At 72.3% G+C, this 454,832-nt stretch carries 414 protein-coding genes, 1 tRNA gene, 3 rRNA genes, 5 pseudogenes and 2 riboswitches (2 of these 425 cut by a window edge); of the genes and pseudogenes, 267 read left to right on the top strand and 156 right to left on the bottom strand.

The window, feature by feature from the left end:
* On the top strand, positions 1-1,037 hold the 3' portion of the coding sequence (locus OG242_RS07375; protein WP_405897375.1) for an aminotransferase class V-fold PLP-dependent enzyme. 376 nt of this gene lie to the left of the window's left edge; 1,037 of the gene's 1,413 nt are visible here — the last part of the coding sequence; the start codon falls outside the window, past its left edge; it ends in the stop codon at positions 1,035-1,037.
* A 20-nt stretch (positions 1,038-1,057) separates the two neighbouring features.
* On the opposite strand, the gene OG242_RS07370 is transcribed toward OG242_RS07375, so the two are convergent.
* Together OG242_RS07370 and OG242_RS07365 are read right to left on the bottom strand one after the other, a co-directional pair.
* A complete protein-coding gene (locus tag OG242_RS07370) occupies positions 1,058-1,339 on the bottom strand; it encodes an Lrp/AsnC family transcriptional regulator (protein WP_018518627.1) in 282 nt (93 codons plus the stop codon).
* Positions 1,336-2,082 (bottom strand): rhomboid family intramembrane serine protease, encoded by a 747-nt coding sequence (locus tag OG242_RS07365; RefSeq protein WP_405897374.1) that lies wholly within the window; start codon positions 2,080-2,082, stop codon positions 1,336-1,338. The genes OG242_RS07370 and OG242_RS07365 overlap by 4 nt, the downstream gene beginning before the upstream one ends.
* A gap of 160 nt (positions 2,083-2,242) precedes the next feature.
* Between OG242_RS07365 and OG242_RS07360 the strand changes: the two genes are divergently transcribed.
* The 5 genes from OG242_RS07360 to OG242_RS07340 all read left to right on the top strand — a co-directional run bounded on the left by OG242_RS07360 (position 2,243) and on the right by OG242_RS07340 (position 7,734).
* The gene (locus tag OG242_RS07360) at positions 2,243-2,485 is read left to right on the top strand and encodes a hypothetical protein (protein ID WP_136206206.1); all 243 of its coding nucleotides are present in this window, start codon (positions 2,243-2,245) and stop codon (positions 2,483-2,485) included.
* A 37-nt stretch (positions 2,486-2,522) separates the two neighbouring features.
* The gene (locus OG242_RS07355; RefSeq protein WP_405901535.1) at positions 2,523-3,884 is read left to right on the top strand and encodes an NYN domain-containing protein; all 1,362 of its coding nucleotides are present in this window, start codon (positions 2,523-2,525) and stop codon (positions 3,882-3,884) included.
* A gap of 286 nt (positions 3,885-4,170) precedes the next feature.
* On the top strand, positions 4,171-5,196 hold the full coding sequence (locus OG242_RS07350; protein ID WP_405897373.1) for an NlpC/P60 family protein: 1,026 nt from the start codon (positions 4,171-4,173) through the stop codon (positions 5,194-5,196).
* A 236-nt stretch (positions 5,197-5,432) separates the two neighbouring features.
* Complete coding sequence (locus OG242_RS07345; RefSeq protein WP_405897372.1) at positions 5,433-6,464, top strand: NlpC/P60 family protein; 1,032 nt, start codon at positions 5,433-5,435, stop codon at positions 6,462-6,464.
* A 28-nt stretch (positions 6,465-6,492) separates the two neighbouring features.
* Entirely contained in the window at positions 6,493-7,734 is a 1,242-nt protein-coding gene (locus OG242_RS07340) for a hypothetical protein (RefSeq protein ID WP_405897371.1), read from the top strand.
* Here the strand turns inward: OG242_RS07340 and OG242_RS07335 are convergent.
* Entirely contained in the window at positions 7,691-8,962 is a 1,272-nt protein-coding gene (locus OG242_RS07335; RefSeq protein WP_405897370.1) for a glycosyltransferase 87 family protein, read from the bottom strand. The genes OG242_RS07340 and OG242_RS07335 overlap by 44 nt on opposite strands.
* Positions 8,963-9,070: 108 nt before the next feature.
* Here OG242_RS07335 and OG242_RS07330 point away from each other — a divergent pair, with 108 nt between their 5' ends.
* The gene (locus OG242_RS07330; protein WP_405897369.1) at positions 9,071-10,213 is read left to right on the top strand and encodes a glycosyltransferase family 4 protein; all 1,143 of its coding nucleotides are present in this window, start codon (positions 9,071-9,073) and stop codon (positions 10,211-10,213) included.
* A gap of 57 nt (positions 10,214-10,270) precedes the next feature.
* Here the strand turns inward: OG242_RS07330 and OG242_RS07325 are convergent, their stop codons facing one another.
* Complete coding sequence (locus OG242_RS07325) at positions 10,271-12,067, bottom strand: AMP-dependent synthetase/ligase (protein ID WP_405897368.1); 1,797 nt, start codon at positions 12,065-12,067, stop codon at positions 10,271-10,273.
* Positions 12,068-12,370: 303 nt separating this feature from the next.
* On the opposite strand from OG242_RS07325, the gene OG242_RS07320 reads away from it, so the two are divergent.
* The 6 genes from OG242_RS07320 (at position 12,371) to OG242_RS07295 (ending at position 17,310) form a co-directional block, all read left to right on the top strand.
* A complete protein-coding gene (locus tag OG242_RS07320) occupies positions 12,371-13,177 on the top strand; it encodes a metallophosphoesterase (protein ID WP_405897367.1) in 807 nt (268 codons plus the stop codon).
* Between the two features lie 99 nt (positions 13,178-13,276).
* Complete coding sequence (locus OG242_RS07315) at positions 13,277-13,726, top strand: SRPBCC family protein (protein WP_405897366.1); 450 nt, start codon at positions 13,277-13,279, stop codon at positions 13,724-13,726.
* Positions 13,727-13,730: 4 nt separating this feature from the next.
* Positions 13,731-14,930 carry an ArsA family ATPase gene (locus OG242_RS07310; protein ID WP_405897365.1) on the top strand — a complete coding sequence of 400 codons (1,200 nt, stop codon included), beginning with the start codon at positions 13,731-13,733 and terminating at the stop codon, positions 14,928-14,930.
* Between the two features lie 82 nt (positions 14,931-15,012).
* Positions 15,013-15,471, top strand: coding sequence for a DUF5304 domain-containing protein (locus OG242_RS07305; protein ID WP_405897364.1), 459 nt, complete (start codon positions 15,013-15,015; stop codon positions 15,469-15,471).
* Positions 15,472-15,544: 73 nt separating this feature from the next.
* Positions 15,545-16,486: an ROK family glucokinase gene (locus OG242_RS07300; RefSeq protein ID WP_405897363.1), complete on the top strand. Its 942-nt coding sequence runs from the start codon at positions 15,545-15,547 to the stop codon at positions 16,484-16,486.
* Positions 16,487-16,566: 80 nt separating this feature from the next.
* Complete coding sequence (locus OG242_RS07295) at positions 16,567-17,310, top strand: endonuclease/exonuclease/phosphatase family protein (RefSeq protein WP_405897362.1); 744 nt, start codon at positions 16,567-16,569, stop codon at positions 17,308-17,310.
* Between the two features lie 13 nt (positions 17,311-17,323).
* On the opposite strand, the gene OG242_RS07290 is transcribed toward OG242_RS07295, so the two are convergent.
* Together OG242_RS07290 and OG242_RS07285 are read right to left on the bottom strand one after the other, a co-directional pair.
* Positions 17,324-17,989, bottom strand: coding sequence for a hypothetical protein (locus OG242_RS07290; protein ID WP_405897361.1), 666 nt, complete (start codon positions 17,987-17,989; stop codon positions 17,324-17,326).
* Positions 17,982-18,773: an alpha/beta hydrolase gene (locus tag OG242_RS07285; RefSeq protein WP_405901534.1), complete on the bottom strand. Its 792-nt coding sequence runs from the start codon at positions 18,771-18,773 to the stop codon at positions 17,982-17,984. The genes OG242_RS07290 and OG242_RS07285 overlap by 8 nt, the downstream gene beginning before the upstream one ends.
* Positions 18,774-18,997: 224 nt before the next feature.
* Between OG242_RS07285 and OG242_RS07280 the strand changes: the two genes are divergently transcribed.
* From OG242_RS07280 to OG242_RS07265, 4 genes are all read left to right on the top strand, one after another.
* On the top strand, positions 18,998-19,732 hold the full coding sequence (locus tag OG242_RS07280; RefSeq protein WP_405897360.1) for a lysophospholipid acyltransferase family protein: 735 nt from the start codon (positions 18,998-19,000) through the stop codon (positions 19,730-19,732).
* A gap of 41 nt (positions 19,733-19,773) precedes the next feature.
* Positions 19,774-21,006: a MacS family sensor histidine kinase gene (macS, locus tag OG242_RS07275; RefSeq protein ID WP_405897359.1), complete on the top strand. Its 1,233-nt coding sequence runs from the start codon at positions 19,774-19,776 to the stop codon at positions 21,004-21,006.
* Entirely contained in the window at positions 21,003-21,695 is a 693-nt protein-coding gene (locus tag OG242_RS07270; protein WP_405897358.1) for a response regulator, read from the top strand. The genes macS and OG242_RS07270 overlap by 4 nt, the downstream gene beginning before the upstream one ends.
* An 84-nt stretch (positions 21,696-21,779) precedes the next feature.
* The gene (locus OG242_RS07265; protein ID WP_405897357.1) at positions 21,780-22,784 is read left to right on the top strand and encodes a 2-hydroxyacid dehydrogenase; all 1,005 of its coding nucleotides are present in this window, start codon (positions 21,780-21,782) and stop codon (positions 22,782-22,784) included.
* Positions 22,785-22,812: 28 nt separating this feature from the next.
* Here OG242_RS07265 and OG242_RS07260 read toward each other — a convergent pair whose 3' ends face one another.
* From OG242_RS07260 to OG242_RS07250, 3 genes are all read right to left on the bottom strand, one after another.
* Positions 22,813-24,693, bottom strand: a complete 1,881-nt coding sequence (locus OG242_RS07260) for an anthranilate synthase family protein (RefSeq protein ID WP_405897356.1) — start codon at positions 24,691-24,693, stop codon at positions 22,813-22,815.
* A gap of 100 nt (positions 24,694-24,793) precedes the next feature.
* Positions 24,794-24,850: a trp operon leader peptide gene (locus tag OG242_RS07255; RefSeq protein WP_073735655.1), complete on the bottom strand. Its 57-nt coding sequence runs from the start codon at positions 24,848-24,850 to the stop codon at positions 24,794-24,796.
* 90 nt (positions 24,851-24,940) lie between these two features.
* Positions 24,941-27,721, bottom strand: coding sequence for an N-acetylmuramoyl-L-alanine amidase (locus tag OG242_RS07250; RefSeq protein WP_405897355.1), 2,781 nt, complete (start codon positions 27,719-27,721; stop codon positions 24,941-24,943).
* Between the two features lie 129 nt (positions 27,722-27,850).
* Between OG242_RS07250 and OG242_RS07245 the strand changes: the two genes are divergently transcribed.
* The gene (locus tag OG242_RS07245; RefSeq protein ID WP_405897354.1) at positions 27,851-29,236 is read left to right on the top strand and encodes a class II 3-deoxy-7-phosphoheptulonate synthase; all 1,386 of its coding nucleotides are present in this window, start codon (positions 27,851-27,853) and stop codon (positions 29,234-29,236) included.
* 171 nt (positions 29,237-29,407) lie between these two features.
* On the top strand, positions 29,408-29,650 hold the full coding sequence (locus tag OG242_RS07240) for a bacterioferritin-associated ferredoxin (RefSeq protein ID WP_405897353.1): 243 nt from the start codon (positions 29,408-29,410) through the stop codon (positions 29,648-29,650).
* 6 nt (positions 29,651-29,656) lie between these two features.
* On the opposite strand, the gene bfr is transcribed toward OG242_RS07240, so the two are convergent.
* Entirely contained in the window at positions 29,657-30,136 is a 480-nt protein-coding gene (gene bfr, locus OG242_RS07235; RefSeq protein ID WP_164638514.1) for a bacterioferritin, read from the bottom strand.
* 154 nt (positions 30,137-30,290) lie between these two features.
* Here bfr and OG242_RS07230 point away from each other — a divergent pair, with 154 nt between their 5' ends.
* Complete coding sequence (locus OG242_RS07230) at positions 30,291-30,923, top strand: sulfite oxidase-like oxidoreductase (protein WP_405897352.1); 633 nt, start codon at positions 30,291-30,293, stop codon at positions 30,921-30,923.
* Positions 30,924-30,960: 37 nt separating this feature from the next.
* Here the strand turns inward: OG242_RS07230 and OG242_RS07225 are convergent, their stop codons facing one another.
* From OG242_RS07225 to thiO, 5 genes are all read right to left on the bottom strand, one after another.
* Positions 30,961-31,818 (bottom strand): deoxyribonuclease IV, encoded by an 858-nt coding sequence (locus OG242_RS07225; RefSeq protein WP_405897351.1) that lies wholly within the window; start codon positions 31,816-31,818, stop codon positions 30,961-30,963.
* A gap of 8 nt (positions 31,819-31,826) precedes the next feature.
* On the bottom strand, positions 31,827-33,773 hold the full coding sequence (gene pknB, locus OG242_RS07220; protein WP_405901533.1) for a Stk1 family PASTA domain-containing Ser/Thr kinase: 1,947 nt from the start codon (positions 33,771-33,773) through the stop codon (positions 31,827-31,829).
* A gap of 182 nt (positions 33,774-33,955) precedes the next feature.
* On the bottom strand, positions 33,956-34,750 hold the full coding sequence (locus OG242_RS07215; RefSeq protein WP_405897350.1) for a thiazole synthase: 795 nt from the start codon (positions 34,748-34,750) through the stop codon (positions 33,956-33,958).
* A gap of 2 nt (positions 34,751-34,752) precedes the next feature.
* Positions 34,753-34,971 (bottom strand): sulfur carrier protein ThiS, encoded by a 219-nt coding sequence (gene thiS / locus OG242_RS07210; protein WP_405897349.1) that lies wholly within the window; start codon positions 34,969-34,971, stop codon positions 34,753-34,755.
* Positions 34,968-36,143: a glycine oxidase ThiO gene (thiO, locus tag OG242_RS07205; protein WP_405897348.1), complete on the bottom strand. Its 1,176-nt coding sequence runs from the start codon at positions 36,141-36,143 to the stop codon at positions 34,968-34,970. The genes thiS and thiO overlap by 4 nt, the downstream gene beginning before the upstream one ends.
* Positions 36,141-36,252, bottom strand: a riboswitch (TPP riboswitch). (Overlaps the previous gene by 3 nt.)
* An 82-nt stretch (positions 36,253-36,334) precedes the next feature.
* Between thiO and OG242_RS07200 the strand changes: the two genes are divergently transcribed.
* The 5 genes from OG242_RS07200 to OG242_RS07180 all read left to right on the top strand — a co-directional run bounded on the left by OG242_RS07200 (position 36,335) and on the right by OG242_RS07180 (position 40,744).
* A complete protein-coding gene (locus tag OG242_RS07200; RefSeq protein ID WP_405897347.1) occupies positions 36,335-37,570 on the top strand; it encodes an NAD(P)/FAD-dependent oxidoreductase in 1,236 nt (411 codons plus the stop codon).
* Positions 37,571-37,635: 65 nt separating this feature from the next.
* On the top strand, positions 37,636-38,001 hold the full coding sequence (locus OG242_RS07195; protein ID WP_405897346.1) for an Rv2175c family DNA-binding protein: 366 nt from the start codon (positions 37,636-37,638) through the stop codon (positions 37,999-38,001).
* A 101-nt stretch (positions 38,002-38,102) separates the two neighbouring features.
* Complete coding sequence (gene thiE, locus OG242_RS07190; protein WP_405897345.1) at positions 38,103-38,756, top strand: thiamine phosphate synthase; 654 nt, start codon at positions 38,103-38,105, stop codon at positions 38,754-38,756.
* 150 nt (positions 38,757-38,906) lie between these two features.
* On the top strand, positions 38,907-39,824 hold the full coding sequence (gene metF, locus OG242_RS07185) for a methylenetetrahydrofolate reductase [NAD(P)H] (protein ID WP_405897344.1): 918 nt from the start codon (positions 38,907-38,909) through the stop codon (positions 39,822-39,824).
* 50 nt (positions 39,825-39,874) lie between these two features.
* Complete coding sequence (locus OG242_RS07180; protein ID WP_405897343.1) at positions 39,875-40,744, top strand: hypothetical protein; 870 nt, start codon at positions 39,875-39,877, stop codon at positions 40,742-40,744.
* A gap of 33 nt (positions 40,745-40,777) precedes the next feature.
* On the opposite strand, the gene OG242_RS07175 is transcribed toward OG242_RS07180, so the two are convergent.
* From OG242_RS07175 to OG242_RS07155, 5 genes are all read right to left on the bottom strand, one after another.
* Positions 40,778-42,283: a phytoene desaturase family protein gene (locus tag OG242_RS07175; RefSeq protein ID WP_405897342.1), complete on the bottom strand. Its 1,506-nt coding sequence runs from the start codon at positions 42,281-42,283 to the stop codon at positions 40,778-40,780.
* Positions 42,284-42,321: 38 nt separating this feature from the next.
* Complete coding sequence (locus tag OG242_RS07170; RefSeq protein ID WP_405897341.1) at positions 42,322-42,951, bottom strand: DUF4126 domain-containing protein; 630 nt, start codon at positions 42,949-42,951, stop codon at positions 42,322-42,324.
* A 353-nt stretch (positions 42,952-43,304) separates the two neighbouring features.
* Complete coding sequence (locus OG242_RS07165; RefSeq protein ID WP_405897340.1) at positions 43,305-43,916, bottom strand: TetR/AcrR family transcriptional regulator; 612 nt, start codon at positions 43,914-43,916, stop codon at positions 43,305-43,307.
* A 29-nt stretch (positions 43,917-43,945) separates the two neighbouring features.
* A complete protein-coding gene (locus OG242_RS07160) occupies positions 43,946-46,033 on the bottom strand; it encodes a YhgE/Pip family protein (protein ID WP_405897339.1) in 2,088 nt (695 codons plus the stop codon).
* Positions 46,005-46,769 (bottom strand): ATP-binding cassette domain-containing protein, encoded by a 765-nt coding sequence (locus OG242_RS07155; protein WP_405897338.1) that lies wholly within the window; start codon positions 46,767-46,769, stop codon positions 46,005-46,007. The genes OG242_RS07160 and OG242_RS07155 overlap by 29 nt, the downstream gene beginning before the upstream one ends.
* A gap of 166 nt (positions 46,770-46,935) precedes the next feature.
* On the opposite strand from OG242_RS07155, the gene OG242_RS07150 reads away from it, so the two are divergent.
* The 3 genes from OG242_RS07150 to OG242_RS07140 all read left to right on the top strand — a co-directional run bounded on the left by OG242_RS07150 (position 46,936) and on the right by OG242_RS07140 (position 49,006).
* Positions 46,936-47,463 carry an SAV_6107 family HEPN domain-containing protein gene (locus OG242_RS07150; RefSeq protein WP_405897337.1) on the top strand — a complete coding sequence of 176 codons (528 nt, stop codon included), beginning with the start codon at positions 46,936-46,938 and terminating at the stop codon, positions 47,461-47,463.
* 100 nt (positions 47,464-47,563) lie between these two features.
* A complete protein-coding gene (locus OG242_RS07145; RefSeq protein WP_405897336.1) occupies positions 47,564-48,322 on the top strand; it encodes a class I SAM-dependent methyltransferase in 759 nt (252 codons plus the stop codon).
* Positions 48,323-48,607: 285 nt separating this feature from the next.
* On the top strand, positions 48,608-49,006 hold the full coding sequence (locus OG242_RS07140; protein ID WP_136315278.1) for a DUF3040 domain-containing protein: 399 nt from the start codon (positions 48,608-48,610) through the stop codon (positions 49,004-49,006).
* A gap of 76 nt (positions 49,007-49,082) precedes the next feature.
* Here OG242_RS07140 and OG242_RS07135 read toward each other — a convergent pair whose 3' ends face one another.
* From OG242_RS07135 to OG242_RS07120, 4 genes are all read right to left on the bottom strand, one after another.
* Positions 49,083-51,494: a DUF3488 and DUF4129 domain-containing transglutaminase family protein gene (locus OG242_RS07135; protein WP_405897335.1), complete on the bottom strand. Its 2,412-nt coding sequence runs from the start codon at positions 51,492-51,494 to the stop codon at positions 49,083-49,085.
* Positions 51,495-51,534: 40 nt separating this feature from the next.
* Positions 51,535-52,902, bottom strand: a complete 1,368-nt coding sequence (locus OG242_RS07130; protein ID WP_405901532.1) for a DUF58 domain-containing protein — start codon at positions 52,900-52,902, stop codon at positions 51,535-51,537.
* A complete protein-coding gene (locus tag OG242_RS07125; RefSeq protein WP_405897334.1) occupies positions 52,902-53,948 on the bottom strand; it encodes an AAA family ATPase in 1,047 nt (348 codons plus the stop codon). Before OG242_RS07125 ends, OG242_RS07130 begins: the two co-directional genes overlap by 1 nt.
* Before the next feature lie 287 nt (positions 53,949-54,235).
* Complete coding sequence (locus tag OG242_RS07120) at positions 54,236-54,769, bottom strand: beta-class carbonic anhydrase (RefSeq protein ID WP_405897333.1); 534 nt, start codon at positions 54,767-54,769, stop codon at positions 54,236-54,238.
* A gap of 379 nt (positions 54,770-55,148) precedes the next feature.
* Here OG242_RS07120 and rsmH point away from each other — a divergent pair, with 379 nt between their 5' ends.
* The 16 genes from rsmH to OG242_RS07040 all read left to right on the top strand — a co-directional run bounded on the left by rsmH (position 55,149) and on the right by OG242_RS07040 (position 72,966).
* Positions 55,149-56,114 carry a 16S rRNA (cytosine(1402)-N(4))-methyltransferase RsmH gene (gene rsmH / locus OG242_RS07115; RefSeq protein WP_405897332.1) on the top strand — a complete coding sequence of 322 codons (966 nt, stop codon included), beginning with the start codon at positions 55,149-55,151 and terminating at the stop codon, positions 56,112-56,114.
* A 97-nt stretch (positions 56,115-56,211) separates the two neighbouring features.
* The gene (locus OG242_RS07110) at positions 56,212-56,679 is read left to right on the top strand and encodes a septum formation initiator family protein (RefSeq protein ID WP_405901531.1); all 468 of its coding nucleotides are present in this window, start codon (positions 56,212-56,214) and stop codon (positions 56,677-56,679) included.
* A gap of 6 nt (positions 56,680-56,685) precedes the next feature.
* The gene (locus tag OG242_RS07105; RefSeq protein WP_405897331.1) at positions 56,686-58,668 is read left to right on the top strand and encodes a peptidoglycan D,D-transpeptidase FtsI family protein; all 1,983 of its coding nucleotides are present in this window, start codon (positions 56,686-56,688) and stop codon (positions 58,666-58,668) included.
* Positions 58,669-58,685: 17 nt separating this feature from the next.
* Positions 58,686-60,404: a UDP-N-acetylmuramoyl-L-alanyl-D-glutamate--2,6-diaminopimelate ligase gene (locus OG242_RS07100; RefSeq protein WP_405897330.1), complete on the top strand. Its 1,719-nt coding sequence runs from the start codon at positions 58,686-58,688 to the stop codon at positions 60,402-60,404.
* A gap of 4 nt (positions 60,405-60,408) precedes the next feature.
* The gene (murF, locus tag OG242_RS07095) at positions 60,409-61,815 is read left to right on the top strand and encodes a UDP-N-acetylmuramoyl-tripeptide--D-alanyl-D-alanine ligase (protein ID WP_405897329.1); all 1,407 of its coding nucleotides are present in this window, start codon (positions 60,409-60,411) and stop codon (positions 61,813-61,815) included.
* Positions 61,812-62,882 carry a phospho-N-acetylmuramoyl-pentapeptide-transferase gene (gene mraY / locus OG242_RS07090; RefSeq protein WP_405897328.1) on the top strand — a complete coding sequence of 357 codons (1,071 nt, stop codon included), beginning with the start codon at positions 61,812-61,814 and terminating at the stop codon, positions 62,880-62,882. The genes murF and mraY overlap by 4 nt, the downstream gene beginning before the upstream one ends.
* Complete coding sequence (gene murD / locus OG242_RS07085) at positions 62,879-64,306, top strand: UDP-N-acetylmuramoyl-L-alanine--D-glutamate ligase (protein WP_405901530.1); 1,428 nt, start codon at positions 62,879-62,881, stop codon at positions 64,304-64,306. Before mraY ends, murD begins: the two co-directional genes overlap by 4 nt.
* Before the next feature lie 111 nt (positions 64,307-64,417).
* Positions 64,418-65,752 carry a putative lipid II flippase FtsW gene (gene ftsW / locus OG242_RS07080; RefSeq protein WP_405897327.1) on the top strand — a complete coding sequence of 445 codons (1,335 nt, stop codon included), beginning with the start codon at positions 64,418-64,420 and terminating at the stop codon, positions 65,750-65,752.
* Positions 65,753-65,758: 6 nt separating this feature from the next.
* The gene (murG, locus tag OG242_RS07075) at positions 65,759-66,853 is read left to right on the top strand and encodes an undecaprenyldiphospho-muramoylpentapeptide beta-N-acetylglucosaminyltransferase (protein WP_405897326.1); all 1,095 of its coding nucleotides are present in this window, start codon (positions 65,759-65,761) and stop codon (positions 66,851-66,853) included.
* 51 nt (positions 66,854-66,904) lie between these two features.
* Positions 66,905-67,699, top strand: coding sequence for a cell division protein FtsQ/DivIB (locus OG242_RS07070; protein WP_405897325.1), 795 nt, complete (start codon positions 66,905-66,907; stop codon positions 67,697-67,699).
* A gap of 276 nt (positions 67,700-67,975) precedes the next feature.
* Positions 67,976-69,199, top strand: a complete 1,224-nt coding sequence (gene ftsZ, locus OG242_RS07065; RefSeq protein WP_405897324.1) for a cell division protein FtsZ — start codon at positions 67,976-67,978, stop codon at positions 69,197-69,199.
* A gap of 17 nt (positions 69,200-69,216) precedes the next feature.
* Complete coding sequence (gene pgeF, locus OG242_RS07060) at positions 69,217-69,954, top strand: peptidoglycan editing factor PgeF (protein ID WP_405897323.1); 738 nt, start codon at positions 69,217-69,219, stop codon at positions 69,952-69,954.
* Positions 69,955-69,960: 6 nt separating this feature from the next.
* Complete coding sequence (locus tag OG242_RS07055) at positions 69,961-70,680, top strand: YggS family pyridoxal phosphate-dependent enzyme (protein ID WP_405897322.1); 720 nt, start codon at positions 69,961-69,963, stop codon at positions 70,678-70,680.
* A gap of 125 nt (positions 70,681-70,805) precedes the next feature.
* On the top strand, positions 70,806-71,423 hold the full coding sequence (locus OG242_RS07050) for a cell division protein SepF (protein WP_018104459.1): 618 nt from the start codon (positions 70,806-70,808) through the stop codon (positions 71,421-71,423).
* A 72-nt stretch (positions 71,424-71,495) separates the two neighbouring features.
* Positions 71,496-71,780, top strand: a complete 285-nt coding sequence (locus tag OG242_RS07045) for a YggT family protein (protein ID WP_024493384.1) — start codon at positions 71,496-71,498, stop codon at positions 71,778-71,780.
* 49 nt (positions 71,781-71,829) lie between these two features.
* Positions 71,830-72,966: a DivIVA domain-containing protein gene (locus OG242_RS07040; RefSeq protein ID WP_405897321.1), complete on the top strand. Its 1,137-nt coding sequence runs from the start codon at positions 71,830-71,832 to the stop codon at positions 72,964-72,966.
* A gap of 302 nt (positions 72,967-73,268) precedes the next feature.
* Here the strand turns inward: OG242_RS07040 and ileS are convergent, their stop codons facing one another.
* Entirely contained in the window at positions 73,269-76,412 is a 3,144-nt protein-coding gene (gene ileS, locus OG242_RS07035) for an isoleucine--tRNA ligase (RefSeq protein ID WP_405897320.1), read from the bottom strand.
* 552 nt (positions 76,413-76,964) lie between these two features.
* Here ileS and OG242_RS07030 point away from each other — a divergent pair.
* The 5 genes from OG242_RS07030 (at position 76,965) to OG242_RS07010 (ending at position 81,576) form a co-directional block, all read left to right on the top strand.
* Entirely contained in the window at positions 76,965-77,711 is a 747-nt protein-coding gene (locus tag OG242_RS07030) for a TraR/DksA family transcriptional regulator (protein ID WP_405897319.1), read from the top strand.
* 57 nt (positions 77,712-77,768) lie between these two features.
* Positions 77,769-78,428, top strand: coding sequence for a signal peptidase II (gene lspA / locus OG242_RS07025; protein WP_405897318.1), 660 nt, complete (start codon positions 77,769-77,771; stop codon positions 78,426-78,428).
* A gap of 40 nt (positions 78,429-78,468) precedes the next feature.
* Positions 78,469-79,410 carry an RluA family pseudouridine synthase gene (locus OG242_RS07020; RefSeq protein WP_405897317.1) on the top strand — a complete coding sequence of 314 codons (942 nt, stop codon included), beginning with the start codon at positions 78,469-78,471 and terminating at the stop codon, positions 79,408-79,410.
* Positions 79,407-79,883, top strand: coding sequence for a GNAT family N-acetyltransferase (locus OG242_RS07015; protein ID WP_405897316.1), 477 nt, complete (start codon positions 79,407-79,409; stop codon positions 79,881-79,883). Before OG242_RS07020 ends, OG242_RS07015 begins: the two co-directional genes overlap by 4 nt.
* A gap of 106 nt (positions 79,884-79,989) precedes the next feature.
* Positions 79,990-81,576, top strand: coding sequence for a Na+/H+ antiporter (locus OG242_RS07010; RefSeq protein ID WP_405897315.1), 1,587 nt, complete (start codon positions 79,990-79,992; stop codon positions 81,574-81,576).
* A 12-nt stretch (positions 81,577-81,588) separates the two neighbouring features.
* On the opposite strand, the gene OG242_RS07005 is transcribed toward OG242_RS07010, so the two are convergent.
* Positions 81,589-82,722 carry a mechanosensitive ion channel family protein gene (locus OG242_RS07005; protein WP_405897314.1) on the bottom strand — a complete coding sequence of 378 codons (1,134 nt, stop codon included), beginning with the start codon at positions 82,720-82,722 and terminating at the stop codon, positions 81,589-81,591.
* 37 nt (positions 82,723-82,759) lie between these two features.
* On the opposite strand from OG242_RS07005, the gene OG242_RS07000 reads away from it, so the two are divergent.
* Complete coding sequence (locus OG242_RS07000; RefSeq protein WP_405897313.1) at positions 82,760-83,338, top strand: dienelactone hydrolase family protein; 579 nt, start codon at positions 82,760-82,762, stop codon at positions 83,336-83,338.
* A gap of 49 nt (positions 83,339-83,387) precedes the next feature.
* Here the strand turns inward: OG242_RS07000 and OG242_RS06995 are convergent, their stop codons facing one another.
* Genes OG242_RS06995 through OG242_RS06985 form a run of 3 tightly spaced genes read right to left on the bottom strand, consistent with a single transcriptional unit; the run spans position 83,388 to position 86,394 of the window.
* Positions 83,388-84,239 carry a thioredoxin domain-containing protein gene (locus tag OG242_RS06995; protein ID WP_405897312.1) on the bottom strand — a complete coding sequence of 284 codons (852 nt, stop codon included), beginning with the start codon at positions 84,237-84,239 and terminating at the stop codon, positions 83,388-83,390.
* A gap of 51 nt (positions 84,240-84,290) precedes the next feature.
* Entirely contained in the window at positions 84,291-85,010 is a 720-nt protein-coding gene (locus OG242_RS06990; RefSeq protein WP_405897311.1) for a hypothetical protein, read from the bottom strand.
* A gap of 58 nt (positions 85,011-85,068) precedes the next feature.
* Positions 85,069-86,394, bottom strand: a complete 1,326-nt coding sequence (locus OG242_RS06985; protein ID WP_405897310.1) for a DUF2252 domain-containing protein — start codon at positions 86,392-86,394, stop codon at positions 85,069-85,071.
* Positions 86,395-86,585: 191 nt separating this feature from the next.
* Between OG242_RS06985 and dnaE the strand changes: the two genes are divergently transcribed.
* Positions 86,586-90,122: a DNA polymerase III subunit alpha gene (gene dnaE / locus OG242_RS06980; RefSeq protein WP_405897309.1), complete on the top strand. Its 3,537-nt coding sequence runs from the start codon at positions 86,586-86,588 to the stop codon at positions 90,120-90,122.
* Between the two features lie 77 nt (positions 90,123-90,199).
* On the opposite strand, the gene OG242_RS06975 is transcribed toward dnaE, so the two are convergent.
* Positions 90,200-90,379 carry a hypothetical protein gene (locus OG242_RS06975; protein ID WP_405897308.1) on the bottom strand — a complete coding sequence of 60 codons (180 nt, stop codon included), beginning with the start codon at positions 90,377-90,379 and terminating at the stop codon, positions 90,200-90,202.
* A gap of 223 nt (positions 90,380-90,602) precedes the next feature.
* Here OG242_RS06975 and OG242_RS06970 point away from each other — a divergent pair, with 223 nt between their 5' ends.
* The 4 genes from OG242_RS06970 (at position 90,603) to OG242_RS06955 (ending at position 94,563) form a co-directional block, all read left to right on the top strand.
* On the top strand, positions 90,603-91,913 hold the full coding sequence (locus OG242_RS06970; protein WP_405897307.1) for an NYN domain-containing protein: 1,311 nt from the start codon (positions 90,603-90,605) through the stop codon (positions 91,911-91,913).
* A 154-nt stretch (positions 91,914-92,067) separates the two neighbouring features.
* On the top strand, positions 92,068-93,042 hold the full coding sequence (locus OG242_RS06965; RefSeq protein WP_405901529.1) for an ABC transporter ATP-binding protein: 975 nt from the start codon (positions 92,068-92,070) through the stop codon (positions 93,040-93,042).
* The gene (locus OG242_RS06960; RefSeq protein WP_405897306.1) at positions 93,039-93,824 is read left to right on the top strand and encodes an ABC transporter permease; all 786 of its coding nucleotides are present in this window, start codon (positions 93,039-93,041) and stop codon (positions 93,822-93,824) included. Before OG242_RS06965 ends, OG242_RS06960 begins: the two co-directional genes overlap by 4 nt.
* Before the next feature lie 34 nt (positions 93,825-93,858).
* Entirely contained in the window at positions 93,859-94,563 is a 705-nt protein-coding gene (locus OG242_RS06955) for an ABC transporter permease (protein WP_405897305.1), read from the top strand.
* A 113-nt stretch (positions 94,564-94,676) separates the two neighbouring features.
* Here OG242_RS06955 and ybaK read toward each other — a convergent pair whose 3' ends face one another.
* The 4 genes from ybaK to OG242_RS06935 form a co-directional block, all read right to left on the bottom strand.
* Positions 94,677-95,177: a Cys-tRNA(Pro) deacylase gene (gene ybaK, locus OG242_RS06950; RefSeq protein WP_405897304.1), complete on the bottom strand. Its 501-nt coding sequence runs from the start codon at positions 95,175-95,177 to the stop codon at positions 94,677-94,679.
* A 26-nt stretch (positions 95,178-95,203) separates the two neighbouring features.
* Positions 95,204-95,947, bottom strand: coding sequence for an LON peptidase substrate-binding domain-containing protein (locus OG242_RS06945; protein WP_405897303.1), 744 nt, complete (start codon positions 95,945-95,947; stop codon positions 95,204-95,206).
* A 5-nt stretch (positions 95,948-95,952) separates the two neighbouring features.
* Positions 95,953-96,993, bottom strand: coding sequence for a hypothetical protein (locus OG242_RS06940; protein ID WP_405897302.1), 1,041 nt, complete (start codon positions 96,991-96,993; stop codon positions 95,953-95,955).
* Between the two features lie 213 nt (positions 96,994-97,206).
* Positions 97,207-98,808: an oxidoreductase gene (locus OG242_RS06935; protein WP_405897301.1), complete on the bottom strand. Its 1,602-nt coding sequence runs from the start codon at positions 98,806-98,808 to the stop codon at positions 97,207-97,209.
* Positions 98,809-98,954: 146 nt separating this feature from the next.
* Here OG242_RS06935 and hisD point away from each other — a divergent pair, with 146 nt between their 5' ends.
* The 12 genes and pseudogenes from hisD to OG242_RS06875 all read left to right on the top strand — a co-directional run bounded on the left by hisD (position 98,955) and on the right by OG242_RS06875 (position 110,632).
* A complete protein-coding gene (gene hisD, locus OG242_RS06930) occupies positions 98,955-100,277 on the top strand; it encodes a histidinol dehydrogenase (protein ID WP_405897300.1) in 1,323 nt (440 codons plus the stop codon).
* On the top strand, positions 100,274-101,425 hold the full coding sequence (locus tag OG242_RS06925) for a histidinol-phosphate transaminase (RefSeq protein ID WP_405897299.1): 1,152 nt from the start codon (positions 100,274-100,276) through the stop codon (positions 101,423-101,425). Before hisD ends, OG242_RS06925 begins: the two co-directional genes overlap by 4 nt.
* Positions 101,422-102,018: an imidazoleglycerol-phosphate dehydratase HisB gene (hisB, locus tag OG242_RS06920; protein ID WP_037786278.1), complete on the top strand. Its 597-nt coding sequence runs from the start codon at positions 101,422-101,424 to the stop codon at positions 102,016-102,018. The genes OG242_RS06925 and hisB overlap by 4 nt, the downstream gene beginning before the upstream one ends.
* Positions 102,015-102,182 (top strand): hypothetical protein, encoded by a 168-nt coding sequence (locus OG242_RS06915; RefSeq protein WP_405897298.1) that lies wholly within the window; start codon positions 102,015-102,017, stop codon positions 102,180-102,182. The genes hisB and OG242_RS06915 overlap by 4 nt, the downstream gene beginning before the upstream one ends.
* A gap of 10 nt (positions 102,183-102,192) precedes the next feature.
* Positions 102,193-102,834 carry an imidazole glycerol phosphate synthase subunit HisH gene (hisH, locus tag OG242_RS06910; RefSeq protein ID WP_405897297.1) on the top strand — a complete coding sequence of 214 codons (642 nt, stop codon included), beginning with the start codon at positions 102,193-102,195 and terminating at the stop codon, positions 102,832-102,834.
* Positions 102,834-103,559, top strand: coding sequence for a bifunctional 1-(5-phosphoribosyl)-5-((5-phosphoribosylamino)methylideneamino)imidazole-4-carboxamide isomerase/phosphoribosylanthranilate isomerase PriA (priA, locus tag OG242_RS06905; protein ID WP_365685098.1), 726 nt, complete (start codon positions 102,834-102,836; stop codon positions 103,557-103,559). The genes hisH and priA overlap by 1 nt, the downstream gene beginning before the upstream one ends.
* Complete coding sequence (locus OG242_RS06900; protein ID WP_405897296.1) at positions 103,556-103,960, top strand: RidA family protein; 405 nt, start codon at positions 103,556-103,558, stop codon at positions 103,958-103,960. The genes priA and OG242_RS06900 overlap by 4 nt, the downstream gene beginning before the upstream one ends.
* Entirely contained in the window at positions 103,957-104,712 is a 756-nt protein-coding gene (hisF, locus tag OG242_RS06895) for an imidazole glycerol phosphate synthase subunit HisF (RefSeq protein WP_405897295.1), read from the top strand. Before OG242_RS06900 ends, hisF begins: the two co-directional genes overlap by 4 nt.
* A 101-nt stretch (positions 104,713-104,813) precedes the next feature.
* Positions 104,814-107,747, top strand: a complete 2,934-nt coding sequence (locus tag OG242_RS06890) for a LuxR C-terminal-related transcriptional regulator (RefSeq protein ID WP_405897294.1) — start codon at positions 104,814-104,816, stop codon at positions 107,745-107,747.
* A 128-nt stretch (positions 107,748-107,875) separates the two neighbouring features.
* Positions 107,876-109,171, top strand: a complete 1,296-nt coding sequence (locus OG242_RS06885) for a helix-turn-helix domain-containing protein (protein ID WP_405897293.1) — start codon at positions 107,876-107,878, stop codon at positions 109,169-109,171.
* A 102-nt stretch (positions 109,172-109,273) separates the two neighbouring features.
* Entirely contained in the window at positions 109,274-109,861 is a 588-nt protein-coding gene (locus OG242_RS06880; protein ID WP_405897292.1) for an ArsR/SmtB family transcription factor, read from the top strand.
* Between the two features lie 25 nt (positions 109,862-109,886).
* A pseudogene (locus OG242_RS06875) lies at positions 109,887-110,632 on the top strand (MFS transporter).
* Positions 110,633-110,648: 16 nt separating this feature from the next.
* Here the strand turns inward: OG242_RS06875 and OG242_RS06870 are convergent.
* Positions 110,649-111,281 carry a TIGR03085 family metal-binding protein gene (locus OG242_RS06870; RefSeq protein ID WP_405897291.1) on the bottom strand — a complete coding sequence of 211 codons (633 nt, stop codon included), beginning with the start codon at positions 111,279-111,281 and terminating at the stop codon, positions 110,649-110,651.
* An 85-nt stretch (positions 111,282-111,366) separates the two neighbouring features.
* On the opposite strand from OG242_RS06870, the gene hisI reads away from it, so the two are divergent.
* From hisI to lgt, 11 genes are all read left to right on the top strand, one after another.
* Positions 111,367-111,750 carry a phosphoribosyl-AMP cyclohydrolase gene (hisI, locus tag OG242_RS06865; RefSeq protein WP_328899720.1) on the top strand — a complete coding sequence of 128 codons (384 nt, stop codon included), beginning with the start codon at positions 111,367-111,369 and terminating at the stop codon, positions 111,748-111,750.
* An 11-nt stretch (positions 111,751-111,761) separates the two neighbouring features.
* A complete protein-coding gene (locus OG242_RS06860) occupies positions 111,762-113,249 on the top strand; it encodes an anthranilate synthase component I (protein WP_405897290.1) in 1,488 nt (495 codons plus the stop codon).
* A 52-nt stretch (positions 113,250-113,301) separates the two neighbouring features.
* The gene (locus OG242_RS06855) at positions 113,302-113,958 is read left to right on the top strand and encodes a TIGR02234 family membrane protein (RefSeq protein ID WP_405897289.1); all 657 of its coding nucleotides are present in this window, start codon (positions 113,302-113,304) and stop codon (positions 113,956-113,958) included.
* A 121-nt stretch (positions 113,959-114,079) separates the two neighbouring features.
* Positions 114,080-114,328 (top strand): HGxxPAAW family protein, encoded by a 249-nt coding sequence (locus OG242_RS06850; protein WP_093709266.1) that lies wholly within the window; start codon positions 114,080-114,082, stop codon positions 114,326-114,328.
* A gap of 422 nt (positions 114,329-114,750) precedes the next feature.
* Positions 114,751-115,200 carry a DUF2752 domain-containing protein gene (locus tag OG242_RS06845; protein ID WP_405901528.1) on the top strand — a complete coding sequence of 150 codons (450 nt, stop codon included), beginning with the start codon at positions 114,751-114,753 and terminating at the stop codon, positions 115,198-115,200.
* Positions 115,201-115,327: 127 nt separating this feature from the next.
* A complete protein-coding gene (trpC, locus tag OG242_RS06840; protein ID WP_405897288.1) occupies positions 115,328-116,137 on the top strand; it encodes an indole-3-glycerol phosphate synthase TrpC in 810 nt (269 codons plus the stop codon).
* A gap of 34 nt (positions 116,138-116,171) precedes the next feature.
* Positions 116,172-116,312 (top strand): tryptophan biosynthesis modulator TrpM, encoded by a 141-nt coding sequence (gene trpM / locus OG242_RS06835; RefSeq protein ID WP_405901527.1) that lies wholly within the window; start codon positions 116,172-116,174, stop codon positions 116,310-116,312.
* A 148-nt stretch (positions 116,313-116,460) separates the two neighbouring features.
* Positions 116,461-117,747 (top strand): tryptophan synthase subunit beta, encoded by a 1,287-nt coding sequence (gene trpB, locus OG242_RS06830; protein WP_405897287.1) that lies wholly within the window; start codon positions 116,461-116,463, stop codon positions 117,745-117,747.
* Positions 117,744-118,556 carry a tryptophan synthase subunit alpha gene (gene trpA, locus OG242_RS06825; RefSeq protein ID WP_405897286.1) on the top strand — a complete coding sequence of 271 codons (813 nt, stop codon included), beginning with the start codon at positions 117,744-117,746 and terminating at the stop codon, positions 118,554-118,556. The genes trpB and trpA overlap by 4 nt, the downstream gene beginning before the upstream one ends.
* A 75-nt stretch (positions 118,557-118,631) precedes the next feature.
* Positions 118,632-119,450, top strand: a complete 819-nt coding sequence (locus tag OG242_RS06820; RefSeq protein ID WP_405897285.1) for a thioredoxin domain-containing protein — start codon at positions 118,632-118,634, stop codon at positions 119,448-119,450.
* A 307-nt stretch (positions 119,451-119,757) separates the two neighbouring features.
* On the top strand, positions 119,758-120,720 hold the full coding sequence (gene lgt / locus OG242_RS06815; RefSeq protein ID WP_405897284.1) for a prolipoprotein diacylglyceryl transferase: 963 nt from the start codon (positions 119,758-119,760) through the stop codon (positions 120,718-120,720).
* Positions 120,721-120,928: 208 nt separating this feature from the next.
* Here lgt and OG242_RS06810 read toward each other — a convergent pair whose 3' ends face one another.
* From OG242_RS06810 to OG242_RS06780, 7 genes are read right to left on the bottom strand one after another with little or no spacing between them, the layout of a single operon-like run.
* Positions 120,929-121,741 (bottom strand): HpcH/HpaI aldolase/citrate lyase family protein, encoded by an 813-nt coding sequence (locus OG242_RS06810; protein ID WP_405897283.1) that lies wholly within the window; start codon positions 121,739-121,741, stop codon positions 120,929-120,931.
* On the bottom strand, positions 121,738-122,937 hold the full coding sequence (locus OG242_RS06805; RefSeq protein WP_405897282.1) for a CaiB/BaiF CoA transferase family protein: 1,200 nt from the start codon (positions 122,935-122,937) through the stop codon (positions 121,738-121,740). Before OG242_RS06805 ends, OG242_RS06810 begins: the two co-directional genes overlap by 4 nt.
* Entirely contained in the window at positions 122,934-123,818 is an 885-nt protein-coding gene (gene rbsK, locus OG242_RS06800; RefSeq protein ID WP_405897281.1) for a ribokinase, read from the bottom strand. The genes OG242_RS06805 and rbsK overlap by 4 nt, the downstream gene beginning before the upstream one ends.
* A complete protein-coding gene (locus OG242_RS06795; RefSeq protein ID WP_405897280.1) occupies positions 123,815-125,194 on the bottom strand; it encodes an ADP-ribosylglycohydrolase family protein in 1,380 nt (459 codons plus the stop codon). The genes rbsK and OG242_RS06795 overlap by 4 nt, the downstream gene beginning before the upstream one ends.
* Positions 125,191-126,411 (bottom strand): ADP-ribosylglycohydrolase family protein, encoded by a 1,221-nt coding sequence (locus OG242_RS06790; protein WP_405897279.1) that lies wholly within the window; start codon positions 126,409-126,411, stop codon positions 125,191-125,193. Before OG242_RS06790 ends, OG242_RS06795 begins: the two co-directional genes overlap by 4 nt.
* Complete coding sequence (locus OG242_RS06785; RefSeq protein WP_405897278.1) at positions 126,320-127,531, bottom strand: ADP-ribosylglycohydrolase family protein; 1,212 nt, start codon at positions 127,529-127,531, stop codon at positions 126,320-126,322. Before OG242_RS06785 ends, OG242_RS06790 begins: the two co-directional genes overlap by 92 nt.
* A complete protein-coding gene (locus OG242_RS06780; RefSeq protein WP_405897277.1) occupies positions 127,528-129,003 on the bottom strand; it encodes an ADP-ribosylglycohydrolase family protein in 1,476 nt (491 codons plus the stop codon). The genes OG242_RS06785 and OG242_RS06780 overlap by 4 nt, the downstream gene beginning before the upstream one ends.
* A gap of 273 nt (positions 129,004-129,276) precedes the next feature.
* Here OG242_RS06780 and OG242_RS06775 point away from each other — a divergent pair, with 273 nt between their 5' ends.
* The 3 genes from OG242_RS06775 (at position 129,277) to OG242_RS06765 (ending at position 136,445) form a co-directional block, all read left to right on the top strand.
* Positions 129,277-130,011 (top strand): VIT1/CCC1 transporter family protein, encoded by a 735-nt coding sequence (locus tag OG242_RS06775; protein WP_405897276.1) that lies wholly within the window; start codon positions 129,277-129,279, stop codon positions 130,009-130,011.
* A 412-nt stretch (positions 130,012-130,423) separates the two neighbouring features.
* Positions 130,424-134,992 carry a glutamate synthase large subunit gene (gene gltB, locus OG242_RS06770; protein WP_405897275.1) on the top strand — a complete coding sequence of 1,523 codons (4,569 nt, stop codon included), beginning with the start codon at positions 130,424-130,426 and terminating at the stop codon, positions 134,990-134,992.
* Positions 134,985-136,445, top strand: a complete 1,461-nt coding sequence (locus OG242_RS06765) for a glutamate synthase subunit beta (protein WP_405897274.1) — start codon at positions 134,985-134,987, stop codon at positions 136,443-136,445. The genes gltB and OG242_RS06765 overlap by 8 nt, the downstream gene beginning before the upstream one ends.
* Positions 136,446-136,578: 133 nt before the next feature.
* Here the strand turns inward: OG242_RS06765 and OG242_RS06760 are convergent, their stop codons facing one another.
* Positions 136,579-137,799 carry an SLC13 family permease gene (locus tag OG242_RS06760; protein ID WP_405897273.1) on the bottom strand — a complete coding sequence of 407 codons (1,221 nt, stop codon included), beginning with the start codon at positions 137,797-137,799 and terminating at the stop codon, positions 136,579-136,581.
* A 38-nt stretch (positions 137,800-137,837) separates the two neighbouring features.
* The gene (locus OG242_RS06755; RefSeq protein WP_405897272.1) at positions 137,838-138,761 is read right to left on the bottom strand and encodes a rhomboid family intramembrane serine protease; all 924 of its coding nucleotides are present in this window, start codon (positions 138,759-138,761) and stop codon (positions 137,838-137,840) included.
* A gap of 176 nt (positions 138,762-138,937) precedes the next feature.
* Between OG242_RS06755 and OG242_RS06750 the strand changes: the two genes are divergently transcribed.
* The 4 genes from OG242_RS06750 (at position 138,938) to OG242_RS06735 (ending at position 142,123) form a co-directional block, all read left to right on the top strand.
* Positions 138,938-139,444, top strand: a complete 507-nt coding sequence (locus tag OG242_RS06750; protein ID WP_405897271.1) for a pyridoxamine 5'-phosphate oxidase family protein — start codon at positions 138,938-138,940, stop codon at positions 139,442-139,444.
* 27 nt (positions 139,445-139,471) lie between these two features.
* Positions 139,472-140,083, top strand: coding sequence for a TetR family transcriptional regulator (locus OG242_RS06745; protein ID WP_405897270.1), 612 nt, complete (start codon positions 139,472-139,474; stop codon positions 140,081-140,083).
* Between the two features lie 207 nt (positions 140,084-140,290).
* Positions 140,291-140,494, top strand: a complete 204-nt coding sequence (locus OG242_RS06740; protein WP_405897269.1) for a cold-shock protein — start codon at positions 140,291-140,293, stop codon at positions 140,492-140,494.
* An 84-nt stretch (positions 140,495-140,578) separates the two neighbouring features.
* Positions 140,579-142,123, top strand: coding sequence for a DEAD/DEAH box helicase (locus OG242_RS06735; protein ID WP_405897268.1), 1,545 nt, complete (start codon positions 140,579-140,581; stop codon positions 142,121-142,123).
* Positions 142,124-142,210: 87 nt separating this feature from the next.
* On the opposite strand, the gene OG242_RS06730 is transcribed toward OG242_RS06735, so the two are convergent.
* Together OG242_RS06730 and OG242_RS06725 are read right to left on the bottom strand one after the other, a co-directional pair.
* Positions 142,211-143,095, bottom strand: coding sequence for a hypothetical protein (locus OG242_RS06730; RefSeq protein WP_405897267.1), 885 nt, complete (start codon positions 143,093-143,095; stop codon positions 142,211-142,213).
* Between the two features lie 70 nt (positions 143,096-143,165).
* Positions 143,166-144,944: a beta-galactosidase gene (locus OG242_RS06725; RefSeq protein WP_405897266.1), complete on the bottom strand. Its 1,779-nt coding sequence runs from the start codon at positions 144,942-144,944 to the stop codon at positions 143,166-143,168.
* A gap of 144 nt (positions 144,945-145,088) precedes the next feature.
* Between OG242_RS06725 and OG242_RS06720 the strand changes: the two genes are divergently transcribed.
* From OG242_RS06720 to OG242_RS06700, 5 genes are all read left to right on the top strand, one after another.
* Positions 145,089-145,967 carry a helix-turn-helix domain-containing protein gene (locus tag OG242_RS06720; protein WP_405897265.1) on the top strand — a complete coding sequence of 293 codons (879 nt, stop codon included), beginning with the start codon at positions 145,089-145,091 and terminating at the stop codon, positions 145,965-145,967.
* A 19-nt stretch (positions 145,968-145,986) separates the two neighbouring features.
* Positions 145,987-146,325 carry a chorismate mutase gene (locus tag OG242_RS06715; protein WP_405897264.1) on the top strand — a complete coding sequence of 113 codons (339 nt, stop codon included), beginning with the start codon at positions 145,987-145,989 and terminating at the stop codon, positions 146,323-146,325.
* Positions 146,326-146,375: 50 nt separating this feature from the next.
* On the top strand, positions 146,376-148,877 hold the full coding sequence (gene pepN, locus OG242_RS06710) for an aminopeptidase N (protein WP_405897263.1): 2,502 nt from the start codon (positions 146,376-146,378) through the stop codon (positions 148,875-148,877).
* A 241-nt stretch (positions 148,878-149,118) separates the two neighbouring features.
* Positions 149,119-150,522 (top strand): pyridoxal phosphate-dependent decarboxylase family protein, encoded by a 1,404-nt coding sequence (locus OG242_RS06705; protein WP_405897262.1) that lies wholly within the window; start codon positions 149,119-149,121, stop codon positions 150,520-150,522.
* Positions 150,519-151,916, top strand: coding sequence for a lysine N(6)-hydroxylase/L-ornithine N(5)-oxygenase family protein (locus tag OG242_RS06700; protein WP_405897261.1), 1,398 nt, complete (start codon positions 150,519-150,521; stop codon positions 151,914-151,916). The genes OG242_RS06705 and OG242_RS06700 overlap by 4 nt, the downstream gene beginning before the upstream one ends.
* Before the next feature lie 82 nt (positions 151,917-151,998).
* Here the strand turns inward: OG242_RS06700 and OG242_RS06695 are convergent, their stop codons facing one another.
* Complete coding sequence (locus tag OG242_RS06695; protein ID WP_405901526.1) at positions 151,999-153,804, bottom strand: bifunctional metallophosphatase/5'-nucleotidase; 1,806 nt, start codon at positions 153,802-153,804, stop codon at positions 151,999-152,001.
* A gap of 192 nt (positions 153,805-153,996) precedes the next feature.
* Between OG242_RS06695 and OG242_RS06690 the strand changes: the two genes are divergently transcribed.
* Complete coding sequence (locus OG242_RS06690; protein ID WP_405897260.1) at positions 153,997-154,698, top strand: SIMPL domain-containing protein; 702 nt, start codon at positions 153,997-153,999, stop codon at positions 154,696-154,698.
* Positions 154,699-154,844: 146 nt separating this feature from the next.
* On the top strand, positions 154,845-156,278 hold the full coding sequence (pyk, locus tag OG242_RS06685; protein WP_405897259.1) for a pyruvate kinase: 1,434 nt from the start codon (positions 154,845-154,847) through the stop codon (positions 156,276-156,278).
* A gap of 12 nt (positions 156,279-156,290) precedes the next feature.
* Here pyk and OG242_RS06680 read toward each other — a convergent pair whose 3' ends face one another.
* A complete protein-coding gene (locus tag OG242_RS06680; RefSeq protein WP_405897258.1) occupies positions 156,291-157,076 on the bottom strand; it encodes a helix-turn-helix domain-containing protein in 786 nt (261 codons plus the stop codon).
* Positions 157,077-157,161: 85 nt separating this feature from the next.
* Positions 157,162-157,245 (bottom strand) — tRNA-Leu (locus OG242_RS06675).
* Between the two features lie 95 nt (positions 157,246-157,340).
* On the opposite strand from OG242_RS06675, the gene OG242_RS06670 reads away from it, so the two are divergent.
* On the top strand, positions 157,341-157,991 hold the full coding sequence (locus OG242_RS06670; RefSeq protein WP_018518762.1) for an ANTAR domain-containing response regulator: 651 nt from the start codon (positions 157,341-157,343) through the stop codon (positions 157,989-157,991).
* Between the two features lie 64 nt (positions 157,992-158,055).
* Here the strand turns inward: OG242_RS06670 and OG242_RS06665 are convergent, their stop codons facing one another.
* From OG242_RS06665 to OG242_RS06635, 7 genes are all read right to left on the bottom strand, one after another.
* Complete coding sequence (locus OG242_RS06665; protein WP_405897257.1) at positions 158,056-158,772, bottom strand: ABC transporter ATP-binding protein; 717 nt, start codon at positions 158,770-158,772, stop codon at positions 158,056-158,058.
* The gene (locus OG242_RS06660; RefSeq protein ID WP_405897256.1) at positions 158,769-159,644 is read right to left on the bottom strand and encodes an ABC transporter ATP-binding protein; all 876 of its coding nucleotides are present in this window, start codon (positions 159,642-159,644) and stop codon (positions 158,769-158,771) included. Before OG242_RS06660 ends, OG242_RS06665 begins: the two co-directional genes overlap by 4 nt.
* Before the next feature lie 4 nt (positions 159,645-159,648).
* A complete protein-coding gene (locus tag OG242_RS06655; protein WP_405897255.1) occupies positions 159,649-161,427 on the bottom strand; it encodes a branched-chain amino acid ABC transporter permease in 1,779 nt (592 codons plus the stop codon).
* A 5-nt stretch (positions 161,428-161,432) separates the two neighbouring features.
* A complete protein-coding gene (locus OG242_RS06650) occupies positions 161,433-162,362 on the bottom strand; it encodes a branched-chain amino acid ABC transporter permease (RefSeq protein ID WP_405897254.1) in 930 nt (309 codons plus the stop codon).
* Between the two features lie 99 nt (positions 162,363-162,461).
* A complete protein-coding gene (locus OG242_RS06645; RefSeq protein WP_405901525.1) occupies positions 162,462-163,682 on the bottom strand; it encodes a branched-chain amino acid ABC transporter substrate-binding protein in 1,221 nt (406 codons plus the stop codon).
* Between the two features lie 648 nt (positions 163,683-164,330).
* Positions 164,331-164,801 (bottom strand): PaaI family thioesterase, encoded by a 471-nt coding sequence (locus tag OG242_RS06640; protein WP_405897253.1) that lies wholly within the window; start codon positions 164,799-164,801, stop codon positions 164,331-164,333.
* A gap of 66 nt (positions 164,802-164,867) precedes the next feature.
* Positions 164,868-167,141 (bottom strand): FdhF/YdeP family oxidoreductase, encoded by a 2,274-nt coding sequence (locus tag OG242_RS06635; protein WP_405897252.1) that lies wholly within the window; start codon positions 167,139-167,141, stop codon positions 164,868-164,870.
* Between the two features lie 170 nt (positions 167,142-167,311).
* On the opposite strand from OG242_RS06635, the gene polA reads away from it, so the two are divergent.
* Complete coding sequence (polA, locus tag OG242_RS06630; RefSeq protein WP_405897251.1) at positions 167,312-170,023, top strand: DNA polymerase I; 2,712 nt, start codon at positions 167,312-167,314, stop codon at positions 170,021-170,023.
* On the opposite strand, the gene OG242_RS06625 is transcribed toward polA, so the two are convergent.
* Entirely contained in the window at positions 170,009-170,878 is an 870-nt protein-coding gene (locus tag OG242_RS06625; protein WP_405897250.1) for a DUF4184 family protein, read from the bottom strand. The genes polA and OG242_RS06625 overlap by 15 nt on opposite strands.
* Before the next feature lie 223 nt (positions 170,879-171,101).
* On the opposite strand from OG242_RS06625, the gene OG242_RS06620 reads away from it, so the two are divergent.
* Complete coding sequence (locus tag OG242_RS06620) at positions 171,102-172,865, top strand: lytic murein transglycosylase (protein WP_405897249.1); 1,764 nt, start codon at positions 171,102-171,104, stop codon at positions 172,863-172,865.
* Between the two features lie 54 nt (positions 172,866-172,919).
* On the opposite strand, the gene hrpB is transcribed toward OG242_RS06620, so the two are convergent.
* Together hrpB and OG242_RS06610 are read right to left on the bottom strand one after the other, a co-directional pair.
* A complete protein-coding gene (hrpB, locus tag OG242_RS06615; protein WP_405897248.1) occupies positions 172,920-175,421 on the bottom strand; it encodes an ATP-dependent helicase HrpB in 2,502 nt (833 codons plus the stop codon).
* A 43-nt stretch (positions 175,422-175,464) separates the two neighbouring features.
* Positions 175,465-176,265: a class I SAM-dependent methyltransferase gene (locus OG242_RS06610; RefSeq protein WP_405901524.1), complete on the bottom strand. Its 801-nt coding sequence runs from the start codon at positions 176,263-176,265 to the stop codon at positions 175,465-175,467.
* A gap of 409 nt (positions 176,266-176,674) precedes the next feature.
* Between OG242_RS06610 and rpsA the strand changes: the two genes are divergently transcribed.
* The 4 genes from rpsA (at position 176,675) to OG242_RS06590 (ending at position 180,419) form a co-directional block, all read left to right on the top strand.
* Positions 176,675-178,186, top strand: coding sequence for a 30S ribosomal protein S1 (gene rpsA, locus OG242_RS06605; protein ID WP_093709307.1), 1,512 nt, complete (start codon positions 176,675-176,677; stop codon positions 178,184-178,186).
* Positions 178,187-178,352: 166 nt separating this feature from the next.
* Positions 178,353-179,291 carry a PAC2 family protein gene (locus OG242_RS06600; RefSeq protein ID WP_405897247.1) on the top strand — a complete coding sequence of 313 codons (939 nt, stop codon included), beginning with the start codon at positions 178,353-178,355 and terminating at the stop codon, positions 179,289-179,291.
* 74 nt (positions 179,292-179,365) lie between these two features.
* The gene (gene coaE, locus OG242_RS06595; protein WP_405897246.1) at positions 179,366-179,971 is read left to right on the top strand and encodes a dephospho-CoA kinase; all 606 of its coding nucleotides are present in this window, start codon (positions 179,366-179,368) and stop codon (positions 179,969-179,971) included.
* Between the two features lie 85 nt (positions 179,972-180,056).
* Positions 180,057-180,419: a tetratricopeptide repeat protein gene (locus tag OG242_RS06590; RefSeq protein ID WP_361029407.1), complete on the top strand. Its 363-nt coding sequence runs from the start codon at positions 180,057-180,059 to the stop codon at positions 180,417-180,419.
* On the opposite strand, the gene OG242_RS06585 is transcribed toward OG242_RS06590, so the two are convergent.
* On the bottom strand, positions 180,416-180,709 hold the full coding sequence (locus OG242_RS06585) for a DUF6343 family protein (protein ID WP_405897245.1): 294 nt from the start codon (positions 180,707-180,709) through the stop codon (positions 180,416-180,418). The two genes, OG242_RS06590 and OG242_RS06585, sit on opposite strands and share 4 nt — an antisense overlap.
* A gap of 53 nt (positions 180,710-180,762) precedes the next feature.
* Between OG242_RS06585 and OG242_RS06580 the strand changes: the two are divergent.
* Positions 180,763-181,059: pseudogene (locus tag OG242_RS06580) on the top strand (SAM-dependent methyltransferase); the annotation flags it as partial.
* Between the two features lie 18 nt (positions 181,060-181,077).
* Here OG242_RS06580 and OG242_RS06575 read toward each other — a convergent pair.
* Entirely contained in the window at positions 181,078-181,425 is a 348-nt protein-coding gene (locus OG242_RS06575; protein WP_405897244.1) for a hypothetical protein, read from the bottom strand.
* A 236-nt stretch (positions 181,426-181,661) separates the two neighbouring features.
* Here OG242_RS06575 and OG242_RS06570 point away from each other — a divergent pair, with 236 nt between their 5' ends.
* The 3 genes from OG242_RS06570 (at position 181,662) to OG242_RS06560 (ending at position 186,990) form a co-directional block, all read left to right on the top strand.
* Positions 181,662-182,591, top strand: a complete 930-nt coding sequence (locus OG242_RS06570; protein ID WP_405897243.1) for an SPFH domain-containing protein — start codon at positions 181,662-181,664, stop codon at positions 182,589-182,591.
* Positions 182,592-182,785: 194 nt separating this feature from the next.
* The gene (locus tag OG242_RS06565; RefSeq protein WP_405897242.1) at positions 182,786-185,647 is read left to right on the top strand and encodes an SNF2-related protein; all 2,862 of its coding nucleotides are present in this window, start codon (positions 182,786-182,788) and stop codon (positions 185,645-185,647) included.
* The gene (locus tag OG242_RS06560; RefSeq protein WP_405897241.1) at positions 185,644-186,990 is read left to right on the top strand and encodes an SWIM zinc finger family protein; all 1,347 of its coding nucleotides are present in this window, start codon (positions 185,644-185,646) and stop codon (positions 186,988-186,990) included. The genes OG242_RS06565 and OG242_RS06560 overlap by 4 nt, the downstream gene beginning before the upstream one ends.
* A gap of 17 nt (positions 186,991-187,007) precedes the next feature.
* Here the strand turns inward: OG242_RS06560 and OG242_RS06555 are convergent, their stop codons facing one another.
* Entirely contained in the window at positions 187,008-187,592 is a 585-nt protein-coding gene (locus tag OG242_RS06555; RefSeq protein ID WP_329024247.1) for a TetR/AcrR family transcriptional regulator, read from the bottom strand.
* Positions 187,593-187,680: 88 nt separating this feature from the next.
* On the opposite strand from OG242_RS06555, the gene OG242_RS06550 reads away from it, so the two are divergent.
* Positions 187,681-188,226: an HXXEE domain-containing protein gene (locus OG242_RS06550; RefSeq protein ID WP_405897240.1), complete on the top strand. Its 546-nt coding sequence runs from the start codon at positions 187,681-187,683 to the stop codon at positions 188,224-188,226.
* Between the two features lie 25 nt (positions 188,227-188,251).
* On the opposite strand, the gene OG242_RS06545 is transcribed toward OG242_RS06550, so the two are convergent.
* Complete coding sequence (locus OG242_RS06545; RefSeq protein WP_329024243.1) at positions 188,252-188,785, bottom strand: DUF3574 domain-containing protein; 534 nt, start codon at positions 188,783-188,785, stop codon at positions 188,252-188,254.
* A gap of 191 nt (positions 188,786-188,976) precedes the next feature.
* Between OG242_RS06545 and OG242_RS06540 the strand changes: the two genes are divergently transcribed.
* Positions 188,977-189,621: a helix-turn-helix domain-containing protein gene (locus tag OG242_RS06540; protein WP_329024241.1), complete on the top strand. Its 645-nt coding sequence runs from the start codon at positions 188,977-188,979 to the stop codon at positions 189,619-189,621.
* Positions 189,622-189,658: 37 nt separating this feature from the next.
* Positions 189,659-191,050, top strand: a complete 1,392-nt coding sequence (locus tag OG242_RS06535) for an MFS transporter (protein ID WP_405897239.1) — start codon at positions 189,659-189,661, stop codon at positions 191,048-191,050.
* Here the strand turns inward: OG242_RS06535 and OG242_RS06530 are convergent.
* Positions 191,010-192,221 carry a pyridoxal phosphate-dependent aminotransferase gene (locus OG242_RS06530; RefSeq protein WP_405897238.1) on the bottom strand — a complete coding sequence of 404 codons (1,212 nt, stop codon included), beginning with the start codon at positions 192,219-192,221 and terminating at the stop codon, positions 191,010-191,012. The genes OG242_RS06535 and OG242_RS06530 overlap by 41 nt on opposite strands.
* An 85-nt stretch (positions 192,222-192,306) precedes the next feature.
* Here OG242_RS06530 and OG242_RS06525 point away from each other — a divergent pair, with 85 nt between their 5' ends.
* Together OG242_RS06525 and OG242_RS06520 are read left to right on the top strand one after the other, a co-directional pair.
* Positions 192,307-192,975, top strand: coding sequence for a winged helix-turn-helix transcriptional regulator (locus OG242_RS06525; protein WP_405897237.1), 669 nt, complete (start codon positions 192,307-192,309; stop codon positions 192,973-192,975).
* 106 nt (positions 192,976-193,081) lie between these two features.
* Positions 193,082-193,606: a cupin domain-containing protein gene (locus OG242_RS06520; RefSeq protein WP_405897236.1), complete on the top strand. Its 525-nt coding sequence runs from the start codon at positions 193,082-193,084 to the stop codon at positions 193,604-193,606.
* Positions 193,607-193,634: 28 nt separating this feature from the next.
* On the opposite strand, the gene OG242_RS06515 is transcribed toward OG242_RS06520, so the two are convergent.
* Positions 193,635-194,000, bottom strand: coding sequence for a nuclear transport factor 2 family protein (locus tag OG242_RS06515; protein ID WP_405897235.1), 366 nt, complete (start codon positions 193,998-194,000; stop codon positions 193,635-193,637).
* A gap of 87 nt (positions 194,001-194,087) precedes the next feature.
* On the opposite strand from OG242_RS06515, the gene OG242_RS06510 reads away from it, so the two are divergent.
* The gene (locus OG242_RS06510) at positions 194,088-194,726 is read left to right on the top strand and encodes a uridine kinase (RefSeq protein ID WP_405897234.1); all 639 of its coding nucleotides are present in this window, start codon (positions 194,088-194,090) and stop codon (positions 194,724-194,726) included.
* Positions 194,727-194,747: 21 nt separating this feature from the next.
* On the opposite strand, the gene OG242_RS06505 is transcribed toward OG242_RS06510, so the two are convergent.
* Together OG242_RS06505 and OG242_RS06500 are read right to left on the bottom strand one after the other, a co-directional pair.
* The gene (locus tag OG242_RS06505) at positions 194,748-195,650 is read right to left on the bottom strand and encodes a carbohydrate kinase family protein (RefSeq protein ID WP_405897233.1); all 903 of its coding nucleotides are present in this window, start codon (positions 195,648-195,650) and stop codon (positions 194,748-194,750) included.
* A complete protein-coding gene (locus OG242_RS06500; protein WP_405897232.1) occupies positions 195,647-196,588 on the bottom strand; it encodes a pseudouridine-5'-phosphate glycosidase in 942 nt (313 codons plus the stop codon). Before OG242_RS06500 ends, OG242_RS06505 begins: the two co-directional genes overlap by 4 nt.
* Before the next feature lie 194 nt (positions 196,589-196,782).
* Between OG242_RS06500 and OG242_RS06495 the strand changes: the two genes are divergently transcribed.
* On the top strand, positions 196,783-197,619 hold the full coding sequence (locus OG242_RS06495; protein ID WP_405897231.1) for a class I SAM-dependent methyltransferase: 837 nt from the start codon (positions 196,783-196,785) through the stop codon (positions 197,617-197,619).
* Here OG242_RS06495 and OG242_RS06490 read toward each other — a convergent pair.
* The 3 genes from OG242_RS06490 to OG242_RS06480 form a co-directional block, all read right to left on the bottom strand.
* The gene (locus OG242_RS06490; protein WP_405897230.1) at positions 197,610-198,914 is read right to left on the bottom strand and encodes an MFS transporter; all 1,305 of its coding nucleotides are present in this window, start codon (positions 198,912-198,914) and stop codon (positions 197,610-197,612) included. The genes OG242_RS06495 and OG242_RS06490 overlap by 10 nt on opposite strands.
* Positions 198,915-198,978: 64 nt before the next feature.
* Positions 198,979-199,521: a methylated-DNA--[protein]-cysteine S-methyltransferase gene (locus OG242_RS06485; RefSeq protein ID WP_405897229.1), complete on the bottom strand. Its 543-nt coding sequence runs from the start codon at positions 199,519-199,521 to the stop codon at positions 198,979-198,981.
* A gap of 41 nt (positions 199,522-199,562) precedes the next feature.
* Positions 199,563-200,507, bottom strand: coding sequence for a glycerophosphodiester phosphodiesterase (locus OG242_RS06480; RefSeq protein WP_405897228.1), 945 nt, complete (start codon positions 200,505-200,507; stop codon positions 199,563-199,565).
* A 231-nt stretch (positions 200,508-200,738) separates the two neighbouring features.
* Between OG242_RS06480 and OG242_RS06475 the strand changes: the two genes are divergently transcribed.
* The 5 genes from OG242_RS06475 (at position 200,739) to OG242_RS06455 (ending at position 207,897) form a co-directional block, all read left to right on the top strand.
* Positions 200,739-201,617 (top strand): MHYT domain-containing protein, encoded by an 879-nt coding sequence (locus OG242_RS06475; protein ID WP_405897227.1) that lies wholly within the window; start codon positions 200,739-200,741, stop codon positions 201,615-201,617.
* 39 nt (positions 201,618-201,656) lie between these two features.
* A complete protein-coding gene (gene uvrB / locus OG242_RS06470; protein ID WP_405897226.1) occupies positions 201,657-203,810 on the top strand; it encodes an excinuclease ABC subunit UvrB in 2,154 nt (717 codons plus the stop codon).
* Between the two features lie 126 nt (positions 203,811-203,936).
* Entirely contained in the window at positions 203,937-204,515 is a 579-nt protein-coding gene (locus OG242_RS06465) for a TerD family protein (protein ID WP_405897225.1), read from the top strand.
* Positions 204,516-204,669: 154 nt separating this feature from the next.
* Complete coding sequence (locus OG242_RS06460) at positions 204,670-206,646, top strand: TerD family protein (RefSeq protein WP_405897224.1); 1,977 nt, start codon at positions 204,670-204,672, stop codon at positions 206,644-206,646.
* A 267-nt stretch (positions 206,647-206,913) separates the two neighbouring features.
* Entirely contained in the window at positions 206,914-207,897 is a 984-nt protein-coding gene (locus OG242_RS06455) for a TerC family protein (RefSeq protein ID WP_405897223.1), read from the top strand.
* A 28-nt stretch (positions 207,898-207,925) separates the two neighbouring features.
* Here OG242_RS06455 and OG242_RS06450 read toward each other — a convergent pair whose 3' ends face one another.
* Entirely contained in the window at positions 207,926-208,582 is a 657-nt protein-coding gene (locus OG242_RS06450) for an MBL fold metallo-hydrolase (RefSeq protein WP_405897222.1), read from the bottom strand.
* Positions 208,583-208,592: 10 nt separating this feature from the next.
* A complete protein-coding gene (locus tag OG242_RS06445; protein ID WP_405897221.1) occupies positions 208,593-209,282 on the bottom strand; it encodes a maleylpyruvate isomerase family mycothiol-dependent enzyme in 690 nt (229 codons plus the stop codon).
* A gap of 176 nt (positions 209,283-209,458) precedes the next feature.
* Here OG242_RS06445 and uvrA point away from each other — a divergent pair, with 176 nt between their 5' ends.
* Positions 209,459-212,485 carry an excinuclease ABC subunit UvrA gene (gene uvrA, locus OG242_RS06440; protein WP_405897220.1) on the top strand — a complete coding sequence of 1,009 codons (3,027 nt, stop codon included), beginning with the start codon at positions 209,459-209,461 and terminating at the stop codon, positions 212,483-212,485.
* 211 nt (positions 212,486-212,696) lie between these two features.
* Positions 212,697-213,125 carry a Rieske (2Fe-2S) protein gene (locus OG242_RS06435; protein WP_093709344.1) on the top strand — a complete coding sequence of 143 codons (429 nt, stop codon included), beginning with the start codon at positions 212,697-212,699 and terminating at the stop codon, positions 213,123-213,125.
* Positions 213,126-213,158: 33 nt separating this feature from the next.
* On the opposite strand, the gene OG242_RS06430 is transcribed toward OG242_RS06435, so the two are convergent.
* Positions 213,159-214,085, bottom strand: coding sequence for a hypothetical protein (locus OG242_RS06430; protein ID WP_405897219.1), 927 nt, complete (start codon positions 214,083-214,085; stop codon positions 213,159-213,161).
* A 227-nt stretch (positions 214,086-214,312) separates the two neighbouring features.
* Between OG242_RS06430 and OG242_RS06425 the strand changes: the two genes are divergently transcribed.
* The 12 genes from OG242_RS06425 to pgi all read left to right on the top strand — a co-directional run bounded on the left by OG242_RS06425 (position 214,313) and on the right by pgi (position 226,913).
* On the top strand, positions 214,313-214,972 hold the full coding sequence (locus tag OG242_RS06425; RefSeq protein ID WP_405897218.1) for a papain-like cysteine protease family protein: 660 nt from the start codon (positions 214,313-214,315) through the stop codon (positions 214,970-214,972).
* Between the two features lie 4 nt (positions 214,973-214,976).
* Entirely contained in the window at positions 214,977-215,822 is an 846-nt protein-coding gene (locus OG242_RS06420) for a hypothetical protein (RefSeq protein ID WP_405897217.1), read from the top strand.
* 113 nt (positions 215,823-215,935) lie between these two features.
* Entirely contained in the window at positions 215,936-217,969 is a 2,034-nt protein-coding gene (gene uvrC / locus OG242_RS06415) for an excinuclease ABC subunit UvrC (protein WP_405897216.1), read from the top strand.
* Positions 217,966-218,931: an RNase adapter RapZ gene (rapZ, locus tag OG242_RS06410; protein ID WP_405897215.1), complete on the top strand. Its 966-nt coding sequence runs from the start codon at positions 217,966-217,968 to the stop codon at positions 218,929-218,931. Before uvrC ends, rapZ begins: the two co-directional genes overlap by 4 nt.
* Positions 218,928-219,962, top strand: a complete 1,035-nt coding sequence (gene yvcK / locus OG242_RS06405; RefSeq protein ID WP_405897214.1) for a uridine diphosphate-N-acetylglucosamine-binding protein YvcK — start codon at positions 218,928-218,930, stop codon at positions 219,960-219,962. The genes rapZ and yvcK overlap by 4 nt, the downstream gene beginning before the upstream one ends.
* Positions 219,953-220,942, top strand: coding sequence for a DNA-binding protein WhiA (gene whiA / locus OG242_RS06400; protein WP_405897213.1), 990 nt, complete (start codon positions 219,953-219,955; stop codon positions 220,940-220,942). The genes yvcK and whiA overlap by 10 nt, the downstream gene beginning before the upstream one ends.
* Positions 220,943-221,201: 259 nt before the next feature.
* Positions 221,202-222,212, top strand: coding sequence for a type I glyceraldehyde-3-phosphate dehydrogenase (gene gap / locus OG242_RS06395; protein ID WP_405897212.1), 1,011 nt, complete (start codon positions 221,202-221,204; stop codon positions 222,210-222,212).
* Positions 222,213-222,323: 111 nt separating this feature from the next.
* Entirely contained in the window at positions 222,324-223,535 is a 1,212-nt protein-coding gene (locus tag OG242_RS06390) for a phosphoglycerate kinase (protein WP_405897211.1), read from the top strand.
* Positions 223,536-223,541: 6 nt separating this feature from the next.
* Positions 223,542-224,318 carry a triose-phosphate isomerase gene (gene tpiA / locus OG242_RS06385; protein ID WP_405897210.1) on the top strand — a complete coding sequence of 259 codons (777 nt, stop codon included), beginning with the start codon at positions 223,542-223,544 and terminating at the stop codon, positions 224,316-224,318.
* A 110-nt stretch (positions 224,319-224,428) separates the two neighbouring features.
* Positions 224,429-224,665, top strand: a complete 237-nt coding sequence (gene secG / locus OG242_RS06380; RefSeq protein WP_161207408.1) for a preprotein translocase subunit SecG — start codon at positions 224,429-224,431, stop codon at positions 224,663-224,665.
* 109 nt (positions 224,666-224,774) lie between these two features.
* Positions 224,775-225,110: an RNA polymerase-binding protein RbpA gene (locus OG242_RS06375; RefSeq protein WP_360854192.1), complete on the top strand. Its 336-nt coding sequence runs from the start codon at positions 224,775-224,777 to the stop codon at positions 225,108-225,110.
* Between the two features lie 150 nt (positions 225,111-225,260).
* Positions 225,261-226,913, top strand: a complete 1,653-nt coding sequence (pgi, locus tag OG242_RS06370) for a glucose-6-phosphate isomerase (protein WP_405901523.1) — start codon at positions 225,261-225,263, stop codon at positions 226,911-226,913.
* Between the two features lie 57 nt (positions 226,914-226,970).
* Here pgi and OG242_RS06365 read toward each other — a convergent pair whose 3' ends face one another.
* Positions 226,971-228,101, bottom strand: coding sequence for a SagB/ThcOx family dehydrogenase (locus tag OG242_RS06365; RefSeq protein ID WP_405897209.1), 1,131 nt, complete (start codon positions 228,099-228,101; stop codon positions 226,971-226,973).
* A 531-nt stretch (positions 228,102-228,632) separates the two neighbouring features.
* Between OG242_RS06365 and OG242_RS06360 the strand changes: the two genes are divergently transcribed.
* The 6 genes from OG242_RS06360 (at position 228,633) to OG242_RS06335 (ending at position 234,458) form a co-directional block, all read left to right on the top strand.
* The gene (locus tag OG242_RS06360) at positions 228,633-229,019 is read left to right on the top strand and encodes an SCP2 sterol-binding domain-containing protein (protein WP_405897208.1); all 387 of its coding nucleotides are present in this window, start codon (positions 228,633-228,635) and stop codon (positions 229,017-229,019) included.
* 38 nt (positions 229,020-229,057) lie between these two features.
* Complete coding sequence (locus tag OG242_RS06355; protein WP_405897207.1) at positions 229,058-230,284, top strand: acyl-CoA dehydrogenase family protein; 1,227 nt, start codon at positions 229,058-229,060, stop codon at positions 230,282-230,284.
* A complete protein-coding gene (locus tag OG242_RS06350) occupies positions 230,281-231,276 on the top strand; it encodes a hypothetical protein (RefSeq protein ID WP_405897206.1) in 996 nt (331 codons plus the stop codon). The genes OG242_RS06355 and OG242_RS06350 overlap by 4 nt, the downstream gene beginning before the upstream one ends.
* A complete protein-coding gene (locus OG242_RS06345; protein ID WP_405897205.1) occupies positions 231,273-232,202 on the top strand; it encodes a ThiF family adenylyltransferase in 930 nt (309 codons plus the stop codon). Before OG242_RS06350 ends, OG242_RS06345 begins: the two co-directional genes overlap by 4 nt.
* A 68-nt stretch (positions 232,203-232,270) precedes the next feature.
* On the top strand, positions 232,271-233,704 hold the full coding sequence (locus OG242_RS06340; RefSeq protein ID WP_405897204.1) for an MFS transporter: 1,434 nt from the start codon (positions 232,271-232,273) through the stop codon (positions 233,702-233,704).
* Between the two features lie 40 nt (positions 233,705-233,744).
* Positions 233,745-234,458 carry a LuxR C-terminal-related transcriptional regulator gene (locus tag OG242_RS06335; RefSeq protein WP_405901522.1) on the top strand — a complete coding sequence of 238 codons (714 nt, stop codon included), beginning with the start codon at positions 233,745-233,747 and terminating at the stop codon, positions 234,456-234,458.
* 48 nt (positions 234,459-234,506) lie between these two features.
* Here OG242_RS06335 and OG242_RS06330 read toward each other — a convergent pair whose 3' ends face one another.
* Positions 234,507-235,031 (bottom strand): transcriptional regulator, encoded by a 525-nt coding sequence (locus OG242_RS06330; protein WP_405897203.1) that lies wholly within the window; start codon positions 235,029-235,031, stop codon positions 234,507-234,509.
* A gap of 521 nt (positions 235,032-235,552) precedes the next feature.
* On the opposite strand from OG242_RS06330, the gene OG242_RS06325 reads away from it, so the two are divergent.
* Complete coding sequence (locus tag OG242_RS06325) at positions 235,553-235,750, top strand: hypothetical protein (RefSeq protein ID WP_405897202.1); 198 nt, start codon at positions 235,553-235,555, stop codon at positions 235,748-235,750.
* Entirely contained in the window at positions 235,731-236,984 is a 1,254-nt protein-coding gene (locus OG242_RS06320) for a beta-ketoacyl-[acyl-carrier-protein] synthase family protein (RefSeq protein WP_405897201.1), read from the top strand. The genes OG242_RS06325 and OG242_RS06320 overlap by 20 nt, the downstream gene beginning before the upstream one ends.
* 27 nt (positions 236,985-237,011) lie before the next feature.
* On the opposite strand, the gene OG242_RS06315 is transcribed toward OG242_RS06320, so the two are convergent.
* Positions 237,012-238,739, bottom strand: a complete 1,728-nt coding sequence (locus tag OG242_RS06315) for an alpha/beta fold hydrolase (protein WP_405897200.1) — start codon at positions 238,737-238,739, stop codon at positions 237,012-237,014.
* 305 nt (positions 238,740-239,044) lie between these two features.
* Here OG242_RS06315 and OG242_RS06310 point away from each other — a divergent pair, with 305 nt between their 5' ends.
* The gene (locus OG242_RS06310; RefSeq protein WP_405897199.1) at positions 239,045-240,085 is read left to right on the top strand and encodes an esterase/lipase family protein; all 1,041 of its coding nucleotides are present in this window, start codon (positions 239,045-239,047) and stop codon (positions 240,083-240,085) included.
* An 89-nt stretch (positions 240,086-240,174) separates the two neighbouring features.
* Here the strand turns inward: OG242_RS06310 and pgl are convergent, their stop codons facing one another.
* The 5 genes from pgl to tkt are packed head-to-tail and all read right to left on the bottom strand — an operon-like array spanning position 240,175 to position 246,745.
* The gene (gene pgl / locus OG242_RS06305; RefSeq protein ID WP_405901521.1) at positions 240,175-240,915 is read right to left on the bottom strand and encodes a 6-phosphogluconolactonase; all 741 of its coding nucleotides are present in this window, start codon (positions 240,913-240,915) and stop codon (positions 240,175-240,177) included.
* A 41-nt stretch (positions 240,916-240,956) separates the two neighbouring features.
* Positions 240,957-241,970 carry a glucose-6-phosphate dehydrogenase assembly protein OpcA gene (gene opcA, locus OG242_RS06300; RefSeq protein ID WP_405897198.1) on the bottom strand — a complete coding sequence of 338 codons (1,014 nt, stop codon included), beginning with the start codon at positions 241,968-241,970 and terminating at the stop codon, positions 240,957-240,959.
* Positions 241,967-243,499: a glucose-6-phosphate dehydrogenase gene (gene zwf, locus OG242_RS06295; RefSeq protein WP_405897197.1), complete on the bottom strand. Its 1,533-nt coding sequence runs from the start codon at positions 243,497-243,499 to the stop codon at positions 241,967-241,969. The genes opcA and zwf overlap by 4 nt, the downstream gene beginning before the upstream one ends.
* A gap of 5 nt (positions 243,500-243,504) precedes the next feature.
* On the bottom strand, positions 243,505-244,623 hold the full coding sequence (gene tal, locus OG242_RS06290; protein ID WP_405897196.1) for a transaldolase: 1,119 nt from the start codon (positions 244,621-244,623) through the stop codon (positions 243,505-243,507).
* Between the two features lie 34 nt (positions 244,624-244,657).
* On the bottom strand, positions 244,658-246,745 hold the full coding sequence (gene tkt, locus OG242_RS06285) for a transketolase (protein WP_405897195.1): 2,088 nt from the start codon (positions 246,743-246,745) through the stop codon (positions 244,658-244,660).
* Between the two features lie 446 nt (positions 246,746-247,191).
* Here tkt and OG242_RS06280 point away from each other — a divergent pair, with 446 nt between their 5' ends.
* Positions 247,192-248,145 (top strand): heme o synthase, encoded by a 954-nt coding sequence (locus OG242_RS06280; protein ID WP_405897194.1) that lies wholly within the window; start codon positions 247,192-247,194, stop codon positions 248,143-248,145.
* A 93-nt stretch (positions 248,146-248,238) separates the two neighbouring features.
* Positions 248,239-248,601, top strand: coding sequence for a hypothetical protein (locus OG242_RS06275; protein WP_405897193.1), 363 nt, complete (start codon positions 248,239-248,241; stop codon positions 248,599-248,601).
* 82 nt (positions 248,602-248,683) lie between these two features.
* Here the strand turns inward: OG242_RS06275 and OG242_RS06270 are convergent, their stop codons facing one another.
* The 3 genes from OG242_RS06270 to OG242_RS06260 all read right to left on the bottom strand — a co-directional run bounded on the left by OG242_RS06270 (position 248,684) and on the right by OG242_RS06260 (position 251,673).
* A complete protein-coding gene (locus OG242_RS06270; RefSeq protein WP_405897192.1) occupies positions 248,684-249,697 on the bottom strand; it encodes a COX15/CtaA family protein in 1,014 nt (337 codons plus the stop codon).
* Positions 249,698-249,976: 279 nt separating this feature from the next.
* On the bottom strand, positions 249,977-250,744 hold the full coding sequence (locus OG242_RS06265; RefSeq protein WP_405897191.1) for an ABC transporter permease: 768 nt from the start codon (positions 250,742-250,744) through the stop codon (positions 249,977-249,979).
* Positions 250,741-251,673 carry an ABC transporter ATP-binding protein gene (locus tag OG242_RS06260; RefSeq protein ID WP_405897190.1) on the bottom strand — a complete coding sequence of 311 codons (933 nt, stop codon included), beginning with the start codon at positions 251,671-251,673 and terminating at the stop codon, positions 250,741-250,743. Before OG242_RS06260 ends, OG242_RS06265 begins: the two co-directional genes overlap by 4 nt.
* Positions 251,674-251,808: 135 nt before the next feature.
* On the opposite strand from OG242_RS06260, the gene OG242_RS06255 reads away from it, so the two are divergent.
* The 8 genes from OG242_RS06255 (at position 251,809) to OG242_RS06220 (ending at position 258,393) form a co-directional block, all read left to right on the top strand.
* The gene (locus OG242_RS06255; RefSeq protein WP_405897189.1) at positions 251,809-252,549 is read left to right on the top strand and encodes a helix-turn-helix transcriptional regulator; all 741 of its coding nucleotides are present in this window, start codon (positions 251,809-251,811) and stop codon (positions 252,547-252,549) included.
* Complete coding sequence (gene sufB, locus OG242_RS06250) at positions 252,546-253,967, top strand: Fe-S cluster assembly protein SufB (protein ID WP_405897188.1); 1,422 nt, start codon at positions 252,546-252,548, stop codon at positions 253,965-253,967. The genes OG242_RS06255 and sufB overlap by 4 nt, the downstream gene beginning before the upstream one ends.
* Before the next feature lie 92 nt (positions 253,968-254,059).
* The gene (sufD, locus tag OG242_RS06245) at positions 254,060-255,241 is read left to right on the top strand and encodes a Fe-S cluster assembly protein SufD (protein ID WP_405897187.1); all 1,182 of its coding nucleotides are present in this window, start codon (positions 254,060-254,062) and stop codon (positions 255,239-255,241) included.
* Positions 255,241-255,558, top strand: coding sequence for a bifunctional 3-phenylpropionate/cinnamic acid dioxygenase ferredoxin subunit (locus OG242_RS06240; RefSeq protein WP_405897186.1), 318 nt, complete (start codon positions 255,241-255,243; stop codon positions 255,556-255,558). Before sufD ends, OG242_RS06240 begins: the two co-directional genes overlap by 1 nt.
* Positions 255,559-255,565: 7 nt before the next feature.
* A complete protein-coding gene (gene sufC, locus OG242_RS06235; RefSeq protein WP_405897185.1) occupies positions 255,566-256,330 on the top strand; it encodes a Fe-S cluster assembly ATPase SufC in 765 nt (254 codons plus the stop codon).
* Complete coding sequence (locus OG242_RS06230) at positions 256,327-257,583, top strand: cysteine desulfurase (protein WP_405897184.1); 1,257 nt, start codon at positions 256,327-256,329, stop codon at positions 257,581-257,583. Before sufC ends, OG242_RS06230 begins: the two co-directional genes overlap by 4 nt.
* 19 nt (positions 257,584-257,602) lie before the next feature.
* The gene (sufU, locus tag OG242_RS06225) at positions 257,603-258,058 is read left to right on the top strand and encodes a Fe-S cluster assembly sulfur transfer protein SufU (protein WP_024492621.1); all 456 of its coding nucleotides are present in this window, start codon (positions 257,603-257,605) and stop codon (positions 258,056-258,058) included.
* Complete coding sequence (locus tag OG242_RS06220; protein WP_018104628.1) at positions 258,055-258,393, top strand: metal-sulfur cluster assembly factor; 339 nt, start codon at positions 258,055-258,057, stop codon at positions 258,391-258,393. Before sufU ends, OG242_RS06220 begins: the two co-directional genes overlap by 4 nt.
* Positions 258,394-258,456: 63 nt before the next feature.
* Here the strand turns inward: OG242_RS06220 and OG242_RS06215 are convergent, their stop codons facing one another.
* The 3 genes from OG242_RS06215 to OG242_RS06205 all read right to left on the bottom strand — a co-directional run bounded on the left by OG242_RS06215 (position 258,457) and on the right by OG242_RS06205 (position 261,223).
* The gene (locus OG242_RS06215; protein WP_405897183.1) at positions 258,457-258,924 is read right to left on the bottom strand and encodes a hypothetical protein; all 468 of its coding nucleotides are present in this window, start codon (positions 258,922-258,924) and stop codon (positions 258,457-258,459) included.
* Between the two features lie 70 nt (positions 258,925-258,994).
* The gene (locus OG242_RS06210; protein ID WP_405897182.1) at positions 258,995-260,797 is read right to left on the bottom strand and encodes an alpha/beta hydrolase; all 1,803 of its coding nucleotides are present in this window, start codon (positions 260,795-260,797) and stop codon (positions 258,995-258,997) included.
* Between the two features lie 9 nt (positions 260,798-260,806).
* Positions 260,807-261,223, bottom strand: coding sequence for a hypothetical protein (locus tag OG242_RS06205; RefSeq protein WP_405897181.1), 417 nt, complete (start codon positions 261,221-261,223; stop codon positions 260,807-260,809).
* A 187-nt stretch (positions 261,224-261,410) separates the two neighbouring features.
* Here OG242_RS06205 and OG242_RS06200 point away from each other — a divergent pair, with 187 nt between their 5' ends.
* Positions 261,411-261,776, top strand: a complete 366-nt coding sequence (locus OG242_RS06200; RefSeq protein ID WP_405897180.1) for a VOC family protein — start codon at positions 261,411-261,413, stop codon at positions 261,774-261,776.
* 18 nt (positions 261,777-261,794) lie between these two features.
* Here the strand turns inward: OG242_RS06200 and OG242_RS06195 are convergent, their stop codons facing one another.
* Complete coding sequence (locus tag OG242_RS06195) at positions 261,795-262,814, bottom strand: hypothetical protein (RefSeq protein WP_405897179.1); 1,020 nt, start codon at positions 262,812-262,814, stop codon at positions 261,795-261,797.
* 206 nt (positions 262,815-263,020) lie between these two features.
* Here OG242_RS06195 and OG242_RS06190 point away from each other — a divergent pair, with 206 nt between their 5' ends.
* Positions 263,021-263,341, top strand: a complete 321-nt coding sequence (locus tag OG242_RS06190; protein WP_405897178.1) for a DMT family transporter — start codon at positions 263,021-263,023, stop codon at positions 263,339-263,341.
* Complete coding sequence (locus OG242_RS06185; RefSeq protein WP_405897177.1) at positions 263,341-263,877, top strand: TetR/AcrR family transcriptional regulator; 537 nt, start codon at positions 263,341-263,343, stop codon at positions 263,875-263,877. The genes OG242_RS06190 and OG242_RS06185 overlap by 1 nt, the downstream gene beginning before the upstream one ends.
* A gap of 13 nt (positions 263,878-263,890) precedes the next feature.
* Here OG242_RS06185 and OG242_RS06180 read toward each other — a convergent pair whose 3' ends face one another.
* The gene (locus OG242_RS06180) at positions 263,891-265,192 is read right to left on the bottom strand and encodes a lipase (RefSeq protein WP_405897176.1); all 1,302 of its coding nucleotides are present in this window, start codon (positions 265,190-265,192) and stop codon (positions 263,891-263,893) included.
* Between the two features lie 123 nt (positions 265,193-265,315).
* Between OG242_RS06180 and OG242_RS06175 the strand changes: the two genes are divergently transcribed.
* Positions 265,316-265,522, top strand: coding sequence for a hypothetical protein (locus tag OG242_RS06175; RefSeq protein WP_405897175.1), 207 nt, complete (start codon positions 265,316-265,318; stop codon positions 265,520-265,522).
* Positions 265,523-265,532: 10 nt separating this feature from the next.
* Complete coding sequence (gene dapD, locus OG242_RS06170) at positions 265,533-266,522, top strand: 2,3,4,5-tetrahydropyridine-2,6-dicarboxylate N-succinyltransferase (RefSeq protein WP_405897174.1); 990 nt, start codon at positions 265,533-265,535, stop codon at positions 266,520-266,522.
* Between the two features lie 22 nt (positions 266,523-266,544).
* Here dapD and dapA read toward each other — a convergent pair whose 3' ends face one another.
* A complete protein-coding gene (gene dapA, locus OG242_RS06165) occupies positions 266,545-267,438 on the bottom strand; it encodes a 4-hydroxy-tetrahydrodipicolinate synthase (RefSeq protein WP_405897173.1) in 894 nt (297 codons plus the stop codon).
* Positions 267,439-267,715: 277 nt separating this feature from the next.
* Between dapA and OG242_RS06160 the strand changes: the two genes are divergently transcribed.
* The 3 genes from OG242_RS06160 to OG242_RS06150 all read left to right on the top strand — a co-directional run bounded on the left by OG242_RS06160 (position 267,716) and on the right by OG242_RS06150 (position 271,362).
* Positions 267,716-269,218 carry a hypothetical protein gene (locus OG242_RS06160; protein WP_405897172.1) on the top strand — a complete coding sequence of 501 codons (1,503 nt, stop codon included), beginning with the start codon at positions 267,716-267,718 and terminating at the stop codon, positions 269,216-269,218.
* A gap of 175 nt (positions 269,219-269,393) precedes the next feature.
* Positions 269,394-270,881 (top strand): alkaline phosphatase PhoX, encoded by a 1,488-nt coding sequence (locus OG242_RS06155; RefSeq protein WP_405901520.1) that lies wholly within the window; start codon positions 269,394-269,396, stop codon positions 270,879-270,881.
* A gap of 250 nt (positions 270,882-271,131) precedes the next feature.
* Complete coding sequence (locus OG242_RS06150) at positions 271,132-271,362, top strand: CarD family transcriptional regulator (protein ID WP_018104640.1); 231 nt, start codon at positions 271,132-271,134, stop codon at positions 271,360-271,362.
* Between the two features lie 59 nt (positions 271,363-271,421).
* Here OG242_RS06150 and OG242_RS06145 read toward each other — a convergent pair whose 3' ends face one another.
* The 3 genes from OG242_RS06145 to OG242_RS06135 all read right to left on the bottom strand — a co-directional run bounded on the left by OG242_RS06145 (position 271,422) and on the right by OG242_RS06135 (position 273,824).
* Positions 271,422-272,636 carry a TerD family protein gene (locus tag OG242_RS06145; protein WP_405897171.1) on the bottom strand — a complete coding sequence of 405 codons (1,215 nt, stop codon included), beginning with the start codon at positions 272,634-272,636 and terminating at the stop codon, positions 271,422-271,424.
* Between the two features lie 101 nt (positions 272,637-272,737).
* Positions 272,738-272,956 (bottom strand): hypothetical protein, encoded by a 219-nt coding sequence (locus OG242_RS06140; protein WP_405897170.1) that lies wholly within the window; start codon positions 272,954-272,956, stop codon positions 272,738-272,740.
* Positions 272,957-273,008: 52 nt separating this feature from the next.
* The gene (locus tag OG242_RS06135) at positions 273,009-273,824 is read right to left on the bottom strand and encodes an NAD-dependent epimerase/dehydratase family protein (RefSeq protein ID WP_405897169.1); all 816 of its coding nucleotides are present in this window, start codon (positions 273,822-273,824) and stop codon (positions 273,009-273,011) included.
* A 226-nt stretch (positions 273,825-274,050) separates the two neighbouring features.
* Here OG242_RS06135 and OG242_RS06130 point away from each other — a divergent pair, with 226 nt between their 5' ends.
* Both OG242_RS06130 and OG242_RS06125 read left to right on the top strand, forming a co-directional pair.
* Complete coding sequence (locus OG242_RS06130; protein WP_405897168.1) at positions 274,051-274,995, top strand: 5-dehydro-4-deoxyglucarate dehydratase; 945 nt, start codon at positions 274,051-274,053, stop codon at positions 274,993-274,995.
* Positions 274,992-276,170 (top strand): hypothetical protein, encoded by a 1,179-nt coding sequence (locus OG242_RS06125; protein WP_405897167.1) that lies wholly within the window; start codon positions 274,992-274,994, stop codon positions 276,168-276,170. Before OG242_RS06130 ends, OG242_RS06125 begins: the two co-directional genes overlap by 4 nt.
* A 15-nt stretch (positions 276,171-276,185) precedes the next feature.
* Here the strand turns inward: OG242_RS06125 and OG242_RS06120 are convergent, their stop codons facing one another.
* A complete protein-coding gene (locus tag OG242_RS06120) occupies positions 276,186-277,391 on the bottom strand; it encodes an MFS transporter (RefSeq protein ID WP_405901519.1) in 1,206 nt (401 codons plus the stop codon).
* Between the two features lie 265 nt (positions 277,392-277,656).
* On the opposite strand from OG242_RS06120, the gene OG242_RS06115 reads away from it, so the two are divergent.
* The 12 genes from OG242_RS06115 to OG242_RS06060 all read left to right on the top strand — a co-directional run bounded on the left by OG242_RS06115 (position 277,657) and on the right by OG242_RS06060 (position 291,407).
* Positions 277,657-278,313 carry a GntR family transcriptional regulator gene (locus OG242_RS06115; RefSeq protein ID WP_405897166.1) on the top strand — a complete coding sequence of 219 codons (657 nt, stop codon included), beginning with the start codon at positions 277,657-277,659 and terminating at the stop codon, positions 278,311-278,313.
* Between the two features lie 29 nt (positions 278,314-278,342).
* Positions 278,343-279,245, top strand: coding sequence for a dihydrodipicolinate synthase family protein (locus OG242_RS06110; RefSeq protein WP_405897165.1), 903 nt, complete (start codon positions 278,343-278,345; stop codon positions 279,243-279,245).
* Complete coding sequence (gene araD, locus OG242_RS06105) at positions 279,242-280,969, top strand: L-arabinonate dehydratase (RefSeq protein WP_405897164.1); 1,728 nt, start codon at positions 279,242-279,244, stop codon at positions 280,967-280,969. Before OG242_RS06110 ends, araD begins: the two co-directional genes overlap by 4 nt.
* A gap of 143 nt (positions 280,970-281,112) precedes the next feature.
* Entirely contained in the window at positions 281,113-282,042 is a 930-nt protein-coding gene (locus OG242_RS06100; RefSeq protein ID WP_405897163.1) for a carbohydrate ABC transporter permease, read from the top strand.
* Positions 282,039-282,956 carry a carbohydrate ABC transporter permease gene (locus OG242_RS06095; RefSeq protein WP_405897162.1) on the top strand — a complete coding sequence of 306 codons (918 nt, stop codon included), beginning with the start codon at positions 282,039-282,041 and terminating at the stop codon, positions 282,954-282,956. Before OG242_RS06100 ends, OG242_RS06095 begins: the two co-directional genes overlap by 4 nt.
* 5 nt (positions 282,957-282,961) lie before the next feature.
* Complete coding sequence (locus OG242_RS06090; RefSeq protein ID WP_405897161.1) at positions 282,962-284,143, top strand: Gfo/Idh/MocA family protein; 1,182 nt, start codon at positions 282,962-282,964, stop codon at positions 284,141-284,143.
* Positions 284,140-284,967 (top strand): PmoA family protein, encoded by an 828-nt coding sequence (locus tag OG242_RS06085; protein WP_405897160.1) that lies wholly within the window; start codon positions 284,140-284,142, stop codon positions 284,965-284,967. The genes OG242_RS06090 and OG242_RS06085 overlap by 4 nt, the downstream gene beginning before the upstream one ends.
* Positions 284,964-286,505: a family 43 glycosylhydrolase gene (locus tag OG242_RS06080; RefSeq protein ID WP_405897159.1), complete on the top strand. Its 1,542-nt coding sequence runs from the start codon at positions 284,964-284,966 to the stop codon at positions 286,503-286,505. Before OG242_RS06085 ends, OG242_RS06080 begins: the two co-directional genes overlap by 4 nt.
* A 79-nt stretch (positions 286,506-286,584) precedes the next feature.
* Positions 286,585-287,919, top strand: coding sequence for an ABC transporter substrate-binding protein (locus OG242_RS06075; RefSeq protein ID WP_405897158.1), 1,335 nt, complete (start codon positions 286,585-286,587; stop codon positions 287,917-287,919).
* A 101-nt stretch (positions 287,920-288,020) separates the two neighbouring features.
* Positions 288,021-288,839, top strand: coding sequence for a rhamnogalacturonan acetylesterase (locus OG242_RS06070; RefSeq protein WP_405897157.1), 819 nt, complete (start codon positions 288,021-288,023; stop codon positions 288,837-288,839).
* 65 nt (positions 288,840-288,904) lie between these two features.
* Positions 288,905-290,248: a polysaccharide lyase family 1 protein gene (locus OG242_RS06065; protein ID WP_405897156.1), complete on the top strand. Its 1,344-nt coding sequence runs from the start codon at positions 288,905-288,907 to the stop codon at positions 290,246-290,248.
* A gap of 67 nt (positions 290,249-290,315) precedes the next feature.
* The gene (locus tag OG242_RS06060) at positions 290,316-291,407 is read left to right on the top strand and encodes a pectinesterase family protein (RefSeq protein ID WP_405897155.1); all 1,092 of its coding nucleotides are present in this window, start codon (positions 290,316-290,318) and stop codon (positions 291,405-291,407) included.
* 15 nt (positions 291,408-291,422) lie between these two features.
* Here OG242_RS06060 and OG242_RS06055 read toward each other — a convergent pair whose 3' ends face one another.
* The 6 genes from OG242_RS06055 to OG242_RS06030 all read right to left on the bottom strand — a co-directional run bounded on the left by OG242_RS06055 (position 291,423) and on the right by OG242_RS06030 (position 297,279).
* Complete coding sequence (locus tag OG242_RS06055) at positions 291,423-292,145, bottom strand: hypothetical protein (RefSeq protein ID WP_405897154.1); 723 nt, start codon at positions 292,143-292,145, stop codon at positions 291,423-291,425.
* On the bottom strand, positions 292,142-292,720 hold the full coding sequence (locus tag OG242_RS06050) for a SigE family RNA polymerase sigma factor (protein WP_405897153.1): 579 nt from the start codon (positions 292,718-292,720) through the stop codon (positions 292,142-292,144). Before OG242_RS06050 ends, OG242_RS06055 begins: the two co-directional genes overlap by 4 nt.
* 98 nt (positions 292,721-292,818) lie before the next feature.
* Positions 292,819-294,264 (bottom strand): penicillin-binding transpeptidase domain-containing protein, encoded by a 1,446-nt coding sequence (locus OG242_RS06045; RefSeq protein WP_405897152.1) that lies wholly within the window; start codon positions 294,262-294,264, stop codon positions 292,819-292,821.
* 90 nt (positions 294,265-294,354) lie between these two features.
* Positions 294,355-295,014: a response regulator gene (locus tag OG242_RS06040; RefSeq protein WP_405897151.1), complete on the bottom strand. Its 660-nt coding sequence runs from the start codon at positions 295,012-295,014 to the stop codon at positions 294,355-294,357.
* Complete coding sequence (locus OG242_RS06035) at positions 295,011-296,273, bottom strand: sensor histidine kinase (protein WP_405897150.1); 1,263 nt, start codon at positions 296,271-296,273, stop codon at positions 295,011-295,013. Before OG242_RS06035 ends, OG242_RS06040 begins: the two co-directional genes overlap by 4 nt.
* A 235-nt stretch (positions 296,274-296,508) precedes the next feature.
* On the bottom strand, positions 296,509-297,279 hold the full coding sequence (locus OG242_RS06030) for an IclR family transcriptional regulator (protein ID WP_405897149.1): 771 nt from the start codon (positions 297,277-297,279) through the stop codon (positions 296,509-296,511).
* 169 nt (positions 297,280-297,448) lie between these two features.
* On the opposite strand from OG242_RS06030, the gene OG242_RS06025 reads away from it, so the two are divergent.
* From OG242_RS06025 to OG242_RS06005, 5 genes are all read left to right on the top strand, one after another.
* Positions 297,449-298,969 carry an aldehyde dehydrogenase (NADP(+)) gene (locus tag OG242_RS06025; RefSeq protein ID WP_405897148.1) on the top strand — a complete coding sequence of 507 codons (1,521 nt, stop codon included), beginning with the start codon at positions 297,449-297,451 and terminating at the stop codon, positions 298,967-298,969.
* Entirely contained in the window at positions 298,966-299,571 is a 606-nt protein-coding gene (locus OG242_RS06020; RefSeq protein WP_405897147.1) for a DUF1349 domain-containing protein, read from the top strand. The genes OG242_RS06025 and OG242_RS06020 overlap by 4 nt, the downstream gene beginning before the upstream one ends.
* A 49-nt stretch (positions 299,572-299,620) precedes the next feature.
* Positions 299,621-300,112, top strand: a complete 492-nt coding sequence (locus OG242_RS06015; RefSeq protein WP_405897146.1) for a GNAT family N-acetyltransferase — start codon at positions 299,621-299,623, stop codon at positions 300,110-300,112.
* Positions 300,113-300,218: 106 nt separating this feature from the next.
* Entirely contained in the window at positions 300,219-300,929 is a 711-nt protein-coding gene (locus tag OG242_RS06010; protein WP_405897145.1) for a DsbA family oxidoreductase, read from the top strand.
* A gap of 69 nt (positions 300,930-300,998) precedes the next feature.
* Positions 300,999-302,060 (top strand): aminotransferase class V-fold PLP-dependent enzyme, encoded by a 1,062-nt coding sequence (locus OG242_RS06005; protein WP_405897144.1) that lies wholly within the window; start codon positions 300,999-301,001, stop codon positions 302,058-302,060.
* On the opposite strand, the gene OG242_RS06000 is transcribed toward OG242_RS06005, so the two are convergent.
* From OG242_RS06000 to OG242_RS05975, 6 genes are all read right to left on the bottom strand, one after another.
* Positions 302,057-303,073, bottom strand: coding sequence for a VOC family protein (locus OG242_RS06000; protein ID WP_405897143.1), 1,017 nt, complete (start codon positions 303,071-303,073; stop codon positions 302,057-302,059). The genes OG242_RS06005 and OG242_RS06000 overlap by 4 nt on opposite strands.
* Positions 303,074-303,173: 100 nt before the next feature.
* On the bottom strand, positions 303,174-304,067 hold the full coding sequence (gene thpD / locus OG242_RS05995) for an ectoine hydroxylase (RefSeq protein ID WP_405897142.1): 894 nt from the start codon (positions 304,065-304,067) through the stop codon (positions 303,174-303,176).
* Between the two features lie 4 nt (positions 304,068-304,071).
* Positions 304,072-304,470 (bottom strand): ectoine synthase, encoded by a 399-nt coding sequence (locus OG242_RS05990; RefSeq protein WP_093709407.1) that lies wholly within the window; start codon positions 304,468-304,470, stop codon positions 304,072-304,074.
* Positions 304,471-304,523: 53 nt separating this feature from the next.
* The gene (gene ectB / locus OG242_RS05985) at positions 304,524-305,786 is read right to left on the bottom strand and encodes a diaminobutyrate--2-oxoglutarate transaminase (protein ID WP_405897141.1); all 1,263 of its coding nucleotides are present in this window, start codon (positions 305,784-305,786) and stop codon (positions 304,524-304,526) included.
* Between the two features lie 70 nt (positions 305,787-305,856).
* Entirely contained in the window at positions 305,857-306,387 is a 531-nt protein-coding gene (gene ectA, locus OG242_RS05980) for a diaminobutyrate acetyltransferase (protein WP_405897140.1), read from the bottom strand.
* A gap of 319 nt (positions 306,388-306,706) precedes the next feature.
* The gene (locus OG242_RS05975) at positions 306,707-307,813 is read right to left on the bottom strand and encodes a pyridoxal-phosphate-dependent aminotransferase family protein (protein ID WP_405897139.1); all 1,107 of its coding nucleotides are present in this window, start codon (positions 307,811-307,813) and stop codon (positions 306,707-306,709) included.
* 133 nt (positions 307,814-307,946) lie between these two features.
* Between OG242_RS05975 and OG242_RS05970 the strand changes: the two genes are divergently transcribed.
* Both OG242_RS05970 and OG242_RS05965 read left to right on the top strand, forming a co-directional pair.
* Positions 307,947-309,047: an amidohydrolase family protein gene (locus OG242_RS05970; protein ID WP_405897138.1), complete on the top strand. Its 1,101-nt coding sequence runs from the start codon at positions 307,947-307,949 to the stop codon at positions 309,045-309,047.
* Positions 309,048-309,369: 322 nt separating this feature from the next.
* Entirely contained in the window at positions 309,370-310,518 is a 1,149-nt protein-coding gene (locus OG242_RS05965; RefSeq protein WP_405897137.1) for an SCO1860 family LAETG-anchored protein, read from the top strand.
* Between the two features lie 194 nt (positions 310,519-310,712).
* On the opposite strand, the pseudogene cobC reads toward OG242_RS05965, so the two are convergent.
* Positions 310,713-312,329: pseudogene (gene cobC / locus OG242_RS05960) on the bottom strand (Rv2231c family pyridoxal phosphate-dependent protein CobC).
* Between the two features lie 6 nt (positions 312,330-312,335).
* On the opposite strand from cobC, the gene OG242_RS05955 reads away from it, so the two are divergent.
* Positions 312,336-313,058 carry a ZIP family metal transporter gene (locus OG242_RS05955; protein WP_405897136.1) on the top strand — a complete coding sequence of 241 codons (723 nt, stop codon included), beginning with the start codon at positions 312,336-312,338 and terminating at the stop codon, positions 313,056-313,058.
* 14 nt (positions 313,059-313,072) lie between these two features.
* Here the strand turns inward: OG242_RS05955 and OG242_RS05950 are convergent, their stop codons facing one another.
* From OG242_RS05950 to OG242_RS05920, 7 genes are all read right to left on the bottom strand, one after another.
* Positions 313,073-314,623: a cobyrinate a,c-diamide synthase gene (locus OG242_RS05950; protein WP_405897135.1), complete on the bottom strand. Its 1,551-nt coding sequence runs from the start codon at positions 314,621-314,623 to the stop codon at positions 313,073-313,075.
* Positions 314,617-315,216, bottom strand: coding sequence for a cob(I)yrinic acid a,c-diamide adenosyltransferase (gene cobO / locus OG242_RS05945; protein ID WP_405897134.1), 600 nt, complete (start codon positions 315,214-315,216; stop codon positions 314,617-314,619). The genes OG242_RS05950 and cobO overlap by 7 nt, the downstream gene beginning before the upstream one ends.
* The gene (locus tag OG242_RS05940) at positions 315,216-317,297 is read right to left on the bottom strand and encodes a putative cobaltochelatase (RefSeq protein ID WP_405897133.1); all 2,082 of its coding nucleotides are present in this window, start codon (positions 317,295-317,297) and stop codon (positions 315,216-315,218) included. Before OG242_RS05940 ends, cobO begins: the two co-directional genes overlap by 1 nt.
* A 194-nt stretch (positions 317,298-317,491) precedes the next feature.
* Complete coding sequence (locus OG242_RS05935) at positions 317,492-319,033, bottom strand: cobyric acid synthase (RefSeq protein ID WP_405897132.1); 1,542 nt, start codon at positions 319,031-319,033, stop codon at positions 317,492-317,494.
* Positions 319,030-320,028 (bottom strand): cobalamin biosynthesis protein, encoded by a 999-nt coding sequence (locus OG242_RS05930; protein WP_405897131.1) that lies wholly within the window; start codon positions 320,026-320,028, stop codon positions 319,030-319,032. The genes OG242_RS05935 and OG242_RS05930 overlap by 4 nt, the downstream gene beginning before the upstream one ends.
* A 122-nt stretch (positions 320,029-320,150) precedes the next feature.
* Positions 320,151-320,284: riboswitch (cobalamin riboswitch) on the bottom strand.
* A gap of 144 nt (positions 320,285-320,428) precedes the next feature.
* Positions 320,429-320,662: a hypothetical protein gene (locus tag OG242_RS05925; RefSeq protein WP_132902368.1), complete on the bottom strand. Its 234-nt coding sequence runs from the start codon at positions 320,660-320,662 to the stop codon at positions 320,429-320,431.
* Positions 320,663-320,695: 33 nt separating this feature from the next.
* Positions 320,696-321,967: an anion permease gene (locus OG242_RS05920; RefSeq protein ID WP_405897130.1), complete on the bottom strand. Its 1,272-nt coding sequence runs from the start codon at positions 321,965-321,967 to the stop codon at positions 320,696-320,698.
* A 132-nt stretch (positions 321,968-322,099) separates the two neighbouring features.
* Here OG242_RS05920 and OG242_RS05915 point away from each other — a divergent pair, with 132 nt between their 5' ends.
* The 6 genes from OG242_RS05915 to OG242_RS05890 all read left to right on the top strand — a co-directional run bounded on the left by OG242_RS05915 (position 322,100) and on the right by OG242_RS05890 (position 328,750).
* Positions 322,100-322,756 (top strand): class II aldolase/adducin family protein, encoded by a 657-nt coding sequence (locus OG242_RS05915; RefSeq protein ID WP_405897129.1) that lies wholly within the window; start codon positions 322,100-322,102, stop codon positions 322,754-322,756.
* 93 nt (positions 322,757-322,849) lie between these two features.
* Positions 322,850-323,977 carry an alpha/beta hydrolase gene (locus OG242_RS05910; protein ID WP_405897128.1) on the top strand — a complete coding sequence of 376 codons (1,128 nt, stop codon included), beginning with the start codon at positions 322,850-322,852 and terminating at the stop codon, positions 323,975-323,977.
* A gap of 185 nt (positions 323,978-324,162) precedes the next feature.
* On the top strand, positions 324,163-325,470 hold the full coding sequence (locus OG242_RS05905; protein ID WP_405901518.1) for a hypothetical protein: 1,308 nt from the start codon (positions 324,163-324,165) through the stop codon (positions 325,468-325,470).
* A 220-nt stretch (positions 325,471-325,690) separates the two neighbouring features.
* Positions 325,691-327,289, top strand: coding sequence for an ABC-F family ATP-binding cassette domain-containing protein (locus OG242_RS05900; RefSeq protein WP_018518903.1), 1,599 nt, complete (start codon positions 325,691-325,693; stop codon positions 327,287-327,289).
* Positions 327,290-327,609: 320 nt separating this feature from the next.
* Positions 327,610-327,831: a helix-turn-helix domain-containing protein gene (locus OG242_RS05895; RefSeq protein ID WP_018518904.1), complete on the top strand. Its 222-nt coding sequence runs from the start codon at positions 327,610-327,612 to the stop codon at positions 327,829-327,831.
* Positions 327,832-327,958: 127 nt separating this feature from the next.
* Entirely contained in the window at positions 327,959-328,750 is a 792-nt protein-coding gene (locus tag OG242_RS05890) for an enoyl-CoA hydratase/isomerase family protein (RefSeq protein ID WP_405897127.1), read from the top strand.
* A 38-nt stretch (positions 328,751-328,788) separates the two neighbouring features.
* On the opposite strand, the gene OG242_RS05885 is transcribed toward OG242_RS05890, so the two are convergent.
* Positions 328,789-329,499, bottom strand: coding sequence for a hypothetical protein (locus OG242_RS05885; RefSeq protein ID WP_405897126.1), 711 nt, complete (start codon positions 329,497-329,499; stop codon positions 328,789-328,791).
* 93 nt (positions 329,500-329,592) lie between these two features.
* On the opposite strand from OG242_RS05885, the gene OG242_RS05880 reads away from it, so the two are divergent.
* From OG242_RS05880 to amaP, 5 genes are read left to right on the top strand one after another with little or no spacing between them, the layout of a single operon-like run.
* Positions 329,593-330,075 carry an Asp23/Gls24 family envelope stress response protein gene (locus tag OG242_RS05880; protein WP_405897125.1) on the top strand — a complete coding sequence of 161 codons (483 nt, stop codon included), beginning with the start codon at positions 329,593-329,595 and terminating at the stop codon, positions 330,073-330,075.
* Between the two features lie 32 nt (positions 330,076-330,107).
* Positions 330,108-330,299: a hypothetical protein gene (locus OG242_RS05875; protein ID WP_405897124.1), complete on the top strand. Its 192-nt coding sequence runs from the start codon at positions 330,108-330,110 to the stop codon at positions 330,297-330,299.
* A gap of 5 nt (positions 330,300-330,304) precedes the next feature.
* The gene (locus OG242_RS05870; protein ID WP_405901517.1) at positions 330,305-330,658 is read left to right on the top strand and encodes an Asp23/Gls24 family envelope stress response protein; all 354 of its coding nucleotides are present in this window, start codon (positions 330,305-330,307) and stop codon (positions 330,656-330,658) included.
* The gene (locus OG242_RS05865) at positions 330,655-331,344 is read left to right on the top strand and encodes a DUF6286 domain-containing protein (protein ID WP_405897123.1); all 690 of its coding nucleotides are present in this window, start codon (positions 330,655-330,657) and stop codon (positions 331,342-331,344) included. Before OG242_RS05870 ends, OG242_RS05865 begins: the two co-directional genes overlap by 4 nt.
* Entirely contained in the window at positions 331,341-331,928 is a 588-nt protein-coding gene (gene amaP / locus OG242_RS05860) for an alkaline shock response membrane anchor protein AmaP (protein ID WP_405897122.1), read from the top strand. Before OG242_RS05865 ends, amaP begins: the two co-directional genes overlap by 4 nt.
* 53 nt (positions 331,929-331,981) lie before the next feature.
* Here the strand turns inward: amaP and OG242_RS05855 are convergent, their stop codons facing one another.
* The 5 genes from OG242_RS05855 to OG242_RS05835 all read right to left on the bottom strand — a co-directional run bounded on the left by OG242_RS05855 (position 331,982) and on the right by OG242_RS05835 (position 336,839).
* On the bottom strand, positions 331,982-332,737 hold the full coding sequence (locus OG242_RS05855) for an SDR family oxidoreductase (RefSeq protein WP_405897121.1): 756 nt from the start codon (positions 332,735-332,737) through the stop codon (positions 331,982-331,984).
* Positions 332,738-332,741: 4 nt separating this feature from the next.
* A complete protein-coding gene (locus OG242_RS05850) occupies positions 332,742-334,571 on the bottom strand; it encodes a glycoside hydrolase family 15 protein (protein WP_405897120.1) in 1,830 nt (609 codons plus the stop codon).
* Between the two features lie 81 nt (positions 334,572-334,652).
* On the bottom strand, positions 334,653-335,462 hold the full coding sequence (locus OG242_RS05845) for an SURF1 family protein (protein ID WP_405897119.1): 810 nt from the start codon (positions 335,460-335,462) through the stop codon (positions 334,653-334,655).
* Between the two features lie 72 nt (positions 335,463-335,534).
* Positions 335,535-335,768, bottom strand: a complete 234-nt coding sequence (locus OG242_RS05840) for a hypothetical protein (RefSeq protein WP_026171732.1) — start codon at positions 335,766-335,768, stop codon at positions 335,535-335,537.
* Between the two features lie 63 nt (positions 335,769-335,831).
* Positions 335,832-336,839 carry a DEDDh family exonuclease gene (locus OG242_RS05835; protein ID WP_405897118.1) on the bottom strand — a complete coding sequence of 336 codons (1,008 nt, stop codon included), beginning with the start codon at positions 336,837-336,839 and terminating at the stop codon, positions 335,832-335,834.
* A gap of 113 nt (positions 336,840-336,952) precedes the next feature.
* Between OG242_RS05835 and OG242_RS05830 the strand changes: the two genes are divergently transcribed.
* The 4 genes from OG242_RS05830 (at position 336,953) to OG242_RS05815 (ending at position 340,393) form a co-directional block, all read left to right on the top strand.
* Positions 336,953-337,666 (top strand): VIT family protein, encoded by a 714-nt coding sequence (locus OG242_RS05830; protein ID WP_405897117.1) that lies wholly within the window; start codon positions 336,953-336,955, stop codon positions 337,664-337,666.
* 106 nt (positions 337,667-337,772) lie between these two features.
* Positions 337,773-338,678 carry a sterol desaturase family protein gene (locus OG242_RS05825; protein ID WP_405897116.1) on the top strand — a complete coding sequence of 302 codons (906 nt, stop codon included), beginning with the start codon at positions 337,773-337,775 and terminating at the stop codon, positions 338,676-338,678.
* Positions 338,675-339,328 carry a lysoplasmalogenase gene (locus tag OG242_RS05820; protein WP_405897115.1) on the top strand — a complete coding sequence of 218 codons (654 nt, stop codon included), beginning with the start codon at positions 338,675-338,677 and terminating at the stop codon, positions 339,326-339,328. Before OG242_RS05825 ends, OG242_RS05820 begins: the two co-directional genes overlap by 4 nt.
* A 21-nt stretch (positions 339,329-339,349) precedes the next feature.
* The gene (locus tag OG242_RS05815; RefSeq protein ID WP_405897114.1) at positions 339,350-340,393 is read left to right on the top strand and encodes a zinc-dependent alcohol dehydrogenase family protein; all 1,044 of its coding nucleotides are present in this window, start codon (positions 339,350-339,352) and stop codon (positions 340,391-340,393) included.
* 49 nt (positions 340,394-340,442) lie between these two features.
* Here OG242_RS05815 and OG242_RS05810 read toward each other — a convergent pair whose 3' ends face one another.
* Complete coding sequence (locus OG242_RS05810) at positions 340,443-341,948, bottom strand: S8 family peptidase (RefSeq protein WP_405897113.1); 1,506 nt, start codon at positions 341,946-341,948, stop codon at positions 340,443-340,445.
* A gap of 290 nt (positions 341,949-342,238) precedes the next feature.
* Here OG242_RS05810 and OG242_RS05805 point away from each other — a divergent pair, with 290 nt between their 5' ends.
* The 3 genes from OG242_RS05805 (at position 342,239) to moaA (ending at position 345,370) form a co-directional block, all read left to right on the top strand.
* Positions 342,239-342,604, top strand: coding sequence for a DUF485 domain-containing protein (locus tag OG242_RS05805; protein ID WP_405897112.1), 366 nt, complete (start codon positions 342,239-342,241; stop codon positions 342,602-342,604).
* On the top strand, positions 342,601-344,229 hold the full coding sequence (locus OG242_RS05800; RefSeq protein ID WP_405897111.1) for a cation acetate symporter: 1,629 nt from the start codon (positions 342,601-342,603) through the stop codon (positions 344,227-344,229). The genes OG242_RS05805 and OG242_RS05800 overlap by 4 nt, the downstream gene beginning before the upstream one ends.
* A 151-nt stretch (positions 344,230-344,380) precedes the next feature.
* Positions 344,381-345,370 carry a GTP 3',8-cyclase MoaA gene (gene moaA, locus OG242_RS05795; protein WP_405897110.1) on the top strand — a complete coding sequence of 330 codons (990 nt, stop codon included), beginning with the start codon at positions 344,381-344,383 and terminating at the stop codon, positions 345,368-345,370.
* An 11-nt stretch (positions 345,371-345,381) separates the two neighbouring features.
* Here moaA and OG242_RS05790 read toward each other — a convergent pair whose 3' ends face one another.
* The gene (locus OG242_RS05790; protein WP_405897109.1) at positions 345,382-345,624 is read right to left on the bottom strand and encodes a hypothetical protein; all 243 of its coding nucleotides are present in this window, start codon (positions 345,622-345,624) and stop codon (positions 345,382-345,384) included.
* A gap of 197 nt (positions 345,625-345,821) precedes the next feature.
* Positions 345,822-346,190, bottom strand: a complete 369-nt coding sequence (locus OG242_RS05785) for a DUF3099 domain-containing protein (RefSeq protein WP_405897108.1) — start codon at positions 346,188-346,190, stop codon at positions 345,822-345,824.
* A gap of 200 nt (positions 346,191-346,390) precedes the next feature.
* Here OG242_RS05785 and OG242_RS05780 point away from each other — a divergent pair, with 200 nt between their 5' ends.
* The gene (locus OG242_RS05780; protein ID WP_093709444.1) at positions 346,391-346,666 is read left to right on the top strand and encodes a GlsB/YeaQ/YmgE family stress response membrane protein; all 276 of its coding nucleotides are present in this window, start codon (positions 346,391-346,393) and stop codon (positions 346,664-346,666) included.
* A 67-nt stretch (positions 346,667-346,733) separates the two neighbouring features.
* Here the strand turns inward: OG242_RS05780 and OG242_RS05775 are convergent, their stop codons facing one another.
* The gene (locus tag OG242_RS05775; protein ID WP_405897107.1) at positions 346,734-348,128 is read right to left on the bottom strand and encodes a metallopeptidase TldD-related protein; all 1,395 of its coding nucleotides are present in this window, start codon (positions 348,126-348,128) and stop codon (positions 346,734-346,736) included.
* A 106-nt stretch (positions 348,129-348,234) separates the two neighbouring features.
* Entirely contained in the window at positions 348,235-349,758 is a 1,524-nt protein-coding gene (locus OG242_RS05770; RefSeq protein ID WP_405897106.1) for a TldD/PmbA family protein, read from the bottom strand.
* Between the two features lie 221 nt (positions 349,759-349,979).
* Between OG242_RS05770 and fabG the strand changes: the two genes are divergently transcribed.
* The 3 genes from fabG to OG242_RS05755 all read left to right on the top strand — a co-directional run bounded on the left by fabG (position 349,980) and on the right by OG242_RS05755 (position 352,026).
* Positions 349,980-350,699: a 3-oxoacyl-[acyl-carrier-protein] reductase gene (gene fabG / locus OG242_RS05765; RefSeq protein ID WP_405897105.1), complete on the top strand. Its 720-nt coding sequence runs from the start codon at positions 349,980-349,982 to the stop codon at positions 350,697-350,699.
* 5 nt (positions 350,700-350,704) lie between these two features.
* A complete protein-coding gene (fabI, locus tag OG242_RS05760; protein ID WP_405897104.1) occupies positions 350,705-351,472 on the top strand; it encodes an enoyl-ACP reductase FabI in 768 nt (255 codons plus the stop codon).
* 173 nt (positions 351,473-351,645) lie between these two features.
* Positions 351,646-352,026, top strand: coding sequence for a hypothetical protein (locus OG242_RS05755; protein ID WP_405897103.1), 381 nt, complete (start codon positions 351,646-351,648; stop codon positions 352,024-352,026).
* Here OG242_RS05755 and OG242_RS05750 read toward each other — a convergent pair.
* A complete protein-coding gene (locus OG242_RS05750; RefSeq protein WP_405897102.1) occupies positions 352,023-352,697 on the bottom strand; it encodes a FadR/GntR family transcriptional regulator in 675 nt (224 codons plus the stop codon). The genes OG242_RS05755 and OG242_RS05750 overlap by 4 nt on opposite strands.
* Positions 352,698-352,815: 118 nt before the next feature.
* Between OG242_RS05750 and OG242_RS05745 the strand changes: the two genes are divergently transcribed.
* The 4 genes from OG242_RS05745 (at position 352,816) to OG242_RS05730 (ending at position 355,193) form a co-directional block, all read left to right on the top strand.
* The gene (locus OG242_RS05745; RefSeq protein WP_405897101.1) at positions 352,816-354,117 is read left to right on the top strand and encodes a CynX/NimT family MFS transporter; all 1,302 of its coding nucleotides are present in this window, start codon (positions 352,816-352,818) and stop codon (positions 354,115-354,117) included.
* 26 nt (positions 354,118-354,143) lie between these two features.
* Positions 354,144-354,254 carry an SGM_5486 family transporter-associated protein gene (locus OG242_RS05740; RefSeq protein WP_018553371.1) on the top strand — a complete coding sequence of 37 codons (111 nt, stop codon included), beginning with the start codon at positions 354,144-354,146 and terminating at the stop codon, positions 354,252-354,254.
* 146 nt (positions 354,255-354,400) lie between these two features.
* The gene (locus tag OG242_RS05735) at positions 354,401-354,607 is read left to right on the top strand and encodes a hypothetical protein (RefSeq protein WP_405897100.1); all 207 of its coding nucleotides are present in this window, start codon (positions 354,401-354,403) and stop codon (positions 354,605-354,607) included.
* 67 nt (positions 354,608-354,674) lie between these two features.
* Complete coding sequence (locus OG242_RS05730) at positions 354,675-355,193, top strand: SixA phosphatase family protein (protein ID WP_405897099.1); 519 nt, start codon at positions 354,675-354,677, stop codon at positions 355,191-355,193.
* Positions 355,194-355,270: 77 nt separating this feature from the next.
* On the opposite strand, the gene serB is transcribed toward OG242_RS05730, so the two are convergent.
* Positions 355,271-356,527 carry a phosphoserine phosphatase SerB gene (serB, locus tag OG242_RS05725; RefSeq protein WP_405897098.1) on the bottom strand — a complete coding sequence of 419 codons (1,257 nt, stop codon included), beginning with the start codon at positions 356,525-356,527 and terminating at the stop codon, positions 355,271-355,273.
* A gap of 228 nt (positions 356,528-356,755) precedes the next feature.
* Between serB and OG242_RS05720 the strand changes: the two genes are divergently transcribed.
* Positions 356,756-359,302 carry an FHA domain-containing protein gene (locus tag OG242_RS05720; RefSeq protein ID WP_405897097.1) on the top strand — a complete coding sequence of 849 codons (2,547 nt, stop codon included), beginning with the start codon at positions 356,756-356,758 and terminating at the stop codon, positions 359,300-359,302.
* Between the two features lie 87 nt (positions 359,303-359,389).
* Here the strand turns inward: OG242_RS05720 and OG242_RS05715 are convergent, their stop codons facing one another.
* Positions 359,390-360,142: a transglycosylase SLT domain-containing protein gene (locus OG242_RS05715; RefSeq protein WP_405897096.1), complete on the bottom strand. Its 753-nt coding sequence runs from the start codon at positions 360,140-360,142 to the stop codon at positions 359,390-359,392.
* Between the two features lie 443 nt (positions 360,143-360,585).
* On the opposite strand from OG242_RS05715, the gene OG242_RS05710 reads away from it, so the two are divergent.
* On the top strand, positions 360,586-361,731 hold the full coding sequence (locus OG242_RS05710) for a GAF domain-containing sensor histidine kinase (RefSeq protein WP_405897095.1): 1,146 nt from the start codon (positions 360,586-360,588) through the stop codon (positions 361,729-361,731).
* Complete coding sequence (locus OG242_RS05705) at positions 361,724-362,368, top strand: response regulator transcription factor (protein WP_018518941.1); 645 nt, start codon at positions 361,724-361,726, stop codon at positions 362,366-362,368. The genes OG242_RS05710 and OG242_RS05705 overlap by 8 nt, the downstream gene beginning before the upstream one ends.
* 64 nt (positions 362,369-362,432) lie before the next feature.
* On the opposite strand, the gene OG242_RS05700 is transcribed toward OG242_RS05705, so the two are convergent.
* A complete protein-coding gene (locus tag OG242_RS05700; protein WP_405897094.1) occupies positions 362,433-363,212 on the bottom strand; it encodes a hypothetical protein in 780 nt (259 codons plus the stop codon).
* Between the two features lie 155 nt (positions 363,213-363,367).
* On the opposite strand from OG242_RS05700, the gene OG242_RS05695 reads away from it, so the two are divergent.
* The 4 genes from OG242_RS05695 to OG242_RS05680 all read left to right on the top strand — a co-directional run bounded on the left by OG242_RS05695 (position 363,368) and on the right by OG242_RS05680 (position 366,490).
* Positions 363,368-364,165 carry an ABC transporter ATP-binding protein gene (locus tag OG242_RS05695; protein ID WP_405897093.1) on the top strand — a complete coding sequence of 266 codons (798 nt, stop codon included), beginning with the start codon at positions 363,368-363,370 and terminating at the stop codon, positions 364,163-364,165.
* A gap of 59 nt (positions 364,166-364,224) precedes the next feature.
* On the top strand, positions 364,225-364,656 hold the full coding sequence (locus OG242_RS05690) for an NfeD family protein (protein WP_405897092.1): 432 nt from the start codon (positions 364,225-364,227) through the stop codon (positions 364,654-364,656).
* Between the two features lie 74 nt (positions 364,657-364,730).
* A complete protein-coding gene (locus OG242_RS05685) occupies positions 364,731-365,660 on the top strand; it encodes an SPFH domain-containing protein (protein ID WP_328899530.1) in 930 nt (309 codons plus the stop codon).
* Positions 365,661-365,722: 62 nt separating this feature from the next.
* The gene (locus tag OG242_RS05680; RefSeq protein ID WP_405897091.1) at positions 365,723-366,490 is read left to right on the top strand and encodes a sulfite exporter TauE/SafE family protein; all 768 of its coding nucleotides are present in this window, start codon (positions 365,723-365,725) and stop codon (positions 366,488-366,490) included.
* A 63-nt stretch (positions 366,491-366,553) separates the two neighbouring features.
* Here the strand turns inward: OG242_RS05680 and OG242_RS05675 are convergent, their stop codons facing one another.
* From OG242_RS05675 to OG242_RS05665, 3 genes are all read right to left on the bottom strand, one after another.
* Complete coding sequence (locus tag OG242_RS05675; protein WP_073968443.1) at positions 366,554-367,060, bottom strand: HNH endonuclease; 507 nt, start codon at positions 367,058-367,060, stop codon at positions 366,554-366,556.
* A 148-nt stretch (positions 367,061-367,208) separates the two neighbouring features.
* Positions 367,209-367,748, bottom strand: coding sequence for a YbhB/YbcL family Raf kinase inhibitor-like protein (locus OG242_RS05670; protein ID WP_405897090.1), 540 nt, complete (start codon positions 367,746-367,748; stop codon positions 367,209-367,211).
* A 61-nt stretch (positions 367,749-367,809) separates the two neighbouring features.
* Positions 367,810-368,592, bottom strand: a complete 783-nt coding sequence (locus tag OG242_RS05665) for a sporulation protein (RefSeq protein ID WP_405897089.1) — start codon at positions 368,590-368,592, stop codon at positions 367,810-367,812.
* A 73-nt stretch (positions 368,593-368,665) separates the two neighbouring features.
* Here OG242_RS05665 and OG242_RS05660 point away from each other — a divergent pair.
* A pseudogene (locus OG242_RS05660) lies at positions 368,666-368,923 on the top strand (DNA-3-methyladenine glycosylase); the annotation flags it as partial.
* Between the two features lie 14 nt (positions 368,924-368,937).
* On the top strand, positions 368,938-369,549 hold the full coding sequence (locus OG242_RS05655) for a DNA-3-methyladenine glycosylase (protein WP_405897088.1): 612 nt from the start codon (positions 368,938-368,940) through the stop codon (positions 369,547-369,549).
* Positions 369,550-369,839: 290 nt separating this feature from the next.
* Here the strand turns inward: OG242_RS05655 and OG242_RS05650 are convergent, their stop codons facing one another.
* Complete coding sequence (locus OG242_RS05650; RefSeq protein ID WP_405897087.1) at positions 369,840-370,289, bottom strand: recombinase family protein; 450 nt, start codon at positions 370,287-370,289, stop codon at positions 369,840-369,842.
* Between the two features lie 41 nt (positions 370,290-370,330).
* Between OG242_RS05650 and OG242_RS05645 the strand changes: the two are divergent.
* From OG242_RS05645 to rrf, 4 genes and pseudogenes are all read left to right on the top strand, one after another.
* Positions 370,331-370,621: pseudogene (locus tag OG242_RS05645) on the top strand (DNA-3-methyladenine glycosylase); the annotation flags it as partial.
* A gap of 593 nt (positions 370,622-371,214) precedes the next feature.
* Positions 371,215-372,740 (top strand): 16S ribosomal RNA (locus tag OG242_RS05640).
* 301 nt (positions 372,741-373,041) lie between these two features.
* Positions 373,042-376,166, top strand: a 23S ribosomal RNA gene (locus OG242_RS05635).
* 136 nt (positions 376,167-376,302) lie between these two features.
* Positions 376,303-376,419 (top strand): 5S ribosomal RNA (gene rrf / locus OG242_RS05630).
* The 16S, 23S and 5S rRNA genes sit together here, the layout of an rRNA operon.
* Positions 376,420-376,448: 29 nt before the next feature.
* Here the strand turns inward: rrf and OG242_RS05625 are convergent.
* Positions 376,449-377,942: a hypothetical protein gene (locus OG242_RS05625; RefSeq protein WP_405901782.1), complete on the bottom strand. Its 1,494-nt coding sequence runs from the start codon at positions 377,940-377,942 to the stop codon at positions 376,449-376,451.
* Between OG242_RS05625 and OG242_RS05620 the strand changes: the two genes are divergently transcribed.
* A complete protein-coding gene (locus tag OG242_RS05620; protein WP_405901516.1) occupies positions 377,913-378,695 on the top strand; it encodes a tetratricopeptide repeat protein in 783 nt (260 codons plus the stop codon). The two genes, OG242_RS05625 and OG242_RS05620, sit on opposite strands and share 30 nt — an antisense overlap.
* A gap of 49 nt (positions 378,696-378,744) precedes the next feature.
* On the opposite strand, the gene OG242_RS05615 is transcribed toward OG242_RS05620, so the two are convergent.
* Positions 378,745-380,025: a DUF1015 family protein gene (locus tag OG242_RS05615; RefSeq protein WP_405897086.1), complete on the bottom strand. Its 1,281-nt coding sequence runs from the start codon at positions 380,023-380,025 to the stop codon at positions 378,745-378,747.
* Between the two features lie 71 nt (positions 380,026-380,096).
* Here OG242_RS05615 and OG242_RS05610 point away from each other — a divergent pair, with 71 nt between their 5' ends.
* The 4 genes from OG242_RS05610 (at position 380,097) to OG242_RS05595 (ending at position 384,192) form a co-directional block, all read left to right on the top strand.
* On the top strand, positions 380,097-381,125 hold the full coding sequence (locus tag OG242_RS05610) for an HAD-IIA family hydrolase (RefSeq protein ID WP_405897085.1): 1,029 nt from the start codon (positions 380,097-380,099) through the stop codon (positions 381,123-381,125).
* Between the two features lie 150 nt (positions 381,126-381,275).
* Positions 381,276-382,235, top strand: a complete 960-nt coding sequence (locus tag OG242_RS05605; RefSeq protein ID WP_405901515.1) for a FecCD family ABC transporter permease — start codon at positions 381,276-381,278, stop codon at positions 382,233-382,235.
* Positions 382,232-383,305, top strand: coding sequence for a FecCD family ABC transporter permease (locus OG242_RS05600; protein WP_405897084.1), 1,074 nt, complete (start codon positions 382,232-382,234; stop codon positions 383,303-383,305). Before OG242_RS05605 ends, OG242_RS05600 begins: the two co-directional genes overlap by 4 nt.
* A gap of 65 nt (positions 383,306-383,370) precedes the next feature.
* A complete protein-coding gene (locus OG242_RS05595; RefSeq protein ID WP_405897083.1) occupies positions 383,371-384,192 on the top strand; it encodes an ABC transporter ATP-binding protein in 822 nt (273 codons plus the stop codon).
* Positions 384,193-384,269: 77 nt separating this feature from the next.
* On the opposite strand, the gene OG242_RS05590 is transcribed toward OG242_RS05595, so the two are convergent.
* On the bottom strand, positions 384,270-384,617 hold the full coding sequence (locus tag OG242_RS05590; protein ID WP_405897082.1) for an SCP2 sterol-binding domain-containing protein: 348 nt from the start codon (positions 384,615-384,617) through the stop codon (positions 384,270-384,272).
* A gap of 54 nt (positions 384,618-384,671) precedes the next feature.
* On the opposite strand from OG242_RS05590, the gene OG242_RS05585 reads away from it, so the two are divergent.
* The 6 genes from OG242_RS05585 to OG242_RS05560 all read left to right on the top strand — a co-directional run bounded on the left by OG242_RS05585 (position 384,672) and on the right by OG242_RS05560 (position 390,763).
* The gene (locus OG242_RS05585) at positions 384,672-384,932 is read left to right on the top strand and encodes a hypothetical protein (RefSeq protein WP_405901514.1); all 261 of its coding nucleotides are present in this window, start codon (positions 384,672-384,674) and stop codon (positions 384,930-384,932) included.
* 7 nt (positions 384,933-384,939) lie between these two features.
* Entirely contained in the window at positions 384,940-385,755 is an 816-nt protein-coding gene (locus OG242_RS05580) for a TlyA family RNA methyltransferase (protein WP_405897081.1), read from the top strand.
* Complete coding sequence (locus OG242_RS05575; RefSeq protein ID WP_405897080.1) at positions 385,752-386,657, top strand: NAD kinase; 906 nt, start codon at positions 385,752-385,754, stop codon at positions 386,655-386,657. The genes OG242_RS05580 and OG242_RS05575 overlap by 4 nt, the downstream gene beginning before the upstream one ends.
* A gap of 58 nt (positions 386,658-386,715) precedes the next feature.
* Positions 386,716-388,467: a DNA repair protein RecN gene (gene recN / locus OG242_RS05570; RefSeq protein ID WP_405897079.1), complete on the top strand. Its 1,752-nt coding sequence runs from the start codon at positions 386,716-386,718 to the stop codon at positions 388,465-388,467.
* Between the two features lie 223 nt (positions 388,468-388,690).
* Positions 388,691-389,770 (top strand): glycosyltransferase family 4 protein, encoded by a 1,080-nt coding sequence (locus tag OG242_RS05565; RefSeq protein WP_405897078.1) that lies wholly within the window; start codon positions 388,691-388,693, stop codon positions 389,768-389,770.
* 57 nt (positions 389,771-389,827) lie between these two features.
* A complete protein-coding gene (locus OG242_RS05560; protein WP_405897077.1) occupies positions 389,828-390,763 on the top strand; it encodes a sulfurtransferase in 936 nt (311 codons plus the stop codon).
* 61 nt (positions 390,764-390,824) lie between these two features.
* On the opposite strand, the gene OG242_RS05555 is transcribed toward OG242_RS05560, so the two are convergent.
* On the bottom strand, positions 390,825-392,651 hold the full coding sequence (locus OG242_RS05555) for a glycoside hydrolase family 15 protein (RefSeq protein WP_405897076.1): 1,827 nt from the start codon (positions 392,649-392,651) through the stop codon (positions 390,825-390,827).
* Positions 392,652-393,030: 379 nt separating this feature from the next.
* Here OG242_RS05555 and OG242_RS05550 point away from each other — a divergent pair, with 379 nt between their 5' ends.
* From OG242_RS05550 to OG242_RS05485, 14 genes are all read left to right on the top strand, one after another.
* On the top strand, positions 393,031-394,704 hold the full coding sequence (locus OG242_RS05550) for a CTP synthase (protein WP_405897075.1): 1,674 nt from the start codon (positions 393,031-393,033) through the stop codon (positions 394,702-394,704).
* Between the two features lie 90 nt (positions 394,705-394,794).
* On the top strand, positions 394,795-395,421 hold the full coding sequence (locus OG242_RS05545; protein WP_405897074.1) for an NUDIX domain-containing protein: 627 nt from the start codon (positions 394,795-394,797) through the stop codon (positions 395,419-395,421).
* A 207-nt stretch (positions 395,422-395,628) separates the two neighbouring features.
* A complete protein-coding gene (locus OG242_RS05540; protein WP_405897073.1) occupies positions 395,629-397,695 on the top strand; it encodes a tetratricopeptide repeat protein in 2,067 nt (688 codons plus the stop codon).
* A gap of 142 nt (positions 397,696-397,837) precedes the next feature.
* Positions 397,838-398,953 carry an alanine dehydrogenase gene (ald, locus tag OG242_RS05535; protein ID WP_405901513.1) on the top strand — a complete coding sequence of 372 codons (1,116 nt, stop codon included), beginning with the start codon at positions 397,838-397,840 and terminating at the stop codon, positions 398,951-398,953.
* A gap of 366 nt (positions 398,954-399,319) precedes the next feature.
* The gene (locus tag OG242_RS05530) at positions 399,320-400,438 is read left to right on the top strand and encodes a ParA family protein (RefSeq protein WP_018523949.1); all 1,119 of its coding nucleotides are present in this window, start codon (positions 399,320-399,322) and stop codon (positions 400,436-400,438) included.
* Positions 400,435-401,025, top strand: a complete 591-nt coding sequence (locus tag OG242_RS05525) for a hypothetical protein (protein WP_405897072.1) — start codon at positions 400,435-400,437, stop codon at positions 401,023-401,025. The genes OG242_RS05530 and OG242_RS05525 overlap by 4 nt, the downstream gene beginning before the upstream one ends.
* Before the next feature lie 95 nt (positions 401,026-401,120).
* On the top strand, positions 401,121-402,119 hold the full coding sequence (locus tag OG242_RS05520; RefSeq protein ID WP_405897071.1) for a segregation and condensation protein A: 999 nt from the start codon (positions 401,121-401,123) through the stop codon (positions 402,117-402,119).
* Positions 402,116-402,757 (top strand): SMC-Scp complex subunit ScpB, encoded by a 642-nt coding sequence (gene scpB / locus OG242_RS05515; protein ID WP_405897070.1) that lies wholly within the window; start codon positions 402,116-402,118, stop codon positions 402,755-402,757. The genes OG242_RS05520 and scpB overlap by 4 nt, the downstream gene beginning before the upstream one ends.
* Positions 402,757-403,917 (top strand): pseudouridine synthase, encoded by a 1,161-nt coding sequence (locus tag OG242_RS05510; protein ID WP_405897069.1) that lies wholly within the window; start codon positions 402,757-402,759, stop codon positions 403,915-403,917. Before scpB ends, OG242_RS05510 begins: the two co-directional genes overlap by 1 nt.
* A 138-nt stretch (positions 403,918-404,055) precedes the next feature.
* Positions 404,056-404,730 (top strand): nicotinamide riboside transporter PnuC, encoded by a 675-nt coding sequence (pnuC, locus tag OG242_RS05505; RefSeq protein ID WP_405897068.1) that lies wholly within the window; start codon positions 404,056-404,058, stop codon positions 404,728-404,730.
* Positions 404,727-405,806, top strand: a complete 1,080-nt coding sequence (locus tag OG242_RS05500; RefSeq protein WP_405897067.1) for an AAA family ATPase — start codon at positions 404,727-404,729, stop codon at positions 405,804-405,806. Before pnuC ends, OG242_RS05500 begins: the two co-directional genes overlap by 4 nt.
* Entirely contained in the window at positions 405,803-406,537 is a 735-nt protein-coding gene (locus OG242_RS05495; RefSeq protein WP_405897066.1) for an NUDIX hydrolase, read from the top strand. Before OG242_RS05500 ends, OG242_RS05495 begins: the two co-directional genes overlap by 4 nt.
* Entirely contained in the window at positions 406,534-407,550 is a 1,017-nt protein-coding gene (locus OG242_RS05490; protein ID WP_405897065.1) for an ADP-ribosylglycohydrolase family protein, read from the top strand. Before OG242_RS05495 ends, OG242_RS05490 begins: the two co-directional genes overlap by 4 nt.
* A 3-nt stretch (positions 407,551-407,553) precedes the next feature.
* Complete coding sequence (locus OG242_RS05485) at positions 407,554-408,336, top strand: DNA polymerase beta superfamily protein (protein ID WP_405897064.1); 783 nt, start codon at positions 407,554-407,556, stop codon at positions 408,334-408,336.
* Here the strand turns inward: OG242_RS05485 and OG242_RS05480 are convergent.
* Entirely contained in the window at positions 408,325-409,026 is a 702-nt protein-coding gene (locus tag OG242_RS05480; RefSeq protein ID WP_405897063.1) for a DNA polymerase beta superfamily protein, read from the bottom strand. The genes OG242_RS05485 and OG242_RS05480 overlap by 12 nt on opposite strands.
* Before the next feature lie 124 nt (positions 409,027-409,150).
* Between OG242_RS05480 and aroH the strand changes: the two genes are divergently transcribed.
* The 5 genes from aroH to der all read left to right on the top strand — a co-directional run bounded on the left by aroH (position 409,151) and on the right by der (position 413,631).
* Positions 409,151-409,513, top strand: a complete 363-nt coding sequence (gene aroH, locus OG242_RS05475) for a chorismate mutase (RefSeq protein WP_405897062.1) — start codon at positions 409,151-409,153, stop codon at positions 409,511-409,513.
* On the top strand, positions 409,510-410,595 hold the full coding sequence (locus OG242_RS05470; RefSeq protein ID WP_405897061.1) for a prephenate dehydrogenase: 1,086 nt from the start codon (positions 409,510-409,512) through the stop codon (positions 410,593-410,595). The genes aroH and OG242_RS05470 overlap by 4 nt, the downstream gene beginning before the upstream one ends.
* A 126-nt stretch (positions 410,596-410,721) precedes the next feature.
* A complete protein-coding gene (gene cmk, locus OG242_RS05465; protein WP_405897060.1) occupies positions 410,722-411,438 on the top strand; it encodes a (d)CMP kinase in 717 nt (238 codons plus the stop codon).
* Positions 411,435-412,097 carry a lysophospholipid acyltransferase family protein gene (locus tag OG242_RS05460; protein WP_405897059.1) on the top strand — a complete coding sequence of 221 codons (663 nt, stop codon included), beginning with the start codon at positions 411,435-411,437 and terminating at the stop codon, positions 412,095-412,097. Before cmk ends, OG242_RS05460 begins: the two co-directional genes overlap by 4 nt.
* A 64-nt stretch (positions 412,098-412,161) precedes the next feature.
* Positions 412,162-413,631, top strand: a complete 1,470-nt coding sequence (der, locus tag OG242_RS05455; protein WP_405897058.1) for a ribosome biogenesis GTPase Der — start codon at positions 412,162-412,164, stop codon at positions 413,629-413,631.
* A 79-nt stretch (positions 413,632-413,710) separates the two neighbouring features.
* On the opposite strand, the gene OG242_RS05450 is transcribed toward der, so the two are convergent.
* Together OG242_RS05450 and OG242_RS05445 are read right to left on the bottom strand one after the other, a co-directional pair.
* The gene (locus tag OG242_RS05450; RefSeq protein ID WP_405897057.1) at positions 413,711-414,064 is read right to left on the bottom strand and encodes a hypothetical protein; all 354 of its coding nucleotides are present in this window, start codon (positions 414,062-414,064) and stop codon (positions 413,711-413,713) included.
* 152 nt (positions 414,065-414,216) lie between these two features.
* Complete coding sequence (locus OG242_RS05445) at positions 414,217-414,999, bottom strand: hypothetical protein (protein ID WP_405897056.1); 783 nt, start codon at positions 414,997-414,999, stop codon at positions 414,217-414,219.
* Positions 415,000-415,637: 638 nt separating this feature from the next.
* On the opposite strand from OG242_RS05445, the gene OG242_RS05440 reads away from it, so the two are divergent.
* Positions 415,638-415,853 carry an I78 family peptidase inhibitor gene (locus OG242_RS05440; protein WP_018523966.1) on the top strand — a complete coding sequence of 72 codons (216 nt, stop codon included), beginning with the start codon at positions 415,638-415,640 and terminating at the stop codon, positions 415,851-415,853.
* A 77-nt stretch (positions 415,854-415,930) separates the two neighbouring features.
* Here the strand turns inward: OG242_RS05440 and OG242_RS05435 are convergent, their stop codons facing one another.
* Complete coding sequence (locus OG242_RS05435) at positions 415,931-416,944, bottom strand: phosphatase PAP2 family protein (protein WP_405897055.1); 1,014 nt, start codon at positions 416,942-416,944, stop codon at positions 415,931-415,933.
* A gap of 522 nt (positions 416,945-417,466) precedes the next feature.
* Between OG242_RS05435 and OG242_RS05430 the strand changes: the two genes are divergently transcribed.
* Together OG242_RS05430 and OG242_RS05425 are read left to right on the top strand one after the other, a co-directional pair.
* Complete coding sequence (locus OG242_RS05430) at positions 417,467-419,152, top strand: MFS transporter (protein ID WP_405897054.1); 1,686 nt, start codon at positions 417,467-417,469, stop codon at positions 419,150-419,152.
* Between the two features lie 106 nt (positions 419,153-419,258).
* Positions 419,259-420,464, top strand: a complete 1,206-nt coding sequence (locus tag OG242_RS05425; protein ID WP_405897053.1) for an acyl-CoA dehydrogenase family protein — start codon at positions 419,259-419,261, stop codon at positions 420,462-420,464.
* Between the two features lie 15 nt (positions 420,465-420,479).
* Here the strand turns inward: OG242_RS05425 and OG242_RS05420 are convergent, their stop codons facing one another.
* Complete coding sequence (locus tag OG242_RS05420; RefSeq protein WP_018103626.1) at positions 420,480-420,923, bottom strand: cell division protein SepF; 444 nt, start codon at positions 420,921-420,923, stop codon at positions 420,480-420,482.
* 306 nt (positions 420,924-421,229) lie between these two features.
* Between OG242_RS05420 and OG242_RS05415 the strand changes: the two genes are divergently transcribed.
* The 4 genes from OG242_RS05415 (at position 421,230) to OG242_RS05400 (ending at position 425,151) form a co-directional block, all read left to right on the top strand.
* Complete coding sequence (locus OG242_RS05415; protein WP_405897052.1) at positions 421,230-422,459, top strand: DUF5685 family protein; 1,230 nt, start codon at positions 421,230-421,232, stop codon at positions 422,457-422,459.
* 78 nt (positions 422,460-422,537) lie between these two features.
* Positions 422,538-423,338 (top strand): DUF1684 domain-containing protein, encoded by an 801-nt coding sequence (locus OG242_RS05410; RefSeq protein ID WP_405897051.1) that lies wholly within the window; start codon positions 422,538-422,540, stop codon positions 423,336-423,338.
* Between the two features lie 218 nt (positions 423,339-423,556).
* Positions 423,557-424,456, top strand: a complete 900-nt coding sequence (locus tag OG242_RS05405) for a S1 family peptidase (protein ID WP_405901512.1) — start codon at positions 423,557-423,559, stop codon at positions 424,454-424,456.
* Between the two features lie 119 nt (positions 424,457-424,575).
* Entirely contained in the window at positions 424,576-425,151 is a 576-nt protein-coding gene (locus tag OG242_RS05400; RefSeq protein WP_405897050.1) for a hypothetical protein, read from the top strand.
* Positions 425,152-425,209: 58 nt separating this feature from the next.
* On the opposite strand, the gene OG242_RS05395 is transcribed toward OG242_RS05400, so the two are convergent.
* Together OG242_RS05395 and OG242_RS05390 are read right to left on the bottom strand one after the other, a co-directional pair.
* Positions 425,210-425,695 carry a phospholipase gene (locus OG242_RS05395; protein ID WP_405897049.1) on the bottom strand — a complete coding sequence of 162 codons (486 nt, stop codon included), beginning with the start codon at positions 425,693-425,695 and terminating at the stop codon, positions 425,210-425,212.
* Between the two features lie 156 nt (positions 425,696-425,851).
* Positions 425,852-426,919, bottom strand: coding sequence for a DUF3533 domain-containing protein (locus OG242_RS05390; RefSeq protein ID WP_405897048.1), 1,068 nt, complete (start codon positions 426,917-426,919; stop codon positions 425,852-425,854).
* A 133-nt stretch (positions 426,920-427,052) separates the two neighbouring features.
* Here OG242_RS05390 and OG242_RS05385 point away from each other — a divergent pair, with 133 nt between their 5' ends.
* The 4 genes from OG242_RS05385 to OG242_RS05370 all read left to right on the top strand — a co-directional run bounded on the left by OG242_RS05385 (position 427,053) and on the right by OG242_RS05370 (position 434,244).
* Positions 427,053-430,586 carry a DNA polymerase III subunit alpha gene (locus tag OG242_RS05385; protein ID WP_405897047.1) on the top strand — a complete coding sequence of 1,178 codons (3,534 nt, stop codon included), beginning with the start codon at positions 427,053-427,055 and terminating at the stop codon, positions 430,584-430,586.
* The gene (locus OG242_RS05380) at positions 430,583-431,593 is read left to right on the top strand and encodes a hypothetical protein (protein WP_405897046.1); all 1,011 of its coding nucleotides are present in this window, start codon (positions 430,583-430,585) and stop codon (positions 431,591-431,593) included. The genes OG242_RS05385 and OG242_RS05380 overlap by 4 nt, the downstream gene beginning before the upstream one ends.
* A 195-nt stretch (positions 431,594-431,788) precedes the next feature.
* Positions 431,789-432,685, top strand: a complete 897-nt coding sequence (locus tag OG242_RS05375) for an esterase/lipase family protein (RefSeq protein WP_405897045.1) — start codon at positions 431,789-431,791, stop codon at positions 432,683-432,685.
* Positions 432,686-432,765: 80 nt separating this feature from the next.
* Positions 432,766-434,244 carry a trifunctional class I SAM-dependent methyltransferase/NUDIX hydrolase/VOC family protein gene (locus OG242_RS05370; protein WP_405897044.1) on the top strand — a complete coding sequence of 493 codons (1,479 nt, stop codon included), beginning with the start codon at positions 432,766-432,768 and terminating at the stop codon, positions 434,242-434,244.
* 106 nt (positions 434,245-434,350) lie between these two features.
* Here the strand turns inward: OG242_RS05370 and OG242_RS05365 are convergent, their stop codons facing one another.
* Together OG242_RS05365 and OG242_RS05360 are read right to left on the bottom strand one after the other, a co-directional pair.
* On the bottom strand, positions 434,351-434,848 hold the full coding sequence (locus tag OG242_RS05365) for a DUF402 domain-containing protein (RefSeq protein ID WP_405897043.1): 498 nt from the start codon (positions 434,846-434,848) through the stop codon (positions 434,351-434,353).
* A complete protein-coding gene (locus OG242_RS05360; RefSeq protein WP_405897042.1) occupies positions 434,829-435,749 on the bottom strand; it encodes a GNAT family N-acetyltransferase in 921 nt (306 codons plus the stop codon). Before OG242_RS05360 ends, OG242_RS05365 begins: the two co-directional genes overlap by 20 nt.
* A 69-nt stretch (positions 435,750-435,818) precedes the next feature.
* On the opposite strand from OG242_RS05360, the gene OG242_RS05355 reads away from it, so the two are divergent.
* Positions 435,819-436,193, top strand: coding sequence for a GntR family transcriptional regulator (locus OG242_RS05355; RefSeq protein ID WP_405897041.1), 375 nt, complete (start codon positions 435,819-435,821; stop codon positions 436,191-436,193).
* Between the two features lie 65 nt (positions 436,194-436,258).
* Here the strand turns inward: OG242_RS05355 and OG242_RS05350 are convergent, their stop codons facing one another.
* The 7 genes from OG242_RS05350 to OG242_RS05320 all read right to left on the bottom strand — a co-directional run bounded on the left by OG242_RS05350 (position 436,259) and on the right by OG242_RS05320 (position 443,358).
* Complete coding sequence (locus OG242_RS05350; protein ID WP_405897040.1) at positions 436,259-436,684, bottom strand: S24/S26 family peptidase; 426 nt, start codon at positions 436,682-436,684, stop codon at positions 436,259-436,261.
* The gene (locus OG242_RS05345; RefSeq protein WP_405897039.1) at positions 436,681-437,352 is read right to left on the bottom strand and encodes an ABC transporter ATP-binding protein; all 672 of its coding nucleotides are present in this window, start codon (positions 437,350-437,352) and stop codon (positions 436,681-436,683) included. The genes OG242_RS05350 and OG242_RS05345 overlap by 4 nt, the downstream gene beginning before the upstream one ends.
* Complete coding sequence (locus OG242_RS05340; protein WP_405897038.1) at positions 437,349-439,217, bottom strand: ABC transporter ATP-binding protein; 1,869 nt, start codon at positions 439,215-439,217, stop codon at positions 437,349-437,351. Before OG242_RS05340 ends, OG242_RS05345 begins: the two co-directional genes overlap by 4 nt.
* Complete coding sequence (locus OG242_RS05335; RefSeq protein ID WP_405897037.1) at positions 439,214-439,753, bottom strand: peroxiredoxin family protein; 540 nt, start codon at positions 439,751-439,753, stop codon at positions 439,214-439,216. Before OG242_RS05335 ends, OG242_RS05340 begins: the two co-directional genes overlap by 4 nt.
* Before the next feature lie 100 nt (positions 439,754-439,853).
* Positions 439,854-440,384, bottom strand: coding sequence for a MauE/DoxX family redox-associated membrane protein (locus OG242_RS05330; RefSeq protein ID WP_405897036.1), 531 nt, complete (start codon positions 440,382-440,384; stop codon positions 439,854-439,856).
* Between the two features lie 5 nt (positions 440,385-440,389).
* Complete coding sequence (locus tag OG242_RS05325) at positions 440,390-443,056, bottom strand: FtsX-like permease family protein (protein ID WP_405897035.1); 2,667 nt, start codon at positions 443,054-443,056, stop codon at positions 440,390-440,392.
* 77 nt (positions 443,057-443,133) lie between these two features.
* The gene (locus OG242_RS05320; protein ID WP_405897034.1) at positions 443,134-443,358 is read right to left on the bottom strand and encodes a hypothetical protein; all 225 of its coding nucleotides are present in this window, start codon (positions 443,356-443,358) and stop codon (positions 443,134-443,136) included.
* Positions 443,359-443,731: 373 nt separating this feature from the next.
* Between OG242_RS05320 and OG242_RS05315 the strand changes: the two genes are divergently transcribed.
* The 3 genes from OG242_RS05315 (at position 443,732) to OG242_RS05305 (ending at position 445,746) form a co-directional block, all read left to right on the top strand.
* A complete protein-coding gene (locus OG242_RS05315; RefSeq protein ID WP_405901511.1) occupies positions 443,732-444,514 on the top strand; it encodes an SGNH/GDSL hydrolase family protein in 783 nt (260 codons plus the stop codon).
* 194 nt (positions 444,515-444,708) lie between these two features.
* Positions 444,709-444,972, top strand: coding sequence for a hypothetical protein (locus OG242_RS05310; RefSeq protein ID WP_164640855.1), 264 nt, complete (start codon positions 444,709-444,711; stop codon positions 444,970-444,972).
* A gap of 165 nt (positions 444,973-445,137) precedes the next feature.
* The gene (locus OG242_RS05305; protein WP_405897033.1) at positions 445,138-445,746 is read left to right on the top strand and encodes a TetR/AcrR family transcriptional regulator; all 609 of its coding nucleotides are present in this window, start codon (positions 445,138-445,140) and stop codon (positions 445,744-445,746) included.
* A gap of 7 nt (positions 445,747-445,753) precedes the next feature.
* Here the strand turns inward: OG242_RS05305 and OG242_RS05300 are convergent, their stop codons facing one another.
* From OG242_RS05300 to hmgA, 3 genes are read right to left on the bottom strand one after another with little or no spacing between them, the layout of a single operon-like run.
* Positions 445,754-447,046, bottom strand: coding sequence for a type ISP restriction/modification enzyme (locus OG242_RS05300; RefSeq protein ID WP_405897032.1), 1,293 nt, complete (start codon positions 447,044-447,046; stop codon positions 445,754-445,756).
* Positions 447,047-447,094: 48 nt separating this feature from the next.
* Positions 447,095-447,895 carry a GntR family transcriptional regulator gene (locus OG242_RS05295; RefSeq protein WP_405901510.1) on the bottom strand — a complete coding sequence of 267 codons (801 nt, stop codon included), beginning with the start codon at positions 447,893-447,895 and terminating at the stop codon, positions 447,095-447,097.
* 43 nt (positions 447,896-447,938) lie between these two features.
* Entirely contained in the window at positions 447,939-449,267 is a 1,329-nt protein-coding gene (hmgA, locus tag OG242_RS05290) for a homogentisate 1,2-dioxygenase (RefSeq protein ID WP_405897031.1), read from the bottom strand.
* Positions 449,268-449,386: 119 nt separating this feature from the next.
* Between hmgA and OG242_RS05285 the strand changes: the two genes are divergently transcribed.
* From OG242_RS05285 to OG242_RS05265, 5 genes are all read left to right on the top strand, one after another.
* Positions 449,387-451,522, top strand: coding sequence for a hypothetical protein (locus OG242_RS05285; protein ID WP_405897030.1), 2,136 nt, complete (start codon positions 449,387-449,389; stop codon positions 451,520-451,522).
* Positions 451,519-452,316 (top strand): hypothetical protein, encoded by a 798-nt coding sequence (locus OG242_RS05280; RefSeq protein ID WP_405897029.1) that lies wholly within the window; start codon positions 451,519-451,521, stop codon positions 452,314-452,316. The genes OG242_RS05285 and OG242_RS05280 overlap by 4 nt, the downstream gene beginning before the upstream one ends.
* Positions 452,313-453,623, top strand: a complete 1,311-nt coding sequence (locus OG242_RS05275) for a hypothetical protein (protein WP_405897028.1) — start codon at positions 452,313-452,315, stop codon at positions 453,621-453,623. The genes OG242_RS05280 and OG242_RS05275 overlap by 4 nt, the downstream gene beginning before the upstream one ends.
* A 33-nt stretch (positions 453,624-453,656) precedes the next feature.
* Complete coding sequence (locus tag OG242_RS05270; RefSeq protein ID WP_405897027.1) at positions 453,657-454,277, top strand: TetR family transcriptional regulator; 621 nt, start codon at positions 453,657-453,659, stop codon at positions 454,275-454,277.
* A 137-nt stretch (positions 454,278-454,414) separates the two neighbouring features.
* Positions 454,415-454,832 carry the beginning of an ABC transporter ATP-binding protein gene (locus OG242_RS05265; RefSeq protein WP_405897026.1) on the top strand. Its footprint extends 941 nt past the window's final position, so 418 of the gene's 1,359 nt are visible here — the first part of the coding sequence; it begins with the start codon at positions 454,415-454,417; its stop codon lies beyond the right edge, outside the window.

The raw sequence follows: 454,832 nt of genomic DNA, 5'->3' as shown, positions 1-454,832 counted from the left end.
CCGAGCACCACGCCTCGCTGCTGCCCTGGCGCGACGCCCGGGTGACCTACCTGAACGCCCCGCGCACCCCCGCCCAGGCCGTCGCCACCCTGGAGCAGGCCCTCGCCGACCGCGAGCCCCACGGTCCCGCGCTGGTCTGCGTCACCGGCGCCTCCAACGTGACCGGCGAGCTGTGGCCGGTCCGGGAGCTGGCCGCCGCCGCGCACGCCCACGGCGCCCGGATCGTCCTGGACGCCGCCCAGCTCGCCCCGCACCACCCCGTCGACATCGCCGAGCTGGACGTGGACTGGGTCGCCTTCTCCGGGCACAAGCTGTACGCCCCGTTCGGCTCGGGCGTCCTGGCCGGCCGGGCCGACTGGCTGCGCGAGGCCGAGCCCTACCTGGCCGGCGGCGGCGCCTCCCGCAAGGTGGCCCGGCGCACGGACGGCGGCGTGGACGTCGAGTGGCACACCACCGCCGCCCGTCACGAGGCCGGTTCGCCCAACGTCATCGGCGTCTACTCCATCGCCTCCGCCTGCAAGGCGCTCACCGAGGCCGGCTTCGACCGGCTGGTCGCCCGCGAGCAGCACCTCGTCGGCGAGGTCCTGGCCGGGCTGGCCGAGGTCCCCGAGGTGAAGGTGCTGTCGCTGTTCGGCGACGACGCCCCGAGGGTCGGCGTCATCTCCTTCGTGGTGGAGGGCTGGAACAGCTCCCACTTCGCCGCCGCGCTCTCCGCCGAGTACGGCATCGGGGTCCGCGACGGCCTCTTCTGCGCCCACCCGCTCGTGCGCACCCTGCTCGGCAGCGACCCGGGCGAGGCGGGGGAGTGCGGCGCGCCGGAGGCCCGGCCCGGCGAGCTCCCCCAGTCCCGAACAGACTCGACCGGGGGGACCCCCCCGCTGAACGCGATCCGGGTCAGCTTCGGCGCCGGGACCCCGGACGAGCACGTCGAGCGGTTCCTGAGCGCGGTCCGGGAGCTGGTGAGCGACGGGGCGCGCTGGAAGTACCGCACCGAGGACGGCCGTTGCGTGCCGGACCGGGGCGCCGCCCAGGTCTGAGGGCCGGGCGGCGCGGCCGGCTACGCGTCCAGGCCGATGGAGAACGCGGCCTCCAGGTCGTGCTGCGAGTACGTACGGAAGGCGACATGGGTGTCGGTTCCCTCGACACCGGGGATCTTGCTGATCCGGCCGGGGATGACCTCGGCGAGATCGTCGTGCCTGGACACCCGGACCATGGCGATCAGGTCGTAGGTACCGGTGACCGAGAAGACCTCGCTGACGCTGTCCAGCGCGGCGATGGCCTCGGCGATCTCGGGAATCCGGTCCACGCTGGTCTTGATGAGCACGATCGCGGTGATCACGGCTGTGTTTCTCCCTCGGTGGCCGTGGCTGGAGACTTCACTCTAGGGCCTCTCGTGTCGCGCCTGTAGCGACCCCAGGCGTAGACGAAACCGGTGGCGAAGCCCACCACATGCGCCAGGTAGGCCACCCCCGGGCCGCTCCCGGCGCCCCGGGCGGCCAGCCACTGGAGCACGAACCAGAAGATCAGCACCACCCAGGCGGGGAAGCGCAGCGGCAGGAACAGCAGGAACGGGAAGAGGCTGGTGACCCGGGCCCGGGGGAAGAGGTAGAGGAACGCCCCCAGCACCCCCGAGATCGCTCCCGACGCGCCGACCAGCGTCTGGTCGGACGTGGCGTGCGCGGCCGCGTAGCCGAGCAGCGCGAGATAGCCGCAGCCGAGGTAGAACAGGGCGAACTCCGTGTGCCCCATGCGCTCCTCGGCCATCGCGCCGAACACGTACAGGAACAGCATGTTGCCCAGCAGGTGCAGCCAGCTGCCGTGGACGAAGAGCGCGGTGAGCGGGGTGAGCAGGGCGTGCGCCGAGCCGTCCCACAGTTCGCTCGGGATGACGCCCCACCGTTCGAAGTAGCCCGCCTGGGCGGCGAGCAGGGCGTCCGCCCCGCCGCGCACCGGGACGAAGCCGGAGAGCGGGCTGACCAGGAAGACCGCGCAGCACAGCGCGATGAGGGCGTACGTCACCGGCGGCCCGCCCGAAGAGGCCGCGCGCAGGAGCCTGCCGGCCGCAGCCCGCCGATCGATCATGAACAGAGCATGACGCAAACGGAGCGAACGGGACAGAGCGCCTCGCCGTGCCGGGGTGACGCGCCGAGGCCGTAGGGTGACGGGTGGACATCCGCAGTTCGACGGCGCACCGCGAGACCCTTGTCCGGCAGCTCACGGCTCGACGAAAGAGGACGCACCGATGACGACGGTTCCCCAGCCGACCGGCACGACCCGCTGGCGCTGCACGCTCTGCGGAAACCTCACGCGCTTCGACGTGACGCGCTCCTCCAAGGTCGTCGAGTACGTCCACCTCGACCTGGCCGGTGAGTCGAGCGTCGAGGAACGCGAGGTCGTCAGTGAGACCATCGAGTCGGTCCGTTGTCGTTGGTGCAACGCGGTGGACCAGATCGAACTTGTCGACAGGCCGGGTGCCGACTCCTGACGGGGCCGTGCGGAGACAACACATGAGGTGACGGATGGTGGAGCAGCCCGAGGGCGGCGCCGCGTCGGCCGACGGGGCCGACGACGCCGTGGAGGCGCTCGACCGCCCGCTGCCCGAAGGGGTACGGCGCCGGGTCGTCGCACTGGTCTCCGACGCGTTCGGCGGCCTCACGGTCACCGAACTGCCCGCCCAGCTGCGGCAGTACGCCCGCTTCACGGCGTCCCGGCGGGCCAAGTTCGCCGGGAACGCCATGGCGGCCGCCGTCGCCAACGACGACCGGTTCCGCCGGCGCATCGGCGACCGGCTCCGGGAGGCCCAGCCGGAGCTGGCGGCCGCCCTGGAGTCCGGTGCGCCGCCCGCCGCCGCCGATCCGGTGGACGTGGCGGCGGCGGCGTACGTGCTGCGGCCGGACGGCTGGGTGAAGCTGGTCGCCGCCGCCGGCGAGGAGGTCCAGCGGGCCGACGCCGAGCGGGCCGGCGAGGAGAGCCGGCGCGAGCTGGAACGGCTGCGCGAGGAACTCGCCCTGGCGCGGGCCCAGACGAAGAGCGAGACCGACCGCCTCCGCGCCGAGCTGGACGCCGTCCGCAAGGAGGCCGACTCGCTCCAGCGCAAGCTGCGCAGCGCGGTCAACGAGGTCAAGCGCGGTGAGGCGGCGCTGCGCAGGGGCAGGGCCGAGACCGAGGCCGTACGCGCCGAGGCAGCCGCCCAGGTGTCCGCGGCGGAGAGCGAGACCCGGCGGCTGCGGGCGCGGCTGGGGGAGGCCGAGGCGTCCGTCGAGGCGAGCCGCAGGGCCTCCCGGGAGGGGCGCTCGGTCGAGGACATGCGGTTGCGGCTGCTGCTGGACACGGTGCTGGAGGCGGCCGGCGGGCTGCGGCGCGAACTGGCGCTGCCGCCCTCGTCCATGCGGCCGGCGGACGGTGTGGACGCGGTGGAGCCCGGCAGGATGTCGCCCAAGGACATCGCGGCCAGGGCCCTTTCGGAGACCGATCCGGCGCTGCTCGACCAACTCCTGGCGCTGCCCCAGGCCCACCTGATCGTGGACGGCTACAACGTCACCAAGACCGGTTATCCGCAGATGCCGCTGGAGAAGCAGCGGCTGCGGCTCCTCGGCGGCCTCTCGGTGCTCGCGGCGCGCACGGGCGCCGAGATGACCTGCGTGTTCGACGGGGCGGAGCTGGCCGCGCCGGTACTGCTGGCGCCACCGCGCGGGGTACGGGTGCTCTTCAGCAAGCCGGGCGTCACCGCCGACGAGCTGATCCGTCAACTGGCGCGCGCGGAACCGCAGGGGCGGCCCGTGGTGGTGGTCTCGACCGACCGCGAGGTGGCCGACGGAGTGGCGAAGGCGGGGGCCAGGCCCGTTGCGTCCGCCTTGCTCCTGAAGCGGCTTTCGCGGGTTTAGTTCCCCTTGTGGCGACTTCGTCCGAAATCACGGAACGGACCGTCAATTCCCCGCTACGCGCCGTGGGGTGAGGGTAAAGAAGTGCCGTGTGTGACGAGATTTTTCGTGTGAGGATTTGAACTGATCACAAGATGGTCACTAGGGTCGGGCCTCGAACCTTCGCGCGGTCGACCACCCATCCGGGGTGGCGGCGAAGGAACCGCCGAGTCCGTCACGTGCACGGAGCCGGGGATTCGTCTCCCCCACAGATCCGGTAGGCGGCTCGAGGAAGAAGGAGCTCGCCTTCGTGGCGTCCCACCGTCGTCCCAAGCAGCCGAGCCGCACTCGTGTGACCGTGCTCACCGCGACCGCAGCAGCGGCCGTCGCCCTGTCCGCCCAGGCCGCCCACGCCGACCCCAAGCCGACCAAGAGCGAGGTCAAGGCGAAGGTCGACAAGCTCTACCACGAGGCGGGAGCGGCCACCGAGCAGTACAACGGGGCCAAGGAGAAGCAGGAGAAGCTCGAGAAGCAGATCGGCGCGATCCAGGACAAGGTGGCCCGCGGTCAGGAGGAGCTCAACCAGCTCCGCTCCGGCCTCGGTTCCCTCGCCGCCGCGCAGTACCGCTCCGGAGGCATCGACCCCTCCGTACAGCTCTTCCTCTCCTCCGACCCGGACAGCTTCCTCGACCAGGCGTCCGCCCTCGACCAGCTGACGGCCAAGCAGACCGAGACCCTGTCGAAGGTCCAGGAGAAGCAGCGGGCCCTCGCGCAGCAGCGCAAGGAGGCCCAGGACAAGCTGGGCGACCTCGCCTCCGTCCGCAAGACGCTCGGTGAGAAGAAGAAGAAGCAGCAGGGCAAGCTCGCCGAGGCGCGGCAGCTGCTCAACACCCTCACCGCGGCCGAGCGCGAGAAGATGCGCCAGGACGACCTGCGCGCCAGCCGCGCCGCCAGCACCCGGGTCGACCTCGGCAACGAGGCCCCCGCCTCCGGCCTCGGCGCCGCCGCCCTCAACGCCGCCGCCACCCGCCTGGGCAAGCCGTACGTCTCCACGGCCACCGGCCCCAACTCCTTCGACTGCTCGGGCCTCACGATGTGGGCCTACGCGCAGGCCGGCGCCAACATCACCCGCACCACGTACACCCAGGTCAACCAGGGGCACCGGATCGGCGTCAGCCAGCTGGCCCCCGGCGACCTGGTCTTCTTCAACGGCAACGAGCACGTGGGCCTCTACGCGGGCAACGGCCAGGTCCTGCACGCCCCGTACCCCGGCGCGTACGTCCGCTACGAGTCGATGAGCACCATCGGCAGCATCTACGCCGCAGTGCGCATCTGAACCGCGCCCGAACGGGCGAATTCCCGCGCCCCGTACTGACGGCCGCCCCGCCGGAGACCACAGGTCACCGGCGGGGCGTCACTGTGTGTGGCCTCCAGCGGTCCGGCGCGTCTTTGTCCCCTCCGTGATCACGCGGTTACTGTCTGCCCTGCTGTGCGGCTCACGTACGTCGGTCCGCCCGTCCGGGCGGCAGGGGCCGCGCACTCTGCGTACAGCGGAAGGGAGTGCGGCGTCCTGTGGGATCCCATCGCCGTTCCACACAGCCCGGAGCCGGTCGCGGTGCCCGGGCCACCGTCCTGACGGCGGCCGCGGCGACCGCGGCCGCGACGCTCGGCGCGGCCACCGCGAACGCCGAGCCGCACGACACCCCGCAGTCCGCCGGGGCCCGCGTCGACCGCCTCTACGCCGAGGCCGAGCGCGCCACCGAGCAGTACAACAGGGCCGGCGAGGACGTGACCCGGCTGCGCGGCGAGGTGAGCCGGGCCCAGGACCGCGCCGCCCGGGGCCAGGAGCGCGTCAACCGCATGCGCGAGGAGCTGGGTTCGGCGGCCCGGGCGGAGTACCGCACCGGCGGCATCGACCCCTCGCTCGCCCTGCTGCTCACCTCCGACCCGGACAGCTACCTCGACCGGGCCACCGCCGTCGGCATGGCCGACACCCACCGGGCCACCGCCCTCGCCCAACTGCGCAAGGCCCAGCGGGCGCTCGCCCAGACCCGCGCCGAGGCCGCCCGCTCGCTGGCCGGCCTGGAGCACGGCCGGGAGACCGTCAGCCGCCACAAGCGGACCGTGCAGCGCAAGCTGGCCCGGGCCAGGCAGCTGCTGAAGGCGATGCCCGGTGCCGAGCGGACCGCGTACGACCGCGCCTCGCGCGACGGCCGCGACCCGGGCGCCGGACCCCTGGGCGGCCCACCGGCAGGCTCGTCCCGCGCGGCGGCCGCCGTCCTCGCCGCCCAGCGGGCGCTCGGCCTGCCGTACGTGTGGGGCGCGAACGGCCCCTCGGGGTTCGACTGCTCCGGGCTCATGCAGTGGGCCTGGTCCCAGGCCGGGGTGAGCCTGCCGCGCACCTCGCAGGCCCAGCGGTACGCGGGCCGCATGGTGCCGCTCTCCGAGGCCCGCCCCGGCGACCTCGTCGCCTACCGCGCGGACGCCGGCCACATCGCGATGTACGTCGGCAACGGCCAGGTCATCCACGCCCCGTACCCGGGCGCCCCGGTCCGCTACGACCCCGTCGGCATGATGCCCGTCTCGTCGGTCACCCGCGTCTGACCTGGCGGACAGCCCGTACGCTCGTCATGTGGTCGAACGGGTGCGCATACGTGGCGGACGACGGCGGGCGGCGGGTGCCGTGCTCGCCGCGCTGCTGTGCGCCGCCGGCTGCTCGGCCCCGGCCGACGAGGCGCCCGGCACCACCGCCCGCGACATCCGCGCGGTCCTGGACCGGCGCGCGGCCGCCGTGCTCCACCACGACCCGGCGGCCTACGTCGCCGTCGTCGACCCGGACGCCAAGGGACTGCGCAGCGCGCAACGCCGGGAGATCGGCCGGCTCGCCGACGTGCCGCTCGGCTCCTGGACGTACCGGCTGACCGACGTCTCCGCGCACGGCGGCGACCGGGCGACCGCCGACGTCCGGCTCGGCTACCGGATCCAGGGCTACGACAGCGCCCCCGTCTCCGTCGACCGGATCGTCGACCTGGCCCGCGACCCGGCGGACGGCCGCTGGTACATCACCGCGGACCGGGCGGCGGACGGCAGCGCCCGCCAGCTGTGGGAGCTGGGCGACGTGGAGGTGGTGCGCGGGAAGCACAGCCTCGTCCTGGGCGTCGGCCGTTCGCGCGACGAGCTGGAGGCCGTCGCCGGCACCGCCGACGAGGCGGTGCCCGCGGTCTCCGCCGCCTGGCCCGAGCGGTGGGCCGGGCGCGTGGTGGTGCTGGTGCCGGACAGCGTGACGGAGATGGGCCGGCTCCTCGGGTCACCCGCGTCCAACTACAAGGGCATAGCGGCCGTCACCACCGGCGAGACCGGCGGCTCGGGGAAGGCGCCCGCGGACCGGGTGATCGTCAACCCGGAGGCGTACGCCCTGCTCGGCGGCTTCGGGCAGCGCGTCGTCCTCACCCACGAGACCGCCCATGTGGCCACCCGTAAGCGCACCTCATCGGCGACCCCGACCTGGCTCTCCGAGGGCTTCGCCGACTGGGCGGCCTACCGGGACCAGGACCGTACCGCCGACGAGATAGCCCCCGAGCTGGCCGACGCGGTCCGGGCCGGTGACGGGCCCGCCGCGCTGCCCGAGGACGACGACTTCGCGTTCGCCGGGGAGGCGGGGCGGCTGGCGCAGGCGTACGAGGGCGGCTGGCTGGCCTGCGAGCTGATCGCGGACCACTGGGGCGAGGACAGGCTGTTCGCCTTCTACCGGGCCGTCGGCGGCCACCAGGGGCGGGACGGGGCCGTCGAGGACGCCCTGCACGAGGTGCTCGGCACGACCCCGCAGGACTTCACGGCGCGCTGGCGGGTGTATCTGCGGAACCGGCTCGACTGAGCGCGGGGGCGGAGGGCACCTCGTCCCGTACGGCGGGTGCCGCCTCCGGGGCCCGTACCGTGTCCCGCCACAGCCGGACGGCGGCCAGCACACACGCGGCGACCAGCAGCCCGTTGCGCAGGAACATCAGCGTCAGGCCCTGCGCGTCGCTCGTCACCACGTGGACGAAGCCGATCGGGAACTCCAGCTGCGTCACGCCCGTGGCCGCCACCACCAGCACGGCCGGCGCCATCATCCGGCTCGCGCGCAGCACCAGGCACACGGCGGCGAGCCCGACCAGCCACAGCATGTACTGCGGGCTGATCACCCGGCTCGTCGTGGTGAACAGCAGCACCGCCGTGAACGCCGCGTCCGCCGTCGTACTCGCCCCGAAGGTCCGCGCCCGCAGCCGCCACACCAGCAGCCAGCCGAACGCGATGACGCTCAGCCCCAGCGCCAGCGTGCTCACCAGGCCCACGTGCGGGCCCAGGAACTCCAGCGAGCCGTAGTGCAGCTCCACCCGGCCCTCCCAGCCGAACTGCCGCCACACATGGAAGACCAGCGCGCCCAGCGACTCGACCTCGGTGCCCCGGTCCCGCTGGAAGCCGAGGAACGCCAGCGCGCCCGGCGCCGCCGCCACGCACACCAGCAGCAGCCCGGCCGCCACCACCGCGGCCGTCGTCCACGCCAGCCGGGTGCGCCGCCCCCGGGCCGTCCCGGCCAGCAGCAGCACCGGCCACACCTTCAGCAGCGCCCCGAACGCGGCCAGCGCCCCCAGCGCCCGGGGGTGCCGCAGTCCGGCCAGCAGTGCCGCCACCGCCACCGCCGTCACCATCACGTCGTACCGGGCGTACGCGGTCGTGCCGAGCAGCGGCACGCCCGCCACCCACACCCACACCCCGGCCGTCCGGCGGCCCGGACCGTCGCTCGCCCGCAGCAGCAGGCCCAGCACCAGCGCGTCGCACAGGAACGCCAGGACGAAGAAGGCCGTGGCGTAGTCCAGGAACGGCAGCAGGGCGGGGGAGAGGATCGCGAGGGCCGCCACCGGCGGGTACTGCCAGGTGACGTCGGACTCCGGGTAGGTGCCGGAGCGCAGCACGTCGTACCAGCCGTGGTAGATCACCGACACGTCGCTCGTCACGTCGAGCCCCGGCGGGGTGACCACCTTGGTCACCCAGAGCAGCAGCACCGCCCTTGTGAGCGCCCAGACGGCGAAGGCCGCCGGGCGTGTGCCGCTGGAACCCGTCATGACCTGCCCTCACCCGTCGTGTGCGCCGTACGAAACAGCCATGATGCCCGCACGCCCTGTGCGCGGGCCATCCGGCACGGCCGCCCGGGCCCGGTACTGTCGGCGGCGATGGACAAGACCTTGATCGTGACCAACGACTTCCCGCCGCGTCCGGGAGGCATCCAGGCGTTCCTGCACAACATGGCGCTGCGGCTCGATCCCGACCGGGTCGTCGTCTACGCCTCCAACTGGAAGCGCGGGGCCGAGGGCGCGGCCGCCACCGCCGCCTTCGACGCCGAGCAGCCCTTCACCGTCGTCCGCGACCGTACGACGATGCTGCTGCCGACCCCGCGCGTGACCCGGCGAGCGGTGGAGCTGCTGCGCACCCACGGCTGCTCGTCCGTCTGGTTCGGCGCCGCGGCCCCGCTCGGCCTGATGGGCCCGGCGCTGCGCGGGGCGGGCGCCCGGCGCCTCGTCGCCACCACGCACGGCCACGAGGCGGGCTGGGCCCAGCTGCCCGCGTCCCGGCAGCTGCTCCGGCGGATCGGCGAGGGCACCGACACGCTGACCTACCTCGGCGAGTACACCCGCTCCCGGATCGCCGCCGCGCTCACCCCGGCCGCCGCCCGCCGCATGGTCCAGCTGCCGCCCGGGGTCGACGAGAAGACGTTCCACCCGGACTCGGGCGGCGACGCGGTCCGGGCCGGGCTCGGGCTCACCGAACGGCCCGTCGTCGTCTGCGTGTCCCGGCTGGTGCCGCGCAAGGGCCAGGACACCCTGATCCTCGCGATGCCCGCGATCCTGGCCGAGCACCCGGACGCGGTCCTGCTGATCGTGGGCGGCGGGCCCTACGCGGACGACCTGCGGGGGCTCGCCGCGCGCACCGGTGTGGCGGACTCCGTGCGGTTCACCGGGCCGGTGCCCTGGGCGGAGCTGCCCGCGCACTACGGGGCCGGCGACGTCTTCGCGATGCCCTGCCGGACCCGGCGCGGCGGCCTCGACGTGGAGGGCCTGGGCATCGTCTACCTGGAGGCGTCCGCGACCGGGCTGCCCGTGGTGGCCGGCGACTCGGGCGGCGCCCCGGACGCGGTGCTGGACGGCGAGACCGGCTGGGTGGTGCGCGGCGGCGAGCCGGGGGACGCGGCGGAGCGGATCAACGCGCTGCTCGGCGACGCGGAGCTGCGGCGGCGCATGGGGGAGCGGGGCCGCGCCTGGGTCGAGGAGAAGTGGCGCTGGGACCTGCTCGCGGAGCGGCTGCGCGAACTGCTCTGATACGCGTACGAGGGGGCCCGCACCACACCGGTGCGGGCCCCCTCGTACGCGTATGCCTCACGAGCGGTAGATCGACTCCACCTCGTCCGCGAAGTCCTTCGCCACCACGTTCCGCTTCAGCTTCAGCGAGGGCGTGATGTGGCCCGCCTCCTCGGTGAACTGGGCGCCCAGGACGCGGAACTTGCGTACGGACTCGGCCTTGGAGACCGCGGCGTTGCCGTCGTCGATCGCGCGCTGCACCTCGGCCAGCAGCTCCGGGTCCTCGCGCAGCGACAGGGCGGTGGAGCCGGCCGGCTTGCCGTGCTCCTCGGCCCAGCGGCCCAGGAACTCCTCGTCCAGGGTCACCAGCGCGCCCACGAACGGGCGCCCGTCGCCGACCACCATGCACTCGGCGACCAGGGCGTGGCCGCGGATGCGGTCCTCGATGACGGCGGGGGCGACGTTCTTGCCGCCGGCCGTGACGATGATCTCCTTCTTGCGGCCGGTGATCGCGAGGTAGCCGTCCTCGTCCAGGGTGCCGATGTCCCCGGTGTGGAACCAGCCGTCCGCCAGCGCCTCGGCCGTCGCCGCCTCGTTGTTCCAGTAGCCGGAGAACAGGTGCTCGCCGTGGAGCAGCACCTCGCCGTCGTCCGCGATGCGCACCACGGAACCGGGCAGCGGCTGGCCGACCGTGCCGATCTTCTGCCGGTCCCACGGGTTGAAGGCCGTCGCCGCGCAGGACTCGGTCAGGCCGTAGCCCTCCAGGACGGTGAAGCCGATGCCCCGGTAGAAGTGGCCGAGGCGCTCGCCGAGCGGGGCGCCGCCGGAGATGGCGTGCTCGCCGCGCCCGCCGAGCACCGCGCGCAGCTTGCCGTAGACCAGGCGGTCGAAGACCTTGTGCTGGAGCCTCAGACCCAGCGACGGGCCCTGCGGGGTGCCCAGCGCGCGGCTGTAGGCGATCGCCGTGTTCGCGGCCTTGTCGAAGATCTTGCCCTTGCCGTCGGCCTGCGCCTTGGCGCGCGCCGCGTTGTAGACCTTCTCGAAGACGCGTGGCACGCCGAGGATCAGCGTCGGCCGGAACGAGGCCAGCTCGTCGGTGAGGTTCTTGATGTCCGGGACGCAGCCGAGCTTGATCGGCGCCATCACCGAGGCGACCTCGACCAGGCGTCCGAAGACGTGGGCGGCGGGCAGGAAGAGCAGGACGGAGCACTCGCCGGTGCGGAAGAGGGGCTTGAGGCGCTCCACCACATTGCCGCACTCCGCGAAGAAGCTGCGGTGGGTCAGCACGCAGCCCTTGGGGCGGCCCGTGGTGCCCGAGGTGTAGACGATGGTGGCCGGGTCGTCCGCCCGGGCCGCCGCGCTGCGCAGGTCCACGGTCTCCTCGGAGACCGCTTCGCCCTCGGCCCGGAGTGTGTCGACGGCGCCCTTCTCGATCTGCCAGACGTGGCGCAGCGCGGGCAGCCGGTCGCGCACCGAGGCCACGGAGGCGGCGTGGGCGTCGCTCTCCGCAAGGACCGCTACGGCGCCGGAGTCACCGAGGATCCACTGCACCTGCTCGGGCGAGCTGGTCTCGTAGACCGGCACGGTGACCGCGCCGGCGCTCCAGATCGCGAAGTCCAGCAGCACCCACTCGTAACGGGTGCGGGACATCAGGGCCACCCGGTCGCCGGGCTCGACGCCCGCAGCGATCAGGCCTTTGGCGGCCGACCGGACCTCGGCCAGGAACTGGACGGCGGTGACGTCCGTCCAGACGCCGGCCACTTTGCGGCTCATCACCGCGACATCGGGATGCTGAGCGGCATTGCGGCGGATGAGATCCGTCAGGTTGCCGTCCGAGGGGACCTCGTACAGGGCCGGAAGGCTGAACTCGCGCAAGACTGCTGCTCCTCATCGGGCTCCGGTGCCACGGCTCTGTGTGACGCACCGGCGCGGTCCAAGATGGCGGGTGCTCAGTGGGGTGAGCACGACTGGACTGCCCGGACGTTACCCACCAGTACTCGGTTCCGGATAGGGGGTTCCGGCCAGATGTCTTATGCGTCACACATATCGGTCGTCCTTTCGCGCACAGTAGTCCACCCGCGCGCACACCTGGAAGTAACCGCAGGTCCGGGGCCTCTACCCAGGTGAGAGCCCCAGGGCCTTGCGTTCGGGGCAGGCCCTCGTTCTAGGGTGATCGGCATGCGAGCAGGAGCGAACATCCGGGGGGCCGCCGCCGGGCGGCGCACCCGGGTCCACGTGGTCAGCGACGTACACGGCAACACCGAGGCGCTGGCCCGCGCGGGGGACGGTGCCGACGCCCTGATCTGCCTCGGTGACCTGGTCCTCTTCCTCGACTACGCCGACCACTCGCGCGGCATCTTCCCCGACCTCTTCGGCGTCGAGAACGCCGACCGGATCGTCGCCCTGCGCACCGCGCGCCGCTTCGAGGAGGCCCGCGACTTCGGCCGGGAGCTGTGGCGGGGCATGGACCGCAACGCCGCGATCACCGGCGCGGTCCGCAAGCAGTACGCCGAGATGTTCGCCGCGCTGCCCACCCCGACGTACGCCACCTACGGCAACGTCGACATCCCGGCCCTGTGGTCCGAGTACGCCGGTCCCGGCACCACCGTCCTGGACGGCGAGCGCGTCGAGATCGGCGGCCGCGTCTTCGGCTTCGTCGGCGGCGGCCTGCGTACGCCGATGCGCACCCCGTACGAGATCGACGACGAGGAGTACGCCGCCAAGATCGAGGCGATCGGCGAGGTCGACGTGCTCTGCACCCACATCCCGCCCGAGGTGCCCGAGCTGGTCTACGACACCGTGGCGCGCCGCTTCGAGCGCGGCAGCCGGGCCCTGCTCGACGCCATCCGCCGCACCCGCCCGCGCTACTCGCTCTTCGGCCACGTCCACCAGCCGCTGGCCCGGCGGATGCGGATCGGCGCCACCGAGTGCGTGAACGTCGGCCACTTCGCCTCCACCGGCCGGCCCTGGGCGCTGGAGTGGTGAACCGCCCCACCCTGGGCCGGGCCGCCGGGCGCACGCGATAGCCTTCTGGCGGCAGGCCTCTGCCCATGGACCGGCACACCGCACTGGAGGGCCACAGCGATGGCTGAACACACCAGCTCGAGCATCACGATCGAGGCGGCGCCGGCCGACGTCATGGGTGTGATCGCCGACTTCGAGCGCTACCCGGAATGGACCGGCGAGGTCAAGGAGGCCGAGGTCCTCGGCACCGACGAACGCGGCCGCGCCGAGAAGGTCCGGCTCGTCCTGGACGCCGGCGCGATCAAGGACGACCACACCCTCGCCTACACCTGGATCGGCGACTACGAGGTCAGCTGGACCCTGGTCAAGTCGCAGATGCTCCGCGCCATCGACGGCTCCTACGCGCTCGCGCCCCTCGGCGACGGCGCCCGCACCGAGGTCACCTACCGGCTGACCGTCGACGTCAAGATCCCCATGCTCGGCATGATCAAGCGCAAGGCGGAGAAGGTCATCATCGACCGCGCCCTCGCCGGCCTGAAGAAGCGCGTCGAATCCGTCCCGAAGGCCTGAGCGCGTGCGTACGGTCCTGGTCACCGGACCCGGCGGAGCCGGCCGTACGACCATCGCGGCGGCCACCGCGCTCGCCGCGGCCCGCGACGGCGCCCGCACCCTGCTGATCTCCGCCGATCCGATACCCGGCTTCCCCGACGCCAACGAGCCCACCCCCGTCACCGAGGGCCTGTGGTCCGTCCGGCTCGACTCCGGCGCGCACTTCCGCACCGAACTCCTCTCCCTCCAGGAGCAGTTGTCCGGCGTCCTCGATCTGCTCGGCGGCAACCCGCTGGACGGCGAGGAGCTGACCGAACTCCCCGGCAGCACCGAACTCGCCCTGCTGCACGCGCTGCGCCGCGCCGCCCACGGCGACTGGTCCGGGGAGGCGTACGAGCTCCTCGTCGTCGACCTGCCGCCCCTGCGCGAGGCCCTCGCCCTGCTCGCCCTGCCCGGACAGCTGCGCCGTTACCTGCGCCGGCTGCTGCCCCAGGAGCGCCAGGCCGCCCGCGCCCTGCGCCCGATGCTCGCCCAGCTGGCCGGCGTCCCCATGCCCGCCCAGTGGCTGTACGAGGCCGCCGCCCGGCGCGACGCCGAGCTGGCCCAGGTCCAGGCACTCATCGAGGACCGCGCCACCACGCTCCGGCTGGTCGCCGAACCGGGCCCGGCCGCCGACGACGCCCTGCGCACCGCCCGCACCGGACTCGCCCTGCACGGCCTGCGCACCGAGCCGCCGGTGGCCAACCGGATGCTCCCCGGCCACTCCCCGGACCCCTTCTTCGCCGCGCTCGCCGCCCAGCAGGAGAAGGTCATCGCCCACTGGGACGAGGAGGGGCCCGCCCCGGTCCGGATCGCGCACCTCGGCCGCGACCCGCAGGGTCCCGCCGACCTCCTGGCCCTCGCCGGCGAGGACGGGGCACTCGCGGTGCCCGGCACCGGCGAGGCGGACGGCCGGGCCGCGGACCCCTGGTGGATCGAGGAGGCCGGCGGGCCGGACGGCGACGGGATACTCGTCTGGTGCCTGCGGCTGCCCGGCGCCGTCAAGAAGGACCTCCAGCTCGTCCGGCGCGGCGTCGAACTCCTCCTGACGGTAGGCCCGTTCCACCGCATCGTGCCCCTGGAGCCCGTGCTGCGCCGCTGCACCGTCTCCGGCGCGGCGCTCACCGACGGCGTGCTCCGGGTCCGCTTCACCCCCGACCCGGCACTCTGGCCCCGGACGAGCTGAACGTCGTACCACCGTTCGGGTAACGTCGAAGGTACGTGTCCGGTATGCCGGGCCGCCGGCCACGATGTCCCAGGAGTCCGCCATGAGCGAAGCCACCGATCGTCCCGCCGACGACGACGCATGGGCCGACGCGTGCGCCGAGGACCTCGCCGCCGAGCAGGCCCGCCGCCGCGCCGCCTACGGCCCGCCGCCCGGCTCCGCCGCCGAGGAGCTGCGCAGGCTGATGGACGCGGTCACCGACAAGCTCGGCTCGTTCCAGGCGCCGCTCCTCGGGCTCGCCGCACAGGGCGCCGTCCAGCAGGTCATCCAGCAGGCCAAGGCGGCCGTGGAGCCAGTGATCGAGCGCAATCCGGACGTTTTCGAGCACATCGCGGCGGCCGGGAACGAACTGCTCGCCGCCTACCGCTCCGCCGTCCAGGGCCAGGAAGGCCGCTGGACCCGGGGGGCGGGCGACCCCGCGGGCACGGAAAACAAGGCGGAAGACCCCGAAGGCCCCCACGGCGAGGGGTCCGGCGCGGGCGAGCACATCGACCTGGACTGACCGGCGCCGACAGGACGGGGCCCCGCCTCGGGTACGGTTGCCTCAGCGGGGCTCGACCGGAACTGAGGGATTCATGGGACTCACCATCGGCGTCGATATCGGCGGCACGAAGATCGCAGCTGGAGTGGTCGACGAAGAGGGCCACATCCTCTCGACCTTCAAGGTGCCGACCCCGCCGACGGCCGAAGGCATCGTGGACGCGATCGCGGCGGCGGTGTCCGGCGCGAGCGAGGGGCATCCCGTCGAGGCGGTCGGCATCGGCGCGGCCGGATACGTCGACGACAAGCGGGCCACGGTGCTGTTCGCACCCAACATCAACTGGCGCCACGAGCCGCTCAAGGACAAGGTCGAGCAGCGCGTCGGCCTCCCCGTCGTCGTCGAGAACGACGCCAACGCGGCGGCCTGGGGCGAATACCGCTTCGGTGCCGGCCAGGGCCACGAGGACGTCATCTGCATCACGCTGGGCACGGGCCTCGGCGGCGGCATCATCATCGGCAACAAGCTGCGCCGCGGACGCTTCGGCGTGGCCGCCGAGTTCGGCCACATCCGGGTCGTCCCGGACGGTCTGCTCTGCGGCTGCGGCAGCCAGGGCTGCTGGGAGCAGTACGCCTCCGGCCGCGCCCTCGTGCGGTACGCGAAGCAGCGTGCCAACGCCACCCCGGAGAACGCCCCGATCCTCCTGGGGCTCGGCGACGGCACCGTGGACGGCATCGAGGGCAAGCACATCAGCGAGGCCGCCCGCCAGGGCTGCCCGGTGGCCGTCGACTCGTTCCGCGAGCTGGCCCGCTGGGCCGGCGCCGGACTCGCCGACCTGGCCTCGCTGTTCGACCCCTCGGCCTTCATCGTCGGCGGCGGCGTCTCGGACGAGGGCGAGCTCGTCCTCGACCCGATCCGCAAGTCGTTCCGGCGCTGGCTGATCGGCGGCGAGTGGCGCCCGCACGCCCAGGTGCTCGCCGCCCAACTCGGCGGCAAGGCAGGGCTCGTGGGGGCCGCGGACCTGGCCCGCCAGGGCTGAGCCGCCCGTCGTACCGAAACGTGCCGGACGCCCGTCGCGCCCCCTCGGGGGCGGGCGGGCGTCCGCCGTATCGTGAGGGCATGGCCACGATGTCGCTGCCCGATTCGCGCACCGAGCAGGACGGCTCGGCCGTCGTCCGCGTGCTCAGCTACAACATCCGGTCGATGCGCGACGACCGCGCCGCCCTCGCCCGGGTCATCCGCGCCTGCGCCCCCGACCTGGTCCTCGTCCAGGAGGCGCCGCGGTTCTTCCGCTGGCGCAAGTACGCCGCCCGGCTCGCCGCCGCCACCGACCTGGTGATCCTCGGCGGGGGCGCCACCGCGGCCGGGCCGCTGCTGCTGTGCTCGCTGCGCGCCACGGTCGAGCGCACCGAGGACATCCTGCTGCCGCGCACCCCGGGGCTGCACCGCAGGGGCTTCGCCACCGCCGTCGTCCGGTTCGCGGGTGTCCGGCTCGGCGTGGTCAGCTGCCACCTGAGCCTCCAGCGGCAGGAGCGCCTGGCCCAGGCCGGGCGGCTGATGGAGACCGTGGACGCGCTGGGCGTCGAGCACGCCGTGGTCGCCGGCGACCTCAACGACGTACCGAGCGGGCGGTCCTTCCGGCGTCTCGCCGGGCGCTACCAGGACTGCTGGGAGATGAAGCCGCAGGGCGGCGAGTACACCTTCCCCGCGCACGACCCGCGCCGCCGGCTCGACGCGGTCTTCGCCACCGACGGCATCGAGGTCCTCGGCTGCGGAGTGCCGGACGGGCTGCCCGAGGCCGACCTGCGGGCCGCGACCGACCACCTGCCGGTGCTGGCCGCGCTCCGGGTGCCGGCCACCTGATCCGGGCGGGCCGTCAGACCACCGCGCCCCGGCCCGGGTCGTCGTCGCCCTCGTCGTCGGGGTTCATCCGCGCCACCAGCGTCACGAAACCGCCCAGGAAGCCGCCGACGCAGACCGTCGTCAGCCACCAGGTCATCTCCCAGGACAGCAGGACCGCGACCAGCATCAGCAACGGGCCGCCGACCGCCGCGAGCCAGGCGAACTTCGCCGTGACGTCCACCTCCGGCAGCGGCGGCGGCTCCGGCGGCACGAAGTGCCCCTCGTCGTCGTCCCCGCCGGGGGCGTCCGGGGCGGCCGGTTCGTAGTCGCGCGGGCCGCCCACGCCGGGCGCGAACACCACGGAACTGCCCAACGGCCGGTCCTGGTCCGGTTCGGGCCTGAGGGGCTTCTTACCGAGGCCCTTGTCCGCGGCCGGGGCGGTCAGCGGGCCGTCGTCCGGCAGCGTGAGGTCCTCGATCGACCGGAAGGGCCGCGCGCCCGGCGGGTCCGGCGGCTCCTCCCCGTAACCCGCGACGATGGCCCGCCAGACGGCCTCCTCGTCGAGCGGTCCGTCCCCCTCGCCGGCCACCGGGGCGGCCGGTACCGGGGCACCGCCGTCGTCGGCGACGGCCGCCCCCTCCACGGGGAGCGGCTCGCGCTCCTCCTCGCTGCCCGCGCGTTCCGCGTCGTGCTCAGCCACCGGACGTGCTCCCCTTCTTCCCGCCCTGATCCTTCTCGCTCGGAGCGAGGCGGCCGATGAACGCATGACTCTCGTCGAAGATCCGCTTCGCATCATGGTCCAACGTCGCCACGTGGTAGCTCTGTTCCAGCAGGACCTCGCGGACGTCCGTCGAGGAGACGCGGCTCAGGATGCGGGCGGAATCGGCGGGGGACACGACATGGTCCTGCGGGCTGTGCAGCAGCAGGAGCGGCTGGGTGACCTGGGGCAGGTCGCCGTCGACCAGCCGGAAGAACCTGCGCACCGAATGCGCCGCGTGCAGCGGGACCCGGTCGTATCCCACCTCGGCCACGCCCTCCAGCGCGATGTCGCTGACCAGGCCCTTCGTCGTCGGCACCAGATGGCGGACCACCGGCAGCGCGTGCGCCGCGAGGCCGTGCACCTTGTTGGCCGGGTTGACGAGGACCAGACCGCTGACCGCGTCCCCGTGCTTCGCGGCCAGCCGCAGCGCCAGCGCGCCGCCCATGGAGAGCCCGAAGACGAAGACCCGCGCGCAGCGCTCCAGCAGACCGCGCAGCTCCCGGTCCACCTCCGCGTACCAGTCCTGCCAGCCGGTGACCTGCATGTCCTGCCAGCGCGTGCCGTGCCCGGGGAGCAGCGGCAGCGAGACCGTGAGCCCGCGCTCGGCCAGATACTCGGCCCAGGGACGCAGCGACTGCGGGGAACCGGTGAATCCGTGACAGAGGAGGACGCCGACCTCTCCGCCCTCGTGGCGGAACGGCTCGGCTCCGGGAAGGACCGGCACCGGGGTCTCCTGTTCGTGAGGCACGCGGGGAGCGTGAAGGGGGTGTACGGAGGATGTGCGGGAGTGCGCGAGGATTACTTCACCGTACGCGACCGGGCCGACACCGACCAGGGCCGTCACCGGCCGGTCCCGCCCTCGGGCGCGGACACCCCGCCCGCGCCAGGGGCCTGACCGGCGACGCCTCGGGTTAAGGTCTGTCGGACAGCACACAGGAGGCACCCGAGTTGATCTACGGCGCTATGAAGTTCTCCATCGGCGGGTCTCTGAAGCTCGCCTTCAGGCCGTGGGTGGAGGGCCTGGAGAACATTCCCGCGCGCGGGCCCGCGATCCTCGCCAGCAACCACCTGTCGTTCTCCGACTCCTTCTTCCTGCCGGCTGTCCTGGACCGCAAGGTGACCTTCATCGCCAAGGCGGAGTACTTCACCGCGCCGGGCGTGAAGGGCAAGCTCACCGCCGCGTTCTTCAAGGGCGTCGGCCAGCTCCCCGTCGACCGCTCCGGTGCGCGCGGCGCCGGCGAGGCCGCGATCCGGGCGGGCATCCAGGTCATCGAGAGCGGCGGCCTCTTCGGCATCTACCCCGAGGGCACCCGGTCGCCGGACGGCCGGCTCTACCGGGGCAAGCCCGGCGGGCTGGCCCGGGTCGCGCTCGCGACCGGGGCGCCGGTGATCCCCGTCGCGATGATCGACACGGAGAAGATCCAGCCGCCCGGCCAGGTCGTGCCCAAGCTGATGCGCCCCGGCATCCGCATCGGCAAGCCGCTCGACTTCAGCCGCTACCACGGCATGGAGGGCGACCGCTTCATCCTGCGCTCGGTCACCGACGAGGTGATGTACGAGATCATGAAGCTCTCGGGCCAGGAGTACGTCGACGTCTACGCGACCGCCGCCAAGCGGCAGATCGCCGACGAGGCCAAGCGCCGGTCCGAGGCCGCGAAGAAGACGGACGGCGACAGCGCCTGAGGCAAGGCGCGGCGGTCCGCCGGGGGACGGGGGAGAACAGCATGGTCAAACGCGTACGCGTGGTGCGGATGTCGGTGGAGCAGCCGCTGTGGCGCGCCCTGACGGCGTACCGCGTGCTGACGATGGTCTACGCGGTCCTGCTCGCCGCCTTCGCCCGGCACGACTACGAGCGGCCCTGGATAGCGATCACGTTCCTGTCGCTGATGTCGGTCTGGACGCTCGCCACCCTGCCGAAGGTGGGCAGCGCCGCCGCCTGCACCAGGCGCTTCCTGGGCGCGGACCTGGCCATCGCCCTCGCCGGGATCCTCGTCACCCCGCTCGCCGACCTCCAGGCGCAGCACATCGACGGACCGACCCTGCCGTCCATCTGGACGGCCGGTTCCGTCCTGGCCTTCGCGATCAAGGGCGGCTGGCGCTGGGCGGGCTTCGCCTCCAGCCTGGTCGCCGTCGCCAACCTCATCGAGCGCGGCGAACCCAGCCGCGACACCCTGCACAACGTGATGCTGGTCTGGGTCGCCTCCATCGCCATCGGGTACGTCGTCGAGGTCGCCCGCGCCAGTGAGCGCACCCTCGCCCGCGCCCTGGAGATCGAGGCCGCCACCCGCGAACGCGAGCGCCTGGCCCGGGACATCCACGACGGCGTCCTCCAGGTCCTCGCGATGGTCCAGCGGCGCGGCGCCGCGCTCGGCGGCGAGGCGGCTGAGCTGGGCCGGATGGCCGGGGAGCAGGAGGTCGCCCTGCGCACCCTGGTCTCCAGCGGCCTCGTGCCCCCCACCCGGGTCTCCGAGGACGCCTCCGAGGGCGCCGTCGTCCGCACCGTCGAGGCGGACGAGGACGAGCCGGGCGACGGGGACGGCGGCGAGACCGATCTGCGGACGCTGCTCGCCCCGCACGCCGGGTCCCGGACCAGCTTCGCGGAGCCCGGCGCTCCGGTGCTGCTGCCGTCCGCGGCGGCCGCGGAACTGGCGGCGGCGGTCGGCGCCGCCCTGGACAATGTCCGGGTGCACGCGGGGGAGCACGCCCAGGCGTGGATCCTGCTGGAGGACTGGCCGGACGAGGTCATCGTGACGGTCCGGGACGACGGCCCCGGCATCCCCGAGGGGCGGCTCGCGCAGGCCGAGGGGGAGGGGCGGCTCGGGGTCGCCCTGTCGATCCGCGGCCGGCTGCGCGATCTGGGCGGTACGGCAGAGCTGATCTCGGTGCCAGGACAGGGCACCGAGGTCGAATTGAAGGTTCCTAAGGTTTCACGGGGGAAGGCGGGATCGGTCCGATGAGCGCGACACACGAAGAGGACGCCGGGCAGCGGGCGATCAGAGTGATGGTGGTGGACGACCACCCGATGTGGCGCGACGCCGTGGCCCGCGACCTCGCCGAGGCCGGCTTCGACGTGGTGGCCACCGCGGGCGACGGGCCGCAGGCCGTCCGCCGGGCCGCTGCCGTCACCCCGGACGTCCTCGTCCTCGACCTCAACCTGCCCGGCATGCCCGGGGTGCGGGTCTGCAAGGAACTCGTCGCCGCCCAGCCCGGACTGCGGGTGCTGGTGCTCTCCGCCAGCGGCGAGCACGCCGACGTCCTGGAGGCGGTCAAGTCCGGCGCCACCGGCTACCTGATGAAGTCGGCGAGCACCCAGGAGCTCACCGAGGCCGTCCGCCGCACCGCCGCCGGCGACGCGGTCTTCACCCCGGGCCTGGCCGGTCTGGTGCTCGGCGAGTACCGCAGGCTGGCCTCGGAGCCCGCACCGGCCGCGTCCGACGAGCCGAAGGCCCCGGAGCTGACCGACCGGGAGACCGAGGTCCTGCGGCTGGTGGCCAAGGGGCTCTCGTACAAGCAGATCGCCGAGCGGCTCGTCATCTCGCACCGCACCGTGCAGAACCACGTCCAGAACACCCTGGGCAAGCTCCAGCTGCACAACAGGGTGGAGCTGGTGCGGTACGCCATAGAGCGCGGGCTCGACGACGCCTGACGAAGGGACCTGAGCGGCGCGGCGGGGCACCCGGCCGTATATTCGCGATGACCGGCCGCGCAGCACGCAGACAGGGGAGACGCCGTGGAGATCCTGGCCTTCGGAGTGCAGTCCGACGAGAAGCCGCTGATCGAGAAGGCGTTCGCCGGCAAGCACGAAGTCCGGTGCCTGGACGTCTTCCTGAACCGTGACACCGCGCCCATCGCGGCGGGCTACGAGATCGTCTCCAGCAGCGTCAACGCCGACCTGGGCGGCGCGGTCCTGCAGACCCTCGCGGCCGGCGGCACCCAGCTGATCGCCCAGCGCTCCACCGGCTTCAACAACATCGACCTGGACGTCGCCGAGCGCCTCGCCCTGCGCGTCGCCCGGGTCTCGTACTACTCGCCGTACTCGGTCGCGGAGTTCGCCTGGACCCTCGCCATGGCGGCCAACCGCCGGGTGATCCGGGCCGCCGGCCGCACCCGCGACTTCGACTTCCGGCTCGACGGGCTCCTCGGCCGCGACATGCACGGCCGCACGGTGGGCGTCATCGGCACCGGCAAGATCGGCGAGGCGTTCACCCGGATCGCCCACGGCTTCGGCATGAAGCTGCTCGGCTGGGACGTCGCCGAGAACCCGGCCTGCGTCGAGCTGGGCATGCGCTACGTCGACAAGGAGCGGCTGCTCGCCGAGGCCGACCTCGTCAGCCTGCACGTGCCGCTGCTGCCCTCGACCCACCACCTCATCGACAAGGACGCCCTCGCCCTGATGAAGGACGACGCGATCCTGGTCAACTCCAGCCGGGGCGGCCTCATCGACACCTCGGCCCTCGTCGGCGAGCTGCGCGCGGGCCGGTTCCTGGGCGTCGGACTCGATGTGTACGAGGCGGAGGCCGGGCTGTTCTTCCTGGACAAGTCCCTGGAGGGCGTCGACGACGACACCCTGGCCCGGCTCGTCACCTTCCCGAACGTCATCGTCACCTCGCACCAGGCGTACTACACCGAGGACGCGGTCGGCCAGATCATCGACGCCACCGTGCGGAACGTCGACGACTACCTGGCCGGCCGCCACGGCGACAACGTCCTGGTCCCCGCCCGCCCCGGGTCCTGACCCCGCCAGGACCCGGAACGGCCGCGCCTCAGCCGCGTACCGGCAGCGCCGCCAGCAGCTCGGCCACGATCGCCGAACCGCGCAGCGTCAGCACCGACTCCGGGTGGAACTGCACCGACGCGAAGCCGCCCCCGCGCATCGCGTGCAGCTCACCGGAGACCGCGTCCCGGCTCACCTCGATGCCGCGCCCTGCCAGCTCCGCCGCCCCGGAGTCGTCGCAGCGCGCGGTGAAGCTGTTGTAGAAGCCGACGGTCTCGGGCCGCCCGAACAGGTCGATACGGGTCTGCGCCCCCTGGTACGGCACCGCCTTGCGGACGATCTCCAGGCCCAGCTCCGCCGCGATCAGCTCATGGCCCAGGCACACACCGAGCAGCCCGTGCCGGTGGTCCCGCACCAGCTCCGCGGCCATCGCGCGCAGCAGCCGCATCTTCGGGTCGGCCGCGTCCCCCGGGTTCCCCGGCCCGGGGCCCAGCACCACGGGCCCCTCGTGCGCCCGCACCGCCTCGCGCAGCCCCGGCTCGTCGTAGCGCCGCACGGTGACGTCGAGGCCCGAGGCGCGCAGCAGGTGCCCGAGCATCGCGGTGAACGTGTCCTCGCCGTCCACCACCAGCGCGTGGCCGACGCGGTCGGCGGCGCGCTCCTGCATCCGCAGCCAGAACGGGGCGAGCCCGTCCCGCCGGGCGTCCAGGGCCTCCCGCACCCGCGGGTCGGCGGCCAGCCGGGGCCGCTCGCGCTCCGCCTCGGGCCGGGCCGGGCGCACGCCGAGGGCGGACAGCACCCCGGCCGCCTTCGCGTGGGTCTCGGCGACCTCGCCCGCCGGGTCCGAGTGGCGCACCAGCGTCGCCCCGACCGGCACCCGCAGCGTGCCGTCGGCGTCGATGTCGGCGGTCCGGATGAGGATCGGCGAGTCCAGGGTCTGCGTGCCGTCCGGCTCCCGGCGCAGCAGGGCCAGCGCGCCCGCGTAGTAGCCGCGCCCGCCGGCCTCGTACCGTTCGATGACCCGGCAGGCGTTCTGCACGGGCGAGCCGGTGACGGTCGCCGCGAACATGGTCTCCTTCAGCACCTCCCGTACGTCCAGCGAGGAGCGTCCGCGCAACTCGTACTCGGTGTGCGCGAGATGGGCCATCTCCTTCAGACGCGGGCCGATCACCACCCCGCCCATGTCGCCGACCGTGCACATCATCTTCAGTTCCTCGTCGACCACCATGGAGAGCTCCTCGGTCTCCTTGCGGTCACCGAGGAAGGCGAGCAGGCCCTCGGGGGTCGGGCCCTCGGCGGGATAGCGGTACGTGCCGCTGATCGGGTTCATCACGACGGTCCCGCCGGACATCCGCACGTGCACCTCGGGGCTGGCGCCCACGAGCGTCCTCTCCCCGGTGTGCACGACGAACGTCCAGTACGCCCCCCGCTCACCGGCCAGCAGCCGGCGGAACAGGGCCAGCGCGTCCGCCCGGCCGAACCCGTCGATCCGCCCACGGAACGTCCGCCGGATCACGAAGTTCGCACCCTCGCCCCGGCCGATCTCGTCCTCGATCACCCGCCGCACCGTCCCGGCGTACTCCTCGTCGCTGACGTCGAACTCCCCGTCCGCCACGTGGACTTCATGGCGCGGCAGCTGCTCCAGCGCCTCATCGAGGGTCAGCGTGTACGACTCGTCGGCGACCAGGACGGACAGCGGTGTGCCGTCGTCGCGTACGTCGAAGCCGCGCTCCGCGATCTGCCGGAACGGCACCAGCGCCAGCGAGGGCCGCTCGCCGACGGGGATGTCGGCGAGCCGGTCCGCCTCGTGCACCCGGCCGATCAGCACCTCGACGGTGTCGTGGTCGTGGCCGGGGGTGCGGCGGCGCAGCAGGGCGAAGGGCGGGCAGTCGTCGCCGAGGAGTCTGTCGATGCTCATGCCGGTGCTCATGGGGTGTGGTTCCTTCCAGGGGGATCAGCTGGGAGGAACGGCCCGTGGACACGGAAAAGGCCGCCCCTCGGGCGGCCTCTGCGTCAGTGTGTACGCGCGATCAGTGGGCCGCCGGATGAGCGGTCCACCACCAGTTACGGGTCGAGTGCGCGAACATGCCCCGTACCCTAACCCACCCCGGACGGCGGCGGGGCCCTTTCCCACCCGGCCGGATGGGAAAGGGCCCGCGCACAGGGCGTGCTGTCGGCTAGAACAGCGTGTCGTAGATCTGCCAGCCGTCCCCGACCTGCGACTTCGTCGCGAACGGCGCCGTCGTCTTGCCGGTGGAGTGGTAGAACCAGAAATCTCCGGCCGAGTCCACGCCGACCAGGTCGCCCCGGCCGTCACGGTCCAGGTCGCTCGGTCCGAGCAGCAGCTTGTACTTGCCCCAGCCGCTGCCGATCTTGACCCGCTTGGCGTACGGCTTGGTCGCCGAGCCGGTGCCCGTGTAGATCCACAGCACCCCGGCCTTGTCCCGGGCCACGAAGTCCGCCTTGCCGTCGCCGTTGAGGTCGCCGGTGGAGACGATCCGGTCGTAGATCTGCCAGCCGGTGCCGATCTTCGCCTTGGGCGCGAAGGGCTTCGCCGGGGTGCCCGTGCCCTTGTAGAAGTAGATGTCGCCGGCGGAGTTGCGGGCGATCAGGTCGGCCTTGCGGTCACCGTCGAGGTCGCGCATGCCGGTGAGGCTGTTGTACTGGTTCCAGCCGCTGCCGATCCTGAGCCGGGCCTGGTACGCCTTGTCCGGGTCGCCGCTGCCGCGGTAGTACCAGAGCACGCCGCCCTTGTCGCGGGCCACGAAGTCGCCCGTGCCGTCCGCGCGCAGCGCGGTCATCGCGGTGATCGCCGTGTAGCTGCCCCACCCGTAGCCCGTCTGGTAGCGGCGGTAGTACGGGGAGGAGGCGCTGCCGGTGCCCTGGTACTGCCAGATGCGCCCGGCGCTGTCGCGGCCGATCATGTTGTACCGGTCGGTCGCTGTGGCCGGTGCGACGCTCGTGGAGGTCTGGACGTCGCTCGCCTTCACCCACGCCATACGGTGGTTGTAGCGGATCGGCAGGTAGCCGGTGGAGCCGACGACGTTCTGCTGGGCGGAGCCGAACCAGTCGTCGCCCTTCACCTCGGGACCGGCCAGCGTGTACGACTGGCCCGCGGGCAGCTTGTACTTCGTCAGGTAGTCCGGGCTGTCCGTCGGTGCCTCCAGGCCCGCGGCGTCGTAGGCCGCGGTCTCCGGGTAGGAGCGGCCGTAGATCCGGACCGTCACCCCGGCCTTGGCCTTCACCACGCGCGGGGCAGCCGCGAGCGGCACGGTGTACTGGCCGCCCGGGTTGTAGAACCAGGCCTTCTTCCCGGCGTACCAGATCGCCGTCCAGTTGCCCTTCGCCTCGGCGACGACATAGGTGTCGCCCGCGCGGACCTTGTTGCCCCAGTTGGAGCCCTCGCTGTACAGCGACGTGAAGTAGGGGTCGGTCAGCGTGGCGGCGCTGGTGGACGCCGAGGTGTAGAGGTAGCCGAAGTTCGCCGGCTGCTTGGTGACCGCCTTGGTGCCGTACGTCAGCTTCGGCTGGTTGGCCGTGGTGAACGGCGGGACCACGCGCACCAGCTGCCCCGCCTTGACCGGGCCGCCGGCGCCGCTCGCGCCCGTCGGGGCACCCATCAGGCCCATGAAGTGGTTCCAGTCCCAGAACGGGCCCGGGTCCCAGTGCGTCCCCGAGATGTTCCGGTCCAGCTGAACGGGCACCTCGTCGTGGCCGATGATGTGCTCACGGTCCAGCGGGATGCCGTACTTGTCGGACAGGAACTTCACCAGGGCCGCGGTCGACTCGTACTGCGACTCGCTGTACCAGCTGCCCTCCTTGATGGCGTAGCCCTCGTGCTCCACGCCGATGGAGTGCATGTTCAGGGTCCAGTTGCCCGCGTGCCACGCCAGGTCCTTGTTCTCGACCATCTGCGTGACCAGCCCGTCCGAGGCGCGGACCAGGTAGTTCGCGCTCGCGGCCGTGTCCGGGTTCGTGAGCGTGGCGAGCGAGCTCGCGTAGTCGCCCTCGGTGTCGTGGATCACGATCTGCCGGATGTCGACGCCCTGCGCCGGACGCACGGCGGGGGTGTAGCCGCGCTTGCCCGTGCTCGACGTTTCGGCCTGCACGAAGTTGCAGTTCAGGCCGGACGGGCACTCCGGAGTGGGCGTCGCGGCCGTGCTCGCGAAGCTCGCGGCGAGCGGCACGTTCGCCGGCTTCACCGGCTGGACGGAGCGGTCGGCGGGCAGCGAGATCTGCTGGCCGTCCTGGGTGAGCGCGCTCTCGCCCGTGCGGATCGTCTCGAAGACGCGCTTCGCGAAGAGGTCGGCGCCCTTCTTGTCCGGGGACTGGCTGAACCGCGCCACCGCCGGATACCACTGGGAGGCGTCGTCGGACAGGGAGCCCTTCGCGTCGCGCTGGTACTCGGCGAGCAGGGCCGCGCCCGCGCGGATGCTGTCCTCGGTGTCGTCGCGGACCGAGGCCGTGTCCGTGTCGATCAGCCCGGCGGCCTCGTCCAGCGTGTGCAGCCGGGGGTCGGAGGTGTCGACCGTCTTCTTCGGCAGCGAGCGCAGCGCCTTCGCGGCGTCGAAGGTCTTCTCGATCTCCGGCCGGCCGCTCATGTTCATGTGCGCCAGACGTTCCTTGTCGGCCGGCTGCTCCACGTCCGCGGCCGACACACTGGTCAGCCCCATGACGTTGTACGCACCGCTCGTGCTCGGCTCGCCGTCGTGGCTCTCCCACCGCGTCTGCCGGTACGAGACCGCCATCAGCACGCTCCGGGGCACGTCGAACTCGCGGGCCGCGTCCTCGAACTGGGCCTGGAGTACGGCGGACGGCGAGGTGGCCTTGGCGGTGCCGGTGTCCGGGTCCTGCGAGGCCATGGCCAGGGTGCCGATCGTCGCGGTCGCGACGACGGCCGCGCCGGCGCCGATCAGCAACCGTCTCTTCTTGAGGTCCTTACGGTGATTCCGCTTCAAGTCCCCACCCTCGGTATCCACTTGTCCAACGTTGTTCAACGCTGAAAGACGTGAGGCTAGCAGTCTGCCCGGACAGCCCCGGTCCCGGCCGCGCCGAGACGTGCGTCTCAGTCACTGAGCAACCCGGAAATGCAAGGGGCGCAACCCCGTAATGTGGGGGCCGTGACCGTGAACGCCAATACCTCCGTCGCCGGTGGCAACACCTGGCGAGACCTTCCCGCGGCGCAGCAGCCCGAGTACCCCGACTCCGAGGCCCTGCGCGATGTACTCGCGGACCTCGCGTCGTATCCGCCGCTCGTCTTCGCGGGCGAGTGCGACCAGCTGCGTGCCCGTATGGGAGCCGTCGCCAAGGGCGAGGCGTTCCTGTTGCAGGGCGGCGACTGCGCCGAGGCCTTCGACGCCGTGTCGGCCGAGCACATCCGGGCGAAGCTCAAGACGCTGCTCCAGATGAGCGCCGTCCTCACCTACGCGGCCTCCGTGCCCGTCGTCAAGGTCGGCCGGATCGCCGGCCAGTACTCCAAGCCGCGCTCCAAGCCGACCGAGACCCGCGACGGCGTGACCCTGCCGACCTACCGCGGCGACTCCGTCAACGGCTTCGCCTTCACCGAGGCCGACCGGATTCCGGACCCGGAGCGCCTGAAGCGGATGTACCACGCGTCCGCCTCCACGCTGAACCTCGTGCGCGCCTTCACCACCGGCGGCTACGCCGACCTGCGCCAGGTGCACGCGTGGAACCAGGACTTCGTGAAGTCGTCCCCGTCCGGCCAGCGCTACGAGGCTCTGGCCCGCGAGATCGACAACGCGCTGAACTTCATGAAGGCCTGCGGCACCGACCCCGCCGAGTTCAAGGCCGTCGAGTTCTACGCCTCCCACGAGGCCCTGCTGCTGGACTACGAGACGGCGCTGACCCGCACCGACTCGCGCACCGGGCACCTGTACGACACCTCGGGCCACATGGTGTGGATCGGCGAGCGCACCCGCCAGATGGACGGGGCGCACATCGAGTTCGCCGCGAAGGTCCGCAACCCCATCGGGATCAAGCTCGGCCCGACGACCACCGTCGACGAGGCGCTGGGCTACGTCGAGCGCCTCGACCCCGAGCGCGAGCCCGGCCGGCTGACCTTCATCGTCCGCATGGGCGCCGACAAGGTCCGCGACAAGCTGCCCGAGCTGGTCGAGAAGGTCACCGCCTCCGGCGCCACCGTCGCCTGGGTGACCGACCCGATGCACGGCAACACCTTCGAGGCCGCCTCCGGCCACAAGACGCGCCGCTTCGACGACGTCCTGGACGAGGTCAAGGGCTTCTTCGAGGTCCACAAGGGCCTCGGCACGCACCCCGGCGGCATCCACGTCGAGCTGACCGGCGACGACGTCACCGAGTGCGTCGGCGGCGGCCACGAGATCTTCGTGGACGACCTCCACCAGCGCTACGAGACGGCCTGCGACCCCCGGCTCAACCGCAGCCAGTCGCTCGACCTGGCCTTCCTCGTCGCCGAGATGTACCGCGACCAGTAGGCGTCACGGCGAGCAGCACCCGTACGACTGTGGGGCACGGATCGATGTGATCCGTGCCCCACAGGGCGTTCCGGGGCTTTCACCGCCCCCGGGCGGCGGGTAAGGTTAGGTTAGCCTCACCGATCATCGGGGCGGCGCCCACGACCCGTCCCCGCCCGGGAGGTGAACCGCATGTACGTCTGCTCGTGCTTCGGCGTTACGGAGCAGCAGGTCAAGGACCATGCGGCAGCCGGGGCCTGCACACCCCGCCAGATCGCCTCCGCCTCCAAGGCCGGCACGGACTGCGGCGGCTGTGTCCGCACCATCCAGGCGATGCTCGGCCGCGGCGGCTGCCCGCGCCGGGAGCTCCTGGACCGGAAGCAGACGCCCCTCACCGCCGCCGGCCCCGCGGAAGGCATCCCCGAAGCCGCCTGAGCGCGGTCAGCTCTCCGGCTGCTCGATGAGCTGGGCGATGTACAGCGGCTCCCCGAGCTTCTCGACCAGGTCCAGCTGGGTGTCGAGATAGTCGATGTGGTGCTCCTCGTCCGCGAGGATCGACTCGAAGATGTTCGCCGACGTGATGTCGCCCTTGCTCCGCATCAGCTCGATACCGCGCTTGAGGCGGTCGATCGCCTCCACCTCGATCTGCCGGTCCGCCTGGAACATCTCGGTGACCGTCTGGCCCACGCGTACGTGGAAGAGCCGCTGGTAGTTCGGCAGGCCGTCGAGGAAGAGAATGCGGTCGGTCAGGATCTCCGCGTGCTTCATCTCGTCGAAGGACTCGGCGCGCGTGTATTTCGCGAGCTTCGTCCAGCCGAAGTTGTCCTGCATCTTGGCGTGCAGGAAGTACTGGTTGATGGCAGTCAATTCGGCGGTCAGCTGTTCATTCAGGAACTCGATGACCTCGGGGTCGCCCTGCATCGCAGAGGCTCCTTCCAACCGGTGAACTGGGCACGTTGGCGGAATCCTCGCATCGCTCCCGGTGACCGTCCAGTAAGTGCATGCTTAGTACGAGTTGCCCGAATCGACTTCGCCCTGGTCATCATCACCCCTGCCTGTCTGTCACCATGGAGTCATGGGTCAGCCGGAAAGCCGGGAACACCGCGCGTCAGAGCAGTCCGAGCTTCCGCCGGGCCAGCGGCTGCAGCGCGGGTGGCCGGTCACCCACTACGGGCCGGTGCCCAAGTTCAAACCGGAGCGCTGGGAATTCCGGGTCTTCGGCGCGACCGCCGACGGTGAGAAGCACTGCTGGAACCACGAGGAATTCTCGGCGCTGCCGTTCTCCTCGGTCGTCGCCGATCTGCACTGCGTGACCAAATTCAGCATGCTCGGCGCCGAGTGGGGCGGTGTGCTCGCCCGCGACGTCGTCGCCCTCGCCCCGCCCGCCCCCCAGGTCACCCATGTGATGGTCTGGGCCGAGTACGGCTTCAGCTCGAACGTCCGGCTCGACGACTTCCTCTCCGACCGAACGCTTTTCGCCACCCACAAGGGCGGCGAACTGCTCACCGCCGAGCACGGCTTCCCGCTCCGCCTCGTCGTCCCCCACCTGTACGCGTGGAAGGGCCCCAAGTGGGTCCGGGGCATCGAGTACATGACCGCCGACCGCCGCGGCTTCTGGGAGGAGCGCGGCTACCACAACATCGGCGACCCCTGGCAGGAACAGCGCTACTCCTACCAGGAGGAACCCGGGGACGGCCCCGAACTCTGACCGGGACCGGGACCGGGACCGGGACCGGGCGGCAGGATCAGCCGCCGTCGCGCAGTGCCTGGAGCCGCGCCACGTCCGCCGCGTGACCCTCCTTGCCGCCCGGTGTCTCGATCACCAGCGGCACGCCCTCGGTGGCGGGATGGCCGAACAGCTCGCGGAACGGTTCCTCGCCGATGTGGCCCGAGCCGATGTTCTCGTGCCGGTCCTTGTGGGCGCCGGAGACGTCCTTGGAGTCATTGGCGTGGATGAGCTTCAGCCGTCCCTCGCCGACCGTCCCCACCAGCAGGTCCAGCGTCTCCTTCATCCCGCCCGGTCCGGCGAGATCGTGACCCGCCGCGAAGATGTGGCAGGTGTCCAGGCACACCCCGAGCTTCGGATGGGCGTCCAGCGCCTCGAAGTACGGGCCGAAGTCCCAGGTCCGCGAGCAGAGCGAGGAGCCCTGGCCGGCCGTCGACTCCAGCAGCAGGAACGGGTCGTCGTCGTGCGTCAGCTCGTCCAGCAGCGGCCGCATGTGCGTCCGCACCTGGGCCAGCGCCTCCTCGCGGGGCCGCCCGCCGGTGGCCGAACCGGTGTGCACCACGACGCCCAGCGCCCCGATCTCCCGGGCCCGCCGTAGCGAGTGGCGCAGCGACTCCACGGACCGCTCCACCGTCGCCGGGGTGTGGGAGCCGAAATTGATCAGGTACGGGGCGTGGACGTACGCCGGTATCGACTCGGCGGCGCACTGGGCGCGGAACAGCTCGTCCTGCGCCGGGTTGCCGGCCGGGGTGGCCCAGCCGCGCGGGTTGGCGACGAAGACCTGGACGGCCTCGGCGCCCATCTCGCGGGCATAGGGGAGGCCGGCCTTGGCGAGGCCGCCGGCCACCGGTACATGGCCGCCGACTGGGTTGCGCATACGGATCTCTACAGTCCCTTGGTCTTGATGGTGATGGTGCTGCCCTCGGGGGCCTGGTCGCCGCCGTCCACGGACTGGCTGGAGACCTTGTCGCTGAGGTAGGGGAAGCCGTGCTCGACGTCGACCTCGAAGCCCGCCCCCTCCAGCTCGGCCTGGGCGTCGTCGGCGTTCATGCCGACCACGTCCGGTACGTCGACCATCCGGGGCCCGTCGGACACCGTCAGCCTGACGGTGTCGCCCTCGGCCGCCTCGGTGCCATCGGCCGGCGACTGGCGCGCGATGTCGCCCTCGTCCTCCGGCGAGTGCACCCGGCCGGGCGCCACCTCGGCCTTCAGCCCCTCGTCGGCCAGCGCCGCGGTGGCGTCGTCGACGGAGAGCCCGGTGACGTCCGGGACGTCGACGGGGCTGCCCTTGGAGACCACGATCGCGACCGCCGAGTCCGGGTGGCGCTCGGTGCCCGCCCCGGGCTCCGTACGCAGCACCTCACCGGCCCCCACGTCCTCGCTGAACTCCTTGGTGACCATGCCGGGGAGCAGGCCCGCCTTCTTCAGTTCCCGTTTGGCGTCGGCGAGCCGGACGCCCTCGACGTCGGGCACCTCGATGATCTCGGGACCGCGCGAGACGACGAGCGAGACCGAGCCGTTGTCCCTGATCCGCGCACCCGACTCCGGGTCACTGCTGATCACCTTGCCCCGGTCGACGGTGTCGCTGTAGGCGCGCTTCACGCCCTTCAGCTCCAGACCGGCGTCCGAGAGCCGCTTCTTCGCCGCCGGCTCGGTCTGGCCCAGCAGCGAGGGGACCTTGGTGAACTGCCCGGAGTTGATGTACCAGACGCCGCCGCCGACGCCCAGGACCAGCAGCACCGCCAGGACCGCCGCGATCAGCCCGCGCCGCGGATTGCCGAGCGGGCCGGTCCGCCGGGGCGCCGGCGGGTTCTCCGGCGGGGGCATCTCCAGCCGGTTGGTGTGGTGGGCGGTGCCCAGGTGCGTGGGCAGCACCCGGGGGATCACCGTCGTCCGGGAGTCGGCCCCGTCCGCCTCGCCGTCCGGGCCGTCGCCCGCGTCCCGCGCCACGGCCAGGGCGCGCGGCGGTACGGCGTCGAGCTGTGCGTCCGTCAGGGCGGCGCGTGCCCGGCGGGCCTCGGCGAGCAGCGCCACCGCGTCGAACGGGCGGACTTCGAGCGAGCGGGCGGTGGCGCTCGCCACCAGCTCGTCGAGCTCGGGCGCGAGGCCCGGGACGACCGCCGACGGGGGCGGCACGTCCTCGTGCAGATGCTGGTAGATGACCTGGGCGGGGGACTCCCCGTCGCGGGGCTTGTCGCCGGTCAGCATCTCGTACAGCACGACCCCGCAGGCGTACACGTCGGCACGGGTGTCCGCCGTGCCGTGCTCGATCTGCTCCGGGGCGAGGTACGAGACGGTGCCGAGGATCGTCCCGGTGGTGTTCGTCACCGCGTCCACGGCCCTGACCAGCCCGAAGTCGGCGACCTTGACCCGGCCGTCGTCCCCGATCAGCACGTTCTCCGGCTTCATGTCGCGGTGCACGAAGCCCGCCCGGTGCGCCGCGCCGAGGGCGGCGAGGACCGACTCCAGGATGTCCAGCGCGGCCCGCGGCCGGAGCGCGCCGCGCTCGCTGAGCACATCGCGCAGCGTGCACCCGGCGACGTACTCCATCGCCAGGTAGACGTACTGCCCCTGGGCGCCCTGGTCGAAGACCCCGACCACGTTGGGATGGGCGAGGTGCGCCACCGACTTGGCCTCGCGGATGAAACGCTCGACGAACGAGGCGTCGGTCGCGAGCGCCGGGTGCATCACCTTGAGGGCGAGCACCCGGTCGAGCCGGGTGTCCATGGCCCGGTAGACCGTGGCCATGCCGCCCACGGCGATGCGGGCATCGACGCGGTAGCGGCCGTCGAGCAGCTGCCCGACGAGGGGGTCCTGGAGGGTCGTATCCACCATGCGAGTCTACGAGCCGCCACGGACAGGCCCGCCGCCGCGGAGCGAACCCGGCGCAGTACTGAAGCCGAGCCGTGACAGGGGCGTGCCGCCAGGGGCCGGAATCCCGGCTTCCAGCGGCCTTCCGGCACCGGAACTGTGGATTCCGGCACGTTGGTCCGGACCGGGGCGGCTCATCGCGTTCAGAAGGCCGGCCGCTCCGGGTCCAGCACCGCCCGCCCGGCCGTCGGCGAGGACGCCTCGGCGAAGTGGCGGCGCGGGATGCGCCCGGCCCGGTGGGCGAGCCGCCCGCCCTCCACCGCGTGCCGCATCGCGGCGGCCATCAGCTCCGGCTCCTGGGCACGGGTCACCGCCGAGGCGAGCATCACGGCCGAGCACCCCAGCTCCATGGCGAGCGCCGCGTCCGAGGCCGTCCCGGCGCCCGCGTCCAGGATCACCGGCACCCGGGCCTGTTCGGTGATCAGCTGGAAGTTGTGCGGGTTGCGGATGCCCAGGCCCGAGCCGATGGGGGAGCCGAGCGGCATGACCGCCGCGCACCCCACGTCCTCCAGCTTCCGCGCCAGGACCGGGTCGTCGTTGGTGTACGGCAGCACGGTGAAACCGTCGTCCACCAGCGTCTCCGCCGCGTCGAGCAGCTCGACCGGGTCGGGCAGCAGGGTGCGCTCGTCGGCCACCACCTCCAGCTTGACCCAGTCCGTGCCCAGCGCCTCGCGGGCGAGCCGGGCGGTGAGCACGGCCTCCCCGGCGGTGTAGCAGCCGGCGGTGTTCGGCAGCACCCGGATGGACAGCTTCCGCAGCACGGAGAGCACCGAGCCCTGCACGGTCGGGTCGAGGCGGCGCATGGCGACGGTGGTCAGCTCGGTGCCGGACGCGGTCAGGGACCGCTCCAGCACGTCCAGGCTGGGCGCACCGCCGGTGCCCATGATCAGCCGGGAGGTGAACTCGGCGCCGCCGAGGGTGAAGAGGTCGTCGGACACGGTCAGCCTCCCTGGACCGCGGTCAGGACCTCGACCCGGTCGCCTTCGGTGAGCGCGGCGGCGGTCCACCGGCCGCGCGGCACGACGGTCTCGTTGAGCGCGGCGGCCACCCCGGTCCGCGCGTCGGTCAGCGTCGCGACGAGGGCGTCCAGGGTGGTGCCCGCGGCGACGGCGACCGGTGCGCCGTTCACGGACACGGTGAGCGCGGTGGGCTCGGTCATGCGGGCTGCTCCAGGGGTGCGGGGGCGGGTGAGAACCGGCCGGGGGAGAAGGGGCGGGCCGCCTCGGGCAGCTCGCCGTCGGCCAGCAGCGACGCCATGGCGTCCCCGGTGACGGGGGTGAGCAGCACGCCGTTGCGGTGGTGGCCGGTGGCGAGGTGGAGGCCGGGCAGCGCGGTGCGGCCGAGCAGCGGGGCGTTGTCGGGGGACGCGGGGCGCAGCCCGGCGCGGGTCTCGGTCAGCGGCAGCTCGGTGATGCCGGGCACCAGCTCGTGGGCGTCGCGCAGCAGCTCGTAGACCCCGCCCGCCGTGACGGTGGTGTCCCAGCCCATCTCCTCGGTGGTGGCGCCGACGACCAGCTCGCCGTTCTCGCGCGGTACGAGATAGATGTGGCTGCCCCGGACCACCGCCCGCACGGTGCGCGAGAGGAAGGGGGCGTACGCCGGGGGCACGGTGAGGCGCAGCACCTGGCCCTTGACTGGGCGGACCGGCGGCAGGACGTGGGCGGGGACCCCGGCGAGCCGGCCGCTGAGGCTGCCCGCGGCGAGCACGACCTGGTCGGCGGCCACCTGCGTACCGTCGTCGAGCACGGCTCCCACGGCCCGGTCGGCCACCACCGAGAGGCGGTCGGCGTGGCGGCGGTGGAAGACCACACCGGCCCGTTCGCAGGCGGTGAGCAGGGCCGCGGCCAGCCGGCGCGGGTCGACCTGGTGGTCGCCGTCCACCCGCAGCCCGCCGCGCACGCCCGGGGCGAGCATCGGTTCCAGGCGGCGGCACTCGCGCCCGGTCAGCCACTCCGACTCCAGGCCCGAGCGGCGTTGCAGCTCGTGGAGTTCGCGCAGATGGGCGCGGTCGTCGGCGTCCAGCGCGACGGCCAGGGTGCCGCAGGCGCGGAAGCCGATGTCCCGGCCGCTCGCCTCCTCCAGCTCGGCCGTGAACGCCGGATAGCGCCTGGCGGAGGCGAGGTTGAGCCCGAGCAGCGTCTCCTCGCCGTAGTGCAGCTCCGTGACGGCGGCCAGCATTCCGGCCGCGACCCGGGCCGCTCCGCCGCCGGGTTCGGGGTCGGCGAGCGCGGTGGACAGACCGCGCTGCGCGGCCCGCCAGGCGGTCACCAGGCCGATGATGCCGCCCCCGATGACGAGGACGTCGGTCCCGTCGGTGCGATGGGTACGCATGGGCGTCCAGCCCCTCCCTTCGCCGGCATGACCCGGATCAGGTTCGTACGGTCGGAGGCCGCCAGCCTCCCTCTCAGCCCGGTGCGTCCGGGCTCCCGCGTGTCTTACGGTGGCCAGCCTAAACCCCGCCGGGACGACGGCGGCCGGGCCCTCCCTTCCCTGACTCCTCGTCAGGTACGTAAGGTGGACAGGTGAGCGAGCAGCAGCAGGCAGAGCGGACGGGGCGCCGGGTCGTCGTCGCGGGCGCGGGCATGGCGGGCGTCCAGACCGCGGTCGCCCTGCGGGAACAGGGCTTCACCGGCCCCGTCACCCTCATCGGCGCCGAACCCCACCAGCCCTACGACCGGCCTCCGCTGTCCAAGGCGGTGCTGCTCGGGAAGGCCGAGGAGTCCGCGTTCGACATCGGCTTCGAGGCCCTCGGCATCACCCTGCGCCTGGGCTGCGAGGTCACCGGTGTGCGCGCCGGCGACCACGAGCTGGACACCTCGGCGGGCCCGGTCCCCTACGACGTCCTGGTCCTCGCCACCGGCGCCGAACCCGTCGCCCTGCCCGGCTCCGACGGCGTGCCCGGCGTCCACCTGCTGCGCACCCTCGACGACGCGGCCCGGCTGCGGCCCGTCCTGGAGGCGGGGCACCCCGTCGTGGTCGTCGGCGCCGGCTGGATCGGCGCCGAGTTCGCCACCGCCGCCCGCGCCGCCGGCTGCGAGGTCACCGTCGTGGAGGCCGCGGACCGCCCGCTCGCCGGCGCCCTGCCCGCCGAGGTGACCGCCCCGATGGCCGCCTGGTACGAGGAGAGCGGCGCCCGGCTCCTCACCGGCGCCCGGGTGGCCCGCGTCGAACCTGGCGCGGTGGTCCTCGACGACGGGCGCGCCCTCCGGGCCGACGCGGTCGTCGTCGGCATCGGCGCCCGCCCCGCCACCGGCTGGCTCGCGGGCTCCGGCATCGCGCTCGGGCCCGAGGGCTCGGTGACGGCCGACGCGGCGCTGCGCACCTCGCTCCCCGATGTGTACGCCGTCGGCGACTGCGCCTCCTTCCCCTCCGCCCGCTACGGCACCCGCCTGGTCGTCCACCACTGGGACAACGCCCTCCAGGGCCCGAGGACCGCCGCCGCCCACATCGCGGCCGAGGGCACGGCGGACGTCCCGCCCTACGACCCGGTGCCCTACTTCTGGTCCGAGCAGTTCGGCCGGTTCGTGCAGTACGCCGGACACCACGCGGACGCGGACACCCTGCTGTGGCGCGGCGACCCGGCCGAACCCGCCTGGTCCGTGTGCTGGCTGCGCGACGGCGTCCTGGTCGCGGTGCTCGCGGTCGGCCGCCCGCGCGACCTGGCCCAGGGGCGCCGGCTCGTCGAGGCGGGGGCCCGGCTCGACGCGGACCGGGCCGGGGACCCCTCCGTACCGCTCAAGTCGGCGGTTCTGCCGTAACCGCCCGGGACCTGAAGAGCCGAGTCCGGGTTTCGGCTGTCAGTCCGGGATGGCAGGCTTGTCCCGTGACCGAGATTGACGCAAAGACCGATGCACTCGTCCCCGCCTGGCTCTACCTGCCCGACATCGCGGAAATGCTCGATGTCGAGGTGACGCGTGTGCGGCAGCTGGTCAAGGAGGGCCAGCTCATCGCCGTACGCCGTGGGGAGAACCGGGCGCTTCAGGTGCCCGCCGCCTTCATCGACGGCGACAAGGTGGTCAAGGGCCTCTCCGGGACCCTGACACTCCTGAAGGACGACGGCTACTCCGACGAGGAGATGCTCGAATGGCTCTTCACTCCCGACCCGACCCTGCCGGGCACGCCCGCGCAGGCACTGAGTGAGAATCGCGGCACGGAGGTGAAGCGCCGCGCCCAGGCGCTCGCCGTCTGAACCGTCCGGGGAAGCGGGCCGCGCCGCGCGAGCGGGCGGCCCGCTTCCCCGCGCCGCACCACTGATCCGCCGTCACCGTCTTCCCCGGGGGGAACCGCACCATGTCCACGTCTCGCGCGCTGCTGTCCGACGCCCGGCTCTACCTGTGCACGGACGCCCGCAGGCGCCAGGGCGACCTGCCCGAGTTCCTGGACGCGGTCCTCGCCGGCGGCGTCGACATCGTCCAGCTGCGCGACAAGGGCATGGAGGCCGCCGAGGAGCTGGAGCACCTCGGGGTCCTCGCCGACGCCTGCGAGCGCCATGGCAAGCTCCTCGCCGTCAACGACCGGGCGGACGTGGCCCACGCCATCGGCGCCGACGTGCTGCACCTGGGCCAGGGCGACCTGCCGGTGCCCGCGGCCCGCGCGATCATCGGCACCGAGCCGGTCGTCGGCCGCTCCACGCACGCCGAGGCCGAGGTCGACGCCGCCGTCGCCGAACCCGGCGTGGACTACTTCTGCACCGGCCCCTGCTGGCCCACCCCCACCAAGCCCGGCCGCCACGCGCCCGGCCTGGACCTCGTGCGGTACGCCGCCTCGCTCGCCCCCGAACGCCCCTGGTTCGCCATCGGGGGCATCGACACGGACAACCTCGACCAGGTGCTGGACGCCGGGGCCCGCCGGATCGTGGTCGTACGGGCCCTCACCGAGGCGACCGACCCGGGCGCCGCCGCCGCTGAGCTGGCCCGCAGGGTCCGCGAGCGCGCCGGAGCCTGACCGGGGCAGCCGCACTCGGGCCGACGGCCCGGGACGCCTCGGGAGCAGGCCTGGGACGAATCTGTCCGAAGGATGGACAAGAATCAGTCAATTCCGGCAAATGACTCCGGTTCGGTTGGGGGCCCGCCCCGCCCTGGTTAACCTGCCCGTATGGCCCTTGGCACACCTTCCACCAGGACAGATCACGCGCGCACCGTGCGTGAGATGCTCGCGACCGGCGCGCCCTCGTACTCGTTCGAGTTCTGGGCGCCCAAGACCGAGAAGGGTGAGCGCAACCTGTGGAACGCGCTGCGCCGGGTCGAGGCCGTCGCGCCGAGCTTCGTCTCGGTGACGTACGGGGCCGGTGGCTCCACCCGCTCCGGCACGGTGAAGGCCACCCAGGACATCGCCGCCGAGTCCACGCTCACCCCGGTCGCGCACCTCACGGCCGTCGACCACTCGATCGCCGAACTGCGCAACATGGTCGGCCAGTTCGCGGACGCCGGCATCCGGAACATCCTCGCCCTGCGCGGCGACCCGCCGGGCGACCCGATGGGCCCCTGGGTCGATCACCCGCAGGGCGTGAGGTACGCGGCGGACCTGGTCCGGCTGATCAAGGAGGCCGGTGACTTCTGCGTGGGCGTCGCCGCGTTCCCCGAGCGGCACCCGCGCTCCGGGGACTGGGACACCGACATCCGGCACTTCGTGGACAAGTGCCGCGCGGGCGCCGACTACGCGATCACCCAGATGTTCTTCGACCCCGAGGCGTATCTCCGGATGCGTGACCGGGTGGTCGCGGCGGGTTGCGGAACCCCGATCATCCCCGAGGTCATGCCGGTCACCAACGTCCGGCAACTGGAGCGATTCTCCCAGCTCAGCGACGCGAAGCTGCCCGACGAGCTGAAAGAGCGCATCCTCGCCGCCAAGGACGACCCCGCCGCTGTACGCTCCATTGGCATCGACTTCGCAACGCGGTTCAGCGCGAAGCTGCTCTCCGAGGGTGTGCCCGGACTGCACTTCATCACGCTGAACAACTCGACTGCGACGCTCGAGATCTACGAGAATCTCGGACTGCACAAGCAGTCGTGACCGGCCGTACCCGCCGCGACCCGGGGCGGTGGCCGTAGAAGGGGGCGGGCATGGGCTGGACGGTCCTCTACATCGCGTTCGGTGTCGTCGCGCTGTGGCTGCTCGGCGAGGTGCTGCTGCAGTACAAGGCGCGACTGCGCTGGCGGCTGCTCGCCTTCACCGGCTTCCTGTGCGTGGTCATCGGCGTCCTGATGCCGTCGGTCCCCGTCATCGCCCTCGGCGCGATCGCCTTCGCCACCGGTCAGACCTACGTCACGCTCTCCTTCCGCAAGGGCTTCTCCACCGGCTGGGCGATAGGGGGCAAGCCCGGCGCGAGCCGCCGCCGGCGCGCCGGCGGGGGAGACCGCAAGCCCACCCTGGAGGTCTCGGACCTGGAGGTGGAGCACGAGGGCGACGCCCCGGCCGCCCCCGCGGCGCCGCCGGCCGCCCCGGCCGGGGTCTACGAGACCGAGCCGGTGCCCGACGACACCGGCCAGTACGGCATCTACACCGACCCCGCGCCGCAGCGCCCCGCCCACGAGCCCCAGGCCGCGCCCGGCTACGACGCCTACGACCCGTACACCGACTACGCGGCCCAGCAGCCCCAGGGCCAGGACGGCTACGCCGGGGCCGGGCAGTACGACTACGGCACGGACCCGCAGAGCTACGCCGCCTACTCCGATCCGTACATCGGCACCACCGCGAGCACCCCGCAGTACGGCTCGTACGACGCGTACGGCAACTACGACGGCTACGGCAACCAGCAGCAGTACAGCGACCCGTACGCGCAGGGCGACGCCTACGGCTCCGAGACGCCGCCCGGCGGGGTCTGGGTGCCGCAGCAGCGGGAGGGCGAGCAGCACCCGCAGCAGCCCGCCGCCCAGCCGGGCCCGCACCCCAACGGCTACGACACCGGCTACAACGACCAGTACCGCTACTGACGTTCCGTCACCGCAGCTGACGGGCCCGGCCGCTCACTGCGAGCCGCGGAAGCCCTCGCCCTCCACCACGGTCCCCGCGACCAGCGCACCGGACATGCCCGCGTGCGCGAGTCCGCCGCCCGGATGCGACCAGCCGCCGGCCAGCAACAGGCCCGGCAGCCGGGTCCGGTTGGCAGCGTGCAGGAACGCGCCGCCGGCCCCCGCGAGCGCCGGCGGCGGGACGGCCCCGCCCTCGGCGCCCGTGTCCGCGGCGGTCTCGGCGGGCGTCCGCACCCGCGTCCGCAGCAGCCGCTCGCGCAGCCCCGGCACCGCCACGGCCGCCGCGTCGATCAGCGTGTCCGCGTACCGGGCCCGCAGCGCCTCGTCCGTCCAGTCCACCGGGCCGTGCGGGGCCACCGTCGCCATCAGCGTCACCGCCTCGTGCTCCGCGTCGGGCCGGGTCGACGGGTCGTCGGGGCGCAGCACGGTCACCGTGGGGTGCGCGGCGGTCCGCCCCCCGAACACCGCCTCGCGCTCCGCCGCCCCGTCCGCCGGGTGCACCACGGTCCGGTGCACGGCGTCCGCGGGCCGGCCGCCGCGCAGCGACAGCATCACCACGAACCGGCCGCTCGCCCCGTCCGCGCGGGCCGTCACATCCCCGTCGGCCCACAGCTCCTGACCCGGCACCAGGCCGGGCCACGGCCGCGCCCCCAGCACCACGTGCGCCGCCTCCGCCACCGTCCCGTCCGCCAGCTCCACGCCCGCCGCGCGGCCGTCCTTCCCGACGACCCGGGCCACCTCGGCACCGAAGACGAACTCCACCTTCCGGGCCATGCACCGCTCGTACACCGCCCGGGCCAGTGCCCGCATGCCGCCCATGACGTACCAGCTGCCGAACGTCTCCTCCATGTACGGCAGCAGCGCCGCGCTCGCCGGGGCGCCCAGCGGGTCGAGGCCGTACGCCAGCGCGTATCCGTCGAGGAGGGCCGCCAGCCGGGGGTCCGCCAGCTCCCAGGCGCCGATCTCCGCCACGGTCCCCGCCCGCCGCACCGGGCGCAGCAGCCGCCGGCGCTCCTCGGCCGGATACGGGTCGCGGCCCAGCACCTGCCAGTCGGGACGCAGCGGCTCCTCCAGGAGCGGGCGCCGCGAGCGGTCCCACGCGTCCCTGGCCCGGTCGAGGAAGGCACCCCACTTCGTGCCCGCCCCGCCGCCGAGCGCGGTGTCCAGGGCGGCGACGGTCCCGGCGCGCGAGGCGTTCGGCAGGGACACGGAGGTGCCGTCCGCGAAGACATGACGGCTCGCCGGGTCCACCTGCGTCGGCGTGACGCACCGCTCCAGCGGCTCCTTGCCGGTCTTCACGAACAGGTCCCGGTAGACCGCGGGGAGGTGGAGCAGCCCGGGGCCCGTGTCGAACGCGAAGCCCTCCTCGGCGTGCTGCCCGAGCGAACCGCCGTACGTGTCCGACCGCTCGTACACCGTCACCCGGTGGCCTGCCACGGCCAGCCGGGCCGCCGCCGCCATCGCGCCCATCCCGGCGCCGATCACCGCAATTCGTGCCATGGATGCGACTCTAACCGCGGCCGCCGACACCCCGGCCGTCAGGTCGGAGGAGCACCGGGCGACGGGAAGGCGGGCTGCCGCGCCCGGCGTTTCTCCTCGCGGCGCAGGGCCCTGCGGCGCCAGAACCGGCGGATGCGGGAGGCCAGGAAGATCACGACGACCAGGCCGGCGACGAGGAGCGCCCCGGCGAGGCCGGCCGCCATCCACGGATGGAAGATCGCGAAGGTGATGATCCCCGCGACGCCCAGGTCCTCGGCGGCGCTCAGCGCGATGTTGCTGAACGGCTCGGGGGAGGTGTTGACCGCCATCCGCGTCCCGGCCTTCACCAGATGGCTCACCAGCGCGGTGGACCCCCCGATGGCGCCGGCCGCGATCTCCGGCAGCGAACCGCTCTCGCCGGCCAGCAGCGCCGCCACGACCGCGCCCGACAGCGGCCGGACGACCGTGTGGACCGCGTCCCAGACGGTGTCCACGTACGGGACCTTGTCCGCGACCACCTCGCAGAGGAAGAGGACCGCGACGACCACGAGCACGTCGGTGCGCTGGAGCGAGGCGGGCACCTCGTCGCTGACACCGGTCGCGCCGAATATGCCGAGCAGGAGGACCACCGCGTACGCGTTGATCCCGCTCGCCCAGCCGCTTGTGAACACCAGAGGGAGTACCGACACGCAGGCGATGGTAGCCAGCGGCACCGACAGCGCGGCAGTGCGCACATGCCCGGGCCCTGAGTACCCGTACTCAGGGCCCGGGATGAGTAGCCGCACGGATGGGCCGCGACCTGCCCGGACGGCAGAGTTGGTCTCCACGGAAGGGGCGCCGCCCCGCACCGCCGGCACGGGGCGGCGGTGCGGGACGGCACCTCCCTTCCGAATGGGGGTGCGCGGCGGAGGACTTCGGGACCACGGGGGACACGGGGTCACGGGGGAGGGTCCTCCGGCAGCACGGAAGGCGCCGGTCGGGCGGGCTCGGGATTCCGGGGCCACGCGCGGCCGGCGCCTTCGTGCGTACGGGCTCGGCGGCCTCAGTGCCCGCTGACGCGCCCGCGCAGCAGCAGGGACAGCGCCGAGTGGACGTCGTCGATCGAGCGCTCCGGCTGGAACGCCTGCCAGTCCAGCGCCGCGACCAGCACCATGCCGACCAGTGCCGCCGCCGTCAGCGGCACGTCGATCTCCTCGCTCAGCTCGCCGCCCGCCACGCCTTCCGCGATGACGCCCTCCACCACGGCGACCGCCTCGCGGCGCACCACCAGCAGCGTGGACTGCCAGGCGCGGTTGGTGCGCCACAGCTCGGCCACGTACAGCTGGGTGAAGGCGGGATAGCGGTCGATGAAGACCAGACCGGCCCGGATCATGGCGTCCAGCGCCTCGACCCGGCTGCCGCCGCGCGCCCCGGTCGCCTCGGCCGCCGTGCGCAGGGAGGCGGTGAGCAGCCCGACGCCGTGGCGCAGCAGTTCCTCGAAGAGCTCGGTCTTGCTCTTGAAGTTGTAGTAGACCGTGCCCTTGGCGACCCCGGCCCGGTCGGCGATCTCGTCCACCGTGGTCGCCGAGAAGCCCTTCTCGGCGATGAGGGTGACGGCCGCTTCGTAGAGCTTCTGCCGGGTGGCCTGGCGGCGCGTGCTGCTACTGCTTTCCATGCTCCTGATTCTCACAGGTCCGGGCAGGCTCACAGGCTCAGCTCCGGGTGGAGCCGCTCCAGTGTCCACATCTGCTTGCGGCGGGCCGACAGGGCGGTCAGCGCGAGCGCCCCGGCGGTGAACGCCACCAGGACCGCGCAGCCCTGCCAGACCGGGCCGAGCCCGCCGCCCGTGATCAGCCGGCGCAGCCCCTCCACGACGTAGCTCATCGGCAGGTAGGGGTGGATCGCGTTGAAGAAGCCCGGGCTGGTCTGTACGGGGTAGGTCCCGCCGGCCGAGGTCAGCTGGAGCATCAGCAGCGCGAGGACGAGGATGCGGCCCGCCGCCCCGAAACAGGCGTTCAGCCACTGCACGATCGCCGCGAAGCAGCAGGTGACCAGCGCCAGGAAGCCGAGCGTGCCGGCGGTGTGCGCCATGTCGAGCCCGGGGCCCCAGTGCAGGACGGACATCAGCGCGGCCGTCTGGAGCAGCCCGATCCCGGCCACCGGCAGCCAGCCCGCGAGGGCGATCCGCCGGGCCGGTGCCCCGGCGGCCAGGGCGCGCCGGCTGAGCGGCTGGATCAGCATGTACGCCACCATCGCGCCGACCCAGAGCGAGAGCGGGATGAAGTAGGGCGCGAACCCCGTGCCGTAGTTCGGGGCGGAGTGCAGCGACTGCGATGCCAGCCGTACGGGGTCGGCCATGACCTCCGTACGGGCGTCGCGGTCCTTCTTGCCATAGTCGGGGATCTTGCCGACGCCGTCGCCCAGGCCCTGGGCGAGCGTGGCGGAACCGTCGCTGAGCCGGACCATCCCCTTGTCCAGAGCCGTGGCGCCCTTCTTGAGCTTGCCGACGCCCGTGTTCAGGTCGGCCGAGCCGGTCTTCGCCGTGCCGAGGCCGGTGTGCAGTTGGCCGGCGCCTTTGGCGACCTTGTGCGCGCCGGTGTTCAGCGCGTTGATCTTCCTGACCGCGGCTTCCAGGTCCTCGTCCAGGTGAGGGGAGCGCGCGGCGAGCGACTTCGCCTGCTTCTCCAGCGTCGTCAGCTGGGTGCGCAGCTTCTTGAGGTCCCCGTTCTGGTTCTTGACCAGCGCGTTCACGTCGTCGGCCACGGCGGCGACGTCGTCCGCCGCCGTCACGGCCCGCTTCAGCGGCGGGCAGACGGTGGCGTCGGGCAGCGGCTGCTCCTCGCAGCGGGTGCGGTGGACCGCGGTGAGGTCGGCGGCGGCGGTGTGCGCGGCGGCCGCGGCGGTGGGCGCCGCCTTCACCAGCAGGTCCAGGTTGTCCCGTACGGTCTTCGACGAGCCGGCGACCAGCCGGGCGGTGTCGCCGATGGTCCTGCCGTTGTCCTTCAGGAACGGGCGCACGTCGGCGGCCACCCCGTTGACCTTGTCGGCGAGGAGCTGGGTGCCGTCGGCGACCTGGCGGGAGCCGGTCTCCAGGTCGCCCGCGCCCTTGTTCAGCTTCACGATCCCGCCGGCCAGCTTGTTGCTGCCCTTCTTGGCGTCCTTCAGCCCGTCCGCGAGGTCCTTCGAGCCCTTCTTCGCCTTGCCGATCCCGTCCTTGAGGCCGGCCGCGCCCTCGGCGGCCTTCGCCGTCCGGTCGTGCAGGTCGGAGAAGCTGATGAAGATCCGGTCCAGGAACCCGCGCGAGGCGTCGGCCGACGCGGCCGTGCGGACCTCGGAGAACACCGTCCGGGAGATCTGCCCGACGATGTAGTTGTTCGCGTCGTTGGTACGCACCTGGAGCGCGCCGGTCTCGGGGGAGTCGCCGGCGCTGGAGGCGATGCGCCTGCTGAAGTCCGGGGGCATGCGCAGCGAGAGGTAGTACGTGCCGTCCTCGACGCCCCGGTCCGCCTCCTCCGCGCTCACCTCGTGCCAGTCGAAGGTCTTCGATTCGAGGAGCTTGCCGGTGATCCGGTCGCCGGCCGCGAGGTGCTTGCCGTCGGCGGTGGCGCCCTTGTCCTCGTTGACCAGGGCGACCGGGATGCGGTCGAGGCGCCCGTACGGGTCCCAGAAGGACCACAGGTACAGGGCGCCGTAGAGCAGCGGGAGCAGCAGGAGCGCGGCGAGGGCGGCGCGCGGCAGCCGCCCCCTGCCGAAGCGCCTCAGCTCAAGCGCGGCCAGTCTCGGCGAACGCATCGGCCGGTTCCTCCTCGTGCGTGGTGGCGTCGGTTTCCGTGGAGCTGCCCGTGCGTACGGTGACGGCGTCCTCGGGGGCCTCGCTGCATACGGCGAGCACGGTGGTGCCGGCGGCGGCCACGGAGCGCAGCAGCTCCCAGACGTCGGCGCGCTCGGCGTCGGACAGCTTCAGATCGGTGTCGTCCACCGCGAGCAGCCGGGGCCGGCCCATCAGCGCGAGGGCCACGGAGAGCCGCAGCGCCTCCGGCCGCTCCAGATCGCGTACGGCGGTGCGCCCGGCCTTGGGCAGCGTGGCGGGGTCGAGCCCCGCGGCGTCCAGGGCGGCGTCGATCCGGGCGCGGGCGGCGGCGGCCCGTTCGCGGGGCGGGCGCAGGAGGGCGCGCAGGGAACCGTCGTAGCGGCGCTGGAGCAGGGCCCGCTCGCGCAGGTGCTCGGCGACCGTGAACGCCGGGTCGAGCTCGCTGACCCCGGGCACCGGTCCCAGGGCCGCGATGCGGCGGACGGCGGCGGCCCGCCGCGGCAGGGCGAGGCCGCCGGTCAGGGCCTGCCCCTCGGTGGGGCGCATACGGCCGGTGAGGGTGAGCAGAAGGCAGGTGCGGCCGGTGCCGGACGGGCCCTCGACGGCGATCAGGGAGCCGGGGTCCGCGCTGAACGTCACGTGACGGAAGGCCCAGCCCCGCGGCCCTTCGAGCCCCAGCCCCTCGGCGGTGACGGCGGCCCCGTGCGGACTCTCCACGGACCCCTCCCTTCTTTGAACTGACTGGTCAGTGCAAAAAGGTAGCCCGAACTCGCGATCGAAGCAAAAGCCCAGGTCAGGGGGTGATCGAGGCCGATTGTCAGTGGGGGTCGTCACGATGGATACAGACGGCCACGAAGCCGTTACCGAGACAGGAGGTTCTGTCATGGCCCACTCGTCCGCAGCCGCCGCCCCGCGACGCCGCGCAGACGGCCCTGCTCCCTCACCGACCGGCCCGGCCCGCGATGTCCACCCCGTCGTCCGGCGCACCACCGCACCGCCCGCCGCCCTCGATCTCCTCACCCAGGCCCGCGCCGGCCTGGAAGAGGCAGCTGTCCTCGCCGTCCCCAACGAGCGGTACGCCACCGCGCACCTCGCCGCCCTGCGCACCGCGGCCGCCGTGCTCGCCGCGCGGGCCCGCCCCGAGCCCGCGCGCCGGCGCCGCGAGCCGATCCGCAGCGCCTGGGAGATCCTCCCGGAGCTGGCCCCCGAGCTCGCCGAGTGGAGCGCCCTGTTCGCCTCCGGCGCCGCCCGGCGGGCCCGCGCCGAGGCGGGCATACCCGGCGCCGCCAACCGCCGCCAGGCCGACGACCTGCTGCGCGACGCGGCCATGTTCCTGCGCCTGGTCGAGCGGCTGCTCGTGCTCCAGCCGGTGCTCCCGCAGCCGCGCGGGGGGCGGCCGGACACGGGATGACCGCTGGGGCGGCGCCAGGCAATAGGGTGGGGACAGGACCTGTTACCTGCGCTGTTCACGCTCCGCCCCCGCGGCGGCCCGTGCCGAGGAGTCAACTGCCGTGTCGGACCCGCTGCGCCCCCGCGCCTCCCTCCGTACCGCTGTGGTCTGGGAGGTCCTCAAGGACGCCCTCGACCGCCGGGTCAAGGTGACCGGCCGGGACGCCCTGGACGTGCTGGACACCGGCGGCGGCACGGGCAACTTCGCCGTGCCCGCCGCCCGTCTGGGCCACCGGGTCACCGTCGTCGACCCCAGCCCCAACGCGCTCTTCGCGCTGGAGCGCCGGGCCGCCGAGGCGGGCGTCGCCGACCGGGTCCACGGGGTGCAGGGCGACATCCTCGGCCTGTTCGACGTGGTGGAGCGTGGGGGGTACGACGCGGTGCTCTGCCACGGCGTCCTGGAGTACGTCGACGACCCCGCCGAGGGCGTGCGGAACGCGGTGGAGGCCCTCCGGCCGGCCGGGGCGCTGAGCCTGCTCGCCGCCGGTCTTGGCGGTGCCGTCCTGTCCCGCGCGCTGGCCGGCCACTTCAACGAGGCGCGGCACGCGCTGGGCGACCCGGAGGGCCGCTGGGGCGACGGGGACCCGATGCCCCGGCGGTACACGGCCGAGCAGCTGACCGAACTCGTCACGGCCGCCGAGGTCGAAGTGGGCGCCGTGCACGGCGTCCGGGTCTTCGCCGACCTCGTCCCTGGAGTCCTGGTGGACACCGAGCCGGGCGCGATGGAGGCCCTGCTCAGGCTGGAGGCCGCCGCCGCCGAACTGCCGGCGTTCCACTCGGTGGCCACCCAGCTGCACGTCCTGGGCACCAAGCGCGGCTGAAACCCCCGGAGGGTTACCGGCGGCAGCGCGGCTGATCAGCGACGCAGCGGCATACGGAGTACGCACCGGCAGCCCCGTTCGGGGCTCCGGCCCCGTATGATCGGTGGACACCATCCGGCATGACGGATCGGAGGTTGGGGAATCAACGCCTCAGCAGCTGAGCCGTCGTGGCGGCCCGGACTGGCTGATTGGCATTGAGGGCGGGTTTCACGGGGACGATTCCCTGCCTATCCTGGAAGGGCCGCATACCGGCCGCCCCCCGCGGCCGACGACGAGGAGGACTCCGTGCCGCTCTCGGAGCACGAGCAGCGAATGCTCGAGCAAATGGAGCGAGCGCTGTACGCCGAAGATCCCAAGTTCGCGACAGCGCTCGAGGGAAGTGGGCTGCGTACGTACACCCGGCGACGGGTCTACCAGGCAGTCGCTGGCTTTCTGGTGGGTATCGCGCTCCTCATGGCCGGAATGGTCGCTCAGCAGATCTGGATCAGCGTGGTGGGCTTCCTCGTCATGCTGGGCTGCGCGGTGCTCGCGGTCACGGGATGGCGCAAGGCGCCCAAGCCGGGTGAGCAGCAGGCGGTGCGCACCGGCGGTGCGGGTGAGCGCCGACAGTCCCGCCAGCGCCGGTCCGTGATGAACCGGATCGAACAGCGGTGGCAGCGCCGCCGTGACGAGCAGGGACAGTAGTAGACAGTTCGTAAGGGTGAGGGGCGGCCGCGAATGCGGCCGCCCCTCACCCTTACGTGGATCCGCTGAGGCCCCCTCACCCCTCCTGGCGGGACGGCCGGCGGGTCCAGGACGGGCGCGTGGGCAGGTGGAAGCGGGCGGTGAGGGCCGCCCGGCGCTTCGAGAGGGCCCAGACCACCCGTACGGCCGAGCGGGGCGCCACCAGTGCGCGCAGGCGGGTGGCGCGGCCGGCCGTGAGGCCCAGCCCGGTCCGTACCGCGCGCGCGTCTTCGGCGAGGCCCGACACCGGGCGCGGCTCAGGGGCGTAGAGCACCTGCTCCACCGCTCCCGCCGCCCGGTGCACCGCCTCCGACGCCTCCGTGTCCAGCCGGCCCAGGCGCACCAGCCGTTCGGCGGCCCGGCGCGGGGTCAGGGCGTCGTCCGGAGGGATGCCGTGGTCCCACGCCGTGTCGGTGATCTCCTGCCACACCGCCAGCGTCCGCGCCGCCGTGCCGGCCGGGGTGCGGCCGGCCGACGAGCCCAGCCTGCGCGCCCGCGCCCGCAGCCGCCAGCACATCGGCAGCAGCGGCAGCAGGAGGACGAGCACGACCGCGACGACGATGCCGAGCACGGTGCCCGTCGGCGTCCCCGGGTCCGTCGGCGCGGCCGCCCCGGGCGCCGCCGACTGCCCGCACTCGCCCTGCTTGCGCATCTGCGCCGGGCAGCTTTCCGACGCGGACGGGGTGGGCGCGACCGGCGCCGAGGCGTCCGCCTCCGGCCGGGACGGGTCCGCCGTGTCACCGGACGGCGCGTCCGGCAGGGTGTACGACGGCACCGAACCCCGCGTCGGCGTCGGCTCGAAGCGCGTCCAGCCGATGCCCTCGAAGTACAGCTCGGGCCAGGCGTGCGCATCGCGCAGCCCCACCGTGTACGAACCGTCCGGCTGCGCGGAGCCCGGGGTGAAGCCCACCGCGACCCGGGCCGGGATCCCCAGCGTCCGGGCCATCGCGGCCATCGTGAACGAGAAGTGGACGCAGAAGCCCCGCCGGTCCTTCAGGAAGCGCGCTATCGCCGAGGTGCCGGTGCCCGAGTCGACCGAGGTGTCGTAGGTGAACCCGCCGTCGGAGGCGAAGTAGTCCTGGAGCTTCACCGCCCGCTCGTAGGGGTTGGTGGCCCCCTTGGTGACCTCGTCGGCCCTCTGCGCGACCACCTGCGGCAGTGACTCGGGCACCTCGGTGTACTCGCGCAGCAGGCCGGTCGGAACCGCGCCCGCGCGGGCGAGCTGGTCGGACGTCGGCTGCACGTCGAGGCTGGTCACCGTGTACTGCGCGCCACCGGTGGTCTCCCCGTCGTCACCGACGAGGGTGCGCCCCTCCGGCTCGAACCGCCAGCGGCCGCCCACCCGCACCTCGGCCGCCGGGAAGGGCAGCGGCAGATAGGTCTGCTTGTACGAGGCGGACGCCGAGACGGTCGACCTGACCTCCGTCACGGAGACGGCGGAGGAGAGACCCGAAGGCGTCGGGAACCGCTTCGGCACGTCCTGCAGCTGCCGCGTCGAGGCACGCCACTCGTTGCCGTTGAACTGGTCCAGGGCCAGGATGCGCAGATAGAAGTCGCCCGGGCTCTTCGCGTCGGTGCGGTACGACATCACCTCCCGGTTCTCCGGCTGGTTGAGGTTGTCCTGGAGCGAGACCAGCGGGTTCACCGCGGAGATGGTGCCGCCCCCGGACCCCCTGCCGCCCCCGCCGCCCGTACCGCCCAGCAGGCCGCTGTCGAGCGCGGGCAGCGCCGCCGGCACGACCAGCGCGATCCCGAGAGCCAGCGCGCCGATCCGCCGCCCCGTGCGCACCGGGGCGAGCGCCCCGCCGCCCGTGGCGTCGAACCCGGCGGAGGAACCGCCCTGCGGCCTCGCAGCGCCGGCGAACACCCGGCCCCACTGGGAGAGCCGGTCGCGCCCCTCGGCCAGCAGGAGCAGCAGATAGCCGCACCCGGCCAGCAGGAACCACAGCCAGTCCGCGCCGCCCTCGGTCAGCCCGGCCGCGATCGAGTAGAGCGCCAGCAGGGGCAGCCCGGCGGGCGCCGCGCTGCGGAACGTCACCGCCAGCGTGTCCACCAGCAGTCCGACCAGCAGGACACCGCCCACCAGCATCAGCCGGATCCCCGGGGTGGCCGGCGCCGGAATCGCGTACTGCCCGACGTCGTCCCCACCGGCCGTCAGGAGGTCCGCGAGCTGCCGCACGGCCTGCGGTCCGGGCAGCACGCCCGCCACCGCCTGCTCCCGGGCGAACGCCACGGTCAGCAGCACCACCATGACCAGCGCCTGGGCGACGACCGTCAGCAGCCGGGGCAACGGCACCCGTCGGCCCAGCGCTCCCACCCCGCACTGCACGGCCAGCAGGAACACCGCCTGCGCGATCCAGTTCCACGGGTCCACCAGCGGCAGCATCGAACAGGCCGACAGAAGCGTCGCCGCGAAGGCCGCCAGCGCCAGCCGGCCACGACCGCTCATGACCGCCCCCTCGTATCCAGCGCCCCCATGTGCAGTCCCCTCATCCCCAGCCCCCGGCGTATCCCGTCGCGCCGGCCCCGGACTCGGCCGGCGCCCCCTGCCGGCCCGCCAGCTGCCACAGCGCGCCCAGCTGCGTGCCGGGCCCCGCCGGCACCACCGTCCACCCCGCCTCGCGCAGCCTGCGGACCCGTCGCTCCGCCGCCTCCCGGGTGGCGGGCGACTCGCCGTCCACCCAGGCGGCGCTGTCCAGGACGAAGGCGACGGCCCCGCCGCTGCGCTGCCGCATCCGGGTGGCCACACCGGTCTGTTCCTCGTCCAGATCGCCCAGGAAGGCGATCAGCAGCCCCTCACCGCCCCCGCGCAGCACGTCGTAGGCCCGCGAGAGGCCCCCGCCGTCGGAGTGGTCGATCTCCGCGAGGGTGTCCAGCATCAGCCCCGCCGACTCCGCGGTGGCCTGGGTGGCGCCGGCGAAGCCGCCCTCGCCGTCGCCCGGCGCCGCGTCCCCCATGTCCGTCAGCAGCCGGACCGCGAAGCCGCGCTCCAGCATGTGCATCAGCACGGAGGCCGCCCCGGAGACGGCCCACTCGAACGCCGAGTCCGCTCCCGTCCCCCGGTAGGCGGCCTGCCGGGTGTCGAGCAGGACCGTGCACCTGGCGCGCTGCGGCTGCTCCTCGCGGCGCACCATCAGCTCGCCGTAGCGGGCGGTGGAGCGCCAGTGGACCCGGCGCAGGTCGTCGCCGTAGCGGTAGCCCCGCGGGATCACGTCGTCCTCACCGGCCAGCGCCAGGGACCGCTGGCGCCCCTCGCCGCGGCCGGACGCCTCGCCCGCCAGCCGCACGGGCGGCAGCGGCTCGGTGCGCGGGACCACGACCAGGGTGTCGTACGCGCTGAAGGAACGCGTCAGCTCGCACATGCCGAACGGGTCGCTCAGCCGCAGTTGCAGCGGCCCGAGCGGGTAGCGGCCGCGCAGGTCGGACCTGACCCGGTAGGACACCTCGCGCCGGCCGCCCGCCTCCACCCGGTCCAGCACGAACCGGGGCCGGGGCCCGAGCACGTACGGCACCCGGTCCTGGAGCATCAGCAGGCCCGTGGGCAGCCGCGAGACGTTGTCCATGCGCAGGTGGACGCGGGCCTCGGAGCCGGCCGGGACACGCGACGGGGAGAGCTTGCGGGTGCCCGTGACCCGGTAGCGGGTCCGGTAGAGCACCGCCACGCACACCAGCGGCAGCACGGCGAGCAGCAGTCCGACGCGCAGCAGGTCCCCCTGGCCCAACGCGTAGGCGCAGACCGCCGCGGCGGTCCCGGCCGCGAGGAAGGACCGCCCCCGGGTGGTCAGGCCGCCGAGCGCGGCCCGTACCCCGCCCTTGTCGTCGGCTCCGTCCATCGCGACGGGTCCCCCCGGAGCCATCACGGACGCCGCATGCCGGGCTGCTGCGGGCCGCCGTACGCCGGGCCCGCCTGGTACGGGGGAGCAGGCACGGCGCCTCCGGCGGCCGTGGGCACCGGGGTGTGCTGCAGGATCTCCAGCACCACCTGCTCGGCGCTGCGGCGGTTGAGCTGGGCCTGCGCGGTGGGCAGCAGGCGGTGCGCCAGCACCGCGACGGCCAGCGCCTGCACGTCGTCCGGCAGGCAGTAGTCCCGGCCGGCCAGCGCGGCGGAGGCCTTGGCGGCGCGCAGCAGGTGCAGCGTGGCGCGCGGCGAGGCGCCGAGCCGGAGGTCGGGGTGGGTGCGGGTGGCGCCGACGAGCTGGACCGCGTATCTGCGGACGGCCTCGGCGACGTGGACCGCGCGGACCGCGTCGATGAGCTTCACGATGTCGTGCGCGTGCGCCACGGGCTGGAGGTCGTCGAGCGGGGAGAGGCCGCCGTGCACGTCGAGCATCCTGAGCTCGGCCTCCGCGCTGGGATAGCCGATCGACACCCGGGCCATGAACCGGTCGCGCTGGGCCTCGGGCAGCGGATACGTGCCCTCCATCTCCACCGGGTTCTGCGTCGCCACGACCATGAACGGGTCGGGCAGCTCGTAACTGTGCCCGTCGATGGTGACCTGGCGCTCCTCCATCGACTCCAGCAGCGCGGACTGGGTCTTCGGCGAGGCGCGGTTGATCTCATCGCCGATCACGATCTGGGCGAAGATCGCGCCGGGCTTGAACTCGAAGTCGCGCCGCTGCTGGTCGTAGATCGACACACCGGTGATGTCCGAGGGCAGCAGGTCCGGCGTGAACTGGATGCGCCGCACCGAGCAGTCGACGGACCGGGCCAGTGCCTTGGCCAGCATGGTCTTGCCCACCCCGGGGACGTCCTCGATCAGCAGGTGCCCCTCCGCGAGCAGTACGGTCAGCGAAAGCCGTACGACCTCGGGCTTGCCCTCGATCACAGTCTCCATCGACCTGCGCACCCGCTCGACGGTGGTGGTCAGATCTGTGAGGCTCGCTCGATCGTCATAGGTCGTCACCCGGCCCTCCTCGGCCCTGCCCCGCGCTCCCGAGGAGCGCGGGATTCCCCAGTCACGGGCCGGCACCGTCGCGCGGCGCGGCCCTCCCCGAAATGCGGACACCACGCCGGAAACGAGGTCCGACGGGGTGTCACTCACGCATTCTTGTTGCCGTTACCGCTTCGTGTCACTCGCCTGTGGACAACCGGGAGTGATATGTCGGATTGGGTGAGGATTTCTCACCGGAAGGTGGTCGTCCGCCCCCTGCGGGCGGCCCTGCCGGGCCGCCCGGTCCGATCATCATCCGGTCAGGCGGCCGGCAGGACCTCGCGCAGCTTGCCGGTGGTCACGTCGAAGACGAAGCCGCGCACGTCGTCGGTGTACTTGAGGAACGGCGAGGTGCGGGCCCGCTGCATCGACTGCCGCACGTCCTGGTCGGCGTCGGTGTATGCCTCCACGGCCCACGACGGCCGCTGCCCGACCTCGTGCTCCAGCTCCTGGCGGAAGTCCTCCGTGACGGACTCCATGCCGCAGCCCGTGTGGTGGATCAGGACGATGCTGCGCGTGCCGAGCGCCCGCTGACTGATCGCCAGCGAACGGATGACGTCGTCGGTGACCACGCCGCCGGCGTTGCGGATGGTGTGACAGTCGCCCAGCGACAGGCCGAGGGCCTTGTGCAGGTCGAGCCGGGCGTCCATGCAGGCGACCACGGCGACCTGGAGCACCGGCTTGGCGTCCATACCGGGGTCCTTGAACTCTGAGGCGTAACGGCCGTTCGCCTCGACCAGGCGGTCGGTGACCGTGGCGGCGGGCTCGGCGGGGGAGTGCGAAGGAGTCGACATGCTCAAGACGTTAGCCCCCGCCACCCACCCCGGTGCGAGGGGGAAGCGGACAAAGAACGTCAACGGTGCTTGTTGTGAGGTACTCCACAAGCCAGTCTCCGGTCGCCCGCGTGGGTGAACGCGCGAGGGCCGACGCGCTGCCGGGTTGATTGATCGGGAATCGATCGAGTGGCAGGGTGGACTAAAGTGACGGGAAGTTACCGACACCCTGCACATTTCGAACTTTTACCCGTGTGCGCGGCGTACGTACGGCCCGGCCCTCTCCCGCTCGCCGGTCGGCTGACGCCCCTTCCCCGGCGCCGGCGGACCTCCCCTTCGCGAGCGGGCGGGGACCAGGCCGTACGTCCCGCCACGCGGGAAGCTGAGCCTGAGAGGGCGCATGAGCCAGACCCGACACGTCCCGGTGATGCTCCAGCGATGCCTGGACATGTTGGCACCGGCTCTGGAGGCGCCCGGCCCCCAGCCACCTGTGGTCGTCGACTGCACCCTCGGGCTCGGCGGGCACAGCGAGGCGCTGCTCGCCGCCTTCCCCACAGCCCGGCTGATCGCCCTGGACCGCGACAAGGAGGCCCTGCGCCTCTCCGGCGAACGGCTCGCCCCATACGGCGACCGCGCGACCCTGGTGCACGCCGTCTACGACGAACTGCCCGAGGTGCTCGACCGGCTCGGCATCCCCAAGGTGCAGGGCATCCTGTTCGACCTCGGCGTCTCCTCGATGCAGCTGGACGAGTCCGACCGGGGCTTCGCCTACGCCCGCGACGCCCCGCTCGACATGCGCATGGACCAGACGACCGGCATCAGCGCCGCCGAGGTCCTCAACACCTACCCGCCGGGCGAACTGGTGCGCATCCTGCGCGCGTACGGCGAGGAGAAGCAGGCCAAACGCATCGTCTCCGCCGTCGTGCGCGAGCGCGAGAAGGAGCCGTTCACCAACAGCGCCCGGCTCGTCGAGCTGATCCGCGAGGCCCTGCCGCAGGCCGCCATGCGCACCGGCGGCAACCCCGCCAAGCGCACCTTCCAGGCCCTGCGCATCGAGGTCAACGGCGAGCTCACGGTCCTGGAGCGGGCCATTCCGGCAGCCGTCTCCGCCCTCGCCGTCGGCGGGCGCATCGCGGTCCTCTCGTACCAGTCGCTGGAGGACCGCCTGGTCAAGCAGGTGCTCGTGGCGGGCGCCGCCAACACCGCACCGCCCGGCCTGCCCGTCGTCCCCGAGCGCTACCAGCCCCGGCTGAAGCTGCTCACCCGGGGCGCCGAACTCCCCACCGAGGAAGAGGTCGCCGAGAACCGCCGCGCCGCCCCCGCCCGGCTGCGCGGCGCCCAGCGCGTCCGCGAGGACGAGCGGTGAGCCGCCGGCCCACGGCCGCGCCCGCCGGGGACGGAGCGGCGCGGTGAGCAAACCGGCCGGGCAGCGACCAGGACGTGCCACACGGCTCACCCGGCTGATGCCCGCCGGGCCGAGCACCGCGGCCCGGGCCCCGTTCGTCCTGCTGGTCGTCCTGCTCCTGGGCGGCGGCCTGATCACCCTCCTGCTGCTCAACTCCGCGCTCAACGAGGGCTCCTTCGAGCTGAGCGAGCTGAAGAAGCGGACCACCGAGCTGACCGACGAGCAGCAGGCCCTCCAACGCGACGTCGACGCCTCCTCCGAGCCCGACGCCCTCGCCCGCCGCGCCCGCGAGCTGGGCATGGTCCCCGGCGGCGGCCCCGCCTTCCTGAACCCCGACGGCACGATCTGGGGCGTCCCGTCCAAGGCCCCGCCGGCCCCGGTGATCGCGCCCCCGCCGACCACGCCCGCCGCCGACCCGCCGGCCGCCGGCACGCCCGCATCCACTCCCACGGGCACCCCGGCACCCGGCGGGTCCACGGCCTCCGGCACCCCGGCAGCACAGCCCTCCACGAGCCCCGGCAGGTGACACGCAGTGCCCTCCAAGGAACCACCGCGCCGCCGGGTCCCCGGCCCCGCGCGGCCCCGTAACGCCGCCGCGTCCGGCCGGCCCCGCCCCCAGCAGCGACGCCTCCCCTCCGCCGCGCCGCGCGGCCGGGCGCCACGCGGACGCTCCGGCCGGACACTGCGGCTGGGCAGCCCGCGTCCGAGGCTGCGGCTGGTCAGCCTCGCCCTGACGCTCGTCATGACCGCGTTCGTCGTACGGCTCCTCCAGGTCCAGGCCGTCGACGCGCACGCGTACGCCGCGAAGGCCGAGACGAACCGCTACCTGAGCTACACGGTCGCCGCGGAGCGCGGGGAGATCACCGACCGGAGCGGCATCGCGCTGGCCACCAGCGTGGACGCGTACGACATCACGGCCGACCCCAAGATGTTCACGCCGGCCGACAGCAAGGCGCCCGACGCCCCGCAGCAGGCCGCGGCCCTGCTCGCGCCGATCCTCGATGTGGACGCGGAGGGCCTGGTCAAGAAGCTCTCCAAGCCCAGGAGCCGGTACGCGGTCCTGGCCCGCAGGCAGACCCCGCAGGTCTGGAAGCAGATCAAGGACCTCAAGTCCGTCTTCGCCGAGAAGGCCGCGAAGGACAAGGCGGCCGGCGGGGCCGGCGCCAACGTGCTGGCCGGCGTCTTCCAGGAGGCGACCACCAAGCGGGTCTACCCCAACGGCACCCTGGCCGCCGGGATACTGGGTTACGTCAACGCCGAGGGCAAGGGCGCGGGCGGCCTCGAATCGAAGCTGGACAAGCAGCTCGCGGGTGAGGACGGCACGATCAAGTACGCCCAGTCCGGCGGCCGCAGGGTGCCCACGGCGGGCACCAAGGAGGTCCCGGCGGTGGCCGGCTCCGACATCGAGCTGACCATCGACCGCGACATCCAGTGGGCGGCCCAGAAGGCCATCTCCGAGCAGGTGGCGGAGTCGAAGGCCGACCGCGGTTACGTCGTCGTGCAGAACACCCGCACCGGCGAGGTCCTCGCCATGGCCAACGCCCCGGGCTTCGACCCCAACGACCTCTCGCAGGCCGACGCCGCCTCACTGGGCAACCCGGCCCTCCAGGACGTCTACGAACCCGGCTCCACCAGCAAGGTGATGTCCATGGCCGCCGTACTGGAGGAGGGCGTCGCCACCGCCGGCACGCACGTCACGGTCCCCAACCGGCTGCACCGGGGCGACCGCCTCTTCAAGGACGACATCGACCACCCCACCTGGCAGCTGACGCTCAACGGCGTACTCGCCAAGTCCAGCAACATCGGCACCATCATGGCCACCGGCCAGCTGGGCAAGACGCAGGCCCAGGCGAACAAGGTGCTGTACTCCTATCTGAGGAAATTCGGCATCGGCTCGCCCACCGGGCTCGACTACCCCGGCGAGACGCCCGGTCTGCTCGCCAAGCCGCAGGACTGGTCGACCTCGCAGCAGTACACGATCCCGTTCGGCCAGGGCCTCTCCCTCAACGCCATGCAGGCCGCCTCGATCTACTCGACGGTCGCCAACGGCGGCGTACGGATCGAGCCGACCCTCGTACGCGGCACCCGGGGCCCGGACGGCCGCTTCAACCCGGCCGAGGCGCCCGAACAGAGGCGGGTCGTCAGCGAGAAGACCGCCAAGACGCTCGCCACCATGCTCGAATCGGTGGTCAGCGACGAGGAGGGCACCGGCAACAAGGCCCAGATCCCCGGCTACCGGGTCGCGGGCAAGACCGGCACCGCCAACCGCGTCGACCCGGTGCGCGGCGGCTATCACGGCTACACCGCGTCCTTCGCCGGCTTCGCGCCCGCCGACGACCCCCAGGTCACCGTCTACTGCGCGATCCAGAACCCCACCAAGGGAAGCCACTTCGGCGGCCAGACCTGCGGCCCCATCTACAAGCAGGTCATGGAATTCGCCCTCAAAACCCTCCAGACGCCCCCGTCCGGCCGCCCGGCGGCCAAGCTGCCGGTCTTCTTCGGAACCGGCGAGTGAACTCGCGGAGACCACCAGTGACAACCATCACCCCCGACCCCGGTAACCGGAACGAGAACGTCCGTTCCTCCGGCCCCTCACTTCGCGAGAGGCGGGGTGCGCCCGGTACGCTCACCGCCGTGCCCCACGCTGAACAGTCCCGAACGACCCAGAAGGACGCGCCTGTGAACTACCCGGGAGCGCCTCGCCCGGACCGGCTGCGGCCGACGTCCCTGGCCACACTCGCAGACCGGCTGGGAGCCGAACCGCCGGGCACCGGCGACGTCACCGGCATCACCCACGACTCCCGGGCCGTGCGCCCCGGAGACCTGTACGCGGCCCTGCCGGGCGCCCGGCTGCACGGCGCCGACTTCGCCGCCCAGGCGGCCGGGCTCGGCGCGGCGGCCGTCCTCACCGACCCGTCCGGCGCCGAACGCGCCCGGGCCACCGGAATCCCGGTGCTGGTCACCGAGAACCCGCGCGGCCGGATGGGCGAACTCGCCGCCGAGATCTACGGCCGCCCCGGCGCCGACCTCCTCCAGATCGGCATCACCGGCACGTCCGGCAAGACCACCACCGCCTACCTCGTCGAGGGCGGCTTCCGCGGCGCGGGACGCCCCACCGGGCTCATCGGCACGGTGGAGATGCGGATCGGCGACGAGCGCATCAAGTCCGAGCGCACCACGCCCGAAGCCACCGACCTGCAGGCCCTGTTCGCCGTCATGCGCGAACGCGGTGTCGACGCCGTCACCATGGAGGTCTCCAGCCACGCGCTGGTTCTCGGCCGCGTCGACGGCTGCGTCTTCGACGTCGCCGTCTTCAACAACCTCAGCCCGGAGCACATGGAGTTCCACTCCGGCATGGAGGACTACTTCCAGGCCAAGGCCCGGCTGTTCACCCCGCAGCGCAGCAAGCGGGGCGTCGTCAACTTCGACGACGAGTACGGCCGCAGGCTCGTCACCGAGGCCTCCGTGCCCATCACGACCTTCTCCGCCGAGGGCCACCCGGACGCCGACTGGCGGGCCGAGGACGTCGTCGTCGGCCAGCTCGGCTCCACCTTCACCGTCGTCGGCCCCGACGGCGAGCGGGCCGGTGCCAAGGCCCCGCTGCCCGGCCCGTTCAACGTCGCCAACACCCTGGCCGCGATCGTCACCCTCGCCGTCGCCGGGATCGACCCGCAGACCGCGGCCGACGGCATCGCGACCGTGCCCGGGGTCCCCGGCCGGCTGGAGCGGATCGACGCCGGACAGCCCTACCTCGCGCTCGTCGACTACGCGCACAAGACCGACGCCGTCGAGTCCGTGCTGCGGTCCCTGCGCAAGGTCACCAAGGGCAAGGTGCACATCGTCCTCGGCTGCGGCGGCGACCGCGATACCACCAAGCGCGGCCCGATGGGCGCGGCGGCGGCCCGGCTCGCCGACACCGCCGTCCTGACCTCCGACAACCCCCGCTCCGAGGACCCGCTCGGCATCCTCGCCGCCATGCTGGCCGGCGCCGCCGAGGTGCCCGTCCACGAGCGCGGCGACGTCCTCGTCGACGCCGACCGGGCCGCGGCCGTCGACGCCGCGGTCGCCCGGGCCGAGCCCGGCGACACCGTGCTCGTCGCCGGCAAGGGCCACGAGCAGGGCCAGGACGTCCACGGCGTCGTCCGCCCCTTCGACGACCGGGTCGTCCTGCGCGAGGCCATCGAGCGCTCCCTGGGGCACGACGGCGCCGACCCCCGTGCCTCCCACCACGAGAACAACAGTCAGGGATGACCAAGTGATCGCCCTTTCCCTCGCCGAGATCGCCGAAATCGTCGGCGGGCAGACGCACGACATACCGGATCCGGCAGTGACCGTCAGCGGACCGGTCGTCATCGACTCCCGCAAGGTGACGCCCGGCAGCCTGTTCGTCGCCTTCGCCGGCGAACGGGCCGACGGCCACGACTACGCCGAGCGCGCCGCCGAGGCGGGCGCGGCCCTCGTCCTGGCCACCCGCCCCGTCGGTGTGCCCGCCATCGTCGTCGACGACGTCGTGGCGGCCCTCGGCGCGCTCTCCCGCGCCGTCGTCCGCCGCCTCGGCGCCACCGTCGTCGCCCTCACCGGCTCCGCGGGCAAGACCTCCACCAAGGACCTCATCGCGCAACTCCTGGAGCGCAAGGGGCCCACCGTCTACCCGGAGGGCAACCTCAACAACGAGATCGGCCTGCCGCTCACCGCGCTGCGCGCCACCGACGAGACCCGGCACCTGGTCCTCGAAATGGGCGCCCGCTACATCGGGGACATCCGCTACCTCACCGGACTCGTCCCGCCGCGCGTCGGCCTTGTGCTGAACGTCGGCAGCGCGCACATCGGAGAGTTCGGCGGCAAGGAGCAGATCGCCCAGGCCAAGGGGGAGATGGTCGAGTCGCTGCCCGGGGACGGCGTCGCCGTGCTCAACGCCGACGACCCCCTCGTACGCGCCATGTCCTCCCGTACCAAGGCCCGGGTCGTCCTCTTCGGCGAAGCCGCGGATGCGGACGTACGGGGCGAAGACGTGCGCCTCACCGACGACGGACGCCCTGCGTTCCGCCTCCACACACCCACCGGGTGCGGCGAGGTGACCATGCGCCTGTACGGTGAGCACCACGTGTCGAACGCGCTCGCCGCGGCCGCCGTCGCCCATGAGCTGGGCCTGTCCGCAGACGAGATCGCCGAAGGGCTCTCCGAGGCGGGCACCCTCTCCCGCTGGCGCATGGAGGTCACCGAGCGTCCGGACGGCGTGACGTTCGTCAATGACGCCTACAACGCGAACCCCGAATCCACGAAGGCCGCGCTCCGCGCGCTGGCCGCCATGGGGAAGGGGCGTCGTACGTGGGCGGTGCTCGGCCTGATGGCCGAGCTCGGCGACGCCTCGCTCGCCGAGCACGACGCGGTCGGACGGCTCGCCGTCCGGCTCAACGTCAGCAAGCTCGTCGCGGTCGGGGGCAGAGAAGCCTCCTGGCTGCAACTGGGCGCATACAACGAGGGTTCGTGGGGTGAGGAGTCGGTGCACGTGTCCGACGCACAGGCTGCCGTCGACCTGTTGCGCAGAGAACTGCGCCCGGGAGACGTCGTGCTGGTGAAGGCGTCCCGGTCGGTCGGCCTGGAGCAGGTCGTAACGGCACTGCTGGAGAACGCGACCGAGGGCGAGGTCGCGGGCCGATGAGGCAGATCCTCTTCGCGGGAGCCATCGGGCTCTTCCTGACCCTGGTCGGCACACCGCTGCTGATCAAGCTCCTGGCCCGCAAGGGATACGGGCAGTTCATCCGGGACGACGGGCCGCGCACCCACGGCTCCAAGAAGGGCACGCCCACGATGGGCGGCATCGCCTTCATCCTGGCGACGATCATCGCGTACGTCCTGGCGAAGGTGATCACCGGCGAGGAGATGCGCTTCTCCGGTGTGCTGGTCCTCTTCCTGATGGCCGGCATGGGACTCGTCGGCTTCCTCGACGACTACATCAAGATCGTCAAGCAGCGCTCGCTCGGTCTGCGGGCCAAGGCGAAGATGGCCGGCCAGCTGATAGTCGGGGTCGCCTTCGCGGTGCTCTCGCTCCAGTTCGCCGACGCCCGCGGCAACACCCCGGCGTCCGACAAGCTCTCGTTCGTCGAGGACTTCGGCTGGTCGATCGGCCCGGTGCTCTTCGTCCTCTGGGCGCTGTTCATGATCCTCGCCATGTCCAACGGCGTGAACCTGACGGACGGTCTGGACGGCCTGGCCACCGGCGCGTCGGTGATGGTCTTCGGCGCGTACACCTTCATCGGGCTCTGGCAGTTCCAGGAGTCCTGCGCCAACGCCGGCACCCTCACGAACCCGAGCGCCTGTTTCGAAGTGCGCGACCCGCTCGACCTCGCGGTCGTGGCCTCCGCGCTGATGGGCTCCTGCTTCGGTTTCCTGTGGTGGAACACCTCGCCGGCCAAGATCTTCATGGGGGACACCGGCTCGCTCGCCCTCGGCGGCGCGCTCGCGGGCCTCGCGATCTGCTCGCGCACCGAGTTCCTGATGGCCGTCCTCGGCGGCCTCTTCGTGATGATCACGATGTCCGTCGTCATCCAGGTCGGCTCGTTCAAGATGACCGGCAAGCGCGTCTTCCGCATGGCCCCGCTCCAGCACCACTTCGAACTCAAGGGGTGGTCCGAAGTCCTTGTCGTGGTCCGCTTCTGGATCATCCAGGGCATGTGCGTGATCGTCGGACTCGGCCTCTTCTACGCAGGATGGGCAGCCAAGAAGTGAGCAACGTGGACTGGCAGGGCAAGCACGTCACGGTCGCCGGACTCGGGGTCTCCGGAATCCCGGCGGCCCGGGTGCTGCACGGCCTCGGCGCCGTCGTCACCGTCGTCAACGACGGGGACGACGAGCGCTCCCGCGCCCAGGCCGCCGAGCTGGAGGCGCAGGGCATCGCCGTGCGCCTCGGCGACGGCGACACCCTGCCCGCGTCCACCGAACTCGTCGTCACCGCCCCCGGCTGGAAGCCCGGCAAGCCGCTGTTCGCCGCGGCCGCCGAGGCGGGCGTCCCGGTCTGGGGCGACGTCGAACTCGCCTGGCGGCTGCGCGGGCAGGACGGCCGTGAACCGGCACCCTGGCTCGCGGTCACCGGGACCAACGGCAAGACCACGACCGTACGGATGCTCGCCTCCATCCTGGAGGCCGCCGGACTGCGCACCGCCGCCGTCGGCAACATCGGCGTCTCCCTGCTGGACGCCGTCCTCGGCGACGAGCCGTACGACGTGCTCGCCGTCGAACTCTCCAGCTACCAGCTGCACTGGGCGCCCTCGCTGCGCGCCCACTCCGCCGCCGTGCTCAACCTGGCCCCCGACCACCTCGACTGGCACGGCTCCATGGAGGCGTACGCCGCCGACAAGGGCCGGATCTACGAGGGCAACCGCGTCGCCTGCGTGTACAACGCCGCAGACCCGGCCACCGAGGACCTGGTGCGCGAGGCGGACGTGGAGGAGGGCTGCCGGGCCATCGGCTTCACCCTCGGCACGCCCGGGCCCTCCCAGCTCGGCGTCGTGGACGGCATCCTCGTCGACCGGGCCTTCGTGCAGAACCGCCAGAAGCAGGCCCAGGAGCTGGCCGAGGTCGCGGACGTCGACCCGCCTGCCCCGCACAACATCGCCAACGCCCTGGCCGCCGCCGCCCTGGCCCGCGCCTACGGCGTCGAGCCCGCCGCCGTGCGCGACGGGCTGCGCAACTTCCGCCCCGACCCGCACCGCATCGAGCACATCGCGGACGTCGACGGCGTCGCGTACGTGGACGACTCCAAGGCCACCAACACGCACGCCGCCGAGGCCTCGCTCGCCGCCTACGACTCCATCGTCTGGATCGCAGGCGGGCTGGCCAAGGGCGCCACCTTCGACGAGCTGGTGACCGGCTGCGCCAAGCGGCTGCGGGGCGTCGTGCTGATGGGCGCCGACCGTGCCCTGATCCGCGAAGCCCTCGCGCGACACGCGCCCGAGGTCCCTGTGGTCGACCTCGACCGGACCGACACTGGGGCGATGTCCGAGGCGGTCCGCGAGGCGGCACGGCTCGCCCGGCCGGGAGACACCGTACTGATGGCCCCGGCCTGCGCCTCCATGGACATGTTCGTCAACTACAACAAGCGGGGCGAGGCCTTCGCGGACGCCGTCCGCGCACGCGCCGCCGAGAGCGCCTGACGGACCGGCCGCCGCGCCGCACCGTCCCGGTCCACCGGGGCGCCTACGGCTGCGCCGGGGCGGTGCCCCGGCGCCGGAGCCCCGGGCACGAGCAGTGGAGGGGACAGGGACATGCCGGCCGAAGAGAGCGTGCGGGTACGGCCCGCTGCCAAGGCCCGGCGGCCCGCGGCGGTGCGGGCCCGGAGCACGGGCAGCCCCCGCAGCCCGCGCGGCGGCGGTGTGCGTCGGCTGTACGAGCGGGCACGGCGGGCCTGGGACCGCCCGCTGACGGCCTACTACGTGATCCTGGGCGCCGGACTGCTGATCACCGTGCTCGGCCTGGTGATGGTCTACTCCGCCTCGATGATCAAGGCGCTGGAGCTGGGCAAGCCCGGCACCTACTTCTTCCGCAAGCAGTTCCTGGCCGCCGTGATCGGGGCCGGGCTGATGGCGGCCGCCGCCCGGATGCCGGTCAAGCTGCACCGCGCGCTGTCCTACCCGCTGCTCATGGGCGCCGTCTTCCTGATGGTCCTGGTCCAGGTGCCGGGGATAGGGATGTCGGTCAACGGCAACCGCAACTGGCTCTATCTGGGCGGGCCCTTCCAGCTCCAGCCCAGCGAGTTCGGCAAGCTGGCCCTCGTCCTGTGGGGGGCCGACCTGCTCGCCCGTAAACAGGACAAGCGGCTGCTGACCCAGTGGAAGCACATGCTGGTGCCGCTGGTGCCGGTCGCCTTCATGCTGCTCGGACTCATCATGCTCGGCGGCGACATGGGTACTGCGATCATTCTCACGGCCATCCTGTTCGGCCTGCTCTGGCTGGCCGGCGCGCCCACCCGGCTGTTCGCCGGAGTGCTCGCCATCGCGGGCCTCATCGGCTTCCTGCTGATCAAGACCAGCCCCAACCGCATGTCCAGGCTGGACTGCATGGGAGCGAGCGAGCCCGGACCCGGCGGCTCCTGCTGGCAGGCCGTCCACGGGATCTATGCTCTGGCCTCGGGCGGATGGTTCGGATCGGGCCTCGGTGCGAGTGTGGAAAAATGGGGCCAACTGCCCGAACCGCACACCGACTTCATCTTCGCCATCACCGGGGAGGAACTGGGGTTGGCGGGGACGCTGTCGGTGCTCGCCCTCTTCGCGGCTCTAGGCTATGCGGGTATCCGCGTGGCGGGACGCACGGAGGACCCCTTCGTGCGGTACGCAGCGGGAGGTGTGACCACCTGGATCACGGCCCAGGCCGTGATCAACGTCGGTGCGGTGCTCGGCCTGCTGCCGATCGCCGGTGTCCCGCTCCCGCTGTTCTCCTACGGGGGGTCGGCCCTGCTGCCGACCATGTTCGCCGTCGGGCTGCTGATCGCGTTCGCGCGGGACGAGCCCGCCGCGAAGGCGGCCCTGGCCGTGCGGAGGCCCGGGGTGAGATGGAAGACGATGAGACGGCGCGTCAAGAAGCGTTCGTCCGGAGAGCGGTGAATTTCGGTGCATGTCGTACTCGCCGGCGGGGGGACCGCCGGCCACATCGAGCCCGCGCTTGCCCTCGCGGACGCCCTGCGCAGGCAGGACCCGAGCGTGGGGATCACCGCTCTCGGCACGGAGCGGGGACTCGAGACCAGGCTCGTACCCGAGCGGGGGTACGAACTCGCCCTCATCCCGGCCGTACCGCTGCCGCGCAAGCCCACCCCCGAACTCATCACCGTCCCGGGCCGGCTGCGCGGCACCATCAAGGCCGCCGAGCAGATCCTGGAACGCACCAGGGCCGACTGCGTGGTCGGCTTCGGTGGTTACGTGGCCCTGCCGGGCTACCTGGCGGCCAAGCGGGCCGGCGTCCCGATCGTGGTCCACGAGGCCAACGCCCGGCCCGGCCTGGCCAACAAGATCGGCTCGCGGTACGCGCACGGCGTCGCCGTCTCCACGCCCGACAGCAAGCTGCGCGGCGCCCGCTACATCGGCATCCCGCTCCGCCGCACCATCGCCACCCTCGACCGGGCCCGCGTCCGACCCGAGGCGCGCGCGGCGTTCGGCCTCGACCCCAACCTGCCGACGCTGCTGGTCTCCGGCGGCTCGCAGGGCGCCCGCCACCTCAACGAGGTGGTGCAGCGCGTCGCTCCGCTGCTCCAGCGCTCCGGCATCCAGATCCTGCACGTGGTCGGGCCGAAGAACGAATTGCCGCGCGTGGACAACATGCCGGGGATGCCCCCCTACATCCCGGTACCGTACGTGGACCGGATGGATCTCGCGTACGCCGCGGCCGACATGATGCTCTGCCGCGCGGGCGCGATGACCGTCGCCGAACTCTCCGCCGTCGGACTGCCCGCCGCCTACGTGCCGTTGCCCATCGGCAACGGTGAACAGCGGCTGAACGCCCAGCCGGTGGTCAACGCCGGGGGCGGCCTGCTGGTGGACGACGCGGCGCTGACCCCGGAGTGGGTGCAGGGCAACGTCCTCCAGGTGCTGTCCGATCCGCACCGGTTGTATGAAATGTCCCGCGCCGCCGCCGAGTTCGGCCGCCGGGACGCCGACGATCTGCTGGTCGGCATGGTGTACGAGGCGATTGCCGCACGCCGTAACGCGTGAGGCGGGCGGGTCCGGGGGCGATGGCCCCCGGACCCGGCATAAGGAGCGAGCGTGGCCGGACCGACGACCGCCCAGCGCGGTGCAGGGAAGCAGGAGGACGCCCCGGAACGGCCGTCGCGCCCACGTCCCGAGGGGCGCCGCATCACCCGGCGCCGGCTGCTGGTCCTGATCGCCGCGGCCGTGCTGCTGCTCGGTTCCGGCGCGGTCTGGGTGCTGTACGGATCCTCCTGGCTGAGGGTCGAACAGGTCAGGATCTCCGGGGTCCGGGTGCTGACACCGGCCGAGGTGGAGCGCACGGCCGCGGTGCCCATGAACGCCCCGCTGGTCTCCGTGGACACCGGCGCGATCGAGAAGAGGTTGCGCCAGAAGTTGCCTCGTATCGACTCGGTGGATGTCGTTCGGTCATGGCCGCACGGCATCGGACTTAAGGTGACCGAACGAAAGCCGGTCCTGTTGGAAAAAAAGGGCGCAAAGTTCATTGAAGTGGACGCCGAGGGTGTGCGTTTCGCCACGGTGGACAAGGCGCCCGCGCGCGCGCCCCTGCTGGAAGTGGCCACCGGTCACTCCGGGAGTCTGCGCCGCTTCGGCAGCGACCGGCTGGTGCGCGAAGCGGTCCGGGTCGCGGGTGACCTCCCGGGCGGTGTCGCCGAGGACACCCGGGTCGTCCGGGTCGCCTCGTACGACGCCATCTCCCTGGAACTCAGCGGGGATCGAACGGTGCTGTGGGGAAGCGGTGAAGCGGGTGCGGCGAAGGCGCGAGTCCTCACCGCTCTCATGAAGGCCGCACCCAAAGCGGGACACTTCGACGTGAGTGCACCCACCGCTCCTGCGGTGTCGGGTAGTTGACGCACATTTGGCCTGGCCAGCACCCTGGTTGGTCAGCGCTACGGGTGATCACATAGGGTGAAAAGAAAAACGGGAGGTTCGGCGTGTTCGTTGAACGTGCGCCACTTGTCGACTTAGTGTCCTGTTCGGAAGAGTCCATGAAGCAGACACACTGGTAACCCTAAACTTGAACGTTAGGGTTTGGGTCGGCGTTCGGACCGTCCCAATCGGCATCCGTCGTCGCGGCGGGATCACCGCGAAGCGACGACACGTAACTCGAGGCGAGAGGCCTTCGACGTGGCAGCACCGCAGAACTACCTCGCAGTCATCAAGGTCATCGGTGTCGGCGGCGGTGGTGTCAATGCCATCAACCGAATGATCGAGGTCGGTCTCAAGGGCGTCGAGTTCATCGCGATCAACACGGATGCGCAAGCCCTGTTGATGAGCGACGCCGACGTCAAGCTCGACGTCGGCCGCGAACTCACCCGCGGCCTCGGCGCCGGGGCGAACCCGGCCGTCGGTCGTAAGGCGGCAGAGGACCACCGTGAGGAGATCGAGGAGGTCCTCAAGGGGGCCGACATGGTCTTCGTCACCGCAGGCGAAGGCGGCGGCACCGGCACCGGTGGCGCACCCGTCGTCGCCAACATCGCGCGCTCGCTCGGCGCCCTGACGATCGGTGTGGTCACCCGCCCGTTCACCTTCGAGGGCCGGCGTCGCGCGAACCAGGCGGAGGACGGCATCGCCGAGCTCCGCGAAGAGGTCGACACCCTGATCGTCATCCCCAACGACCGGCTGCTGTCCATCTCGGACCGCCAGGTCAGCGTGCTCGACGCCTTCAAGTCGGCCGACCAGGTCCTGCTCTCGGGTGTCCAGGGCATCACCGACCTCATCACCACGCCGGGCCTGATCAACCTCGACTTCGCCGACGTCAAGTCGGTCATGTCCGAGGCCGGGTCGGCGCTCATGGGCATCGGCTCCGCCCGCGGCGACGACCGCGCGGTGGCCGCCGCGGAGATGGCGATCTCCTCGCCGCTCCTGGAGGCGTCCATCGACGGCGCCCGCGGTGTCCTGCTCTCCATCTCCGGCGGCAGCGACCTCGGTCTCTTCGAGATCAACGAGGCCGCCCAGCTGGTGAGCGAGGCGGCACACCCCGAGGCGAACATCATCTTCGGCGCGGTCATCGACGACGCCCTCGGCGACGAGGTGCGGGTCACCGTCATCGCGGCGGGCTTCGACGGCGGACAGCCGCCGGCCCGGCGGGAGATCGCGCTCGGCGGCAACACCGCCAAGCGCGAGGAGCCGGCCCCGACGCCGGTCCGGGCCGCCGAGCCGGTGCGCCACCAGTCGGGCGGGCTCGGTTCCGTCCCGCCGCGTGAGGAGCCGCCGGTGCAGGCCGAGCCGGCTCCGGCCGCGGGTGAGACCCACCTTCCGCCGGTCGTCTCGCCGCCGCACGTCCCGCCGGCCCGTCCCTACTCGGACTCCCAGGCCGAAGAGCTGGACGTACCGGACTTCTTGAAGTGATAGGTCCGCACGACGCAGTGAGCTCGAAGGTTTCTGTCTTTTCGCGGGGCGGCGCTCATTTCTCCTTCACCGACAGGTGGGGCGGAGTGAGCGCCGCCCCGTACGCGGAGCTCAATCTCGGCGGCGCGGTCGGCGACGACCCCGCCGCCGTTCTCGCCAACCGGGAGCGCGCCGCGCGTGCCCGGGGGCTCGATCCGGCGCGGGTCGTCTGGATGAACCAGGTGCACGGCCGCGACGTGGCAGTGGTCGACGGACCCTGGGGCGACGCCCCGGAGATCCCCGCCGTCGACGCGGTGGTCACCGCGCGCCGCGGTCTCGCGCTCGCCGTGCTGACCGCCGACTGCACGCCCGTCCTGCTCGCCGACCCGGAGGCCGGTGTCGTCGCGGCGGCGCACGCGGGCCGGCCGGGGCTGGTCGCCGGGGTCGTGCCGGCCGTGGTCGAGGCCATGGTCCGGCTCGGCGCGGAGGTCTCCCGGATCACCGCCCGTTCCGGACCGGCCGTCTGCGGGCGGTGCTACGAGGTGCCGGCGGCGATGCGGGACGAGGTCGCCGCGAGCGTGCCCGGCTCGTGGTCCGAGACCAGCTGGGGCACCCCGGCGGTGGACGTCACCGGCGGGGTGCACGCCCAGCTCGCGGCGCTCGGCGTCACCGACCGGCACGCGTCGCCCTTCTGCACCCTGGAATCGGGCGACCACTTCTCGTACCGACGCGACCGCACCACCGGGCGGCTCGCCGGATATGTCTGGCTGGACTGATAGGGCATGACGGAACGCAAGGAAGAACTCGCCGCCAATCTGGCACGGGTGGAGGACCGGATCGCCTCGGCCTGCGCCGCGGCCGGGCGCGCGCGGGAAGACGTGACCCTGATCGTGGTCACCAAGACCTACCCCGCGAGCGATGTGCGGATTCTGCACGGACTCGGTGTGCGTCAGGTCGCGGAGAACCGCGACCAGGACGCCGCCCCCAAGGCCGCCGCATGTGCGGATCTGTCCCTCTCCTGGCACTTTGTCGGTCAATTGCAGACCAACAAGGTTCGCTCGGTGGCCGGTTATGCCGATGTCGTGCAGTCGGTGGACCGTACGAAGCTGGTGACCGCCCTGTCGTCGGCGGCCGGGGGCGCCGGCCGTGAACTCGGCTGCCTGATCCAGGTGGCGCTCGACGCGGAGAGCGGTGAGCGGGGCGCGCGCGGGGGCGTCGCCCCGGACGGGATCGAGGAGTTGGCCGACGCGGTGGCCGCCGCGCCCGGGCTGCGGCTGGACGGACTGATGACCGTCGCGCCGCTCGCCGGCCCCTTCGCCGGACGGCAACGGGCCGCGTTCGACCGGCTGATGGAATTCTCATCCCGGCTGCGCGGGAACCATCCGGCTGCGAACATGGTCTCTGCAGGGATGAGTGCGGACCTCGAGGACGCGATCGCGGCCGGAGCGACACATGTGCGCGTCGGTACTGCGGTACTCGGAGTCCGCCCCGGGCTCGGGTAACGTCGCCAAGCAAGTCGGACCACAGCAGAAAATATGGTCATTACCGCCCAGGGCGGGCAGGCCGGAGTGGATCGCGGGCACTTGGTGACAGATGCCGATCCACCACAGAGCGGAGGACTCAGAGCATGGCCGGCGCGATGCGCAAGATGGCGGTCTACCTCGGCCTCGTGGAGGACGATGGGTACGACGGTCCGGGGTTCGACCCCGACGACGAATTCGAACCCGAGCCGGAGCCCGAGCGCGACCGGCGCCGGCACCAGCCCGCGCATCAGGTGGAGCGGGACCGGGAGCGCGACGAACCGGTCCGCGCGGTCCAGCCGCCGGCGCAGCGGGAGCCCGTCCAGATCCCGGCGGAGCGTGAGCGACCCGCCCGGATCGCACCCGTGGCATCCATCACACCTGAACGCCCGAACATGGAGAAGAACGCACCGGTGATCATGCCCAAGGTCGTGTCCGAGCGGGAGCCCTACCGGATCACCACGCTGCACCCCAGGACCTACAACGAGGCCCGTACCATCGGGGAACACTTCCGTGAGGGCACTCCGGTGATCATGAATCTCACGGAGATGGACGATACGGACGCAAAGCGACTTGTCGACTTTGCCGCGGGACTCGTCTTCGGTCTCCATGGCAGCATTGAGCGAGTGACACAGAAGGTGTTCCTGCTGTCTCCTGCTAACGTCGATGTCACGGCGGAGGACAAGGCCCGTATCGCAGAGGGCGGATTCTTCAACCAGAGCTGAGAACACGACACCGGGAACGACCCGGCCGAGAGGCCGGCGCTACGAGAGCCAGGGGAGAGGGAAGCGCGAGAGATGGGCGTCGCACAAAGTGTTGTCTACATCGCGTTGATGTGTTTCCTCATCGTGCTGATCTTCCGGCTCGTCATGGACTACGTCTTCCAGTTCGCACGTTCATGGCAGCCGGGCAAGCCGATGGTGGTCGTCCTCGAGACCACGTACACGGTCACCGATCCACCGCTCAAGCTCCTGCGGCGGTTCATCCCGCCGCTGCGTCTCGGGGGCGTGGCACTCGACCTGTCCTTCTTCGTTCTGATGATCATCGTTTCCATCCTGATCAGCGTCGTGATCAGGCTGTGAGCGATACGGTCCTGCCGACTGCCGACGACTACGTAGAGGTGAAGAAGAGATGCCGCTGACTCCCGAGGATGTGCGGAACAAGCAGTTCACGACGGTCCGCCTCCGAGAGGGCTACGACGAGGACGAGGTCGATGCCTTCCTCGACGAGGTCGAGTCGGAGCTGACCCGCCTGCTCCGTGAGAACGAGGACCTGCGCGCCAAGCTGGCCGCCGCCACGCGTGCCGCCGCGCAGAACCAGCAGCAGGGTATGCGCAAGCCGCCGGAGCAGCAGGACCGGCCGGGTGCCCCGGTGCCCGCCGCCATATCGGGCCCGCCGGTCCAGCAGCAGCCCCCGCAGATGGGTCCCCCCCAGCTGCCCGGTGGTGCTCCGCAGCTGCCCGCCGGTCCCAGCGGCCACGGCCCCCAGGGCCCGCACGGTCCCGGTCCGCAGGGCCCCCACGGTCCCGGCCCGATGCAGGGTGGTCCCATGGGCGGACCGATGGGCGGCCCCATGGGCGGTCACAACCCGCAGCAGCAGATGCAGCAGATGCAGCCGCAGATGCAGCCGCCGCCGCAGATGCAGCAGCAGGGCCCCGGTGGCGACAGCGCCGCCCGTGTCCTGTCCCTCGCCCAGCAGACCGCCGACCAGGCGATCGCGGAGGCCCGTTCCGAGGCCAACAAGATCGTCGGCGAGGCCCGCAGCCGCGCCGAGGGCCTGGAGCGGGACGCCCGCGCCAAGGCGGACGCGCTGGAGCGGGACGCGCAGGAGAAGCACCGCGTGGCGATGGGCTCGCTGGAGTCGGCCCGCGCGACGCTGGAGCGCAAGGTCGAGGACCTGCGCGGCTTCGAGCGCGAGTACCGGACCCGTCTGAAGTCCTACCTGGAGAGCCAGCTGCGTCAGCTGGAGACCCAGGCGGACGACTCGCTGGCTCCGGCGCGTACCCCGGCCGCCGCGTCGCTGCCGCCGTCGCCCTCGCTGGCTCCGGCCGGTGCGGGTGCCATGGGTCACGCCATGGGCGGCAACCACGGTGGTCAGCCGATGGGCGGCAACCCGTCCATGGGCGGCGGCCCGTCGTACGGCGGTCAGCAGCAGATGTCCCCGGCGATGACGCAGCCGATGGCGCCGGTGCGGCCGCAGGCGCCGCAGCCGATGCAGCAGGCGCCGTCGCCGATGCGCGGGTTCCTGATCGACGAGGACGACAACTGAGCGGGGCGCGCTCGTTGAGCGCGTAGCCGTCGGCAGGCTGAGGGCCGGGCCCCGGGGTTTTCCCCGGGGCCCGGCCCTTTTGCGTACGCGGCCCGCCTCGGCGCCGTTTCGGGGGCTCTGCCCTCGTACCCCCGCTCCTCAATCGCCGGAGGGGCTTGTTTTTGCCGCCGCCGTCGCAGATGCGCGGCGGCAGGAGCGAAATGCAGCCTCGCCGGCACTTGAGCCCCGGTTACGGGAAGGGGCGGGGTGGGGGACAGGAAAGGGCCCGGCCGAGGTGTTCCCGGCCGGGCCCTCGGGGGCCGCTACGCCTTGCGGAGGCGGAAGACCAGGTTCAGGCCCTCGTCCTCGAACGGGGCGCCGTACGCGCCGTCCGCCCCGCCCTCCGCGTAGTCCAGCGCCAGCACCTCGTCCGCGATCAGCGTCGCGTGCTCGGTGAGGGCCTCCGTCGTCGCGGGGGACGTGGAGGTCCAGCGGACGGCGATGCGGTCCGCCACGTCCAGGCCGCTGTTCTTGCGGGCCTCCTGGATCAGGCGGATCGCGTCACGGGCCAGGCCCGCGCGCCGCAGCTCCGGGGTGATCTCCAGGTCCAGGGCGACCGTGGCGCCCGAGTCGGAGGCGACGGACCAGCCCTCGCGCGGGGTCTCCGTGATGATGACCTCGTCCGGCGAGAGGGTGACCGTCTCGCCGTCCACCTCGACCGAGGCCGTGCCCTCGCGCAGGGCCAGCGACAGGGCCGCCGCGTCCGCGTTCGCGACCGCCTTGGCCACTGCCTGGACGCCCTTGCCGAAGCGCTTGCCGAGCGCCCGGAAGTTCGCCTTGGCCGTGGTGTCGACGAGCGAGCCGCCCACCTCGGAGAGGGAGGCCAGCGAGGAGACGTTCAGCTCCTCCGTGATCTGGGCGTGCAGCTCCGGGGAGAGGCGCTCGAAGCCCGAGGCCGCGACCAGGGCGCGGGACAGCGGCTGGCGGGTCTTGACGCCCGACTCCGCACGCGTGGCCCGGCCCAGCTCCACCAGGCGGCGCACGAGCGCCATCTGTGCCGAGAGGGCGGGGTCGACCGCCGACGGGTCCGCCTTCGGCCAGGACGACAGGTGGACCGACTCCGGCGCGTCCGGGGCGACCGGCACGACCAGGTCCTGCCAGACCCGCTCGGTGATGAACGGGGTCAGCGGGGCCATCAGCCGGGTCACCGTCTCGACGACCTCGTGCAGGGTGCGCAGCGCCGCCTTGTCGCCCTGCCAGAAGCGGCGGCGGGAGCGGCGCACGTACCAGTTGGACAGGTCGTCGACGAACGCGGACAGCAGCTTGCCGGCGCGCTGGGTGTCGTAGCCCTCCAGCGCCTGGGTGACCTGGTCGACCAGGGTGTTCAGCTCGCCGAGCAGCCAGCGGTCCAGGACCGTGCGGTCGGCGGGCGCCGGGTCCGCGGCCGAGGGCGACCAGTCGGACGTACGGGCGTACAGGGCCTGGAAGGCCACCGTGTTCCAGTACGTGAGGAGCGTCTTGCGGACGACCTCCTGGATCGTGCCGTGGCCCACCCGCCGGGCCGCCCAGGGCGAGCCGCCCGCCGCCATGAACCAGCGCACGGCGTCGGCGCCGTGCTGGTCCATGAGCGGGATCGGCTGGAGGATGTTGCCCAGGTGCTTGGACATCTTCCGGCCGTCCTCGGCGAGGATGTGGCCCAGGCAGACGACGTTCTCGTAGGACGACTTGTCGAAGACCAGCGTGCCGACGGCCATCAGTGTGTAGAACCAGCCGCGGGTCTGGTCGATGGCCTCCGAGATGAACTGCGCCGGGTAGCGGCTCTCGAAGATCTCCTTGTTCTTGTACGGGTAGCCCCACTGCGCGAACGGCATCGAGCCCGAGTCGTACCAGGCGTCGATGACCTCCGGGACGCGGTAAGCCTCCAGCTGGCAGCTCTCGTGCGTGCAGGTGAACGTGATCTCGTCGATGAACGGCCGGTGCGGGTCCAGGCCCGAGAGGTCCGCGCCGGACAGTTCGCCCAGCTCGGCGCGGGAGCCGACGCAGGTGAGGTGGCCGTCCTCGCAGCGCCAGATCGGCAGCGGGGTGCCCCAGTAGCGGTTGCGGGACAGCGCCCAGTCGACGTTGTTGGTCAGCCAGTCGCCGAAGCGGCCGTGCTTGACCGAGTCCGGGAACCAGTTGGTCTTCTCGTTCTCCTGGAGCAGCCGCTCCTTGACCGCCGTCGTACGGATGTACCAGGACGGCTGTGCGTAGTACAGCAGCGCGGTGTGGCAGCGCCAGCAGTGCGGGTAGCTGTGCTCGTACGGGACGTGGCGGAAGAGCAGCCCGCGGTCCTTCAGGTCCTCGGTCAGCGCCTCGTCGGCCTTCTTGAAGAAGATCCCGCCGACCAGCGGCAGGTCCTCCTCGAAGGTGCCGTCGGGGCGGACCGGGTTGACCACCGGCAGGCCGTACGCCTTGCAGACCAGGAGGTCGTCGGCGCCGAACGCGGGGGACTGGTGGACCAGACCCGTACCGTCCTCGGTCGTCACGTACTCGGCGTTGACGACGTAGTGCGCGGGCGCCGGGAAGTCCACCAGGGCGAACGGGCGCTCGTACGTCCAGCGCTCCATCTCGCGGCCCGTGAACGACTGGCCGGTGAGCTCCCAGCCCTCGCCGAGCGCCTTCTCGACCAGCGGCCGCGCGACGACGAGCTTCTCCTCGCCGTTCGTCGCGACGACGTAGGTGACGTCCGGGTGCGCGGCGACCGCGGTGTTCGAGACCAGGGTCCACGGGGTCGTCGTCCACACCAGGAGCGCCGCCTCGCCGGCCAGGGGGCCGGAGGTGAGCGGGAAGCGGACGAAGACCGAGGGGTCGACGACCGTCTCGTAGCCCTGAGCCAGCTCGTGGTCGGACAGGCCGGTGCCGCAGCGCGGGCACCAGGGAGCGACGCGGTGGTCCTGGACGAGCAGGTCCTTGTTGAAGATCTCCTTCAGCGACCACCACACGGACTCGACGTACTCGGGGTCCATCGTGCGGTACGCGTCGTCGAGGTCGACCCAGTAGCCCATGCGGGTCGTCAGCTCGGCGAAGGCGTCGGTGTGCCGGGTCACGGACTCGCGGCACTTGGCGTTGAACTCGGCGATGCCGTACGCCTCGATGTCCTTCTTGCCGTTGAAGCCCAGCTCCTTCTCGACCGCCAGCTCGACCGGCAGGCCGTGGCAGTCCCAGCCGGCCTTGCGGCCCACGTGGTAGCCCTGCATGGTCCGGAAGCGGGGGAAGACGTCCTTGAAGACGCGGGCCTCGATGTGGTGGGCGCCGGGCATGCCGTTGGCGGTCGGCGGGCCCTCGTAGAACACCCACTCGGGGCGGCCCTCGGACTGGTCGAGGCTCTTGTCGAAGACCTTGTTCTCGCGCCAGAAGTCGAGCACTGCGTGCTCGAGCGCGGGCAGGTCGACCTGGGCGGGTACCTGGCGGTACTGCGGCGATGTCATGTGCGGGCTTCCTCCGGCGGACGTCTTCCACTTCCGTCGGAGGGACGAGAACCGACGCCGGTCCCCGCGGTACCACCCTCCTTGGCCCCGGGCGTGCGCCCCGGGCCCCCTCATTGGGGTGCGATGCCGGTTCTACTGGCCCCTCGGGGGCGTTCTTCCGGCGGCTCCGGGGTGATCTTCACGACGCGCTCGCCCCCGGGCTCCCACCGTCCCCGGGTCGCTGCTGGCTGCGTACGACGCTACTCGTCCCATCCACGCCTCTCGCTGAGGCCAGTGTACGGGCCGCGGGGCACGCCGTCCGACCGGTTTACGGAGGGGCCCCGCGTGACCCGAATGGCCACACGGGGCGCACGGAGCCGGGGCACGGCCCGGCGCGCGGCGGGAAGCCGGATTACCCGGCGGGGAGCTGGGCACAACGGATGCAGGCGCACGGTGATCCGGACACGGGGAGGGGCGGTGCGGCGGCGTGCCCCGTTGCCGCGGGGCCGGGGTCGACTTATCGTCCCAGCACGACTCGCGAGCAAGATCACAATGCGTGAAGGGGCCGCGGCCATGGTGGAGAAGAAGGCGCCCGGCAAGAAGGCGCCGGCGAAGAAGGCCGCGGCGAGGAAGACGGCGTCCGCCGGTGCGACGGCGGGTGGTGAGCCGGAGTCCGCCGGGCACGCGGAGTCCGGCGAGGACACGGCGTCCACCGGGAAGAAGGCCTCCGTCAAGAAGGCGGCGGGCCGGAAGACCACGGCGAAGAGGACCGGGGCCGCCACGGCCCCGGCGAACACGGGGGCGGCCGAGGCCGCCGAGCAGACGGGAGCCCACACGGTGGTAGCCAAGAAGAGCGCGGCCAGGACCCGGACCGTCGACGAGGACGCGGCACCCGTGCCGCCCGCCCGGGTCGCCACGGCCCCGGGGGACCTGGCCGTACGGCCGGGCGAGGACCCCTGGACGCCGGATGAGGTCGCGTCCGCGCGGGACGAGCTGACCGGCGAGATCACCCGGCTCCGCAACGAGCTGGAGGCCTCGGGACTGGCGCTGGCCGGGCTGATGCGGGACTCCGGCGACGGGGCGGGCGACGACGAGGCCGACACCGGCACCAAGAACATCACCCGCGAGCACGAGATGCAGCTCGCCGCCAACGCCCAGGAGATGCTGGACCAGACCGAGCGCGCCCTGGCCCGGCTGGAGGCCGGTACGTACGGGCTCTGCGAGGTCTGCGGGAAGCCGATCGGCAAGGCCCGGATGCAGGCGTTCCCCCGCGCCACGCTGTGCGTCGAGGACAAACAGAAGCAGGAGCGACGAGGCTGATCCGCACTGGTGTGTCGTACCCTCGTTCTCTGTTGGGAACTAGCTTGAGGGACTCACGTGGCAGAGGCGGAGCGCATCATCGGTACGCCGGACATCACCGGGGCTGAGGGAAGCGGAGAGACCGGGCCGGACGGCGCGGCCGCTTCCCCGGACTCCGTCGCGCCGGAGGCGCCGGACAGCGGTGCCACGGCCTCGGACGCGGACGCGGCGGTCGACCGTTCGCCGGCCACCCGCCGGCGGCGGATCATCCTGCTGTTCTGCGTCGCCGTCGTCGCCTACCTGCTCGACCTCGGCAGCAAGATGCTCGTCGTGGCGAAGCTGGAGCACCAGGAGCCGATCGAGCTCCTCGGCGACTGGCTCAAGCTCGACGCCATCCGCAACGCGGGCGCCGCGTTCGGTTTCGGTGAGGCGTTCACGATCATCTTCACGATCATCGCGGCGACCGTCATCGTGGTCATCGCGCGGCTCGCACGGAAGCTGTACAGCCTGCCGTGGGCCATCGCGCTCGGCCTGCTGCTCGGCGGGGCGCTCGGCAACCTCACCGACCGCATCTTCCGCGCGCCGGGCGTCTTCGAGGGCGCGGTGGTCGACTTCATCGCCCCCGCCCACTTCGCCGTCTTCAACCTGGCCGACTCCGCGATCGTCTGCGGCGGCATCCTGATCGTCCTCCTCTCCTTCAAGGGCCTGGACCCCGACGGCACCGTGCACAAGGACTAGCCGGGCACAAGGACTGGCGCCCGCAAGGCATACTCGACTGGTGAGTACGCAACCCGAGGTCCGCACCCTGCCCGTCCCCGATGGCCTGGAGGGCGAGCGCGTCGACGCCGTCATCTCCCGGATGTTCGGGTTCTCCCGCACCAAGGCCGCCGACCTGGCCGCCGCCGGGAAGGTGCAGGTGGACGGCTCGGTGGTCGGGAAGTCCGAGCGGGTGCACGGCGGTGCCTGGCTCGAAGTGGAGATGCCGCAGGCGCCCGCACCGGTGCAGATCGTCGCCGAGCCCGTCGATGGCATGGAGATCGTGCACGACGACGACGACATCGTGGTCATCGCCAAGCCCGTCGGCGTCGCCGCGCACCCCAGCCCCGGCTGGACCGGCACCACCGTCATCGGCGGCCTCGCCGCCGCCGGGTACCGGATCTCGACCTCCGGCGCCGCCGAGCGCCAGGGCATCGTCCACCGCCTCGACGTCGGCACCTCCGGGCTGATGGTCGTCGCCAAGTCCGAGCGCGCCTACACCTCGCTGAAGGCCCAGTTCCGCGACCGGGTCGTCGAGAAGAAGTACAACGCGCTGGTCCAGGGCCACCCGGACCCCATGAGCGGCACCATCGACGCGCCCATCGGCCGCCACCCCAACCACGACTACAAGTGGGCGGTCGTCGCGGACGGCAAGGCCTCGGTGACGCACTACGACCTGATCGAGGCGTACCGGGCCGCCAGCCTCCTCGACATCAAGCTGGAGACCGGCCGCACCCACCAGATCCGGGTGCACATGTCCGCCCACCGCCACCCCTGCGTCGGCGACCTCACCTATGGCGCCGACCCGACCATGGCCAAGCGCCTCGGCCTGACCCGGCAGTGGCTGCACGCGGTCAAGCTGGGCTTCGAGCACCCTGCCGACGGCAGCTGGGTCGAGTTCACCAGCACCTACCCCGACGACCTCCAGCAGGCGCTGGACCGGATCGCGGCGGAGAGCCAGTGACGGCCGGGCCGCTCGCGTACAGCACGCGGACCGTCACGGACGAGCAGGACCGCGCCGCGTGCTTCCAACTGCGCAAGGAGGTCTTCGTCGGTGAGCAGAACGTGCCCGAGGAGATCGAGTACGACGCCTACGACGCCGACGCGGTGCACGTCATAGCCGTCGCGGCCGACGGCACCGCGCTCGGCACCGGCCGGCTGCTGCACGGACCCGCCGCCGCGGCGCACAACGGCGTGGACCTCACCGTCGGCTCACTCGGCCGGCTCGCGGTCAGCAAGGAGGCCCGCGGCCTCGGCGTCGGCGCCGCGCTGGTGCGGGCCATCGAGGACGCGGCCCGGGACCACGGCCTGGCCGCCGTCGACCTGCACGCCCAGACGCACGCCCTCGGCTTCTACGAGCGCCTCGGCTACGAGCCGTACGGCCCCGAGTTCATGGACGCGGGCATCCCGCACCGGGCGATGCGCCGGGCGATCTGACGCCCCGCCGCCCCCCTGGCCCCGGCGGGCAGGAGGCGCATGGCAGGGTGAGGGGCGACGGCGGGGCGGACACCGGGCCCGGCCGGAGCGCTTCGGAAGGCACCCCGTGGACCAGATGTCACTGCTGCTCCTGCTGCTGCTCGGAGCCGTGGTCACGGTTCCGCTCGGGGACCGGCTCAAGCTCCCCGCGCCGGTGCTGATGACGCTCTTCGGGGTCGTGCTGGCCTTCGTCAGCTTCGTGCCGAACGTGGACATCCCGCCGGAGATCATCCTCCCCGCCCTGCTGCCGCCGCTGCTCTACGCCTCGGTGCAGCGGACCTCCTGGCGGCAGTTCGCGGCGAACAAGCGGCCCATCTTCCTGCTGGCCGTCGCCCTGGTCTTCCTCACGACCGCCGCCGTCGCAGCGGTGGCCGACGCGATCGTGCCCGGCCTGCCGCTGGCCGCCGCCGTCGCGCTCGGCGCGCTCGTCGCCCCGCCCGACCCGGTCGCCGCGACCGCCGTCGCCGGCTCGGTCGGGCTGCCCCGCCGGCTCGTCTCCATCCTGGAGGGCGAGGGGCTCTTCAACGACGTCACCGCGATCGTGCTGTACCACGTGGCCATCGCGGCGGCCGTCAGCGGGACCTTCTCGTGGCCCGAGGCGTTCGGGCTGCTGGTGCTGTCCGCGGTGGTCGCCGTCGCGGTGGGCGTGGCGCTCGGCTGGCTCACGATCAAACTGATGGGGCTGCTCGGCGACGCCACCCTCCAGGTCGGCCTGACCCTGCTGGTGCCGTTCGTCAGCTACGTGCTCGCCGAGGAGCTGATGGGCTCCGGCGTGCTCGCCGTCCTGGTGACCGCGATCTTCCTCGCCGAGCACACCGCGGACGCCGACGACGTCCTCGGCAGGCTCACCGGACGCACCTTCTGGGACATCGTCGACACCCTCGTCACCGGGATCGCCTTCGGGCTCATCGGCCTCGAACTGCACAACGTGTTCGGCACGGCGGACGGCCGCGAGCTGGAGATGGCCGGCTGGGGCCTCGCCGTCGTCGCGGTCGTCGTCGGCGTACGGCTCCTCTATCTGCTCCCGGCCACCTGGCTGGCCAAGCGGCTGCACACCCGGCGGGACGTCAGCGAGGAGATCCCCACCAGCTGGCGGGAGACCGTCGTCATGTGGTGGGCCGGGATGCGCGGGGTGGCCTCCGTCGCGCTGGCCCTCGCGATCCCGCTGGAGACGGACGACGGCAAGCCGTTCCCCGGCCGCGACCAGATCGTCTTCATCGCGTTCTCCGTGATCATGGTGACCCTGGTCTTCCAGGGGCTGACGCTGCCCTGGCTGGTGCGGCGGCTCGGGGTGCGCGCGGACACGGACGCCGAGGCGGCCCTGGAGAAGGACCTCGCGGTCCGGGCGGCCAAGGCGGCCCGCCGGCGGCTCAAGAAGATCGAGGAGACCGAGGACCTCCCCGAGGACGTCGTCGAGCGGCTGCACCGGCTCGCGTACGACATGGGGGCGCGGATCAGCCCCGAGATGGTCGACGACGAACGGCGCGACGCCTACGCCAAGCGCGTCGAGCGGTTCCACGCGGTCAGCCGCATCCAGCGCGAGATGATGTCCGCCGCCCGCCACGCCGTGCTCTCCGCACGCAGCGAACCCGGCTCCGACCCCGAGGTCGTGGACCGGGTCCTGCGGCAGCTGGACGTCCGCAGCCTGCGCTGAGGCCGGCGCCGGTCAGCCCTGGCCGGTGCGAGGGGTCCGGTTCCAGCCGCTCGCGGCCTTCTCGTCCTTGCCGGTCCCGTTCACCGACGGCCACGCGTCGCCGGGCGGGAGCGCCGCGGGGGCCGTCGCGACCCGCGGCAGCGCGTACGGGTGATGGTCGCGCAGCCAGCCGATCAGCTGCTCCCTGACCGCGCAGCGCGCCGTCCAGATGTCGTCCGCGTCCTTCGCCGTGACCACCGCGCGCACCTCGATCGTCGTCGGGGTGGTGTCCGTGACCGCCAGGGACCAGTTCCGGCCGTCCCAGGCGGCGCACTCGCCGAGGATGTCCCGCAGCTTGTCACGCATCGCCTCGATCGGCGCCGAGTGGTCGAGGTGGAAGAAGACCGAGCCGGTCATCTGCGCCCCGCCGCGCGACCAGTTCTCGAACGGCTTGCCCGTGAAGTACGAGACCGGCATCGTGATCCGCCGCTCGTCCCACGTACGCACCGCGAGGAAGGTCAGCGTGATCTCCTCGATCGTGCCCCACTCGCCGTCCACCACCACGGTGTCGCCGATGCGGACCATGTCGCCGAACGCGATCTGAAGCCCCGCGAAGAGGTTGCCGAGCGTGGACTGGGCGGCGACACCGGCGACGATGCCGACGAGACCGGCCGACGCCAGCATCGAGGTGCCCACCGCCTGCATCTCGGGGAACGTCAGCAGCATCGCCGCGGCGGCCAGGATCGTCACGACCGCGATGACCACGCGCTGGATCAGCGTCACCTGCGTCCGCACCCGGCGCACCCGCGCCGGGTCCCGGTTGTGGGCCGCCGCGTAGCGCGCGTACACGGAGTCGACGACCGCTATGGCGATGCGCACCACCAGCCAGGCCGACGCGCCGATCAGCACCAGCGTCAGCAGTCGGCCGATGCCCACCTGGTGGTTCTGGACCGGGCCGAGACCGGTCCTCGCGTACGTACCGCGCAGCAGTGCCGCGCACATGACCAGCTGGAACGGAATCCGGCACTGCCGCAGCAGGCCCCACAACGGGGTCTCGTGGTGCCGGGCGTCGGCGCGCCTCAGCAGGAAGTCGAAGAGCCAGCCCGCAGCCAGGGTGATCACCACCGAGCCGCCGAGGACGATCAGCGGCCGCAGAACACTCTCCATGCTGTCGCTCTCCATCCCTTCGAACGCAACTGGCACCATGGGCGTCATGAACATCATGCTTTTCCACTCGATGTACGGTCTGCGCCCCGCCGTGCACGCCGCAGCCGAACGGCTGCGCGCCGCGGGGCACGAGGTGCGCGTGCCCGATCTGTTCGAGGGGCACACCTTTGATTCGGTGGAGGAAGCGGAGGCGTTCCGCGAGGAGGCCGGCAAGGAGGAGCTGCTCAAGCGGGCCGTGCTCGCCGCCGCGCCCTACTCCGACCAGGGCCTCGTCTACGCCGGTTTCTCGCTCGGCGCCTCGGTCGCCCAGACCCTGGCGCTCGGCGACGAGAAGGCACGCGGGCTGCTGCTCCTGCACGGCACCTCGGACATCGCCGAGAACGCCTCGGTGGACGAGCTGCCCGTACAGCTGCACGTGGCCGATCCGGACCCGTACGAGACGCCGGACTGGCTGAACTCCTGGTACCTGGACATGCAGCGGACCGGGGCGGACGTGGAGGTCTACCGCTACCCGGGCGCCGGGCACCTGTTCACCGACCCGGAGCTGCCGGACTTCGACCGGGACGCCGCGGAGCTGGCCTGGAAGGTCGCGATCGGGTTCCTCGCCACGCTGTGACGCGCGAAGGGCTCCGCGCGGATCGCGCGGAGCCCTTCGAGGGTGCGGGTCAGCCCTTCAGGGCCGCCGCGATCGCCGTGTTGTAGTCGTCGACCGTCATCGGCGCGTTCTTGCCGTCGCTGCCGGTGACCTTCTTGCCGTCCATGACGAGGGTCGGCGTGCCCGTCACGTCGTCCTTGTTCTCGTCGAAGCTCTTGGACATCTTCAGGGCCCAGGCGTCGTACGTGCCGTCCTCGACGGCCTTCTGGAAGTCCTTGTTGCCCTTGAGCTCCTTCACGGAGTCCGCCACCTCGATCAGGTAGCTGTCGTCCTTGAACTTGTCGTCCGCCTCGTCCGGGTGGAACTTCGCCGAGTACAGGGCGCTCTTGTACTCCAGGAACGCGTCCGTGCTCACGTTCAGGGCGGCGCCCAGCGCGCTCAGGGCGTTCTTGGAGCCCTCGCCGCGGGTGCCGACGGAGGGGTTGTCGCCGCCGAGGCTGTCGCCGTCGATGAACGACGCGCCTATGTACTGGATCTTGTACGTGCCGTCCTCGACGTCCTTGGCGATGGCCGAGCCGACGGTCTGCTCGAACGAGGCGCAGATCGGGCAGCGGGAGTCCTCGTACAGCTTCAGGGTCTTCTTCGCGCTGTCCTTGCCGATGACGACGGTGGTGCCGTTGGTGCCCGAGGTGTTCCTGGGCGCGGCCACCGTCTTCTCGTCCTTGAGGGAATCCCAGTGGGACGGCTTGTTCAGCTCCGCCACCGCGTAGCTGATGCCCGCTACGACGGCGAGGCCGGCCACGACCGAGACGCCGACGACGAGCTGCCGGCGGGCCTTGTCCTTCTTCGCCTGGCGCTCGCGCTCCGCGCGCAGCCGCTCGCGGGCTGCGGACTTGTTGGCCTGGCTGTTGCGCTTGCTCATGGTGGTGTTCTCCGTGGGGTGTGGGTCGTACGTTCCGGGGTCTGCGTGTGCTCAGAGCGCACAGGCCCCGAGCGGCGGACCCCTCCGTCCCACGGAGTGGACGAGCAGGCGGGCGTGGGCCGGCGGGCGCGGCCCGGACGCGGCGGCGAGCGCCTTGCGGTGTACGGAGCGTCCGGCCGTGCCCACCACGGCCACGGCGATCAGCAGCGGGCGGAACGCCATCAGCGCGCACGCCCCCAGCAGCCCGGCGAGCGCCAGCTCCCCGCGGTGCAGCCAGGCGGCGGCGAGCAGCCCGACGGTGACATGGGCGGCCAGCAGCAGCCAGGGGACCAGCGGTCCGGGGGAGGCGAGCAGCGCGGCGGCGCCCTGACCGCCGGCGGTCACCGAGGCGAGCGGGGTGGTGACGTCGCCGAGCCGGCCGGGCCCGGGGCCGAGGTCGCCGCCGCCGCACAGGACGTCGACGCCCACCGAGCGCAGGGGGCCCGCTATCGGGCCGCCCGCCGCCCCGTAACAGAGGTGCTGGCCGGTGGTGAAGAAGGTGTCGGCCGCCAGCTCCAGCGGGACCAGCAGTCCGGCGATCGCCCCGAAGGAGCGCTGGCGGCCGGCCAGGGCGTAGGCCGCCGCGAAGACCACAACGGCCAGCACGGCGACGGGCACCAGCGGCAGCGCGACCTGCGAGAGCAGGACGTGGGACGCGGCGGAGAGCGTCACGACGAGCGCTGTGAAAAGCGCCGCGCGTGCCGCTCTGAGCTGCGTCCCGGATATGTCCATCGCCCAGGAGTGTCGCATGCGAACCTGTAAGCGACCCCTAAAGATTCCGTTTCGCCGGCTACAGCCCCGGGATGCGGCCGTTGCGGAAGAGGTCCACGAAGATCTGGTGGTCCGCGCGGGCCCGGGCCCCGTAGCTGTGGGCGAAGTCCACCAGGAGGTCCCCGAAGCCGTCCTCGTCGGCCGCGATGGCGGCGTCGATCGCCCGCTCGGTGGAGAACGGCACCAGCGAGTGGCCGCTCTCGTCGTCCGCCGCCGAGTGCATCGTGGCCGTCGCCCGGCCCAGGTCGGCGACGACCGCCGCGATCTCGTCGGGCTCGTCGATGTCGGACCAGTCCAGGTCCACCGCGTACGGCGACACCTCGGCGACCAGCTGGCCGGCCCCGTCCAGCTCGGTCCAGCCCAGCCACGGGTCGGCGTGGGCCTGCAGTGCGCGCTGCGAGATCACCGTGCGGTGGCCCTCGTGCTGGAAGTAGTCGCGGACGGCCGCGTCCGTGATGTGCCGGGAGACGGCCGGGGTCTGCGCCTGCTTGAGGTAGATCACGACGTCGTTCTCCAGGGCGTCGCTGTTGCCCTCCAGCAGGATGTTGTACGAGGGCAGGCCCGCCGAGCCGATGCCGATGCCGCGCCGGCCCACGACGTCCTTGACCCGGTACGAGTCGGGCCGGGTCAGGCTCGACTCCGGCAGCGTCTCCAGATAGCCGTCGAACGCGGCCAGCACCTTGTACCGCGTCGCCGCGTCCAGGTCGATCGCGCCGCCGCCCTCACTGAAGCGGCGCTCGAAGTCGCGGATCTCGGTCATCGAGTCGAGCAGCGAGAACCGGGTGAGCGAGCGGGCCACCCGCAGCGCGCCGAGCAGCGGCCCCTCGGCGGTGTCCAGCGTGAAGGGCGGCACCTCGTCGTTCTTGGCGCCCGTGGCCAGGGCGCGGATGCGCTCGCGGTAGGCCGCCGCGTAGATCCGCACCAGCTCGGTGATCTGCTCGTCGCCCAGCGCCTTCGCGTACCCCAGCAGCGCGATGGAGGCGGCGAAGCGCTTGAGGTCCCAGGTGAAGGGGCCCACGTACGCCTCGTCGAAGTCGTTCACGTTGAAGACGAGGCGGCCGTTGGCATCCATGTAGGTGCCGAAATTCTCCGCGTGCAGGTCGCCGTGGATCCAGACCCGGCCGGTGCGCTCGTCCAGATACGGGCCGCCGTGCCGCTCGCGCTCCAGGTCGTTGTAGAACAGGCAGGCGGTGCCCCGGTAGAACGCGAAGGCCGAGCCCGCCATCTTGCGGAACTTGACCCGGAAGGCGGCCGGATCGGCCGCGAGGAGCTCCCCGAAGGCGGCGTCGAAGACCTCGAGAATCTGCTCCCCGCGCCGCTCCGCGCCGGTCTGCGTGTCCGACATCTGTGACTGCCTCCTGGTACCTGGCCTGCGTGATGACGTGCATGACAAAAGGGACGGGTGGTCCCGCCCTTCCAACGCGCGACCGTATCGCGGAGTGCCCGTCGTCGCGCTCCTCGGAGACGTAGACTTCCACGCTGTCCCCCCAGACATCCCCCGTCCCGTCGTCCACATTTCCCCGGAGGCACAGCGCCGTGACCAAGCCGCCCTTCACGCACCTTCACGTCCACACCCAGTACTCGCTGCTGGACGGTGCCGCGCGGCTCAAGGACATGTTCAACGCGTGCAACGACATGGGCATGACCCATATCGCCATGACCGACCACGGCAACCTGCACGGGGCGTACGACTTCTTCCACTCGGCGAAGAAGGCGGACGTGACGCCGATCATCGGCATCGAGGCGTACGTCGCGCCCGAGTCGCGCAAGCACAAGCGGAAGATCCAGTGGGGGCAGCCCCACCAGAAGCGCGACGACGTCTCCGGTTCGGGTGGCTACACCCACAAGACCATCTGGGCGGCGAACAAGACGGGCCTGCACAACCTCTTCAAGCTGTCCTCCGACGCCTACGCCGAGGGCTGGCTCCAGAAGTGGCCGCGTATGGACAAGGAGACCATCGCCCAGTGGTCCGAGGGCCTGATCGCGTCCACCGGCTGCCCCTCCGGCGAGGTCCAGACGCGGTTGCGGCTCGGGCAGTTCGACGAGGCGGTCAAGGCGGCCTCCGACTACAAGGACATCTTCGGCGAGGGGCGCTACTTCCTGGAGCTGATGGACCACGGCATCGAGATCGAGCGCCGGGTCCGCGACGGGCTCCTGGAGATCGGCAAGAAGCTGAACATCCCGCCGCTCGTCACGAACGACTCGCACTACACGTACGCCTCCGAGGCGACCGCGCACGACGCCCTGCTGTGCATCCAGACCGGCAAGAACCTCTCCGACCCGGACCGCTTCCGCTTCGACGGCACCGGCTACTACCTCAAGACCACCGAGGAGATGTACGGCGTCGACTCCTCCGACGCCTGGCAGGAGGGGTGCGCCAACACCCTCCTGGTCGCCGAGCAGATCGACACCTCGGGGATGTTCGAGAAGCGCGACCTGATGCCGAAGTTCGAGATCCCCGAGGGCTACACGGAGATCACCTGGTTCCAGGAGGAGGTCCGGGTCGGGATGAACCGCCGTTTCCCGAACGGCGTCCCCGAGGACCGGCAGAAGCAGGTCGAGTACGAGATGGACATCATCATCCAGATGGGGTTCCCCGGGTACTTCCTGGTCGTCGCCGACTTCATCATGTGGGCCAAGAACAACGGCATCGCCGTCGGTCCCGGCCGAGGCTCCGCGGCCGGCTCGATCGTCTCGTACGCGATGGGCATCACCGACCTCGACCCGATCGAGCACGGACTGATCTTCGAGCGGTTCCTCAACCCGGAGCGCGTCTCCATGCCCGACGTCGACATCGACTTCGACGAGCGCAGGCGCGTCGAGGTCATCCGGTACGTCACGGAGAAGTACGGCGCCGACAAGGTGGCCATGATCGGCACCTACGGCAAGATCAAGGCCAAGAACGCGATCAAGGACTCCGCCCGCGTCCTCGGCTACCCGTACGCCATGGGCGACCGGCTCACCAAGGCCATGCCCGCCGACGTCCTCGGCAAGGGCATCGACCTCAACGGCATCACCGACCCCAGCCACCCGCGCTACAGCGAGGCCGGCGAGATCCGGGGGATGTACGAGAACGAGCCGGACGTCAAGAAGGTCATCGACACCGCCAAGGGCGTCGAGGGCCTGGTCCGGCAGATGGGCGTGCACGCGGCGGGCGTCATCATGTCCAGCGAGCCGATCGTCGACCACGCCCCGGTCTGGGTGCGCCACACCGACGGCGTCACCATCACGCAGTGGGACTACCCGCAGTGCGAGTCGCTCGGCCTGCTCAAGATGGACTTCCTGGGGCTGCGCAACCTGACGATCATGGACGACGCCATCAAGATGGTGAAGTCCAACAAGGGCATCGACCTGGAGATGCTCGCCCTCCCGCTCGACGACCCCAAGACGTACGAGCTGCTGTGCCGCGGTGACACGCTCGGCGTGTTCCAGTTCGACGGCGGGCCGATGCGCTCCCTGCTGCGCCAGATGCAGCCCGACAACTTCGAGGACATCTCCGCCGTCTCGGCCCTCTACCGGCCGGGCCCGATGGGCATGAACTCGCACACGAACTACGCCGAGCGCAAGAACGGCCGCCAGGACATCACCCCGATCCACCCGGAGCTGGAGGAGCCCCTCAAGGAGGTCCTCGGCCTCACCTACGGCCTGATCGTGTACCAGGAGCAGGTACAGAAGGCCGCCCAGATCGTCGCCGGGTACTCGCTCGGCGAGGCCGACATCCTGCGCCGCGTGATGGGCAAGAAGAAGGCCGACGAGCTGGCGAAGAACTTCGTCCTGTTCGAGGCCGGGGCCAAGAAGAACGGCTTCTCCGACGCCGCGATCAAGGCGCTGTGGGACGTGCTGGTCCCGTTCGCCGGGTACGCCTTCAACAAGGCGCACTCCTCCGCGTACGGCCTGGTCACCTACTGGACCGGATACCTCAAGGCGAACTACCCCGCCGAGTACATGGCCGCCCTGCTGACCTCGGTCAAGGACGACAAGGACAAGTCCGCCGTCTACCTGAACGAGTGCCGGCGCATGGGCATCAAGGTGCTCCCGCCGAACGTCAACGAGTCGGAGTCCAACTTCGCCGCCCAGGGCGACGACGTGATCCTCTTCGGGCTCACGGCCGTCCGCAACGTCGGCCAGAACGTCGTGGACTCGATCATCCGGTGCCGCAAGACGAAGGGGAAGTACAGCACCTTCCCCGACTTCCTGGACAAGGTCGAGGCCGTCGTCTGCAACAAGCGGACCGTGGAATCCCTCATCAAGGCCGGCGCCTTCGACGAGATGGGCCACACCCGCAAGGGGCTCGTCGCCCACCACGAGCCCATGATCGACAACGTGGTGCAGGTCAAGCGCAAGGAGGCCGAGGGGCAGTTCGACCTCTTCGGCGGCGGCGAGGAGGACAGCGACGAGCCCGGCTTCGGGCTCGACGTGGAGTTCTCCGACATCGAGTGGGAGAAGTCCTACCTGCTGGCCCAGGAGCGCGAGATGCTCGGGCTCTACGTCTCCGACCACCCGCTCTTCGGCATCGAGCACGTCCTGAGCGACAAGTCGGACGCCGCGATCTCGCAGCTCACCGGCGGCGAGCACAGCGACGGCGCGATCGTCACCATCGGCGGCATCATCTCGGGCCTCCAGCGCAAGATGACCAAGCAGGGCAACGCCTGGGCCATCGCCACCGTGGAGGACCTGGCCGGTTCCATCGAGTGCATGTTCTTCCCCGCCACCTACCAGCTGGTCTCCACCCAGCTCGTCGAGGACACCGTCGTCTTCGTCAAGGGGCGCCTCGACAAGCGCGAGGACGTGCCGCGCCTGGTCGCGATGGAGATGCAGGTCCCCGACATCTCCAACGCGGGGACCAACGCGCCCGTCGTCCTGACCATCCCCACGGTCCGGGTCACCCCGCCCATGGTCAGCAGGCTCGGTGAGGTGCTGAACAGCCACCGGGGCGACACCGAGGTACGCATCAGGCTCCAGGGCCCCCGAAAGACCACGGTGCTCCGGCTCGACCGGCACCGGGTGAAGCCGGACCCGGCGCTCTTCGGCGACCTGAAGGTACTGCTCGGGCCGTCCTGCCTGGCGGGCTAGCGGTACGCGTACGAGAGGGGCGGCTCCGCTTGCGCGGGGTCGCCCCTCTCGGTGTGCCGGCCTTACCGGGAGTCCGGTCAGTTGTGGCCGAAGCGCCGCTGATGCTTGCGTGCGACATCGGCAGGGCTGCCCTGGGCCTGCGCCTGGGACTGGCTCTGCGACTCGAAAGCCGTGGAGCGTGCCTCCTGAGTACCGCGCTCCGACTGCGAAGCGCGGTCCTGCTGGCTGCCCTGCTTGCGGTTCTTGTTCTTGGCCATGGTGTTCCTCCTGTAAGGACTCTCGGGGCCAGGACCACCGTCAGATTCACATAATCGGATAAACATCGCATGTCGGATCATTACCGTGCGTAGTGACGGGGTATGATGCGCGCTTTTCGCGATCCGCCACGCCGATGATCGAGTTCCGGCCGTTAACCCCGGCGCGGTCGGGCAGACTCGAAGGAACCCTGAAGAAAACCCGATCCCGAGTGCCTGGAAGAGGGTGGAACGCGTGGACCGTTGCGTCGTCCTGGTGGACGCCGGCTATCTGCTGGGCGCAGCCGCGAGTCTGCTGGCAGGAGAGCCCGCCCGGTCCCGCATCACCGTCGACCACGCGGCCCTCATCCAGCAGCTCCGCGAGCGCGCCGAGGCCGACACCGAACAGCCGCTGCTGCGGATCTACTGGTTCGACGGCGCCCCCGACCGCGTCCCGCAGCCCGAGCACCGCAGGCTGCGCGTGATGCCCCGGGTCACGGTCCGGCTGGGCGCCCTCACCCGCAGTGACGGGCGCTGGGCGCAGAAGGGCGTCGACGCCGCGATGCACGCCGAGCTCACCGAGCTCGCCCGCAACCGCGCCTGCTCCGACGTGGTCCTGGTGACCGGCGACGGCGACCTGCTGCCCGGCCTGATGTCCGCCAAGGAGCACGGCGTCGCCGTCCACCTCTGGGCCGTCCAGGCCGCCGACGGCGACTACAACCAGTCCGAGGACCTGGTCGCCGAGGCCGACGAGCGCCGCGTCCTGGACCGGGCGTGGATCACCCAGGCCATTCGCGCCAAGGAGACCGGCGGCGCCTGCGCCCCGGCGCCCGTGACGCGCCCCGAGATCGCCGCGATCCTCTCCGCCCCGCTGCCCGAGTCGGCCCTCGCCGCCTCCGCCGAGCGCGCCTCCCGGGCCGCCGCCCAGGCCGAGGCGGCCCCCGACGACGAGGAGGCGGCCCCCCGGCCCGACGAGAGCCCCGCCGCGCCGGCGCACGGCCACGGCGGCAAGGGCGTGCCCACTCCGAAGGACCTCGCCGGCACCCTGCGCGGCCCGCTGGGCCAGCCCGAGCGGCCCCCTGCCCCGCAGCCCGCGGCGACCCTGCGCTGGTCGTCCGACCGGGGCTGGGTGGAGCGCGGGGGCCCGCTGGGCGAGCCCCCGGAGACCGCGTCGCTGCCCACGCTCGCGCAGCTCACCAGCGCCGAACAGCGCTGGGCCGACCGCGAGGAGGACATCACCACGGTCGGCGGCGACCCCTTCGAGGTGGGGCAGGTCTTCGCCCGGCGCTGGATGGAACGGCTCCCGGAGGCCGGCCACCTGCCGAAGCTCTCCGTCCTCTACCCGCGCATCCCGCACCGCATCGACGGCGAGCTCCTGCGGTACGCGGCCCGCTTCGGCCTCCTCGCCCACAAGGACGACCAGATCGACGAGCACGACCGGTACGCGATCCGGGCGGGCTTCTGGCGCGAGATCGACGTACGGACGGCGGCCGACCACGCCCCGGCGGCCGAGCGGGCGGCGGAGAAGGCCGGAAAATCCGAGCCCGCCGGAGACTGAGGCCACATTTGGCCGAGGCCCGCTCAACCCGGTCGGCGTTCGCCGCGTTGATGTCCGATCGGTGCGGCCCCGGGCGTAATGCCGGTCCCCGGACCCCGTACCCTCGTACCTCGTGAGTACGGGGACAGCACAGGCGCCGACGGCGAGCGGCACCGTGTGCGCGGTGCGTGATCTGGTCAAGACCTACCCCCCGGCCCGGGGCCGCCGAGGCACGCCCGCGACCCCGGAAGTACGCGCCACGGACGGCATCAGCCTCGACGTCCGGCGCGGTGAGATCTTCGGACTGCTCGGGCCCAACGGAGCCGGCAAGTCCACCCTCGTACGGCAGCTCACCGGACTGATGCGGCCCGACTCGGGCAGCGTCGACATGCTCGGCCACGACCTCGTACGCCACCCCGAGCGGGCCTCCCGGCTGATCGGCTACCTCGGGCAGGAGTCCACCGCCCTCGACGAGCTGACCGTGGCCCTCGCCGCCGAGACCACCGGGCGGCTGCGCGGCCTGCCGGTGCGCGAGGCGCGGGCCGAGCGCGACGCCGTCCTCGACGAACTCGGGCTCGCCGAGATCGCCGGGCGGCCCCTGAAGAAGCTCTCCGGCGGACAGCGGCGGCTCGCCTGCGTCGCCGCCGCGCTCGTCGGGGAGCGCCCGGTGCTCGTCCTGGACGAGCCGACGACCGGGATGGACCCGGTGGCCCGGCGTGCCGTCTGGGCCGCCGTCGACCGCCGTCGCGCCGAGCGCGGCGCCACGGTCCTGCTCGTCACCCACAACGTCATCGAGGCCGAGACCGTCCTCGACCGGGTCGCCGTCATCGAACGCGGCAAGGTCATCGCCTGCGACACCCCCGCCGGGCTCAAGGAGCGCGTCGCCGGGGAGGTCCGGGTCGAGCTGGTGTGGCGCGAGCGCGCCCCCCTGGAGCTCCCCGAGGTCGCGGCCCTGCGCGCGTCGGCGCAGGAATCCGGGCGCCGCTGGGTGCTGCGGCTCGCGCCCGACGAGGCGCGGGCGGCGGTCGCCGCGGTGACCGGTGGCGCGGCCTTCGCCGCGCTCGACGACTTCAGCCTGGCGACGCCGAGCCTGGAGGACGTCTACCTCGCGCTCGGCGGCGGCGCGACCAAGGGACTGGTGAAGGCATGAGCGGAATCGGTGCGGTGGCCGGGGCGGCCGCGACGCTCGCCCCCCGGGCCCGGCTGTTCCCCTCCCTCGCGGCCGTCTACCGCGCCCAGCTCTCCCGGGCCCGGGTGGCCCGCATCCCGCTGCTGTTCGTGGCGACGTTCCAGTCCGTCGGGATCATGGTCCTGATGCGCGGGGTGGTGGACGGCGGCTCCGAGGCGCGGGCCGTCGTCGCCGGGTCCAGCGTCCTGGTCGTCGCCTTCGTCGCGCTGAACCTGCTCGCCCAGTACTTCGGGCAGCTCCGGGCGGGCGGCGGCCTCGACCACTACGCCACCCTGCCCGTGCCGCCCGCCGCGGTGGTGCTCGGGGCGGCCGGTGCGTACGCCTCCTTCACCGTGCCCGGCACCGTCGTCACGGCGGTGACCGGCAGCGTGCTGTTCGGGCTGCCGATGGTCCACCTGTGGGTGCTCGTGGCCGTCGTGCCGCTCTCCGGCGCGGCGCTCTCCGGCCTCGGCGCGGCGCTCGGGCTCCTCGCCCCGCGCCAGGAACTCGCCACACTGCTCGGGCAGCTGGGCATGTCGGCCGCGCTCCTCCTCGGCGTCCTGCCGGCCGACCGGCTGCCCGGGCCGATCGGCTGGGCGCGCGATCTGCTTCCCTCCACGTACGGGGTCGAGGCGCTGTCCCGGTCCTTCGACGCCCACCCCGACTGGGCGGTCGTCGCCCTCGACCTGGCCGTCTGCGCCGTCGTCGGCGTGGTCTCGCTCGCCGTGGCGACCTGGGCGTACCGCAGGGCAGCGGTCCGGTGAGGCGCGGCGCGCGGCTGCCTGGCACGATGGCACGGTGACCGCACCTCTGACGCCGCCGCACCGGCCCTCATCGGACGACAACCACGCCTGGCAGAAGCCGGAGGGGGGTGAGCCCGCCGGGACCCCCGGCCCGTACGGCTCCCACTGGGCCCCGTCGCCGGAGAAGGACCGGGACGAGCTGCGCGCGGACCTGCGGCGGGCGGGTGTCGTCGCGGCCGTGGTGACCGTCGCGGGCGTCCTGATGGGGCTCCTGTGGCTGTGGCTGGCGCCCCGGGTGCCGCTGGTCTCCGACAACACGGCGGTCTTCCTCAGCGACAGCGAGGGCGAGGAGGCGATCGGCGCCGACGGCACGTTCGCCCTGCTCGGGCTGGCGTTCGGGGCGGTCTCGGCGGGCCTGGTCTTCTGGTTGCACCGGCGCGGCGGGATCTGGCTGACGGTGGGTCTCGCGGTCGGCAGCGTGCTCGGTTCGGTGCTGGCGTGGCAGCTCGGTACGCGGCTCGGGCCGACGGACGACGTGGTCGCGCATGCGCGGGAGGCCGGCAAGGGGGTGGTGTTCGACGCGCCGCTGGAGATGCATGCGCATGGGGTGCTGCTGGCCTGGGGGCTGGCGGCGATGGTGGTGCATCTGGCGCTTACCGCGGCTTGGGGGCCGCGGGATTTCGAGGGGGAGTGGGGGGCGTCTGCGCCTTCGGCGCCGTCGTGGCCGGGTAAGGCTGCCGCCCCGTCCGACGGGGCGTAGGGGGCCGCTGCGCGGGATCTTTCCCCACCCCGCCCCTTCCCGGAACCGGGGCTCCGCCCCGGACCCCGCGCCTCAAACGCCGGCGGGGCTGGATTATCCGGCCCGTCGGGGCCCTATCCGCGGCCGATGTCCGCGAACACCGCGCCCGTCAGCGTCGCCAGGTCCTCCGGGGACAACTCCACCTCCAGGCCCCGGCGGCCCGCCGAGACGCAGATCGTGGGGTGGTCGCGGGCCGACGCGTCCAGGACCGTGGGGAGGCGTTTGCGCTGGCCCAGGGGGGAGATGCCGCCCCGGACGTAGCCCGTGGTGCGTTCCGCCGCGGCCGGGTCCGCCATCGTGGCGCGTTTGCCGCCGACGGCCGCGGCCAGGGCCTTCAGGTCCAGGGAGCCGGCGACCGGGACGACCGCGACCGTCAGGCGGCCGTCCACGTCGGCGACCAGGGTCTTGAAGACGCGGTCGGGGGAGACGCCCAGGGCCTGGGCCGCCTCCTCGCCGTAGGAGGGCGACGCGGGGTCGTGCTCGTACGCGTGGACGGTGAACTCCGTGCCCGCCGCGGTGAGGGCGACCGTGGCGGGGGTGCCGCCGGACTGGGGCTTCTTCTGCTTCTTGGCCACGGGCGCGGTCTCTCCGGGTCGCTCGGTCAGTTGGGGTGCGTCGGGGCGACGGTCAGGTCCACCGCCGGGAGGGACGGCAGGTGCCGGATGACCGCGGTCTCCGCGCGCAGGATGCGCAGCTCCTCGCGGAGCCGGGTCGCGGTGTCCGGGGCCTGGAGGAGGCGCTGCTTGGCGGGGACGTCCAGGACCACCGTGGAGGCGACCAGGTACGAGACGACCGACGGGTCGTCCGGCAGGTCGGCGCCCGTGGTCAGGGAGCGCTCGCTCGCACCGGCCAGCCGCTTCTGGTAGCCCCGGAAGGCGTGCAGGACGCCCTCGGCGAGCGGGCCCGCCTCGTCGCCCGGGTCCTCCTCCAGCTCTTCGAGCTCGGCCGTGAGGAACGGGCCGCTCGCGTCCACCGAGAGCAGCCGGACCCGGGTGGTGCCGGTGGCCAGGACCTCGAAGCTGCCGTCCGCGCGTTCCCGGACGGTCGCCGCGTCGGCGACGCAGCCCACCCGGTGCAGCGACTGGAGGGGGTCCGCGCCGAAGCCGTCCGCCGGGCCGCGTTCGACGGGCGTACGCACCGTCTCCGGCATGCCCAGACCCGTGACGGCGGTCTCCCGGCCGTCACGGATGGCGACCACGGCGAACCGGCGCGGTTCGTCCTCGTCGATGGTCAGGAGCTCGCGCATCATGGCGCGATATCGCTCCTCGAAGACGTTGAGGGGCAGCACGAGGCCCGGGAACAGCACCGCGTTCAGCGGAAACAGAGGCAGGCGAGCGGTGGTCACAGCGGTCAAGCGTAATGGCCGCGCGCCCGTCCCTGTCCGGCCCCTTGCCGCAGCGGTGTCGCGGACGCCACCTGAAGGCGTGCGCTGTCCCGTGCGTCCAGGAAGCGGCCCAGCGGATCGGCGGACACCGAGGACCACGGGAACGAGGACGCGTGCGGGCCGATCCGGCCGAACTGTTCCAGCGCGTCGGCCCACCGGCCCCGTACCACCAGGACGTACGCGAGCAGGTTGCGCACCTCGGCCGGCCACGGGTCGCCCGGCGCGAAGGCGGCCGACAGCGAGATCGCCAGGTCCGCCGCCGCGTCGATCCGCTCCTCCTGCACCGACGTCGACCGGGCGTCCCACGCGCCCTCGGTCAGCATCGCGAAGGCCGCGCGCAGCGGCAGCGCCTGGACCAGCGAGCTGGGCACCGAGTCCTCGGCGGCCCGCTCGGCGAAGTCGAAGCACTCGCGGTGCGAGCCGTACCAGGCGGCCGAGAGGTACCGCAGGGCGGCGACATGGCAGCCGTAGTGGTGCGTGGAGCGCTGGAGGGCCTGCTCCCACAGTGCCTCGAACGTGGTGTGCGTGGCCTGCGTGCCCCGGGCGTGGTCCAGCGCCAGGCGCCAGGGCACCGGGTCCCGCGGGTCACCGGCCGCGGCCGCCGTGATCAGCGGCCCCACCTCGCGCAGCTGCTCCGCGCGCGCCGGCGACTCCCAGGCGCGGTCGACCGCGAGCTGCGCCTTGACGAGCAGGGCGTCCGGGTCGCGCGGGGCGGCGGCCAGCCAGTCCCCGAGCCAGCCGTCCCGGCTGCGGGCGAACGCGACGAGCCGTCTCAGGTAGCGGTCCCGGCTCTCCCACTCGGTCGCGTCCCGGGTGGTCGCCAGGAGCTTCGCGGCCGGTTCGTACTCCCCGGCGGCGGCGGCCACCAGCGCGGGCGACAGCCGTTCGTCGGGGGCGTCGAGCAGCACCGCGTGGTCCGCGGGCAACCCGGTGGACAGCACCGGGGTGTGCCGGAACACGCGCGCGGTTCGGAGCAGAGCGCGGAGGAAAGGCATGGTGCAGACCATTGAAAAGCGCAGGTGGAGGCGGCGCCAAGGGGAGCGCTGTGAAGCTTTGGTGCCGAGTGGATGGGTTGTCCGGCCATCAGTCAAGGAGGAGTAAAAGAACGCGGGGTTTCTGGCTGGTTCTCACGGGTGCTGGGCAGAAGGCCCGTGGTCTGCCCCGGCGCCGGCCGGCCCCGCCGTGGCGGGGCGGACGCCGCTTCCGCCCGTGCCCGAGGCTCAGCCGCGGCGCAGCAGCCGGGAGGCGCCCGCCGCGACCGTGGTGGCCAGTATCCATCCCAGCAGGATCAGCGCGGCCGCCACCCACTGCCAGTTGCCCTCCATCCGCCAGTAGCCGTCCTGGCCGAGGTCGATCACCGGGATGAGCAGATCCAGCGCGTACAGCGCCGCGTTCCACTGGGGATGCTCCGCGCCCTTGAGCGATGCCGGGTGGTTCTGCGAGAACGCCAGCGTGCCCGCCGCCCACAGCACCGCCATCCACACCGCGGCCCGCCCCGGCCGGTACCCGTACGCCACCGTCCAGTCCTGGAGGTAGCCCCAGAGCTTCCCGGCCGGCGGCAGCGTCTCGCGGTGGCGGCGCTGCTTGGCGAGCAGCACCTCCCGCGCGTCCGAGTCCTCGCCGCAGCTGCGGAGTACCGCCGCCAGCCGTTCGTACGGCTCCGGCACGTACTCCGGGGTCGCCGCAGCCACCCACTCCAGGCGCCTGGAGAGCGGGAAGTGCCCGTACGGGACGAGGTTCTCGTACACGAACCCGCCCATCGCGAGACCCCCGGGCCCCGGCCAGCTCGACGACACGTCGATCAGCGTCACGACCTTCGCGCCGTTCAGCACGACCCGGCCGCGCACCGGGCGCTCGGGGTTGAACCGCAGCTCCGGGGTGACCGTCCGGCGCAGCGACAGCTCCTCGTGCGTGTCCAGCACGAACACCGCCTTGTGCAGGTCGACCGCGTCTCCGAACCTGCCGTCGTCCAGCCGCACCCCGCCCCGGCAGCGGAACACCTGCGAGCGGGTGCCGTGGGCCGGGGTCGGCGAGGTGGCGATGCCGTACGGGGGAGTTGTGCCCTGGTTTCCCGTGTCGACGCTGACCCACGCCTCGCTCATGTACAGCGTCCGCTCGACGCTGAGCTGCGGGGCGTTCAGCGCGCGGCGGCCCCGGCCCGCGCGCAGCCGGCTGCCGCGCAGGCTCAGCGAGCCGCCCACCTTCGCGCCGCGCAGACTCAGCTCGCCCAGCATGTCGGCCATCTCGGCCTGGAGGTCCTGGGCGACCGTCAGCCCGTCCCCGAGCAGGGCCCTCCCCTGCCGGTCGGGGCCGACCTCGATCTGGTTGATCAGCAGGTCCGTGCCGATCTGTGCGTCCGTGAGCCGGATGCCGCGCTCCACCCGGCAGCGCGGCAGATGCAGATCGCCCTCCGTGCGCAGCCGGGCCGCCTCGAAGCGGGGCACCGCGCACCCCACCAGACGCAGGGTCGTGAAGTGGCACTCGGGGAACGCCACCTCCTCGTCGAACCGGCAGCCGGTCAGCTCCACGTACGGATCGACGCGCCCGCCCGCCAGGTCCAGCTTTCCCCTGACCCGTACGCCCCAGAGCTTCAGCGCCGTCACCCGGCCGGGGCGGGCCGGCGGGCCGCTCAGCAGGAGCCGGGCGACGACCCGGGCGTCCACACTGCGCTCGGGGCCCCACTCGTGCGGGGCGAACGGATCGTCCAGGGCCCGGTCGCGGGCCCGTAGGTCGTAGGTCGTGCCGTTCCGGAAGGACTGCCACATGCCCAGCTCCGCCGCGCTGAGGCCGTCCGGGAGATCATCGTCGTGCCGCTCCGTCACGGGTGCCCCTTTCGTTCGGAGGCGTGATCCCGTTATTCCCTCTGAGTGACCGGATGAACGCACATAGTCAGCCGTCACACGGACGGCAGGTATCAGCCAGTGATACGGCCGTCCGGCCGCGCGCGGCGGTCTGCGAGAATTGCGGTGTGATCTCTCGAATCGATCTGCGCGGCGATGCCCTCCCCGAGGGCGGCGCCCTGCGCGACCTGCTGCCCCGTGCCGAGTTCGACGTGGAAGCCGCCCTGGAGACGGTGCGGCCCATCTGCGAGGACGTACGCCATCGTGGCTCGGCGGCAGTGATCGACTGGGGGGAGAAATTCGACGGCGTCCGGATCAAGTCGGTCCGGGTGCCCGCCGCCGCCCTCGCCCGGGCGCTGGAGGAGCTGGATCCGGCCGTCCGCGCCGCCCTGGACGAGTCCATCCGCCGCGCCCGCCTCGTCCACAGCGCCCAGCGCCGCACCACGCACACCACCCAGGTCGTCCCCGGCGGCACCGTCACCGAGAAGTGGGTGCCCGTCGACCGCGTCGGGCTCTACGTGCCGGGCGGCCGCGCCGTCTACCCGTCCTCCGTCGTGATGAACGTCGTCCCGGCCCAGGAGGCGGGCGTCCCCGGCCTCGCCGTCTCCTCGCCGCCGCAGAGCGAGTTCGGCGGACTGCCGCACCCCACGATCCTCGCCGCCTGCGCCCTGCTCGGCGTCGACGAGGTGTACGCCGCCGGCGGCGCCCAGGCCGTCGCGATGTTCGCGTACGGCACCGAGGAGTGCCTGCCCGTCGACCTGGTCACCGGCCCCGGCAACATCTACGTCGCCGCCGCCAAGCGCCTCCTCAAGGGCCGTATCGGCATCGACGCCGAGGCCGGCCCGACCGAGATCGCCATCCTCGCCGACGCCACCGCCGACCCGGTGCACGTCGCCGCCGACCTCATCAGTCAGGCCGAGCACGACCCGATGGCCGCCGCCGTGCTGGTCACCGACTCCGAGGAGCTGGCCGCCGCCACCGAGGCCGAGCTGGTCCCGCAGGTCGCCGCGACCAAGCACGTCGAGGAGCGCATCGAGCCCGCGCTCGCCGGCCGGCAGTCCGCGATCGTCCTGGTCAACGACCTGGAGGACGGCCTGACCGTCGTCAACGCGTACGCCGCCGAGCACCTGGAGATCCAGACCGCCGACGCCGCCGCCGTCGCCGACCGCGTCCGCAACGCCGGAGCGGTCTTCGTCGGCCCCTGGTCGCCCGTCTCGCTCGGCGACTACTGCGCCGGCTCCAACCACGTCCTGCCCACCGGCGGCTGCGCCTGCCACTCCTCGGGCCTGTCCGTGCAGTCCTTCCTGCGCGGCATCCACATCGTCGACTACACGCGCGACGCGCTCGCCGAGGTCACCCACCACGTGGTGACCCTCGCCGAGGCGGAGGACCTCCCCGCCCACGGCGCCGCGCTCAAGGCCAGGTTCGGGTGGAAGGTTCCCCAGCAGTGACGAACAGCAACGCCGGCGCGCCCACGGCCAACCCGTGGGACGCCCTGCCCATCCGCGACGAACTGCGCGGCCAGTCCCCGTACGGCGCGCCGCAGCTCGACGTCCCCGTGCGGCTCAACACCAACGAGAACCCCTACCCGCTGCCCGAGGCGCTCGTCGACCGCATCGCCGAACGGGTCCGTGAGGCCGCCCGCGACCTCAACCGCTACCCCGACCGCAACGCCGTCGAACTGCGCACCGAGCTCGCCCGCTACCTCACCCGCACCGCCGGGCACCGCGTCGAGGCCGCCAACGTCTGGGCCGCCAACGGCTCCAACGAGGTCCTCCAGCAGCTGCTGCAGACCTTCGGCGGCCCCGGCCGTACCGCGATCGGCTTCGAGCCCTCGTACTCGATGCACGCCCTCATCGCGCGCGGCACCGGCACCGGCTGGATCTCCGGGCCGCGCAACGAGGACTTCACCATCGACGTCGACGCAGCCCGCGCCGCCATCGCCGAGCGCCGCCCCGACGTCGTCTTCATCACCTCCCCCAACAACCCCACCGGCACCGCCGTCGACGCGGACACCGTCCTCGCGCTGTACGAGGCCGCGCAGGCCGCCAAGCCGTCGATGGTCGTCGTGGACGAGGCGTACGGCGAATTCAGCCACCACCCCTCGCTGCTCCCGCTGATCGAGGGCCGCCGCCACCTGGTCCTCTCGCGCACCATGTCGAAGGCGTTCGGCGCCGCCGGGCTCCGCCTCGGCTACCTGGCCGCCGACCCCGCCGTGGTCGACGCGGTGCAGCTGGTCCGGCTGCCGTACCACCTGTCCTCCGTCACCCAGGCCACCGCGCTCGCCGCCCTGGAGCACACCGATACGCTCCTCGGGTACGTCGCACAGCTCAAGAGCGAGCGCGACCGGATCGTCACCGAGCTGCGCGCCGCCGGCTTCGACGTCACCGAATCGGACGCCAACTTCGTCCAGTTCGGCCGCTTCGCCGACAGCCACACCGCCTGGCGGCAGATCCTCGACCGGGGCGTCCTGGTCCGCGACAACGGCGTACCGGGATGGCTGCGGGTCTCCGCGGGGACCCCGGCGGAGAACGACGCGTTCCTCGACGCGGTTCGCACGCTTGAAAAAGAGAACGCCAAGAAGGAGCACGACGCATGAGCCCCCGCGTAGGCCGCGTGGAACGCACCACGAAGGAAACCTCCGTGCTGGTCGAGATCAACCTCGACGGCACCGGCAAGGTCGATGTCGCGACCGGTGTCGGCTTCTACGACCACATGCTCGACCAGCTCGGCCGGCACGGTCTGTTCGACCTCACCGTCAAGACCGACGGCGACCTGCACATCGACTCGCACCACACCATCGAGGACACCGCCCTCGCGCTCGGCGCCGCCTTCAAGCAGGCGCTCGGCGACAAGGTCGGCATCTACCGCTTCGGCAACTGCACCGTCCCGCTGGACGAGTCGCTCGCCCAGGTCACCGTCGACCTCTCCGGCCGCCCGTACCTGGTGCACACCGAGCCCGAGAACATGGCGCCGATGATCGGCGCGTACGACACGACGATGACCCGGCACATCCTGGAGTCCTTCGTCGCCCAGGCGCAGATCGCGCTGCACGTCCACGTGCCGTACGGACGCAACGCGCACCACATCGTGGAATGCCAGTTCAAGGCGCTCGCCCGCGCCCTGCGGTACGCCAGCGAGCACGACCCGCGCGCGGCCGGCATCCTCCCGTCCACGAAGGGCGCCCTGTGACCGGCCTCAACACCATCCTGATCCTGGTCGGCCTCTTCCTGGCCGGCGGGGTCTACTCCTTCTCGAAGCAGGGCATGCCCAAGGGCGTCATCGTGCTGCTCGGGATCGCCTCCGTGATGTGCCTGGTAGCGGGCGTCATGCGGATCCAAGGCCTCTGGGACTGAGGGAGCACCCGTGGATACGAAGAAGAAGGTCGTCGTCTTCGACTACGGCTTCGGCAACGTCCGTTCCGCCGAGCGCGCCCTCGCCCACGTCGGCGCGGACGTCGAGATCACCCGCGACTTCGACGCCGCGATGAACGCCGACGGGCTGCTGGTGCCCGGAGTCGGCGCGTTCTCGGCGTGCATGGAGGGTCTGAAGAAGGCCCGCGGCGAGTGGGTCGTCGGCCGCAGGCTGGCCGGCGGACGCCCCGTCATGGGCATCTGCGTCGGCATGCAGATCCTGTTCGAGCGCGGCATCGAGCACGGCGTGGAGACCGAAGGGCTCGACGAGTGGCCCGGCACGGTCGGCCCGCTCAAGGCCGACGTCGTCCCGCACATGGGCTGGAACACCGTCGAAGCCCCCGAGGACTCCCAGCTGTTCGCCGGACTCGACGCCGACGCCCGGTACTACTTCGTGCACTCCTACGCGGCGCACGACTGGAGCCTCGAAGTCACCAACGCGAAGATCCGTGCCCCCCGGGTCACCTGGGCGACGCACGGCGAACGGTTCGTGGCGGCCGTCGAGAACGGCGCGCTGTGGGCCACCCAGTTCCACCCCGAGAAGTCCGGCGATGCCGGCGCCCAGCTGCTGACCAACTGGATCGAGACGCTGTAATGCCGAAGCTTGAACTGCTCCCCGCCGTAGACGTCCGCGACGGCCAGGCGGTCCGCCTGGTGCACGGCGAGTCCGGCTCCGAGACCTCCTACGGCTCCCCGCTGGAGGCCGCACTCGCCTGGCAGCGCGCCGGCGCCGAGTGGCTGCACCTCGTCGACCTGGACGCCGCCTTCGGCACCGGCGACAACCGCGCCCTCATCGCCGAGGTCGCCGGCGCCATGGACATCAAGGTCGAGCTGTCCGGCGGCATCCGCGACGACGCCTCGCTCGCCGCCGCACTCGCCACCGGCTGCCGCCGCGTCAACCTCGGCACCGCCGCCCTGGAGACCCCCGAGTGGGTCGCCAAGGTCATCGCCGAGCACGGCGACAAGATCGCCGTCGGCCTCGACGTGCGCGGCACCACCCTGCGCGGGCGCGGCTGGACCCGCGACGGCGGCGACCTCTACGAGACGCTGGCCCGTCTCGACTCCGAGGGCTGCGCCCGCTACGTCGTCACCGACATCGCCAAGGACGGCACGCTCCAGGGCCCCAACCTGGAACTCCTGAAGAACGTCTGCGCCGCCACCGACAAGCCCGTCGTCGCCTCCGGCGGCGTCTCCTCGCTCGACGACCTGCGGGCCATCGCCTCACTGGTCCCGGCGGGCGTCGAGGGCGCGATCGTCGGCAAGGCCCTGTACGCGAAGGCGTTCACCCTCGAAGAGGCGCTGGAGGCGGTCTCCGCATGACCGACTCCGCATCCGTGCGCCGCGTCTCCTCCGGCGCCCCGTGGGAGGAGAAGTTCGGCTACTCCCGCGCCGTCGAACTGCCGAACGGCCTGGTGCTCGTCTCCGGCTGTACGTCGGTGGTCGGCGGCGAGATCGCCGCCGGCGGCCCGTACGACCAGACCGTCACCGCCTTCAACGTCGCCTTCGAGGCCCTGAAGGAGCTGGGCCTCGGCCGCGAGGACGTCGTCCGTACCCGGATGTACGTCATGCACGCCCGGGACACCGACGAGGTCGGCCGCGCCCACAAGGAGCTGTTCGACGCCGTGCGCCCCGCCGCCACCATGATCGTGGTCTCCGGCTTCGTCGACCCGGGGCTGGTCGTCGAGGTCGAGGTCGAGGCCTACCGGGCGGGTGCGCGGTGAGCCTCGCGGTACGCGTCATCCCCTGCCTCGACGTGGACAACGGCCGGGTCGTCAAGGGCGTCAACTTCCAGAACCTGCGCGACGCGGGCGACCCCGTCGAGATGGCGAAGCTGTACGACGCCGAGGGCGCCGACGAGCTGACCTTCCTGGACATCACCGCGTCCAGCGGCGACCGGGAGACCACCTACGACGTGGTGCGCCGCACCGCCGAGCAGGTCTTCATCCCGCTCACCGTCGGCGGCGGCGTCCGCACCCCGGACGACGTCGACAAGCTGCTGCGGGCCGGCGCGGACAAGGTCGGCGTCAACACCGCGGCGATCGCCCGTCCGGAGCTGATCCGGGAGATCGCCGAGCGCTTCGGCCGCCAGGTCCTGGTGCTCTCGGTGGACGCCCGGCGCACCCCCGACGGCTCGTTCGAGGTCACCACGCACGGCGGCCGCCGGGGCACCGGCATCGACGCCGTCGAGTGGGCCCACCGCGCCGCCGAGCTGGGAGCGGGCGAGATCCTGCTCAACTCGATGGACGCCGACGGTACGAAGGACGGCTACGACACCGAGATGATCGCCGCCGTCCGCGAGCACGTCCGCGTCCCCGTCATCGCCTCCGGCGGCGCGGGCCGCCTGGCGGACTTCGCGCCGGCCGTCGACGCCGGGGCCGACGCGGTCCTCGCCGCGTCCGTCTTCCACTTCGGCGACCTGCGGATCTCCGAGGTCAAGGGCGCGCTCGCGGAGGCCGGACACCCGGTGCGCTGACCGGCCGGTTGTGCGCGTGCACAGACATGGGGCGCCCTTCCCTGGGAGGGCGCCCCATCGCCGTACGCGCGCCTTCCCGGACCGGGGAGCCCCGGCCTAGCGTGCCCGGCGTGACTCCCCCCACGACCGTGCACAGTCCGCTCCGGCTGTACGGCCGCAGCGGCGAACTCACCGTCCTCGACACCCTGCTGACGCGCCTTCGGCGCGGCGACGGCGGCGCGCTGGCCCTGACCGCCCCACCCGGCACGGGCGTCACCACCCTCCTGGACCACGCCGTCGCGGCGCACCGCTCGCCGGGCACGGGGCCCGTCCTCCATACGGTCGCCGCCCCGGCCGAACGCCGGGTGCCGCACAGCGGGCTGCACGCGTTGCTGTGTGCGGTGCCGGACGGGCTCGTGCCCGGCGGCCCCGACCGGGTGCTGCGTGACGGACTCGCGCCCACCGCCCTTCTCGGCCTCCTGCGGCGGCTCGGCGCGGAGCGGCCCCTGCTGGTCTGCGTGGACGACGCCGACCTCTGGGACCCCGACTCGCGCGCCGCTCTCGTCTTCGCCGCCCGGCGGCTCGGACCGGGGAGCCGGGTCGCCGTGCTGATCGGGTCCGGGGACGAGGGCGCCGTCGCCGGGCTGCCCGCGCTGCGGCTCGGCCCCCTCGACGACGACGCGGCCGCCGCGCTCCTCGACCGGCTCACCGGACACCGGGCCGACGCGGACCGGGGCGACCCGGTGGTGCGCGGCGAGCCGGCCGGGGAGGCGGTCCACCCGGTGGTGCGCGGCGAGCTGATCCGTGAGGCGGGCGGCAATCCCCGGCTGCTCACCGATCTCACCGCCCGCCTCACCCCCGGCCAGCTCGCCGGACGGACCCCGCTGCCCCACCCGCCGGCCGGCGCCGACGACGTGCTCGCCGCCCACGCCGCCCGCCTCGGCCACCTCCCCGCCGACACCCGCGCCCTCCTCCTGATCGCCGCCGCCGCCCACGAGCACGAGGCGGAGGGCGCCGGCGCGGACCTCGCCCTCGTACGCCGCGCCGCCGCATCGGCCGCCGTCCCGCCCGCCGCTTCCGACCTCGCCCTGCACGGCCCGGGCGGCACGGCCGGCGCGCTCCAACCGGCGGGCGACCGGGTCCACTTCCGGGAGCCCTTGATGCGCCGCGCCCTCCTGCACCGGGCGCCCCCGCACCACCGCCGCGCGGTGCACGACCTGCTCGCAGGCCTCCTCGCGCCCGGGTTCGCCGCCCTCGTCCAGCGGGCCTGCGCCGCCCCCGGCCCGGACGCCCGGCTCGCCGCCGCGCTGGAGGCAGCCGCCGTACGGCCCCGCCCGCACGCGGAGCGCGCCGCCGCCCTGGTGCGGGCTGCCGCGCTGACGCCGGACGGGCCGGGGCGGGCCACCCGGTACGTGGCGGCGGCGGAGCAGATGCTGCTCGCGGGGGAGCCGGGGCGGGCTCGCGGCTTGCTGGCGCGGGCCGGCGTTCCGCCGGGGCAGGGTGACGCGTACGCCGGTCACGGCCCGCAGGCCGGGCCGGGCGCGACCCGCCCCCGACACGCCGCCGCCCACCACGTACGCGGCCTCCTCGCCCTGCGCGACGGACCCGCCCCCGACGCTCACGCAACCCTCCTCACCGCCGCCCGCCTCCTCGCTCCGCACGACCCCGGCCGGGCCCGCGACGCCCTGCTCGGGGCCGCCGAGGCCGCCTGGGCGGCGGGCGACGCCCTCGGGTATCTCGACGCGCTGACCCGTATCCCCGCCGACAGGGCCGACCGGGCCCTCGCGCAGTACCGCGACGGCATGTGCGCCGTGCTGCGCGGGCGGCTCGGCGAGGGGCACGCGCTGTTGCGCCGCTGCCTGGGCTCCGCCGCCCGGAGCCACGACCCCGAGACGCTGCTGCGGGCCGGCGCGGCGGGGCTGGTGCTCGGGGACCTCGACGCCGCCTGCCGGGCCGGGGCCCGCGCACTGGCCGCCGTGCACGCGAGCGGGGCCGACGCACTGCTGCCCCAGGCCCTGGAGCACCTGGCCTACGCGGAGCTGCGCGCCGGCCGCCACGCCCGGGCCCGCGCCCACGCGCTGGACGGCCTGCGCGCGGCCCGCCGCAACGGGCAGCCCAACGCCGCCGCCCCTCTGCACGCCGTGCTCGCCCTCGCCGCGTCCGTGGAGAGCGGGACCCGGGAGTGCGCGGCCCACGCCGACGCCGCGCTGGCGGGCGCGGCACCGCACGGTCTCGTCCAGGCCGCGACCCTGGCCACCTGGGCGCAGGCCCGCGCCGATCTGGCGGCGGGGCGCCCGGCCGAGGCGGCGGCCCGGCTCGACCCGCTGGTGGCGCCGGGGCCCGGGCGCGGCCACTTCGCGACCCGGATGCTCGCCGTGCCCTGCTACGTCGAGGCGTCGGTGCTGTCCGGGCGCCGGGGCCGGGGCGGGGGAGCGGACCCGGTGGCCGGTGCGGTGGCGGAGTTCGCCGTGTGGGCGAGCCGCACCACCGACCCCCAGGTCCCCGCCCAACTGGCCCGCTGCCGGGCGCTGCTGGCACCGGCGGGCGAGGTCGCCGGGCGGTACGGGGAGGCCCTCGCCCACCACGGACGGGCCGGCGGCGACTTCGAACAGGCTCGCACCCGGCTTCTGTTCGGGTCCTGGTTGCGCAGGCGCCGCCGCACCCGTGAGGCCCGCGAGCCCTTACGGGACGCCCTGGTGGGGTTCGAGCGGTGCGGGGCCGCGGCCTGGGCGGCGAGGGCGAGCGGCGAACTGCGGGCCGCCGGCGAGGCGGTGGAGGGGCCGGGCCCGTCCGGGGCCGCCGCACCGCTGGCCGCGCTCACCCCGCAGCAGCAGCGGATCGCCCGCTGCGTGGCGGAGGGGGCCACCAACCGGGAAGTGGCGCTGCGGCTCTCGGTGAGCACCCGGACCGTCGACCACCACCTGCGCAATGTGTTCGCGGCCCTGGGCGTGCGCTCGCGCACGGAGCTGGCCGGGCTGCTGCGAACCGGCCCCGAGGACCCGTACGGGCCGCCGGGGTTGCAGGACCGTGATGAGAAGGAGGCCGCACACCCCTAGGTACCGACTGGGCGGTATGTCATTCTGCGGGCGTCAGGATCATTCGGTGCGCCCGCAGCCTCCGTGCTGGGCGGGACGGACCGGAACCGGCCGCCCAGCGAGCCGGCCGAATCCCGGTGGAGGCCGCCATGCCACAGGTCGTACGTTCACGGGTCAGGGCACTGCGCACGCCGCCGCCCGTCGCCCCGGCCCCGCGCCGCTTCCGTTCGCTGGCCGATCGCGAGGCCGTCGCCGTCCTGCACCGGGCCGCCCGGGTGCTGGTGGCGGCGTTGCCGGAGCTGACGGACCGGCTGGTGGAGGCGTTGCGGGAGCAGGAGCCCGCCTACCGCGCGGCGATCGAGACCGACCCCGCGGAGATCTGGCAGGAGGTGCACCTGTCGCTGCGGCACAACGTCGGATCGCTCATCCAGCCCCGCGAGTTCCGGGACGCGGCGCACCGCACGTCGCGGCGGATCGGCGTGGTCCGGGCGGAGCAGGGGCTGCCGCTGGACGCGGTCCTGCACGCGTTCCGGATGGGCGGGGCGATGGTCTGGCAGGACCTGGTGGACGAGACCGCCCGCCGCCACCCGGAGGACATCCGGCTGCTGGTCCATGTCGCCGCGGACGTCTGGAACTTCGTGGACGAGCACTGCGGTGTCGTCGCCGACGCGTACCGCGGGGCGGAGCGCCGGCTGGCCTGGCGCCGGGAGAACCGCCAGCGCCTGATGACCGCCGCGCTGCTCGACGGCACCGCCCGGGTCGCCGACCTCCCCGACACGGCGGCCGCCCTCGGCCTGCCGGAGAACGGCCGGTACGCGGTGCTCGCCCTGTGCGACGCCCGCCGCACCCCGCACGGCGCGGCGCACCCGCCGCCGGAGCTGCCCGCCGGGACGGACGCCGTGTGGCACGCGGGCCAGGAGGCGGAGTACGCCATCCTGCCGCTGGGCCGGGGCGGTGGCACGGACCCGGACGCGGCCGGGGCGCTCGCGGACCTGGCCGCCGCCCTGCGCGTACCGCCCGGGGCCCGGGCCGGTATCAGCTCGGCCGTCGACGGGCTGGCCGCCGTCGGGGACGCCCGCCGCCTCGCGGAGACCGCCCTGCGGGCCTGCCCGGCGGACGGTGGGGTCGTCCTGCTCGACGAACACCTGCCCGCCGCGCTGGTCGTCTCGTCACCGGGGCTCGGCGCGGCCCTCGCCGACCGGGTGCTGGGGCCCCTGGACCGGCTGGACGCGGCGGACCGGGACGTGCTCATCGAGACGCTCACCGCGTGGTTCGACGCCGACGGCTCGGCGCCCCGGGCCGGCGCCCGGCTCTACTGCCACCGCAACACGGTCCTGAACCGCCTCCGTCGCTTCGAGCAGCTGACCGGCCGCTGCCTGACCCGCCCCTCGGACGCGGTGGAGGTGTCTCTGGCCCTCGCGGCCCGCAGCCTGCTGACCAACTGAGAGCGCGCAGGGGGACGCCTCGGCCGACCGTACGCCAGGATGCGCAATATTTATTCCGCAACAAATATTGCGCAATTTTTCTTTCCTGCCTACGCTCAAGGCATGGCAAGCGACGCATCACGCCGGGTGTCCGACCTCGGCACCCTCAAGGCCTTCGGGCACCCCCTGCGGATGAAGCTGTACCGGGCCCTGTACATCGCCCGGCAGGCCACCGCGTCCCAGCTCGCGGAGCAGGTCGACGAGGCGGTCTCGCTCGTCAGCTACCACCTGCGCAAGCTCGCCGACCACGGCCTGATCGAGGAGGCCGACCGGGCGGGCAGGGACGGCCGCGAGCGCTGGTGGCAGCCCGCTTCGGAGAGGCTGAGCTTCCACGACGAGGACTTCAGCGAGGCGCCCGAGATGGCCGCCACCCACTCCGCGGTCAGCCGGCTCTCCTTCGACCAGCACGTCGAGATGTACCGCCGCCACCTCGACGCGCACCACAGCTGGCCGTCCGAGTGGCGGGCTGCCTCCTCCAGCTCCGAGTACCTCGCCCGGCTGACCGCCGACGAGCTCGCCGCACTCGCGGGCGAGATGAACGACCTCATCAAGCGGTACGAGCAGCAGGGCCGCGCCCGGGACGAGGCCGGCGAGACCGAGGGCCGCGAGAACGTCGCGCTCCACGTGTACGGCTTCCCGTTCCGCACCTGACCCGGCCACCCGAGAGGACGCCCCCGTGACCGCCACCCTGTCCGCGCCCGCCGAGGCCCCCGCCCGCCCGGCCCACCGCGACGGCAACGTCCTGCGCTGGCTCGGCGCGTACACCGCGTCCATGATCGGCGACAGCGTCTACTACATGGCTCTCGCCTGGGCCGCCGCCCGTACCGGCAGCGCCTCCCAGACCGGTCTGGTGCTCGCGGCCGGCGGCCAGTTCGTGCCGGGCGGTGCCGGTGGGCGCGGTCGTGGCCGGTGCGGGCAGCGGGCGCATGCGTACGGCCAGCACTCAGCGACGAACGCGGCTGGGGCGCCTCCGGCATGGGCTGGGTCGTCGCCGCCTTCGGCACCGGCGCGGGCGCCTCCGCCCTGCTCCTCGCCGTACGCGGCCGCACACCCAGGGCCGGACTGGTCATGTGCCTGACCGTCCTGGTCGGCGCCTGCGCCATCGGCGCCCTGGCGTACGCGCCCTCCGTGCCCCTGGCCGCAGCCGTCGCGGTCCTCGTCGGACTCTTCGCCGGCCTCGGCGGCTCGCTGTGCGGCGCACTGGTCCAGACCGTCACCGAGCCCGCCTACCTGGGCCGGGTCACCTCGGTCTCCACCCTCTTCACGCACGCCCTCGCACCGCTCAGCTACCCCGTCACCGGCGCCGCCGTCGCCCTCTGGGGCACCGGCCCGGTCTTCGTCGCCAGCGCCGCCCTGTGCGCGGCCGGCGCGGTCACCGGCATCGTCATCGCACCGCTGCGCCGGGCGGACCTCCCGCACTGACCGGGGCGTACCCGGGCTACATGCCCAGCTTCGCCTTCGTCACCCGCCCGATCGCGTCCGGCTCGCCCTCCAGCTCCACCCGCGCCGCCTCCTGCCGCCCGAACGCGAACAGCAGCAGCTCGCCCGGCTCACCGGTCACCGTCACCACCGGCGTCCCCCGGTGCGCCACCGCGGTCTGCCCGTCCGGGCGACGCAGCACCAGACCCACGGGCGCCTTGCGGCCCAGCATCCGCGCCGCCTTCTCCGTACGCGCCCACAGGACATCGGCGAAGACCGGGTCCAGCTCCCGGGGCGACCAGTCCGGCTGCGCCCGGCGCACGTCCTCCGCGTGCACGTAGAACTCCACCGTGTTCGCCGCCTCGTCCAGCTGCTTCAGCCCGAACGGGGACATCCGGGGCGGTCCCGTACGGATGAGCTGGATCAGCTCCTCGTACGGCTTCTCGGTGAACTCGGCCGTGACCCGGTCCCGCCGGCCCCTCAGTGGACCGATGAGCGTTCCGGCCGCCGCGTCGGGCCGCCGCTCCCGCACCACCACATGGGCCGCGAGATCCCGGGCCGTCCAGCCCTGGCACAGGGTCGGAGCCTGCGGACCCGCCGCCTCCAACAGGTCGGCGAGCAGAAGACGTTCGCGCTTCGCATGGGTCGACATGCCCGCCAGCGTACGACCGCCGTCCCCCGTCCGCCCAGTGGACGCCCGCCCGGACACCCCGCGCCACCACGGCACAATGGGCCCCATGAGCAGCACGCCCCCGCCCGGCACCCCCCGGACCGCCAGCGACCTCGACCCCGCCATCGCCGCCCGCCTCAAGCGCGGCGCCGACGGACTGGTCCCGGCCGTCGCCCAGCAGTACGACACCGGCGAGGTGCTGATGCTGGGCTGGATGGACGACGAGGCGCTGCACCGCACCCTCACCACCGGCCGCTGCACCTACTGGTCCCGCAGCCGCCAGGAGTACTGGGTCAAGGGCGACACCTCGGGCCACATCCAGCTGGTCAAGTCCGTCGCCCTGGACTGCGACGCCGACACCGTCCTCGTCAAGGTCGACCAGACCGGCGCCGCCTGCCACACCGGCGACCGCACCTGCTTCGACGCCGACACGCTGTTCCTCGGGCAGTAGGGTCAGCCGCCATGGACCTCGACACCTTCCGCAAGCTGGCCGTCGACCGGCGCGTCATCCCCGTCACCCGCCGCCTCCTCGCGGACGGCGACACCCCCGTCGGGCTCTACCGCAAGCTCGCGGGCGAGCGCACCGGCACCTTCCTGCTGGAATCCGCGGAGAACGGCCGCACCTGGTCGCGCTACTCGTTCATCGGCGTACGCAGCGCCGCCACGCTCACCACCCGCGACGGCGAGGCCCACTGGCTCGGCACCCCGCCGGTCGGCGTCCCCGTCGACGGCGACCCGCTGCACGCCCTGCGCGCCACCATCGAGGCCCTGCACACCCCGCACGACCGGGAGTCCGGCCTCCCGCCCTTCACCGGCGGCATGGTCGGCTACCTCGGCTACGACATCGTGCGCCGCCTGGAGAAGATCGGCGAGAGCGGCGGCGACGACCTCAAGCTCCCCGAGCTGACCATGCTGCTCACCTCCGACCTCGCGGTCCTCGACCACTGGGACGGCAGCGTCCTGCTCATCGCCAACGCCATCAACCACAACGACCTGGCCACCGGCGTGGACGAGGCGCACGCCGACGCGGTCGCCCGGCTCGACGCGATGGAGCGCGACCTGCGCCGCCCCGTCGAGAACGCCCCCGCCGCCCTGCCGCCCTCCGAGCTGCCCCCGTACACCGCGCTCTGGGGCGGCCAGGCGTACCAGGACGCCGTCGAGGACGTGAAGGAGCGCATCCGCGCCGGGGAAGCCTTCCAGGTGGTGCCCTCCCAGCGCTTCGAGACCCCGTGCACCGCGAGCGCCCTCGACGTCTACCGGGTGCTGCGCGCCACCAACCCCTCGCCGTACATGTACCTCTTCCGGTTCGACGGCTTCGACGTCGCCGGGTCCAGCCCCGAGGCCCTGGTCAAGGTCGAGGACGGCCGGGCCATGGTCCACCCCATCGCCGGAACCCGGCACCGCGGCGCCACCCCGCAGGAGGACCAGGCCCTCGCCGACGAACTCCTCGCCGACCCCAAGGAACGCGCCGAGCACCTGATGCTCGTGGACCTCGGCCGCAACGACCTCGGCCGGGTCTGCGAGCCGGGCAGCGTCGAGGTCGTCGACTTCATGTCCATCGAGCGCTACTCGCACGTGATGCACATCGTCTCCACCGTCACCGGCCGGGTCGCCGAGGGCCGCACCGCGTTCGACGTGCTGACCGCCTGCTTCCCCGCGGGCACCCTCTCCGGCGCCCCCAAGCCCCGCGCCCTCCAGATCATCGAGGAGCTGGAACCCACCCGTCGGGGCCTGTACGGGGGCTGCGTCGGCTACCTCGACTTCGCCGGGGACTCCGACACCGCCATCGCCATCCGCACCGCCCTGCTCCGCGACGGCACCGCGTACATCCAGGCCGGCGCGGGCGTCGTCGCCGACTCCGACCCGGTCGCCGAGGACAACGAGTGCCGCAACAAGGCGGCGGCGGTCCTCCGCGCCGTCCACACCGCCAACCGCCTCGGCGGCGCCTGAGCCGTACGCCCGCGCGGGGGCGCGGTGGGGCGTTCCCGGCCGGTGAGGGATAGTGGAGTACGTGAGTGCCGTCCCCGTACCCCAGCCCCGTGCCGAAGCCGCCACCGCGCCCGACAGCGCGGGCAGCCGCCGCACCCTGGCCGCCGGCCTGCTCCTCGGGGCGGCCGGCGCGGCCGTCGTCCTCCTCGCCTCCGGGCAGACCTGGGCCGAAGGCAAGGCCCCGGTCGGCGGCGGAACCCTGCCGCTGAGCGCCGACGGGCAGGACGTCACCGGCCTCCCCGCCGCCCTCGCGATCGTCGCCCTGGCCGCCCTGGTCGCCGTCTTCGCCGTGCGCGGCACCGGCCGCCGCGTGGTCGCCGGACTCCTCGCGCTCAGCGGCCTCGGCGCCGCGCTGAGCGCCTTCCTCGGCGCTTCCGACAGCGGCGCGCTCGACGAGAAGGCGGCGCAGACCAGCGGCGACAGCGCGGCCACCATCGACGCCCTCAGCCACACCGCCTGGCCCTACGTCACGGCGGCCGGCGGCCTGCTGATCCTGCTCGCCGGGCTCCTCGCCCTGCGCTACGGCAGCCGCTGGCCCACGATGTCCGGGCGCTACGAGCGCGACGGAACCCCCCGCCCCCGCAAGGCCCCCCGCGCCCCCGACCCGGACCGGCCGGAGGATCTGTGGAAGGCCCTGGACCGCGGCGAGGACCCGACGCGCGAGGCATGACCCCCAGCTCACGTCCTACCCGCACGTACGGGACAATGACGGGGAGCTGGCACAGCGGCACGGGCCGTGGGGACAGCGACCCGAGCGATTCCAACAGCGCAACACCAACGAGGAGCAACTCATGGCGGGCAGCAGCCACGGACACACCCCGGCCGCCTGGACCGGTGTCATCATCGCCTTCATCGGCTTCTGCGTCGCGGGCGTCTTCATGGTCGCGGCCAACCCGCTCGGCTTCTGGGCCGGCATGGGCGTCGTCCTCATCGGTGGTGTCGTCGGCCTCGCGATGAAGGCCGCGGGCCTCGGCATGCCGAAGGAGTCGGCCGAGCTGACCGCCGCCCGGGCGCGCGCCGGCCAGGCGCAGACCTCCTGACCCGGAGACGTACGCATGCGAGGCGCAGCCCGGACCGGGCTGCGCCTTTCCGCGTCTGCGGCGACAATCACCGGGTGGACGCAACGCCTACCCCCACCGCCGCCCCCTCGGCCCCGGACCCCGACCCGGTGACCACCGCCCCGGCCGCGGGCCCCGGCCCCGAACAGCCGCCCCCGGGCGCCGGGCAGCCGCGCCCGGGCCCCGAACAGCCGCGGCCGGGCCCGGCCGAGTCGGCCCCCGGCCCGGCGTCGGCAGCCTGCGGCCCGCCGCAGGCCGAGGCCGCCCCCGGCCCTGCCCCGGGCCTTTCGCCCGTCGCCCCCGGCCCCGCCCCGGGCCCTCGGTCCGCCGCCTCCGGCCCCGCCCCGAACCCCCCGCCCGCCGCCTCCGGCGCCGACGGGCGGCACGGCGACCGGGCGGCCGTCGTGCCGCCCGTCGGCGCCGGGCAGTCCCCGTACTTCCCGGCCGCCCCCGGCGGCCCCTCGCTGCGCCGCATCGCCACCCCGGTGGGCGTGCTGGCCGCCGTCGTCGGGGCCTTCGGGTACGTCGCCACCGTCGACCCGAACGAGCCGGGCCACTACCCCGTCTGCCCGATGCTGCGGTTCGCCGGGATCTACTGCCCCGGCTGCGGCGGCCTCCGCAGCGCCCACGACTTCGCCCACGGCGACCTCGCCGCCGCCTTCGGCGCCAACGCCCTGGCCGTCGTCGGCTACGGGATCTTCGCCGTTCTGTGGACCGTGTGGCTGGTCCGCGAGGTCCGCGGCCGGCCCCTGCGCATCGTGCTGCGGCCGGTGCACTGGTGGGCGATCGGGGCCGTGCTGCTGCTCTTCACCGTCGTCCGGAACCTGCCCCTCGGATCCGCGCTCGCCCCGTGAAGTCCCAGGTTGTGGGACGGCGCGTGGCCGAATGCGGGCCCAGCGGCCCGCTGCGGATACCATCGGAGTGGCTGATCCTGTGGCCTGTTACGTTTCCTTGTCACCGTTCCGGAAGGGGGCCGCTCGCGTGAGTGTGCTCGACGAGATCATCGACGGCGTCCGCGCCGACCTCGCGGAGCGGCAGGCGCGCGTCGGCCTCGACGAGCTCAAGGAACGCGCCGCCCGCGCCCCCCGTGCCAAGGACGGCGTCGCCGCCCTGCGCGGCGAGGGCGTCACCGTCATCTGCGAGGTCAAGCGCTCCAGCCCCTCCAAGGGCGCGCTGGCCGCCATCGCCGACCCGGCCGCGCTCGCCGCGGACTACGAGGCCGGCGGGGCGTCCGTCATCTCCGTCCTCACCGAGGAGCGCCGCTTCGGCGGCTCGCTGGCCGACCTGGAGGCCGTCCGCGCCAAGGTCGACATCCCGATCCTCCGCAAGGACTTCATCGTCACCTCGTACCAGCTGTGGGAGGCGCGCGCGTACGGCGCCGACCTCGTGCTGCTGATCGTCGCCGCCCTCGAACAGGAGGCCCTGGTCTCCCTGATCGAGCGCGCCGAGTCCATCGGCCTGACGCCGCTGGTCGAGGCGCACGACGAGGAGGAGGCCGAGCGCGCCGTGGAGGCCGGGGCCCGGATCATCGGCGTCAACGCGCGCAACCTCAAGGACCTCAAGGTCGACCGCTCCACCTTCGAGCGCGTCGCCCCAGAGATCCCCGACCACATCGTCAAGGTCGCCGAGTCCGGCGTCCGCGGCCCGCACGACCTGATCGCCTACGCCAACGCCGGCGCGGACGCCGTGCTCGTCGGCGAGTCCCTGGTCACCGGCCGTGACCCGCGGACCGCCGTCGCCGACCTGGTCGCCGCCGGCACCCACCCGGCCCTGCGCCACGGGCGGGGCTGACCCGGACGTGTCCCTCCTCCCGCACCCCGAGCCCATGCGCTGTGCGCTGCCCTCGTGGCACCGCGGCTGCCGGGCTCCGGCGCGCCGTGTGCACGGCCGTCGGGTGCGGTACGTGATCGGCGCCGAACCAGGTCAGGTCAACGGCATGCGATGGCGCACGGGGCCCGCGCTGTAGAGCGAGCCCCGGCCGCCGCACCACTCCGCCCGTGAGGGGCGCGGGTGTCGTGCGGCCGAAACCGCCCCGGTCACGGACCGGGGCGGCGTTCCGCTCGTGCGGCGCAGACCGTGAAGCCACCCCTGCCATCACGAGGAGCACGTACCGCATGTCTTCCGACTTCTTCATCCCGGACCCGGAGGGTCTGATCCCCAGCGCCGAGGGTTACTTCGGCGCATACGGCGGCAAGTTCATCCCGGAGGCGCTGGTCGCCGCCGTGGACGAGGTCGCCGTCGAGTACGAGAAGGCCAAGTCCGACCCCGCCTTCGCCGCCGAGCTCGGCGAGCTGATGGTCCACTACACCGGACGGCCCAGCGCCCTCACCGAGGTGCGCCGCTTCGCCGAGCACGCCGGCGGCGCGCGGGTCTTCCTCAAGCGCGAGGACCTCAACCACACCGGCTCCCACAAGATCAACAACGTGCTGGGGCAGGCCCTGCTGACCCGGCGCATGGGCAAGACCCGCGTCATCGCGGAGACCGGCGCCGGACAGCACGGCGTCGCCACCGCGACCGCCTGCGCCCTCTTCGGCCTCGACTGCACCATCTACATGGGCGAGATCGACACCCGGCGCCAGGCGCTGAACGTGGCGCGCATGCGGATGCTCGGCGCCGAGGTCATCGCCGTGAAGTCCGGCTCCCGCACCCTCAAGGACGCCATCAACGAGGCGTTCCGCGACTGGGTCGCCAACGTGGACCGCACCCACTACCTCTTCGGTACGGTCGCGGGTCCGCACCCCTTCCCGGCGATGGTCCGCGACTTCCACCGCGTCATCGGCGTGGAGGCCAGGCGGCAGATCCTGGAGCGGGCCGGCCGGCTGCCGGACGCCGCCGTGGCCTGCGTCGGCGGCGGCTCCAACGCCATCGGCCTCTTCCACGCCTTCGTCCCCGACGCGGACGTCCGCCTCATCGGCTGCGAGCCCGCCGGACACGGGGTGGAGACCGGCGAGCACGCGGCGACCCTGACCGCGGGCGAGCCCGGCATCCTGCACGGCTCGCGCAGCTACGTCCTCCAGGACGACGAGGGCCAGATCACCGAGCCGTACTCCATCTCGGCGGGCCTGGACTACCCGGGCATCGGCCCCGAGCACGCGTACCTCAAGGACGTGGGCCGCGGCGAATACCGCGCCGTCACCGACGACGCGGCCATGCAGGCGCTGCGGCTGCTCTCCCGCACCGAGGGCATCATCCCGGCCATCGAGAGCGCCCACGCGCTGGCCGGGGCCCTGGAGGTCGGCAAGGAGCTGGGCAAGGACGGGCTGATCCTCATCAACCTGTCCGGGCGCGGCGACAAGGACATGGACACGGCGGCCCGCTACTTCGGGCTGTACGACACCGACGCGGCCGTCGAGGCGGACGCCGACAGCGCGAACGCGGAGATCGAGGGGGACGTCCGGTGACCGGCAACATCGAACTGCTGAACACCACGCTCGCCGCCGCGCGGGCCGAGGACCGGGCCGCGCTCATCGCGTACCTGCCGGCCGGCTTCCCGACCGTCGACGGCGGCATCGAGGCCGTCAAGGCCGCCGTGGCGGGCGGCGCCGACGTCATCGAGGTGGGGCTGCCGCACAGCGACCCGGTCCTCGACGGCCCGGTCATCCAGACCGCCGACGACATCGCGCTGCGCGGCGGCGTGCGGATCGCCGACGTGATGCGCACGGTGCGCGAGGCGCACGGGGCGACCGGGGCGCCGATCCTGGTCATGACGTACTGGAACCCGATCGACCGGTACGGCGTCGAGCGTTTCACCGCCGAGCTGGCCGAGGCGGGCGGCGCCGGGTGCATCCTGCCCGACCTGCCGGTCCAGGAGTCCGCGCTGTGGCGCGAGCACGCCGGGCGCCACGGCCTCGCCACCGTCTTCGTCGTCGCGCCCAGCAGCAAGGACGAGCGGATCGCGACCATCACCGACGCGGGCTCCGGCTTCGTCTACGCCGCGTCCCTGATGGGCGTCACCGGCACCCGCGCCTCGGTCGGCGCTCAGGCCCAGGACCTGGTCCGGCGCACCCGCGCCACCACCGAGCTGCCGGTCTGCGTCGGCCTCGGCGTGTCCGATGCCGCCCAGGCCGCGGAGGTCGCCGGCTTCGCCGACGGCGTCATCGTCGGCACGGCCTTCGTCAAGCGGATGCTGGACGCCCCCGACGAGGCGGCCGGTCTCGCGGCCGTCCGTTCGCTGGCGGCCGAGCTTGCCGAAGGTGTTCGAAAGCGCTGACACCTGGAGTAACCCGAACGGGTGGAGATCGGTCCGGGGAGGCACGCGAGTGCCTCCCCGGGTCGTTGGCGCGGTGTGAGCGAGAAGAACGAACAGGGTAAGAGGGCCGCGCGAGACCGGCTGATCCAGCAGCGCGAGCAGGCGAAGGCGCGCGACCGCCGGCGCCGCACGCTGATCGTGTCCACGGCCGTGGTGGGGGTGCTGGGCCTGGCCGCCGTCGTCGGCGTGATCGCTGCGAACACCGGCGGCAAGAGCGACAAGTCCAAGGCGTCCGGGCCCGCCGTCGCGCCCTCGGGCGCGTCCGGCAAGGACGCGCTGGCGATCCGGGTCGGCGCGGACGACGCCCCGTCCACCCTCACCATCTGGGAGGACTTCCGCTGCCCGGTCTGCGCCCAGTTCGAGAACGCGTTCCGCGACACGATCCACGAGATGGAGCGCAGCGGCCAGATCAAGGTCGACTACCACCTCGCCACGATCATCGACGGCAACATGGGCGGCAGCGGCTCCCTCAAGGCGGCCAACGCGGCGGCCTGCGCGCAGGACGCCGGCAAGTTCTCCGCGTACCACGACGTGCTGTACCGCAACCAGCCGCCGGAGACCGAAGACACCTTCGGGGACAACGACAAGCTGATCGACCTCGCCAAGAAGGTCGACGGGCTGGACACACCGGGATTCCGCAGCTGCGTCGAGGACGGCAAGCACGACGCGTGGGTGCAGAAGTCCAACAAGGCCTTCAGCGACGGCGGCTTCCAGGGCACGCCCACCGCACTGCTCAACGGCGAGTCGATCTTCCCGAAGAAGGGCGACGAGGCGATCACCGTGGCCAATCTGAAGAAGTGGGTCACCGAGGCCAACAAGGGCAAGAAGCCGGGCACCGCCACGGCCACGCCTTAGGCCCTGTCCGGAGTTCCCCCGCGGCGTCGCGGCGTCCGGCACCGCCGCCTCCGGCGTTGTCGTCGGTCGCCGACGTTCCTTCCCCGAGTTCTCGGCTTCGCTCGAACAGGGGAGACCCCATTCGGCTCCCTCCTCCGCCTCGGATGCGACGGCACCGGACGCCGCTCCTTCTCCCGCGCTGGAACTCCAGACAGGACCTAGGGCCCGGCACGGGGCCGGTCGGGTGAAGCGATGACCCGCTCGTTACCCAGACGTTGCCGGGCGGGTTGTCCTACCTCCCGTCCGGCAAGGTAGCGTCGACGCTGCCATGAACCTTGCCTACATTCCCAGCCCGTCGACCGGCGTGATCGATCTCGGACCGATCCCGCTCCGCGGCTACGCGTTCTGCATCATCATCGGTGTCTTCGTCGCCGTCTGGTTCGGCAACAAGCGCTGGGTCGCCCGAGGAGGCACCGCCGGCACCGTTGCCGACATCGCCGTCTGGGCCGTGCCCTTCGGGCTTGTCGGCGGGCGGCTCTACCACGTCATCACCGACTACCAGCTGTACTTCAGCGACGGTGAGAACTGGGTCGACGCCTTCAAGATCTGGCAGGGCGGCCTCGGTATCTGGGGCGCCATCGCGCTGGGCGCGGTCGGTGCCTGGATCGGCTGCCGCCGCCGCGGGATCCCGCTCCCCGCCTGGGCCGACGCTCTCGCCCCCGGCATCGCGCTCGCCCAGGCCTGCGGCCGCTGGGGCAACTGGTTCAACCAGGAGCTGTACGGCAAGGCGACCGACGTCCCGTGGGCGCTGAAGATCAGCGACGGCCCGAACCGGCTGGCCGGCACGTACCACCCGACCTTCCTGTACGAGTCGCTGTGGTGCATCGGCGTGGCCCTCCTGGTCGTCTGGGCCGACCGCCGCTTCAAGCTCGGGCACGGGCGGGCGTTCGCGCTGTACGTCGCGGCGTACTGCGCGGGGCGGGCGTGGATCGAGTACATGCGCGTCGACGAGGCGCACCACATCCTGGGCCTGCGGCTCAACGTGTGGACCGCGATCATCGTGTTCGTGCTGGCGGTGACGTACATCGTGGTCTCGGCGAAGGTCCGGCCGGGCCGCGAGGAGGTCGTGGAGCCCGGGGCGCCGGAGGCGCCGGAGTCCTCGGAGAAGGCGGACGACGCCGAGGCGGACGAGGAGGCCGAGCCGGTCGCGGACGCGAAGGCCGACGCCGATGCGAAGCCGGATGCGGATGCGCCGAAGGCGGACGGTACGGCGGAGGCCGCGAAGGGCTGACGCCGCGCAAGCTGAGTGAGGGGCCGCTGAGATTCTCGGCGGCCCCTTCGCCGTTGTGGGGCGTCCTCAATCGCCGGACGGGCTTGATTTGCCCGCTCGCCGTTGAATTGGCTCCGCCGGACGGGTTTGATGTGGCCGATTCAATGGCGATCGGCCACATCCAGCCCGTCCGGCGATTGAGGACAAAGCGGTGGGACGGGGAGCCAGGTCACCGCTTCCGTTGGGCCAGCGCCAGCGTCCGCCGCGCCTGCGCAACCACCGCCGCGTCGACGAAGCGGCCGTCCGGGAGGGCCTGGGCGCCGGCCTGGTCGCGGGCCGCTTCGACGATTTCCCAGGCTGCCTCGACCTCCTGCGGGGTCGGGCTGAAGGCGCGTTCGATCACCGGGAGCTGGCGGGGGTGGATCGCCGCCCGGCCCAGGAAGCCCAGGGCGCGGCCGTGGGCGCAGGAGGACCAGAGGCCGTCCAGGTCCTGGACGTCCGCGTAGACCGACTGCGTCGGCGGGGCCAGGCCGGCCGCCCGGGCCGCGACCACCACCCGGCTGCGCGACCAGTCGAGCCCCGCGTCCTCCCGTACGCCGAGGTCGGCGCGGAGGTCCGCCTCGCCCAGGGCGATGGCGCGGACCTGGGGGTGCGCGGCGGCCACCGAGTACGCGTGCTCGATGCCGAGGGCCGACTCCAGCAGCGGGCAGAGGGCGACCCCGGGGGCCAGCGCCGCGACGTGGTGGACGGACGCGGCGTGGGTGATCTTCGGCAGCCGCAGCCCGCCGAGCCCCGCAAGCCCGGCCAGCGCCAGGACGTCCGCCTCGTCGTTGACCCGGACATGCACGGGCGGCGCCGTGGCGGACGGCGGGTCGGACAGGAGCTCCGCCGTCGCGGCGCGGGCGTACTCCTTGCGGTCGGGGGCGACCGCGTCCTCCAGGTCGACGATCACCACGTCCGCCCCGGAGACGGCCGCCTTGCGGACCACGTCCGGCCGGTCCCCGGGCACGTACAGCAGGGTGAGGGGGGCCGCCGCGCTCACAGCACCCGCTCCGCGCGCAGCGCCGAGATCTCGGGCCCGCTCAGCCCCAGCTCGGTGAGGATCTCCTCGGTGTCGGCCCCGTGCGGGCGCCCCGTCCAGCGGATCGCCCCCGGCGTCCGGGAGAGCCGGAAGAGGACGTTCTGCATCCGCAGCGGACCCAGCTCCGGGTCGTCGACCTCGGTGACCGAGTCGAGCGCCCGGTACTGCGGGTCCTCCATCACGTCGCGGACGTCGTGGATGGGCGCGATGGCGGCCTCCGCCTTCTCGAACGCGGACAGCGCCTCCTCCCGGCTGTGCCGGGCGATCCAGCGGCCCACGGCCTCGTCCAGCTCGTCGCTGTGCTCGGCGCGGGTGGCGCCCGAGGCGAACCACGGCTCGTCGATCAGGTCCGCCCGCCCGACCAGCCGCATCACCCGCTCCGCGACGGACTGCGCGGAGGTGGAGACGGCCACCCACTGCCCGTCCGAGGTGCGGTAGGTGTTGCGCGGGGCGTTGTTGCGCGACCGGTTCCCGGTGCGCGGCTGTACGTAACCCAGCTGGTCGTACCAGAGCGGCTGCGGGCCGAGCACGGTCAGGATCGGCTCGATGATCGCCATGTCGACGACCTGGCCCTCCCCGGTGCGGTCCCGGCCGGCCAGCGCCGCCATCACCGCGTACGCCGTGGCGAGTGCCGCGATCGAGTCGGCGAGCCCGAACGGCGGCAGGGTCGGCGGCCCGTCCGGCTCCCCGGTGATCGCCGCGAAACCGCTCATCGCCTCGGCGAGCGTCCCGAAGCCGGGCCGGTGGGCGTAGGGGCCGAACTGTCCGAAGCCCGTGACGCGTACCAGCACGAGCCGCGGGTTGACGGCGTGCAGCTCATCGGGGCCCAGCCCCCACCGCTCCAGCGTGCCCGGCCGGAAGTTCTCGATGATCACATCGGTGTCCGCCGCGAGCCGCAGGAGCAGATCGCGGCCCTCCGGGGCGGAGAGGTCGAGCGTCAGGTTGCGCTTGTTGCGGCCGAGGAGCTTCCACCACAGGCCGATGCCGTCCTTCGCGGGCCCGTGGCCCCGGGAGGGGTCGGGGCGCACCGGATGCTCGACCTTGATCACCTCGGCGCCGAAGTCGCCCAGCATCGTCGCGCAGAGCGGGCCCGCGAAGAGCGTGGCGAGATCGACGACCCGCAGTCCGGTCAGCGGCGGCGCCGCGGGGGCGCTCACGCGGCGTCGATTTCGCTGCGGTACGGCATGGAGACCGAGGCGCCCGGTTTCTGCACGCAGAGCGCGGCGGCGGCCGAGGCCCAGGCGATGGCCTGCGGGATCGGGCGGCGCTCGCCGAGCGCGACGGCGAGGGTGCCGACGAAGGTGTCCCCGGCGCCGGTGGTGTCGACGGCGGTGACGTCCGGGGCGGGGAAGTGGATGGTGCGGCTGCCCCGGGCCGCGTACAGGCAGCCCTTCGAACCGAGCGTGATGAGCACCGCCGGGACCTGGCCGAGCAGGATCTCCGCCGCGGCGTGCGGGTCGTCGTAGCCGGACAGCTCGGCCGCCTCGTGCTCGTTGGGGATGAGCAGGTCGACGTGGTCGAGGAGCTCGGAGGGCAGCTCCTGCACGGGGGAGGGGGTCAGCACGGTCCGTACGCCCTGGGCGTGGCCGGCCCGGACGCCCTCGATCACGGCGGACATGGGCAGCTCCAGCTGGAGCAGCAGCAGGTCCGCCTCGGCGATGGCGGCCATCTCGCCCGGCCCGAGCGCGGTCACGGTGCCGTTGGCGCCGGGGATGACCACGATCGCGTTGGACCCCTTGGCGTCGACCACGATGTGCGCGGTGCCGCTGGGGCCCTCGGCGGTGTGCAGCAGGTCGGTGTCGACGCCGGAGTGCTCCAGGTTCTCCCGCATCCGTACGCCGTACTCGTCGTCGCCGACCGCACCGATCATCAGCACGTCACCGCCGGCGCGGGCGGCGGCCACGGCCTGGTTGGCGCCCTTGCCGCCGGGGATGGTGCGGAACTCCCGTCCGGTGACGGTCTGTCCGCGTTCCGGGGCCCGGTCGACGTAGGCCACAAGATCCATATTGGTGCTGCCGAGCACCGCGACTCTGGTCATGGGCGGAGTGCCTCCTCGTGGGTGAGCCGGTGGGTCAGGTCGGCCAGGGTGTCGAAGCCGGCCGCGTCGAAGCCGGGGACGGACGTGGCGAGCCGGTTCTTCAGCGGGGTGGTCCACCGCTCGGGCAGCGCGTCCGGCCGCCCGGCGAGCAGTCCGGCGAGCGAGCCGGCGGTCGCGCCGTTGGAGTCGGTGTCCCAGCCGCCGGACACCGCCTTGCAGATGGAGCCGGTGAAGTCGCCGTCGGCGTGGGTGAGGGCGGCGGCCAGCAGGGCCGCGTTGGGCAGCACATGCACCCAGTGATACCTGCCGTACGCCGCGTGCAGCCGGTCCACGACCGTGTCGAAGTCCCGTTCCCCGCGGGCGGCGGCGATGCCGTCCCGTACCGCACGCGCGTACCTGGAGCGCGGCGGCACCACGCGCAGGCCCGTGGCCAGGCAGCCGTGCACATCGGTCTCGCCCGCGGCGGCCTCGGCCAGCGCCGCCGCCGTGAACATCGCGCCGTAGACGCCGTTCCCGGTGTGGGTGAGGACCGCGTCGCGGTACGCCTGCTCCGCCGCGCCGGCCGGGTCGCCGGGCCGGGTCCAGCCGTGCACGTCGGCCCGGATCTGCGCGCCGATCCACTCCCGGAACGGGTTGCGGTGGCGGGCGGTGTCCGGGGGCTCGATGCCGTCGAGGAGATTGCGGTACGCGACCCGCTCGGCGGTGAACGTACGCCCGGCCGGCAGTTCGTCCAGCCAGAGCCGGGCCAGGTCCGCGGTGGTGAACGAGGTGCCGTGCCGCTGGAGCAGCAGCAGGGTGAGCAGCGGGTGGTTGAGGTCGTCGTCCTCGGGCATGCCGTCGATGTTCTCGGCGAGCGAGGTGGGTGCGGAGCGCCGGTTCCACGGGTAGGCGGCGGCCAGCGGGGCGGGCAGGCCCCGGGCGGTGAACCAGGTGTCCAGCGGCCAGTTGCCGGTGGCGCGGGCCAGCGCGCGGATGCCTTCCAGCGGCAGCTTCTCCACCGGCTTGCCCAGCAGGCAGCCGGCGGCGCGGCCCAGCCAGGCGGCGTGCAGCCGCTCCCGGCCGGCCGCCCGGCCGGTCCGGGCGTGCGGCCACTGCGGGCAGGCGGCCCGGATCGCGTCCAGGCCCTCCGGTTCGTCGGCGGCCAGCGGGGACTCCAGCAGGGCGAGTTCGTCGAGCAGCCGTTCGGCGACCGCGCGGAGTCCGGGCGGGGCGCCGGGAGCGGAGGCGCCGGCGCGTTCCGGGGCGGGGGAGCCGCCGGCCTCGTACCACCTGCGTGCGAGGGCGCGGGCGTCGCGGCCGTCCTCGTCGGCCTGCCGCAGCTCGTGGCCCACCAGGTCCTCCGGCTGCACCCAGGTCACCCGCACCGCCGTGCTCACGGGGTGCCCGCCAGCGTCGCGAAGGCGGCCTCGTGGGCGCGGCGGCGGGCGGTGTCCCGGGCGAAGACCTCGCGGGCCACCTCCGCCAGCGTGCGGGCCGGCGCGCGCAGATCGAGGCGGCTGGCCTCGGCGACGGTGGCCGCCCAGTCCGCGGGGACGGCGCGTTCGCCGTGCAGGGCTCCCGCGAGCGCGCCGCTCATGGTGGCGATCGAGTCGCAGTCGCGCCCGTAGTTGACCGAGCCGAGGACCGCCTGCCGGTAGTCCCCACCGGCCACGAGCAGCATGCCGAGCGCGACGGGGAGTTCCTCGATGGCGTGCAGCCGGGACGGGCGGCGGGCGCCGAGCGAGGGGGCGCGGTAGTCGGGGCCGACGGTGTCGAACGGGGCGACGGCCTCGCGCAGCGGGGCGATCGCGGGCTCGAAGTCCTGGTAGCGGGAAGCCGTTTCGCAGACGGCCTCGATGGCGGAGCGGGTGCCGTCCTCGGCGAGCGACAGGCACGCCTCGACGACCGACGCGGGCGTCGCCCCGGGCACGCAGGCGGCGGCGACGCCTGCCGCGAAGACGCCCGCCGCCTCCCTGCCGTAACTCGACTGATGGGCCCCCGCTACGTCGATCGCCTCGGCGTACGCCGCCTGCGGATGGGCGGCGTTCACCAGTCCGACCGGGGCCATGTACATCGCCGCCCCGCAGTTGACGATGTTTCCGGAGCCGGCCTCGCGCGGGTCGACGTGGCCGTAGTGCAGCCGGGCGACGATCCACTTCTCCGCGAGGAAGACCCGCTGGAGCGGCAGCGCCTCGGCCTCCAGCTCCGGAATCCAGCGCGGCTCGCCGATCATCTCCGGTACGAGGTGGTCGGCGACCGCGTACGCGTCGAGGTGGCCGCGCACCTTCCCGTACACCCGGACCAGCGCGTGGGTCATCAGGGTGTCGTCGGTGACGTGCCCGTCCCCCTTGTGGTACGGGGCGATCGGGCGGGCGGTCCGCCAGTCGTCGCCGTCCCAGGGGCCGACGATCCCGGTGATCCTGCCCCCGTGACGGGCCGTGATCTGCTCCGGTGAGCGGCCCTCGACCGGGCCGCCCAGCGCGTCGCCGACCGCGGCGCCGACGAGGGCGCCCGTGATCCGGTCATCGAGCGTGGGCGCCCCGGGGGTCGTGGGCGTCGTGGCTGTCGTGGGGGAGGGGGACGTCGTGGGCGCCAGGGGCACGGTGGAGGTCATGTCCGGATTGTCCACCCCGGGGCGCCGGTTCCGTGGCTGCCAGCAGCCCGGCGAGTTCGATCAGATCCGTGCCCGCGAGGCGGGGCAGCGCGCAGCCGGCAAGTGTCCGGCAGGTCTCGCGCCAGCCGTCGGGCACGGAGCTGATCGAGCCCAGCGCCCCGGTCAGCGCCCCGGCCAGGGCGGGCGCCGAGTCGGCGACCCGGGACAGGCAGGCCGCCGCGGGTACGGCGTGCGCGATGTCGCCCCGGGACGCGGTGGCCAGTGCGAGGGCGACCGGTACGGTCTCGGCGGCGGCGATCCCGTAGCTGTAGACGTGGTCCACGATCTGGTGCTCCAGGACCGGGACCAGGGCGAACGCGCCGGCCCGCTCACCGGCGAACTCCCGGGCGATCCGGACCGCGTGGACCGCGTTGCGGGCGATCTCGGTGCCGTCGGGGAGCTGGCCGAGCGCGGCGTTCACGGCCGTGTCGACGTCCGCCCCGGCGAGCGCCTCGGCGGTCGCGGCGGCCATCGCCCGCGCCCCGTGCACCCCGTCGCCGTCCTGGGTGAAGCGCGCGTCGAACTCCGCGAGGTCCGCCGCCGCGCCGGGGTCGCCGGGGTGGACGACCGCCAGCACGGCCGCCCGTACGCACGCCGCGTCGTCGAAGTAGTGCGGGTTGTCGTGGCCGGTGGCGGGTGGCCGGAGCCCGGCGGCGAGGTTGCCGAGCCCGGCCCGCACCGAGATCCGGGCGCGCAGCGGCAGCACCGCCGCCTCCACCTCGGGCGCGCGGGCCGCGGCGGCGGCGACCTCGGCGGCCAGCGCGTTCCAGGCCCCGGCCACGGCGGCCCGCACCCGCCCCGGTCCGGCTGCCGCCAGCACGGTCCCCGCCGCGAACGCCGCCCACTCGGCGTCGTCGGACGGGCCGAGCCGCAGCGGCTCGGGCGGCTGGTTGAGCGCGATGGGCACGGGAAGCGTGGTCGTCGCGTTCTGCTCGGCGAAGGTGTCCAGTTCGCGGGTCAGGCGCCGGGTCCACTCCGGCATCCGGGCCGCCCGGTGCCGAGCCGCGGGCCACCCCGCGGCATCCCCGGCGGCCAGCCCGAGCAACAGCCCCTCGACCCGCGCCCGCCGTGTGCCGCTCATCGCCGCACCGCCCCGGCACCGGTGTGGCAGGCGCCCGGCCGCACGGGCCCGGCTGCCACGGGGGCCGCCGCCGCACCCCCGGCCGGGACAGGGGCCGCGGGTTGGTCCGGAGCCGCCCGGTCCGCCGGTTCGTCCGGCCCTGCCCGGTTCGCCGCGTGGGTCGGATCTCCGTCCGCTTCGACTGCCGGGGCGGCCGTTCCCGGGCCCGCCCGGCCCGGCGCGGGTGTCGGCGTTCTGGTTTCCGTCGGGCGGTGGCTCGCCGGTTGGTCCGGTCCCGCCCGGTCCCGCCCGGGGCGCTGCTCGCCGCCCGCCGCCGGTCCGCGGCCCGCCCGTTCGGCCGAGCCGGCAGCCGGGCCGGACTCCGCCACCACCGGGTCCTTCGCGCCGCCCGCCGCGGCATCTGCGGCATCCGGGGCCTCCGCCGCGCCCGGTGCCAGCAGATCCGCGATGTCCACCACGTGGTACCCCCGCATCGACGGCAGGCAACTGCCGCGGACCGGGCCGATCGCGTCCGACCAGATGCGCGGGATCGCCGACGCGCCGTGCAGGGCGCCGGACAGGGCGCCCGCCACCGCGGCCGTCGTGTCGGCGTCGCGGCCCATGTTGACCGCCATCAGCACCGCCGTACGGAAGTCGCCCCGCGCCGCCGCGAACGCGCCGAAGGCCAGGCCCACCGCCTCCGGGGCCAGGTCCGTCCACGGGTAGCCGCCGACCACCACGGCCGAGCGGACCGCGCGTTCGCCGGTGAGGCGGTCGGGGTACGGGCGCTGCGCCGCGGTCACCGCGCGGCGCAGGGAGCGGGCCGTCCAGGAGTCCATGGGGACGACGGAGAGCGCGGCGGCGATGACCGAGGTGAGCGAGGCACCGGTCATCGCGGCCGCCACCCCCGCGGCCACCGCCTGGCCGCCGTAGATGCCCTCGCCCTCGTGGCTGACCCGGCCGTCGACCGCGACCAGCCGGGCCGCCTCGGCGGGCCGGCCGGCCGCGAAGACGCCGAAGGGCGCGGCCCGCATCGCCAGGCCGTCGCTCCAGGCGTGCCGGTGCTGGGCGGAGATCGGCGCGGCCAGGCCCCGGCGCAGGTTCTCCAGCGTGCCGCGCTCGCTGAAGCCGGCGCCCCGGAACGGCCCCTCGTCCACGTCGGCGATCCACAGCCGCCAGGCCCGCTCGACGTCGGTGACCGTGAGCCGTGAGCCGTGCCGGGCCAGCAGCAGCCCGGAGAAGATCGCGTACTCCGTGTCGTCGGTGCCCGCCGGGTCGTCGCTGACGAAGCCCTCGATCCGGCCCCAGCGGCGGCGGATCTCGGAGGGCCGCATGTTCTCCGCCGGGGCGCCGAGCGCGTCCCCGACCGCGAGCCCGAGCAGCGCGCCCCTGGCCCGGTCGCGGGGCCCGCCCGGGGCCGGCTCGTCCGGGGGTGCTGCCGTCTGTGTGCCGCCCGTCCGCGGCGCCGTCGGATTTCCTGCGACCGTCTCCATCGCGTCGACCCTTCGCTCGTACCGAGCCAGTACTCGTCCCTGTGGGATCCGTTCCACGCGGAGCCCGGACGAAGGCCGGTTACGCAGACAAAAGGTCCACTCGGATGAAACCTTCCGGACAGCAAGGGAAGCCGTACCTATCCGATCACTCAGCGTGGTAAGTACGGCCTTCCTTGCTGGCAGGAGCGTTTTTTCGCGCGTACTTTCGATGGAGTCGAGCGGGGACGGGCGGGCAGGAGGTCCGTCTCCGGAAGCAGGGGAGAGGGATAAGTCGTGGCCATCATCGAGACCGACGCCGTACTGCACGAGGCACACCGGGACAACCACACCCACCGTGACGTCAACGGCGGCTGGCTGCGCCCCGCGGTCTTCGGGGCGATGGACGGGCTCGTCTCGAACCTCGCCCTGATGACCGGGGTCGCCGGCGGCGACGTCTCGCACCGCACCATCGTCATCACCGGCCTCGCCGGACTGGCCGCCGGCGCCTTCTCCATGGCGGCCGGCGAGTACACCTCCGTCGCCTCCCAGCGCGAGCTGGTCGAGGCCGAGCTGGACGTCGAGCGGCGCGAGCTGCGCAAACACCCGGTGGACGAGGAGCGGGAGCTCGCCGCGCTCTACGAGTCCCGGGGCGTCGAGCCCGCGCTCGCCCGCGAGGTCGCCCGGCAGCTCTCGCGCGACCCGGAGCAGGCCCTTGAGATACACGCCCGCGAGGAGCTGGGCATCGACCCGGGCGACCTGCCCTCGCCGCTGGTGGCCGCCTTCTCCTCGTTCGGCGCCTTCGCGCTCGGCGCCCTGCTGCCCGTACTGCCCTACCTGCTCGGCGCGGACGCGATGTGGCCGGCCGTGCTGCTGGCCCTGGCCGGGCTGTTCGGCTGCGGCGCGGTGGTGGCCCGGGTGACCGCCCGCAGCTGGTGGTTCAGCGGACTGCGTCAGCTGACCCTCGGCGGTGCGGCCGCCGCGATCACGTACGGGCTCGGCGCGCTGTTCGGCGTGGCCGTCGGCGGCTGACCGGAGCCGCATTCCCCGTCGTAACGGGCCGGTTCAGGCAACCGGCCCGTTACGCGTACGCCACGCGTGTGACGTACGTCTTGGTCCGCGCCACTGGGCGGGAACGCTCCGCGCACCGTAAAATGAGTCTCTATGCAGGGCTACACATAAGTAGCCACAACCCGGCGGTTTCGTTTGTTCCGCCACCGGGCAAGAGCCGTAGACACCGCAGGCAACGACGCCTGCTCTCCGCGTCTCCCGGGCGCCGATCCTCTGACAGCGACCCACTCCACCGTCCTCCACGGTGTCCGCATGTTGGAACGGTTCATCCGCTTTTTGAGAAGCGCCTCATCATGTAATCTGCACGAAATTTCGCAGAGGGCCAACGTCGTCCCTCGGCACTGCATATGCCACGACGACGACGGGAGAGCCGATGCGCACCGACGCCTGGTCGCCCATGGACGGTCGCCCCGCCCCCCAGGGCATGTACGACCCCCGCAACGAGCACGACGCCTGTGGCGTGGGGTTCGTAGCCACTCTGACCGGTGTGCCCGGCCACGAGATGGTCGAGCAGGCGCTGACCGTGCTCCGCAACCTCGAACACCGCGGCGCCACCGGCTCGGAGCCCGACTCCGGTGACGGTGCCGGCATCCTGCTCCAGGTCCCGGACACCTTCCTGCGTGCCGAGGTCCCCTTCGCCCTCCCCGACGCCGGCGCCTACGCCGTCGGCATCGCCTTCCTGCCCGCCGACGACTCCACCGGCGCCGTCCGCGGCCTGGAGAAGATCGCCGGCGAGGAGGGCCTCACGGTCCTCGGCTGGCGCGAGGTCCCGGTCACCCCGGACATCCTCGGCAACGGCGCCCGCGCCACCATGCCCGAGTTCCGCCAGCTCTTCGTGACGGACGGCGAGAGCACCGGCATCGCCCTGGACCGCAAGGCGTTCGTGCTGCGCAAGCGCGCCGAGCGCGAGGCCGGGGTCTACTTCCCGTCGCTCTCCGCGCGCACCATCGTCTACAAGGGCATGCTCACCACCGGTCAGCTGGAACCCTTCTTCCCGGACCTCTCCGACCCCCGCTTCGCCACCGCGGTCGCCCTGGTCCACTCGCGCTTCTCGACGAACACCTTCCCGAGCTGGCCGCTCGCACACCCGTACCGCTTCGTCGCGCACAACGGCGAGATCAACACGGTCAAGGGCAACCGGAACTGGATGAAGGCCCGCGAGTCCCAGCTCGCCTCCGGCCTCTTCGGCGACGCGCCGATCGACCGGATCTTCCCCGTCTGCACCCCCGACGCCTCCGACTCCGCCTCCTTCGACGAGGTCCTGGAGCTGCTCCACCTCGGCGGCCGCTCGCTGCCGCACTCGGTGCTGATGATGGTCCCCGAGGCGTGGGAGAACCACGACTCGATGGACCCGGCCCGCCGCGCCTTCTACCAGTACCACTCCGCGATGATGGAGCCCTGGGACGGCCCGGCCTGCGTCACCTTCACCGACGGCGTCCAGGTCGGCGCGGTCCTCGACCGCAACGGCCTGCGCCCCGGCCGCTACTGGGTCACCGACGACGGCCTCGTCGTCCTCTCCTCCGAGGTCGGCGTCCTGGACATCGACCCCGCCAAGGTCGTCCGCAAGGGCCGCCTCCAGCCCGGCCGCATGTTCCTCGTGGACACCGCCGAGCACCGCATCATCGAGGACGACGAGATCAAGGCGTCCCTCGCCGCCGAGCACCCCTACCAGCAGTGGCTGGAGACCGGCGAGATCGAGCTGGAGGACCTCCCCGAGCGGGAGCACATCGTCCACACGCACGCCTCCGTCACCCGCCGCCAGCAGACCTTCGGCTACACCGAGGAAGAGCTGCGCGTCATCCTCGCCCCGATGGCCCGCACCGGCGGCGAACCGCTCGGCTCCATGGGCACCGACTCGCCGATCGCCGCGCTCTCGGCCCGCCCCCGGCTGCTGTTCGACTACTTCACCCAGCTGTTCGCACAGGTCACCAACCCGCCGCTGGACGCCATCCGCGAGGAGCTCGTCACCTCGCTGCGCTCCGTGCTCGGCCCCTCCGGCAACCTCCTGGAGCCGAACGCCGCGTCCTGCCGCAGCGTCGCCCTGCCCTTCCCGGTGATCGACAACGACGAGCTGGCCAAGCTCATACACATCAACGCCGACGGCGACATGCCGGGCATGAAGGCCGCCACGCTCTCCGGCCTCTACCGGGTGAGCGGCGGCGGCGACGCCCTGGCCGCCCGCATCGAGGAGATCTGCACCGAGGTCGACGCCGCCATCGAGGACGGCGCCCGTCTGATCGTCCTGTCCGACCGGCACTCCGACGCCGAGCACGCGCCGATCCCCTCGCTGCTGCTCACCTCCGCCGTCCACCACCACCTCATCCGCACCAAGCAGCGCACCCAGGTGGGCCTGCTGGTCGAGGCCGGTGACGTCCGCGAGGTCCACCACGTCGCCCTGCTGATCGGCTACGGCGCCGCCGCCGTCAACCCGTACCTGGCCATGGAGTCCGTCGAGGACCTGGTCCGCGCCGGCACCTTCATCGAGGGCATCGAGGCCGAGGACGCGATCCGCAACCTCATCTACGCGCTGGGCAAGGGCGTCCTGAAGGTCATGTCCAAGATGGGCATCTCCACCGTCGCCTCCTACCGCGGCGCCCAGGTCTTCGAGGCCGTCGGCCTCGACCAGGCGTTCGTCGACCGCTACTTCAACGGCACCGCCACCAAGATCGGCGGCGCCGGCCTCGACGTCGTCGCCAAGGAGGTCGCCGCCCGCCACACCAAGGGCTACCCCGCCTCCGGCATCTCCGCCTCGCACCGCGCGCTGGAGATCGGCGGCGAGTACCAGTGGCGCCGCGAGGGCGAGCCGCACCTGTTCGACCCGGAGACGGTCTTCCGCCTCCAGCACGCCACCCGCAACCGCCGGTACGACATCTTCAAGAAGTACACGGACCGGGTGAACGAGCAGTCCGAGCGCCTGATGACGCTCCGCGGCCTGTTCGGCTTCACGTCGGACCGCCCGTCGATCGACATCGACGAGGTCGAGCCCGTCTCGGAGATCGTCAAGCGCTTCTCCACCGGCGCCATGTCCTACGGCTCCATCTCGCGCGAGGCCCATGAGACCCTCGCCATCGCGATGAACCAGCTGGGCGGCAAGTCCAACACCGGTGAGGGCGGCGAGGACGCCGACCGGCTCTACGACCCGGCCCGCCGCTCGTCCATCAAGCAGGTCGCCTCCGGCCGCTTCGGTGTCACCAGCGAGTACCTGGTCAACGCGGACGACATCCAGATCAAGATGGCCCAGGGCGCCAAGCCCGGCGAGGGCGGCCAGCTGCCCGGCCACAAGGTCTACCCGTGGGTCGCCAAGACCCGGCACTCCACCCCGGGCGTCGGCCTCATCTCCCCGCCGCCGCACCACGACATCTACTCCATCGAGGACCTGGCTCAGCTGATCCACGACCTCAAGAACGCCAACCCGGCCGCCCGCATCCACGTGAAGCTGGTCTCCGAGGTCGGCGTCGGCACGGTCGCCGCCGGTGTCTCCAAGGCCCACGCGGACGTCGTCCTCATCTCCGGCCACGACGGCGGCACGGGCGCCTCCCCGCTCACGAGCCTCAAGCACGCGGGCGGCCCCTGGGAGCTCGGCCTCGCCGAGACCCAGCAGACCCTGCTGCTCAACGGCCTGCGCGACCGCATCGTCGTGCAGACCGACGGCCAGCTCAAGACCGGCCGCGACGTCGTCATCGCCGCGCTGCTCGGCGCCGAGGAGTTCGGTTTCGCGACCGCGCCGCTCGTCGTCTCCGGCTGCGTCATGATGCGCGTCTGCCACCTCGACACCTGCCCCGTCGGCATCGCCACCCAGAACCCGGTCCTGCGCGACCGCTTCTCCGGCAAGGCCGAGTACGTCGTCAACTTCTTCGAGTTCATCGCGCAGGAGGTCCGCGAGCTCCTCGCCGAGCTCGGCTTCCGCACGATCGAGGAGGCCGTCGGCCACGCCGAACTGCTCGACACCGACCGGGCCGTCACCCACTGGAAGGCGCAGGGCCTCGACCTCGCCCCGCTGTTCTACGTCCCCGAACTGCCCGAAGGCGCGGTCCGGTACCGGAACACCGACCAGGACCACGGCCTGGACAGGGCCCTCGACAACGAGCTGATCAAGCTCGCCGCCGACGCCCTCAAGGCCGACAGCCCCGAGGCCGCCCAGCCGGTCCGCGCGCAGATCGCGATCCGCAACATCAACCGGACCGTCGGCACCATGCTCGGCCACGAGGTCACGAAGAAGTTCGGCGGTGCGGGCCTGCCCCAGGACACCATCGACATCACCTTCACCGGCTCCGCGGGCCAGTCCTTCGGCGCCTTCCTGCCCAGCGGTGTCACGCTGCGCCTGGAGGGCGACGCCAACGACTACGTCGGCAAGGGCCTGTCCGGCGGGCGCGTCGTCGTCCGCCCCGACCGCGGCGCCGACCACCTCGCCGAGTACTCCACCATCGCCGGCAACACCATCGCGTACGGCGCCACCGGCGGCGAACTGTTCCTGCGCGGCCGCACCGGCGAGCGCTTCTGCGTCCGCAACTCCGGCGCCACCGTCGTCTCCGAAGGCGTGGGCGACCACGGCTGCGAGTACATGACCGGCGGCCACGCCGTGGTGCTCGGCGAGACCGGGCGCAACTTCGCGGCCGGCATGTCCGGCGGCGTCGCGTACGTCATCGACCTCAACCGCGACAACGTCAACGCCGGCAACCTCGGCGCGATCGAGGAGCTGACCGACAGCGACAAGCAGTGGCTGCACGACGTCGTGCGCCGCCACCAGGAGGAGACCGGCTCCACCGTCGCCGGGAAGCTCCTCGCCAAGTGGGACAGCTTCAACGGCGGCGCTTCCCGCTTCAGCAAGATCATCCCGTCCACCTACAAGGCAGTGCTCGCCGCCAAGGACGCCGCTGAGCTCGCCGGTCTCTCCGAGCAGGAGACCACCGAGAAGATGATGGAGGCGGCGACCAATGGCTGACCCCAAGGGCTTCCTGACCACCGGCCGCGAGGTCGCCGAGACCCGCCCGGTGGGCGAGCGCGTCAAGGACTGGAACGAGGTCTACGTTCCGGGCTCGCTGCTCCCGATCATCAGCAAGCAGGCCGGCCGCTGCATGGACTGCGGCATCCCGTTCTGCCACAACGGCTGCCCGCTCGGAAACCTCATCCCCGAGTGGAACGACTACGCCTACCGCGAGGACTGGGCCGCCGCCTCCGAGCGGCTGCACGCCACGAACAACTTCCCGGAGTTCACCGGGCGGCTGTGCCCGGCCCCCTGCGAGTCGGCGTGCGTGCTCGGCATCAACCAGCCGGCCGTCACCATCAAGAACGTCGAGGTCTCGATCATCGACAAGGCGTGGGGCAACGGCGACGTCACCCCGCAGCCGCCCGAGCGCCTCTCCGGCAAGACCGTCGCCGTCATCGGCTCCGGACCGGCCGGCCTCGCCGCCGCCCAGCAGCTGACCCGGGCCGGCCACACCGTCGCCGTCTACGAGCGCGCGGACCGCATCGGAGGCCTCCTCCGTTACGGCATCCCCGAGTTCAAGATGGAGAAGTCGCACATCAACCGCCGCATCGAGCAGATGCGCGCGGAGGGCACCAAGTTCCGCACCGAGACCGAGATCGGCCGGGACATCGACGCCGCGAAGCTGCGCCGCCGCTACGACGCCGTGGTCATCGCCGCCGGCGCCACCGTCTCCCGCGACCTGCCCGTCCCGGGCCGCGAGCTGAACGGCGTGCACTTCGCGATGGAGTACCTCCCGCTCGCCAACAAGGTGCAGGAGGGCGACCTGACGGTCTCCCCGATCACCGCCGAGGGCAAGCACGTCGTCGTCATCGGCGGCGGCGACACCGGCGCCGACTGCGTCGGCACCGCGCACCGCCAGGGCGCCCTGTCGGTCACCCAGCTGGAGATCATGCCGAAGCCGGGCGAGGAGCGGAACGCCAACCAGCCCTGGCCGACCTTCCCCATGCTCTACAAGGTCACCTCCGCGCACGAGGAGGGCGGCGAGCGGGTCTACGCCGTCTCGACGACCCACTTCGAGGGCGACGAGGACGGCAACGTCCAGGCCCTCCACCTGGTCGAGGTGGAGTTCAAGGACGGTAAGCTGGAGCAGAAGCCCGGCACCGAGCGGGTCATCCCCGCGCAGCTGGTCACGCTCGCGATGGGCTTCACCGGCACCGACCAGGCCAACGGTCTGGTCCAGCAGTTCGGTCTGGAGCTCGACGAGCGCGGCAACGTCGCCCGTGACGCGGACTACGCGACCAACGTCGACGGAGTCTTCGTCGCCGGTGACGCGGGCCGCGGCCAGTCCCTCATCGTGTGGGCCATCGCCGAGGGCCGCTCCGCGGCACGCGGCGTGGACCGCTTCCTGACCGGAGCCAGCGCCCTGCCGGCCCCGATCCGCCCGACGGACCGTTCCCTGATGGTCTGATACGGCACATGAGACGTCCCGCACAACGGCGTGCGGAACTGAACGCGGCGCCTGCCCGTCCCCGACCGGACGATTCGGCAGGCGCCGTGGCGCGTCCGGGGCCGGGTGCGGCCCGGCTCGGGCGGTCAGGGCCTCAGACGGTCAGGGCCAGCGCACAGGTCGCGGCGGCCGTCGCCGTCACCGCGAGCACCAGACCCGTCAGCGCGAAGCGCCGTACGCCGATGCTCGTCCCCTGGAACCGGCACCGCTCGAACCACAGCAGCGTCGCCAACGACCCCCACGGCGTGACCAGCGAGCCCGCGTTCACCCCGATCAGCAACGCCAGCAGCTGATGGTGGTTGTCCGCGGGAACGACCGCCTCGCCCGCCACGTACGCCGGAAGATTGTTCAGTACGTTGGCGAGCCCGGCGCCCACCCCCGCCGTGCGCAGCATGCCCGCCAGACCGTCGTCCGAGCCGAGCGCCCGCACCAGCACCTCGTGCAGCCCGTGCGCGTTCACCGTCTCCACCACCAGGAACATCCCCGGTACCAGGACCAGCAGCCGCCACGGGACCAGCGAGAGCCGCAGCTCCTCGCGGCGCCGCACCGCGTACGCCGCCACCACGACCACCATCGCCACCAGCGAGGCGGACCACAGCGGCACATCCACCACCAGGATCGCCAGCAGGAACCCGGCACACGCCACCGAGCAGACAACCAGCAGCACCCGGTCCCCGGGCGACGGCACCGGCGGCGGGGTGTACGTGTCGGCGCCCCGCCGGCCCCGGCGCCAGTAGAACACCCACAGGCACAGCGCCGTCATCCCGATCGCGGCCAGCTGCGGCAGCCACATCACGGCGGCCAGCCCGGCCGGCGACAGCGCCACCCGGTCCGCCGCCAGCAGATTGGTCAGATTCGATACGGGCAGCAGCAGGCTCGCCGTGTTGGCCAGCCACACCGTCGTCATCGCCAGCGGCACCGCCGCGATGCCCACCCGCCCGGCCAGCGCCAGCATCACCGGAGTCAGCAGCACGGCCGTGGTGTCCAGGTTCAGGGTGATCGTGGTCAGCGAGGCGAACGCCACGCACAGCCCGAACAGCAGCGGATACCGCCCCCGCCCCGCCCGTGCCACCCACGCCGCGACCACGTCGAAGACCTGGGCCCGGCCCGCCAGCTCCGCCAGCACGATCACGGTGGCCAGGAACGCCAGCAGGGGCCCGATGCGCCGCAACTGCTCCTGCGCGGGCCCGGCGGGCAGCAGCCCGGTCGCCACGGCGATCACCCCGAGCAGGAGCAGCCCCCCGGCCAGCCGGTCCAGGGGATGCAACCGCCGCACCAGAGCACGCGGGAGCGGCGAGGGATGATCGTTCCGCATGCGCTCATCGTGTCAGACCCCGGAACGCCCGGCCCCGCTCAGCCGGTCAGCGCCGACGTCTTCAGGACCACCAGCAGCACCAGCACCGCCGCCAGCACCACACAGCCCGCCGCCTGCACCGCCGTACGCCGCCCGGCGGGGGCGTACGCGTACACGACGGTCACCGCCGCCCCGGTGAGCAGCCCGCCCAGGTGCGCCTCCCACGAGGTGAAGGCCGCCGAGATCAGCATCCACACCAGGAACCCGGCCAGGAAGCTGTTGACCGCCTGCATGTCCCGGCCCAGGCGCCGGCTGATGACGTAGAACGCGGCCGCGAGCCCGAACACCGCCCCCGACGCGCCCACCACCTGGTCGGACGGCGCGACCAGGTACACCAGCACCGAACCGCCCAGCGCGGCCAGCAGATACAGGGCGAGGAAACGGACCCGGCCCAGCTGCTCCTCGACGACCCGGCCGAGATTCCACAGGGCGTACATGTTGAACACGATGTGCAGCACCCCGAAGGGCAGCGCCCCGAACGACGTGCCTTCCGGCTGCAGATGGAGGAAGGCCCCGGTCAGCAGCCGGTACCACTCGCCGTCCACCACCCCGACCACGTCGAACCCGGGGTAGCCGCCCTCGACGTAGCCGTACCGCCCGCCCTCCGCGTCGGTCAGCCCGGCCCCCGTCATCGCGAACCTGTCGACGACCCCCGGACGTATCAGCTCCACCACGTACGCAAGGACGTTGAGACCTATCAGCGTGTACGTGACGACCGGCACCGCGCTCCGCGCGACCGTCCCGCCGAACACCGTCCGGGGCCGGCGCACCGACCGCTGCCCCTCCTTCACGCACTCCACGCACTGATGGCCGACCGCCGCCTCCCGCATGCAGGAGGGGCAGATGAAGCGCTCGCAGCGGACGCAGCTCACATACGTCTCGTACGAGGGATGGCGGTAGCACGTGCTGGCGGCGGCCTCCATGGCCGGCTCCTTCGTCTGTACGGGAATCAGGGGCCGGTGGGGGGACGGCGGCGATCAAGATAGCGAACGCGCGACGACGGCCCCGACCCGGGCTCCGCGCACCCGAACGGGTGGGGCACGACGGACCGGCGGGAAACCGGACAGAAGATGACGGGATTCCCGAGTTCCATGGGGCCATGACCACGAGTTCCTGGACAGACTTCCGCACCGCCGAACCCGGCTTCGCCGACACCGTGCGCCGCCGGTTCGCGCAGTACGAGCACCACGTCCTCGCCACCCTCCGCAAGGACGGATCACCCCGGCTCACCGGCCTGGAGGTCGACTTCTGGCAGGACGAGCCGCACCTCGGCATGATGCCGAACTCCCGCAAGGCCCTCGACCTGCGCCGCGACCCCCGCTTCGCCGTGCACGCCAACCCCGGACCCGGCTCCGACATGGCCGACGGGGACGTCCGCGTCTCCGGACGCGCGGTCGAGGTCACCGACCCCGCCGTGCTCGCCCGCTTCATCGACGAGCGCACCCCGCCCGAACCCTTCCACCTGTTCCGCGTCGAACCCACCGAGGTCGTGCGGGTCGGCCTGGAGGGCGGCGACACCATCGTCATCAGCACCTGGCGCCCCGGCCGCCCGCTGCGCACCCTCCGCAGGGGCAACGAGGAGGGGACGGTCTCCGAGGACCGCTGAGAGCGGCGGCGGGCGGACAATGGGCGGGTGCCTACCAAGAAGAAGCCCCGGGCGACCCCCGCACCCGAGCGCCGTGCCGAACTGCTCGCCACCGCCGCCGAGGTCTTCGCCGCCCAGGGATACAACGCCACGACCGTGCGCAGGATCGCGGACGCGGCCGGAATGCTCGCGGGCAGCCTCTACTACCACTTCGATTCCAAGGAATCGATGATCGACGAGATCCTCGCCACCTTCCTGAACGAGCTGTGGGAGGGGTACGACGCCGTCCTGGCGGCCGGTCTCGGCCCCCGGGAGACCATCGAGGCCCTGGTCGGCGCGTCCTTCCGGGACATCGACCGGCACCGGGACGCCGTCGCCATCTACCTCAAGGAGGCCCGGCACCTGGCCGCCCAGCCCCGCTTCCAGTACCTGGACGACTCCCGGGAGAAGTTCGAGAAGGCGTGGCTCGGCACCCTGGAGCGCGGCGTCGCCGACGGCACCTTCCGGGCCGACCTGGACATCCGCCTCACCTACCGGTTCGTCCGCGACACGGTCTGGGTCGCCGCGTCCTGGTACCGGCCGGGCGGACGGCGCAGCCCCGAGGAGATCGCCCGCCAGTACCTGTCGATGGTCCTGGACGGCATCGCTGTGACGAACTGACCCGCCCCGCCTCCGGCACACGGCGGCGAGTCGTGCTACCGTTGGGCCCGTTGCAGTTTTGGTACCCATGAACATTATGTGCGCCTGACGGGAATGCTTCGTCAGGCGCTTTATTGTTTTCCGGCTTTCTCCGGATGGGGCTCAATGCGGCGACTTGGAATTCGTAAAGTGCGAATTTCCGGCACTGCACCTCCTTAGGGGAATGACATGGCTACTGGAACCGTGAAGTGGTTCAACTCCGAAAAGGGCTTCGGCTTCATCGAGCAGGACGGCGGCGGCGCCGACGTCTTCGCCCACTACTCGAACATCAACGCCTCCGGCTTCCGTGAGCTCGTCGAGGGCCAGAAGGTCAGCTTCGACGTCACGCAGGGCCAGAAGGGCCCGCAGGCGGAGAACATCGTCCCCGTCTAAGCGCCGGACGCGTACCTCGCAGCCGGGGCCCGCACCGTGAGGTGCGGGCCCCGGCTCGTGCTGTCCCAGGAGGACAATCACCATATGACCCGCTCCGAACGTCAGGACCGTCCCGCCCGCAACCGCCCGTCGAGGGGACGCGGCACGGACCGGCCCAAGGCAACCGCGCAGGGTTCCGGCAAGGGATCCGGAAAGGCGTCGCCCCGCCGCAGGGCCACGCCGCCGCAGGGCGAATTCGCGCTGCCCGAAACCATCACCCCCGCACTGCCCGCCGTCGAGGCGTTCGCCGAGCTGGACATGCCCGCAGCCCTGCTGAAGACCCTTGCCGCGCAGGGCGTGACCGAGCCGTTCCCGATCCAGGGCGCCACCCTGCCCAACTCGCTGGCCGGCCGCGACATCCTCGGCCGGGGCCGCACCGGCTCCGGCAAGACCCTCGCCTTCGGCCTCGCGCTCCTGGCCCGCACCGCCGGCCGCCGCGCAGAGCCGAAGGGACCCCTGGCCCTCGTCCTCGTCCCGACCCGCGAGCTCGCCCAGCAGGTCACCGACGCGCTGACCCCGTACGCCACCGCGGTCAACCTGCGCCTGGCCACCGTCGTCGGCGGCATGTCGATCACCCGGCAGTCCGCCACCCTGCGGCGCGGCGCCGAGGTGCTCGTCGCGACCCCCGGCCGGCTCAAGGACCTCATCGAGCGCGGCGACTGCCACCTGGGCCAGGTCGCGATCACCGTCCTGGACGAGGCCGACCAGATGGCCGACATGGGCTTCATGCCCCAGGTCACCGCCCTGCTCAAGCAGGTCGAGCCGGACGGCCAGCGGATGCTGTTCTCCGCGACCCTGGACAAGAACATCGACCGCCTGGTCAAGATGTTCCTGACCGACCCCGTCGTGCACTCCGTCGACCCGTCCGCCGGCGCGGTCACCACCATGGAGCACCACGTCCTCCACGTGCTCGACGAGACCGACAAGAAGGCCGTCGCCACCAGGATCGCCGCCCGCGAGGGCCGCGTGATCATGTTCGTCGACACCAAGCGCGCCGCCGACCGCTTCGCCAAGCGGCTCCTCGCCAGCGGGGTGCGCGCCGCCGCGCTGCACGGCGGACGCTCGCAGCCGCAGCGCAACCGGACCCTGGACCAGTTCAAGAACGGCCAGGTCACCGCCCTCGTCGCGACCAACGTCGCGGCGCGCGGCATCCACGTCGACGACCTCGACCTCGTCGTCAACGTGGACCCGCCGACCGACCACAAGGACTACCTCCACCGCGGCGGGCGCACCGCCCGCGCCGGGGAGTCCGGCAGCGTCGTCACACTGGTGCTGCCCGACGAGAAGCGGGACATGACCCGCCTGATGCAGGACGCGGGCATCACACCCCGCACCACCCGCATCAAGTCCAGCGACGAGGAACTCACCCGCATCACCGGCGCCCGCGAACCGTCCGGCGTCGCGGTCGTCATAGAGGTCCCGCAGCCGACCCAGCCCAAGCCGCGCACACGGCCGGCCGGATCCGCCACCCGCTCGGGCAGCCGAGGCCGCGGCCGCGGAACCGCGTCGAGCACGGCAGGCACCACCCGGGGTGCCGCACCCCGCACCGGCAGGAGCTCGGCCCCGTCGCGCAGCCGCCGCGCCGCGTAGAACCTCACGCGCCGGAGGGGAGGCAACCAAGCCCCTCCGGCGATTGAGGAGCGGGGGTCCGGGGGCAGCGCCCCCGAGCAACGGACCTCAGGTCGTGCAGTCCAGCACCGCACGACACAGCGCACACCGCACCCGCACCCGCCCCCGCACCGGAACCCGGTTCCACTGGTGGCACGTGGGGCACGGAAACGCCACCCGCAACCCGTCCCCGCCGGACTCGAAGGCGTACGGCCCCCCGGGCACCCCCGACGCGGACCGCCGGTCGCGTGCGTACCGCAGCCGCCCCGCCCACCCCGCCGCCGTCAACGGCGGCTGCGCCGCATCCCGCAAGGCCCGCGCCCGGCCCTCCGTGTACGCGGCGTACGCCTGCGGGCTGGTGAACCACGGCGAGGGGTCCTCGCCGAACACCAGCGCCCGCTCGGCCAGCACGTACCCGAACTCCTCCGGCGTCAGATAGCCGAGCTTCTGGCTGGTGACCGCGTCCTCACGGAACGCGTCCAGCAGCAGCCAGCCCGCCCCCAGGTACGCCGCCGTCGTATCGGTCAGGATCTCGTTGTCCCGGGTGCCGGGGAACTCCAGGCCCAGCCGGTGCAGCAGCACATGCGCGACCTCGTGCGCCAGGGCCGCACCGACGTCCCGGCGATGCGTACGAAAGCGGTCGTTCAGCTCCACGAAGTACTCGGGCCCCGCCGCGAGTTCGACGCTCCCCGCGTGCTCCATCGACCGGAACGCCACGACCATCCGCGCGTCCGGCAGCCGGTAGTGGCGCACCATCGCCCGCGCCACCCGCTGCGCGCCCAGGTGCAGATCGTCCGCGTCGGCGAACGCCGCGTCCCCCGGGGCGAGACTGGCGGCGTACCGCTCGACACCGTCCACCGACAGCCTCCGGTACAGCGCGGTGATCGCCGAGCGGACCGTGTCCAGATGCGGGAAGCCGTGCTCGACGGGGCTGCGGCGAGGGCTCTCCGGCACGTCCGTACCCCCGCTCGCCGCGACGCTCGACTCCTCACCACTGTAGACCGCGGCGGGCGCCCCGGGGTTGTCAGCCGCTACGGACCGGCAGCCCCGGGCCCAGCTCGACGAACGGCGCCCCCGCGCCCTCCGTCTCCAGCACCCACACCTCGTTGACGCCGTCCCGCAGCACCGGCCCCGGCACGTACAGCGTGTCCTGCGGGCCCGCCGACCAGTAGCGGCCCAGACAGAAGCCGTTCACCCAGACGAACCCCCGCGTCCAGCCCGGCAGTTCGAGCCCCGCGTGATCCGCCCCGGCCGCCACCTCGAACACGCCCCGGTACAGCCCCGTCCCACCGGACCCGTCGACCGGGACGAACGGCACACCCGCCACCGCCCCCGGCTCGTCGAACGCGTCCAGCCGCAGCGCCCGCGCCCGCACCCCGTGCAGGTACTGGCGCTCGTGCAGCACACCCCCGGTGATCCCCTTCGGCTCGCCCAGGCGCGGCCCGTAGTTGACCCGGCCCAGCGACTCCACCCACAGCTCCACCTCGGCGGGCCCGGCCACCGGCTCCTCCAGGGCCGCCGACTCCTCGCTCAGGACACCCCGGCGCACCCCGTCCACGTACACCACCGCCCGGTCCCGCAACCCCGAGACATCCAGCGTGTATGGGCGGCGCGGACCCGGCACAGCGACCCGGTAGCGCACCAGGCCCCGGTCGACGCCCAGCTCCTCGAACGTGGGCGGCACCCCGCACTCCGCCGACTCCTCGTCGCCCAGCGCCTCCAACACCGCCGGCAGCGGCGCCCACTCGGTCAGCTCCACCCGCACCGGGGCGGCCGGCCCGACGGGCTCCGGCGGCAGCGCGGGCAGCGGCCCGTCCGCGTACCCGGCGAGCACCTCCCGGAACAGGCGGAACTTCTCCGTCGCCCGCCCGTACTCGTCGACCGGCGCGTCGTAGTCGTACGACGTCACCGTCGGCAGCAGCCCCCCGTCCTGCAGCGGGCCCGAACGGTTCGCGCCCGCCCAGCCCGCGAAATTCGTGCCGCCGTGCGCCATATAGATGTTCACCGACGCCCCGCACTCCAGGATCTCCGCCAGCGCACCCGCCGCCTGCGCCGGATCCCGCACCACCGGCGGCGCACCCCAGTGCTCGAACCAGCCGCACCAGAACTCCATGCACATCAGCGGACCCGACGCCTGATGACGGCGCAGCACCCCGAACGCCTCACGGGCGCCCGAACCGAAATTCGCCGTGGCGAGCAGCCCGGGCACCGAACCACCCGTGAGCATGTGGTCCTCCGGCCCGTCCGACGTGAACAGCGGCACGCCCACCCCGGACTCGACGAGCAGGCCCGCCAACTGCCTCAGATACGCGGCGTCGGTGCCGTAACTCCCGTACTCGTTCTCCGCCTGCACCATGATCACCGGACCGCCGCGGTCCGCCTGCCGCTCCACGACCTGCGGCAGCAGCTCCGCGAACCACGCCCGCACCGCGTCGAGATACCCCGCGTCGCGGGTCCGCACCCGCCGCCCGAACCGCCCGGTCACCCACGCCGGCAGCCCGCCGTTCTCCCACTCGGCACAGATGTACGGGCCCGGCCGCACGACCGCCCACAACCCGGCCCGGTGCGCCGCGTCCAGGAACCGCCCCAGCGCCCCGACATCCCGGAAACGGCCCGGCCGGGGCTCGTGCAGATTCCACGGGACGTACGTCTCCACACAGTTCAGGCCCATCGCCCGCAGCATCGCCAGCCGGTGGTCCCACTGGCCCTCGTGCACCCGGAAGTAGTGCAGGGCACCCGACAGCAGCCGTACGGGCTTCCCGTCGATCCGGAAGTCGTCGTCCCCGACGGTGAAGTCAGCCATGGTGCTCGTTCTCCTGATGCGCGGAATGTCTCGGCACAGCCTCACCCCTGGCGTGCGGCCGGTCCATGGACAAAGATCTCTGCTGTTTGGACAACCGCCTGCTCACCAGGCGTACGACACGAGGACCCGGGAGAGAAGGGGCCGATGTACCACACCTGGATGCGCTTCTTCACGCCCAGCCCCCTCCACCACCGCCTCGGCCTGGTCTGCCTCGGCGTCGGCCTCCAGCACGGCGCCCTGCCCACCGTCGGCCCCCGCACCCTCGACCACCACGTCGCCGTCGTCGTCCACTCCGGCAGCGGATGGTTCGCCGGCCCCGACGGGCGGCGGCTCCCCGTCACCGCACCCAGCCTGATCTGGCTGACCCCCGGCACCCCACACCACTACGGCGCAGACACCACGACCGGCTGGGACGAGAGCTTCGTCGACTTCACCGGCCCCGCCACCGCCACGTACACCGAACTCGGCTACATCGAACCCGACCGCCCCCTCGTCCCCCTCTCCGACACCGCCGCCCCCCGCGCCGCCATCGGCCGCATGGTCCGGGCCGCCCGGCGCGGCAACCCGCTCCTGGAGGTCGAGACCGGGGCCGCCGTCCACGAACTCCTCGTCACCCTGCGCCGGGCCCGCGCCGACATCGGCCCCGACGGCGACCCCGTCCTCCAGGCGCTCGCCCGCGACGCCTTCCAGCCGCTGTCCGTCGCCGAACACGCCGCCCGCCACGGCATGACCTCCGCCGAACTGCGGACCGCGGTGCGCCGGGGCGCCGGATGCAGCCCCAAGGACTACCTCCTCGGCATCCGGCTCGGCCGCGCCAAGGAACTCCTGGCCACCGGCGACCTGCCCGTCGCCGCCGTCGCCCGCCGCGTCGGCTACGACGACCCCGCCTACTTCTCCCGCCTCTTCGCCCGCCGCGTTGGCATGGCCCCCGTACGCTTCCGCGAACAGCAGGGCCGCACCGTCCCCGGCGGCTGGAGCGACCGCGTCCCGGACCCCGAACACCCGCCGACGATCTCTTCGTAGCCCCGTAAGCTCGCTGCCCATGACCACGAACGACATCGACGCCTCCGTACGCGTCGAACTCGACCGGTTGCGCCAGAGCATCGACAACATCGACGCCGCCGTCGTCCACATGCTCGCCGAACGCTTCAAGTGCACCCAGCAGGTCGGCCACCTCAAGGCCGCCCACCAGCTCCCCCCGGCCGACCCGGCCCGCGAGGCCCGCCAGATCGCCCGCCTGCGCGAACTCGCCGAGAGCGCCCACCTCGACCCCGCCTTCGCCGAGAAGCTGCTCAACTTCATCGTCGCCGAGGTCATCCGCCACCACGAACGCATCGCCGAGGAGTCCGTCAACGGCACCGAGGAGGCAGGCGAGCGCTAGCGGCCGCAACCCGCCTGCGCGCCACCCGGCGCATACGGCAGCATGTCCCCATGTCCGTACTGACGCGCGACGAAGCGCAGGCCCGAGCCCAGATCCTCGACGTACAGCGATACACGGTCGAACTCGATCTCACCGCGGGGGAGGAGACCTTCGACTCCCGCACCCTCATCGAGTTCACCGCACGCGAAGCCGGTGACACCTTCATCGAGGTCAAGCCCGCCACCCTGCGCTCGATCAGCCTGGACGGGCAGCCGCTGGACCCCGCGGACCTCACCGAGAACCGGTTCCCCCTGCACGGCCTCACCACCGGCCCGCACGAACTGCGCGTCGACGCCGCGATGCACTACTCCCGCACCGGCGAGGGCATGCACCGCTTCACCGACCCCAGCGACAACGAGACATACGTCTACACCCAGCTCTTCATGGAAGACGTCCAGCGCGTCTTCGCCGCGTTCGACCAGCCCGACCTCAAGGCCGTCTTCGCCCTCACCGTCACCGCCCCCCAAGGCTGGACCGTCCTCGGCAACGGCATCACCGCACACACCGGCGAAGGCCGCTGGACCATCGCCCCCACACCCCCCGTCTCCACCTACCTCGTCGCCGTCGCCGCAGGCCCCTGGCACTCCGTGACCACCGAACACGCAGGCCTCCCCTTCGGCATCCACTGCCGCCGCTCCCTCGCCCCCCACCTCGACGCCGACGCCGACGAGATCCTCGACATCACCCGGGCCTGCTTCGACCGCTTCCAGGAAAAATTCGACGAACCCTACCCCTTCGACTCCTACGACCAGGCGTTCGTCCCCGAATTCAACGCCGGCGCCATGGAGAACCCCGGCCTCGTCACCTTCCGCGACGAATACGTCTACCGCTCCGCCGTCACCGACACCGAACGCCAGAACCGCGGCATGGTCATCGCCCACGAAATGGCCCACATGTGGTTCGGCGACCTCGTCACCCTCGCCTGGTGGGACGACATCTGGCTCAACGAGTCCTTCGCCGAATACATGGGCTACCAGACCCTCGCCGAAGCCACCACCTTCACCGACACCTGGACCGACTTCGGCGTCACCCGCAAGGGCTGGGGCTACGACGCCGACCAACGCCCCTCCACCCACCCCGTCGCCCCCGACCCCGCCGACGTCCCCGACACCGCGTCCGCCCTCCTCAACTTCGACGGCATCTCCTACTCCAAGGGCGCCTCCGCCCTCCGCCAACTCGTCACCTGGCTCGGCGAGAAAGACTTCCTCGCCGGCATCAACACCCACTTCGCCCGCCACAAATTCGGCAACGCCACCCTCGCCGACTTCATCGACAACCTCGCCTCGGCCACCGACCGCGACGTCCACGCCTGGGCCGAACAGTGGCTGCGCACCACCGGCATCGACACCCTCACCGCACACACCGCCGAGACCGACACCAACTGGTCCCTCACCGTCGACCACCGCGGCACCCGCCCCCACCGCATCAGCGTCGGCGTCTACGACCACACCCTCGACACCCAGCACGGCCCCACCCCCCTCGTCCTGCGCGAACGCTTCACCACCGGCGTCCCCGAGGACACCCCCACCACCCGCCCCGGCCGCCGCCCCGCCCTCGTCGTCATCAACGACGAAGACCTCACCTACGCCAAGATCCGCCTCGACCCCACCTCCTGGAACACCGTCCTCGACAGCCTCTCCGGCATCCCCGAGGCCCTCACCCGCGCCGTCATCTGGAACGCCGCCCGCGACATGGTCCGCGACGGCGAACTCGCCCCCAGCACCTACCTCGAAGCCGCCCGCGCCCACCTCCCGCACGAAACCGACCTCGCCCTCCTCCAAGGCGTCCTCGCCTTCGCCGACACCCAGGCCGCCGGCCGCTACACCACCCCCGAGAACCGCCCCACCGCCCTCGCCACCCTCACCTCCCTCTGCCGCGACCTCATCCGCCGCACCGAGGACGGCTCCAACCCCGGCCTGCGCCTCACCGCCGTACGCCACCTCATCGACGCCGCCACCCAACCCGACACCATCCAGGGCTGGCTCGCCGACGACACCGTCCCCGGCGGCCCCGAACTCGACCCCGAACTCCGCTGGCGCATCCTCACCCGCCTCGCCGTCCTCGGCGCCACCGACGAGAACGCCATCGCCGCCGCCCTGGAGGACGACCCCAGCGCCACCGGCCAGGAAGGCGCCGCCCGCTGCCGCGCCGCCCTCCCCACCCCCGAGGCCAAATCCGCCGCCTGGGACGCGATGTTCCACGACGACAGCCTCTCCAACTACCTCTTCACCGCCACCGCCCAAGGCTTCTGGCAACCCGAACAGACCGACCTCGTACGCGCATACGTGCCCCGCTTCTACCCCGACGCCACCCAACTCGCCGCCCGCCGCGGACCCGCCATCGCCGAAGCCGCCGGACGCCACGCCTTCCCCGCCCACGCCATCGACACCGAAAGCCTCCGCCTCGGCGAGGAAGCCCTCCACGACCCCGCCCTCACCCCCGCCCTGCGCCGCAAGCTCACCGACCAGATCGACGACCTGCGCCGCGCCCTGCACGTACGCGACACCAGCTGAGCACACCCGCACCACCCGTGCCCGGCCCGCCCCAGACCCGTGGGGGCGCGCCGGGCACACGCATACAAGCGCACCCCCATACCACCCCAACCCCCGCCAACCCGCCCCCCACCCGCACCCCACCACCCTTTCGAGTTCAGATCACCCGGCTCCCCGGCCGCGCCACCCGAAACCCGGACAAGCTGGCACGCACACCCATGCCCGCACCCCGCCCACGCGCGCCCGAAGGACCAGCCACCCCATGCCCGTACCACCCCTCGCCGGATCCACCACCGGACCCACCGCACTGCGCCCCCTCATCGACACCGTCCTCACCGCCCTCACCGAAGGCGCCCGACGCCGCGACGGACCCCTCCCCGCAGGCGGACCCGACACCGTCAACCCCCGCATGCGCACCGCCCTCACCCCCCTCATCCCCGACCACGGCACCGGCGCCCACCACGCCCTCGCCACCATCGTCGAAGCCCTCACCGAAGGCACCGCCGACCCCGCCGACCCCCTCTGCGCCGCCCACCTCCACACCCCACCCCTCGCCCTCGCCGCAGCCGCCGACCTCGCCGCCTCCGCCCTCAACCCCTCCATGGACTCCTGGGACCAGGCCCCCGCCGCCTCCACCCTCGAAGCCGACACCACCGCCGCACTCGCCGCCGAGATCTACCCCCACCACCCCGCACCCGACGCCCTCATCACGACCGGCGGAACCGAAGCCAACCAACTCGGCCTCCTCCTCGCCCGCGAACGCCACGGCCCCGTCCAGACCATCACCGGCGCCAACACCCACCACAGCATCACCCGCGCCGCCTGGCTCCTCGGCCTCCCCGAACCCCTCACCGTCCCCGCCCCCAACGGCACCATCGACGTCCCCGCACTCCACGAAACCCTCGCCCGCAACCGAAACCAAGGCCCCCTCCTCGTCACCGCCACCGCCGGCACCACCGACAGCGGCCACATCGACCCCCTCAACGACATCGCCGACCTCTGCGCCCGCCACGGCGCCGAACTCCACATCGACGCCGCCTACGGCGGACCCCTCCTCTTCAGCCCCACCCACCGCCACCTGCTCCACGGACTCGACCGCGCCCACAGCGTCGCCCTCGACCTCCACAAACTCGGCTGGCAACCCGCATCAGCCGGCATCCTCGCCGTCCCCGACCACCACCACCTCCAACCCCTCCACCACCACGCCCCCTACCTCAACGCCGACGACGACACCGAAGCCGGCCTCCCCGACCTCCTCGGCCGCTCCCTGCGCACCACCCGCCGCCCCGACGCACTCAAGATCGCCGTCACCCTCCAGGCCCTCGGCCGCACCGGACTCGCCGACCTCGTCGACCGCACCTGCGCCGCCGCCCACACCCTCGCCGACCTCATCACCCACACCCCCGGCCTCGAACTCCACGACCGCCCCACCATCAGCACCGTCCTCTTCCGCCCCACCCACGCCGACGACCACACCGTCGCCACCATCCGCCGCACCCTCCTCACCCGCGGCCACGCCGTACTCGGCCGCACCCACACCCACGGACGCCTCTGGCTCAAGGCCACCCTCCTCAACCCCCACACCACCCCCGCCGACCTCCAACGCCTCCTCGCCCTCGTCACCCACCTCACCGCCGAACTCAAGGAAGGCAGCACCCTCCGATGACCGCAGCCCCACCCACCCCCGAAACCCACGACCTCGTCGGCATCGGCATCGGCCCCTTCAACCTCTCCCTCGCCGCCCTCGCCCACGGCCTCCCCACCCCCCTCACCACCGCCTTCTACGAAAAACGCCCCGCCTTCCACTGGCACCCCGGACTCCTCATCGACGGCGCCACCCTCCAAGTCCCCTTCCTCGCCGACCTCGTCACCCTCGCCGACCCCACCAGCCCCTGGAGCTTCCTCAACTACCAACGCACCCAGGACCGCCTCTACCCCTTCTACTTCGCCGAGCGCTTCCACATCCACCGCGCCGAATACGACGCCTACTGCCGCTGGGTCAGCACCCAACTCCCCGGCCTCCACTTCGGCCACCAGGCCGACACCATCCGCTGGGACCCCCACACCGCCCGCTTCGAGGTCGACCACACCCAACTCGACGCCCACGGCGAAGCCGAATCACTCGGCCGCACCCACACCCGCCACATCGCCCTCGGCATCGGCACCGAACCCCACATCCCCGAACCCCTCAAACCCCTCACCGACACCGGCATCGCCCCCGTCATCCACTCCGCCGACTACCTCCACCACCGCGAACGCCTCCTCCGAGCCCGCCACATCACCGTCATCGGCTCAGGCCAGTCCGGCGCCGAAATCTTCCTCGACCTCCTCCGCGCCCGCCCCACCGGCAACGAAGGACTCCACTGGCTCGCCCGCACCCCCGCCTTCGCCCCCATGGAGTACTCCAAACTCGGCCTCGAACACTTCACCCCCGACTACACCCGCTACTTCCACGCCCTCCCCGAACCCGTACGCGACACCCTCGTCCCCCAGCAATGGCAACTCCACAAAGGCATCGACCACGACACCATCACCGCCATCCACGACGAGCTCTACCGCCGCACCCTCCACGGCGGCTGGCCCGACGCCACCCTCACCCCCGGCGTAGCCGTACGCACCGCCGGACGCGTCGCCAACACCCGCGTCGAACTCCACCTCGAACACACCCAGCAAGGCACCCGCACCCGCCTCACCACCGACGCCGTCGTCCTCGCCACCGGCTACCACGAACGCCCCCTCGACACCCTCCTCGAACACCTCGGCCCCCACCTCCGCCGCGACACCACCGGCCGCCCCCGCATCGACGCCCACCACCGCCTCGACCTCGGCCCCGCCGTCACCGGCCACATCTACGTACAGAACGCCGAACGCCACACCCACGGCGTCGGCGCCCCCGACCTCGGCCTCGCCGCCTGGCGCAGCGCCACCATCCTCAACGACCTCACCGGCACCACCCCCTACCCCCTCCCACAACGCACCGCCTTCACCACCTTCGGCCTCACCCAACCCACCATCCCCACCCAACAACCCACCCTCATCCCCCTCACCCACCACAACTGACCCACCACACAGAAAAGGGCGGCCGCCCCACCTCCCCGCCAAAAAGGGGAGACGGAACGACCGCCCGAACCAACCACCAGACCTAGAACACCGGCACACCGTCCCGCGTCAGCCGCCAGTCCACCGAAGCGAACTCCGCACCGTCCACCGAACCCTTCGCCTGCACCCAGGCGATGATCGTGTTCCGGATCTCCTCAGAATTCGCCCACAACTGCTTCGCACCCGGAACATGCGGGAAATTGCCGCCACCGCTCGCCCGGTAATTGTTCACCGCCAGCACGAACTGAGCCTCCGGGTCCAGCGGCTTCCCCTCGAACGACAGATTCACGATCCGCGAACCCACCGGCTTCGCGATGTCGATGTCATACGTCAGCCCCGACACCGCGTCATAATTGTAATCCGGCGTGTTCTCCGCATTCGTCAGCTTCTCCGGATCCACCGGAACACCCGCCGCCGTCCGCACGTAATACTTCGCCGAGAACTCCAGATAGTCCACGATCTGCGCACCCGTCACCAGACGCGCCTCCAACGTGTTCTCGAACGGATACAGACCCGCCGCATCCTTGATCGTCACATCACCGGCCGGAATCCGCGCCGTACGCGAGAAACACGACGCCTGCGACAGCACCGGCAGCCCCGCGTACTCACCACCCGCCAGCGCCGCCCGCACCGTCTCCGCCTGGACGACGTTGATCAGATCAATGATCGGCTCGTCCTTCCACGCCGCCTCCGCCGTCGACATCTCCGCCGCCGACGTACCGATCACCTGATTGACGTACGCCACAACCTTCTTGTGCTCGTCCGCCAGCAACCGCGTGATCCTCCGGTCCTCCGCCACCGTGTTCGAGTTCAACACCCGCGAACCGGCCTTCTCGACCACCCAGCGGCCCTTCTCCCACACCACCTCGAAGTCGAACAGCGTCAGCCGCTGCCCCCACTTCAACGGCTCCGACAGCACGACCTTCTTCCCGGTCTCCTTGTTCTCCACGAAATACTCGGGAATCTCCAGATGCGCGTGCCCCACCAGAATCGCGTCGATCCCCGGCACCTGCTCCGCCACCAGACCCGCCGCGTTCTCCACATACGGAATCTGGTCCCCGTACGACGACGTCCCGCTGTTCCCCGAGTGCGCCGACACGATCACCACATCCGCACCCATCGAACGCAGCCGCGGCACATACTTCGCCGCCTGCTCCTCAAGCCCCGGGAACACCATCTTCCCGCCCACGTTCGCCTTGTCCCAGATCGCGATCCCCGGATTCGTCAACCCCAGAATCGCCACCCTCACATCACGCCCGTGCGGCGTCCGCAGCTTCTTGATCACGTACGGCGCGAACGCCGGCCGCAACGTCTTCGCGTCCAGCGCGTTCGCCCCCAGCAGCGGGAAGTCACACTGCTCCTCGAACTTCCGCAGCACCGGAATCCCGTAGTTGAACTCGTGATTCCCCAGAGCCGCCGCGTCATACCCGATCACGTTCATCGCCTGCGCCATCGGATGCACCGGACCACGCTTCGCCGTGATCGGGTCGATCTTCGCGTAGTAGTACGACAGCTGCGTGCCCTGGATCGTGTCACCCGCGTCGATCATCAGCGTGTTGTGACGGCCCTTCTCCCGCCGCACCTGCTCCACCAGCGTCGAGATCTTCGCCAGACCGACGTCGTTGTGGTCCTTGTCGTCGAACTCGGCATCCGTGAAGTAGTCCCAGTTGAAGACGTTCCCATGCAGATCCGTCGTCCCCATCACGGTGAACGAGTACCGCTTCTGCGGACGCCCATGACCATGCCCACGCCCGTGCGCCTGAGCGGGCGACGCGCCACCGCCCACCACCACCGCACCCGCGCCGGCCGCGGCCGATGTCCCCAGGAACGTCCTTCGGTTCAGCGGCATCTCGTCTCCCACATTTCGGTTCACTTGGTGCGAAGTTCTGTCGTACGCCGTCCAGTAACGCGCGTAGATAATCACCCACGCACCACCCCCGGCAACACCCCCGGCAGGTTTCCGTTCCATGACCACACAACGACAGGACGCCGTCCGGCCGCGAACACCCCGGCTGTCACCCCCGGATGCCACAGTGGACCCATGACCGACACCGCCCAGCCCTACGGCACCCCGGACCAACCCCGCCTCGCCGTCCGAGGCGAAGCCCGCCTCGAAGTCGACCCCGAAATCGCCCGCCTCTCCATCACCGTCACCGCCCGCGGCAAGGACCGCCGCGCCGCCCTCGAAGACCTCACCCGCCGCAACGCCACCGTCCTCGACCTCGCCCGCACCTACGGCGACGCCATCGAAAAGCTCGAAACCGGCGCCCTCTCCATCCACCCCGAACTCGCCCACCGCGGCCGCGACGAAAAGATCCGCGCCTACCACGGCCGCGTCCACATCACCGCCGTCCTCAACGACTTCACCGCACTCGGCGAATTCGTCACCCGCGTCGGCGACCTCGACATGACCCACGTCAACGGACCCTGGTGGGCCCTGCGCCCCACCTCACCCGCCCGCGGCGAAGCCCGCCGCCAAGCCGTCCTCGAAGCCGTCCAACGCGCCCGCGAATACGCCGGAGCCCTCGGCGCCGACCTCGCCGCCCTCGTCGAACTCGCCGACATAGGCGCCGAGAACGCCGCCCCCGTCGCCTACGCCCGCACCGGCGGCTACGGCGGCGCGATGCCCGCCCCCGGCGGAGCAAGCGCCCCACCGCCGCCCGCCGTCGACCTCGAACCCCAGCAGCAGACCGTCTACGCGCAGGTGAACGCCCGCTTCACCATGACCCCGCCGAAACTCTGAATTCCCACCTACCGGGACACCGGCGCGTGCTCATCCGAGCACGCCGCCGCACAATTCAACACTTGTCAATAACCCTTCACGCAAAGGTGGTTGAGCAGTCATTCACAGCCAATTACCTACCCATAGGTAAGGTCTAGGCTCGAACCATGCGCCGAGCCAAAATCGTATGCACCCTGGGACCCGCCACCGACTCGTACGACCAGATCAAGGCCCTCGTCGACGCGGGAATGGACATCGCCCGCCTCAACCTCAGCCACGGCAGCTACGCCGAACACGAAGAGCGTTACCACCGCGTGCGCAAGGCGTCCGACGAGGCGCACCGCAGCGTCGGCGTCCTCGCCGACCTTCAAGGCCCGAAGATCCGCCTCGGACGCTTCCGCGAAGGCCCCGTACTCCTTGAACGCGGCGACGACTTCACCATCACCGTCGAACCGATGGAGGGCGACCGCAACGGCTGCGGCACGACGTACAGCGGCCTCGCCGCCGACGTCACCCCCGGTGAGCGCATCCTCATCGACGACGGCCGCGTCACGCTGGAGGTCGTCGAGGTCGACGGCCCCCGCGTCCGCACCACCGTCGTCGAGGGCGGCATGGTCTCCGACCACAAGGGCCTCAACCTCCCCGGCGTCGCCGTCTCCGTCCCCGCGCTCTCCGAGAAGGACATCGACGACCTCCGCTGGGCCATCCGCACCGGCGCCGACGTCATCGCCCTCTCCTTCGTCCGCAGCGGCCGCGACATCGAGGACGTCCACCGCGTCATGGACGAGGAGGGCCGCCGCCTCCCCGTCATCGCCAAGGTCGAGAAGCCCCAGGCCGTCGAGAACATCGAGGACATCGTCGCCGCCTTCGACGGCATCATGGTCGCCCGCGGCGACCTCGGCGTCGAAATGCCGCTGGAGCAGGTCCCGATCGTCCAGAAGCGCGCGATCAAGCTCGCCAAGCGCAACGCGAAGCCGGTCATCGTCGCGACCCAGATGCTCGACTCGATGATCGACAACTCCCGGCCCACCCGCGCCGAGGCGTCCGACGTCGCGAACGCCATCATCGACGGCACGGACGCGGTGATGCTCTCCGGCGAGACGAGCGTCGGCAAGTACGCGATCGAGACCGTCCGCACGATGTCCCGCATCGTCGAGGCCGCCGAGGAGGACATCCTCGCGAAGGGGCTCCCGCCCCTCACCGAACGCAACAAGCCCCGCACCCAGGGCGGCGCGGTCGCCCGCGCGGCGGCGGAGATGGGCGACTTCCTCGGCGCGAAGTTCCTGGTCGCCTTCACCCAGAGCGGCGACACGGTGAAGCGGCTGTCGCGCTACCGCTCCCCGATCCCGCTCCTGGCCTTCACCCCGGACCCGGCCACGCGTTCCCAGCTCAACCTGACGTGGGGAGTCGAAACGTTCCTGGGCCCGCACGTGGACTCGACGGACGCGATGGTCGCCCAGGTGGACGAGGAGCTCCTGAAGATCGGCCGCTGCCAGAAGGGCGACGTCGTGGTCATCACCGCCGGCTCCCCGCCGGGCGTGGCGGGGACGACGAACCTGGTGCGGGTGCACCACATCGGGGAGGACGACAGCCCGAGGTAGGGGGTCGGTCGCTCAGTATTTCGGCCCGACGTGAGCGTCCATGAGGGCTACGGACGCCCGTCGGGCGACGGAGATGTTGTACTCCTTGCCCCCGCGCGTGCAGTGCGTCCACTCGATGCCGAGCTTGTCGAGGGTGTCGGTGTAGAGCTGCCGGATGTCGTCCGAGACGTTGGTGAACCAGTACCGGGGGTATTCGTAGCGCTTCTTCACGCCGCCGACCACCCGGGTCGTCCAGTTCATGGTCCGGCAGCCGTCGGAGTGGATGAGACCGCGGATGAAGTCCCAGGGGTGGGCGTCGACGATGTCCTGTTGCCAGGGGGCGAGGGCGATGCGGCGGGTGTGCTTCATGCCTGGGCCGTGCTGAGGAAAGAGGCACCACAGGTGTTTCGAGTAGACCTTGACTTCCCGGCACCCCTTCCTGCGTACCCGGCACACTGAGTTCTCGGAGAGAACGGCGCGCATCGCGTTCTCGCACTCGGCCATGAGACCTGGCCAGGATTCGGCGCAGAAGACAGACAGACTGGGCGTTTTCATGGCCTTGTTCTGAATGATGTGTCCGTCGCCCAAGTACAGGCCGAGAAGGTAGGAGTAGGCGGCCTGATCGAGCCCACCATCGCATCGAGGGCAGAGGTGGTAGCGGGTTCTCATAGGCTCGCCGCGCTTGGCCCGGTCCATGTGTTTCCAGTAGCTGATCGTGCCGGCGGGCACGTTCAGCTTCCGCGCGACATCCGCGTTGCGTGCGCCGCCGCGCAGAAGGGTGAGGGCCTTCTGTCGTAATTCCGTGCCGTGGAAGTTCATGGGAATACGATGAGCAATCCGGACCTGCCGCGCACAGCAAAAAGCGGATGTTCACGAGAACGTGAACACCCGCTTGCCAGAAATGTGCCGGGTATGGGATTCGAACCCACACGTCCTTTCGGACAGAGGTGTTTGAGACCTCCGCGTCAACCAGTTGCGCCAACCCGGCTTGGTATCCCGGGCAGCAGTGTACCTGGTAACAGAAGCAGACAGCAGGTAGGTAGGCTGCTCCGCAGCAGTCCCTGCCCTGGACCAAGGAGCCCCGTGACCACCCCCGAGTCGCCCCAGCCCGTCGCCGACGACGACAAGTCGCACGTCCCGCCGCTGACGACCCGCGTCGTCATCGCCGAGGACGAGGCGCTCATCCGCCTCGACCTCAAAGAGATGCTCGAAGAAGAGGGGTACTCCGTCGTAGGCGAGGCCGGGGACGGGCAGCAGGCCGTCGAGCTGGCTCGGGAGCACAAGCCGGACCTGGTGATCCTCGACGTGAAGATGCCCGTCCTCGACGGGATCTCCGCCGCCGAGAAGATCGCCGAGGAGTCCATCGCGCCGGTGCTCATGCTCACCGCGTTCTCGCAGCGCGACCTCGTCGAGCGGGCCCGGGACGCCGGGGCGATGGCGTACCTCGTGAAGCCGTTCAGCAAGAGCGACGTCGTACCGGCGATCGAGATGGCCGTGTCGCGGTTCTCGGAGCTGAAGGCCCTGGAGAACGAGGTCGCCGACCTCGCGCAGCGGCTGGAGACGCGGAAGCTGGTGGACCGGGCGAAGAGCATCCTGCAGACGGACTACGGGCTGTCCGAGCCGGAGGCGTTCCGGTGGATCCAGAAGACGTCGATGGATCGCCGGCTGTCGATGCAGCAGCTCGCCGAGGCGCTGATCGCGGACGCCGAGGAGAAGAAGAAGGCCGCCGAGTAGGCCCCGTAAGGCAGAGGAAAGGCCCGCGCCACGGAGGCGCGGGCCTTTCTCGTACCGGTACGGCTCAGTCCTCGCCCAGGTACGCCTTGCGGACGGACTCGTCGTGGAGGAGGTCCGGGCCGGTGCCGGAGAGGACGATCTTGCCGATCTCCATGACGTGGCCCTGGTCCGCGAGGGACAGCGCGGCCTGGGCGTTCTGCTCGACGAGGAGGATCGTCGTGCCGGAGGCGCGGAGTTCGACGATGGTCTCCATGATCTTCTGCATCATGATCGGGGAGAGGCCCATGGAGGGCTCGTCGAGCATGAGCAGCTTGGGCTGGGACATCATCGCCCGGCCCATGGCGAGCATCTGCTGCTCGCCGCCGGAGAGGGTTCCGGCGGCCTGCTTTCGGCGTTCCCCGAGGATGGGGAAGAGGTCGTAGGCGCGCTGGACGTCCTTCTCGATGCCGGCCTTGTCGTTGCGGAGGTAGGCACCGAGGAGGAGGTTCTCCGTGATCGTCAGCCGGGGGAAGATGTGGCGGCCCTCGGGGGAGTGGGCGAGGCCCAGGGAGACGATCTTGTGTGCGGGGATGTTGGTGAGGGGTTTGCCCTCGAAGAGGATGCGTCCGCCGAGTGGTTTGAGCAGCCCGGAGAGGGTGCGCAGGGTGGTGGTCTTGCCGGCTCCGTTGGTGCCGATGAGGGTGACCACCTGGCCGGCCTCGACGGTGAACGAGATGCCCTTGACGGCTTCGATCTTGCCGTAGGCGACGCGGAGGTCCTCGACCTCCAGCAGTGCGGTCATCGGTTGTCCTCCTCTTCGGTGGTCGTGTGGGCGTCGGCTTCGGCCGCTTCGACCTCGGCGACCTCGTCGGCGCCGGGGGCGCCTTCGAAGGGGGTGCCGAGGTAGGCGGCGATGACGCGTTCGTCGCTCTGGACTTCGGACGCGGTGCCTTCGACGAGTTTCTCGCCCTGGACGAGGCAGGCGACGCGGTCGCAGAGGTTGAAGATGAAGCGCATGTCGTGCTCGATGACGAGGACGGCGATGCCCTGGTCCCGGATGGCGAAGATGAGTTCTTCGGTGACGCGGGTTTCCTGGGGGTTCATGCCGGCGGTGGGCTCGTCCAGGAGGAGGAGTCCGGGTTCGCTGGCGAGGGCTCGGGCGATTTCCAGTTTGCGCTGGTCTCCGTAGGGGAGGTTGCGCGCGAGGTGGTCGGCCTTGTTCTGGAGGCCGATGAACTCCAGGAGTTCCATGGCGCGTTCGCGGCTGCCGTTCTCGGCCTTGGTGTAGCCGGGAAGGTGCAGGAGGGCGGACCAGAGGCCTTCCTTGGTCCTGGTGTGGCGTCCGACGAGGACGTTTTCCAGGACGGTCATGTTGGCGAAGAGCCGGATGTTCTGGAAGGTGCGGGCGATGCCGGCCTTGGTGACGAGGTGGGGCTTGGGGGGCAGGACGGTGCCCTTGTAGCTGACCTTGCCCTCGGTGGGGACGTAGAGGCCGGTGAGGCAGTTGAAGAAGGTGGTCTTGCCGGCGCCGTTGGGGCCGATGAGGCCGACGATCTCGCCTGCGTTGACCTGGAGGTCGACGTTGCGGACGGCGGTGAGGCCGCCGAAGCGCATGGTGACTCCGCTGGCGTCCAGGACGGTCGTCCGGGTGGCGGTTTCTGTGGTGGTGGTCATGGTGTTACGCCCCCGCCTTGGCGATGCCGGCGTCCGTTTCGTCGGACTTCCGGGGTGTGGGCACGTCGAGCTGGTCGTTCTCGTGGAATTCGAGCTGCTTCCTGCGGTCGGCGACCAGGCCCTCGGGGCGGAAGCGCATCAGGAGGACGAGTGCGATGCCGAAGAGGAAGAGCTGGTAGTCCTGCATGAACTGCAGCTTGGCCGGGATGAGGTAGAGCAGTGCGGCGCCGACGAAGGGTCCGCTGAGGGTTCCCATGCCGCCGAGGATGACGGCGGCGAGGAGGAACGCGGAGTTCGGGGGTACGGAGCCGGCGAACTGGTACTGCTCGGGTGTCACGGTGTAGTTGACGTGTGCCTGTACGGTGCCGGCGAGGCCGGCGAGGGTGGCGCCGAGGGCGAAGGCGAGCAGCTTGAGCCGGAAGGCGTTGATGCCCATGGCGGTGGCTGCGGTTTCGTCTTCGCGGATGGCGACCCAGGCGCGGCCGATGCGGGAGTCTCCGGAGCGGCGGAAGACGAGTACGACGACGGCGGTGACGACGAGCATCAGCAGGTAGTAGTTGGCGGGCCTGCTGAGGGTGAAGGGTCCGACGTCGTGGCTGAGGGCGAAGTCGATCCCGAAGAGGTTGAGGTCGGGGATGCTGGGGATGCCCTGGGAGCCGTTGGTGAGGTCGGGTCCGCTGTTGCCGTTGAGGTTGTTCACGGTGACGCGGAAGATTTCACCGAAGCCGAGGGTGACGATGGCGAGGTAGTCGCCGCGTAGGCGCAGGGTGGGGGCGCCGATGAGGACGCCGAAGATCATCGAGACGACGGCTCCGGTGAGGACGGCGGCCCAGAAGGGGAATTTGACGCCGATCGCGGAGAGGGGTGCGCCGGAGACGAGGGCGGCGGTGTAGGCGCCGACGCCGAGGAAGGCGACGTAGCCGAGGTCGAGGAGGCCGGCGAGGCCGACGACGACGTTGAGGCCGAGTGCGACGGTGGCGAAGATGAGGATGTTGACGCCGATGAGGGCGTACTCCGCGGTGTCCTGGGTGAAGGGGAAGCAGAGTGCGGCGACCAGGGCGGCCGCGAGGGTGACGTTGCGGTGTTTGGCGGTCAGCGCGGTGAGGCGGGCGATGAGTCCGGCCCGGGTGAGTGCGGTGAAGGCGAAGGCCGCGGTGATGAGGAAGCCGATGAACTGTTCGGAGTCCTCGGTGGGGATGTCGATCCCGTAGGTGAAGATGTAGAGCGCGAGGCCGAAGGCGACGGCGATGATGATGATCTCGGCCCAGGCCGGGAGGGCCTTGGCGCGGGGGGTCGGCGGGGCGGCGAGGCTGTTGCGGAAGCGCTGCCAGGCGTTCGGTGCGGGGCCGTCGGTGGTGGGGGGGACGTCGTAGGGGAGGGCGAGGGAGGCGAGGACGGCGATGAGTGCGCCGATGCCGCTGACCCAGGCTCCGGGTTCGAGGTTGACGACGCCGCCGAGCTCGTAGGAGATGGCGCCCATGGTGTAGCCGGTGGTGCCGAGGGTGGCGAGGGCGAGGAGGCGGACGGGGCTGTTGGTGCCGGCGGGGGTGAGCCAGCGCAGTCCGGGGATGCCGTAGCCGGTGAGGGCGAAGAGCAGGGTGAGGATGGCGCCGGTGAGGGTGAGGACCTGGAGGCCGCCGGGGTAGCCGGTGACGGTGAGGTCGCCGGGGAATTCGGAGGTCCAGGTCCAGGGGAGGAGGGTGCCTGCGAGGGCGGCCGCGGCGCCGGTGAGGGTGGCGATGCGGGCGGCGGGGGCGGGGAGCGGGAGGAGTGCGGTGGTCATCCGTATCACGCCCTGTCCGCGACGCGTTCGCCGAGCAGGCCCTGGGGCCGCAGCAGCAGGACGACGATGAGGAGGACGAAGGCCCATACGTCCTTCCAGGCGCCGCCGCCGAAGAGGTCCATGCCGGGTACGTCGCTCATGTAGCCGGTGGCGAGGGATTCGGCGACGCCGAGGACGATGCCGCCGAGCATGGCGCCGTAGATGTTGCCGATGCCGCCGAGTACGGCTGCGGTGAATGCCTTGAGGCCCATGAGGAAGCCCATTTTGAAGCCGATCTGGCCGTTCTTGAGCCCGTAGGCGACGGCGGCGACGGCTGCGAACGCGGCGCCGATGGCGAAGGCCATGACGATGATGCGGTCGGTGTTGATGCCCATGAGTTTGGCGGTGTCGGGGTCCTGCGAGGTGGCCTGCATGCCGCGGCCGGAGCGGGTCTTGGAGACGAAGAGCCCGAGGGCGATCATGCAGACGGGGGCGGCGATGAGGACGAAGAGGTCACCGCGCTGGACGTGGGCGCCGAAGATGTCGAGGGCCTCGCCCTTGAACTGGGGGAAGGGGCGGTCCTTGGTGGCGTCGGGGTACCACTTCCAGATGGCCTGCTGGAGTGCGAGGGAGAGTCCGATCGCGGTGATCAGCGGGGCGAGGCGGGGGGCGTTGCGCAGCGGCCGGTAGGCGAAGCGTTCGGCGGCGACGCTGATGGCGACGGAGCATATGACGCCGCCGATGATCATGAGGGGGACGATCGCGAGGAGGTTGGAGCCGGCCGGCATCCAGAGGTACACGGTGAGAGCTCCGAAGCCTCCGATCATGAAGATCTCGCCGTGGGCGAAGTTGATGAGCTGGATGATTCCGTAGACCATCGTGTAGCCGATCGCGATGAGTCCGTACATCGCGCCGAGGATGAGTCCATTGGCCAGCTGTTGCGGCAGTTCGTGCACCGCAGGGCCTCCGTGGAGTGGTTCGGATATGGCACCGCGCGGGAGTGCTCGTAGCGCTCCCGCGCGGTCTGGGGTCGGTCGGTGTGGCCCGGGGGCGGGTTACGGCTTGTAGGCCTCGCTGATCTTGGAGACCCACTTGCCGCCGTCGACCTGGTAGGCGGTCATCATGGTGTTGGTGGTGTCGCCGTACTGGTCGAAGGAGACCGGGCCGGTGACGCCGTCGAACTTGACCTTGCTCATGGCGTCGAGCACCTTGGCGCGGGCGTCGTCGGGGAGCTTGCCGTCGTTCTCGGAGACGGCGAGCTTGACGGCCTCGATGATGGCCCAGGTGGCGTCGTAGGTGCCGCCGCCGTAGGCCTCGTAGGCGTCCTTGTAGCCGGCGGTCTTGTAGTTCTTGATGAAGGTCTTGGCGGAGTCGAGTTCCTCGACGGGCTTGCCGACGGAGGTGGCGATGTCGCCCTGGGCCTTCTTGTTGAGCTTGATGAAGTCGGCGCTGTACATGCCGTCGCCGCCCATGAGGGGGATCTTGACGCTGTCCTTGAGCTGCTGGCTCAGGGGGGCGCCGGCGGGGTACTCGCCGCCGTAGTAGACGGCCTTGGCGCCGGACTTCTTGACCTTGGTGACGACGGCGTTGAAGTCGCGGTCCTCGGGGTTGACGTGGTCGGAGCCGACGATCTTGCCGCCGAGGTCGGTGAAGGTGGCCTTGAAGGAGGCCGCGAGACCGGCGCCGTAGGGCTTCTGGTCGTCGATGAGGTAGACCTGCTTGATCTTCGCGTTGTTGTACAGGTACTTCGCGGCGAAGGCGCCCTGGATCTGGTCCGTGGTGGCGGTGCGGAAGTAGGTCTTGAAGGGGCGCTTCTTGTCGCCGGTCTTCCAGTTGTTGCCCTGGGTCAGCTCGGTGCCGGTGTTGGCGGGGGAGACCTGGGTGAGACCGGCGTCGTTGAGCGGCTTCTGCATGGACTGGGCGACGCCGGAGTTCAGCGGGCCGACGACACCGACGACCTTCTTGTTGTCGATGAACTTCGTGGCGTTCTGCTGGCCGACGGAGGGCTGGGCCTGGTCGTCGAGCGGCTGGACCTCGAAGGTGATGCCGGGGACGGTCTTCTCCTTGTTCGCCGTTTTGGCGGCGAGGTCGGCGGAGTTCTTGATGCCGAGGCCGAGGGCGGAGAGGTCGCCGGTGAGCGGGGCGTCGACGCCGATGACGACGGTCGTGTTGCCGCTGCCGCTGTTGCTGCCGTCGCTCTTGTTGTCGTCGTCGCGCGACCCGCAGGCGGTGAGTGTCAGTGCACCGGTGGTGAGCACTGTCGTGAGGATGAGCAAAGAACGGTGTCGCACGAAAGGTCCTTTCCCTGGCGCGGCCTCCTCTGCTTGAGGTGCCGTGTCGTTCGCCGGGCCGTACTGGGTTGGTACAGGGCCGTGCAGCAGACGCGCCCGGCGGCGCGGTGACTGGCCGTGACTCTAAGGGCAGTGGTGGGGGTCGGGAGTGGTGGTGGCCAAGGATGTGACTGTCTTGTTATGCCCTTGAGCAAGGCTTGAGGTGGCTGGGGGGACATGTACGGCTTTTTACCGGACCGTGAAGTGACCGCAATGTGAGAACGCGCAGCTCTGCTAAGGGGCTTGGGGTGATCTTGGTGCTGTCATCCGGCGGGGGCCCGGTGGGGGCGTGTGGGGGCATGCCGGGGGGCCCGGTGGCTGCGGGGCCGGGCTCGTCGTGTCGCGGCGGGGTGCTCCGCCCCGGGCGCTGATTACTCAGGGTTACGGTGGCGGGGGTGCGGCGACGCGGTGTGGTGGTGGGGCCGGGTGAGGTGTGGCAGCTGAGTGGGCCATGGAACGGGGCGCTGGGTCAAGGGGGTTGAGGTTGTGCGCCGTTCAATTACCTTCGTCGCGGGGGTGGTTGTGCCCGGGTATGCCGCTGCCCGGCCGTTTTGGGTCACGGCCGGGCAGGGGTGGTGGTGCGGTGGTGCGGGGTCAGGCGGCTTCCGGTGCGGGGGCGTCGCGCAGGAGGCAGGTGAGGCGTGCGGTGCAGACCCGCTTGTCGTGCTCGTCGGTGAGGGTGATCTCGTACGTGGCGGTGGTGCGGCCGCGGTGTACGGGAGTGGCGACGCCGGTGACGAGGCCGCTTCGTACCCCTCGGTGATGGGTGCAGTTCAGGTCGACGCCGACGGCGACCTTGGAGGGGCCGCCGTGCAGCATGGAGCCGACGGAGCCGAGGGTCTCGGCGAGGACGGCGGAGGCGCCGCCGTGCAGGAGGCCGTAGGGCTGGGTGTTGCCCTCGACGGGCATGGTGCCGACGACGCGCTCGGCGGAGGCTTCGAGGATGCGGACGCCCATGCGTTCCCCGAGGTGGCCGGCGGAGAAGAGGGCGGGCAGGTCGACGCCGAGAGCGGCGTACTCGTCGATGATCTCCTGGGGGAACGTGGGTGCGGTGTGCTCGCCCATGGGTCCGCCTTTCGTCTCTGTGCGGTGCTCGTGTGCGTCGTTCTTATCAGACGGCTGAGCGGGCGCTTAGGGCCTGGGCTCGAAGCGCACCACGACGGACTTGGAGGCGGGGGTGTTGCTGGTGTCGGCGGTGGAGTCGAGGGGGACCAGCACGTTGGTCTCCGGGTAGTACGCGGCGGCGCAGCCCCGGGCGGTGGGGTAGTGGACGACGCGGAAGCCGGGGGCGCGGCGCTCGACGCCGTCCTTCCACTCGCTGACGAGGTCGGTGTAGGAGCCGTCGGCGAGGCCGAGCGCGGTGGCGTCGTCGGGGTGTACGAGGACGACGCGGCGGCCGCCCCTGATGCCGCGGTAGCGGTCGTCGAGGCCGTAGATCGTGGTGTTGTACTGGTCGTGGGAGCGCAGGGTCTGGAGGAGCAGCCGGCCCTCGGGGAGTTCGGGGTACTCGACGGGTGCGGCGGTGAAGTTGGCCTTGCCGGTGGTGGTGGGGAAGCGGCGGGAGTCGCGGGGGGCGTGCGGGAGGGTGAAGCCGCCGGGGTGGGCGATGCGTGCGTTGAAGTTCTCGAAGCCGGGGACGACGCGGGAGATGCGGTCGCGGATCGTCGCGTAGTCCTTCTCGAACTCCTCCCAGGGTGTGGCGGATCCGGGGCCGAGTACGGCGCGGGCGAGGCGGGCGACGATGGCGGGTTCGGAGAGCAGGTGGGGGCTCGCGGGGGTGAGGTTGCCGCGTGAGGCGTGGACCTTGCTCATGGAGTCCTCGACGGTGACGAACTGCTTGCCGCTCGTCTGGACGTCCTTGTCGGTGCGGCCGAGGGTGGGCAGGATCAGGGCGCGGGCGCCGGTGACGGCGTGGGAGCGGTTGAGTTTGGTGGAGACGTGGACGGTGAGGCGGGCGCGGCGCATGGCGGCCTCGGTGACGTCGGTGTCGGGGGTGGCGGCGACGAAGTTGCCGCCCATGGCGAGGAAGACCTTGGCGTCGCCGTCGCGCAGGGCGCGGATGGCGCGGACCACGTCGTAGCCGTGGTGGCGCGGTGAGGTGATCCCGAATTCCTTGTCGAGGGCGTCGAGGAAGGCGGGCGCGGGCCGTTCGAAGATGCCCATGGTGCGGTCGCCCTGGACGTTGGAGTGGCCGCGGACGGGGCAGACGCCGGCGCCGGGGCGGCCGATGTTGCCGCGCAGCAGGAGGAAGTTGACGATCTCGCGGATGGACGGCACGGAGTGCTTGTGCTGGGTGAGGCCCATGGCCCAGCAGACGACGGTGCGCTTCGAGGCGAGGACCATGGCGAGGGCCTTTTCGATGGCGGCGCGGTCGAGTCCGGTCGCGGCGAGCGTCTCGTCCCAGTCGGCGTCGGCCGCGGTGGCGGCGAACTCCTCGTAGCCGTGGGTGTGTTCGGCGACGAACGTCTCGTCGACGGCGCCGTCGGCCGCCAGGATCAGTTTGTTCAGGAGGCGGAAGAGGGCCTGGTCGCCGCCGATGCGGATCTGGAGGAACAGGTCGTTGAGGGGGGTGCCCTTGAGCATGCCGTGCGGGGTCTGCGGGTTCTTGAAGTGTTCGAGGCCGGCCTCGGGCAGCGGGTTCACCGAGATGATCTTCGCGCCGGCGCTCTTGGCCTGCTCCAGGGCGGAGAGCATCCGGGGGTGGTTGGTGCCCGGGTTCTGTCCGGCGATGATGATCAGGTCGGCGTGGTGGAGGTCTTCCAGGGACACCGAGCCCTTGCCGACGCCGATCGTCTCGGTGAGCGCGGAGCCCGAGGACTCGTGGCACATGTTGGAGCAGTCGGGCAGGTTGTTGGTGCCGTATTCGCGGGCGAAGAGCTGGAGGAGGAAGGCGGCCTCGTTGCTGGTGCGTCCCGAGGTGTAGAAGACGGCCTCGTCGGGGGAGGCGAGGGTGCCCAGTTCCTCGGCGATGATCTCGAAGGCGCGCTCCCAGGTGACCGCCTCGTAGCGGTCGGCGCCCTCGGGGAGGTAGACGGGCTGGGTGATACGGCCCTGCTGGCCGAGCCAGTAGCCGCTGCGCCCGGCGAGGTCGGACACGGGGTGCTGGGCGAAGAAGTCCGGGGTGACGCGGCGCAGGGTCGCCTCCTCGGCGACGGCCTTCACCCCGTTCTCGCAGAATTCGGCGGTGTGCCGCTTGTCGCCCTCGGGCCAGGCGCAGCCGGGGCAGTCGAAGCCGTCCTTCTGGTTGACCTTGAGGAGGGTCTGCGCGGTGCGGCGCAGCCCCATCTGCTGCTGGGCGACGCGCAGGCTCTGGGCGACGGCGGGCAGCCCGGCGGCGGAGTGCTGGGCCGGTCCGACCCGGGGGGCGTCCTGGACGGGGTCTCCTGCGGGCGGCTTGCTGGCCATGGTGCTCCCCTTCGAGCCTGCTGCGGGGCGGCCCCGGGGGGTGTCTCGCGGGTCCGCCGTGTGTGTTTCCTTCCCTCCGATCCTGGCACGGGGGCGGGGCGGTATGCCTGGTGAGGCGTCGCGGGCGGCGGCCGGTCCGGATTGTCAGTGGTCCGTGGCAGGATCGGGGTGTGGCTGAGACGGCATCGAAGAAGACGGCAGACAACCGACCGCGCCTGCTCCTCATGGACGGGCACTCCCTGGCGTACCGGGCGTTCTTCGCCCTGCCGGCGGAGAATTTCACGACGGCGGCGGGCCAGCCGACGAACGCCGTGTACGGCTTCATGTCGATGCTGGCGAACACCCTGCGTGACGAGGCGCCGACGCATTTCGCGGTGGCGTTCGACGTGTCCCGCAAGACGTGGCGTGCGCAGGAGTTCCCGGAGTACAAGGCGAACCGGTCGAAGACCCCCGACGAGTTCAAGGGTCAGGTGGAGCTGATCGGCGAGCTGCTGGACGCGATGCGTGCGGACCGGTTCGCGGTCGAGGGCTTCGAGGCGGACGACGTCATCGCCACGCTGGCCACGCAGGCCGAGGCGGCCGGCTTCGAGGTCCTGATCGTCACGGGCGACCGCGATTCGTTCCAGCTGATCACGGACAACGTGACCGTGCTCTACCCCACCAAGGGCGTCTCCGAGCTGACCCGGTTCACGCCGGAGAAGGTCGTCGAGAAGTACGGCCTCACCCCCCGGCAGTATCCGGACTTCGCGGCGCTGCGCGGTGACCCGTCGGACAACCTTCCGAGCATCCCCAAGGTCGGTGAGAAGACCGCCGCGAAGTGGATCAACCAGTTCGGTTCCTTCGACGAGCTGATCGCGCGCGCCGACGAGGTCAAGGGCGTGGCGGGGCAGAACCTCCGCGACCACCTGGACGCGGTGAAGATGAACCGGGTGCTGACCGAGATGGTCCGGGACGTGGAGCTGCCGAAGACCCCGGACGGGCTGGAGCGCGCCCCCTACGACCGTACGGCGGTCACGGGCATCCTCGACGTACTGGAGATCCGCAATCCGAGCCTGCGCGAGCGGCTGCTCGCGGTGGACCCGGGGGCTGCGGAGGCCGAGCCGCCCGCGCCCGCCGCCGGGATCGAGCTGGACGGGGCCGTGCTCTCCACCGGCGAGGTCGGCCCGTGGCTGGGGGAGCACGGCGCGCAGCCGCTGGGCGTCATGACGGTCGACACCTGGTCGCTCGGGGTGGGTACGGTCACGGAGGTCGCGCTCGCCGCCGCCGACGGCTCGGCGGCCTGGCTGGACCCGGCGCAGCTGGACGAGGCCGACGAGCAGGCGTTCGCCGCGTGGGTGGCGGACCCGGCGCGGCCCAAGGTCATGCACAACGCGAAGAGTGCGATGCGGGTCTTCCCGGAGCACGGCTGGCACATCGAAGGCGTCGCGATGGACACGGCGCTCGCCGCGTATCTGGTGAAGCCGGGGCGGCGGTCCTTCGCGCTGGACGCCCTGGCCGTGGAGTACTTGGGACGGGAGCTGGCCCCGGCCGCCGCGGCGGACGGGCAGCTGGCCTTCGGCGCGGACGACCGGGCGGAGGCCGACGCGTTGATGGCGCAGGCCCGTGCGGTCCTGGACCTCGGTGACGCGTTCACGGAGCGGCTGAAGGAGGTCGGTGCGGCCGAGCTGCTGCACGACATGGAGCTGCCGACGTCGATCCTGCTGGCCCGCCTGGAGCGGCACGGCATCGCGGCGGACCGGGCCCATCTGGAGGGCATGGAGCAGCAGTTCGCCGGGGCCGTCCAGCAGGCGGTGAAGGAGGCGCACGCGTCGGTGGACCGGGAGTTCAACCTCGGTTCGCCCAAGCAGCTCCAGGAGGTCCTGTTCGGCGAGCTGGGCCTGCCGAAGACGAAGAAGACCAAGACCGGTTACACGACGGACGCGGACGCGCTGGCCTGGCTGGCCGCCCGGACGGAGCACGAACTGCCCGTCCTCATGCTCCGCCACCGCGAGCAGGCGAAGCTGCGGGTGACGGTCGAGGGCCTGGTGAAGTCGATCGCGGCGGACGGCCGCATCCACACCACGTTCAACCAGACGGTGGCGGCGACCGGCCGGCTCTCGTCCACCGACCCGAATCTGCAGAACATCCCCGTCCGCACGGACGAGGGCCGGGCGATCCGCCGCGGCTTCGTCGTCGGCGAGGGCTTCGAGACGCTGATGACGGCGGACTACAGCCAGATCGAACTGCGCGTGATGGCCCACCTCTCCGAGGACGCGGGCCTGATCGAGGCGTTCACCTCCGGCGAGGACCTGCACACCACGGTCGCCTCGCAGGTCTTCGGCGTCGACAAGTCGGCGGTCGACGCGGAGATGCGGCGCAAGATCAAGGCCATGAGCTACGGCCTGGCGTACGGGCTCTCCGCATTCGGCCTCTCCCAGCAGCTGAACATCGAGGCGGGCGAGGCCCGCGGCCTGATGGACACCTACTTCGAGCGGTTCGGCGGGGTCCGGGACTATCTGCGCCGCGTGGTGGAGGAGGCCAGGGCCACCGGTTACACGGAGACGATCTTCGGGCGCCGCCGCTACCTCCCGGACCTGAACAGCGACAACCGCCAGCGCCGCGAGACCGCCGAGCGGATGGCGCTCAACGCGCCGATCCAGGGCACCGCCGCCGACATCGTCAAGGTCGCCATGCTTCACGTCGACCGGGCGCTGCGCGAGGCGGAGCTGAAGTCGCGGATGCTGCTCCAGGTGCACGACGAAATCGTGCTGGAGATCGCCGCGGGCGAGCGCGAGCAGGTCGAGCGCGTCCTGCGCCACGAGATGTCCACGGCGGTGCGGTTGCGCGCCCCGCTGGACGTGTCGGTCGGCGTCGGCGGCGACTGGGAGTCAGCGGCCCACTGACCGCTTCCGGCCGGGGCCCGCGGGGGCCCCGGCCGCGTCCCGCCGCGCCGGGGTCAGCCGCACCGCCGCCGCGTACAGCAGGAGCCCGGCCGCGAGCCCGGCGCCCGCTCCGAAGCAGGCCGTCGGGATGATGTCCAGCGGCGTGTCGATGTGCCCGAAGTACGCGTACCAGCGGGCGCACCGGTGGGCGACGCCCAGCAGCACGCACAGCCCGATCGCGGTGAGCGCCCAGCGCCGGGTGCGCCGGTCCAGGACCGGTACGGACGGGGGCACCGGCCGCTCCCCGGTCCGCCGCAGGCCCGACACCGTGAACCAGGCGAGCAGGAGCAGGGCCGGGGCCGAGGTGCCGTACTGGACGAGCGTGAAGACGGGGTACCCGCCCACGCTGCCGTCGAGCCCCGGCACCAGCCGTACGCCCCAGCGGTCGTGGTGCGTGAAGGCGTCCCACACGACATGGGTGGCGGACCCGATGACCGCCGACACCGCGAACCACGCGACGTCCCGGGCGTGAAGGGCCCACCGCCCGGGGGTCGTTGCGGGCCGCCCGCCCCGCAGCCAGGTGTGCACGCGCCCCCGCCACCGCTCCGGCAGCAGCGCCACCAGAGGGTCGCGCAGCAGCAGCCACAGCGCGAGCGCGAGGGCCGTGATCAGGACGTCCACGGTGAACACGCCCCACACCGCGTGGGTGACCTCGCCGAACTCCATGGCACCCGGGATCACCGAGTCCGCGAAGTACGTCAGATCGGGGGCGAACGACCCGGCGACCAGGGCCGAAGCGAGCAGCGGACCGCGGCCCGTGCCGTCGCGCCGTATCCCCGGGAGCACGGCGGCGGCATGGCTGAGCGTGAAGGGCATGTGGGCAGTATGCGTGACCCGGCGGGGCAGGTGCGGGGTGGCCCATCGGGCAGGAAGGTCCGTCACGGGGATGTCCGTACGTGGACGACTTGTGTTCAGGAAGGTGAGAAAGCGGTGAGAACCGGCCTGACCGCTGTGTGCGGGCAGGAAGAGTTGCCGTAGGGTCGCCTGAGTCCCGGCGCGGGGGAGCGCCGACAGCGACGAGGGGGAGGGCCCACACGTCATGGCAGCGCAATTCGGTCGCCGACTGTACAGAGGAGCGGCCACCACCGCCGTGGCAGCCGCCGCGGTGGCGGCACTCTCCGCCTCGCAGGCCCCGGGGTCCCCGCTGGTCGCGGCGGACGGCGACCACGCGTCCGCCGGTGCGGCGACCCCCGGCGAACAGGGCGGCGGCGGTGGCGGTGTCTCCGGCGACTCGCCGTACTACACGGACCTGCCCCCGCTGAACACACCGGCCAAGCCCGGCAGTTCGGCCGACCTCCCGGCGACCGGCCCCGCCGAGTCCGGCATACCCGCCTCCGTCCTGGGGGCGTACAAGAAGGCCGAGCGGACCGTCGCGGTCACGGACGCGGCCTGCCGGCTGCCGTGGCAGCTGCTCGCCGCGATCGGCAAGGTCGAGTCCGGGCAGGCCCGCGGCGGCCGGGTCGACGCGCAGGGCACCACGCTCTCCCCGATCCTCGGCCCCGCCCTCGACGGCAACGGCTTCGCCCTGATCAAGGACACCGACAACGGCGCCTACGACGGGGACCGGACGCACGACCGGGCGGTCGGCCCGATGCAGTTCATCCCGTCGACCTGGGCGACCTGGGGTCAGGACGGCAACGGCGACGGCCGCAAGGACCCCAACAACGTCCACGACGCCGCGCTGGCTGCCGGGCGCTACCTCTGCGCCGGCTCCCGCGACCTGTCGACCGCCACCGACCTGGACCGGGCGGTCCTCAGCTACAACCACTCCGACGTGTACCTGCGTACGGTCCGCTCGTGGTTCACGTACTACAACCGCGGCACGCACGAGGTCCCCGACGGCACCGGCGTCCTGCCCACCGGCCCCACCAGCCGCAACCCGGGCCCCGGCCGGCCGAGCGGCGGCCCGTCGACGAGCCCGTCACCGACGCCCTCGCCGTCGAAGACCCCGAAGCCGAGCGGTTCAACGAAGCCCACGAACCCCTCGAACCCGGACCCCTCGAACCCGGGCCCCTCGAAGCCGGACCCCTCGAAGCCGAGCCCCGAGCCGTCCAAGCCGGGCGACACCGGCAAGCCCCCGACGCACACCCCGACTCCGGCGCCCAGTCCGTCGCAGTCCGTGACCGTGCTGCAGAACACCGGCACCGGCACGCTGACCGCCACGGCCGGCGACACGTTCGACGGGGACATCGCGGTGCGGGCGCGCGACGCCCTGGGCGACCCGGTCGCCAAGGCGTCCGTGACCTTCACCATCACCGGTGACACCGACACGAGGTTCGAAGGCGGCCTCAAGTCCGTCACGCTGCCCACCGGAGCCGACGGCACGGCCTCCGCCCCGCTCCTTCACGCGGGCGAGAAGACCGGCCAGTTCACCGTGCGGGCGACCGTCGACGGCACCCTGGCCGCCACGAGCTTCAAGGCGACCGTCACCCCGCGCCAGGCCGACGCCATCGCCCGGACCGGCACCACGGAGCTGACTGCCGTCGCAGGACAGACCTTCGACGACATCACGGTCGCCGCCACCTACAAGGGCGAGGCCGCCGCCAAGGTCACCGTCACCGCCACCATGATCACCGACGGTCTCGTACCGGTCGAGAACGACAAGGGCCCGTACTGCACGGACGACGCGGGCAACCCCGTCCGCACCATCGTGCTCACCACGGGGGCCGACGGCAGCCTGAAGCTCCCCGAGTTCTACGCCGACGGCCCGGCCGGCACGTACAAGCTGCGCCTCACCACCGAGGGCGGCGCCACCGTCGTCATCGAGCTGACCGTCGAGGAGCGCACGGCCGCCGCCTCCTGACAGCACGCCGACAGCCCCTCCGCCGATCGCCGCGCGGCAGGGGCTGTCGTGTGCTCAGTCCCGCTTCGGCCGCGCCTTCGTGTACCGGGTCGCCTCCACCGTCGCCGGGTCCTGCGGCCACGGGTGCTTCGGATAGCGGCCGCGCAGCTCCGCCCGCACCGCCTTGTAGCCCTCGCGCCAGAACGACGCCAGGTCGGCCGTCACCGCGGCCGGCCGCCCGGCGGGGGACAGCAGATGCACCAGGACCGGCACGCCCGCCACCTCCGGGGTCTCCTGGAGACCGAACAGCTCCTGGAGCTTCACCGCGAGGACCGGCTGGTCCCCGCCGTACTCCACCCGGATGCGCGAACCGCTCGGCACCTCGATCCGCTCCGGCGCCAGCTCGTCCAGCCGCACCGCCTCGCCCGTCGCCCACGGCAGCAGCCGGCGCAGCGCCTGCCCCGCGTCGATCGCGGCCAGGTCCGCCCGCCGCCGCGCCCGCGACAGCTCCGGCTCCAGCCAGCTCCCCGGGTCCGCCAGCAGCGCCTCGTCCGACACGTCCGGCCAGGGCCCACCCAGCACCCGGTACAGGAAGGCCAGCCGCTCCCGCAGCTGCCCCGCGTCCCGGCTCCAGCGCAGCAGCCCCGGCCCCTCCCGCCGCAGCCCCTCCACCAGGGCCTCGCGGACCAGCCCGGGATCGGGCTGCTTCAGCGGGCGCGCCGACAGTTCGACCGCACCCAGCCGCTCCACCCGGCGGGCCACCACGTCCCGGCCGTCCCAGCGGACCTCCTCGCCCGCGAACCGCAGCGGCCCGGCCGCCAGGCGCGCGGTGTCCTCGTCGATGACGGCGGCGAGCCGCACCCGGGCGGATGCGGCGTGCGCGGGCCGGTCCGCGACCGCGACGGCCAGCCAGGAAGCGCTGCGCAGTCCGGAGCCCTCGCCCGGTTCCGCGCCGGTGCCCGACGCCATGAGGAACGCCCCGCCGCCCCGCGCCCGCGCCACCCGCTCCGGGAACGCCAGCGCCGCGACCAGGCCCACCGCCGCGTCGTCCGCGACGGGCCGGCCGCCGCCGTCGCCCTTCAGCGCGGACGACAGGCGCCGCACCTCCTGGCGCCAGCGGCCCGCGTAGGCGTCCTGGCCCCGGCGCGCGGTGCGCAGCGCGGCCGCCAGATCGTCCCCGTAGGCGCGCGGGGGTTCCTCGCTCAGCAGCGCCACCACCTCGGCGGCCCGGCGTCCGCCGATCTCGGCCGCCCCGTCCAGCAGCGCCCTGGCCAGCCGCGGGTGCAGCCCGAGCCGGGACATCCGCACGCCCCGCTCGGTGACCCGGCCGTCGGTGCCGACCGCGCCGACCGCGGCGAGGACCTCGCGCGCGGCGGCCATCGCCCCCTCCGGCGGCGCGTCCAGCAGTGCGAGCCCCGAGGCGTCCGGATCGCCCCAGCAGGCCGCCTGGAGGGCGAACGCCGACAGATCGGCCAGCCGGATCTCCGGCGACGGGAAGCGGGCGAGCCGGCCGTCCTCCGCCTGGTCCCAGCAGCGGTAGACCGTGCCCGGCGCCTCGCGCCCCGCCCGGCCCGCGCGCTGGCGGCCCGCCGCCTGCGAGGCCCGTACGGTCGTCAGGGCGCTCAGCCCCCGCGCGTGATCGGTGCGCGGCTCACGGGCGAGCCCGGAGTCGACGACCGTCCGGACCCCGGGGACCGTCAGCGACGACTCGGCCACCGAGGTGGCCAGGACCACCCGCCGCCCCTCGGACGAACCGGCCAGCACCGCGTCCTGCACCGCCGCCGGCGCCCGCCCGTGCACCTGGAGCACCTCGGCCGCGACGCCCGCCAACTGCCCCGCCACACGGCCGATCTCGCCGACCCCCGGCAGGAAGCACAGCACGTCGCCGTCCCGTTCCGCGAGCGCCCGCCGCACCACGGAGGCGACATGGCCCAGCAGCGCCGGATCGACCCTCATGCCGTGCGGCGGCCGCACCGGAGCGGGCGGCGGGGCCCACACCACCTCCACCGGGTGCGACACCCCCTGCGCCTCGACCACCGGGGCATCGCCCAGCAGCCGCGCCCAGCCCTCCGCGTCCGTCGTCGCGGACGCCGCCACCAGTCGCAGATCGGGGCGGATCGCCTCGCGCACGTCCAGCAGAAAGGCGGCCACCGTGTCCGCGTCGAGATGGCGCTCGTGGCACTCGTCGATGATCACCGCGTCCACCCCGGCCAGCTCCTGGTCGCGCTGGAGCCGCTGGAGCAGCACCCCGGTGGTGACGACCTCGACCACGGTCTCCGGGCCCACCACCCGCTCGCCGCGCACGGTGAACCCGACGCGCCCGCCGGTCTTCTCGCCCAGCAGCCAGGCCATGCGCCGGGCCGCCGCGCGGGCGGCGATCCGGCGGGGCTCGGCGACGACGACCCGGCGCACCGGGCCGTCCCCGGTCAGCCCGGCCAGGACGAGGGGGACGAGGGTGGTCTTGCCGGTGCCGGGCGGTGCGCACAGCACGGCGACCCCGCGGTCGTCGAGCGCCCGCCGCAGGGCGGGCACGGCGGTGCGGACGGGCAGCCGGTCGAGGGCGTCGGTGCGGATCACGCCCCCAGTCTCGTACGGCGTGCCCCCGGCGCCGTCCGCCGGTTCAGTCCCGTACGCAGACGAAGATCGCGGTGCCCGGGATCAGGTTGCCGCGCAGCGGGGACCAGCCGCCCCACTCCTGGTCGTTCCAGGCGGGCCACTCCGGCTCCACCAGGTCCACCAGCCGGAAGCCGCCCGCGACCACGTCCCGCACCCGGTCGCCCAGCGTGCGGTGGTGCTCCACGTACACCGCGTCACCGTGCTCGTCCTGCTCGACGTAGGGCGTGCGGTCGAAGTAGGAGGCGGCGACCGACAGGCCCTCGGGGCCCGGCTCGTCCGGGAACGCCCAGCGGACGGGGTGCGTCACGGAGAAGACCCAGCGGCCGCCGGGGCGCAGCACCCGGCGGACCTCGCGGAAGACCTGGACCGGGTCGGCGACGAAGGGCACCGCGCCGTAGGCGGAGCAGGCGAGGTCGAAGGAGGCGTCGCGGAACGGCAGCCGCCCGGCGTCGGCCTCGACGAGCGGGACGTCCTCACCGATGCGCAGGGCGTGCTGGAGCTGGCGGTGCGAGAGGTCCAGGGCGACGGGGCGTGCGCCCTGGGCGGCCAGCCAGCGCGAGCACTGCGCCGCGCCGGCGCCGATCTCCAGGACGTCGAGCCCCTTCAGCGCGGCGGCGGGGCCCAGCAGTCCGGCCTCGGCCTCGTCCAGCCCCTCCGGGCCCCAGACGAAGCGGTCGTCGCCGAGGAAGGCGCCGTGGTCGCTCTGGTACTCGTCGGCGTTGCGGTCCCACCAGCCGCGGCTGGCCCGGCTGCTCTCGGTGGTTCCGGCGCTGCGGCGTGTCGCCTCGGGTTCGGCGGCGTACATCTCTTGGCTCATCGTGTCCGTCGTTGTAGTTTGCCTTCACCCCGTCGTACGAGGTACGTACCAAGGGGGCCTGTGAACTGCGGGACCCGTGTGTCCGGACGTTCCCGGAGCCGATCCGGCCCCGGCGAACGCGAGTTGTGCCGGACATGGGGGTGTTTCGCCGGTGGTGTCCGCCTTCGCGCATTGACCGTGCCCTGCTGCCCCCGTATGCTACAAGTTGCGCTGCGAGCCTGCGCGCCTCAGACCTAGCAGGCCGCGCTCGCATCTGTTGCATGTCCCCTCGGTTCACGAGGCGCCTCCCGGCCACGGGAAGGGCGCTTCCCTGGCTGTCCGGCTTCTGCAGAGGCGATACGGGTTCTCGGCGTAGCAGTACCTACGACTCACTGTCCGTACCGGAGCCCTTTCCCACATGACGAGCAGCACCGAGACCACCGCCACCACTCCGCAGGTTGCGGTCAACGACATCGGCGACGCGGACGCGTTCCTCGCGGCGATCGACGAGACGATCAAGTACTTCAACGACGGCGACATCGTTGACGGTGTCATCGTCAAGGTTGACCGGGACGAGGTTCTCCTCGACATCGGTTACAAGACCGAAGGTGTCATCCCGAGCCGCGAGCTCTCGATCAAGCACGACGTCGACCCGAACGAGGTCGTCAAGGTCGGTGACGAGATCGAGGCCCTGGTTCTCCAGAAGGAGGACAAGGAAGGCCGCCTGATCCTCTCGAAGAAGCGCGCTCAGTACGAGCGTGCCTGGGGCACCATCGAGAAGATCAAGGAAGAGGACGGCATCGTCACCGGTACCGTCATCGAGGTCGTCAAGGGTGGTCTCATCCTCGACATCGGCCTCCGTGGCTTCCTGCCGGCGTCGCTCGTCGAGATGCGTCGCGTCCGCGACCTCCAGCCGTACGTGGGCAAGGAGCTCGAGGCCAAGATCATCGAGCTGGACAAGAACCGCAACAACGTGGTCCTGTCCCGCCGTGCCTGGCTCGAGCAGACCCAGTCCGAGGTCCGCCAGACGTTCCTCACGACCCTCCAGAAGGGTCAGGTCCGCTCCGGCGTCGTCTCCTCGATCGTCAACTTCGGTGCCTTCGTGGACCTGGGTGGCGTCGACGGTCTGGTGCACGTCTCCGAGCTGTCCTGGAAGCACATCGACCACCCCTCCGAGGTCGTCGAGGTCGGCCAGGAGGTCACCGTCGAGGTCCTCGACGTCGACATGGACCGCGAGCGCGTGTCCCTGTCGCTCAAGGCGACGCAGGAAGACCCGTGGCAGCAGTTCGCCCGTACGCACCAGATCGGGCAGGTCGTCCCCGGTAAGGTCACCAAGCTCGTTCCGTTCGGTGCGTTCGTCCGCGTCGACGAGGGCATCGAGGGCCTGGTCCACATCTCCGAGCTGGCCGAGCGCCACGTGGAGATCCCGGAGCAGGTCGTCCAGGTCAACGACGAGATCTTCGTCAAGGTCATCGACATCGACCTCGAGCGCCGTCGCATCAGCCTCTCGCTGAAGCAGGCCAACGAGGCCTTCGGCGGCGACCCGGCCTCGGTCGAGTTCGACCCGACCCTGTACGGCATGGCCGCGTCCTACGACGACCAGGGCAACTACATCTACCCCGAGGGCTTCGACCCCGAGACCAACGACTGGCTCGAGGGCTTCGAGGCTCAGCGCGAGGTCTGGGAGACCCAGTACGCCGAGGCGCAGCAGCGCTTCGAGCAGCACCAGGCCCAGGTCATCAAGTCCCGCGAGGCCGACGAGGCCGCTGCCGCCGAGGGCGCTGCCGCCCCCGCCGGCAACACCCCGGCCGCCTCGGGCGGCAGCGGTGGCGGCTCCTACTCCTCGGAGTCCTCGGACAACTCCGGCGCCCTGGCGTCGGACGAGGCCCTGGCCGCGCTCCGCGAGAAGCTGGCGGGCGGCCAGAGCTGACGCTCTGTCCCTCCGGCCGGTCATCGGCTGCGGTAGGTGAGTGACCGTGAGGCCCGTCCCCTTCGGGGGGCGGGCCTCACGCGTTTCCGCGTGAAAGAGCGTGTACGGGGAATGACAGTGATCCCCGGGGCGTTCTTCTCCAGGAACACAAGGAGGAGCGGTAACCGTGCCTGATCCGCAGAGTTTGTACGAATGGGAGCCGAAGGGCCTGGCTGTCGTCGACATGGCGCTCGCCCAGGAGTCGGCCGGCCTGGTCATGCTCTACCACTTCGAGGGATACATCGACGCGGGTGAGACGGGTGAGCAGATCGTCGACGGCCTGCTCGAATCGCTGCCGCACCAGGTCGTGGCCCGCTTCGACCACGACCGCCTGATCGACTACCGCGCCCGCCGCCCGCTGCTCACGTTCAAGCGGGACCGCTGGTCGGCGTACGAGACCCCGACGCTGGACGTCCGCGTGGTCCAGGACGCCACGGGCGCGCCGTTCCTGCTGCTGTCCGGCCCCGAGCCGGACGTGGAGTGGGAGAGGTTCGCGGCCGCCGTCGAGCAGATCGTCGAGCGGCTCGGCGTCCGCCTCGCGGTCAACTTCCACGGCATCCCGATGGGCGTCCCGCACACCCGCCCCGTCGGCATCACGCCGCACGGCAACCGCACGGACCTGATGCCCGGCCACCGCAGCCCGTTCGACGAGGCACAGGTGCCCGGCTCCGCCGAGGCGCTCGTCGAGTACCGGCTGATGGAGGCGGGCCACGACGTGCTGGGCGTCGCCGCCCATGTGCCGCACTACGTCGCCCGCTCCGCCTACCCGGACGCGGCGCTCACCGCGCTGGAGGCGATCACCGCCGCGACCGGCCTGGTCCTGCCGGCCGTCGCGCACTCCCTGCGCACCGAGGCGCACCGCGCCCAGACGGAGATCGACCGCCAGATCGGCCAGGGCGACGAGGAGCTCGTCTCGCTGGTCGAGGGCCTTGAGCACCAGTACGACGCGGTCGCGGGCGCGGAGACCCGGGGCAACCTGGTCGCCGAACCGGCGGACCTGCCGTCCGCCGACGAGATCGGCCTGGAATTCGAGAAGTTCCTCGCCGAGCGCGAGGGCGACGCCTGACCGCTGCGTCCTGTGCCCGCTGCCCGTCACCCCGCCGGTGGGGGTGACGGGCAGCGGGCATTAGGCTGCCGGGCATGCTGAAAGTGGGCCTGACCGGGGGCATCGGAGCCGGCAAGAGCGAAGTGTCCCGGCTGCTCGTCGGCCAGGGAGCCGTCCTCGTCGACGCGGACCGCATCGCCCGCAAGGTCGTCGAGCCGGGCACCCCCGGTCTCGCCGCCGTCGTCGAGGAGTTCGGCCCCGGCATCCTGACCCCGGAAGGCACCCTGGACCGGCCCGCGCTCGGCGCGATCGTCTTCGCCGACCGGGACCGCCTCGCCGCGCTCAACGCGATCGTTCACCCCCTCGTCCGCGACCGCTCCGCCGAACTGGAGAAGGCCGCCGGGCCGGACTCGGTGGTCGTCCACGACGTGCCCCTCCTCACCGAGAACGGCCTCACCCCGCTCTACGACCTGGTCGTCGTGGTCGACGCCGCCCCGGAGACCCAGCTCGACCGGCTCGTGAGGCTGCGCGGCATGGCCGAGGAGGACGCCCGAGCCCGCATGGCCGCCCAGGCCACCCGCGAGCAGCGGCGCGCCGTCGCCGACCTGGTCATCGACAACGACGGACCGGTCGAGGAGCTGGCGGACCGGGTCCGCGAGGTCTGGGCGGAGCTGACCCGCCGCGCGGCGGAGAAGAGCTGAGCCGGGGCCGCGCCACGGGGTCGTACCGGAATACCCGTGGCCGTCCCCGCGTTCACCCCGGGACGGACCAGGGAAGGATGTCACCGTGCCCGAGAGGAACCCGGAAACCGACGTCATCGACTTCCGCGCGGCCGAGCAGTTGCTCGCCGCGCGCGATCCCCGGGGCGCGGTGCGGCTGCTCGACTCGGTGATCGCCGCCCACCCCGAGAACACCGCCGCCCGGCTGCTGCGGGCCCGCGCCTTCTTCGCTGCGGCGCAGCTGCGCCCCGCCGAGCTGGAGTTCGAGCTGGTGCTTGAGCGGGAGCCGGACAACGCCTTCGCGCACTTCGCCCTCGCCCGCACCTTCGAGCGCTCCGGCCATCCCGAGCGAGCCACCCGCCACTTCCGGCTGGCGGCCGCGCTCGACCCGAAGCCGGAGTATCTGCGGGCCGCCCGCTTCGACAGCTAGGGCGTGCCCGGCGGCGGCCCCTTGCCGCCGCGTGACCCGTGGTCGGGGTCGTACGGCGGGATGGAGCGGTCCGGCTGGTGGTGCGCGCCCTGGCGCAGCCGGTGCACGACCACGCACAGGTCCACCAGCACAAGCACGAGCAGCACCCCGCAGACCGCGGCCCAGCCGGTGCGGCCGTTCACGGCGAAGGCCGTCACGCCGAAGACGGCCCAGGCCAGGCCCCACAGACTCAGCCAGAGCCGCATCCGCAGCGGACTGCGGGCGGTCGTCGGTTCATTGCCGGTACGCATGGCATCGCCTCCCTACCAGCATGGACCCACGGCCGGTCAGGTGCGGCACAACACGGTACGCACGCGACGGAGGGGTGGTGCTCCTCCAGCGCGAGGGGGCGGATTACCACGACGGGCTTCCGCGCGAGCGCGTCCACCCCGCCGGCTACATGGTGCGCATCGTCTCCTCGGAGCCGGTGGGCGACGGGGTGCGCGCGGAGTACGAGTTCGCCGACGCCCGGTGGACGCGGACCTTCCTGTCCCGGCCGCTGACGAAGGAGGAGTTCGAAGGGCACCTGGGAGCGGCCGGGCTGGAGGTGGACCGTTATCTCACGGACGACGGCGTCTGGGTGCGGGCCGTGCCCGTGTAGCGGTCGGCGGCCGGGCGGTCAGTGGATGGTGGTGAAGCTGCGCCAGGGACGCGCGCTCGGCGCCTTGACGTCCGAGAACGTGGTGGCGACGTACGTCGTGCCCGGGCCGGTGCAGTCGGGCGTCCGGTACAGCACGATGTCGACCAGGGTCTCGTTGGCCACCTCCTTCGCGCCGGCCGGGGCGAGCCGGTGACAGCCCTTGACCGAGGGGCTGTTCACCTCGATCACGGCGTCCCGCTCGGTGGTGTAGATGACCGGGCCGACCGCGGTCCGGCCGAGGCCCGAACAGCCTGCGACGGTGAGGGTCAGGAGCACGGCCTGGGCGGCGATGCCGAGCCGGCGGCGTCGGCGGTCGATCACGGGCATGGGCGCATCCTCGTCTGTCTCGTCACCACGCACACCGCGGGTGTACGTGCCGGTGCCGCTCACCCTGCCCGCTTCCCCGGGCCCCGGCATCCGGGAAGCGGCCGGGCGGGGGAGCGCGGCACCACGGGCGGACGCGTAGGGGTTCGACCCCGAGCGAAACCAGGCATACCGTGGTATTAGCGCACGAAGAGGTGCGGCGCCGATTGCCGGGCTCTTCCGGCTGGCAGGGGGCCGTCATGGTCCAGGTACTCGTGATCGCGGTGGTCGCTGCAGCGGCGGTGGGCGCCCTGTATCTGGCGGCGGCCGCCAGGGTCGTCAGGCAGTACGAGCGGGGCGTGGTCCTCAGACTGGGCCGGCTCCGCGATGAGGTGCGCCCGCCCGGCTTCACGATGGTGCTGCCGGGCGTCGACCGGCTCCGCAAGGTCAACATGCAGATCGTGACCATGCCCGTGCCGGCCCAGGACGGGATCACTCGGGACAACGTCACGGTCCGGGTGGACGCCGTCATCTACTTCAAGGTGGTCGACCCGGCGAGCGCGGTCGTCGAGGTCGAGGACTACCGTTTCGCGGTCTCGCAGATGGCGCAGACGTCACTGCGTTCCATCATCGGCAAGAGCGATCTGGACGACCTCCTCTCCAACCGGGAGAAGCTGAACCAGGGCCTGGAGCTGATGATCGACAGTCCCGCGGTCGGCTGGGGCGTGCAGATCGACCGGGTCGAGATCAAGGACGTCTCGCTGCCGGAGACCATGAAACGCTCCATGGCCCGCCAGGCCGAGGCCGACCGTGAGCGGCGCGCCCGGGTCATCAACGCGGACGCGGAGCTCCAGGCGTCCAAGAAGCTGGCCGAGGCGGCCTCCGAGATGTCCACCCAGCCGGCGGCGCTCCAGCTGCGTCTGCTCCAGACCGTGGTGGCCGTGGCGGCCGAGAAGAACTCCACGCTGGTCCTGCCGTTCCCGGTGGAGCTGCTGCGATTCCTGGAACGGGCGCAGCAGGGGGCGCCGGGGGCGCCCGCCCCCGAGATCGCGCAGGCGCCGGACGCCGGTGCGCAGGTGGGGCAGGCCGGGGACCCCGGTGCGCCCGCCCCGGACGACGCGCGGCCCTCGGACCCCGGTACGCCGCCCCCGCGTCCGGACGCCTCCTCGAAGCCGTACGCCCACCACTGACCTCTCCGCGCGGTCGCTGCCCGGCCGTCGTCCGACCCGTACGAGCTGCGGGAACGGCGGCGGCCGGACCCTTGTCCGGGGCGTTGTCAGACCTCCCGCCTAGACTCGCCAGGTGTAGGACGAGACCGTGCTGACCAGGCACGGAACGCCAGGACGCGGCCGCCGGGCCGTGCGCGACGAGAAGGGAGGGACCGGTGAGCACCGCACCGCCGCCGCAGGACGCGGACGACAGCCGTCTGCTGCGCTGCGCCGCCGTCTTCCTGCCCGGTACGCCGCCACGGCGGGGGCGCGTCGCCTTCTGGGACCCGCTCGACGCCCCGCTTCCCGAGACCGCCGGAGCCCGGAGCGAGGAGATCACGGTCGTCCGGCCGTACAGCGCCGGGGACCAGGTGCGCACGCACGACGTGCCCGCGCTCCTGCTCCCCGTCGACGCGGCCCTGCCCCTGCTCGCCCGCGCCCGCCACCTGCGCTCCGCCCACCCGGCGACCCGCGCCTGGGGCGCCGCCGCCCTGCACGCCCTGCATCTGGTGGCCGGCGGCCGCATGCTCCCCGGGCTGACGGCCGACGACCACGACGCCTGGCGGGCCGGCCCCCGCGACGCCGGGGACGTCGCGCACCTGCGCGCGGTGGCCGCCGCCCTGCCCTGGGAGGGGCACGCCGTCCCGCTGCCCGGCCGGACCCCGCTCAGGCTGCCCGACCCGGAGGCCCTGATCGGCGCCTTCCTCGACGCGGTCGCCGACACCCTGCCCCGGACGCCCGCCGCCGCGTTCGCCATGGGCGCCCCCTTCGCGGCGGCCGAGCCCCAGCACCTGCCCGGCGCGCGGGAATGGGCCGTCGAGGTCGCCTCGGGCCTGGACGCCGGGGTCCGGGTGTCGCTGCGCCTCGACCTCTCCGCGTACGAACTATTCGACACGACCGGCTCCGACGGGACGGCGGGCACCCCCGAGCGGCACGCCGCCGCGGCCGTCACCCAGGTGCACAGCCTCGCCGACCCCACCTACGTCGTCGACGCCGCCGCCCTCTGGGCCGGTGACGCGGGCGAGCCCTTCGGCCCCCGGTCCCGGATCGACACCGCGCTCGCGCTGCGCCGCGCCGCCCGCGTCTGGGCCCCGCTCGAACGGCTGCTGGACCAGCCGGTCCCCGACGTCCTGGCCATCGGTGAGGACGAGCTGTACGAGCTGCTGGGCGACGCCGGGAGCAGGCTGGCCGCCGCCGGGGTGAGCGTCCACTGGCCCAGGGAGCTGGCCCGCACCCTCACCGCCGCCGCCGTGGTCAGGCCCGCGCCCGGGACGGCCACGGACGGCACCGCGTTCTTCGACGCCGAACAGCTCTTCGCGTTCGACTGGCAGCTCTCGCTCGGCGACGAGCGGCTCACCGAGGCCGAGATGGACGTGCTCGCCGAGGCGCACCGCCCCGTGGTGCGGCTGCGGGACCAGTGGGTCGTCGTCGACCCCGCGCTCGTCCGCAAGGCGCGCAAGCGGGAGCTGGGCCTGCTCGACCCGGTGGACGCGCTGGCCGTCGCCCTGACCGGCACCGCCGACGTGGACGGCGAGCAGGTCGAGGCGGTGCCGGCCGGTGCGCTGGCGGAGCTGCGTACGCGACTGCTCACCGAGGACGCCGTGCCCGCCCCGCCGCCCGGACTCCACGCGACGCTCCGCGACTACCAGCTGCGCGGGCTGGCCTGGCTGGACCGGATGACCTCGCTCGGCCTCGGCGGCTGCCTCGCCGACGACATGGGCCTCGGCAAGACGATCACCCTGATCGCCCTCCACCTCCACCGCGCCCACCCCGCGCCCACGCTCGTGATCTGCCCCGCCTCCCTGCTGGGCAACTGGCACCGCGAGATCAACCGCTTCGCCCCAGGCGTCCCCGTACGCAGGTTCCACGGCGCCGGACGCACCCTCGCCGGGGCCGACGGCGGCTTCGTCCTCACCACGTACGGCACGATGCGCTCCAGCGCGGCCGAACTGGCCGCCCACCGCTGGGGACTGGTCGTCGCCGACGAGGCGCAGCACGTCAAGAACCCCCACTCCTCCACCGCGAAGGCGCTGCGCACCATCCCCTCCCCGGCGAGGGTCGCCCTCACCGGCACCCCCGTGGAGAACAACCTCTCCGAGCTGTGGGCGCTGCTCGACTGGACGACGCCCGGACTGCTCGGTCCGCTCAAGGCGTTCCGGGCCCGGCACGCCCGGATCGTGGAGAACACCGGCACGGCGGCGGGCCTCGGCAACGACGAGGCGGTGGAGCGGCTGTCCCGGCTGGTCCGCCCGTTCCTGCTGCGCCGCAAGAAGTCCGACCCCGGCATCGCGCCCGAGCTGCCGCCCAAGACGGAGACCGACCACCCCGTCTTCCTCACCCGCGAGCAGGCCACGCTGTACGAGGCCACGGTGCGCGAGACCATGGCGTACATCGAGGCGTCCGAGGGCATCGCGCGGCGAGGGCTGATCATGAAGCTGCTGGCCTCGCTGAAGCAGATCTGCAACCACCCGGCGCAGTATCTGAAGGAGGACGCGGCCCGGCTCACCGGACGCTCGGGCAAGCTCGCCCTCCTCGACGAACTCCTCGACACGATTCTCGCCGAGGACGGCTCGGTGCTGGTCTTCACGCAGTACGTGACGATGGCCCGGCTGCTGTCCGCCCATCTGACCGCGCGCGCGATCCCCTCCCAGCTCCTGCACGGCGGAACCCCGGTGGCCGAGCGGGAGCGGATGGTGGACCGATTCCAGTCCGGCGAGGTCCCCGTCTTCCTGCTCTCCCTGAAGGCGGCGGGCACGGGGCTCAACCTCACCCGGGCCGCGCATGTCATCCACTACGACCGCTGGTGGAACCCGGCCGTCGAGGAGCAGGCCACGGACCGGGCGTACCGCATCGGTCAGACCCAGCCCGTCCAGGTGCACCGGCTGATCGCGGAGGGCACCGTGGAGGACCGCATCGGGGAGATGCTGCTCGCCAAGCGGGCGCTGGCCGACGCCGTCCTCGGCAGCGGCGAGAGCGCGCTGACCGAGCTGAGCGACCGCGACCTGGCCGACCTCGTCTCCCTCCGGAGGCCGTCATGAGCCCCGCCCCCCGCCGCCGCCCGGACACCGCCCGCCCCACCTCCGGACCGCTCGCCGCCCGCCACGACACCCGCCCCGGCGCCCGTTCCCGTCCCGGGCCCGACGATCTGCGGCGCACCTTCGAGGCCGTTCCGGCGCGCACCTCCGGCGAGGGCGAGCCGTTCGCCGAGAGCTGGTGGGGCCGGGCCTGGGTCGCGGCGCTCGAATCCCTGTCGATGGACGGCCCGCGCCTGGCCCGGGGACGGGACTATGCGGACGGCGGGCACGTCGCCGCGATCACCGTCACGCCGGGGCACGTCGTCGCCTATGTGCACGGCAGCCGCCCCCGCCCGTACCGGGCCGAGCTGCGGCTGCGTACGTTCACCGACCCCGACTGGGACACCCTGCTGGACGAGGTCGCCGCCCGGCCCGGGCACCTGGCCGCGCTGCTCGCCAAGGAGATGCCGCACTCCCTGGCCGAGACCGCGACCGCCGCCGGCATGACGCTGCTGCCCGCCCCCGGCGACCTCGATCCCGCCTGCACCTGCCCCGACCGCGGGCGCCCCTGCAAGCACGTCGCCGCCCTCAGCTACCAGATGGCGCTCCTGCTGGACACCGACCCGTTCGTCCTGCTCCTGCTGCGCGGCCGGGGCGAGCGAGAGCTGCTGGAGGAGCTGGGCCGGCGCAACGCCGCGCACTCCGCCCGGGAGCGGCCCCCCGCCCCCGACACCCCGTCCGTGCCCGCCGGGGAAGCGCTGGCCGACCGGTTCCTGCCGCCGCTGCCCGCGCCGTTCCCGGTGGACCCGCATCCGGGCCGGCCGCCCGCCTACCCCGCCCTGCCCGGGGCCCGGGACCCGCTCGCCCTGGACCAGCTCGCCACCGACGCGGCGGCCCGCGCCCACACCCTGCTGACCACCGGCCGCGACCCGCTCGCCGGGCTCACCACCTGGCAGGACGCCGTCCGTCTCGCGGCGGCCGGACCCACCGCAGGGCTCACCGCGACCACCCGCGCCCTCTACCGGGAGCTGGCCTCCGCCACCGGCCGCAACACCACGGACCTGGCCCGGGCCGTGGCCGCCTGGCGGCAGGGCGAGGCCGAGGGCCTGGCGGTCCTGGAGACGCCGTGGGACCCCCCGGCGGGCCCCTTCGACCGCGCCCGCCCGGCCCTCGCGGCGGCCGGCTTCCCCCGCTTCCAGCCCTGGCGCAACCACCTCACCCACCCCGGTCACGCCTTCCAGCTCCGCTTCGGCCGCGACGGCCGCTGGTACGGCTACGAGTCGGACCCGGGCGAGGACGAGTGGTGGCCGCGCGCCGCGCCGGCCACCGACCCGGTCGGCGCCCTCCTGGAGCTGACCGGCGGCTGAGGGGCCGGCCCGGCCCTTCAGCCGTGCCCGGGCAGCACGGAGTCGACGACGGCGGCCGCGAACCCGGGCGGGACGGGCTCGTTCCTGAGCACCGCCCGCACCCACACGGCCCCGGCGATCAGGTCGAGCAGCAGCATCGGGTCGGCCCCCGGCGCCAGTTCGCCGCGTGCGACGGCCCGGGCGAACACCGGCTGCTCGCGGGAGAACCGGTCGGCGAAGAAGTCCCGGGCCAGCGCGGCGAGTTCGTCGTCGGGCAGACCCGTCCCCGAGGCCAGGGCCCGCACGATCGCCCGGGTCCGTACCCCGGTGACCAGCTCGGTCACCTGCTCCGCGAGGGCGATCAGGTCCCCGCGCAGCGAACCGGTGTCGGGGATCTCGATGTCCAGGACGCGGGCCCGGAGCAGCGCGGCGCGCAGCAGCGGCGCCTTCGACGGCCACCAGCGGTAGATCGTCGTCTTGTTGACGCCGGCCTCCTGGGCGACGGCCTCGACGGTGAGCCCCGCGTACCCGCGTTCGGCGAGCAGCCGCAGGGTGGCGTCGAAGATCGCCTCGGCGGCGCGGGGGCCCTTGCCGGGGCGGGGCGGCGGGGGAGGGGCGGTCATGGCGGCTCCAGACAAAAATGCAACGCAACGTTGCGTTGCATTATAGGCTGCGGCCGACCACCGGCACACGGCACACGGAGGGGCGCTCATGAGGACCGACAGGAAGTCCGGGGTTTCCGGAGCGGTGACCTGGGGGCTGCTGGCCGCCTGGGCGGCCAACGACCTGGAGGAGATCGCCACCATGGCGGGCTGGCTCCGGACCGCGCGGCCCAAGTTGAAGGACCGCCTGCCCTGGGTGCCCGACCGTGTGTGGGAGCGAGCGGACCTCACGCAGCGCGAGGTGAACACGGCCATAGGCCTCATGGGCGTGCTCGTCGCGGCGGCGGCGGCCGACGGGGCGCGGACGGGCGGCCGGAGCGCGTTCTTCCGTACGACCCTGGCCGGATTCGGGCTCCACGGCGTGGTGCACCTGGCGCAGTCGGCGGCGTACGGCGGCTACACGCCGGGGGTGGCCACGTCCCCGACCGTCGTCGTCCCGTACTCGCTCTGGGCGCTGCGCCGCCTGCGCGCGGCGGGCATTCCGGTGGGAGGCGCCCGCGCGACGGCGGCCGGACTGGCGTTCCTGCCGGTGGCGGTGGCGGGCGTCCACGCGGCGGCCCGGGTGCTGGCCCGGCCGCGTACACCCGGCGCGTGACCGGGCGGCGCGGCCCGCCGCCCCCTCAGAAGTCGGCCGTCAGCCGCTCCTCCAGCCGCGCCACCGAGTCCTGGGCGTACGCCTTCTCGTAGGCGTCGCGGATGCGCTCGATCTGCCCGCCGCGCACCCGGGCCTCGGACGCGGGGTAGAGCAGGGTCAGCTCGTAGCTCCGCTCCCGCTCGATGACCCCGTGGGAGTCGCGCCACTGGCCCCGGCCGTCCTGGATGGTCAGCCCGTTCGGGAAGCGCGGGGTGACCTCCGCGTCGATGAACTCCCGGAACTGCCGGTCGGTCACCTCCGGCCCGCCGTCCGGGCGCTCGGTGCCGAAGAGGAGTCGCGTCTCGACGTAGTCCTTGCCGCGCACGGCCCCCGCCACCGCCGGGCGCGGCTCCGGCGAGGCACCGGACCCGAGCGTGGCGTACGCGACGGGCGTGCCCACCGCCAGTACGGCGAGGCCCGCCGCGGCGGCGGCGAGCGCGGTCCGCCGCCGTGGCCGGCGCCGGTCGTCGGGGGAGCCGGCCGGGTCGCTCGCGACGGCCGTGCGGGACAGGAGAGGCATGGGGGAGCCCTTCGTTCCGGATACGGGGAAGGCGCAGACGCGCGGGCCTCACTGTCGCAAGCGGCCCCCGACGGGCCGTGCCGGACAAGGGGTGCCACAGGGATTCCACCCGAACGGGCGGGAGCGCACGGAGGTGCGTCGGGCGCGCCCGTTCTATTGACAGATCTCTTTCGAGAGAACACTCTCATCGCATGCCGCAGTCCGAAGAACCAGCAGAGCGAGCCCTTCGAGCACCGGCCGAGCCGGAGGTCCGGCCCGTCGGCACCGACGAGGCCGATGAGCGGGTCTCCGCTCCCGAAGGCCCCCGCCGCCTCACCGATCCGGCCTCCATGCGGGCGCTCTCCCATCCCGTGCGGCTCGCGCTCATCGAAGCCCTCAGCGTCCAGGGACCGCTGACGGCGACCCAGGCCGGTCAGCTGATCGGCGAGTCCCCCACCACCTGCTCTTTCCACTTCCGCCAGCTCGCGAAGTACGGCTTCGTGGAGGAGGCCGGACCCATGCCCGGCCGCTCGCGCCCCTGGCGCGTCACCCGGCTCGGCTGGTCCATGGAGAGCGATCCCGACGACGAGACGTCCGACGGGCGGGAGCGCGACCTGGCGGCCCGGCACCTCGGCGACCTGGCCCTGGAGCGGCAGCTCGAACGCCACCGGACGCACCGGCAGAAGAGCGAGCGGACGCACACGATCTGGTGGGTCACCCCGGACGAGGCGGACGAACTCCAGGGAGAGATCGACAAGTTGGTCATGCGCTACCGGGACAGGCTCCACGACCCCGCAGCCAGGCCGGCGGACGCCGGGCCGGTGGAGGTGGTGATCCTCACCCATCCGTTCGCCTGAACACACACCGCCAGCACCGACCGACCGGGGGGACAGCATGACCGCCGAAACAGCGGCCACAACGGGCACGAAGCCCGACGACACGAAGCCCGACGACACGAAGCCGTTACGCAGGAACAGGGACTTCACCCTGCTGTGGGGAGGCCAGGCGGTCTCCGAGCTCGGCACCGCCGTGTCGCTCCTGGCGTTCCCGCTGCTCGTGCTGTCGCTGCACGGTTCCGCCGTGCAGGCGGGGGCGCTCGGCACGCTCCAGGCGGTCATCCGGGTCGGTTTCATGCTCCCCGCCGGTGTGGTGGCCGACCGCGTGAACCGGAAGCGCGTCATGCAGGCGTGCGACGCGGGCCGGGCCGTCCTCTTCACGGTCCTGGTCGCGGCGATCCTGCTCGGTCACGCCCCGCTCGCGGTGATCTTCGTGGTCGCGGGGGCGGCCGCCGTACTGGACGTGCTGTTCGGCGCGGCCGAGATGTCGGTCATCAGCCAACTCGTACCGGAGCCGCAGCTCGCGGACGCCTTCGCCAAGAACGAGGCGCGCTCGTACGGGGCGTCGCTGGCCGGGCCACCGCTGGGCGGCTTCCTGTACGGGCTCGGCCGGGCGGTCCCGTTCCTCTTCGACGCCCTGAGCTACCTGCTCTCGTTCCTGGCGGTCTCCTTCATCCGCAAGCCCGCCCACCCGAAGCGGGCGGGAAGCGCCGCGACCTCGCTCCGCCACGACACGCTGGAGGGCCTGCGCCACGTCCTGGCGAGCCCCTATCTCCGGTCGGTGATCCTCGTGGCGGCGCCGGTGAACTTCGCGTTGACGGGCGCGCAGTTCTCGGCCGTGCTGATCCTCGCGGACGCCGGTCACAGCCCGAGGGCGCTCGGTCTGGCCCAGGGCTGCACAGCGGTCGGTGGACTGCTCGGCGCCCTCTGTGCCGCCCGCCTGCAGCGACTCCTGCCCTTCCACCGCCTGCTGCTGACGGCCCTGGGCGTTCTGCTGGCCCTGCTCGTGGCGAGCACCGCGCTGAACGGCGGTCTGCTGATGGTGGTTCCGCTCGCCGCCGGCCTGTTCCTGGCTCCGGCCGTCAACTCGTTGCTCTTCGGACGCCTCGCCGCGACCACCCCGGCCCGCATCCAGGGACGCGTCATCAGCGTCGTCGCGCTCGCCGCCACGGGGGCCGCCTCACTCGCCCCGGTCGTCGTCGGGGCGTTGGTGGAACAGCGCGGGGGCACGGCCGCGATGACCACGGCCGTGGCAGCCGCGGCCCTCTCCCTCGCAGCCGCCGGCCTCGGCCGTGCCGCGCTCCGGGAAGACCTCGAAGACCGGCAAGATCAGGAGGACCGGGAAGGCCAGGACGATCAGGAAGCCCAGGAAGCCCTGGAACCCCAGGAAGCCCGCAAGGACCGCGATCTCACTGCCGGTACCCCGCCAAGAACCGCCCGATCCGGCTGATGGCGGCGTCCAGGTCGTCGGCGTGCGGCAGGGTCAGGATGCGGAAGTGGTCGGGGCGGGGGTAGTTGAAGCCGGTGCCCTGGACGACCTGGATCTTCTCGCGCAGCAGCAGGTCCAGGACGAACTTCTCGTCGTCGGCGATCGGGTGCACCTTCGGGTCGATGCGCGGGAAGGCGTACAGGGCACCCTTCGGCTTCACGCAGGAGACGCCCGGGATCTCGTTCAGCTTCTGCCAGGCGCGGTCGCGCTGCTCGTACAGCCTGCCCCCGGGCACCACCAGGTCCCGGATCGACTGCCGGCCGCCGAGTGCGGCCTGAATGGCGTACTGGGCGGGCGCGTTGGGGCACAGCCGCATGGAGGCGAGCATCGTCAGGCCCTCCAGATAGCTGCGGGCGTGCTGCTTCGGGCCCGAGACCACCATCCAGCCGGAGCGGAACCCGGCCACCCGGTACGTCTTCGACAGGCCGCTGAAGGTGAGGCAGACCAGGTCCGGGGCGAGCACCGCCACGCTGTGGTGCTCGGCGTCGTCATAGAGGATCTGGTCGTAGATCTCGTCGGCGAACACCATCAGACCGTGCCGGCGGGCCAGGTCGAGGATGCCCTCCAGGACCTCGCGCGGATAGACGGCGCCCGTGGGGTTGTTGGGGTTGATGATCACGACGGCCCGGGTGCGGTCGGTGATCTTCGAGGCCATGTCGGCGATGTCGGGGTTCCAGTCCGAGGCCTCGTCGCACGCGTAGTGCACGGCCTTCCCGCCGGCCAGCGTCGTCACCGCGGTCCACAGCGGGTAGTCGGGGGAGGGGATCAGCACCTCGTCGCCGTCCTCCAGCAGCCCCTGGACGGCCATCGAGATCAGCTCGGACACGCCGTTGCCGAGGAAGATGTCGTCGACGTCGACCTCGGTGAGACCCATCGCCTGGTAGCGCTGGGCCACGGCCCGGCGGGCGGACAGGATGCCGCGCGAGTCCGTGTAGCCGTGGGCCTGCGGGAGCATCCGGATCATGTCCTGGACGATCTCCTCCGGCGCCTCGAAGCCGAACAGGGCGGGGTTGCCCGTGTTGAGCCGGAGCACGCTGTGGCCCGCCTCCTCCAGGGCGTTGGCCTGCTCGATGACGGGGCCCCGGATCTCGTAACAGACCTCGTTGAGCTTGCTGGACTGGCGGAACTCCATGCGGTGCCTCCCCGACCCGATTGCGATACTTGGTTTTACCAAGTCCGGCCTTGGAAAGTCCAACAACATGTCTAGACTGCGTCGCATGCCACGTCAGCAACAGCCAGCCACCCGCCCGGCCCGCCGCCGGAGTTACGACCAGTTCTGCGCCAGTGCCCGGGCCCTGGACGCGGTCGGCGACCGGTGGTCCCTGCTGATCGTCCGTGAACTGCTGGCCGGTCCCCGGCGCTACACCGATCTCCACGCCGACCTGCCCGGCGTCAGTACGGACGTCCTGGCCTCCCGGCTCAAGGACATGGAGCAGGGCGGCCTCGTCACCCGCCGCAAACTCCCGCCGCCCGCCGCCGCCTCGGTGTACGCGCTCACCGCACGCGGCCACGGACTGCTGCCGGTCCTCGCCGCGCTCGCCGAGTGGGGCGCCCCCGCGCTCGCCGAGCGGCGGCCCACGGACGCGGTCCGGGCCCATTGGTTCGCCCTTCCGCTGCTGCGCGCCCTGAAGGGAGCGGCCGCCACGGGCGTGCTCGACGTCCATCTGGACGAGGGCGAGTTCCACATCCGTACGGGCGAGGTGGTGGCAGGCGAGCCGGTGTACGGGGACGGGCCCGCCGCCGGTGCGGACGCGCGCATCGCCCTCGACGCGGAGCTCTGCCTCGCGCTGGGGCGCGGCGAGGCGACGTTCGCCGAGGCGGTCGGGGACGGCCGGATCGAGGTCTCCGGCGACAGCCCGCTGGCCAAGGAGTTGCGGGGGAGCTGACGTTCGCCGCGCGCGGCCGGATGCCGGTGGCGTGATTCGCGCGGTCCTCTTCCGGGTAGCGTCGGGACGTTTGAGATGTCCGTGACACCTGAGACGGGAGTGACCCATGAGGACCGCCGGACAGCAGGGGCAGCAGGGGAAGCGGGGGAAGCGGGGGCGACGGGGTCAGCGGGAGCGGCTGGGCAAGGCGCTCGTCATCGCGGGGAGCGTCGCCGCGCTCGCCGTCGTACCGACGGCGGCCGGCGCCACGCCCGGCGGCGGGGTGAGCGCCACCGTCGTGGCCGAGGGCACCTCGGTGGGCAAGCTGAAGGTGAAGGCGCCGAAGGGCCGGGCCGACGTCACCTTCCGTACGATCACCATCGCACCGGGCGGCTCCACCGGCTGGCACACCCACAGCGGTCAGCTGATCGTCGTCGTCGAGTCCGGTACGCTCACCCGCACCCTTGACGACTGCTCGGCCGAGGTGTCCCCGGCGGGCACGTCGTTCATCGAGCCGTCGGGGCAGAAGCACCGCCACATCGGACGCAACCTGGGCACCGAGCCCGTCGTCCTCTGGGTGACGTATCTGCTGCCGCAGGGCAGCGAACTCTCCGAGGACGCCGACGCGGTGGAGTGCGGGCCGGGGAAGTGACACCCGCCGGGGGCACCGCCCGCCGAAGTCAGCGGGCGAGTGTCTCCCCGTACGCGCCGAGGCCGGCGCTCACCAGCCCGTCGCGGAAGGTCAGCACCTCGTAGACCCTGCCGCCGATCTGGTTGCGGTAGTCGATCACCAGCGTGTCGACGCCCGCCCGGACGTCCATCACCTCGAACTCCAGGTCCGGGATGAGTTCGAGCCCACGCTTCCAGTACGCCCGCAGGGCGTCCTTGCCGTGCACGGTCCCGGAGGGGTCGCCGGTGAACCGCGCGATCATGGGCGAGCTGAAGGTCACGTCCTCGTGGTAGTGCGTCAGGATGCGTTGCAGGTCGTGGGAGTTCCAGTCGTCCTGCCACTGGGCTGCGAACGTGCGGGCGAATGCGAGATCCATGGCCACGACCGTAAGGGGCCGGGCGGGAGGCGGCTGCGAGATTCCGGCATCCGGTCACCACGGGGCCGCGCGGGTGATGATGGACGCGTGCGATTCGAAGCGATCTCCTGGGAACGGCTGACGGACGCGCTCGCCGCGCACGCCGACGCGCTGGAGCCCGCCGACGGCGGACCCTGGCTGAAGATCGCCGTCGACGGCGCACCGGCCGCCCGTCCCGGCGAACTGGCCGAGTCCGTCGCCCAGGCGCTGAGGCTGCGGGGGCGTGCGGTGCTTCCTGTCTCCACCGCCGGGTTCCTGCGGCCGGCCAGCCTGCGCTACGAGTACGGCAAGCAGGACCCGGACTCCTACTTCGGGAGCTGGTTCGACACCGGAGCCCTGTGGCGCGAAGTGTTCGGCCCGCTGGAGCCCGGCGGCAGCGGGCGGGTGCTGCCCGACCTCTGGGACCCGGCCACGGACCGGGCCACGCGCAGCCCGTACGCACACCTGCCGGAGCGCGGGGTGCTGATCCTGCACGGGCCGCTGCTGCTCGGGCACTGGTACCCGTTCGACCTCGGCGTCCACCTGCGCTTGTCGGCCGGTGCGCTGCGGCGGCGCACGCCGGAGGACGAGCTGTGGACCCTGCCCGCCTTCGAGCGGTACGAGGACGAGGTGGCGCCCGCCGAGAGCGCGGACGCGGTGGTGCGCGCCGACGACCCGGGGCACCCGGCGTGGACGGGGCTGCGGTGAGACGTGCGGGTTCGAGTCCCGCTACTCGCCCGGCAACGGCGGCCGCCCGCCCACCGTCCCGACGGCCTGTGCCCCGGCCCGGCACCCCGCCGCAGCGGCCGCCGTGTCGTCCGCCCCCGCCAGCCGCGCCGCGAGGAAGCCGCCGGTGAACGCGTCGCCCGCCCCGGTCGAGTCCACGGCCCGCCCGACCGGCTCGGCCGGGACCCGGCCGGTCACCGCGCCCCCGGTGGCCAGCAGCGCTCCGCCCTCGCCGAGCGTCACGACGACCTGGCGGACTGGCATGCTCAACTTGGCCGCCGCGTCCGCCGGTTCGGGCAGGCCGGTGAGCAGCGAAGCCTCGTCCGCGTTGGGCAGCAGCAGGTCCGCCCGCTCGGTCAGGGCGAGGAACCGGTCGACGCCGAGACCGGCCAGGAAGCCCGCCGACGCCGGGTCCACGCTCACCGGAACGTTCCGTCGTACGGCCTCCCGCAGGGCCAGCAGGGCCGTCTCCCGGCTCGTACCGGCGAACAGCAGATAGCCCGACAGGTGGAGGTGGGCCACCCCGTCGAGCAGCGAGGGCGACCAGTCGTCGGGGGAGAGGCGCAGCACCGCGCCGCTGTCGGTGAGGAAGGTGCGCTCGGCCGCGGCGTCCACCAGGGCCACGACGGTCGCGGTCGGCTCCTCCTCGTCCACCGCGAGCAGCCCGCGCACCCCCGCCCGCCGCAGCAGGTCCCGGTGCCAGTCCGCCGAGTCGGCGCCGACCCGGGCCAGCAGCCGCACGTCCCGGCAGCCCGCATGCACCGCCCAGCAGGCCACGTTGGCCCCCGCGCCGCCCGCCCGCGTCCGGATCACGGCGGCCGTGTCCGTGCCGTGGACCGGCGCCGATCCGTGCCGGGCGACCACATCGGTGACCACGTCCCCGACGACGAGGAGGCCGCCGCTCACCGCGCCGTCCAGGCGGTGGCGATACGGGCGGCGAGCGCCACGTTGCCCCGGACCGCCGCGAGGTTGGCCTCCAGCGAGGCGCCCCCGGTGTGCCGCACCAGATGGTCCAGCAGGAACGGCGTGACCGCCTGCCCCGTGATGCCGTGCTCCCGGCACGCCTCCAGCGCCTCGGCCAGCACCCGGTCGTGCAGCCCGGGATCCAACTGCTCGCCCTGCGGAACGGGGTTGGCCACGATCAGCGCCGCCTCCGGCCCGCCGAGCGCGTCCTGCGCCCGCATCACCTCCGCGACCTCGTCGGGCGAGTTCACCGTCCAGTCGACCGGCTCGCCGGAACTGCTCAGGTAGAAGCCGGGGAACGTGGCGGTGCCGTAGCCGAGCACCCCGACGCCCAGAGTCTCCAGCCGTTGCAGCGTGGCCGGGACGTCCAGGATCGACTTCACGCCGGCGCAGACCACGGTGATCCCCGTGCGCGCCAGCAGCCGCAGGTCCGCGGACTCGTCCTGCGTCTCGGTCCAGCCCCGGTGCACCCCGCCGAGCCCGCCGGTCGCGAAGACCCGCAGCCCGGCCCGGGCCGCCAGGAACGCGGTCGCGGAAACGGTCGTCGCCCCGCTCGCCCCGCCCGCCAGCGCCGGGGCGAGATCGCGGTGGCCCAGCTTGCGCATCCCCGGGTCCTCGGCCACCCGTTCCAGCTCGGCCTTGTCCAGCCCGACCCTGGCCCGCCCGTCCAGCACGGCGACGGTCGCCGGCACGGCGCCCGCGGACCGCACGAGCCCCTCCAGCTCCCCGGCGACCCGCAGGTTTCGGGGGCGGGGGAGCCCATGGGCGATGATCGTCGACTCCAGGGCGACGACGGGCCGGTTCGCGGCCAGGGCGGCCCGCACCTCGGCGGAGAGCACGGGGGCGTACGGGGTGGCGTCGAGGGGCGCGTTGAGTGACATGTCCACATCCCTGTCGCGGGGTGGTGGGGCGTAAACGTGCCGGGTGAGGTGGAGGGCGGCCGGTGGCGCGAAAGGTGCGTTGTTCTCCGGGGCGGGGGCGGGCGTGGGGGCGGGGGCGAGCCGGCAGGACCGGTCCGGCCGGCGGGCCGGAAACCCTCCTCACCCCTTGCGCGCCCCGGCGTTAGGGTCGGCCCATGTCTCCCCCGACGAGCCGCCCCGCCGCCACCGTCCGCCACTTCTACGACGACCTGGCCTCGGACTACGACCTCATGTACGCCGACTGGCAGGCGAGCATCGAGCGCCAGGCGGCCGCGCTGTCCGGCCTGATCGGCACGGCGCTCGGCGACGCGGGAGGGGCCAGCGGCGACGTGCTGGACTGCGCCTGCGGCATCGGTACGCAGGCGCTGGGCCTCGCCGCGCTCGGACACCGCGTCACCGGCAGCGACCTGAGCCCCGTGGCGGTCGCCCGAGCCGCGAAGGAGGCGGCAGCAAGAGGGCTGCGGCTGCGCACGGCGGCGGCCGACATGACCCGGCTGCCGTTCGGTGACCGCTCCTTCGACGCCGTCGTGTGCGCCGACAACTCGCTCCCGCATCTGCTCACACCGGACGCGGTGGAGGCGGCGCTCGGCGAGATGCGCCGGGTGCTGCGACCGGGCGGCGTGCTGCTCGTCTCCACCCGGCCGTACGACCGGCTGCGCCGCGAACGGCCCGAGTCCACGCCGCCGCAGGTCAGGGAGGGCACCGGCGGCCGAGCCGTCACCTTCCAGCTGTGGCACTGGCGGCCGGACGGCGAGCGCTACGACCTGGAGCACTTCCAGTTGCTGCCCGGCGGCGAAGGGGAGAGCGGCCGGTACGAGGTGCGCACACGCCGCACCTCGTACTGGGCCCTGTCACAGGCACAGCTCACGGGGTTCGCGCGGCGGGCCGGTCTCACGGAGCCCGCCTGGCACGAGCCGCAGGAGACGGGCTTCTTCCAACCGGTCCTGATGGCGCGCCGGCCCACGACGGACCCGGCGGCGGATCACGCCTGACGGCTCCGGGGCGGCCGCAGGGACCGCCGCAGAGCCAGTCCCGCCATCGGCAGCAGCAGACAGGCGCCGGTCAGGTTGAGCCAGCCGTAGCCCGCCCGGGAGACGATCACCCCGGCCACCACGCCGCCCACCCCCGCCGACGCGTTCATGACCAGGTCCGACAGACCCTGCACGGCGGCGCGGGCGGGCTGCGGGACCGAGTCGGTGAGCAGCGCCGAACCGGCCACCATGCCCGCCGACCAGCCGAGCCCGAGGACGAACAGGCCGGCCGCGGTCCTGCCGTGCGCGGCGCCCGCCGTGCCGGCCAGCAGCGCGGCGCAGGCCAGCAGCCCGGCGGCGAGCCCGATGACGGAGAGCCGGCCGAAGCGGTCGGCCAGCCGGCCCATGACCGGTGAGAAGGCGTACATCCCGGCGATGTGCCCGCTGATCACCAGGCCGATCAGCTGGAGGTCCGCGCCGTGGTGGCCCAGGTCCACCGGGGTCATCACCATGATCGAGACCATCGCGGTGTGCGAGACCGTCACGGTCACCAGGGCCAGCCGGGCCATCGGCGACGCCCGTACGGCGGCCAGCCCCGCCCGCAGCGAGCGGTCCCCGGCCTCCCCGCCCTCCCGTGTGGCCAGCGCCCGCGCGGTGAGCAGCGGGTCGGGCCGCAGCAGCACGGCGACCACGAGCGCCGCGAGCACGAAGATGCCGGCCGCCCAGACGAACGGGCCCGCCGTCTCGGACACGGCGGTGCCCCGGAAGACCCGGCCCGCCGGAGCCGCGACGTTCGGCCCGAGCACCGAGCCGATCGTGGTCGCCCAGATGACCGTGGAGATCGCCCGGCCCCGCCGGTCCGGCTCCGCCAGGTCCGCGGCGGCGAACCGCGCCTGCAGGTTGGCGGACGAACCCGCCCCGAAGCAGGCCATCCCGAGCAGCAGCAGCGGGAAGCTCTCCACCACGGTGGCCAGCACCACGAGACCCGCCCCGAAGGCGCCGATCAGATAGGCCACCACGAGACCGGGGCGGCGGCCCCGCGCGGTCATCAGGGCGGCCAGCGGCAGCGACAGCAGGGCCGTGCCGGTCACCGACGCCGTGGGAGCGAGCCCCGACAGCGCCTCGGAACCGCTCACCTCGGTGGCGAGCACGGGGGCCAGGGCGATGCCGACCGGCACACCGAGGCCGCCGAGTATCTGCCCGGCGATCAGGACGGCGGACGTCCTGCGGCGCAGGCGCGGCAGATCGGCCACCGTGACGGACACGGCGGCACCGGGCCCACCCGGGGTGTCAGGGGCGTCGAGGGTGTTGGTCACCGACGCAGTGTGCCAGCGCGTACGCCTGTACGAAACGGGCCCGCACGGTACCCGGGCCGAGGGCTCAGAACAGCGGCTGCGGCAGCACCCCTTCCAGCGCCAGCAATTGCCGCTTCGTTTCCAGGCCCCCGCCGAAGCCGCCTATTCCGCCGTCGTTCTCCACCACCCGGTGGCACGGCACCACGACGGGCAGGGGATTGGAGCCCATCGCCGCGCCGACCGCCTGGGCCGCGCCCGGCTGTCCGACCCGCTCGGCCAGCTCCCCGTACCCGGCGACCGCCCCGTACGGCACGCCCCGGGCCAGCTCCCGCAGTACCTGGCGGTTGAACCCGGCGGTCAGCGACCAGTCCAGGTCGAGCGAGAACTCCCGCAGCGTGCCCGCGAAGTACGCCGCGAGCTGGCGCACCGGCTCGGCCAGCCGGGCGGAGCCGGGTGCCTCGACCGGCTCCGCGCCGAGCCGGGCACGCAGCTTCTCCAGCATCCGGTCCCGTATCTCCGGGCGGGCGTGGAAGACCACGCTCACCAGTCCCGTCCCGGTCGCGGCCAGCATCAACGGACCGATGTCGCTCTCGACGACGGCCCACTCGACGACCCCGTTGCTGTCCATGGCCCCACCGTACGGCGGGCCACTGACAACGGGCCCCGGCATCAGCCCTTCGTGGCCGCGCGCACCACGTCGGGGGCGTTGGTGATGATGCCGTCCACGCCCATGCCGTCCACCTTGCGCGCGGACGCCGCGTCGTTCACCGTCCAGGGGCTGACCTGGAGCTTCTTGCCGTGCGGGCCCTTCAGGGCGTGCACCGCCGCCACGTAGCCGCCGGACAGGCCCGCCGAGGGCGGGTTGATCTGGTCGGTGAACTCGGCGTACGCGGGCAGTTTCGCCACGGCCGGGGCGCCGAGGAAGCCCGTGACCACGTCCGGACGCAGCGCGTGCACCGTACGCACGCTGCCGGCCCCGAAGCTCTGGATCACCAGACGGTCCCTGACATGGGCGCGGTCCAGCCAGCCCTCCTCGTTCAGCACCTTGAGGGTGACGCGCTCGATCCCCGGGTAGGTCCCCGGGCTCTTGATCTCCAGCAGGAGGTTCTGCCGGTTGTGGCCGAGCCGCCTCAGGAACTGGCGCAGGGTCGGCACCCGGGTGCCGGCGTACCGCGCACCGAACCAGCTGCCCGCGTCCAGCCGGGAGATCTCGGCGGCCGTGAAGTCCTTGACCGCCCAGGGCGCACGGTCCGGGAACACCTCCTCGGCGTTCGTCGTCCGCTTGAGGCCGGTGTCGTGCATGACGACCGGCACCCCGTCCCTGGTGAGCTGGACGTCGTTCTCCACCCAGTCGAAGCCGAGCGCGTCGGCCCTGTCCACGGCGACGAGCGTGTTCTCCGGGGCGTACGCGGAAGCGCCGCGGTGGGCGTAGACGCGCGGGCCGCGCGCCATGGCGTCGGTCGCGTGGCGGACCGGGCCGGCCTGCTGCACGGTCCGCAGGGTCGCGGGGGCGTCCGGGAGCGGCGCGCCCGGGTTCGACATCAGCAACATGCCGGCGCCCAGCACGGCGGCGGTGGCGACGGAGGCGGTAGCGGTAGCGGTGCCTGCGTACACGTGAACTCCTTGCGTCAGAGTTGCGGACGGCCCGAGCGTCCCAGCCGCCCCCGAACGGGGAACGGGCGAAGGATGGCCACCGCGTGAACGCACTTCGGGGACCACGCCACCCGCCGTCGGCCCGGTCGATAAGATGCGGCACTTCTGTTGTGTCTGCGGGCGCCTTGCGCCTGGACGACAGGCCCTGGGATCGTCCTGACCCGGGCTTGCTGCTGCGAAGGGCGTACAAGGATGCAGGGCACAATCGACGGCTTCAGCTATGGGGCGGTGACCCCGGCGGCGGCGTTCCTCATGGCGTGCCTCGGCGCGGCCCTGGGCCTGCGCTGCACCACGCGGTCACTGCGTACCGAGCGTTCCTTCAAGGCCGGCTGGCTGGCTCTCGGGGCGACCTCCATTGGTTCGGGCATCTGGACCATGCACTTCATCGCGATGGTGGGCTTCTCCGTCGACGACGTACCGATCGGCTACGACAAACCGATCACCTTCGCCAGCCTCGCCGTCGCGATCGTCATGGTCGGCGTCGGGATCTTCCTCGTCGGGTACCGGGGCGCCACCCGCATGGCCCTGGTGACGGGAGGCACGATCACCGGGCTCGGCGTGGCCTCCATGCATTACCTCGGCATGGCGGGAATGCGGCTTGATGGGCAGTTCGAGTACGACACGGTGACCGTGTCCCTCTCCGTGGTCATCGCCGTGGTGGCCTCGACCGCCGCGCTGTGGGCCGCCGTGTCCATCCACGGCTTCCTGCCCAGCCTCGGCGCGAGCGTCGTCATGGCGGTCGCGGTGAGCGGCATGCACTACACCGGCATGGCCGCGCTCCGGGTCCATCTGCACCCCTCCGCCCTCGGCGCGGGCCACGCCCCCGGGGACAGCGCCGGCTCCCTGCTGGTGCCCATGCTCCTCGGACCCGCCTGCTTCCTGCTGCTGGCGGCCGTCGTGGTCATGTTCGACCCGCTGGTGGTCATGGGCACGCCCGACTGGGACGACGCCGCGGGCGGCAGGGCCCCCGGAATCCCCGCCCAGCGCCAGGTCCCGAGCTTCGGCACGTACGCCGATCCGGCGTCCTTCCACTCCCGGCCGCGCGACGCCGTGGGGCCCGCGGACTGGTGAACCGGGCCCGTTGTCAGTGGGGGGTCGTACGGTGGTTGCATGCGGCCAGTCTCGAAGATCGAACGTACGGTGGCGCCTTTCGAGGTCGTCAGTCCCTATCAGCCCAGCGGCGACCAGCCAGCGGCCATCGCCGAGCTGGAGAAGCGCGTCCGCGCAGGTGAGAAGGATGTCGTGCTCCTCGGCGCGACCGGCACCGGCAAGTCCGCGACCACCGCCTGGATGATCGAGAAGCTGCAGCGCCCCACCCTGGTGATGGCGCCGAACAAGACCCTCGCCGCCCAGCTGGCCAACGAGTTCCGCGAGCTCCTGCCCAACAACGCCGTCGAGTACTTCGTCTCGTACTACGACTACTACCAGCCCGAGGCGTACGTCCCGCAGTCGGACACCTACATCGAGAAGGACTCCTCGATCAACGAGGAGGTCGAGCGGCTGCGCCACTCCGCGACGAATTCCCTGCTCACCCGCCGGGACGTCATCGTGGTCGCCTCCGTCTCCTGCATCTACGGCCTCGGTACGCCGCAGGAGTACGTGGACCGCATGGTCCAGCTCAAGGTGGGCGAGGAGATCGACCGCGACCAGCTGCTGCGCCGCTTCGTCGAGATCCAGTACACGCGCAACGACCTGGCCTTCACCCGGGGCACCTTCCGGGTGCGCGGCGACACCATCGAGATCTTCCCGGTCTACGAGGAGCTCGCCGTCCGCATCGAGATGTTCGGCGACGAGATCGAGGCCCTGTCCACGCTGCACCCGCTCACCGGCGAGGTCATCAGCGAGGACCGGTCCCTCCACGTCTTCCCCGCCACCCACTACGTGGCGGGCCCCGAGCGCATGGAGAGGGCCGTCAGCGGCATCGAGCAGGAGCTGGAGCAGCGCCTGGCCGAGCTGGAGAAGCAGGGCAAGATGCTGGAGGCCCAGCGGCTGCGCATGCGCACCACGTACGACATCGAGATGCTCCGCCAGATCGGCACCTGCTCCGGCGTCGAGAACTACTCGATGCACTTCGACGGCCGTGCCCCCGGCACCGCCCCGAACACCCTCCTCGACTACTTCCCGGAGGACTTCCTCCTGGTGCTCGACGAGTCCCACGTCACGGTCCCGCAGATCGGCGCCATGTACGAGGGCGACGCCTCCCGCAAGCGGACCCTCGTCGACCACGGCTTCCGGCTGCCGTCGGCCCTGGACAACCGCCCGCTGAAGTGGGAGGAGTTCCTCCAGCGGATCAACCAGACGGTCTACCTCTCCGCCACCCCGGGCAACTACGAGCTGTCCCGGGGCGACGGATTCGTCGAGCAGATCATCCGCCCCACCGGCCTCGTCGACCCCGAGGTCGTCGTCAAGCCCACCGAGGGCCAGATCGACGACCTGGTGCACGAGATCCGCGAGCGCGCCGAGAAGGACGAACGGGTCCTGGTCACCACGCTCACCAAGAAGATGGCGGAGGACCTCACCGACTACTTCCTGGAGCTCGGCATCCAGGTCCGTTATCTCCACAGCGACGTCGACACGCTGCGCCGCATCGAGCTGCTGCGGGAGCTGCGCTCCGGCGAGTACGACGTACTGGTCGGCATCAACCTCCTGCGCGAGGGCCTCGACCTGCCCGAGGTGTCGCTCGTGGCGATCCTGGACGCCGACAAGCAGGGCTTCCTGCGCTCGGGCACCTCACTGATCCAGACCATCGGCCGCGCGGCGCGCAACGTCTCGGGGCAGGTCCACATGTACGCGGACAAGGTCACCCCGGCGATGGCCCAGGCCATCGACGAGACCAACCGCCGCCGCGAGAAGCAGATCGCCTACAACACCGAGCGCGGCATCGACCCGCAGCCGCTGCGCAAGAAGATCAACGACATCGTCGCCACGATCGCGCGCGAGGAGGTCGACACCGAGCAGCTGCTCGGCACCGGCTACCGCCAGGGCAAGGAGGGCAAGGCACCCGTGCCCGCCCTCGGGAAGCACGCGGTCCCGGGCGACGGCAAGGCGGCGACGGCCGGGAAGTCCGCGAAGGGGAAGGCCCGGGACGCCGCGGCGGTCACCGACCGTCCCGCCACCGAACTGGCCGGGATCATCGAGGAGATGACGGACCGGATGCGCGCCGCCGCCGCGGACCTCCAGTTCGAGGTCGCCGCCCGGCTGCGCGACGAGGTGGGGGAGCTGAAGAAGGAGCTGCGCCAGATGCGCGAGGCCGGTCTGGCCTGACCTCCGGGCCGGATGTTGCAGGACCGACACAAAACGACCCAGGCCCTCCGCGCGGGTGACACCACTGCGTAGGGTGCTGGGCAACCGCACAAGGACGGTTGCGGGGAAGCGGAGAGGGGACAGCGCGTGACGGTCAATATGACCAAGGGTCAGGCCATCAGCCTGCAGAAGAGCGACGGGGGGACCCTGACCGCGGTACGGATGGGGCTCGGCTGGCAGGCGGCACCGCGCCGCGGTCTGTTCGGCTCGCGCACCCGGGAGATCGACCTGGACGCCTCGGCGGTCCTGTTCGCCGACAAGCAGCCGGTGGACGTCGTGTTCTTCCGGCACCTCACCAGCGACGACGGCTCCGTGCGGCACACCGGGGACAACCTCGTGGGCGGCGCCGGCTCCGGCGGCGACGACGAGGCGATCCTCGTGGACCTCCAGCGGGTGCCGGTCCACATCGACCAGATCGTCTTCACGGTGAACTCCTTCACCGGCCAGACGTTCCAGGAGGTGCAGAACGCCTTCTGCCGCATCGTGGACGAGACCAACGGCCAGGAGCTCGCTCGCTACACGCTGGACGGCGGCGGGCAGTACACCGCGCAGATCATGGCGAAGGTGCACCGCGCGGGCAACGGCTGGAAGATGACCGCCGTCGGCACCCCGGCCAACGGCCGCACCTTCCAGGACCTCATGCCGGCGATCCTGCCGCACCTGTAGGGCGACACCGGGCCCGCGCCGACGGGCCCGCATCGCGGTACGCGCAGCTCCCGGAGGCATCGGCCGCCGGGAGCTGCCCGCATCGCGGCACCACCGCACCACCCACAGCACAGCCACAGCGCGCACAGCGGCAATTCGTCGAGGGGACAGGGCAATGACGGCCGAGCTGGTCCGGGGGCAGAACCACACCTTGCCCCAGACCCGTCTGGAGATCCGGATATCGGCCGGGACGCCCGTCGTGGCCGGTGCCACGCTCGGCGACGAGCACGGCAGGGTCCACGGCGTCGAGTGGATCGCCCACCCCGGCTCCCCGCAGCTGCACGGCCTCGAAGTCTCCCGGCAGGCCGCCGCCGACCACCGGCTCGCCGTCGACCTCGACGCCCTGCCCGACGGGGTGCACCGGGTCACGGTGCTGCTGGCCCTTCCACAGGGCGCCGGCGGCCCGGCCCGCTTCGGGGCCGTCGCCTCGCCCTTCGTCGCGGTCACCGGACTCGACGGCGACGAGATCGCCACGTTCACGCTGACCGGGCTCGACAGCGAGTCCGCGGTCGCCGCCCTGGAGCTGTACCGCCGCCAGGGCGCCTGGAAGGTCCGGGCGGTCGGCCAGGGGTATGCGGGCGGCCTCGCCGCCATGCTCGCCGACCAGGGTGTGGACCGGGCCGCCGAGCTCGCCGGGACGATCCAGGAGGCCGTCGCCCGCGGCCTGGCCCGCTCGGTGGCGCCGCCGCCCCGCACCCCGGAGGGCGACCGGGTCAGGCACACGCCCGCGCCGGCCCCCGCGCCGGTCCCCGCACCGCCCCCCGCCCCGGCCCCCGCGCCGGGCAACGGACAGCCGCCGGTCCCGCCGCCGGCCCCGCCCGTAACGCCCCCGCAGCCCGAGCCGCTCGCCGAACCGGCCGCCCCGGGCGGCCCGGTCAACTACGCGCACCCGCGCCGGCAGTCCTCCGCGCCCCCGCCGCCGCCTCCCGCCGCGCCGCCGGCCCAGCCGGGGCAGCCCGCCCAGCCCGTCGCCGGTGACGCGACCGGCTGGTCCATGGACGAGCGCCTGTACAACCAGGTGTGGGGCATGTTCGAGGACCTGGCCCGGGCCGCCGCCGCGTACCGCAGCGCCGTCGACTTCGCCGAGTCCCGGATGGACCAGGAGCTGGAGCGGACCCTGTCCGACCCGCGCAGCCGCATCGGGGGCGCGGGCGACCGGGCCCGCGAGGAGGCCCGTGCCAAGCGCGACGAGCTCACCGCCCGGGCCCGTGAGTCGCTGGACCGCGACCTCGCCCAGCTCGCCGCCGAGTCCGCCGTCGTGGAGCCCGCGCTCCCGGCCTCCTACGCGGGCTGGGACAACCCCGTCTGGCACGGCTACCGGGTGCCGATGGAGATCCCCATGGCGCTGCGGATCGGCGACCTCCACCTGCCGGAGAGCGCCGACCTGCGCATCCCGCTGCTCGTGCGGCTGCCTCTGGAGCGGGGCATGTGGATCGACAGCGGGCGCACCGCTTCCGAGGCCGCCGCGCTCGCCGGCACGGACCAGCTGCGCAGGCTCGCGATGGAGACCGCCGTGCTGCACGCGGCCCGGCTGCTGGCCGTCTACCCGCCGAACGAGTTCACGGTCCACGTCATCGACCCGGCCGGTTCCGCCGCCGGGGCGCTCGCCCCGCTGGTCCGTTCCGGGGTCCTGCCGTCGCCGCCCGCGACCGGTGCGCAGGGCGTCTCCTCGGTCCTCGCCCACCTCACCCGTCGGGTCGACCTGGTGCAGATGGCGATCCGGGCCGGTGCCGCCGACTCGCTGCCGCCGGACCTGGACCCGGCCGAGCAGCTGCTGATCGTCAACGACTTCCCGCACGGCTTCGACGACCGCGCGGTCACCCAGTTGCGCTACCTCGCCGACGAGGGGCCCTCGGTGGGCGTCCACCTGATGATGGTCGCGGACCGCGAGGAGGCGTCCGAATACGGCCCGGTCCTCGACCCGCTGTGGCGCTCGCTGCTGCGGGTCACCCCGGTCGCCGACGACCATCTGGCCGACCCCTGGGTCGGTCACGCGTGGACGTACGAACCGCTGCGGACGCCGCCGGGCAGCGCGGTCCTGGACGAGGTGCTGGCCCGGGTGGCCAACGCCCGCCGCACCGGGCACCGCTGACTCGCCGGACTCCGTAAAGGCCTTCGGTAAACCGCCCCTGACCTGCGATTTTGGAGAGCTTTTAGGCTTTCCTTTACCTTTCCTTGGTATTTCCTGTACCGTTCATGGAGCGGAGGGGAGTACTCCCATACGCGGCGTTCCCGTCAGTACGGACTGTGACCGGTCCCGGGGCGCCGGCCTCGGCGCGCAGCCCGCGCGCCCGGGTGGAAGAGACCTCCGGCAGCGACGACGCTGATCAGTAGCCCGTAGCGAACTGCCGGAGGCGCAGTGGACGTTTCATGGACCCTCTGGGCGCTGACCATCATTGGTCTGTGCGCCCTCATCACCGTCGACTTCTTCATCGGGCGCAAGCCCCATGACGTGTCGACCAAGGAAGCCGGTATCTGGACGATCGTCTGGATCGTGCTGGCCGCCCTCTTCGGGCTCGGGCTCCTCGTGGCCGGCGAGACCCAGGCATCGGGCGAGTTCTTCGCCGGCTACATCACCGAGAAGTCGCTCAGCGTCGACAACCTCTTCGTCTTCGTGCTGATCATGGCGAAGTTCTCGGTGCCCTCCCACCTCCAGCAGCGGGTGCTGCTGATCGGCGTGCTGATCGCGCTGGTGCTCCGGGCGATCTTCATCGCCGCCGGCGCCGCGGTCATCGCCAACTTCTCGTGGGTCTTCTACATCTTCGGCGCGTTCCTGATCTACACCGCCTGGAAGCTCATCCAGGAGGCGCGGGCCGACGAGGAGGACGAGGAGTTCGAGGAGAACCGCCTCCTGAAGAACATCGAGCGCCGCTTCGGCGTCGCCGACCGGTACCACGGCACCAAGCTCTTCATCCGCAACAACGGCAAGCGCGTCCTGACCCCCCTGATGGTCGTCATGCTCGCCATCGGCACCACGGACGTGCTGTTCGCGCTGGACTCCATCCCCGCGATCTTCGGCCTCACCCAGGACCCGTACATCGTCTTCACCGCCAACGCCTTCGCCCTGATGGGCCTGCGGCAGCTGTACTTCCTGATCGGCGGGCTGCTGAAGAAGCTGGTCCACCTCAGCTACGGACTGTCGGTGATCCTCGGCTTCATCGGCGTCAAGCTGGTGCTGCACGCCCTGCACGAGTCCGGGGTGCACGTCCCCGAGATCTCCATCCCGGTCTCGCTCGGCGTCATCTGCGGGGTGCTGATCATCACCACGATCACCAGCCTGATGGCCACCAGGAAGCAGGCCGGGACCGAGACGGGGGAGGCGAAGACGGAGGACCGCGTCTAGCGGTACGCGGACGGACGGCCTTGCCGCCTCACCAGCCCCGGGCGCGCCACTCGGGCAGGTGGGGCCGTTCGTCCCCGAGCGTGGTGTCGCGCCCGTGGCCCGGGTAGACCCAGGTCTCGTCCGGCAGCGGGGCGAAGAGCTTGGTCTCCACGTCGTGCAGCAGGCTCGCGAACGCCTCGGGGTCCTTGTGGGTGTTGCCGACCCCGCCGGGGAAGAGGCAGTCCCCGGTGAACAGGTGCGGGGCCCCGTGCGGGTCGTCGTACAGGAGCGTGATCGACCCCGGGGTGTGCCCGGTCAGGTGGCGGGCGGTGAGCGCCACCTCGCCCACCCGGACGGTGTCGCCGTCCTCGACGAGGACCTCCGTCGGCACCTCGATGCCCTCGGCGTCGTACCGTCCCGCGTAGGTGCGGGCCCCGGTGGCCGCGACCACTTCGCCCAGTGCCGTCCAGTGGTCGCGGTGCCGGTGGGTGGTGACGACCGAGACGATCGAGTCGTCACCGATCAGCCGCAGCAGCGTCCCGGCGTCGGCGGCCGCGTCGATCAGCAGCTGCTCGCCGGTGGCCCGGCAGCGCAGCAGATAGGCGTTGTTGTCCATCGGGCCGACGGCGACCTTCGAGATCATCAGATCCGTCAGTTCGTGCACGTCGGCGGGTCCGCCGAGCCTCACCGCTCCGCTGTACGTCATGTACTTCAGCCTATAGCGGGGGCAGCGCCGGAAGCGTTCCGCCTTCGACCGTCAGTCCCGAGCCGTCGCGCCGCCCGCTGAGCCATCCCAGCAGCTCGGGGGCCGTGCCGCGGACCGCAACGGGCCCGCCCTCCGCGCCGCCGCCGGTCGTCCACACCCGCCCGGTGTCGTCGACGACCGCCGTCGACACGACCTCCGGGTGCCCGGCGAACCGCTCGGCCAGGAAGTCGATCTCACGCGCGGTGAACTCGTCCGGCAGGTCCTCCAGCTCGTAGCCCACGTCCAGGTCGACGTGGTGCAGCTCCACCTCGCCCCGGCGCCGGAACGGCATCAGGGAGGCCGAGTCCGTCACACCGTTGCGCAGGGTCACCGTGCGCGACCAGTCCGCGGGCTCGGCCGCCGCTGCGACGAACCGGGTCGCGCTCGCCGTCAGGTCGGCCAGCTGTTCCGCCTGCGAGCGGGGGGCGTCCCGCTCGATGTCGCGGTCCCGGGTTTCGCTGTCTGCGTACATCGGAAGGTCCCGGAGAACATTTACGAGCGCGTCGGCGTTACGAGAGAGGTGCGCGACGACATGACCGCGGCTCCAGCCCGGCAGTCGTGACGGCTCGGCGAGTGCTGCGTCGTCCAGTTTCCCGGTCGCTCCGAGGAGCCGATCGGTCGCTTCCCGGAGTGCCGCCAGGTCGTACGCATGATCAGTCATGGGGCCGAGCCTAGCCCCGGCCACTCGTTCGGGTGAAGGAGTTCTCAGCCGTCCGCAATTCGAATGTGCGTGCTATACGCTCGAAGTCGAAAGCTTCGTACACCGCTGTGGCGCCCCCCATAACCTGGGCCGGGGGCTCAGTTCCCCCGTTTCTCTCCAGAAAGGTGCGGACCGGCGTGGCCGACCGTCTCATTGTCCGTGGCGCTCGCGAGCACAACCTCAAGAACGTCTCGCTCGACCTCCCCCGCGACTCCCTCATCGTCTTCACCGGGCTCTCCGGGTCGGGCAAGTCGTCGCTCGCGTTCGACACGATCTTCGCCGAGGGCCAGCGGCGCTACGTGGAGTCGCTCTCCTCGTACGCCCGGCAGTTCCTCGGCCAGATGGACAAGCCGGACGTCGACTTCATCGAGGGCCTGTCGCCCGCCGTCTCCATCGACCAGAAGTCGACCTCGCGCAACCCGCGCTCGACGGTCGGCACCATCACGGAGGTATACGACTACCTCCGGCTGCTCTTCGCCAGGATCGGCAAGCCGCACTGTCCCGAGTGCCACCGCCCGATCTCGCGCCAGTCCCCGCAGGCCATCGTGGACAAGGTCCTGGGCCTGCCCGAGGGCAGCCGCTTCCAGGTGCTCTCGCCGCTGGTGCGCGAGCGCAAGGGTGAGTTCGTCGACCTGTTCTCCGACCTCCAGACCAAGGGCTACAGCCGCGCCAGGGTGGACGGCGCGACCATCCAGCTCTCCGAACCGCCCACGCTCAAGAAGCAGGAGAAGCACACCATCGAGGTGGTCATCGACCGCCTCACCGTGAAGGACAGCGCCAAGCGCCGGCTGACGGACTCCGTCGAGACCGCGCTCGGCCTCTCCGGCGGCATGGTCGTGCTCGACTTCGTCGACCTCCCCGAGGACGACCCCGAGCGCGAGCGGATGTACTCGGAGCACCTCTACTGCCCGTACGACGACCTCTCCTTCGAGGAGCTGGAGCCGCGCTCCTTCTCCTTCAACTCGCCGTTCGGCGCCTGCCCCGACTGCACCGGCATCGGTACGCGCATGGAGGTCGACCCGGAGCTGATCGTCCCGGACGAGGAGAAGTCCCTCGACGAGGGCGCGATCCACCCCTGGTCCCACGGGCACACCAAGGAATACTTCGGCCGCCAGATCAACGCGCTGGCCGAAGCCCTCGGCTTCCGTACGGACATCCCCTGGGCGGGGCTGCCGCAGCGCGCCAAGAAGGCTCTGCTGCACGGCCACAAGATCCAGACCGAGGTCCGCTACCGCAACCGGTACGGGCGCGAGCGCGCCTACACCACCCCGTCCTTCGAGGGCGCCGTCCAGTTCGTCAAGCGGCGGCACTCCGAGGCCGAGAGCGACTCCAGCCGGGAGCGCTTCGAGGGGTACATGCGCGAGGTCCCCTGCCCGACCTGTGAGGGCACCCGCCTCAAGCCGATCGTCCTGGCGGTCACGGTGATGGACAGGTCCATCGCCGAGGTCGCCGCGATGTCCATCAGCGAGTGCGCCGAGTTCCTCGGCCGCCTCAAGCTGAACGCCCGCGACAAGAAGATCGCCGAGCGGGTCCTGAAGGAGGTCAACGAGCGGCTGAAGTTCCTGGTCGACGTGGGCCTGGACTACCTCTCGCTGAACCGTGCGGCCGGCACCCTGTCCGGCGGCGAGGCCCAGCGCATCCGGCTGGCCACGCAGATCGGCTCCGGTCTCGTCGGCGTGCTCTACGTGCTCGACGAGCCCTCCATCGGGCTGCACCAGCGCGACAACCACCGGCTGATCGAGACGCTGGTCCGCCTGCGCGACATGGGCAACACGCTCATCGTCGTGGAGCACGACGAGGACACCATCAAGGTCGCCGACTGGGTCGTGGACATCGGCCCCGGCGCCGGTGAGCACGGCGGCAAGGTCGTCCACTCCGGCTCGCTCAAGGAACTGCTGGCCAACGACAAGTCGGTCACGGGCCAGTACCTCACGGGCAAGAGGTCGATCCCCGTCCCCGACGTGCGGCGGCCCGTGGACCCCTCGCGGCTGCTCACGGTGCACGGCGCCCGGGAGAACAACCTCCGGGACATCGACGTCTCGTTCCCGCTCGGCGTGCTGACCGCCGTCACCGGCGTCTCCGGATCCGGCAAGTCGACGCTGGTCAACGACATCCTCTACACCCACCTGGCCCGCGAGCTGAACGGCGCCAAGTCGGTGCCCGGCCGGCACACCCGGGTCGACGGGGACGACCTGGTCGACAAGGTCGTCCACGTCGACCAGTCGCCCATCGGCCGTACGCCCCGGTCCAACCCGGCCACGTACACCGGTGTCTTCGACCACGTCCGCAGGCTGTTCGCGGAGACGATGGAGGCCAAGGTCCGCGGCTATCTGCCGGGCCGGTTCTCCTTCAACGTCAAGGGCGGCCGCTGCGAGAACTGCTCGGGCGACGGCACCATCAAGATCGAGATGAACTTCCTGCCCGACGTGTACGTCCCGTGCGAGGTCTGCCACGGCGCGCGCTACAACCGGGAGACCCTGGAGGTCCACTACAAGGGCAAGTCCATCGCCGAGGTGCTCGACATGCCGATCGAGGAGGGCCTGGAGTTCTTCGAGGCCGTCCCCACCATCGCGCGCCACCTGCGCACGCTCAACGAGGTCGGCCTCGGGTACGTGCGGCTCGGCCAGTCCGCGCCGACGCTCTCCGGCGGTGAGGCCCAGCGGGTCAAGCTCGCCAGCGAGCTCCAGAAGCGCTCCACCGGCCGCACGGTCTACGTCCTGGACGAGCCGACCACCGGTCTGCACTTCGAGGACATCTCCAAGCTGATCAAGGTGCTGTCCGGCCTGGTCGACAAGGGGAACTCGGTGATCGTCATCGAGCACAACCTCGATGTCGTCAAGACCGCCGACTGGGTCGTGGACATGGGCCCCGAGGGCGGCAGCGGCGGCGGCCTGGTCATCGCCGAGGGCACCCCGGAGTACGTGGCGGGCGTCCCCGCCAGCCACACCGGGAAGTTCCTCCAGGACATCCTGGACGCCGACCGGATCGGTGAGGCCGCCGTGCCGGGCGCCCGCAAGCCCGCGGGCAGGAAGGCCGTGAAGAAGACGGCCGCGGCTAAGTCGGCCTCCGCCACGAAGACGGCGACGGCCAGGACGTCCGCGGCGAAGAAGACGGCCGCCAAGAAGCCCGCCGCCAAGAAGACGGCGCGGGCCCGCAAGGCCTGACACCGGGCGTCCGGTCCGAGGTGGCGGCTCCCTCAGCGGGGCCGCCACCTCGCCGCGTTCCCGCCCCTGACCTGCCACGACCCGGCCGGAGCGGCCCGCGCGCGGAGACGTCCTTCTCCGCCGGTATCGTCGGTTACGTCACCGATGCCGCCGCCGCCCCGGGCAGCTCCGGCACGGTTTCCCCTGTGACCCCTCGACCCGTGGAGACCGCATGTCCGGCCAGCCCGCCGCCCGCCGCACCGTGCTGAAGGGCGCCGCTCTCGCAGGCGTCGCCGGGCTGGGAGCCGCCGCCTGCTCGACCGACTCGAAGCTCGGCCACGCCCAGACGCCGACCCCCACCGCCCCCGTCGAGCTCGGCACCCCGGACGAGATCCCCGTCGGCGAGTCCAAGCTCTACCGCGAGCAACGCGTCGTCGTGACCTGCCCGGCCAAGGGGGAGTTCAAGGCGTTCAGCGCCCAGTGCACCCACGCCGGCTGCCTGCTGGACCGGGTCGAGAAGAACGAGGGCCACTGCCCCTGCCACGGCAGCCTCTTCGACACGACGACCGGCAAGGCCGTGCACGGCCCCGCGACCGTGCCGCTGCCGGCCGTCCCGGTCCGCGTCGAGGGCGGAAAGCTGATCGCCGGCCCCAAGGCCTGAACCGGCCGGCCCTCCCGTCGCGGCGGCCCCGCCCTACTCCCAGTCCCAGTCGATCCCCACCAGCCCCGGCCGCACCCCCTGCTCCACCAGATGCACGGTCCGGTGCCGGCCGGTCAGCGTGAGGTCCGCCCGCGCGCCCCGGGGCGCACCCGCCGACGCCTGGGCGAAGCTGCGGCACCGCACCGGCAGCGCCTCCTCGTCGAACCCGACCTGGAGCACGTACTGCCCGCCGCCGAAGGTGAAGCCGCGCATGTACTCGCCGCACGGCCCGCCCGTACCGTCCTCGAAGCCGTAGCCGAACAGGTACGTGTCGCCCGCCCGCAGCCGGGTGTCGAACAGCAGCTCGGCGACCAGCACCCCCGTCTCCCGTTCCCAGCGGACCCGGCCCGTCCGGCAGTTCTCCCGGGCGTGCACCGCCACCCGCGCCGGATCGCAGCCCGGATCACCGACGTACACCGCGAGATAGCGGTCGATGCCGTCGCGGTGGGCGCGCACCACGTGCTGGGAGGTCCGGTGCTGCATCTGGCGGCCCGGCCCGATCCATACCCGCTCCTGCTGCCCCACCGTGTGCAGCCCGCCGTCCGCCGGTGACTCCATCCCCGCGAGCAGCCGCTCCACCGCCCCGGACGCCTCCACCAGCGAGCGGTAGGTGCGGGCGGGCGGACGGTCGGCGTCCGCGCGGGGCTCCTCCGCGCCCAGCAGCCCGAGCAGCGAGTTCACCGGCAGATCCAGGACCTCCTCCAGGGCCCTCACGGCCCGCAGCGACTCCGGGCGCTGCGGGCGGCGGGTGCCCTGCTGCCAGTAGCTCAGGCTCGTCACCCCGACCTTGACCCCGCGGTGCGCCAGATGGTGCCGGACCCGCTGGAGCGGCAGCCCGCGCACCGACAGGGCGGTGCGCAGGGCCAGGTGGAACGGTCCGGTGTGCAGCACCTGCGCCAGTTCGGCCTCGGTGTGCCGCATGGGTCCTCCAGGTGAACGTTCACGCCGGCCGGGCACGGGGCCGCGCCGGCGGGTGCCGGTCCGCAGGTGGTCGGGGGCGCGCGTTCACACCGGGGCCCCGGGTGTTCACACCGCGGTGTTCACCCGCATTCAAGCGTGTTGACCCGTCCCCGACAACGGTTGATGCTCCTCCACAGCGTCCGGACGCGCTCCTAGGAACCCCCACCCCCCGCCCCGGGAGGAACCCCATGCGCAACCGAAGAATCCGGCCGGCCCGGATATCGGTGACAGCCGTACTCGCCGCCGTGCTGCTCGCCGCACCCACGGCGAGCGCCACCGCCGCCGACCAGCCCCGCACCGCCACCGCCGCGGTCCAGGGCCGCACCGCCACCGCGGCGGCGCCCGACCGGACGGTGACCGCCCTCGCCGCCACCAAGCGGCTGAACATCACGATGCAGGCCCAGCAGAAGACCAACTGGTGCTGGGCCGCGTCCGGCAACACCGTCGCCACCTGGTACGGCCGCAACTACAGCCAGAACCAGTTCTGCAACGCCGCCTTCGGCCGCGCCCAGGGCTACGAGTGCCCCAACTCGCAGGCCGCGCTCGACAACGTCCAGAACGCCCTGTACTGGGCGGGCATCAGCCCCGGCTCGTACGTCAACGGCTGGCTGCGCTACTCCACCGTGCAGAGCGAGATAGCCGCCGGACGCCCGGTCGAGACCCGCATCCAGTGGTCCTCGGGCGGCGGCCACATGCACGTCCTGTACGGCTACGACGACGCCAACAGCCTCGTCTACTGGGGCGACCCCTGGCCCTCCAGCAACCGCTACAACTGGGCCTCGCACTCCTGGTACGTGAACAACAGCGAGTTCTCCTGGACCCACTCGCTCTACCGGATCGGGGCGTGACGGCATGATCTCCACCAGTTCCCCGGCCCGTTCCCTCGCCGCCGCCGTGGCCGCCGCCGGTGTGCTCGCCGGCGCGGCCCTGCTCGGCTCCGCCCCACGGGCGGCCGCCGCCGACGGCCCCGCGGCCGGCCCCGCCGCCCTGGCCGCGGCCCACGAGGCGGCCACCGACGCCACGACCCTGGACACGCTGTCCCGGTTCTTCGCCCGCGAGGGGGCCGTCACCGAGAAGGCCGCCGCTCCCCGCATCGAGGGCGCCGCCGTGCCCGTACGCACCCTGTCCGCGGAGTTCGTCGCGGGCCGGCCGGGCGCCCCCGTCGCCTCCCTCGACTACCTGGCCAGCACCGCGGTCTCCTCGGACGGGCAGAAGGCGTCGCTCTGGACCCTGCCCGAGCCCGGCAAGGACGGGGACTGGCAGGTGGTGAACATCGCCACCGGTGACGACGAGGCCCGCTACACCGCGGCGGGCGCCCGCAAGCTGCCCGGCGGCACCGTCTTCCACGAGCCCCAGATCGACGCCTGGTACGTGCAGAAGGGAGACCGGGTCCTCCCGCTCGACCAGGACGCCGTCCGGGCGGTCGGCAAGAAGGGGACGACCCTGTCCGCGTACCGCACCCGGGTCCACGCGGCCTACGCGGACAAGCTCCCCGGCTCCGCCTACGCCCGCAAGGGCGAGGCCGGCGGCTACGGGCCCGAGGCGAAGGAGCGCTCCGGCCCCGCCATCGCCGCGGCCTCCACCACCGGGACCGCACTGACCGCCGGTTCCCTCGCGGCCGCGGGCGGCGCCCTCGCCGTACTCGCCCTGTGCGGCACCACCGCCCTGCGCATCAGGAGCCGCCGCCGGACCGGCTGACCCGCCGGGCCCCACGACCCCGTGCTCCGGGACAGGCGACCCCACCCCTGTCCCGGAGCACGGCGACATCCGGGCACCCCGCGCTGTCACTGCCCGCAAGTAGGGTGGGAAGCATGGCAGACCCCTCCAGCTACCGCCCCAAGCCGGGACAGATCCCCGACTCCCCGGGGGTCTACAAATTCCGCGACGAACACCGCCGGGTGATCTACGTCGGGAAGGCCAAGAGCCTGCGCCAGCGCCTGGCCAGCTACTTCCAGGACCTCACCGGCCTCCACCCGCGTACGCGCACGATGGTGACCACGGCCGCGTCCGTGGAGTGGACCGTCGTCGCCACCGAGGTCGAGGCGCTCCAGCTGGAGTACTCCTGGATCAAGGAGTTCGACCCCCGGTTCAACGTCAAGTACCGCGACGACAAGAGCTACCCCTACCTCGCGGTCACGCTCAACGAGGAGTTCCCCCGCGTCCAGGTGATGCGCGGCGCCAAGAAGAAGGGCGTCCGCTACTTCGGCCCGTACGGACACGCCTGGGCGATCCGCGAGACGGTCGACCTGATGCTCCGCGTCTTCCCCGTCCGCACCTGCTCGGCAGGCGTCTTCAAGAACGCCGCGCGGACCGGCCGCCCCTGCCTCCTCGGCTACATCGGCAAGTGCTCGGCCCCCTGCGTGGGCCGCGTCGCCCCCGAGGAACACCGCGAACTGGCCGACGACTTCTGCGACTTCATGGCCGGCCGCACCGGGACGTACATCCGCCGCCTGGAGAAGGACATGATGGCGGCGGCCGAGGACATGGAGTACGAGCGGGCCGCGCGGCTGCGCGACGACGTCGGGGCGCTCAAGCGCGCGATGGAGAAGAGCGCGGTCGTCCTCGCCGACGCCACCGACGCCGACCTCATCGCGGTCGCCGAGGACGAGCTGGAGGCCGCCGTCCAGATCTTCCACGTGCGCGGCGGCCGGGTCCGCGGCCAGCGCGGCTGGGTCACCGACAAGGTGGAGAACGTCGACACCTCCGGCCTCGTGGAGCACGCCCTCCAGCAGCTGTACGGGGAGGAGAGCGGCGACGCCGTCCCCAAGGAGGTCCTGGTCCCGGCCCTCCCCGAGGACCCCGAGGCGGTCTCCCAGTGGCTCGCGGACCGGCGAGGCTCCCAGGTCAGCCTGCGCATCCCGCAGCGCGGCGACAAGAAGGACCTGATGGTCACGGTCCAGCGCAACGCCCAGCAGGCCCTCGGACTGCACAAGACCAAGCGCGCCTCCGACCTCACCACCCGCTCCCGGGCCCTTGAGGAGATCGCCGAGGCCCTCGGCCTGGACACCGCCCCGCTGCGCATCGAGTGCTTCGACATCTCCCACCTCCAGGGCGAGGACGTCGTGGCGTCCATGGTGGTCTTCGAGGACGGGCTCGCCCGCAAGGGGGAGTACCGCCGCTTCCAGATCAAGGGCTTCGAGGGCCAGGACGACGTCCGCTCGATGCACGAGGTGATCAGCCGCCGCTTCCGCCGCTACCTCCACGAGAAGGAGCGCGCGGGGGAGTGGGAGGAGACCCCCGCCGCCACGGGCCCGGTCCCCGCCCCCGACCCCGCCGACGGGACCGCCCCCGTCGCCGACGAGTCCCGCGAGGACGACGGACGCCCCAAGCGGTTCGCGTACCCGCCGCAGCTCCTCGTCGTCGACGGCGGGCAGCCGCAGGTCGCCGCCGCCAAGCGCGCCCTGGACGAGCTGGGCATCGACGACATCGCCGTCTGCGGCCTCGCCAAGCGCCTCGAAGAGGTCTGGCTGCCCGATGACGACGACCCGGTGGTACTGCCCCGCTCCAGCGAGGGCCTCTACCTCCTCCAGCGCATCCGTGACGAGGCGCACCGCTTCGCCATCACCTACCAGCGCGCCAAGCGGGCCAAGCGCATCCGCACCAGCCCCCTGGACGCCGTGGCCGGCCTCGGAGAGACCCGGAAACAGGCCCTGATCAAGCATTTCGGCTCCGTCAAGAAGCTGCGGCGGGCGACAATCGACGAGATCTGTGAGGTGCCCGGGATAGGCCGCAGGACCGCGGAGTCCGTGGCCGTCGCCCTCGCGGCGGCCGCCCCGGCCGCACCCGCCGTGAACACGGCCACAGGAGAGATCATGGAAGAGGACGACGGGGGCAGCACGACATGACCGAGCACGAACACGAACACGGGCACGACCGCACCGACCGAGCAGACGGAGCAGCACACGTGAGTACGGGCACCTCGACCGAGACGGGCGACACCGGGGCGGCCATCCCGGAGCTGGTGATCATCTCCGGCATGTCCGGCGCCGGACGCAGCACCGCCGCCAAGTGCCTTGAGGACCTCGGCTGGTTCGTCGTCGACAACCTGCCGCCCGCGCTGATCCCCACCATGGTGGAGCTCGGCGCCCGCTCCCAGGGCAACGTGGCCCGGATCGCCGTCGTCGTCGACGTGCGAGGCCGCCGCTTCTTCGACAACCTCCGCGAATCCCTCGCCGACCTGGACGCCAAGGGCGTCACCCGCCGGGTGGTCTTCCTGGAGTCCTCCGACGACGCGCTGGTCCGCCGCTTCGAGTCGGTCCGCCGCCCGCACCCCCTCCAGGGCGACGGCCGCATCGTCGACGGCATCGCCGCCGAGCGCGACCTGCTGCGCGAGCTGCGCGGCGACGCCGACCTGGTGATCGACACCTCCAGCCTCAACGTCCACGAGCTGCGCGCCAAGATGGACGCCCAGTTCGCCGGCGACGAGGAGCCGGAGCTGCGCGCCACGGTGATGTCGTTCGGCTTCAAGTACGGCCTGCCGGTCGACGCCGACCTGGTGGTGGACTGCCGCTTCCTGCCGAACCCGCACTGGGTCCCGGAACTGCGCCCCTTCACCGGGCTCAACGAGGAGGTGTCCGCGTACGTCTTCGACCAGCCGGGTGCCAAGGAATTCCTCAACCAGTACACGGAGCTGCTCCAGCTCGTCGCCGCGGGCTACCGCCGTGAGGGCAAGCGCTATGTGACCATCGCGGTGGGCTGCACGGGCGGTAAGCACCGCTCGGTGGCCATGTCGGAGAAGCTGGCGGCCCGGCTCGCCACGGAGGGGATCGAGACCGTGCTCGTACACAGGGACATGGGGCGCGAGTGACCAGTCGCAATCTGCGCCTGCGCCGGCTGCGGGGAGCGACGCCCACGCTCTCCGTGCGCAAGCGCGGCGCCCAGCCCAAGGTCGTCGCCCTCGGCGGCGGCATGGGCCTGTCCGCCTCCCTCACCGCGCTGCGGCGGATCACCGGCGACCTGACCGCAGTGGTCACCGTCGCCGACGACGGGGGCTCCAGCGGGCGGCTGCGCGAGGAGCTGGGCGTGCTGCCCCCCGGCGACCTGCGCAAGGCGCTGGCCGCCCTGTGCGGCGACGACGAGTGGGGCCAGACCTGGGCCCAGGTCATCCAGCACCGCTTCCAGTCCAAGGGCGACCTGCACGAGCACGCAGTCGGCAATCTGCTGATCGTCGCCCTGTGGGAACAGCTCGGCGACCACGTCCAGGCCCTCGACCTGGTCGGCAAGCTCCTCGGCGCGCACGGCCGGGTGCTCCCCATGTCCGCCGTGCCGCTGGAGCTCCAGGCCCTCGTCAAGGGGCACGACCCCGAGCGCCCGGAGGACGTGGACACCGTCCGCGGCCAGGCCACCGTCGCCCTCACCCCGGGCGAGGTCCAGTCCGTGCACGTCGTCCCGGCCGACCCGCCGGCCGTCCCCGAGGCGGTCGCCGCGGTGCGGGACGCGGACTGGGTGGTCCTCGGCCCGGGCTCCTGGTTCTCCTCGGTCATCCCGCACCTGCTCGTCCCCGAACTGCTGGACGCGCTGATCGAGACGAAGGCCCGCAAGGTCCTCTCGCTGAACCTCGCACCGCAGCCCGGCGAAACAGAAGGCTTCTCACCGCAGCGTCATTTGGAGGTTTTGGGACGACACGCCCCTAAACTCGCCCTGGACGTGGTGCTGGCCGACGAGGCCGCCGTGCCCGACCGCGAGTCCCTCGCCGACGCAGCAAAGCGGCTCGGTGCCGCGGTCGAGCTGGCGCCCGTGGCCTCACCCGACGGCGTTCCGATCCATGATCCGGAGCTGTTGGCCGCCGCGTACGACCGTATTTTTCGGATGCATGGAAGGATCGGCCCATGGCGATGACGCCGGCGGTGAAGGACGAAGTCTCTCGGCTTCCCGTGACCCGGACCTGCTGCAGGAAGGCGGAGGTCTCGGCGATTCTTCGGTTCGCGGGTGGACTCCACCTGGTGAGCGGCCGGATCGTGATCGAGGCGGAGCTGGACACCGCGATGGCGGCGCGCCGGCTCAAGCGGGACATCCTGGAGATCTTCGGGCACAGCTCGGAGCTGATCGTGATGGCCCCCGGCGGCCTGCGGCGCGGCTCGCGCTACGTCGTACGGGTGGTGGCGGGCGGCGACCAGCTGGCCCGCCAGACCGGACTGGTCGACGGCCGGGGCCGCCCCATCCGCGGCCTGCCCCCGCAGGTGGTCTCGGGGGCCACCTGCGACGCGGAGGCCGCCTGGCGCGGCGCCTTCCTGGCGCACGGCTCGCTCACCGAGCCCGGCCGCTCCTCCTCGCTGGAGGTGACCTGCCCGGGCCCGGAGGCCGCCCTCGCCCTGGTCGGCGCCGCCCGTCGGCTCTCCATCGCCGCCAAGGCCCGCGAGGTGCGCGGTGTGGACCGGGTCGTCGTCCGCGACGGCGACGCGATCGGCGCCCTGCTCACCCGGCTCGGCGCCCACGAGTCGGTGCTGGCCTGGGAGGAGCGCCGGATGCGCCGCGAGGTCCGGGCCACCGCCAACCGCCTCGCCAACTTCGACGACGCGAACCTGCGCCGCTCCGCCCGGGCCGCGGTCGCCGCGGGCGCCCGGGTCGGCCGCGCGCTGGAGATCCTGGGCGAGGAGGTCCCGGAGCACCTGGCGGCGGCCGGCCGGCTGCGCATGGACCACAAGCAGGCGTCCCTGGAGGAGCTGGGCGCCCTCGCCGACCCGCCGCTGACCAAGGACGCCGTCGCGGGCCGCATCCGCAGGCTCCTCGCGATGGCCGACAAGCGGGCCCAGGACCTGGGCATCCCCGGCACGGAGTCCACTCTCAGCGAAGAGCTGGCCGACGGCCTGGTCGGCTGAGCCGTACCGGCGGTACGCGCCCCGCGAGGGGAACGGCCCGCCGTCCCACGGGCGTTGACGCTGCGTAGTCGCCGCAGGAAGCGCCCGAGGGCGACCGGAAGCCCTTGCTCCTACTGGGGAGTAGGGGCTTTCCGCGTTCTTCCGGCCCCGCTCGATGTCACCCCGGCGGCTTCGGAGGGGTAGGGTCGTAGGCGGTCGGGGACATCCCATACAACTCGCCGGCGTCGAAAACCGGCGTACCTAACGAGGAGATCGGTTCGTGACGATCCGCGTAGGCATCAACGGCTTTGGCCGCATCGGTCGTAACTACTTCCGCGCGCTGCTGGAGCAGGGTGCGGACATCGAGATCGTGGCTGTCAACGACCTGGGTGACACCGCGACCACGGCCCACCTGCTGAAGTACGACACCATCCTGGGTCGTCTCAAGGCAGAGGTGAGCCACACCGCCGACACCATCACCGTCGACGGCCACACCATCAAGGTGCTCTCCGAGCGCAACCCGGCCGACATCCCCTGGGGTGAGCTGGGCGTCGACATCGTCATCGAGTCGACCGGCATCTTCACCAAGAAGGCCGACGCCGAGAAGCACATCGCCGGTGGCGCGAAGAAGGTCCTCATCTCGGCTCCGGCCAAGGACGAGGACATCACCATCGTGATGGGCGTCAACCAGGACAAGTACGACGCGGCCAACCACCACGTCATCTCCAACGCGTCCTGCACGACCAACTGTGTCGCCCCGATGGCCAAGGTTCTCGACGAGAACTTCGGCATCGTCAAGGGCCTCATGACGACGGTCCACGCGTACACCAACGACCAGCGCATCCTGGACTTCCCGCACTCGGACCTGCGCCGCGCCCGCGCCGCCGCCGAGAACATCATCCCGACCACGACCGGCGCCGCCAAGGCGACCGCTCTGGTCCTGCCGCAGCTCAAGGGCAAGCTCGACGGCATCGCGATGCGCGTCCCGGTCCCGACCGGCTCCGCCACGGACCTGGTCGTGACCCTCCAGCGCGAGGTCACCAAGGACGAGGTCAACGCCGCGTTCAAGAAGGCCGCCGACGACGGCGACCTCAAGGGCTTCCTGACGTACACCGAGGACCCGATCGTGTCCTCGGACATCGTCAGCGACCCGTCGTCCTGCACCTTCGACTCCTCCCTGACCATGGTCCAGGAGGGCAACACGGTGAAGATCCTCGGCTGGTACGACAACGAGTGGGGCTACTCCAACCGTCTCGTCGACCTCACCGTCTTCGTCGGCGGCCAGCTCTGAGCACGGCCGCACCGGCAGGCATCTCGATGTGAGCACGGGGCTCGAACAGCGCAACGCAGCGCCGTTCGAGCCCCCTCGCATGCTCCCTCGTCCTCCAAGGAGTCCAGACAGATGAAGACGATCGACGAACTTCTCGCCGAAGGGGTCGCCGGCAAGCGGGTATTCGTCCGCGCCGACCTCAACGTGCCGCTCAGCGGCACCACCATCACCGACGACGGCCGCATCCGCGCCGTCACCCCGACCGTCCGCAAGCTGGCCGAGGCCGGCGCCCGGGTCGTCGTCGCCTCGCACCTGGGCCGCCCCAAGGGCGCCCCGGACCCGGCGTTCTCGCTGGCCCCCGCCGCCACCCGGCTCGGTGAACTGCTCGGCGCCGACGTGGCGTTCGCGACCGACACGGTCGGCGAGTCCGCCCGCGCCACGGTCGCCGCGCTCACCGACGGCCAGGTCGCCGTCATCGAGAACCTGCGCTTCAACGCCGGCGAGACGTCCAAGGAGGACGCCGAGCGCGGCGCGTTCGCCGACCAGCTGGCCGAGCTGGCCGACCTGTACGTGGGCGACGGCTTCGGCGCCGTCCACCGCAAGCACGCCTCGGTCTTCGACCTCCCGGCCCGCCTCCCGCACGCGGCCGGCGACCTCATCGCCACCGAGGTCGGGGTCCTGAAGAAGCTCACCGACGACGTGCAGCGGCCCTACGCGGTCGTGCTCGGCGGCGCCAAGGTCTCCGACAAGCTCGGCGTCATCGACCACCTGCTGGAGCGGGCCGACCGCATCCTGATCGGCGGCGGCATGGCGTACACCTTCCTCAAGGCCCAGGGCCACGAGGTCGGCGGCTCGCTGCTCCAGGAGGACCAGATCCCGGCGGTCCAGGAGTACCTGCGGCGCGCCGAGGAGAAGGGTGTGGAGTTCGTGCTCCCCGTCGACGTCGTCGTCGCGCCCTCCTTCCCCGACCTCAGGACCAAGGCCCCGGCCCACCCGGACACCGTCCCCGCGGACGCCATGCCGGCCGGGCAGATGGGCCTGGACAACGGTCCGGAGACCAACAAGCTCTACGCATCGAAGCTCGCCGACGCGGCCACCGTCTTCTGGAACGGCCCGATGGGCGTCTTCGAGCACCCCGACTTCGCCGAGGGCACCCGGGCCGTCGCCCAGGCCCTCGTCGACTCCTCGGGCTTCAGCGTGGTCGGCGGTGGCGACTCCGCCGCCGCGGTCCGCATCCTGGGCTTCGACGAGAACGCGTTCGGACACATCTCGACCGGTGGCGGTGCCAGCCTCGAATACCTCGAGGGCAAGACGCTTCCCGGCCTCGCCGCTCTGGAGGACTGACCTTTCATGACCACTCGCACCCCGCTGATGGCGGGCAACTGGAAGATGAACCTCAACCACCTTGAGGCCATCGCGCACGTCCAGAAGCTCGCCTTCGCCCTGGCCGACAAGGACTACGACGCCGTCGAGGTCGCCGTCCTGCCGCCCTTCACCGACCTGCGCTCCGTGCAGACGCTGGTCGACGGCGACAAGCTGAAGATCAAGTACGGCGCCCAGGACATCTCGGCGCACGACTCCGGCGCGTACACCGGTGAGATCTCCGGCCCCATGCTCGCCAAGCTGAAGTGCACCTTCGTCGCCATCGGCCACAGCGAGCGCCGCCAGTACCACGGCGAGACCGACGAGATCTGCAACGCCAAGGTGAAGGCCGCGTACAAGCACGGACTGACCCCGATCCTGTGCGTCGGCGAGGGCCTGGACGTCCGCAAGGCCGGCGAGCAGGTCGCCCACACCCTCGCTCAGCTCGACGGCGCCCTGAAGGACATCCCGGCCGAGCAGGCCGAGTCCATCGTGGTCGCCTACGAGCCGGTCTGGGCCATCGGCACCGGCGAGGTCGCCACCCCGGAGGACGCGCAGGAGGTCTGCGGTGCGATCCGCGTCCGCCTCGCCGAGCTGTACTCGCAGGAGCTGGCCGACACGGTCCGCATCCAGTACGGCGGCTCGGTCAAGTCCGGCAACGTGGCGGCGATCATGGCCCAGCCCGACGTCGACGGCGCCCTGATCGGCGGCGCGGCGCTGGACGCCGACGAGTTCGTCAAGATCGTCCGCTTCCGAGACCAGTGAGTATGCGGTAGCGCGGATCCGTCGTACCCTTGCGGGGGCCGGGGAGGGCAGCCTCCCGGCCCCCGTTGTTCGCACACGCAGTCGGTATTTCCGGAAAGTAGGGACCAGCCGTGATTCTGGGGTTCGAGATCGCCCTGATCGTCTTCAGCCTGCTGCTGATGCTGCTGGTGCTGATGCACAAGGGCAAGGGCGGCGGGCTCTCCGACATGTTCGGTGGCGGCATGCAGTCCTCCGTCGGCGGTTCCTCGGTCGCTGAGCGCAACCTCGACCGCATCACCGTGGTGGTCGGTCTGGGCTGGTTCGCGTGCATCGTGGTGCTTGGTCTGCTCATCAAGCTGGACAGCTGACCCGTCGTACGCGATTCCCGGTGACGGTGTAACTCCTTCTACTGGACGCGCGTTGGGCCTTACGTAGACTGGGGCATCCTCGAGCACCATCACGCAGGGAGTTACGACCGTGGCAAGTGGCAACGCGATCCGGGGAAGCCGGGTCGGAGCGGGGCCGATGGGGGAGGCCGAGCGCGGCGAGTCCGCGCCACGGCTCCGCATCTCCTTCTGGTGCTCGAACGGGCACGAGACGCAGCCCAGCTTCGCCCATGACGCGCAGGTACCGGAGACCTGGGACTGCCCGCGCTGCGGTTTCCCGGCCGGCCAGGACCCGGAGAGCCCGCCGGACCCGCCGCGCACCGAACCGTACAAGACGCACCTCGCGTACGTACGCGAGCGGCGCAGCGACGCGGACGGCGAGGCCATCCTCGCCGAGGCCCTCGCGAAGCTCCGCGGCGAGATCTAGGGAATTCACCGGCCGGACACCTACAGGGTGCCCGGCCGGAGTGCTTTCGCCGTGCCGCGGCCCGCCCTTGTCACGTCCGACCGCCTGATCAATTAGGTTGGAGGGGCAGCGGGGAACTGCGGTTACGAGAGAAGTGGGCTGATGTCCGGGATGAACGCAACAAGCCGTACCAGGCTCAACCAGACGCCGGAATGGGCCGCGCTGGGCAAGCACCGTGAGCAGCTCGGGTCGACCCATCTGCGCCAGCTGTTCGCGGACGACCCGGAGCGCGGCACCGGGTACACCCTGCGGGTCGGCGACCTGTACCTCGACTACTCCAAGCACCTGATCACCGACGAGACGCTGGGGCTGCTGCGCGAGCTGGCCGTCGCCACCGACGTCGCCGGGCTGCGCGACGCCATGTTCCGCGGCGAGAAGATCAACACCACCGAGGACCGCGCCGTCCTGCATACCGCGCTGCGCGCCCCGCGGGACGCCGTGATCGAGGTCGACGGCGAGAACGTGGTGCCGGCCGTGCACGCGGTGCTCGACAAGATGGCCGCGTTCGCCGACCGCGTCAGGTCGGGGGAGTGGACCGGCCACACCGGCAAGCCGATCAAGAACATCGTCAACATCGGCATCGGCGGCTCCGACCTCGGCCCCGCCATGGCGTACGAGGTGCTGCGCTCCTTCACGGACCGCTCCCTGACCTTCCGCTTCGTCTCCAACGTGGACGGCGCCGACCTGCACGAGGCCGTCCGCGATCTCGACCCGGCCGAGACGCTGTTCATCATCGCCTCGAAGACCTTCACCACGATCGAGACGATCACCAACGCCACCTCCGCCCGCGACTGGCTGCTCACCGGCCTGAGGGCCGGTCAGGATGCCGTCGCCAAGCACTTCGTGGCGCTGTCGACCAACGCGGAGAAGGTCGCGGACTTCGGCATCGACACGGCCAACATGTTCGAGTTCTGGGACTGGGTCGGCGGGCGTTACTCGTACGACTCCGCCATCGGTCTCTCGCTGATGATCGCCATCGGGCCGGACCGGTTCCGCGAGATGCTCGACGGCTTCCACCTCGTCGACGAGCACTTCCGCACCGCCCCCGCCGAGGAGAACGCCCCGCTGCTGCTCGGCCTGCTGGGCGTCTGGTACGGCGCGTTCTTCGATGCCCAGTCGCACGCGGTGCTGCCCTACAGCCACTACCTGTCCAAGTTCACCGCGTACCTCCAGCAGCTGGACATGGAGTCCAACGGCAAGTCCGTGGACCGCGACGGCAATCCGGTCGACTGGCAGACCGGCCCGGTCGTCTGGGGCACCCCCGGCACCAACGGCCAGCACGCCTACTACCAGCTGATCCACCAGGGCACGAAGGTCATCCCGGCCGACTTCATCGGCTTCGCGCAGCCGGTCGAGGACCTGCTGCCCGGCCTCGTCGCCCAGCACGATCTGCTGATGGCCAACTTCTTCGCCCAGACCCAGGCCCTCGCCTTCGGCAAGACGCCGGACGAGGTACGCGCCGAGGGCGTCCCGGAGGAGCTGGTGGCGCACAAGACGTTCCGGGGCGACCACCCGACGACGACGATCCTCGCCGACCGGCTCACCCCGTCCGTGCTGGGCCAGTTGATCGCGCTGTACGAGCACAAGGTCTTCGTCCAGGGCGCGATCTGGAACATCGACTCCTTCGACCAGTGGGGCGTCGAGCTCGGCAAGGTCCTCGCCAAGAAGATCGAGCCCGTCCTGACCGAGGGCAAGGGCGGCGAGCAGCTGGACAGCTCGACCGCCGCGCTCGTCTCGACGTACCGCGAGCTGCGCGGGCGCTGAGCGCGCCGGAGGAGGGGACGGCGCGGCCGGGCCGTCGCCGTCCCCTCCCGCGTGCTGTCAGGGCGCCGCCAGCACGGTGGTGCCGAACGCGTCCACTCCGGCCGCCGGCGGCGCGTCCAGGGGCGCCGGATCGGGATGGCCGGCGGCCAGTACGTACAGCGGGACGCGGCCGGTGCCGTCCAGGCCGCACCGGGCGGCGACCTCGGTGTCCCGGAACGCGCCGGTCTGCGCGGGGCCGAGCCCGAGCGCGGTCGCCGTCAGGGCGAACGTCTGGCCGAGGTGGCCGGCGTCCAGCAGGCAGACCCGGTAGGCGCGCGGCGTCGGGTACTTCACGCCCATCCGCTCCAGGCGGGCCGCGAGCACGACGAAGAAGGCGGGCCGGGCCGCCCACGACTGGTCCGCGCAGAGGTGGACGGCCTCGTCGGGGGTGAAGCCCTCGGAGAGCAGTTCGAGCCCGTGGAGCAGCCCGTCGTAGTGGTACCAGCCGGAGGGCAGTCCCTCGACGTCGAGGACGCCGACGTAGGCGTCGATCTCCTGCCGTGAGCCGCCCTGCGGACTCGTACGGCGGTACAGCGCGCCCCGGCCGCAGTCGATGAAGTCGACCGGCCCGAACACCGCCGCCAGCAGGGCGGCCAGGGTGTCCGACTTCACCGGGGCGCCGGTGAAGTCGCGGTGGGTGCGGCGGTCGAACAGGACCTGGCCGTACGGCATCCGCAGCTCCGCCGGGCGGCGCGGCAGCAGGAGCCGCGGTGCCCGCGGGTGGCTGGTGAACAGCGGGGGCAGGGCCCCGGTGCCGGCGTCACCGGTCACGTCGGCGGGGGTGTCCGGTGAGTCCCCGGACCGCTCCGTGTCGTAGACGTCGGACGTGGCGTAGTGGAAGAACGACGCCTCGGGCGTCCAGGCCCCCCACTGTCCGGCGATGAGCTCGTCGCGGTGGGCCGCCTCGCCGCCCTCGCTCAGAAGTGCCCCGGCGTCCGTCAGCGCCGCCACGGCCTCCTCGACCGTGTCCGGGGTCAGGTGCCCGAGGCCCCCGGCCGCCTCCCGGGGCGTGCGCCACTCCTCGAACGCGGACAGGACCTCCGCCGCGACGGGATGCAGAGCCGTGGGCGTGCCGTGCGGGTGGGGATGGACGACGAACTCGCCCTCGTGCCAGTAGCACGTCAGACAACGGGAGCGGCGAAGACGCAAGGTGACTCCTGGGGCGGCGGTACGGGGTGGGACCTGGTGGCCGCGTGGGGCCGGGGGAAGAGGGGAGCCGGCCCCACGCGGGAGCGGTCAGGACTGGCGGTAGGCCCACGTCCAGTTCCAGCTGGAGCTCTGGCCGGCCTGGGGGCGGTCGGCCCGGACGACGGCCCGGTGCCCCATCTCGATCCTGCGCATGGTGGATCACTTCCTTTCGTCGTTGTCCGCCGCGGGTGTCGCGGCGGGACTTCTCCATGACGCGGCATGGGGCGCAGAAATGCAAGAGGCGATTATCCGTATCACCCTTTCGTGGTCCTTCCGGTGGCCTTTGATTTCGCTTTGTGTTGCAGCCGAGGGCTGCGTTATTACCTGCGGTGATCAGACTCCCTTCGTGCAAAGTGCCTGCTCAGGGCGCAGAGGGGGCCGGTCTTGCTGTTTTCTTTCCGTCTTTTGTCGGACACCTGTTGGCGCGGGCGGGGCTGAGTCGGGGCTGTCGTAGCGTGCTCGCACCGACCGCAGATATCGCGAAGGAAAACCATGAGCGTATTTCCGTCCGGAGAAAAGGCCGACGCCGTGTTCGGGCGCCTGTTCACCGTTCTGCTGGAGGACGAGCAGTTCGTGGAGAAGGCCCGCAAGGAGTCCTTGTCCGTACAGCTCGTGCACAGCAGGCCGGACTGCCGGATCTTCGTCTCGCCCGACGGTGTCGTCGTCGGGGACGAGGCACCGTTCAAGCCGGCGATCACTCTCAAGATGTCCTGCGACACCGCGCACGCGCTGTGGCTGGGCCGGCTGCCGGTTCCGGCGGCCATCGCCACCGGCAAGCTCCGCATCCGCGGCCGGATCGCCAAGGTGCTGGAGCTGGTTCCGCTGCTCCAGCCGGCCTTCGACCGCTACCCGGACATCGCCGCCGACGCCGGCATCTGACCCGGCGCCCCCACCACCGTCACCAAGGAGCCCCAACCATGACCATCGATGTGCCGGGAGATCTCACCCCGGAACTGAACTTCGACGAACTGCCGCCCGCCGTACAGCAGCTCAAGGAGGCCGCACGGCGGTATGCCCGGGAGGAGGTGCGCCCCCGGGTCCAGGAGCTGGACCAGGCACCGGCCGAGGACTTCGACTGGGACCTCGTACGCGCCGGCCACAAGGCGGGACTGACCCGGGCCGCCGTCCCCACCGACTACGGCGGCCTCGGCCTCGGCATGCTCGGGGTGGCCGCGGCCCTGGAGGAAGTGGCCGCCGTGTGCCCCGGGACCGCGCTCGTCTTCGGCGCCACCATGCTCGGGCAGGCACCGCTCCTGCTCTCCGGCGACCCCCGTCTCCAGGCGCGCTACCTGCCGCTCTTCTCCGGTGACGAACCGGTGCTCGCCTGCAACGCCGTCACCGAGGAGGACGCGGGCTGCGACCTGATCATCCCCGCGAACGCGCACCACGCACGCAACGTCATGACCGCCCGCCGGGACGGCGACGACTACGTCCTGACCGGCCGGAAGCGGTTCATCACCAACGCCCGCTTCGCCGCCTTCGCCTCGGTGTTCGCCAACATGGAGGGCAGCCCCGGGGCGACCGGGCTCACCTCCTTCATCGTGCCGCTGAACCTGCCCGGCGTGGAGCGCGGCCCGGTCGCCGACAAGATGGGCTACCGGGCCTGCCTCGGCAGCGAACTGACCTTCCACGAGGTCCGGGTGCCCGCCGAGAACATGATCGGCGTGGAGGGCGAGGGCATGGCCATCAACATGGCCCAGAGCAACATGGCACGCGCCGCCGTCGCCGGGATCTCCACCGGCGTGGCACGCGGCGCCCTGGAAGCGGCCGTCGCCTGGGCCGGCGAACGCGTCCAGGGCGGCACGCTGCTCCACCGCCACCAGTTCACCGCCGCCAAGCTGGCCGACATGAGCGCCAAGGTCGACGCCGCCCGGCTGCTCTACCTCCGCGCGGCGAACACCGTGGACACCCAGCTCCCGCCGCCCGCCTACGAGCCCGCCGTCGCCAAGCTCTTCGCGGACCGGGCCGCCATCGACGTCGCCGACGCCGCCTGCTCCCTCGTCGGCGCCCGGGGCTACCTGCGCTCCCACGGCGTGGAGAAGATGCTCCGCGACGCCTACGGCACCCGCGTATACGAGGGCACCCCCGAAGTCCTCGCGCTCACCATCACCGACAGCCTCTACGCCGGAGACGATGCCGAGTGAGCACGCCCTCCCCGCGCACGAGCGGCGACCGCCACGGGCACACCGCCATCCCCACCTCCGCGGACCCCACCGGATCGCGCGCCCTGCGCTACGTCGCCGACATCATCGAGCTGCACGAACGGCTCGGCTACCGGCAGCTCCCCGCCGAGATCACCGGCACACCGCTCCACCACGCGCAGGACGCCGAAAGCGGTCTGATCACCCTGACCGCGCGGGACAGCCAGTTCCCCGCCCGGTACCTCCGGGGCATCCTCGGCTTCCGGCTCGCCCAGTACCTGCGGCTGAGCTGGATCTCGGCCGACCTGGTCTACCGGACCGCCGCCTTCCACGAGCCACTGCCCCGGCCCGGCGAGACCGAGAGCATCCACACCGTGTGCCTCTGCTCACGCACCGGCCGCATCCGCGGTTACGTCGGGCTGAGCTGCTCCGCGGACACCGTCAGCCTTCCCCTCGACTCGGCGCGGCGCGCCCTGTTCCCGACCGAGGCGGCGCACGGTGTGGACCTGCTGGCGCCGTACGCCCGCCCCGGGCTCGGTACCCACCAGGTCTTCGAGCTCAAGCGCTTCCTGCGCGACCAGTCGATGCCGCTCGGCATCCAGCGCGACCGGGTGCCGTGGCACCTCATGCTGGGCATGGGTGAGGCGATGATCCAGCTGGGCGACGCGATCAGCCTGGTCCTGGGCGACGCGAAGGAGCACGTGGCCCTACGGCATCTGCGGCTGGCCGGCTTCGACCTCCACGTGGTCGAGGACACCTCACCGAGCCTGCCGGAGACCGACCCGCTCGCCCCCATCTACCACCAGGGCGTCGTCGCCAAGCCGTTCGTGGCGCCGGTGCCGGGGGACCTGCTCTGGTACCGCGACGTCGTCCGCTCCTATCTGGACGGGACCAGCGACCTGACCTCGTACCAGGAGATGGTCGCCAGGCTGGCCGCGCGCAGGCAGAAGCCGGACGGCCCCGCGATCCCCCGCCAGCGCGGAGGCTCCCGATGACGGCCGAGGACATGAGCGGGCTCACGACCGGCCCCGAGGAGTCGCGCTCGCACCGGGCCTTCTACGACGAGCTCGTCACCCGTAACGACGGTGTCGTAGCGCCCCGGGAGCAGCAGGCCCTCCGCGAGGCGACGGTCCTCGTCGCGGGCTGTGGCTCGATCGGCGGCGCCGCCGTGGAACCGCTGACCCGGCTCGGCGTCCAGCGCTTCCTGGTGGCCGACCCCGGCACGTACGAGCTGAACAACCTCAACCGGCAGAGCGCGGTCGCCGCCGACATCGACCAGAACAAGGCCGCGGGCGCCGCCGAACGCATCATGTCCATCAACCCGCACGCCCGGGTGTCGGTGTTCGCGGACGGGGTGACCTCGCAGACCGTGCAGCGGCTCACCGCACCCTGCCAGCTGATCATCGACGGGGTGGACGTCACCACGGCCGAGGGCTGGCGCGCCAAGCACCTGCTGCACCGCGTCGCGGTGCAGCGGCGGCTGCCACTGATCACCGGCTGGGACATGGCGGGCACCCAGTACGTGCGCTGCTACGACTACCGGCGCGTCCGGGAACCGTTCGCCGGTGCCATCACCGTGGACGACATCGTCCGCATGGACACCTGGGACCTGCTGCGGCGCGCGGTGCCGTTGCGCAGGGTGCCGGCCGAGATGCTGGCGGAGATCCGGGCCAACCATCTCCGCACGGACTACAGCTTCCCCCAAGTCGCCTACACGGCAACGGCCTTCGGGGTGCTGAGCTCCTACATGGCGGTCCGGCTCCTGGCCGGGAAGCCGGTGAGGTCCGAAATCCGGGTGGACGTGCACCAACTGGCCCGGCCGTTCGGCGAACGCTGGCGCGGACGCCTCGCGTGGCCGGTCCAACTGGCCGCCCTGGTCCCGCCGATGCTCCGCCTGCGGAGCCGGCAAGGCGCCCGCTGACCGAAAGACCCCTCCGCGATGCCGGGGCGGGCGCGCCCGCCCCGGCACACCCCCTGGAAAAGGCAGTCATGAACGTCTCGAAGCGGAACGTCCTGTGGACGTTCCTGTGCTGTGGCCTGGGCGTGGCCATGGTGTCCCTCGACAATCTCGTCGTCATCACCGCCCTGCCCGCGATCCGCGACAGCCTCGGCGGCGACATCCGGCAGCTGGAGTGGACGGTCAACGCCTACACGCTCACCTACGCCGTCCTGATGCTGCCCGGCGCGGCCCTGGGCGACCGGTTCGGCAGACGGCGGATGTTCCTCGTGGGCCTGTCCGTCTTCACCGCCGCGTCCGCCGCGGCGGCCCTCGCCCCCGGCATCGGCGCCCTGATCGCGGCCCGCGCCGTGCAGGGGCTGGGCGCCGCCGCCCTGATGCCGCTCAACCTGACCCTGCTCACGGCGGTCGCCCCGGCCGCCCGGCGCGGGGCCGTCCTCGGCGCGCTGAGCGCCGTCGAAGGTCTCGCCATCGCCATGGGGCCGCTCCTCGGCGGAACGGTGGTCGAACACCTCGCCTGGCAGTGGATCTTCTGGATCAACGTGCCGATCGGGCTCCTGGTCCTCCCGCTCGCCCGGTGGCGGCTCACCGAGAGCCGGGGCCCGAACGCCCGGCTGGACCTGGTCGGGACCGTGCTGGCGGGCACCGGCCTGTTCGGCATCGTCTACGGCCTGATCCAGGGGCCGGCCGACGACTGGTCCGGCGCCCGGGTGCCGGCCGCGCTGACCGGCGGCGCCCTGGTCCTGGGGGGCTTCGTCGCCTGGGAGCTGCGCACCGCGATGCCCATGTTCCCGATGCGGCTGTTCCGGCACCGGACCTTCAGCGGGATGAACGCGGCAGGGCTGCTGATGTTCGCGGGGATGTTCGGCTCGGTCTTCCTGCTCACGCAGTTCTTCCAGGGGCCGCGGGGCTACTCGCCGATGGAGGCGGGACTGCGCATCCTGCCGTGGACGATCGTGCCGATCTTCGTCGCGCCTTTGGCCGGCCTCCTCTCCGACCGGATCGGTGGCCGCCCCATCGTGGCGCTCGGGCTGGCATTCCAGGCGTGCGGCCTGGGGTGGATCGCGGCCCGGGTCTCCCCGGACGTGAGCTACCCCTCCCTCGTCCCCGCGCTGGTGCTGTGCGGGCTCGGCATGACCTTCTACTTCTCGCCGACGGCGAACCTGGTGATGGGGGCGGTCGCCGAGGAGGACCGGGGCATGGCGTCGGGCGCCGTCAACGCGCTGCGCGAGCTGGGCGGCGTCCTCGGAGTCGCCGTCCTGGCCTCCGTGTTCACCGCGCACGGGGACCTCGCCACGCCGGACGGGTTCACCCACGGCATGGTCCCCGCACTGTGGACCGGTGCGTGCCTCATCGCCGTCGGCGCCCTCGCCGTCCTCGCCACACCGAGGCGCCGCGACGCCGGGCGGCCCGTCCGCGCGGACAGCGGCGCGGCCGTTCCGCGTACCGGGGGCACGGCGGCCTGAAGCCGCGGCCGGCCGCGCCCCGAAGGAGAGGAGAGAGGCGATCAGCGCACTCGTTCGCGTTCTGCTGGCCGGTGACCGCGCGATCACGCGCGCCGGCATCCGGGCCGTGCTCGACCGGGACCCGGTCATCGAGGTGGCCGGCGAAGCGGTCGACGCCGCCGAGGCCGAGGCCCGGGCGGCCGGTCTGCGCCCCCATGTGGTGCTCGTCGACGCGCAGTCACCGGGCCTCGACGCCGCCCGGCTGGCCGCCGCGCTGGCCGCCCGCACGAAGAACGGCGCGCCGGGGGTCCTGCTGATGGTTCAGGGGACCGACGAGGCTGTGCGGCGGGCGCTGCGGGCCGGGGCGCGTGGGGTGGTGCTCAGCAGCGCCACCCCCGCGCAGCTGCTGTCCGCCGTCCACATGACCGCTGCCGGCTACGCCGTCCTGGAGGCCGACGGGCCCCCGGCCGCCGCCGCGGAGGGGCAGACGCGTCCCGCCTCGCCCTGCCGGCACGGGACCGACGAGGAGAGGGCCCGCGCCGCACTGCTGACCCGGCGGGAGAGGGAGGTCCTGACGCTGCTCGCCCGGGGCCTCAGCAACGCCGAGGTGTCGGCCGAACTGGTCCTGGGCGAGAGCACGGTCAAGTCCCATGTGCAGCACCTGCTGGACAAGCTGGAGCTGCGCAACCGGGTCCACGCCGTGATCTACGCCCATCGCACCGGGCTGGTACCCGCCGCCTGCGGTTGCGCCGGCGTACGGCGCACGGCGGTCTGACGCCCGGGAGCGGGCCCCTGCCGGAACGGGTCCGCAGCGGGCCCGCTGTCATGCGGGGCCCTCCAGGAGGTAGCCGCGCCTGCTGGCCGTCCGCAGGCGCAGTCCCAGCGGGAGCACCCGCCGGCGGATGCGCATCACATGCAGGTCCAGTGCGTTCCGGCTGGCGGTTGAGCCGCGGGTGCTCAGCAGCGTGAGCAGCTCCTCGCGGGCCACCAGGCTCCCGAACCGCTGCACCAGGGGCCGTAACAGGTACATCTCGGTCGGGGAGACGGGCACGACGCGGCTTCCGTACCGCAGCAGTCCGTCATGGTCCAGGGCCGGCACGTCGTACGAGGCGGCCCTGGCACGCAGAGCCGCGATGCGGGCGCCGAAGTCCTCGCGCGTGATCGGTGAGCGCACCCAGTCCTCCCGCGCGTCGGTGGTCGTCGGCGGTGTCCCCCCGTTCTCGATCACGAGGAGACGCAGGGCGCCCGTACGACGGTGGTGCTCCAGCTTCGACGCTTCGAGGGGCCAGCGGACCACGTGGACCGTCTCCTCGGCGGCGGACGGGCGTGCCGTTTCGGTGTGTGACATGAGGATTCCTTCCGGATTTTGCAGGAGGAAGAAAAAGGGGGCAGCCCGGACTCCGCGCCATTGTGTGCGTAATTTGCTTTTGAAGCGGATGAGGCTCGGGATGCGGCCGCAAGCTTTCCCTGCAGCATCTGCGTTTACTATGCAGCACGCTCCGGCGTCATGGCAATAAGAAGCCCCAGAAGGCATTGTAGGACAAGTAAGAAAGTATTTGACCGTGGTCTTGGGGGCCGTTGAAGTCTTCTTGTGCGGAAAGGGTTCGGCAGTTCCTCATCAACGCGATGACCGGCAGGTTCGGTCCCCTCCTAATGGGTGAAGGGTCCGCTGGAAGGGGGAGTAGGAAATCAATAGAAAGTCCGATGTGGAGGCTCGTTCCGGGCCCTTAGATTGGGTTCAGTGCCGGGCGACAGCGATCCGTACCGGTGGTGGCCCGCCCATACCTCGCAGGCGCTATTCGAGCCATTTGGTCCTGCGATGCATTCAAGCCACCGCCGGAGAATCGGAAATGAGAGGACGGTATGCATATGGCGGGCGAATTGATTGGATACGAACAGGAGGAAGGGCCCGGCCGGACGAACGCGGAGACCGCCGCGGTCCCGCCGGCCGGCGTCGGCGAGCTGCTGCGCGCGGTGATGGCCCTCACCGTCGCGGGACTGAGAGCCCGCGCGGTGCTGGCGGCCCGGCCCGGAAACGGAGGCGGCCGTGCGGCGCACCTCGGGTAGGAACGCGCGTCGGAGCCCCCGGCCCGCGACCGGTGTCCTGGTGACGGGTATGGGCGCCACGACCCCGCTCGCGGGCGATGTCCCCGGCACCTGGGAGGCGCTGCTCGCGGGCCGGTCGGGCATCTCGCCGATCGACGCCCCGTGGGTTGACATGCTGCCCGTCCGCATCGCGGGCACCATGCGTCGCGACCCGTACAGCGACATCGAACGGGTGCGGCGGCGCCGGCTGGACCGCAGCCAGGCGGCCGCTCTGGTAGCGGCCGAGGAGGCGTGGGCCGACGCGGGCCGGCCGGAGGCCGAACCCGAACGGCTGGCCGTCGTGGTGGGCACCGGCATCGGAGGTGCGCTGACCATACTGGAGCAGAACGACGTGCTCCACCGGCGCGGGCGGCGCGCGGTCTCCCCGTACACGGTGCCCCGGCTCATGCCCAATGGCGCCTCCGCGGCGGTGAGCCTGATGGTGGGGGCGCGGGCGGGCACCCACGCGCCGACCAGTGCGTGCGCCTCGGGAGCCGAGGCCATCGCGGTGGGCGCCCTGCTCATCCGCGCCGGACGCGCCGACGTGGTGGTGGCCGGAGGCACGGATGCCTGCCTGCATCCCCTCTCGCTCGGCGCCTTCGCCCAGATGCGGGCCCTTTCCCTGCGCAACGACGAGCCCGAACTCGCCTCCAGGCCCTTCGACCGGCAGCGGGACGGCTTCGTCATGTCCGAGGGCGCGGGCATGGTCGTACTGGAAAGCGCGGAGTACGCGCGTGCACGCGGCGCCCGCGTACACGCGGAGCTGGCCGGGGCGGGCGTCACCTCCGACGCCCACGACATCACGCTGCCCGACGCCGGCGGACAAGTGCGCGCGATTCAGGAGGCGTTGCGCGACGCCGGGCTGACCGGAGCCGATATCGGCCACGTCAACGCGCACGCCACGGGCACCCCGCAGGGCGATGTCGCGGAGGCCCGCGCCCTGATGACCGCGGTGGGCGGTCATCCGGTGGTCACCGCCGCCAAGTCCTCGACGGGGCACCTCCTGGGCGCGTCGGGCGCCGTGGAGGCGATCCTCACGGTGCAGGCGCTGAAGGAGTCCCTGGTACCACCGGTACGCAACCTGGAGGACATCGGCGACGGCATCGAACTCGACCTGGTGACCGGGCCGCCGCGCAGAGCCGAGGCGTCGGCGGCCCTGTCGACCTCCTTCGGTTTCGGCGGCCACAACGTGGTCCTGGCCTTCACCCGCGCCTGACGTGGCACGCCGGAGGGCGGGCAGGCCCTAGCCGGCCGCCGACCGCTCCCGCACGGCGACCAGATGCCGCGCCACGTCGTCGGGGTGGGTCAGCTGGGGGTAGTGACCGGCCGACCCGATCTCGGTGACGGGCAGCTCGCTCGGCCCCTCCAGCGGATCGTCCGCCCCGATGACCAGCTCCACCGGGACCGTGACACCGCGTACGGCACCGCGCAGGGCGGCGCGCTGCCCGTACGCCGAACGCAGCGCGGAGACCACCCGCAGCGCGGCTCCCGACCGCCGCAGATCGGCCACGGGCCCCTGGAGCCATGCGGGGTCCGGGAGCCCGAGGGAGCCGGCCAGCCGCTCGGCGGTCATCCGGCTCAGGGCCGGCACGGCGAGAGGGGAGCGCGTCAGCCACGAGGAGGCCGGCTGGAGGAAGGCGGGGGAGACCAGCACCAGCGCGCCGACCCGCCCCGGATGCCGCAGCGCGTAGCGCAGGGCCGGCCCGCAGGAGTACGAGTGGGCGACCAGCACCGGGCGGCCCTCCACGGGGGCCATCAGCGCGGCGAGCCAGTCGTCGTGCGTCTGCCTGGGCTCCGGCGTGGAGCGCCCGAACCCCGGCAGGTCGGCGGCGAGGGCGGGAGCGTCCACCCGCCCGGCCACCGGCGCCCAGGAGTCGGCGTCGACCGGCATGCCGTGCAGGAAGACGTAACCGGGCCGCTCCCGCTCTCCCACCACCCAGGTCCGGTCCGTGCCGACCTGCTGGAAGCCGCACGGCACACCGGGTGCCGGGACCCGGCCGAACCGCGTGGCGACCAGTCCGTCCGCCCAGTCGCACAGGGCCTCACGCACCGGTGGCTTCTCCAGACCGAGCGACAGGGCGAGCTCCCGCGCCGACGCGGTGTCGTACCGGTCGCTGGAAAGGAAGGACAGCGTCTCCGGGTCGGCCCCGGTCAGGGCGCGGGGGAGCCGCTTGACCACACCGACCGGAATGGAGCGGCGCGGCGCAGGCACGCCCATGTGTTCGGCGAGCAGAGCCACCAGGAGCGGCAGTTCCGGCGTGGTGTCGTCCAGCAGCCAGTAGGTGCTGCCCGCACTCTCATCCCTCTCCGGAACGGAGGCCAGGAACTGTACGAGGTAGTCGAGCCCCACGACCGGCAGGAAGGTGTCAGGGGTGCCGGGCAGCGCCGGGAGCCGGCCCCGCCACAGCTCATGGACCAGATCCGCCAGACCGACCCACTGGCCGGGCCCGATGACCGTGCTCGGATTGGCGACGGTCAGCGGCACGCCGAGTGCCCGTGCGCGCGCCCGCACCGCCGCGTCCCCCTCGCGCTTGGACGCCTCGTAGGCGCCGTCGCGCCGGTAGTCGGGCGAGGCGGCTTCGGCGGCGGCCATGCGGTAGCCGCTGATGTGGACCAGCCGGCGCAGCTGTGGACGGGTCGCCGCCCACTCGGCGACATGCACGGCCCCGTCGACGTTGACCGCTCTGGCCTCGGCCGGTGCCATCCCGAAGGCGAAGCGCGCCGCCGTGTTGTAGACGTCCCGCACCCCGTCCAGGCCGTCCTCGGGCAGACCGAGTCCCGGGCGGGTGACGTCGGACCGGACGACGGTGAGCCGGCCGGTGTCCGCGCCCTGCTCGCCGAGCCACCGCAGCAGGCCCTCCCCGCTTCCGTGCACGGCGGCGGCGACCTCCTGGCCCCGGCGCAGGAGTTCGCCGGTCAGCGAGCGGCCGATGAAGCCGCCGGCACCGACGACGAGCGAGTTCGCGGGCATGCCATCTCCTTGCGACCGGGTACGGGCCGATGTCCGGCGCGGGGGAACGCGGCAGGCCCGTCGGCCCGGACTCGGTGCGCTCACCGTACCCGCGCTGTCACCGAGTGTGAACGGCGCCTGGGGTGCCATCACCCGAACGCGAACCGGCCGCCATCTCGGCGTGCGCCACCGGCGCCCGCCCGACGGATCGCGGACCGCCGGGGCCGGAGTCCGCCGCCGGCCCTCTCGTACCACCCCAACGGATGACCTCAGCCCACGCGCGGCCCTGTCCCGGGCCGCGGTACGACCGTCCGGGAGGCACCACCATGCAGCACCCGCCCCACCGTCCGAGCGACCCCACCGCCCCGAAGGCCGCCGGGACCCCGCACCGCCCCGGTGGCCGGGCCATCGGCCGCCGCCTCCGCCGGGCGACCGTCCTCGCCGCCGTGCTCCTGGCCACGGCCGCGGGCGCGGCGCACGCCGGACTCCCGCGCGACGCCGCGCCCGAGTCCGGTCAGGGCACCGCCTACCGGCTCTGGGAACGGGCATTCGTCGCCTCCACCCGCCATCCCGACGCCCCTCCGCCCGGCGCCGGCGACTGGGACTGCGTGCCGGGCGCCCGGCACCCCCGGCCGGTCGTGCTCGTGCACGGCACCTACGAGAACGCGTACAACAACTGGCGGGCCGTGGCGCCCCGGTTGCGGGCTGACGGCTACTGCGTCTTCGCCGCGAACGTCGGCGCCCCGGCGGGTGACATCGTCAAGGGGCGTGCCGCCGTCCCCGAGTCCGCCGAGCAGCTGGCCCGCTTCGTCGACCGGGTCCTCGACCGGACGGGCACCCGCCAGGTGGACCTCGTCGGCCACTCCCAGGGCGGCGGAATCCTGCCGCGCTACTACCTGAAATTCGCCGGCGGAACCGACCCCCGCGACCCGGCCCGCAACAAGGTGCGCCGGCTGATCGGGGTCGCCCCCGCCAACCACGGCAGCACCGTGTCAGGGCTGGCCACCCTCGCGAAGCGGTTGCACATCCTCGCGCCGGCCGCCCGGTTCGGCGGCCAGGCCCTGGCCGACCAGACGATCGCCTCGGCCGTCAACACCCGGCTCGACGCGGGGGGCGACACCCTGCCGGGCGTCCGCTACACCACGGTGGTCACACGCAAGGACCGGATCGTCACCCCCTACGCGCGCCAGTACCTCCAGCCCGCCCACCCCGGGGACCGGGTCACCAACATCACCGTCCAGGACCTCTGCCCCCTGGACCGGACCGGCCACATGGGCAGCCCTTACGACCCGGTCGTCCTGCGGCTCGTACGCAACGCCCTCGACCCCGCGACGGCGCGCCGCCCCGACTGCGCGTCCACGCCCTGAGCCCTTCACGCGCCGTCCCGTAAAGGCGGCGGGCCCGGTCCGCCCCCGAGGAGCGGACCGGGCCCGTGAGGAAGCCCGCTGACGGCCGGTCAGGCCGAGGCCGGCGGGTACAGGGCGCGCGGGAGGCGGGAGGCCGCCGCCGCGTCCAGCAGCCACAGCGTGCGGCCGCGGCCGTACGCACCGGCCGCCGGGGCCTGGATCTCCCCGGCCCCGGACAGGGCGATGGCCACGGCCTCCGCCTTGTCCTCGCCCGCGGCCAGCAGCCACACCTCACGCGCCGCCCGGATGGCGGGCAGCGTCAGCGAGACGCGGACCGGCGGCGGCTTCGGCGCACCGTGCACACCGACGACGGTGCGCTCGGTCTCCCGTACCGCAGGCAGCTCCGGGAAGAGCGAGGCGACATGGGTGTCGGGGCCGACGCCCAGCATCAGCACGTCGAACTCCGGCACCGGGCCGTGGTCCTGCGGCGCCGACGCGGCCGCCAGCTCGGCCGCGTACCCGGCGGCCGCCGCGTCGGCGTCCGGACCGTAGGGGCCGTCCGACGCGGGCATGACGTGCACCCGCGACGGGTCCAGCGGCACCGCGTCCAGCAGCGCCTCGCGGGCCTGGGTGACGTTCCGCTCGGGGTCGCCCTCGGGCAGGAACCGCTCGTCGCCCCACCACAGGTCCAGCCGCGACCAGTCGACCGCGTCCCGGGCGGGCGCGGCGGCGAGCGCGGCCAGCAGGCCGTTGCCGTTGCGCCCGCCGGTGAGCACCACCGAGGCGTCCCCGCGCGCGGCCTGGGCGTCCACGATCCTCGTGATCAGCCGGGCCGCGGCGGCCTGCGCCATCAGCTCCTTGTCGCGGTGCACGACGAGCTGCGGGACTCCGGTCACTTCGCCGCCGCCTTCTTGGCCGGGGCGGCCTTCTTCGCGGGGGGAGCCGCGTCCGGCGCCTTCTTGGCCGGGGCGTCCGGGCCCGTCCTGTCGAGGCGCTCCACGCCGAACTTCACCGTCGACTCGTAGATGTTGTCCGGGTCGAGGCGGCGCAGTTCCTCCGCGAGCAGCTCCGCCGTCTCGCGGCGCTTGAGCGCCACCGCGCGGTCCGGCTGGCCCACCATGCAGAGCGTGGCGAGCGAGCCGTCGGCCCGGTCCAGGACGATGTCGCCGTTCTTCGTGGTCATCCGGACGGCCGTCAGGCCGGGGCCGCCGGACGTGGTGCGCTCCACCGGAACGCCGAGCCGGTCCGCGAGCCACATGGCGAGCAGCTCGCAGCTCGGGTTGTCCGACTCGCCCTCGACCGTGGCCGAGACGACCTCCGCCGGCTGCTGGTCGAGCGCGGCCGCCAGCATCGAGCGCCACGGCGTGATGCGCGTCCATGCCAGGTCCGTGTCACCGGGCCGGTAGGTCTGGGCGCGCGTCGCCAGCTCTTCGAGCGGGTGCTCGGCCGAGTAGGTGTCGGTGATCCGGCGCTGGGCCAGCGAGCCGAGCGCGTCCTTCGCCGGGTCGGCGGGGGAGTCCTGCGGCCACCACACCACCACCGGGGCGTCCGGCAGCAGCAGCGGCAGGACGACCGACTGGGCGTGGTTGGCCAGCTCGCCGTGGAGCCGCAGCACCACGGTCTCGCCGGAGCCCGAGTCGGACCCGACCCGGATCTCGGCGTCGAGCCGCGCGTCGCGGCGGGTGCGCGGCGAACGGCTGAGCCGCTTGATGACCGCGATGATCCGCGAGGGGTGCTCGCGCGAGGAGTCGCTCGCCGCCTTCAGCGCGTCGTAGGCGTTCTCCTCGTCGGTGACGATGACGAGGGTGAGTACCATCCCGATCGCCGGGGCGCCGACCGCGCGCCGGGCCGAGACGAGCGCCTGGTTGATCTTGCTGGACGTGGTTTCCGTGAGATCGATCTTCATGGCCGGCGCCAGCTCCGTCCGTCGCGTGCGAGCATCTCGTCCGCCTCGGCCGGTCCCCAGGTTCCGGCCGGGTACTGGGCGGGCTTGCCGTGCTTGTCCCAGTACTCCTCGATCGGGTCGAGGATGTTCCAGGAGAGCTCGACCTCCTGGTGGCGCGGGAAGAGGTTGGCGTCGCCGAGCAGGACGTCGAGGATGAGCCGCTCGTACGCCTCCGGGCTGGACTCCGTGAAGGACTCGCCGTACGCGAAGTCCATCGTGACGTCCCGGACCTCCATCGAGGTGCCGGGCACCTTGGAGCCGAACCGCACCGTGACGCCCTCGTCCGGCTGCACCCGGATGACCAGGGCGTTGCCGCCGAGCTCCTCCGTGGCGCCGGACTCGAAGGGCAGGTACGGGGCGCGCTTGAAGACGACCGCGATCTCCGTGACCCGGCGGCCGAGCCGCTTGCCGGTGCGCAGGTAGAACGGCACGCCCGCCCAGCGGCGGTTGTTGATCGTCAGCTTGATCGCGGCGAAGGTGTCGGTCTTCGACTTGGGGTCGATACCGTCCTCCTCCAGATAGCCGACGGCCTCCTCGCCGCCCTGCCAGGCGTGCGTGTACTGGCCGCGCACGGTGTGCTTGCCCAGGTCCTCGGGCAGTTCCACCGCCGTGAGCACCTTGAGCTTCTCGGCGACCAGGGCCTTGGGGTGGAAGGAGCCGGGCTCCTCCATGGCGGTCAGCGCGAGCAGCTGGAGCAGGTGGTTCTGGATGACGTCACGCGCGGCGCCGATGCCGTCGTAGTAACCGGCCCGGCCGCCGATGCCGATGTCCTCGGCCATCGTGATCTGCACGTGGTCGACGTAACTGCGGTTCCAGATCGGCTCCCACATCGTGTTGGCGAAGCGCAGCGCCAGGATGTTCTGGACCGTCTCCTTGCCGAGGTAGTGGTCGATCCGGAAGACCTCGTTCGGCGGGAAGACGTCGTGCACGAGCTGGTTGAGCTCCTGCGCGCTCTTCAGGTCGTGGCCGAACGGCTTCTCGATGACGGCGCGCCGCCAGCTGCCGTCCTTCTGGTCGGCCAGCCCGTGCTTCTTGAGCTGCTGGACGACCTTGGGGAAGAACTTCGGCGGGACGGACAGGTAGAAGGCGAAGTTGCCGCCCGTGCCCTGCGCCTTGTCCAGCTCCTCGATCGTGGCCCGGAGGGTCTCGAAGGCCACGTCGTCGTCGAAGTCGCCCTGCACGAAGCGCATGCCCTGGCTGAGCTGCTGCCAGACCTCTTCGCGGAAGGGCGTACGGGAATGCTCCTTGACGGCGTCGTGCACGACCTGGGCGAAGTCCTCGTCCTCCCAGTCGCGGCGCGCGAAGCCGATGAGCGAGAAGCCCGGCGGCAGCAGGCCGCGGTTGGCCAGGTCATAGACGGCGGGCATCAGCTTTTTACGGGACAAATCGCCCGTGACGCCAAAGATGACCAGGCCCGACGGCCCCGCGATGCGCGGGAGCCGTCGGTCCTGGGCGTCACGGAGCGGGTTGGCTCCGGGAACACCAGACAAAGTGGTCAGCCCTCCGAAGGGGCGAGGCGCTTGAGCTCCGCCTCGGTCGAGTTGAGCAGGTCGGTCCAGGCGGCCTCGAACTTCTCGACGCCCTCGTCCTCCAGAAGCTGGACGACGTCGTCGTAGTCGACGCCGAGCTTCTTGATCGCGTCGAGGTCGGCGCGGGCCTGGTCGTACGCGCCGGCGACGGTGTTGCCGGTGACCTCGCCGTGGTCCGCCACCGCGTCCAGAGTCGCCTCCGGCATGGTGTTGACCGTGTTCGGCGCGACCAGGTCGACGACGTACAGGGTGTCCTTGAGGGCCGGGTCCTTCACGCCGGTCGAGGCCCACAGCGGACGCTGCTTGTTGGCGTGCGCCTTGTCCAGGGCGGCCCAGCGCTCACCGGCGAAGACCTCCTCGTACGCCTCGTAGGCCAGGCGGGCGTTGGCCAGGGCGGACTTGCCCTTCGCGGCCTTCGCCTCCTCGCCGCCGACGGCGTCCAGGCGCTTGTCGATCTCGGTGTCCACCCGGGACACGAAGAAGGACGCCACCGAGTGGATCTTGGAGAGGTCCAGGCCCGCGGCCTTCGCCTTCTCCAGGCCCGCCAGGTAGGCGTCCATGACCGCGCGGTAGCGCTCCAGCGAGAAGATCAGCGTGACGTTGACGCTGATGCCCCGGCCGATGGTCTCGGTGATCGCGGGCAGACCCGCCTTGGTCGCCGGGATCTTGATGAGCGTGTTCGGGCGGTCCACCAGCCAGGCCAGCTGCTTGGCCTCGGCGACCGTGGCCGTCGTGTTGTGCGCCAGGCGCGGGTCGACCTCGATGGAGACCCGGCCGTCCTGGCCGTCCGTCGCGTCGAAGACCGGACGCAGGATGTCGGCCGCGTCGCGGACGTCCGCGGTGGTGATCATGCGGATCGCTTCCTCGACGGTCACCTTGCGGGCCGCGAGGTCGGTGAGCTGCTGGTCGTAGCCGTCACCCTGCGAGATGGCCTTCTGGAAGATCGAGGGGTTGGTCGTGACCCCCACGACGTGGCTCTGGTCGATCAGCTCCGCGAGATTGCCCGAGGTGATCCGCTTGCGCGAGAGGTCGTCGAGCCAGATCGCCACACCCTCGTCGGAGAGGCGCTTGAGTGCGTCTGTCATGAGAAATGCATCTCCTACTAGTCGTATAACGGCGTCAGCGCGTGGCGGCGGCGAGGGATTCCCGGGCGGCCTCGGCGACGTGCTCGCCGGTGAAGCCGTACTCCCGGAACAGGACCTTGGCGTCCGCCGAAGCGCCGAAGTGCTCCAGCGAGACGATTCGGCCGGCGTCGCCGACGTACCGGTACCAGGTCAGGCCGATGCCCGCCTCGACGGCCACGCGGGCCTTGACCGACGGCGGCAGAACGCTGTCCTTGTAACCCTGTTCCTGCTCTTCGAACCACTCGACACACGGCATCGACACCACACGGGTCGGAATTCCGGCCGCCTGGAGCTCCTCGCGCGCCTCCACGGCGAGCTGGACCTCGGAGCCCGTGCCGATCAGCACGACCTGCGGCTCGCCGCCCTCGGCGTCGAAGAGCACGTAGCCGCCCTTGGCCGCGTCCTCGTTCGCCTCGTACGTCGGCACGCCTTGGCGGGTCAGCGCCAGACCGTGCGGGGCGCCCTTGCCGAACACCTTGGTGTAGCGGCGCAGGATCTCGCGCCAGGCGATGGCGGTCTCGTTGGCGTCGGCCGGGCGCACGACGTTGAGGCCCGGGATGGCGCGCAGCGAGGCCAGGTGCTCCACCGGCTGGTGGGTCGGGCCGTCCTCGCCGAGGCCGATCGAGTCGTGCGTCCACACGTAGGTCACCGGCAGGTGCATCAGCGCGGACAGGCGCACGGCGTTGCGCATGTAGTCGGAGAACACCAGGAAGGTGCCGCCGTAGATGCGGGTGTTGCCGTGCAGCGCGATGCCGTTCATCGCGGCGGCCATGGCGTGCTCGCGGATCCCGAAGTGGATCGTGCGCCCGTACGGGTCGGCCTCCGGCAGCGGGTTGCCCGCCGGCAGGAACGACGACGTCTTGTCGATCGTGGTGTTGTTCGAGCCGGCCAGGTCGGCTGAGCCGCCCCACAGCTCGGGGATGATCCCGCCGAGCGCCTGGAGCACCTTGCCGGACGCGGCGCGGGTGGCGACGCCCTTGCCGGTCTCGAAGACCGGGAGGCTGTCCTCCCAGCCCTTGGGCAGCTCGCCCGCGGCGATGCGGTCGAAGTCGGCGGCGCGCTCCGGGGAGGCGGCGCGCCAGGCGTCGAAGCCCTTCTGCCACTCGGCCTTGGCCTCGCGGCCACGGTCCAGGGCGCGGCGGGTGTGCGCGATGACCTCTTCGGCGACCTCGAAGCTCTTCTCCGGGTCGAAGCCGAGCACCTTCTTGGTCGCGGCGACCTCGTCGTCGCCGAGCGCGGAGCCGTGCGAGGCCTCGGTGTTCTGGGCGTGCGGGGCGGGCCAGGCGATGATCGAGCGGGCCGCGATGAACGACGGGCGCCCGGTCTCGGCCTTGGCGGCCAGCAGCGCGTTGTAGAGGCCCTCGGGGTCCAGGTCGCCGTTGGGCAGCTGGTCGACGCGCTGGACGTGCCAGCCGTACGCCTCGTAGCGCTTGATGGTGTCCTCGGAGACCGCGGTCTCCGTGTCGCCCTCGATGGAGATGTGGTTGTCGTCCCACAGCAGGACCAGGTTGCCCAGCTTCTGGTGCCCGGCCAGCGAGGACGCCTCGGCGGAGATGCCCTCCTGGAGGCAGCCGTCACCGGCGACGGCCCACACCATGTGGTCGAAGGGGGAGGTGCCGGGGGCCGCCTCCGGGTCGAACAGACCGCGCTCGTAGCGGGCGGCCATGGCCATACCCACGGCGTTGGCGACACCCTGGCCCAGCGGGCCGGTCGTCGTCTCCACACCGGTGGTGTGGCCGTACTCCGGGTGCCCCGGGGTCTTGGAGCCCCAGGTGCGGAACGACTTCAGGTCATCGAGCTCCAGGCCGTAGCCGGCCAGGTAGAGCTGGATGTAGAGGGTCAGGCTGCTGTGGCCCGCCGAGAGCACGAACCGGTCGCGGCCGGTCCACTCCGCGTCCGCGGGGTCGTGCCGCATCACCTTCTGGAAGATGGTGTACGCGGCGGGAGCCAGGCTCATGGCCGTACCCGGGTGGCCGTTTCCGACTTTCTGTACGGCGTCCGCGGCGAGGACGCGGACGGTGTCCACGGCCCGCTGGTCCAATTCGGTCCACTGGAGGTCTGTGGTGGTCGGCTTGGTGCTCACCCTGAGTCAGGGCTCCTCTCCAACTGTTGTAGACCGGTGACTTCGACCGCACCGGATGCTGTCGAGCCTACCCCCGTCCGTACCCGTGATTTCCGGCTCCTACCAGGGTGCGGGCGGCCCGCGGAATCCGCCTCCCGTATGAGCGGAAGGGCTCACCGATGGGCTTCTCCGATGAGCGCGAGGACCCACTCCTGGGCGCTCCGAAGAGCGGTCCGGAGCGCGGTTGCGAGGTCCCCGGAAACGGTCCGCGCGGACGCTGCGACACCAGTGCGTCACTCGTGCGTACGAGACGGCCCGCGGCCGGGTCGCGGCGGCCGTCCGCGCCACATCAACACGACCCCACCCCCGCGAAGGGCGGCCTGTCCCCAACGTCTACAGTGGTCGGGTTCGCGCAAGTCTTCACTGGGCCCTCACGCCCGGAGCTTGCTGGGATTTCTCTGTCAGGGGTGTGCGTGACGGCCGTCGAGTCCCGACCCGCAGGGGTCGCCTTGACTCCGAGCCCAGGGGGCCAACGCCCATTCGGGGCCCGTGTCAAGGCATTCGTGGCACTGACCAAGCCTCGGATCATCGAGCTGTTGCTGATCACCACTGTTCCGGTGATGTTCCTGGCCGCTCAGGGTGTACCCGACCTGTGGCTCGTGCTCACTACCACCATCGGCGGCTACCTGTCCGCCGGCGGTGCCAATGCACTGAACATGTACATCGACCGCGACATCGACGCGCTGATGGACCGTACGTCGCAGCGCCCGCTGGTCACCGGCGTGGTGAGCCCGCGCGAGTGCCTGGCCTTCGGCATCACCCTCGCGGTGGTCTCGACGGTCTGGTTCGGGCTGCTCGTCAACTGGCTGTCGGCGGCCCTGTCGCTGGGCGCGCTGCTCTTCTACGTCGTGGTCTACACGATGCTCCTGAAGCGCCGCACCGCGCAGAACATCGTCTGGGGCGGCATCGCGGGCTGCATGCCGGTCCTCATCGGCTGGTCGGCCGTGACGAACGAGATGTCCTGGGCCGCGGTGATCCTCTTCGCTGTCATCTTCTTCTGGACGCCGCCGCACTACTGGCCGCTCTCCATGAAGGTCAAGGACGACTACGCGCGCGTCGGCGTCCCGATGCTCCCGGTCATCGCGTCCAACCGGGTGGTCGCCCGCCAGATCGTCGCCTACAGCTGGGTGATGGTCGCCGTCTCGCTGCTGCTCACCCCGCTGGGCTACACCGGCTGGTTCTACACGGCCGTCGCGCTGCTCACCGGCGGCTTCTGGCTCTGGGAGGCGCACGGGCTGCTCAGCCGGGCCAAGTCCGGTGTGACGGGCGCGAAGCTCAAGGAGATGCGGCTGTTCCACTGGTCGATCACCTATGTCTCGCTGCTGTTCGTGGCCGTGGCGGTGGACCCCTTCCTGCGGTAGAACCCCCAGCTCCGTCCGACGGGCGGGGAGCGTGGCACAAGCCACGCTCCCCGCCCGTCGCCGGTTGATCTACCCGCCGGTAGCATCCTGTCCATGGCAGAGACGGCAGAGGCTGAGACCCAGCAGGTGGACGGCAGGCGGGCGGCGCGCGCGGAGCGCAGGGCGGCCCGGCTGGCCAAGCAGATCGGGGCCTTCGCGAAGGCCCACGGCGGCGCCGAGGGGCAGGTCGCCTACCTCGGGCAGATGGGCGCCCGCATCGTCCTGGTGGGCGAGGACGGCGGCTGGGGCGATCTGGTCGCCCCCTCGTACGAGATCGCCGAGAGCGCCGCGCGGAAGTCCGGGATCACGCTGCACGAGTCCTTCGACGGCGAGTTCGCGGCGAAGGTGCACACGGGCCCGTACGAGTGGAGCCGGATGGCCGGCATCCAGGTCGGCGGGCCCTCCAACAAGGCCTGAGACCAGAAACGGACCGGGGCTCCTGCTCCACGGCTGTGCGCCGTGGAGCAGGAGCCCCGGTCCGTCTGTGCGTGCGCCCGCGTCAGCCGGCCGCGGCGGGCTCCGCCTGCTCGACCGCCGGCTCCGGCATCCGGGCCACGGCCACCGGCCGCTCCCGCAGCGAGAGCATGACGCGTACGACCCCGATCCACACCAGGCACGAGCCGAGCATGTGCACACCGACCAGGATCTCCGGGGTGTCGGTGAAATACTGCACGTAGCCCACGATCCCCTGGCTCATCAGGATCACGAACAGCTCCCGGGTCCGGTGCAGCGGGCCGATGGGCGCGTCCACCGCCTTCAGGACGAACCAGAGCGCGACGGTCAGGGCCACCACGACCCAGGCCAGATCGGCGTGGAGCTGGGTGATCATCTTCCAGTCGATCGGGATGCGGTGCACGTCGCTGGAGTCCCCCGCGTGCCGCCCGGCGCCCGTGACCACCGTGCCGACCGCGATCAGCAGCCCGGCGGCGACCGCCAGCAGCCAGGACAGCTGCGCGACCGCCTTGCCCACCAGCGGGCGCGGTGCCCCGTCGCCCTCACGCACCCGCTGCCAGGTCACCAGGGCGACCGTGAGCAGCGCGCTGGCCAGCAGGAAGTGCGCCGCGACGGTGTACGGGTTGAGGCCGACGAGCACGACGATGCCGCCGAGCACCGCGTTGCCCATCACGATCCAGAACTGCGCCCAGCCGAGCCGGGTGAGGCTGCGCCGCCAGGGCTTCGCGGACCGGGCCGCGATGATCGCCCAGCCGACCGCCGCGCACAGGACGTAGGTGAGCAGGCGGTTGCCGAACTCGATGACGCCGTGGAGGCCCATCTCGTGCGTCGTCGTCAGGCTCTCGTCGGTGCACTTGGGCCAGGTCGGGCAGCCGAGACCCGAACCGGTCAGCCGAACGGCGCCGCCGGCCACGATGATGACGACGGCCAACACGACCGCCGACATGGCCGCGCGGCGCACCGTCCTGGGCTGGGGCGTCCAGCGTTCGGCGATGTACAGCAACGGGTTGCGCAGGGCTTGAGCGACTTCGGCTCGGGTCAGCTTGGGCACGCGCACCATGGTAGGACGCCGCTTGTGCAAGCTTTCACGAGGGGGCGTCGCGCCGGTCGGGGTGGGATCAGGCCGCGGCGTCTGGTGCGGTGCATCGCAAGGCGCCGGGGCGTCCTCAGTGGGGTCTCCCCTGCTCGAACGAAGTTGAGAGCTTGGGGAAGGAGCGATCAGGGCGTTTCGGCAACGCGGCGAGGTGCCGTGCCAGGCGTCGTGGACCCCGTCCTGACCGGCGCGACGCCCCCCTGGGGGACGAGTTACGCGTAACGGCGACGGAACGCGTCCGGGGGCTCACTCCCAGCGGAAGAACCGGGCCGCCGCGCCGAGCCCCAGCACCGTCCAGACCGCGAGGATGCCCAGGTCGCCCCACGGCATCCCGGCGCCGTGCTGGAGGACGTCCCGCAGCCCGTCCGAGAGGGCCGCGATCGGCAGCAGCCCGAGCACCGACTGCACCGCGTCCGGGAACTTCTCCAGCGGCACGATGACCCCGCCGCCCACCAGCAGCAGCAGGAACACCAGGTTGGCCGCGGCGAGCGTCGCCTCGGCCTTCAGAGTCCCGGCCATCAGCAGCCCGAGCCCCGAGAAGGCGGCCGTCCCCAGCACCAGGAGCAGCAGCACGGCGAGCGGGTTGCCGTGCGGCGACCAGCCCAGCGCGAAGGCGATCACCGTCAGCAGCGCCACCTGGAGGACCTCGGTGACCAGTACAGACAGGGTCTTCGCGGTCATCAGCGCCCACCGCGGCAGCGGCGACGCGCCGAGGCGCTTGAGCACCCCGTAGCGCCGCTCGAAACCGGTGGCGATGGCCTGGCCGGTGAAGGCCGTCGACATCACGGCCAGTGCCAGCACGCCGGGCGTCAGGAAGTCGACCGGCTCGCCCGCGCCGGTGTCGACGATGTCGACCGAGCTGAACAGCACGAGCAGCAGCGTCGGGATGACCACGGTCAGCAGCAGTTGCTCGCCGTTGCGCAGCAGCATCCGCGTCTCCAGCGCGGTCTGCGCGGCGATCATGCGCGGCAGCGGGGCGGCGCCCGGCCGGGGGGTGTACGTACCGGCGCTCATGCGCGCAGCTCCTTGCCGGTCAGTTCGAGGAAGACGTCCTCCAGGGTGTGGCGCTCCACGGAGATGCCGGAGGGCATCACGCCGTGCTGCGCGCACCAGGAGGTGACGGTGGCCAGCAGCTGGGGGTCGATGTCACCGGTGATCCGGTAGGCGCCGGTGCTCAGCTCGACGGCCTCGGTGCCGTCGGGCAGCGCCTTGAGCAGCGAGCCGAGGTCGAGCCCGGGGCGGCCGGTGAAGCGCAGGGTGTTCTCGGCGCCGCCGCGGCACAGCGCCTCGGGGGAGCCCTGGGCGACGATCCGGCCGGCGTCGATGACGGCGACCTCGTCGGCCAGCTCCTCGGCCTCGTCCATGAAGTGGGTGGTGAGCACCACGCTCACGCCGTCGGCGCGCAACTCCCGGACGAGGTCCCAGGTGGAGCGGCGGGCCTGCGGGTCGAGCCCGGCGGTGGGCTCGTCCAGGAAGACCAGCTCGGGCCGGCCGACGACCGCCATGGCCAGGGCGAGCCGCTGCTGCTGGCCGCCGGAGAGCCTGCGGTAGGTGGTGCGGCCGCAGGAACCGAGGCCGAGGCGCTCGATCAGGGCGTCGACGTCGAGCGGGTGGGCGTGCAGCTTCGCCATGTGGCGGAGCATCTCGTCCGCGCGGGCGCCGGAGTAGATCCCGCCCGACTGGAGCATCACGCCGATCCGGGGGCGCAGCCGCGCGGCGTCGGCGACGGGGTCGAGGCCCAGGACCCGGACCGTGCCGCCGTCGGGGCGGCGGTAGCCCTCGCAGGTCTCGATGGTGGTGGTCTTGCCGGCGCCGTTGGGGCCGAGCACGGCGGTGACCGCGCCGGCCGGGATCTCCAGGTCGAGGCCGTCCACCGCGGTCTTGTCGCCGTACCGCTTCACCAGGCCGCTGATCCGGACGGCCGGGCGGGGCTCGCTGTTCATGGCAAATGAGTCTAGGCAGCGGCCCGGGGGAGCCCGGCCCCGGGGCGTGATTAGGTAACCCTAAGTGATGGAAGGCACCTCTGATCGTTTCGGACCGTGGTTGTCGGGCCGGATGAATTACGCAACAATGGCGTTGTGAAATACGTGGGCGAGGCTCCGCAGGAGGAACTCGCGACCGGTGAGCGCTCGACGCGCAACCGCGTCGCGCGGTCCGTCCTGGACCACGGCCCGTCCACGGTCGCGGAGCTGGCGGAGCGCCTGGGCCTCACCCAGGCCGCCGTCCGCCGCCATCTCGACGCCCTCGCCTGCGACGGCGTCGTCGAGGCCCGCGAGAAGCGGGTGTACGGGGCGCGGACCCGGGGCCGTCCGGCCAAGGTGTTCGCCCTCACCGACTGCGGCCGGGACGCCTTCGACCAGTCCTACGACACGCTCGCCGCGGACGCCCTGCGCTGGATCGCCGAGACCGCGGGCGACGAGGCGGTCATGGCGTTCGCCCGGGCCAGGACCGCCGAGCAGTCGGCGGCCTACCGCGCGGCGGTCGAGGCCGCGGACCCCGAGGCCCGTACGGAGGCGCTGGCCAAGGCGCTGTCCGCCGACGGGTACGCTGCTACGGCGCGCAGCGCGCCGGGCCCGCAGCAGGGTGAGCAGCTGTGCCAGCACCATTGCCCGGTCGCACATGTCGCCGAGCAGTACCCGCAGCTGTGCGAGGCGGAGACGGAGATCTTCTCCAGCCTCCTGGGGACCCATGTGCAGCGTCTGGCGACCATCGCCCACGGCGACGGGGTGTGCACGACGTACATTCCGCGCAGCGGACACCCCACCCCACAGACCACCGATTCAGCATCTGCAAGCACGGCCGGGAGGAACCCCGCATGACGCTCCCCACGGAGACTGCCCACCCTGAGCTCGAGGGCCTGGGCACGTACGAATTCGGCTGGGCCGACTCCGACGCGGCAGGCGCGGCGGCCAAGCGCGGCCTCTCCGAGGCTGTCGTCCGCGACATCTCGGAGAAGAAGAACGAGCCCGAGTGGATGCTGAAGCTGCGGCTCAAGGGCCTCAAGCTCTTCGGCAAGAAGCCGATGCCGAACTGGGGCTCGGACCTGTCGGGCATCGACTTCGACAACATCAAGTACTTCGTGCGCTCGACGGAGAAGCAGGCGGCCTCCTGGGACGACCTGCCCGAGGACATCAAGAACACGTACGACAAGCTCGGCATCCCGGAGGCGGAGAAGCAGCGCCTCGTCGCCGGTGTCGCGGCCCAGTACGAGTCCGAGGTCGTCTACCACCAGATCCGTGAGGACCTGGAGGAGCAGGGCGTCATCTTCGTCGACACCGACACCGCGCTGAAGGAGCACGAGGAACTCTTCAAGGAGTACTTCGGCACCGTCATCCCGGTCGGCGACAACAAGTTCGCGTCGCTGAACACGGCCGTGTGGTCCGGCGGCTCCTTCATCTACGTGCCCAAGGGTGTCCACGTCGACATCCCGCTCCAGGCCTACTTCCGCATCAACACGGAGAACATGGGCCAGTTCGAGCGGACGCTGATCGTCGTCGACGAGGACGCCTACGTCCACTACGTCGAGGGCTGCACGGCCCCGGTCTACTCCTCCGACTCGCTGCACTCCGCGGTCGTCGAGATCATCGTGAAGAAGGGCGGCCGCTGCCGCTACACGACGATCCAGAACTGGTCGAACAACGTCTACAACCTGGTCACCAAGCGCGCCGTGGCCTACGAGGGCGCGACCATGGAGTGGGTCGACGGCAACATCGGCTCCAAGGTCACCATGAAGTACCCGGCCGTCTACCTGATGGGCGAGCACGCCAAGGGCGAGACCCTGTCCATCGCCTTCGCGGGCGAGGGCCAGCACCAGGACGCCGGCGCCAAGATGGTCCACATGGCCCCGAACACCTCGTCCAACATCGTCTCCAAGTCGGTGGCGCGAGGCGGCGGCCGCACCTCGTACCGCGGCCTCATCGAGATCGGCGAGGGCGCGCCGGGCGCGAAGTCCAACGTCCTGTGCGACGCGCTGCTCGTCGACACGATCTCCCGGTCCGACACGTACCCGTACGTCGACGTCCGCGAGGACGACGTGTCGATGGGCCACGAGGCGACCGTCTCCAAGGTCTCCGAGGACCAGCTCTTCTACCTGATGAGCCGCGGCATGACCGAGTTCGAGGCCATGGCGATGATCGTGCGCGGCTTCGTCGAGCCGATCGCGAAGGAGCTCCCGATGGAGTACGCCCTGGAGCTCAACCGGCTGATCGAGCTGCAGATGGAGGGCTCGGTCGGCTAGCACGCCCAGTGCCGCCGAGGCCGGCCCGGAAGGGCCGGCCCCCGAGTCCCCCTGACACCTGTCCGACCGAGAAAGCGAGCACTACGACAGCCATGGCTGAGGCTCAGAACATCCCCGCGGGGTCCACCACCGCCGGTTCCATCGCGGTGGCCGCGGAGTCGACCGTCGCCACGCGCATGAGCGCACCCCCGTCCTTCGACGTAGCGGACTTCCCCGTCCCGCACGGCCGCGAGGAGGAGTGGCGGTTCACCCCGCTGGAGCGGCTGCGCGGCCTGCACGACGGCACCGCCGTCGCCACCGGCAGCGGTGTGAAGGTCGCGATCGAGGCCCCCGACGGCGTCACGGTCGAGTCGGTCGGCCGCGACGACGCGCGGCTCGGCAAGGCCGGCAAGCCGGTGGACCGGGTGGCCGCGCAGGCCTACTCGTCCTTCGAGCGGGCCCACGTCGTCACGGTCCCCAAGGAGGCCGTGCTCACCGAGCCGATCCGGATCGCCGTGCACGGCGAGGGCGGTGTCGCCTACGGCCACCAGGTCGTGGAGCTGGGCGCCTTCGCCGAGGCCGTCGTCGTCATCGACCACACCGGTGACGCGGTGCTCGCCGCCAACGTCGACTACGTGCTGGGCGACGGGGCCAAGCTGACCGTCGTCTCCGTGCAGGACTGGGACGAGCGCGCCGTCCACGTCGGCCAGCACAACGCGCTGGTCGGCCGGGACGCCTCGTTCAAGTCCGTCGTCGTCACCTTCGGCGGCGACGTGGTCCGGCTGCACCCCCGGATCGCGTACGCGGGCACCGGCGGCGAGGCCGAGCTGTTCGGCCTCTACTTCACCGACAAGGGCCAGCACCAGGAGCACCGCCTCCTGGTCGACCACAACACCCCGCACTGCAAGTCCAACGTGGCCTACAAGGGCGCGCTCCAGGGCGACGACGCGCACGCGGTGTGGATCGGCGACGTGCTCATCCAGGCCGCGGCCGAGGGCACCGACACCTACGAGATGAACCGCAACCTGGTTCTGACCGACGGTGCGCGGGTCGACTCGGTGCCGAACCTGGAGATCGAGACCGGCGAGATCGTCGGTGCCGGCCACGCCTCCGCGACCGGCCGCTTCGACGACGAGCAGCTGTTCTACCTCCAGTCCCGCGGTATCCGCGCCGAGGAGGCCCGCCGCCTCGTCGTGCGCGGCTTCTTCGCCGAGCTGGTCCAGCAGATCGGTCTGCCGGACGTCGAGGCCCGGCTCCTCGACAAGATCGAGGCCGAGCTGGAGGCGTCGGTCTGATGGCCTTCGTGAAAGCCTGCGCGCTGAGCGAGCTGGAGGACGACACCCCCAAGCGGGTGGAGATCGACGGCACGCCGGTCTCCGTCGTCCGCACCGAGGGCGAGGTGTTCGCGATCAACGACATCTGCTCGCACGCGAACGTCTCGCTGTCCGAGGGCGAGGTCGAGGGCTGCTCGATCGAGTGCTGGCTGCACGGATCGAGCTTCGACCTCCGCACCGGCAAGCCGTCCGGTCTTCCCGCGACGCGCCCCGTCCCCGTATACCCCGTCAAGATCGAAGGGGACGATGTGCTCGTCTCCGTCACCCAGGAGTCCTGAGTCACCCATGGCAACGCTTGAAATCCGCGACCTGCACGTCACCGTCGAGGCCGACAACGCCACGAAGGAGATCCTCAAGGGCGTCGACCTGACCGTGAAGCAGGGCGAGACCCACGCCATCATGGGCCCCAACGGGTCCGGCAAGTCCACCCTCGCCTACTCGCTGGCCGGTCACCCCAAGTACACCGTCACCAGCGGCACGGTCACCCTGGACGGCGAGGACGTCCTGGAGATGTCCGTCGACGAGCGGGCCCGCGCCGGCCTGTTCCTCGCCATGCAGTACCCGGTCGAGATCCCCGGTGTCTCGGTCTCCAACTTCCTGCGCACCTCCGCCACCGCCGTCCGCGGCGAGGCCCCCAAGCTGCGTACCTGGGTGAAGGAGGTCAAGGAGGCGATGGCGGAGCTCCACATGGACCCGTCCTTCGCCGAGCGCAACGTCAACGAGGGCTTCTCCGGCGGTGAGAAGAAGCGCCACGAGATCCTTCAGCTGGAGCTCCTCAAGCCGAAGGTCGCCATCCTCGACGAGACCGACTCCGGTCTGGACGTCGACGCGCTGCGGATCGTCTCCGAGGGCGTCAACCGGGTCCGCGAGAGCGGCGAGGTCGGCACCCTGCTGATCACGCACTACACCCGGATTCTCCGGTACATCAAGCCCGACTTCGTGCACGTGTTCGCCAACGGCCGGATCGCCGAGTCCGGCGGCGCCGAGCTGGCCGACAAGCTGGAGAACGAGGGCTACGAGGCGTACGTGAAGGGTGGCGCTTCCGAGTGACACAGCTGCCGGGCCTCCTCGACACCGAGGCGATCCGCAAGGACTTCCCCCTCCTGGACCGCACGGTTCACGACGGGAAGAAGATCGTCTACCTGGACAGTGCCGCGACCTCGCAGAAGCCGCGCCAGGTTCTCGACGCCCTCAACGAGTACTACGAGCGGCACAACGCAAACGTGCACCGCGGTGTGTACACGATCGCGGAGGAGGCCACGGCGCTGTACGAGGGCGCCCGTGACAAGGTCGCCGCCTTCATCAACGCGCCCAGCCGCGACGAGGTCATCTTCACGAAGAACGCCTCGGAGTCGCTCAACCTCGTGGCCAACATGCTCGGCTGGGCCGACGAGCCCTACCGCGTCGACCACGAGACCGAGATCGTCACCACGGAGATGGAGCACCACTCCAACATCGTGCCCTGGCAGCTGCTCTCGCAGCGCACGGGCGCGAAGCTGAAGTGGTTCGGCATCACCGACGACGGCCGGCTCGACCTGTCCAACATCGACGAGATCATCACCGAGAAGACGAAGATCGTCTCCTTCACCCTGGTCTCGAACATCATGGGCACCCACAACCCGGTCGAGCAGATCGTCCGGCGCGCCCAGGAAGTCGGCGCGCTGGTCTGCATCGACGCCTCGCAGGCGGCCCCGCACATGGTGCTCGACGTGCAGGCGCTCCAGGCCGACTTCGTGGCCTTCACCGGTCACAAGATGGTCGGCCCGACCGGCATCGGCGTGCTCTGGGGACGGCAGGAACTCCTGGAGGACCTGCCCCCGTTCCTCGGCGGCGGCGAGATGATCGAGACCGTGTCGATGCACTCGTCGACCTACGCGCCCGCGCCGCACAAGTTCGAGGCCGGTACGCCCCCGATCGCCCAGGCCGTCGGCCTCGGCGCGGCCGTGGACTACCTCTCGGCGATCGGCATGGAGAACATCCACCGCCACGAGCAGGCCATCACCGCCTACGCGGTGAAGCGCCTCCTGGAGGTGCCGGACCTCCGGATCATCGGCCCGGCCACCGCGGAGGACCGCGGCGCGACGATCTCCTTCACGCTCGGCGACATCCACCCGCACGACGTGGGGCAGGTGCTGGACGAACAGGGCATCGCGGTCCGGGTCGGCCACCACTGCGCCCGGCCGGTCTGCCTGCGGTACGGAATTCCTGCGACGACGCGAGCGTCGTTCTATCTGTACTCCACGCCCGCCGAGGTCGACGCCCTGGTGGACGGCCTGGAACACGTCCGGAACTTTTTCGGTTAGAGCGGCTGGGGATTGACTCGTGAAGCTTGATTCCATGTACCAGGAAGTGATCCTGGACCACTACAAGCACCCCCATGGGCGCGGCCTGCGGGACGGCGACGCCGAGGTGCATCACGTCAATCCGACGTGCGGTGACGAGATCACGTTGCGGGTGCGGTACGACGGCGAGACCATCGCCGATGTGAGCTACGAGGGCCAGGGCTGCTCCATCAGCCAGGCCAGCGCCTCCGTACTGAACGAGCTGCTGGTCGGCAAGGAGCTGGGCGAGGCGCAGAAGATCCAGGCCGCGTTCCTGGAACTGATGCAGTCGAAGGGGCAGCTGGAGCCCGACGACGCGATGGAGGAGGTGCTGGAGGACGCGGTCGCGTTCGCCGGCGTCTCCAAGTACCCGGCACGGGTGAAATGCGCGCTGCTGAGCTGGATGGCGTGGAAGGACGCGACGGCGAAGGCGCTGTCCGAAGGGAAGACCGCATGAGCGACAACGAGACCGTGACGACCAAGCCGGCCTCCGAGGAGGAGGTCCGCGAAGCGCTGTACGACGTGGTCGACCCCGAGCTGGGCATCGACGTCGTCAACCTGGGGCTGATCTACGGCATCCACATCGACGACGCCAACATCGCCACCCTCGACATGACCCTGACGTCCGCGGCCTGCCCGCTGACCGACGTCATCGAGGACCAGGCGAAGTCCGCGACGGACGGCATCGTCAACGAGCTCCGGATCAACTGGGTCTGGATGCCGCCGTGGGGCCCGGACAAGATCACGGACGACGGCCGCGAGCAGCTGCGCGCGCTGGGCTTCAACGTCTGAGCGTCCGCGTTCCGCGTACGAAGGTGAACGGCCCCCGGCGATCCTGCCGGGGGCCGTTCGGTATTACGGCCGCCACATGTTGGGGGGCTGTTCTTCCGGAGTCGCCGGGGTGGCCGGCAATCGGTAGCAGCGGGATTGGACGGTGACCTCCAACATGGCGGGGGTTTTCTGGGACTTGACCTCTTTGTGCAGTCTTATATCGGCCATGACCCGTCGCTCCTTGGACTCGGCGACGATCTGCGGGCTGTTGCCGATGGTGCCGTCCATGCCGTCCTTTGTGATCTTCCAGCCGTCTTTCGGGAGCTCGTCCCGTAGGCGGTTCATGCCTTTTTCCAGCTCGGCGAACGGTGCCTTGTAGAGGCTCCAGGGGTGGTAGGCGTAGTAGGGCTCTTCTTGGTGGTCGTCGTCCGAGCAGGGCATCGTCAGCGCCCCCGGCTCCGTTGCCTTGCCCTTGACGTCGATGATTTCGAGGATTCGGCTGGATGCCTGCTCGACATCCGCCACCGCGGCATCCTTGTCCCGTGTCTCCATCGCCGCATCCTTTCCTGAGCACGCCACTGCAAGCGCGCACAACGCGATACTGAGCCCCAGTGCGGAAAACCTACTGTTCAAGTTTCACCTTGTCGTACGCGCCGGCGATGACGGCCGCCTGATTTCGGAGGCTGAGAGAGCCCTCGTCGTAGAATTCCTTGTGACTGTGGGCATCGCTTTTCATGATGTTCCCGCCGAAGGATTCGTCGGTGGGAATGACCCAGTTGTCACCGAGTCCCGCCGCTCGGCCGCCCTCCCGGACTATTCGGTCGTCCGCGGCGTCGGCGCTCATGGCCCACACGTGGTCGCCTCTGACGCCCAGGTCCGTGGCTTGATCGGCCTGGACACCTGGACTGCCCGCGAAGACGTAGTCGTCGACGGTCTGGGGGTCCTGCCAGGATCCCCACTGGGTCGAGACACCGACCACCGTGCTCCCGTAACTGTGCCCGAGGACCGTCGTGTGCGAGCGAGTGCCGTCGGTGGTCTCCTGCGCGACTCTGTTCCCCTCCAGGAAGTCGTGGAGCCGCGGACCTCCTTCTGCCGCGTACTCTCCGCTCGTCGCCTGTGTAATGACGTTGTCCGGCGCGTTGTAGTCGAGCCACAGGATGGTGGAGATTTTCTCGTCGCCTGAGAATTTTTGACTCGTACTCCAGAGTCCTTCGGCGCGGCCCAGGTCTCCGCGGGTGGATTCCAGGCTTGCTTTCGTGCCGGGGACCCAGACCCCCACGTGATCGGCCGTGTCAGGATTCCCGTTCGCGAGAATGATTTTTCCGTCTCCGAGGCCGGTGGGATCGAAGCCGAGCAGATACGCCTCGGGAAGACCCTTCTCGCCCGTGCGGTCGAAGCGGTCCTGGATGGCCGTCATTCCCTTGAGCGCGCCATCGAGCCTCGCCTTCTTGGCCCCGTACTTGTCGTTCCACTGCCGCCACTCCGCGGTGATGACCGCGGCCGGATAGCTGCCGTTGGTGTTGGGGGCGTATTTGACCGGCTCTTTCGGAATGGTGTTCAGGTCCAGCTGGTACTTCGCCCTCGTCTCGTCCAGAACCATTCTGTTCGCGTCGTCGCGGATGTCGGACGGGAGGCCGTTCATCGCTCCGATGGCGTTCGGGTGGACCGCCAGGTAGTCGGCCTGCTGTTCCGGAGTGAGGCCTTTCCACCACGCCGCGCTCTCCTCGGGGGTGGCTTCCTTCGGCGGGGGCTTGATGCTGTCCAGGTAGGTGTCGGCGGCGTCGGTCACCCCGTCCCGGTCGGAGGTCACGTCCGTCCAGTCCCGGTTCGAGACCACGAGGTCGTCGTCGGCGCGGAGGGCGCGGAGTTTCGGCTCCCACTTCGCGTCCGCCTCGGTGGCTTCCCGTAAGGCGTCCGCGATCCGGTCGGCGTACTCGATGGCCACGCCGTAGTACGGGTTCGGGTGGATGTTCGCCGCCTGGCGTTCCAGGGCGGCGGCCGTCGGGTCGCTCCCGGCGCTGCCGGTGACGGTGCCGCCCGCGGCGTCCTTCTCCTCGCCCGGCTTCCGGCCGGCCGGGAAGCCGACCGAGCCGTCCGCGTGCACCGTGCAGTGGTCCGCCCGCGCGTCCTCGATGGCCGCTTCCAGCTTCCGTTTGGCCGAAGCCATGTCGAAGGCGAAGCCGTTCAGCGCGGTGCTCACGAGCCCGCACTCGGTCTGCACGTACTGGAAGTTCTTCGATACCGCGGACAGTTCCCGCAGAGCGGCGTCGGACGTCGCACCCTTGAGTTGGTTGCGTATCCCCGCGGATATCTGGTTGTCGACGGTGTCCTTCGCCGCGTCGGCCATCGCGGCCGTCGCCCGGTACGCGTCCGCGGCGTTCTCGAACTCCGAGGGCTTGAGCGCCTTCAGCGTCGCAAGATCCATGCGCCCGGATCACGCCCCCTTCGACTGACCGCCGACGGCCGGGGTGTCCTTGTACGTGCCCTTCATCGCGTCCAGCTCGGCTTTCAGCGACTCGTCGGGCTTCGCCAGATCATGTCCTGACGAGGCGAGGAGCCCACCCAGGGACGTGCAGCGCTTGCGGACCTTCTCCACGTACGTGTGCCAGGAGGTGTACAGCTCCTGCTGGGCCGCCACGCTCCGGCAGCCGGCCGCGTCGCCCAGCTCCGCCTGCCCGTCCTTGAGCCTCGTCAGCGCGGAACCGATCGGCGCGGCGAGGCCCTTCGTGGCGTCGCCCGCCTGGACCCACGCCCTCTTGCTCGTCCTCAGGTCCGCCGATGTGCCGGGCCCCTGTCCGCTCCCCGGTACATCGACCTGAAGGTGGTTCAACTGCATGTGCGTAGACGTCACTGCGCCCTCCCCATGTGTCCCCTGTCCCCACGGGCCCGGTCCCGCCTCCGGGATGTCCGAGCCCGTACACGCGTGCCATCATTCCCGATTCCCACATGCAATCAAGCGGCTTCGAGCCAAATGCTGTTGGCGACGCGTGCCGGATGTCGCGGCCGCGCGGTGGGCCGGCGACGGGCAGACTGCGGGTATGACCCTGCGCTTCTACCAGCTCGCCGTCGACGCCCACGATCTGCCCGCCCAGGCCCGCTTCTGGTGCGCCGCCCTGGACTGGCGGGTGCTCTACGAGGACGAGGACGAGATCGTCATCGGTGCCGACGAGAACGCACTGCCCGGCATCTGCTTCCTGCCCGTGCCCGAGGACAAGGCGGTCAAGAACCGGCTGCACATCGACCTGAGCCCGGACGACCAGGCCGCCGAGGTCGAGCGGCTGATCGGGCTCGGTGCCCGGCGCATCGAGGTCGGCCAGCCGTCGGACGTGACGTGGGTGGTGCTGGCCGACCCGGAGGGCAACGAGTTCTGCGTACTGCGCCCGAAGAGGACGCTCACCGACTGAGCCGGGCTGCCGGGGCCGCTACGCCGTGTACTGCGGCGGTACGGCGGCGGCCTCGGCCAGCACCGGGGCCAGGTTCTCGGTGCGGATGCGCTGGTCCACGTAGAGCAGGCCGGTCACCAGCGGCGGGAACACCGCCACGACCAGCTGGCTCACCATCTGACCGAGCAGCACCAGCACCAGGTACCCGCTCATCGCGGTGATGATCGCGGCGGGGCTCGAGTGCTCGTCGAGGTTGACCGAGCCCAGCATGCCGGTGAACATGCCGAGGAAGGTGAACGGGATCTGGATGAGGTAGCTCGCCACGGCGGCGAGTACGCCCGCCAGCAGCGTCGTACCGAAGACGCGCCACCAGGCGCCGCGCACCAGCGTGGCCGAGCGGCGGAGCGAGGCAAGCGGGCCCTGGTTCTCGAAGACGACGGCCGAGGGGGCGAGCGAGAACCTCACCCAGAGCCAGGTGGCCACCGGGAGGAAGCCGAGGAAGCAGAGCACGCCCGCCACGACCAGCGCCGGCGAGCCCCCGCCGCTGTCCACGGCGACCGCGCCGACGATCCCGGCGATGAGCGCGCCCATGCCCAGCAGCATCGGCACCGTCATGATCAGCGCGGTCAGCAGGAGCGCGCCGACCACCGCGGGCATCCGCGCCCAGGCCCGCCGCCAGATCGCCGAGAAGGTCGTCGGCCGGCCCAGCACCGCTTCCTGCAGGGCCGCCGGCACCGCCGCGTACACCACGGCCGAGGCCACCACCATCGAGAGGAACCCGAGCAGCGCGACCACCCCGAACGCGACGATCACCGGGGTCAGGTCCCGCGAGGAGGGGTCCTCGTACTCGCTCAGCTCGAACAGCCGGTGCAGGTGGTCCGAGACGGCCGAGTACGCGATGAAGACGGCCGCGCACATCACGAGCAGCGCCCCGCCGTACAGGGCCACGCCCACCGCGAGCAGTTGCTTGCCGTAGCGGCCCAGAGTGGAGAACGCGCCACCGAATATGTCCCCGAGCCTCAGCGGCCCCAGGGGTATCACCCCCGGCTTCGGCGGCATCCAGCCACCGCCCCAGCCACCCCACCCGGACGGCCCCGGAGGTCCCCCGTACGGCGCGCCTCCATAGGCCCCGCCGCCCCACCCTGCGTCCTGCGCCACTGCTGCTCCGTCGGTCCGTCGATCATGTACTGGACGAACCACGGTAGCGCCCCTGGATTCCGACGGATCCGGCCATGCGCGAGCAGCCGTTGCGTACAGTTGTACACATGGGATACGGACTGCTCGCCGCGGCCATCGCGGCGGAGGTGGCGGGGACGACCGCCATGAAGTACAGCGAGGGATTCACCCGGCTCTGGCCCTCACTGATCACCGTCGCCGGCTATCTGCTGGCCTTCTCCCTGCTCGCCCGGACCCTCAAGACCCTGTCCGTCGGCACCGCCTACGCGATCTGGGCGGGCGTCGGCACCGCAGCCGTGGCCCTCATCGGCATGGTCTTCTTCGGGGAGTCCGCCACTCCGCTCAAGGCGCTCGGTGTGCTGCTGGTCATCGCCGGCGTGGTGGTGCTCAACCTGGGCGGGGCGCACTGATGGCACGGCGGTACGACCCCGAGCGGCGCTCCCGGATCATCGACGCGGCGATCCGGGTGGTCGGCGAGCGGGGCATCGCCGGGCTCAGCCACCGCTCGGTCGCCGCCGAGGCCGATGTGCCACTGGGCTCGACGACGTACCACTTCGCCTCCCTCGACGAGCTGCTGATCGCCGCCCTGCGCAGGACCAACGAGAACTTCGCCGCCGTCCTGCGCGAGAGCCGGGACCTCGTCGACCCGGACGCCGACCTCGCGGCCGAACTCGCCCGGCTGCTCGGGGAGTTCTTCGCGGGTGGGCGCGGCCGGGCCGAGCTGGAGTACGAGCTGTATCTCGCCGCCCTGCGCAGGCCCGCGCTCCGCCCGGTCGCCGCCGAGTGGACCGACGGCGTGACCACCCTGCTCCGGCCGCGCACCGGCCCGGCCACCGCGCGCGCCCTGGTCGCCCTGATGGACGGCATCTGCCTGCAGGTGCTGCTCACCGGGGGCGAGTACGACGAGGCGAACGCGCGCGAGATGCTGGGCCGGATCGCGGGCTGAGGGAGCGGGGCCGTCAGCGCCGTGCGAGCGCGGCGAACCAGCGCACGATGCGCGGGGTCGCCGCCGCGTTGGACCCCAGGTGGCGCGAGCCGTGGTAATCGGCCGCGCCGAGATCGACGACCGGGGCGTGGACCCCGTTCGCGGCCAGCCCGGAACGGCAGCGTTCGGTGTTCTCGGTCGTCGCCTGCTCGTCGCCCGACGCCATGTAGAGGCGGACCGGCGCGCGCGGGGCCCAGTCGGCGCAGACCGCGTCGGTGGTCCGCAGCGCCTCGGCCAGGGCGCCCGTCGGGTGCGCGAGGAGTGCGCGGCCGTGCGGGGTCAGCAGCTCGTCCAGTGCCCCCGGAGTGCCCGCCATCAGCTCCTGGCCGGTGTGCGCGCCGTCGAAGAGGGCCTCGACCGTGCCGGCGTACGGCTCCCGGAACACCTCGCCCGGATCCTCGTACACGGCGTGCAGGCGGTTGAAGGCGACCAGGGTGTACGCGGCGTAGACCACGCTCGATTTGGCGTCCAGCTCGCCGGCGAGCAGCGCCCGCAGCTCCGCGCCGCCGAAGTCGTACGCCCCGCTGACCGGCGCCAGCGCACCAAGGCGGAACCAGCGGTCCTCGCCCGCCTGGAGCGCCCGGCCGAGCCCGAGGGCCGCCGACGCGCCCTGCGAGAAGCCGGTGACCATGACCTCGCGGGCCAGGACGTGCCCGGTGCGGGGCGCGAAGGCGCGGGCGGCCCGGAGCATGTCGAGGGAGGCCGTGGTCTCGGAGCCGATGTCCATCCAGGGGTGCAGGCCGGGACCGGTGCCCATGCCGAGGTAGTCGGGTGCGATCGCGAACGCCCCGGCCGACGCGTGCGCGATCACCGGCGCGGAGACGAAGGCGGCGCGCTGGGCGGACGGCGCGTCGTCCTTGTGGCTGCCGGTGCCGTGGGCGAAGGAGACGGGGTGCAGCCGGGGCGCGCCGCGCAGGGGCACGGCGACGAGTCCGCTCGCCGTGGTGGGCCGGCCGTGCGCGTCGACGGTCCGGTAGACGAGCCGGTAGGCGTCGACGCCGTACCGGACGGTGTCCGCGCCGAACCCGGCCCCGGTCAGCTCGGCGGTCACGGCCCGTGGGGTGCGCAGGGTGTACAGCCTCTCGGCGGAGACCAGGGTGCCCCGGCCGGCCGCCTCGGCGTGCGCTGAGGCGTGCGCGGGGGAGGTGGGGGCCGGGGCGGCCAGGGCGGCCGGGCCGCTCAGCAGCAGGCCGCAGCAGGCGGCTGCCGCCACGGCCCGCAGGAGCACGCGGGAGCGGCGGGCGCGGAAGGTGGGCGAGGGGGCGGATGCGGTCATGGGCCTCTCCGACTCAGGTGCGTTCTCGGGCACTTGAGCCTTTCGCTCCACGGTGTCCGCGCGCATTGGCGGGGGCCCCCGACTCGTCGGGGGGCTGTCCCCCGCATGGGTCAGTGGCTGTCCGTGGCTGTCCACACCCTCGACCACAGCCAGGGCGGCCCGCTGCTGTGGCCCGCCTGCGCCGTCCCGGCGGGGCCGGCGGCTCTGGCTGGTCTGGCCGGGAACGCGGTGCTCGCGGCGCGGCGGCTGTCCGTGCCCGCCGCGCCGGTCCCGGCGGCGCGACGCCCGGACGCTGAGACCGGTTCGCCCGCGCGCCCCCGGTCCGGTTAGGTTTCTGGTCATGACCGACACGACTTCCACCCGCACCACCGGCGCCGTCGCCGCCGGCCTCGCCACCATCGCCGGTGACGGTTCCGTCCTCGACACCTGGTTCCCCGCGCCCGAGCTCACCGCCGAGCCCGGCCCCGCCGGCACCGAGCGGCTCGGCCCCGACCAGGCCGTGAACCTGCTCGGCGAGGGCGCCGCCAAGGCCATCGGCGTGGACGCCCGGCGCGGCGTCGAGGTCGTCGCCGTGCGCACGGTCATCGCCTCGCTCGACGACAGGCCGCTCGACGCCCACGACGTGTACCTGCGCCTGCACCTGCTCTCGCACCGCCTGGTCCAGCCGCACGGGCAGAACCTGGACGGAATCTTCGGCCACCTCGCCAACGTCGCCTGGACCTCGCTCGGCCCGGTCGCCGTCGACGATCTGGAGAAGGTGCGGCTCAACGCCCGCGCCGAGGGCCTGCACCTCCAGGTCACCTCCGTCGACAAGTTCCCGCGCATGACGGACTACGTGGCGCCGAAGGGCGTGCGGATCGCGGACGCCGACCGGGTGCGCCTCGGCGCGCACCTTGCCTCCGGCACGACCGTCATGCACGAGGGCTTCGTCAACTTCAACGCCGGCACGCTCGGCACGTCCATGGTCGAGGGCCGCATCTCCGCCGGCGTCGTCATCGGTGACGGCTCGGACATCGGAGGCGGCGCCTCCACGATGGGCATGCTCTCCGGCGGCGGCAAGGAGCGCATCGTGATCGGCGAGCGCTGCCTGGTCGGCGCGGAGGCCGGGGTCGGCATCGCGCTCGGCGACGAGTGCGTCGTCGAGGCCGGTCTGTACGTCACCGCCGGTACGCGCGTCACCATGCCCGACGGCCAGGTGGTCAAGGCCCGCGAGCTCTCCGGCGCCTCGAACATCCTCTTCCGCCGCAACTCGGTCACCGGAGCCGTCGAGGCCCGCCCGAACAACGCGGTCTGGGACGGCCTCAACGACGTCCTGCACAGCAACGACTGAGCAGCGGCTCGCGCTTCGGGCCCTAGGCCGGGACGAGGAGTTCCTCGTACGCCGCACGCAGCCCGTCGGACGCCTCGCGCCCGGCGGGCTGCAGCGGTTCGCGCACCGGCCCCGCGGCCAGCAGCGCCTTCGCCGTGACCGTGCCCGGCAGTCCGGCCGCCATCATCAGCGCCGTCAGCGGGGCCAGCCGCGCGTTGAGCCGGGCGGCCCCGTCGGTGTCCCCGGCGTCGAAGGCGTCCAGCACCGCCCGCATCCGCCCGGGCACCACGTTGGCGACCGTGCTGACGTATCCCGCGCCGCCCAACGCGTACAGCGGCAGGTTCAGCTCCTCGCAGCCCGAGTAGTACGCGAGCCCGCCGGCGGCGATCACCCGGGTCGCCGCCAGCAGGTCCTGCGCGCAGTCCTTCACCGCCACGATGCGCGGGTGCTCCGCCAGCCGCAGCATGGTCTCCGGCTCGACGCGGGTGCCGGTGCGGCCGGGAATGTCGTACAGCATCACGGGCAGCCCCGCCGCGTCCGCGATGCGGCGGAAGTGCGCCTCGACGGCCGCCTGCGGGGGCCTGCTGTAGTACGGGGTCACCACCAGGAGCCCGTCCGCGCCCGCCCGTTCGGCCTGGCGCGCCAGCTCGATCGTGTGCCGGGTGTCCGAGGTGCCGACGCCCGCGACCAGCGGCACGGCCGGGCCGACCGCCTCCCGCACCGCGCGCAGCAGCTCCGCCTTCTCCGCGTCGGACGTGGTCGGGGACTCGCCGGTGGTGCCGCTGAGCACCAGCCCGTCGCAGCCGCCCGCGACCAGCGCGGCCGCGTGTGCTGCCGCGGCCTCCCGGTCGAGGGCGCCGTCGGCGGTGAAGGGGGTGATCATGGCGCAGAGTGCGCGGCCGAAGGGGCGCGGGCGGGCAGGTGCGGAAGGTGTCATTCCAGCAGTGTCGGCCCGCCGGACCGTGAAGGTCTACTTAGATCTGCTGTGGGTGAAGGTGAAGCAACGCTCAAGAATGTGCGACCGGCCCGCACCCCGGACCGGTGCGCCGGCGGTCTTGCCCGCATTCCGGTCGGCACACGGCGAAATGCGTCTACGCTGGGGGCGTGTTCCGCACGTTCCACCCGCCCCGCCACAGGCCCGGGGCCCCGCGGCACACGTCCTGAGCCGGCCGGCCCGGCGACCTACCCCCCGTATGTTCCGAGGAGACCCCCTGATGTCCGCAGAGCGCCCGACCCTGCCGCCGGTCCGGCTGCACACCGAGGCCGAGCTGGCACGGGACGCGCTTGCCGCGCCGCTGCTCGCCCGCGCCGCACGGCTCGCCCGCTGGGCCGGCCCGGACACCAGGGTCGGGGCCGGTGGCGAACTCGTCGACGCGCAACTGCCCGCCGCCGCCGAGCACCTCGGCCTCGCCCCGGACGAGGACGGCGCCGCGGAGGCCAGTGAGGCCTGGCGGCTGGCCGTCGACACCGGACTCGTCGACATCGAGGACCCGGCCCAGGAGACGGGCGGCCCGGAGGACGGTTTCGACGAGGACGACGACGAGACCGGCGGCGACGAGGCGCTGGGGACCGTCACCGCGGGCGAGAACCTCGCGCTGCTGACCGGCGGTTCACCTGCGGACGTCCTGGCGATCTGGCTCGACGGCCTGGAGGCCGCGCACGCCGACGCCACCGCGCCGGTCTTCGACGACTTCGCGGACCTCGTCGGCGAGGACGGTTCGATCGACTTCGAGGCGCTCGACTGGGACCCGGAGACCGAGGCGGAGTTCCTGGACGGCGTCCTCGGCAACCTCTACCTGCTCACCGTCGGCGAGGGCGCGGACGGGACGCCGGTGCCGCTGCCCGCGCTCGCCGCCTCGATGATCGTCCCCGACGACATGGGCGAGCCCACCGACGACGTGCTGGAGCAGGTCTCGGACGCGATGATGCGGCTGGACGACCAGTTCCGGGTGCTGGAGCCCATCGGCATCGTCGAGTACCACCCGGTGGACGAGGCGCTGCTCGTCGAGGAGGGCGAGGACACCGCGTCCCCCGCCGACGAGGAGGACGTCACCCGCTACGGCATGGTCCGGCTGACCCCCCTCGGTCTCTACGGCATCCGCGCCCGCATGCTGGACGCCGGGGTGGACGCCCCGGCGATCGGCGACCTCGTGGACAAGGGCGCCGACGTGCTCCTCGGCGGCGTCGCCCACTACCCGGAGGCCGCGGCCCGCGCCGAGATCCAGCTGTGGCTGGCCCGCCGGGGCTCGGACGGCGCCGCCGCGGAACTCCTGGACGCCGCACGGGGCGACGACCCGGTGGCCCCGCTGCGCCGGCTGCACTGCCAGCAGGCGCTCGCCCTGGTCGGCGCGGAGGCCGAACCCGCCGTGCGCGCGGTGCTCGACGACCCGGAGCTCGGCGGCCTGGCCCGCGTCTGGCTCGCCGAGCGGGGCGCGGAGGGCGTCCCGGCGCCCTCGGAGGCGATGATCTTCTGGCTCGCCATCGACACGATCGCGGCCCAGCTGGAGGCCGACGGCGACCTCGACGAGCTCCAGGGCCTGGTCGAGGGCCTGTCCGGCCAGCACAGCGGTTTCTTCGACGAGGCCTGGCGCGTCGACCACCCGGCGACCGCGGACGTCCTGGAGGCGATGGGGCGGCTGCACAGCGACAAGAAGCAGGCCAAGGACGCCCGCAAGGCCGCGTTCAAGGCGCGCTCGCGCGCCGGTTCGGGCGACTGACCAGGCGCTTCGGGGGGGATACGACGGGCGGGCGGCCGGACACGGGCTGCCCGCCCGTCGTCGATGTTCACCGAAAGCAGCGCCCCGAAGTCGTCGCCGGTTCAACTGGTGTTGGGGAACGGACGGAACGGTGAGGGCCGTCAACAGCACGCCCCCGCAGCACCAGGAGTACGTGATGGCCTTCACGCGCAGGGAATTCACCAGACAGTCCGCCTTCACCGGCGCCGGCATCGCCCTCACCGGAACCGTCGCCGCGCTGGCCACCGCGCCCGGCGCCCTCGCCGCCGGGGACCCGAAGCACGGACACGGACACGGACACGGCCACGACGACCACGGCCACGGACACGGCCACGGCCACGGGCACGACCGCGAACCCGGCTACGGGCCGCTGCGCTCCGACCCCAAGGGCATACTCGCGCTGCCCGCCGGATTCTCGTACCGGATCATCACGCACTGCGGTGTCACCAAGCTGGAGAGCGGCGAGTACACGCCGTCCAACCACGACGGCACGGCCGCCTTCGAGGGCCCGCGCGGGGTGACGCTGCTGGTCAACAACCACGAGCTCAGCGGGACCCGGGCCGGCTGGGAGCACCCCGTGCCCCTCACCGACGGCCTCGTCTACGACCCGGTCGCGGCGGGCGGCTGCACCGTCGTCGAGACCCGCCGCGACGGCCGCACCGCCGAGTGGGTCGGCATCGCCGGCACCTCCACCAACTGCGCGGGCGGCGCCACCCCGTGGGACACCTGGCTCACCTGCGAGGAGACCGAGGACAAGGCCGGCAAGAACGGCCTGCTCAAGGACCACGGCTACGTCTTCGAGGTCGACCCGTACGACAAGCGCGCCAACCGCTCCCCGCGCCCCATCAAGGCCTTCGGCCGGTACGCGCACGAGGCGGTCGTCATCGACCCCAAGCAGGGCCACGCCTACCTCACCGAGGACGCCTCGGGCCCCAACGGGCTGCTCTACCGCTGGGTCCCGCCGCACGGCTTCCGGCACGGCCGGGGCAAGCTGCGCACCCTCGCCGACGACGCGGGCGTGCTCCAGGCGTTCAAGTGCTTCGACAAGAACGGCAAGTTCGTCGACGACCTCTCCCGGGCCACGAAGACCGGCACCGTGTACGGCGTGGACTGGGTCGACGTGCCGGACCGGGACGCGAAGACGGTCTCGGTGCGCAAGCAGTTCGGCGACAAGGAGATCACCCGCGCCCGCAAGCTGGAGGGCATGTGGTGGAGCGACGGCGGCGCGTACATCGTGTCCTCCTTCGCCCGTGACGAGAGCCCCGTCCAGCACGACGGCCAGGTCTGGTTCTACGACCCGAAGCGCCGCACGCTGACCCTGAAGGTGCTCCTGGGCGTCAACCCCGACCCGTCGAAGGACGGCGCCTTCGACGGCCCGGACAACATCACCGTCTCGCCGTACGGCGGCCTGGTCATCGCCGAGGACGGCGAGGGCGTCCAGCACCTCTTCGGGGCGACCGAGAGCGGCCGCACCTACCCCATCGCGCGCAACGAGCTGAACATCGGCAACGCGGCGGAGCCCGAGTACAGCGAGTTCACCGGGGTCACGTTCTCGCCGGACGGCAAAACGCTGTTCGCCAACATCCAGACCCCGGGGATCATGGTCGCCATCACCGGTCCGTGGAAGCGGCAGCCCAACCGTTAGAGCCTGTCCGGCGGACCAGGGCCGGACAGTGCGCGGCGTCTGGTGCGGTGCATCGCAAGGCGCCGAGGTGTCCTCAATGGGGTCTCCCCTGCTCGAACGAAGTTGAGAGCTCGGGGAAGGAGCGATCAGGACATTTCGGCAACGCGGCGAGGTGTCGTGCCAGGCGTCGCGACCCCGGCCCTGGTCCGCCGGACAGGCTCTTAACTGCGGGGCATGGCGCCGGGCCCTCCGGGGGCGCATACTCGAAGCAATGAAACAGTCCGCCGGCTCCCGCCGCCACCTGCCGTCCAGTCCCTTCAACCGCCCGGCCCAGGCGGCCCCACCGGTCGAATTGTTCGATGTGGGCGACCGGGTCTCGCACGACCAGTTCGGCCTCGGCCGCGTCCTCGCCGTCGAGGGCGACAACGACGCGGTGCTCATCGACTTCGCCGGCCGTCAGGGGCGCATCATGAGCCCCTACTCCAAGCTCACGAAGCTCTGAGGCCGTCACAGGGGCCGTCCGCCAGCCGCGCGGGCGGCCCCTGAGCCATGCGTGGGGCCCTACAGGGCCTGCGCGGCGGGCTTCACCATGCCCCGGACGGTCCGCGACTTCACGAAGTCGCCCATCGCGGTCATCTCCCACTCGCCGGAGAACTGCTTGATCAGCTTGGCCATCATCACGCCGGTCTGCGGCTCGGCCCCGGTCAGGTCGAAGCGGACCAGCTCCTCGTCGGTGGCGGCGTCGACCAGCCGGCAGTAGGCCTTGGCGACCTCGGTGAACTTCTGGCCCGTGAACGAGTTGACCGTGAACACCAGGCCGGTCGCCTCGGCGGGAATCCGGCCCAGGTCCACGACGATCACCTCGTCGTCCCCCTGGCCCTCGCCGGTGAGGTTGTCCCCGGAGTGCTTGATCGCGCCGTTCAGGATGGAGAGCTTGCCGAAGTAGCAGCTGTCCAGGTGGTTGCGCTGCGGGCCGTACGCGATGACCGAGGCGTCCAGGTCGATGTCCTTGCCGCGGAACGCGGGCTCCCAGCCGAGGCCCATCTTGACCTGGGAGAGCAGCGGCCGGCCCGCCTTGACCAGCGAGACGGTCTCGTTCTTCCGGAGGCTGACGCGGCCCTTGTCGAGGTTGATCCGCCCCGGCGCGGACGGTGCCGGGGGTGCCGGAGGGGCGGCCGGGGGAGCGGCCGGGGCGAGGCGCGGGTCCACCGGTGCGGCGGCCGGCGGCGGGGGTGCGGGAGCGGTGACCGCCGGGGCCGCGGGTGCGGCGGGGGCCTCGTCGACCGTGACGCCGAAGTCCGTGGCGATGCCGGCCAGGCCGTTCGCATAGCCCTGGCCGACGGCGCGGACCTTCCAGGCGTCGCCGCGCCGGTAGACCTCCATGACCACGAGCGCGGTCTCGGCGCCCAGCCGGGGCGGGGTGAAGGACGCGAGCACGGTGCCGTTGTCCGCGTCGCGCACGGTGGCGGTCGGCTCGACGCCCTGGAAGGTCTGACCGGCGCCGTCCGGGCTCGCCGTGACGATGATCTTCTCGATGCCGGCGGGCACCGCGGCGGTGTCCACGACTACGGCGTCCGGCGCGCTGCCGCCGCCGGAGCGGTAGGTCACACCGGGGCCCGAGGGCTGGTTGTAGAAGATGAAGTCGTCGTCGGAGCGCACCTTGCCGTCGGCGGTGAGCAGCAGGCCCGACACGTCGAGCCGCACGGGCGCCGCGACGTCCACCGCCACGCGGGCGGCGGTGAGCGGAAGATTCGAGCCAGGTGTCATAGCGGTCATGTCCGGATGAACGAACGACCCGGCTTTGCCGTTCCCTTACCTTCCGCAGGTTTCGCCCGTACGGCGGAAGCTTCCGTTCCGCGCCCCCGTGCCGGCTCCCGTCAGCGGTTGCGCGGGTGGTTGCGCGCGGTGCGCTCGTTGCCGTGCTTGTACGCCCCCGTCCAGCGGGCCATCACCAGCTGGGCGTCGCCCGCCTCCACCTCGGCCAGGAACTTCTCCGCCCGGCCGCCGCGCAGGGTGCCCGCCGGGCGGCCGTGGTGGGTGACGGTGACGCTCGCGTCGCCGTGCTGCTCGTACCGGAATCCCGAAGGTTTCGCCATGGCCGCATCATGCCGCGCCGACGCGTTCCGGGACGACGGCTTTTTCGCGGTCTCAGTGCGGCCAGACCGGCGGGTTGGTGCAGAAGTGGCCGCCGAGGTGGGCGTGGTCCGGGTTGTCGGGGTCCAGCTCGCCCTGTTCCGCGACGAGCTTCGCCGCGTACGGTTCCGAGTCGTCCTGCGGCTCGTAGCCCAGCGCACGGGCGGAGGTCAGGTCCCACCACAGCCGGGTGTTGTCCGAGGAGCCGTTGACGACGGTGTGCCCGACGTTCTCGGCGGTGAGCGCGGCGTCGAACAGCCGGGCGCCGTCGGCGGGGCTCATCCACACCGACAGCATCCGGACGGACGTCGGCTCGGGGAAGCAGGAGCCGATGCGGACGGAGACCGTCTCCATACCGTGCCGGTCCCAGTACAGCTGGGCGAGGTCCTCGCCGAACGACTTGGACAGGCCGTAGAAGGTGTCGGGCCGGCGCGGGGTGTCCACCGGGATCAGCGGGTCGCCCGGCAGCGGGCGCGGGGTGAAGCCCACCGCGTGGTTGGACGAGGCGAACACGATGCGGCGGACCCCGGCCTCCCGCGCGGCCTCGTACAGGTTGTACGTGCCCTCGATGTTCGCCCTGAGGATCTTGTCGAACGGGGCTTCCAGCGAGATGCCGGCGAGGTGGATGATCGCGTCGACCCCCGCCACGGCCTCGCGCAGCGCGTCCCTGTCCCCGAGGTCGGCGGTGATCGCGTCGGGCTCGCCCTCGATCGGCACCATGTCGAACAGGCGCAGCGCGTATCCGTGGGCGGGCAGCAGTGCGCGCATCAGCGTGCCGAGGCCGCCGGCGGCGCCGGTGAGCAGGACGGTGCGGGGCGTTGCGGCGGGCATGCGGGTCTCCTTTTGGATCAGGTTCACATGCGTGGACAAGGTATGTGGGGGGTGAGGGGCCGTCAAGGGGCGTCGGTGGGGCGCGCCTGTCCGGCCATCGAGGGTGAAGCTCCCGCACCGGAGTGCGGCCGTCGCGCCTTGACCCCGGCGCGCCCGGCGCCCTAGCTTAGGATGCGTTCATGAATATGGACACCAATCAGAGATGCGCACGCCTCAGGAGGCGCCCGTGAGTTCAGACCCGCTTGCCGCCCGACTCACCGCCGTCGCCGGGCCGCTCTTCTTCCCCGTCACCGCCTACGACGCGGCCGGCGCCGTCGACGTGGACGCCTTCCGGGCGCACGTCCGCCGGGGTGTCGACGCCGGCGCGGCGGCGGTGTTCGCGGCCTGCGGTACGGGCGAGTTCCACGCCCTGACCCCCGAGGAGTTCCGGCTCGTCGTGTCCGCCGCGGTGGAGGAGACCGCCGGACGGGTGCCGGTCGTCGCGGGCGCCGGGTACGGCACCGCGCTGGCCGTCCAGTTCGCCCGGCTCGCCGAGGAGGCCGGTGCCGACGGGCTGCTGGCCATGCCGCCGTACCTGGTCCACGCCGACCAGGAAGGGCTGCTGGCGCACTACACGGCGCTGGCCGCGGCCACCGGCCTGGAGACGATCGTCTACCAGCGCGACAACGCCGTCTTCACCCCCGAGACCGTGCTCGCCCTGGCCCGGACCCCCGGGATCATCGGCCTCAAGGACGGCTACGGCGACCTCGACCTGATGCAGCGCATCGTCAGCGCGGTGCGCACCGGGCTGCCGGGGGAGGACTTCCTCTACTTCAACGGGCTGCCCACCGCCGAACTCACCGGCCTCGCCTACCGCGGCATCGGCGTCACGCTGTACTCGTCGGCCGTCTTCGCCTTCGCCCCCGACATCGCGCTCGCCTTCTACCGGGCCCTGGAGTCCGGCGACGACGCCCTGGTCAACGCGCTGCTCGACACGTTCTACCGGCCGCTGGTCGAACTGCGGGCCCAGGGCCGCGGCTACGCCGTGTCCCTCGTCAAGGCCGGGGTCCGCCTCCAGGGGCTGGACGTCGGCGAGGTGCGCAGCCCGCTCACCGAGCCGCCGGCCGCGCACATCAAGGAGCTGACGGAGATCGTCGCCGCCGGCCGCGCACTCCTGGAGCGCCACGGATGAGGACGTCCGCCTTCCTCTACCCCTGGGACGTCGTCGGGGACCCCGACGCCCCGGCCCGCATCGCGGACCTCGGCATCCAGCAGGTGACGCTCGCCGCCGCCTACCACTCCACCCGGGCGCTGACCCCGCGCCACCCCGCCCGCCGCATCGTCACGGCCGAGCACGCGGCGGTGCTCTACCCGCCGGACGCCGGCCGCTGGGCGGGGCGGGCGCTGCGCCCGTACCCGCAGGCGTGGATCGCGTCGGACGACCCCTTCGCGGAGGCCGCCGAGGCGCTGGCCGGAGCCGGTCTCGACGTGCACAGCTGGGTGGTGCTCGCGCACAGCTCACGGCTCGGCGCCGAACACCCGGACACCTCGGTGGTCAACGCCTACGGGGACCGCTACCCCTGGGCGCCCTGCATCGCCCGGCCGGAGGTCCGCGCGTATCTGGTGGACCTGGCGGCGGAGGCGGCGGTACGCGACGGGGCGCGGGGCACCGAGCTGGAGTCCTGCGGCTGGTACGGCTTCGCCCATCTGCACGCCCATGACAAGGTGGCGGGCGTCGGGCTCGGGGACGCGGCCCAGTACCTGATGTCCCTGTGCTTCTGCGCGGTCTGCCGGGCCGGGTACGCCGCACAGGGCCTCGACGCAGAGGAGCTCGGCGCGTCCGTGCGCCGCGCCCTGGAGCCGGTCTGGGCCGGGTCCAAATCACCGGACGCGGGCTGGGACGCCGTCGGGAAGCTGCTCGGCGCCGACCTCGCGGAGGCGACGCTGCGGTGGCGCACGGAGGTGGCCCGGGGCCTCCAGGAAGCGGTGACCGGCGCGGTGCGGGCCGCGGCGGCGCCCGGGTTCCAGGTGCTGCTGCACGCCGACCCCGCCCCGTACCGCTGCGGGGCCAACGTGGGCGTCGACCCCGGGCACATCCTGTCCGTGGCGGATGGCGTGGTGCTGCCGTGCACCGGGGCGGACGCGGCACGGGAGGCGGTGCTGGGGCCGTTCGCGGGCGCTCCCGACGCGGTCGTCGCGGCCAACCTCACCGTGGTGCGCGGCATGGGCGGCAGCCCGGACACGCTGGAGCGCGACGCCACGCACGCGGCCTCGCTCGGCGCGAACCAACTGCGCCTGTACCACGCGGGCCTGGCGTCCGACCCGGACCTGGCGGCCGTCGCGGGGGCCCTCGCGCGCCTGGGGTGACACGAGCGACGCCGCTCAGGCGTCCGCCGGGCCGCCGGGAGCCACCCGTTCCCGGCGGCCCACGGCCGGCAGCAGGGCCGCCGTCAGCACCGCCCCCGCGCCCACCACCGGCAGCAGCACCCCGACGTCCACCCGCGCCACCAGCCCCGCGCCGATCCCCAGGGCCACCGCGTTCGGCGACATCATCAGCGTGTCCGCCGTCGCGGCCGTACGGCCCAGCACCGCGTCCGGGGTCTCCCGCTGCACCGCCGTCAGCGCGGCGATCAGGACGCACGGCAGGCCCGCCCCGATCAGCGCGCACGCGGTGAGCGCCACCGCGTCAGACGGCACGGCCCGCAGCCCCACCGCGACGCCGAACACCGCGATCCCCGCCGCCGCGAACACCCGCCCCGGCAGCCGGCGCATCAGCGGGCCCGCGAGCAGCCCGACCGTGATGGACCCGAGCCCCTGGGCGACCGAGAGCACCCCGGCGTACGCGGGGGAGTGCCCGAGGGTGCCGTCCACGACGGCGTACAGCGTCGCCCCGTTGAGCCCGGCGCACAGCATCGTGGCCGAAGCGGCGAGGACCAGCGGCCGCAGCACCGGCGATCCCCACAGCTGCCGCAGCCCGGCCGTCCAGCCGCCCGGTCCGCCGGGGGTGGGACGGCCCGTCCGGCGAACCCGCAGCAGCGCGTAGAGACCGGCGGCCAGGGCGAACGAGACCGCGTCCAGGAGCGCCACCGCACTGCCCCCGTAGCGGGCGTAGAGGCCGGCGCCGGTCAGCGGCGCCACCAGCTTCATGCCCTCGTTCGCCATCATCCGCAGCCCGTTGAAGTCGCCCAGCAGACCGGGCGCGACGGCCCCCGCCACCACGGCCGCCTCGGCGGAACCCATCAGCACCGAGCCGCACCCGTACACCACCAGGGCCGCGAACAGCAGCCACACGCGCCCCTGCGCGCCCACGGCCGCGAGCGCCGCCAGCAGGACGGCCAGGGTGACGTTCGTGCCCACCAGCAGCGGCTTGCGCGGCAGCCGGTCGGCCACCGCGCCGAGCAGCGGGCCGAACAGGACCGGCAGCCAGACCGCGAACAGGGCGAGCGCCGCCAACGCGTCCGAACCCGTCAGCGACTTGACCCAGATCCCGGCCGCCAGGGTCATCGCCGAACTGCCGAACCCGGAGACCACGACCGCCGCGAGGAACAGCCCCGCTGTCCGGTCCCGCAGGACCCGCCCCACCGCCATCACGCCCACCGCACCTTCCTGACCTGCCGGTTCGTCCTGTGGTCAGGCTGGCGACTGAGGCCCCGGCGCGGCATCGGGCAGATGCCGTACACCGGACAACTCGCGCGGCGGACAACGGAATCCGTGTACGGCACATGTCCCGGTCCCGCGAATTTCTTTCGTCAGAAGCGTTGACGAAACATTCACGGCGCCTCTAGCTTCATCGCGTCGTACTCCGTACGTCATATATGAGACGCGATACGCGAGATGTGAGAGCCCTTCACCCATGACCTTTGCGCCCACCCCGATTCCGTCCCGCACCCAGTACGTGCTGGAGGCGATCAAGCACGCGATCCTCACGGCACAACTGAGGCCGGGGCAGGCGCTCGTGGAGACCGAGCTCGCCGCACAGTTCGGGGTCTCCAAGACCCCCGTCCGCGAGGCGCTGAAGACCCTCGCCGGCACCGGCCTCGTCGTCATGAGCCAGTACAAGGGCGCCACCGTCCGGCTCGTCGACGCGGCCATGGCCCGCGAGGTCTACGACGTACGACTGCTGCTCGAACCGGAGGCGCTGCGCCGCTCGATCACCCGCAAGGCGTCGCTCGACGCGGCGCAGGAGGCCCTGGAGCGGTCGGACACGGCGGGCGACAAGGCCGACAGGTCGCTCGCCAACCGGGACTTCCACCGGGCGCTCTACCTGCCCTGCGGCAACCCGCTGCTGGCACGGATGCTCGACGAGGTCCGCGACCAGGCCGCTCTGGTCTCCACGGTCGCCTGGTCGACCATCCCGTCCTGGGAGCGGGAGGCGGCCGAGCACCGGGAGATCCTGCGGCTCGCGCTCGCCGACGACGCGGACGCGGCGGCCGGGGCCCTGCACGACCACATCGCGTCGTTCGTCCGCCGCGCCTTCCCCGACGACGAGGACGGGGGCGGCGCGGCGTGAACCGGCACACCGACGAAAGGCCAGTCCGCATGGACCTCACACCGCTGAAGGCGGCCCTCGCAGATGTCGTGGCGATCCCGGTCACCCCGTTCGCCGGGGACGGGACCATTGACACGACGGCGCACCGCGCCCTGCTGCGGAGACTGCTCGACGGCGGCGTGCGCATCGTCACCCCGAACGGCAACACCGGGGAGTTCTACGCCCTCACCCCCGAGGAGCGGCGCACCGTCACCGAGCTGACCATCGACGAGGCCGGCGGCCGTGCCACGGTCCTGGTCGGCGTGGGGCACGACGTGCCGACCGCCGTCGCCGCCGCCGAGCACGCCAGGGACGCCGGGGCCGAGATGGTGATGGTCCACCAGCCCGTCCACCCCTACGTCTCGCAGGACGGCTGGATCGACTACCACCGCGCCATCGCCGAGGCCGTCCCCGGGCTCGGGATCGTCCCGTACATCCGCAACCCGCACCTCGACGGCTCCTGCCTGGCAGACCTCGCCGACAGCTGCCCCAACGTCATCGGTGTCAAGTACGCCGTCCCGGACGCCGCCCGCTTCGCCGCCTTCGCCCGTGACGCGGGGCTCGAACGCTTCGTCTGGGTCGCCGGCCTCGCCGAGCTGTACGCCCCGGCCTACTTCTCGGCCGGCGCCACCGGCTTCACCTCCGGGCTGGTCAACGTGGCGCCCGGCGTCTCGCTGGCCATGCTGGAGGCGCTGCGGGCCGGCGACCACCCGGCCGCCATGAAGGTCTGGGAGCAGATCCGCCGCTTCGAGGAGCTGCGCGCCGACCGGCAGTCCGCCAACAACGTCACCGTCGTCAAGGAGGCCCTGGCCGCCCTCGGGCTCTGCGACCGCTCGGTGCGCCCGCCCAGCCGGGTGCTGCCCGAGGCACAGCGCGCCGAGGTCGCCGACCAGATCGCCGGGTGGTCCATATGACCGGCCGCATCGCCCCCGAGGAGCTGCGCAGCCACCAGTGGTACGGCACCGACGGACTGCGTTCCTTCAGCCACCGCGCCCGCACCCGCCAGCTCGGCTACCTCCCCGAGGAGCACCTCGGCAAGCCGGTCGTGGCGATCCTCAACACCTGGTCGGACATCAACCCCTGCCACGTACACCTGCGCGACCGTGCGCAGGCCGTGAAGCGCGGGGTCTGGCAGGCGGGCGGCTTCCCGCTGGAGTTCCCGGTCTCCACGCTGTCGGAGACGTTCCAGAAGCCGACCCCGATGCTCTACCGCAACATGCTGGCGATGGAGACCGAGGAGCTGCTGCGCTCCTACCCCGTCGACGGGGCGGTGCTGCTCGGCGGCTGCGACAAGTCCACCCCGGCGCTGCTGATGGGCGCGGCCTCCGTGGACCTGCCGGCCGTCTTCGTACCGGCCGGGCCGATGCTGCCGGGGCACTGGCGCAACGAGGTCCTGGGCTCCGGCACCGACATGTGGAAGTACTGGGACGACAAGCGCGCCGGGCTCATCGGCGACTGCGAGATGGGCGAACTGGAGAACGGCCTCGCCCGCTCGCCCGGCCACTGCATGACCATGGGCACGGCGTCCACCCTCACCGCCGCCGCCGAGGCGCTCGGCGTCACCGTCCCCGGCGCCTCCTCGATCCCCGCCGTCGACTCCGGCCACGACCGCATGGCCGCGCAGTCCGGGCTCCGCATCGTCGAACTGGTGTGGCAGCAGCGGAAGCTGTCCCAGATCCTCACGGCGGAGGCGTACGAGGACGCCGTCGCCACCGTCCTCGCGCTCGGCGGCTCCACCAACGCCGTCATCCACCTCATCGCGATGGCCGGCCGCTCCGGGATCAAGCTCACCCTGGACGACTTCGACCGCGTCGCCCGCACCGTCCCGGTCCTGGCCAACCTGCGCCCCGGCGGGAAGTACCTCATGGAGGACTTCCACTTCGCAGGCGGGCTCCCCGGCTTCCTCGCCCGGCTCACCGACGTCCTCCACCTGGACCGGCCCACCGTCTCCCACGACACCCTGCGCGCCCAGCTCGACGGGGCGCTCGTGCACAACGACGACGTCATACGGGAGCGCTCCAACCCGCTCGCCGACGAGGGCGGCGTGGCGGTGCTGCGCGGCAACCTGTGCCCGGACGGCGCCGTCATCAAGCACATCGCCGCCGAACCGCACCTGCTGCGCCACACCGGACCCGCGGTCGTCTTCGACGACTACAAGGAGATGCAGCGCACCATCAACGACCCGGCGCTCGCGCTGACCCCCGACCATGTGCTGGTCCTGCGCAACGCGGGCCCCAAGGGCGGTCCCGGAATGCCCGAGTACGGCATGCTGCCGATCCCCGACTACCTGCTCAAGCAGGGTGTACGGGACATGGTCCGGCTCTCCGACGCCCGGATGAGCGGCACCAGTTACGGGGCGTGCGTGCTGCACATCGCGCCCGAGTCCTATGTCGGCGGGCCCCTCGCCCTCGTCCGCACCGGTGACCTCGTCACCCTGGACGTCGAGGCGCGGCTGCTGAACCTCGACGTGCCCGACGAGGAACTGGCGCGCCGCCGCGCCGAGTGGACCCCGCCGCCCGTCCGGGCCGAGCGCGGCTACCAGGCCCTCTACCAGGACCAGATCACCCAGGCCGACACCGGCTGCGACTTCGCCTTCCTGGCCCGGCCGGGAGAAGTGCCCGACCCGTACGCCGGCTGAACGGCCCCTCGGGAATTCCGGCGCCCCCTCGTTCGAGATATCGAACGCCATACGGGAAGCGCTTGCGTACTACACGCACCACCCGGCTCCGCCCCGTAACACCGCACCACACGCACCCCGTACAGAGAGATCGGAGACGTGTCATGGCCCAAGCCTCCGCCGCGGCCACACCGCCCAAGGTGCCCCGGCGCCGCTCCGCGAGCCCCCGCCGGCTGCCGTATCTGCTGATCGCCCCCGCGGGGCTGCTGATGCTCGGCTTCATCGCCTACCCGGTGGTCAGCGTCTTCTACTACAGCCTGCAGAACTACAACGTCACCAAGCCGTGGCGGAACGGCTTCGCCGGCTTCGACAACTTCACCCGGATCTTCACCGAGGACGACCAGTTCTGGACGACCCTCGGCTTCAGCGCCCAGTGGGTGATCGTCCAGGTCGCGCTCCAGCTCACCCTGGGGCTCGCGCTGGCCCTGATCGTCAACCAGAGCTTCATCGGCCGCGGCATCTCCCGCGCCATGGTCTTCTCGCCGTGGGCCGTCTCCGGGGTGCTGACCAGCACCATCTGGATCCTGCTCTACAACTCCTCGACCGGCTTCAGCCGCTACCTCGCGGACGCCGGGATCGGCGAGTACGGCACCTCGGTGCTCTCCGACACCGGCACCGTCTTCTGGGCCGCCACCGTCTCCGAACTCTGGCGCGGGGTCCCCTTCTTCGCCATCCTCATCCTCGCCGACCTCCAGTCCGTCTCCAAGGAGCTGTACGAGGCGGCGGCCGTGGACGGCGCCGGACGGATGCGCCAGTTCTTCCACATCACCCTGCCCCACCTGCGGGACGCGATCATCCTGTCCACGCTGCTGCGCGGCGTCTGGGAGTTCAACAACGTCGACCTGCTCTACACGCTCACCGGCGGCGGACCGGCCGGCGAGACCACCACCCTGCCGCTCTACGTCGCCAATACAGGCATCGAGGGCCACGACTTCGGCTACGCCTCCGCGCTCACCACCGTCGCCTTCGTGATCCTCCTCTTCTGCTCGATCGTCTATCTGCGCCTGAGCAAGTTCGGAGGCGACCACAAGTGACTGCCGCCCTCGCCGAGAAGAACGGCACCCGCTCCGCACGGCCGGCCGCCCCCGAAGGCCCGCCGCCCGCCACGCCCCGCCGCAGGCCAGGCCGCGAACGCGCCTTCGACGACGTGCCGCGCTGGCAGATCTACGTACCGCTGGGCATCTACCTGATCTTCACGCTCGTCCCCTTCTACTGGATGTTCCTCTTCGCCGTGCGGCCCGCGGGCTCCACCTCGCTGGTGCCGTGGCCGATGACCGGGGAGCACTTCTCCAAGGTCTGGAACGAGCGCAGCTTCGCCGTCTTCTTCCAGAACAGCATGATCGTCGGCGTCTGCACCCTGGTCGCCACGACGCTCGTCGCGCTGGCCGGCGGCTACGCCCTCGCCCGGTTCGACTTCAAGATCAAGAACGGCTTCATGCTGGCGCTGCTCTGCTCGCAGTTCATCCCCGGCGCGCTGATGCTCGTACCGCTCTTCGAGATCTTCAAGAACCTCCAGATGATCAACTCCCTGGGGAGCGTGGTCATCGCCGAGACGGTCTTCCAACTGCCGCTCTCCATCATCCTGATCAGCGGATTCATCAAGAACGTGCCCCCTTCCCTGGAGGAGGCCGCCTGGGTGGACGGCTGCTCGCGCTTCCGGGCCTTCTGCGCCGTCGTGCTGCCGCTGCTGCGCCCCGGGCTCATCGCCGTCGGCTCCTTCGCCTTCGTGCACAGCTGGAACCACTTCCTGTTCGCGCTGATGTTCCTCAGCGAGCAGGACAAGCAGACGATCCCGGTCGGCCTGAACACCCTCATCGGCGCGGACAGCGTCGACCTGGGCGCGCTCGCCGCGGGCGGGGTGATCGCCGCGGTGCCCGTGGTGATCGTCTTCGCCTTCATCCAGAAGTGGCTGATCACCGGCTTCAGCGCCGGCGCCGTGAAGGGGTGACGGACATGACCTCGCTGCCCCCCACCGCCACCCCCGTGCCGATCGTCCTCGCGGGCGCCCGGGGCCACGGCCGCTGGCACCTCGCCAACATCCGCCGCCTCCAGCACCAGGGCCTCGTCCGGCTCGCCGGCATCTGCGAACTCACCCCGCTCGACGACACCGAGCTGGACGCCTTCGCCGGCGAACTCCCCGAGCAGTCGCCCGACTTCGGCGCCCTCCTGGACTCCACCGGAGCCCGCGCCGCCGTCGTCTGCACCCCCATCCAGACCCACACCGCCCTCGCCCTGACCGCCGCCGGGCGCGGCGTGCACCTCCTCCTGGAGAAGCCGCCCGCCGCGACCCGCGCCGACTTCGACCGCATCCTCGCCGGAGTACGCGAGGCCGGCATCGCCTGCCAGGTGGGCTTCCAGTCCTTCGGCTCGCACGCCGTCCCCGTCATCCGCGAACTCGTCGCCACCGGAGCCATCGGCACCGTACGGGGCTACGCCGCCGCGGGCGCCTGGGTCCGCGACGACGCCTACTACCGGCGGGCGCCCTGGGCCGGGCGGCGCCGGATCGGGGACACCGACGTCGTCGACGGCGTCCTCACCAACCCCCTCGCCCACGCAGTCGCCACCGCACTCGAACTCGCCGGCACCACCACAGCCCGGGACATCGCGTCCATCGACACCGAACTGTTCCGCGCCCACGACATCGAGGCCGACGACACCTCCTGCATACGCGTCACCCCCGTGTCCGGGCCGCCCGTCACCGCCGCCGTCACCCTCTGCGCGGAACAGGCGGGGGAGCCGTACGTCATCGTCCACGGCGACCGCGGCCGCATCACGTTCTGGTACAAGCAGGACCGCGTCCTCGTCCAGCGCGCGGGCCACGGCCCCCTGGAGACCGTGCACGGCCGCACCGACCTCCTGGAGAACCTGGTCGCCCACCTGACGCAGGGCGCCCCGCTCCTCGTACCGCCGGAGCACACCGGCGCGTTCATGGAGGTCGTCGAGGCCGTACGGACCGCGCCCGAACCGCGCCCCCTGCCGTCCGACGCCTGGCACACCGCCCCCGTGCCCGGCTCCGGCGCCACCCGCCGGGTCGTGCGCGGCATCGACGCCCTGGTCGCGTCCGGCGCGGAGACCCTCGCGCTCTTCTCCGAACTCGGCGCCCCCTGGGCTCTCAGCGAGGTGACCTCCCCATGACGACCACCGCCCTGCTCAGCTGCGCCGGCCGCCCCGTCGGCCGCTACACCTACCTCCCCGCCGACGCGGGCCGCCCCTACCTCCACCCGGTCACCACCCTCGCCGGCGTCCCCGTCACCGAGGAGCGCCCGGCCGACCACGTCCACCACCTGGGCGCCTCCGTCGCCGTCCCGGACGTCTCCGGCCACAACTTCTGGGGCGGCCGCACCTTCGTCCGGGGCCAGGGGCCCACCGTCCTCGACAACCACGGCACGCAGCGCCACCTCGGCTGGAAGCTGTGCGACCCGGACGGCTTCGTCGAGGAACTCGGCTGGGAGGCCGCCGGCGGCGAACTTCTGCGCGAGCACCGCACGGTGGCCGCCGTCGCGCTCTCGGAGACCGCCTGGGCGCTGGACCTCTCCTTCTCGCTCACCAACCCCGGCCCGGCCGGCCTGTCGATCGGCAGCCCCGCCACCAACGGCCGCCCCGGCGCCGGATACGGCGGCTTCTTCTGGCGCGCCCCCAAGGAGGCCTCGGCGCCCGACGTGTTCGGCCCGACGGCGGACGGCGAGGAGGCGGTGCACGGGCGGGCCGCCGACTGGGTCGCGCTCTGCGGCGACGGCTGGTCCCTGGTCTTCGCCGGGGCGACCGAGGAGACCCGCCGCGACCCCTGGTTCGTGCGCACCGCCGAGTACCCGGGCGTCGGCTCCTCCCTCGCCGCCGCCGAACGGCTGCCCGTGCCCGCGGGCGCCACCGTCGTCCGCCGCATCGTCACCGTCGTCGCGGACGGCCGCCTCGACCGGGCGGGCGCCGACGCCCTCGTCCGCCGGGCGGTGACCGCGTGAACGGCACCCGCCCCTGGACCGCCGACCCGGGCGACGGCACCTACCGCAACCCCGTGCTCAACGCGGACTGGTCCGACCCCGACGTGATCCGCGTCGGCGACGACTTCTACCTCACCGCCTCCAGCTTCGGCCGCGCCCCCGGGCTGCCCCTGCTCCACTCCCGCGACCTCGTCAACTGGACGCTGACCGGGCACGCCCTGGACCGCCTGGAGCCCGCCGCCGAGTTCGCCGAGCCCCGCCACGACCGCGGGGTGTGGGCGCCCTCGCTGCGGCACCACGACGGACGGTTCTGGATCTTCTGGGGCGACCCGGACCACGGCATCCAGCAGATCAGCGCCGAGGACGTCCGGGGGCCGTGGACCGCGCCGCACCTGGTGAAGGCCGGACGGGGGCTGATCGACCCGTGCCCGCTGTGGGACGAGGAGACCGGTGAGGCGTACCTCGTGCACGCCTGGGCCAAGTCCCGCTCGGGTATCAAGAACCGGCTCACCGGCCACCGGATGAGCCCCGACGGGCGGGAACTCCTCGACGAGGGCAAGACCCTGATCGACGCCGACACGCTCCCCGGCTGGTTCACCCTGGAGGGCCCCAAGCTGCACCGCCGCGACGGCGAGTTCTGGATCCTCGCCCCGGCGGGCGGGGTCGCGACGGGCTGGCAGGGCGCGTTCCGCTCCCGCGACTTCTTCGGACCGTACGAGGAGCGCGTCGTCCTCGCCCAGGGCCGGACCGGCGTCAACGGCCCGCACCAGGGCGCCTGGGTGAGCACCCCGGCCGGTGAGGACTGGTTCCTGCACTTCCAGGAGCGCGGGGCGTACGGCCGGGTGGTGCACCTCCAGCCGATGCGCTGGGGCGACGACGGCTGGCCGGTCGTCGGGGACGCCGGCGAACCCGTCGCCACGCACCGCAAGCCCGCCCTGCCCGCCCAGCCCGTCGAGGCCCCGGCCTGCGACGACAGCTTCCCGGGCGGCCGGTACGGCAGGCAGTGGCAGTGGACGGCGAACCCGCGCCCCGGGTGGACCGTCGAGCACGCCGGGGACGGGCTGCGGCTGAGCTGCGTGGCGACGGAGTACGCGCACGACCTGCGCGCCCTGCCCCACGTACTGGTCCAGCGGCTGCCCGCCGAGACGTTCACCGCCGAGGTCGCACTCGCCCTGGACAGCGAGGCGCCCGGGGCGAAGGCGGGTCTCGCCGTGCTCGGGGACGCCTACTCCTGGATCGGCCTCGAACGGCGGGCGGAGGGCGGGGTGCGGCTCGTGCACCGCTTCGCCGAGGCGGCCGCCACCGCCGAGCGCGACGCCGGGCACAGCAGGCCGGCGCCCGCCGCCACGGCGCGGCTGCGGATCGAGGTGGCCCCGGGCGCCCGCTGCCGCTTCCTCGCGGACACCGGGGACGGGGCGGGGTTCCGGCCCTCCGGGCAGGTCTTCGCCGCCACCCCGTGGCGTTGGGTCGGCGCACTGCTCGGGCTGTTCGCCACCGCGCCGCCCGGGGCGGGCCCGTCCGGGACCGCCCGCTTCACCCGCTTCCACGTAACCGCGTAACCGCCCGGCCGGGTCACCGGCCACCGAAACCCCCCATGCACGCGTACGAACCGAGAGAACCGAGAGAGAAGAGCCGATCATGAACATCTCGAAGACGCAGCGGGGGCGTGCCACGGCCGCCGTCTCCCTCGCGGCGGTGCTCGCCCTGACCGCGACCGCGTGCGGTGACGACGGCAGCGGCAGCGGCAAGGAGGGCAGCGGCAAGGGCGAGATCACCTTCTGGGACAACAACGGCGGTCCGCGCACCGCCGTCTGGAAGGAGATCATCCAGGACTTCGAGAAGAAGTACCCGGACATCAAGGTCAAGTACGTGCCCATCCCGATCGCCGACGTGCAGTCCAAGTACGACACGGCCATCGCGGGCGGCGGGCTGCCGGACGTCGGCGGCGTCGGCACCGCCTACCTGGCCAACATGGTCGTCCAGGAGGCCCTGACCCCGCTGAACGACCGGATCAAGGACTCCTCGCTCAACGGCAAGCTCGTCGAGGGCATGGTCGAGAGCGTCAAGGACGCCGCCGGCCGCGGCGACGAGATGTACACCGTGCCGACCTCCGCGAACAACGGCGCGCTCTGGTACCGCACCGACCTGTTCAAGGCGGCGGGCCTCGAAGCGCCCACCACCTGGGCCAAGTTCTACGAGGCGGCCGAGAAGCTGACCGACGCCAAGCACAACAAGTTCGGCTACACCATCCGCGGCGGCGCCGGCTCCATCGCCCAGGCCATCGACGCGTCCTACGGGCAGTCGGGCATCACCGAGTTCTGGAACGGCGACAAGACCACCCTCAACGACCCGAAGAACGTGGCGGCGCTGGAGAAGTACGTCGCGCTCTACAAGAAGACGACGCCCTCCGCCGACGTCAACAACGACTTCACCAAGATGGTCGCCCAGTTCGACAACGGCACCATCGGCATGCTCAGTCACAACCTCGGCTCCTACCAGGACCACCTGAAGGCCCTCGGCAAGGACAAGTTCGCCGGTGTGCCCAACCCGATCGGCGACGGCGGCACCCGCGTCCAGGTCTCCAACCCGGTCGACGGCCTCGGCCTGTTCCGGTCGAGCAAGAACAAGACGGCCGCCTGGAAGTTCATCGAGTTCGCCGCCTCGCACGAGTCGAACAGCAAGTGGAACGAGTCCGCGGGCGCCATCCCGGCCAACACCGAGGCCGCCAAGGACCCGTGGATCAGCGAGGCGGCGCCGACCGAGCTCGCCGCGAAGGCCCTCACCGACGGCTCCACCAAGATCGTGCAGCTGCCGTACTACCTGCCCGACTGGAACAACATCAGCAAGGCCGACAACGAGCCCGAGTTCCAGAAGCTGCTGCTCGGCAAGACCACGGCCAAGGACTTCCTGGACAAGATGGCCGACGAGCTGAACAAGGCCCAGAAGGAGTGGAAGGAGATCGGCAACGGCTGATCCGGTGCGGGGCCGGCGGCGGGACCGTCGTGCGGACGGCCCGCCCCGCCCCACCGCCTCTGCCCTCCTGCGTACCCGCCCACGAGAGAGGCAGTTCCACCGTGTCACTGACCCGCCGGCAGACCGCGGCCGCCCTCGCCGCACTGCCCCTTGCGCTCGCCGCCACCCCCGCGGCGGCCCACAACGCCGCCCGCCGGACCCGTACCGTGCACATCGCGGGCGACTCGACGGCCGCCCAGAAGTACGCCGACGCCGCACCCGAGACCGGCTGGGGCATGGCCCTGCCGTTCTTCCTCGGGCACGGCCTCACCGTCGCCGACCACGCGGTGAACGGCCGCAGTTCCAAGAGCTTCATCGACGAGGGACTGCTCGCCGCCCTGCTGCCGGAGGTCCGCCCGGGCGACCTCCTGCTCATCCAGTTCGGGCACAACGACGAGAAGACGGAGGACCCGGCCCGCGGCACCGACCCGTACACCACCTACCAGGACTGTTTGCGGCAGTACATCGCGGCGGCCCGCGCCCGGCGTGCCCGGCCCGTGCTGCTCACCCCGGTCGAGCGCCGCAGGTTCGCCGCCGACGGCACCGCCAAGCCGACCCACGGCGACTACCCGGCCGCCATGCGCGCCCTGGCCGCCGGGGAACGGGTCCCCCTGCTCGACATGCAGGCCCGCACGCTGGCCCGCTGGCAGGAACTCGGCCCCGACGGCACCGAGGCGTACTTCAACTGGCTGGAGCCCGGCGAGTCGCCCAACTACCCGGACGGGCGGCAGGACAACACCCACTTCCGGCCCGCCGGCGCCATAGAAGTGGCCCGGATGACCGCTCGCGCCCTGCTCGACGCGCGGGTGCTCGCCCCGTACGAACTGCGCCGCCTCGGCGCCCGCGTACCCGAGGCGTGGATCAGCTGGCCGCAGGCCTGACGCCCGCGCCACCCAACCCCCGTTTCCGCATTCCACAGGTCCCGCACCAGAACCGAGGATTTGTCATGCTCACACACGCCCGCAGAACCCACGCCCGCGCCATCGCCGTCGCGATGGGCTGCGCCTCGCTGGCCCTCGCCCTGAGCGTCCCCGCGCAGGCGTCCCCGCACCACCACCACGGCAAGAAGGGCGTCGAGCGCGCCGTCCTCGCCAAGGGCGACGGCTGGGCCTCCGCCGAGGGCTCCACCACCGGTGGCGCCGCCGCGACGCCCGACCACGTCTACACCGTGCACAACCGCGCCGAACTCATCGCCGCCTTCGAGGACGCGGGCGACGCGCCGAAGATCGTCCGCATCGCCGGGACCGTCCACGGCAACGCCGACGCCGCCGGCAACCCCATCGACTGCGAGGCGTACCAGACGGACGGCTACACCCTGGACAAGTACCTCGCCGCCTACGACCCCGGCACCTGGGGCCGCGAGGAGGTCCCCTCCGGGCCGATGGAGGACGCCCGGCTCGCCTCCGCCAAGCTCCAGAAGGCCGCCGTCAACGTCTACGTGCCGTCCAACACCACGCTGATCGGCGTCGGCAGGGACGCCACGGTCATCGGCGCCTCGATCCAGATCCAGAAGGTCTCCAACGTCATCGTCCGCAACATCAGCTTCGAGGACACCTACGACTGCTTCCCCCAGTGGGACCCGACCGACGGCGACACCGGCCACTGGAACTCCGAGTACGACAACCTCGTCGTCTACGGCTCCGACCACGTCTGGGTCGACCACAACACCTTCAGCGACGGGGACCGCCCGGACGCCGACCAGCCCCGCTACTTCAACGAGCTGTACCAGCAGCACGACGGGCTCTTCGACATCGTCAAGGGCGCCGACCTGGTCACCGCCTCCTGGAACGTCCTCAAGGACCACGACAAGACGATGCTCCTCGGCAACAGCGACAAGGCCGGGGACACCGACCGGGGCAAGCTCCGCGTCACCCTGCACCACAACCTCTTCAAGGACGTCAACGAGCGCGCGCCCCGCGTCCGCTTCGGCCAGGTCGACTCGTACAACAACCACTTCGTCGCCACGAAGGGGAGCGTCTACGGCTACTCGTACGGCATCGGCGCGGAGTCGCACCTCGTCGCCGAGCACAACGCGTTCACGCTGAGCGGCGAGTTCGACAAGGCGAAGATCCTCAAGAAGTGGTCCGAGTCCTCGCTCACGGCCGACGACAACTGGGTCAACGGCCGCCGCACCGACCTGATCGCCGTCCACAACGCGGGCGTCCCCGAGGAGCAGCTCACCACGGGCGCCGGCTGGACCCCGACCCTGCGCAAGCGGGTCGACCACCCGCTGCTGGTGCCGCTCGTCGTCGGCCTCGGCGCGGGCGCGGGCCGGCTCCCCGGCGCCTGACAGCCGCCCCTTCCTCCGCCGGCGCCCGCGCGGCGCCGGCGGAGGCCGTCCCCGCAAAGGAGCACCCATGCCCACCCGACGCACCGCCCTGGCCCTCCTCGCAGGCTCCACCGCCGCCCTCGCCGTCGGCACGGCCCCGCCCGCCCTCGCCCACGGCCGCCCCTTCGGCCGCTACGGCTCACCCGCCCACCGCCCCGACCGCGCGACCCTGTACGTCGACGCGCGCGGCCGAGGCGACCACACCACCGTCCAGGCCGCCGTCGACGCCGCCACCGGAACCGGGCGCACCCTGGTCATCGCCCCCGGCACCTACCGGGAGACCGTCGACATCCCCGCCGACCGGACCGGTCTGACGCTCATCGGCGCGAGCGGCGACCCACGCGACACGGTGATCGTGTACGACAACGCCAACGGCACCCCGCGCCCCGACGGTTCGGGCACCTACGGCACCAGCGGGTCCGCCACCGTCACCGCCCGGCCCGCCGGACTCACCGCCCGCGACCTCACCTTCGCCAACGACTGGCTGCGCGCCGACCACCCGGACTACACCGGCACCCAGGCCGTCGCCATCAAGGTGACCGGCGACCGCTCGGCGTTCTACGGCTGCCGCTTCCTCGGCCACCAGGACACGCTGTACGCCGACTCCGCGTCCCTCACCGCCTTCGCCCGGCAGTACTACCGCGACTGCTACGCGGAAGGGGACGTCGACTTCGTCTTCGGCCGCGCCTCCGCCGTCCTGGACCGCTGCCACTTCCGCACCCTGACCCGTACCGACCTGGCCGCCGCGCCCTACGGCTTCGTCTTCGCGCCCAGCACCGCCGGCGCCGACCCGCACGGCTTCCTGGTCCTGCGCTCCCGCGTCACCAGCACCGCCCCCGACGGGTACTTCAAGCTGGCCCGCCCCTGGGTGCCGTCGTCCGACCCGACCGCCCACCCCATGCTGACCGTGCGCGACAGCCACCTGGGCGCGGGCATCGACACGGATGAGCCGTACGGCACCATGTCGGCCGGTTTCCCCTGGCAGGACCAGCGCTTCGCCGAGTACCGCAACACGGGCCCCGGCGCACGCGTCACCGTCCCCGCCAACCGTCCCCGGCTCACTCGGGCCGAGGCACGGCGGCACACCCCGGCCGCGTGGTTCGGCGACTGGCGGCCGTAGCCAGCGCCTTGCCGGTCAGCGGGAACGCCCGAAGCGGTCGCCCACCGCCGCCTTCGCGCCCGAGGTGCGGACGGCGCGTGCGGTCACGTAGTCGCCGGTGGCGTCCCGGTCGCCCTCCGCGTGGTTGTACTGCCCGGCGAACGTGTGCGTACCGGCCGGCACGGTCCGCCCGGGACGCAGCGTCCACCGGTAGACCAGGTAGCCGCCGCTCTCGTTCACCGACACGGTGAAGTCGGGCTCGGGCAGCGAGCGCCAGGAGCCGGTGCTGTTCACCCCGCCGGTCTCGGCGACCCGCAGCTCCACGGTGAGCGCGGACAGCGGCTCGGTCGTCCGCAGCGTCACATTGCTCTGCGCCCAGTACGGGTTGCTGTGCGGGTCGACCACACCGCCCGTCCACAGCGGCCCGTCCTCGGGCCGCAGCCCGCCGGGCGCCACCGGAGCCTTCGCGGTGGGGGACGGGGACGCGGACGAGGGCGCGGCGGCCACCCGCCCGCCGCGCGCACCGCCGTCGTCGCCCGCCGAGGTCACGGCGAACGCCCCGGCCGCCAGCACCCCGCAGACCGCGACCGTCGCCCCGGCCACCCGCAGCCACGGGTGCGCGGCACGCGGCGGGCGCACGGCCCTCGCCGCGGGGTCACCGGCCATCCCGCGCTCGATACGGGCCAGCATCCGTGCCCGGTCGGGGCGGTGGGCCTCGGCGGCCTCCCGCAGCCGCCCGGCCAGCTCCTCGTCCTTCACCGGTCTCCTCCGCCGCGCTGCGCCGCGACGGCCACCCGGACCCGCGCGACGGGCGTCTCGGGTCCGCCGGGCCCCAGCAGCCGCTGCAGTTCCGCGACGCCGCGCGAGGTCTGGCTCTTCACCGTACCCACCGAGATCCCCAGCACCAGCGAGGTGTCCCGCTCCGAGAGGTCGAAGGCGTGCCGCAGCACCACGCAGGCCCGCTTGCGGAACGGCAGCCTGCGCAGCGCCTCCTGCACGTCCACCACCGCCGGGACATCGGGCCCCTCGGCCGCCCCGTCGTCCCCGCCGCCGCGCGGCGCCCAGAACAGCGCGATCCGGCGCCGCTCGCGCACCGCGCTGCGGATGCGGGTCCTCGCCAGGTTGGCGACCACCCCCCGCGCGTAGGCCACCGGGTGCCCGGCCTCGCGGACCCGGTCCCAGCGGTGCCAGAGCGCGAGCAGGGCGTCGGCCGCGAGATCGTCGGCGGCGTCCGCCTCACCGGTCAGCAGGTGGGCGAGGCGGGCCAGTTCGGCGTAGTGGGCCTCGAAGAACGCGTGGAACTCGGCGGCGGCATCGTCGACTGCTGTGCCCACAGCTACCTCGTCCCTCGCGTGCGCCCCGCCCGGACCGTCCGGGTACGTCCCCGCCGGGGCGTGAGCGTACCGCAAGCGCTTCGACAGGAGGGCCGGGTCTACCGCCGCAGCGCCGCCTCCATCATCTTCTTGGCGATCGGCGCCGCGAGGCCGTTGCCGCTGACCTCGGACGCGGCCGAACCGGAATCCTCCACGACGACCGCGACCGCGACCTCCTGGCCGCCGGACTTGGCGTACGAGGTGAACCAGGCGTACGGGGTGTCGCTGTTGTCCACGCCGTTCTCGGCGGTGCCCGTCTTGCCGCCGACCTCGGCCCCGTCGATCCGGGCGTTGGTGCCGGTGCCCTTCTCCACGACGGTCACCATGGCGCTGCGCAACTGCTTCGCGGTGTCCTCGGAGACGATCCGCTCCGTGTCGCCGTCCGCGAAGTCCTCCAGCGTGCCGCCGTCGCCGTCGGTCACCTTCGACACCATGTGCGGGGCGGCCAGCTCACCGCCGTTGGCCAGCGCCGCGGAGACCATCGCCATCTGCAGCGGGGTCGCGGTCACCTCGAACTGGCCGATGCCCGAGAGCGCCGTCTGCGGCTTGTCCATGTCCGTCGGGTACACGCTCTTGTAGGCCCGCACCGGCACGTCCAGCTTCTCCGCGTTGAAGCCGAACTTCTCCGCCATCGCCCGCACCTTGTCCTGCCCGAGGTCGGCGGCGACCTTGCCGAAGACGTTGTTGCACGAGTACTGGAGGGCGACGCGCAGCGAGGCGTTCTCGCAGGGCGCCGACGCGCTCTCGTTCGGCAGGGGGGTGCTGGTGCCAGGCAGCGTGTACGGGACGGGGCTCTTCGTCGGCTCGTCCACCGAGTCGTACAGCCCGTTCTCCAGCGCGGCCGACGCCACGACCAGCTTGAACGTCGAACCGGGCGCGAGCGGCTGCCGCAGCGCCCGGTCGACCAGCGGCTTGTCCGGGTCGGCGAGCAGCTTCTTCCAGGTGTCGCCGTCGTTCGTCCCGCTGATGTCGGACGGGTCGTAGGACGGTGAGGAGACCATGCCCAGGATCTGCCCGCTCCTCGGGTCGATCGCCACGGCCGCGCCCTTGTCGTCGCCGAGCGCGTCGCTCGCCGCCTTCTGGACGTCCGGATCGATCGTCGTCACCACGTCACCGGGCGCGGCCCGCTTCCCGGTGATCGCGCCCAGCGGACTCTTCAGCCGGTCGTCGGTACCGTCCAGCACGTGGCTGTAGACCCCTTCGAGCAGGGTCGAGCCGTACGCCTGCGAGCTGTAGCCGGTCACGGCCGAGTAGAGGTCGCCCTGCCGGTAGGTGCGCTTGTACGCGAGATCGCTGCCCTCCGTCCGTTTCGAGCCCGTGACCGGCGAACCGGCCACGATGATGTTCCCCAGCGGCTGCGCGTACTGCGCGATGATCTTCCGCCGGTTGTGGTCGTCGTCTGCTAGCGCCCGGGCCTGGTACGCCTGCACCCAGGTCGCCCGCCCGAGGAGGGCGAGGACCAGCAGCAGGCAGAAGACCGAGGCGCGCCTGATCGTCTTGTTCATCCCACTTGTCGGACGTGCGGGTTCCGGCGTGTCGTTCCCGGTTGTGCCGCTTCTCACCGATTCCTCATCCTGGACCGGTGGCTCCGGGGCTCAGCCGGGCGTGACGAACCCCGACTCGTACGCCGCGATGACGGCCTGGGTACGGTCCCGGGCGCCGGTCTTCGCGAGGACGGCCGCCACATGCGTCTTGGCCGTCGCCGCGCCCACCGCCAGCCGCCCCGCGATCTCCGCGTTGGTCAGCCCCGCCGCCATCAGCCGCAGCACCTGCGCCTCCCGCTCGGTGAGCCGGGCGGCCCACGGCGGGGCGGGGGCCGGCGCGGGCGTCCCGTACGCGGCGGCCAGCTGCCGCACGGCGGCCGGGAAGAGCAGCGAGTCGCCGGACGCGACCAGCCGGACCGCCTGCACCAGTTCCTCGGCCGCCACCCGCTTCAGCAGGAAACCCGCCGCCCCGGCGCGCAGCGCCTCGTACACGTAGGCGTCGTGCTCGAAGGTGGTGACGACCACTATGCGCGGGGCCGGGCCGAGGCCCGCGAGGATCTGCTCGGTGGCCCGGATGCCGTCCGTCTCGGGCATCCGCACGTCCATCAGGACCACGTCTGGCCGCAGCGACCGCACCACGGACACCGCCTCGGCACCGGTGGCCGCCTCACCGACGACCTCCAGGCCGTCCTCGGCGTCCAGGATGGCCCGCAGGGCGGTGCGCACCATGCGTTCGTCGTCGGCGAGGACGATCCGGACCGGCGTGCTCATCGTGGCTCCTTCGCAGGGCCTAGGGGGAGGCGGGCGGCCAGCCGCCACACGCCGTCGTCGCGGGGTCCGGCCCCGGTGGCACCGCCGAGCAGCAGGGCGCGCTCCGCGATTCCGGTCAGGCCGCGCCCGCCGCCGGGGCGGGCCACCGGGGGGCGCGGGGACAGCGCGCTGTCCAGGACGACCGTCAGCTCGCGGGGGCCGACGCCGACGCGCAGCCGCACCGGTGAGCCGGGGACGCCGTGCCGCAGCGCGTTGCTCAGGCCCTCCTGCACGATCCGGTACGCCTCGGCCGAGACCGGTCCGGGGACCGCGCCCGGGTCGCCGTCGGCCGTGTACCGCACGGGCACCCCGCACCGGGCCAGCAACCCGCCGAGCGCGTCCAGACCGGGGCCCGCGAGGCCGTCGGAGCCGTCGGTGCCCTGCCGCAACAGGCCCAGCACCACGTCGAGTTCGCCGACCGTGCGCCGCGTGGTCTCCTCGATCGCGGTGAGCGCCTGCCGGGCGAACTCCGGGTCGCGGTCCAGGACCCGGCGGGCCGCGCCCGCCTGGAGGGTGACGGCGCTCAGCGCGTGGCCGACCGAGTCGTGCAGTTCCCGGGCGAGCCGGTTGCGCACCGCGAGCTCGGCGGCCCGGCGTTCGGCGGCGGCCAGCCGGTCCTCCGGGGCCGGGCCGAGCAGCACCGGGGCCCGGTTCGCGAGGAGGGCTCCGGCCGCCGCCGCGCAGCCGGCCAGCGCGACGAGCATCGCCGCCCCGGCCGGGGGAGCGAGCGCCAGGACCCAGGCGTGGTCCAGGGCCGGGCGGAGGTCCCCGGCGGCGGAGCCACGCAGGGCCGGGACGAACGGCAGCGCCATGACGTAGCCGGCGAACGGGACGAGCGCCAGGGTCATCCCGCTGATGATCCCGCCGAGCCCCACGTGCAGCGTGAACCAGGCGGCCGTGCGCGCCCGGGCCTGCCGGGACGCGGCGGGCCCGTCCGCGAGCGGCCGGTCGGACGGCAGGCCGCACAGGGCGCGGGCGGCGGCCACCGACAGCAGCCGGGCCGTGGGCAGCAGCGCGGTGACCGCGGCCATCGGCAAGGCGTAGGCGAAGGAGGAGAGTTGGGCGGAGAGCGAGGTGAAGGGGTTGGTGCCGGGCGCGTAGAGGCCGACGACGACCGTGCCGACCAGGAAGTACGGCATCAGCAGCGCCCCGCCGACGATCAGATGCAGCCAGCGCAGCCGGGCACACCGGCCCACGAGCCAGCCCAGGAGCGGGGTCATGCCGGGGCGCCCCGCGTCCCGGCCGCGCACTCCGTCAGGAAGTACGCGCCCAGGGTCACCATCAGGGTCACCACCAGGGTCCCGACGAGCATCCGGACAGCGTAGACGCAGCGCGGTGCGCAGGGGGCGGGCGGGGACGGACGTCATGGCCCCCACGCTGTCCGGCGGCCCGACCCCGCGCGTCCTGCCCGATGAGGATCCGCCTCCGCCGCGCGGGGGAGACGGACCGGAGGTGTCAGAGCCTGCGGGTGGCGAGCGTCAGCCGGTCGCGCGCGTCGAACAGCGCGTCCTTGACCAGCTGTTCGTGCGCGGGCGTGAGCCGGGCGACCGGCACCGAGCAGCTGACGGCGTCCCGGGCCGGGGTGCGGTACGGGACGGCGACGCCGAAGCAGCGCAGCCCCAGCGTGTTCTCCTCGCGGTCCACCGCGTACCCCTGTTCGCGGATCTGGTGCAGCTCCTCGATGAGCTTCTCCCGGTCCGTCAGGGTGTGTTCGGTGAGCGCGGGCAGTGTCTCGGGCAGCATCTTGCGGACCTGCTCGTCGCTGTAGGTGGCCAGCAGCGCCTTGCCGAGCGAGGTGGAGTGCGCGGGCAGCCGGCGGCCGACGCGGGTGAAGGGGCGCAGGTAGTGCTGGGACTGGCGGGTGGCGAGGTAGACCACGTTCGTCCCGTCGAGCCGGGCCAGGTGGATGGTCTCCGTGGTGTCGTCGGAGAGCCGGTCCAGGGTGGGGCGGGCCGCGGCGACCACCTCGTCGCCGTCGATGTACGAGGTGCCGACCAGCAGGGCCCGTACGCCGATCCCGTAGCGCGTGCCGGTCGCGTCGGTCTCCACCCAGCCCAGTTCGACCAGGGTGCGCAGCAGCATGTAGAGGCTGGACTTGGGGTAGCCGACGGCCTCCTGGACCGCGGCGAGCGAGTGCATGCCGGGCCGCCCCGCGAAGTACTCCAGCAGCTCGACCGTCCGTACCGCCGACTTGACCTGCGCCCCACCCGACTCGGGAACCGACATCGCCCTGTGCCCCTTTCACCCCGCCGACGAAACCCTGCGACTTCTTGCCAACACCGAACGCCCGGAAATAGAGTCGCTTCACATTCACGTTCAGGAACGCTGTTCAGAATACCGAACAGCTTATACCGGACGACTTCTGATGTGCGGCAGTGGAGCGGAAGGAAACACGGTGGCAGCAGCACCAGTCTGGAGCGTCGACCCCCGTACCGGGAACCCGCGTGAGCAGGTTGCGGTGGAGGCCACAGCCGAGGAGGTCGACCGCGCGGTCCGCGCCGCCCACGCGGTACGCGGCTCCCTCGCCGACCGCGCCACGCGCGCCGCGTTCCTGCGCACGGCGGCCGAGCTGCTCACCGAGGCCGGTGACCACGTCGTCGAGGCCGCCGACGCGGAGACCGCCCTCGGCCCGGCCCGGCTGACCGGCGAACTCGCGCGCACCGCAGCCCAGTTGCGGGCCTTCGCGGAGGTCGTGGACGAGGGTGCCTACCTCGACGTCCACATCGACCACGCGGACGCCACCCGCACCCCGCCCTGGCCCGACCTGCGCCGCTACAAGATCCCGCTCGGCGTCGTCGCGGTGTACGCCGCCAGCAACTTCCCGCTCGCCTTCTCCGTGCCGGGCGGCGACACCGCCAGCGCCCTCGCGGCCGGCTGCCCCGTCGTCGTCAAGGCCCACCCCGACCACCCGGCGACCTCCGAGCTCTGCGCCTCCGTGCTGCGCCGGGCCGCCGCGCGCACCGGTCTGCCCGAGGACGTCGTCACCCTGGTGCACGGCTTCGAAGCGGGCGTCGCCCTCGTCCGGCACCCGCTCGTCGCCGCCGCCGGATTCACCGGCTCGGTGCGCGGCGGACGCGCCCTGTTCGACGCGGCCGCCGCCCGTCCGGCCCCCATCCCCTTCCACGGCGAGCTGGGCTCCCTCAACCCCGTGGTCGTCACCGAGGCCGCCGCTGCCGAGCGCGGCGAGCAGATCGGCGCGGGCCTGGCCGGCTCGATGACCATGGGCGCCGGCCAGTTCTGCACCAAGCCCGGCTTCGTCCTCGCCCCCGAGGGCGCGGGCGGCGACCGCTTCCTGAAGGCCCTCACCGAGGCCGTCAGCGACTCCGAGGCCGGCGTCCTGCTCGACCACCGGATGCGCGACGCCTTCCTCGCCGGAGTCACCGAGCGGACCGCGCTCCCCGAGGTCGACGCCCCGGTCACCCCCGGCGCGGGCGGCGAGCACACCGTCGCGGCCGGCTTCCTGACCGTCCCGGCCCGGCTGCTCACCGCCGAAGGACCGCACGACGCGCTCCTGGAGGAGTGCTTCGGGCCCGTCACCGTCGTCGCGCGCTACGCCTCCGAGGACGAGATCACCGCCGTCCTGACCCGCCTCCCCGGCAACCTCACCGCCACCCTCCACATCGCATCCGACGAGGCCGAGGGCAGCGCCGCCGGCCTCCTCGCCGCGCTCACCCCGCTCGCCGGCCGGGTCCTCGTCAACGGCTGGCCGACCGGCGTCGCCGTCGCCCCCGCCCAGCACCACGGCGGCCCCTACCCGGCCACCACCTCCACCTCCACCTCGGTCGGCGCCACCGCGATCGAACGCTGGCTGCGCCCGGTCAGCTACCAGACCACCCCCGACGCGCTCCTCCCGCCGGAGCTGCGCGAGGACAACCCGCTGGGCCTGCCCCGCCGCGTGAACGGACGACCCGCATGAACCTCCCCGAACTCCCCTTCGCGCTCGATCCGCACGGCCCCGACGGCGGCTGGGCGTACGAGAACGGCGTGCTCACCGGACGCGCGGGCGCCCGGCAGGACCGCTTCGTCCCGCCGGGCGGCGAGAGCCTGGAACCGGAGAGCGACGCCCCCCGGCTGCTGGGCGCCGCCCCGGCGGGCGACTTCCAGCTCATCGCCCGGGTGAAGGTGGGCTTCGCCGCCGCCTTCGACGCGGGCGTGCTCTACCTGCACGCCGGCGACCGGGAATGGGCCAAGCTCTGCCTTGAGCTCTCCCCGGAGCGCCCGACCATCTGCACCGTGGTCACCCGGGGCCACTCCGACGACGTCAACTCCTACGTCGTGGAAGGCGACAGCCACTGGCTCCGGCTCAGCCGTACGGGCCACGCCTTCGCGCTCCACGCCTCGGCCGACGGCGAGAAGTGGACCTTCGTCCGCGTCTTCACCCTCGGCACCCCGGAGCAGGCGGCCACCGCGTCCGTCGGCTTCCTCGCCCAGTCGCCCACCGGCGAGGGCTGCGAGGTGACCTTCGACCGGATCGCCTTCCGGCCCGAGGGCCTCGCCGACCTCCGCGACGGAAGCTGACGGGCCGGGGCGGCGGAACCGGCGCCCCGGCCCGTACGTCCTCCCCACCATGATCCGTACAGCGAAGCGGGACGACCTCGACGCGATAGTCACCCTGCACACCGAGGCCCGGGCCACCTACTACCGCGGCCACCTCCCCGAGGAGGAGTACGCGGGCGAGGCCGAGGTGGCCCGCAGCCGGGAGGGCTGGGCCCGCGCCGTGGACCGTGAGGACACCACCGTGCTCTGCGCCGAGGCGGACGCGGGCGGCGCCCTCGCCGGGATCGCCGCCCACTCCGTACGCGACGGCGTCATGAACCTCACCCAGTTCCACGTCTCCCCGGCCCGCTGGCGCGAGGGGATCGGCAGCGCCCTGCACCTCGCGTGCGTCGCCGACTGGGAACGGCGCGGCCTGACCACGGCCCGCCTGGAGGTCTTCGAGCACAACAAGGGCGCCCGGGCCTTCTACTCCGCCTGCGGCTGGGTCCCCGACCCCGACGAGCCCCGGCACGGAGACCACCTGGTCCTGCGCCTCGCCCTCCCCAGGCCCCCGCGGAGCTGAGCAGGCCCGGGGAATGGCGCAGGCCGCGCAAGCGTTGGCCGGGGAGCGGAGGGTGCCTCCGCGCTGTGTGAGCAGCCCCTCGGAGAGTCCGGAGAGAAGAAGAGTCATGCGCGTCGAGATCTGGAGCGACATCGCCTGCCCCTGGTGCTACATCGGCAAGGCACGCTTCGAGAAGGGCCTGGCGGGCTTCGCCCACCGCGACGACGTCGAGGTGGTGCACCGCTCCTTCGAGCTCGACCCCGGGCGCGCCAAGGGCGACACCGAGCAGGTCATCGACATGCTGGCGCAGAAGTACGGGCGCACCCCCGAGGAGGCCCGCTCCATGGAGGCCAACGTGGCCGCCAACGCGCAGGCCGAGGGGCTCGGCTACCGCACCGAGGGCCGCGACCACGGCAGCACCTTCGACATCCACCGGCTGCTGCACCTGGCCAGGGCCCGGGGCCGCCAGGACGAGTTGCTGACCCTCGCCTACCGGGCCAACTTCGCCGAGGAGCGGTCCGTCTTCGACGACGCCGTGCTGCTGGAACTGGCCGTCGAGGCGGGTCTGGACGCCGACGAGGCCCGCGCGGTGCTCACCGACCCGCAGGCGTACGCCGACGAGGTGCGCGCCGACGAACGGGAGGCGGCCGAGCTGGGCGCCAACGCGGTGCCGTTCTTCGTGTTCGACCGGCGCTACGGCATCTCCGGCGGCCAGCCCGCCGACGTCTTCGCCCAGGCCCTGGAGCAGGCGTGGAAGGACCGCCCGGTGACCGTCGCCGGCGATGCGGCGGCCTGCGACGCCGACGGGGCGTGCGAGGTCCCCCGCGCGGACGCATAAGCATTACTTGGGGCTTTCCGTGAAATTTTGTCAATTGACCCCAGGTCGGCGAGGGTTCACGCTGAACGCATGACGATCTCTCCGTTCAGCCGTGCCGTGGCCGCCGAGTTCGCCCCGGAGACCACCTACCTCAACACCTCCACCTGCGGGCTCCTGCCCCGCCGCACCGCCGACGCGGTGAAGACCCTCGTCGAGGAGAACGCCGCCGGCCGCCGGGACGGCTCGGGGGACTTCGAGGCGGTGAACCGGGCCCGGGAGGGCTTCGCACGGCTCGTCGGCGTCGGGGCGGGCCGGGTCGCCGTCGGCGGCTCCGTCGCCGCCCATGTCGGGCTGATCGCCGCCTCGCTGCCGCCGGGGGCCGAAGTGCTGGCCCCGGAGGGCGAGTTCAGCTCGGTCGTCAGCCCGTTCGCGGTCCGCGGCGACCTGAAGACGCGGTACGTGCCGCTGGCGGACCTGGCCGACGCCGTGCGCCCCGGGACCGCGCTGGTCGCCTTCTCCTCGGTGCAGTCGGCAGACGGCCGGCGCGCGGACCTGGACGCGGTCCGGGCCGCCGCGGCCGCCCACGGCGCCCGGACGCTGCTGGACGCCACCCAGTCCGCCGGCTGGCTGCCGCTGGACGCCGGGGCCTACGACTACACGGTCACCGGCGGCTTCAAGTACCTGCTCTGCCCGCGCGGCACCTCGTTCCTCACCGTCACCGAGGACGCCCAGGAGCACCTGAAGCCGGTCTTCGCGGGCATGGTCGCCGCCCAGGACACCTGGAACAGCACCTACGGGCCCGTCACCGAGCTCGCGACGGAGGCCCGCCGCTACGACGAGCCCCCGGCCTTCCTCGCGTACCACGGTGCCGAACAGTCCCTCGCCCTGCTCCACGAGATCGGCATCGACGCCCTGCACGACCACGCCCTGAAGCTCGCGGACCGCTTCCGCTCCGGCGTGGCCGGACTCGGGCACCCCACCGTCCCCGCGGATACCGTCGTCGTCGCGGTGCCCGGGCTCGGCGACCGGGCCCCCGAGCTGCGGCGGGCCGGGGTGCTGGTCGCCGGCCGGGCCGGCAACCTGCGGGCGTCCTTCCACCTCTACAACACCGAGGCGGACGTGGACCGCGCGCTGGAGGTGCTCGCTTCCTAGGGCGTGTCCAGCGGGGCGCTGTGCCACTTCCACGACGTCACGCGCTCCCGGCCGGGCAGGTCGCCGCGGCCGGTGGACCACAGCAGCACGGCCCACCGGTCCGCGTCGTCCGGGGCGTCGGGGAAGAGCCGGGCCAGCGCCCGGTCGCACAGGGCGGCGGGCGGGTTCCAGGCGGCGCCCAGGCCCGACGCGATGTCATGGGCGTGCACCAGGGTCTCCACGACGCCCATGGCCGCGAAGCCCTCCGGGTCGGAGACCCCGTACGCGTGGTGCGAGCGGAGGGCCGGCGAGGCCGTACGGACCATCGCGGCCAGCAGCGCGCCGCTCGCCTCCAGGGTCTGTAGCAGCCCCGCCACATCCGCCTCCGGGTCGGCGAATACCGCGTTCCACGGGCCGCCCTCGCGCCGGGGGGCCCAGTGGTAGGGCACCTCGGTCTCCAGCGACGGCGTGCGCGGGCCCAGTTGGACGGCGTACGCGAACAGGTCGTCGCTCAGGTGCTCTGCGGCCTCCCAGCAGTCCCACGTCAGCGTGCCGGCCGGGACGCGCCAGTCGGCGTCCCCGGCGGCGGCGAGCGTGTCGACCGCCAGCCGGACCGCCCCGGTCACGTCGTCGGCGGTGACCGGCAGCCGCGTACCGGTGAGCGCGGCCCGTTCTCCGGCGCCGCACTCCACGCAGAACTCGTTGCCCTCCGGGTCGGCCAGGGTCGCCCAGCCGCGTCCGTTCGGCTTGCGGTGGTCGGCGACGAGGGTGGCACCGAGGGCCAGCAGCCGCTCGACCTCCTCGTCCCGGGTGCGGTCCTCGGGCTTGATGTCCAAGTGGACGCGATTCTTGGTCTGCTTCTTGTCGGGCACGGTGACGAACAGCAGCGCGGCGCCGGGGGCCTCGACCAGGGCCTCGGGGTCGCCCGGCTCGTCCTCGTCGGAGAGCGGGGCATCGAGCACGGCCGACCAGAAGGCGCCCAGGGTGTAGGCGTCGGCGCAGTCGATCGTGATGTGCTGCACATGGGAAGTCATGCGCTCACTGTCGCCGGTGGCCCCCGCGCGGTCCAGCGAGATAAGCCGGAGGGGGTGGGACGGTCTGCCGTCCCACCCCCTCCAAGGCCCCTGCCGGAACCTACTTCACCGGCGTGAAGTCGCGCGCCCCGATGAACTCCGGGCGGCGGATCGGCGCCGCGAACGGCTCCTGCGCGGTGTTCTCCACGCTGTTGAACACGATGAACACGTTGCTGCGCGGGTACGGGGTGATGTTGTCGCCCGAGCCGTGCATCGCGTTGCAGTCGAACCAGGTCGCCGCACCGGCCTTGCCCGTGAAGAGCTTGATGCCGTGCCGGTCGGCCATCTTCGTCAGCGCCTCGTCGGACGGGGTGCCGGCGTCCTGCATCTGGAGCGACTTCTTGTAGTTGTCCTTCGGCGTCTCGCCCGCGCAGCCGAGGAACGACTTGTGCGAACCGGGCATGATCATCAGCCCGCCGTTGGTGTCGTAGTTCTCGGTCAGCGCGATCGACACGGACACCGTCCGCATGTTCGGCAGACCGTCCTCGGCGTGCCAGGTCTCGAAGTCCGAGTGCCAGTAGAACCCCGAGGCACCGAAACCGGGCTTGACGTTGATCCGCGACTGGTGGACGTAGACGTCCGAACCGAGGATCTGGCGGGCCCGGCCCACCACCCGCTCGTCGCTGACCAGCCGGGCGAAGACCTCGCTGATCCTGTGGACCTCGAAGACCGAGCGCACGGACTGCGACTTCGGTTCGATGATCGAGCGCTCGTCGGCGCGGACGGCCGGGTCGGCGATCAGCCGTTCCAGCTCGGCGTGGTAGCCGGCCACCTCGTCCGGGGTGATCAGCTGGCCGACGGTGAGAAAGCCGTCGTGCTCGTAGCCCTGGAGCTCCTTGGCGGTGATCGGACCCGGAGCGCCCGGCGCGGACCAGATGACCGGGTCCTGGCGGGGAGTGGTCATCTCGGCGGCGCCGCGCGAGGGGTACAGGTCGGTGCGTACGTCGGTGGTCATGGGTTCAGCCCTCCTCGGTCAGCAATGGATAGACACCGTTCTCGTCGTGCTCCTCCCGTCCGGTGACCGGCGGGTTGAAGACGCAGACGCAACGGAAGTCCGTCTTGGGCCGCATCGTGTGGCGCTCGTGGCCGTCGAGCAGGTACATGGTGCCCGGCGTGATCCAGTGCTTCTCACCGGTCTCGTCGTTGGTCAGCTCGGCCTCGCCCTCGACGCACAGGACCGCCTCGATGTGGTTGGCGTACCACATCGACGTCTCGGTTCCGGCGTACATCGTGGTCTCGTGGAGCGAGAAGCCGACCTTCTCCTGGGCGAGCACGATGCGCTTGCTCTCCCAGGTACCGGAGGCGGCCTTGACATGCCGGTCGGTGTTCTCGACGTCGGCGAACGATCGGACGATCACGGTGGTTCGCTGCCTTTCTCTCTACGACGGTGGTGCGGGTGGGGGTCGTGCGGTCAGGCGGTCTCGCGGACGGCACGGGCCAGCGTGCGCAGGCCCTCGTCCAGTTCCTCGCGGGTGATGGTGAGCGGCGGCAGGAGCTTGACGACCTCGCTCTGCGGGCCGGAGGTCTCCAGCAGCAGCCCCAGCTGGAAGGCGCGGGCGCAGACGGCGGAGGCGCGCGTCGGGTCGTCGAACTCCAGGCCCCAGACCAGGCCCCGGCCCCGGAAGCGGGCGCTCTCGTGCTCGCCGCAGATGGCCAGCATCGTCTGCTCCACCTGCTCGCCGCGGGCCAGCGTCTGCTTCTCCATGTGGCCGTCGGCCCAGTAGGCGTCCAGCGCGGCGGCAGCGGTGACGAAGGCCGGGTTGTTGCCGCGGAACGTGCCGTTGTGCTCGCCGGGTTCCCAGACGTCCAGCTCGCCCTTGAACAGGCAGAGCGCCATGGGCAGTCCGTAGCCGCTGATGGACTTCGACAGCGTCACGATGTCCGGCGTGATGCCGGCCTCCTCGAAGGAGAAGAAGCCGCCGGTACGGCCGCAGCCCATCTGGATGTCGTCGACGATCAGCAGCATGTCCTGGCGGTGGCACAGATCCTGGAGCGCGCGCAGCCACTCGGCGCGGGCCACGTTGATGCCGCCCTCGCCCTGGACGGTCTCCACGATCACGGCGGCCGGCTTGTTGAGCCCGGAGCCCTGGTCCTCCAGGAGCCGCTCGAACCAGAGGAAGTCGGGGACCTGGCCGTCGAAGTAGTTGTCGAACGGCATCGGCGTGCCGTGCACCAGCGGGATGCCGGCACCGGCCCGCTTGAACGCGTTGCCGGTCACGGCCAGCGAGCCGAGCGACATGCCGTGGAAGGCGTTGGTGAACGAGACGACGGACTCGCGGCCCTTGACCTTGCGGGCCAGCTTCAGCGCCGACTCGACGGCGTTGGTGCCCGTCGGGCCCGGGAACATCACCTTGTACGGAAGGTCGCGGGGGCGCAGCACGACGTTCTGGAAGGTGTCCAGGAAGGCCCGTTTGGCGGTGGTCGCCATGTCGAGGCCGTGCGTGATGCCGTCGCGTTCGATGTAGTCGATCAGCGCGCGCTTGAGCACCGGGTTGTTGTGGCCGTAGTTGAGCGAGCCCGCGCCGGCGAAGAAGTCCAGGTACGAGTGGCCGTCCTCATCGGTCAGCCGGGCGCCCTGGGCGCGGTCGAACACGGCGGGCCAGCCGCGGCAGTAGCTGCGGACCTCGGACTCGAGGGTTTCGAAGACACTGAGGGCGGGCGGGGTGATGGTCACAGCGGGTCTCCTGCGTGAGGTGGTGTGACGGGCGGCGTTGAAGGAAGCTGCGGTGGGTGGAGGTGCGCGCTCAGGCGTGGAACGGTCCGATGCGGTACAGCACTTCCGGCAGATGGGTGCCTTCGGGGAACAGTCCGCCGTCGAAGAGCACCTCGCGCTCCAGGGCCACGTCGTGGCGCTGCGCGTAGGAGGTGAACAGGCGGTCCGATGCGGTGTTGTCCGGGGTGACGGTCGTCTCGACCGAGGCGAGGCCCTGTACGGCGGCGACCCGCGCGGTCAGGGAGTCCAGCAGCTTCGCCGCCAGGCCGGTCCCGCGGTGGCCGTGGTCGACGGCCACCTGCCAGACGACGAGTGTTTCGGGGCGGTCGGGCCTGAGGTACCCCGTCACGAAGGCGACCGGGGCGCCGTTCTCGTCACGGGCGACCACGGAGGTCGCCGCGAAGTCACGACACCACAGCAGGTAGCTGTACGAGGAGTTGAGGTCCAGGACCTGGGAGTCGCGGGCGATACGCCAGATCGCGGCTCCGTCCTCCACTCGCGGCGTGTCGATCGTAAGGAATTCGCTTCGGGCACTTGCAAAATCTGCTGGTGCGGCGGTCATGGCATTTGAATTTACCTAGCAAATTTCGAAATTGCATCGACGTCAGGGGTTGGGCAGGGCGGCGCACTGTGTTATCAGGCGGGTGCGTGCCCCGGCGCGAACCAGTTGCATTTCCTTCCGTTTTGACCCGGATTTTTCGGACAGAACGCCGACTGTGTGGAGTCGGTCACAAGCCCATAACTCTCTCCACACGCAAGCGAAATGAGCCCGGAAGCGGGCCGTGAAACCGGTGGGTTTAGCCTCGGAAGAAGCGGGCATAAGAATGCGGGGAGCTGCTCTGAATGAGGCAGCTCCCCGCAATTGTCGAAAGCGGTGCGATTTATTCGCTGGGCCAGGTTTCCGAAACGGCCTTCCGGGCAGCCTCCAGATCGACCTGCCGGCCCGCGTCGGCCAGCGCCGACCCCAGAGCCGCGAGCGAGGAGAGCACCGCGCCCCGCGTCGCATCCACCCCGTAGTGATTGACCCGGATCATCTCCTTGGACAGCGCCCCGCCGCCCGCGATCAGCGGCAGCGACGGCTCACCCGCGAGCGCCCGCGCGACCAGCGCGGACGCGTCCACCCCCTCGGGCGTCCGCAGCGTCGTCGCCACCGGCGCCGCGTCCAGCGCCTCGTGCACGTACGGGGCCAGGCCCCCGCCCAGCGCCACCGCACCGGCCCGGGTGGCCGCGGCCGCCGCCGCGTGACGCGCCATCACCGCGTCCGGGCCCTCCGCCTCGATCCGCTCCACGCACGCCTCCAGGGCCAGCATCTCCAGCTGGGCCGGGGCGTGCGGCAGCGCCTTGCGGCCGCCGTCGATCCAGCGCTCCTTCCAGTCGAGGAGCGACAGGTACGAGCGGCGCGGCGCCTGCGGGTTGGCCGCGATCCGCTCCCAGGCCCGTCCGCTCACCGACACCGCCGACACCCCGGCGGGCCCGCCCATCGCCTTCTGCGCCCCGATCACGCACAGGTCCACGCCCCAGGCGTCCGGCAGCAGCGGCTCGGCGCCCACCGAGGCGACCGCGTCCAGCATGAACAGCGCCCCGTGCGCCCGCACCACCTCGCCGATCTCCGCGACCGGGTTGGTGTTCCCGGTCGCCGCCTCGGCGTGGACCAGGGAGACGAAGTCGATCTCCGGGTGCGCGGCCAGCGCCTCGGCGACCTGGGCGGCGGTGACGGCCGTGTGGAACGGCACCTCCAGGTCGACGACCTCGGCCCCGCAGTCGCGCAGCCAGTTGCCGAAGGTCTGCCCGTAGGGGCCGGTCACCACGTTCAGCGCCGTCGAACCGGGCCGGGCGCCGCCCCTGATGCAGCCCTCCAGGGGCAGCAGCGCCTCGCCCTGCATGATGACGACGTCCTGCTCGGTGGCCAGCAGACCGGCCACCCGCCGCTCGATCGCCGCGAAGTGCGCGGCGGTCAGCGGGGCGAGGTCGAGGAAGGGGTGCGTCACGGCGGTGCTCTCTTCGGGTTCGGGCCGGCTGGCTCCGGCCTGCTGACCGGGCGTCTTCGAGAGTACCCAGCGCCCGCCGGACGGCCCGGTACAGGGCGCCGCACCGGCGGAGGCCCCTCGTACAGTGCTGGGCATGACTGATCACGAGGCATCGCGGGTGCTGCATGTGAAGGGGCGGGTGCTCACCGGGCCCGATGAGGTCAGGGACGAACTGTGGGCGGTGGACGGCCGGGTCACCTACGAGCGGCCGCCCGGCGCGGACGACGCCGTCACCGTCTCCGGCTGGGCCCTGCCCGGGCTGGTCGACGCCCATTGCCACGTCGGACTCGACCACCACGGCGCCGTGGACGCGGCGACCAGCGAGAAGCAGGCCCTCGACGACCGGGAGGCCGGGGCGCTGCTCCTGCGGGACGCCGGCTCGCCCGCCGACACCCGGTGGATCGACGACCGCGAGGACCTGCCGAAGATCATCAGGGCCGGCCGCCACATCGCCAGGCCCCGCCGCTACACCCGTAACTACGCCTGGGAGGTCGAGCCGGACGAACTCGTCGCCTACGTCGCCCAGGAGGCGCGGCGCGGCGACGGCTGGGTGAAGCTGGTCGGCGACTGGATCGACCGCGAGGTGGGAGACCTGACCGCGCTGTGGCCGCGCGAGGCCGTGGAGGCGGCCATCGCCGAGGCGCACCGGCTGGGCGCCCGGGTCACCGCGCACTGCTTCGCGGAGGACTCGCTGCGCGACCTCGTCGAGGCCGGGATCGACTGCGTCGAGCACGCCACCGGGCTGACCGAGGACACCATCCCGCTCTTCGCGGAGCGCGGGGTCGCGATCGTCCCGACGCTGGTCAACATCGCCACCTTCCCCTCGCTCGCGCAGAGCGGCGAGGCCAAGTTCCCGCAGTGGTCCGCCCATATGCGCCGGCTGCACGAACGCCGCTACGACACCGTGCGCGCCGCCTACGACGCCGGGGTGCCGGTCTTCGTCGGCACCGACGCGGGCGGCGTCCTCGCGCACGGCCTGGTGGCCGACGAGGTCGCGGAGCTCGTCAAGGCGGGCATCCCGCCGCTGGAGGCGCTGTCCGCGACGACCTGGGGGGCGAGGGCCTGGCTCGGCAGGCCGGGCCTGGACGAGGGGGCGCCGGCCGACCTCGTGGTCTACGACGAGGACCCCAGGGCCGATGTCCGGGTGCTGGCCGGACCGCGCCGGGTCGTCCTGAACGGGCGCGTGATCGCCTGACGCACCGCGTTGACCGGCAGTGACCCGGGGGCGGTCCGCTCGTTGAACCTCTTCCGTGTACGCGGCACGGTCCTCGTATGAGCCGCCCCCGCGCGGTCCGAAACGTCGTGGGGCTCAGTGAAACGGGTGAACACGAGGAACGCACGTGCCGGAATATTCGAAAACAGGCACGAAAACCCCCCTTTGGAGTGAACTGGCCTCAGGTGTCCGCCGGTTCACCCTCTGTGCGTAAAGATTCACGGAGTCGAGGCCACCGGTGCCCGCGATGTCCCCCATTGGACGGCGCCGGTGGCTCCATGTCTCTTGTGGGGGTTCCACCATCTTGAACAGCAACACCTTCCGCCTCGCCGCCCTGGCGGTCGCCGCCTCTCCCGTCGCCCTGCTGGTCGCCGTCCCGGCCCATGCCGCCCCCGCGACGACCACCACGGCCGGCGGCGACGGGAAGGCGAGCGCGGTCGTGCTCCGTACCGCGCTCGACGTCTCGCTCCTCAACAAGGCGGTCGATGTGCCGCTCAAGGTCACGCTCAACGAGGTGCACGCGCCGCGCAGCGCCGAGGAGACCGCGCTCAGCGTGCGGCTCGACGGCGTGGACCGCGGAAAGCCGTTCAGCGTCCTCAAGGCGGACGTGGCCACCGCGAAGGCCACCGCCGACAAGCGCAGGGCCGCCGGCTACAGCAACCTCGCCAACGCGCGGGTGAGCCTCCCCGGACTCACGCTGTTCCCGCTGGTCAAGGTGGAGAAGGTCACCTCGAAGGCGGTCTGCGAGGTGGGCAGCCGGCCGGTCGCCGAGTCCAACGTGCTCGGGCAGGTGTCGGTGCTCGGCAAGCGCGTCACGCTGACCGCCGGCGGCACCACGCGGGTCGCGGTGCCGAAGGTCGGCGAGGTGACCCTCGACCTGTCGAAGACGCGGACCACGTCCCGCACGGCCGCCGCGGTGGCGCTCCAGCTGAAGGTGTCGGTCAACCCGGGCGACCTGAACGTCGCGGACGTCAAGGGCGAGGTCACGCTCGCGGAGGCCACCTGCGAAACCCCGAAGGGCCACGGCGGCCACACGGGCGGCGGGGACAACGGGGGCGGCCACAACGGCGGTGGTGACAACGCGGGCAGCGGGAACGGCGGTGGTGACAACGGCGGTGGTGACAACGGAGGCAACGAGAACGGGGGCTCCGGCAACGGCGGTGCGACCGGGGGCGGCACGACCGACGGCGGCTCCGGTGACGGCGGCGCGACGGACGGTGGCTCCGGTGACGGCGGTTCCACAGGTGGCGGCGACAAGGCCGGCTCCACCGGGGGCGGCGGCAGCGATGTGAAGACGCAGACCGGCACGGACCAGGCGCCCGTCGTGAGCGACGCGGACCTGGCCGAGACGGGCAGCAGCTCCAGCACCCCGTACATCGCGGGCGGTGCGGCCCTGCTGCTGGCGGCCGGTGCGGGTGCCATGGTCCTGACCCGGCGCCGCGCCCGCGGCTGACGGCCCGAGGGGAGGGACCCCGGGGGAGGGGTGGTGAGCGGTGCTCCGAGGGGGGAGCACCGCTCATGGTGTGAAGCGGTGATCTGTCTGCGGAGCGTCGCTCGCGGCGTGAAGCGGCGCTCCGTCCTCCGATGGGGCGCTGCTCACGATGCAGAGCAGTGCTCCGCCCCCGGAGCGCCGCTCCGGCGTCCGCCCTACCGCCCCGCCACCGTCAGCGCCTGGAGCGCCAGGTCGAGCGCCTGGAGGAAGCGGTTGGTCGTCGTCCGGTCGCGTACCGCCAGCCGCAGCCACCCGTCCCCTAGCCCGGGGAACGTATCGCCGCGCCGGGCGGCGAAGCCCAGCATCCGCAGCCGGTCCCGTATCTCGGCCGCCCCGTCGAGGCGGATCAGCACGAACGGCCCCTCGGCCGGCTCCACCACCCGGACCTCCGCGAACTCCCGCAGCCCGGCGACCAGATGGGCCCGGTCCACCACGATCCGGTCTGCCGCACCGGCGGCCTCCGCGAGCGCCCGGGGCTCCACGCACGCCTCCGCCGCCGCCAGTGCCGGCGACGACACCGGCCACAGCGGCTGCGCCTCCTCCAGGGTGCGGATCGTCTCCGGGGAGGCCGCCACGTAACCGATGCGCAGCCCGGCGAGCCCCCAGGTCTTGGTGAGGCTGCGCAGGACGACGAGCCCGGGGATGTCCGTACGCCCGCACAGCGCCTCGCGCTCGCCCGGCACCGCGTCCATGAACGCCTCGTCGACCACCAGGGTCCGCCCGGGGCGCGCCAGCCGTTCGAGGACGGCGGCGGGATGGAGCACGGACGTCGGGTTGGTCGGATTGCCGACCACCACCAGGTCCGCCTCGGCGGGCACATCGGCCGGGTCGAGCCGGAAACCGTCCTCGGCCCGCAGCAGCACCCGGCCCACCTCGTGCCCGGCCGCGCGCAGCGCCGCCTCCGGCTCGGTGAACTGAGGGTGCACCACATACGGCCGCTCGGCCGGCAGCGCACGGGCGATCAGGACGAACGCCTCGGCCGCGCCCGCCGTCAACAGGACCCGCTCCGGGCATAGTCCGTGCCGCGCGGCGACGGCGGCGCGCGCCTCGCGCCCGTCGGGATACGCGGCGAGCGAGCCGAGCGAGCCGGCTATCCGTTCCTTCAGCCAGGCCGGTGGGGTCCCGGCCCGTACGTTGACGGCGAGATCGGTCAGATCCCGGCCCCGTCCGCGTACTTCCGCGTCTCCGTGGTGACGCAGATCGTGCGTGCCCGCGCCTGTCGCGTCGGGACTCTCAGTGGGAGTGTGCATGACCGCCGTGGTGGGGGTGTGGTGTGGGGGAGTGCGCCGTAGCCTGGGTGGACTCCGGCAGGATGACTATGCGCCCCGCACCCGGTTTCACGCAACGGTCCCGACCGGCCTGCGAGCGAGGGCGCAGGTGGCCATCGACGGGTGTCCGTCGCGCGGCCGTGACTTCCTTTTGGGTACGAGGAGTTGACCGCCGCCGACGAGTGCGGCCGCCTCGGCCACCGAGGGGGTGCCGAGGGCGGCGAGCGCCGCGCCGGAGGGGTGCGGAACGGCGACCCGGGCCAGCACCTCGGCCGGGTGGGCCCGCAGCGGCACCCCGAGCCGGGCGGCGGCGCTCACGATCCCCGGCTCACGGGCCTTCGCCTCGACGGTGACCAACTCGGCGACCCCGCGCACCGGAAGACCCGCCTCCCGCAGGACCTCCAGAACCAGCCCGGCGACCTCGTCGGCACAGACGCCCCGGGAGGCGCCGACACCGACGACGAGCGCGCCGAGATGCGCGGACCGGGGTGCATCGGCTAGCAAGAGGCCATGGCGGTGTTCGTCGCGCTCGGCGCGTTCCTGATGACCCTGGCCGGCGGCTGGGTCGCCCAGCGCGTCAGCGACCGCCGCCACCTGGTCCTCGGCCTGGCCGGCGGGCTGATGCTCGGCGTGGTCGGCCTGGACCTGCTGCCCGAGGCGGTGGAGGCGGCGGGCGGCCTCGTCTTCGGCGTCCCGGCGGCCCTGCTGCTGTTCGTCGGCGGCTTCCTCGTGGCCCATCTGGTGGAGCGTCTGCTCGCGGTGCGCCAGGCGGCGCACGGGGCGGCCGAGGAACGCGTCCCGCAGGTCGGGCTGACGGCGGCGGCCGCGATGGTCGGGCACAGCCTGATGGACGGGGTGGCGCTCGGCGCGGCCTTCCAGGTCGGCGGCGGCATGGGGGCGGCCGTCGCCCTCGCCGTGATCACGCACGACTTCGCGGACGGCTTCAACACGTACACGCTCACCAGCCTGTACGGGAACGCCCGCCGCAAGGCCCTGACGATGCTGTTCGCGGACGCGGCGGCCCCCGTCGTCGGGGCGGCGACGACGCTGCTGTTCACCCTGCCGGAGGAACTGCTCGGCTGCTATCTCGGCTTCTTCGGCGGCGCGCTCCTCTACCTCGCCGCCGCGGAGATCCTGCCCGAGGCGCACCACGACCACCCGGCCCGCTCCACCCTGCTGTGCACGGTTGCCGGGGTGTGCTTCATCTGGCTGGTGGTGGGCCTCGCACAGTGACTCCGCCTCCGCGTTCACCCCCGGCACCGCTCGACGAAACGTGCGGCCGTCCCGGGGGAGGCGGCCCAGTGGGTGTGCAGATAACTCGCGTGTACGTTCCCCCGGACGAACCCCTCCACGCGCCGCTCGGGCCGGTGCATGCCCCAGGCGGGCTCGTCACCCGCACCGGGCTCGATCACGGTCCGGTGGAACTCGTGCCCCCGCATCCGCGCCCCGGCCGGCGCCAGCACGTTGTCGGTGAGCGCCACGGCGTCCCGGTACCCGAGCGTCAGCCGCCTCGTCATCCGCGCGTCGGCGTCGAGCACCCCGCACATCGGCAGCCCGTCCAACGACCGCGCCAGATACAACAACCCGGCACACTCAGCGGCCACCGGCGCCCCCGCGAACGCCAACTCCGCCACGGCCTTCCGCAACGCCTCATTGGCCGACAACTCGGGCGCGTACACCTCGGGAAACCCACCCCCGATGACAACCCCCCGAGTCCCCGGCGGCAACGCCTCATCCCGCAAGGGATCAAAGGTCACAACGTCGGCCCCCGCAGCGGCAAGAAGCTCGGTGTTCTCGGCGTAAGAAAACGTAAAAGCGGCCCCACCAGCAACAGCAACAACAGGCTTAGCACCCGCAGCCGCACCCCCATCCAGCCGCGCCGCCCCACCCGGCCCTTCCGCCCCACCCAGCCGCGCCGCCCCACCCGGCCCCTCCGCCCCATCCAGCCGCACCGCCCCACCCGGCCCTTCCGCCCCATCCAGCCCCTCCGGCGTTTGAGGAGCGGGGTCCGGGGCGGAGCCCCGGTTACGGGAAGGGGCGGGTAGGGGAACACTCCCGGCAACAGCAACCCCCGCATCCCACGCCCCATCACCCGGCACCCCCGGTGCCGACCGAGCCAACCCCAGCAACCCCTCCAGATCGCACCCCGCAGCCACCCGCCCCGCCATAGCCGCGACAGCGGCCACCGCGTCAGCTCGCCGCTCCGCCACCGGCACCAACCCCAGATGCCGCGACGGCACAGCAACCCCCTCCGCCCGCCGCAAGGCACCCAGCACCGGCACCCCGGACTCCTCCAACGCCTCCCGCAACAGCGCCTCGTGCCGGTCGGAGCCCACCTTGTTCAGGATCACCCCGCCGATCCGCACCCCGCTGTCCCAGGACGCGAACCCGTGCACCAGCGCCGCCACCGACCGCGACTGCGAGGACGCGTCCACGACGAGCACCACCGGCGCCCGCAGCAGCTTCGCCACGTGCGCGGTGGACGCCAGCTCGCCGAGCCCCGAGGCACCGTCGTACAGCCCCATGACGCCCTCGACGACCGCCAGCCCGCACCCCCGCGCCCCGTGCGCGAAGAGCGGCGCGACGAGATCGGGCCCGCACATGTACGCGTCGAGGTTGCGGCCCGGCCGCCCGGTCGCCAGGGTGTGGAAGCCGGGGTCGATGTAGTCGGGGCCCACCTTGTGCCCGGACACGGCGAGCCCGCGCGCGGCGAACGCCGCCATCAGCCCCGTCGCGACGGTGGTCTTGCCGCTCCCGGACGAGGGCGCGGCGATGACCAGGCGGGGGATGTTCACCACTCGATGCCCCTCTGGCCCTTCTGGCCGGCGTCCATCGGGTGCTTGACCTTCGACATGTCCGTCACCAGGTCCGCCGCGTCCAGCAGCGCGGCGGCCGCGTTGCGGCCGGTGATCACCACGTGCTGCGTACCGGGCCGGTCGCGCAGCACCGAGACGACCTCGTCGGTGTCGATCCACCCCCAGTGCAGCGGGTAGGCGAACTCGTCCAGCACGTACAGCCGGTACGTCTCGGCGGCCAGATCGCGCTTGACCTGCTCCCAGCCCTCACGGGCCTTCGCCTCGTTGTCCGTCTGGTCGTCGCGCTGGACCCAGGACCAGCCCTCGCCCATCTTGTGCCAGGCGACCGACCCGCCCTCGCCGCTCGCGCCGAGCACCTTGAGGGCGTTCTCCTCGCCGACCTTCCACTTCGCCGACTTGACGAACTGGAAGACCCCGATGGGCCACCCCTGGTTCCAGGCGCGCAGCGCGAGCCCGAAGGCCGCCGTCGACTTCCCCTTGCCGACGCCGGTGTGCACCATCAGCAGCGGGCGGTTGCGCCGCTGCCGGGTGGTGAGTCCGTCGTCCGGCACACTCTCCGGCTGTCCCTGCGGCATTACGCGGCCCTCCTGTCACCGTTTCCGGGGCCCGCGCCCCGGACGTCCTTGACCAGCCCGGCGATCGATTCGGCGCGCAGCTCGTCGAGCGTGACGGCGGTGCCGCCCAGGTCGCGTGCGAGGTCCGCCGCGAGCCCCAGCCGTACCGGCCCCGTCTCGCAGTCCACGACGACCGACGCGATGCCCTCGGCCGCGTGCAGCCGGGCGGCCCGCGCGGCCAGCGCCACCGGGTCCGGTCCGCCGGTCGCGCGCCCGTCCGTCACCACGACCAGCAGCGCCCGCCGGGACGGGTCGCGCAGCCGCTCCACCCGCAGCACGTCGTGGGCCTTGAGCAGCCCGGCGGCCACCGGGGTGCGCCCGCCGGTCGGCAGCGACTCCAGCCGGGCCGCCGCCGCGTCCACCGACGAGGTCGGCGGCAACGCCAGCTCCGCCTCCCGGCCCCGGAAGGTGATCAGCCCGACCTTGTCGCGCCGCTGGTAGGCGTCCATCAGCAGGGACAGCACCGCGCCCTTCACGGCGCCCATGCGCTGCCGGGCGGCCATCGACCCGGAGGCGTCCACGACGAACAGCACGAGGTTGCCCTCGCGCCCCTCCCGCGTCGCCTGCCGCAGATCGTCCCGCCGCACCACCAGGCCCCGCCCGGACCGGCCCCGCGCCCGCTGGTGCGGGGCGGCGGCCAGGACGGTCGCGGCCAGATGCAGCTTGGTCAGCGCGCCCTCGGGCCGCCGCGCACCGGTGGTCCGCCCGTGCTCGGTGCGCGCCCGGGACCGTCTCCCCGCCGCGCCCTCGCCGAGACCGGGCACGCTCAGCATCTTCGTACGGAACGGCTCACCGGCCCGTACGGGCTGCTGCTCACCGCCCTGACCCGGCACGGGCGCACCCGGCTCGGGCGCACCCGGCTCGGGCGTACCCGGTTCGGACTGCTCCGAGCCGTCCCGGCCGGGCGTGTCGTCGGCGCCGTCGGCCGGCGGGGGCGGCGTGTCGGGCCCGTCCCCCTGCGGCGGCAGCCCGCCGCCACCTCCGTCGCCACCGCCGTCACCGGGACCGTCCGGCTCCGGATCGTCGTCCCCGCCGCCGTTCTGCTCCAGCGTGTCGTCGAGCTTGTCCTCGTCGAGCCCCGGCGCGTCGAAGGGGTTGCGCCGGCGCCGGTGGGGGAGCGCGAGCAGCGCTGCCTGCCGGACGTCCTCGGCGAGTACGTCGGTGCGCCCCGCCCACGCGGCGAGCGCGGTGGCGGTCCTGGCCATCACGATGTCGGCGCGCATCCCGTCCACCTCGAAGGCCGCGCAGGTCGCCGCGATCTGCCGCAACGCCAGGTCGCCGAGCCGCACTTCGGGCAGCAGCGCCCGTGCGGCCGCGATCCGCTCCCGCAACTCCGCTTCCTCGGGGGCCCAGCGCGCCGCGAAGCCCGCCGGGTCGTCCTCGTACGCGAGCCGCCGCCGCACGACCTCCACCCGCTGGTCCGTCTCCCGGGAGGCCGCGACTTCGACGGTCAGCCCGAACCGGTCGAGCAACTGGGGCCGCAATTCGCCCTCTTCGGGGTTCATCGTGCCCACGAGCAGGAACTGCGCCGCATGCCGTACGGAGACGCCTTCGCGCTCGACATGGGAGGCGCCCATGGCTGCGGCGTCGAGCAGGACGTCAACCAGATGGTCCTGCAGCAAGTTGACTTCGTCGACGTACAGAATGCCGCGATTCGCGGCGGCCAGGAGCCCCGGCTCGAAGGCTTTCACACCCTCCGAAAGAGCCCGTTCGATATCGAGCGCGCCGACGAGCCGGTCCTCGGACGCGCCGATGGGCAATTCGACGAGGCGTGCCGGACGTGACGTCGACGAGTCATCGTGATGTGGCCCGTCAGGGCAGGTGGAGTCCGGCACATGCGGAGCACACGAAAAGCGGCAGCCAACGACAACGTCGACCTTGGGGAGAAGAGCCGTGAGCGCGCGTACGGCAGTTGACTTCGCTGTTCCCTTCTCGCCGCGTACGAGCACCCCGCCCACGGCGGGGCTGATCGCGTTGAGCAGCAGAGCGAGTCGAAGACTGTCCTGCCCGACAACTGCGGCGAACGGGTATGGCCTGGTCATATCGCATCACTCCTTCGAGTGGCTGAGAACCGAAGTGGAGAGGTGTGGCTTCCTCGGACCCGCAGAATTGACGTCTGCTCCTCGTTCGCGCGGGGATGTTCCGCTCCTGCACGACCACCTGGTGGAACTGCTGTTTTGCTCCCCGCCCGAGCGGGGATCGCCAGGAAACGTCCGGAGCCTCGCTTGCTGAAGGTTCATGCGGGCACCGCGGGCGCTCCCGGCGGGATGAACGGCAGCCCGGACGGCGCGCCCGACTCGATGAGCCGCCACAGCGCGCCGGTGTCCGCGTGCTCCTCGATCAGGTCGCCGAGGCGGTCGAGCTGCTCCTCGCGCAGCGCGGCGAAACAGGTGTCGGGGGCGGGCACGAAGCGGCGGCCCGCGGTCCGGGCGATCTCCGTCAGGAACCGGCGGCGGAACGCGTCGCTCTCCAGCGAACCGTGCCAGTGCGTGCCCCACACGGCCCCCGAGCGGCAGCCGTCCAGCGGCGTGCCCCGCCCGTCCGTCAGGAACGGCTCACCGCCGCGCACATCGGCGACGCCGTGGTGGATCTCGTACCCCTCGACGGGCGCACCGAGCGCCTCGCCGGCCGGCCGGGCGAGGGTCTTCTCGCGGTCGAAGCGCACGCGCACGGGCAGCAGACCGAGCGCGTCGACCTGCCCGGCGCGCGACTCGACCTCGTCCTCGATGTGCTCGCCCAGGATCTGGTAGCCGCCGCAGATGCCGAGCACCGGCCGGCCCTCGGCGGCGCGCCGTCGCAGCGCGTCGGCGAGCCCGCGTTCGCGCAGCCAGCCGAGCGCCTTCACGGTGCCCCGGGTGCCGGGCACGATGACGAGGTCCGCGTCGGCCAGCTCCTCGGGCCGGTCCACGAAGCGGACGACGACGCCCGGTTCGGCGGCGAGCGCGTCCACGTCGGTGAAGTTGGACATCAGCGGGATCGCGCACACGGCGACGCGCAGGACGTCCTCGCCGTGCGGCGGGGCGACCGTCGACTCCCGTACGGTGCCGCGCAGCGACACCCTGAGGCCGTCCTCCTCGTCGATGCCGAGCCCGTGCGCGAACGGCAGCACCCCGTAGGTGGGGCGGCCCGTCAGGTCGCGCAGCATGTCGAGGCCCGGCTCCAGCAGCGAGACGTCGCCCCGGAACTTGTTGACCAGGTACCCCGCGATCAGCTCCTGGTCCTCGGGCGCGAGCAGCGCCGTCGTGCCGAAGAACGAGGCGAAGACCCCGCCCCGGTCGATGTCCCCGACGACCACGACCGGGAAGCGCGCCGCGCGGGCGATGCCCATGTTCACGATGTCCGTGCGCCGCAGGTTGATCTCTGCGGGCGAGCCCGCGCCCTCGCAGATCACCGCGTCGTACGTGCTCCGCAGCTGCTCCAGGCAGCCCGTGACGGTGGACAGCAGCTGTTCCTGCCGCCCGCCGTGGTAGCCGCGAGCGCTCATCTCGCCGACCGGCCGCCCCATCAGGACGACCTGGCTGGAGCGGTCGCCGCCGGGCTTGAGCAGCACCGGGTTCATCAGGGCGGTCGGCTCGACACGGGCTGCCTGGGCCTGCATCGCCTGGGCGCGGCCGATCTCGGCGCCCTCGCGGGTGACGAAGGAGTTCAGCGACATGTTCTGCGCCTTGAACGGTGCGACCTTCACCCCCCGGCGTACCAGCCAGCGGCAGATGCCCGCGGTGACGACGCTCTTGCCCGCGTCCGAGGTGGTCCCGGCGACCAGCAGTCCGCCGCTCATATCGCTCTCCGTCCAGAAAGGTGACCCCGGCCGCGCCCCGCTCCCGCGAGCCGGCGCGCCACCGCTCCCGCGCCCAGCCGGGCCGCCACGGTGACGCCGAGGGCGAGCACACCCACCCGGCGCGACAGGCGCACGGCACGCTCGATGTCCCCGGTCTCCACCGCACGCCCGGCCTCCCCGTTGAGCACGGGCCGGTGTTCGACACGGCCGCCGTAGGCGAGGGTCCCGCCCAGCCGTACGCCGAGCGCCCCGGCGAACGCGGCCTCCACCGGGCCCGCGTTGGGGCTCGGGTGCTTCGCGGCGTCCGCCCGCCAGGCCTGTACCGCCTCCCGGGGCCGGCCGCCGGCGGTCACGGCGAGCAGGGCGGTGAGGCGGGCGCCCGGCCAGCCCGCGAGGTCGTCGAGCCGGGCCGAGGCCCAGCCGTACCGCCGGTAGCGGGGCGACTTGTGGCCGACCATCGCGTCGAGCGTGTTGGCGGCGCGGAAGCCGACGAGCCCGGGGACACCGGCGAGGGCGCCCCAGACGAGGGCGCCGACCACGGCGTCCGAGGTGTTCTCGGCGACGGACTCGACGACGGCGCGTGCGATCCCGGGCCCGTCCAGCGCCTGCGGGTCGCGCCCGCACAGGTGCGGCAGCCGCTCCCGGGCCAGCTCGATGTCCCCCGCGGTGAGCGCCCCGCCGATGGCGCGGGCCTCGCGCCCCAGCGACGTACCGCCGACGACGGACCAGGTGGCGGCGGCGGTCAGGGCGACGGACGCGGCGGGGCGGCGGCGCAGGGCGCGGGCGGCCAGCGCGGTGCTCCCGGCGGCGCCTCCCGCGCAGACCAGGGTGTGCAGGGCGCCCCAGCCGCGGTGGTCGCGCCAGAGCCGGTGTTCGACGCACGCCGCGGCCCGCCCGAAGGCGGCGACCGGGTGCCCCCTGCGGGGGTCACCGAGCAGCAGATCGCCGATCAGACCGGCGGCGGCACCGTACGCGTAGATGCGATCGGCACGCACGGTTCAGCCGGCCGTACCGGTGTCCGCCGACAGGAGCGGTGGGGAGTAGGTCGCACGGCAGCCGGGCATGGCGATATGTCCTCACTCAGGGTCCGCGCCCTGGTTCGACGTGACGGCGACGAGAGTCTCCTGGCTTCCGGATCGGCGGATTCCCCCGGTCTTCCAGCCCGCTCGCGCGGGCCGTGACGTGCGGTGGTGGAGGACCGCTCCCCGGTGACAGTGGCGGGACCGCGCCGGATTCGCACCGGCTTCCTCTGCTGTCGCCGTAATGGCTCCGGCAGTCCACCACGCCCCGCGAACGCCCGTCAACTCGCCGTGACCTGCGACGGTGCGGTGTGGGCGGACGCACATCGGGCCGGACGCGCACGAGGTGCGTCCGGCCCGGTGGTGAGGTGGTGCGTCAGGCGACGATCAGATAGATGCCGTACGCGACCGCCGCCGCGCACAGCCCGAAGCAGACGTACGCCCCGGCGCGGGCCAGCAGGACCGAACCGCCCGCCGGACCGCCCTGCGCGGCCGGTTCCGGCTGCTTGGAGAGGCCGACGATGCCGAGGGTGAAGAGGCCCACCAGGGCGACGGTGGTGACGAGGGAGACGCCGAAGACGGTGCCCAGAGCTGCCCAGTCGATGTTCATACGGGGTGTCCTTTACCGGAGTACCGGGGTCTCTCAGACCGTGGCGGGTCGGGCCGGATCGGCGGCGACGGGTCCGGCGGGCGCCGGGATGGTGGCGGAGAGGTCGTGCGCCTGGGCCACGGTGGGCGGCGGGCTCACGGCCGCGATGGCCTGGGTGACGACACCCGCGGGCTCGGCCGGGGCCGCGTCCCCGGAGCCGGGGGTGACATCGCCGTGACCGACGGGCTTGCGGCGCGAGAGCACCCAGATCGCCCCCGAGCCGGCGATCAGCAGTGCCGCGACGACCACGACGCCCCAGGTGCCCTGCTTGGTCAGGAACTCCGCACCCGCCCCGACCAGACCGGCGGCCGGCAGGGTCAGGCCCCAGGCGACGAACATCCGCGTGGCGGTGGACCAGCGGACCACCCCGCCCTTGCGGCCGAGGCCCGCGCCCATCACGGCCCCGGAGCAGGACTGCGTGGTGGAGAGGGAGAAGCCGAGGTGCGAGGAGGCCAGGATGACGGTGGCCGCGCTGGTCTGGGCGGCGAAGCCCTGCGGGGGCTTCAGCTCGGTCAGGCCGCTGCCCATGGTGCGGATGATGCGCCAGCCGCCCAGGTAGGTGCCGAGCGCGATGGCGAGACCGGCGCTGACGATGACCCAGACCGGCGGGTTGGAGCCGGGGGAGAGGACGCCGCCGGTGACCAGGGCGAGCGTGATGATGCCCATCGTCTTCTGCGCGTCGTTGGTGCCGTGGGCGAGCGAGACGAGCCCGGCCGAGGCGATCTGCCCCGCCCGGTAACCCTTGGCGGTCGCCTTCTCCTGGGCGTCGTTCCGGGTCTTCCCGCCGATCCGGTACGTGAGCCGGGTGGCCAGGAGCGCGGCCACGCCGGCCACGATCGGGGCGGCGACGGCGGGCAGCAGCACCTTGGTGACGACGGTGCCGCCGTTGACCGACGACCAGCCGGCGGACATCACCGCGGCGCCGATGAGGCCGCCGAACAGTGCGTGGGAGGAGCTGGACGGGAGCCCGACCAGCCAGGTCAGAAGATTCCACAGGATGGCGCCGACGAGCGCCGCGAAGATGACCTCGGTTCTGAGGCCGTCCTCATTGACGATCCCGCCGGAGATGGTCTTGGCGACCTCCACGGACAGGAACGCGCCGACCAGATTGAGAACGGCGGACATCGCGACCGCCGTCTTGGGTTTGAGGGCGCCGGTCGAGATGGTCGTGGCCATCGCGTTGGCGGTGTCGTGGAAACCGTTCGTGAAATCGAACACTAGAGCTGTCACGATCACTATCGCGAGCAGCAGCGTGATGTGTTCCATTTACCCAGGCAATCGTTCGACGTCATTGGCACGTGGAACGTAGGCAACTTGAGTGAACGGAAGATGAACTGAGCAGGGCGTTGCGGTGACCCCGGCGGCGGTGGCCGGGCGGGGCCCGGAAAGGATCTTCCTATGAGTGACGGACAGCACGAGGCGATCGCCCGGGGATGGCAGGCGGTCGTCGCCACGGCCCGCCGGACGGCGGCCGAGGGACTGGTCGTCGGAACCTCCGGGAACGTCTCGCTGCGCATCGGTGACACGGTGCTCGTCACGCCCAGCGGAGTGCCGTACGAACGGCTCCGCCCCGAGGACCTGACCGGCGTCGATCCGGAAGGCAACCAGATCCTCGGAACACTGGCCCCCACCAGCGAACTCCCCCTTCACCTGGCCATCTACCGGAACACCGGGGCGAGGGCCGTCGTGCACACCCACGCGGTCCACGCCACCGCCGTCTCCACGCTCGTCACCGAGGTCCCGCCGGTCCACTACGCCGCCGCGATGCTCGGAGGCACCGTCCGGGTCGCCCCCTACGCCAGGTACGGCACCCCCGAACTGGCCGGGAACATGCTCGCCGCCCTCCGCGACCGCACAGGCTGCCTCCTCGCCAACCACGGCACCGTCACCTGCGGCGCCACCCTCGACGAGGCGTACGACCGCACCGCCCAGCTCGAATGGCTCTGCCGGGTCTGGCTCACCGCGAGCTCCGTCCCCGGCCGCACCCCGGCCCTGCTGTCGGAGGACCAGCTCGGCGCTGTGGGGGAGGCCCTGAAGGGGTACGGGCAGGCTTAGGCGGCGTCTTGCCGATCAGGGCCGGACCGGCAGGACGCCACCGGACGGCCCTGCCCACTGGCATCGCGCCGCCCCAACCACGACACTGATGGCGTGCGCCCGGTTACAGCGACGGCAGCGGCCGTCACCACACTCATCGGCGCCGGTGCGGCAGCCGTCGCGGCCGGCCGGTTCGCCGGCGACGTCGCGCTGAAGACGCCGCCCGGTCGCCCGCTCCCCGCCGACCGCGAACTCACCGTCCACGCCACGGCCGCCGGGCAGATCACCCTGACCCGGTCCCTGACCTCGTTGCGCCCCGGCACCTACGGGCTCACCGGCAAGGGCCTCCACGCCGTCGTCGGCCCCGTGCTCGACAAGGCCCACCAGGCCGCCGACACCGTCGTGCGCCGCCTTGAGCGCGTCGACCACGGCATCCTGGCCCCCGGCGACAAGGTCCGCATGACGCCCCAGGTGTTCAGCGGCGACCCCGGCAGCGCGCTCGGCCTCGCCTTCCGCGAGGTGGAGATCCCCGGCGAACTCGGCACCCTGCCCGCCTGGCTCGTCCCGGCACCCCGCCACACCTGGGTCATCGCCGTCCACGGCATCGGCGCCACCCGTGAGCACCCGCTGAACCTCCTCGGCTTCCTGCACGGCCAGCAGCTGCCCGTGCTCGACCTCGCCTACCGCGGCGACCCCGGCGCACCCCGCTCCCCGGACGGGCTCGGCCACCTCGGCGAGTCCGAGTGGCGCGACCTGGACGCCGCCCTCCGCTTCGCCGTCCGCAACGGCGCCGAGCAGGTCATCCTGTACGGCTGGTCCACCGGTGCCTCCATGGCCCTGCACGCCTGCGTCGGCTCCGCGTTCCGCGACCGGATCTCCGGCCTCGTCCTCGACTCCCCGGTGCTGGACTGGACCGACACCCTGCGCGGCCTGGCCGCCGCCCGCGGGGTCCCCGCCGCGCTGCTGCCGCTGGCCGTGCGCGCCGCCCAGGGCCAGACCGGACTGCACGGTACGGGGCTCCTGGAGACCTCGCTGCCGGCGAGCCTGCACGTCCCGACGCTGATCTTCCACGGCCCCGACGACACCCTGGCGCCCTGGGTGCACTCCCGCCGGCTCGCCGCGACCCGCCCCGACACGGTCTCCCTGCACACCGTGGACCGGGCTCCGCATGCGGCGATGTGGAACGCCGACCCGGCCCGCGTCGAGGAGACCCTGCGCCGCTTCCTCACGCCCCTGATGTGAGGTGATGCGCCGGTTCGGCCGATTGGTCCCCACCGGTGCGGAAGCCCGCGAACACCGGTGACCGGGGTTCCGTTTGGGCTTTCGGGCCGTCAGGGGCAAGACTGCTCCCCGTGACGTCCCGTACCCCGCGCGACTCCAGGCTGCGACTTGTCCGCCCGCGACCCCTCACCACCGCTCGCAAGGCAGTGACCACCCGGCGCACCAGGCCCGCGCCGCGACCCCCGGAGGGCACCCCGCCCCGGGCGGAACTGGCCCGCCAGGCCAGGAAGGTGCTCGCCGACGCCGTCCGGATCGCCCGCTGGGCGGCCGACGGGGCGACACCCGGAACCCCGCCCCTGGCCGCCCGGGCCCTCGAACACGCCGCCGCCGCGCTGGAGCTCTCCCCGGCGCAGGTGCGCTCCGGCTGGGACCGGGCCCGCCTCGCCGGTCTGGTCGAGCTGCACGGCGACACCGCGCGGCCCGGGTGGCGGCTGCGGGCCTGGGACCGGGACGACTCCGCGGTGCTCCGCGGCTGGGTGGCCCTCTTCGACGCCTGGTCGCTCGCCCACCCCGCGCCCCGGGGCTTCGAGTCCACCGCCGTCGCCGAGGCCGTCGAGGCCGTGCCCCAGGTCCTCTCGCTGCTCCAGCTCTCGGCGGGCCCCGTCACCGTGCCCGCCCTGCTCGACCTCCTCGGCCAGCGCGTCGCGGAACTCCACGAGGAGCGCTGCGAGGTGCCGTACGGCCCCGAGCCGCTGCCCGCCCCCGTCGAACCCGCGCCCGCCCACGCCCCGGAGCTCGTCGCGCTCCTGCTGGACTGGGCCCTGGAGGGCCTGGCCGCCGTCGGCGCGCTCACCCTCGGCGCCGGCCAGGCCACCCTGACGCCCCTCGGCAACTGGGCGGTCTGGGTCAAGCTGGAACAGATCTGCGTCGCCGCCCAGAGCCCGGCCGGCAACATCGAGCAGGCCGCCGCCGACATGCTCCTCGGCTGCGCCCGCCTCACCCCCGGCCCCGCCCGCGCCGAATACCGCGCCTGGCTGGCCGCCCGCCCCGTCGGCAGCGCCGTCGCCGAACTGCTCGACGTCGCCCGGGGCGAGGACGCCCTGCTGCGCGGCCTCGCCTTCGAGGCCCTGCGCGTCGTCGGCGCCCCCGCGGAGCCCGAGGTCCGGGCCGTCGTCACCGACCCGCCGCTGCGCCCGTACGCGCTGCTCTGGCTCGCGGAGTACGACGGGAAGGACCCCGAGGACGCCCAGGAGGTCCTCAGCCGTGAGGAGGCCACCTGGCTCTGGGTCGACACGGCGGCGGCCGTCGCGGACCACGGCGAGACGGGGCTCCTGGTCCGCCACCTCGACTCGGCCGTCCAGGGCACGGTCCCGGCGCTGTTGGACGAGGTCCGGGCCGTCGGCCACCCCCGCACGGTCCAGGTCCTGGTCGCGCTCGCCGCGGCCCACCCGGACCCGGCCCTGGCCAAGGCGGTCCGCAAGGCGGCGTTCCAGGTCCACACGGGCGGCTCGTGACCGGGGGCGCCGCGAGATCCAGCCCCTCCGGCGCTTGAGGAGCGGGGTCCGGGGCAGCGCCCCGGTCCGGGGTGACGTGGAGCACGCGGAAAAGTCGTTGGACACCGCCAGTAGACTGGTCTCCATGGCAGTCCTCCGTGTGCGTGTGCGTGAGTAACGGCGTCGAGTCGTCACCGCCTGCCGTTCCTCCGCCGTCCATTCCGCCCTGGAGTACCTCCCCGTGATCACCGCCTCCGGCATCGAGCTGCGCGCCGGCGCCCGTCTGCTCATCGAATCCGCCAGCTTCCGCATCGCCAAGGGCGACCGCATCGGCCTCGTCGGCCGCAACGGAGCGGGCAAGACCACCCTCACCAAGTGCCTCGCGGGCGAGGGCACCCCCGCCGCCGGCACCATCACCCGCTCCGGCGAGGTGGGCTACCTCCCGCAGGACCCGCGCACCGGCGACCTCGACGTCCTGGCCAGGGACCGGGTGCTGTCCGCCCGCGGCCTCGACGAGATCCTGCGCAAGATGCGGGAGAACGAGGACCGGATGGCGAACGGCAAGGGCGCCACCCGCGAGAAGGCGATGAAGAAGTACGAGCGCCTGGAGACGGAGTTCCTCACCAAGGGCGGGTACGCCGCCGAGGCCGAGGCCGCCACCATCGCCGCCGCGCTCAGCCTGCCCGACCGGGTCCTCGGCCAGCCGCTGCACACCCTCTCCGGCGGTCAGCGCCGCCGCGTCGAGCTGGCCCGGATCCTCTTCTCGGACGCCGACACGCTGCTCCTCGACGAGCCCACCAACCACCTCGACGCCGACTCCATCGTCTGGCTGCGCGACTACCTGAAGACCTACCGCGGCGGCTTCGTCGTGATCTCCCACGACGTCGAGCTCGTCGAGACGGTCGTCAACAAGGTCTTCTACCTCGACGCCAACCGCTCCCAGATCGACGTCTACAACATGGGCTGGAAGCTTTACCAGCAGCAGCGCGAGGCCGACGAGAAGCGCCGCAAGCGCGAGCGCCAGAACGCCGAGAAGAAGGCCGCGGCCCTCAACGCCCAGGCCGACAAGATGCGCGCCAAGGCCACCAAGACCGTCGCCGCGCAGAACATGGCCAAGCGCGCCGACCGGCTGCTGTCCGGCCTCGACGAGACCCGGGTCGCCGACAAGGTCGCCAAGCTGCGCTTCCCGGACCCCTCGCCGTGCGGCAAGACGCCCCTGATGGCGGAGGGGCTGTCCAAGTCCTACGGCTCGCTGGAGATCTTCACCGACGTCGACCTCGCGATCGACAAGGGCTCCCGCGTCGTCATCCTCGGCCTCAACGGCGCAGGCAAGACGACGCTGCTGCGGCTCCTCGGCGGCGCCGAGCAGCCCGACACGGGCCAGGTAGTCGAGGGTCACGGCCTCAAGCTGGGCTACTACGCCCAGGAACACGAGACCCTGGACCCCGACCGCACGGTCCTGGAGAACATGCGCTCCGCCGCGCCCGACCTGGACCTCGTCGCGGTCCGCAAGACGCTCGGCTCGTTCCTGTTCTCCGGGGACGACGTGGACAAGCCCGCCGGGGTGCTCTCCGGCGGCGAGAAGACCCGCCTCGCCCTCGCGACGCTGGTCGTCTCCTCCGCCAACGTGCTCCTGCTCGACGAGCCCACCAACAACCTCGACCCGGCCAGCCGCGAGGAGATCCTCGGCGCGCTGCGCACGTACAAGGGCGCGGTCGTCCTCGTCACGCACGACGAGGGCGCGGTCGAGGCCCTGCAGCCGGAGCGGATCATCCTGCTCCCGGACGGCATCGAGGACCTGTGGGGCGCGGACTACCGGGACCTGGTCGCGCTGGCCTGATCCCCCAGGACTGGATCATTCGGCCTACCCGAGATCCATCATCTGCGTGAGTACGTCTCGTACCCCGGCGCGGCGCCCGGCAGATAGCTGCCGGGCGCACCCATTTCGGTCACCGTTCCCTTGTGGGCTCTGACCTGGACGTTCCTTCCGGGGCGCCTGCCCGCCACCCCGTACGAGCTGCTGGAATGAGGCATTCCGGTCGCACCGGCGCACTCCCGGGGCGCGAATCCGGTCGCAGAGACCTTGCCGAATGGGTGGCCAGGAAGCGCCCGAGGGGTGATCATGAGAGTCCAGAGCGCACTTCCCATGAGGAGGCACGGGTGGCCGAGACTCTGAAGAAGGGCAGCCGGGTGACCGGCGCCGCGCGCGACAAGCTCGCGGCAGACCTGAAGAAGAAGTACGACTCCGGTGCGAGCATCCGGGCGCTGGCCGAGGAAACGGGCCGCTCCTACGGATTCGTCCACCGGATGCTCAGCGAGTCCGGAGTGACGCTCCGCGGACGCGGCGGCGCCACACGAGGCAAGAAGGCCGCGACGGCCTGACGGCCGGCAGCGGGCCGGGGCCCCCGGTTCCGGGTGCGGCCACCCGGTCGATCGTACGATCGATCCGGTGGTTACTGTTCAGTCACTTAGCTTCATGTGCTGACTGCACCCGATCCGGAGGCTCCGTATGACCTCGCTCGACTCCGTGCTCGACAAGGACGGCGTACGACTCACCGTCGACGACGCGGTTGCCACGGTGACCCTCACCAACCCGGCCAAGCGCAACGCCCAGTCTCCCGCTCTGTGGCGGGCGTTGACCGAGGCCGGACGGGCCCTGCCCGGCAGTGTGCGGGTCGTCGTGCTGCGCGCCGAAGGCGTGTCGTTCTCCGCCGGACTCGACCGCCAGGCCTTCACCCCCGAGGGGTTCGACGGCGAGCCGTCCTTCCTCGACATGGGGCGCGGCCCGGAGGCCGGCCTCGACGCGCTGATCGCCGAGTACCAGGAGGCGTTCACCTGGTGGCGCCGCAACGACATCGTGTCGATCGCGGCCGTCCAGGGGCACGCCATCGGCGCGGGCTTCCAGCTCGCCCTCGCCTGCGACCTGCGCATCGTCGCCGAGGACGTCCAGTTCGCCATGCGCGAGACCAGCCTCGGTCTGGTGCCCGACCTCACCGGCACGCACCCCCTGGTGCACCTCGTGGGGTACGCCCGCGCCCTGGAGATCTGCGCCACCGGCCGCTACGTCCACGCCGAGGAGGCCGGGCGCACCGGCCTGGCCAACCTCGTCGTGCCCGCCGCCGAGCTCGAAGGCGCCGCCCGCGACCTGGCCGGCGCCCTGCTGGCCGCGCCGCGCGACGCCGTCATCGAGACCAAGGCCCTGCTGGGTGGCGCCGTCTCGCGCACGTACGAGGAGCAGCGCGCCGCCGAACGGGCCGCGCAGGGCCGCCGGCTCCGCGACCTGGCGGGCGCCCTCGACTGACCCCGGACGGGCCGGCCGGGGGCGCCGCACGCCTCCGGTCAGCCCGCCGCGGTCTCTCCCGACACCGCCGTGATCAGTACCGCGACCGACGGCCGGCCCTCGGACGCCTCCGCCACCGCCTGCCGTACGGCGAGCGCCACGTCGAGCGCGCGGTGACCGCTCTCCGTCGCCAGCTCGACCTGCACGTGGTCCGCGTCGGTCCGCACCGCCGGGCCCAGCACCCCGGTCAGCGCGGCCACCCCGGTCACCCCGGCAGCCGCACGCCCCGCCGCGTTCTCCGCGGGCGCCGGGCGCACCTCCACCGGCTCCGGTTCCACCTGTTCGGACGAGTCGTCCACCAGTCCCGTCACCCGCAGGTCCACCTCGGCGACCACCAGGCCGAGCCGCCGCGCGGCGGCCGACAGAAGGGCCTCGCGCAACGCCTCGGCTGCTGCGGGCAGGGGCCGGTCGGCCGTCGCAGTCATCGTCGCCTCGATCCGTAGGGGGCCCGGCGGCAGCGCGCTCGCGGGCGGGGGCACCTGGGCGGCGGGAGCCGACCCCGGGTCGGCCACGGCGATGCGCAGCTCACCGAGCACCGGCCCGGGCTCCGGGCCCGCCACCGCCCGGCGCAACACCGCGACCGCGGCGCGCTCGGCGATCCAGGCGCCGTCCGCCGGGCCGCCCAGAGGGAGCAGCCGGCCCAGCGAGAGCCGTTGCCGTACCGCCGCCGTCCACGCGTGGGCCCTGTGCGGGCCGTCAGCCGTCGTCATGGCCACCAGACTGCCGTATCCACGGCGCGAGTCGGGGCAAGCGCCCTTAATGTGGGCAAAGAAGTCAAACCTGCCCCGAAGGGAAGAACGGCGATGACCGAGACCCCACAGCGGAACCGGCCCGAGAACTCCGACAACAACGCCTCGGGCGGCAGCAGCCTGACCAAGCGCGGCGGAGGCGACCCCGGCACCCGCGGCCGTACGACGATCGCGGACGGAGTCGTCGAGAAGATCGCCGGAATGGCGGCACGCGACGTCGTCGGGGTGCACGCGATGGGCAGCGGCCTGTCCCGGACGTTCGGCGCGGTCCGCGACCGGGTCCCCGGCGGCTCCAAGTCCGTCACCCGCGGGGTCAAGGCCGAGGTCGGCGAGACCCAGACCGCGCTGGACCTGGAGATCGTCGTCGACTACGGCGTGTCGATCGCCGATGTCGCCCGCGATGTACGGGAGAACGTGGTGGCGGCCGTCGAGCGCATGACGGGCCTCGAAGTAGTCGAGGTCAACATCGCCGTGAGCGACGTGAAGCTGCCCGACGAGGACGATGACGACGACGATTCCGAGTCGCGGGTCCAGTAGTTCCGGCGTTCACAGCGGTTGAGGAGCAGACGATGAGCATGGCTGTGGTCGGCCTGTTGGCCGGGATGGCGCTCGCATTCGCCGGGTACTTCGGCGGGTTCGGTGCCTTTGTGCTGGTGGCCGCCCTCGGGGCGGTCGGCTTCGTCGCCGGCCGCTTCCTCGACGGCGACCTGGAACCCGGCGACTTCTTCCGGAGTCGCGAGCGCGGCGACCGACGGCGGTGACGGCGTTGTCGGGGGCGAGCGGCCCGGTCACGGCCGGGGAGCGGGGAGAGACGCGGATCGCCGACCGGGTGGTCGCGAAGATCGCCGCGCAGGCGGCCAAAGAGGCGGTCGATACCACCCCGAAGGAGGCGGCGTCACCGCGTGCCACGGTCACCGTGCACCGCGACACCGCCCGCGTACGGGTGAGTCTGGAGCTGGGATATCCCGGTGACATCGGCCACCAGTGCGGTGCCGTGCGTCGGCGGGTCGCCGAGCGGGTAAAGGCGTTGGCGGGGATGGAGGTGCCCGAAGTGGCCGTACAGGTCGAACGCCTGCATCCCTCAGGAACGAGTCTCGCGGCACAGGGGAGGATCCGATGACCGAGCCCCACGACCCGGACGACGGCACCCGGCGACCGTCCGACGCCGGGCCGGTGGAGAACGGCGGCGGCGTCCTCGCCCTCGACCAGTCCGCCTCGTCCGCGGCGTACGACCCCGCGCCCGACAAGGAGCGGTCCGAAGGCCGTGCGGGCCGCTTCTGGTCCGCCCGGCGCGTCCCTGCCGGCATCGTCGCCGCGGTGGTCCTCGGGGCGAGCGGCCTGCTCCTCTACGACGTGGCCGCGGTCCGCGCCGGACACCCGGCCATGCAGTGGCGCCGCACCCTCGCGGACGAACTCGCGACGCGCCGGCTCGACGACGTCTGGGTGCTCACCGGCGCCTCGATCGCCGCCGCCCTCGGCCTCTGGCTGCTGCTCCTCGCGCTCACCCCCGGCCTCCGGGACCTGCTCCCGATGCGGCGCGCACACACCGATGTGCGCGCCGCGCTCGACCGGACGGCCGCCGCCATGGTGCTGCGGGACCGGGCCGTCGAGGTGTCCGGCGTGCAGTCCGTCCGGGTCCGGATGGGCCGGAGCAGAGTAGGGGTGCGTGCCGTGGCGCACTTCCGGGAACTCGACGACGTGCGGGCCGACCTGGACACCGCGCTCTCCACGGGCATCCGAGAACTGGGACTCGCCAGGCAGCCGAGCCTGTCGGTCCATGTCCGCCGGCCGGCGAAGAAGGGGTGAACGGCGTGCTCAGGACCGTCAACCGGGTACTGCTGGGCCTGGCCGGGCTGGTGCTGATCTGTGTCGGCGGCGGCGTCCTGGCCGCCGCGACCGGTCTGTCCGTCCCGTCCTGGTGGCCCTGGTACGGCAAGAACGACGTGCTGCTGAGCGAGGCGGACCGTGACCGCTGGCGCGGCGAAGGCTGGTGGTGGCCGGTCGTGATCGCGGTCCTCGCCGTCCTCGTGGTCCTCGCCCTGTGGTGGCTGCTGGCGCAGTTCCGCCGCGCCCGCCTCTCCGAGGTGCTGGTGGACAGCGGCGACGGCGAGGGCGCCCTGCTGCGCGGCCGGGCCCTGGAGGACGTGCTCGCCGGGGAGGCGGGCGCCCTGGACGGGGTGGCCCGCGCCCAGGTCACCCTGACCGGCAAGCGCTCCACCCCGGCCGCCCGGGTCCGCATGCTGATGGAGCCGCACGCCGCGCCGGACGAGGCGCTGGGCCGGCTGAGCGACGAGGCGCTGGCGCACGCCCGGGACTCCGCGGGGCTGGACCGGCTGCCCGCCGAGGTCCGGCTGAAGGCCGTCAAGCACCGGGCCGCGCGGGTGAGCTGACGGGCGGGGCGGTGGCGCGGGCCCCGCGCCACCGCCGTATCACCGCGTGCGGCTCAGAAGCCGTGCCGGTGGCCGCCGTCGACCGGCACCATGATGCCCGTCAGATACGAGGCGGCGGGGGACAGCAGGAACGCGGCCGTCCGGCCGAACTCCTCCGGGGTGCCGTAGCGGCGCAGCGGGATGTTCGCCTCATTGGCGGTACGCGAGGCCTCCGCGTCGCCGGAGAGCGCGTCCAGCTCCCGCACCCGGTCCGTGTCGATCCGGGCCGGCAGCAGACCCACCACCCGGATGCCGCGCGGGCCGAGCTCGTCGGCCATCGACTTGGCGACGCCGGCCAGGCCGGGGCGCAGCCCGTTGGAGATGGTCAGCCCGGGAATCGGCTCGTGGACGGAGCCGGAGAGCACGAAGCCGATGACCCCGCCCTCGCCGAGCGCCGCGGCGGCCGCCCTGGCCAGCCGTACGGCACCCAGGAAGACCGACTCGAAGCCCGCCCGCCACTGCTCGTCGGTGTTGTCCGCGATGCCGCCGGGCGGCGGGCCGCCGACGCTGATCAGGATGCCGTCGAGCCGGCCGAGCCCCTCCCGGGCGGCCTCCACCAGCTGTTCGGCCGACGCCGGGTCGGCGTTGTCGGCGGCGAGCCCCACGGCGTCCGGGCCCAGTTCGGCGGCGGCCTCCTGGGCGCGCTTCTCGTCCCGGCCGGTGATGATCACCTTCGCGCCGTCGGCCACCAGGGCGCGCGCGGTGGCGTAGCCGAGCCCGCGCGTCGCTCCGGTGACGATGTACACACGGTCCTTCAGTCCAAGATCCATGGTCCTATCCTGCCGTGCCGCCCCCGGCGCCGTCCTCGGCGGCCCGCGCTTCGGCGGGCTGCGCCTCGGCCAGCGCCACCGCGGTGCCGACCAGGCCGATGTGGCTGAAGGCCTGCGGGAAGTTCCCGAGCTGGCGCTGCGCCACGGTGTCGTACTCCTCGGCCAGCAGGCCCACGTCGTTGCGCAGGTCCAGCAGCTGTTCGAACAGCTCGGTGGCCTCCTCGGTGCGCCCGGTCAGCCGCAACGCGTCGGCCAGCCAGAACGAGCAGGCCAGGAACGCGCCCTCGCCGCCCGGCAGCCCGTCGATCGAAGGGCCGTCGGTGCTGTAGCGGCGCACCAGACCGCCGCCGCTGCCCAGCTCCTGGCGCACGGCGTCCACCGTGCCGATCACCCGCGGGTCGTCCGGCGGCAGGAAGCCGGTCCTGATGACCAGGAGCGTCGCCGCGTCCAGCTCCCGGGAGCCGTACGACTGGGTGAAGGTGTTGCGCACCGGGTCGTAGCCCTTCTCGCACACCTCCCGGTGCACGGCGTCCCGCATGGCCCGCCAGCGGTCGGCGTCCCCGGCCAGCGTGGGATCCTCCTCCAGGCTGCGCACCGCCCGGTCGGCCGCGACCCAGGCCATCACCTTGGAGTGCACGAAGTGGCGCCGCTGCCCGCGGATCTCCCAGAGGCCCTCGTCGGGCTCCCGCCAGGTCGACTCCAGGAACCCGAGCAGGCTGAGCTGGAGGCTCCAGGCGTGCGGCTTGTCGTCCAGACCGGCGTCCCGGGCCAGCCGGAGCGAGTCGATGACCTCCCCGTAGACGTCCAGCTGGCGCTGGCGCACCGCGGCGTTGCCGATGCGGACCGGGGCGGAGTTCTCGTAGCCGCGCAGCCAGGGCAGCTCGGACTCGGGGAGTCTGCGCTCGCCGGCGAGGCCGTACATGATCTGGAGGTCGGCCGGGTCGCCGGCGACCGCGCGCAGCAGCCAGTCCCGCCAGGCGGCGGCCTCCTCCAGATAGCCGGCCGAGATCAGCGCGCCGAGGGTGAGGGTGGAGTCCCGCAGCCAGCAGAAGCGGTAGTCCCAGTTCCGTACGCCGCCGATCTCCTCGGGCAGCGAGGTGGTGGGAGCCGCGACGATGCCGCCGGTCGGGCCGAAGGTGAGCGCCTTGAGGGTGATCAGCGAGCGGACCACCGCGTCCCGGTACGGCCCCTCGTACTTGCAGCGCGCGGACCACTCGGCCCAGTCGGACAGGGTGTTCTCCAGCGCCTCGTAGGGGGCGACGCGCTTGGGGCGCGGCGAGTGCGAGGGGTGCCAGGTCAGCACGAAGGCCACCTTCTCGCCCTCGGAGACGCTGAAGGAGGAACAGGTGGAGAACTGCTGGCCCCACGTCTTGACCGGCGGTTCGCTGCGCAGCCAGGCGGAGTCGGGGCCGGCGACCGCGACGCGGTGGCCGTCGGAGCGGCGCATCCACGGCACGATGGACCCGAAGTCGAAGCGCAGGCGGATCACCGAGGTCATGTCGACGGTGCCGCTGACGCCCTCGACGATCCGCATCACATCGGGTTCCTTGTCGCGCTGCGGCATGAAGTCGATGACCTTGACCGTGCCGGTGCGCGTCTCCCAGTACGTCTCCAGGACGAGGGACTCGCCCGCGTACGACCGCCGGGTGCAGGCGTCCGCGCCCTTGGGCGCGATCCGCCAGTGGCCGTTGTCCTCGTCGCCGAGCAGGGCGGCGAAGCAGGCGCCCGAGTCGAAGCGGGGCAGGCACAACCAGTCGACAGAACCGTTTTTGCCGACCAGGGCCGCGGTCTGGAGATCGCCGATGAGGGCGTAGTCCTCGATGCGTGGGGTCACGTTCTGGCGTCTTCCCGAACCGGGCGCCCGTTAAGCAGGCAGCCTGCCAGGAGAGGTGCGCGTCACCGTCGCGGAGCGGTGTCAGGCCTGCGCGGGCTCGGGCTCCGGGGCCGCGTCCTGCTCGGCGGCGGCCGCCGCTTCCGCCGCCGCCACCCGGTCGCGCTTCTCGCGCCGGGCCAGGACCACGAAGCCCACCGGCACACCGGCGGCGAACAGCCACCACTGCACGGCGTACGCCATGTGCGGGCCGATGGAGCTGTCGTCGGGGGCCTCTATCACCTCCGGCGAGCCGTTCTTCGGCGCCGGACCGGTCAGCTCGATGTAGCCGCCGAGCACCGGACGGCCGAGCAGCCGGGCCTGCTGGGCGCCGTTGATCAGCATCACCTGACGGTCCGGAAGGTCCGAGATGTCCTTGATGCCGCTCGCGCCGGTCGTCTCGTCGGCCTTGAGCCGTCCGGTGACGGTCACCTCGCCCCTGGGTGCGGCCGGTACGTCGGGGAAGGCGTGCTGGTCCGCGGCGGACGGGACCCAGCCGCGGTTGATCATGACCGTGCCGCCGCCCTTGAGGTCGAACGGGATCAGTACATGGACGCCGATGGAGCCGTCGTTGGCGGTCCTGCGGCGCACGACGACCTCGTGCTTCTCGTCGAACGTCCCGGTCGCCGTCACCGTGCGCCAGTAGTCGGCGCGCGGAACGGTGTGGCCGGGGGAGGTGAGCCGGGACACCGGGACCGGGTCCGCCTTGAGGTTGCGCGAGATCAGGGCGTTCTGCGCGACCTTGTGCTCGTGCCGGTGCAGCTGCCAGAAACCCAGCTCGATCATCGTGGGGATGAGGACGAGCGAGAGGAGGGCGAGGATCAGCCACTGCCGGGTCATCAGGAAGCGGTACACCCCACGACGGTACAACCGCTCGCGGGGTGCACCGCGCACCGGGGTGGCCGAAGGGGTGGCCGTCCCGTGTCCTCAGACTCTGTCGACGATGCCCACCTTCCCCTCCGCGCGGGCGCAGTGCCCGCCGCAGAACCAGTGCCCGTCGACCTCGACCCCCTGGCCGATGACCTGCACCCGGCAGTGCTCGCAGATGGGCGCCATGCGGTGGATGGCGCAGGCGAAGCAGTCGAAGACGTGCACCGCGCCCTGCGCGTGCACCTCGAAGGACATCCCGTAGTCGTTTCCGCAGACCTCACAACGTGCCATGCGCCACAGGGTGGGACGCGAGGGCGGCGGCGGGTGGCCGGCGGGCGGCGAGTCGCCCCCGGTTCACTCCGATGACGGCGTCGGCGCCGGCACCTTCGCGACGGCCGGCGCGACGTCCCGCAGAAGATGCGTGAAGGCGCTCTCGTCCAGGACCGGGGTGCCGTACGCCTTCGCCTTCACCGTCTTCGACGTCGCCGAGTCCGGGTCGTTGGTGACGAGCAGACTGGTCAGCCGGGAGACGCTGGTCGCCACGTGCAACCCCGCCTCCACCGCCCGGTCCTCCAGCAGTTCACGGTCGACCGAGGTGTCCCCGGAGAACGCCACCCGCATGCCCTGCATGAGCGGTTTGTCCTTGTCGTACCGCCCCGGGTTCGGATACGGGCACGCCGGACGCCTGCGCGAGGCGCGCCAGGTGCCCTGTCCCCCGTACGAGGACGAGGAGCCGGTCCGCGGGGTCATCGGCGAGTGCGACCACTCGGTCAGCGGCAGGCACTCCAGGAGCGGCAGCCGCACCCCGCCCCGCGCCGCCGCGTGCAGGCTCGGGCGGAACGCCTCGGCCAGCACCCGGGCGTCGTCCAGCGCGTGGTGCGCGCGCTGCTGGACCACGCCGAAGTGCTCCGCCAGCGACGCCAGCTTGTGGTTGGCCAGCGGCAGCCGGAGCTCCTTGGCGAGCGCGATGGTGCACAGCCGCTGCCGGACCGGGGCGGTGACCGAAGCGCGCGCGTACTCCCGGGCCAGCATCGACCAGTCGAACGCGGCGTTGTGCGCGACGAGCACCCGGTCCGCGAGCCGCTCGGACAGCTCGGCGGCGACCTCCGGGAAGAGCGGGGCCCCCTCCAGCACGTCGCTCGTCAGCCCGTGGATCCACACCGGGCCGGGATCGCGCTCCGGATTGACCAGCGTGTACCAGTGGTCCTCGACGTTGCCCCGCGCGTCCAGCCGGTAGACGGCCGCGGACACTATCCGGTCGTCCCGGGCGAGCCCGGTGGTCTCCACGTCGACGACCGCGTACCCCTGCGGGTAGGCGGCCGGCCACGGTGCTGCGGTCTGCGGGTCGTCGAGCATGGTCACAGAGAATACGGGCCGTGTCGGACAGTCCCCTATTCGGTGGCGCCCCGGCCCTTGGCGGACCGTCACCCCGCAGGTGCGTGCCCGGGGGCGGCGCGAGGTGAGACCATCCCGGGATGACGCGACCGCCGGAGCACGACGAACCGCACAGCACCGGCCTGGGCGCCCGGCTCAACTGGCTGCGCGCCGCCGTGCTCGGGGCCAACGACGGCGTCGTCTCCACCGCCGGGCTCGTCGTGGGCGTCGCCGGCGCCACCGACGACCGGGGCGCCCTGCTGACGGCCGGCCTGGCCGGGCTGCTCGCCGGGTCGCTGTCTATGGCGGCCGGCGAGTACGTCTCGGTGTCCACCCAGCGCGACTCGGAGAAGGCCGCGCTGGCCACCGAGAAGCGCGAGCTCCAGGAGGCCCCGGAGGCCGAACTCGCCGAGCTGACGAGCCTGTTGGAGGGCAAGGGTCTGAGCCGCGAGGTCGCCCACGAGGCCGCCGTCCAGCTCACCGAGCGCGACGCGCTGCGCGCCCACGCGGAGGTCGAGCTGGGCATCGACCCCGACGACCTCACCAACCCCTGGCACGCGGCGGGCGCCAGCTTCCTCGCGTTCACCGTCGGCGCCCTGCTCCCCCTGCTGGCCATCGTGCTGCCCCCGTCCACCGTCCGCGTCCCGGTGACCGTGCTCTCCGTCCTCGCGGTGCTGGCCGTGACGGGCTGGTGGAGCGCCCGCCTGGGCGAGGCGGCGGCGGGCCCGGCGGTGCTGCGCAACATGGGCGGGGGCGCGGTGGCCATGGCGGTGACGTACGTCGCGGGGCATTTGCTGGGGGCGGCGGGGGTGTAGGAGCCGGGTGCTGTCGGAAGTCACCAAAGGCTGCTGACAACAGGTCTCGCATACTTGTTGGTAACAACGTCTGGTCCCCGGCCGACCCCGGCCCTACGGTGCAGGCATGCCGACGAACCTGCCCGATGTAGTGCTCTGGTCCATACCGGCCTTCGTCCTGCTCACCGTCCTGGAGATGGCGCTCCACCACTTCCATCCCGACGAGGACGCCGCCGGGTACGAGACGAAGGACGCCGCCACCAGCATCACCATGGGGCTGGGCAGCCTGGTCTTCGACCTGATGTGGAAAGTGCCCATCGTCGCCATCTACACCGCGGTGTACGAGCTGACGCCGCTGCGCGTCCCGGTCCTGTGGTGGACGGTCCTGCTGATGCTGCTCGCGCAGGACTTCTTCTACTACTGGTCCCACCGAGGCCACCACGTCATCCGGATCCTGTGGGCCTGCCACGTGGTCCACCACTCCAGCGAGAAGTTCAACCTCTCCACCGCGCTGCGCCAGCCCTGGACCTCGCTGACCTCCTGGCCGTTCTATCTGCCGCTCATCGCGTGCGGCGTCCACCCGGCGGCGCTCGCGTTCTGCTCCTCGGCCAACCTCGTCTACCAGTTCTGGGTGCACACCGAGCGCATCAACAAGCTGCCCCGGCCCTTCGAGTACGTGCTCAACACGCCCTCCCACCACCGGGTGCACCACGCCTCGCAGGGCGGCTACCTCGACCGAAACTTCGGCGGCATCCTCATCGTGTGGGACCGCTGGTTCGGCTCGTTCGCCTCCGAGACCGTGCGGCCGGTCTACGGACTCACCAAGAACATCCACACGTACAACCCGCTGCGGGTCGCCACCCACGAGTACGCCGCCATCGCCCGGGACGTCCGCGCCGCGGGCAGCTGGAGCGAGCGCGCCGGGCGGGTCTTCCGCGGCCCGGGCTGGCAGCCGGCCGAAGCCGCGGCCCGTGCCGTGCCCGCCCTTGCACCCGCCCCCGTCGCCGCGCCCGCCCCGGAGCACACCGGATGAGGTACGCCCGGCCCCTGCTCGTCGCCTTCCTCGTCGCGTGCGCCGTCGACCTCGTCGGCGTACTCACCGGCCCCGAGTGGCTCCACCTCGGCGCCAAGCCGCTCCTGATGCCGCTGCTCGCCGGGTACGCCCTCGCCCGGCGCGGCCCCCGGCTGCTCATCGCGGCGCTGCTGTGCGGCTGGGCAGGCGACGTCTTCCTGCTGGCCGCCTCCGATCTCGCGTTCCTCGTCGGGATGGCCGGGTTCGCCGCCGGGCACGTCTGCTACCTGGTGCTGTTCGGCAAGGCCCGCGGGGCGCTGGGGCCCGGGATCGCGTACGCCGTCGTGCTCGTCGTCTTCGTGGCGCTGATCTGGGACGGGCTGCCGGGCGGGCTGCGCATCCCGATGGCCGGCTACAGCCTGCTGCTGACCGCGATGGCGTACCGCTCGGGCGTGCTCGGCCGGTACGCGGCCACCGGCGGGGCCCTCTTCCTGCTCTCCGACGCGCTCATCGCCACCGGCATCGCCGACTGGCCGCAGCTCCCGGCCCCCGGCTTCTGGGTGATGCTCACCTACGTCGCCGCACAGCTCCTGCTCACCCTGGGCGTCCTAGCCCCGGCCCGGGAGGAAGCCGGGCCGGGGGCGTACCGTGAAAGGAGTATCAGCATCTGAGATCAGCAAGGACCCCCACGCATGCGCGCCACCGTCATCCACGCCCCCCACGACATCCGCGTGGAGGAGGTGCCCGACCCGGTGATCCAGCAGCCCACCGACGTGGTGCTGAGGGTCCTGAGGGCCTGCATCTGCGGCAGCGACCTGTGGGCCTACCGGGGTGAGTCCGCGCGGCAGCCCGGGCAGCGGATTGGTCACGAGTTCCTGGGGATCGTCGAGGAGGCCGGGTCGGAGGTGCGCGGCTTCTCCGCCGGGGACCTGGTCGTCGCGCCCTTCGTCTGGTCCGACGGCACCTGCGCGTACTGCGCCGAGGGGCTCACCACCTCCTGCCCGCAGGGCGGCTTCTGGGGCTCGGTGGGCTCCGACGGCGGTCAGGGCGAGGCCGTCCGCGTCCCCTTCGCCGACGGCACCCTGGTCGCCCTGCCCGCCGCCGCGGCCTCCGACGACCGGCTGCTCACCGCGCTGCTGGCCCTGTCCGACGTGCTCGGCACCGGCCACCACGCGGCGGTCGGCGCCGGGGTGCGGGCCGGGTCGACCGTCGCGGTCGTCGGGGACGGGGCCGTCGGGCTGTGCGGGGTGATGGCCGCCAAGCGGCTCGGCGCGGAGCGGATCATCGCCCTCGGCCGGCACGCGGCGCGCACGGACATCGCCCGGGGCTTCGGCGCCACCGACGTCGTCGCCGAGCGCGGCGACGCGGCGGTCGCGGCCGTACGGGAGCTGCTCGGCGGCGAGGGCGCGCACTGCGTGATCGAGGCCGTGGGCACCGAGCAGTCGATGCGCACCGCCGTCGGCATCACCCGGGACGGCGGCGCGATCGGCTACGTCGGCGTCCCGCACGGCAGCGGCACCGGACTCGACCTGGGCGACATGTTCGGCCGGAACATCGCCCTGCGCGGCGGCGTCGCCCCCGTGCGCACGTACATCCCGGAACTGCTGCCCGACGTGCTGGCCGGCACCATCGACCCCTCGCCCGTCTTCGACCTGACCGTCGGGCTCGACGACGTACCGGCCGGCTACAAGGCGATGGACGGACGCACGGCGCTGAAGGTCCTCGTCAAGCCGTGATCCGGCGGCCCGGGGGCCCGCGTCGTGCGCAGGCCCCCGGACCCCGGCGTCACCAGCGCACGGCGTCCAGCGCGTCCACCACACCGGCCCCGTAGAAGCCGTTGCGCTTCTTGCCGCCCTCACAGACCGCGTCGGCCGTCCCGTCACCGTCGATGTCGTACGGCGCGTCGCACGCCTTCGCGTCCGCCTCCAGCGCCAGCAGGGCCTTGACCGCGGCGGGCGTGGCGTACGGGTGTTTCGACTCGATCAGGGCGACGACGCCGGCGACGTGCGGGGACGCCATCGACGTACCGGCCTTGTAGCCGTACTTGCCGCCCGGCAGCGTCGAGAGGATCAGCCCGCTCGTCGCCGGCGGCTCGGGCGTCTGGTAGACCGTCGAGTCGCCGCCCGGCGCGGCCACGTCGATGACGCCGTTCCCGTAGTTCGAGTACGAGGCCTTCAGGCCCTTCGCGCCCGTCGCCGAGACCGTCACGACGCCCGGGAGCATCGTCGGGATGTCCAGGCACTGCCGCGGGTCGACGGTCCGGCCGCCCGGGGTGGTGTCGTTCGGGCTGGTCGTGTCCTCGATCGAGTCCGCCGCGAGGTCCTCGGCGGAGTTGCCCGCGGCGGCGACGTTGACCGCGCCCCGGAGCTCCGCGTACCGGGTGGCCCGGTAGACGGCCTCGACCAGGGCACCCTGGTCGGGGTCGTTCTTGCAGTTGTACATCCACGGGTCGGTGTAGTAGCTGTTGTTGGTGACGTCGACCCCGTGGTCGGCGGCCCAGACGAAGCCGCAGACGACGGCCTCCGTGTAGAAGAAGCCGTCCGGGTTGCCGACCTTGATGCCGGAGACCTTCACACCCGGCGCCACGCCCGTCACACCGACGCCGTTCTTGGCCGCCGCGATGGTGCCGGCGACATGGGTGCCGTGGTCGCTCTCGCCGGGCTTCGGACGCCAGGCGCCCTCCGTGGTGTCGGGGGCGCCCGAGACGCAGTTCGCGGAGGCCGCGCGGTCGAAGTTCGGCGCGAGGTCGGGGTGGGTGTCGTCGACCCCGGTGTCGATGACCGCGACCGTCACCTTCGGGCTGCCCAGCGACCTGCGGTGGGCCTGGTCCGCCTTGATGGCCGGCAGGTCCCACTGGAGCGGTTCCATGGGGTCCTGGTCCGCCGTCGCCCTCGCCGCGGCGTCCTTCTCCTGGGCGGCGGTCAGCGGCTGGTCGACCCCGATGTCCTTGGTGGCCTGCGGCACGATCGGGTTGGTACGTGTGGCGCCCGCCGACTGGACGCCCCTGACGCGGCGGACCGTCTTCGCGAAGTCCGGGTTCTTCGAGTGGACGACCACGACCCCGATCCGGTCGTACGCGATCACCACCGTGCCGCCGGCCCGTTCGACCGCCTTGCTCACCTGCTTGACGGTGCCGGGACCGCCCTGGGTGTTGACGACGTACGACAGTTCCGGACCGTCCGCCGGGGCGGCGGAGGCGACGCCCGTCGGCAGGAAACCGAGGGAGGCGGTGAGGGCCAGTCCGACGGACAGCGTCAGTGCGCGCGTGCGTCCGGATCCCAGATGAGCCATGGGGTCTCCACTTCATCCGTGTCAGTGACCGGACCGGACACGGGTCGTGTTCGGTCGCGTACATGACCAGTGAAGCTAGCGCCGAACATCCCGGCACATCAATCGATTCGCGCGAACACGTGCACACCGGACCCCCCGAAGGGGTGACCGGGGGCAGAGGGGGATCCAAGTGAACCGCTTCGCCGTGCGTTGCGTGCCGTTGTCAGGGGAAGCGCACCAGCACCCCGATCACGAGGCCCCCAGTGAAACCGACCGCCGCCACCACCGCACCCGCGTCCCGAGGAGAATCCGTGGCCACCGAAGAACCGCCGCCCGAGGGCAGTGAGGACAACCACCCCGCCCAGCCCACGACCGAGGCGTTCCTCGCGGAGCAGAACAGCGCGGAATTCGGCGAACTCCGCCGCTCCCACCGCTCGTTCGCCTTCCCGCTGACCGTCGCCTTCGTCCTCTGGTACCTGCTGTACGTGCTGCTCTCCAACTACGCGGGCGGCTTCATGGGCACCAAGGTGTTCAGCAACATCAACGTGGCCTTCGTCTTCGGCCTCGCCCAGTTCCTCACCACCTTCCTCATCGCCTGGTTCTACTCGCGGTACGCCAACGCGAAGCTCGACCCGAAGGCCGAGGCCATCAAGTCCCGTATGGAGGCCGACGCATGAGCGCCGCGTACCACTCCCACACCGCCGTGACCCTCGCCGCCTCGTCCACCAGCGAGCACCGGCCGCTGATCATCACGCTGTTCGCCGTCTTCGTCGCCGCCACCCTCGGCATCACCGTCTGGGCCGGCCGCCAGACCCGCAGCGCCGCCGACTTCTACGCGGGCGGGCGGCAGTTCACCGCCTTCCAGAACGGACTCGCGGTCTCCGGCGACTACATGTCCGCCGCGTCCTTCCTCGGCATCGCCGGCGCCATCGCCCTCTTCGGCTACGACGGCTTCCTCTACTCCATCGGCTTCCTCGTCGCCTGGCTGGTGGCGCTCCTGCTCGTCGCCGAACCCCTGCGCAACTCGGGCCGGTACACCATGGGCGACGTCCTCGCCTACCGGATGCGCCAGCGCCCGGTCCGCACCGCGGCGGGCGTCTCCACCATCATCGTGTCGATCTTCTACCTGCTGGCACAGATGGCGGGCGCCGGAGCACTGGTCACCCTCCTCCTCGGCATCACCAGCGACGCCGGCAAGATCCTCATCGTTGCGCTGGTCGGCGTACTCATGATCGTCTACGTCACCATCGGCGGCATGAAGGGCACCACCTGGGTCCAGATGGTCAAGGCCGTCCTGCTCATCGCCGGCGCACTCCTGATGACCCTCATGGTGCTGTGGAAGTTCGACTTCAACGTCTCCGACCTGCTGGGCACCGCCGCCGAGAAGAGCGGCCACGGCTCCGCGTTCCTGGAGCCCGGCCTGAAGTACGGCGCCAACGGCACCTCGAAGCTGGACTTCCTCTCCCTCGGCCTCGCCCTGGTCCTCGGCACCGCGGGACTGCCGCACATCCTGATCCGCTTCTACACCGTGCCGACCGCCAAGGCCGCCCGTAAGTCCGTCAACTGGGCCATCGGCATCATCGGCGCCTTCTACCTGATGACGATCGCCCTCGGCTTCGGCGCCGCCGCGCTCATCGGTCCGAAGAACATCGAGAAGCCGGGCAACACGGCCGCCCCGCAACTCGCCGAATACCTCGGCGGGACCGGCACCACCGGCGGCGCGGTCATGCTCGCCGTCATCTCCGCGGTCGCCTTCGCCACCATCCTCGCCGTCGTCGCCGGACTGACCCTCGCCTCCTCGTCGTCCTTCGCCCACGACATCTACGCCAACGTCATCCGCAAGGGACAGGCCACCGAGAAGGAGGAGATGAGGGCCGCCCGCTGGGCCACCGTCTTCATCGGCGCCGCCGCGATCGTCCTCGGCGCCTTCGCCCGCGACATGAACGTCGCCGGCCTCGTCGCCCTGGCCTTCGCCGTCGCCGCCTCCGCCAACCTGCCGACACTCCTCTACAGCCTCTTCTGGAAGCGCTTCACCACCCAGGGCGCGCTGTGGTCCATCTACGGCGGCCTGGCCTCCTCCGTCATCCTGGTGCTGTTCTCGCCGGTCGTCTCCGGCAGCGAGAAGTCGATGTTCAAGGGCGTCGACTTCGCCTGGTTCCCGCTGGAGAACCCCGGCCTGATCTCCATCCCGCTCGGCTTCCTGCTCGGCTGGATCGGCTCGCTCCTGTCCAAGGAGGAGCCGGACAAGGGCAAGTACGCCGAACTCGAGGTCAAGTCCCTCACCGGCATCGGCGCCCACTGATCCGGTCCGCACGGGGCCGCGTCGTAGGGTCCTACGACGCGGCCCCGCCGCACCTCGTGCCAAACGGTCCCCCTCCGCCGTCACCGGTCTCGCGTAGGCTCGAAGGAGTCAGATACCGCTACCGGGAAGTCACCGGGGGAGGGGGCCCACCATGCTCATCGACACCTACGGCCGGGTCGCCACCGACCTGCGCGTCTCGCTCACCGACCGGTGCAATCTGCGCTGTACGTACTGCATGCCCGAAGAAGGGCTGCAGTGGCTGGCCAAGCCCGACCTGCTCAGCGACGACGAGATCGTCCGGCTCGTCTCCATCGCCGTCACCCGGCTCGGCGTCACCGAGGTCCGCTTCACCGGCGGCGAACCGCTGCTGCGGCCCGGGCTCGTCTCCATCGTCCAGCGCTGCGCGGCCCTGGAACCCCGCCCGAGGATGTCCCTCACCACCAACGGCATCGGGCTGAAGCGGACCGCCGCCGCCCTCAAGGACGCGGGCCTCGACCGGGTCAACGTCTCGCTCGACACGCTGCGGCCCGAGGTGTTCAAGACCCTCACCCGCCGCGACCGCCACCACGACGTGCTGGCCGGTCTGGAGGCCGCCCGCGAGGCCGGACTCACCCCCGTCAAGGTCAACACCGTCCTGATGCCGGGGCTCAACGACGACGAGGCCCCCGACCTGCTCGCCTGGGCCGTCGAGCACGGCTACGAGCTCCGCTTCATCGAGCAGATGCCGCTCGACGCCCAGCACGGCTGGAAGCGCGACGGCATGATCACCGCAGGCGACATCCTCGCCTCCCTGCGCACCCGCTTCGACCTCACCGCGGAGGACGACGACGAGCGCGGCTCCGCCCCCGCCGAGCGCTGGACCGTCGACGGCGGCCCGCACCGGGTCGGCGTCATCGCCTCCGTCACCCGCCCCTTCTGCCGGGCCTGCGACCGCACCCGGCTCACCGCCGACGGACAGGTCCGCACCTGCCTGTTCGCCCGAGAGGAGACCGACCTGCGCGCGGCCCTGCGCTCGGACGCGCCCGACGAGGAGATCGCCCGGATCTGGAAGGTCGCCATGTGGGGCAAGAAGGCCGGATCCGGCCTTGACGACCCGAGCTTCCTTCAGCCCGAGCGCCCGATGTCCGCGATCGGAGGCTGACCGGACGCGCCCTATGCGGACGCGGGGTGCGACTCCCACTCCGCCAGCGTCACCACGTCCTTGAGGAAGCCCCGCACCCCGAGGAACGAGGACAGGTGCTCGCGGTGCTCCTCACAGGCCAGCCACGTCTTGCGGCGCTCCGGCGTGTGCAGCTTCGGATTGTTCCAGGCCAGCACCCACACGGCGTCGGCCCGGCAGCCCTTGGCCGAACAGACGGGGGCGGCGGGGTTCTCGGCGGATTCGGGGGAGTTCACGGACCCAACCCTAAGACGCGTGCCCGGCAGGAGAAAAGGCGACGCCGGGCAGCCACGGGGGGAGCTGCCCGGCGTCGGTCCGTCGCTCCGACGGGGGATGCGGAGCGCCTGCAAAGTATGTCACGCACACCCTGCCGCGGTGCACTGGAACTTCATGATTGATCTGAGCTTTTCTTGAGCTTGGGCCCCTCGTGGACTCAGTCGTGCTCCTGCCCATCCGAAGACCGGAAACCGCGTCCGGACTGCGGTGAGGCCGGCGCCGGACCGGCCTCCAGCGCCGGGTGGGCGGGGGCGGGCAGTACGAAGGTCGAGGGCAGCGCCGGGCTGTTCTCGCGTCCCGCGTTGGCGATGACGACGGCCACGTACGGCAGCAGTACGCCGAGACCGAGCGCCACGAACGCGATGTGCCGCTCCACGTTCCACAGGACGGCCGCGGCCACCACCGACACCGTACGGACGCTCATCGAGATCACGTAGCGCCGCTGTCTGCCCCGCACGTCATCGGCGAGCCCCTGCCGGGCTCCCGTGATCCGGAAGACCTCCGCACCACCCTGTTTGCGCACCACGCGTCCCCACCAACCTTCCCCGGACCCGGACCGGCCGCTCCAACGCTACGCCCGGCATCCGGCGCTTACGAGACCGGGGCGCGCCGTATGCGTACATTGCGCCACTCGCCCGCCCGGACCCTCCCGACGTGCGGGCGGCCGTGCCCGAACCGAGACTAGGCGGGACATGCGCGACACCGCGTCGCTCGAGGAGGCAGCACATGGGCTGGTTGTGGGCAATCATCGTGGGCCTGGTGCTCGGTCTGATCGCCAAGGCGATCCTGCCGGGAAAGCAGCAGATTCCACTCTGGCTGACGGTCATCTTCGGCATGATCGGCAGCGTCCTCGGAAATGCCGTCGCCACCTGGATCGGTGTCAACGACACCAAGGGCATCGACTGGACGCGCCATGTGCTCCAGCTCATCGGCGCGGTGGTGGTGGTCGGTGTCGGCGACATGCTGTACGCCTCGCTGCGGGGCAACAGACAGCGCACCTGAACCACCCGGGAACCGGTGCGGCGGCCGGGCACGCACCACGCGTGCCCGGCCGCCGCATCCGTGTGCGTCAGACCCCCTGGCTGACCGAACTCATGTTGAAGTCCGGGATGCGCAGGGCGGGCATCGCGGCCCGGGTGAACCAGTCGCCCCACTCGCGCGGCAGGGTCTTCTCGGTGCGGCCCGCCTCGGTCGCCCGGGACAGCAGGTCGACCGGGGACTCGTTGAACCGGAAGTTGTTCACCTCGCCCACCACCTCGCCGTCCTCCACCAGGTAGACACCGTCCCGGGTCAGCCCGGTCAGCAGCAGCGTGGCCGGGTCCACCTCGCGGATGTACCAGAGACAGGTCAGCAGCAGCGCCCGGCCGGTCGTGGCGGCCACCATCTCCTCCAGCGACCGTTCGCCCCCGCCCTCCAGGACCAGGTTGTCGATCGCCGGAGCGAGCGGCTGCTTCGTCAGGGCCGCGGTGTGCCGGGTCGTCGTCAGCCGCTCCAGACGGCCGTCGGCGACCCAGTCCGTCCGGGCCAGCGGCAGCCCGTTGTCGAAGACCGAGCCGCCGTCCCCGGAGGAGTGCGCGATGACGAAGGGCGCCGACTCCAGGCCCGGCGCGTGCGGGTCGCTGCGCAGGGTCAGCGGCAGCGGGGCCAGCGTCTCGCCGAGCCGGGTACCGCCGCCCGGCTTCGAGAACACCGTGCGGCCCTCCGCCGCGTCCCGCGCCGTGGACGACCAGAGCTGGTAGATCAGCAGGTCCGCGACCGCGGTCGGCGGCAGCAGCGTCTCGTACCGCCCGGCGGGCAGCTCGATACGGCGCTCCGCCCAGCCGAGCCGCCGCGCGAGCTCCGCGTCCATCTCCGCCGGGTCGACGTCCTTGAAGTCCCGCGTGGAACGGCCCGCCCACGCCGAACGGGTGCGGTCGGGCGACTTGGCGTTCAGCTCCAGCGTGCCGTTCGGCTGGTCGTGGCGCAGCCGCAGCCCCGTGGACGTGCCCAGGTAGGTGGAGGTCATCTGGTGGTGGGCGAAGCCGTACAGCTCGCGCCCCCCGGAGCGGGCCCGCGCGAAGGCGTCCCCGAGGGCCGGGGCGAACGCGGCGAACACGTCGGAGTCCGTCTCGGCCGGCGCGTCCGTGAAGTCGGGCGACGCGGGCACCCCGGTGACCAGGGACTGCGCGTCCTCCGCCGGCCCGGCGGAGCGGGCGGCGGCCTCGGCGGCCCGGACCAGCGGCTCCAGGTCGCCGGCGGTGACTGCGGCCCGGGAGACCACACCTGAGGCGGCGCCCTCGGCGCCGTCGACCGTCGCGACGACGGTCACGGTCCGGCCCCGGGTGACCCCGTTGGTGGTGAGCGCGTTGCCGGCCCAGCGCAGGTTGGCCGACGACTCCTCGTCCGCGATGACCACACAGCCGTCGGCGGTGGACAGTTCGAGCGCCCGCTCGACGATCTCGTGCGGCTTGCTGACGCGGCTCATCGCCCGGCCTCCTGCGTCGTGTTGAGACTGTGCTTTCCCGGGGGGCACTGCATCCGATTGCGGCTGCGCCGCGGGCCGGACCCCCAGCCGGTTCCGTGGTCGCCGTTCATCGCCCGGCCTCCTGCGTCGTGTTGAGGATGTTCACGCCTCGGAAGAGGGCGGAGGGGCAGCCGTGGGAGACGGCCGCGACCTGGCCCGGCTGGGCCTTGCCGCAGTTGAAGGCGCCGCCCAGCACGTACGTCTGCGGGCCGCCGACCTTCTCCATCGAGCCCCAGAAGTCCGTCGTCGTCGCCTGGTACGCGACATCGCGCAGCTGCCCGGCCAGCTTGCCGTTCTCGATACGGAAGAACCGCTGCCCGGTAAATTGAAAGTTGTACCTTTGCATGTCAATGGACCACGACCGGTCCCCGACCACGTAGATCCCGCGCTCCACCCCGCCGATCAGGTCCTCCGTGGAGAGCCCGCCCGGGTCCGGCCGCAAGGACACGTTCGCCATGCGCTGTACGGGGACGTGGCCGGGGGAGTCCGCGTACGCGCACCCGTTGGACCGGCCCAGGCCCGTCAGCTTCGCGATCCGGCGGTCCGTCTGGTAGCCCACCAGCGTCCCGTCCTTCACCAGGTCCCAGGACTGCGCCTCGACGCCCTCGTCGTCGTAGCCGATCGTCGCGAGCCCGTGCTCCGCGGTGCGGTCGCCCGTCACGTTCATCACGGGCGAGCCGTACGCCAGCTTCCCCAGCTGGTCGAACGTGGCGAACGACGTTCCCGCGTACGCCGCCTCGTAACCCAGCGCCCGGTCCAGCTCCGTGGCGTGGCCGATCGACTCGTGGATGGTCAGCCACAGGTTGGACGGGTCGACGACCAGGTCGTACGTCCCCGCCTTTACGCTCGGCGCCCGCATCTTCTCGGCCAGCAGCCCCGGGATGCCCTCCAGCTCCGCGGCCCAGTCCCAGCCGGTCCCGGTCAGGTACTCCCAGCCGCGCCCCACCGGCGGCGCGATGGTGCGCATCGAGTCGAACTCACCCGTCGACGCGTCCACCGCGACGGCGGTGAACTGCGGGTGAAGCCGGACCCGCTGCTGCGTGGTGACCGTGCCCGCCGTGTCCGCGTAGAACTTGTTCTCGTGCACGGCCATCAGCGAGGCGTCCACATGCGCCACGCCCTCCGCGCCCAGCAGCCGCCCGCTCCACTCGGCGAGCAGCCCCGCCTTCTCCTCGGCGGGCACGTCGAAGGGGTCGACCTCGTACGCCGACACCCAGGTGCGCTCCCCGTGCGACGGCTCGTCCGCCAGCTCCACCCTCTCGTCGGAGCCCGCCGCCGCGATCACCTTCGCCGACAGCTTCGCCATCGCGACGGCCTGCGAGGCCACCCGCGCCGCCGCGTCCATCGTCAGGTCGACGCCCGAGGCGAACCCCCAGGCCCCGCCGTGCACGACCCGGACCGCGTAGCCGAGGTCCGTGGTGTCGGACCCCCCGGCGGGCCGGGCGTCCCGCAGCCGCCAGGTGGCACTGCGCACCCGCTCGAACCGGAAGTCGGCGTGCGCCGCCCCGAGCGCCCGCGCCCGGGCCAGCGCCGCGTCGGCGAGAGCCCGTAGCGGAAGCGCCAGGAACGACTGATCTACCTCATGGGGCACGGGCGGCCTCTCCTTCGCGGTCACATACCCTCGGATCGTTTACGAGGCAGTGAAGCACGGCACGCGCCCCCTCGTGCCGAATCCCCCGGGGCGACCCGGGCCGCGGACTGTAGGAACCCGACAGTGCCCGGCCGAAGGCCCTGTCAGGGGCCGATTCTCCGCCGCGCGGGCGGTACCGATAGGTTTTCGAGGTACCAGACCGCTATCGAAAGGGTGATCCGTTGAGCCGCTCGGTTCTCGTCACCGGAGGAAACCGGGGCATCGGCCTCGCCATCGCCCGCGCTTTCGCCGACAACGGCGACAAGGTCGCGATCACCTACCGTTCCGGCGAGCCGCCCGTCGCGCTCACCGAGGCCGGTGTCCTCGCGGTCCGTTGCGACATCACGGACCCCGAACAGGTGGAGCAGGCCTACAAGGAGATCGAGGAGAAGCACGGCAACGTGGAGGTGCTGGTCGCCAACGCCGGTATCACCAAGGACCAGTTGCTGATGCGGATGTCCGAGGAGGACTTCACGTCCGTACTCGACACCAACCTCACCGGCACCTTCCGGGTCGTCAAGCGTGCCAACCGCGGCATGCTGCGCGCCAAGAAGGGCCGCGTCGTCCTCATCTCCTCCGTCGTCGGCCTCCTCGGCTCGGCGGGCCAGGCCAACTACGCGGCCTCCAAGGCCGGTCTGGTCGGCTTCGCCCGGTCCCTGGCGCGCGAGCTCGGTTCGCGGAACATCACTTTCAACGTCGTCGCGCCCGGCTTCGTCGACACCGACATGACGCAGGTGCTCACCGAGGAGCAGCGCAAGGGCATCGTGGCCCAGGTGCCGCTGGCGCGTTACGCGCAGCCCGAGGAGATCGCCGCCGCGGTGCGCTTCCTCGCCTCCGACGACGCGTCGTACATCACTGGAGCCGTCATCCCCGTTGACGGCGGATTGGGCATGGGTCACTGATCACCATGAGCGGAATTCTCGACGGCAAGCGCATCCTCATCACCGGGGTGCTGATGGAGTCGTCCATCGCGTTCCACGCCGCCAAGGTGGCCCAGGAGCAGGGCGCGGAGGTCATCCTGACCGCCTTCCCGCGGCCCACGCTGACCGAGCGCATCGCCAGGAAGCTCCCCAAGCCCGCCAAGGTCATCGAGCTGGACGTGACCAACCAGGAACACCTGGACCGCCTCGCCGGCCTGGTGCGCGACGAGCTGGGCTCGCTGGACGGTGTCGTGCACTCCATCGGCTTCGCGCCGCAGGACGCGCTCGGCGGCAACTTCCTCAACACCCCGTTCGAGTCGGTCTCCACGGCGATGCACGTCTCGGCGTTCTCGCTGAAGTCGCTCGCCATGGCGTGCAAGCCGCTGATGAGCGAGGGCGGCTCGATCGTCGGCCTCACCTTCGACGCGCAGTTCGCGTGGCCGCAGTACGACTGGATGGGCCCGGCCAAGGCCGCCCTGGAGGCCACCTCCCGCTACCTCGCCCGCGACCTGGGTCCGGACGGCATCCGCTGCAACCTGGTCTCGGCCGGACCGCTCGGCTCCATGGCCGCCAAGTCCATCCCGGGCTTCGACGGGCTCGCCGACGTGTGGAACACCCGCGCGCCGCTCGCCTGGGACATGAAGGACCCGGAGCCGGCCGGCCGCGGCATCGTCGCGCTGCTCTCGGACTTCTTCCCGAAGACCACCGGCGAGATCATCCACGTCGACAGCGGCGTGCACATGATGGGCGCCTGACCCTCAGGCCTGTACGTTCCGACCGCGCACCGTCCCCGGAATCCTCCGGAGGCGGTGCGCGGCCGTTTCTCCCCCCGGGTACGCCCGTGCCGCCCTCAGGTCGAAAAGCCGGACGATCCACCGCAGAATGTGGATGAACCGGGCATCCGGTCGGACATGGGGAGGAGATCGCTGTGCATCGCACACATCACCGGACCCGGTCCCTGCTGGCCTCCGGCGCGGTGATCGCCGGACTGCTCGTCCCGGCCGGCCTGTACGCCGCCGGACACGTCGGAGCCACCGGAGCGGCCGCGCCCCCGGCGCCGAGCCCCGAACCGGCCGGCTCCGAGTGCCGTACGTCCGTCGACGGCTCCCGGGTCGTCGCCTACTGTCACAACCCGTACCCCACGGCCGACCGCGTCCAGCTGCACACCGAGTGCGCCCGCTGGTGGGACGTGGACGCGGACTCCAAGCCGGTGACGGTCAGGCCGGGGAGCACGGTGCGCCTGGCCGACCGCTGCTGGAAGGAAGTCGCCTCCGCCTGGGTCACCCACAGCGCGGCGGCCAAAGCCTAGACCCGGTCCGCCAGGCAGGTCAGCGCGTGGCTCGCGGCCTCCGTCGCCGCCGTCTCCGCGTCGCCCGCGCGGATCGCCTCGACGAGCCGGCTGTGGTCCATGTGGTTCTCCGGCCGCAGCTCCTGGCCCACGTCGCCCCGCAGGTAGTCCCGCAGCAGGTCGCCCAGGTCCGCGTAGAGCCCCGTCAGCACGTCGTTGTGGGAGGCGGCCACCACGGCCAGGTGCAGCGTCGCGTCGGCGGCCACGAACGCCTCCGCGTCACCGGCCGCCCAGGTCTCCTCGCGCCGCCGCATCAGCGCGTCCAGCTGCTTCAGGTCCCGGTCGGTGCGCCGGACCGCCGCCAGGCGCGCCGCCGACGACTCCAGGGTCGAGCGCAGCTCCGCGATGTGGCGCGGGTCCGCCGAGGCGAACCGGCGGTGCATCACCCCGGCCAGCTCGCTGGTGGCCACCACATAGGTGCCTGAGCCCTGCCGGATGTCGAGCAGGCCGTTGTGCGCGAGCGCGCGGACCGCCTCGCGGACGGTGTTACGGGCCACCCCCAGCTGCTCGACCAGCTCGGGTTCGGTCGGGATACGGGAACCCACCGGCCACTCGCCCGTGGTGATCTGGTTCCTCAGCTGGGCAATCACCTGGTCGGCGAGTGCCGAACGCCGCGTGGACGTCAGCGCCATGGTGCTCCTCGGTCGCAACTTCTCATGGGCCCGGATCTTCTCAGGACCCGGATCTTCTCAGGGCTCGGTGGGCGGACGGAATGGACAACCAATCATCCCATGATTCTATGATGGCCTCATGCGTGACGACGAGACGACTCCCCAGACCGCGACCGGGACCCTGAGTCCCGGCGCCCCGGCAGCCACCCGCGCCGACGCCCCCGCCCCGCGGACCGGCCCCGCGCCGTGGACGCTGCGCCTGGTCACGATCGGGCTCGTCCTCACCGCGCTCAACCTCCGCCCCGCCATCACCAGCCTCGGCGCCCTCCTCGAAGAGGTACGGGACGGGCTGCACATGAGCGGCAGCGTCGCCGGTGTCCTCACGTCCGTGCCCCCGCTCTGCTTCGCGGTCTTCGGCGTCATGGCACCCCGCCTCGCCCGCCGCTTCGGACCCGGCGCGGTGGTCTGCGCGGGCATGGTCGCCATCACCGCGGGCCTGGTGATCCGGCCCCTGGTCGGCGGCACCGCGGGCTTCCTCGCCGCCAGCGCCCTGGCCCTCATGGGCATCGCCGTCAGCAACGTCCTGATGCCGGTGATCGTCAAGCGCTGGTTCCCCGACCGCGTCGGCTCCATGACCGGGCTCTACTCCATGGCCCTGGCCCTCGGCACCTCGCTCGCCGCCGCCGTGACCGTGCCCCTGACCGACGCGATGGGCGGCAGCTGGAAGGCCGGCCTCGGCATCTGGGCCGTGCTCGCCGCCGCCGCGATCCTGCCCTGGATCCCGCTCGTACGGGCCCGGGCCACCGCCCACGACCCGTCCTCCGGCGGCCGGGCCGCCACGGCGCAGCCGCAGGCCCCGGAGCTCCGGATCACCCGCAGCAGGACCGCCTGGGCGCTCGCCTGCTTCTTCGGCCTCCAGGCCACCGCCGCCTACATCACCATGGGCTGGATGCCGCAGATCTTCCGGGACGCCGGGGTCTCGGCGGGCACGGCCGGCGTGCTGCTCGCGCTCACCATGGCCATGGGCGTCCCGCTTGCCTTCGTGATCCCGCGCGTCGCCGCCCGGATGCGCACCCAGGGCCCGATCGTCGTCTTCCTCGGCGCCTGCGGCCTCACCGGCTACGCGGGCCTCTACCTGGCGCCCTCCGGCGGCGCCTGGGCCTGGGCGCTGCTCCTCGGCATCTCGAACTGCGCCTTCCCGCTCGCCCTCACCATGATCGGCATGCGGGCCCGCAGCGGCGCCGGAGTCGTCCGGCTGTCCGCGTTCGCCCAGTCCACCGGCTACCTGATCTCCATCCCGGGACCGCTCCTGGTCGGCGTGCTCTACCAGCACAGCGGCGGCTGGGGACTGCCCATAGCGCTGATGGCCGCCCTGATGGTGCCGCAGATGGTCATGGGCGTCCTGGCCGGGCGGGACCGGACGATCGAGGACGAATCCTGAGATGCGAGACTGGGACCATGTCACCTGTGCTCGATCCGAATCCCCAGAACGGTCAGAAGAAGCTGCTCCTCGTCTTCGGGGCCATGCTGCTGATCACGGTCGTCGTCGGCGTCATCGCCTCCATCGCCTCCCCGTGACACCCCGGCCCCGGCGACGGTGGTGCTAGCACCCCCATCCCCTAGGGGGCCAGGGTCAGGGGGAAGTGGGTGGGTCACCGGATGGGCCCGGCGCCCCCGCGTCCGTAGGTTCTGAGTTACGGAATCCACGGACCACGGAGGCGGACATGCCGGCCCTCACGCACACCCGGCCCACCCATCAGGAGGCGAGCGGTGTCGACGTCCGGCTGCCCTGGTGGGCCATCGCGCTGCCCGCCGTCGCCTTCGCCGCGCTCCTGCTGCTCATCGCCGGACCGGGGCAGGCGCACGCGGCCACCGGCGAGTCGGCGACCGGCCAGTTGCTCCGGCACGTCGTGGAGCTGCTGACCCGCTGACGCCCGGCACGGGCGAAGGCTCCAACCCCCTGCGCCAGCTGGCCCGTTTCATGCGAAGCTGAGATGTATGAGCGCCGATACACCTCGCAGGATCGTCCTTCTCAGGCACGCCAAGGCGGAATGGTCGCAGGAGTCCGACCACGAGCGGCCGCTGGCCGAGCGCGGCCGAATGGAGGCCCCCATGGCGGGCCGCAAGCTCGCCGATTCCGGGATCGCCTTCGACCTGGCCCTCTGCTCGACCGCCGTGAGAACGCGGGAGACGTGGAAGCTGGCCGTGCACGAGATGCCCGAGCGCCCGAAGACCGTGTACGAGGAGCGGCTCTACGACGCCTCGCTCGGCGAGCTGATCGCCCTGGTCGACGAGACCCCGGACGACGTCACCAACCTGCTGGTCATCGGCCACAACCCCGGCATGCACGCGCTCGCCGACGCCCTCTCCGGCAGCGGCGATGGCGACGCGCGCTCCCGGATGGCGCGCGGCGGCTTCCCGACCGCCGCCTTCGCCGTCGTGGAGTTCTCCGGCCCCTGGAAGACCGTCGAACACGGCGTCGGCCGGCTCGCCGAGTACTGGACCCCCAACGACTGACCCGTCGACCCGTCGCCCATACGGCAAGGGCCCCGGCGCGCACCACGCGGTGCACGCCGGGGCCCTTGCCGTATGGGCTACTCGACGAGGCCGTCGGCCGCCTCGACCTCCTCGCGGGTGACGCCCAGCAGATAGAGCACGGTGTCCAGGAACGGCACGTTCACCGCCGTGTGCGCCGCCTCGCGGACGACCGGCTTGGCGTTGAAGGCGACCCCGAGCCCCGCGGTGTTCAGCATGTCCAGGTCATTGGCCCCGTCACCGATCGCGACCGTCTGCGCCAGTGGCACCCCCGCCTCGGCGGCGAAGCTCCGCAGCAGCCGGGCCTTGCCCGCCCGGTCGACGATGTCCCCGGTCACCCGGCCCGTGAGCTTCCCGTCGACGACCTCCAGCGTGTTGGCCGAGGCGAAGTCGAGCCCCAGCCGCTCCTTCAGGTCGTCGGTCACCTGGGTGAACCCGCCGGAGACGACGCCCACTTGGTAGCCGAGCCGCTTCAGCGTACGGATCAGCGTCCGGGCCCCGGGCGTCAGCCGTACCTCGGAGCGGACCTTGTCCACCACCGACACGTCGAGCCCCGCGAGCAGCGCCACCCGGGCGTGCAGCGACTGCTCGAAGTCCAGCTCGCCGCGCATCGCCCGCTCGGTCACCTCGGCCACCTGCGCCTCGCAGCCGGCGTGGGCCGCGAACAGCTCGATGACCTCGTCCTGGATGAGCGTCGAGTCGACGTCCATCACGACGAGCCGCTGCGCCCGGCGGCTCAGCCCCGCCGAGACGACCGCCACGTCCACCCCGATGCCCGCCGCCTCCGGCGCCAGCGCGGAGCGCAGCTCCTCGGTCCCCGTACCCGACACCGCGAACTCGACCGCGGTCACCGGGTACTTCGCCAGCCGGAAGATGCGGTCGATGTTCCCGCCGGTCGAGGTGATCCGGGCCGCTATGGCCGCCGTCGACTCCGCGGTCAGCGGGTGACCGAGCACCGTGACGTGCGAACGGCCGTCGCCGCGCGGCCGGTTGTCGCCCGTACCCGAGATGATCTCGGCCTGGAGCTTCAGCGAGTCCGCCCAGCTGTGCACGGTGGCCCGCAGGTCGCCCTCGGTCGTCCCGCCCGCGGTGGGGGCGGTGACCAGCGCGCACAGGACGATACGGCCCCGGGTGACGACCTGCTCGATGTCGACCACGTCGACCGAGTAGGCGGCGAGGGTGTCGAAGAGGCCCGCGGTTATCCCGGGGCGGTCCTTCCCGAAGATCTTCACGAGAAGGGTCGGTACGTCCGGACCCTGCCGGGACGCGGCGGGCTCGGGAGACAGGGCGGGCTCAGGGGGCCGGGATGCGCTCATGGTGCCCCCACCGTATCGGTCCGCGTGTTCTCCCCGGCAGCCCGTCCCGAGTGCCGGACAGCCCGCCGGCACGCACCGGTCCGTCCGCTTTTCGCCTGGCTGCGCAGGTCTCGGTGAGGTCACCCCCGGGCGTCCGGCTTTCGTATCGGGGACTGGTCCTGGAATAGTTCCCCACGATGTTCAGCATCCCTAGACCCCCTGCGACGGGGGTGACACGGGGGACAACTAGTGGGGCGCGGAGTGCCGGAACTCGTACTGGAATTGAATGGCAGGACCTGGACGCTCGATCCGTCCAGGTCGTACACCCTGGGACGTGATCCGCAGGGGGACATGACGATCGACGACGCCAGAGTGTCGTGGCGGCACGCCACGATCAGCTGGAACGGCCGCAGTTGGTTCATCGAGGACCACGGCAGCACCAATGGCACGTACGTGCACGGGCAGCGGATCCACCAGATGGAGATCGCGGCCGGCTCGGCGGTGAACCTGGGCAACGCCACCGACGGGCCCCGGCTAAACCTGAGCGCCGCGGACGTCTACAGCGGCCGGGCCGCCGGGCCCGCTCAGCCGCAGCAGGCCCCGCCTCAGCAGCCGCAGCAGGGCGGCCCCGGCCGGCAGCAGCCGGCCCCGCAGCAGCCCGTCCCGCCGCAGCAGGGCTGGCAGCAGCCCCAGCCGCAGCAGCCGCACGTGCCTCAGCAGGGCGGGGCCCAGCCACCGCCCGGTCCCGGCACCGGCGGTCCTGCGGGGGCGGCGCCGGTCTACGGGGACCGCAGCCCGACCACGTTCCACCAGCTGGCGCTCGGCCGGGTGATGCGGATCGGTCGTGCGCTGGAGAACGACCTGGTCGTCTCGGACCTCCAGGTCTCCCGGAACCACGCCGAGTTCCACGCGACGCCCGACGGCCGCTTCGAGATCCGCGACCTCGGCTCGCACAACGGCACGTACGTCAACGGCCAGCCGCTCACCAAGTCCGGCTCGGCACTCATCGGCCCGAACGACATCGTCGGCGTCGGTCACTCGACCTTCCGGCTCGTCGGCGACCGGCTGGAAGAGTTCGTCGACACCGGTGAGGTCTCCTTCGCGGCCCGCCACCTCACGGTCACGGTCGACGGCGGCAAGCAGATCCTCAGGGACGTCTCGTTCGGCGTCCCGGAGAAGTCGCTCATCGGCGTCATCGGCCCGTCCGGTTCCGGGAAGTCCACCCTGCTCAAGGCGCTCACCGGCTACCGGCCCGCCAACCAGGGCGACGTCCTCTACGACAACCGGAACCTCTACAAGCAGTTCGCCGAGCTGCGCCAGCGCATCGGTCTGGTCCCGCAGGACGACATCCTGCACAAGGAGCTGACCGTCACCCGCGCCCTGAAGTACGCGGCCAAGCTCCGCTTCCCCGCGGACACCACCGAGGCCGAGCGCCAGGCCCGGATCCACGAGGTCCTCACCGAGCTCAAGCTCGACGTGCACAAGGACAAGAAGGTCACCTCGCTCTCCGGCGGCCAGCGCAAGCGCGTCTCCGTGGCGCTGGAGCTGCTCACCAAGCCGTCGCTGATCTTCCTGGACGAGCCGACCTCCGGCCTCGACCCGGGCATGGACCGCGACGTCATGCAGCTGCTGCGCGGACTGGCCGACGACGGCCGCACCGTCCTGGTCGTCACGCACTCGGTGGCCGAGCTGGCGATCTGCGACAAGCTCCTGGTGATGGCGCCGGGCGGCGCCGTGGCCTACTTCGGCCCGCCGGACGAGGCGCTGAACTTCTTCGGCTACACCACCTGGGCCGACGTCTTCTCCGCGTTCGAGAACTACCGCGACTACGACTGGTCGGGCCGCTGGCGCGGTTCGCAGCACTACCAGATGTACGCGGCCGACATCGACGCCGTCGCCGTGCAGTCCGTGCACATGCCGCCGCCGCAGCAGATGCGCCCGCCCAAGCCGCAGGGCTGGGGCACGCAGCTGTGGACGCTGATGCGCCGCTACGTGTCGGTGATCGGCTCCGACAAGGGCTTCATGGGCCTGATGGTGATCCTGCCCGCGGTGCTCGGCATCGTCAGCGTGGTCATCCCGTCGGACTTCGGCCTCGCCCCGCCGAAGCCGCCGCACAAGTTCAACGGCGACGCCGGAACGATCATGCTGATCCTGGTGATCGGGATGACCTTCTCCGCCGCGGCCAACTCCGTACGCGAGCTGATCAAGGAACGCGTCATCTACGAACGGGAACGGGCCACCGGCCTCTCCCGCTCGGCCTACCTGATGTCCAAGGTGATCGTGCTCGGCGTGATCACGGCCATCCAGGGCGTCATCATCTGCGGCATCGGCTTCGCCACCCGCGACCTGCCCGCCGAGGGCCTGATCATGCCGCCGGCCGTCGAGCTCTGCCTGACGATCATCGCGCTCGGCTTCACCTCGATGATGTTCGGCCTGGTGATCTCCTCGCTGGTGAAGACCTCCGAGAAGACCATGCCGCTGCTGGTCATGTTCGCGATCGTCCAGGTCGTCTTCACCGGCATCCTCTTCCAGGTGTACGGCTCGCCCGGCCTGGAGCAGTTCGCCTGGCTGATGCCGTCCCGCTGGGCCATCGCGGGCGCGGGCTCCACGCTCGACCTCGCCCACCTCATGCCGCCGTGGGACGCGAGCAACCCCACGGACCTGGACCCGCTCTGGGAGCACTCGGTGAGCCAGTGGGGGATCAACATCTCGGTGCTGCTGTTCATCGGCGTCGTCTGCGGCTTCGCCGTGGCGCGGCTGCTGCGCCGCCACGAGCCCGAGGTCATGCGCAAGTAACCGGCCCGGACACGCGCCGGAGGGCGGCACCCCGCGCGGGGTGCCGCCCTCCGGCGTTCTGTCACCGGCCGTACGGATCGCGGTGGATCAGTACGCGCTGTTGACGTTGTCGATCGAGCCGTACTTGTCGGCGGCGTAGTTGGCCGACGCGGTGATGTTGGCGACCGGGTCGTACTGCGTGTGCGGGGTGCCGGAGACGTGGTAGTAGTCGAAGGTCGGCTTGATGATCTGCAGCAGACCGATCGACGGCACGCCGTTCTGGGCGTTGATGTCCCAGTCGTTGATGGCGTTCGGGTTACCACTGGACTCGCGGATGATGTTGCGGTGCAGGCCCTCGTACGTGCCCGGGATACCCTTCTCCTTCATGATGGCCAGGGACTCACGGATCCAGCCGTCCAGGTTGTTGCCGTACATGTGCGTACGGGCGGAGGAGCGGCTGGCGGTCTGGTGGCCGCGCGAGGACTTCTTGTGGGACTCGGCCTTGCTGTGCGCCTTGGCCTTCGCCTTCTTCAGCTTGGCCTTCTTGGCCTTCGTCTCGGCCTTCTCCTTCACCGCGGCGGCCTTCTCGGCCTTGGCGGCGTCGGCGGCCTTCACCAGCTTCTCGGCGGTCGAGTGCTGCTGGATGACGCTGTCCTGGATCGCACGGGCCTGCTTGGAGCTCGCGGAGTCGAAGATGACCGGGGCTGCGGAGAGAGCCTGCGGTTCGGTCTCGGCCTCGGCGTGACCGGGCACCAGGGACAAGGAGATGGCAGCGGCGGCGACGGCGGAGACGCCGGCGGCGGAGAGCTTCTGGGTCTTGTTCAGGTTACGGAGACGACCGGTGATGCGGGACGCGGACATACAGGCTTACCTCTTCGAAATTCGGGGGGTCCTCACGGAGGACGAAGACGGGAGCGACTACGCATCTCCGTCGGGGACGAGCTCAATTCTTAGCGGCGGCAAAATGCCGTGGCAAAGGTGTGACGTACGAAGCCGGGTAGTGGAATGGTGGGCGGTTTGCCGGGTTCACCCCCAGGTCATCACCGCCCAAATCGCCCTTTTTGCTCCACTAAGCAGCTTCGTAAGTGACGTGGGCCCTATGCGCGGCCTCACATCGGAGCGGCGGCGGCGTCACCTTATGTTGCTGAAGTGATGCGGAATGCAATGCTCCGGAAGGGGTTTCGGGCACCCGTCGCACGCACCGCCCGCCGCGCCCCGGTCCGAAGTCCTAGTCCCTCCGCCCCGGTCCCCGGCCGTCCCCGGTCCGATACGGGGGCACGGACCCCGCCGGTACGGTGAGGCGCATGAGCCACCGACCGCCCTCGGGCCTCTCGGCCGTGAGCGCCGCGCTGCTCGCCATGAGCCGCCACCTGGAGGTGCGGGACGTCCTGAAGACGATCGTCGCCTCGGCCCGCGAACTCCTGGACGCCGAGTACGCCGCCCTCGGGGTCCCCGACGACCACGGCGGCTTCGCCCAGTTCGTCGTCGACGGCGTCAGCGACGAACAGTGGAAGGCCATCGGCCCACTGCCCCGGCAGCACGGCATCCTCGCCGCGATGCTCCACGGCGCGAAGACCGAACGGCTCGCCGACGTCCGCAAGGACCCCCGCTTCGGGGGCTGGCCCAGTGCCCACCCCGACATGTCCGACTTCCTCGGCCTGCCCATCCGGGACGGCGACGAGACCATCGGCGCCCTCTTCCTCGCCAACAAGAGGTGCCCCAAGCCCGAGGGCGTCTGCGGCTTCACCGCGGAGGACGAGGAACTGCTGTCGATCCTCGCCCAGCACGCGGCCATCGCCCTCACCAACGCCCGCCTCTACGAACGCAGCCGCGAGCTCACCATCGCCGAGGAGCGCTCCCGCCTCGCCCACGAGCTGCACGACGCGGTCAGCCAGAAGCTCTTCTCGCTGCGGCTCACCGCCCAGGCCGCCGCCGCCCTCGTGGACCGCGACCCCGCCCGGGCCAAGGTCGAGCTCCAGCAGGTCGCCGCCCTCGCCGCCGAAGCCGTGGACGAACTGCGCGCCGCCGTCGTCGAGCTGCGCCCGGCCGGCCTCGACGAGGACGGCCTCGTCGCCACCCTCCGCACCCAGGTCCAGGTCCTCGACCGGGCCCACACCGCACGGGTCACCTTCACCGGCGCCGGCGTCCGCGCCCTGCCCGCCGCCCACGAGGAAGCGCTGCTCCGGGTCACCCAGGAGGCCCTGCACAACGCCCTGCGCCACGCGGACGCCGGCCACGTCGACGTCACCCTCGCCCGCCGCGACGGCGCCACGGTGCTGCGGGTCACCGACGACGGCCGCGGCTTCGAACCCGCCGCCACCCGCCGGGCCGGGCGCCACCTGGGCCTGGTCTCGATGCGGGACCGCGCGAGCGGCGTAGGCGGCCGGCTCACCGTTGCGTCCGAGCCCGGCAAGGGCACCACGATCGAGATGGAGATTCCCGGTGGCTGACAGGATCATCAGGGTGCTGCTCGTCGACGACCACCAGGTCGTCCGCCGCGGCCTGCGTACGTTCCTGGAGATCCAGGACGACATCGAGGTCGTCGGCGAGGCGTCCGACGGCGCCGAGGGCGTGGCCCGGACCGAGGAGCTGCGGCCCGACGTCGTACTGATGGACATCAAGATGCCCGGCACCGACGGCATCGAGGCGCTGCGCCGGCTCCGCGAACTGGAGAACCCGGCCAAGGTGCTGATCGTCACCAGCTTCACCGAGCAGCGCACCGTCGTACCCGCCCTGCGCGCGGGCGCCTCCGGCTACGTGTACAAGGACGTCGACCCGGACGCCCTGGCCGGCGCCATCCGCTCGGTCCACGCCGGGCACGTCCTGCTCCAGCCCGAGGTCGCCGGGGCGCTGCTGGCCCAGGACGAGCCGGGCGCGGGCACCGGCCGGGGGAGCACCCTCACCGAACGCGAACGGGAAGTGCTCGGCCTCATCGCCGACGGCCGCTCCAACCGCGAGATCGCCAGGGCCCTGGTCCTGTCCGAGAAGACGGTCAAGACCCACGTCTCGAACATCCTCATGAAACTCGACCTGGCCGACCGCACCCAGGCGGCGCTCTGGGCGGTCCGCAACGGAGCGGCGGGCTGACGTAAGAGCGGGGAGAGCGAGGCGGGCGCCCCTCAGGACCGGCGGATCAGGGGCCGGACAGGCCCTACCGCGCCCGCTCCTCCACATACGCGTTGTACGCCGCCACCTGCGCCCGCCGCGCCACCCGCTCCACCGGACGCAGCGCCTCGCCCCGCGCCGCCATCTCCGACGCGCTCACCGCTCCGCCGTGCCCGTTCTCGTACGCCACCGAGATCAGCAGCCCGACCCGCTGCGCCAGCTCCAGCACCCGCACCGCCCGCGGCGGGTAGCCCGGGGCCAGCACCTCGCGCCCCCGCTCCGCCCGCGCCCGGTACGCGTCCACCGCCGCCTCGGCCACCGGACCCGAACCGGCCACGTCGAGCCGGGACAGCAGCGCCGTCGCGTCCCGCAGCGCCTCCGCCAGCTCCCGCTCCGCCTCGCCCAGCGACGGCACATCGGCCGGCGGGGCCTCCCGTACCGCCAGGCAGTGCCACACCACGTCCACGTACACATCCCCGGCCGGGCCCGCCTCGCGCACCTCCGGCACCAGCCCGTACGGAGCGCCGTAGGTCACCACGGCCTCCTCCGCCTCCAGGGCCCGGGCATTGAAACCGGCCGGACCGCTCAGCCCCAGCGGATGCCCCGGCACCGGCAGCGCGACCCGGAAGCCGGACACCCCCAGCGCCCGCAGCCGCCCCAGGGCGAACGTCAGCCCGACCGGACCGGCCTCACCGGGCAACCCCTCGACGCGGTGCACCGCGTCCTCCCCGACGATGGCGAGCGCCGCGTCGTCCGGCGACACGAGCCCCGCCAGCAACGCGTTCCCCCAGGCGGCCAGCAGCCCTGAGCGTGGTTCCGAAAGCATGCGGACAGCTTAGGGGGCGCCTTGCCTGCCATGGCCGGGCCCGCGACGGCGGGGCCCAGCGCCGCCGGTACTCGCTCGGTGGCGTAGGTTTTCCCTGGGAGCTGTGCCCACAGGCACGCGACGATCTCGACACTGCATGGGGAGACAACGCGCTCATGAGCGATGTACTGGAGCTGGTGGACGTATCCGTGGTCCGCGACGGACGCGCTCTGGTGGACGACGTCTCCTGGTCGGTCAAGGAGGGGGAGCGCTGGGTCATCCTCGGACCCAATGGCGCCGGCAAGACCACCCTGCTCAACATCGCGTCCAGCTACCTCTACCCCAGCAAGGGAAGCGTCAGCGTCCTCGGTGAGCGGCTCGGCGGCGTCGGCACCGACGTCTTCGACCTGCGCCCCCGCATCGGCATCGCGGGCGTAGCCCTCGCCGACAAGCTCCCCCGCCGCCAGACGGTCCTGCAGACGGTGCTCACCGCCGCGTACGGCATGACCGCCACCTGGAACGAGAACTACGACAAGGTCGACGAGGACCGCGCCCGCGCCTTCCTCGACCGGCTCGGCATGACCGAGTACCTCGACCGCAAGTTCGGCACCCTCTCCGAGGGCGAGCGCAAGCGCACCCTGATCGCCCGCGCCATGATGACCGACCCCGAGCTGCTCCTCCTCGACGAACCCGCCGCCGGTCTCGACCTCGGCGGCCGCGAGGACCTGGTACGCCGCCTCGGCCGGCTGGCCCGCGACCCGTACGCGCCCTCCATGATCATGGTGACCCACCACGTCGAGGAGATCGCCCCCGGCTTCACCCACGTCCTGATGATCCGCCAGGGCAAGGTGCTCGCCGCGGGCCCCATGGAGACCGAGCTCACCTCCCGCAACCTCTCCCTCTGCTTCGGCCTGCCCCTCGTCGTCGAGCACCAGGGCGACCGCTACACCGCCCGCGGACTGCCCCTCGGCTAGGCGGGGTTGCCCCGGTTGCGCCCTGTCCGTAAGGGTGCAACCGGTCCTACGATGACCACGTGGACATCGACGCGTGGGTGTGGTGGCTGATCGGCGCGGTGGGACTGGGCATTCCGCTCGTCCTCACCGCGATGCCCGAGTTCGGCATGTTCGCCGTGGGGGCCGTCGCCGCCGCGGTCGTCGCGGCCCTCGGCGGCGGGATCGTCGCCCAGGTCCTGGTCTTCGTCATCGTCTCGGTGGCGCTGACGGCCGTGGTACGCGTGATCGCCGCCAGACAGCGCGGGGACCGCGCGCCCCAGCACGCCACCGGCATCGACGCCCTGAAGGGCCGTCAGGCCGTCGTTCTCGAACGCGTGGACGGCGCCGGCGGCCGCATCAAGCTGGCCGGTGAGATCTGGTCGGCCCGCGCACTGGACGCCGGGCTCAGCTTCGAGCCCGGCCAACAGGTCGACGTCGTCGACATCGACGGGGCGACGGCCGTCGTCATGTGACCGAACTGTCCCCACGCCGAGGCGCGTTCTGTCAGACTCGATGACGATCATCAACCGAAGGGCACGAGGAAACGATGCAACCGATCATCATCGTCCTGATCATTCTGGTGGTGCTCGTCTTCATCGCCCTGATCAAGACGATCCAGGTCATCCCCCAGGCCAGCGCCGCCATCGTCGAACGCTTCGGCCGGTACACCCGCACCCTCAACGCGGGCCTGAACATCGTCGTCCCGTTCATCGACTCGATCCGCAACCGGATCGACCTGCGCGAGCAGGTCGTGCCCTTCCCCCCGCAGCCCGTCATCACCCAGGACAACCTGGTCGTCAACATCGACACCGTCATCTACTACCAGGTGACCGACGCCAGGGCCGCGACGTACGAGGTCGCCAGCTACATCCAGGCCATCGAGCAGCTCACCGTCACCACGCTCCGCAACATCATCGGCGGCATGGACCTGGAACGGACCCTCACCTCCCGCGAGGAGATCAACGCCGCCCTGCGCGGAGTCCTCGACGAGGCCACCGGCAAGTGGGGCATCCGCGTCAACCGCGTCGAGCTCAAGGCGATCGAGCCGCCCACCTCCATCCAGGACTCGATGGAGAAGCAGATGCGCGCCGACCGCGACAAGCGCGCCGCCATCCTCCAGGCCGAGGGCACCCGCCAGTCCGCGATCCTCACCGCGGAGGGCGAGAAGCAGTCCGCGATCCTGCGCGCCGAGGGTGAGGCCAAGGCCGCCGCCCTGCGCGCCGAGGGTGAGGCCCAGGCCGTCCGTACGGTCTTCGAGGCGATCCACGCCGGCGACCCGGACCAGAAGCTGCTCTCGTACCAGTACCTCCAGATGCTGCCGAAGATCGCCGAGGGCGACGCCAACAAGCTCTGGATCGTGCCCAGCGAGATCGGCGACGCCCTCAAGGGCCTCAGCGGCGCCTTCGGCAACCTCGGCTCCGGCGCACCCGGCTTCAACACCGGCAAGGAACGCCGCGAGGAACCCCCGGTCGACTGACGTGTACACCCCCGTGCATGATTCGGTTGCACCAAGCACCGATCACGCACGGGGGATATGCCATGTCCATCTGGGAGATGCTCGCCGTCTTCGCCGCGGGGACCAGCGCCGGCGCGATCAACACGATCGTCGGCTCCGGGACGCTCATCACCTTCCCCGTCCTGCTCGCCACCGGCCTCCCCCCGGTCACCGCCACCGTCTCCAACGCGCTCGGCCTGATCCCCGGCTCCATCAGCGGCGCGATCGGCTACCGCAAGGAACTCGAAGGCCAGCGCCCCCGCGTGCTCAAACTCGCCGTGGGCGCCCTCATCGGCGGCCTCACCGGCGCCACCCTGTTGCTGGCCCTGCCCTCCACGGCCTTCGAGACCATCGTCCCGGTCCTCGTCGCCCTGGCCCTCGTCCTGGTCATCCTGCAGCCACGCATCAGCAAGGCCGTCCAGCAGCGGCGCGCCCGCACCGGCGTCCCGGCACACCCCGACGGCGGCCCGCTGCTCTTCATCGGCCTGACCCTGGCCAGCGTCTACGGCGGCTACTTCACCGCCGCCCAGGGGATCATCTACCTCTCCCTGATGGGCATGCTGGTCGACGACACCATGCAGCGCCTGAACGCCGTCAAGAACGTCCTCGCCGCCGTCGTCAACAGCATCGCCGCGCTGTTCTTCCTCTTCGTCGCCGACTTCGACTGGACGGCCGTCGTCCTCATCGCCGTCGGCTCCGCGCTCGGCGGCCAGATCGGCGCCAAGGTCGGCCGCCGCCTCAGCCCCACCCTCCTGCGCGCCCTCATCGTCACCGTCGGCACGGTCGCCATCGTCCAGCTGCTGCTCCGGTGAACGAGCCGGAGCCCGCCTCCCCGGGGGAGACGGGCTCCGGTGACGTCATGAGGCGTACGGCGGCTACGCCGCGGACCGCGCCAGCCACTCCGGCAGTGCCGAGCGGTCGCCCGCCCCGAGCGCCAGCAGCATGGCCTCCGCAGGTGACGGCACGAACGGCTTGCGCAGCAGCGGCATCCCCGCCTGCTCCGGCGTACGGTCCGCCTTGCGGTGGTTGTCCTCGGCACAGGAGGCCACCGTATTGAGCCAGGTGTCCTGCCCGCCCTGCGCCCTCGGCACCACGTGGTCGACGGTGCTCGCACGCTTCCCGCAGTACGCGCACCGGTGCTGGTCCCTGACCAGCACGCCCCTCCTGGACCACGGGGCCTGTCTTCGGAACGGCACCCGTACGTACCGGCAGAGCCTGATCACGCGGGGCACCGGTATGTCCACGTCGGCCCCGCGCATCCGGAGGCCGGGGTGCGACTGCTCGACGACGGCCTTGTCCTGAAGGATCAGCACCACCGCCCGGTTCAGCGTCACCGTCGACAGCGGCTCGAAGCTCGCGTTCAGTACCAGCGTGTCCCGCATCCCGCCCACCTCCCGTGTGCCGGCCGCCCCCTGGCAGGCCCGGATCAACTCTGGCCGGGCACGCCGTGATGGACAACGCATTAAAAAATGCCCTGCCCTGATCTCTCCAGGACCAGGGCAGGGCAAACGGCTGCGGAAGTTTTGGTACTCAGGCGTTCTCGGCGGGCTCCGCGTACTCGGCGATCAACTGGGCCCGGCCCAGGGTGTGGAACCGGAGGTTGAACCCGACCGCCGCGGGCGGGGTGTCGCTGTCGGGACCGAGCTTCTCGGTGTCCACCGCGTACACGGTGAACACATAGCGGTGGTTCTCACCGGCCGGCGGCGCGGCGCCGCCGAAGTCCTTCGTCCCGTAGTCGTTGCGCGCGTGCACGGCACCGGCGGGCAGCCCATCGAACGTCCCGCCGCCCGCGCCCGCCGGCAGCTCCGTGACCGACGCCGGGATGTCGAAGAGCGTCCAGTGCCAGAACCCGCTGCCCGTGGGAGCGTCGGGGTCGAAGCACGTCACGGCGAAGCTCTTCGTCTCCGCCGGGAAACCCTCCCACCGCAGCTGCGGCGAGGTGTTCCCCGCCGCGTACACCTGCGCGTCGGCGAGCACGGCCCCCGGGGCGATGTCCTCGCTCACCACGGTGAACGAGGGAACCTCCGGATGGAAGTCGTGCGGCAGCGGCGCCCTCTTCGGCTCGGTCACGTCAGCACCTCTCTGTCGGGTCCGTCGGATTGCTCGGGAAGATCTCTCTCCCCTTCCGACCCTAGAGCCAGTTGCGCTGACCACCGACCTGCGCCAGCCACTGGTTCAGATATGCCGCCCAGTCGGTCTCGTGGAAGTTGTGCAGACCGACCTTGAACGCGCGGTACGAGTCGCTGCCCTCGCTGAACAGACCGGCCTTCTTGTCCATCTCCAGGATGACGTCCATCTCGCGGTCGTCCGCGACGAACGACAGCTCCACCTGGTTGAGCCCCCGGTACTGCTGCGGCGGGTGGAACTCGATCTCCTGGTAGAACGGCAGCCGCTGCCGCGTACCACGGATGTGGCCGCGCTCCATGTCGGCGCTACGGAAGCTGAAGCCCAGCTGGCCGAAGGCGTCGAGGATGGCCTCCTGGGCCGGCAGCGGGTGCACGTTGACCGGATCGAGGTCGCCGGAGTCCAGCGCCCGCGCGATCTCCAGTTCCGTGGTCACCCCGATGTTCATGCCGTGCAGGTGCTGGCCCGCGAACATGGTGATCGGCGTCTCCCAGGGGATCTCCAGGCCGAACGGCACGACGTGCACCGCCCCGGCCCGCACCTCGAACGCGCCGCCGACGCGCAGCTTGGTGAACACGATGTCCTGCTTGGTCTCCTGGTCCTGGCCCTCGACCTCGACCCGGGCCTGCAGCCCCACGGAAAGTCCCTCGATCTGCTGGTCGACGGAGCCGCCCTGGATCCGCACCTCGCCCTGGACGACCCCGCCCGGGACGACGTTGACCTCGCTCAGCTCCGTCTCCACCGAGGCGCCGCCGGCACCCATGCTCGCGAGCAGCCGCTTGAAGCCCATGTTTTCTCCTCCTAGGTCCTGACACCTACATACGCGCGACGACCGTAGTCGGTTCCCAGTAACCTCGAACCTCATGATCGATGGCCCGGACCGTACGCCGCTGACGCGGGACTTCTTCGACCGCCCCGTACTGGAGGTGGCGCCCGACCTCCTCGGCCGCACCCTGGTGCGCAGCACCCCGGACGGCCCGATCGCCCTGCGTCTCACGGAGGTGGAGGCGTACGCGGGCGAGATCGACCCGGGCTCCCACGCCTTCCGTGGCCGGACGCGGCGCAACGACGCGATGTACGGCCCGCCCGGCCACGCGTACGTTTACTTCACGTACGGCATGTCAAGGCAGTCAGCATGAACGTCGATGTCCTCGCCCACCCCGCTGAAGAGGTCGCCCCCAAGCTGCTCGGGACCGTCCTCACCTGCAAAACCCCCGAGGGGACCGTGAGTATCGCCATCACGGAGACCGAGGCGTACTCCGGTACGGCCGACCCAGCCTCCCACGCCTATCGGGGCAGGACACCCCGGAACGCCGTCATGTTCGGACCCGCAGGACACCTGTACGTCTACCGGTCCCACGGTCTCCACTGGTGCGCCAACGTCGTCACAGGGACGGACGGCATCGCCTCGGCCGTCCTCATCCGGGCAGGCAGGGTCATCGAGGGGGAGGACCTGGCACGCAAGCGGCGAGGGGAGAGGGTCGAGAATCCACGCCTTGCCCGCGGTCCGGGGAACTTCTGTCAGGCACTCGGCATTACGGCGGAGCACAACGGCGCAGACCTCCTGACAGGTACCTCGGTCGTGTTGTCCGAGGGTGAGCCTGTACCTGCCGCGCTCATCCGGGTCGGTCCTCGGGTGGGCGTGAGCAAGGCACACGACTGGCAACACCGGTTCTACCTCGCCGGTGATCCAACGGTCTCGGCGTACCGACTGAGCCCCCGAGCCAAACCGTCCGCCGGAGCCTGAGCCGCTGTACGCCTTGCTGACGGCACGCCGGTGTGTCGGTGCGGAGTTCGGTCAGGCGATACGTGATCGTCCCCGACCGACGTGGCGTTCGCGCGAACCACCGCGTACCGCAGGCACTCACGACACCCGACACAGGGTCGGGCGGCGCGGAGGGAAGGGACACGTGTACAGGTCCGTCCATCGACGTCTTGGGCGTACTCGTCCGTCCGACCTTCCGACTGTTCGCTTGCCGAAGGACGATCCCCCGGGGCGGGGACGGGATGGCGTCTCAGTCGCGTAGTCGACTGAAGTCATGCACAGCAACCAGCGGACCACTCGGTGATTGAGAGCAGCCCACGTGAGTTCCAGTCCTTCGTGATGGACCAGAGGGTGACGCCGGCCAGGACATCCCGGTACGCCTGCCGCAGGGCCTCCGCCTCTGCTTCCCGGTGCCTCCCGTCCCGCTCGAAGCCGAAGGGGCGAGTACTCCAGAAGGGCCTCCCCGACTCCCTGCGCCGCTGGTGTCCGAGCACCTGACGCTCGACTCGCATCTCGGTCTCGTTGCGAGCCACCACAGCGCCGATGCGAGCAGCGAGCCGGCCGGACGGGGTGGACAGGTCGAGCACTCCCTGAGCCTGTGCGGCGGCCAGCATGACGCCGGTCGCCTCGGCCAGGTCCACCAGATCCTCGAGGTCCCAGGGGGTGCGGTACATGCGGTCGAAGTGGCGGGACACGATGGCGTCTGCCTTGCCGTCCTCCACCAGAGCCTTGACGCGCTCCCACTCGGCGCTCCGCTTGGTTCCGCAAACGTCGAGTTTCGGCCCGTAATGACAGAGAACTGGCCAAAGGCCCGGCACGCCTCGCGACCGCCCTGGACATCGGCCGGGTACTGGACGGCACCGACGCGATTGCCCACGAGGGCGCCGAGCTCTTCGTGCTCCAGGGCACCCCGCCACCGCGTGACCAGGTACGCAACGGCCCCCGCACCGGTGTGGGCGGGGACGGGGTGGTGTACCCCTGGCGGTTCTGGATCGACGGCGACCCGACGGTGAGCCCCTACCGGGCCCATGTGCCGCGCCGGAGGTCAACTTGACTCGTCCGAGTGGGGCACCTAGTGTTGACCGAGTCGCTTGACACGGGTACAGCTGTTGGTTCGGTCCTTCGGATCGCACGCCGCGCAGACCCGAAGCGGCCAACCACTACCTACGACTCACCCCAGAGGGTGCGGATTTCGGCATGCCCGGAATTCAGGCCCACTGACTCGATTATGAGTAACCGGGAGAATCCGCTAAAGTAGTGGACACGCCGAAAGGGAAACGCAAAAGCGAAGAACTGGAAAGCGAAAACTGCTTGACCCGCTTCGACCGGGAATCGGACACGAAAGAGTCTGATAGAGTCGGAAACGCAAGACCGAAGGGAAGCGCCCGGAGGAAAGCCCCAGAAAATGTTCTGAGGGTGAGTACAAAGGAAGCGTCCGTTCCTTGAGAACTCAACAGCGTGCCAAAAGTCAACGCCAGATATGTTGATACCCCGGCCTGCTACGGCAGGTTGGTGGTTCCTTTGAAAGTCCTGCGGAACCTTCGGGTTCGGCAGGCAAAAACACAGCGAGGACGCAGTGGACGACGGGTCTTATTCCGACCTTGTCGTTCCGCTCTCGTGATGTGTTGTCCCGATTACGGGAAAACATTCACGGAGAGTTTGATCCTGGCTCAGGACGAACGCTGGCGGCGTGCTTAACACATGCAAGTCGAACGATGAAGCCCTTCGGGGTGGATTAGTGGCGAACGGGTGAGTAACACGTGGGCAATCTGCCCTTCACTCTGGGACAAGCCCTGGAAACGGGGTCTAATACCGGATAATACTTTCCTCCTCCTGGAGGAAGGTTGAAAGCTCCGGCGGTGAAGGATGAGCCCGCGGCCTATCAGCTAGTTGGTGGGGTAATGGCCTACCAAGGCGACGACGGGTAGCCGGCCTGAGAGGGCGACCGGCCACACTGGGACTGAGACACGGCCCAGACTCCTACGGGAGGCAGCAGTGGGGAATATTGCACAATGGGCGAAAGCCTGATGCAGCGACGCCGCGTGAGGGATGACGGCCTTCGGGTTGTAAACCTCTTTCAGCAGGGAAGAAGCGAAAGTGACGGTACCTGCAGAAGAAGCGCCGGCTAACTACGTGCCAGCAGCCGCGGTAATACGTAGGGCGCAAGCGTTGTCCGGAATTATTGGGCGTAAAGAGCTCGTAGGCGGCTTGTCACGTCGGTTGTGAAAGCCCGGGGCTTAACCCCGGGTCTGCAGTCGATACGGGCAGGCTAGAGTGTGGTAGGGGAGATCGGAATTCCTGGTGTAGCGGTGAAATGCGCAGATATCAGGAGGAACACCGGTGGCGAAGGCGGATCTCTGGGCCATTACTGACGCTGAGGAGCGAAAGCGTGGGGAGCGAACAGGATTAGATACCCTGGTAGTCCACGCCGTAAACGTTGGGAACTAGGTGTTGGCGACATTCCACGTCGTCGGTGCCGCAGCTAACGCATTAAGTTCCCCGCCTGGGGAGTACGGCCGCAAGGCTAAAACTCAAAGGAATTGACGGGGGCCCGCACAAGCAGCGGAGCATGTGGCTTAATTCGACGCAACGCGAAGAACCTTACCAAGGCTTGACATACACCGGAAAGCATCAGAGATGGTGCCCCCCTTGTGGTCGGTGTACAGGTGGTGCATGGCTGTCGTCAGCTCGTGTCGTGAGATGTTGGGTTAAGTCCCGCAACGAGCGCAACCCTTGTTCTGTGTTGCCAGCATGCCCTTCGGGGTGATGGGGACTCACAGGAGACTGCCGGGGTCAACTCGGAGGAAGGTGGGGACGACGTCAAGTCATCATGCCCCTTATGTCTTGGGCTGCACACGTGCTACAATGGCCGGTACAATGAGCTGCGATGCCGCGAGGCGGAGCGAATCTCAAAAAGCCGGTCTCAGTTCGGATTGGGGTCTGCAACTCGACCCCATGAAGTCGGAGTTGCTAGTAATCGCAGATCAGCATTGCTGCGGTGAATACGTTCCCGGGCCTTGTACACACCGCCCGTCACGTCACGAAAGTCGGTAACACCCGAAGCCGGTGGCCCAACCCCTTGTGGGAGGGAGCTGTCGAAGGTGGGACTGGCGATTGGGACGAAGTCGTAACAAGGTAGCCGTACCGGAAGGTGCGGCTGGATCACCTCCTTTCTAAGGAGCACTTCTTACCGGGCTTTGCTCGGTCAGAGGCCAGTACACCGGCGAATGTTCGGTGCTGGTTGCTCATGGGTGGAACGTTGACTACTCGGCACGGCAAGTTGTTTGTCACTAGTACTGCTTCGGCGTGGAACGTGTAAAACAATTGGTCGGGTCGGGCACGCTGTTGGGTATCTGAAGGTGCGGCCGTCATGGTCGTCCTTCGGTTGCCGGCCCCAGTGAACTTGTTCTTAGGAGCAGGGTGATGGGTGGCTGGTCGTTGTTTGAGAACTGCACAGTGGACGCGAGCATCTGTGGCCAAGTTTTTAAGGGCGCACGGTGGATGCCTTGGCACCAGGAACCGATGAAGGACGTGGGAGGCCACGATAGTCCCCGGGGAGTCGTCAACCAGACTTTGATCCGGGGGTTTCCGAATGGGGAAACCCGGCAGTCGTCATGGACTGTCACCCGCTGCTGAACACATAGGCAGTGTGGAGGGAACGAGGGGAAGTGAAACATCTCAGTACCCTCAGGAAGAGAAAACAACCGTGATTCCGGGAGTAGTGGCGAGCGAAACTGGATCAGGCCAAACCGTATGCGTGTGATACCCGGCAGGGGTTGCGCATGCGGGGTTGTGGGATCTCTCTTTCACAGTCTGCCGGCTGTGAGACGAGTCAGAAACCGTTGATGTAGGCGAAGGACATGCGAAAGGTCCGGCGTAGAGGGTAAGACCCCCGTAGCTGAAACATCAGCGGCTTGTTTGAGAGACACCCAAGTAGCACGGGGCCCGAGAAATCCCGTGTGAATCTGGCGGGACCACCCGTTAAGCCTAAATATTCCCTGGTGACCGATAGCGGATAGTACCGTGAGGGAATGGTGAAAAGTACCGCGGGAGCGGAGTGAAATAGTACCTGAAACCGTGTGCCTACAAGCCGTGGGAGCGTCGCTGTATGTGCTTGCACATACAGTCGTGACTGCGTGCCTTTTGAAGAATGAGCCTGCGAGTTTGCGGTGTGTTGCGAGGTTAACCCGTGTGGGGAAGCCGTAGCGAAAGCGAGTCCGAATAGGGCGGTTTAGTAGCGCGCTCAAGACCCGAAGCGGAGTGATCTAGCCATGGGCAGGTTGAAGCGGAGGTAAGACTTCGTGGAGGACCGAACCCACCAGGGTTGAAAACCTGGGGGATGACCTGTGGTTAGGGGTGAAAGGCCAATCAAACTCCGTGATAGCTGGTTCTCCCCGAAATGCATTTAGGTGCAGCGTCGTGTGTTTCTTGCCGGAGGTAGAGCACTGGATAGGCGATGGGCCCTACCGGGTTACTGACCTTAGCCAAACTCCGAATGCCGGTAAGTGAGAGCACGGCAGTGAGACTGTGGGGGATAAGCTCCATGGTCGAGAGGGAAACAGCCCAGAGCATCGACTAAGGCCCCTAAGCGTACGCTAAGTGGGAAAGGATGTGGAGTCGCAGAGACAACCAGGAGGTTGGCTTAGAAGCAGCCACCCTTGAAAGAGTGCGTAATAGCTCACTGGTCAAGTGATTCCGCGCCGACAATGTAGCGGGGCTCAAGCGTACCGCCGAAGTCGTGTCATTCCAGCATGTACCCCCAACGGGGGCTGGGATGGGTAGGGGAGCGTCGTGTGCCGGGTGAAGCAGCCGCGGAAGCGAGTTGTGGACGGTTCACGAGTGAGAATGCAGGCATGAGTAGCGATACACACGTGAGAAACGTGTGCGCCGATTGACTAAGGGTTCCTGGGTCAAGCTGATCTGCCCAGGGTAAGTCGGGACCTAAGGCGAGGCCGACAGGCGTAGTCGATGGACAACCGGTTGATATTCCGGTACCCGCTTTGAAACGCCCAATACTGAGCCCATTAATGCTAAGTCCGTGAAGCCGGCCCGATCTCTTCGGAGTTGAGGGTAGTGGTGGAGCCGACGAACCAAGGTGGTAGTAGGTAAGCGATGGGGTGACGCAGGAAGGTAGTCCAGCCCGGGCGGTGGTTGTCCCGGGGTAAGGGTGTAGGCCGTGTGGTAGGCAAATCCGTCACACATTAAGGCTGAGACCTGATGCCGAGCCGATTGTGGTGAAGTGGATGATCCTATGCTGTCGAGAAAAGCCTCTAGCGAGTTTCATGGCGGCCCGTACCCTAAACCGACTCAGGTGGTCAGGTAGAGAATACCGAGGCGTTCGGGTGAACTATGGTTAAGGAACTCGGCAAAATGCCCCCGTAACTTCGGGAGAAGGGGGGCCATCACTGGTGAGGGAACTTGCTTCCTGAGCTGGGGGTGGCCGCAGAGACCAGCGAGAAGCGACTGTTTACTAAAAACACAGGTCCGTGCGAAGCCGTAAGGCGATGTATACGGACTGACGCCTGCCCGGTGCTGGAACGTTAAGGGGACCGGTTAGCTGCTCTTCGGGGTGGCGAAGCTGAGAACTTAAGCGCCAGTAAACGGCGGTGGTAACTATAACCATCCTAAGGTAGCGAAATTCCTTGTCGGGTAAGTTCCGACCTGCACGAATGGCGTAACGACTTCTCGACTGTCTCAACCATAGGCCCGGTGAAATTGCACTACGAGTAAAGATGCTCGTTTCGCGCAGCAGGACGGAAAGACCCCGGGACCTTTACTATAGTTTGATATTGGTGTTCGGTTCGGCTTGTGTAGGATAGGTGGGAGACTTTGAAGCGGCCACGCCAGTGGTTGTGGAGTCGTCGTTGAAATACCACTCTGGTCGTGCTGGATGTCTAACCTGGGTCCGTGATCCGGATCAGGGACAGTGTCTGATGGGTAGTTTAACTGGGGCGGTTGCCTCCTAAAGAGTAACGGAGGCGCCCAAAGGTTCCCTCAGCCTGGTTGGCAATCAGGTGTTGAGTGTAAGTGCACAAGGGAGCTTGACTGTGAGACCGACGGGTCGAGCAGGGACGAAAGTCGGGACTAGTGATCCGGCAGTGGCTTGTGGAAGCGCTGTCGCTCAACGGATAAAAGGTACCCCGGGGATAACAGGCTGATCTTCCCCAAGAGTCCATATCGACGGGATGGTTTGGCACCTCGATGTCGGCTCGTCGCATCCTGGGGCTGGAGTCGGTCCCAAGGGTTGGGCTGTTCGCCCATTAAAGCGGTACGCGAGCTGGGTTTAGAACGTCGTGAGACAGTTCGGTCCCTATCCGCTGTGCGCGTAGGAATATTGAGAAGGGCTGTCCCTAGTACGAGAGGACCGGGACGGACGAACCTCTGGTGTGCCAGTTGTTCTGCCAAGGGCATGGCTGGTTGGCTACGTTCGGAAAGGATAACCGCTGAAAGCATCTAAGCGGGAAGCCTGCTTCGAGATGAGTATTCCCACCAACTTGATTGGTTAAGGCTCCCAGTAGACGACTGGGTTGATAGGCCAGATGTGGAAGCCCGGTAACGGGTGGAGCTGACTGGTACTAATAGGCCGAGGGCTTGTCCTCAGTTGCTCGCGTCCACTGTGTTGTTCCCAGGCCACGAACAGTCGTGCTGGTTGAACAGCGTCATTCATTAATTGAAAAGTGTGCTTGTTCGCTAAGTGCCGATACTCCGCCTTTTTGGGGGAGTGGCCGATAGTGTTTCGGTGGTCATTGCGTTAGGGAAACGCCCGGTTACATTTCGAACCCGGAAGCTAAGCCTTTCAGCGCCGATGGTACTGCAGGGGGGACCCTGTGGGAGAGTAGGACGCCGCCGAACAATTTTTGAAGGACCCTTGGTCCCAGCGTTCAGCGCTGGGACCAAGGGTCTTTTTTGTTTTTCCCGAAGCGCGTCGGGTGTCCGGCTGCGCGAGAATGTCTGTAGTACCCCGAACGACAGGAGCCCCACCCATGTCCACCAACTCTCCCGACGATCGTTCGGAGCGCGAGCCGCGTCGCCGGGACGGCGGTGACCGGGGCGGCTTCGGCGGCGGTCGCGACGACCGTTCGCGCGGTCCGCGCCGGGACGACGACCGCGGTGGGTACCGCCGTGATGACCGCCCCTCGGGCGGCGGTTTCCGGCGCGACGACCGGGACCGTGGTCCGCGCCGCGACGACCGCCCCTCCGGCGGTGGCTTCCGCCGTGACGACAGTGGTCCGCGCCGCGACGACCGCCCCTCCGGCGGTGGCTTCCGCCGTGACGACAGCCGTGGCGGCTCCAGCGGTGGCGGCTTCCGTCGGGATGACCGTGGTGGCAACTCCGGTGGTGGGTTCCGTCGCGACGACCGTGGTGGTCGTGATGACCGGGCGCCGCGTCGTGATGACGACCGCGGTGGCCGGCCGGGCGGCTTTGACCGCCGTGACGACCGTCGCGACGACAGGCCCCGTGGCCCGCGTCGGGACGACGACAACCGTGGTGGCGGCTTCCGCCGTGACGACAGCCGTGGCGGCTCCGGCGGTGGCGGCTTCCGCCGTGACGACAGCCGTGGCGGCCCCAGCGGCGGCGGCTTCCGCCGTGACGACAGCCGTGGCGGCCCCAGCGGCGGCGGTTTCCGTCGTGATGACCGTGGCGGCAACTCCGGCGGTGGCTTCCGTCGTGATGACCGTGGTGGTGGGTTCGACAACCGTGGTGGTGGGTTCCGTCGTGATGACCGGGCGCCGCGTCGTGATGACGACCGCGGTGGCCGGCCGGGCGGCTTTGACCGCCGTGACGACCGTCGCGACGACAGGCCCCGTGGCCCGCGTCGGGACGACGACAACCGTGGTGGCGGCTTCCGCCGCGACGACCGCCCCTCCGGTGGCGGCTTCCGCCGTGACGACAGCCGTGGCGGCTCTGGCGGTGGCGGCTTCCGTCGTGATGACCGTGGTGGCAACTCCGGCGGTGGCTTCCGTCGCGACGACCGGCGCGATGACAACCGTGGCGGTGGCGGTGGCTTCCGGCGTGACGACCGCGACCGTGGCCCGCGCCGCGACGACGACCGGGGCGGCCGTTCCGGGGGCTTCGAGCGTCGCGACGACCGCCGTGACGACCGGCCGCGCGGCCCCCGCCGTGACGACAGCCGGCCGACCGGCGGCGGTTTCCGCCGTGACGACCGGGGTGACCGTGGCGGCAGCTCCGGCGGCGGCTTCCGGCGTGACGACAGCCGTGGCGGCGGCTACCGCGGGCAGCGGGACGACCGTGACCGCGGCGGCTACCGGGGCCGTGACGACCGCGGCGGTCGGCCGGGCGGTTACGAGCGCCGGGACGACCGGGACCGTGAGCCGATCAAGCGGCTGCCCATCCCGGACGACGTCACCGGTCACGAGATCGACCAGGACGTCCGCCAGGAGCTGCTGAGCCTGCCGAAGACGCTGGCCGAGGACGTGGCGAGGAACCTCGTCATGGTGGCCCGGCTCATCGACGAGGACCCCGAGCAGGCGTACGCGTACTCGCGCATCGCCCTGCGGCTGGCCTCGCGCGTCGCCGCCGTCCGCGAGGCCGCCGGCTTCGCCGCCTACGCGGTCCAGAAGTACGCGGAGGCGCTGGCGGAGTTCCGGGCTGCCCGGCGGATGACCGGCTCCGTGGAGCTGTGGCCCGTCATGGCCGACTGCGAGCGCGGTCTCGGCCGGCCCGAGAAGGCCATGGCGATGGCCGGTGAGCCCGAGGTGCAGAAGCTGGACAAGGCGGGCCAGGTCGAGATGCGTCTCGTCGCCGCCGGCGCCCGGCGGGACATGGGGCAGCTCGACGCCGCCATCGTCACGCTGCAGAGCCCCGAGCTCGCCTCGAACGCCGTCCACCCGTGGACCCCGCGCCTGCGCTACGCGTACGCCGACGCGCTGCTCGAAGCGGGCCGCGACGACGAGGCGCGCGAGTGGTTCGGCAAGGCGCTGGAGGCCGACAAGGACGGCGCCACCGACGCCTCGGACCGCCTCGCCGAGCTGGAGGGGGTCGAGTTCGTCGACGCCCTGGACGAGGACGACGACCACGCCGACACCCAGGCGCCCGTCACGGCCGAGGCGGACGGGGCCGTCGAGGACGACGACGACGCCGACGAGGACGGCAAGTCCCAGGCGTAACGCTTGAGAAGAGGGCGGCACCCGGCGCGGGTGCCGCCCTCTTTTGCGTTCAGCCCAGCTTCAGGCTGCGCAGTACCAGGCCCGTGGCCGGCTTCGGGCCGAAGGACGTCGACTTGCGGGGCATGGTGACGCCCTGGCGGGCCAGGTCCCGGACGAGTTCCTCGCGTACCGGATGCATCAGGACCGCCGTGGAGCCGTGCCGTTCGGCCTGTTCCACGGCGGCCGCGGTGTCGTGGATGTAGGCGATATGCGCCGGGTCGTCCGGGATTCGCCACACGTGATCGAGCAGCGCCGAGTGCAGGACCGTCGCGTCGAGCGTGCGCCAGGCCGTCGGCCGGTCCGCCGGGACCGTGCGGGACAGCAGCGCTTCGTCGGGGCGGTCGACCAGATGGAACCCCCCGTCACCCGCGAGCAGGAGGGCGTTGCCCTCGGCGGCCGCGTCGGCCAGGGCGTCCAGTGCCCGGGGGAGCGGGCCCGCCACCTCGCGTATCCGGAACAGGCCCGCCAGCGCGGCCAGTGCGTCGGCGACCGGCAGGCCGTGCAGCAGCCGGTGGATGGCGCGGACCCGGAGCGGATAGCGGGCCGTGTCCACCAGGAGGACGAGGCCGTAGTCCCAGGGGCCCGGGCCCGTGTGCTCCTGCTGGAGCCTCAGGTAGGTCGCCCATCGGTGGTGGCCGTCCGCGATCAGCGCCTGGTGACGGAGCAGGTCCGCCTCGATCTCCGCGCGCTCGGCGGGATCGGTGACCGCCCACAGCCGGTGGCGGAAACCGTCCTCCGTGGTCGTGGCGAGCAGCGGCGCGCGGTCGACGGTCCGCTCGATGACGGAGGCCGCGCCCGTGCCGGCGTCCCCGTCGCTGCGGTAGGTCAGCAGCAGGGGTTCCAGATGGGCGGCGGTGGCGCGCATCAGATCGGCCCGGTCCTCGACGACATGCGCCATGACGTCCTCGTGCGGGAGCACGACACCGTCGGAGGGCCCCGAGAGCGCGAGGGCGCCGATCACACCCCGCTGCAGGATGCCGTCGCCGCGCTGCTCGTACACGTACAGCGAAGGCTCGTCGTCCGGCGCGAGCACGCCCTCCGCGAGCCAGTCGTCCAGGGTGGCGGCGGCCTGTGCGTTGCGGGCGGCGACCGTGCCGGCCTGCGGCAGGATCAGCCGGACGATGTTGTGCGGGTCCGCCGACTCCAGGTGCAGCAGCCCGTCGGGCCGCACCACCACGTCGTACGGGGGCGAGGTCACCGCGGCGAGGCTGCCGACCCGCTCGGGGACGTACCGCAGCCCACGGAACGGAATCAGCCGCAGTCCCCGGTCCGCCGTGCCTCGTGTGTTCATCCTCGCATCGTATGTGGGGTACAGGGATGCGCGATGATCGGGGGAGAAGCAGGCGATGAGGAGCGCGGAACATGAGTGGGACGAGCAGGACCAGGCCGAGCGGCAGCAGCACCGCGTTGAGCGAGGCGTACGACACGGCGCTGCTCGACCTCGACGGAGTCGTGTACGCGGGAGGGCAGGCGATCGACCACGCCGTCGAGGCGCTGGGCGCGGCCCGGGACGGCGGGATGCACCTGGCGTACGTCACCAACAACGCGCTGCGGACCCCGGCCGCCGTGGCCGAGCACCTGACCGAGCTGGGTGTCCCGGCCGAGCCCGCCGACGTGATCACCTCGGCGCAGGCCGTGGCCCGGCTGGTCGCCGACCAGCTGCCGGCCGGGGCGCGGGTCCTGGTCGTCGGAGGCGAGGGACTGCGCGTCGCGCTGCGGGAACGCGGCCTCGAACCCGTCGAGTCGGCGGACGACGACCCGGTCGCGGTGGTCCAGGGATACGGCGGGCCCGACCTGGCGTGGGGCCGGTTCGCCGAGGCGTCGTACGCGGTCAACCGCGGGCTGCCGTGGTTCGCGTCCAACACGGACCTGACGATTCCGGGCGCCCGGGGGATCGCGCCGGGCAACGGGGCGGCCGTCGAGGTCGTCCGGATCGCGACCGGTGCCGAGCCGCAGGTCGCCGGGAAGCCGCTCCCGCCGATGCACCGCGAGACCGTCCTGCGCACCGGGGCCGAACGGCCGCTGGTGGTCGGCGACCGGCTCGACACGGACATCGAGGGGGCGTTCAACGGCGGCGTCGACTCGCTGCTGGTGCTGACCGGGGTGACGGACGCGGCCCAGCTGGTGACCGCGGTGCCCGAGCACCGGCCGACGTACATCGACGCGGACCTGCGCGGGCTGCTCACCGGACAGCCCGAGGTGACGGAGGACGGCGGGGGATTGCGCTGCGGCGGCTGGACGGCCTCCGCCCGGGACGGCCGGCTGGTCCTGGACGGCGACGGCGACCCGCTCGACGGGCTGCGGGCGCTGTGCGCGGCGGCCTGGACGCAGGCGGCGGACAGGGCCTGTGACCTGGACGCGGCGAAGGCTCTGGCGCGGCTGGGGCTCTGAGGCCGGGCCGCGAGTCCGGAAGGCTGGGTAGGCTAACCTAACCGGGTGTTGGTTGAAAGCCCCCCGGATTCCAGTTCCGGCCCGATAGCCGCGCCGGACAAGGCCGCCGCTCCCCGCAGGCGTCACGCGGCGAGAGCGGCGGGGCTCCTGGTGGCCGTGGCCGTCCTCGTGCTGGTGTGCCTCGCCTCCATCGGGATCGGCGCCAAGGCGCTGCCGCTCTCCGACGTGTGGCACGGCCTGTTCCACTACGCGGGAAGCGGCGACGACGTCCTCGTACGCAAGGTGCGAGTGCCCCGCACGGTGCTGGGGCTCCTCGTCGGTGCCGCGCTCGGCCTCGCCGGGGCGGTGATGCAGGCGCTGACCCGTAACCCGCTCGCGGAGCCCGGCATCCTCGGCGTCAACGCGGGGGCCTCGGCGGCCGTCGTCTCCGCCATCAGCTTCTTCGGCGTGACCTCGCTGACCGGCTATGTGTGGTTCGCCTTCGCGGGCGCCGCGATCGTGTCGGTGGCCGTGTACTTCCTCGGCGGGAGCCGCTCCTCGACGCCGGTGCGGCTCGCGCTCGCCGGGACGGCCGTCACCGCCGCGCTGTACGGGTACGTCAACGCCGTACAGCTGCTGGACTCCGCGTCGCTGGACCGGCTGCGGTTCTGGCAGGTCGGCTCGCTGGCCTCCGCGAACACCGAGACCGTCGGCAAGGTCTGGCCGTTCGTCGCGCTGGGCGTCCTGCTCACCGTGTTCATCGCGCGCCCGCTCAACGCCCTGGAGATGGGCGACGACACCGCCAGGGCGCTCGGCGCGAACCTGACCCGGACCCGCGTCCTCGCGATGCTCGCCGTCACCCTCCTGTGCGGGGCGGCGACCGCCGCGTGCGGGCCGATCGTCTTCATCGGGCTGATGATCCCGCACCTGGTGCGCGCCCTCACCGGACCGGACATGCGGTGGATCCTGCCGTACGCGGCCGTCCTCTCCCCGGTGCTGCTGCTCGGCGCGGACGTGGTGGGCCGGGTCGTCGCCCGGCCCTCCGAGCTCCAGGTCGGCATCGTCACCGCGCTGGTCGGCGGGCCCGTCTTCATCCACCTCGTACGACGCAAGAGGATGTCCCAGCTGTGAAGGCCACGACCACGAAGGCGACGGCACACGCCGCCGGTCCGGTGCGGGCCGTGCGCACGCCCGGCGGCTACTCGTTCCGGATGAACGTGCGGGCCGCCCTGGTCGTCCTGCTCCTGGCTCTCGTGGCGGTGGCCGCGGCGGTCGTCCTCATCGGCAGCGGCGACTTCTCGATGACGCCCGGCGAGGTCCTCACCACGCTCTTCGGCCACGGGACCTTCCAGCAGGAGTTCATCGTCACCGACCTCAGACTGCCCCGGGTGCTCGTCGGGCTCCTCGTCGGCGGCGCGCTCGGGGCCGGCGGGGCCGTCTTCCAGACCATCTCCCGCAACCCGCTCGGCAGCCCGGACGTGCTCGGCTTCGGGCAGGGCGCCACGGTCGGCGCGCTCACCGTGATCGTCGTCTTCCAGGGCGGCGCGGCGGCGGTCTCGGCCGGTGCGGTCATCGGCGGCCTGCTCACCGGTGTCACCGTCTACCTGCTGGCATGGAAGCGCGGGGTGCACGGCTTCCGGCTCGTCCTGGTGGGCATCGGCGCGGCCGCCATGCTGACCGCCGTGACCCATTACCTGATCACCAAGGCCAACCTGGTCGACGCGACGCGTGCCGTGGTCTGGATGACCGGCTCGCTCGACGGCCGGGACTGGGCGCAGGTCTGGCCGCTGCTGATCGTCTGCGCCGTGCTGCTCCCGCTGGTGTACGGGCACGGGCCGGCCCTGCGCGTCATGGAGATGGGCGACGACGCCGCGTACGCGCTCGGGGTACGCGTCGAACGCACCCGCCTCCTCCTCATGGGCTCCGCCGTCCTGCTCGTCGCCGTCGCCACGGCCGCCGCCGGGCCGATCGCCTTCGTCTCGCTGAGCGCCCCGCAGTTGGCGCGCCGGCTGACCCGCTCCACCGGCCCCAACCTGGTGGCCGCGACCTTCATGGGCGCGGCGCTGCTGCTCGTCGCCGACTGGATCGCGCTCGACGCGTTCGGCGACCGGCAGCTGCCCGTCGGTGTCGTCACCGGTGTGCTGGGCGGCTGCTATCTGGTGTGGCTGCTGGTGACCGAGCGCAAGGCGGGACGCATATGAAGTCCCCCGCCGCCGCCTCTTCCCGACCGTCCGACCCGCGACCGTCCGACCCCCGGAGTACGACCATGCAGCGCCTCACCGCGGACTCGGTGACCCTCGGCTACGACCAGCGGGTCATCGCGGAGAACCTCTCGGTCGAGATACCCGACCACTCGTTCACCGTGATCGTCGGCCCCAACGCCTGCGGCAAGTCGACGCTGCTGCGGGCGCTGTCCCGGATGCTGAAGCCGAGCCGGGGCCAGGTGCTGCTGGACGGGCAGTCGATCCACGGGCTGCCCGCGAAGAAGGTCGCGAAGACGCTGGGCCTGCTGCCGCAGTCCTCGATCGCGCCGGAGGGCATCACCGTCGCGGACCTCGTGGCGCGGGGGCGCTACCCGCACCAGGGGCTGCTGCGGCAGTGGTCGCCCGAGGACGAACGCGTCGTCCAGGAGTCGATGGCGTCCACGGGCGTCGGCGAGCTCGCCGATCGCTATGTCGACGAATTGTCCGGCGGTCAGCGCCAGCGCGTGTGGATCGCGATGGCCCTCGCCCAGCAGACGCCCCTGCTGCTGCTCGACGAGCCGACGACGTACCTCGACATCCAGCACCAGATCGACGTCCTCGACCTGTGCGCCGAGCTGCACGAGACCCAGGGGCGGACGCTGGTGGCCGTCCTGCACGACCTGAACCACGCGGCCCGGTACGCCACGCATCTCATCGCGATGCGCGGCGGGGAGGTCGTCGCGGAGGGGGCGCCGGGGGAGATCGTCACCGCGGAGCTGGTGGAGCGGGTGTTCGGGCTGCGGTGCCAGGTGATTCCGGATCCGGAGACGGGGACGCCGTTGGTCGTGCCCGCTGCTCGGGTGCGCGGGCCTGAAAAGACGTCCTCAATCGCCGGACGGGCTTGATTTTGGCCGGCGTGGGCTCGCCTGCCCAGCTCAAAGACGTCCTCAATCGTCGGACGGGCTTGATTTGGCTGATGCCGTCACAGCAGTGACTTCAGTTTGAGGAGGTCTCTGAAGCCTGCTTCCAGGCGGACCCGGCCCGAAGCCCATGCCTTGGCGAAGTTCAGGTCGCCGTCGACCATGGCGACCAGGTCGTCGCCGGTCATCGCGAGGCGGATCTCGGCCTTGTCGCGGGGCGAGCCCTCCAGGGTGTCCAGGACCTGGATGCGGCCGCCGGACAGGCGGCCGGTGAACGTGATGTCCAGGTCCCTGATGTGGCAGCTCAGCGAGCGGTCCAGGTCGGCGGCGCGGCGCACGTCGCCGTCCGCTCCCGCGAGGTTGTCGGAAAGTCTGTCGAGTGCGCTGCGGCACTCCGCCATGGTCGCCATCGTGATCGACGGTACCCCAGCCCTTCGCGGTAGCGTTTCCGCATGAGCGACCCGATGCCCGAGCCCGAGACGGACGCCCCGGCCGAGCCCGCGGGGCCCGCGCCCCTCGGTGTCGTACGGACCCCGACCGGCGACGCCGGGGTGGACGCCCTGCTGGAGCGGCTGGCCGATGCCGACCACCTCGCGGCGGACGGACACACCGAGGTGTACGAGGATGTACACCGGGGCCTGCGCGAGGTGCTGAGCGCGCTGGACGCCGGGCCCGCCCCCGCACCGGGACCCGCACGGGTGCCCCCGTACAACCACAGGAGCTGAACCGAACGTGGCAGGAGTCGCCCGTCGCCGTCTCGACGCCGAGCTGGTACGCCGCAAGCTCGCCCGCTCGCGCGAGCACGCGAGCCAGCTGATCGCGGCGGGCCGGGTGACCGTCGGCGGCAACACCGCCACCAAGCCGGCCACCCAGGTCGAGACCAGTGCCGCCGTCGTCGTCACCAAGGACGACAGCGACCCCGAGTACGTCTCGCGCGGCGGCCACAAGCTGGCCGGCGCCCTCGCCGCCTTCGTGCCTCTCGGGCTCGAGGTCGAGGGCCGGCGGGCGCTGGACGCGGGGGCGTCCACCGGCGGGTTCACCGATGTGCTGCTGCGCGCCGGGGCCGCGCGGGTGGTGGCCGTGGACGTCGGCTACGGGCAGCTCGCCTGGTCGCTCCAGTCCGACGCGCGCGTCGTGGTCAAGGACCGCACCAACGTGCGGGAACTGACCCTGGAGTCGATCGACGGGGAGCCGGTGGACCTGGTGGTGGGCGACCTGTCGTTCATCCCGCTCGGGCTCGTGCTGCCGGCCCTGGTCCGCTGCGCCGGCCCCGGTGCCGACCTGGTCCTCATGGTCAAACCGCAGTTCGAGGTCGGCAAGGAGCGCCTCGGCAGCGGCGGTGTGGTGCGCAGCCCCGAGCTGCGCGCCGAGGCGGTACGGGAGGTGGCCCGCCGGGCGTGGGCGCTGGGCCTGGGCGTCCGGGGCGTGACGGCCAGCCCGCTGCCGGGGCCCTCCGGGAACGTCGAGTACTTTCTGTGGCTGCGGGCCGGAGCACCGGAACTGGATCCCGCGGATGTCGACCGTGCAGTGGCGGAGGGGCCTCGTTGACGACGAATGCGGCACGAACAGTCTTCCTTTTGGCGCACACCGGCCGCCCGGCCGCGATCCGCAGCGCGGAACTCGTCGTCCAGGGGCTGCTCCGCAGCGGCCTGGGTGTGCGGGTCCTCGCCACGGAGGCGGCCGACCTGCCCCTGCCCTCGTCCGTCGAGACCGTCACCGACGCCACGCCCGAGGTCCTCAACGGCTGTGAGCTGCTGATCGTCCTCGGCGGCGACGGGACGCTGCTGCGCGGCGCCGAGCTCTCGCGCGCCTCCGGGGTGCCGATGCTCGGCGTCAACCTCGGCCGGGTCGGCTTCCTCGCCGAGGCCGAGCGCGACGACCTCGACAAGGTCGTCGACCGGGTCGTCACCCGGGCGTACACCGTCGAGGAGCGCATGACGATCGACGTCCTGGTGCACAGCAACGGCGACGTCGTACACACCGACTGGGCGCTCAACGAGGCGGCCGTGCAGAAGGTGTCGCCCGAGCGGATGCTCGAAGTCGTCCTGGAGATCGACGGCCGGCCGGTGACCGGGTTCGGCTGCGACGGCATCGTCTGCGCGACGCCCACCGGCTCGACCGCGTACGCCTTCTCGGCCGGCGGGCCCGTCGTCTGGCCCGAGGTCGAGGCGCTGCTGATGGTCCCGATCAGCGCCCACGCCCTGTTCGCCAAGCCGCTGGTGACCTCGCCGTCCTCGGTGCTCGCCGTCGAGGTCCAGCCGCACACCCCGCACGGGGTGCTGTGGTGCGACGGGCGCCGGACCGTCGAGCTGCCCCCGGGGGCGCGCGTCGAGGTGCGGCGCGGTGCCGTGCCCGTACGGCTGGCCCGACTGCACCAGGCATCGTTCACGGACCGCCTCGTCGCCAAGTTCGCCCTGCCCGTGTCGGGGTGGCGGGGCGCCCCCCACTGACCGTGCGATCCGGGCGCCCGGGCCGTGGCCCGTGTGCACGCGGGCCGGGAAACCTCGTATGGTCGTGTCCGTGTTGGAGGAGATGCGGATACGGTCGCTCGGGGTCATCGACGACGCGGTGGTGGAGCTGTCACCCGGTTTCACCGCGGTGACGGGCGAGACCGGCGCCGGCAAGACCATGGTCGTCACCAGCCTGGGGCTGCTGCTCGGCGGGCGTGCCGACCCCGCCCTGGTGCGGATCGGCGCCAAGGCCGCGGTCGTCGAGGGCCGGATCACGGTGGCCGAGGGCGACGCGGTGGCGCTGCGGGCCGAGGAGGCCGGGGCCGAGGTCGAGGACGGGGCGCTGCTCATCAGCCGCACCGTCTCCGCCGAGGGGCGCTCCCGGGCGCACCTGGGCGGCAGATCCGTGCCGGTGGGCGTGCTGTCCGAGCTGGCCGACGAACTCGTCGCCGTGCACGGCCAGACCGACCAGCAGGGCCTGCTCAAGCCCGCCCGGCAGCGGCAGGCCCTCGACCGGTACGCGGGCGACGGCGTCGCCGTCCCGCTGGCGAAGTACGCGGCGGCCCACCGGCGGCTGCGGAACGTCGCCGCGGAGCTGGACGAGCTGACCACGCGCGCCCGCGAACGCGCCCAGGAGGCCGACCTCCTGCGCTTCGGGCTGAACGAGGTCGCCGCCGTCGAACCGCTGCCCGGCGAGGACACCGAGCTGGCCGCCGAGGCCCAGCGGCTCGGCCACGCCGACGCGCTCGCCTCCGCCGCCGCCCTCGCGCACACCGCGCTGGCCGGCAACCCGGAGGACCCGGAGGCCCTGGACGCCACGACCGTGGTGGCCGCCGCCCGGCAGGCCCTCGACGGGGTGCGCGCGCACGACCCGGCGCTCGCCTCGCTCGCCGACCGGGTCGGCGAGATCTCCATCCTGCTCGCCGACGTCTCGGGCGAACTGTCCGGTTACGCGGACCAGCTGGACGCCGACCCGCTGCGGCTCGCCGCCGTCGAGGAGCGGCGCGCCGCGCTCACCGCCCTCACCCGCAAGTACGGCGAGGACATCACCGCCGTACTCGCCTGGGCGCAGGAGGGCGCGGAGCGGCTCACCGAGCTGGAGGGCGACGACGACCGGATCGGGGAGCTGACCGCCGAGCGGGACGCGCTGCGCGCCGAACTCTCCGGCCTCGGGCAGGCGTTGACCGACGCCCGGACGGCCGCCGCCGCGTCCTTCGCGGAGGCGGTGACCGAGGAGCTGGCGTCCCTCGCCATGCCGCACGCCCGGGTGTCCTTCGACATCCGGCAGACCGACGCGGCGGACGAGGCGTCCGGCATCGAGATCAGCGGCCGCAATGTGGCCTACGGCCCGTCCGGCGCCGACGAGGTCGAACTGCTGCTGGCCCCGCACCCCGGCGCCCAGCCCCGGCCGATCGCCAAGGGCGCCTCGGGCGGTGAGCTGTCCCGGGTGATGCTCGCGGTCGAGGTGGTCTTCGCGGGTTCCGACCCCGTGCCCACGTACCTCTTCGACGAGGTCGACGCGGGCGTCGGCGGCAAGGCGGCCGTCGAGGTCGGTCGGCGGCTCGCCAAGCTGGCGAAGTCCGCCCAGGTCGTCGTCGTGACGCACCTGCCGCAGGTGGCCGCGTTCGCCGACCGGCAGCTGCTGGTCGAGAAGACCGTGGACGGCTCGGTGACCAGCAGCGGCGTCACCGTCCTGGAGGGCGAGGACCGGGTACGGGAGCTGTCCCGGATGCTCGCGGGCCAGGAGGACTCCGAGACCGCCCGCGCCCACGCCGAGGAACTGCTCGCCACGGCCCGCGCCGACGCGTAGGGCTTGGTGCGGCCGGGGTCGCTTCGAGCGGTCCCGGCCGCACGGTCCGCCGTACGGGTGTCGCGGCGCCGTACACGCTTTCACCCGTGCGGGTGGTGTGGGGTGCCCGTTTTGTCGCGATGAGCACCGGAGTAACGGTTCCGTCGTGCCGGAACGTGCGTACGGACTGGCATCCTTGGCCGTGTTCGTACCCCCGACTCGGGAGCCCCGGGAGCCAATCGACGTGTCACAGCTGCGCACGGTCCAGGTACTCGGCGGCGGCAGTGCCGGCAGCAGCGCGCATGCCGGCTCGCTGGCCGCCGGGCTGATCGCGCGGGGGGTGAGGGTCACGGTCTGCGCGCCGGCCGCGCTGGACCGCACCCACGACTTCACCGCCAAGGGCGCCCACTTCGCGCCCGTGCCCCGGCGCAGCGACCCGGCGGCCGTCGCCGCGCTCCGTGCCGCCTGCGCCGGTGCGGACGTCGTCCACGCGCACGGCCTGCACGCCGCCGTGCGGGCCGCCCTGGCGATCGGCGGCCGGCACATCCCCCTCGTCGTCACCTGGCACACCCGGGCCCACGCCGAAGGGGCCCGCCGCAGCCTGCTGCACCTGCTGGAGCGAAGAGCCGTCCGGGCGGCGGCCGTTGTGCTCGCCACCTCCTCCGACCTGGTCGACCGGGCCCGCGCCCGGGGCGCCCGCGATGCGCGCCTCGCGCCCGTCGCCGCACCCCGCCCACCGCTGCCCGCCGCGCCGCCCGCCGACAAGGTGCGTGCCGAACTCGGTGTGGTCGAGCGGCCGTTGATCGTCGCGCTCGGCACTCTCGTACCGCATCACGGCTACGGCACCCTGCTCGACGCGGCGGCCGCGTGGCGCCTGTTGGACCCGGTACCGCTGGTGGCCGTCGTCGGCGAGGGGCGGGAGCGGGCGTCCCTGCGGCGGCGGATCGCGGCGGAGGGCCTGCCCGTCGAGCTGCTCGGTGACCGTTCCGACGCCGCCGCGCTCCTCGCCGCCGCCGACGTGGCCGTCCTGCCCAGCCGCTGGGAGTCCCGCTCGACGGTCGCCCAGCAGGCGCTGCGGGCCGGGGTGCCCCTGGTCGCCACGGCGGTCGGCGGCACGCCCGAACTCGTGGGGGACGCGGCGGTCCTCGTGCCGTACGCGGACGCCGAGGCGCTGGCCGTCGAGGTGGCCCGGCTGCTGGGCGACCCGGCCGAACGGGACCGGCTGGCCGCCGACGGGGCGCGGCAGGCGGCGAGTTGGCCGACCGAGGACGACACCGTGGCCCAGGTGCTGTCCGTGTACGACGAGCTGGTCCAGCCGCGTTGACAGCCCCCTGACCGGCTGCGATCTTGAAAATAGGGACCGGGCAGCTGGGGAGGGCGCATGGGCGAGGAAACGCAGGCGTACGGGGACGGGGGCACCGCCGTCGGCGTGTTGCCCGGGCCCCTCGTCTCCACGGACTGGCTCGCCGCGCACCTCGGCGCTCCCGGGCTGCTGGTGTTCGACGCCTCGGCCGGCGCCCCCGGGCCGGTGCTCGACGCGTCGGGCGGCGCGCGCCGGGGGAGCGGGACGCGGATCGTGGGGGCCCGGGTCTTCGACATCGACGGCGCGCTCTCCGACCCCACGGCGAAGGTGCCGCACACCATGCCGGACGCCGCCCGGTTCACCGACGGGATGCGGGCGCTCGGCCTGAACGACACGGACACCGTCGTCGTGTACGACACCGCCGGGATCCACTCCAGCGCCCGGGCCTGGTGGATGCTCCGCGCCATGGGCTTCGACCGGGCCGCCGTGCTCGACGGGGGCCTGCCCGCCTGGACCGCCGCCGGACTGCCGGTCGACGAGGGGGCGCCCGGACCCGTCCCCGCGCGCGGGGACTTCACGGCCCGGCCCCGGCCCGGGCTCCTGGTGGACGCCGGCACGGTGGCGGAGGCGCTGGCCGACCCGGACGCGGCGGTGCTCGACGCCAGGACCCGGGGGCGGTTCGAGGGCACGGAGCCCGAACCGCGTGCCGGGCTGCGCGGCGGCCATATGCCGGGCTCCGTCAGCCTGCCGTTCGGCCGGCTCCAGGACGAGGGGCGGATGCTGCCGCCCGACGAGCTGCGCGCCGCGTTCGCCGGTGCGGCCGGCGACCGGGAGCGGCTGTACTTCAGCTGCGGCTCGGGCGTGACCGCCTGCGTGCTGGCGCTCGGGGCCCAGCTGGCCGGCTACCGGGGGACGGCCGTGTACGACGGGTCCTGGAGCGAGTGGGGGCTGCCCGCGGCGGACTCGGCGGACGAGGCGGACCGGCCGGTCGTGACGGGCCCGGGCGAGCGCTGACACGGCTCCGCCCGGCTGCCGGAGAGCGGCAGCCGGGCGGGACACGAGCGGACCGGGTCCGTCAGCCCACGTACGCACCGCTCGCCGTCAGGCGCAGGGCCGTGTCGATCAGGGGGACGTGGCTGAACGCCTGCGGGAAGTTGCCCACCTGGCGCTGGAGACGTGCGTCCCACTCCTCGGCCAGCAGGCCCAGGTCGTTGCGGAGCGACAGCAGCTTCTCGAAGAGCCGGCGGGCCTCGTCGACCCGGCCGATCATCGCCAGGTCGTCCGCCAGCCAGAACGAGCAGGCCAGGAACGCGCCCTCGTCGCCCTCCAGGCCGTCCACGCCCGCGTCGTCGCCCGCGGTCGGGTAGCGCAGGACGAAGCCGTCCTCCGTGGACAGCTCCCGCTGGATCGCCTCGATGGTGCCGATGACCCGCTTGTCGTCGGGCGGCAGGAAGCCCATCTGCGGGATCAGCAGCAGGGAGGCGTCCAGCTCCTTCGACCCGTACGACTGGGTGAAGGTGTTGCGCTCGGGGTCGTAGCCCCGCTCGCAGACGTCGCGGTGGATCTCGTCGCGCAGGTCGTGCAGCCGCTCCAGCGGCCCTTCCGCGTCGCCGGACTCGATGAGCTTGATGGTCCGGTCGACGGCGACCCAGGCCATCACCTTGGAGTGCACGAAGTGACGGCGCGGCCCGCGCACCTCCCAGATGCCCTCGTCGGGCTCGCCCCAGTGCTTCTCCAGGTACTCGATCAGCTTGAGCTGGAGCCCGGTGGCGTAGTCGTTGCGGGCCAGGCCCGTCATGTGCGCGAGGTGCAGCGCCTCGGTGACCTCGCCGTACACGTCCAGCTGGAGCTGGCCCGCGGCGCCGTTGCCGACCCGGACCGGGGCGGAGCCCTCGTAGCCGGGCAGCCACTCCAGCTCCGCCTCGCCGAGCTCCCGCTCACCGGCGATCCCGTACATGATCTGCAGGTTCTCCGGGTCGCCGGCCACCGCGCGCAGCAGCCACTCGCGCCAGGCACGGGCCTCCTCGCGGTAGCCCGTGCGCAGCAGCGAGGAGAGGGTGATCGCGGCGTCGCGCAGCCAGGTGTAGCGGTAGTCCCAGTTCCGGGAGCCGCCGATGTCCTCGGGGAGCGAGGTGGTCGGCGCGGCGACGATGCCGCCGGTCGGCGCGTACGTCAGGGCCTTCAGCGTGATCAGCGAGCGGACCACCGCCTCGCGGTAGGGCCCGTGGTACGTGCACTGCTCGACCCACTCGCGCCAGAAGTCCGCGGTCGCCTCCAGCGAGCCGTCCGGGTCCGGGAGCGCGGGCGGCTGGCGGTGCGAGGGCTGCCAGCTGATGGTGAACGCGATCCGGTCACCGGGGGCGACGGTGAAGTCGGAGTACGTGGTCAGGTTCTCCCCGTAGGTGTCGACGGGGGTGTCCAGCCACACCGAGTCCGGGCCGGCGACGGCGACCGTACGGGAGTCCACCTTGTGCACCCAGGGGGTGACACGGCCGTAGCTGAACCGCATGCGCAGCTCCGAACGCATCGGCACCCGGCCGCTGACGCCCTCCACGATGCGGATCAGCTGCGGCGCGCCGTCGCGCGGCGGCATGAAGTCGGTCACTCTGACCGTGCCGCGCGGCGTGTCCCACTCCGATTCGAGGATGAGGGAGTCCCCGCGGTAGCGGCGGCGGTCGGCCGGGGGAGGCTCGGTGCCCTCCGGGTAGGCCGGTCCCAGACGCCAGAAACCGTGTTCGTCGGTGCCCAGGAGCCCCGCGAAAATGGCGTGTGAATCGAAGCGGGGCAGGCACAGCCAGTCGGCTGTACCGTCCCGGCAGACCAGGGCGGCGGTCTGCATGTCTCCGATGAGTGCGTAATCCTCGATGCGCCCGGCCACGTGCATCTCCAGTCGAACGGCCATGTCGCCCCGTGGGGCGCTTACTGCGGGTCAAGAGGTCGTAGCAAGGGGTTGTGGTGGGGGAACCTGCGAGCTGCTGCCTCGCCCGAGCGAGTGTCCGAGCAGGATACGACGCACCCGGGTGGTCCGCGCGACCCTCTCGCCAACCGGGCTGCGCCGATCGAGTGGGGTGCGAGTGGCACACCTGACTCGCACGGCGCTCGCGCGGCGGGTGGCCGGAAGCGGTCTCCCCCTGTCGCTGATACCCTGGTAGCCCGTGGACCGGTGGTCGTCGGCGACAGTGGACGAGGCCCCCGAACCGCAGCGACGGCATCTCCGGAATTCTCCGGACGGCAAGCCGGTACGCACCTCATGATCGCGACCACGGGAGCCCCCTTTGGCTATGCAGCCCACATCCACGACGACCAAGCACATCTTCGTCACCGGGGGTGTCGCCTCTTCCCTCGGCAAGGGTCTGACTGCCTCCAGCCTCGGCGCCCTGCTCAAGGCGCGCGGTCTCCGGGTCACCATGCAGAAGCTCGACCCGTACCTGAACGTCGACCCGGGCACGATGAACCCGTTCCAGCACGGCGAGGTCTTCGTGACCAACGACGGCGCGGAGACGGACCTCGACATCGGCCACTACGAGCGCTTCCTCGACGTGGACCTCGACGGTTCGGCCAACGTCACCACCGGCCAGGTCTACTCGCAGGTCATCGCCAAGGAGCGGCGCGGCGAGTACCTCGGCGACACCGTGCAGGTCATCCCGCACATCACCAACGAGATCAAGCACCGCATCCGCCGGATGGCCACCGACGACGTCGACGTGGTCATCACCGAGGTCGGCGGCACCGTCGGCGACATCGAGTCGCTGCCGTTCCTGGAGACCGTCCGCCAGGTCCGCCACGAGGTCGGCCGGGACAACGTCTTCGTCGTGCACATCTCGCTGCTGCCCTACATCGGCCCCTCGGGCGAGCTGAAGACCAAGCCCACCCAGCACTCCGTGGCCGCCCTGCGCAACATCGGTATCCAGCCGGACGCCATCGTGCTCCGCGCCGACCGTGACGTGCCGGCCGCCATCAAGCGCAAGATCTCGCTGATGTGCGACGTCGACGAGGCCGCCGTGGTGGCCTGCCCGGACGCGAGGTCGATCTACGACATCCCGAAGGTGCTGCACTCCGAGGGCCTGGACGCCTACGTCGTGCGCAAGCTCGACCTGCCGTTCCGCGACGTCGACTGGACCACCTGGGGCGACCTGCTGGACCGTGTCCACAACCCCGACCACGAGGTCACCGTCGCCCTGGTCGGCAAGTACATCGACCTGCCCGACGCCTACCTCTCGGTCACCGAGGCCATCCGGGCCGGCGGCTTCGCCAACAAGGCCCGTGTCAAGGTCAAGTGGGTCGCGTCCGACGACTGCAAGACCCCGACCGGCGCCAAGAAGCAGCTCGGCGACGTCGACGCGATCTGCATCCCCGGCGGTTTCGGCGAGCGCGGCGTGGTCGGCAAGGTCGGCGCGATCCAGTACGCCCGCGAGAACAAGGTGCCGCTGCTCGGCCTCTGCCTGGGCCTCCAGTGCATCGTGATCGAGGCGGCGCGCAACCTCGCCGAGATCCCCGACGCCAACTCCACCGAGTTCGACGCCGCGACCTCGCACCCCGTCATCTCGACGATGGAGGAGCAGCTCGCGTACGTCGAGGGCGCGGGCGACCTGGGCGGCACCATGCGGCTCGGCCTGTACCCGGCGAAGCTCGCCGAGGGCTCGCTGGTGCGCGAGGCGTACGACGACCAGCCGTACGTGGAGGAGCGCCACCGCCACCGCTACGAGGTCAACAACGCCTACCGCGCCGAGCTGGAGAAGAAGGCCGGACTGGTCTTCTCCGGCACCTCCCCGGACAACAAGCTCGTCGAGTACGTCGAGTACCCGCGCGCGACGCACCCCTACCTGGTCGCCACCCAGGCGCACCCGGAGCTGCGCTCCCGCCCGACCCGCCCGCACCCGCTCTTCGCCGGCCTGGTGAAGGCGGCCGTCGCCCGCAAGACGGGCGCCGCGGCCGGGGGCGAGCAGGGCAAGTAGGCGGCTCCTCCGCAGGCGTTACGGTTGACCGGGGCGCGTGTCCGATCAGGGACGCGGGCTCCGGTCATCGTTTTTCGTGGGAGGACGCAGATGGGTTTCCAGGACACGCCCGAACAATGGCGGGTCACCGCGAGCGCGACCCCGTTCCGGGGGAAGAAGACCAGCGTCCGCGCCGACGACGTAGAGATGCCCGACGGTACGGTCGCGCACCGCGACTACCAGGTGCACCCCGGTTCGGTCGCCGTGCTCGCGCTCGACGACGAGGGCCGCGTCCTCGTCCTGCGCCAGTACCGCCACCCGGTGCGCCACAAGCTGTGGGAGGTCCCGGCCGGGCTGCTCGACGTACCCGGCGAGAACCCGCTGCACGCCGCTCAGCGCGAGCTGTACGAGGAGGCGCACGTCAAGGCCGAGGACTGGCGGGTGCTCACCGACATCTACACCTCGCCCGGCGGTTCCGACGAGGCCGTGCGCATCTTCCTCGCCCGGGACGTCTCCGAGGCGGAGGGCGAGCGCTTCGAGGTCGCCGAGGAGGAGGCCGACATGGAGCTGGCCCGGGTGCCGCTCCAGGACCTCGTGCGCAAGGTGCTCGCCGGCGACCTGCACAACAGCTGCCTGGTCGTGGGGGTCCTCTCGCTCGCCGCGGTAATCGCCGGCGACGGCGTCGACTCGCTGCGGCCCGCCGACGCGCCCTGGCCGGCCCGCCCCTTCGAGGCCTGACGGTCCGTCCGAAGTCGTGCCGGGAAAGGCCGGTGCGGCACCGGACGCGGTCACTCCCGCGCATCTCCCGATCGTAAAAGATGCTGATCCGATCGGGGGATGTCCGGGTCGCGCTCCCCCTTTTCCGCCCACCCGCCTGAACTACGCTTCGATTGCCCGGACCGGAGTCCCGGCGGGCGACGCGTGCAGCGAAGTGGAGCGTGGCCCGTGACGGATCAGGCGGTGGACACCAGCGGCCCGGCCGAGGCAGCGGGTACCGAGGCGCCCGCCGTCCGGGAACCGGTCCGATTCTTCGGCCGCGAACGCGAGTTGAAGGAACTGCGCGACGACATCGTGCGCACTGGACTCGACACCATGGCCGGCCGCCGCAGCGCCCGTGCCCGGGTCCTCCTGATCGCCGGACGCCCCGGCTCCGGCCGCACCGCACTGGCCGCCGAACTGGCCCGCCGGCTCCTGGAGACCGGCGACTACCCCGACGGGCTGCTCCGCGTCCGGCTCACCGAGACCGGTGGCGCCCCCGTCCCCACCGAAAGCGCCGCCCGCGACCTCCTCGGCCAGCTGGACCTGACCGGACCGCCCGGCGCGGACGCGGACGAGCTGACCGGGATGGTCCGCGAGGCCCTGGCCGACCGCCGGGTGCTGCTCCTGCTCGACGACGCACCCGACGCCGCACAGGTCGACCCGCTGCTCCCCGACAACCCGGACTGCCTGGTCGTCGCCGTCTCCGAGGGCCCGCTGACCGGTATCCCCGGCGTCCGGCCCTGCACCATCGGCGGCCTGGACGCGGGCTCCGCCGTCGAACTGCTCGGGCGCGCGACCGGCCAGGTCAGGATCACCGTCGACCCGCTGACCGCCCAGACCATGGCCGAGGAGTGCGGCGGGCAGCCGGCCGCGCTGGTCCTGATCGGGGGCTGGCTCGCCGCCCGCCCGACCGCCTCGGTGGCCGACGCCGGGCGGCAGCTGCGCGCCCTGCCGGACGACCCCGAGCCGCCCGCCGGCGCCGCCCGTCCGCTGACCCGCGCCTTCCGTCTCGTCCACGACTCGCTGCCGGCCACAGCCGCCCGGATACTGCGACTGCTCGCCCTCGCCCCCGGCGGGCTCGCCGACGCCCACACCGCCTCGGCGCTGGCCGGCTGCTCGGTCTCGGCCGCCCGGACCACCCTCGACGACTTCGTGAAGCTCGGCCTGCTGCGCCGCGAGTGCGTCGAGGAGCCGCAGTACGAGGTGCCGGGGTGCCTCGCCGGGCTGCTGCGGGCGCTCCTGGAGGACCGGGACCGCCCGGCCGAGATCCAGCTCGCCCGCGCCCGGATGCTGGAGCGCACCGTGCGCCTGCTCCAGTCCTGCCGGGCCGTCACCGACCCCGAGGGCTCCCCGTCCCGCCGCAAGCTCGCCGGGCTCCCGCGCTCGCTGCGCTTCCCGAACCCCGAGGCGGCCGCCGCCTGGCTGCGCGCCCGCAGACCCGCCCTGCTGGCCGCCGCCCGGGCCGCCGTCGAGGACGGCGAACTCGACACGCTGGCCCGCCGGCTGGTCGCCGCGCTGGTGCGGGCGCTCGCCGCGCACGAGGGCACCGACGCCGCCGCGCCCGACCTGTACGCCCTGCACGGCCTGGTGCTGGCCGTGGCGGAGCGCCGCGACCTGCCCCGCGAACGGGCGGCGGCCCTGCTCAACCTGGCCGACCTGGACGCCGGGACGGGCCGGACGAAGGAGGCGCTGGCCCGCTACCGGGAGGCGCTGGACGCCGGGCGGGCCGCGAAGGACCCGTACGCCACCGGGCGGGCCATGGAGTCGGTGGGCGGCGCCTACGCGGAGCTGGGGGACTACCCCCGGGCCTCCGACTGGTACGGGCGGGCGCTCGCCCAGCGCCTCACCCAGGGCGAGCGGGCCGAGGCGGCGCGCCTCTACGGGCGGCTCGGCACGGTCCACACCTACGCCGGGCGGTACGGCGAGGCGCTGCGGAACTGGCGGGCCGCCGCGGCGGGCCACCGCAGGCTCGGCGACCTGCCCGCCCAGGCCCGTGCGCTCAGTGAGATGGCCCGGGTCCAGGAGTACGCGGGCCGGCCGCAGGAGTCGCTGCGCACCTGCCGGGAGGCGGTGGAGTGGGCCCGCCGGGCCAAGGACGTACGGCTGCAGGCCGCGCTGGAGCTCCGGCTGGCGGACACCCTGGACCGCCTCGGTGACCCGGCGGCGGCCGGGCTGCACCGGGGTACGGCCGAAAGATTGCTGGGCGGGGCGAGTGGGACCTGCGAAACCCGCAGTGCTTCGGCGGAAAAATAATGCTTTGCAAGGCTAGACAGCGGGAAGCCCTTCATTAGACTGGCTGTACCGCGGCCGTTCGCGGTGCCTTCACATGTGATGCATCTACCCTTTTTGCATTGCTGTGCCCGGATTACCCTCTGAGCCAAGGACCGTGATCGACATGAAGGTCGGCATCCCCCGCGAAGTGAAGAACAACGAGTTCCGCGTGGCGATCACGCCTGCCGGTGTGCATGAGCTCGTCCGCCACGGCCACCAGGTCGTCGTCGAGCAGAGCGCCGGAGCGGGCTCCTCCATCACGGACGAGGAGTACGTCGCGGCCGGCGCGAGCATCCTGCCCACCGCCGACGAGGTCTGGGCCACCGCGGATCTGCTGCTCAAGGTCAAGGAGCCGGTCGCCGAGGAGTACCACCGCCTCCGCAAGGGCCAGACCCTCTTCACCTACCTGCACCTCGCCGCCTCCCGCGCGTGCACCGACGCCCTGCTCGAGTCGGGCACCACCGCCATCGCGTACGAGACCGTCGAGACCGCGAACCGCGCGCTGCCGCTGCTCGCCCCGATGTCCGAGGTCGCGGGCCGGCTGGCCCCGCAGGTCGGCGCGTACCACCTGATGCGCTCGGCCGGCGGCCGCGGCGTGCTGCCGGGCGGTGTCCCGGGTACGGCGGCCGGCCGGGCCGTCGTCATCGGCGGCGGCGTCTCCGGCTGGAACGCCACCCAGATCGCCGTCGGCCTCGGCTTCCACGTCACGCTGCTCGACAAGGACATCAACAAGCTCCGTGAGGCGGACAAGGTCTTCGGCACCAAGGTGCAGACCGTCGTCTCCAACGCCTTCGAGCTGGAGAAGGCCGTCGTCGAGGCCGACCTCGTCGTCGGCGCCGTGCTGATCCCCGGAGCCAAGGCCCCGAAGCTGGTCACCAACGAGCTCGTCGCCAAGATGAAGCCCGGAAGTGTACTTGTCGACATTGCGATTGATCAGGGCGGATGCTTCGAGGACTCGCATCCGACGACGCACGCCGAGCCGACCTTCCGGGTGCACGACTCGGTCTTCTACTGCGTCGCGAACATGCCCGGCGCGGTGCCCAACACCTCGACGTACGCCCTCACCAACGCGACGCTTCCCTACATCGTGGAGCTCGCGAACCGGGGCTGGGTGGAGGCGCTGCGCCGCGATGCCGCGCTGGCCAAGGGCCTCAACACCCATGACGGGCAGGTCGTTTACCGCGAGGTGGCCGAGGCGCACGGCCTTGACCACGTCGACCTGAACACGCTCATCGGCTGACCGGGGTCAACCCCTTCGTCAACTCCGTGCGTCCGGCCGGACCTTGTCACCGAGGTCCGGCCGGACGCATGCCGGGCCGCGCGCGCCCCCGGGCAACTCGTCTCGAACGTGGCCCTTTAACCGTTTCGTACACTCGGGAAAAGTGCGCACCGAGGGTTGCGCGCCCTTGACAGCGGGGCGTTCGATTGCCGACACAACGGGCCGGGTCCGGCGGATTGTGTTGCTGCGGACAGGGGGCACGCCATAGAGTCGCCAATCGTCGGCATGGTGCCACGCTGACCTATCGATAAGTTCCTGGTCATGTCCAAGGAGGTAAGACGACTTGTGAATGAGTCGACAATTACTCCCGGGGGTGTTCATCCAGGGATGCCTGCGCGGGGCCAGAGCCCGAACGGGCTGGAGGCTGTCGGCTCCGTCGCTGTCCGCGCCTTCGCCACCCACCAGCACATGACGACAGCCCCCCAGATGATGGACGGCCTACACGTGAACGCCATGGCCGGCAACGAGAGTGGCCGGGACACCGCCCGCCTCGCCGACTTCGACGAGACGCCCCAGGGGCACTTCTACGACCCCGACGCCGAATACGAGCCCGATCCGGAGTACGCGGCCACGCTCGCGCCGGACGCCGCCCGGCAGCGCCGCGAGCGGATCGGCCCGACCGGCCGCCCCCTGCCCTACTTCCCGATCCCGGGCCCGCTGACCGATCACGGCCCCGCGAAGATCATCGCGATGTGCAACCAGAAGGGCGGCGTCGGCAAGACCACGTCGACCATCAACCTGGGCGCGGCACTCGCCGAGTACGGACGACGCGTCCTGCTCGTCGACTTCGACCCGCAGGGTGCCCTGTCGGTCGGCCTCGGGGTCAACCCGATGGAGCTCGACCTCACCGTCTACAACCTGCTCATGGAGCGGGGCATGGCGGCCGACGAGGTCCTGCTGAAGACCGCGGTCCCCAACATGGACCTGCTGCCCAGCAACATCGACCTCTCCGCGGCCGAGGTGCAGCTCGTCAGCGAGGTGGCCCGGGAGTCCACGCTGCAGCGCGCCCTGAAGCCGCTGATGGCCGACTACGACTACATCGTGATCGACTGTCAGCCCTCGCTCGGCCTGCTCACGGTGAACGCGCTGACCGCCGCGCACAAGGTGATAGTCCCGCTCGAGTGCGAGTTCTTCGCGCTGCGCGGGGTGGCGCTGCTCACCGAGACCATCGAGAAGGTCCAGGAGCGGCTCAACCCCGACCTGGAGCTCGACGGCATCCTCGCCACCATGTACGACTCCCGCACGGTGCACAGCCGCGAGGTCCTGGCGCGCGTCGTCGAGGCCTTTGACGACCACGTCTACCACACGGTCATCGGGCGCACGGTCCGCTTCCCGGAGACCACGGTCGCCGGTGAGCCCATCACCACGTACGCCTCCAACTCGGTCGGTGCCGCCGCCTATCGCCAGCTCGCCAGGGAGGTGCTCGCCCGGTGTCACGCCGAGTGAGTCTGCCCGGGGCCGACGAACTGTTCCGTACGACCGGGGGGATGGGGCTGCAGGCCTCGTCGCCCGCAGAACGGAGGCGCAGGGCGAACGGCGAGGCCCGGGTGCCGGCTCCGGCCGGTGAGAACGAACCCGGGACCGACGCGCCGGGGGAGACCGCCCCGGACCCCGGCACCGCCCCCGCGCGCCAGGAGCACTCGGCGGCCGGCGCCGACCCGGGCGACTCGCGCAGCCGGTCCGCCGAAGCCGACCGGGTCGCGGTCGCCGCACAGGCCGGCCGCCGCCCGCAGCAGCCCGCCGCGCAGGAGCCGCCGCAGGCCCCCGTCGTGCAGCAGCAGCGCAGGCGCGGCGGCGGACGCGGCGCCAACCGGCGGCCCAGCGGACGCGAGCGCCACGACGAGAAGATCACGGTCTACGTCTCCGCCGAGGAGCTGATGGACCTGGAGCACGCGCGCCTCGTCCTGCGCGGCGAGCACGGCCTCGCGGTGGACCGGGGGCGGATCGTCCGCGAGGCGGTCGCCGTCGTCCTGGCGGACCTGGAGTCGCGCGGCGACGCGAGCATCCTCGTACGGCGGCTGCGCGGCCGCTGACCGGTACGGCGCCGGTAGCCTGCCCGGAGGGCCCGCCCCCTTCCGTACGGGCCGCCGCCCGCCGCCGTATCCCGCACCGCGCACCCTGGACCTCCATGCCGACACCCGACGAGCCCGCCCGAACCGCCCGCCGCCCCCTGGGCCGCGGGCCGGGGGCGGGGGGCGTGCCCGCGGAGACGGCCGCGCCTGCCGAGGAGCCCGCACCGGAGGAGGCGGCCGAGGCGCCCGTACCGGCCACCGAGGCGCCCGGGGAGGCCCCAGCCGCCGACGACGGCCGGTTCAAAGTGCGGCTGGCGAACTTCGAGGGGCCCTTCGACCTGCTGCTCCAGCTGATCTCCAGGCACAAGCTGGATGTGACCGAGGTCGCACTGTCCAAGGTCACCGACGAGTTCATGGCCCACATCCGGGCGATGGGCCCCGACTGGGACCTGGACCAGACGACCGAGTTCCTGGTGGTCGCCGCCACCCTCCTCGATCTGAAGGCCGCCCGGCTGCTCCCCGCGGCCGAGGTGGAGGACGAGGCGGACCTGGCGCTCCTGGAGGCCAGGGACCTGCTCTTCGCGCGGCTCCTCCAGTACCGCGCGTACAAGCGCGTCGCCGAGATCTTCAGCGGCCGGCTCGAATCGGAGGCGCGCCGCTACCCCCGTACCGTCGGCCTCGAACCGCACCACGCCGAACTGCTGCCGGACGTCGTCATCAGCATCGGCGCCGAGGGCTTCGCCAGGCTGGCCGTGAAGGCGATGCAGCCGAAGCCCCGGCCGCAGGTGTACGTCGACCACATCCACGCCCCGCTGGTCAGCGTGCGCGAGCAGGCGGGCATCGTGGTGGCCCGGGTCCGCGAGGCGGGCGAGCTCACCTTCCGGGCGCTGACCGAGGACGCACCGGACACCCTCACCGTCGTCGCCCGCTTCCTCGCCCTGCTGGAGCTGTACCGGGAGAAGGCCGTCGCCCTGGACCAGGACGTGGCGCTCGGCGAGCTGCTGGTGCGCTGGGCCGGGGCCGAGGGAGCGCAGCCCACGGTGACGGACGAATTCGACCAGGAGGCCCCGGGCACCCCGGGCGCCTCCGAGACTCCGGAGGACGAGACGCCATGAAGGACCCCGCCGGCTCCGCGGTCGCGGACCTCGACCTCAAGCCCGCCCTCGAGGCCGTCCTCATGGTCGTCGACGAGCCCGCCACCGAGGAGCACCTGGCCAAGGTGCTGGAGCGGCCCAGGCGGGCCGTGGCGGCCGCGCTGCGGGAGCTGGCCGACGAGTACACCGTGCAGCGGCGCGGCTTCGACCTCCGGCTCGTCGCGGGCGGCTGGCGGTTCTACACCCGGCCCGAGTACGCGGCGGCCGTCGAGGGCTTCGTCCTGGACGGCCAGCACGCCCGGCTGACCCAGGCGGCGCTGGAGACCCTGGCGGTGGTCGCGTACCGCCGGCCGGTGAGCCGGTCGCGGGTCTCGGCGGTGCGCGGGGTGAACTGCGACGGGGTCATGCGGACCCTGCTGCAGAGGGGTCTGGTCGAGGAGGCGGGCACGGAACCCGAAACAGGTGCGATCCTGTACAGGACGACGAACTACTTTCTGGAGCGGATGGGCCTGCGTGGCCTGGATGAGCTCCCGGAGCTCGCGCCCTTCCTCCCCGAGGCGGACGCGATCGAGGCCGAGACGCCAGAGGGTGTGCCGTCGTTCGATCCGGACGCACCGGACACCCCGGAAACTCACGCAGACGACAAGACGGACTTTTGATGCGAAGCAGTGGCAGGAACAGCGGTAGCGGCGGCGGCAGGAGCGGCGGCAGCGGCGGGGGCCGGAGCGGCAGGAACAACAGCGGCACCGGCAGGAACAGCAACCCGAACGCGCGGACCCCCCGCTCGGAGCGCGAGGACCGCCGGAACGAGGAGCGTCCCCGCAAGCCCAGGCCCGAGGAGCGCCGCTACGACGTGGGCTCCGACAAGCCCGGCGGCGACGGCGCCCGCAAGGGCCGCGGCGCCGCGGCCCGGGGCGGCGCCAAGGGGGGCCCCAAGAGCCCCCAGGGCGGCGGCTCCAAGGGCGGCCCCCGGCGCGGCCCGTACGGCGCCCCGGCGCGTCCGCGCGAGCTGGACGCCAAGATCGAGCAGCGCAACCGCGACCGGTACGCGAACAAGCCCGAGATCAAGACGCCCAAGACGCACCCGGGCGCCGAGCAGGAGGGCGAGCGGCTGCAGAAGGTCCTCGCCCGCGCCGGCATGGGCTCGCGCCGCGCCTGCGAGGAGCTGATCGACCAGAGCAGGGTCGAGGTGAACGGCGAGATCGTCGTCGAGCAGGGCATGCGCGTCGACGTGCACAAGGACGAGATCAAGGTCGACGGGCTGACCGTCGCCACCCAGTCCTACCTGTTCTTCGCGCTGAACAAGCCGGCCGGTGTCGTCGCCTCCATGGAGGACCCGGACGGGCGCCAGTGCCTCGGCGACTACGTCACCAACCGCGAGACGCGGCTCTTCCACGTCGGCCGGCTGGACACCGAGACCGAGGGCATCATCATGCTCACCAACCACGGCGAGCTGGCCCACCGTCTCACCCACCCCAGGTACGGCGTGAAGAAGACGTACCTGGCGGCCATCCAGGGCCCGCTCCCGCGCGACCTGGGCAAGCGGCTCAAGGACGGCATCCAGCTGGAGGACGGGTACGCCCGCGCCGACCACTTCCGCGTCGTGGAGAACACCGGCAAGAACTACCTGGTCGAGGTGACCCTGCACGAGGGCCGCAAGCACATCGTGCGCCGCATGCTGGCCGAGGCGGGCTTCCCCGTCGAGCGGCTCGTGCGGACCGGCTTCGGCCCGATCGCGCTGGGCGACCAGAAGTCGGGCTGGCTGCGCCGGCTCACCAACACCGAGGTGGGCATGCTGATGCGCGAGGTCGGCCTGTAGCCCGTCTGCGTAAGCCCGAACGCAGCACCCGAAGGCCCGCGGCCGGTTCCCCGGAATTTTTCCGGAAGGAACCGGCCGCGGGCCTTTCGCACGCCCCGCCGAGCCTTTATGGTCATAGTGACTATTAAGGAGGTGGGCGTGAGTCTCGCGGACATACTCGATCCCCTGCAGCAACCCCTGGTGACGGTCCTGGACACCCCGGTCAGCTGGACCGAGGTGCTGGGCTTCGGCAGCGGGGCGCTGTGCGTCTGGCTCGTGGCCCGCCAGCACCTCGCCAACTGGCCGATCGGCATCGCCAACAACCTCTTCTTCATCCTGCTGTTCACCCAGTCCGGCCTGTACGCCGACGCCGGACTCCAGATCGTCTTCATCGCCCTCGCCGCGTACGGCTGGTGGACCTGGACCCACGGGGGTGGACCAGGGACGGACGGGCTGCCGGTGCGGCGCACCACGCGCACCGAGTGGACCGGGCTGCTCGCGGCGGGGGCGGTGGGGACCGTGGCGCTGACCCTCCTGCTGGACCGGGCGACCGACTCGACCGTGCCGTTCTGGGACGCGCTGACCACCGCGCTGTCGCTCGCCGCCACCTACGGGCAGTGCCGCAAGCTCGTCGAGTCCTGGTGGCTGTGGATCGCCGCCGACATCGTGTACATCCCGCTGTACGCGTACAAGGAGCTGTACCTGACCTCGCTGCTGTACGTCGGCTTCCTGACGCTGTGCCTGATCGGCCTGCGCAACTGGCGCCGCGACCTGACCGCAGCCGGCCCGCGACCCGCCGGGGCACTCAATGCAGACCCCGGGGCCCTGGCATGAAGCGCTACCCGCACGGACTCGTGCTCGGCAAGTTCTACCCGCCGCACGCCGGCCACCACCACCTCGTCCGCACCGCCGCCGCCCGCTGCGAACGGCTGACGGTCCTGGTCTGCGCCGCCTCGGTGGAGTCCGTCCCGCTGGCCGACCGGGTCGCCTGGATGCGCGAGGCGCACCCCGACGTGACGGTGGTCGGTGCCGTCGACGACACCCGCATGGACCTCCACGACCCGGCGATCTGGGACGCCCACATGGCGGTCTTCACCGCCGCCGTGCCCGAGCGCGTGGACGCCGTCTTCACCTCGGAGTCGTACGGGGACGAGCTGGCCCGCCGCTTCGGCGCCGAGTCCGTCTGCGTCGACCCCGACCGCACCGCGTACCCGGTCTCCGGCACCGCCGTCCGCGCGGACCCGGCCGGCTGCTGGGGCTTCCTCGAAGCGCCGGTCCGGGCGGCGCTCGCCCGCCGCGTCGTCGTCCTCGGCGCGGAGTCCACCGGCACCACCACGCTGGCCCGCGCGCTGGCCGCCCACTACCGCCAGCGCGGCGGCGTCTGGGCGCACACGGGGTACGTGGCCGAGTACGGGCGCGAGTTCAGCGAACGGAAGCTGGCCGAGCTGCGCGAGCGGTGGCCCCGGGCCCAGTGGGAGGACGTCACCCTCTCCACCCACGACTTCCCGCACATCGCGGAGACCCAGAACGCCCGCGAGGAGGAGGCGGCCCGCACCGGCTCCCCGGTGCTCGTCTGCGACACGGACTCCTTCGCGACGACCGTGTGGCACGAGCGGTACGTCGGCGGCCGCAACCCCCTCGTCGAGCGCATCGCCGACCGGGCCCGCCACCACCTGTGGCTGCTCACCGACCACGAGGGCGTGGCCTTCGAGGACGACGGGCTGCGCGACGGCGAGGAGCTGCGTCCCTGGATGACCGACCGGTTCCGGGCCGAACTCACCCGCACCGGGAGGCCGTTCATCGAGCTGACCGGCAGCCGTGAGACGCGCCTGGCCCGCGCCGTGGAGGCCGTCGACGCACTGCTCGCCGAGGGCTGGGACTTCGCCGCACCGCTCCCGGAGCACCGATGAGCGCCGTGGCCCCCGAGGGCTACGACCGGCACGCCTTCGAGCCGTTCGCGGTCACCGTCGACCTGGCGGTGTTCACCGTCCGCGACTCCCGGCTGCACGTCCTGCTGGTCGAACGCGGCGCGGAACCGTACAAGGGCCACTGGGCGCTGCCCGGCGGCTTCCTGCTGCCCCGCGAGTCCGCCGGGGCCGCCGCCCGCCGCGAACTGGCCGAGGAGACCGGGCTGAGCGACGACACCGTCTCGGGCCTCCACCTGGAGCAGCTGCGCACCTACAGCGACCCGGACCGCGACCCCAGGATGCGCGTCGTCTCCGTCGCCCACACCGCCCTCGTGCCCGACCTGCCCGAGCCGCGCGGCGGGGGCGACGCGGCGGGCGCCCGGTGGTGGGACGCCGCCGGGACGGGCACCCTCGCCTTCGACCACGACCGCATCCTCGCGGACGCCCGCGACCGGGTCGGCGCCAAGCTCGAATACACCTGCCTGGCCACCGCGTTCTGCCCGCCCCACTTCACCCTCGGCGAGCTGCAACAGGTCTACGAGACGGTCTGGGGCGTCGAGCTGGACCGCCCCAACTTCCGCCGCAAGGTCCTCGCGACCCCGGGCTTCGTCCAGCCCGCCGAAGGCGCCCCCCGCCGCACCGGCGGCCGGGGCAAACCCGCCGCCCTATACCGCGCGGGCGACGCCACCGCACTCCACCCCCCGCTGCTGCGACCGGAAGGACGGCACGCATGACCACCACCCGTACGAAGGGCGCCGCGACCGGCGCGCTGACCGGGCTCGCGCTCGGCGACGCGCTGGGGTTCCCCACCGAGTTCAACGACGTGCCGTCGATCCTCGCCAAGTGCGGGCCCTGGCGGGAGATGGAGCTGCCGAAGCCGGCCTTCGTCACCGACGACACCCAGATGACCCTGGCCCTGGGCCGGGGCCTGCGCACCGCCATGGACCGGGGCCCGCTCACCGGGCTGCGGCTGGCCCGCCCGGTGCGCGAGGAGTACGTGGACTGGTACCACTCGCCCGACAACAACCGCGCCCCCGGCCGTACCTGCCTGGAGGCCTGCCACCTGCTCGACGGCGACCGCGCCTGGCAGGAGGCGAGCCGGACCGGCTCCAAGGGCTGCGGCGCCAACATGCGCGTCGCGCCCATCGGGCTCGCGCCCGGCCTCACCGACGAGCAGCGCTCCGGCGCCGCCCAGCTCCAGTCGGCCCTGACCCACGGCCACCCGACCGCGCTCGCCGCATCCGACCTGACGGCCCACGCGGTGCACCTGCTCGCCCAGGGCGCCGAACCGCTGGGCCTGATCGGCCAACTCCGTTCGTACGCCTACGAGAACCGCGGCCGCTACCTCGACCGCTGGCTCGGCGACCTGTGGCACCACACGCACGACGCCTCGCCCGAGTCCTTCATCACCCGGGGCTGGGACGAGTGCCTGGCCATGCTGGAGAACGTGCGCGTGGCCCTGCGCAACCCGTCCCCTGAGACCGACCCCTGCGAGGCCACCGGTGACGGCTGGATCGCCGAGGAGGCCCTCGCCACCGCCCTGCACTGCTTCCTGCTCTTCCCGGACGAACCCGTCACCGCCCTGCGCCGGGCCGCCTGCACCCGCGGCGACTCGGACTCGATCGCCTGCCTGGCCGGCGCGCTGGCCGGTGCACACCTGGGCCCCGGCGCCTGGCCGGCCGCATGGGTGGAGCGCATCGAGTACCGGGACGAGCTGCTGGAGCTCGGGGCGCTCTGGGACGCTTGAGCCATGCCTTCGCACACCACTCTGCTCCAGGAGGCCGGTCTCCCGGTCACCGGCCTCGGCCCGGCCCTCGCCGGCGAACGCCACCCGCTGCTGTTCGCCACGGTCTCCGGAGCGCATCTGTACGGATTCCCGTCGCGGGACTCGGACGTGGACATGCGCGGGGTCCATCTGCTCCCCGCGGACGACCTCGTGGGGCTGCGGGAGCCCGAGGAGACCTGCACACGGATGTGGGACCGGGACGGGGTGGAGATGGACCTCGTCACGCACGACCTGCGCAAGTTCGTACGGCTGATGCTGAAACCGAACGGCTACGTGCTGGAGCAGCTGCTCTCGCCGCTGGTCGTACGCACCAGCCGGCTGCACGCCGAGCTGGTGGCCCTTGCCCCGCAGGTCCTCACCCGCAACCACGCCCACCACTACCGGGGGTTCGCCAACACCCAGTGGCGGCTCTTCGAGCGGACCGGCGAGCTCAAGCCGCTCCTGTACACCTTCCGGGCGCTGCTCACCGGCATCCACCTGATGCGCAGCGGTGAGGTGCTGGCCCACCTGCCGACGCTCCTCGCCCGTGTCGAGGCGCCCGGCTTCCTGCCCGGCCTGATCGAGGCCAAGGCGGAGGCCGAACACGGGGGAGCGGACGGCGTGGACGCGGCGGCGGTGGGCCGGGACGTCGAGGCGCTGCACCGGGTCCTGGACGCGGCGCAGGAGGCGTCAAGGCTCCCGGACGCGCCAGGGGGCTTCGACGCGCTCCACGCGCTCGTGGTGCGGGCCCGGCTCTCAGAGCGCTGAGGCCGCCGCCGACGTCCGGCGTGTGCGGATCAGGAAGTCCTCCACGCGGGTCCGGTCCGGTTCGGCGGGCAGGGGGGAGGCGGTGGCCGCCTCGTCGTTCTCGGCGGCGAGGCGGGTCATGCGGCGTTCCACCTCGGGCCAGGGGACCTCGCCCCGCCTGACCGCGAGCAGGTCCTCGCGGGCCTCGCCGACCTCGATGTCCAGGACGCCGGTGCGCAGCAGGTCCCGGCAGCTCGCCAGCAGGCGCAGCAGGTGCATGGCGTGCTTCCAGCGCGGGGCGCCGTACTGGCGGACGTCCGCCTCCAGCTTGCGGCGCTGGGCCACCGCATAGCGTACGAACGAGTCGTGCGCCCGCCGGGAGAGGAACGCCCCGCGCAGCGCGAGCAGTTCGCGGCCGGTGTCGTCGACGTGGTCGACGAGCGGCGAGTGCAGACACTCCAGCACGTTCGGGTTGGCGCGCAGGGCCAGCTCGCAGAAGCGTTCCAGCTCCCAGGAGAACTGCTCGTCGGCCGGGCCCTCGATGTGCGTGGGCGGCTTCACGAAGCGCCAGAACAGCGGGGTCGGCGCGAGGAAGACCCCCCGCCGGTCGGTGTCGCTGTCCTCCGTCGCGAGACCGAAGGCGCGCGACCCCATCACGCAGGAGTAGACCGTGTGGTGGCGCACCAGGTTCTCGTCGGCCGGAGTGATCATGCCGGGAGGGTACGCGAGGACCGGGCACGGGCGCGTCTCACAGAAGGGGCGGGCGGGCACGGGACCCCGCCGTCCCTCTACGCTGATCGCAAACGTACGAAGAGGGACGAGCGAGGAGCATGACGTGGCGGTACGAGCGGTCCGTGGAGCCGTCCAGCTGGAGCGCGACGAGGCCGGGCACATGGGCGAGCAGGTCAGCGCCCTGCTCACGGCCGTCCTGGAGCGGAACGAGCTCGTCGCGGACGACCTGATCAGCATCTGGTTCACGGCCACGCCCGACCTGCACAGCGACTTCCCGGCCGCCTCCGCACGCGGCATCGGGATCGTCGACGTACCGCTGATCTGCGCCCAGGAACTGGACATCGAGGGCGCCATGCCCAGGGTCGTCCGCATTCTCGCGCACGTCGAGACGTATCTGTCCAAGGCCGAGATCAACCACGTCTACCTCGGCGCCACCGCCGCCCTGCGCAAGGACATCGCCCAGTGAGAACCGCCGTCGTCATCGGTACCGGCCTCGTCGGCACCTCCGCGGCCCTCGCCCTCGCGAGCCGCGGCATCACCGTCCACCTCGTCGACCACGACCCCGAGTCGGCCAGGACCGCCGCCTCGCTCGGTGCCGGTACGACCGAGCTGCCCGAGGGCCGCGTCGACCTGGCCGTGGTCGCCGTACCGCCCGCCCACACCGCGAGCGTGCTCGCCGCCGCCATGCGTGACGGTGCCGCCCGCGGCTACCTGGACGTCGCCAGCGTGAAGGGCGGGCCCCGCCGCGAGCTGGAGGCGCTGGGGGTTGACCTCACCCCTTACATCGGCACGCACCCCATGGCCGGCAAGGAGCGCTCCGGTCCGCTCGCCGCCACCGCCGACCTCTTCGAGGGGCGGCCCTGGGTCCTCACCCCGACCCGGGACACCGACACCGAGGTGCTGAACCTGGCGCTCGAACTGGTCGCCCTGTGCCGCGCCGTGCCGGTCGTCATGGACGCCGACGCGCACGACCGGGCCGTCGCCCTCGTCTCGCACACCCCGCAGCTCATCTCGTCGATGGTCGCCGCCCGGCTGGAGGACGCCGACGAGACCGCGGTGCGGCTGTGCGGGCAGGGGATCAGGGACGTGACCAGGATCGCGGCCTCCGACCCGCGGATGTGGGTGGAGATCCTGTCCGCCAACCCCGGCCCCGTCGCCGACGTCCTCGCCGGCGTCGCCGCCGACCTGGAGGAGACCGTCACCGCGCTGCGCGGGCTGCAGTCCGCCGACGAGGACAAGCGGCGGGCCGGCACGGAGGGCATCCGCTCCGTCCTGAGCCGGGGCAACGCGGGCCGCGTCCGGGTGCCCGGCAAGCACGGCGCCGCCCCGGCCTCGTACGAGGTCGTGGCCGTCCTCATCAGCGACCGGCCCGGCGAGCTGGCGGCGATCTTCGCCGACGCGGGCCGGTCCGGGACCAACATCGAGGACGTGCGCATCGAGCACGCCACCGGCCAGCAGTCCGGGCTCGTCCAGCTCATGGTCGAACCCAGCGCCGCCCCGGCCCTGGCCGCCGCCCTCCGCGAGCGGGGCTGGTCGATCCGGCAGTAGGACCGGTGGCGCGGCACCCCGGTCGCACAGTTGTCCACAGGGGTGGTCGGACCCGTCCCCGCACTCGGTAACCTTGTGCGGGGCGGGTTCACGCGTCCCGTCCAGCCCGCCCCGAGCACCAGGAAGGTGTCCACCACCGTGGAAACCGTAAGCGCCGCCGTCCGGACCGCCCCTGCCGCGGTGATCGTCGCCATCGACGGCCCCTCCGGCACCGGCAAGTCCAGCACCTCCAAGGCCGTCGCCGCCCAGCTCGGCCTGAGCTACCTGGACACCGGCGCCCAGTACCGCGCCATCACCTGGTGGATGCTGAACAACGGTGTCGACGTGCAGGACGCGGCCCAGGTCGCGACCGCCGCCGCCAAGCCGGTCATCGTCTCCGGCACCGACCCCGCCGCCCCGACGATCACCGTCGACGGCGAGGACGCCTCCGGCCCGATCCGCACCCAGGAGGTCACCTCCAAGGTCAGCGCAGTCAGCGCCGTCCCCGAGGTGCGCACCCTGATCACCGAGCTCCAGCGCACCATCGCCGCGAGCGCGGAGAAGGGCATCGTCGTCGAGGGCCGCGACATCGGCACCACCGTGCTGCCCGACGCCGACATCAAGATCTTCCTCACCGCGTCGCCGGAGGCCCGCGCCGCCCGCCGCAGCGGCGAGGTCAAGGGCTCCGATCTCGCCGCCACCAGGGAGGCGCTGATCAAGCGGGACGCCGCGGACTCCGGCCGCAAGACCTCGCCGCTCGCCAAGGCGGACGACGCGGTCGAGGTGGACACCACCGAGCTGACGCTCCAGCAGGTCATCGAGTGCGTCGTCACCCTTGTCGGGGAGAAGCGGGCCGCGAAGTGACCGACGCCACGAGCGCGCCCTCGCCGCGTGGTGCGGCGGTCGGGCGCGGCATCGGGATCGGGCTGATGTACGGGCTCTTCAGGCCCCGCGTGCTCGGCGCCTGGCGGGTCCCCGCCTCCGGACCCGTCATACTCGCGGTGAACCACTCGCACAACATCGACGGGCCGATGCTGATGGGCACCGCGCCCAGGCCCGTCCACTTCCTGATCAAGAAAGAGGCGTTCGTCGGCCCCCTGGACCCGTTCCTGCGCGGAATCGGGCAGCTGGAGGTGGACCGTACGACCGCCGACCGCACCGCCATCACCCGCGCGCTGGGCGTGCTGGAGGACGGCGGGGTGCTCGGGATATTTCCCGAGGGCACCAGGGGCGACGGGGACTTCGCCTCGCTGCGCGCCGGTCTCGCGTACTTCGCGGTACGCGGCGGGGCGCCGATCGTGCCCGTGGCCGTCCTGGGAAGCACCGAGCGCCGCGGACGGTTGATATCGGCACTGCCGCCGCTGCGCAGCCGCGTCGACGTCGTCTTCGGAGAGCCCTTCGAAGCCGGCGATCGCAGCGGCAGGCGCACGCGCAAGGCGCTCGACGAGGCCACGCTGCGCATCCAGGCCCGGCTGACCGGCCACCTGGAGCACGCCGGGCGCCTCACCGGGCGCACCGGGTAAGACTTGAGTAGTGGACCGCACGCTGCGTGGTCCATCGATGATGATGCAAAGAGGAACGGACTTCATGAACGACCAGATTCACTCCGGCGGCTCGGACCACGAGCACGGAGAGCTTGGCGATGCCGAGTACGCGGAGTTCATGGAGCTCGCCGCGCAGGAAGGATTCGACCCCGATGAGGTCGAGGGCGCGCTCGGTGAGGCCGGTCACGGACCGCTCCCCGTCCTCGCCGTCGTCGGCCGCCCGAATGTCGGCAAGTCGACCCTGGTGAACCGGATCATCGGCCGCCGCGAGGCCGTCGTCCAGGACAAGCCGGGCGTCACCCGCGACCGCGTCACCTACGAGGCCGAGTGGGCCGGCCGCCGCTTCAAGGTCGTCGACACCGGCGGCTGGGAGCAGGACGTGCTCGGCCTGGACGCCTCCGTCGCCGCCCAGGCGGAGTACGCGATCGAGACGGCCGACGCGGTCGTCTTCGTGGTGGACTCCACCGTCGGCGCCACCGACACCGACGAGGCCGTCGTCAAGCTGCTGCGCCGGGCCGGCAAGCCCGTCGTGCTCTGCGCCAACAAGGTCGACGGCCAGAGCGGCGAGGCCGACGCCACCGCCCTGTGGTCGCTCGGGCTCGGCCAGCCGCACCCGGTCTCCTCGCTGCACGGCCGCGGCACCGGCGACATGCTGGACGCCGTCCTGGAGGCCCTGCCCGAGGCCCCGCCGCAGTCCTTCGGCTCGGCCCTCGGCGGCCCGCGCCGCATCGCGCTCATCGGCCGCCCGAACGTCGGCAAGTCCTCGCTGCTGAACAAGGTCGCCAACGAGGACCGCGTCGTCGTCAACGAGCTGGCCGGCACCACCCGGGACCCGGTCGACGAGCTGATCGAGCTGGGCGGCGTCACCTGGAAGTTCATCGACACGGCGGGTATCCGGCGCCGCGTCCACCTCCAGGAGGGCGCGGACTACTACGCCTCGCTGCGTACCGCCGCCGCCCTGGAGAAGGCCGAGGTCGCGGTCATCCTGATCGACTCCAGTGAGTCGATCAGCGTCCAGGACCAGCGCATCGTGACCATGGCCGTGGAGGCGGGCCGCGCCGTCGTGCTCGCGTTCAACAAGTGGGACACGCTCGACGAGGAGCGCCGCTACTACCTGGAACGCGAGATCGAGACCGAGCTCGCCCAGGTCGAGTGGGCCCCCCGGGTCAACGTCTCCGCCCGCACCGGCCGCCACATGGAGAAGCTGGTCCCGGCGATCGAGACGGCGATCGACGGCTGGGAGACCCGCGTCCCGACCGGCCGGCTGAACGCGTTCCTCGGCGAGATCGTCGCCGCCCACCCGCACCCGGTCCGCGGCGGCAAGCAGCCCCGCATCCTCTTCGGCACCCAGGCGGGCACCAAGCCGCCGCGCTTCGTCCTCTTCGCCTCGGGCTTCCTGGAGCACGGCTACCGGCGCTTCGTCGAGCGCCGGCTGCGCGAGGAGTTCGGCTTCGAGGGCACCCCGATCCACATCTCGGTGCGCGTCCGCGAGAAGCGCGGCCGCAACAAGTAGCCCCTCAGGCGTACGGGACACGACGAAGCCCCGGACCGCTCGGTCACCGAGCGGTCCGGGGCTTCTGTCGTGCGCGCGGTCAGGCGTCCCGTGAGCCGGGCGGCAGGGCCGCGGGCCGGGCCCGTCCCGCGTGGCGGCCCACCCGCTGCCAGCCGCCGAGGCCCCCGGCGTGCGTGCCGTTGCCGGTGCGGTCGCCCGTCGCTGCCGTCGCCCCGGCCGTGACCGCCGCGCCGCCGGGGGAGGAGCGGCCGGAATGGCCGCGCAGCGGGGCGCGCGAGCCGAAGAGGCCGGTGCCGAGGGCCTGGAGGCCCAGACTCTCCTCGCCGGTCCGGTCACCCGGCAGCGCCCGGAACGAGCGGCGGTACTCGGAGTACAGCGCGTCGTAGATCGGGGTCTGGGACGGGCCGCCCGAGGGGTCCTGCGAGGGACGCATGGCAGGGATCGGGCTCGGACGTTGGTGGGAGGGGTCGTATGAGTGCACGTAGGTGCCAACGACCCCGTCGGCCGTCGGATGCGGGCCCGCCGTGGAAACACCCGTCGGGGAGACAATTGTTCGCCGCCGACGCTCCGGATGCGCGGTCACGGTCAGGTCCCGGCCAGCGGCATGGCGGCGGCGACCAGCAGCCCGGCGGCCGACGCCTTCTCCAGCGCGTCGCGCAGCAGGTCCTCGCGGGGCTGCTGGCCGATGCAGCCGGCCGGGGCGGCGTAGACCAGCACGGTCTGCGACTTGTTGGCGGCGGTCCGCCAGCCCTCGGTGACCTGGAGCGGCGCGTGCGCCTGCCACCAGGCTACCGGGGAGCCGCCCCCCGTACCGGGCTGGAGCACGGCGTGCAGCTGGCCCATGGCGAGCAGGATCGACCAGCCGTGCAGCACCTCGGGCACCTGCTCCATGCGGGGGATTGGCTGGAAGCCCTGTTCCAGAAGGAGCTGGAGGAACTGGTCGCCGTCCCGGCCGTCCGTGCCCGGGCGGGCGATCGCGCCGGTCGGCTCGACGACCAGGGCCGGGTGCAGCTCGTCGTCGATGAGGACGAGGCCGCTGGTGATGCCCAGGACGGCCTGCTCGGGGACGATCCGCTCCGGTTCGCCCTGCTCACCGCCGGTGATGCTGCGGACGGCGCCCTGGAGCTGCTCCTCGGCGACCTGGACGACCTGCGAGGGGATGCAGCTGGCGTGCGCGAAGGCGAGCACGGCGGTCTCGTCGCCGACGAACAGCACGGTGCTGGTGCGCTCCTGCTCGGAGTCGCCGGGGGTGCGGCAGGAGGTGCAGTCGTAACTGCCCGGGGCGTTGTCGCCGACGAGCAGCCGGTCGGCTTCGGCGTCGCCGATCTCGGCGCGTACGTCCTCGCTGACGTCGAGCATGCGCGGCACGGGTGGCTCCTCGAACTCGGTACGTGCGCCGGGCGGTTCCCGGCTCAGTGATGACAACGGGCGAGCCGCCGCCGGGGTCACGCGGGAAGCCGTACGGAATCGGGACCGTGCGCCGGGCGCGGTGGCGGAGCAGCCGACAAAGAGGGAGAAAGCCCCCCTGTGCGGGCCCCGGCGCGGGGGCGGTGAAGCGGACGCGCGGACCGGGTCGGGTGGCTCCCCGACGGGGGTGGCCGGAATGCGGTGAAGCGGGTTGTCCGCTATACGGTCCGGTGTGCACGGGCCGGCCTGTCCGATGGTGTGCCTATCGTTCCCTCGGGATAAGGATGCGATAAGGGAGGGTGAATTACTGGCGAAGCCCGTCTTTGCGGAACGTATTCCGGCCGGGAATGCGGTCGCGTCGCAAGTAGGAAATCGTCCGTCTTTCCCCACCTTTAGGAGACCGGTCCGATGATCGTTTACGGACCTGTGCGATTACTGTGCGTCCGGTTGTGAATCGCACGTTCGGGTGAAGGGGGCCGAGGGGGACAGGTGTCGTGATCCTGTGACACAAGTGTGACCGGTGAGGGACGTGCGGATGCCGTGTGCCCGCGCGCGGCCCCCGCTACCGCCCCCGCCCCCGGGCGCCTACGGTGAGAGGTATGGCACCGATACCGACTCCTCCCGCCCAGCCCGACGACGCGACCGGCGCGTACGTGGGGCTCACCGCAGAGACCGCCGAGCAGCGGGCCCGGGAGCACGGCTGGTCCACCGTGAGGGCCCTCGCGCCGGGCACGGTCGTCACCATGGAGTTCCAGGCCGGCCGGATCAACTTCGAGGTCGACGGCGGCGTCGTCAGGCGCTGCTGGACCGGCTGAACGGCCTGAGACGCTCCCGTACGCCAGTGGGCCCCCGACCGGACATGGTCGGGGGCCCACTGGCGTACGGGAGCGTCTCAGCCGCCGGCGACCGGCCGGGCCGGGGCCGTGCCCCCGCGCGGCGCGCGGTCCGCGTGCGGCGGGCGGCGGCTGCCGGCCGGGGTCACCGGGGACCGCTCCGAGCGCGCCGCGTGGCCGGCGGCGGGCGCCGCATGGGGCCGCGGGCGGTTGTTCGGGGCCGGCGGGCGCCCCGCCTGGCCGTGCGCGGGGCTCTGCGCCGCCGTCCCGTCCTCGGCCTGCTGTACGGCCGGCACGGGCAGCGGGGTGCCGGTGGCGGGCACCGGGGGAACGGGCCGGCTGCCGGGCGCGCCCAGCCGGGCACGGGCGGCGAAGATCCAGTTCTCGGCGCGGGTGATCAGCGGCTCCACCCAGGGCAGGCCCAGCAGGATGAGCAGGCCCGCCACCCAGCCGAGGAGCACGTCGCTCAGCCAGTGCGTACCGAGGTAGACCGTCGTCAGGCCGACGCCGAGCGAGACGATCGCGGACATGGCCGACAGATAGCGCCTGGCCCGCGGGGTGGCGGCCAGGTAGGCGAGGATGCCCCAGGTCACCACGGCGTTGGCGGTGTGGCCGGACGGAAATATATCGCCGCCGGCGAAGAGCTCGGCCGATCCGATCCTGGTCGCGTAGTGCGGGCCCAGCCGGCCGAGGCCGATCTTGACCGCGCCCACCGTCAGGTTGAGCAGCAGCAGCGAGGCGCCCAGCGTCAGCAGCGGACGCAGGGTGTGCTGCCGCCAGGAGCGCCAGCCGAGCCAGCAGGCGACCATGACCGCGGTGGGCCCGCGCTGCCCGAGGACCACGTAGTAGTCGAGGGCGGCGTGGATCTCGGGCCACTGCTGGTAGGGCCGGAAGAGCATGACCTTCCAGTCCAGGGTCACCAGCCAGGACGACATGAGCACGGCAATGACGATGGCCAGATAGAACGCCAACGTCCCGCCGAAGAGAGCGACGCGGTGACGGCTCATCCGCGGTGTCTCTATCTTCGGCGGTTCCGGCTCCCGGTCCAGCCGGGCGAAGATGTCGGTACGCACCCAATCGACGTTACAGCGAGTGAGTGGGCGCGCCGGTCGATCCGGGCGCTTTGTGATGACGATGTGATGTGGAGTATGTCTCAGTCGACGAGTTCTTCCAGGGTGTCTTGATAACTCTCGTATTCTTTTGCGCCTTTGTGCGATGTCTGTTCGAGAACGTAATTCACGGATGTCGCGGAAGAATTCCGGCGGCCCGAAGTGTGTTTATCCGCAGCGCGGCGGAATGGGACGGAGGGTGTCAGTCCGGTTACGGTACGGCTTCGGGCGGGAGGCCGTACGGTGCCGCCGACGCGACCCCCGAACGGTCCTCGCAGGTCCCGGCGGTGCCCCGGGCCGGCGAGGCCGTAGTGGCGTACGCCACACTTCCCGGAGTCGGGCGGTATGAGATGGGCCACGTGTGGCCCTGCCGAACTCGCGTACGCTGACGGATCACTCGCCCGTCGATGCCGGGCCCCGGGGGAACAGCGGCGACCGCGCCCCGTGGGCCAGCCGGGTGCGAGGGACCATTTGGGAGGTAGATGCATGTCAGGGACGCCCGCAGCCCGACTCCGCCTGCGCACAGCCGCCGACGGTGCCAACCGCTGGGTCGTCCTGGTCGTCCTCTGCCTCAGCCTGCTGCTCGTGGCGCTCGACGCCACGGTGCTCCACGTCGCCGTCCCCGCCGTCACCGAGGACCTGCGGCCCAGCGCCGCCGGCCTGCTGTGGATCGTGGACGCCTACCCGCTGGTCTGCGCCTCCCTGCTGATCCTCTTCGGCACCCTCGGCGACCGCGTCGGACGCCGCCGCGTCCTGCTGCTCGGCTACGCCCTGTTCGGAGCCGCCTCCGCCGTCGCCGCCCTGGCCGACAGCGCGGGCGTGCTCATCGCGGCGCGGGCCCTGCTCGGCGTCGGCGGGGCGATGATCATGCCCGCGACCCTCTCGATCCTGCGCCAGGTCTTCCCCGACCGGCGCGAACGGGCCGTCGCGATCGGCGTCTGGTCCGCGGTCGCCGCGGTCGGTGCCGCCACCGGCCCCGTCGTCGGCGGCTTCCTCGTCGAGCACTTCTGGTGGGGCTCGGTCTTCCTGATCAACATCCCGCTGATGGCCCTGATCCTCCCGGTCGGACGGCTGCTGCTCCCCGAGTCCCGGGGCAACGACGACGGACCCTGGGACGTGCTCGGCGCGCTGACGGCCGCCGCCGGGGTGCTCGGCGTGGTCCTGGGCGTGAAGCGGGCCGGCACCGGCGAGGGCCTGACCGGCCTCGCGACCCTGGCACCGCTGCTGCTCGGGGCCGCGCTGCTCGTCGCCTTCGTACGCCGCCAGCGACGGCGCACCCACCCGCTGATCGACATCGGCATGTTCGCGAGGCCCGCCTTCTCGGCCGCCGTCGGCTGCATCGTCCTCGCCATGCTCGCCCTGGTCGGCCTGGAGCTCGTCGCCGTCCAGTACCTCCAGCTCGTCCTGGGCCTCAGCCCCCTGGAGACCGGTCTCCGGCTGCTCCCGCTCACCTTCGCCGCGATGGCCGCCGGTGCCACCGGCTCCCACACGCTGCGCCGGATCGGGCCGCGCCGGATGGTCGGCTGGGGGTTCGTCCTGACGGCCGCCTCGGTGCTGACGCTGACCGTGATGGGCCGCGACGACCGGCCCGCCCTGCTGGCCGCCGCCTTCGTCGCACTGGGCTTCGGCCTGCAGTCCACGCTGTTCGGCGCGTACGAGTCGATGCTCAGCGAGGCCCCAGCGGACCGGGCGGGCGGGGCGGCGGCGATCGGGGAGACCTCGTACCAGCTGGGCGCCGGGATGGGGATAGCCCTGCTCGGCAGTGTGATGAACGCCGCCTATACGCCCGGTCTCGCGGGGCTGCACGCCGAGGGCGTCCCCGCGTCGGCGGCCTCCGGTGCCGCCCACTCGCTCGGCGAGGCGTACCAGGAGGCGGCGCAGCTGGGCGGTCCGCTCGGGTCGGTCCTGCGCGCCACGGCCCGGGACGCCTTCATCGGCGGGCTGCACATCACGCTGATGGTCAGCGCGGGGCTGCTGCTGCTCGGGGCGCTCGCCGCGCTGCGACTGCCCCGGCTGATGGAGTGCGCGCCGAAGCTGTGCGAGCCCCGGGAGTCCGCGGAACGCATCGACACCCCGGCGCGGGAGTCCGCCGAGCCCCTCGGGGCGCCGCTGCGGATGCCCGCCCGGCGCCGGACGGCCGGGGCTGCGGGCTCTGGACGCACGGCACGCTGAGTCGTAACGTCGGCACGGCGTCGTAACTAACGCTGCTAGTTTTCGACCGGTTTTCGAGCCACCCCACCGACATCGGTACCGTGCGAGCCGCCGGAGGCACACCCTCATGTCCACCACCTCGAAGCTCCCGCCCTTCGACCCCCGCGACCCGATCGGCGTCGACGACCTGCTGAGCCCCGAGGACCTCGCGATCCGCGACACCGTTCGCACCTGGGCCGCCGACCGCGTCCTGCCGCACATCGCCGAGTGGTACGAGAACGGCGAGCTGCCCGGCATCCGCGAGCTGGCCCGCGAACTGGGCGCCCTGGGCGCGCTCGGCATGTCGCTCCAGGGCTACGGCTGCGCCGGCGCCACGGCCGTCCAGTACGGGCTGGCCTGCCTGGAGCTGGAGGCGGCCGACTCGGGCATCCGCTCGCTCGTCTCCGTACAGGGCTCCCTCGCCATGTACGCGATCCACCGCTTCGGCTCCGAGGAGCAGAAGCAGCGGTGGCTGCCCGGCATGGCGGCGGGCGAGACCATCGGCTGCTTCGGCCTCACCGAGCCGGACCACGGCTCGGACCCGGCCGCCATGCGCACGTACGCCAGGCGCGACGGCGAGGACTGGGTGCTCAGCGGCCGCAAGATGTGGATCACCAACGGCTCCGTCGCCGGCGTCGCGGTCGTCTGGGCGCAGACCGACGAGGGGCCGGCCGGCACCGGCATCCGGGGCTTCGTCGTCCCGACGGACGCGCCGGGCTTCTCCGCGCCCGAGATCCGGCACAAGTGGTCGCTGCGCGCCTCGGTCACCAGCGAACTGATCCTGGACGAGGTGCGGCTGCCCGCCGACGCCGTCCTGCCCGGGGTCACCGGGCTGCGCGGACCGCTCAGCTGTCTCAGCCACGCCCGCTACGGCATCGTCTGGGGAGCCATGGGCGCGGCCCGGTCGAGCTTCGAGGCGGCCGTCGACTACGCGCGCACCCGCGAACAGTTCGGGAAGCCGATCGGCGGCTTCCAGCTCACCCAGGCCAAGCTCGCCGACATGGCCGTCGAGCTGCACAAGGGCATCCTGCTCGCCCACCACCTGGGGCGGCGGATGGACGCCGGGCGGCTGCGCCCGGAGCAGGTCAGTTTCGGGAAGCTGAACAACGTGCGGGAGGCCATCGAGATCTGCCGCACCTCGCGCACGATCCTCGGCGCCAACGGGATCTCGCTGGAGTACCCGGTGATGCGGCACGCGACCAACCTGGAGTCGGTGCTCACCTACGAGGGGACCGTGGAGATGCACCAGCTTGTCCTGGGAAAGGCGCTCACCGGCCTGGACGCATTCCGATGAGCGCCCGGAGGGCGGTCAGCTCTGGTTGAAGAAGCCGTCGGCCGGCCGGCCGGCGGCTTCGCCGTTCATCACCTGGGTGTCGGCGGGGGTCAGCAGGAAGACGCGGGTGGCGACGCGGTCGATCGACCCGCGCAGTCCGAAGATCAGTCCTGCGGCGAAGTCCACCACGCGCTTGGCGTCGGCGGAGTCCATGGACGTGAGGTTCATGATCACCGGGACGCCGTCCCGGAAGAGCTCGCCGATGGCGCGGGCGTCACGGAAGCTGTCCGGGGTCACGGTGGCGATCCGGCGGCCCGTCTCCTCGGCGGTCTCGGAGGCCACCCGCACCCGCGGGTCGGTCACCCAGGCCTGACCGGTGCCGGTCCGCGCACCCTCGGCGTACTCGTCGTCGTCGTAGTACCGCTCGTCGTTGTCCTCTACGAGGCCCAGCCAGGCACTCGCCTTGCGCACCGATCCCATGGACGCCTCCTCTCACCGCGGTTCCTTGTTGTTCCGCATCTCTTTCGTATCCCTATGGTCGTCCATGATGCGGATCGTGCGCCAAGGGGATAGGCGGCGCGCAGGGCATTCGTGACGGTACTGGTGCAGAGGATGTGGCGATTCGTCAGGGTTCGTACCGGTAAAGGGGCCTGAAGAAATAAAATATGATGCGCCGGTCCGTACGGGTGACATGGGGGACGTACGGGTGAACGGGCCGCTCGGTACGATGCCGTCGCGTCCGCGCCCGAGCGCGGCACACACGCGAACGAAACCCGGGGGACGGCCGTGTTCGGAATAGTCAGGCCCTGTACGCATCGCCTCTCCGAGAGGCTCAAGACCGAGTGGATGGCCCACCTCTGCGGGCTCTGTCTGGCACTCCGTTCCGACCACGGGCAGTTCGCCCGGATCGTCACCAACTACGACGGCCTGATCGTCTCGGTCCTGACGGAGGCTCAGACCGAACGCGTCCCCGGACAGCGCCGCACGGCCGGGCCCTGCCCGCTGCGCTCCATGCGCACCGCGCCCGTCGCGCGCGGCGAGGGCGCCCGGCTGGCCGCCGCCGTCTCACTGGTGCTTGCCTCGGCGAAGGTGCGGGACCACGTCGCCGACCGGGACGGCCTGTTGGCCCGCCGCCCGGTCGCCGCGGCGGCCCGCCGGGTGGCGGCCGGCTGGGACCGGGCCGGGGCGCGCACCGGCGCACAGCTCGGCTTCGACACCGCGGTCCTCGTCGACGCCGTCGACCGGCAGACCGGCATCGAACTCCTCGCCGGCCCCGGCACCCCGCTGCTGACGGTCACCGAGCCCACCGAGACCGCCACCGCAGCCGCCTTCGCGCACACCGCCGTCCTCGCCGGCAAGCCGCAGAACGCCGAGCCGCTCGCCGAGGCCGGACGCCTCTTCGGACGTCTCGCGCACCTGCTGGACGCCGTGGAGGACCAGGAAGCCGACGCCGCTTCGGGAGCCTGGAACCCGCTCACCGCGACCGGCACCTCGCGCGCCGAGGCCCGGCGGCTCTGCGACGACGCGCTGCGGGGCGTACGGCTGGCGCTGCGCGACGCGGAGTTCACCGACGACCGGCTCGCGCATGTGCTGCTGGCCCACGAACTGCGGCGCTCGGTGGACCGCGCCTTCGCCACGGACGTCTGTTCCCACCGGGCGGGCGGGTTGCTGACCGCGTCCGGCGAACCGTCAGGAACGGCGCCCACGGGCTCGTTCGGGCCGCCGCCGGGCAACCCGTACGCGCCCACGGGACCGGGCGGCCCCTCCGGCCCCCGGCCGCCGGAGCCGCCGCGCGACCGGCGCGGGCTCGTCATGGGCTGCCTGGTGTGGGCCGGCCTCGCCTGTACCTGCCAGATGTGCTGCGGCACCTTCGAGGACCCCTGGTCGCGTCAGCGGCGCGAGGGGCTGTGCAGTCAGTGCGACTGCGGGGACTGCTGCGACGGCTGCGACGCGTGCAGCAATTGCTGCGACTGCTGCAGCTGCTGTGACGGCTGTGACTGCGGGTGCGACTGCTGAGGCAGTGTCACCCGTGGGCCCCCTCCTGCTTCGTGGCTGCACCCCGGGATCGCCGGCCCGGTATGGAACGGTTGGTCCATGAGTACGCACGCACAGCAGCAGGCAGCGCGGGACTGGGAGCGCTGGCACCAGGAGCGGACCGCCACGGTCTCGGCGCCGTACGGTCCGCTCTCCCTCACCGGAACCCACTGGCTCACGGATTACCCGGAGGGGCGAATTCCGGCCGTCCCGGGCCGGTGGCGGGAGGAGGACGGCGCCCTGGTGCTCGAAGCCGCCCCGGCGGACGGGCTGACCGTGGACGGAAAGCCCTTCACCGGCGAGATCCGGCTCGGCGCCGACCGGGGGCCGATCGACGCCTCCCGGCTCGCGCATGAGGGCCGCAGACTGGTGGTGCTGAGCCGCGAGGGCCTGTGGGCGGTCCGGGTCTTCGACCCCGAATCGCCCGCGCGGCGCGCGTTCCGGGCGATCGACGCGACCCCGTACGACCCGCGCTGGGCGGTGCCGGGCACCTTCCGGCCGTACGCGGACTCCCGCACCGTCCGGGTCGAGAACGCCGACGGTGTCGAACGCGGACTGGGGCTCGCCGGTGAGATCGCCTTCGAGCTGGACGGGGCCGGGCACACGCTCCGGGTCGCCGTCGAGCCCGACGGGTCGCTCTGGGCGGTCTTCGCCGACGCCACCAGCGGGAACAGCAGCTACCGCTTCCGGTTCCTGCGGCCCGCCGCACCGGCCGCCGACGGCTCGGTGACCGTCGACCTCAACCGCGCGCTGCTGCCGCCGTGCGCCTTCGCGGACCACTTCATCTGCCCCTTCCCGCCGCCGGGCAACACCCTTCCGGTGGCCGTGGAGGCGGGCGAGCGCCACCGCGTCGACGGCTGAGCCGGAGCGTGGCGCGTCCGGCTTCCGGCGCGCCGCGTTCGAGTTCAGGCCAGAACGCGCCCTTGCGCCGGAAGTTGACGCCTTGAATACTCCCGAGCAGCGCTTGTCAGGAGCACGGCATATCCGGAATGCGGACGGACGGCCGTGCGCCCGACTGCGCCTCACGGGTCCGACCACCCCACAGGCGGACCCCCGATTCCCCTCGGGAGGGAATGACAGTGAGGATCAAGCGCACCACCCCCCTCAGCGGTACCGCCAGACGCAGCAGGGCCGTCGCCATCGCGGCGGGCCTGGTGGCCGTAGCCGCCCTGGCCGCCCCCACCGCCCAGGCGGACTCCACCGGAACGTACAGCGCCAACCAGCTCGCCGCCGCCAGTGACGCCGTCCTCGGCGCCGACGTCGCCGGCACCGCCTGGAACGTCGACCCGAAGACCGGCAAGGTCGTGGTCACGGTCGACAGCACGGTCTCCGCGGCGGAGATCCGGCAGATCAAGGACTCCGCCGGCGGCAACGCGGGAGCCCTGCGCATCGAGCACACCCCCGGCAAGTTCAGCAAGCTGCTCTCCGGCGGCGACGCCATCTACGCACCCGGCTGGCGCTGTTCCCTCGGGTTCAACGTACGCAGCGGCAGCACGTACTACTTCCTGACCGCCGGTCACTGCACCGACGGCAACCCGCCCTGGTACACCAACTCCTCGAACACCACCTACATAGGCCCGACGGTCGGCTCCAGCTTCCCGGTCAACGACTACGGCCTGGTGCGCTACGACAACACCTCGCTCGCCCACCCGGGCACGGTCGGCAGCGTCGACATCACCGGCGCGGCCAACGCCACGGTCGGGATGCGGGTGACCCGCCGGGGCTCCACGACCGGCATCCACAGCGGCACCGTCTCCGCGCTCAACGCCACGGTCAACTACGGCAACGGCGACGTGGTCTACGGCATGATCAAGACCAACGTGTGCGCCGAGGGCGGCGACTCGGGCGGTCCGCTCTACTCCGGCTCCAAGGCGATCGGCCTGACCTCCGGCGGCAGCGGCAACTGCAGCTCCGGCGGTACGACGTTCTTCCAGCCGGTCACCGAGGCGCTCAGCACGTACGGCGTCAGCGTGTACTGACGTCCGGACGTGCGACTGCTGTGCCGGCCCCCGGGGGACCCGCCCCGGGGGCCGGTGCGTTCCTCGGCCGGTGCGAGAACAGGTGTCCCCCCGCGCCGGCGTGCGGGAGGATGCGGCGCATGAGGAGAACCAGGACCGGGGTTGGAATGCTGACGGCGGCGGCGGTCGTCGTGCTGGTGGCGGGGTGCGGGACCGAGCGGGCGGACGAGGCCGCCGAAGGGGGCTCCGCGCCCGCCGGGACGGCCACGCCCAGCGCGCCGGTGGACTTCCGGTGCCCCGGCGAGGACCCCGCGCCGCAGGAGTCGTCCCCCGCGTCGGCCTCGGTCCCGGCCGGGGCGCCCACCGACCACTACGCCGAGAACCACGGGTTCCGGGTCCCGTTCCCGCTGCACGGCCGGAGCCGGTGCGACGGGCTCGCGGCCGTCACCCGTATCGAGAAGGCGCTGGAACCGCTGCGCAAGCGAGGCGACTTCTCACCGGCGCACGCCCGCAAGGCGCTCATGGGTCTCGGCTACGGCCCCGGGGCGGTGGAGACCCACCAGGGTGGCGCGACCGCGGTCGGCTTCCTCATTTACGCGGGCGTCTCCCCGCTGTTGTGCGTGGAGGGCACGATGGACCGCGCGGACACCGAGGCGGACGCCTTCGGCGGTTACCCCGACCACCCCTCCTGCGACCGCCCAAGCGGCGGTCACTGAGAAAGGGGGAAGGCCGGACCCGGGGGAGCGGGCCCGGCCCTCCCGGGAGGGCCGCTGATCAGCCTCTGCCCACACCCGCCCCGGCCGGTGCGACGCCGAAGATGTCCACCGCGTGGTAGTACGTCCAGGCCGTGGCGTTGCACGAGGTCAGCTTGGCGCCGGAGTACGCGGAGCACACGCGCTTGAGGTCCGCGTAGAGGGCGTTGTCGAGGCGGGCCTTGTTGGCGGAGAACGTGCCGGCCGCCTTGTAGTTGCGGTACCCGAAGTCGTGCCGGGCGCAGGCCGTCTGGAACGGGAAGCCGAACGGGTTGTCGGGCGAGGTGCTGCAGTAGTCCGTCGACCAGTCGAAGCCGTACGCGGACCACGCGCCCTTGTTGTTGCGGGCGGAGTTCCACGCGTTGTAGCTGGCGGCGCTCGTCTGCGTCCAGGAACTGAGCACCTGGGGCTTGTCCGCGGGGGCCGCCGAGGCGGAGGCGGTGGGCAGCAGGGCGAGCGGGAGCGACAGGCCGAGGGTGGCGAGCAGGGTGGCGGCGCGACGGCGCATGAGCAACCTCCGTGGGGTGGCGGGGAGTCGTGGCGGCTCGCGGGGTGCGCGAGGTCGCTCCAGCATGCAGTCATGCACCTGTCATGCCTAGAGCTCGTCGGGGCCCGACGGAACTCCCCTCCGTACGTCAGGTGGAGGGGAGTCCGAAGACAGGGGTCAGACCGGGGTCGAGCCCGCGCCGCCCGCCGGTGCCGGGGAGGGCGGAGCGGCCGCGTCCGCCATGTCCTCCGCGTCCGGTTTCCTGCGCATCGCCGTCAGCAGCGTGCCCGCCGTGCCCACCACCGCCCAGGCGGACAGCACCAGCAGGGGCCCGGTCACGGCGTTGCCGCGGAAGTAGGCGATCGAGCGGGCCGTCCAGGTCGAGGCGCCCGGGGGGAGGGCGGGGCCGATCGCGCGCCAGAAGTCCGGGAGCATCGGGAGGGGGAAGGCGCCGCCCGCGCTCGGGTTGCCCGCGATGACCACGAGCAGGACGGCCAGGCCGATGCCGACGATGCCGGTGAGGGCCTCCAGGGCGAGGGTGATCATGCCGACCGCGAAGACGGTCAGCGCGCCCAGGCCCGACATCCCCCAGAAGCTGCCGGGCAGGGCGTCGAGGACCGGGCCGATGATGACCGCGCCGCCGATGCCGCCCGCGATCGCGTACAGGGCCATGACGCCGGTCCGGATCAGTGCGCGCTGCCGGTTGGCGGGGCGGCTGCCCGCGCTGATCGCGAGGATCGAGGCGCAGAGGTAGCCGCCGACGCACCAGCCCACGGCCAGGTAGAACGAGGACAGCCCGTCGAAGTCCTGGTGCGAGGCCGGGGCCACGTCCGCGGCGCGCGCGGTGCGCTTCCGGCTGAGCTCGGCCTGCTTGATGATCTTCGTCAGGGAGTTGGCCAGGACGGTGCCCCCGCCGGAGGCGACCAGCACCGTGTCCCGGGTGTCCCGGGGGTCGACGATCAGGGCGCCGTCGATCTCGCGGTCCAGGATCTGCCGGCGGGCGGTGGCCTCGTCGGCGACCGCGCGGGGGTCGAGCGGGCCGCCGGGGAGGCCGTCCAGTTCGGTGACGAGGCGGGCGGACACCTGCTGGGGTGCGACGACGCCGAAGGGGACGTCCGTCGGCTTCGGGTTGTGCAGGGCTCCGATGTAGGACGCGATGAACAGCAGCTGGAGCGCCAGCACCCCGATGACGAGCAGGGCGGCCCGTGGAGTGACGGCTTTCCTCACCTCGGCGGCGAAAGTCATGCCCCCACGCTCCAAGGTGCCCGCCGCCCGCGCAGTCGGGAGGCGGCCGAACGGCGCAAGGGGTGGAGGGGTGCGTGACCGGGGGAAAGTGAGCCGGACGCCGAGTATCGTACGAGTGTTCGAAACTTGGTTTATGGTGGAGAGCGAGGGGGTGGGCAGCGCGTACGAATCGGTTCAGGAGGTGCAGGTGCCAGGGTTCACGCATCTGCATACCGTCTCCGGGTTCTCCCTGCGGTACGGGGCCTCGCACCCGGAGCGGCTGGCGGAGCGCGCCGCCGAGCGGGGCATGGACGCCCTCGCGCTGACCGACCGCGACACCCTGGCAGGCGCGGTCCGGTTCGCCCGGGCCTGCGGGCGGGAAGGGGTGCGCCCGCTGTTCGGGGTGGACCTCGCGGTGGGGCCGGTGACGGGGGACGGACCCGCCCGGCGCACCCGTACCCCGGCCCGCGGGGGTGTCTTTGTCGATGAATCCGCCCCCCGGGTCACCTTCCTCGCCCGCGACGGCGCCCTGGGCTGGGCCGAGCTGTGCCGCCTGGTCACCGCCGCCCACGCCGCCGTTCCCGGGGGCGGCCGCCCCCTGGTCGACCGGCTCGCGCTGCCCGCCGAAGGGCTCACCGTGCTCCTCGGTCCCGCGTCCGACGTGGGCCGGGCGCTGTCGGCGGGCCGCCCCGACCTGGCCGCCGCCCTCCTCGCCCCCTGGCGCGAGCTGTACGGCGACGACCTGCGGCTCGAAGCCGTCCACCACGGGCGGACCGGCACGGGGCCCGGTTCGCTGCGGCTCGCCGCCCGTACCGTCGGCCTCGCCGCCGAGCAGGGCGTACGGGCCGTGCTGACCAACGCCGTCCGGTACGCCGACGCGGGGCAGGGCCCGGTCGCCGACGTGCTCGACGCCGCCCGCGGGCTCGTCCCCGTCGATCCGCGCCGCGCCCCGCTCGACAGCGGTGAGCGCTGGCTCAAGGACGCCCGCGCGATGGCGGAGACCGCCGAGCGGATCACCGCCGCCGCCGGGCTCGGCGCCGGTGCCGGGGCGCGGCTGCTCGCGGAGACCCGGCGCACCGCCGACGCCTGCGTGGTCGGCCCCGAGGGCGACATCGGGCTCGGCTCCGTCCACTTCCCCGAGCCGCGTCTCGTCGGCGCGGAGCAGCGCACCGCCCAGCGGGTGCTGGCCTCCCGCGCCACCGCCGGCATGGTCCTGCACGGCTACGACCGCAGGCCGGAGTACTGGGACCGGATGCACCACGAGCTGGACATCATCGCCCACCACGGCTTCGCCTCGTACTTCCTGACGGTCGCCCAGGTGGTCGACGACGTGCGGTCGATGAAGGTGCGGGTGGCCGCCCGCGGCTCCGGGGCCGGTTCGCTGGTCAACCACCTGCTGGGCATCGCCCACGCCGACCCGGTCGAGCACGGGCTGCTGATGGAGCGCTTCCTGTCCAAGCGCCGCTTCGTGCTGCCCGACATCGACATCGACGTGGAGTCGGCCCGCCGCCTCGACGTCTACCGCGCGATCATCGGCCGCTTCGGCGCCGAGCGGGTCGCCACCGTCGCCATGCCCGAGACCTACCGGGTGCGCCACGCCATCCGCGACGTCGGCGCCGCGCTCTCCATGAACCCGGCCGAGACCGACCGGCTCGCCAAGGCCTTCCCGCACATCCGGGCCCGCGACGCCCGCGCGGCCATGGAGGAACTGCCCGAACTGCGCGAGGTGGCCAGGACCAGGGAGAAGTACGGGCGGCTGTGGGAGCTGGTGGAGGCGCTGGACGCGCTGCCGCGCGGCGTCGCCATGCATCCGTGCGGGGTCCTCCTCTCGGACGCCTCGCTGCTGCGCCGCACCCCCGTCATGCCCACCAGCGGCGAGGGCCTCCCGATGTCCCAGTTCGACAAGGACGACGTGGAGCACCTCGGGCTGCTCAAGCTGGACGTGCTGGGCGTACGGATGCAGTCGGCGATGGCGCACGCGGTCGCCGAGGTGAAGCGGGCCTCGGGGCGCGAGGTGGAGCTGGACGCCGTGGAGCCGGGCGACCCGCGCACGTACCAGCTGATCAGGACGGCCGAGACGCTGGGCTGCTTCCAGATCGAGTCGCCCGGCCAGCGCGACCTGGTCGGCAGGCTCCAGCCGGAGAACTTCCACGACCTGGTGGTCGACATCTCGCTGTTCCGGCCGGGCCCGGTCTCCGCCGACATGGTCCGCCCGTTCATCGAGGCCCGGCACGGCCGCGCACCGGTCCGCTACCCGCACCCCGACCTGGAGGGCCCGCTGCGCGAGACGTACGGAGTGGTGGTCTTCCACGAGCAGATCATCCAGATCGTCGACATCATGACCGGCTGCGGCCGCGACGAGGCCGACCGGGTCAGGCGCGGGCTCTCCGACCCCGGGTCGCAGGCCCGGATCAGGTTCTGGTTCGCCCAGCACGCGGCGGCGCGGAAGTACGACGCGGAGGTGATCGCCCGCGCCTGGGAGATCATCGAGGCGTTCGGCAGCTACGGCTTCTGCAAGGCGCACGCGGTGGCCTTCGCCGTGCCCACGTACCAGTCGGCCTGGCTGAAGGCGCACCATCCGGCGGCCTTCTACGCCGGCCTGCTCACCCACGACCCCGGGATGTACCCGAAGCGGCTGCTGCTCGCCGACGCGCGGCGGCGCGGGGTTCCCGTGCTGCCGTTGGACGTGAACCGGTCGGCGGCCGCTCATCGAATCGAACTGGTGTCTGATGAAGGGGGGGTGGGGGAGCGCTGGGGGCTGCGGCTCGCGCTCTCGGACGTCCACGGGATCAGTGAGGCCGAGGTCGCCCGGATCGAGTCCGGGCAGCCCTACAGCTCGCTGCTGGACTTCTGGCAGCGGGCCCGCCCGGGAAAGCCGGCCGCCGAACGGCTGGCCCAGGTCGGCGCGTTGGACGCGTTCGGGGCCAACCGCCGCGACCTGCTGCTCCACCTGTCCGAACTGCACCGCTCCCAGCGGGGCGCGGGTTCCGGCGGCGCCGGTGCCCAGCTCCCGCTCGGCGGCGGGCACCGTACCGCGTCCGTCGGCCTGCCCGACCTCAACGAGGCGGAACGGCTCAGCGCCGAGCTGGGCGTGCTGAGCATGGACGTCTCGCGCCACCTGATGAGCGATCACCACTCCTTTCTCAAGGAGCTCGGCGCGGTCTCGGCCAAGCGGCTGCGCGAGGCGCGGCACGGGGAGACCGTGCTGGTCGCGGGTGCCAAGGCGGCGACCCAGACACCGCCCATCCGCTCCGGCCGCCGGGTCGTCTTCACCACCCTGGACGACGGCACGGGCCTGGTCGACCTGGCCTTCTTCGACGACAGCCACGCCGCCTGCGCGCACACCGTCTTCCACTCCTGGCTGCTGCTGGTGCGCGGGGTGGTGCAGCGGCGCGGGGCGCGCAGCCTGAGCGTGGTCGGCGCCGCCGCCTGGAACCTGGCGGAGCTGGCCGAGCTGCGGCGTACGGGCGGACTGGACGCGGTCGCGGAGCGGCTGGCGCAGGTGCCGGAGCCCGAATCCGAGACCGGGGACACCGCGCCGGACGAGGCCCCGGCCGGTGACGACGGCCGCCGCATCCGGATGCCCACCGGTTACGAGATGAACCCGTGGGCCGACCTCAAGCCGCCCGGCGAGGGGCTGCCCACCGGCCGGAAGCTGTGGCACCAGAGCCCGGGGAGTGCGGGATGAACGGGGTGCCGGACGGGCGGCCCGGGGTCCTCTGCCTGCGGTTCCGGCGGGTCGGCGGCGGGCCCCCGGACGCCGCCGGGTACGCGGGGCTGCTCGCGCTGCTCGGCTCGTTCACCCCGGTCGTGGAGGCGGCGCCGCCGGACGGGGCGCTCGCCGATGTGCGCGGCGCGCTGCGCTACTTCGGGCGGGACGTGAAGGGCCTCGCCTCGGTGATCCGGGTCCGCGCACTGGCCCTGCACGGGGTGGACTGCGCGATCGGGGCCGCCCAGAACCCGATGCTGGCCCGGATGGCGCTGCGGCAGGCCGCGCCCGGGACCACCTTCGTGGTGCCCGCCGGCGGGGTGGCCGCCTTCCTCGCGGACCGGCCGGCCGCCGCGCTGGACGGCGTGGGGGCGGCGACGGCCCGGGCCCTGTGCGGGTACGGGCTCGACTCCGTCGGCCGGATCGCGGCCGCCCCGCTCGGCACCCTGCAACGGATCACGGGGGCGCGGACCGGGCGCGACCTGTGGGAGCGGGCGCACGGCGTCGACCGCACCGCCGTCGTGCCGAACGCCGCCGCTCGCTCGGTCGCCGCCGAACGCACCTTCTCGCGCGACGAGTTGGACCGGGAGCGGCAGCGCCGCGCGCTCATGTCGCTCACCGAGGAACTGGGGGCGCGGATGCGCGGCGAGGGGCAGGTGTGCCGCGCGCTCGCGGTCTCCGTGCGCTACGCCGACCGCACCGGCTACTCGACGCTGACCCGCAGCCGTACGCTCCGCGAGCCCACCGCGCACTCCGCGGAGCTCACCGCTCTCGCGTACCGCATCCACGACTCGTTCGCCCTTCAGCGGGCCCGGGTGCGGGGTATCGGGCTGCGCGCCGAGGGGCTCGGCGAGGCGGAGCGGGCCGCCCAGCAGCTGAGCTTCGACCCGGTGGACGAGCGGGCCCGCCGGATCGAGGCGGTCGCCGACCGGCTGCGGGACCGGTTCGGCCCCCGGGCCGTGATGCCGGGGCGGCTGGCGGCCTGAGCGGGGCCCGCCCCCGGGCGGCCGGCCAAAGGCGACTCCGGCGGCCCGCGGACTTTTTACCGACGCGTAACTTCCCAGCGAACCCTACTCATGCGTAATTTGGCATGAGCACGCAGAAATGCAGCAGAAACTTGTGGTCCGGGCCGCAGGGTGCACAGACATCGCAACTCCCTTGAGCCGCAAGGAGACCCCACGATGCTGCCCTGGACCCGCGCGCCGCGCTCCCCACGCGCCCGCCGGACGCTCGCCGCCCTGCTTCTCGCCGTCGCCGCGGTCGCCACCCCCACGGCAACCGCCGCCGCGGCCGCCCCCACCGCCGCGACGGCCACCACCTCGCGCGGCTGGAACGACTACTCCTGCAAGCCCTCCGCCGCCCACCCCCGACCCGTCGTCCTGGTCCACGGCACCTTCGGGAACTCCGTCGACAACTGGCTGGTCCTCGCCCCCTACCTGGTGAACCGGGGCTACTGCGTCTACTCGCTCGACTACGGCCAGCTGCCCGGCGTGCCGGTCTTCAACGGCCTCGGCCCGATCGACAAGTCGGCCGGACAGCTCGCCGCCTTCGTCGACAAGGTGCTCGCCTCCACCGGGGCGGCCAAGGCGGACATCGTCGGCCACTCCCAGGGCGGCATGATGCCGAACTACTACCTGAAGTTCCTCGGCGGCGCGGCCAAGGTGAACGCCATGATCGGCCTCGCCCCCGACAACCACGGCACCACGCTGCTCGGCCTGACCAAGCTCCTGCCGTACTTCCCCGGCGTCGGCGACCTGCTCGACGCCGGTACGCCCGGACTCGCCGACCAGGTGGCCGGGTCGCCCTTCATCAAGAAGCTCAACTCCCTGCCGGACACCGTGCCCGGGGTGCACTACACCGTCATCGCGACCCGCTACGACGAGGTCGTGACCCCGTACCGGACGCAGTTCCTGGACGGACCCGACGTGCGCAACGTCCTGCTCCAGGACCTGTGCCCGGTCGACCTGTCCGAGCACGTGGCGATCGGGACCATCGACCGGGTCGCCTACCACGAGGTGGCGAACGCTCTGGACCCGGCGCACGCCAGTCCGACCGACTGCGCCTCGGTCATCGGCTAGGCCGTGTACCGCCCTGTCCCGGCGAGATCCCCTCTCGCCGGGACAGGGGCGTTGTCAGTGGCGGCTGGCACGATCGGATCATGACGACGAACGACTGGGACTCCCTCGCCGCCACCTTCGACCAGGAGGCCGACCACGGGCTGCTCGACCCGGTGGTCCGCGCCGCCTGGGCGCGGCGGATGGAGAGCTGGCTGCCCACCGAACCGTCCGACGTGCTCGACCTCGGCTGCGGTACGGGAAGCCTCGCCCTGCTCGCGGCCGGGCAGGGCCATCGGCTCACCGCCGTGGACAGTTCGCCGCGCATGGTGGAGCGGGCCCGCGCCAAGCTGGCCGGCACCGGGGCCGATGTGCTGGCGGGGGACGCGGCCCGGCCGCCCGTCGGCGACCGGAGGTTCGACGTGATCCTCGCCCGGCACGTGGTGTGGCTGCTGCCCGACCCGGCGGCCGTCCTGCGCCACTGGGCGGGGCTGTTGCGCCCGGGCGGCAGGCTGGTGCTGGTGGAGGGGGTGTGGAACGGCGACGGTCTCTCCGCCGAGCGCCTCACCACGCTGCTCGCCCCGTTCACCGAGCGCGTCCACCACGAACGGCTCTCCGACGACCCTGTCCTGTGGGGCAAGAAGGTCGACGACGTGCGCTACGCCCTGGTCGCCCGCGTACACCGGCCGCGCCGGCACACCGAGGTCGTCGACGTGCACCTGATCCTCCGCCGCGGCCCCGAGGTCCTCCTCGCCCGCCGGGCCGGCACCGGCTACGCGGACGGCCTGCTGCACGCCCCTTCCGGCCATGTGGAGGACGGCGAGGACGTGCGGGAGGCGGTGATCCGGGAGGCGGCCGAGGAGATCGGTCTCGACCTCGGCCCGGAGGAGCTGCGCGTGGCCCTGGTCATGCAGCACCGGGGACCGGCGGGCAACGCCCGGACGGGCTGGTTCTTCGAAGCGGAGTACGACCCGGACAGGCCCCCGTACAACCGCGAACCCGACAAGTGCTCCGAGCTGGCCTGGCATCCGCTGGACGAGCTCCCCGACGACATGGTCGCCTACTGCCACGCGGGGCTCGACGGCTACCGGGCGGGGGAGTCGTTCCTGATCCACTGGCACAAGGACGGCGACCCGGTCGCGTACGAACCGGAGGGCGAGAGCCGGGCGGTGGCGCTGCCGGCCGGCGGGACACGCACCGGCCGGGTCCACCACATCGAGCTGTGGGTGCCCGACCTGGCGGCGGCCACGCCGGGCTGGGACTGGCTCCTCGGCGAGCTGGGCCATGTCCCGTACCAGGACTGGGCGCACGGGCGCAGCTGGCGGCGCGGGGACGGCTATGTGGTGATCGAGCAGTCGCCCGACCTGGCCCCCGGCGCGCACGAGCGCCGGCGCCCCGGCCTCAACCACCTGGCGTTCCACGTCGAGCACCGGGCCGCCCTGGACGCCCTGGTGGCCCGGGCCCCGGACCACGGCTGGCGGCTGCTCTTCGCGGACCGCCATCCGCACGCGGGCGGCGAGGACTGCGTGGCCGCCTACCTGGAGGACGCGGCGGGGTACGAGGTGGAGCTGGTGGTGCGCTGAGGGGGCGTCGGCGGGGTGCGGGGCCCGGGCTCAGGCAGCCGGACCCCGCACCCCGGGGCAGCCCCCGCTCAGGCAGCCGGACCCCGCACCTGGGGCAGCGCCCCGCTCAGGCCAGCAGCGGGGCGAGCCCGTCCGCCGAGCGGGCCAGCCGCTCCAGCTCGTCCAGTGCCGCCACCGCGGCCCGCGCCGCCTCCGGGTCGCGCCCGGCCAGGCCGCTCTCGGCGAACTCGTCCTCGTCCAGGCGCAGGACGGCGGAGCGGTCGGCCGACACCCACAGGTCGAGGTCCAGGTCCTCCACGACCAGCTCGCCGTCCCGGACCACGGCCGGGCGGGTCACGTCGCAGTACCAGCCCTTGAGTTCGCCCGCGCCGGTGCGGACCTCCTTCACCGCGAACCACGCGTCGCGCCAGTAGTGCTCGGTGAAGACGTCGCCCGGCTCGAAGCGGACGAAGCCGAAGTCACGGACCTCCGGGGCGGCCCAGGGCGCCCGTACGGTCACCCGGGTGCCGTCGTCGGCGACCAGGGCGGCGGGGTACCTGATCTTGGTCTTCCCGGCCTTGACCAGGACGACGGTCAGACCGGCGTCAGCCGAGCTTGCGGACATGGCGTACCTCCGTGGCACAGATCTCGTAGCCGAACCAGCGGTTGATGGCCAGCATCGGGCCGTTGCCGGCGTCGTTCCCGGTGTAGGCGTCGGTGTACCCGGCGGCACGCGCCCGGTGTAGCGAGTCGTTCTTCGCGAGCTTGGCGAGACCGCGGCCGCGGTGGGCCCGCCGGGTGCCGGTCATCCCCGACCAGTAGCGGTCCACCCCGTCGGTCCGGGCGGCGCTGAAGGCCGCCACCTCGCCGTCGGCCACCACGACCGAGGTGAGGCGGTGGTCCAGGCCGGGGTCGCCCCAGGTCTCGGTGAGCCACTCCTCGTAGTCGTCGAGCCGGGCGGGCGTGTCGCTGGGCTCGTCCGCCGTGGTCTCGGCGTCCGCCTCGAAGAGCGGGCGCGGGTCGTCCGCGAAGTCGGCGGCCGTCCGCAGCTCGACACCGGCCGGCGGCTCCTGACGGGGCGGCAGCGAGCCGTTAGCCAGGTCCAGATGGAGGAAGTGGGCGGGCCGGCTCGGCGTGTAGCCGTGCTTCGCGGCGAACGCCCGGCTGTCCGGCGTGTCCAGCACCCAGGTGTGCACCGACGCCGCGCCGGCCAGGGCCAGATACTCCTCGGCGGTCCGCAGCAGCAGCGACCCCGCGCCCCGGCCGGTCCGCTCCGGATGGGTGTACGGATTGCAGAACCCATGCCCCGGCCCGGGGCTCTCATGGTTCAGGCCCACCTGCGCCGTGCCGATGACCTCACCGTCCTCCTCGGCGACCAGCATCCGGTACCGCCGCCCGGCCGGAGCACCGGTCAGCTCGAACACGGCCTGCTCCGGTGTGATGATCATGTACGGGAGGGCGGCGCGCCGTACCCGTACCCAGTCCTCGGCGTCGGCGGGCCGGAAGTCGCGCACGATGACAGTCATGGGGCGGACCGTACCGACGCCCCCGCCCCGCCCGCCTCCCGTTTTCCGCCGGTGGGGGACAATCGGCCCGTGACCCCGAAAATCGCTGTGGACCCGGATTCCGGCACCGCCCCGTACGAGCAGCTGCGCACGCAGATCTCCGAACAGGCCCGCTCCGGCGTGCTGCCGGTCGGCTACCGCCTGCCGACGGTACGCGGCTTCGCCGAGGAGCTGGGCCTCGCCGCCAACACGGTCGCCAAGGCGTACCGGGCGCTGGAGGCGGACGGCGTCATCGAGACCCGCGGCCGCAACGGCACCTTCGTCGCCGCCGCCGGCGACACCGCCGACCGCAACGCCGCCACGGCGGCCCGGGAGTACGCGGAGCAGGCCCGCCGCCTCGGCCTCTCCCGGGCCCGCGCCCTGGAACTGGCCCAGGACGCGGTGCGGGCGGTCTTCGCGGACTGACCCGGCCGGCGCGGTCGCGGGGAGGCCCGCACGGACGCGACGTGCCCGGGCACCCCGCGCCCCGCTCACCCCAGGGTCCGCACCACCGACCCCAGCACCTGGTCCATCGGGCAGGGCCCGTACCGGCGGGAGTCCTCGCTGTGCGGGCTGTCGCCGACCACCGCCAGGCAGCCGGCCGGTACCGGTGCGCCGCCGAAGTCCTCGCCCTCCAGGGCGACCGCCCGCTTGATGTACCACTCGGTCGCCCCCAGGTCCCGGGTGACCGGGGCCTTCCCCCGCCACGCCGCGTCCGGGTCGGGGCAGGCGACCACGATGATGCCGCCCGTCCGCACGCCCCGCGTCCCGCGCCGGATCAGCACCCGGGTGCCGGGACGCAGCGTCGGCATCATGCTGTGCCCGAGCACCGTCACGGCGACGTACGTACGCCGCACCCGCCAGGCGGCGAGCAGCGCGCAGACGGCACCGGCGCACACCAGGGCCACGGCCGTCACGAGATCCGCCCGTCCCGCACCTGGACCACCCGGTCGCAGCGCTCCACGACATGGGCGTCGTGGGTGGCCAGCACCACCGTGGCGCCGTGCCGTTCGCGCAGCCCGGTCAGCAGATCGAGGACGTCCTCGCCCGCCCGCGAGTCCAGGTTGCCCGTCGGCTCGTCCGCGAGGATCAGCCGCGGGCCGCCGATCAGGGCGCGGGCGATGGCCACCCGCTGCTGCTGACCGCCCGACAGCTTCGACGGCAGCGACTGCTCCCGGCCCTCCAGACCGACCGAGGCCAGCAGCTCACGGGCCCTGGCCCGCCGGTCGAAGTCCACCCGGTGCGGCAGCACCGGCGCGATGACGTTGTCCAGCGCCGTCAGCGCCGGCAGCAGATGGAACCGCTGGAAGACGAACCCCACCCGGCGCCGGTACGCGGCCAGTCGGGCGCGGTTCATCGAGGTGATGCGCTGCCCGTCGACGTCGATGGTCCCCGCATCGGGCCGGTCGAGCGCGCCCAGCAGATACAGCAGGGTGGACTTGCCCGAACCCGAGGGCCCGGTGAGCGCGACGAGCTCGCCCCGGGCGATCTCCAGGTCCACCCCGTCGCAGGCGCGGACCGGTGCACCGGAGCCTGCCCCGTACGTCTTGGAGAGGGAGCTCACCTCGATCATCGCGGCGCTCACACCTCCACCTCCCTGTTCTCGGTGTATCCGGACGCCTGAAGGGTGAAGAGCCTCGCGTACTCGCCGTTCAGGTCCATCAGTTCGTCATGGCTGCCGCACTCCCGGGTCCGGCCGTCCGCCAGGACCACGATGCGGTCCGCCCGGCGTACCGTCCCCAGCCGGTGCGAGATCAGCAGACTGGTCGTCCCCTCGCGGTGGGCGCGCAGCCGCTCGTGCAGGTTCTGTTCGGCCGCCGCGTCGAGACCGGCGCTCGGCTCGTCCAGGACCAGCAGGTCGCGGCCCTCGCGGAGCATGGCACGGGCCAGGGCGAGCCGCTGCCACTGCCCGCCGGACAGCGTGACGCCCACCGCGTCCGGGTCCTCGTCGTCCGCGTCCGGGAAGATCCGGGACAGCATCGTGTCGTAGCCGCGCGGCAGCCGGGAGACGAAGTCGTGCGCGTCCGCCCGGTGCGCGGCGCCGGCGATCCGCTCCGGGTCGCCGAGGTGGCGCAGGTCGCCCATCGCGATGTTGTCCGTCACCGACAGGTCGTAGGCCACCCGGTCCTGGAACACCGCGCTGATCCGCTCCCGCAGCCGCGCCGGGTCCATGGTCCGGATGTCAGTGCCGTCCCACCTGACGGTGCCGCGCGTGGGGTCGTACAGCCGGCACAGGAGCTTGACCAGGGTGCTCTTGCCCGCCCCGTTGAGCCCCACCAGCCCGACCGACTCGCCGCGCGCGAGCGTCAGGCTCACCCCGCGCAGCACCCACGGACCGTCCTCCCCGTACCGGAACCAGACGTCGTCCAGCTCGATGCCCTCGCGCAGCGGCGGTACGGGGAGCGGCTCGGCCGGGACCGGGAGGTCGGTGGGCAGCCGCCGGATGCCGACGTAGTGACGGAAGGTCAGCAACGCCTGGTAGCCGCTGGTGACATGGAGGATGGCGGAGGCCAGCACCCCCTGCACCCCGGCGGACGCGCCGATGAACGCCGACACGTCACCCACGCCGAACCGCCCGGACTGCGCGCCGTGGACCATCCAGGCGAGCCCGCACGCCGCGATGACGCCGCCCAGCGCGGAGGTCGGGGCCTGGAAGGCCAGCACGCGCCGGTCCAGCCGCTCCTCGGCGGCGTTGATGTCCCGCGTCTCGGTGTTCATGCGGCCCAGGAGGAAGCCCCCGGCGCCGAACAGCCGGATCTCCTTCACGGCGGCGAGGTCCAGCATCATGCTCTGGTAGAACAGCTGGCGGCGGTTGCGCGGACTGATCGTCCACATCATCCGGGCCTGCCGGCGGCTGAGCGACACCTGCACGAAGAGGGCCGGCACCGCCGCGGCGACGGTGACCGCCGTCAGCCAGGGGGAGACGCCCGACAGGACCACGGCCAGGCCCGTGACGGCGGTGGCCTGCTGCACCAGGCCGAACAGCGCCGTGGTGATCTGGTCGGGCGCCCCGGTCGCCGAGTCCTGCGCCAGCCGCAGCCGGTCCAGGAACTCCGGGTCCTCGAAGCGGGACAGCCCGACGAACCCCTCCACCTTCCCGTACAGCTCCTGCTGCGCCCGGTAGGAGATCCCGCGCCGCAGCCGGGACTTGGCGTAGTCGGAGGCGTACGGGAGGGCCGCCAGCAGGACGCCGCACAGGCCGAGCCCCACCACCAGGGCCGTCGGCGGCAGTCCGCCGGGCGTGGTGCCGTACTGCACGGAGTCGAACAGCCACTTGGTGAGCAGGGTGACCCCGGCGGGCAGCAGCCCCTGTACGACGGTCAGCAGGACCTGGCAGACGAAGGCGCCCGGCCCCGCCCGCCAGGTCAGGGCCAGGGCCGCGCACGCCCCGGTGACCAGTCCGCGCGGACCGCCCAGCCGGTGGACGTCCGGCTCCCGGCCCGCACTCACGCCGGGAGGCCTTCCAGGACGGGGTTGGTCCCGGCCTGGGCGTAGGTGACCGTGCCGTCGGGGTCCGTCATCACCGTGGTCGGCGTCGCCCGGATCGAGTACAGCGTGGAGAGGGGGCCCGCGGTCTCCTCCACGACCACGGTCGCGATGTCCGCCAGCGGCGCCGCCATCTCGCGCGCGTCCTCCGCGTCACCGGCGATGACCACCAGCATCTGCGCCGCGTCCATGCCCGTGCGCCGGGCGAACTCGGGCAGGTCGCCCACCGCCATGGTGCAGGCGGGGCAGTCCGTGGACAGGAAGGTGAGCGCCGCCTGCCGCCCCTTCAGCGACTCCTCGGACACCGGCTCGCCGGCCACGGTGACGGCCGTGAACCCCGGGAGCGCCGAACCGGTCTCCGGCCCCGAGTCGAGCGAGCCGAAGGGCTGCTGCCGCTCGGACTCGTGCCGGCGCAGCCGTCTGATCACCGCGAGGGTCAGCATCAGGTTGAGTACGGTGACGGCTCCCACGAGCACGAGCCCGGCGGTCAGATAGATCATGCCCATTCCTCTTTCATGAGAACTTCCATGAGAACTTCCACGAGAACTTCCACGAGAACTTCCACGAGAACTTCCACGAGAACTTCCACGAGAACTTCTTTCAGGGCTTCAGCAGTTCGACGATGTCGTCGTACAAGGCGGTCACGACGGTGACGACCACCGCCGCCGTCGCGCAGATCGTGAGGGCCGGCGCCGCCGCGCCGGGCACCCCGGCCGCTGCCGGCCCCCAGCACCCCAGGCACGCCAGCGCCAGCAGGAAGGCGTTGCGCACCACGTGCCGCCGGCCGAGCCGGGCCGTGGGCCGGCCGAAGCAGGCGCAGCTCACCTCGGTCCGCGAGACGGTGGCCAGCACCGCGAGGACCGTGAAGCCGGCGGTGAGGACGAGGGCGGCGACGAGACCGGGCCGGGCGGTCTGCCGCACGCCGAGCAGGGCGAGCCCGGTCGCCGCCTCCGCCGAGACGAGCAGCAGCGCGGCGGGCCGCGTCAGCCGCCGCGCGGCGGACCGGGCCACCCGGGCCAGCAGCTGCTCCACCATCGCCGAGGTGTCCCGGAAGGCACGGGCCTTGGCGGCGGCCGACACGAGGAAGACCCCGGCGAGCGTCCACTGCACGGTGAGTACGGCGTACGCCATGGCGCTCACTCCTCCGCCAGCAGCCGGGCGGTGGGGTGCCGCCGCTGGATCAGTACGGGGACGAAGCCCGCGCCGGCGGACAGCGCCGTGCCCGCGGCCACCACCCCGCAGGCCGGGAGCACGAGGGCCGTCCAGCCGCCCGGCGACAGCCAGAGGGCGGCCGCCCCGCCGAGCAGCACCCCGGCCAGCGACCCCAGCAGCCCGATGAGCGTGCCCTCCAGCAGGACCAGCCGGGTCACCACCCCGTCGCCCCAGCCGACCGCCCGCAGCAGGGCGAACTCGGCTGCCCGCTCCTGGACGCCGAGGTACAGCACATCGCCCACGGCCACGACGGACAGCACCGCCATGGTCACCACCGCGGCCACGTCCGCCGAGCGCACCTGGACGGAGATCGTCTCGCCCAGGAGCGATCCGGCGAGCGTCCCGCGGAAGGCGTAGGTCGCCGCCAGGAGCAGCAGGGTCGCGGCGGTCGCCGTCGCCACGGCCGCGGCGCCCAGCAGACTGCGCCCCCTGGCCCGTACGGCGTTGGCCACGGCCAGGCCGGTCACCCCGGCGAACATCCGGGCCCGGCCGCCGGTGACGACCGCCGGACGCAGCGCGGTCACCGGCTGCACCCGGGACGCGAGCCAGGCCGGGATCGCACCGCTCGCCGCCGCGACGGCCAGCGCCACGGGGACGGCCGAGAGCACGTGACCGGCCGACGCGTCGACGCCGAGCGCCCGCGCGGCCCCCCAGGCGACGGCGGCGCCGAGCAGCCCGGCCACCGCGCCGAGCAGCAGCAGTTCGCCGAGCACCACGCCGAACAGGTGCCCGCGCCGCCAGCCGACCGCGGTGAGCAGTCCCCACTCGGACCGGCGCGACCGTACGGAGGACGCCGCGGCGTTCGCGACGAACAGCACGCACACCACCAGGACCAGACCGAGGAGGACCAGCGACTTGGTGTCGGACGCCTGGATGATCCGCGCGGCCACGTTCTTCTTGCTCCACCACTCGGTGAGCGCGAGTGCGGGCCGGCCGTTGTCACCGGCGGGCAGTTCGACGGTGAGCGGGGCGGGCGACGAGCCGAGCGTGATGTCCACCCGGAGCCCGCAGACGCGGCCGATGGCCTCGGCGGCCAGCCGGACGCGCTCCCGTGAGACGGCGTCGGCGCCGGTGACACCGGCCACCCGGACCCGGATCGCCGAGATGGGCGCGGTGGCCTGTTCGGACGTCAGATAGCCGTGGTCGCCGAGCCAGTCGGCGGCCGCCATCGAGGTCAGCAGCAGGGGCGGCTGCTGGATGTAGGAGGTCGGCGAGGAGGCGGGGCGCAGGGGCTTCCCGCCGAGCAGCTTCCGGGACCGCGCGTCGGCGCCGGTGAGCGCGGGCTGCGCGTAGGTGCCGAGCGGGACCCGGCTCGCCGCGTCGAACTCGGGCAGCCGGCCGGGGTCGAACGAGCCGACGACCTCGGGCAGCGCGGACGGCCGCTCGCCCTGTTCCCCCTGCGGTACGAGTGAGCGGAACCACACGTCCTGGCCGTCGAGCGGCAGGGCGGCGGCCTCCCCGTCGGGGCGGGGCACGGTCCGGGGCCGTACGGTGCCGTCCCCGTCCGTGTCGTAGGTGACGGGACCGGTGGCCCGGAGCGAGCCCAGCACGGCCTCGCTCCGTTCACCGACCTTGTGTTCCAGCTGCCGGGACCCGGCGTCGAACCGCTTGCTCAGGAGCGCGTGGTCGTCGCCCTCGCGGGTGAGGGTGACGGCGACCACCAGATCGTCGGCGGCGTCGGCGGAGCGCAGCATCGGCAGGACAGCGCCGGGGGCCTCGTCGCCCTCGCCGGGCACCTGCCGGGGCGGGGCGGAGGTGAGGTAGTGGCCCTGCGTCACGGCGCCCGCGAGGCCGGAGAGTTCGGCCTCGGCCTCGGGGTCGATGCCCGCGATGACATAGGACACCGGGAAGCCGAAGACGACGCGGGTCCACGGTCCGGAGGGCTCCTTGGCGGACTGTTCGTTCCGGGCCGTGATCCCCGACCAGGACAGGCAGGTGACGGCGTGGCTGAGTCCGGTGGACTGCTCCTCCGCCCGGAGACCGCCCTTGCACACCTCGCGGCGTTCGCCGGAGGGCAGCACCTCGAAGTAGCGGTTGGTCAGGTACTCGGCCCTGCCGTCGGCCTCCTGGCGGACCACCCGCTTTCCGGGGCGCGTCTCCAGCGGGTAGGGGGTGACGAAGACGGTGTGCGGCTGCTGCGTGATGGTGGACAGGCCGCGGTCGTAGTGCCAGGTCCGGCCGAGTTCGTACGTGCCCCGGGTGCCGTGCGGCAGCAGCTTGGCGAGGTCGATGCTCACCGAGCCCGGTTCCGTGGCGTACCCGAGCACCTCCAGCGGGGCCGCGACCTCGACGCCCGGCACCCGTCGTACGGCGGCGAGCTGGGCGCGGGTGAGGCCGCCGTAGACGTCGGAGAGCGAGTTGGGGCGGATCAGCCCCTGATCGGTCTCCAGCTTCTGCGCCGCGCCCCGGGGCCGTATCAGCAGGTCGTACGCGCCGCGGCTGTCGCCGACGGTGCCGGTGACGGTGAGCCGGGCGGACTCGGTGGTGGACGACAGGACGGCGAACGAGGAGACGGCGACCAGGATCCCGACGAGCAGGGCCAGCGAGCGCGCCCAGTGGCTCAGCAGCTGCTGCCGCATCAGACGCAGCACAAGGTCCTCCTCGTCGGGGTCCGTACGGTGGAACGGCCGGTCAGCCTCCGGCCGCGCCGGTCAGGGTGCGGGCGGGGTCAGCAGTAGTTGCCGCAGAACTTCCAGCTGCTGCAGTACGGGGCGGAGCAGCCGCTGCCGCCCGCCATGTAGCAGCACCGCCCGAACTGCCGGATGCCCATCTCGCACTTGTAGTCCTTGTACGAGGTACAGCCGGTGCCGCAGGTGACGCAGGCGGCCTGCGCCTCGGCTTCGGGCACCAGCTTGCGGAGCAGGGTGTCGCCGAGTCCGGTCAGGAACTTCACGGGATTCGCCTCTTCTCGTCGGTGCGCCTCGGTCGGAATTCAGCGGCCCGGCACGGAGGTACGGGCCGCGGCGGCACGGCTCGCCCCATGAGGACGCACGGTGCCGCCGCGATGCGCCGGGTGCCCAGGAGTCGACTCCTGTCCGCGGGGCATTGGCGTAGACCAATGGAGTAGACCACCCGATTCGAACGGCTGCAACCCTCTTGGCGGATCGGGGAGTTGGAGTGATCGTCCGACACGGGGGCGTCGGCAGAAGCTCATCCGTTCAACTTGGCATGAACACTTCCGGAAAGGCGGTCCGCGCTGCTACCACTGAGTAGGCAGAGATCCTGCCGGCCGGTCCAAGGGAGATCCCGTGAAATTGTCCAGACTCGTGGCATTCTCGTCCTCGCTCCTGCTCGGTGCCGTCATCGCCCTGACCGGGGCGACCACCGCGAACGCCGCACCGTCCGTCGACTACGTCGCCCTCGGGGACTCGTACTCCTCGGGCGTCGGCTCCGGGAGTTACATCGGCTCCAGCGGCGACTGCAAGCGCAGCACCCTCGCCTATCCCTCCCTCTGGGCCTCCGCCCACTCGCCGGCCTCCTTCTCCTTCACTGCCTGCTCCGGGGCGCGCACCGGCGATGTGATCGCCAGTCAGCTCGGGCCGCTGAACTCCTCGACCGACCTCGTCTCGATCTCCATCGGCGGCAACGACGCCGGCTTCTCCGACGTCATGACGACCTGCGTCCTCCACTCGGAGTCCACCTGTCTCAACCGCATCGCCACCGCCCGCAGTTACGTGGACACCACACTGCCCGGCAAGCTGAACTCGGTGTACGACGCGATCGAGGCCAAGGCGCCCGCCGCCCATGTCGTCGTCCTCGGCTACCCGCGCTTCTACAAGATCGGCGGCAGCTGCGTCGTCGGACTGAGCGACAAGGTGCGCAGCGCCATCAACGGCGCCGCCGACTACCTCAACGCGGCCACCGCCAAGCGTGCCGCGGACCACGGCTTCAGCTTCGGTGACGTCACCAGCGCCTTCGCCGGGCACGAGATCTGCTCGGGAAGCGCCTGGCTGCACAGCCTCAACTGGCTGAACATCGGCGAGTCGTACCACCCCTTCGCCGCCGGGCAGTCCGGTGGCTATCTGCCCGTCCTGAACGCGCTCGACTGACCGGTGGCGCGCCCCGCGAGGGGCGCGCCTTCCACCGGCCGGCCAACTCGCCCCGGAATCGGCAGGATTCGCCGACGGTTCGTCAACCTCCGTATATGTGTGCGCAATCCCGTGCCCGGGATACACGAGTGTCGGTGGCAGGCGATAGGGTTAACCTGCCCGGGCCGAGTGCCCTCGTACGGGTGGGGAGTGACATGGAACAGATAACGGTGCGCAGCAGGGCGCGCGTGCCTGCCATTACATGCGGGAGCGGTGCGACGAGTTCGCGCCTCGACCGCCATCTCGCGGTGCTGGGCGGCCCCGTCGTCCCGCAGCGCGAGTCCGCGGAAGCGACACTGCTGATGCGCGAGCTGACCTCGCGCGACGCCGGGCACACCCGTCGCAGCAGAAGCGCACGGGTCTCGCTCTTCGCTCCGCTGCGCCGGCTGCGGCGCTCGCTCTTCGGCAGCCGCCGCTGACCGAAGGCGGCCCTGGTTCCCGCAGCGCGCTGCTGCCCGCTCTTCCGTCATCCCCGGAGCCGGCAGTGGCGCGTCGCCATGTCCGCGCCCGGTCACGCACTGTGTTCGCAGGGCTTGTATGGGTGCCGAGGTAATTCGGTCCCGAAGTACTTCTACACTGTGCGCATGCCCGAGAAGCGAGCCGCGCGTCTGCACCCCGACGAGCGGAGGGCGCAATTGGTGGCGATTGGCGTGGACATGCTTGTCGAGTGCTCGCTGGACGAGCTCTCCACCGACGCGGTGGCCCGGCGCGCCGGCATATCGCGGGGCCTGCTCTTCCACTACTTCGATTCCAAGCGCGACTTCTACCGGTCCGTGGTGCGCCGGGAGTGCGACGACTTCGCCGCCGCCACCGAACCGGACCCCTCGCTGGACCCGGTCCGCTGGATGCGCGCGTTCATCGCCGGCTTCGTCGCGTACGTCACCGGGCGCCGCAAGGTCTACCGCGCCCTCGTCCGGGGCGCATCGGGCAGCCACCCCGCCGCCGGGGACATCGTCGAGGCCACCCGCGCCACCCTGGCCGCCCGGGTGGTCGAGGGGCAGCGGCGGCTCGGGATGCCGCAGTCGCCCCGGCTCGCGCTGGCCACCCGGGCCTGGCTCGCCTTCGCGGAGGAGGCCGTCACGAGCTGGCCCCTGGAGGAGCCGGGCGCCCTCGACGAGCTCCGCGCCTTCCTGGAGTCCGGCTTCGTCCGCCTCCTCGGCGACCTGGACCGGCCCGCCGCGCTGTCCGACTGAGCCCCGTTCAAAGCAGCGCGAACTGCCCGTCCGGGCCCTCCTCCCGGTGGTCCAGCACCGAGGCGGGCCGCCGCGCCGCCTCCGCGACCGGCAGCACCCCCGCCGCGCGCAGTTCGTCCGCCCCGGTCTCCGGCGCCGCGGCGAGCGCGCCGGCCAGCATCTCCTGCCGGGGCCGCAGTCCGGCGAGCAGGGCGAGCAGCGTGACCAGCTCCAGCAGCTCCGAGGTCCACTCCTGCTGCCAGGCGCGGGGGCGCATCGCCTCAAGCCCCGCCGCCCCGGGCCCCGCCGCCGCCCCGAGCCCCGCCGTCCGCCGCTCGAACCACAGATCGAGGACCCGCACCCCGCTCACCCGGAACTCCCACGCACCGGCCGGCACCGGCGAGACGCGCCCCGAGCCCAGGTGGAGCACCCGCTCCTCGGCGTCGTACGACAGCGGCCCCGGGGCCGGCGGGACGGCGGCACGCACATAGGGGCGCTGTCCGCCCGGCAGCCGGGGGCGCTCCGCCCCGCGCGCCCCGCGCAGCTGGAGCCGCAGCAGCTCACGGCCCAGCTCGACCCCCTCCGCCCAGCGCGCGGCGTCCGCCGGGAGCGGGACCACGCAGCCGGCCGGTGAGGACCGGGCCGCCGCCAGGACCCAGGCGAGCACCGACTCGGCGGTGACCCCGCCCCCGTACCGGGCACGCAGCGCCGGGAGCAGGCCCGGGGCGAGGTTGGGTTCGAGGCCGCCGGGGCGGCGGTACAGCGGGCGGACGCGGCCGGGGCGCCCGGCGGGGGAGTGGCCGTCGGGCAGCAGCGTCGTCACCGACACGGCGGGGCCCGGATCGTTCGGCACCCGGCCGTGCTCGACGAGGAAGAGCTGGTGGTCGTCGGCGACCCGCCACAGCTCGGGCCGGGCCACGTCGATGAGGCGGTGGTCGGGCAGCAGCCACTGTTCGTCGAACGGCCCGTGCAGCACCCGCACCGGCTCCGGGCACGGGCCCGACTCACGGGCGAAGCGGCCGGTGGCGCTGGACCGGCCGGGCAGGGCGGCCACGGCGGTCTGCTGCGTACGGGCGCGGGTCGGCGCGAACAGCCGCTCGCGCTCCTCGCCCGAAGCCCGTACGAGCCGGTCCCAACGGGCGCGGAGGGACACCGCGTCGGGGGCGGTCACCCAGGGGCGCCCGGTGCGCAGCGGCCGTACGGACCAGGGCATGAGGTCGTCGAGGAGGGGGCCGCGCGGGCCCTCGCCGGACCCGGCCGCTGCCGGTGCTGCCACCGTCTCGCCCTCCCCGCCTGCCACGCCCGCCGCCTTCCCCGGCATCGTAACGGCGGCGACGGGGGCGGCGTCAGGGCGCCTTGCCGCGCGGGCTCAGTGCGCCTCCACCGTCACCGAGAACGAAAACCGGTCACCCCGGTACCGGATCTGCGCCACGTCGACCACCCGGCCGTCCTCGTCGTACGTGACGCCCGTGTAGTACAGGATCGGGCTCAGCAGCGGGACGCCCAGCAGCTCGGCGGTGGCCGGGTCGGCGAGGCGTGCCTCGACCGTGTCGGTGATCCGGGAGATCGGGACGCCGACCCGGTCGCGCAGCACCTTGGTCATCGGCCAGCGGTCGAGGTCGGCCGCGTCCAGGTCCGCCGCGACCTCGGGGTGCACCCAGTTCTGCGCCCAGTTGGTCGGCTCGCCGCTCGCCTCCTCGCACCGCAGCCGGCGGTAGCCGACGACCTCCGTGCAGCCCGGGAAGTGCTCGGCCACGTCGCCCGGCACCGGGACCGGGCCGTGGTCGAGCAATGTGGAGCGCTCGCCCGACTGCTGGGCCACGATCGCGTCGATCGAGCCGAGCAGCCGGACCGGCGAGCTCCGGCGGGCGCGCGGCTCGATGAACGTGCCGCGCCGCCGGTGCCGGCTGATCAGGCCCTCCGCCTCCAGCTCCTTCAGCGCCTGGCGCATGGTGAGGACGCTGACCCCGTAGTGCGCCGCGAGCTGCTCCTCGGTGGGCAGCCGGAGTGTGGCGTCCGGGGAGCGGCCGAGTATCGACGCCCGCAGCGACTGCGAGACCTGGTACCACAGCGGCAGCTTGCGGTTCAGGACCAGCGAGTCGGGCGCGAAGGCGGTGCCCCGGGGCGCGGGGGTGTTCTGAGCGGGCTGCGGCACCTGGTTCTCCTGCATGCGTCGTCGCCGGCCCGGGGGTCCGGTCACGGCCAGGGCCTGGTCACGGCCTGAAGTTGCGGCTCAGACCCTGCCATACGTCGTCGTAGCCCGGCTGCAGGTGGTCCGCCGTCGCCGCCTGCTCCGTCGCGACGACCGGCCAGCGGGTCTCGAACATGAAGGCGAGACCGTCGTCGATCTTCTGCGGCTTGAGCTCGGCGGCGCTCGCCCTGTCGAAGGTCTCCCGGTCCGGGCCGTGCGCCGACATCATGTTGTGCAGCGAGCCGCCGCCGGGTACGAAGCCGCCCTTTCCGGCCGTCTTCGCGTCGTACGCGCCGTCGATCAGGCCCATGTACTCGCTCATCACGTTGCGGTGGAAGTACGGCGGGCGGAAGGTGTCCTCGCCGACCAGCCAGCGCGGCGCGAACACCACGAAGTCGACCCCGGCCAGGCCCGGCGTGTCCGACGGCGAGGTCAGCACCGTGAAGATCGACGGGTCCGGGTGGTCGTAGCTGATCGAGCCGATGACGTTGAAGCGGTGCAGGTCGTAGACGTACGGGGTGTGGTTGCCGTGCCAGGCGACCACGTCGAGAGGGGAGTGGTCGTACGTCGCCGACCAGAGGTTGCCGCAGTACTTGTTGACCACCTCGACCGGTCGCTCCACGTCCTCGTACGCGGCGACCGGGGCCAGGAAGTCCCGCGCGTTGGCCAGGCCGTTGGCGCCGATCGGTCCCAGGTCCGGGAGGACGAAGGGGCGGCCGTAGTTCTCGCAGACGTACCCGCGGGCGGTCTCGTCGAGCAGCTCCACCCGGAAGCGGACACCGCGCGGGATCAGCGCGACATGGCCGGGCTCGGCGCGCAGCAGGCCGAGCTCGGTGCGCAGGAGGAGCCCGCCGTGCTGGGGGACGATCAGCAGCTCGCCGTCGCTGTCGCTGAACACCCGGTCCGTCATGGCCGCGTTGGCGCTGTACAGGTGTACGGCCATGCCGGTGCGCCGCGCCGCGTCGCCGTTGCCGCCCAGGGTCCAGAGGCCGGCCACGAAGTCCGTGCCGGGGGCGGGCTCCGGGAGCGGGTCCCAGCGCAGCCGGTTCGGGTCGGGCACGGTCTCGGTGAACGGGGCGGTGCGCAGCGCGCCGTTGTCCGTGCGGACGAACGGGGGATGGGCCGCCGAGGGGCGGATGCGGTACAGCCAGGTGCGGTGGTTGTGGGCGCGCGGCTCGGTGAACGCCGAACCGCTCAGCTGCTCCGCGTACAGCCCGAGCGGGGCGCGCTGCGGGGAGTTGCGCCCGTGCGGGAGCGCTCCCGGCACCGCCTCCGAGCTGTGCTGATTGCCGAAACCGGCGGAGTGCTCAAGCCCCTCCGCCGTCTTCCTCGCCTGCTCGATGCCGCCCATGTGCGCTCCCGTCCGAAGGAATCCTATGCACAACCGTAGGAATGGAAGCGTGGCGAGTCAACGGCATTCGTCGCGCAGAAGGGGTTCAAAAAGCTGAACAATGCTCTACTCTCCGCCACATGTCGTGGACACGAAGACTTCTGGTGGTCCTGGCGGCGCTCGCCGCCGCCCTCTGCGCGGCCCCGGCCGCCCAGGCGCACGAGGAACGGCCGGTCACCCTGCCCGACGGCACCGGCAGCGTCCCCGCGTACCGCACCGCGGAGCCCGATCTCCTGGTCTGCAAGACCGACCGGGCCGACTTCGAGCGCCGCGTCTCCGGCTTCCCCGAGGCCCTGAAGGCCAGGAACCTGAAGCTCTTCGAACGGTGCCGCACCTCCGGCTACCGCCACCTCCAGCAGGCGGTCGACGCCGTCGACGGGCCTGGGAAGAACATCGCGATCCTCCCCGGCCTGTACGAGGAGGAGCCCTCGCTGCCCGCGCCGGCGGGGGAGTGCGCCCACCTCAAGGCCCCCGACTCCAAGCTGGGCTACCAGATCCTCAGCTACGAGCAGCAGGCGAAGTGCCCGCACAACCAGAACCTGGTGGCGATCCTCGGCAAGAAGGACCTCCAGATCGAGGGCACCGGCGCGGCGCGCACGGACGTCGTCATCGACGCCAAGTACCGCAAGCTCAACGCGATCCGCTCGGACAAGTCCGACGGGACCTACTTCAAGAACTTCACCGCCCAGCGCACCACCTTCAACTCGCTCTACGTCCTGGCCCAGGACGGCTTCGTCATCGACGACGTGCTGACCCGCTGGAACGACGAGTACGGCTTCCTGACCTTCGCCAGCGACCACGGGCTGTACAAGAACTGCGAGTCCTACGGCAACGGCGACTCCGGCATCTACCCGGGCAGCGCCTCCGACATCAACGACGGCTACGGCTACGAGGTCCCGCGCTACTCGATCGAGATCACCGGCTGCCACAGCCACCACAGCATGGTCGGCTACTCCGGCACCGCCGGCGACTCCGTCTACGTCCACGACAACGAGTTCGACCACAACATGGGCGGCGCCTCGATGGACAGCGCCTTCCCCGGCCACCCCGGACTCCCGCAGAACCACGCCCGCTTCGAGCGCAACCTGATCCACGACAACAACGCCGACTACTACCGCTACGTCGCCGACGGCACCTGCGCCGAACCGCCCGCGGAGCGGGGTTACGAGGACGGCGTGGTCTGCCCCCAGATCTCCATGCCCCCGGGCACCGGCATCATCACCGCGGGCGGCAACTGGAACCTCTACGAGGACAACTGGATCTACGGGCAGGACCGCGCCGCCTTCTTCCTGAGCGCCGTCCCCGCCTTCATCCGCGGCGAGAACGCCCTCGGCAAGCAGACCGACACCTCGCACCACAACCGGTACGCCGGCAACCACCTCGGCAAGGACAAGAACGGCAAGGCCCGTCCCAACGGCACCGACGTCTGGTGGGACGGCCAGGGCGACGGCAACTGCTGGCAGTCCGACACCGGCGCCTCGACCCCGCGCTCCCTGCCCAGCTGCGGTGACGAACGGGGCGCGGTCTCCGGCTCCACCGACCGGATCGCCGGCGAACCCGTCAAGCTCGCCCAGCTGCTGGTCTGCGCCGACTACGACGTACGGGCCCGCAGGCTGCCGGCCGGCTGCGACTGGTACGGGGCACGCGGCATCGAACGCATCGAGGTGCAGGCCGCCCTGGGCATCGCCGTGGTCCTGGTGCTCGTCGGCGGGGTGCTCTGGTGGCGGCGGCTCCGCACCAGCAGGCTCGCCACGGTCGCGTCCGTCCTCGGACTCGTCGGCCTCGGCCTCGACGTCGCCGGATCGACCACGGGCCTCGCCGCCACCTATGTGCCCGCCCTCGCGCTGCTGCTCACCGGGCTCTGGTGGACCGGCATCGGCCTGGCGCTGCGCCCGGCGCGCCCGGTGTTCGGCTGGGTGACCGTGGTCCTGGGCGCGCTGACGCTCCTCGACGCGCTGGACAAGGGCGTGTTCATGATCCCGTGGATCCCGCTCAGCCCGGCCTGGGTACGCGGACTGCTCGGCCTGGTCTGGGTCGTCTGGGCCGTCGTGGCCGCCGCCCGCCACGGGGAGCGGGGCGCGGAGGGCGCCGGAGGCGCGGACCGGGACGGGGGCGGCGGCACGGAGGGCGCCGACGCACCGGGCCCCTCTGCGGAACCCGCGACCGCCGCCGCTTCCCCGCACACCGCTCCGGCCCCGGAAGGCGACCCCTCATGAACCGCGCACGCCCCGCCCGCGCCGCCCTCGCCCTGCTCACCGCGGCCGTCCTCGCCCTCGGCGCGGGCGCCTGCGGGGGCAGGCCCACCACCCACCACAAGCCCGGCACCAGCCACGCCGAGGACACCGGCAGCAACGGCCGCCTCCTGAAGGCCGACGACGGCGACGGCCACCGGCTCCGCCAGGTCGACGCCGACGGCGCGCCCGAGGTCGACCTCGCCGTCCGGCCCGACTCGGAGGACGGCTGGAACGTCCACCTCACCGTCCGCAACTTCCGCTTCACCCCGGACAGCGTGGGCGGAGGCGCGCTCGCCGGACGCGGCCACGCCCGGCTGTTCCTGGACGGCCACCCCCTCGCCCGGGTCTACGGCGCCTGGTTCCACCTGCCCGAATCGCTGCTGCGTACGGCCGGGGGCGGCACCCGGCTCACCGCCGGCCTGTACGCCGACGACCACACCGCCTGGGCCGTCGGCTCCGCCCCGGTCCGGGCCGCCGCCACGCTGACCGACGCCTCCGCGAGCGCCGACCCCGACGCCACCACGATCGATGTGGCCATCAAGGACGGCAAGGTCGCCCCCGCCCCCGGCCGCACCGAGATCGAGAAGGGCCGCACCGTGCGCCTGCGCGTCCGCAGCGACCGGGACGACGTCCTGCACGTCCACGGCTACGACAAGGAGGCGAAGCTGCCCGCCGGGCGGACCGTCACGGTCACCTTCACCGCCGACCGCGCCGGCCTCTTCGAGGTGGAGACCCATGAGTCGGACCTGCTGCTGACCCAGCTCGTCGTCCGGTGACGGGCACTCCCGCCCCCGGTGCCGTGCGCGTCCTCGCCCACGGCATCGGGGCCCAGCACGACCTGCCCCTCTCGCCGTTCTACGCGTTCGCCGGGGCCTTCGCCGCGCTCTTCGTCTCCTTCCTGGCGCTCGGCCTGCTCTGGTCCCACTCGCGGTTCAGGGGCGAGCGCGCGGGCCGCCCGCTGCCGGCCGCCGTCCAGCGCGTGGCCGACGCCCGCGCCACCCGGGTCACCGCCCGCGCGCTCGGCCTGGCCGCCGCGCTGTCCGTCGTGCTGTGGCTGCTCCTCGGGCCCGCCGACCCGGACCGCAACCCGGCGCCCGGCGCGGTCTACGTCCTCCTGTGGGTCGGTCTCGTCCCGGCGTCCCTGCTCCTCGGGCCCGTCTGGCGACTGCTCAACCCGCTGCGCACCCTGTACCTCCTCGGCTGCCGGGCGTCCGGGCGCGACCCGGGGACCGGCCGCCCCCTGCCCGTACGCCTCGGGATGCGGCCCGCCGCGGCCGGGCTCCTCGCGTTCACCTGGCTCGAACTCGTCGCCCCCGACCCCGCCTCGCCCACCGCCCTGCTGGTGTTCCTCGGCGGCTACGCGGCCGTCCACCTCACGGGTGCGGTGGTGTACGGCGCCCGCTGGTTCGACCACGCCGACGCCTTCGAGGTGTACTCCGGCCTCCTCGCCCGGCTCTCCCCTTTCGGCCGCCGCCCCGCCGACGGGCTCCTCGTCGTGCGCTCCCCGTTCAACGGGCTCGACGCGACGCCCCGGCTTCCCGGACTCGTCGCCACCGTCTGCGTGATGCTCGGCTCCACCGCGTACGACGGCTTCTCCGACGCGCCGCGCTGGATCACCACCGTGCAGACCTCCGCACTGGGCCGCACCACCACCGCCACCCTCGGACTCCTCGCCGCCGTCGCCCTCGTGGCCACCCTGTACGCGCTCTGCGCGGGCGCCACCCGGCTGGTGTGCGGCGGGCTGCCCCATCCGCTCACCGCGTTCGCCCACTCCCTGGTGCCCATCGCCCTCGGCTACCTCGTCGCGCACTACTTCACGCTCTTCGTCACCGAGGGCCCGCGCACCCTCGCGCAGGCATGCGGCGCCGACCGCCCCGCCGCGCCCGAACCGCCCCTGGGGTCCGGCGGCGTCGCCACCCTCCAGGTCTTCGCGATCGTCACCGGCCACGTCCTCGGGGTGATCGCCGCACACGACAGGTCCGTACGGCTCATGCCGCCCCGGCGCGCCGTCATCGGCCAGCTCCCGCTGCTCGTCCTGATGATCGCGTACACGGTGGGAGGCCTCGCCCTGCTCATCGCCTGACCCCCGCCATCCGCCCAGGAGGCCCACGGCATCATGGAAGGCGTGCCCTCAGCGAACACGAACCTCCGCCGCACCCCGGTGCAGCAGCGCAGCGCCGAACGCCTCGCCCGGATCCTCGACGCCTGCGCCGAACTCCTCGACGAGACCGGCTACGAGCAGCTGTCCACCCGGGCGGTGGCCGCACGCGCCGGGGTGCCCATCGGTTCCGTCTACCGCTTCTTCTCCAACAAGCGGTCCCTGGCCGACGCGTTGGCCCGCCGCAACCTCGACAGCTACGCCGAGCGCATCACCGCCCGCCTGACCGCCATCGAGCCGGCCGACTGGCGCGGCGCGATCGACGCCGTGCTCGACGAGTACCTGGCGATGAAGCGGTCCGTCCCCGGCTTCGCCCTCGTCGACTTCGGCGCCCCCGCACCCGACGAGGATCCGGCCGACGACGCCAACCAGCGGGTCGCGGGCCGGCTCACCGGACTCCTCGCAGGACAGCTCGGCCGGGACGCCGACGACGACCTGCTGCGCGCCATCCTGGTCTGCGTGGAAGCGGCCGACGCCCTGCTCAAACTCGCCTTCCGCGGCGACCCGTCCGGCGACGGCGCGATCGTCGACGAGACCCGCGAACTGATCCACGCCTACCTCGCCCGCAGGCTCGACTGAGCACCCGGAAGCTGTGAACCGCTCCCCGCCCTGCCCAACTTTGCGCGAGTCATTCCCTCACGGGGCGTAGTGGGCTAATTTCAGGCCACTGCTGCCGCTCCCCACCGCTCCACCAACATCCCTCCCGGGCGGAACACATGACTCGCGCCATTACTCTGAACAACGTCAGCAAGGCCTACGGACGGTCCTCGCGCGCCGTCGACCGCCTCTCGCTCTCCATCGACCCGGGCGAGTTCGTCGTCCTGCTCGGCCCCTCCGGCTGCGGCAAGTCGACCGTGCTCCGCATGATCGCCGGCCTGGAGGACACCACCGAGGGCGAGATCCTCCTCGACGGAGAACCGGCCAACCACCTCACCCCGCGCGAACGCGGGATGGCCATGGTCTTCCAGAACTTCGCGCTCTACCCGACCATGACCAACCGGGACAACATCGGCTTCCCGCTGAAGCTGGAGAACCCGCGCGCGGACCACAACGAGCGCATCGAGAACACGGCCAGGATGCTCGGGATCGAGCGCGTCCTGGACCGGCTCCCCGGCCAGCTCTCCGGCGGCGAGC

This window comes from Streptomyces sp. NBC_00727 (genome assembly GCF_045161745.1).
Taxonomy (GTDB): domain Bacteria; phylum Actinomycetota; class Actinomycetes; order Streptomycetales; family Streptomycetaceae; genus Streptomyces.
Note: the sequence above shows the minus strand (reverse complement) of the source record. Positions and strands in the feature narration are given on the sequence as shown.

What these genes read in the sequence shown, in the direction of transcription:
- OG242_RS07365 (WP_405897374.1), bottom strand. Translation starts at nt 2,082, where the DNA reads ATGATCGATCGGCGGGCTGCGGCCGGCAGGCTCCTGCGCGCGGCCTCT.
- OG242_RS07360 (WP_136206206.1), top strand. Translation starts at nt 2,243, where the DNA reads ATGACGACGGTTCCCCAGCCGACCGGCACGACCCGCTGGCGCTGCACG.
- OG242_RS07335 (WP_405897370.1), bottom strand. Translation starts at nt 8,962, where the DNA reads ATGACGGGTTCCAGCGGCACACGCCCGGCGGCCTTCGCCGTCTGGGCG.
- OG242_RS07330 (WP_405897369.1), top strand. Translation starts at nt 9,071, where the DNA reads ATGGACAAGACCTTGATCGTGACCAACGACTTCCCGCCGCGTCCGGGA.
- OG242_RS07320 (WP_405897367.1), top strand. Translation starts at nt 12,371, where the DNA reads ATGCGAGCAGGAGCGAACATCCGGGGGGCCGCCGCCGGGCGGCGCACC.
- OG242_RS07315 (WP_405897366.1), top strand. Translation starts at nt 13,277, where the DNA reads ATGGCTGAACACACCAGCTCGAGCATCACGATCGAGGCGGCGCCGGCC.
- OG242_RS07305 (WP_405897364.1), top strand. Translation starts at nt 15,013, where the DNA reads ATGAGCGAAGCCACCGATCGTCCCGCCGACGACGACGCATGGGCCGAC.
- OG242_RS07300 (WP_405897363.1), top strand. Translation starts at nt 15,545, where the DNA reads ATGGGACTCACCATCGGCGTCGATATCGGCGGCACGAAGATCGCAGCT.
- OG242_RS07295 (WP_405897362.1), top strand. Translation starts at nt 16,567, where the DNA reads ATGGCCACGATGTCGCTGCCCGATTCGCGCACCGAGCAGGACGGCTCG.
- macS (WP_405897359.1), top strand. Translation starts at nt 19,774, where the DNA reads ATGGTCAAACGCGTACGCGTGGTGCGGATGTCGGTGGAGCAGCCGCTG.
- OG242_RS07270 (WP_405897358.1), top strand. Translation starts at nt 21,003, where the DNA reads ATGAGCGCGACACACGAAGAGGACGCCGGGCAGCGGGCGATCAGAGTG.
- OG242_RS07260 (WP_405897356.1), bottom strand. Translation starts at nt 24,693, where the DNA reads ATGAGCACCGGCATGAGCATCGACAGACTCCTCGGCGACGACTGCCCG.
- OG242_RS07245 (WP_405897354.1), top strand. Translation starts at nt 27,851, where the DNA reads ATGCAAGGGGCGCAACCCCGTAATGTGGGGGCCGTGACCGTGAACGCC.
- OG242_RS07240 (WP_405897353.1), top strand. Translation starts at nt 29,408, where the DNA reads ATGTACGTCTGCTCGTGCTTCGGCGTTACGGAGCAGCAGGTCAAGGAC.
- bfr (WP_164638514.1), bottom strand. Translation starts at nt 30,136, where the DNA reads ATGCAGGGCGACCCCGAGGTCATCGAGTTCCTGAATGAACAGCTGACC.
- OG242_RS07230 (WP_405897352.1), top strand. Translation starts at nt 30,291, where the DNA reads ATGGGTCAGCCGGAAAGCCGGGAACACCGCGCGTCAGAGCAGTCCGAG.
- OG242_RS07225 (WP_405897351.1), bottom strand. Translation starts at nt 31,818, where the DNA reads ATGCGCAACCCAGTCGGCGGCCATGTACCGGTGGCCGGCGGCCTCGCC.
- thiS (WP_405897349.1), bottom strand. Translation starts at nt 34,971, where the DNA reads ATGACCGAGCCCACCGCGCTCACCGTGTCCGTGAACGGCGCACCGGTC.
- thiO (WP_405897348.1), bottom strand. Translation starts at nt 36,143, where the DNA reads ATGCGTACCCATCGCACCGACGGGACCGACGTCCTCGTCATCGGGGGC.
- thiE (WP_405897345.1), top strand. Translation starts at nt 38,103, where the DNA reads ATGTCCACGTCTCGCGCGCTGCTGTCCGACGCCCGGCTCTACCTGTGC.
- metF (WP_405897344.1), top strand. Translation starts at nt 38,907, where the DNA reads ATGGCCCTTGGCACACCTTCCACCAGGACAGATCACGCGCGCACCGTG.
- OG242_RS07180 (WP_405897343.1), top strand. Translation starts at nt 39,875, where the DNA reads ATGGGCTGGACGGTCCTCTACATCGCGTTCGGTGTCGTCGCGCTGTGG.
- OG242_RS07175 (WP_405897342.1), bottom strand. Translation starts at nt 42,283, where the DNA reads ATGGCACGAATTGCGGTGATCGGCGCCGGGATGGGCGCGATGGCGGCG.
- OG242_RS07165 (WP_405897340.1), bottom strand. Translation starts at nt 43,916, where the DNA reads ATGGAAAGCAGTAGCAGCACGCGCCGCCAGGCCACCCGGCAGAAGCTC.
- OG242_RS07160 (WP_405897339.1), bottom strand. Translation starts at nt 46,033, where the DNA reads ATGCGTTCGCCGAGACTGGCCGCGCTTGAGCTGAGGCGCTTCGGCAGG.
- OG242_RS07150 (WP_405897337.1), top strand. Translation starts at nt 46,936, where the DNA reads ATGGCCCACTCGTCCGCAGCCGCCGCCCCGCGACGCCGCGCAGACGGC.
- OG242_RS07135 (WP_405897335.1), bottom strand. Translation starts at nt 51,494, where the DNA reads ATGAGCGGTCGTGGCCGGCTGGCGCTGGCGGCCTTCGCGGCGACGCTT.
- OG242_RS07130 (WP_405901532.1), bottom strand. Translation starts at nt 52,902, where the DNA reads ATGGCTCCGGGGGGACCCGTCGCGATGGACGGAGCCGACGACAAGGGC.
- OG242_RS07120 (WP_405897333.1), bottom strand. Translation starts at nt 54,769, where the DNA reads ATGTCGACTCCTTCGCACTCCCCCGCCGAGCCCGCCGCCACGGTCACC.
- rsmH (WP_405897332.1), top strand. Translation starts at nt 55,149, where the DNA reads ATGAGCCAGACCCGACACGTCCCGGTGATGCTCCAGCGATGCCTGGAC.
- OG242_RS07110 (WP_405901531.1), top strand. Translation starts at nt 56,212, where the DNA reads ATGCCCGCCGGGCCGAGCACCGCGGCCCGGGCCCCGTTCGTCCTGCTG.
- mraY (WP_405897328.1), top strand. Translation starts at nt 61,812, where the DNA reads ATGAGGCAGATCCTCTTCGCGGGAGCCATCGGGCTCTTCCTGACCCTG.
- ftsW (WP_405897327.1), top strand. Translation starts at nt 64,418, where the DNA reads ATGCCGGCCGAAGAGAGCGTGCGGGTACGGCCCGCTGCCAAGGCCCGG.
- OG242_RS07055 (WP_405897322.1), top strand. Translation starts at nt 69,961, where the DNA reads ATGACGGAACGCAAGGAAGAACTCGCCGCCAATCTGGCACGGGTGGAG.
- OG242_RS07050 (WP_018104459.1), top strand. Translation starts at nt 70,806, where the DNA reads ATGGCCGGCGCGATGCGCAAGATGGCGGTCTACCTCGGCCTCGTGGAG.
- OG242_RS07045 (WP_024493384.1), top strand. Translation starts at nt 71,496, where the DNA reads ATGGGCGTCGCACAAAGTGTTGTCTACATCGCGTTGATGTGTTTCCTC.
- OG242_RS07040 (WP_405897321.1), top strand. Translation starts at nt 71,830, where the DNA reads ATGCCGCTGACTCCCGAGGATGTGCGGAACAAGCAGTTCACGACGGTC.
- ileS (WP_405897320.1), bottom strand. Translation starts at nt 76,412, where the DNA reads ATGACATCGCCGCAGTACCGCCAGGTACCCGCCCAGGTCGACCTGCCC.
- OG242_RS07030 (WP_405897319.1), top strand. Translation starts at nt 76,965, where the DNA reads ATGGTGGAGAAGAAGGCGCCCGGCAAGAAGGCGCCGGCGAAGAAGGCC.
- OG242_RS07005 (WP_405897314.1), bottom strand. Translation starts at nt 82,722, where the DNA reads ATGGAGAGTGTTCTGCGGCCGCTGATCGTCCTCGGCGGCTCGGTGGTG.
- OG242_RS07000 (WP_405897313.1), top strand. Translation starts at nt 82,760, where the DNA reads ATGGGCGTCATGAACATCATGCTTTTCCACTCGATGTACGGTCTGCGC.
- OG242_RS06995 (WP_405897312.1), bottom strand. Translation starts at nt 84,239, where the DNA reads ATGAGCAAGCGCAACAGCCAGGCCAACAAGTCCGCAGCCCGCGAGCGG.
- OG242_RS06990 (WP_405897311.1), bottom strand. Translation starts at nt 85,010, where the DNA reads ATGGACATATCCGGGACGCAGCTCAGAGCGGCACGCGCGGCGCTTTTC.
- OG242_RS06985 (WP_405897310.1), bottom strand. Translation starts at nt 86,394, where the DNA reads ATGTCGGACACGCAGACCGGCGCGGAGCGGCGCGGGGAGCAGATTCTC.
- OG242_RS06975 (WP_405897308.1), bottom strand. Translation starts at nt 90,379, where the DNA reads ATGGCCAAGAACAAGAACCGCAAGCAGGGCAGCCAGCAGGACCGCGCT.
- OG242_RS06960 (WP_405897306.1), top strand. Translation starts at nt 93,039, where the DNA reads ATGAGCGGAATCGGTGCGGTGGCCGGGGCGGCCGCGACGCTCGCCCCC.
- OG242_RS06940 (WP_405897302.1), bottom strand. Translation starts at nt 96,993, where the DNA reads ATGGTCTGCACCATGCCTTTCCTCCGCGCTCTGCTCCGAACCGCGCGC.
- hisB (WP_037786278.1), top strand. Translation starts at nt 101,422, where the DNA reads ATGAGCCCCCGCGTAGGCCGCGTGGAACGCACCACGAAGGAAACCTCC.
- priA (WP_365685098.1), top strand. Translation starts at nt 102,834, where the DNA reads ATGCCGAAGCTTGAACTGCTCCCCGCCGTAGACGTCCGCGACGGCCAG.
- OG242_RS06900 (WP_405897296.1), top strand. Translation starts at nt 103,556, where the DNA reads ATGACCGACTCCGCATCCGTGCGCCGCGTCTCCTCCGGCGCCCCGTGG.
- OG242_RS06885 (WP_405897293.1), top strand. Translation starts at nt 107,876, where the DNA reads ATGCCACAGGTCGTACGTTCACGGGTCAGGGCACTGCGCACGCCGCCG.
- OG242_RS06880 (WP_405897292.1), top strand. Translation starts at nt 109,274, where the DNA reads ATGGCAAGCGACGCATCACGCCGGGTGTCCGACCTCGGCACCCTCAAG.
- OG242_RS06870 (WP_405897291.1), bottom strand. Translation starts at nt 111,281, where the DNA reads ATGTCGACCCATGCGAAGCGCGAACGTCTTCTGCTCGCCGACCTGTTG.
- hisI (WP_328899720.1), top strand. Translation starts at nt 111,367, where the DNA reads ATGAGCAGCACGCCCCCGCCCGGCACCCCCCGGACCGCCAGCGACCTC.
- OG242_RS06860 (WP_405897290.1), top strand. Translation starts at nt 111,762, where the DNA reads ATGGACCTCGACACCTTCCGCAAGCTGGCCGTCGACCGGCGCGTCATC.
- OG242_RS06850 (WP_093709266.1), top strand. Translation starts at nt 114,080, where the DNA reads ATGGCGGGCAGCAGCCACGGACACACCCCGGCCGCCTGGACCGGTGTC.
- trpM (WP_405901527.1), top strand. Translation starts at nt 116,172, where the DNA reads ATGCGCTGTGCGCTGCCCTCGTGGCACCGCGGCTGCCGGGCTCCGGCG.
- trpB (WP_405897287.1), top strand. Translation starts at nt 116,461, where the DNA reads ATGTCTTCCGACTTCTTCATCCCGGACCCGGAGGGTCTGATCCCCAGC.
- lgt (WP_405897284.1), top strand. Translation starts at nt 119,758, where the DNA reads ATGAACCTTGCCTACATTCCCAGCCCGTCGACCGGCGTGATCGATCTC.
- rbsK (WP_405897281.1), bottom strand. Translation starts at nt 123,818, where the DNA reads ATGACCAGAGTCGCGGTGCTCGGCAGCACCAATATGGATCTTGTGGCC.
- OG242_RS06790 (WP_405897279.1), bottom strand. Translation starts at nt 126,411, where the DNA reads ATGACCTCCACCGTGCCCCTGGCGCCCACGACGTCCCCCTCCCCCACG.
- OG242_RS06785 (WP_405897278.1), bottom strand. Translation starts at nt 127,531, where the DNA reads ATGAGCGGCACACGGCGGGCGCGGGTCGAGGGGCTGTTGCTCGGGCTG.
- OG242_RS06780 (WP_405897277.1), bottom strand. Translation starts at nt 129,003, where the DNA reads ATGGAGACGGTCGCAGGAAATCCGACGGCGCCGCGGACGGGCGGCACA.
- gltB (WP_405897275.1), top strand. Translation starts at nt 130,424, where the DNA reads ATGCGCACCGACGCCTGGTCGCCCATGGACGGTCGCCCCGCCCCCCAG.
- OG242_RS06765 (WP_405897274.1), top strand. Translation starts at nt 134,985, where the DNA reads ATGGCTGACCCCAAGGGCTTCCTGACCACCGGCCGCGAGGTCGCCGAG.
- OG242_RS06760 (WP_405897273.1), bottom strand. Translation starts at nt 137,799, where the DNA reads ATGCGGAACGATCATCCCTCGCCGCTCCCGCGTGCTCTGGTGCGGCGG.
- OG242_RS06755 (WP_405897272.1), bottom strand. Translation starts at nt 138,761, where the DNA reads ATGGAGGCCGCCGCCAGCACGTGCTACCGCCATCCCTCGTACGAGACG.
- OG242_RS06750 (WP_405897271.1), top strand. Translation starts at nt 138,938, where the DNA reads ATGACCACGAGTTCCTGGACAGACTTCCGCACCGCCGAACCCGGCTTC.
- OG242_RS06740 (WP_405897269.1), top strand. Translation starts at nt 140,291, where the DNA reads ATGGCTACTGGAACCGTGAAGTGGTTCAACTCCGAAAAGGGCTTCGGC.
- OG242_RS06735 (WP_405897268.1), top strand. Translation starts at nt 140,579, where the DNA reads ATGACCCGCTCCGAACGTCAGGACCGTCCCGCCCGCAACCGCCCGTCG.
- OG242_RS06725 (WP_405897266.1), bottom strand. Translation starts at nt 144,944, where the DNA reads ATGGCTGACTTCACCGTCGGGGACGACGACTTCCGGATCGACGGGAAG.
- OG242_RS06720 (WP_405897265.1), top strand. Translation starts at nt 145,089, where the DNA reads ATGTACCACACCTGGATGCGCTTCTTCACGCCCAGCCCCCTCCACCAC.
- OG242_RS06715 (WP_405897264.1), top strand. Translation starts at nt 145,987, where the DNA reads ATGACCACGAACGACATCGACGCCTCCGTACGCGTCGAACTCGACCGG.
- pepN (WP_405897263.1), top strand. Translation starts at nt 146,376, where the DNA reads ATGTCCGTACTGACGCGCGACGAAGCGCAGGCCCGAGCCCAGATCCTC.
- OG242_RS06705 (WP_405897262.1), top strand. Translation starts at nt 149,119, where the DNA reads ATGCCCGTACCACCCCTCGCCGGATCCACCACCGGACCCACCGCACTG.
- OG242_RS06700 (WP_405897261.1), top strand. Translation starts at nt 150,519, where the DNA reads ATGACCGCAGCCCCACCCACCCCCGAAACCCACGACCTCGTCGGCATC.
- OG242_RS06695 (WP_405901526.1), bottom strand. Translation starts at nt 153,804, where the DNA reads ATGCCGCTGAACCGAAGGACGTTCCTGGGGACATCGGCCGCGGCCGGC.
- OG242_RS06690 (WP_405897260.1), top strand. Translation starts at nt 153,997, where the DNA reads ATGACCGACACCGCCCAGCCCTACGGCACCCCGGACCAACCCCGCCTC.
- pyk (WP_405897259.1), top strand. Translation starts at nt 154,845, where the DNA reads ATGCGCCGAGCCAAAATCGTATGCACCCTGGGACCCGCCACCGACTCG.
- OG242_RS06680 (WP_405897258.1), bottom strand. Translation starts at nt 157,076, where the DNA reads ATGAACTTCCACGGCACGGAATTACGACAGAAGGCCCTCACCCTTCTG.
- OG242_RS06665 (WP_405897257.1), bottom strand. Translation starts at nt 158,772, where the DNA reads ATGACCGCACTGCTGGAGGTCGAGGACCTCCGCGTCGCCTACGGCAAG.
- OG242_RS06660 (WP_405897256.1), bottom strand. Translation starts at nt 159,644, where the DNA reads ATGACCACCACCACAGAAACCGCCACCCGGACGACCGTCCTGGACGCC.
- OG242_RS06655 (WP_405897255.1), bottom strand. Translation starts at nt 161,427, where the DNA reads ATGACCACCGCACTCCTCCCGCTCCCCGCCCCCGCCGCCCGCATCGCC.
- OG242_RS06640 (WP_405897253.1), bottom strand. Translation starts at nt 164,801, where the DNA reads ATGGGCGAGCACACCGCACCCACGTTCCCCCAGGAGATCATCGACGAG.
- OG242_RS06635 (WP_405897252.1), bottom strand. Translation starts at nt 167,141, where the DNA reads ATGGCCAGCAAGCCGCCCGCAGGAGACCCCGTCCAGGACGCCCCCCGG.
- OG242_RS06625 (WP_405897250.1), bottom strand. Translation starts at nt 170,878, where the DNA reads ATGCCCTTCACGCTCAGCCATGCCGCCGCCGTGCTCCCGGGGATACGG.
- OG242_RS06620 (WP_405897249.1), top strand. Translation starts at nt 171,102, where the DNA reads ATGGCAGCGCAATTCGGTCGCCGACTGTACAGAGGAGCGGCCACCACC.
- OG242_RS06610 (WP_405901524.1), bottom strand. Translation starts at nt 176,265, where the DNA reads ATGTACGCCGCCGAACCCGAGGCGACACGCCGCAGCGCCGGAACCACC.
- rpsA (WP_093709307.1), top strand. Translation starts at nt 176,675, where the DNA reads ATGACGAGCAGCACCGAGACCACCGCCACCACTCCGCAGGTTGCGGTC.
- coaE (WP_405897246.1), top strand. Translation starts at nt 179,366, where the DNA reads ATGCTGAAAGTGGGCCTGACCGGGGGCATCGGAGCCGGCAAGAGCGAA.
- OG242_RS06585 (WP_405897245.1), bottom strand. Translation starts at nt 180,709, where the DNA reads ATGCGTACCGGCAATGAACCGACGACCGCCCGCAGTCCGCTGCGGATG.
- OG242_RS06575 (WP_405897244.1), bottom strand. Translation starts at nt 181,425, where the DNA reads ATGCCCGTGATCGACCGCCGACGCCGCCGGCTCGGCATCGCCGCCCAG.
- OG242_RS06570 (WP_405897243.1), top strand. Translation starts at nt 181,662, where the DNA reads ATGGTCCAGGTACTCGTGATCGCGGTGGTCGCTGCAGCGGCGGTGGGC.
- OG242_RS06560 (WP_405897241.1), top strand. Translation starts at nt 185,644, where the DNA reads ATGAGCCCCGCCCCCCGCCGCCGCCCGGACACCGCCCGCCCCACCTCC.
- OG242_RS06555 (WP_329024247.1), bottom strand. Translation starts at nt 187,592, where the DNA reads ATGACCGCCCCTCCCCCGCCGCCCCGCCCCGGCAAGGGCCCCCGCGCC.
- OG242_RS06550 (WP_405897240.1), top strand. Translation starts at nt 187,681, where the DNA reads ATGAGGACCGACAGGAAGTCCGGGGTTTCCGGAGCGGTGACCTGGGGG.
- OG242_RS06545 (WP_329024243.1), bottom strand. Translation starts at nt 188,785, where the DNA reads ATGCCTCTCCTGTCCCGCACGGCCGTCGCGAGCGACCCGGCCGGCTCC.
- OG242_RS06540 (WP_329024241.1), top strand. Translation starts at nt 188,977, where the DNA reads ATGCCGCAGTCCGAAGAACCAGCAGAGCGAGCCCTTCGAGCACCGGCC.
- OG242_RS06535 (WP_405897239.1), top strand. Translation starts at nt 189,659, where the DNA reads ATGACCGCCGAAACAGCGGCCACAACGGGCACGAAGCCCGACGACACG.
- OG242_RS06530 (WP_405897238.1), bottom strand. Translation starts at nt 192,221, where the DNA reads ATGGAGTTCCGCCAGTCCAGCAAGCTCAACGAGGTCTGTTACGAGATC.
- OG242_RS06525 (WP_405897237.1), top strand. Translation starts at nt 192,307, where the DNA reads ATGCCACGTCAGCAACAGCCAGCCACCCGCCCGGCCCGCCGCCGGAGT.
- OG242_RS06520 (WP_405897236.1), top strand. Translation starts at nt 193,082, where the DNA reads ATGAGGACCGCCGGACAGCAGGGGCAGCAGGGGAAGCGGGGGAAGCGG.
- OG242_RS06515 (WP_405897235.1), bottom strand. Translation starts at nt 194,000, where the DNA reads ATGGATCTCGCATTCGCCCGCACGTTCGCAGCCCAGTGGCAGGACGAC.
- OG242_RS06500 (WP_405897232.1), bottom strand. Translation starts at nt 196,588, where the DNA reads ATGTCACTCAACGCGCCCCTCGACGCCACCCCGTACGCCCCCGTGCTC.
- OG242_RS06495 (WP_405897231.1), top strand. Translation starts at nt 196,783, where the DNA reads ATGTCTCCCCCGACGAGCCGCCCCGCCGCCACCGTCCGCCACTTCTAC.
- OG242_RS06485 (WP_405897229.1), bottom strand. Translation starts at nt 199,521, where the DNA reads ATGGACAGCAACGGGGTCGTCGAGTGGGCCGTCGTCGAGAGCGACATC.
- OG242_RS06475 (WP_405897227.1), top strand. Translation starts at nt 200,739, where the DNA reads ATGCAGGGCACAATCGACGGCTTCAGCTATGGGGCGGTGACCCCGGCG.
- uvrB (WP_405897226.1), top strand. Translation starts at nt 201,657, where the DNA reads ATGCGGCCAGTCTCGAAGATCGAACGTACGGTGGCGCCTTTCGAGGTC.
- OG242_RS06460 (WP_405897224.1), top strand. Translation starts at nt 204,670, where the DNA reads ATGACGGCCGAGCTGGTCCGGGGGCAGAACCACACCTTGCCCCAGACC.
- OG242_RS06450 (WP_405897222.1), bottom strand. Translation starts at nt 208,582, where the DNA reads ATGACGTACAGCGGAGCGGTGAGGCTCGGCGGACCCGCCGACGTGCAC.
- OG242_RS06445 (WP_405897221.1), bottom strand. Translation starts at nt 209,282, where the DNA reads ATGACTGATCATGCGTACGACCTGGCGGCACTCCGGGAAGCGACCGAT.
- OG242_RS06435 (WP_093709344.1), top strand. Translation starts at nt 212,697, where the DNA reads ATGTCCGGCCAGCCCGCCGCCCGCCGCACCGTGCTGAAGGGCGCCGCT.
- OG242_RS06430 (WP_405897219.1), bottom strand. Translation starts at nt 214,085, where the DNA reads ATGCGGCACACCGAGGCCGAACTGGCGCAGGTGCTGCACACCGGACCG.
- OG242_RS06425 (WP_405897218.1), top strand. Translation starts at nt 214,313, where the DNA reads ATGCGCAACCGAAGAATCCGGCCGGCCCGGATATCGGTGACAGCCGTA.
- OG242_RS06420 (WP_405897217.1), top strand. Translation starts at nt 214,977, where the DNA reads ATGATCTCCACCAGTTCCCCGGCCCGTTCCCTCGCCGCCGCCGTGGCC.
- uvrC (WP_405897216.1), top strand. Translation starts at nt 215,936, where the DNA reads ATGGCAGACCCCTCCAGCTACCGCCCCAAGCCGGGACAGATCCCCGAC.
- rapZ (WP_405897215.1), top strand. Translation starts at nt 217,966, where the DNA reads ATGACCGAGCACGAACACGAACACGGGCACGACCGCACCGACCGAGCA.
- whiA (WP_405897213.1), top strand. Translation starts at nt 219,953, where the DNA reads ATGGCGATGACGCCGGCGGTGAAGGACGAAGTCTCTCGGCTTCCCGTG.
- OG242_RS06390 (WP_405897211.1), top strand. Translation starts at nt 222,324, where the DNA reads ATGAAGACGATCGACGAACTTCTCGCCGAAGGGGTCGCCGGCAAGCGG.
- tpiA (WP_405897210.1), top strand. Translation starts at nt 223,542, where the DNA reads ATGACCACTCGCACCCCGCTGATGGCGGGCAACTGGAAGATGAACCTC.
- pgi (WP_405901523.1), top strand. Translation starts at nt 225,261, where the DNA reads ATGAACGCAACAAGCCGTACCAGGCTCAACCAGACGCCGGAATGGGCC.
- OG242_RS06360 (WP_405897208.1), top strand. Translation starts at nt 228,633, where the DNA reads ATGAGCGTATTTCCGTCCGGAGAAAAGGCCGACGCCGTGTTCGGGCGC.
- OG242_RS06355 (WP_405897207.1), top strand. Translation starts at nt 229,058, where the DNA reads ATGACCATCGATGTGCCGGGAGATCTCACCCCGGAACTGAACTTCGAC.
- OG242_RS06345 (WP_405897205.1), top strand. Translation starts at nt 231,273, where the DNA reads ATGACGGCCGAGGACATGAGCGGGCTCACGACCGGCCCCGAGGAGTCG.
- OG242_RS06340 (WP_405897204.1), top strand. Translation starts at nt 232,271, where the DNA reads ATGAACGTCTCGAAGCGGAACGTCCTGTGGACGTTCCTGTGCTGTGGC.
- OG242_RS06330 (WP_405897203.1), bottom strand. Translation starts at nt 235,031, where the DNA reads ATGTCACACACCGAAACGGCACGCCCGTCCGCCGCCGAGGAGACGGTC.
- OG242_RS06325 (WP_405897202.1), top strand. Translation starts at nt 235,553, where the DNA reads ATGGCGGGCGAATTGATTGGATACGAACAGGAGGAAGGGCCCGGCCGG.
- OG242_RS06315 (WP_405897200.1), bottom strand. Translation starts at nt 238,739, where the DNA reads ATGCCCGCGAACTCGCTCGTCGTCGGTGCCGGCGGCTTCATCGGCCGC.
- OG242_RS06310 (WP_405897199.1), top strand. Translation starts at nt 239,045, where the DNA reads ATGCAGCACCCGCCCCACCGTCCGAGCGACCCCACCGCCCCGAAGGCC.
- pgl (WP_405901521.1), bottom strand. Translation starts at nt 240,915, where the DNA reads ATGGCGCAGGCCGCCGCGGCCCGGCTGATCACGAGGATCGTGGACGCC.
- opcA (WP_405897198.1), bottom strand. Translation starts at nt 241,970, where the DNA reads ATGAAGATCGATCTCACGGAAACCACGTCCAGCAAGATCAACCAGGCG.
- tal (WP_405897196.1), bottom strand. Translation starts at nt 244,623, where the DNA reads ATGACAGACGCACTCAAGCGCCTCTCCGACGAGGGTGTGGCGATCTGG.
- OG242_RS06275 (WP_405897193.1), top strand. Translation starts at nt 248,239, where the DNA reads ATGGCAGAGACGGCAGAGGCTGAGACCCAGCAGGTGGACGGCAGGCGG.
- OG242_RS06270 (WP_405897192.1), bottom strand. Translation starts at nt 249,697, where the DNA reads ATGGTGCGCGTGCCCAAGCTGACCCGAGCCGAAGTCGCTCAAGCCCTG.
- OG242_RS06265 (WP_405897191.1), bottom strand. Translation starts at nt 250,744, where the DNA reads ATGAGCGCCGGTACGTACACCCCCCGGCCGGGCGCCGCCCCGCTGCCG.
- OG242_RS06260 (WP_405897190.1), bottom strand. Translation starts at nt 251,673, where the DNA reads ATGAACAGCGAGCCCCGCCCGGCCGTCCGGATCAGCGGCCTGGTGAAG.
- sufB (WP_405897188.1), top strand. Translation starts at nt 252,546, where the DNA reads ATGACGCTCCCCACGGAGACTGCCCACCCTGAGCTCGAGGGCCTGGGC.
- sufD (WP_405897187.1), top strand. Translation starts at nt 254,060, where the DNA reads ATGGCTGAGGCTCAGAACATCCCCGCGGGGTCCACCACCGCCGGTTCC.
- OG242_RS06240 (WP_405897186.1), top strand. Translation starts at nt 255,241, where the DNA reads ATGGCCTTCGTGAAAGCCTGCGCGCTGAGCGAGCTGGAGGACGACACC.
- sufC (WP_405897185.1), top strand. Translation starts at nt 255,566, where the DNA reads ATGGCAACGCTTGAAATCCGCGACCTGCACGTCACCGTCGAGGCCGAC.
- OG242_RS06220 (WP_018104628.1), top strand. Translation starts at nt 258,055, where the DNA reads ATGAGCGACAACGAGACCGTGACGACCAAGCCGGCCTCCGAGGAGGAG.
- OG242_RS06215 (WP_405897183.1), bottom strand. Translation starts at nt 258,924, where the DNA reads ATGGAGACACGGGACAAGGATGCCGCGGTGGCGGATGTCGAGCAGGCA.
- OG242_RS06210 (WP_405897182.1), bottom strand. Translation starts at nt 260,797, where the DNA reads ATGGATCTTGCGACGCTGAAGGCGCTCAAGCCCTCGGAGTTCGAGAAC.
- OG242_RS06200 (WP_405897180.1), top strand. Translation starts at nt 261,411, where the DNA reads ATGACCCTGCGCTTCTACCAGCTCGCCGTCGACGCCCACGATCTGCCC.
- OG242_RS06195 (WP_405897179.1), bottom strand. Translation starts at nt 262,814, where the DNA reads ATGCCGCCGAAGCCGGGGGTGATACCCCTGGGGCCGCTGAGGCTCGGG.
- OG242_RS06190 (WP_405897178.1), top strand. Translation starts at nt 263,021, where the DNA reads ATGGGATACGGACTGCTCGCCGCGGCCATCGCGGCGGAGGTGGCGGGG.
- OG242_RS06185 (WP_405897177.1), top strand. Translation starts at nt 263,341, where the DNA reads ATGGCACGGCGGTACGACCCCGAGCGGCGCTCCCGGATCATCGACGCG.
- OG242_RS06180 (WP_405897176.1), bottom strand. Translation starts at nt 265,192, where the DNA reads ATGACCGCATCCGCCCCCTCGCCCACCTTCCGCGCCCGCCGCTCCCGC.
- dapD (WP_405897174.1), top strand. Translation starts at nt 265,533, where the DNA reads ATGACCGACACGACTTCCACCCGCACCACCGGCGCCGTCGCCGCCGGC.
- dapA (WP_405897173.1), bottom strand. Translation starts at nt 267,438, where the DNA reads ATGACACCTTCCGCACCTGCCCGCCCGCGCCCCTTCGGCCGCGCACTC.
- OG242_RS06160 (WP_405897172.1), top strand. Translation starts at nt 267,716, where the DNA reads ATGTCCGCAGAGCGCCCGACCCTGCCGCCGGTCCGGCTGCACACCGAG.
- OG242_RS06155 (WP_405901520.1), top strand. Translation starts at nt 269,394, where the DNA reads ATGGCCTTCACGCGCAGGGAATTCACCAGACAGTCCGCCTTCACCGGC.
- OG242_RS06150 (WP_018104640.1), top strand. Translation starts at nt 271,132, where the DNA reads ATGAAACAGTCCGCCGGCTCCCGCCGCCACCTGCCGTCCAGTCCCTTC.
- OG242_RS06145 (WP_405897171.1), bottom strand. Translation starts at nt 272,636, where the DNA reads ATGACCGCTATGACACCTGGCTCGAATCTTCCGCTCACCGCCGCCCGC.
- OG242_RS06140 (WP_405897170.1), bottom strand. Translation starts at nt 272,956, where the DNA reads ATGGCGAAACCTTCGGGATTCCGGTACGAGCAGCACGGCGACGCGAGC.
- OG242_RS06135 (WP_405897169.1), bottom strand. Translation starts at nt 273,824, where the DNA reads ATGCCCGCCGCAACGCCCCGCACCGTCCTGCTCACCGGCGCCGCCGGC.
- OG242_RS06125 (WP_405897167.1), top strand. Translation starts at nt 274,992, where the DNA reads ATGAGGACGTCCGCCTTCCTCTACCCCTGGGACGTCGTCGGGGACCCC.
- OG242_RS06120 (WP_405901519.1), bottom strand. Translation starts at nt 277,391, where the DNA reads ATGGCGGTGGGGCGGGTCCTGCGGGACCGGACAGCGGGGCTGTTCCTC.
- OG242_RS06115 (WP_405897166.1), top strand. Translation starts at nt 277,657, where the DNA reads ATGACCTTTGCGCCCACCCCGATTCCGTCCCGCACCCAGTACGTGCTG.
- OG242_RS06110 (WP_405897165.1), top strand. Translation starts at nt 278,343, where the DNA reads ATGGACCTCACACCGCTGAAGGCGGCCCTCGCAGATGTCGTGGCGATC.
- araD (WP_405897164.1), top strand. Translation starts at nt 279,242, where the DNA reads ATGACCGGCCGCATCGCCCCCGAGGAGCTGCGCAGCCACCAGTGGTAC.
- OG242_RS06100 (WP_405897163.1), top strand. Translation starts at nt 281,113, where the DNA reads ATGGCCCAAGCCTCCGCCGCGGCCACACCGCCCAAGGTGCCCCGGCGC.
- OG242_RS06090 (WP_405897161.1), top strand. Translation starts at nt 282,962, where the DNA reads ATGACCTCGCTGCCCCCCACCGCCACCCCCGTGCCGATCGTCCTCGCG.
- OG242_RS06085 (WP_405897160.1), top strand. Translation starts at nt 284,140, where the DNA reads ATGACGACCACCGCCCTGCTCAGCTGCGCCGGCCGCCCCGTCGGCCGC.
- OG242_RS06075 (WP_405897158.1), top strand. Translation starts at nt 286,585, where the DNA reads ATGAACATCTCGAAGACGCAGCGGGGGCGTGCCACGGCCGCCGTCTCC.
- OG242_RS06065 (WP_405897156.1), top strand. Translation starts at nt 288,905, where the DNA reads ATGCTCACACACGCCCGCAGAACCCACGCCCGCGCCATCGCCGTCGCG.
- OG242_RS06060 (WP_405897155.1), top strand. Translation starts at nt 290,316, where the DNA reads ATGCCCACCCGACGCACCGCCCTGGCCCTCCTCGCAGGCTCCACCGCC.
- OG242_RS06045 (WP_405897152.1), bottom strand. Translation starts at nt 294,264, where the DNA reads ATGAACAAGACGATCAGGCGCGCCTCGGTCTTCTGCCTGCTGCTGGTC.
- OG242_RS06040 (WP_405897151.1), bottom strand. Translation starts at nt 295,014, where the DNA reads ATGAGCACGCCGGTCCGGATCGTCCTCGCCGACGACGAACGCATGGTG.
- OG242_RS06035 (WP_405897150.1), bottom strand. Translation starts at nt 296,273, where the DNA reads ATGACCCCGCTCCTGGGCTGGCTCGTGGGCCGGTGTGCCCGGCTGCGC.
- OG242_RS06030 (WP_405897149.1), bottom strand. Translation starts at nt 297,279, where the DNA reads ATGTCGGTTCCCGAGTCGGGTGGGGCGCAGGTCAAGTCGGCGGTACGG.
- OG242_RS06020 (WP_405897147.1), top strand. Translation starts at nt 298,966, where the DNA reads ATGAACCTCCCCGAACTCCCCTTCGCGCTCGATCCGCACGGCCCCGAC.
- OG242_RS06015 (WP_405897146.1), top strand. Translation starts at nt 299,621, where the DNA reads ATGATCCGTACAGCGAAGCGGGACGACCTCGACGCGATAGTCACCCTG.
- OG242_RS06010 (WP_405897145.1), top strand. Translation starts at nt 300,219, where the DNA reads ATGCGCGTCGAGATCTGGAGCGACATCGCCTGCCCCTGGTGCTACATC.
- OG242_RS06005 (WP_405897144.1), top strand. Translation starts at nt 300,999, where the DNA reads ATGACGATCTCTCCGTTCAGCCGTGCCGTGGCCGCCGAGTTCGCCCCG.
- OG242_RS06000 (WP_405897143.1), bottom strand. Translation starts at nt 303,073, where the DNA reads ATGACTTCCCATGTGCAGCACATCACGATCGACTGCGCCGACGCCTAC.
- thpD (WP_405897142.1), bottom strand. Translation starts at nt 304,067, where the DNA reads ATGACCACCGACGTACGCACCGACCTGTACCCCTCGCGCGGCGCCGCC.
- ectA (WP_405897140.1), bottom strand. Translation starts at nt 306,387, where the DNA reads ATGACCGCCGCACCAGCAGATTTTGCAAGTGCCCGAAGCGAATTCCTT.
- OG242_RS05970 (WP_405897138.1), top strand. Translation starts at nt 307,947, where the DNA reads ATGACTGATCACGAGGCATCGCGGGTGCTGCATGTGAAGGGGCGGGTG.
- OG242_RS05955 (WP_405897136.1), top strand. Translation starts at nt 312,336, where the DNA reads ATGGCGGTGTTCGTCGCGCTCGGCGCGTTCCTGATGACCCTGGCCGGC.
- cobO (WP_405897134.1), bottom strand. Translation starts at nt 315,216, where the DNA reads ATGCCGCAGGGACAGCCGGAGAGTGTGCCGGACGACGGACTCACCACC.
- OG242_RS05940 (WP_405897133.1), bottom strand. Translation starts at nt 317,297, where the DNA reads ATGACCAGGCCATACCCGTTCGCCGCAGTTGTCGGGCAGGACAGTCTT.
- OG242_RS05935 (WP_405897132.1), bottom strand. Translation starts at nt 319,033, where the DNA reads ATGAGCGGCGGACTGCTGGTCGCCGGGACCACCTCGGACGCGGGCAAG.
- OG242_RS05925 (WP_132902368.1), bottom strand. Translation starts at nt 320,662, where the DNA reads ATGAACATCGACTGGGCAGCTCTGGGCACCGTCTTCGGCGTCTCCCTC.
- OG242_RS05920 (WP_405897130.1), bottom strand. Translation starts at nt 321,967, where the DNA reads ATGGAACACATCACGCTGCTGCTCGCGATAGTGATCGTGACAGCTCTA.
- OG242_RS05915 (WP_405897129.1), top strand. Translation starts at nt 322,100, where the DNA reads ATGAGTGACGGACAGCACGAGGCGATCGCCCGGGGATGGCAGGCGGTC.
- OG242_RS05890 (WP_405897127.1), top strand. Translation starts at nt 327,959, where the DNA reads ATGACCTCGCTCGACTCCGTGCTCGACAAGGACGGCGTACGACTCACC.
- OG242_RS05885 (WP_405897126.1), bottom strand. Translation starts at nt 329,499, where the DNA reads ATGACGACGGCTGACGGCCCGCACAGGGCCCACGCGTGGACGGCGGCG.
- OG242_RS05880 (WP_405897125.1), top strand. Translation starts at nt 329,593, where the DNA reads ATGACCGAGACCCCACAGCGGAACCGGCCCGAGAACTCCGACAACAAC.
- OG242_RS05875 (WP_405897124.1), top strand. Translation starts at nt 330,108, where the DNA reads ATGAGCATGGCTGTGGTCGGCCTGTTGGCCGGGATGGCGCTCGCATTC.
- OG242_RS05865 (WP_405897123.1), top strand. Translation starts at nt 330,655, where the DNA reads ATGACCGAGCCCCACGACCCGGACGACGGCACCCGGCGACCGTCCGAC.
- OG242_RS05855 (WP_405897121.1), bottom strand. Translation starts at nt 332,737, where the DNA reads ATGGATCTTGGACTGAAGGACCGTGTGTACATCGTCACCGGAGCGACG.
- OG242_RS05840 (WP_026171732.1), bottom strand. Translation starts at nt 335,768, where the DNA reads ATGGCACGTTGTGAGGTCTGCGGAAACGACTACGGGATGTCCTTCGAG.
- OG242_RS05830 (WP_405897117.1), top strand. Translation starts at nt 336,953, where the DNA reads ATGACGCGACCGCCGGAGCACGACGAACCGCACAGCACCGGCCTGGGC.
- OG242_RS05825 (WP_405897116.1), top strand. Translation starts at nt 337,773, where the DNA reads ATGCCGACGAACCTGCCCGATGTAGTGCTCTGGTCCATACCGGCCTTC.
- OG242_RS05820 (WP_405897115.1), top strand. Translation starts at nt 338,675, where the DNA reads ATGAGGTACGCCCGGCCCCTGCTCGTCGCCTTCCTCGTCGCGTGCGCC.
- OG242_RS05815 (WP_405897114.1), top strand. Translation starts at nt 339,350, where the DNA reads ATGCGCGCCACCGTCATCCACGCCCCCCACGACATCCGCGTGGAGGAG.
- OG242_RS05810 (WP_405897113.1), bottom strand. Translation starts at nt 341,948, where the DNA reads ATGGCTCATCTGGGATCCGGACGCACGCGCGCACTGACGCTGTCCGTC.
- OG242_RS05800 (WP_405897111.1), top strand. Translation starts at nt 342,601, where the DNA reads ATGAGCGCCGCGTACCACTCCCACACCGCCGTGACCCTCGCCGCCTCG.
- moaA (WP_405897110.1), top strand. Translation starts at nt 344,381, where the DNA reads ATGCTCATCGACACCTACGGCCGGGTCGCCACCGACCTGCGCGTCTCG.
- OG242_RS05780 (WP_093709444.1), top strand. Translation starts at nt 346,391, where the DNA reads ATGGGCTGGTTGTGGGCAATCATCGTGGGCCTGGTGCTCGGTCTGATC.
- OG242_RS05775 (WP_405897107.1), bottom strand. Translation starts at nt 348,128, where the DNA reads ATGAGCCGCGTCAGCAAGCCGCACGAGATCGTCGAGCGGGCGCTCGAA.
- fabI (WP_405897104.1), top strand. Translation starts at nt 350,705, where the DNA reads ATGAGCGGAATTCTCGACGGCAAGCGCATCCTCATCACCGGGGTGCTG.
- OG242_RS05750 (WP_405897102.1), bottom strand. Translation starts at nt 352,697, where the DNA reads ATGGCGCTGACGTCCACGCGGCGTTCGGCACTCGCCGACCAGGTGATT.
- OG242_RS05745 (WP_405897101.1), top strand. Translation starts at nt 352,816, where the DNA reads ATGCGTGACGACGAGACGACTCCCCAGACCGCGACCGGGACCCTGAGT.
- OG242_RS05735 (WP_405897100.1), top strand. Translation starts at nt 354,401, where the DNA reads ATGCCGGCCCTCACGCACACCCGGCCCACCCATCAGGAGGCGAGCGGT.
- OG242_RS05730 (WP_405897099.1), top strand. Translation starts at nt 354,675, where the DNA reads ATGAGCGCCGATACACCTCGCAGGATCGTCCTTCTCAGGCACGCCAAG.
- serB (WP_405897098.1), bottom strand. Translation starts at nt 356,527, where the DNA reads ATGAGCGCATCCCGGCCCCCTGAGCCCGCCCTGTCTCCCGAGCCCGCC.
- OG242_RS05715 (WP_405897096.1), bottom strand. Translation starts at nt 360,142, where the DNA reads ATGTCCGCGTCCCGCATCACCGGTCGTCTCCGTAACCTGAACAAGACC.
- OG242_RS05710 (WP_405897095.1), top strand. Translation starts at nt 360,586, where the DNA reads ATGAGCCACCGACCGCCCTCGGGCCTCTCGGCCGTGAGCGCCGCGCTG.
- OG242_RS05700 (WP_405897094.1), bottom strand. Translation starts at nt 363,212, where the DNA reads ATGCTTTCGGAACCACGCTCAGGGCTGCTGGCCGCCTGGGGGAACGCG.
- OG242_RS05695 (WP_405897093.1), top strand. Translation starts at nt 363,368, where the DNA reads ATGAGCGATGTACTGGAGCTGGTGGACGTATCCGTGGTCCGCGACGGA.
- OG242_RS05685 (WP_328899530.1), top strand. Translation starts at nt 364,731, where the DNA reads ATGCAACCGATCATCATCGTCCTGATCATTCTGGTGGTGCTCGTCTTC.
- OG242_RS05680 (WP_405897091.1), top strand. Translation starts at nt 365,723, where the DNA reads ATGTCCATCTGGGAGATGCTCGCCGTCTTCGCCGCGGGGACCAGCGCC.
- OG242_RS05675 (WP_073968443.1), bottom strand. Translation starts at nt 367,060, where the DNA reads ATGCGGGACACGCTGGTACTGAACGCGAGCTTCGAGCCGCTGTCGACG.
- OG242_RS05665 (WP_405897089.1), bottom strand. Translation starts at nt 368,592, where the DNA reads ATGGGCTTCAAGCGGCTGCTCGCGAGCATGGGTGCCGGCGGCGCCTCG.
- OG242_RS05655 (WP_405897088.1), top strand. Translation starts at nt 368,938, where the DNA reads ATGAACGTCGATGTCCTCGCCCACCCCGCTGAAGAGGTCGCCCCCAAG.
- OG242_RS05615 (WP_405897086.1), bottom strand. Translation starts at nt 380,025, where the DNA reads ATGAACACACGAGGCACGGCGGACCGGGGACTGCGGCTGATTCCGTTC.
- OG242_RS05610 (WP_405897085.1), top strand. Translation starts at nt 380,097, where the DNA reads ATGAGTGGGACGAGCAGGACCAGGCCGAGCGGCAGCAGCACCGCGTTG.
- OG242_RS05595 (WP_405897083.1), top strand. Translation starts at nt 383,371, where the DNA reads ATGCAGCGCCTCACCGCGGACTCGGTGACCCTCGGCTACGACCAGCGG.
- OG242_RS05590 (WP_405897082.1), bottom strand. Translation starts at nt 384,617, where the DNA reads ATGGCGACCATGGCGGAGTGCCGCAGCGCACTCGACAGACTTTCCGAC.
- OG242_RS05585 (WP_405901514.1), top strand. Translation starts at nt 384,672, where the DNA reads ATGCCCGAGCCCGAGACGGACGCCCCGGCCGAGCCCGCGGGGCCCGCG.
- recN (WP_405897079.1), top strand. Translation starts at nt 386,716, where the DNA reads ATGGTCGTGTCCGTGTTGGAGGAGATGCGGATACGGTCGCTCGGGGTC.
- OG242_RS05560 (WP_405897077.1), top strand. Translation starts at nt 389,828, where the DNA reads ATGGGCGAGGAAACGCAGGCGTACGGGGACGGGGGCACCGCCGTCGGC.
- OG242_RS05555 (WP_405897076.1), bottom strand. Translation starts at nt 392,651, where the DNA reads ATGGCCGTTCGACTGGAGATGCACGTGGCCGGGCGCATCGAGGATTAC.
- OG242_RS05550 (WP_405897075.1), top strand. Translation starts at nt 393,031, where the DNA reads ATGCAGCCCACATCCACGACGACCAAGCACATCTTCGTCACCGGGGGT.
- OG242_RS05545 (WP_405897074.1), top strand. Translation starts at nt 394,795, where the DNA reads ATGGGTTTCCAGGACACGCCCGAACAATGGCGGGTCACCGCGAGCGCG.
- ald (WP_405901513.1), top strand. Translation starts at nt 397,838, where the DNA reads ATGAAGGTCGGCATCCCCCGCGAAGTGAAGAACAACGAGTTCCGCGTG.
- OG242_RS05530 (WP_018523949.1), top strand. Translation starts at nt 399,320, where the DNA reads ATGCCTGCGCGGGGCCAGAGCCCGAACGGGCTGGAGGCTGTCGGCTCC.
- OG242_RS05520 (WP_405897071.1), top strand. Translation starts at nt 401,121, where the DNA reads ATGCCGACACCCGACGAGCCCGCCCGAACCGCCCGCCGCCCCCTGGGC.
- scpB (WP_405897070.1), top strand. Translation starts at nt 402,116, where the DNA reads ATGAAGGACCCCGCCGGCTCCGCGGTCGCGGACCTCGACCTCAAGCCC.
- OG242_RS05510 (WP_405897069.1), top strand. Translation starts at nt 402,757, where the DNA reads ATGCGAAGCAGTGGCAGGAACAGCGGTAGCGGCGGCGGCAGGAGCGGC.
- OG242_RS05500 (WP_405897067.1), top strand. Translation starts at nt 404,727, where the DNA reads ATGAAGCGCTACCCGCACGGACTCGTGCTCGGCAAGTTCTACCCGCCG.
- OG242_RS05495 (WP_405897066.1), top strand. Translation starts at nt 405,803, where the DNA reads ATGAGCGCCGTGGCCCCCGAGGGCTACGACCGGCACGCCTTCGAGCCG.
- OG242_RS05490 (WP_405897065.1), top strand. Translation starts at nt 406,534, where the DNA reads ATGACCACCACCCGTACGAAGGGCGCCGCGACCGGCGCGCTGACCGGG.
- OG242_RS05485 (WP_405897064.1), top strand. Translation starts at nt 407,554, where the DNA reads ATGCCTTCGCACACCACTCTGCTCCAGGAGGCCGGTCTCCCGGTCACC.
- OG242_RS05480 (WP_405897063.1), bottom strand. Translation starts at nt 409,026, where the DNA reads ATGATCACTCCGGCCGACGAGAACCTGGTGCGCCACCACACGGTCTAC.
- der (WP_405897058.1), top strand. Translation starts at nt 412,162, where the DNA reads ATGAACGACCAGATTCACTCCGGCGGCTCGGACCACGAGCACGGAGAG.
- OG242_RS05450 (WP_405897057.1), bottom strand. Translation starts at nt 414,064, where the DNA reads ATGCGTCCCTCGCAGGACCCCTCGGGCGGCCCGTCCCAGACCCCGATC.
- OG242_RS05440 (WP_018523966.1), top strand. Translation starts at nt 415,638, where the DNA reads ATGGCACCGATACCGACTCCTCCCGCCCAGCCCGACGACGCGACCGGC.
- OG242_RS05430 (WP_405897054.1), top strand. Translation starts at nt 417,467, where the DNA reads ATGTCAGGGACGCCCGCAGCCCGACTCCGCCTGCGCACAGCCGCCGAC.
- OG242_RS05425 (WP_405897053.1), top strand. Translation starts at nt 419,259, where the DNA reads ATGTCCACCACCTCGAAGCTCCCGCCCTTCGACCCCCGCGACCCGATC.
- OG242_RS05420 (WP_018103626.1), bottom strand. Translation starts at nt 420,923, where the DNA reads ATGGGATCGGTGCGCAAGGCGAGTGCCTGGCTGGGCCTCGTAGAGGAC.
- OG242_RS05410 (WP_405897051.1), top strand. Translation starts at nt 422,538, where the DNA reads ATGAGTACGCACGCACAGCAGCAGGCAGCGCGGGACTGGGAGCGCTGG.
- OG242_RS05400 (WP_405897050.1), top strand. Translation starts at nt 424,576, where the DNA reads ATGAGGAGAACCAGGACCGGGGTTGGAATGCTGACGGCGGCGGCGGTC.
- OG242_RS05395 (WP_405897049.1), bottom strand. Translation starts at nt 425,695, where the DNA reads ATGCGCCGTCGCGCCGCCACCCTGCTCGCCACCCTCGGCCTGTCGCTC.
- OG242_RS05390 (WP_405897048.1), bottom strand. Translation starts at nt 426,919, where the DNA reads ATGACTTTCGCCGCCGAGGTGAGGAAAGCCGTCACTCCACGGGCCGCC.
- OG242_RS05385 (WP_405897047.1), top strand. Translation starts at nt 427,053, where the DNA reads ATGGTGGAGAGCGAGGGGGTGGGCAGCGCGTACGAATCGGTTCAGGAG.
- OG242_RS05380 (WP_405897046.1), top strand. Translation starts at nt 430,583, where the DNA reads ATGAACGGGGTGCCGGACGGGCGGCCCGGGGTCCTCTGCCTGCGGTTC.
- OG242_RS05375 (WP_405897045.1), top strand. Translation starts at nt 431,789, where the DNA reads ATGCTGCCCTGGACCCGCGCGCCGCGCTCCCCACGCGCCCGCCGGACG.
- OG242_RS05370 (WP_405897044.1), top strand. Translation starts at nt 432,766, where the DNA reads ATGACGACGAACGACTGGGACTCCCTCGCCGCCACCTTCGACCAGGAG.
- OG242_RS05365 (WP_405897043.1), bottom strand. Translation starts at nt 434,848, where the DNA reads ATGTCCGCAAGCTCGGCTGACGCCGGTCTGACCGTCGTCCTGGTCAAG.
- OG242_RS05360 (WP_405897042.1), bottom strand. Translation starts at nt 435,749, where the DNA reads ATGACTGTCATCGTGCGCGACTTCCGGCCCGCCGACGCCGAGGACTGG.
- OG242_RS05335 (WP_405897037.1), bottom strand. Translation starts at nt 439,753, where the DNA reads ATGATCTATCTGACCGCCGGGCTCGTGCTCGTGGGAGCCGTCACCGTA.
- OG242_RS05330 (WP_405897036.1), bottom strand. Translation starts at nt 440,384, where the DNA reads ATGGCGTACGCCGTACTCACCGTGCAGTGGACGCTCGCCGGGGTCTTC.
- OG242_RS05310 (WP_164640855.1), top strand. Translation starts at nt 444,709, where the DNA reads ATGGAACAGATAACGGTGCGCAGCAGGGCGCGCGTGCCTGCCATTACA.
- OG242_RS05305 (WP_405897033.1), top strand. Translation starts at nt 445,138, where the DNA reads ATGCCCGAGAAGCGAGCCGCGCGTCTGCACCCCGACGAGCGGAGGGCG.
- OG242_RS05300 (WP_405897032.1), bottom strand. Translation starts at nt 447,046, where the DNA reads ATGCCGGGGAAGGCGGCGGGCGTGGCAGGCGGGGAGGGCGAGACGGTG.
- OG242_RS05295 (WP_405901510.1), bottom strand. Translation starts at nt 447,895, where the DNA reads ATGCAGGAGAACCAGGTGCCGCAGCCCGCTCAGAACACCCCCGCGCCC.
- hmgA (WP_405897031.1), bottom strand. Translation starts at nt 449,267, where the DNA reads ATGGGCGGCATCGAGCAGGCGAGGAAGACGGCGGAGGGGCTTGAGCAC.
- OG242_RS05285 (WP_405897030.1), top strand. Translation starts at nt 449,387, where the DNA reads ATGTCGTGGACACGAAGACTTCTGGTGGTCCTGGCGGCGCTCGCCGCC.
- OG242_RS05280 (WP_405897029.1), top strand. Translation starts at nt 451,519, where the DNA reads ATGAACCGCGCACGCCCCGCCCGCGCCGCCCTCGCCCTGCTCACCGCG.
- OG242_RS05270 (WP_405897027.1), top strand. Translation starts at nt 453,657, where the DNA reads ATGGAAGGCGTGCCCTCAGCGAACACGAACCTCCGCCGCACCCCGGTG.